The organism is Brytella acorum (assembly GCF_029309905.1).
In the GTDB taxonomy this organism is placed as follows: Bacteria; Pseudomonadota; Alphaproteobacteria; order Acetobacterales; family Acetobacteraceae; genus Brytella; species Brytella acorum.
On the sequence record NZ_JARBJP010000002.1, the window covers coordinates 57,016 to 518,388 of the forward strand.

Annotated in this window: 418 protein-coding genes, 8 tRNA genes and 1 riboswitch (2 of these 427 cut by a window edge); of the genes, 228 read left to right on the plus strand and 198 right to left on the minus strand. The window is 61.5% G+C overall.

Annotated elements, in window-relative coordinates; all coding sequences use genetic code 11:
* The 3 genes from PWM43_RS03575 to PWM43_RS03585 form a co-directional block, all read right to left on the minus strand.
* Positions 1-33, minus strand: the start of a protein-coding gene (locus PWM43_RS03575) for a glycerol dehydrogenase (RefSeq protein WP_289841217.1). Its footprint begins 351 nt before the window's first position; only the first 33 of its 384 coding nucleotides appear in the window; the start codon lies at positions 31-33; its stop codon lies beyond the left edge, outside the window.
* 120 nt (positions 34-153) lie between these two features.
* Positions 154-1,308 (minus strand): hypothetical protein, encoded by a 1,155-nt coding sequence (locus tag PWM43_RS03580; protein ID WP_289841218.1) that lies wholly within the window; start codon positions 1,306-1,308, stop codon positions 154-156.
* Positions 1,309-1,386: 78 nt separating this feature from the next.
* Complete coding sequence (locus PWM43_RS03585; RefSeq protein ID WP_289841219.1) at positions 1,387-2,277, minus strand: SDR family oxidoreductase; 891 nt, start codon at positions 2,275-2,277, stop codon at positions 1,387-1,389.
* Positions 2,278-2,292: 15 nt separating this feature from the next.
* Here PWM43_RS03585 and PWM43_RS03590 point away from each other — a divergent pair, with 15 nt between their 5' ends.
* Both PWM43_RS03590 and dld read left to right on the plus strand, forming a co-directional pair.
* A complete protein-coding gene (locus PWM43_RS03590; protein WP_289841220.1) occupies positions 2,293-3,126 on the plus strand; it encodes a tetratricopeptide repeat protein in 834 nt (277 codons plus the stop codon).
* A gap of 86 nt (positions 3,127-3,212) precedes the next feature.
* Positions 3,213-4,934, plus strand: a complete 1,722-nt coding sequence (gene dld, locus PWM43_RS03595) for a D-lactate dehydrogenase (RefSeq protein WP_289841221.1) — start codon at positions 3,213-3,215, stop codon at positions 4,932-4,934.
* Positions 4,935-5,375: 441 nt separating this feature from the next.
* On the opposite strand, the gene PWM43_RS03600 is transcribed toward dld, so the two are convergent.
* The 6 genes from PWM43_RS03600 to aroQ all read right to left on the minus strand — a co-directional run bounded on the left by PWM43_RS03600 (position 5,376) and on the right by aroQ (position 11,547).
* Positions 5,376-7,811 (minus strand): helicase-related protein, encoded by a 2,436-nt coding sequence (locus tag PWM43_RS03600; RefSeq protein ID WP_289841222.1) that lies wholly within the window; start codon positions 7,809-7,811, stop codon positions 5,376-5,378.
* A gap of 58 nt (positions 7,812-7,869) precedes the next feature.
* Positions 7,870-8,493, minus strand: a complete 624-nt coding sequence (locus PWM43_RS03605; protein WP_289843573.1) for a D-sedoheptulose 7-phosphate isomerase — start codon at positions 8,491-8,493, stop codon at positions 7,870-7,872.
* Positions 8,494-8,707: 214 nt separating this feature from the next.
* Positions 8,708-9,289: an NIPSNAP family protein gene (locus PWM43_RS03610; protein WP_289841223.1), complete on the minus strand. Its 582-nt coding sequence runs from the start codon at positions 9,287-9,289 to the stop codon at positions 8,708-8,710.
* A 3-nt stretch (positions 9,290-9,292) separates the two neighbouring features.
* On the minus strand, positions 9,293-10,639 hold the full coding sequence (gene accC / locus PWM43_RS03615; protein WP_289841224.1) for an acetyl-CoA carboxylase biotin carboxylase subunit: 1,347 nt from the start codon (positions 10,637-10,639) through the stop codon (positions 9,293-9,295).
* Between the two features lie 15 nt (positions 10,640-10,654).
* The gene (locus PWM43_RS03620) at positions 10,655-11,095 is read right to left on the minus strand and encodes an acetyl-CoA carboxylase biotin carboxyl carrier protein (protein ID WP_289841225.1); all 441 of its coding nucleotides are present in this window, start codon (positions 11,093-11,095) and stop codon (positions 10,655-10,657) included.
* On the minus strand, positions 11,092-11,547 hold the full coding sequence (gene aroQ / locus PWM43_RS03625; RefSeq protein ID WP_289841226.1) for a type II 3-dehydroquinate dehydratase: 456 nt from the start codon (positions 11,545-11,547) through the stop codon (positions 11,092-11,094). Before aroQ ends, PWM43_RS03620 begins: the two co-directional genes overlap by 4 nt.
* Positions 11,548-11,742: 195 nt before the next feature.
* Here aroQ and PWM43_RS03630 point away from each other — a divergent pair, with 195 nt between their 5' ends.
* The gene (locus PWM43_RS03630) at positions 11,743-12,984 is read left to right on the plus strand and encodes an exo-beta-N-acetylmuramidase NamZ family protein (protein WP_289841227.1); all 1,242 of its coding nucleotides are present in this window, start codon (positions 11,743-11,745) and stop codon (positions 12,982-12,984) included.
* A 422-nt stretch (positions 12,985-13,406) separates the two neighbouring features.
* Here PWM43_RS03630 and PWM43_RS03635 read toward each other — a convergent pair whose 3' ends face one another.
* The 4 genes from PWM43_RS03635 to ccmA all read right to left on the minus strand — a co-directional run bounded on the left by PWM43_RS03635 (position 13,407) and on the right by ccmA (position 21,394).
* Positions 13,407-16,661 (minus strand): S41 family peptidase, encoded by a 3,255-nt coding sequence (locus tag PWM43_RS03635; RefSeq protein WP_289841228.1) that lies wholly within the window; start codon positions 16,659-16,661, stop codon positions 13,407-13,409.
* Between the two features lie 171 nt (positions 16,662-16,832).
* The gene (locus tag PWM43_RS03640; protein ID WP_289841229.1) at positions 16,833-19,679 is read right to left on the minus strand and encodes a Hint domain-containing protein; all 2,847 of its coding nucleotides are present in this window, start codon (positions 19,677-19,679) and stop codon (positions 16,833-16,835) included.
* Positions 19,680-20,057: 378 nt separating this feature from the next.
* Positions 20,058-20,729, minus strand: a complete 672-nt coding sequence (gene ccmB / locus PWM43_RS03645) for a heme exporter protein CcmB (protein WP_289841721.1) — start codon at positions 20,727-20,729, stop codon at positions 20,058-20,060.
* Between the two features lie 20 nt (positions 20,730-20,749).
* Positions 20,750-21,394: a heme ABC exporter ATP-binding protein CcmA gene (gene ccmA / locus PWM43_RS03650; protein ID WP_289841230.1), complete on the minus strand. Its 645-nt coding sequence runs from the start codon at positions 21,392-21,394 to the stop codon at positions 20,750-20,752.
* Between the two features lie 274 nt (positions 21,395-21,668).
* Between ccmA and PWM43_RS03655 the strand changes: the two genes are divergently transcribed.
* Both PWM43_RS03655 and PWM43_RS03660 read left to right on the plus strand, forming a co-directional pair.
* Positions 21,669-22,361: an amino acid ABC transporter ATP-binding protein gene (locus tag PWM43_RS03655; RefSeq protein WP_289841722.1), complete on the plus strand. Its 693-nt coding sequence runs from the start codon at positions 21,669-21,671 to the stop codon at positions 22,359-22,361.
* Complete coding sequence (locus tag PWM43_RS03660; protein ID WP_394356025.1) at positions 22,358-23,890, plus strand: ABC transporter substrate-binding protein/permease; 1,533 nt, start codon at positions 22,358-22,360, stop codon at positions 23,888-23,890. Before PWM43_RS03655 ends, PWM43_RS03660 begins: the two co-directional genes overlap by 4 nt.
* Before the next feature lie 34 nt (positions 23,891-23,924).
* Here PWM43_RS03660 and PWM43_RS03665 read toward each other — a convergent pair whose 3' ends face one another.
* The 4 genes from PWM43_RS03665 to PWM43_RS03680 all read right to left on the minus strand — a co-directional run bounded on the left by PWM43_RS03665 (position 23,925) and on the right by PWM43_RS03680 (position 27,692).
* Entirely contained in the window at positions 23,925-24,854 is a 930-nt protein-coding gene (locus PWM43_RS03665) for a hypothetical protein (protein ID WP_289841231.1), read from the minus strand.
* 13 nt (positions 24,855-24,867) lie between these two features.
* Positions 24,868-26,136 carry an AAA family ATPase gene (locus tag PWM43_RS03670; protein WP_289841232.1) on the minus strand — a complete coding sequence of 423 codons (1,269 nt, stop codon included), beginning with the start codon at positions 26,134-26,136 and terminating at the stop codon, positions 24,868-24,870.
* Entirely contained in the window at positions 26,133-26,729 is a 597-nt protein-coding gene (locus PWM43_RS03675; protein ID WP_289841233.1) for a hypothetical protein, read from the minus strand. The genes PWM43_RS03670 and PWM43_RS03675 overlap by 4 nt, the downstream gene beginning before the upstream one ends.
* Positions 26,730-27,077: 348 nt before the next feature.
* Complete coding sequence (locus PWM43_RS03680) at positions 27,078-27,692, minus strand: hypothetical protein (protein WP_289841234.1); 615 nt, start codon at positions 27,690-27,692, stop codon at positions 27,078-27,080.
* Between the two features lie 361 nt (positions 27,693-28,053).
* Here PWM43_RS03680 and rimP point away from each other — a divergent pair, with 361 nt between their 5' ends.
* The 9 genes from rimP to PWM43_RS03725 all read left to right on the plus strand — a co-directional run bounded on the left by rimP (position 28,054) and on the right by PWM43_RS03725 (position 39,420).
* Positions 28,054-28,677 (plus strand): ribosome maturation factor RimP, encoded by a 624-nt coding sequence (gene rimP, locus PWM43_RS03685; protein WP_289841235.1) that lies wholly within the window; start codon positions 28,054-28,056, stop codon positions 28,675-28,677.
* Positions 28,678-28,738: 61 nt separating this feature from the next.
* The gene (gene nusA, locus PWM43_RS03690; RefSeq protein ID WP_289841236.1) at positions 28,739-30,283 is read left to right on the plus strand and encodes a transcription termination factor NusA; all 1,545 of its coding nucleotides are present in this window, start codon (positions 28,739-28,741) and stop codon (positions 30,281-30,283) included.
* Positions 30,284-30,314: 31 nt separating this feature from the next.
* Complete coding sequence (locus tag PWM43_RS03695; protein WP_289841237.1) at positions 30,315-30,977, plus strand: RNA-binding protein; 663 nt, start codon at positions 30,315-30,317, stop codon at positions 30,975-30,977.
* A 131-nt stretch (positions 30,978-31,108) separates the two neighbouring features.
* Positions 31,109-33,757, plus strand: coding sequence for a translation initiation factor IF-2 (gene infB, locus PWM43_RS03700; RefSeq protein WP_394356040.1), 2,649 nt, complete (start codon positions 31,109-31,111; stop codon positions 33,755-33,757).
* Positions 33,754-34,200, plus strand: a complete 447-nt coding sequence (rbfA, locus tag PWM43_RS03705) for a 30S ribosome-binding factor RbfA (protein ID WP_289841239.1) — start codon at positions 33,754-33,756, stop codon at positions 34,198-34,200. The genes infB and rbfA overlap by 4 nt, the downstream gene beginning before the upstream one ends.
* Positions 34,201-34,250: 50 nt before the next feature.
* Positions 34,251-35,165, plus strand: coding sequence for a tRNA pseudouridine(55) synthase TruB (gene truB, locus PWM43_RS03710; protein ID WP_289841240.1), 915 nt, complete (start codon positions 34,251-34,253; stop codon positions 35,163-35,165).
* A 21-nt stretch (positions 35,166-35,186) separates the two neighbouring features.
* A complete protein-coding gene (rpsO, locus tag PWM43_RS03715; RefSeq protein ID WP_289841241.1) occupies positions 35,187-35,456 on the plus strand; it encodes a 30S ribosomal protein S15 in 270 nt (89 codons plus the stop codon).
* A gap of 295 nt (positions 35,457-35,751) precedes the next feature.
* Positions 35,752-37,905, plus strand: a complete 2,154-nt coding sequence (gene pnp, locus PWM43_RS03720; protein ID WP_289841242.1) for a polyribonucleotide nucleotidyltransferase — start codon at positions 35,752-35,754, stop codon at positions 37,903-37,905.
* Positions 37,906-37,989: 84 nt separating this feature from the next.
* Positions 37,990-39,420 (plus strand): NAD(P)H-dependent flavin oxidoreductase, encoded by a 1,431-nt coding sequence (locus tag PWM43_RS03725; protein ID WP_289841243.1) that lies wholly within the window; start codon positions 37,990-37,992, stop codon positions 39,418-39,420.
* 79 nt (positions 39,421-39,499) lie between these two features.
* Here PWM43_RS03725 and PWM43_RS03730 read toward each other — a convergent pair whose 3' ends face one another.
* From PWM43_RS03730 to PWM43_RS03750, 5 genes are all read right to left on the minus strand, one after another.
* Complete coding sequence (locus tag PWM43_RS03730) at positions 39,500-39,922, minus strand: DUF1489 family protein (protein ID WP_289841244.1); 423 nt, start codon at positions 39,920-39,922, stop codon at positions 39,500-39,502.
* Positions 39,923-39,927: 5 nt separating this feature from the next.
* Entirely contained in the window at positions 39,928-41,022 is a 1,095-nt protein-coding gene (locus PWM43_RS03735; protein WP_289841245.1) for a nucleoside hydrolase, read from the minus strand.
* 57 nt (positions 41,023-41,079) lie between these two features.
* Positions 41,080-42,261, minus strand: a complete 1,182-nt coding sequence (hemW, locus tag PWM43_RS03740; RefSeq protein WP_289841724.1) for a radical SAM family heme chaperone HemW — start codon at positions 42,259-42,261, stop codon at positions 41,080-41,082.
* On the minus strand, positions 42,258-44,288 hold the full coding sequence (locus PWM43_RS03745; RefSeq protein WP_289841246.1) for a potassium transporter Kup: 2,031 nt from the start codon (positions 44,286-44,288) through the stop codon (positions 42,258-42,260). The genes hemW and PWM43_RS03745 overlap by 4 nt, the downstream gene beginning before the upstream one ends.
* Before the next feature lie 133 nt (positions 44,289-44,421).
* The gene (locus tag PWM43_RS03750) at positions 44,422-45,126 is read right to left on the minus strand and encodes a YggS family pyridoxal phosphate-dependent enzyme (RefSeq protein WP_289841247.1); all 705 of its coding nucleotides are present in this window, start codon (positions 45,124-45,126) and stop codon (positions 44,422-44,424) included.
* Between the two features lie 78 nt (positions 45,127-45,204).
* On the opposite strand from PWM43_RS03750, the gene PWM43_RS03755 reads away from it, so the two are divergent.
* The 4 genes from PWM43_RS03755 to PWM43_RS03770 all read left to right on the plus strand — a co-directional run bounded on the left by PWM43_RS03755 (position 45,205) and on the right by PWM43_RS03770 (position 50,352).
* Positions 45,205-46,503, plus strand: a complete 1,299-nt coding sequence (locus PWM43_RS03755; RefSeq protein ID WP_289841248.1) for an RsmB/NOP family class I SAM-dependent RNA methyltransferase — start codon at positions 45,205-45,207, stop codon at positions 46,501-46,503.
* A 116-nt stretch (positions 46,504-46,619) separates the two neighbouring features.
* Positions 46,620-47,318, plus strand: coding sequence for a ribulose-phosphate 3-epimerase (rpe, locus tag PWM43_RS03760; protein WP_289841249.1), 699 nt, complete (start codon positions 46,620-46,622; stop codon positions 47,316-47,318).
* Positions 47,315-49,216: a heparinase II/III family protein gene (locus tag PWM43_RS03765; RefSeq protein ID WP_289841250.1), complete on the plus strand. Its 1,902-nt coding sequence runs from the start codon at positions 47,315-47,317 to the stop codon at positions 49,214-49,216. Before rpe ends, PWM43_RS03765 begins: the two co-directional genes overlap by 4 nt.
* Positions 49,213-50,352 (plus strand): glycosyltransferase family 4 protein, encoded by a 1,140-nt coding sequence (locus PWM43_RS03770; RefSeq protein ID WP_289841251.1) that lies wholly within the window; start codon positions 49,213-49,215, stop codon positions 50,350-50,352. The genes PWM43_RS03765 and PWM43_RS03770 overlap by 4 nt, the downstream gene beginning before the upstream one ends.
* Position 50,353: 1 nt before the next feature.
* Here the strand turns inward: PWM43_RS03770 and PWM43_RS03775 are convergent, their stop codons facing one another.
* The 4 genes from PWM43_RS03775 to PWM43_RS03790 form a co-directional block, all read right to left on the minus strand.
* Positions 50,354-50,971, minus strand: coding sequence for a response regulator transcription factor (locus PWM43_RS03775; RefSeq protein ID WP_289841252.1), 618 nt, complete (start codon positions 50,969-50,971; stop codon positions 50,354-50,356).
* On the minus strand, positions 50,971-52,050 hold the full coding sequence (locus tag PWM43_RS03780) for a sensor histidine kinase (RefSeq protein ID WP_289841253.1): 1,080 nt from the start codon (positions 52,048-52,050) through the stop codon (positions 50,971-50,973). Before PWM43_RS03780 ends, PWM43_RS03775 begins: the two co-directional genes overlap by 1 nt.
* Positions 52,051-52,209: 159 nt before the next feature.
* Entirely contained in the window at positions 52,210-53,454 is a 1,245-nt protein-coding gene (tyrS, locus tag PWM43_RS03785) for a tyrosine--tRNA ligase (protein ID WP_289841254.1), read from the minus strand.
* A gap of 166 nt (positions 53,455-53,620) precedes the next feature.
* Positions 53,621-54,286, minus strand: coding sequence for an alpha/beta hydrolase (locus tag PWM43_RS03790; RefSeq protein ID WP_289841255.1), 666 nt, complete (start codon positions 54,284-54,286; stop codon positions 53,621-53,623).
* Between the two features lie 495 nt (positions 54,287-54,781).
* Here PWM43_RS03790 and PWM43_RS03795 point away from each other — a divergent pair, with 495 nt between their 5' ends.
* The 5 genes from PWM43_RS03795 to PWM43_RS03815 are packed head-to-tail and all read left to right on the plus strand — an operon-like array spanning position 54,782 to position 59,131.
* Positions 54,782-55,873 (plus strand): cysteine desulfurase family protein, encoded by a 1,092-nt coding sequence (locus PWM43_RS03795; protein ID WP_289841256.1) that lies wholly within the window; start codon positions 54,782-54,784, stop codon positions 55,871-55,873.
* Complete coding sequence (locus PWM43_RS03800) at positions 55,870-57,000, plus strand: cysteine desulfurase family protein (protein ID WP_289841257.1); 1,131 nt, start codon at positions 55,870-55,872, stop codon at positions 56,998-57,000. The genes PWM43_RS03795 and PWM43_RS03800 overlap by 4 nt, the downstream gene beginning before the upstream one ends.
* 23 nt (positions 57,001-57,023) lie before the next feature.
* Positions 57,024-57,338, plus strand: a complete 315-nt coding sequence (locus PWM43_RS03805; RefSeq protein ID WP_289841258.1) for a ferredoxin family 2Fe-2S iron-sulfur cluster binding protein — start codon at positions 57,024-57,026, stop codon at positions 57,336-57,338.
* 27 nt (positions 57,339-57,365) lie between these two features.
* Positions 57,366-58,442 (plus strand): tRNA 2-thiouridine(34) synthase MnmA, encoded by a 1,077-nt coding sequence (gene mnmA / locus PWM43_RS03810; RefSeq protein ID WP_289841259.1) that lies wholly within the window; start codon positions 57,366-57,368, stop codon positions 58,440-58,442.
* Positions 58,443-58,453: 11 nt separating this feature from the next.
* Positions 58,454-59,131 carry a glutathione S-transferase family protein gene (locus PWM43_RS03815; protein ID WP_289841260.1) on the plus strand — a complete coding sequence of 226 codons (678 nt, stop codon included), beginning with the start codon at positions 58,454-58,456 and terminating at the stop codon, positions 59,129-59,131.
* A 6-nt stretch (positions 59,132-59,137) separates the two neighbouring features.
* On the opposite strand, the gene PWM43_RS03820 is transcribed toward PWM43_RS03815, so the two are convergent.
* The 3 genes from PWM43_RS03820 to PWM43_RS03830 are packed head-to-tail and all read right to left on the minus strand — an operon-like array spanning position 59,138 to position 60,964.
* The gene (locus PWM43_RS03820; RefSeq protein ID WP_289841261.1) at positions 59,138-59,515 is read right to left on the minus strand and encodes a hypothetical protein; all 378 of its coding nucleotides are present in this window, start codon (positions 59,513-59,515) and stop codon (positions 59,138-59,140) included.
* The gene (locus PWM43_RS03825) at positions 59,512-59,841 is read right to left on the minus strand and encodes a rod-binding protein (RefSeq protein ID WP_289841262.1); all 330 of its coding nucleotides are present in this window, start codon (positions 59,839-59,841) and stop codon (positions 59,512-59,514) included. Before PWM43_RS03825 ends, PWM43_RS03820 begins: the two co-directional genes overlap by 4 nt.
* 1 nt (position 59,842) lies before the next feature.
* The gene (locus tag PWM43_RS03830; RefSeq protein WP_289841263.1) at positions 59,843-60,964 is read right to left on the minus strand and encodes a flagellar basal body P-ring protein FlgI; all 1,122 of its coding nucleotides are present in this window, start codon (positions 60,962-60,964) and stop codon (positions 59,843-59,845) included.
* Positions 60,965-61,280: 316 nt separating this feature from the next.
* Between PWM43_RS03830 and dksA the strand changes: the two genes are divergently transcribed.
* Together dksA and PWM43_RS03840 are read left to right on the plus strand one after the other, a co-directional pair.
* Positions 61,281-61,694 carry an RNA polymerase-binding protein DksA gene (gene dksA, locus PWM43_RS03835; protein WP_289841264.1) on the plus strand — a complete coding sequence of 138 codons (414 nt, stop codon included), beginning with the start codon at positions 61,281-61,283 and terminating at the stop codon, positions 61,692-61,694.
* 74 nt (positions 61,695-61,768) lie between these two features.
* Positions 61,769-61,843, plus strand: a tRNA-Thr gene (locus PWM43_RS03840).
* Between the two features lie 645 nt (positions 61,844-62,488).
* On the opposite strand, the gene PWM43_RS03845 is transcribed toward PWM43_RS03840, so the two are convergent.
* The 4 genes from PWM43_RS03845 to PWM43_RS03860 all read right to left on the minus strand — a co-directional run bounded on the left by PWM43_RS03845 (position 62,489) and on the right by PWM43_RS03860 (position 66,591).
* Positions 62,489-63,430, minus strand: coding sequence for a glycosyltransferase family 2 protein (locus tag PWM43_RS03845; protein ID WP_289841265.1), 942 nt, complete (start codon positions 63,428-63,430; stop codon positions 62,489-62,491).
* A gap of 136 nt (positions 63,431-63,566) precedes the next feature.
* Positions 63,567-63,944 (minus strand): YraN family protein, encoded by a 378-nt coding sequence (locus tag PWM43_RS03850; RefSeq protein ID WP_289841266.1) that lies wholly within the window; start codon positions 63,942-63,944, stop codon positions 63,567-63,569.
* A 4-nt stretch (positions 63,945-63,948) separates the two neighbouring features.
* A complete protein-coding gene (gene hemB / locus PWM43_RS03855) occupies positions 63,949-64,944 on the minus strand; it encodes a porphobilinogen synthase (protein WP_289841267.1) in 996 nt (331 codons plus the stop codon).
* Between the two features lie 144 nt (positions 64,945-65,088).
* Positions 65,089-66,591: an APC family permease gene (locus PWM43_RS03860; protein WP_289841268.1), complete on the minus strand. Its 1,503-nt coding sequence runs from the start codon at positions 66,589-66,591 to the stop codon at positions 65,089-65,091.
* A 138-nt stretch (positions 66,592-66,729) separates the two neighbouring features.
* Here PWM43_RS03860 and glyA point away from each other — a divergent pair, with 138 nt between their 5' ends.
* Positions 66,730-68,037, plus strand: coding sequence for a serine hydroxymethyltransferase (gene glyA, locus PWM43_RS03865; protein WP_289841269.1), 1,308 nt, complete (start codon positions 66,730-66,732; stop codon positions 68,035-68,037).
* Here glyA and PWM43_RS03870 read toward each other — a convergent pair.
* A complete protein-coding gene (locus PWM43_RS03870; RefSeq protein WP_289841270.1) occupies positions 68,022-69,077 on the minus strand; it encodes a M14 family metallopeptidase in 1,056 nt (351 codons plus the stop codon). The two genes, glyA and PWM43_RS03870, sit on opposite strands and share 16 nt — an antisense overlap.
* A 227-nt stretch (positions 69,078-69,304) precedes the next feature.
* On the minus strand, positions 69,305-70,483 hold the full coding sequence (locus PWM43_RS03875) for a DEAD/DEAH box helicase (RefSeq protein WP_289841271.1): 1,179 nt from the start codon (positions 70,481-70,483) through the stop codon (positions 69,305-69,307).
* A 44-nt stretch (positions 70,484-70,527) separates the two neighbouring features.
* Between PWM43_RS03875 and PWM43_RS03880 the strand changes: the two genes are divergently transcribed.
* The 4 genes from PWM43_RS03880 (at position 70,528) to PWM43_RS03895 (ending at position 74,928) form a co-directional block, all read left to right on the plus strand.
* The gene (locus PWM43_RS03880; RefSeq protein WP_289841272.1) at positions 70,528-71,457 is read left to right on the plus strand and encodes a mitochondrial fission ELM1 family protein; all 930 of its coding nucleotides are present in this window, start codon (positions 70,528-70,530) and stop codon (positions 71,455-71,457) included.
* Positions 71,458-71,533: 76 nt separating this feature from the next.
* Positions 71,534-73,420 carry a hypothetical protein gene (locus PWM43_RS03885; protein WP_289841273.1) on the plus strand — a complete coding sequence of 629 codons (1,887 nt, stop codon included), beginning with the start codon at positions 71,534-71,536 and terminating at the stop codon, positions 73,418-73,420.
* 91 nt (positions 73,421-73,511) lie between these two features.
* Positions 73,512-73,586, plus strand: a tRNA-Val gene (locus tag PWM43_RS03890).
* A gap of 544 nt (positions 73,587-74,130) precedes the next feature.
* Positions 74,131-74,928 (plus strand): DNA adenine methylase, encoded by a 798-nt coding sequence (locus PWM43_RS03895; protein WP_289841274.1) that lies wholly within the window; start codon positions 74,131-74,133, stop codon positions 74,926-74,928.
* A 596-nt stretch (positions 74,929-75,524) separates the two neighbouring features.
* On the opposite strand, the gene PWM43_RS03900 is transcribed toward PWM43_RS03895, so the two are convergent.
* The 3 genes from PWM43_RS03900 to PWM43_RS03910 all read right to left on the minus strand — a co-directional run bounded on the left by PWM43_RS03900 (position 75,525) and on the right by PWM43_RS03910 (position 78,262).
* Positions 75,525-76,658 carry a hypothetical protein gene (locus PWM43_RS03900; RefSeq protein WP_289841275.1) on the minus strand — a complete coding sequence of 378 codons (1,134 nt, stop codon included), beginning with the start codon at positions 76,656-76,658 and terminating at the stop codon, positions 75,525-75,527.
* Between the two features lie 537 nt (positions 76,659-77,195).
* Complete coding sequence (locus PWM43_RS03905; RefSeq protein WP_289841276.1) at positions 77,196-77,375, minus strand: hypothetical protein; 180 nt, start codon at positions 77,373-77,375, stop codon at positions 77,196-77,198.
* A 59-nt stretch (positions 77,376-77,434) separates the two neighbouring features.
* Positions 77,435-78,262, minus strand: coding sequence for an N-formylglutamate amidohydrolase (locus tag PWM43_RS03910; protein WP_289841277.1), 828 nt, complete (start codon positions 78,260-78,262; stop codon positions 77,435-77,437).
* Positions 78,263-78,478: 216 nt separating this feature from the next.
* Here PWM43_RS03910 and PWM43_RS03915 point away from each other — a divergent pair.
* Positions 78,479-78,553, plus strand: a tRNA-Val gene (locus PWM43_RS03915).
* Here the strand turns inward: PWM43_RS03915 and PWM43_RS15410 are convergent.
* Together PWM43_RS15410 and PWM43_RS15415 are read right to left on the minus strand one after the other, a co-directional pair.
* Positions 78,504-79,427, minus strand: a complete 924-nt coding sequence (locus PWM43_RS15410) for a tyrosine-type recombinase/integrase (protein ID WP_394356041.1) — start codon at positions 79,425-79,427, stop codon at positions 78,504-78,506. The genes PWM43_RS03915 and PWM43_RS15410 overlap by 50 nt on opposite strands.
* Positions 79,428-79,573: 146 nt before the next feature.
* Positions 79,574-79,891 carry a helix-turn-helix domain-containing protein gene (locus tag PWM43_RS15415; RefSeq protein WP_366918388.1) on the minus strand — a complete coding sequence of 106 codons (318 nt, stop codon included), beginning with the start codon at positions 79,889-79,891 and terminating at the stop codon, positions 79,574-79,576.
* 732 nt (positions 79,892-80,623) lie between these two features.
* Between PWM43_RS15415 and PWM43_RS03920 the strand changes: the two genes are divergently transcribed.
* The 5 genes from PWM43_RS03920 (at position 80,624) to PWM43_RS03940 (ending at position 85,688) form a co-directional block, all read left to right on the plus strand.
* A complete protein-coding gene (locus tag PWM43_RS03920) occupies positions 80,624-82,303 on the plus strand; it encodes a Mu transposase C-terminal domain-containing protein (protein ID WP_217124599.1) in 1,680 nt (559 codons plus the stop codon).
* Positions 82,304-82,305: 2 nt separating this feature from the next.
* The gene (locus tag PWM43_RS03925) at positions 82,306-83,214 is read left to right on the plus strand and encodes a TniB family NTP-binding protein (RefSeq protein WP_217124598.1); all 909 of its coding nucleotides are present in this window, start codon (positions 82,306-82,308) and stop codon (positions 83,212-83,214) included.
* On the plus strand, positions 83,211-84,428 hold the full coding sequence (locus PWM43_RS03930; protein WP_217124597.1) for a TniQ family protein: 1,218 nt from the start codon (positions 83,211-83,213) through the stop codon (positions 84,426-84,428). The genes PWM43_RS03925 and PWM43_RS03930 overlap by 4 nt, the downstream gene beginning before the upstream one ends.
* Before the next feature lie 60 nt (positions 84,429-84,488).
* Positions 84,489-85,103, plus strand: a complete 615-nt coding sequence (locus tag PWM43_RS03935; RefSeq protein WP_217124596.1) for a recombinase family protein — start codon at positions 84,489-84,491, stop codon at positions 85,101-85,103.
* Between the two features lie 96 nt (positions 85,104-85,199).
* Positions 85,200-85,688, plus strand: a complete 489-nt coding sequence (locus tag PWM43_RS03940) for a GNAT family N-acetyltransferase (RefSeq protein ID WP_289841278.1) — start codon at positions 85,200-85,202, stop codon at positions 85,686-85,688.
* Positions 85,689-85,719: 31 nt separating this feature from the next.
* Here PWM43_RS03940 and PWM43_RS03945 read toward each other — a convergent pair whose 3' ends face one another.
* On the minus strand, positions 85,720-88,695 hold the full coding sequence (locus PWM43_RS03945) for a Tn3 family transposase (RefSeq protein ID WP_062247721.1): 2,976 nt from the start codon (positions 88,693-88,695) through the stop codon (positions 85,720-85,722).
* 139 nt (positions 88,696-88,834) lie between these two features.
* Between PWM43_RS03945 and PWM43_RS03950 the strand changes: the two genes are divergently transcribed.
* Both PWM43_RS03950 and PWM43_RS03955 read left to right on the plus strand, forming a co-directional pair.
* The gene (locus tag PWM43_RS03950; RefSeq protein ID WP_062105589.1) at positions 88,835-89,419 is read left to right on the plus strand and encodes a recombinase family protein; all 585 of its coding nucleotides are present in this window, start codon (positions 88,835-88,837) and stop codon (positions 89,417-89,419) included.
* Positions 89,416-90,195, plus strand: a complete 780-nt coding sequence (locus PWM43_RS03955; protein ID WP_081105755.1) for a helix-turn-helix domain-containing protein — start codon at positions 89,416-89,418, stop codon at positions 90,193-90,195. Before PWM43_RS03950 ends, PWM43_RS03955 begins: the two co-directional genes overlap by 4 nt.
* Positions 90,196-90,378: 183 nt before the next feature.
* Here the strand turns inward: PWM43_RS03955 and PWM43_RS03960 are convergent, their stop codons facing one another.
* Genes PWM43_RS03960 through PWM43_RS03970 form a run of 3 tightly spaced genes read right to left on the minus strand, consistent with a single transcriptional unit; the run spans position 90,379 to position 92,312 of the window.
* Positions 90,379-90,696: a DUF1634 domain-containing protein gene (locus PWM43_RS03960; RefSeq protein WP_217124594.1), complete on the minus strand. Its 318-nt coding sequence runs from the start codon at positions 90,694-90,696 to the stop codon at positions 90,379-90,381.
* Positions 90,693-91,553, minus strand: a complete 861-nt coding sequence (locus tag PWM43_RS03965) for a sulfite exporter TauE/SafE family protein (protein ID WP_217124593.1) — start codon at positions 91,551-91,553, stop codon at positions 90,693-90,695. Before PWM43_RS03965 ends, PWM43_RS03960 begins: the two co-directional genes overlap by 4 nt.
* Positions 91,554-91,568: 15 nt before the next feature.
* Positions 91,569-92,312, minus strand: coding sequence for a GntR family transcriptional regulator (locus PWM43_RS03970; protein ID WP_286731195.1), 744 nt, complete (start codon positions 92,310-92,312; stop codon positions 91,569-91,571).
* Positions 92,313-92,692: 380 nt separating this feature from the next.
* On the opposite strand from PWM43_RS03970, the gene PWM43_RS03975 reads away from it, so the two are divergent.
* The 4 genes from PWM43_RS03975 to PWM43_RS03990 are packed head-to-tail and all read left to right on the plus strand — an operon-like array spanning position 92,693 to position 99,210.
* Positions 92,693-93,265: a recombinase family protein gene (locus PWM43_RS03975; RefSeq protein WP_289841279.1), complete on the plus strand. Its 573-nt coding sequence runs from the start codon at positions 92,693-92,695 to the stop codon at positions 93,263-93,265.
* Between the two features lie 58 nt (positions 93,266-93,323).
* Positions 93,324-94,841, plus strand: a complete 1,518-nt coding sequence (locus tag PWM43_RS03980; RefSeq protein WP_289841280.1) for a type I restriction-modification system subunit M — start codon at positions 93,324-93,326, stop codon at positions 94,839-94,841.
* Positions 94,838-96,139: a restriction endonuclease subunit S gene (locus PWM43_RS03985; RefSeq protein ID WP_289841281.1), complete on the plus strand. Its 1,302-nt coding sequence runs from the start codon at positions 94,838-94,840 to the stop codon at positions 96,137-96,139. Before PWM43_RS03980 ends, PWM43_RS03985 begins: the two co-directional genes overlap by 4 nt.
* The gene (locus tag PWM43_RS03990) at positions 96,139-99,210 is read left to right on the plus strand and encodes a type I restriction endonuclease subunit R (protein WP_289841282.1); all 3,072 of its coding nucleotides are present in this window, start codon (positions 96,139-96,141) and stop codon (positions 99,208-99,210) included. The genes PWM43_RS03985 and PWM43_RS03990 overlap by 1 nt, the downstream gene beginning before the upstream one ends.
* Before the next feature lie 350 nt (positions 99,211-99,560).
* Here the strand turns inward: PWM43_RS03990 and PWM43_RS03995 are convergent, their stop codons facing one another.
* From PWM43_RS03995 to PWM43_RS04030, 8 genes are all read right to left on the minus strand, one after another.
* Positions 99,561-100,073: an NAD(P)-binding protein gene (locus tag PWM43_RS03995; RefSeq protein ID WP_289841283.1), complete on the minus strand. Its 513-nt coding sequence runs from the start codon at positions 100,071-100,073 to the stop codon at positions 99,561-99,563.
* 29 nt (positions 100,074-100,102) lie between these two features.
* Entirely contained in the window at positions 100,103-100,336 is a 234-nt protein-coding gene (locus PWM43_RS04000) for a hypothetical protein (RefSeq protein ID WP_289841284.1), read from the minus strand.
* A complete protein-coding gene (locus PWM43_RS04005; RefSeq protein WP_289841285.1) occupies positions 100,326-102,128 on the minus strand; it encodes a DEAD/DEAH box helicase in 1,803 nt (600 codons plus the stop codon). The genes PWM43_RS04000 and PWM43_RS04005 overlap by 11 nt, the downstream gene beginning before the upstream one ends.
* 385 nt (positions 102,129-102,513) lie before the next feature.
* Positions 102,514-102,828, minus strand: coding sequence for a helix-turn-helix domain-containing protein (locus PWM43_RS04010; RefSeq protein ID WP_289841286.1), 315 nt, complete (start codon positions 102,826-102,828; stop codon positions 102,514-102,516).
* Between the two features lie 329 nt (positions 102,829-103,157).
* Positions 103,158-103,577, minus strand: a complete 420-nt coding sequence (locus PWM43_RS04015) for a type II toxin-antitoxin system death-on-curing family toxin (RefSeq protein WP_289841287.1) — start codon at positions 103,575-103,577, stop codon at positions 103,158-103,160.
* Positions 103,577-103,804 carry an AbrB/MazE/SpoVT family DNA-binding domain-containing protein gene (locus PWM43_RS04020; RefSeq protein ID WP_035382081.1) on the minus strand — a complete coding sequence of 76 codons (228 nt, stop codon included), beginning with the start codon at positions 103,802-103,804 and terminating at the stop codon, positions 103,577-103,579. Before PWM43_RS04020 ends, PWM43_RS04015 begins: the two co-directional genes overlap by 1 nt.
* Positions 103,805-103,906: 102 nt before the next feature.
* Positions 103,907-104,425, minus strand: a complete 519-nt coding sequence (locus PWM43_RS04025) for a helix-turn-helix domain-containing protein (RefSeq protein ID WP_237955468.1) — start codon at positions 104,423-104,425, stop codon at positions 103,907-103,909.
* Between the two features lie 313 nt (positions 104,426-104,738).
* The gene (locus PWM43_RS04030; RefSeq protein WP_289841288.1) at positions 104,739-105,029 is read right to left on the minus strand and encodes a GNAT family N-acetyltransferase; all 291 of its coding nucleotides are present in this window, start codon (positions 105,027-105,029) and stop codon (positions 104,739-104,741) included.
* Positions 105,030-105,316: 287 nt separating this feature from the next.
* Here PWM43_RS04030 and pqqA point away from each other — a divergent pair, with 287 nt between their 5' ends.
* From pqqA to pqqE, 5 genes are all read left to right on the plus strand, one after another.
* Complete coding sequence (pqqA, locus tag PWM43_RS04035; RefSeq protein WP_289841725.1) at positions 105,317-105,397, plus strand: pyrroloquinoline quinone precursor peptide PqqA; 81 nt, start codon at positions 105,317-105,319, stop codon at positions 105,395-105,397.
* Positions 105,398-105,468: 71 nt separating this feature from the next.
* Positions 105,469-106,371 carry a pyrroloquinoline quinone biosynthesis protein PqqB gene (gene pqqB / locus PWM43_RS04040; RefSeq protein WP_289841289.1) on the plus strand — a complete coding sequence of 301 codons (903 nt, stop codon included), beginning with the start codon at positions 105,469-105,471 and terminating at the stop codon, positions 106,369-106,371.
* Complete coding sequence (gene pqqC / locus PWM43_RS04045) at positions 106,368-107,099, plus strand: pyrroloquinoline-quinone synthase PqqC (protein WP_289841290.1); 732 nt, start codon at positions 106,368-106,370, stop codon at positions 107,097-107,099. Before pqqB ends, pqqC begins: the two co-directional genes overlap by 4 nt.
* Complete coding sequence (gene pqqD, locus PWM43_RS04050; RefSeq protein WP_289841291.1) at positions 107,099-107,383, plus strand: pyrroloquinoline quinone biosynthesis peptide chaperone PqqD; 285 nt, start codon at positions 107,099-107,101, stop codon at positions 107,381-107,383. The genes pqqC and pqqD overlap by 1 nt, the downstream gene beginning before the upstream one ends.
* Positions 107,380-108,471, plus strand: a complete 1,092-nt coding sequence (gene pqqE, locus PWM43_RS04055; protein ID WP_289841292.1) for a pyrroloquinoline quinone biosynthesis protein PqqE — start codon at positions 107,380-107,382, stop codon at positions 108,469-108,471. The genes pqqD and pqqE overlap by 4 nt, the downstream gene beginning before the upstream one ends.
* A gap of 65 nt (positions 108,472-108,536) precedes the next feature.
* Here pqqE and PWM43_RS04060 read toward each other — a convergent pair whose 3' ends face one another.
* A complete protein-coding gene (locus tag PWM43_RS04060) occupies positions 108,537-108,761 on the minus strand; it encodes a hypothetical protein (RefSeq protein ID WP_289841293.1) in 225 nt (74 codons plus the stop codon).
* 17 nt (positions 108,762-108,778) lie between these two features.
* Complete coding sequence (locus tag PWM43_RS04065) at positions 108,779-109,030, minus strand: hypothetical protein (RefSeq protein ID WP_289841294.1); 252 nt, start codon at positions 109,028-109,030, stop codon at positions 108,779-108,781.
* 518 nt (positions 109,031-109,548) lie between these two features.
* On the opposite strand from PWM43_RS04065, the gene PWM43_RS04070 reads away from it, so the two are divergent.
* Complete coding sequence (locus PWM43_RS04070; protein ID WP_289841295.1) at positions 109,549-110,952, plus strand: aminotransferase-like domain-containing protein; 1,404 nt, start codon at positions 109,549-109,551, stop codon at positions 110,950-110,952.
* Positions 110,953-110,972: 20 nt separating this feature from the next.
* Here PWM43_RS04070 and ruvX read toward each other — a convergent pair whose 3' ends face one another.
* Complete coding sequence (gene ruvX, locus PWM43_RS04075) at positions 110,973-111,455, minus strand: Holliday junction resolvase RuvX (protein WP_289841296.1); 483 nt, start codon at positions 111,453-111,455, stop codon at positions 110,973-110,975.
* Positions 111,456-111,530: 75 nt separating this feature from the next.
* On the opposite strand from ruvX, the gene gatC reads away from it, so the two are divergent.
* The 11 genes from gatC (at position 111,531) to PWM43_RS04130 (ending at position 122,990) form a co-directional block, all read left to right on the plus strand.
* Positions 111,531-111,818 (plus strand): Asp-tRNA(Asn)/Glu-tRNA(Gln) amidotransferase subunit GatC, encoded by a 288-nt coding sequence (gatC, locus tag PWM43_RS04080; RefSeq protein ID WP_289841297.1) that lies wholly within the window; start codon positions 111,531-111,533, stop codon positions 111,816-111,818.
* A complete protein-coding gene (gene gatA, locus PWM43_RS04085; protein ID WP_289841298.1) occupies positions 111,818-113,296 on the plus strand; it encodes an Asp-tRNA(Asn)/Glu-tRNA(Gln) amidotransferase subunit GatA in 1,479 nt (492 codons plus the stop codon). Before gatC ends, gatA begins: the two co-directional genes overlap by 1 nt.
* Positions 113,293-114,747: an Asp-tRNA(Asn)/Glu-tRNA(Gln) amidotransferase subunit GatB gene (gatB, locus tag PWM43_RS04090; protein WP_289841299.1), complete on the plus strand. Its 1,455-nt coding sequence runs from the start codon at positions 113,293-113,295 to the stop codon at positions 114,745-114,747. The genes gatA and gatB overlap by 4 nt, the downstream gene beginning before the upstream one ends.
* A 97-nt stretch (positions 114,748-114,844) precedes the next feature.
* A tRNA-Ser gene (locus tag PWM43_RS04095) sits at positions 114,845-114,936 on the plus strand.
* 486 nt (positions 114,937-115,422) lie between these two features.
* The gene (locus PWM43_RS04100; RefSeq protein WP_289841300.1) at positions 115,423-115,833 is read left to right on the plus strand and encodes an FAD-dependent monooxygenase; all 411 of its coding nucleotides are present in this window, start codon (positions 115,423-115,425) and stop codon (positions 115,831-115,833) included.
* A complete protein-coding gene (locus tag PWM43_RS04105; RefSeq protein ID WP_289841301.1) occupies positions 115,797-116,984 on the plus strand; it encodes an FAD-dependent monooxygenase in 1,188 nt (395 codons plus the stop codon). Before PWM43_RS04100 ends, PWM43_RS04105 begins: the two co-directional genes overlap by 37 nt.
* 388 nt (positions 116,985-117,372) lie before the next feature.
* Entirely contained in the window at positions 117,373-118,884 is a 1,512-nt protein-coding gene (locus tag PWM43_RS04110; protein WP_289841302.1) for an acetyl-CoA hydrolase/transferase family protein, read from the plus strand.
* 18 nt (positions 118,885-118,902) lie between these two features.
* Positions 118,903-119,868, plus strand: coding sequence for a GlxA family transcriptional regulator (locus PWM43_RS04115; RefSeq protein WP_289841303.1), 966 nt, complete (start codon positions 118,903-118,905; stop codon positions 119,866-119,868).
* Positions 119,869-119,876: 8 nt separating this feature from the next.
* The gene (locus PWM43_RS04120) at positions 119,877-120,620 is read left to right on the plus strand and encodes a hypothetical protein (protein ID WP_289841304.1); all 744 of its coding nucleotides are present in this window, start codon (positions 119,877-119,879) and stop codon (positions 120,618-120,620) included.
* Entirely contained in the window at positions 120,617-121,297 is a 681-nt protein-coding gene (locus PWM43_RS04125; protein WP_289841305.1) for a hypothetical protein, read from the plus strand. The genes PWM43_RS04120 and PWM43_RS04125 overlap by 4 nt, the downstream gene beginning before the upstream one ends.
* Before the next feature lie 829 nt (positions 121,298-122,126).
* The gene (locus PWM43_RS04130) at positions 122,127-122,990 is read left to right on the plus strand and encodes a hypothetical protein (RefSeq protein ID WP_289841306.1); all 864 of its coding nucleotides are present in this window, start codon (positions 122,127-122,129) and stop codon (positions 122,988-122,990) included.
* Positions 122,991-123,006: 16 nt separating this feature from the next.
* On the opposite strand, the gene PWM43_RS04135 is transcribed toward PWM43_RS04130, so the two are convergent.
* A complete protein-coding gene (locus PWM43_RS04135; protein ID WP_289841307.1) occupies positions 123,007-123,267 on the minus strand; it encodes a M48 family metalloprotease in 261 nt (86 codons plus the stop codon).
* 347 nt (positions 123,268-123,614) lie between these two features.
* Between PWM43_RS04135 and PWM43_RS04140 the strand changes: the two genes are divergently transcribed.
* From PWM43_RS04140 to PWM43_RS04165, 6 genes are all read left to right on the plus strand, one after another.
* A complete protein-coding gene (locus PWM43_RS04140) occupies positions 123,615-124,682 on the plus strand; it encodes a glycosyltransferase family 61 protein (protein ID WP_289841308.1) in 1,068 nt (355 codons plus the stop codon).
* A gap of 159 nt (positions 124,683-124,841) precedes the next feature.
* Complete coding sequence (locus PWM43_RS04145) at positions 124,842-125,546, plus strand: 3'-5' exonuclease (RefSeq protein ID WP_289841309.1); 705 nt, start codon at positions 124,842-124,844, stop codon at positions 125,544-125,546.
* A riboswitch (cobalamin riboswitch) is annotated at positions 125,541-125,761 on the plus strand. Its footprint overlaps the gene before it by 6 nt.
* A gap of 106 nt (positions 125,762-125,867) precedes the next feature.
* A complete protein-coding gene (locus PWM43_RS04150) occupies positions 125,868-127,976 on the plus strand; it encodes a TonB-dependent receptor plug domain-containing protein (protein ID WP_289841310.1) in 2,109 nt (702 codons plus the stop codon).
* Complete coding sequence (locus tag PWM43_RS04155; RefSeq protein WP_289841311.1) at positions 127,951-128,865, plus strand: ABC transporter substrate-binding protein; 915 nt, start codon at positions 127,951-127,953, stop codon at positions 128,863-128,865. Before PWM43_RS04150 ends, PWM43_RS04155 begins: the two co-directional genes overlap by 26 nt.
* Positions 128,862-129,866, plus strand: a complete 1,005-nt coding sequence (locus tag PWM43_RS04160) for a FecCD family ABC transporter permease (protein ID WP_289841312.1) — start codon at positions 128,862-128,864, stop codon at positions 129,864-129,866. The genes PWM43_RS04155 and PWM43_RS04160 overlap by 4 nt, the downstream gene beginning before the upstream one ends.
* The gene (locus tag PWM43_RS04165; protein WP_289841313.1) at positions 129,863-130,639 is read left to right on the plus strand and encodes an ABC transporter ATP-binding protein; all 777 of its coding nucleotides are present in this window, start codon (positions 129,863-129,865) and stop codon (positions 130,637-130,639) included. Before PWM43_RS04160 ends, PWM43_RS04165 begins: the two co-directional genes overlap by 4 nt.
* A 5-nt stretch (positions 130,640-130,644) precedes the next feature.
* Here the strand turns inward: PWM43_RS04165 and guaD are convergent, their stop codons facing one another.
* The 3 genes from guaD to PWM43_RS04180 form a co-directional block, all read right to left on the minus strand.
* Positions 130,645-131,952, minus strand: coding sequence for a guanine deaminase (gene guaD, locus PWM43_RS04170; RefSeq protein WP_289841314.1), 1,308 nt, complete (start codon positions 131,950-131,952; stop codon positions 130,645-130,647).
* A gap of 2 nt (positions 131,953-131,954) precedes the next feature.
* Positions 131,955-134,114, minus strand: a complete 2,160-nt coding sequence (locus PWM43_RS04175; protein ID WP_289841315.1) for an FUSC family protein — start codon at positions 134,112-134,114, stop codon at positions 131,955-131,957.
* A gap of 100 nt (positions 134,115-134,214) precedes the next feature.
* Positions 134,215-135,423: a UdgX family uracil-DNA binding protein gene (locus PWM43_RS04180; protein ID WP_289841316.1), complete on the minus strand. Its 1,209-nt coding sequence runs from the start codon at positions 135,421-135,423 to the stop codon at positions 134,215-134,217.
* 651 nt (positions 135,424-136,074) lie between these two features.
* Here PWM43_RS04180 and PWM43_RS04185 point away from each other — a divergent pair.
* On the plus strand, positions 136,075-136,533 hold the full coding sequence (locus tag PWM43_RS04185) for a MucR family transcriptional regulator (RefSeq protein ID WP_289841317.1): 459 nt from the start codon (positions 136,075-136,077) through the stop codon (positions 136,531-136,533).
* A gap of 171 nt (positions 136,534-136,704) precedes the next feature.
* The gene (locus PWM43_RS04190) at positions 136,705-137,025 is read left to right on the plus strand and encodes an integration host factor subunit beta (RefSeq protein ID WP_289841318.1); all 321 of its coding nucleotides are present in this window, start codon (positions 136,705-136,707) and stop codon (positions 137,023-137,025) included.
* Positions 137,026-137,062: 37 nt separating this feature from the next.
* Here PWM43_RS04190 and PWM43_RS04195 read toward each other — a convergent pair whose 3' ends face one another.
* Complete coding sequence (locus PWM43_RS04195; protein WP_289841319.1) at positions 137,063-137,956, minus strand: LysR family transcriptional regulator; 894 nt, start codon at positions 137,954-137,956, stop codon at positions 137,063-137,065.
* A 131-nt stretch (positions 137,957-138,087) separates the two neighbouring features.
* Entirely contained in the window at positions 138,088-139,050 is a 963-nt protein-coding gene (gene trxB, locus PWM43_RS04200) for a thioredoxin-disulfide reductase (RefSeq protein ID WP_289841320.1), read from the minus strand.
* 128 nt (positions 139,051-139,178) lie between these two features.
* On the opposite strand from trxB, the gene PWM43_RS04205 reads away from it, so the two are divergent.
* The 6 genes from PWM43_RS04205 to PWM43_RS04230 all read left to right on the plus strand — a co-directional run bounded on the left by PWM43_RS04205 (position 139,179) and on the right by PWM43_RS04230 (position 146,415).
* A complete protein-coding gene (locus tag PWM43_RS04205) occupies positions 139,179-139,706 on the plus strand; it encodes an Lrp/AsnC family transcriptional regulator (RefSeq protein WP_289841321.1) in 528 nt (175 codons plus the stop codon).
* 34 nt (positions 139,707-139,740) lie between these two features.
* A complete protein-coding gene (locus PWM43_RS04210; protein WP_289841322.1) occupies positions 139,741-140,826 on the plus strand; it encodes a glycosyltransferase family 2 protein in 1,086 nt (361 codons plus the stop codon).
* Positions 140,813-142,270 carry an ArnT family glycosyltransferase gene (locus PWM43_RS04215; RefSeq protein WP_289841323.1) on the plus strand — a complete coding sequence of 486 codons (1,458 nt, stop codon included), beginning with the start codon at positions 140,813-140,815 and terminating at the stop codon, positions 142,268-142,270. Before PWM43_RS04210 ends, PWM43_RS04215 begins: the two co-directional genes overlap by 14 nt.
* Positions 142,271-142,310: 40 nt before the next feature.
* Positions 142,311-143,366 carry a flagellar motor protein MotB gene (locus PWM43_RS04220; RefSeq protein WP_289841324.1) on the plus strand — a complete coding sequence of 352 codons (1,056 nt, stop codon included), beginning with the start codon at positions 142,311-142,313 and terminating at the stop codon, positions 143,364-143,366.
* A gap of 10 nt (positions 143,367-143,376) precedes the next feature.
* On the plus strand, positions 143,377-144,243 hold the full coding sequence (motA, locus tag PWM43_RS04225; protein ID WP_289841325.1) for a flagellar motor stator protein MotA: 867 nt from the start codon (positions 143,377-143,379) through the stop codon (positions 144,241-144,243).
* 117 nt (positions 144,244-144,360) lie between these two features.
* On the plus strand, positions 144,361-146,415 hold the full coding sequence (locus PWM43_RS04230) for a prolyl oligopeptidase family serine peptidase (protein WP_289841326.1): 2,055 nt from the start codon (positions 144,361-144,363) through the stop codon (positions 146,413-146,415).
* 84 nt (positions 146,416-146,499) lie between these two features.
* Here PWM43_RS04230 and rpsU read toward each other — a convergent pair whose 3' ends face one another.
* A complete protein-coding gene (gene rpsU / locus PWM43_RS04235; RefSeq protein ID WP_007283570.1) occupies positions 146,500-146,703 on the minus strand; it encodes a 30S ribosomal protein S21 in 204 nt (67 codons plus the stop codon).
* Between the two features lie 213 nt (positions 146,704-146,916).
* Here rpsU and def point away from each other — a divergent pair, with 213 nt between their 5' ends.
* Genes def through PWM43_RS04255 form a run of 4 tightly spaced genes read left to right on the plus strand, consistent with a single transcriptional unit; the run spans position 146,917 to position 149,987 of the window.
* Positions 146,917-147,444: a peptide deformylase gene (gene def / locus PWM43_RS04240; protein ID WP_289841327.1), complete on the plus strand. Its 528-nt coding sequence runs from the start codon at positions 146,917-146,919 to the stop codon at positions 147,442-147,444.
* Positions 147,441-147,929, plus strand: a complete 489-nt coding sequence (locus PWM43_RS04245) for a MarR family winged helix-turn-helix transcriptional regulator (RefSeq protein ID WP_289841328.1) — start codon at positions 147,441-147,443, stop codon at positions 147,927-147,929. Before def ends, PWM43_RS04245 begins: the two co-directional genes overlap by 4 nt.
* Entirely contained in the window at positions 147,926-148,618 is a 693-nt protein-coding gene (locus PWM43_RS04250) for a response regulator (RefSeq protein ID WP_289841329.1), read from the plus strand. The genes PWM43_RS04245 and PWM43_RS04250 overlap by 4 nt, the downstream gene beginning before the upstream one ends.
* A gap of 4 nt (positions 148,619-148,622) precedes the next feature.
* Entirely contained in the window at positions 148,623-149,987 is a 1,365-nt protein-coding gene (locus PWM43_RS04255) for an ATP-binding protein (protein ID WP_289841330.1), read from the plus strand.
* Between the two features lie 63 nt (positions 149,988-150,050).
* Here the strand turns inward: PWM43_RS04255 and PWM43_RS04260 are convergent, their stop codons facing one another.
* Positions 150,051-150,635 carry an outer membrane protein assembly factor BamE gene (locus tag PWM43_RS04260; protein WP_289841331.1) on the minus strand — a complete coding sequence of 195 codons (585 nt, stop codon included), beginning with the start codon at positions 150,633-150,635 and terminating at the stop codon, positions 150,051-150,053.
* Between the two features lie 256 nt (positions 150,636-150,891).
* Here PWM43_RS04260 and PWM43_RS04265 point away from each other — a divergent pair, with 256 nt between their 5' ends.
* The 7 genes from PWM43_RS04265 to PWM43_RS04295 all read left to right on the plus strand — a co-directional run bounded on the left by PWM43_RS04265 (position 150,892) and on the right by PWM43_RS04295 (position 155,324).
* Positions 150,892-151,431: a YceD family protein gene (locus PWM43_RS04265; RefSeq protein WP_289841332.1), complete on the plus strand. Its 540-nt coding sequence runs from the start codon at positions 150,892-150,894 to the stop codon at positions 151,429-151,431.
* A gap of 137 nt (positions 151,432-151,568) precedes the next feature.
* The gene (gene rpmF, locus PWM43_RS04270; RefSeq protein WP_289841333.1) at positions 151,569-151,772 is read left to right on the plus strand and encodes a 50S ribosomal protein L32; all 204 of its coding nucleotides are present in this window, start codon (positions 151,569-151,571) and stop codon (positions 151,770-151,772) included.
* A 79-nt stretch (positions 151,773-151,851) separates the two neighbouring features.
* Complete coding sequence (gene plsX / locus PWM43_RS04275; RefSeq protein WP_289841334.1) at positions 151,852-152,940, plus strand: phosphate acyltransferase PlsX; 1,089 nt, start codon at positions 151,852-151,854, stop codon at positions 152,938-152,940.
* 88 nt (positions 152,941-153,028) lie between these two features.
* Positions 153,029-153,991 carry a beta-ketoacyl-ACP synthase III gene (locus PWM43_RS04280; protein WP_289841335.1) on the plus strand — a complete coding sequence of 321 codons (963 nt, stop codon included), beginning with the start codon at positions 153,029-153,031 and terminating at the stop codon, positions 153,989-153,991.
* Positions 153,992-154,062: 71 nt separating this feature from the next.
* Positions 154,063-154,386: an integration host factor subunit alpha gene (locus PWM43_RS04285; protein ID WP_289841336.1), complete on the plus strand. Its 324-nt coding sequence runs from the start codon at positions 154,063-154,065 to the stop codon at positions 154,384-154,386.
* Positions 154,386-155,126 carry a MerR family transcriptional regulator gene (locus PWM43_RS04290; RefSeq protein WP_289841337.1) on the plus strand — a complete coding sequence of 247 codons (741 nt, stop codon included), beginning with the start codon at positions 154,386-154,388 and terminating at the stop codon, positions 155,124-155,126. Before PWM43_RS04285 ends, PWM43_RS04290 begins: the two co-directional genes overlap by 1 nt.
* 121 nt (positions 155,127-155,247) lie before the next feature.
* Positions 155,248-155,324: transfer RNA gene (locus tag PWM43_RS04295), tRNA-Pro, on the plus strand.
* Between the two features lie 39 nt (positions 155,325-155,363).
* Here PWM43_RS04295 and PWM43_RS04300 read toward each other — a convergent pair.
* The 3 genes from PWM43_RS04300 to PWM43_RS04310 form a co-directional block, all read right to left on the minus strand.
* Complete coding sequence (locus tag PWM43_RS04300) at positions 155,364-156,494, minus strand: AI-2E family transporter (protein WP_289841338.1); 1,131 nt, start codon at positions 156,492-156,494, stop codon at positions 155,364-155,366.
* A 123-nt stretch (positions 156,495-156,617) separates the two neighbouring features.
* Positions 156,618-157,061: a DUF3574 domain-containing protein gene (locus tag PWM43_RS04305; protein WP_289841339.1), complete on the minus strand. Its 444-nt coding sequence runs from the start codon at positions 157,059-157,061 to the stop codon at positions 156,618-156,620.
* Positions 157,061-157,900, minus strand: coding sequence for an NUDIX hydrolase (locus PWM43_RS04310; RefSeq protein WP_289841340.1), 840 nt, complete (start codon positions 157,898-157,900; stop codon positions 157,061-157,063). The genes PWM43_RS04305 and PWM43_RS04310 overlap by 1 nt, the downstream gene beginning before the upstream one ends.
* 97 nt (positions 157,901-157,997) lie before the next feature.
* Between PWM43_RS04310 and PWM43_RS04315 the strand changes: the two genes are divergently transcribed.
* The 4 genes from PWM43_RS04315 (at position 157,998) to fusA (ending at position 162,991) form a co-directional block, all read left to right on the plus strand.
* Positions 157,998-159,815, plus strand: a complete 1,818-nt coding sequence (locus tag PWM43_RS04315; protein ID WP_289841341.1) for an ABCB family ABC transporter ATP-binding protein/permease — start codon at positions 157,998-158,000, stop codon at positions 159,813-159,815.
* Between the two features lie 75 nt (positions 159,816-159,890).
* Positions 159,891-160,214, plus strand: coding sequence for a hypothetical protein (locus PWM43_RS04320; protein WP_289841342.1), 324 nt, complete (start codon positions 159,891-159,893; stop codon positions 160,212-160,214).
* A 136-nt stretch (positions 160,215-160,350) separates the two neighbouring features.
* Positions 160,351-160,653, plus strand: coding sequence for a 50S ribosomal protein L28 (rpmB, locus tag PWM43_RS04325; protein ID WP_289841343.1), 303 nt, complete (start codon positions 160,351-160,353; stop codon positions 160,651-160,653).
* A gap of 229 nt (positions 160,654-160,882) precedes the next feature.
* Positions 160,883-162,991, plus strand: coding sequence for an elongation factor G (gene fusA / locus PWM43_RS04330; RefSeq protein WP_289841344.1), 2,109 nt, complete (start codon positions 160,883-160,885; stop codon positions 162,989-162,991).
* Positions 162,992-163,096: 105 nt separating this feature from the next.
* Here the strand turns inward: fusA and PWM43_RS04335 are convergent, their stop codons facing one another.
* From PWM43_RS04335 to ubiA, 5 genes are all read right to left on the minus strand, one after another.
* Positions 163,097-163,873 carry a hypothetical protein gene (locus PWM43_RS04335; RefSeq protein ID WP_289841345.1) on the minus strand — a complete coding sequence of 259 codons (777 nt, stop codon included), beginning with the start codon at positions 163,871-163,873 and terminating at the stop codon, positions 163,097-163,099.
* 67 nt (positions 163,874-163,940) lie between these two features.
* A complete protein-coding gene (locus PWM43_RS04340; protein ID WP_289841346.1) occupies positions 163,941-164,195 on the minus strand; it encodes a GlsB/YeaQ/YmgE family stress response membrane protein in 255 nt (84 codons plus the stop codon).
* Positions 164,196-164,263: 68 nt separating this feature from the next.
* A complete protein-coding gene (locus tag PWM43_RS04345; protein ID WP_289841347.1) occupies positions 164,264-165,868 on the minus strand; it encodes a S10 family peptidase in 1,605 nt (534 codons plus the stop codon).
* A gap of 32 nt (positions 165,869-165,900) precedes the next feature.
* Positions 165,901-166,590, minus strand: coding sequence for a class I SAM-dependent methyltransferase (locus tag PWM43_RS04350; RefSeq protein WP_289841348.1), 690 nt, complete (start codon positions 166,588-166,590; stop codon positions 165,901-165,903).
* Positions 166,587-167,501 (minus strand): 4-hydroxybenzoate octaprenyltransferase, encoded by a 915-nt coding sequence (gene ubiA / locus PWM43_RS04355; protein ID WP_394356026.1) that lies wholly within the window; start codon positions 167,499-167,501, stop codon positions 166,587-166,589. Before ubiA ends, PWM43_RS04350 begins: the two co-directional genes overlap by 4 nt.
* A gap of 69 nt (positions 167,502-167,570) precedes the next feature.
* Here ubiA and PWM43_RS04360 point away from each other — a divergent pair, with 69 nt between their 5' ends.
* From PWM43_RS04360 to PWM43_RS04370, 3 genes are all read left to right on the plus strand, one after another.
* The gene (locus tag PWM43_RS04360; protein WP_289841350.1) at positions 167,571-168,395 is read left to right on the plus strand and encodes an RsmE family RNA methyltransferase; all 825 of its coding nucleotides are present in this window, start codon (positions 167,571-167,573) and stop codon (positions 168,393-168,395) included.
* 135 nt (positions 168,396-168,530) lie between these two features.
* The gene (locus tag PWM43_RS04365) at positions 168,531-169,913 is read left to right on the plus strand and encodes a glutamate--cysteine ligase (protein ID WP_289841351.1); all 1,383 of its coding nucleotides are present in this window, start codon (positions 168,531-168,533) and stop codon (positions 169,911-169,913) included.
* 32 nt (positions 169,914-169,945) lie between these two features.
* A complete protein-coding gene (locus PWM43_RS04370; RefSeq protein ID WP_289841352.1) occupies positions 169,946-170,578 on the plus strand; it encodes a LolA family protein in 633 nt (210 codons plus the stop codon).
* A gap of 264 nt (positions 170,579-170,842) precedes the next feature.
* Here the strand turns inward: PWM43_RS04370 and rsmI are convergent, their stop codons facing one another.
* The gene (rsmI, locus tag PWM43_RS04375; RefSeq protein ID WP_289841726.1) at positions 170,843-171,685 is read right to left on the minus strand and encodes a 16S rRNA (cytidine(1402)-2'-O)-methyltransferase; all 843 of its coding nucleotides are present in this window, start codon (positions 171,683-171,685) and stop codon (positions 170,843-170,845) included.
* A gap of 128 nt (positions 171,686-171,813) precedes the next feature.
* On the opposite strand from rsmI, the gene PWM43_RS04380 reads away from it, so the two are divergent.
* Positions 171,814-173,169, plus strand: a complete 1,356-nt coding sequence (locus PWM43_RS04380; protein WP_289841353.1) for a penicillin-binding protein activator — start codon at positions 171,814-171,816, stop codon at positions 173,167-173,169.
* 82 nt (positions 173,170-173,251) lie between these two features.
* On the opposite strand, the gene PWM43_RS04385 is transcribed toward PWM43_RS04380, so the two are convergent.
* The 6 genes from PWM43_RS04385 to pdxH all read right to left on the minus strand — a co-directional run bounded on the left by PWM43_RS04385 (position 173,252) and on the right by pdxH (position 179,432).
* Entirely contained in the window at positions 173,252-173,623 is a 372-nt protein-coding gene (locus tag PWM43_RS04385) for a hypothetical protein (protein ID WP_289841354.1), read from the minus strand.
* A gap of 237 nt (positions 173,624-173,860) precedes the next feature.
* Positions 173,861-174,802 carry a lysophospholipid acyltransferase family protein gene (locus tag PWM43_RS04390; protein ID WP_289841355.1) on the minus strand — a complete coding sequence of 314 codons (942 nt, stop codon included), beginning with the start codon at positions 174,800-174,802 and terminating at the stop codon, positions 173,861-173,863.
* The gene (gene lpxK, locus PWM43_RS04395) at positions 174,799-175,779 is read right to left on the minus strand and encodes a tetraacyldisaccharide 4'-kinase (RefSeq protein WP_394356042.1); all 981 of its coding nucleotides are present in this window, start codon (positions 175,777-175,779) and stop codon (positions 174,799-174,801) included. Before lpxK ends, PWM43_RS04390 begins: the two co-directional genes overlap by 4 nt.
* Before the next feature lie 2 nt (positions 175,780-175,781).
* Complete coding sequence (locus PWM43_RS04400) at positions 175,782-177,764, minus strand: glycosyltransferase N-terminal domain-containing protein (protein ID WP_289841357.1); 1,983 nt, start codon at positions 177,762-177,764, stop codon at positions 175,782-175,784.
* A gap of 102 nt (positions 177,765-177,866) precedes the next feature.
* Positions 177,867-178,769, minus strand: a complete 903-nt coding sequence (locus PWM43_RS04405) for a universal stress protein (RefSeq protein WP_289841358.1) — start codon at positions 178,767-178,769, stop codon at positions 177,867-177,869.
* 51 nt (positions 178,770-178,820) lie between these two features.
* Positions 178,821-179,432, minus strand: coding sequence for a pyridoxamine 5'-phosphate oxidase (gene pdxH / locus PWM43_RS04410; protein WP_289841359.1), 612 nt, complete (start codon positions 179,430-179,432; stop codon positions 178,821-178,823).
* A 201-nt stretch (positions 179,433-179,633) separates the two neighbouring features.
* Here pdxH and fabI point away from each other — a divergent pair, with 201 nt between their 5' ends.
* The 5 genes from fabI to PWM43_RS04435 all read left to right on the plus strand — a co-directional run bounded on the left by fabI (position 179,634) and on the right by PWM43_RS04435 (position 183,962).
* Complete coding sequence (gene fabI / locus PWM43_RS04415) at positions 179,634-180,476, plus strand: enoyl-ACP reductase FabI (RefSeq protein WP_289841360.1); 843 nt, start codon at positions 179,634-179,636, stop codon at positions 180,474-180,476.
* A gap of 14 nt (positions 180,477-180,490) precedes the next feature.
* Complete coding sequence (gene aroC / locus PWM43_RS04420; protein ID WP_289841361.1) at positions 180,491-181,606, plus strand: chorismate synthase; 1,116 nt, start codon at positions 180,491-180,493, stop codon at positions 181,604-181,606.
* Between the two features lie 156 nt (positions 181,607-181,762).
* Positions 181,763-182,143: a GntR family transcriptional regulator gene (locus PWM43_RS04425; RefSeq protein WP_289841362.1), complete on the plus strand. Its 381-nt coding sequence runs from the start codon at positions 181,763-181,765 to the stop codon at positions 182,141-182,143.
* On the plus strand, positions 182,140-183,015 hold the full coding sequence (locus tag PWM43_RS04430; RefSeq protein WP_289841363.1) for an ABC transporter ATP-binding protein: 876 nt from the start codon (positions 182,140-182,142) through the stop codon (positions 183,013-183,015). Before PWM43_RS04425 ends, PWM43_RS04430 begins: the two co-directional genes overlap by 4 nt.
* Positions 183,012-183,962, plus strand: coding sequence for a hypothetical protein (locus tag PWM43_RS04435; protein WP_289841364.1), 951 nt, complete (start codon positions 183,012-183,014; stop codon positions 183,960-183,962). Before PWM43_RS04430 ends, PWM43_RS04435 begins: the two co-directional genes overlap by 4 nt.
* 47 nt (positions 183,963-184,009) lie before the next feature.
* Here PWM43_RS04435 and PWM43_RS04440 read toward each other — a convergent pair whose 3' ends face one another.
* On the minus strand, positions 184,010-184,441 hold the full coding sequence (locus PWM43_RS04440) for an OsmC family protein (protein WP_289841365.1): 432 nt from the start codon (positions 184,439-184,441) through the stop codon (positions 184,010-184,012).
* A 581-nt stretch (positions 184,442-185,022) separates the two neighbouring features.
* On the opposite strand from PWM43_RS04440, the gene PWM43_RS04445 reads away from it, so the two are divergent.
* From PWM43_RS04445 to PWM43_RS04455, 3 genes are read left to right on the plus strand one after another with little or no spacing between them, the layout of a single operon-like run.
* On the plus strand, positions 185,023-186,930 hold the full coding sequence (locus PWM43_RS04445; protein WP_289841727.1) for a ribonucleoside-diphosphate reductase subunit alpha: 1,908 nt from the start codon (positions 185,023-185,025) through the stop codon (positions 186,928-186,930).
* A gap of 10 nt (positions 186,931-186,940) precedes the next feature.
* Positions 186,941-187,354: an META domain-containing protein gene (locus PWM43_RS04450; RefSeq protein WP_289841366.1), complete on the plus strand. Its 414-nt coding sequence runs from the start codon at positions 186,941-186,943 to the stop codon at positions 187,352-187,354.
* A gap of 37 nt (positions 187,355-187,391) precedes the next feature.
* Positions 187,392-188,414, plus strand: a complete 1,023-nt coding sequence (locus PWM43_RS04455; protein WP_289841367.1) for a ribonucleotide-diphosphate reductase subunit beta — start codon at positions 187,392-187,394, stop codon at positions 188,412-188,414.
* 27 nt (positions 188,415-188,441) lie between these two features.
* Here PWM43_RS04455 and PWM43_RS04460 read toward each other — a convergent pair whose 3' ends face one another.
* A complete protein-coding gene (locus PWM43_RS04460) occupies positions 188,442-189,269 on the minus strand; it encodes a tRNA1(Val) (adenine(37)-N6)-methyltransferase (protein ID WP_289841368.1) in 828 nt (275 codons plus the stop codon).
* A 154-nt stretch (positions 189,270-189,423) separates the two neighbouring features.
* Here PWM43_RS04460 and PWM43_RS04465 point away from each other — a divergent pair, with 154 nt between their 5' ends.
* On the plus strand, positions 189,424-190,482 hold the full coding sequence (locus tag PWM43_RS04465; protein WP_394356027.1) for a polyprenyl synthetase family protein: 1,059 nt from the start codon (positions 189,424-189,426) through the stop codon (positions 190,480-190,482).
* Here the strand turns inward: PWM43_RS04465 and murI are convergent.
* Both murI and PWM43_RS04475 read right to left on the minus strand, forming a co-directional pair.
* Positions 190,458-191,330, minus strand: coding sequence for a glutamate racemase (murI, locus tag PWM43_RS04470; RefSeq protein WP_289841369.1), 873 nt, complete (start codon positions 191,328-191,330; stop codon positions 190,458-190,460). The genes PWM43_RS04465 and murI overlap by 25 nt on opposite strands.
* Before the next feature lie 18 nt (positions 191,331-191,348).
* A complete protein-coding gene (locus PWM43_RS04475) occupies positions 191,349-192,101 on the minus strand; it encodes an orotate phosphoribosyltransferase (RefSeq protein WP_289841370.1) in 753 nt (250 codons plus the stop codon).
* A 154-nt stretch (positions 192,102-192,255) separates the two neighbouring features.
* On the opposite strand from PWM43_RS04475, the gene PWM43_RS04480 reads away from it, so the two are divergent.
* Positions 192,256-192,495, plus strand: a complete 240-nt coding sequence (locus PWM43_RS04480; RefSeq protein ID WP_289841371.1) for a hypothetical protein — start codon at positions 192,256-192,258, stop codon at positions 192,493-192,495.
* Positions 192,496-192,530: 35 nt separating this feature from the next.
* On the opposite strand, the gene PWM43_RS04485 is transcribed toward PWM43_RS04480, so the two are convergent.
* The 11 genes from PWM43_RS04485 to PWM43_RS04535 all read right to left on the minus strand — a co-directional run bounded on the left by PWM43_RS04485 (position 192,531) and on the right by PWM43_RS04535 (position 205,800).
* Positions 192,531-193,046, minus strand: coding sequence for a SixA phosphatase family protein (locus PWM43_RS04485; protein ID WP_289841372.1), 516 nt, complete (start codon positions 193,044-193,046; stop codon positions 192,531-192,533).
* Positions 193,043-193,354 carry a chorismate mutase gene (locus PWM43_RS04490; RefSeq protein ID WP_289841729.1) on the minus strand — a complete coding sequence of 104 codons (312 nt, stop codon included), beginning with the start codon at positions 193,352-193,354 and terminating at the stop codon, positions 193,043-193,045. The genes PWM43_RS04485 and PWM43_RS04490 overlap by 4 nt, the downstream gene beginning before the upstream one ends.
* Positions 193,344-194,069: a metallophosphoesterase gene (locus PWM43_RS04495; protein WP_289841730.1), complete on the minus strand. Its 726-nt coding sequence runs from the start codon at positions 194,067-194,069 to the stop codon at positions 193,344-193,346. The genes PWM43_RS04490 and PWM43_RS04495 overlap by 11 nt, the downstream gene beginning before the upstream one ends.
* Positions 194,070-194,174: 105 nt before the next feature.
* Entirely contained in the window at positions 194,175-198,698 is a 4,524-nt protein-coding gene (locus tag PWM43_RS04500) for an AAA family ATPase (protein WP_289841373.1), read from the minus strand.
* Positions 198,699-199,204: 506 nt separating this feature from the next.
* On the minus strand, positions 199,205-199,831 hold the full coding sequence (locus tag PWM43_RS04505; protein WP_289841374.1) for a thioredoxin domain-containing protein: 627 nt from the start codon (positions 199,829-199,831) through the stop codon (positions 199,205-199,207).
* 80 nt (positions 199,832-199,911) lie between these two features.
* Positions 199,912-200,538: a thioredoxin domain-containing protein gene (locus PWM43_RS04510; protein WP_289841375.1), complete on the minus strand. Its 627-nt coding sequence runs from the start codon at positions 200,536-200,538 to the stop codon at positions 199,912-199,914.
* Positions 200,539-200,624: 86 nt separating this feature from the next.
* Positions 200,625-201,548, minus strand: coding sequence for a hemolysin family protein (locus tag PWM43_RS04515; protein ID WP_289841376.1), 924 nt, complete (start codon positions 201,546-201,548; stop codon positions 200,625-200,627).
* A complete protein-coding gene (gene ybeY / locus PWM43_RS04520; protein ID WP_289841377.1) occupies positions 201,545-202,072 on the minus strand; it encodes an rRNA maturation RNase YbeY in 528 nt (175 codons plus the stop codon). Before ybeY ends, PWM43_RS04515 begins: the two co-directional genes overlap by 4 nt.
* Positions 202,038-203,213, minus strand: a complete 1,176-nt coding sequence (locus tag PWM43_RS04525; RefSeq protein ID WP_394356028.1) for a PhoH family protein — start codon at positions 203,211-203,213, stop codon at positions 202,038-202,040. The genes ybeY and PWM43_RS04525 overlap by 35 nt, the downstream gene beginning before the upstream one ends.
* Positions 203,210-204,601 (minus strand): tRNA (N6-isopentenyl adenosine(37)-C2)-methylthiotransferase MiaB, encoded by a 1,392-nt coding sequence (gene miaB, locus PWM43_RS04530; RefSeq protein WP_289841732.1) that lies wholly within the window; start codon positions 204,599-204,601, stop codon positions 203,210-203,212. The genes PWM43_RS04525 and miaB overlap by 4 nt, the downstream gene beginning before the upstream one ends.
* 266 nt (positions 204,602-204,867) lie before the next feature.
* Positions 204,868-205,800 carry a lysophospholipid acyltransferase family protein gene (locus tag PWM43_RS04535; protein WP_289841378.1) on the minus strand — a complete coding sequence of 311 codons (933 nt, stop codon included), beginning with the start codon at positions 205,798-205,800 and terminating at the stop codon, positions 204,868-204,870.
* A gap of 248 nt (positions 205,801-206,048) precedes the next feature.
* Between PWM43_RS04535 and PWM43_RS04540 the strand changes: the two genes are divergently transcribed.
* Positions 206,049-208,223: an autotransporter assembly complex protein TamA gene (locus PWM43_RS04540; RefSeq protein ID WP_289841379.1), complete on the plus strand. Its 2,175-nt coding sequence runs from the start codon at positions 206,049-206,051 to the stop codon at positions 208,221-208,223.
* Positions 208,223-212,422 (plus strand): translocation/assembly module TamB domain-containing protein, encoded by a 4,200-nt coding sequence (locus PWM43_RS04545; protein ID WP_289841380.1) that lies wholly within the window; start codon positions 208,223-208,225, stop codon positions 212,420-212,422. The genes PWM43_RS04540 and PWM43_RS04545 overlap by 1 nt, the downstream gene beginning before the upstream one ends.
* Here PWM43_RS04545 and PWM43_RS04550 read toward each other — a convergent pair.
* The 5 genes from PWM43_RS04550 to PWM43_RS04570 form a co-directional block, all read right to left on the minus strand.
* Positions 212,416-213,915 carry a tetratricopeptide repeat-containing glycosyltransferase family protein gene (locus PWM43_RS04550; protein ID WP_289841381.1) on the minus strand — a complete coding sequence of 500 codons (1,500 nt, stop codon included), beginning with the start codon at positions 213,913-213,915 and terminating at the stop codon, positions 212,416-212,418. The genes PWM43_RS04545 and PWM43_RS04550 overlap by 7 nt on opposite strands.
* A 25-nt stretch (positions 213,916-213,940) precedes the next feature.
* Positions 213,941-214,327, minus strand: a complete 387-nt coding sequence (locus PWM43_RS04555; protein WP_289841382.1) for a response regulator — start codon at positions 214,325-214,327, stop codon at positions 213,941-213,943.
* 46 nt (positions 214,328-214,373) lie between these two features.
* On the minus strand, positions 214,374-215,174 hold the full coding sequence (locus PWM43_RS04560; protein ID WP_289841383.1) for a glucose 1-dehydrogenase: 801 nt from the start codon (positions 215,172-215,174) through the stop codon (positions 214,374-214,376).
* A gap of 134 nt (positions 215,175-215,308) precedes the next feature.
* On the minus strand, positions 215,309-215,899 hold the full coding sequence (locus PWM43_RS04565; RefSeq protein ID WP_289841384.1) for a CarD family transcriptional regulator: 591 nt from the start codon (positions 215,897-215,899) through the stop codon (positions 215,309-215,311).
* 83 nt (positions 215,900-215,982) lie between these two features.
* Positions 215,983-216,858: a bestrophin family protein gene (locus PWM43_RS04570; RefSeq protein ID WP_289841385.1), complete on the minus strand. Its 876-nt coding sequence runs from the start codon at positions 216,856-216,858 to the stop codon at positions 215,983-215,985.
* 135 nt (positions 216,859-216,993) lie between these two features.
* On the opposite strand from PWM43_RS04570, the gene PWM43_RS04575 reads away from it, so the two are divergent.
* The 5 genes from PWM43_RS04575 to PWM43_RS04595 all read left to right on the plus strand — a co-directional run bounded on the left by PWM43_RS04575 (position 216,994) and on the right by PWM43_RS04595 (position 221,906).
* Positions 216,994-218,109, plus strand: coding sequence for an S-(hydroxymethyl)glutathione dehydrogenase/class III alcohol dehydrogenase (locus PWM43_RS04575; RefSeq protein WP_289841386.1), 1,116 nt, complete (start codon positions 216,994-216,996; stop codon positions 218,107-218,109).
* Between the two features lie 115 nt (positions 218,110-218,224).
* Complete coding sequence (locus PWM43_RS04580; RefSeq protein ID WP_289841387.1) at positions 218,225-218,956, plus strand: SDR family oxidoreductase; 732 nt, start codon at positions 218,225-218,227, stop codon at positions 218,954-218,956.
* A gap of 25 nt (positions 218,957-218,981) precedes the next feature.
* The gene (gene fghA, locus PWM43_RS04585; protein WP_289841388.1) at positions 218,982-219,830 is read left to right on the plus strand and encodes an S-formylglutathione hydrolase; all 849 of its coding nucleotides are present in this window, start codon (positions 218,982-218,984) and stop codon (positions 219,828-219,830) included.
* A gap of 4 nt (positions 219,831-219,834) precedes the next feature.
* Positions 219,835-220,590 (plus strand): ribonuclease T2 family protein, encoded by a 756-nt coding sequence (locus PWM43_RS04590; RefSeq protein ID WP_289841389.1) that lies wholly within the window; start codon positions 219,835-219,837, stop codon positions 220,588-220,590.
* A gap of 98 nt (positions 220,591-220,688) precedes the next feature.
* Positions 220,689-221,906: a lipase family protein gene (locus PWM43_RS04595; RefSeq protein WP_456304633.1), complete on the plus strand. Its 1,218-nt coding sequence runs from the start codon at positions 220,689-220,691 to the stop codon at positions 221,904-221,906.
* 66 nt (positions 221,907-221,972) lie between these two features.
* On the opposite strand, the gene PWM43_RS04600 is transcribed toward PWM43_RS04595, so the two are convergent.
* The 7 genes from PWM43_RS04600 to PWM43_RS04630 all read right to left on the minus strand — a co-directional run bounded on the left by PWM43_RS04600 (position 221,973) and on the right by PWM43_RS04630 (position 231,341).
* Positions 221,973-223,274, minus strand: a complete 1,302-nt coding sequence (locus tag PWM43_RS04600; RefSeq protein WP_289841391.1) for an MFS transporter — start codon at positions 223,272-223,274, stop codon at positions 221,973-221,975.
* A gap of 141 nt (positions 223,275-223,415) precedes the next feature.
* A complete protein-coding gene (locus PWM43_RS04605; RefSeq protein WP_289841392.1) occupies positions 223,416-223,982 on the minus strand; it encodes a cysteine hydrolase family protein in 567 nt (188 codons plus the stop codon).
* A 39-nt stretch (positions 223,983-224,021) separates the two neighbouring features.
* Positions 224,022-224,495 carry a MarR family winged helix-turn-helix transcriptional regulator gene (locus PWM43_RS04610; RefSeq protein WP_289841393.1) on the minus strand — a complete coding sequence of 158 codons (474 nt, stop codon included), beginning with the start codon at positions 224,493-224,495 and terminating at the stop codon, positions 224,022-224,024.
* A 356-nt stretch (positions 224,496-224,851) separates the two neighbouring features.
* Positions 224,852-225,268, minus strand: a complete 417-nt coding sequence (locus PWM43_RS04615) for a secondary thiamine-phosphate synthase enzyme YjbQ (protein WP_289841394.1) — start codon at positions 225,266-225,268, stop codon at positions 224,852-224,854.
* 46 nt (positions 225,269-225,314) lie between these two features.
* A complete protein-coding gene (trpS, locus tag PWM43_RS04620) occupies positions 225,315-226,310 on the minus strand; it encodes a tryptophan--tRNA ligase (protein WP_289841395.1) in 996 nt (331 codons plus the stop codon).
* 193 nt (positions 226,311-226,503) lie between these two features.
* Positions 226,504-228,024, minus strand: coding sequence for a S10 family peptidase (locus PWM43_RS04625; RefSeq protein WP_289841396.1), 1,521 nt, complete (start codon positions 228,022-228,024; stop codon positions 226,504-226,506).
* 92 nt (positions 228,025-228,116) lie between these two features.
* Positions 228,117-231,341, minus strand: a complete 3,225-nt coding sequence (locus tag PWM43_RS04630) for a TonB-dependent receptor (protein ID WP_289841397.1) — start codon at positions 231,339-231,341, stop codon at positions 228,117-228,119.
* A gap of 225 nt (positions 231,342-231,566) precedes the next feature.
* Between PWM43_RS04630 and uvrB the strand changes: the two genes are divergently transcribed.
* From uvrB to gshB, 4 genes are all read left to right on the plus strand, one after another.
* On the plus strand, positions 231,567-233,759 hold the full coding sequence (uvrB, locus tag PWM43_RS04635) for an excinuclease ABC subunit UvrB (RefSeq protein ID WP_289841398.1): 2,193 nt from the start codon (positions 231,567-231,569) through the stop codon (positions 233,757-233,759).
* A 51-nt stretch (positions 233,760-233,810) separates the two neighbouring features.
* Positions 233,811-234,716 carry an aldose 1-epimerase gene (locus tag PWM43_RS04640; protein WP_289841399.1) on the plus strand — a complete coding sequence of 302 codons (906 nt, stop codon included), beginning with the start codon at positions 233,811-233,813 and terminating at the stop codon, positions 234,714-234,716.
* Positions 234,709-235,233, plus strand: a complete 525-nt coding sequence (gene greB, locus PWM43_RS04645; RefSeq protein ID WP_289841400.1) for a transcription elongation factor GreB — start codon at positions 234,709-234,711, stop codon at positions 235,231-235,233. Before PWM43_RS04640 ends, greB begins: the two co-directional genes overlap by 8 nt.
* Positions 235,234-235,325: 92 nt before the next feature.
* The gene (gene gshB / locus PWM43_RS04650; protein WP_289841401.1) at positions 235,326-236,321 is read left to right on the plus strand and encodes a glutathione synthase; all 996 of its coding nucleotides are present in this window, start codon (positions 235,326-235,328) and stop codon (positions 236,319-236,321) included.
* 23 nt (positions 236,322-236,344) lie between these two features.
* Here the strand turns inward: gshB and PWM43_RS04655 are convergent, their stop codons facing one another.
* Positions 236,345-236,542, minus strand: coding sequence for a hypothetical protein (locus PWM43_RS04655; protein ID WP_289841402.1), 198 nt, complete (start codon positions 236,540-236,542; stop codon positions 236,345-236,347).
* Between the two features lie 202 nt (positions 236,543-236,744).
* Between PWM43_RS04655 and PWM43_RS04660 the strand changes: the two genes are divergently transcribed.
* From PWM43_RS04660 to PWM43_RS04670, 3 genes are all read left to right on the plus strand, one after another.
* Complete coding sequence (locus PWM43_RS04660; protein ID WP_289841403.1) at positions 236,745-237,470, plus strand: class I SAM-dependent methyltransferase; 726 nt, start codon at positions 236,745-236,747, stop codon at positions 237,468-237,470.
* Positions 237,471-237,573: 103 nt separating this feature from the next.
* Positions 237,574-238,782, plus strand: a complete 1,209-nt coding sequence (locus tag PWM43_RS04665; RefSeq protein ID WP_289841404.1) for a heme-copper oxidase family protein — start codon at positions 237,574-237,576, stop codon at positions 238,780-238,782.
* Positions 238,779-239,711 carry a heme o synthase gene (locus PWM43_RS04670; RefSeq protein WP_289841405.1) on the plus strand — a complete coding sequence of 311 codons (933 nt, stop codon included), beginning with the start codon at positions 238,779-238,781 and terminating at the stop codon, positions 239,709-239,711. Before PWM43_RS04665 ends, PWM43_RS04670 begins: the two co-directional genes overlap by 4 nt.
* A 151-nt stretch (positions 239,712-239,862) precedes the next feature.
* On the opposite strand, the gene PWM43_RS04675 is transcribed toward PWM43_RS04670, so the two are convergent.
* The 6 genes from PWM43_RS04675 to PWM43_RS04700 form a co-directional block, all read right to left on the minus strand.
* A complete protein-coding gene (locus tag PWM43_RS04675) occupies positions 239,863-240,789 on the minus strand; it encodes a Tim44 domain-containing protein (protein ID WP_289841406.1) in 927 nt (308 codons plus the stop codon).
* A 115-nt stretch (positions 240,790-240,904) separates the two neighbouring features.
* Positions 240,905-242,248 (minus strand): TldD/PmbA family protein, encoded by a 1,344-nt coding sequence (locus PWM43_RS04680; protein WP_289841407.1) that lies wholly within the window; start codon positions 242,246-242,248, stop codon positions 240,905-240,907.
* The gene (locus PWM43_RS04685) at positions 242,245-243,510 is read right to left on the minus strand and encodes a M16 family metallopeptidase (protein WP_289841408.1); all 1,266 of its coding nucleotides are present in this window, start codon (positions 243,508-243,510) and stop codon (positions 242,245-242,247) included. The genes PWM43_RS04680 and PWM43_RS04685 overlap by 4 nt, the downstream gene beginning before the upstream one ends.
* Before the next feature lie 99 nt (positions 243,511-243,609).
* Positions 243,610-245,004, minus strand: coding sequence for a threonine synthase (gene thrC / locus PWM43_RS04690; RefSeq protein WP_289841409.1), 1,395 nt, complete (start codon positions 245,002-245,004; stop codon positions 243,610-243,612).
* A 75-nt stretch (positions 245,005-245,079) separates the two neighbouring features.
* Positions 245,080-246,063 carry an L-dopachrome tautomerase-related protein gene (locus PWM43_RS04695; protein WP_289841410.1) on the minus strand — a complete coding sequence of 328 codons (984 nt, stop codon included), beginning with the start codon at positions 246,061-246,063 and terminating at the stop codon, positions 245,080-245,082.
* Between the two features lie 162 nt (positions 246,064-246,225).
* Positions 246,226-246,456 (minus strand): hypothetical protein, encoded by a 231-nt coding sequence (locus tag PWM43_RS04700; protein WP_289841411.1) that lies wholly within the window; start codon positions 246,454-246,456, stop codon positions 246,226-246,228.
* Between the two features lie 185 nt (positions 246,457-246,641).
* Between PWM43_RS04700 and PWM43_RS04705 the strand changes: the two genes are divergently transcribed.
* Positions 246,642-248,390 carry a tetratricopeptide repeat protein gene (locus PWM43_RS04705; protein ID WP_289841412.1) on the plus strand — a complete coding sequence of 583 codons (1,749 nt, stop codon included), beginning with the start codon at positions 246,642-246,644 and terminating at the stop codon, positions 248,388-248,390.
* Here the strand turns inward: PWM43_RS04705 and PWM43_RS04710 are convergent.
* The 4 genes from PWM43_RS04710 to murJ all read right to left on the minus strand — a co-directional run bounded on the left by PWM43_RS04710 (position 248,358) and on the right by murJ (position 257,001).
* Entirely contained in the window at positions 248,358-251,204 is a 2,847-nt protein-coding gene (locus tag PWM43_RS04710) for a [protein-PII] uridylyltransferase (protein ID WP_289841413.1), read from the minus strand. The two genes, PWM43_RS04705 and PWM43_RS04710, sit on opposite strands and share 33 nt — an antisense overlap.
* 66 nt (positions 251,205-251,270) lie before the next feature.
* Positions 251,271-253,919 (minus strand): DNA mismatch repair protein MutS, encoded by a 2,649-nt coding sequence (gene mutS, locus PWM43_RS04715; protein WP_289841414.1) that lies wholly within the window; start codon positions 253,917-253,919, stop codon positions 251,271-251,273.
* An 86-nt stretch (positions 253,920-254,005) separates the two neighbouring features.
* Entirely contained in the window at positions 254,006-255,271 is a 1,266-nt protein-coding gene (locus PWM43_RS04720) for an MFS transporter (protein ID WP_289841415.1), read from the minus strand.
* A gap of 182 nt (positions 255,272-255,453) precedes the next feature.
* Positions 255,454-257,001: a murein biosynthesis integral membrane protein MurJ gene (murJ, locus tag PWM43_RS04725; protein ID WP_289843594.1), complete on the minus strand. Its 1,548-nt coding sequence runs from the start codon at positions 256,999-257,001 to the stop codon at positions 255,454-255,456.
* A 106-nt stretch (positions 257,002-257,107) separates the two neighbouring features.
* Between murJ and PWM43_RS04730 the strand changes: the two genes are divergently transcribed.
* On the plus strand, positions 257,108-257,539 hold the full coding sequence (locus PWM43_RS04730) for a DUF4112 domain-containing protein (protein ID WP_289841417.1): 432 nt from the start codon (positions 257,108-257,110) through the stop codon (positions 257,537-257,539).
* Between the two features lie 36 nt (positions 257,540-257,575).
* Here PWM43_RS04730 and PWM43_RS04735 read toward each other — a convergent pair whose 3' ends face one another.
* Positions 257,576-258,070, minus strand: a complete 495-nt coding sequence (locus tag PWM43_RS04735) for a glutathione peroxidase (protein WP_289841418.1) — start codon at positions 258,068-258,070, stop codon at positions 257,576-257,578.
* Between the two features lie 180 nt (positions 258,071-258,250).
* Between PWM43_RS04735 and PWM43_RS04740 the strand changes: the two genes are divergently transcribed.
* The 5 genes from PWM43_RS04740 to gorA all read left to right on the plus strand — a co-directional run bounded on the left by PWM43_RS04740 (position 258,251) and on the right by gorA (position 264,678).
* Positions 258,251-259,483 carry a NupC/NupG family nucleoside CNT transporter gene (locus tag PWM43_RS04740; protein WP_289841419.1) on the plus strand — a complete coding sequence of 411 codons (1,233 nt, stop codon included), beginning with the start codon at positions 258,251-258,253 and terminating at the stop codon, positions 259,481-259,483.
* A gap of 57 nt (positions 259,484-259,540) precedes the next feature.
* A complete protein-coding gene (locus tag PWM43_RS04745; protein ID WP_289841420.1) occupies positions 259,541-260,443 on the plus strand; it encodes an MIP/aquaporin family protein in 903 nt (300 codons plus the stop codon).
* 133 nt (positions 260,444-260,576) lie between these two features.
* The gene (locus tag PWM43_RS04750) at positions 260,577-262,250 is read left to right on the plus strand and encodes a S10 family peptidase (RefSeq protein WP_289841421.1); all 1,674 of its coding nucleotides are present in this window, start codon (positions 260,577-260,579) and stop codon (positions 262,248-262,250) included.
* Positions 262,251-262,380: 130 nt separating this feature from the next.
* Positions 262,381-263,241: a ferredoxin--NADP reductase gene (locus PWM43_RS04755; RefSeq protein ID WP_394356043.1), complete on the plus strand. Its 861-nt coding sequence runs from the start codon at positions 262,381-262,383 to the stop codon at positions 263,239-263,241.
* A gap of 45 nt (positions 263,242-263,286) precedes the next feature.
* Entirely contained in the window at positions 263,287-264,678 is a 1,392-nt protein-coding gene (gorA, locus tag PWM43_RS04760; protein WP_289841423.1) for a glutathione-disulfide reductase, read from the plus strand.
* A gap of 11 nt (positions 264,679-264,689) precedes the next feature.
* Here the strand turns inward: gorA and PWM43_RS04765 are convergent, their stop codons facing one another.
* Both PWM43_RS04765 and PWM43_RS04770 read right to left on the minus strand, forming a co-directional pair.
* Entirely contained in the window at positions 264,690-265,520 is an 831-nt protein-coding gene (locus tag PWM43_RS04765) for an alpha/beta fold hydrolase (protein ID WP_289841424.1), read from the minus strand.
* Between the two features lie 274 nt (positions 265,521-265,794).
* Positions 265,795-266,181, minus strand: coding sequence for a hypothetical protein (locus PWM43_RS04770; RefSeq protein WP_289841425.1), 387 nt, complete (start codon positions 266,179-266,181; stop codon positions 265,795-265,797).
* A 144-nt stretch (positions 266,182-266,325) separates the two neighbouring features.
* Between PWM43_RS04770 and alkB the strand changes: the two genes are divergently transcribed.
* From alkB to PWM43_RS04800, 6 genes are all read left to right on the plus strand, one after another.
* Positions 266,326-266,961, plus strand: a complete 636-nt coding sequence (gene alkB, locus PWM43_RS04775; RefSeq protein ID WP_289841426.1) for a DNA oxidative demethylase AlkB — start codon at positions 266,326-266,328, stop codon at positions 266,959-266,961.
* Positions 266,962-267,112: 151 nt separating this feature from the next.
* Positions 267,113-268,504 (plus strand): class II 3-deoxy-7-phosphoheptulonate synthase, encoded by a 1,392-nt coding sequence (locus tag PWM43_RS04780; protein ID WP_289841427.1) that lies wholly within the window; start codon positions 267,113-267,115, stop codon positions 268,502-268,504.
* Positions 268,504-269,739 (plus strand): beta/alpha barrel domain-containing protein, encoded by a 1,236-nt coding sequence (locus PWM43_RS04785; RefSeq protein ID WP_394356029.1) that lies wholly within the window; start codon positions 268,504-268,506, stop codon positions 269,737-269,739. The genes PWM43_RS04780 and PWM43_RS04785 overlap by 1 nt, the downstream gene beginning before the upstream one ends.
* Positions 269,736-270,161 carry a hypothetical protein gene (locus PWM43_RS04790; RefSeq protein WP_289841428.1) on the plus strand — a complete coding sequence of 142 codons (426 nt, stop codon included), beginning with the start codon at positions 269,736-269,738 and terminating at the stop codon, positions 270,159-270,161. The genes PWM43_RS04785 and PWM43_RS04790 overlap by 4 nt, the downstream gene beginning before the upstream one ends.
* A gap of 42 nt (positions 270,162-270,203) precedes the next feature.
* A complete protein-coding gene (gene gltX / locus PWM43_RS04795; RefSeq protein WP_289841429.1) occupies positions 270,204-271,541 on the plus strand; it encodes a glutamate--tRNA ligase in 1,338 nt (445 codons plus the stop codon).
* An 81-nt stretch (positions 271,542-271,622) separates the two neighbouring features.
* Positions 271,623-272,639, plus strand: a complete 1,017-nt coding sequence (locus PWM43_RS04800) for an ATP-sensitive potassium channel protein (RefSeq protein ID WP_289841430.1) — start codon at positions 271,623-271,625, stop codon at positions 272,637-272,639.
* Positions 272,640-272,658: 19 nt separating this feature from the next.
* Here PWM43_RS04800 and PWM43_RS04805 read toward each other — a convergent pair whose 3' ends face one another.
* The 3 genes from PWM43_RS04805 to PWM43_RS04815 form a co-directional block, all read right to left on the minus strand.
* A complete protein-coding gene (locus tag PWM43_RS04805; RefSeq protein WP_289841431.1) occupies positions 272,659-273,525 on the minus strand; it encodes a CDP-alcohol phosphatidyltransferase family protein in 867 nt (288 codons plus the stop codon).
* 15 nt (positions 273,526-273,540) lie between these two features.
* Positions 273,541-274,218 (minus strand): phosphatidylserine decarboxylase, encoded by a 678-nt coding sequence (locus PWM43_RS04810; RefSeq protein WP_289841432.1) that lies wholly within the window; start codon positions 274,216-274,218, stop codon positions 273,541-273,543.
* 67 nt (positions 274,219-274,285) lie between these two features.
* Positions 274,286-275,059 carry a class I SAM-dependent methyltransferase gene (locus PWM43_RS04815; protein WP_289841433.1) on the minus strand — a complete coding sequence of 258 codons (774 nt, stop codon included), beginning with the start codon at positions 275,057-275,059 and terminating at the stop codon, positions 274,286-274,288.
* Positions 275,060-275,124: 65 nt separating this feature from the next.
* Here PWM43_RS04815 and gloB point away from each other — a divergent pair, with 65 nt between their 5' ends.
* Together gloB and PWM43_RS04825 are read left to right on the plus strand one after the other, a co-directional pair.
* Positions 275,125-275,844 carry a hydroxyacylglutathione hydrolase gene (gloB, locus tag PWM43_RS04820; RefSeq protein WP_289841434.1) on the plus strand — a complete coding sequence of 240 codons (720 nt, stop codon included), beginning with the start codon at positions 275,125-275,127 and terminating at the stop codon, positions 275,842-275,844.
* Positions 275,841-276,500 carry an HAD family hydrolase gene (locus PWM43_RS04825; protein WP_289841435.1) on the plus strand — a complete coding sequence of 220 codons (660 nt, stop codon included), beginning with the start codon at positions 275,841-275,843 and terminating at the stop codon, positions 276,498-276,500. The genes gloB and PWM43_RS04825 overlap by 4 nt, the downstream gene beginning before the upstream one ends.
* Here the strand turns inward: PWM43_RS04825 and PWM43_RS04830 are convergent.
* The 5 genes from PWM43_RS04830 to PWM43_RS04850 all read right to left on the minus strand — a co-directional run bounded on the left by PWM43_RS04830 (position 276,493) and on the right by PWM43_RS04850 (position 280,692).
* Positions 276,493-277,548 carry a DUF2125 domain-containing protein gene (locus PWM43_RS04830; protein ID WP_289841436.1) on the minus strand — a complete coding sequence of 352 codons (1,056 nt, stop codon included), beginning with the start codon at positions 277,546-277,548 and terminating at the stop codon, positions 276,493-276,495. The genes PWM43_RS04825 and PWM43_RS04830 overlap by 8 nt on opposite strands.
* A 106-nt stretch (positions 277,549-277,654) precedes the next feature.
* Positions 277,655-278,395, minus strand: coding sequence for a lysophospholipid acyltransferase family protein (locus PWM43_RS04835; protein ID WP_289841437.1), 741 nt, complete (start codon positions 278,393-278,395; stop codon positions 277,655-277,657).
* Positions 278,396-278,471: 76 nt separating this feature from the next.
* Positions 278,472-279,074: a YdcF family protein gene (locus tag PWM43_RS04840; protein WP_289841438.1), complete on the minus strand. Its 603-nt coding sequence runs from the start codon at positions 279,072-279,074 to the stop codon at positions 278,472-278,474.
* Entirely contained in the window at positions 279,071-280,012 is a 942-nt protein-coding gene (locus PWM43_RS04845) for a cell division protein FtsX (RefSeq protein WP_289841439.1), read from the minus strand. Before PWM43_RS04845 ends, PWM43_RS04840 begins: the two co-directional genes overlap by 4 nt.
* Complete coding sequence (locus tag PWM43_RS04850; protein ID WP_394356030.1) at positions 280,009-280,692, minus strand: cell division ATP-binding protein FtsE; 684 nt, start codon at positions 280,690-280,692, stop codon at positions 280,009-280,011. The genes PWM43_RS04845 and PWM43_RS04850 overlap by 4 nt, the downstream gene beginning before the upstream one ends.
* A 156-nt stretch (positions 280,693-280,848) precedes the next feature.
* Here PWM43_RS04850 and PWM43_RS04855 point away from each other — a divergent pair, with 156 nt between their 5' ends.
* Positions 280,849-281,481 carry a zinc-ribbon domain-containing protein gene (locus PWM43_RS04855; RefSeq protein WP_289841440.1) on the plus strand — a complete coding sequence of 211 codons (633 nt, stop codon included), beginning with the start codon at positions 280,849-280,851 and terminating at the stop codon, positions 281,479-281,481.
* Here PWM43_RS04855 and PWM43_RS04860 read toward each other — a convergent pair.
* Positions 281,462-281,869, minus strand: a complete 408-nt coding sequence (locus PWM43_RS04860; RefSeq protein ID WP_289841441.1) for a hypothetical protein — start codon at positions 281,867-281,869, stop codon at positions 281,462-281,464. The two genes, PWM43_RS04855 and PWM43_RS04860, sit on opposite strands and share 20 nt — an antisense overlap.
* A 216-nt stretch (positions 281,870-282,085) precedes the next feature.
* Between PWM43_RS04860 and PWM43_RS04865 the strand changes: the two genes are divergently transcribed.
* From PWM43_RS04865 to PWM43_RS04885, 5 genes are read left to right on the plus strand one after another with little or no spacing between them, the layout of a single operon-like run.
* Positions 282,086-283,972, plus strand: coding sequence for a response regulator (locus PWM43_RS04865; protein ID WP_289841442.1), 1,887 nt, complete (start codon positions 282,086-282,088; stop codon positions 283,970-283,972).
* Positions 283,969-285,909, plus strand: a complete 1,941-nt coding sequence (locus PWM43_RS04870; protein ID WP_289841443.1) for a response regulator — start codon at positions 283,969-283,971, stop codon at positions 285,907-285,909. Before PWM43_RS04865 ends, PWM43_RS04870 begins: the two co-directional genes overlap by 4 nt.
* Positions 285,910-285,961: 52 nt before the next feature.
* Complete coding sequence (hslV, locus tag PWM43_RS04875; RefSeq protein WP_289841444.1) at positions 285,962-286,540, plus strand: ATP-dependent protease subunit HslV; 579 nt, start codon at positions 285,962-285,964, stop codon at positions 286,538-286,540.
* Entirely contained in the window at positions 286,540-287,850 is a 1,311-nt protein-coding gene (hslU, locus tag PWM43_RS04880) for an ATP-dependent protease ATPase subunit HslU (RefSeq protein WP_289841735.1), read from the plus strand. Before hslV ends, hslU begins: the two co-directional genes overlap by 1 nt.
* An 8-nt stretch (positions 287,851-287,858) precedes the next feature.
* Positions 287,859-288,305 (plus strand): SufE family protein, encoded by a 447-nt coding sequence (locus PWM43_RS04885; RefSeq protein ID WP_289841445.1) that lies wholly within the window; start codon positions 287,859-287,861, stop codon positions 288,303-288,305.
* Positions 288,306-288,367: 62 nt separating this feature from the next.
* Here PWM43_RS04885 and PWM43_RS04890 read toward each other — a convergent pair whose 3' ends face one another.
* The 3 genes from PWM43_RS04890 to PWM43_RS04900 all read right to left on the minus strand — a co-directional run bounded on the left by PWM43_RS04890 (position 288,368) and on the right by PWM43_RS04900 (position 292,499).
* Positions 288,368-288,565, minus strand: coding sequence for a hypothetical protein (locus PWM43_RS04890; RefSeq protein WP_289841446.1), 198 nt, complete (start codon positions 288,563-288,565; stop codon positions 288,368-288,370).
* An 81-nt stretch (positions 288,566-288,646) separates the two neighbouring features.
* The gene (locus PWM43_RS04895) at positions 288,647-289,924 is read right to left on the minus strand and encodes a cation:proton antiporter (protein ID WP_289841447.1); all 1,278 of its coding nucleotides are present in this window, start codon (positions 289,922-289,924) and stop codon (positions 288,647-288,649) included.
* A 136-nt stretch (positions 289,925-290,060) separates the two neighbouring features.
* Positions 290,061-292,499: a glucose/quinate/shikimate family membrane-bound PQQ-dependent dehydrogenase gene (locus PWM43_RS04900; RefSeq protein WP_289841448.1), complete on the minus strand. Its 2,439-nt coding sequence runs from the start codon at positions 292,497-292,499 to the stop codon at positions 290,061-290,063.
* A 295-nt stretch (positions 292,500-292,794) separates the two neighbouring features.
* Here PWM43_RS04900 and rpmI point away from each other — a divergent pair, with 295 nt between their 5' ends.
* From rpmI to lpxB, 5 genes are all read left to right on the plus strand, one after another.
* Positions 292,795-292,998 carry a 50S ribosomal protein L35 gene (rpmI, locus tag PWM43_RS04905; RefSeq protein ID WP_023978115.1) on the plus strand — a complete coding sequence of 68 codons (204 nt, stop codon included), beginning with the start codon at positions 292,795-292,797 and terminating at the stop codon, positions 292,996-292,998.
* Between the two features lie 11 nt (positions 292,999-293,009).
* Positions 293,010-293,384 carry a 50S ribosomal protein L20 gene (gene rplT / locus PWM43_RS04910; RefSeq protein WP_289841449.1) on the plus strand — a complete coding sequence of 125 codons (375 nt, stop codon included), beginning with the start codon at positions 293,010-293,012 and terminating at the stop codon, positions 293,382-293,384.
* A gap of 124 nt (positions 293,385-293,508) precedes the next feature.
* Positions 293,509-294,579 (plus strand): phenylalanine--tRNA ligase subunit alpha, encoded by a 1,071-nt coding sequence (pheS, locus tag PWM43_RS04915; RefSeq protein WP_289841450.1) that lies wholly within the window; start codon positions 293,509-293,511, stop codon positions 294,577-294,579.
* Positions 294,580-294,583: 4 nt separating this feature from the next.
* Positions 294,584-297,046 (plus strand): phenylalanine--tRNA ligase subunit beta, encoded by a 2,463-nt coding sequence (gene pheT / locus PWM43_RS04920; protein WP_289841451.1) that lies wholly within the window; start codon positions 294,584-294,586, stop codon positions 297,044-297,046.
* 5 nt (positions 297,047-297,051) lie between these two features.
* A complete protein-coding gene (lpxB, locus tag PWM43_RS04925; RefSeq protein ID WP_289841452.1) occupies positions 297,052-298,260 on the plus strand; it encodes a lipid-A-disaccharide synthase in 1,209 nt (402 codons plus the stop codon).
* On the opposite strand, the gene hisI is transcribed toward lpxB, so the two are convergent.
* Both hisI and ygfZ read right to left on the minus strand, forming a co-directional pair.
* Complete coding sequence (gene hisI / locus PWM43_RS04930; protein WP_289841453.1) at positions 298,242-298,664, minus strand: phosphoribosyl-AMP cyclohydrolase; 423 nt, start codon at positions 298,662-298,664, stop codon at positions 298,242-298,244. The two genes, lpxB and hisI, sit on opposite strands and share 19 nt — an antisense overlap.
* Position 298,665: 1 nt before the next feature.
* On the minus strand, positions 298,666-299,463 hold the full coding sequence (gene ygfZ / locus PWM43_RS04935) for a CAF17-like 4Fe-4S cluster assembly/insertion protein YgfZ (protein ID WP_289841454.1): 798 nt from the start codon (positions 299,461-299,463) through the stop codon (positions 298,666-298,668).
* Positions 299,464-299,619: 156 nt separating this feature from the next.
* Between ygfZ and PWM43_RS04940 the strand changes: the two genes are divergently transcribed.
* Genes PWM43_RS04940 through PWM43_RS04960 form a run of 5 tightly spaced genes read left to right on the plus strand, consistent with a single transcriptional unit; the run spans position 299,620 to position 305,238 of the window.
* Positions 299,620-301,950: an adenylate/guanylate cyclase domain-containing protein gene (locus PWM43_RS04940; RefSeq protein WP_289841455.1), complete on the plus strand. Its 2,331-nt coding sequence runs from the start codon at positions 299,620-299,622 to the stop codon at positions 301,948-301,950.
* Between the two features lie 5 nt (positions 301,951-301,955).
* Positions 301,956-302,753, plus strand: coding sequence for an MlaE family ABC transporter permease (locus tag PWM43_RS04945; protein WP_289841736.1), 798 nt, complete (start codon positions 301,956-301,958; stop codon positions 302,751-302,753).
* Complete coding sequence (locus tag PWM43_RS04950) at positions 302,754-303,449, plus strand: P-loop NTPase family protein (RefSeq protein ID WP_289841456.1); 696 nt, start codon at positions 302,754-302,756, stop codon at positions 303,447-303,449.
* Positions 303,449-304,402 carry an MlaD family protein gene (locus PWM43_RS04955; protein WP_289841457.1) on the plus strand — a complete coding sequence of 318 codons (954 nt, stop codon included), beginning with the start codon at positions 303,449-303,451 and terminating at the stop codon, positions 304,400-304,402. The genes PWM43_RS04950 and PWM43_RS04955 overlap by 1 nt, the downstream gene beginning before the upstream one ends.
* A gap of 8 nt (positions 304,403-304,410) precedes the next feature.
* On the plus strand, positions 304,411-305,238 hold the full coding sequence (locus PWM43_RS04960) for a hypothetical protein (RefSeq protein ID WP_289841458.1): 828 nt from the start codon (positions 304,411-304,413) through the stop codon (positions 305,236-305,238).
* Here PWM43_RS04960 and PWM43_RS04965 read toward each other — a convergent pair.
* The 4 genes from PWM43_RS04965 to bioB form a co-directional block, all read right to left on the minus strand.
* On the minus strand, positions 305,192-305,479 hold the full coding sequence (locus PWM43_RS04965; protein ID WP_289841459.1) for a hypothetical protein: 288 nt from the start codon (positions 305,477-305,479) through the stop codon (positions 305,192-305,194). The two genes, PWM43_RS04960 and PWM43_RS04965, sit on opposite strands and share 47 nt — an antisense overlap.
* Positions 305,476-306,933, minus strand: coding sequence for a PepSY-associated TM helix domain-containing protein (locus PWM43_RS04970; protein WP_289841460.1), 1,458 nt, complete (start codon positions 306,931-306,933; stop codon positions 305,476-305,478). Before PWM43_RS04970 ends, PWM43_RS04965 begins: the two co-directional genes overlap by 4 nt.
* Complete coding sequence (locus PWM43_RS04975; protein WP_289841461.1) at positions 306,921-307,157, minus strand: hypothetical protein; 237 nt, start codon at positions 307,155-307,157, stop codon at positions 306,921-306,923. The genes PWM43_RS04970 and PWM43_RS04975 overlap by 13 nt, the downstream gene beginning before the upstream one ends.
* Positions 307,158-307,338: 181 nt before the next feature.
* Positions 307,339-308,382, minus strand: a complete 1,044-nt coding sequence (gene bioB / locus PWM43_RS04980; RefSeq protein ID WP_289841462.1) for a biotin synthase BioB — start codon at positions 308,380-308,382, stop codon at positions 307,339-307,341.
* 138 nt (positions 308,383-308,520) lie between these two features.
* On the opposite strand from bioB, the gene PWM43_RS04985 reads away from it, so the two are divergent.
* From PWM43_RS04985 to PWM43_RS05010, 6 genes are all read left to right on the plus strand, one after another.
* Positions 308,521-309,345: a ferritin-like domain-containing protein gene (locus PWM43_RS04985; RefSeq protein WP_289841463.1), complete on the plus strand. Its 825-nt coding sequence runs from the start codon at positions 308,521-308,523 to the stop codon at positions 309,343-309,345.
* Between the two features lie 137 nt (positions 309,346-309,482).
* Positions 309,483-310,106, plus strand: coding sequence for a Dabb family protein (locus tag PWM43_RS04990; RefSeq protein WP_394356031.1), 624 nt, complete (start codon positions 309,483-309,485; stop codon positions 310,104-310,106).
* A gap of 97 nt (positions 310,107-310,203) precedes the next feature.
* A complete protein-coding gene (locus PWM43_RS04995; RefSeq protein WP_408869595.1) occupies positions 310,204-312,300 on the plus strand; it encodes a M13 family metallopeptidase in 2,097 nt (698 codons plus the stop codon).
* Between the two features lie 96 nt (positions 312,301-312,396).
* Positions 312,397-313,119 carry a glycine betaine ABC transporter substrate-binding protein gene (locus PWM43_RS05000; RefSeq protein WP_289841464.1) on the plus strand — a complete coding sequence of 241 codons (723 nt, stop codon included), beginning with the start codon at positions 312,397-312,399 and terminating at the stop codon, positions 313,117-313,119.
* The gene (locus PWM43_RS05005) at positions 313,116-313,643 is read left to right on the plus strand and encodes a YdcF family protein (protein ID WP_289841465.1); all 528 of its coding nucleotides are present in this window, start codon (positions 313,116-313,118) and stop codon (positions 313,641-313,643) included. The genes PWM43_RS05000 and PWM43_RS05005 overlap by 4 nt, the downstream gene beginning before the upstream one ends.
* Before the next feature lie 18 nt (positions 313,644-313,661).
* Positions 313,662-314,537, plus strand: coding sequence for a class I SAM-dependent methyltransferase (locus tag PWM43_RS05010; RefSeq protein ID WP_289841466.1), 876 nt, complete (start codon positions 313,662-313,664; stop codon positions 314,535-314,537).
* Between the two features lie 11 nt (positions 314,538-314,548).
* Here the strand turns inward: PWM43_RS05010 and PWM43_RS05015 are convergent, their stop codons facing one another.
* The 5 genes from PWM43_RS05015 to tsaD form a co-directional block, all read right to left on the minus strand.
* Complete coding sequence (locus tag PWM43_RS05015) at positions 314,549-316,087, minus strand: APC family permease (protein ID WP_289841467.1); 1,539 nt, start codon at positions 316,085-316,087, stop codon at positions 314,549-314,551.
* Between the two features lie 145 nt (positions 316,088-316,232).
* Positions 316,233-317,000 (minus strand): TylF/MycF/NovP-related O-methyltransferase, encoded by a 768-nt coding sequence (locus PWM43_RS05020; RefSeq protein WP_289841468.1) that lies wholly within the window; start codon positions 316,998-317,000, stop codon positions 316,233-316,235.
* A 39-nt stretch (positions 317,001-317,039) separates the two neighbouring features.
* Positions 317,040-317,999, minus strand: a complete 960-nt coding sequence (locus PWM43_RS05025) for an NAD(P)H-dependent glycerol-3-phosphate dehydrogenase (protein ID WP_289841469.1) — start codon at positions 317,997-317,999, stop codon at positions 317,040-317,042.
* A 1-nt stretch (position 318,000) separates the two neighbouring features.
* A complete protein-coding gene (locus PWM43_RS05030; RefSeq protein WP_289841470.1) occupies positions 318,001-318,825 on the minus strand; it encodes a 23S rRNA (adenine(2030)-N(6))-methyltransferase RlmJ in 825 nt (274 codons plus the stop codon).
* A 99-nt stretch (positions 318,826-318,924) separates the two neighbouring features.
* Positions 318,925-320,046 carry a tRNA (adenosine(37)-N6)-threonylcarbamoyltransferase complex transferase subunit TsaD gene (gene tsaD / locus PWM43_RS05035; RefSeq protein WP_289841471.1) on the minus strand — a complete coding sequence of 374 codons (1,122 nt, stop codon included), beginning with the start codon at positions 320,044-320,046 and terminating at the stop codon, positions 318,925-318,927.
* A gap of 149 nt (positions 320,047-320,195) precedes the next feature.
* Here tsaD and hemC point away from each other — a divergent pair, with 149 nt between their 5' ends.
* From hemC to PWM43_RS05050, 3 genes are all read left to right on the plus strand, one after another.
* Entirely contained in the window at positions 320,196-321,320 is a 1,125-nt protein-coding gene (gene hemC, locus PWM43_RS05040; RefSeq protein WP_289841472.1) for a hydroxymethylbilane synthase, read from the plus strand.
* Positions 321,321-321,328: 8 nt separating this feature from the next.
* Entirely contained in the window at positions 321,329-322,033 is a 705-nt protein-coding gene (locus PWM43_RS05045; RefSeq protein ID WP_289841473.1) for a uroporphyrinogen-III synthase, read from the plus strand.
* A gap of 106 nt (positions 322,034-322,139) precedes the next feature.
* Positions 322,140-323,309 carry a PQQ-dependent sugar dehydrogenase gene (locus tag PWM43_RS05050; RefSeq protein ID WP_289841474.1) on the plus strand — a complete coding sequence of 390 codons (1,170 nt, stop codon included), beginning with the start codon at positions 322,140-322,142 and terminating at the stop codon, positions 323,307-323,309.
* Between the two features lie 69 nt (positions 323,310-323,378).
* Here PWM43_RS05050 and secB read toward each other — a convergent pair whose 3' ends face one another.
* Positions 323,379-323,906 carry a protein-export chaperone SecB gene (gene secB, locus PWM43_RS05055; protein ID WP_289841475.1) on the minus strand — a complete coding sequence of 176 codons (528 nt, stop codon included), beginning with the start codon at positions 323,904-323,906 and terminating at the stop codon, positions 323,379-323,381.
* 229 nt (positions 323,907-324,135) lie between these two features.
* On the opposite strand from secB, the gene PWM43_RS05060 reads away from it, so the two are divergent.
* From PWM43_RS05060 to PWM43_RS05075, 4 genes are all read left to right on the plus strand, one after another.
* Entirely contained in the window at positions 324,136-324,822 is a 687-nt protein-coding gene (locus tag PWM43_RS05060; protein ID WP_289841476.1) for a Tim44/TimA family putative adaptor protein, read from the plus strand.
* Between the two features lie 106 nt (positions 324,823-324,928).
* Positions 324,929-325,792: a DNA-methyltransferase gene (locus PWM43_RS05065; RefSeq protein ID WP_289841477.1), complete on the plus strand. Its 864-nt coding sequence runs from the start codon at positions 324,929-324,931 to the stop codon at positions 325,790-325,792.
* Positions 325,793-325,891: 99 nt separating this feature from the next.
* Positions 325,892-327,340: a cytochrome-c peroxidase gene (locus tag PWM43_RS05070; RefSeq protein WP_394356044.1), complete on the plus strand. Its 1,449-nt coding sequence runs from the start codon at positions 325,892-325,894 to the stop codon at positions 327,338-327,340.
* A 113-nt stretch (positions 327,341-327,453) separates the two neighbouring features.
* On the plus strand, positions 327,454-328,083 hold the full coding sequence (locus PWM43_RS05075) for a Smr/MutS family protein (protein WP_394356033.1): 630 nt from the start codon (positions 327,454-327,456) through the stop codon (positions 328,081-328,083).
* A gap of 54 nt (positions 328,084-328,137) precedes the next feature.
* Here the strand turns inward: PWM43_RS05075 and PWM43_RS05080 are convergent, their stop codons facing one another.
* Both PWM43_RS05080 and hemF read right to left on the minus strand, forming a co-directional pair.
* Positions 328,138-329,262: a hypothetical protein gene (locus PWM43_RS05080; RefSeq protein ID WP_289841480.1), complete on the minus strand. Its 1,125-nt coding sequence runs from the start codon at positions 329,260-329,262 to the stop codon at positions 328,138-328,140.
* Positions 329,263-329,383: 121 nt separating this feature from the next.
* Positions 329,384-330,322 carry an oxygen-dependent coproporphyrinogen oxidase gene (gene hemF, locus PWM43_RS05085; protein ID WP_289841481.1) on the minus strand — a complete coding sequence of 313 codons (939 nt, stop codon included), beginning with the start codon at positions 330,320-330,322 and terminating at the stop codon, positions 329,384-329,386.
* 156 nt (positions 330,323-330,478) lie between these two features.
* Here hemF and PWM43_RS05090 point away from each other — a divergent pair, with 156 nt between their 5' ends.
* The 4 genes from PWM43_RS05090 (at position 330,479) to PWM43_RS05105 (ending at position 337,058) form a co-directional block, all read left to right on the plus strand.
* The gene (locus PWM43_RS05090; protein WP_289841482.1) at positions 330,479-331,369 is read left to right on the plus strand and encodes an S-methyl-5'-thioadenosine phosphorylase; all 891 of its coding nucleotides are present in this window, start codon (positions 330,479-330,481) and stop codon (positions 331,367-331,369) included.
* A gap of 182 nt (positions 331,370-331,551) precedes the next feature.
* Positions 331,552-332,679, plus strand: a complete 1,128-nt coding sequence (locus tag PWM43_RS05095) for an efflux RND transporter periplasmic adaptor subunit (RefSeq protein ID WP_289841483.1) — start codon at positions 331,552-331,554, stop codon at positions 332,677-332,679.
* Positions 332,669-335,752, plus strand: coding sequence for an efflux RND transporter permease subunit (locus PWM43_RS05100; protein WP_289841484.1), 3,084 nt, complete (start codon positions 332,669-332,671; stop codon positions 335,750-335,752). Before PWM43_RS05095 ends, PWM43_RS05100 begins: the two co-directional genes overlap by 11 nt.
* Positions 335,753-336,083: 331 nt before the next feature.
* Positions 336,084-337,058 (plus strand): MIP/aquaporin family protein, encoded by a 975-nt coding sequence (locus PWM43_RS05105; RefSeq protein WP_289841739.1) that lies wholly within the window; start codon positions 336,084-336,086, stop codon positions 337,056-337,058.
* A 78-nt stretch (positions 337,059-337,136) separates the two neighbouring features.
* Here the strand turns inward: PWM43_RS05105 and PWM43_RS05110 are convergent, their stop codons facing one another.
* Both PWM43_RS05110 and PWM43_RS05115 read right to left on the minus strand, forming a co-directional pair.
* Positions 337,137-337,454 (minus strand): DUF2934 domain-containing protein, encoded by a 318-nt coding sequence (locus PWM43_RS05110; RefSeq protein WP_289841485.1) that lies wholly within the window; start codon positions 337,452-337,454, stop codon positions 337,137-337,139.
* A gap of 18 nt (positions 337,455-337,472) precedes the next feature.
* Positions 337,473-338,138, minus strand: coding sequence for a dienelactone hydrolase family protein (locus tag PWM43_RS05115; protein WP_289841486.1), 666 nt, complete (start codon positions 338,136-338,138; stop codon positions 337,473-337,475).
* 57 nt (positions 338,139-338,195) lie between these two features.
* Between PWM43_RS05115 and PWM43_RS05120 the strand changes: the two genes are divergently transcribed.
* The 3 genes from PWM43_RS05120 to groL all read left to right on the plus strand — a co-directional run bounded on the left by PWM43_RS05120 (position 338,196) and on the right by groL (position 340,538).
* Entirely contained in the window at positions 338,196-338,393 is a 198-nt protein-coding gene (locus PWM43_RS05120; protein ID WP_289841487.1) for a DUF4169 family protein, read from the plus strand.
* A gap of 163 nt (positions 338,394-338,556) precedes the next feature.
* Positions 338,557-338,847, plus strand: coding sequence for a co-chaperone GroES (groES, locus tag PWM43_RS05125; RefSeq protein WP_289841488.1), 291 nt, complete (start codon positions 338,557-338,559; stop codon positions 338,845-338,847).
* A gap of 47 nt (positions 338,848-338,894) precedes the next feature.
* Positions 338,895-340,538: a chaperonin GroEL gene (gene groL, locus PWM43_RS05130; RefSeq protein ID WP_289841489.1), complete on the plus strand. Its 1,644-nt coding sequence runs from the start codon at positions 338,895-338,897 to the stop codon at positions 340,536-340,538.
* A gap of 99 nt (positions 340,539-340,637) precedes the next feature.
* On the opposite strand, the gene PWM43_RS05135 is transcribed toward groL, so the two are convergent.
* On the minus strand, positions 340,638-341,099 hold the full coding sequence (locus PWM43_RS05135) for a GNAT family N-acetyltransferase (protein ID WP_289841490.1): 462 nt from the start codon (positions 341,097-341,099) through the stop codon (positions 340,638-340,640).
* A 111-nt stretch (positions 341,100-341,210) separates the two neighbouring features.
* On the minus strand, positions 341,211-344,126 hold the full coding sequence (locus PWM43_RS05140; protein ID WP_289841491.1) for an ATP-dependent DNA helicase: 2,916 nt from the start codon (positions 344,124-344,126) through the stop codon (positions 341,211-341,213).
* Between the two features lie 103 nt (positions 344,127-344,229).
* Between PWM43_RS05140 and PWM43_RS05145 the strand changes: the two genes are divergently transcribed.
* Genes PWM43_RS05145 through PWM43_RS05155 form a run of 3 tightly spaced genes read left to right on the plus strand, consistent with a single transcriptional unit; the run spans position 344,230 to position 348,695 of the window.
* Positions 344,230-345,855 carry a lysine--tRNA ligase gene (locus tag PWM43_RS05145; RefSeq protein ID WP_289841492.1) on the plus strand — a complete coding sequence of 542 codons (1,626 nt, stop codon included), beginning with the start codon at positions 344,230-344,232 and terminating at the stop codon, positions 345,853-345,855.
* A gap of 3 nt (positions 345,856-345,858) precedes the next feature.
* The gene (locus PWM43_RS05150) at positions 345,859-347,958 is read left to right on the plus strand and encodes a lysylphosphatidylglycerol synthase domain-containing protein (protein ID WP_289841493.1); all 2,100 of its coding nucleotides are present in this window, start codon (positions 345,859-345,861) and stop codon (positions 347,956-347,958) included.
* Positions 347,955-348,695 carry a MarC family protein gene (locus tag PWM43_RS05155; protein ID WP_289841494.1) on the plus strand — a complete coding sequence of 247 codons (741 nt, stop codon included), beginning with the start codon at positions 347,955-347,957 and terminating at the stop codon, positions 348,693-348,695. Before PWM43_RS05150 ends, PWM43_RS05155 begins: the two co-directional genes overlap by 4 nt.
* A gap of 6 nt (positions 348,696-348,701) precedes the next feature.
* Here the strand turns inward: PWM43_RS05155 and PWM43_RS05160 are convergent, their stop codons facing one another.
* Positions 348,702-349,298 carry a uracil-DNA glycosylase family protein gene (locus tag PWM43_RS05160; RefSeq protein WP_289841495.1) on the minus strand — a complete coding sequence of 199 codons (597 nt, stop codon included), beginning with the start codon at positions 349,296-349,298 and terminating at the stop codon, positions 348,702-348,704.
* Positions 349,299-349,310: 12 nt separating this feature from the next.
* Complete coding sequence (gene thpR, locus PWM43_RS05165) at positions 349,311-349,883, minus strand: RNA 2',3'-cyclic phosphodiesterase (RefSeq protein ID WP_289841496.1); 573 nt, start codon at positions 349,881-349,883, stop codon at positions 349,311-349,313.
* 162 nt (positions 349,884-350,045) lie between these two features.
* On the opposite strand from thpR, the gene PWM43_RS05170 reads away from it, so the two are divergent.
* From PWM43_RS05170 to cyoD, 5 genes are all read left to right on the plus strand, one after another.
* Positions 350,046-350,831 carry a Bax inhibitor-1/YccA family protein gene (locus tag PWM43_RS05170; RefSeq protein WP_289841497.1) on the plus strand — a complete coding sequence of 262 codons (786 nt, stop codon included), beginning with the start codon at positions 350,046-350,048 and terminating at the stop codon, positions 350,829-350,831.
* Positions 350,832-351,407: 576 nt separating this feature from the next.
* Complete coding sequence (cyoA, locus tag PWM43_RS05175) at positions 351,408-352,340, plus strand: ubiquinol oxidase subunit II (protein ID WP_289841498.1); 933 nt, start codon at positions 351,408-351,410, stop codon at positions 352,338-352,340.
* Positions 352,341-352,347: 7 nt separating this feature from the next.
* On the plus strand, positions 352,348-354,330 hold the full coding sequence (cyoB, locus tag PWM43_RS05180; protein WP_289841499.1) for a cytochrome o ubiquinol oxidase subunit I: 1,983 nt from the start codon (positions 352,348-352,350) through the stop codon (positions 354,328-354,330).
* Positions 354,331-354,332: 2 nt separating this feature from the next.
* Positions 354,333-354,947 carry a cytochrome o ubiquinol oxidase subunit III gene (cyoC, locus tag PWM43_RS05185; protein ID WP_289841500.1) on the plus strand — a complete coding sequence of 205 codons (615 nt, stop codon included), beginning with the start codon at positions 354,333-354,335 and terminating at the stop codon, positions 354,945-354,947.
* Positions 354,947-355,291, plus strand: coding sequence for a cytochrome o ubiquinol oxidase subunit IV (gene cyoD, locus PWM43_RS05190; RefSeq protein WP_289841501.1), 345 nt, complete (start codon positions 354,947-354,949; stop codon positions 355,289-355,291). Before cyoC ends, cyoD begins: the two co-directional genes overlap by 1 nt.
* Positions 355,292-355,463: 172 nt before the next feature.
* Here cyoD and fdxA read toward each other — a convergent pair whose 3' ends face one another.
* The 3 genes from fdxA to PWM43_RS05205 all read right to left on the minus strand — a co-directional run bounded on the left by fdxA (position 355,464) and on the right by PWM43_RS05205 (position 358,846).
* Positions 355,464-355,796 (minus strand): ferredoxin FdxA, encoded by a 333-nt coding sequence (gene fdxA / locus PWM43_RS05195; RefSeq protein ID WP_289841502.1) that lies wholly within the window; start codon positions 355,794-355,796, stop codon positions 355,464-355,466.
* Between the two features lie 165 nt (positions 355,797-355,961).
* Positions 355,962-356,234, minus strand: coding sequence for an RNA-binding S4 domain-containing protein (locus PWM43_RS05200; RefSeq protein WP_289841503.1), 273 nt, complete (start codon positions 356,232-356,234; stop codon positions 355,962-355,964).
* Positions 356,231-358,846 carry a helicase-related protein gene (locus PWM43_RS05205; RefSeq protein WP_394356045.1) on the minus strand — a complete coding sequence of 872 codons (2,616 nt, stop codon included), beginning with the start codon at positions 358,844-358,846 and terminating at the stop codon, positions 356,231-356,233. Before PWM43_RS05205 ends, PWM43_RS05200 begins: the two co-directional genes overlap by 4 nt.
* Before the next feature lie 94 nt (positions 358,847-358,940).
* Here PWM43_RS05205 and PWM43_RS05210 point away from each other — a divergent pair, with 94 nt between their 5' ends.
* Both PWM43_RS05210 and PWM43_RS05215 read left to right on the plus strand, forming a co-directional pair.
* Complete coding sequence (locus PWM43_RS05210; protein WP_289841504.1) at positions 358,941-360,332, plus strand: leucyl aminopeptidase family protein; 1,392 nt, start codon at positions 358,941-358,943, stop codon at positions 360,330-360,332.
* A 280-nt stretch (positions 360,333-360,612) separates the two neighbouring features.
* Complete coding sequence (locus tag PWM43_RS05215) at positions 360,613-361,011, plus strand: MarR family transcriptional regulator (protein WP_289841505.1); 399 nt, start codon at positions 360,613-360,615, stop codon at positions 361,009-361,011.
* A gap of 81 nt (positions 361,012-361,092) precedes the next feature.
* Here the strand turns inward: PWM43_RS05215 and PWM43_RS05220 are convergent, their stop codons facing one another.
* Positions 361,093-362,109, minus strand: a complete 1,017-nt coding sequence (locus PWM43_RS05220) for a glycosyltransferase family 4 protein (RefSeq protein ID WP_289841506.1) — start codon at positions 362,107-362,109, stop codon at positions 361,093-361,095.
* Between the two features lie 82 nt (positions 362,110-362,191).
* Between PWM43_RS05220 and PWM43_RS05225 the strand changes: the two genes are divergently transcribed.
* From PWM43_RS05225 to PWM43_RS05235, 3 genes are all read left to right on the plus strand, one after another.
* A complete protein-coding gene (locus PWM43_RS05225) occupies positions 362,192-364,189 on the plus strand; it encodes a polysaccharide biosynthesis protein (RefSeq protein ID WP_289843705.1) in 1,998 nt (665 codons plus the stop codon).
* Between the two features lie 96 nt (positions 364,190-364,285).
* On the plus strand, positions 364,286-365,440 hold the full coding sequence (locus PWM43_RS05230; RefSeq protein WP_289841507.1) for a DegT/DnrJ/EryC1/StrS family aminotransferase: 1,155 nt from the start codon (positions 364,286-364,288) through the stop codon (positions 365,438-365,440).
* Positions 365,441-365,482: 42 nt separating this feature from the next.
* A complete protein-coding gene (locus PWM43_RS05235) occupies positions 365,483-365,947 on the plus strand; it encodes a hypothetical protein (protein ID WP_289841508.1) in 465 nt (154 codons plus the stop codon).
* A 39-nt stretch (positions 365,948-365,986) separates the two neighbouring features.
* Here the strand turns inward: PWM43_RS05235 and PWM43_RS05240 are convergent, their stop codons facing one another.
* The 3 genes from PWM43_RS05240 to PWM43_RS05250 all read right to left on the minus strand — a co-directional run bounded on the left by PWM43_RS05240 (position 365,987) and on the right by PWM43_RS05250 (position 369,984).
* On the minus strand, positions 365,987-366,763 hold the full coding sequence (locus tag PWM43_RS05240) for a MerR family transcriptional regulator (protein ID WP_289841509.1): 777 nt from the start codon (positions 366,761-366,763) through the stop codon (positions 365,987-365,989).
* A 78-nt stretch (positions 366,764-366,841) separates the two neighbouring features.
* Positions 366,842-368,014 (minus strand): AI-2E family transporter, encoded by a 1,173-nt coding sequence (locus tag PWM43_RS05245; protein ID WP_289841510.1) that lies wholly within the window; start codon positions 368,012-368,014, stop codon positions 366,842-366,844.
* 77 nt (positions 368,015-368,091) lie between these two features.
* Positions 368,092-369,984 carry an ABC-F family ATP-binding cassette domain-containing protein gene (locus PWM43_RS05250; RefSeq protein WP_289841511.1) on the minus strand — a complete coding sequence of 631 codons (1,893 nt, stop codon included), beginning with the start codon at positions 369,982-369,984 and terminating at the stop codon, positions 368,092-368,094.
* A gap of 227 nt (positions 369,985-370,211) precedes the next feature.
* Here PWM43_RS05250 and ndk point away from each other — a divergent pair, with 227 nt between their 5' ends.
* Together ndk and PWM43_RS05260 are read left to right on the plus strand one after the other, a co-directional pair.
* Positions 370,212-370,634: a nucleoside-diphosphate kinase gene (gene ndk / locus PWM43_RS05255; RefSeq protein ID WP_289841512.1), complete on the plus strand. Its 423-nt coding sequence runs from the start codon at positions 370,212-370,214 to the stop codon at positions 370,632-370,634.
* 24 nt (positions 370,635-370,658) lie between these two features.
* Complete coding sequence (locus tag PWM43_RS05260; RefSeq protein WP_289841513.1) at positions 370,659-372,059, plus strand: DUF2142 domain-containing protein; 1,401 nt, start codon at positions 370,659-370,661, stop codon at positions 372,057-372,059.
* Positions 372,060-372,093: 34 nt separating this feature from the next.
* Here the strand turns inward: PWM43_RS05260 and PWM43_RS05265 are convergent, their stop codons facing one another.
* From PWM43_RS05265 to purM, 3 genes are read right to left on the minus strand one after another with little or no spacing between them, the layout of a single operon-like run.
* The gene (locus PWM43_RS05265) at positions 372,094-373,527 is read right to left on the minus strand and encodes a hypothetical protein (protein WP_289841514.1); all 1,434 of its coding nucleotides are present in this window, start codon (positions 373,525-373,527) and stop codon (positions 372,094-372,096) included.
* Complete coding sequence (gene purN / locus PWM43_RS05270) at positions 373,524-374,120, minus strand: phosphoribosylglycinamide formyltransferase (protein ID WP_289841515.1); 597 nt, start codon at positions 374,118-374,120, stop codon at positions 373,524-373,526. The genes PWM43_RS05265 and purN overlap by 4 nt, the downstream gene beginning before the upstream one ends.
* A 12-nt stretch (positions 374,121-374,132) precedes the next feature.
* A complete protein-coding gene (gene purM / locus PWM43_RS05275) occupies positions 374,133-375,200 on the minus strand; it encodes a phosphoribosylformylglycinamidine cyclo-ligase (RefSeq protein ID WP_289841516.1) in 1,068 nt (355 codons plus the stop codon).
* A 130-nt stretch (positions 375,201-375,330) separates the two neighbouring features.
* Here purM and PWM43_RS05280 point away from each other — a divergent pair, with 130 nt between their 5' ends.
* The 10 genes from PWM43_RS05280 to recO all read left to right on the plus strand — a co-directional run bounded on the left by PWM43_RS05280 (position 375,331) and on the right by recO (position 388,865).
* Positions 375,331-376,071 carry a DnaA/Hda family protein gene (locus PWM43_RS05280; RefSeq protein ID WP_289841517.1) on the plus strand — a complete coding sequence of 247 codons (741 nt, stop codon included), beginning with the start codon at positions 375,331-375,333 and terminating at the stop codon, positions 376,069-376,071.
* A 139-nt stretch (positions 376,072-376,210) separates the two neighbouring features.
* Complete coding sequence (locus PWM43_RS05285; RefSeq protein ID WP_289841742.1) at positions 376,211-378,421, plus strand: RNA degradosome polyphosphate kinase; 2,211 nt, start codon at positions 376,211-376,213, stop codon at positions 378,419-378,421.
* A gap of 7 nt (positions 378,422-378,428) precedes the next feature.
* Positions 378,429-379,958 carry a Ppx/GppA family phosphatase gene (locus tag PWM43_RS05290; RefSeq protein WP_289841518.1) on the plus strand — a complete coding sequence of 510 codons (1,530 nt, stop codon included), beginning with the start codon at positions 378,429-378,431 and terminating at the stop codon, positions 379,956-379,958.
* 6 nt (positions 379,959-379,964) lie between these two features.
* Complete coding sequence (locus PWM43_RS05295) at positions 379,965-380,711, plus strand: CDP-diacylglycerol diphosphatase (protein ID WP_289841519.1); 747 nt, start codon at positions 379,965-379,967, stop codon at positions 380,709-380,711.
* Between the two features lie 420 nt (positions 380,712-381,131).
* The gene (locus tag PWM43_RS05300) at positions 381,132-382,283 is read left to right on the plus strand and encodes an MFS transporter (protein ID WP_289841743.1); all 1,152 of its coding nucleotides are present in this window, start codon (positions 381,132-381,134) and stop codon (positions 382,281-382,283) included.
* Between the two features lie 57 nt (positions 382,284-382,340).
* Positions 382,341-385,760, plus strand: a complete 3,420-nt coding sequence (gene dnaE, locus PWM43_RS05305; RefSeq protein ID WP_289841520.1) for a DNA polymerase III subunit alpha — start codon at positions 382,341-382,343, stop codon at positions 385,758-385,760.
* 62 nt (positions 385,761-385,822) lie between these two features.
* Positions 385,823-386,083, plus strand: a complete 261-nt coding sequence (locus PWM43_RS05310) for a hypothetical protein (protein WP_289841521.1) — start codon at positions 385,823-385,825, stop codon at positions 386,081-386,083.
* Between the two features lie 186 nt (positions 386,084-386,269).
* Positions 386,270-387,052, plus strand: a complete 783-nt coding sequence (gene rpsB / locus PWM43_RS05315; protein ID WP_289841522.1) for a 30S ribosomal protein S2 — start codon at positions 386,270-386,272, stop codon at positions 387,050-387,052.
* A 118-nt stretch (positions 387,053-387,170) separates the two neighbouring features.
* Entirely contained in the window at positions 387,171-388,076 is a 906-nt protein-coding gene (gene tsf / locus PWM43_RS05320) for a translation elongation factor Ts (RefSeq protein ID WP_289841523.1), read from the plus strand.
* 30 nt (positions 388,077-388,106) lie between these two features.
* On the plus strand, positions 388,107-388,865 hold the full coding sequence (gene recO / locus PWM43_RS05325; protein ID WP_289841524.1) for a DNA repair protein RecO: 759 nt from the start codon (positions 388,107-388,109) through the stop codon (positions 388,863-388,865).
* Here recO and PWM43_RS05330 read toward each other — a convergent pair.
* On the minus strand, positions 388,844-389,257 hold the full coding sequence (locus PWM43_RS05330) for a hypothetical protein (protein WP_289841525.1): 414 nt from the start codon (positions 389,255-389,257) through the stop codon (positions 388,844-388,846). The two genes, recO and PWM43_RS05330, sit on opposite strands and share 22 nt — an antisense overlap.
* Before the next feature lie 69 nt (positions 389,258-389,326).
* Here PWM43_RS05330 and parC point away from each other — a divergent pair, with 69 nt between their 5' ends.
* Positions 389,327-391,561 (plus strand): DNA topoisomerase IV subunit A, encoded by a 2,235-nt coding sequence (gene parC, locus PWM43_RS05335; protein WP_289841526.1) that lies wholly within the window; start codon positions 389,327-389,329, stop codon positions 391,559-391,561.
* Between the two features lie 10 nt (positions 391,562-391,571).
* On the opposite strand, the gene PWM43_RS05340 is transcribed toward parC, so the two are convergent.
* Positions 391,572-391,820, minus strand: coding sequence for a hypothetical protein (locus PWM43_RS05340; RefSeq protein WP_289841527.1), 249 nt, complete (start codon positions 391,818-391,820; stop codon positions 391,572-391,574).
* Between the two features lie 276 nt (positions 391,821-392,096).
* Between PWM43_RS05340 and thrS the strand changes: the two genes are divergently transcribed.
* Together thrS and infC are read left to right on the plus strand one after the other, a co-directional pair.
* The gene (gene thrS / locus PWM43_RS05345; protein WP_289841528.1) at positions 392,097-394,034 is read left to right on the plus strand and encodes a threonine--tRNA ligase; all 1,938 of its coding nucleotides are present in this window, start codon (positions 392,097-392,099) and stop codon (positions 394,032-394,034) included.
* A gap of 132 nt (positions 394,035-394,166) precedes the next feature.
* Positions 394,167-394,688, plus strand: a complete 522-nt coding sequence (gene infC / locus PWM43_RS05350) for a translation initiation factor IF-3 (protein ID WP_289841529.1) — start codon at positions 394,167-394,169, stop codon at positions 394,686-394,688.
* 83 nt (positions 394,689-394,771) lie between these two features.
* On the opposite strand, the gene PWM43_RS05355 is transcribed toward infC, so the two are convergent.
* From PWM43_RS05355 to PWM43_RS05395, 9 genes are all read right to left on the minus strand, one after another.
* The gene (locus tag PWM43_RS05355) at positions 394,772-395,587 is read right to left on the minus strand and encodes an SIMPL domain-containing protein (protein WP_289841530.1); all 816 of its coding nucleotides are present in this window, start codon (positions 395,585-395,587) and stop codon (positions 394,772-394,774) included.
* A 354-nt stretch (positions 395,588-395,941) separates the two neighbouring features.
* Positions 395,942-397,396: a sensor histidine kinase gene (locus tag PWM43_RS05360; protein WP_289841531.1), complete on the minus strand. Its 1,455-nt coding sequence runs from the start codon at positions 397,394-397,396 to the stop codon at positions 395,942-395,944.
* Between the two features lies 1 nt (position 397,397).
* Entirely contained in the window at positions 397,398-398,078 is a 681-nt protein-coding gene (locus PWM43_RS05365; protein ID WP_289841532.1) for a winged helix-turn-helix domain-containing protein, read from the minus strand.
* 133 nt (positions 398,079-398,211) lie between these two features.
* Positions 398,212-399,405: a S1C family serine protease gene (locus tag PWM43_RS05370; protein ID WP_289841533.1), complete on the minus strand. Its 1,194-nt coding sequence runs from the start codon at positions 399,403-399,405 to the stop codon at positions 398,212-398,214.
* Between the two features lie 119 nt (positions 399,406-399,524).
* On the minus strand, positions 399,525-400,370 hold the full coding sequence (locus PWM43_RS05375) for a lytic transglycosylase domain-containing protein (protein WP_289841534.1): 846 nt from the start codon (positions 400,368-400,370) through the stop codon (positions 399,525-399,527).
* A gap of 51 nt (positions 400,371-400,421) precedes the next feature.
* On the minus strand, positions 400,422-402,191 hold the full coding sequence (locus PWM43_RS05380) for an aminopeptidase P family protein (RefSeq protein WP_289841535.1): 1,770 nt from the start codon (positions 402,189-402,191) through the stop codon (positions 400,422-400,424).
* A complete protein-coding gene (locus tag PWM43_RS05385; protein ID WP_289841536.1) occupies positions 402,188-402,709 on the minus strand; it encodes a GNAT family N-acetyltransferase in 522 nt (173 codons plus the stop codon). Before PWM43_RS05385 ends, PWM43_RS05380 begins: the two co-directional genes overlap by 4 nt.
* Positions 402,702-403,598 carry a 50S ribosomal protein L11 methyltransferase gene (locus tag PWM43_RS05390; RefSeq protein ID WP_289841537.1) on the minus strand — a complete coding sequence of 299 codons (897 nt, stop codon included), beginning with the start codon at positions 403,596-403,598 and terminating at the stop codon, positions 402,702-402,704. The genes PWM43_RS05385 and PWM43_RS05390 overlap by 8 nt, the downstream gene beginning before the upstream one ends.
* Positions 403,595-405,859, minus strand: a complete 2,265-nt coding sequence (locus PWM43_RS05395; protein ID WP_289841538.1) for an ATP-dependent helicase — start codon at positions 405,857-405,859, stop codon at positions 403,595-403,597. Before PWM43_RS05395 ends, PWM43_RS05390 begins: the two co-directional genes overlap by 4 nt.
* Positions 405,860-405,964: 105 nt before the next feature.
* Here PWM43_RS05395 and PWM43_RS05400 point away from each other — a divergent pair, with 105 nt between their 5' ends.
* Complete coding sequence (locus PWM43_RS05400; protein ID WP_289841539.1) at positions 405,965-406,654, plus strand: JAB domain-containing protein; 690 nt, start codon at positions 405,965-405,967, stop codon at positions 406,652-406,654.
* 8 nt (positions 406,655-406,662) lie between these two features.
* On the opposite strand, the gene PWM43_RS05405 is transcribed toward PWM43_RS05400, so the two are convergent.
* Complete coding sequence (locus tag PWM43_RS05405) at positions 406,663-407,370, minus strand: HAD hydrolase-like protein (protein ID WP_289841540.1); 708 nt, start codon at positions 407,368-407,370, stop codon at positions 406,663-406,665.
* 56 nt (positions 407,371-407,426) lie between these two features.
* Between PWM43_RS05405 and PWM43_RS05410 the strand changes: the two genes are divergently transcribed.
* Entirely contained in the window at positions 407,427-408,155 is a 729-nt protein-coding gene (locus tag PWM43_RS05410) for a JAB domain-containing protein (RefSeq protein WP_289841541.1), read from the plus strand.
* Here PWM43_RS05410 and PWM43_RS05415 read toward each other — a convergent pair.
* The 6 genes from PWM43_RS05415 to rpmE form a co-directional block, all read right to left on the minus strand.
* On the minus strand, positions 408,141-409,304 hold the full coding sequence (locus tag PWM43_RS05415; RefSeq protein ID WP_289841542.1) for a 5-(carboxyamino)imidazole ribonucleotide synthase: 1,164 nt from the start codon (positions 409,302-409,304) through the stop codon (positions 408,141-408,143). The genes PWM43_RS05410 and PWM43_RS05415 overlap by 15 nt on opposite strands.
* Complete coding sequence (purE, locus tag PWM43_RS05420; protein ID WP_289841543.1) at positions 409,301-409,828, minus strand: 5-(carboxyamino)imidazole ribonucleotide mutase; 528 nt, start codon at positions 409,826-409,828, stop codon at positions 409,301-409,303. The genes PWM43_RS05415 and purE overlap by 4 nt, the downstream gene beginning before the upstream one ends.
* A gap of 1 nt (position 409,829) precedes the next feature.
* Positions 409,830-410,030 carry a YdcH family protein gene (locus PWM43_RS05425; protein ID WP_289841744.1) on the minus strand — a complete coding sequence of 67 codons (201 nt, stop codon included), beginning with the start codon at positions 410,028-410,030 and terminating at the stop codon, positions 409,830-409,832.
* A 138-nt stretch (positions 410,031-410,168) separates the two neighbouring features.
* Positions 410,169-410,747 (minus strand): DUF1013 domain-containing protein, encoded by a 579-nt coding sequence (locus PWM43_RS05430; RefSeq protein WP_289841544.1) that lies wholly within the window; start codon positions 410,745-410,747, stop codon positions 410,169-410,171.
* A gap of 218 nt (positions 410,748-410,965) precedes the next feature.
* Positions 410,966-411,433 carry an Hsp20 family protein gene (locus PWM43_RS05435; protein WP_289841545.1) on the minus strand — a complete coding sequence of 156 codons (468 nt, stop codon included), beginning with the start codon at positions 411,431-411,433 and terminating at the stop codon, positions 410,966-410,968.
* A gap of 153 nt (positions 411,434-411,586) precedes the next feature.
* Positions 411,587-411,817, minus strand: coding sequence for a 50S ribosomal protein L31 (rpmE, locus tag PWM43_RS05440; RefSeq protein WP_289841546.1), 231 nt, complete (start codon positions 411,815-411,817; stop codon positions 411,587-411,589).
* A 318-nt stretch (positions 411,818-412,135) separates the two neighbouring features.
* Between rpmE and mscL the strand changes: the two genes are divergently transcribed.
* On the plus strand, positions 412,136-412,594 hold the full coding sequence (gene mscL, locus PWM43_RS05445; RefSeq protein WP_289841547.1) for a large conductance mechanosensitive channel protein MscL: 459 nt from the start codon (positions 412,136-412,138) through the stop codon (positions 412,592-412,594).
* 62 nt (positions 412,595-412,656) lie between these two features.
* Positions 412,657-413,058, plus strand: coding sequence for a hypothetical protein (locus PWM43_RS05450; RefSeq protein WP_289841548.1), 402 nt, complete (start codon positions 412,657-412,659; stop codon positions 413,056-413,058).
* Positions 413,059-413,146: 88 nt separating this feature from the next.
* Here the strand turns inward: PWM43_RS05450 and secF are convergent, their stop codons facing one another.
* Together secF and secD are read right to left on the minus strand one after the other, a co-directional pair.
* Positions 413,147-414,073 carry a protein translocase subunit SecF gene (gene secF, locus PWM43_RS05455; protein ID WP_289841549.1) on the minus strand — a complete coding sequence of 309 codons (927 nt, stop codon included), beginning with the start codon at positions 414,071-414,073 and terminating at the stop codon, positions 413,147-413,149.
* 6 nt (positions 414,074-414,079) lie between these two features.
* On the minus strand, positions 414,080-415,627 hold the full coding sequence (gene secD, locus PWM43_RS05460) for a protein translocase subunit SecD (RefSeq protein WP_289841745.1): 1,548 nt from the start codon (positions 415,625-415,627) through the stop codon (positions 414,080-414,082).
* A 187-nt stretch (positions 415,628-415,814) separates the two neighbouring features.
* On the opposite strand from secD, the gene PWM43_RS05465 reads away from it, so the two are divergent.
* Entirely contained in the window at positions 415,815-416,822 is a 1,008-nt protein-coding gene (locus tag PWM43_RS05465; protein WP_289841550.1) for a Gfo/Idh/MocA family protein, read from the plus strand.
* 1 nt (position 416,823) lies between these two features.
* Here the strand turns inward: PWM43_RS05465 and PWM43_RS05470 are convergent, their stop codons facing one another.
* Together PWM43_RS05470 and PWM43_RS05475 are read right to left on the minus strand one after the other, a co-directional pair.
* Positions 416,824-418,629 carry an ABC-F family ATP-binding cassette domain-containing protein gene (locus PWM43_RS05470; protein WP_289841551.1) on the minus strand — a complete coding sequence of 602 codons (1,806 nt, stop codon included), beginning with the start codon at positions 418,627-418,629 and terminating at the stop codon, positions 416,824-416,826.
* 39 nt (positions 418,630-418,668) lie between these two features.
* The gene (locus PWM43_RS05475; protein WP_289841552.1) at positions 418,669-419,403 is read right to left on the minus strand and encodes a response regulator; all 735 of its coding nucleotides are present in this window, start codon (positions 419,401-419,403) and stop codon (positions 418,669-418,671) included.
* Between the two features lie 147 nt (positions 419,404-419,550).
* On the opposite strand from PWM43_RS05475, the gene PWM43_RS05480 reads away from it, so the two are divergent.
* From PWM43_RS05480 to recQ, 8 genes are all read left to right on the plus strand, one after another.
* Positions 419,551-420,099, plus strand: coding sequence for a sigma-70 family RNA polymerase sigma factor (locus PWM43_RS05480; protein WP_289841746.1), 549 nt, complete (start codon positions 419,551-419,553; stop codon positions 420,097-420,099).
* Between the two features lie 94 nt (positions 420,100-420,193).
* Positions 420,194-420,772: a sigma-70 family RNA polymerase sigma factor gene (locus tag PWM43_RS05485; protein ID WP_289841553.1), complete on the plus strand. Its 579-nt coding sequence runs from the start codon at positions 420,194-420,196 to the stop codon at positions 420,770-420,772.
* Between the two features lie 169 nt (positions 420,773-420,941).
* Positions 420,942-421,118: a NepR family anti-sigma factor gene (locus tag PWM43_RS15490; RefSeq protein WP_456304627.1), complete on the plus strand. Its 177-nt coding sequence runs from the start codon at positions 420,942-420,944 to the stop codon at positions 421,116-421,118.
* A 65-nt stretch (positions 421,119-421,183) separates the two neighbouring features.
* Positions 421,184-422,923 (plus strand): sensor histidine kinase, encoded by a 1,740-nt coding sequence (locus PWM43_RS05490; RefSeq protein ID WP_289841554.1) that lies wholly within the window; start codon positions 421,184-421,186, stop codon positions 422,921-422,923.
* Between the two features lie 160 nt (positions 422,924-423,083).
* A complete protein-coding gene (cydD, locus tag PWM43_RS05495; protein WP_289841555.1) occupies positions 423,084-424,706 on the plus strand; it encodes a thiol reductant ABC exporter subunit CydD in 1,623 nt (540 codons plus the stop codon).
* Between the two features lie 35 nt (positions 424,707-424,741).
* Entirely contained in the window at positions 424,742-426,403 is a 1,662-nt protein-coding gene (gene cydC, locus PWM43_RS05500) for a thiol reductant ABC exporter subunit CydC (RefSeq protein ID WP_394356046.1), read from the plus strand.
* Between the two features lie 123 nt (positions 426,404-426,526).
* Positions 426,527-426,925 (plus strand): OmpA family protein, encoded by a 399-nt coding sequence (locus PWM43_RS05505; RefSeq protein WP_289841557.1) that lies wholly within the window; start codon positions 426,527-426,529, stop codon positions 426,923-426,925.
* A 44-nt stretch (positions 426,926-426,969) separates the two neighbouring features.
* Positions 426,970-428,778 (plus strand): DNA helicase RecQ, encoded by a 1,809-nt coding sequence (gene recQ, locus PWM43_RS05510; protein WP_289841747.1) that lies wholly within the window; start codon positions 426,970-426,972, stop codon positions 428,776-428,778.
* A 41-nt stretch (positions 428,779-428,819) separates the two neighbouring features.
* Here the strand turns inward: recQ and PWM43_RS05515 are convergent, their stop codons facing one another.
* Entirely contained in the window at positions 428,820-429,266 is a 447-nt protein-coding gene (locus PWM43_RS05515) for a copper chaperone PCu(A)C (protein WP_289841558.1), read from the minus strand.
* 203 nt (positions 429,267-429,469) lie between these two features.
* Between PWM43_RS05515 and nrdR the strand changes: the two genes are divergently transcribed.
* From nrdR to thiL, 3 genes are all read left to right on the plus strand, one after another.
* Entirely contained in the window at positions 429,470-429,967 is a 498-nt protein-coding gene (nrdR, locus tag PWM43_RS05520) for a transcriptional regulator NrdR (RefSeq protein WP_289841559.1), read from the plus strand.
* Positions 429,968-430,048: 81 nt separating this feature from the next.
* Positions 430,049-430,528, plus strand: a complete 480-nt coding sequence (nusB, locus tag PWM43_RS05525; protein WP_289841560.1) for a transcription antitermination factor NusB — start codon at positions 430,049-430,051, stop codon at positions 430,526-430,528.
* Positions 430,525-431,478: a thiamine-phosphate kinase gene (thiL, locus tag PWM43_RS05530; RefSeq protein WP_289841561.1), complete on the plus strand. Its 954-nt coding sequence runs from the start codon at positions 430,525-430,527 to the stop codon at positions 431,476-431,478. Before nusB ends, thiL begins: the two co-directional genes overlap by 4 nt.
* 126 nt (positions 431,479-431,604) lie before the next feature.
* Here thiL and PWM43_RS05535 read toward each other — a convergent pair whose 3' ends face one another.
* Entirely contained in the window at positions 431,605-432,792 is a 1,188-nt protein-coding gene (locus PWM43_RS05535; RefSeq protein ID WP_394356047.1) for a hypothetical protein, read from the minus strand.
* Positions 432,793-432,871: 79 nt separating this feature from the next.
* Here PWM43_RS05535 and PWM43_RS05540 point away from each other — a divergent pair, with 79 nt between their 5' ends.
* Together PWM43_RS05540 and glk are read left to right on the plus strand one after the other, a co-directional pair.
* Entirely contained in the window at positions 432,872-433,699 is an 828-nt protein-coding gene (locus tag PWM43_RS05540; RefSeq protein WP_289841563.1) for an SDR family NAD(P)-dependent oxidoreductase, read from the plus strand.
* 80 nt (positions 433,700-433,779) lie between these two features.
* Complete coding sequence (gene glk, locus PWM43_RS05545) at positions 433,780-434,778, plus strand: glucokinase (RefSeq protein ID WP_289841564.1); 999 nt, start codon at positions 433,780-433,782, stop codon at positions 434,776-434,778.
* A 220-nt stretch (positions 434,779-434,998) separates the two neighbouring features.
* Here glk and PWM43_RS05550 read toward each other — a convergent pair whose 3' ends face one another.
* Complete coding sequence (locus PWM43_RS05550) at positions 434,999-435,313, minus strand: hypothetical protein (RefSeq protein WP_289841565.1); 315 nt, start codon at positions 435,311-435,313, stop codon at positions 434,999-435,001.
* A 175-nt stretch (positions 435,314-435,488) separates the two neighbouring features.
* A tRNA-Cys gene (locus tag PWM43_RS05555) sits at positions 435,489-435,562 on the minus strand.
* Between the two features lie 204 nt (positions 435,563-435,766).
* On the opposite strand from PWM43_RS05555, the gene PWM43_RS05560 reads away from it, so the two are divergent.
* The 3 genes from PWM43_RS05560 (at position 435,767) to PWM43_RS05570 (ending at position 440,470) form a co-directional block, all read left to right on the plus strand.
* Positions 435,767-437,221 (plus strand): TolC family outer membrane protein, encoded by a 1,455-nt coding sequence (locus PWM43_RS05560; RefSeq protein ID WP_394356034.1) that lies wholly within the window; start codon positions 435,767-435,769, stop codon positions 437,219-437,221.
* A 61-nt stretch (positions 437,222-437,282) separates the two neighbouring features.
* Positions 437,283-437,738 (plus strand): DUF2497 domain-containing protein, encoded by a 456-nt coding sequence (locus tag PWM43_RS05565; RefSeq protein WP_289841566.1) that lies wholly within the window; start codon positions 437,283-437,285, stop codon positions 437,736-437,738.
* A 44-nt stretch (positions 437,739-437,782) separates the two neighbouring features.
* A complete protein-coding gene (locus tag PWM43_RS05570) occupies positions 437,783-440,470 on the plus strand; it encodes a valine--tRNA ligase (RefSeq protein WP_289841567.1) in 2,688 nt (895 codons plus the stop codon).
* Positions 440,471-440,619: 149 nt separating this feature from the next.
* On the opposite strand, the gene ilvD is transcribed toward PWM43_RS05570, so the two are convergent.
* Complete coding sequence (gene ilvD / locus PWM43_RS05575) at positions 440,620-442,473, minus strand: dihydroxy-acid dehydratase (protein ID WP_289841568.1); 1,854 nt, start codon at positions 442,471-442,473, stop codon at positions 440,620-440,622.
* A 223-nt stretch (positions 442,474-442,696) separates the two neighbouring features.
* Here ilvD and PWM43_RS05580 point away from each other — a divergent pair, with 223 nt between their 5' ends.
* Both PWM43_RS05580 and msrA read left to right on the plus strand, forming a co-directional pair.
* Positions 442,697-444,655 (plus strand): CocE/NonD family hydrolase, encoded by a 1,959-nt coding sequence (locus PWM43_RS05580; RefSeq protein ID WP_394356035.1) that lies wholly within the window; start codon positions 442,697-442,699, stop codon positions 444,653-444,655.
* A gap of 5 nt (positions 444,656-444,660) precedes the next feature.
* On the plus strand, positions 444,661-445,206 hold the full coding sequence (gene msrA / locus PWM43_RS05585) for a peptide-methionine (S)-S-oxide reductase MsrA (protein ID WP_289841569.1): 546 nt from the start codon (positions 444,661-444,663) through the stop codon (positions 445,204-445,206).
* 49 nt (positions 445,207-445,255) lie between these two features.
* On the opposite strand, the gene PWM43_RS05590 is transcribed toward msrA, so the two are convergent.
* Positions 445,256-445,927: a TetR/AcrR family transcriptional regulator gene (locus PWM43_RS05590; RefSeq protein WP_289841570.1), complete on the minus strand. Its 672-nt coding sequence runs from the start codon at positions 445,925-445,927 to the stop codon at positions 445,256-445,258.
* Positions 445,928-446,119: 192 nt separating this feature from the next.
* Here PWM43_RS05590 and PWM43_RS05595 point away from each other — a divergent pair, with 192 nt between their 5' ends.
* Entirely contained in the window at positions 446,120-446,830 is a 711-nt protein-coding gene (locus tag PWM43_RS05595; protein WP_289841571.1) for an HAD family acid phosphatase, read from the plus strand.
* A 586-nt stretch (positions 446,831-447,416) separates the two neighbouring features.
* Here PWM43_RS05595 and PWM43_RS05600 read toward each other — a convergent pair.
* Together PWM43_RS05600 and lysA are read right to left on the minus strand one after the other, a co-directional pair.
* Positions 447,417-450,110, minus strand: a complete 2,694-nt coding sequence (locus PWM43_RS05600) for a DUF4175 domain-containing protein (RefSeq protein ID WP_289841572.1) — start codon at positions 450,108-450,110, stop codon at positions 447,417-447,419.
* 9 nt (positions 450,111-450,119) lie between these two features.
* Positions 450,120-451,451 carry a diaminopimelate decarboxylase gene (lysA, locus tag PWM43_RS05605; protein WP_394356036.1) on the minus strand — a complete coding sequence of 444 codons (1,332 nt, stop codon included), beginning with the start codon at positions 451,449-451,451 and terminating at the stop codon, positions 450,120-450,122.
* A gap of 66 nt (positions 451,452-451,517) precedes the next feature.
* Here lysA and PWM43_RS05610 point away from each other — a divergent pair, with 66 nt between their 5' ends.
* Both PWM43_RS05610 and PWM43_RS05615 read left to right on the plus strand, forming a co-directional pair.
* Positions 451,518-451,928, plus strand: coding sequence for a cytidine deaminase (locus tag PWM43_RS05610; RefSeq protein WP_289841573.1), 411 nt, complete (start codon positions 451,518-451,520; stop codon positions 451,926-451,928).
* Positions 451,925-452,647, plus strand: a complete 723-nt coding sequence (locus PWM43_RS05615; RefSeq protein ID WP_289841574.1) for a trypsin-like serine peptidase — start codon at positions 451,925-451,927, stop codon at positions 452,645-452,647. The genes PWM43_RS05610 and PWM43_RS05615 overlap by 4 nt, the downstream gene beginning before the upstream one ends.
* Before the next feature lie 27 nt (positions 452,648-452,674).
* Here the strand turns inward: PWM43_RS05615 and PWM43_RS05620 are convergent.
* The 3 genes from PWM43_RS05620 to PWM43_RS05630 form a co-directional block, all read right to left on the minus strand.
* A tRNA-Arg gene (locus PWM43_RS05620) sits at positions 452,675-452,751 on the minus strand.
* 50 nt (positions 452,752-452,801) lie between these two features.
* Positions 452,802-452,878 (minus strand) — tRNA-Arg (locus PWM43_RS05625).
* Between the two features lie 106 nt (positions 452,879-452,984).
* Complete coding sequence (locus tag PWM43_RS05630) at positions 452,985-453,389, minus strand: hypothetical protein (protein WP_289841575.1); 405 nt, start codon at positions 453,387-453,389, stop codon at positions 452,985-452,987.
* Positions 453,390-453,520: 131 nt separating this feature from the next.
* Here PWM43_RS05630 and guaA point away from each other — a divergent pair, with 131 nt between their 5' ends.
* Both guaA and PWM43_RS05640 read left to right on the plus strand, forming a co-directional pair.
* A complete protein-coding gene (guaA, locus tag PWM43_RS05635) occupies positions 453,521-455,110 on the plus strand; it encodes a glutamine-hydrolyzing GMP synthase (RefSeq protein ID WP_289841576.1) in 1,590 nt (529 codons plus the stop codon).
* On the plus strand, positions 455,107-455,457 hold the full coding sequence (locus tag PWM43_RS05640; RefSeq protein WP_394356037.1) for an arsenate reductase: 351 nt from the start codon (positions 455,107-455,109) through the stop codon (positions 455,455-455,457). The genes guaA and PWM43_RS05640 overlap by 4 nt, the downstream gene beginning before the upstream one ends.
* Positions 455,458-455,602: 145 nt before the next feature.
* Here PWM43_RS05640 and PWM43_RS05645 read toward each other — a convergent pair whose 3' ends face one another.
* Together PWM43_RS05645 and PWM43_RS05650 are read right to left on the minus strand one after the other, a co-directional pair.
* Positions 455,603-456,031, minus strand: a complete 429-nt coding sequence (locus PWM43_RS05645; protein ID WP_289841578.1) for a CHRD domain-containing protein — start codon at positions 456,029-456,031, stop codon at positions 455,603-455,605.
* Between the two features lie 111 nt (positions 456,032-456,142).
* Positions 456,143-456,709, minus strand: a complete 567-nt coding sequence (locus PWM43_RS05650; RefSeq protein ID WP_289841579.1) for an HNH endonuclease — start codon at positions 456,707-456,709, stop codon at positions 456,143-456,145.
* Between the two features lie 155 nt (positions 456,710-456,864).
* Between PWM43_RS05650 and gluQRS the strand changes: the two genes are divergently transcribed.
* Complete coding sequence (gene gluQRS / locus PWM43_RS05655) at positions 456,865-457,710, plus strand: tRNA glutamyl-Q(34) synthetase GluQRS (protein WP_289841580.1); 846 nt, start codon at positions 456,865-456,867, stop codon at positions 457,708-457,710.
* Here the strand turns inward: gluQRS and PWM43_RS05660 are convergent.
* Positions 457,695-457,838: a hypothetical protein gene (locus PWM43_RS05660; protein WP_289841763.1), complete on the minus strand. Its 144-nt coding sequence runs from the start codon at positions 457,836-457,838 to the stop codon at positions 457,695-457,697. The genes gluQRS and PWM43_RS05660 overlap by 16 nt on opposite strands.
* Positions 457,835-459,244 (minus strand): argininosuccinate lyase, encoded by a 1,410-nt coding sequence (argH, locus tag PWM43_RS05665; protein WP_289841581.1) that lies wholly within the window; start codon positions 459,242-459,244, stop codon positions 457,835-457,837. The genes PWM43_RS05660 and argH overlap by 4 nt, the downstream gene beginning before the upstream one ends.
* Positions 459,245-459,268: 24 nt before the next feature.
* On the opposite strand from argH, the gene PWM43_RS05670 reads away from it, so the two are divergent.
* The 4 genes in view from PWM43_RS05670 to PWM43_RS05685 are tightly spaced (at most 4 nt apart) and all read left to right on the plus strand, a layout consistent with a single transcriptional unit that may run on beyond the window.
* A complete protein-coding gene (locus PWM43_RS05670; protein ID WP_289841582.1) occupies positions 459,269-459,871 on the plus strand; it encodes a TlpA disulfide reductase family protein in 603 nt (200 codons plus the stop codon).
* Entirely contained in the window at positions 459,796-460,437 is a 642-nt protein-coding gene (locus PWM43_RS05675) for a TlpA disulfide reductase family protein (RefSeq protein ID WP_289841583.1), read from the plus strand. The genes PWM43_RS05670 and PWM43_RS05675 overlap by 76 nt, the downstream gene beginning before the upstream one ends.
* Before the next feature lie 4 nt (positions 460,438-460,441).
* Positions 460,442-461,209 carry an N-formylglutamate amidohydrolase gene (locus PWM43_RS05680; protein ID WP_289841584.1) on the plus strand — a complete coding sequence of 256 codons (768 nt, stop codon included), beginning with the start codon at positions 460,442-460,444 and terminating at the stop codon, positions 461,207-461,209.
* A protein-coding gene (locus tag PWM43_RS05685; protein WP_289841585.1) for a shikimate dehydrogenase crosses the window boundary here: on the plus strand, positions 461,206-461,373 show its beginning. It continues 684 nt past the right edge of the window; only the first 168 of its 852 coding nucleotides appear in the window; it begins with the start codon at positions 461,206-461,208; its stop codon lies off the right edge, out of view. Before PWM43_RS05680 ends, PWM43_RS05685 begins: the two co-directional genes overlap by 4 nt.

Genomic DNA, 461,373 nt, shown 5'->3' on the forward strand with positions numbered 1-461,373 from the left:
GCCAATTTCGGATGGCCGTCCATAATCTGCCATAATGCCTCCAAGAAATGTTGCTGGTTTCTTCAAGGCGGAATGAAATCCAGCAGTGTTACCGTGTCACAGATACAGGGAAGCGCGAGGCGCGAAACCCTGTAATTCTTCACAAACTAATGACTATCCCGCTGGAATGGTGATGACAGCTCCAGCCGAATGACTTGTGGCCGCGAGTGCGGCCAGAATCTGGATCATTGTGAACGCCAGCTTGCTCTGGAAGTCCGTATCTTCGATCCAGAACCATTGATGGCGGTATTCGACGCCCGCATACACGTCCTTGGGAACGGTTTTGCCAGAATGGATGACAACATCGGGGCGCGTTTCTATTCCGACAGGGCTGATGGTCTGGAGTGTGCGTCCCTTGATGACGTCGGCTTCGGGGACATTGGTCTCGTAGGCTATTTGCGAAAGAATCGCAAACATCGAACGCGTAAGGACGGCGATCTGGCCAGGCACCTTGGGATAGGGGCCATAGACGATCTCGGCTTCCTCGCTTTTGGGGTCAAGATGAAGCAGGCGGCGCACTTCCGCCTGGATCGTCGCCAGATCGGGCTCCGAGGTCGCGGGCAGCACCAGATACGCATGCTCGCTCTGGGGCTTGTCCGATTTGCTGTCGTCGGGTTTGGCGTCGTCGCCCTTGGCGGTGTTCTTCGGCGCGTCCGTCGAAATGCGGATCGTCATGGCGCCGCGCACCTGAAGCTGCCTCAGATCATGCAGAAGAAGGTAGAATTTCAGCGAGCCGCCACCGTTGGGGCCCGCGCCCAGGCCACGAACGTTGCTCAGGCCGTCGATCGACTGGGCGGTGAGGCGCAGGAGAGAGTCGATCGGCAGGCCGCCGAGGCTGAGCGGCATGATGACCACGGGCGCGATCGGGCGCACGACGTTCTCGGCATATTGCTGCCCGGCTTCGGGCTGATACGTGAATGTCGGGTTTTCCTGAAGGCTCGCCGAGCCGCCGCCGAACAGATAGCTGCCGACGCCGTGAGGATAGGCGTAAAATCCGCCGTTCATCGTCCGGTTCATCTGATATCCGGCGATCACCTGCGTCGTATCGAGAAACGTCGGCGGATCGGCATAACGGATGCGTACGATGTTCAGAAGCATCTCGCGTTTCTGCGTGTCGCCCAGCGCGCGCGAATAGGCGAGGTGGTCGTGGGTCAGCTCCATCGGTCCCAGCGAGAAGCAGCCGCCCAGCGTTCCACACAGGATAACGGGCGGCGCAAGACGCGTCAGCAGGATTTTCAGTCGGCGAGACCGGGGAAGGAAGCTTCTCATGGGTGTATCGTGCTTATCGCAACATCGACGGTGCGGACCAGTGCGGGGATGGGTTTGTTCTCCGATATGGCGGATATTTTACAGACGGTCCGTCCTGACCGATCCATCCTGTCTCCCGGCCGTTTCCTCATCCAGAATGGCGCGCAGCCCTTCGCGGTAGCTCGGATAGCACCACGGCCTGCCCAGGACGGATGACGTGCCGCGGCTGTCGACGATCCGTCGCTCACTCCAGAAACTACGCGCCATGGGTGACATGTCGGCCCACGCCTGTGCAAGAGGAACCGGCTTGGGCGCCTCGATGCCCAGGAGACGCGCGGCTTCGAAAATGACGTCGGACTGGGGCGCGGGCGTGTCGTCGACGAAGTTGAAAATGCGTGCGCCGCCATCCGATGTGGCGATGGCCGCGGCCACGCCTTGTGCAATGTCCGTGACATGAATGCGGCTGAAACGATGAGCGGGCGCGACGATGGCCCGGGCCGTGCCAGCGCGCAGGGTGTCGAAGGCCGAGCGTCCGGGACCGTAAATTCCGCCCAGCCGGATGACATCGCATGCAATGCGCCGCTTCGCGGCGAGAGATGCCCATGCCCGCTCGGCCTCGAGGCGCAGGATGCTGCGGGGCTGGGTGGGGGCCGGCGGCGTGGTCTCATCGACGCGGGCGCCCTGGTGGTCGCCGTAAACCCCCGTCGTCGAAAAATAGCCGATCCATTTGAGCGTCGGCGCGCGTCGGATCGCGTCGGCATAGGCCCCCAAGGCCGGATCACCGTCGGCCCCGGGAGGCACCGAGACCAGCAGATGGGTGGCATCCTTCAGACAGGATTCCGCATCGTCGAAAGCGATTTCATGGATGGATGCGTGGCGATGTTCAGCGATGCGGCGTGTGCCGAAAACTGTCCATCCCGCATCGGATAGATGCTGAGCTGTGGCGTATGCGCTGTATCCGAGGCCAAAAACGACCAGTTTCCGTGACATGATCATCGTGTGTTCTTGACCAAAAGACATGTGGCGGCCAATCACATCACCATGAAGCGCACATTATGCACAGTTTTGGGCATGCTGCTCGGCGCAGGACCGGTTTCCCAGGCATCGGCGGCCGCTGGAAACCAGTCCCCGGCGCTCGCGTCCTGTCTTGTGCGTCTGGCCGACAATCCGGCTGGAACACTGGCCGAGGCCCTTCAATGGGAGCGCCGGGGCGGCGGCCTCGAGGCGGGCGAATGCGCGGCTCTGGCCCAGATGGAAACCGGCGATATCAAGGGCGCCGCGGCGCGGTTCGACGCGCTCGCGCTGGCGGCCGGACAAGGGCATTCCGTGCAAGCGCCCGCCGGACAGGCGGCCAGGGCTGCGAGCTATGCCGCGCAGGCGGCCCGGGCCTGGCTTCAGGCCGGGAACGCTTCGTCGGGCCTGAAATCCGCAAGGGAAGCCCTGCGCTGGCAGCCGCGTTGTCTGATCTGCGAGGTGCTTCTGGCGCGCGCCCAGGCCATGCAGAATGATTATGCCGCCAGTATCGCCACGCTTGCGGACCTGCCGCCGCAGGACGGAGAGTCGGAAGACGTCGTCGACGCCTATATCCTGAGGGCGTCGGATCAGCGTCATCTGGGAAATCTCAAGAGCGGCTTCAATGATATCGCGGCGGCCCTGCTGATCGCGCCCGACGACAGCGGGGCCCTGCTCGAGCGCGGTATCCTCCATATGCGTTCGGGGGATCTTTCGGCCGCGCGCGCGGACTGGGATCGAGTTATCGCGACATCGCCGGACGCTCATGATGCGGACCTCGCGCGGCAGGACGAAGATCTGCTCGCGGCGGATCCGGACGACCCGTAAGGTGGGGTTTGTGATCGCTGCGAGCGTGCGCGCAGCGGTTGCGTGCGCCTATTCTCACCGCTGAATTGATGGAACGGAAGACCGGGATGAGCCATCTGGACGAAAGCAGTCTCGACGAGGCGTTGCTGAAAACGCTGCGGGCTGTGTCAGGTCGACGCCATGTCCTGACGTCGCGGAACGCGACCTACCGGTTCCGCCGGGGCTTCCGTTTCGGCGAAGGGCGTGTGCTGGCCGTCGTGAGGCCGGGCTCGCTGGTCGAACTCTGGCGTGTGGCGCAGGCATGCGTCACGGCGGGCAAGATCATCATCATGCAAGCAGCCAATACCGGCCTCACCGGCGGTTCGACGCCCGATGGAGACAGTTATGACCGTGGCGTCGTGCTGATCAGTACGACCCGCCTGCGCGGCTTCCAGCAACTGGGCGGTGGTAAGCAGGTGGTTTGCCTGCCCGGCGCGACATTGCATGATCTCGAAGAAAATCTTCGTCCGATCGGGCGCGAGCCGCATTCGGTGATCGGCTCCTCCTGCATCGGCGCATCGGTCCTTGGGGGCATCAGCAACAATTCGGGCGGTGCGCTGCTCCAGCGCGGTCCGGCCTTCACTCAGATGGCCTTGTTCGGGCAGATCGGCGCCGACGGCACGCTGCGGCTGGTCAACCATCTGGGCATCGCGCTGGGGGACGAGCCGGAGGTGGTCCTGAGGCGTCTCGAGGCGGGCCGCTTTGACGAGCGTGACGTCGCCTGGGATGCCGGTCTTGGACATGACGAGAGTTACGCGGCTCACGTGCGTGATGTCGATGCGGATACTCCAGCCCGCTTCAATGCCGATCCGAGCCGATGGTACGAGGCCTCGGGATGCGCGGGTAAACTTGTGGTCTTTGCTGTCCGGCTCGATACGTTTCCGATCGAAAAAGATCCGGCGGTATTTTACGTCGGCACCAATGATCCGGCGGAACTGCAGGCGATTCGCCGCCACGTTCTGACGCGGTTTGAAGAGTTGCCGATCGCGGGCGAGTACATGCATCGCGACGCGTTCGATATTGCCGAAAAATATGGCAAGGACACATTCGCGGTGATCCGTTATCTCGGAACACGCTGGATGCCCCTGATGTTCTCGGCAAAGTCGCGAGCCGACGCGTTGACGAGACGTCTGCGCTTTCTGCCTTTGCATCTGGCCGACCTGGTTTTGCAGGGGATCAGTCGTTTTCTGCCGCGTCAGTTACCACGTCGCATGACGGATTATCGTGACCGCTACGAGCATCATCTGATGATCAAGGTCTCGACGCGCATGGCGGCCCCGGTGCGGGATTATCTTTCAGGCTATTTCGGCAGGGCCAGCGGTTCTTTTTTCGAGTGCACGCCGGAGGAAGGAAAGCTGGCGTTCCTGCATCGTTTCGCAGCCGCCGGGGCCGCGATCCGCTATCGCGCGGTGCATGCGAAACAGGCCGAGGACATTGTCGCGCTCGACGTGGCCTTGCGACGCAATGACGACGACTGGTTCGAGCGTCTTACGCCGGAGATCGATTCAAAACTGATCGTGAAGCTCTATTACGGGCATTTTTTCTGCCACGTGATGCATCAGGATTATGTGGTGAAAAAAGGCTTCAACGCTTCGGATGTCGAGGAAGAAATGTTGCCTTATCTCGACAGGAGGGGCGCCCGATATCCGGCGGAACATAATTTCGGGCATCTATACGAAGCGCCGAAAGATATGCTCGAACATTTCCGGATGCTCGACCCATGCAACTGCATGAATCCCGGAATTGGAAAATCGACTAAACGGGAAAAATGGGTCGCGGAAAGCGTTTGATAGGTCAATCATTCCCGGACCGGAAGGGGCGGTGTCCGAAGGCTCGACTGATGGCACTCAGACGATCAGACCATCGGACACCAATATCGATTCCGTCCTTACGGAGGGTCGACCCCCCGGTGATCCACGATGACATGGGCAACCCGGCTATAGCCAATAGGTTTGCGAGAGAATGTGCTTACGGAAATACCAGATGACATGATCGGTCTTCCTTCTTCACATGGCGCCGCAGCGCACTATTGAGCGTTGGCCGAACTTTACTTCGTCTATCTTCGGTGATTACCGGAAGAAGACTTGGTGCGGTTCGGTTGCCGCAAGGTCACGCTAACGCTGTTTGAATGAAGAATGGAAGAATTTTTTTCGACAAAAACATTACAAATGACGCCTGCTGCGATTCGCCCGCTCTAGCGGCCCGGTCGGGCAAGGCGTCCGGCGGCGGCGTTATGACGGACGGCGGCGCTTCGCATGGGCGCGTGAAGGCGCGGCGCTCGGGCCTGTCCGCCGCGCTCCACTGCGCTCCACATCCCGTCTTGGGCCTTTGTGGCCCTGTGTTTTGCGTTCGTTTTCGCGGACGCGACTCTGCTGCCGCAGGACGGCTTCGATCCAGTCATTGAGGATGACCGTGTTCGTCTCGGCCATCTCACGATCCGGATAGGCTTCGGGAAATCGAAGCGACAGCCAGCGCCACGCGACCAGTCGCTTATGGCGTTTTTCGGCACGCTCCAGTTCTTCCCGGTCCGCGTGAACGGGCTGTGGCAGTCGGCCTGTTCCGGGCGGCGGAACGGGGCGGCCTGCCGCATGGTCGCTCGCCCATCGTGTCAGGCGGATGATCCCGTTATCGCGCTCATCCACCGGGCACATGGCGTAGTTCCAGCGCTGGGTGAGATCGAGGCCTTCGATTCCTTCGAGCGCGGAGGCGATCTCACTCGCCTGCTCCATGTCGGCGAGTCGATAATTGGGATCGTCGGCGCGCAGGACGGCCCGCTTGATCCGGGCCAGCACGCCATACAGACTGTCCGACTCGATTTCATTGGCCACGGCCCGGACGATGTCCGCGTCCGGCTGTACGAAGGGACGCAACTCGGCGAGCGGCTCGGGAGGGGCGGCCAGTTTCTTGCGGATATAGGTGGGGCTGCCCGCGTCCGAGAGAACGGCGACGACGCCGTCTTCATGTTTGCCGTAGCGTCCCGCCCGGCCGCCGATCTGCTTGATCTCCTGGGTCGTCAGGTCGCGTGTCTGCCTGCCGTCGAATTTGCGAAGCGCGCTGAAAACAATACGCTTGATGGACAGGTTGAGACCCATGCCGATGGCGTCGGTGGCCACGAGGACGTCGGCATCTCCGTCATTGAACCGCGCGGCTTCGGCGCGGCGGACTTCCGGGCTGAGCGCCCCGTAGACGACCGCGACGCGACGACCGCGCGCCAGAAGCTCGGCGCGAAGATCGAGCACTTCCCGGCGGGAAAACGCGATAACGGCGTCACCCTGCGTCAGTTCGCTGAGGCGCACCGGCAGTTCTGCCGCACGGAGAGGGCTTTTACGCTCAAGGTGGATTTCGTCGAGCGGATCGTCGCAGAGTTCGGCGATCCGTCGCACCATCGGAATGCAGTCGGGCGCGCCGAGAACATAGAGATGACGAGCGGGCGCGCCCATGATGGCGGCCGTCCAGGCCGCGCCGCGATCGGTGTCGCAGAGCATCTGCGCTTCGTCGATGATCGCGACGTCCACCGGATTGTGGAACGGGCACATTTCGACGGTCGCGGCCAGATGGCGCGCACCCGGCATGACAATCCGCTCTTCGCCGGTGGACAGGGACGCCGGGACGCCGCGCGAGAGCAGAGCTTCGCGGAATTCGTGCGCCAGCAGACGCAGCGGCGCGAGCGCCAGACCGGATTCGGCGCCGGCGAGCGCGTTAAGGGCCGTATAGGACTTGCCGCTGTTGGTGGGGCCGGTGACGAGCGTGATGCGCCGTTGCAGCGCCCGCGCGGTCCGGAAATGGGCGGCGTAACGATCGAGCGCCGCCACGCGCGCGATGATCGCGTTGCCAACCTTGCGCCCTGCGAGCGGCGCATTTTCATCCGCAAGCCCGCTTTCGCGTCCCCGCCACTCCGAGAGATTCCGGCGCAGCCTGACGAGAGCTTCGGGGTCGAACAGGAAATGTTCGGTGCCGTCATCCTGCGGAACGCGCCGGGCGACAGGAATGCGATTTTCCGCGATCCAGCGCAGAACTTCGCGCGGACTGCAATGCAGAATGGCGGGAATCTCGTTGAACGAAACGAGACTTTCCTCCCATGCGCGCAGACGTTCGTTCTCACGCGCGCGGCGCGCCTCGGCCCGGGCCTCGATCCGCGCGTCTTCCTCGCGGCGCGCGCGCTCGGCGGCGAGGATTTCATCTTCGAAAGAAACGTCTTCGATGCCGAACGCGCTGGCGATGGTCTGGGCGAGGCGGTCGATCTGGCCGCCGGACAGAAACGTGCCCGCATCGTTCATGTCGGCCTGGATCGACTCCATGACCGCGCGCGGCGTGTGAGCCGTTTCCCGCAGCCGTTCCGCGACGACGCCGTCGAGCACCTGCCGCAGGGCCTCGGCTGTGGCGCGTGGATCGTGCATGCGCGCCACGGCTTCGAGAATATCGGGTTTGGTGATCCACTGCTCGCCCGCGCGGCGCGCCAGGTTCATGAGCTGTGACGCCCATTCCTTACGCCGCACGTCACAGAGGCAGCGTTCGAATTCGTGGACGGGGATCTGGTCCGCGCCGGGAGCGAGCGCGCGCGCGACGAGTCGGGTCAGGCGCGGTATTTCGCGGTCTGTGGGAGTCAGGCCGCTTTCGGCGGCTCCGTGGGCAACGGCGCGATCGGCGGGAGAAGATGCGACATCCATATCTGCGCTTGTGCGGGAAGTCGCGTCGCCCTGCAATGCCGCGTTTGATGAAGAACGTTCAACCGCGCGGGCAGAGCTGGCGTTCCACGAGACCGCAGACGATATGCGCGGCTGTGATGTGGATCTGCTGAATGACAGGCGTCCAATCCGAAGGCGCGCGGAAGACGTGATCCACATGTTCGATCGCGCCGGTTTCCGCGCCGCAGAACGCAATGCTCGTGACGCTCTGCCTGCGCGCTTCCTCGAAAGCGCGCAGGATATTGGGCGAGCGGCCCGACGTGGTGATGCCGAGGAAGACATCGTCGGGGCGACCGAGCGCGCCGATCTGACGGGCGAAGACGTGATCGTACCCGTAATCGTTGCTGATGGCGGTCATGCTCGACGAATCGGTTGTCAGCGCGATGGCCGCCAAGGGCCGACGGTCATACATGAGGCGCGCGGTGAACTCGCCCGAAATATGCTGGGCATCGGCGGCACTCCCGCCATTGCCCGCCACGAGCAGCTTGCCGCCGCCACGAAGAGAGGCGGCAATGACGTCTCCCAGTTCGATCATCTGCTCGAACAGCGCGGTGTCCTGCGCGAAAGCGGTCATGGCGGATGCCGAGCGATCGAGGAAGTCGCGCATGAACGCACGATCGGCGTTGTGGCTTGCCGTGGTGGCGACGGACTGCGGGAGCGACATCGGATCGGGCCTTCTGATCGAGAAGCTTGCAGTCATAATCCCGGCTCAGGACCGAGGAAAGCCCGCCTGCCCGTCGTTGAGGCCAACGCGGGAGAGAGCATGGCGCAACTCTCGACACACGATCGCCGTCCACGACGGAGAAAGTGCTCGACAACATGTTCTTCGGCAAGGCCGCCTTGCTCAGGCGCATGCAAAGCGTCTTTGGGGGGGAGGGTCAGAGATAGGCCGAAAAGGACGCGGGCAGGTAGATTTCGCTGCGCATGGTCTCCAGGAGGGTAGCCATTCCCTTCGGAGGCCATAATGCGGCCGCGACCGCCTCCCGGCGTAGCGACGCCCGTTCTTCGAGACTGCGGTAAGGCCAGACGTGACAGAAACGCGCGCTGTCATCCAGCGCAACCATCGCCGTCAGAAGCGGCGAGTAGGGGAGGCGCTTCGGCAAGGCATCCCGGAAGAGACGTTCGACCTCGCTCACGTCATCCTTGAAGATGTCGTAGCAACGGAATTCGTAGACCGGTCCATAGTCGCCGGGGGACAGGATAGCGTCACCGACGACGCGCCACAGATCCTGCTCCACCTCGACGACAGCCTCTTCCGGCCAGGGGAGGGCGGGCGGTTGAAACGCCTCCCTCTCGCCGTTGGCCGCCACACGCATCACGATGATCCTGTTCAGGAGGCCGATTTCGGCGACCCAGCATCCCGCATCCGTTTCCCGCACGAACGGCTCGAGCACGGCCAGCACGGACGGGATGGTTCCCGCCCGGCACTGTATGGTCAGCGTCTCGACGACGATCGGCATGACCTAGCCCTTCTGCGACTCGACGAAGCGCTCCAGCCAGTGAATCGTATAGTCGCCACGCTGGAACTGAGGATCGGCGAGAATTTTGCGGTGAAGCGGAATGACCGTTTTCACGCCTTCAACGACGCACTCGTCCAGCGCGCGCTGCATGCGGGCAATGGCTTCCGCGCGCGTGGGCGCATGCACGATCAGTTTGGCGATCATGCTGTCGTAATAGGGCGGAACCTTGTAGCCCGCATAAATCGCGCTATCGATACGCACGCCAAGACCGCCCGGCGGATGGAACACCGTGATCCGTCCGGGATTTGGCATGAATGTTTCGGGATCTTCCGCATTGATGCGACACTCGATCGCATGACCGCTGAAGCGGATATCGGACTGCTTGTAGCCCAGCGGCTGGCCTGCGGCGACACGGATCTGTTCGCGGACGAGATCGACGTCACAGACCATTTCCGTCACCGGATGCTCGACCTGAAGTCGCGTATTCATCTCGATGAAGCAGAACTGGCCGTCCTGGTACAGGAACTCGAGCGTCCCGGCATTCCGATAGCCCATCTTCTTGAGCGCGGAGGTCGCCGTCTCACCGATCGCGTCGCGTTCCGCCGCCGTCAGCGCGGGTGAACCCGCCTCTTCGAGAAGCTTCTGGTGTCGACGCTGGAGCGAGCAGTCCCGCTCGCCGAAATGCACGACATCTCCCTGTCCGTCGGCGAGAATCTGGAGTTCGATATGACGCGGCTTGTCGAGATATTTCTCGAGATAGACCTCGTCATTACCGAAGGCCGCCCGGGCTTCAGTCCGCGCGACGCTCCAGGCTTCTTCGAGATCGTCGGCGGTCTGGGCGACCTTCATGCCGCGCCCGCCGCCGCCCGCCGCGGCCTTGATGAGCACCGGGTAACCCACTTTGTCGGCCACGACGCGCGCCTCATCGACGGATTTCAGCGCACCGTCGGAACCCGGCACGAGGGGCACGCCGAGCGCCATCATCGTCGTCTTCGCGGTGATCTTGTCGCCCATCATGCGGATGTGCTGCGCGGTCGGCCCGATGAAGACCAGTCCGTGGTCCTCCACCGTTTCCGCGAAATCGGCGTTTTCCGACAGGAAGCCGTAACCCGGATGAATGGCGTCTGCACCCGTGATCGTGGCCGCCGCCATGATGGCCGCGACATTGAGGTAGGAGTCGCGCGATGCTGGCGGCCCGATGCAGACGGCCTCATCGGCAAGCCGGACATGCATGGCGTCGGCATCGGCCGTCGAGTGAACCGCGACCGTGGCGATGCCAAGCTCACGACAGGCACGCTGGATACGCAATGCAATTTCGCCGCGATTGGCGATGAGAATTTTTGAAAACATACTGGCTTTCGGGCCTTACTCGATAATGGCGAGCGGCTCGCCATATTCTACCGGATCGCCGCTGGCGATGAGAATCCGCACCACTTTGCCGGCACGCGGAGCCTTGATCTGGTTGAACGTTTTCATGGCTTCGATCAGCATGATGGTCTGACCGGCAGCGACCGACTGGCCTTCCGTCACGAACGGCGCCGAAGACGGATCCGGCGTGAGATAGGCCACGCCCACCATGGGGCTGGTCACCGTGCCGGGATGGTTCGCGACATCGGCCGCGGCCGCCACGGGGACCGCCGCCGGGGCCGCCGCGAACGGGGTCGCCGCAACCTGGGTGACAGTCCCGCCGCGAGCGACACGGATCCGGCTGTCGCCTTCCGCCACTTCGATTTCAGTCAGTCCGGTTTCGGTCAGGATGTCAGCCAATGCCCGGATGGCATCCGCGTCCACGAGCATAGGGCTCATCGTTCGTCCTCGTCTTCAATCATGTCGTAAAGGGCTTGAACCGCCAGACCGTAGCCGCGCACGCCCAGGCCGCAGATCACGCCGATGGCGGCCTGCGACGTATAGGTGTGGTGGCGGAAACTCTCGCGACGGTGGATATTCGAAATGTGCACTTCCACTGTCGGCAGTCCCACGGACAGCAGCGCGTCGAGCAGCGCCACCGATGTGTGACCATAGGCCGCAGGGTTGATGATGATGCCGCGCGCACGGCCCCGGCACTCCTGAATCCAGGAGACCAGCTCGCCTTCGATGTTCGTCTGACGGAAGTCGATGGCGATGTCCAGGCGTTCGGCGGCCTGGATGCAGACCTGTTCGACATCGTCGAGCGTCGCCCGTCCGTAGATCTCCGGCTGGCGCAATCCGAGCATGTTGAGGTTGGGGCCGTTCAGCACGGCAATCAGCGGGCGCTTCATATCGGCTTGCCCGTTAGCATTTTCGCTGTCTCCGTGAAAGCCTCCTCTGTCCGGAAGACAAAATCACACGAAGCAGAGGTGCTTGTTCCGCCGCCGTCACAGATTGACAAACCTGCCGCTCTGCCACGCAATCCGATGCGACTGTCCGAATAACACAGGGGATTCTTGATCATGGGCGCGGGACGACGGAATTTCATGATGGGCGCGGCTGCGCTTGGCGCGGCGACCGTCAACCGACGCGCACAGGCCGCATCCTCCTGCCGCCCCCATGAGCCCGTCAAAACCGGTTTCACGGTCATGCGGGACGCCGGATATCAGGCCCTCCGCGGACGAAAACTGGGATTGATCGCCAATCCCACCAGTGTTGACGAGCGCCTGCGTCACATCGCCGACGTCCTGCACGCCACGCCAAACGTCCGGCTCACAGCCATTTTCGGCCCGGAGCATGGTTTCCGTGGCACCGCACAGGCGGGATTTTCCGAGAAGCGCTCCACCGACCCGCGCACCGGAATTTCGGTCTACGATATCTATACCATCAACGGTCCCGCTCTCGATGCAGTGTTCCGGGCATCGGGCGTCGATCTCATGGTGTTCGATATCCAGGATGTCGGCGCGCGTTTCTATACGTATATCTGGACTCTCTTCGACAGCATGGCGGCCTGTGCCCGCACCGGGATTGAAATCCTGGTGCTCGACCGCCCCAACCCGATTTCGGGGCGTCCGGCGTCCGGCCCGGTCCTCGATCCCGCACTCTCGTCTTTCGTTGGCCGTGCACCCATCGCCCTGCGGCATGGCATGACGATCGGAGAACTCGCGCGGCTGTTCAACACCGCCTTCATCCCGCGGATGGCAGGACGCGCCGCCCGCCTCAGTGTCATTCCCATGCGCGGCTGGACACGCGATCTCTATTACGACGAGACGGGCCTGCCATGGGTGCCCCCCAGCCCCAACATGCCCACGGTGGAAACCGCGCTCGCCTATCCCGGAACCTGCCTGTTCGAAGGCACCGGCCTCTCCGTCGGGCGCGGCACGGCAGCGCCCTTCCTCACGCTTGGCATGCCGGACACGCCGGAGGACCGGCCGTGGGCCGAACGCGTCATGGCCATGAACCTCCCGGGCTGCCTCTTTCGGGAATGCTGGTTCACGCCGGGGTCCGACGCCTTTGCGAAACGGCTCTGTCACGGCCTGCAACTCGTCCTGACCGATCGCACGCGGTTCGACGCGGTCCTGACCGGTTTTGCGCTGCTCCGCTCCGCTCCCGGTCGCCAGCAGCCGGATTTCTGGCGAAGTGGGGGGAAGACCTTCGATATCCTGTCCGGTCAGCGGAACCTGCGAACCATGCTGGATCGGAATGCCAGCCTGCCGGACATCATCGCGAGCTGGCAAGGAGATTTGAGACGATTTGAGACCTTGCGGGAGGCTCATCTGCTCTACTGATCGCGAACGCGACGATTTCCACCCCATCTTCTCGCCGGGTCTTCCGCTCATCCGTGACGAGGGAGGGCATGCCCATCCGGCCGCACGAGCCATTGGGCTCAATACGTCCACGTCGCTTTATCCTCATCCCGGCAGTCTCATTTTCCAAAGCGACCCACCCCTGGCTTTTTCCGAGGCGTCTTCGCGGTTACCCAACAAGCGACATGAATGCGGCAGGGGGAGGCGTGAGAGAAGCCATGACGGGATGAGGCGAGGCATCCCATGTGCATGTCTCGTTTGGCTTCGACTCAGCGGGTTCCCGTCTTCCATGAAGAAAAGGTGGCGAAAGATGTCGTGCTTCGTAAAGGTCGAGGCCAGCGTCTCGAAAATTTCAGACCGGATGCGCCTCGTTCTTTCATGGGGCGGGGCACATCCGGGGACGATCAGTGGCTCGGCGCGGGAACCGGCGGCGCGAAAGCTTCGGGCTTGAGGGCGGTGACAGGCGCTCTGGAGAGTGCGTCGTTCAGGACGTCCAGCGCCTTGGAAAGCTGCTGGTCTTCGCCTTCGAACGTCGCGTGCGGCATGTTTTCCACGACCACATCCGGTTCGACACCGTGGTTTTCGACCAGCCAGTGGCCGCTCATGTCGAAATACGGATTTTCCGCCGTTCGCGCCGTGCCCTGGTCGATCAGGCGATCGCCATCGGACAGCCACACCCCGGCGCCAGCGGTGCGCATGCCGACGAGCGGCGCGATCTTCAGGGATTTGATGCCCTGCGAGAAAGTCTCTCCGTCCGAATAGGTGAACTCGTCGCACAGCACGACGAGGTGGCCGCGGAAGGCCTGCTGCATGTTCACGCTGGGTGCGTTGTCATAGCGTGCCCAGAACATCCAGGCTTTGCGCATCAGGCTGGACAGGACCCAGGAATCGATATTGCCGCCCATGTTGCGGCGCACATCGATGACGATCGCGTCCTTGTCCAGATTGGCATAGAACTCGCGCGTGAAAGCCTCGATATCTTCGCCCCCCATGGCGCGCAGATGGACATAGCCGATGCGGCCCTTGCTGGCCCTGTCGACGAAGGCGGCGCGGCCCCGTTCCCAGTCACCATATTGCAGGGCTGCCTCACGTTTATGGCTGGTCGCAAGCACGACCACCCGATGATTCTGCCCGTTCCGTCGCAGGGTCAGGAGAACCTGACGTCCGGCCTGATCGGCCAGGGCGGATGAGAGATCGGGCGCGCCGACCACGTTCTGGCCGTTCACGGCGATGATCAGATCGCCTTCGCGTGCGTCGACATCGGGTTTGCGCAGCGGGGAGCTGGCGTCAGGAAGATCCGGATCGCTGGCATAGATATGTTCGATGCGGAAGCCGTCATCCTCACGTTCGATCTGCGCTCCGAGACCAGCGATCAGGTCGGCGGACGGACGCTGGCCGGTATTGGCGGGGCGAAGCTGTGAATGCAGCGCGTTCAGCTCGCCCATCATCTGCCCGAGCAGATCATCGAGATCCGAACGGTCCGCGAGACGGTCGATCAGGGGACGATAACGCGTGCGCACCGCATTCCAGTCCACGCCGCGCAGATTGCGATCGTAGAAATGGTCACGATGCAGACGCCAGGCGTCCTCGAACATGTCGCGCCACTCGGCGCCCGGATCGACGCGCAGCCGCAGGTCTTCGAGCCTGATCGAGTCCGGTCCGACGTCGGGCGGCTGTTTGGCCCCGGCGGGAAGGAGCATCAGCCGGGGCAGCGCGCTTGGTCGTGGCGTCGTGTCGACGAGCAGGGTCTTGCCATCGGGGGTGGCGTCAAAGGTCGAAACCTTCGGCGCGAAAGTTTCGACCTTGTGTTCCTTGTTGTCGATATGGATCGACTTCAGCGGATTGCTGTCATCCGTGCCGTCCAGGACGAACAGGAACTCGCTCGATGCGCGGAGATTGCTGAAATCTCCGGCGGGAACCGGCACCTCATAAAGGCGATCCTTGAGGCCCTCGACCACGATGGCAGCGGGCTTCGCTTTCGGGTCCGGTTTCGCGTCCGGCTTGACGTCGTCCAGTTCGGTCGCCGGGGCGAAGGGAAAACGCGTCTTCGGCTGAAGCGCGAGAGCATAGATCCCCGTGCGCTTCGGAAACACCGGCCCGAGGTTACGGTCACCCCAGGGCGAAGCATTGGCAAGCGAGAAATTCCGGTCGGAGAGGAACCAGAGCCAGTGACCGTCCGGACTGAAGCTCGGGGCGTAGGATTCGTATTTCTCGTCCGTCAGCCACGTCGTCTGGCCGGTCGCGAAGCTATAGAGCGCGATCTGTCGTCGGATGCTGTCGCCTCGCGTGCGGACAAATGCCAGCGCCTTGCTGTCCGCCGACCATTTGGTCTCCGCATAGCTCGTCGTGCCGTCCTTGGTGGCGTCGTCGATCAGACGCTCCGCAAGCGTGTGAACGTCCAGGACCATAAGACGTCCCGTCATGTCGGTATGGGCGATGTAGCGTCCGTCCGGCGATACGGTCAGGCTGGTCGGGCCGCTATGATTGCCGTGAGTGAGCTGTTCGCCCTTGCCGTTGCCATCCGTCGGAAAGCGCCAGATTTCCGATTCGCCCGTCGAATCGCTGAAGGCATAGACGAATTTACCGTCCGGACTCACGGTGGCTTCGCGCAGCCGCAGACCTGGATCGTCAGCGATCTGCACGCGGCGACGCGAGCCCGTGCCCGCGAGAATCACATGACCGCGAAAGGTCAGCGCGACGGTGTTGCCATCGGCGGAGAGAGAGGTGTCGTTAAGATAGCGGAAGGGATGGTCGAGCCATTGCGGTCGCCGGGCTTCATCGTCGGAGGCGATGCTGACGGCCACGCGGGCGGGTGCTCCATCCGCGAGGTTGAGACGGTAGAGATCGGCACCGAGCTGATAGACGATGTCGTCGCCGGAAATGGAGGCCTGTCGGACGCCGAAATCGACATGGTGCGTGAGCGGACGCGCATCCGTGCCATCGAGTGCGTAGCTCCAGAGGTTGTCGCGTCCGTTCTGATCGCTGACGACGATGAGCCGGTCGTGCCAAAGCATGGGACGTCGCAGATTGACGTCCTGCGGGCCGATGCGCTCCGCTTCCTTGCCGTCATGGAGATTGTAGCGCCAGAGTTGCGATACGGCGCCGCCGCGATAGGCGCGGAGGTGATCCCGGCTCATGGCGGTGCCAAAGCGGACGAAATAGATCCACTGGCCGTCGGCGCTCAGGGTGGCATCATTCGCATCGGCGAGCGGGAAGACCCTGCGTTCATGCGTTATGGGGTTGACGCTTGCCAGAATGGCACTGAATCCGGGGCCGGATTTGGGTGTCGTGCGGTAGATCAGGCCCGCCTTCGCGTCCCATCCGACAGGCATGACGACGCTGTTTTCGAAGGTGACGCGTCGCGGCGGGCCGCCAGCGGTCTGCATCACATACAGTTCGGTCGGACCGTCGAAGTCGGCGATAAATGCGATCTGCGTGCCGTCAGGCGAGAGGATCGGGTGCGGGTCCGTGCCAATTCGGCCTGTCAGCCGACGAGCGTCGCCGCCGGTTTTGGCCACGGTCCAGACGGACTGTCCGGCGTCGAAGGTGACGGTGTCTGTTGCGATACTCGGATCGCGCAGATATCCCGGCGCGGCCTGTGCTGTCGCCGCCAGCAGGGAAAAGAGGGCGCAGCCGTTGAGCAGGCGCGAAAGTCGCATTGTGACGATCCCGTTCCAGAAAAGAAGCGTTATAATGTTACGCAGAAACGGGCGCTTGAAAAGACGTTCGCAAAACGTCTTCGGGAAAACGATTCATACTCGGACAGGGCGCATGAAAAAAGGGCGTGCCGGAAGCACGCCCTTTCCTGTTTGCGGCGTCGAACTCGAAAATCAGGCGACCTTGGTCATCTCCGCATCGTCTTCAAGCAGATATGGACCGGACTGGGCGATCTGAAGGCTCAGAACGCCGACGGAGCCAGGCTGGCGCTCGCCGATGAGCAGGGTCGCCGCGCCATTGGTCCAGCGCAGTGAGGGATGATCGAGGCCGTGCCATCCGTCGGCTTCCGCATCGACCATATGGGTGTTGACGGATCGTGTGACGTGGGAGTCCCACAGCGTCACTTCGCCAACGAGCAGTCCCAGCATACGGCGGTCATCGCAGAAGGGGCCGACGACATCCGACGGGCGCGACGCGCGCGACATGATGCGAACCGCATTCACGCCTTCCGGCAGAGACACGACGATCATACCGTCACGCTCCCGCACACGACGCAGCGGCGTGCCGAACATCGTCGTGATTTCGATCCGCGCATCCGTCGTGATGTCGGTTGCGTTTGTGACCGTCAGACCCAGCGTGTCGGTGGCTCGTGCGGCGAGGCGCGCGTGGATGGGCTCGACGAACGTCCGCGATGTTTCGAGTTCGGCCGCGGCCTGCGACCAGTCCAGATTGCGCGAGCACAGCGACACCACACGGCCCGACGTGAAGGAACGGCGATTTCCTGTGTCGAGGTAGCTTTCGGTCTCGAGACCCTCGGCGAGAATGACGCTATGGACGTCCGTTTCGACGTGGAAGTAACGATACTCGGTGATCGAACGGTCGTAGAAGATGCTCGAACCGTTCACCAGCATGCGCACGGGCACGAACCGATCTTCAACATGTATGCAGTGCTCGGCGGTCACGAGCAGATCCCGTGCCGGAAGGTTTTCACCGAACGCATTCCGGACGATCCGGACCGGATAGCCGGCGGCGTCTTCGGATTTGCCGGTCTGGACGATCACGTGCGCCGAGCCGACCCAGACGACGGGGCGGAACGCTGCATGGTCTCCGACGACGGAGATCATGTCCCCGATTGTCAGATCTTCGACGGCGACGTCGCCGTGATCCGTGTGGATCAGGGTTCCCTGAAGGAAGCAGGGACCTTCGTTCAGAACGATCCAGTCTCCATCGACGTCTTTGGAGATCGTCGTGGCGCCGGGAGTGAAGCCGGCCGTCGCATGGATGTCGGAAATGGTCGTCGTATGACCATTGCTGAACTTCATCGTCAGCGCATATGAGCCGTCCGTGTTCTGCGAGTAGACGGCGGACGTCAGCGTCAGACCGGAATCTTTGTCGACGGCGAAACGTGTGTTGGCGGAGACGTTGTTGAATGCCGTGCCGATCGTGCTCTCGTTGCCGTTGAGGACGACTTCGTTGATCGAGTTATCGAAGTTGACGGTGTGGGGCGTGCCATAGAAGGACGCATAAAACTTGCTGTTATCGGCCATGTTGAGCGTCGGCACATTGACCGAGAGCGAGTGTTCGGCCGTACCCAGAGTGGCATTGTCGAGATTCAGCGTGCCGCCGCCGTTGATGCTGGACTGATCGAATATGACGTTGCCGTCATTGTTTTTGATGGTGAGCGTGCCATCGATCGCCGAAACGCCCCCGAGTTCGACAGGCGCTGCCGTATCGATGATGAGGGCGCCGTTTCCACGAATTTCCACGCCCTGCGTTGCGAAGACATAGCTCTCCGGGTTCTCGCCAGCCGGTGCATTAACCAGCAGCGTGGCATTCTGCATGATCGAAAGGCTGACGAACTGCACGGTCGTGGCCTGCGAGGCCTCGACATAGACCGGGCCGTTCCAGCCCTCGATCGAAGCCTGCCAGCAGGAATGACCGTTCTGGGGAATGTCCCCCCGGTCCCAGTTCGACGTGTCATACCAGTTCGCCGGGTTTTCAGCGGTGCCGGTGCCGATGAAATGGTCGTTCGCCATTCCACTATGAGCGGAATAGGTGCCATCCGTGTATTGTGAGGGATCACCGCCGACGGTCTGGGTGTGCTCGGCAACGGCGGCCAGAAACTGGGCTTCGTCCGTCGTGCTGTAATCTACGCCAGCGCCAGCGGCATTGCTGTCATCGACGTAGTAATTGCCGGAAGCGTCAACAGCGATCGCCGCGTCGCCTGGAACGAAGCCATCCGCGGTGTGGACACTGCCCACGACGACCGTATGACCACCGCTCATCGTGACTGTCAGGCTGTAGCTACCGTCATCGTTGGCCGAAAACGCCGCGCTGACGGGCGTTTGGCCATTGGCGGGATCGATCGCGATGTGCGCGTTTTCCGAATATCCGTAAATCGTCGCGGTGTCGTTGTCCTGCGATCCGTTCAGAACGAGCGTGTTGACGGTCGTGGGATCGAACGTGACGGACTGACCCGCGGAATACCAACCCGTGTAAAGCGTGCTGCCACCCTGAAGGGAGATATTGAGCCCGCCATAATTGCAACCGGGCGCCGTGAGGTTCAGCGGCTGGCTGGCCGAACCCAGTGTCGAATTGATCAGGTTGAGCGTGCCGTCGCCATTCAGGCTGTTGCCGTCAAATACAACATTGTTATTGTTGTTGACGATCGTCACGGTGCCGCTGTTTTCGGTAAATAGTCCGAGTTCGACTTTCGCGGGCGTGTCGATGATCAGTTCACCGCCACGCAGAACCTCAAAAGCATGCACGGCAAACACATTTCCGGCAGTGTTGCTGTCGCCTGTCGCGGTAATCTTGAGCGTCGCATAGGGACCGACTGTCAGAGAGCTGATCTGGCCGTAGGCCGCCGCATTCGCGACCGCAACGAGCGGATCGCATTCGGAGCCCCAGAGTGTCGTGTCGTCGCACGTGTTCTGCTGGGGAATTGTTCCATTCGACCAGTTCGCGGGATCATAGAAATCTTCAGAATTGCTCTGCTGGAAGTAATTCGGTCTGGACATTGATCAAGCTTTCCATCGCTATCGGTTCCTTCGAGCGTCGAGGTGTCGCTTTACAGAAACCAGGATGCCGGCTGATGGAGAGTTTCATAATTCTCCGGCAACCCGCATTAATGAAACGCCTGTTATCGAAATCGAGATAGAATTGATACAATACAAAAAGAAATAAAACACGAATGACGATTTATTAACGCTATCTGAATTTTCTATACGTCAAAAAGCGTTAATCAAGCATCGTTAACGTTATATTAACTATATGAGCCGAGCTTAAATAACGGAATTTCTGACTTTCTATAGACGATTCGCGGCGTGATCTGAAGATGTGACTGTCCGTCGACGGCGTAATTCCCGCTCCCGAAGCAACTGAAAACCCAACCCTGTTCAGGCGTCGGCTGCCGCTTTCAACCCCGCTGCCGCTGCTAACGGGCACAGAGGGAGAGCAAGGGCCAGAAATGCCCCTAAAAGATTCAGCTCGACACTATAACTCAGGCCGAATTGAGCAGCGTAACCTGCTGCTGCGCCGAAAATAAGTATAGGCGTCGCCAGCGGCAGAATAAGAAGGGGTAACAGGACGCCTCCTCGTCTGGCGCCAAGAACAATACCGGCTGCCATGCCCCCGATCAGTGACAGTGTGGGTGTTCCAAGCGCGAGGCCCATAAGCAGGGGAAGAAGATCGGCCGTATGGATGCCGAGCATGATTGCCAGAGGGCTTGCGGCGAGCAGGAGCGGCAGGCCCGTGGTCAGCCAGTGAGCGATGATCTTGCCCAAGGCAACGAGCGAAGGAGGAACGCCGAGCATGAGCAACTGGTCCAGAGAGCCATCCTCAAGTTCGGATCCGAAAAGCCTGTCGAGCGGCAAGAGAGTAGCGAGAAGGGCGCACACCCAGACGATGCCAGGCGCCATGCGCCGTAAAAGTTCCGGCGATGGTCCAAGGGCCAGAGGAAAAAGACTTCCACAGAGAAAAAAGAAAAGAAGTGCGGCGAGCGTGTCGGCGCCGTGGCGTAGCGCGAGGCGCAGTTCTCGACCAATGAGGGCGAGCAGGGGGCCGATCATGGCCCCATTCATGGCTCCCTTCATGAGAAGAGTTCCCGGTGCTGGGCTGGCAGGACCAGTTTTCGTGTCTCTGGCATGGGGAGCGGAACATGGGTCGTGACGATCATCATGCCGCCTGCGGCACGATGCCGCGCCAGAACGGTCCCGAAGCGTTCGACGGCATCGGCATCCAATCCGAGGCTCGGCTCGTCGAGCAGCCAGAGACGCGCATCGGTCAGCAGGATACGTGCGATGGCGCCACGCCGTTTCTGACCGGCGGAAAGGAGTCTGGCGGGCAATTCCGCGAGCGCGAGAAGGTCCACCGCCTCTAGAGCCGCTTCGAGGCTGGTTCCGTTCAGGCGTGCGGTCAGGTGAAGATTTTCGGCCAGTGTCAGGCCCGGTTTCAGCGCGTCCTGATGACCGAGATACGCGACGCGCGGCGCGGTGGTATCGCTCTCTCCGGTTTCATCGTCGTGCCACAGGATATCGCCGCCATCGGGACGCCGCAGCCCCGCGACCGTCCGCAGGAGGGTCGATTTTCCGGCGCCGTTCGGGCCGGTGAGCAGAATGGCCTCGCCATCGTCCACATTGAAGGATACGGCATCCAGAACGAGCCGCTCGCCGCGAATGACGCTGAGGTCGCGGACTTCCAGGCGGGGGGCTATGCGATGCGGATGTGTGGACATGGGCCTTGGGTCGGTAGGAATCGTCCTGGGGGCGAGAAGGGCCTGTATAGAGACCTCGACCCCGCAGGGCCAGTTCCGCGCTCATCTTCCCATGGAGTTGTTGCCGTCCGCATGGGTTGCGGACATATCGACAGTCGCATCGGTTTTTGATCGAATCGATGTCGTAAGAGCACCGCATGTTCAGGGGTTACGAAAACTGGTCCAGTCCGACGAAGTTGTTCTCGAGGCCCGCGATATCAGAAAGGCTTTCGACACGAACACGGTTCTGAACGGGATGTCGCTTCGTGTGGAGCGCGGCGAACTGGTGTCGATCATCGGTCCGTCGGGGTGTGGCAAATCGACGTTCCTGCGCTGCCTCAATCTTCTCGAAATTCCGGATGGGGGGCAGGTGCGGATCGAAGATGTGCTCGTGTCTCGCGCGGGCGGAGAACGTTGGACGCGTGCCGACGAGAAACAGGCCCATCTGCTGCGCGCGCATGTCGGCATGGTCTTTCAGTCGTTCAATCTCTTTCCCCACTACACCGTGCTTCAGAACGCCATGCTCGCACCGCGCGTCGTGCGCCATGTCACGAGTGAGGCGGCTCGGGAGACCGCGAGCCAGCTTCTGGAAAAAGTCGGTCTGGGTCACATGACGGATCGATATCCTCAAACCCTGTCCGGCGGTCAGCAGCAGCGTGCGGCGATCGCGCGCGCGCTCGCCATGAAGCCTGCCGTCATGCTGTACGACGAACCGACCTCGGCGCTCGACCCTGAAGTTTCGGAGGAGGTTCTCAACGTCATGCGCGCGCTCGATGATGACGGCATGACACAGATCGTCGTCACCCATGACATGCGTTTCGCTCGGGCCGCATCGGATCGGGTTCTGTTCGTGGAAGGCGGAGTCATCGTCGAAGCCGGACCGCCGGAGCACATCTTTTCGGATCCGGTCGATCCTCGAACGCGACGCTTCCTGAGAACCATCCTATGAGGGCGATCCTGCATCTGCTGATGGGCTGCTTCTCTGTGCTGGCTGTCGCCACGGCCGATGCGGCGCCGGTCGCATCCGAAGCCATGCCGGAAATGGTCTGGGCCTCCGACGGGCAGGCAAATGTGCCGTATGTTTTTCATGACCCCGCCGATTCCACCCGTGTAGAAGGTTTCGAATACGACATCGCGGCGGCCATCGCGCAACGGCTTCATGAACGGCCGCGTCTCGTCCAGAACGATTGGGATGGCCTGATTCCCGGGCTGAAGCGCGGGCTGTATCAGATGGTCCTCGACGGCATTGAAATGACGCCTGAGCATCGGGCGGCAGTGTTGTTCTCGCGTCCGTATTACGTGACGGGCGAGCGGATCGTTGTGCGGCGCGACCGTCAGGGACTGGACAGTTTCGAGGCATTGCGCGGCCATACGGTCGGAACGATCAAGGATACGCTTGCGGAAAGAATGCTGACGGGTGAGCCGACGATCAGCACGCGGGCCTATGAAGAGGAAAGCAACGCCTTTTCGGACCTGCGAAACGGAAGGCTGGACGCCATTCTGCTCGATGAGCCGATCGCGCTTTATTATGGCGCGGTCTCGCCGGAATTCAGGGTGGTCGGCGAGTCGATCGGACGCACGCAGTACGGCATCGCCTTCGAAGCGGCCAATCACGTCGAGCGCGACAGGGTCGATGCCGCTCTCGGCGAGATCATTGCCGATGGAACCCTGCATCGTATTCTGGCGCGGTGGAATCTCTGGACGCCGATGATGGCGGACGCGCTCGGCGATCATACCGACATCCATGTGCCCCCCGACGCGTGGGAGCGTTATCGCACCTCGATCGGAGCGCTGAACGGGTGGGGCGCGCATCTGCGGCGTTATATCGGGTTTCTGCCGCTTGTCCTGCATGGCGCGTGGCTGACGCTTGCGGTGTCGGCATGCGCCATGATTCTGGCCGTTGCGCTGGGTATCGTGCTGGCGTTGTCACGGCGCTACGGACCTCGTCCGCTCGCCTTTCTTTGTGGGTTATATGTCGAGATCGTGCGCGGGACGCCTCTGCTGATCCAGATCCTGTTCATTTTCTATGGATTGCCGTCGTTGGGAGTTACGCTTTCACCCTTCCTGGCGGGCGTTCTGGCGTTGGGACTGAATTATGCGGCGTATGAGGCTGAAAATTACCGTGCGGGTCTGCAATCCGTTTCACGCGGGCAGATGGAAGCGGCGATCGCGCTGAACATGACGCACGCCCAGGCCCTGCGTCTGGTGATCGTGCCGCAGGCCTTCCGGACGGTCGTGCCGGTGATGACCAACGACTTCATTTCTCTGTTGAAAGATTCATCGCTTGTCAGCGTCATCACGCTGACGGAACTGAGCCAGACCTACGTGCGTCTGTCCTCGACGTATTACGATTATGTCGGGACCGGCCTGATGATCGGTATGGCCTATCTGCTGCTGGGTCTGCCTTTCGTGCGACTGGCCCGCTTCGCCGAAGCCCGTCTGGGACGGAGCATGGATGCGGCGAGCAGCAAGCACTGAAACCGCGTCTATCCCGACCGGAGAAAGAGAAAGTCTACGGAGCAGCCGGGTCCCGGGCGAGTTCGTCCGGCACTGTACCGCTGATCAGTCCGTGCGTCATGCCTTCGCGCAGGACGCCGACCCAGTTCGTCATCCATTTGGTCGTGCCGCGCACGAAGTTCTGAGCCAGCGGAGCGTTGGGGAGTTCGGTTTTGGTCCAGACGGCCAGAGGCGCGATCAGTTCCGTCGATCCAGGCCGCACCGGCGCCAGAAGGGTATCCACCGCGTTGACGTCGGTCGACCCGTCCTTCGTTGTCGTTGCTCTGAGCCAGACGGCGGTCACGTAAAGTGGTGAGACCGGAAAACCGAATGTATGGAGTCTCTGGAACGCGGTCGTGATCAGTTCGTTCGCGGAACCGGTACTTTCAGCGACGCTCCAGCACTCGCGGACGCCATTCTGACCGTCCGACATCACGCGCGCTGCGAAATTTCTGTCATCATGACACGTGTCGTCCAGCCCGGCCGTCGCATCGGCGGGCAGGGGACGGGTGGTTGTCCTTGCGATGATGACGCCCGTGACGACGCCTCTGTCGGTGCGCGCCAGAATGTTGAAAAGCTGAACGCCACCCGGCCCGACCTGACCGGTGAGAACCGGATGCCAGGTTCCGGCGGGAAGGGGAAGCGTATGGCCGTTGAATGGCACGCTGCCCACGAACGATGCGTTCATGCTTGGTGCGGCGACCCTGTCGGGCGAGTTGCCGGGCTGCTGCGCAGCGCCGGATTGCTGGGCGTCGCTGGACGGCGGACTGCCGCCGCTGGATGGGGACGCCGGAGCCGTGGTGCCTGGAACGTGGGCAAGCCATGGGGCATGCCGCAACATGAAGGGCGTGGGATAGAGGGCGGCGAGACCGAGAAAGCCGACAGAGCCGTAGAGCGACCATCTCCAGAGAGGCGCGCGGCGCCACAGACGTGAAAAAGCGGACATTCTTCGTGGTGGCTCAGCTCGTCATGCGGGCGTGGAGGGATTCGGCCTCGTCGGCGACTTCGGCGTTCACGCCGTTCTCCCCGGCGACGAGCCGGACCATTTTCGCGCCATTCTGACGGGCCATGATCAGGCTTTCGCTCACCATGTCCTCGATGGAGCGCACGAGATCGCGCGCCGATGCGCCGGTGCCCAGTTTCTGCTGGCGCTGCATGACCTGGAAGAGAACGGCGGCGTCGATTCCGCCGGGCTCCACGCGAAGGCCGTAGCTGTCGATCATCGCTTCGATTTCCAGTGCGGCAACGCGGGCCAGATCGAGACCGTGCAGTTTGCGGAACACGAAAATCCGGTCGAGGCGGTTCAGAACCTCCGGCGCGAAACCGGCCTGACGCAGGGCTTCGACCGACTCGGCACGCATGCGGTCGGGATCGGAGGCGAGACGATCGGCGATCTCGGTCAGGGAGTCTGTCGCAATGTTGGAGGTCAGCATGAAAATGGCGCGCGTGGTGGAAATCTGCGTGCCGGTGGAGGCCTCCGTGATGTGGCCGTCATTCCAGGCCGTGAGAAACTTCTTGAAAACATCGGGGTGGGCTTTTTCGATTTCATCGAGCAGCACCACGGCGTCGGGCTTTTCCTGGAGGCCGCCTGTCAGCTTTCCGAATGTGTCTGATCCGACATAGCCCTTCGGCGAGCCGAAAAGCTGTGTCGCGGCGTGAGGGCTCGACATCTGCGTCATGTCGAAATGCAGCAGAGGACGGTCCATCTGTCGGGCGATCTGTTTGGCGAGATAGGTCTTGCCGGTTCCCGGAGGTCCCGCCAGCAGGAAAATACCGACCGGTTTTCCGCGGACATGCAGGGCGAGACGGCGGCGCAGCTGCTGGGCGATGTCCTCGCAGACCTGATCCTGACCGATCACGCGGGCGCGCAGTGACGCCGCCAGCTCCTCCGCGTCGATCGTCGTTTCCTTCTGCTCGCGTGCCATGAGCTCTTCAAGCGCATTGCGGTTGGTGAGGCGGGCGAGAACGTCCATCAGGAATCCCTTTCTGCGGCGGAGCCCTTTACGGGCGAGACGCTCGGCGCGGGTTTCAAACAAAAGCCCCGAGACGGTGAAGAGCGCGCCGAGACCCGCCAGAGGAAGATAGCCCGGTTCCGCCCATCGCAGGAAGCGTCCGATGGTTGCGAATGACAGATGAAGGGCCATCGCGGCCTGAAGGCTCGCGAGCGCCAGAAAGATCACCATCATAACCGGCATCATCCGGTTAAGGAGCGGCATCAGGCTCTTCATTGTTGGATGAGGTCCAGAATGAGCCCGTCACTGGGCCCGGGGATCGTCGGCATGATCGTCGGTCCGGTTACAAAAAGCGCGCCGATATGAAGCCCGTCGGGGGGCGGCGTGGTCGTGGCGATGATCGTGGCCTGCCCCGCGCCTCTGATGGGCAGAACGACGTTCTGGTATTTCGGGCCGAGAACGACATTTTGCGTGATGCCGCTGCTTGTCACGGTTACGACCTGTCCTGCTGCGCCCGTCGCGTCCCGCATGGGCAGGATACTGAGGCGCATTTCGCGCCGCTTGACGGCGGCCAGGATGTCCGCGCGCGCGGATGGCGGAATCTGACTGTTGGCCAAGGCTTTGGCCGCGTTCTCGGGCGATATGATCGTGACCTGCGCCAGAGCGTGGGGAAGCGTCGTGCCTGTCGGGGTGCCGGTCGCGGAGCCTGTCGCAGACGCGGGCGCGACCGCTGTCGCGTCATGTCCCGAGATGTTGTGGGCGGCGAGATAGCCCGTCCCCAGAAGTGCGGCGGCAAGGATCGAGACCTTGGCCGCCATCGCCATGGGACTACGCTCCTGCGAACTGTCTTCCCGCGGCTTGAGCCTCATATCGGGTTCTGAAGGGCCATTCATCAATGTCATGTGACAGGGGAATGGATCAGAAGGCAAGCGCGGGAGCATGTCCGTGGTGTAAACAATCTTTACATCTTCGGCTCCAGCCGTCGCCGTCGGTCGAACCTTGCGCCCATCGTGCTTTCGTGACGGGTAAAGGAGCCGGGTGAAGCATTCGACGGGCGAGGGATTTATGGGTCATGTCCCGGTTTGAAATTCGGGTTTCGCCTCTTTATGGACGCCAGAGCGCGGTATGGTCTTTCCTGAAAGCGGACGTGGCACCATGCCTCCGCGAGGATTGATCTCCGTCGATCCGGTGAGGTTCAAACTGGTTTGTGCTTCCGGTCAGTTGAAGGCGCCACTGAGATCCTCGTAAGTCGTGCGCTCGGAAACCATTCCGGCTTCGCTGGCGGTGACCTCACGCTCGAGGACGCGGTTCTTGTCAAAGCGGATGCGCACCTGCGTTGCCGCCGCCGCGTCGCCGCAGTTCAGGGTCAGGACGAACTGTGTCCAGCCATAGGCCGCCAGACTCGCCGTGTTAACGTCGTTCAGGGTGGCAACCAAGGAATCAGGAATGTAAACGGTCTTCGGCCCGACCGTGAGCGACAGCTTTTCGACCGGGGAGCAGGTCGTGCGGCCGCCGGAACAGAGGTGGACCGAGTGGCTCGGCGTAGTGGCGATTACCAGCGTTGCTGTGACTTTCGTGTCGGCGAGGGTTGTCTTAAGGGTAATCGCGCCGGTCGTGGGTATCTCTGTCAGTGTTGGGGTTGGGGACTCTGCGCTGGCACTTCTCGCGCCGAGAAGCGCGAGAAGTGCGCAGGCGGGCAGCGCCAGGAGGCGGTTGCGCGATGGCGAGCGGTGCGGGGGCATTGTTGTCTCCGATTGCACTGCAATTCGCAGTTTCAGCAGGAAGAAGGCGGGTAGCCAGAAACATAGGGTAAGCACCTGACGCTCTTCCATTGAAATGCAATTCACATTACGGCCCAAAAGTTCACTTTTCGTCCTGTGGTAAGATCTTCTAGCTGAAGCAAGGGTCTACCCAGCCGGTATCACCCTTCAATACAGCTTAGGGTTCTCGCTGTGCTCCCAGATAAAAGCTGGCCGGGAGTTGCAACTGTATTGGTTAGGACGTCTGCTATCGAGTGTTTCGTGCTGCGAAGCGGACAGTTACGTCCCCTCCCCAAAAGCGGATATTTCAAACCGGGGCACTGCCGATTTATGGAAAGGCTTGCGTCCGCAGGGGCGATGGCCTAGGTAAGCGCATCACCTTTATTTCCGTCATGGTTCTGGGGGGTGGCCTTAACGGGCCGCCTTTTTTGCGTTGGAAACTGATCTTCCTCATCTTAACGGTCTTGAAGCGCGGATCGCGCGGCAGATTACGCCGGCACTTGAAGACATGGGCTTCGAGCTCGTCCGTCTGTCTGTGCTGGGGCGCGAAACGCCGACCATTCAGGTCATGGCTGATCGTGCCGATGGCAGTCTCATCAATGTGGACGATTGCCAGCAGATCAGTCATGTCGTGGGCGCCGTTCTTGATGTTGACGATCCGATCCCGGGCGCCTGGACGCTGGAAGTGTCGTCGGCTGGAATCGATCGCCCTCTGACCCGTGCGAAAGACTGGGAACGTTTCGCCGGGCATATCGCCAAGGCCGAACTTGACCTGCCGATGGATGGACGCAAGCGCTTTTCCGGAACGGTTCTCGGGTTGAGGGATGGCGCGGCGTTGATGCGCCTCGATGATGGTTCCGAGGTCGCGTTGCCTCTTGAAAACATCCGCAAGGCCCGCCTGATTCTGACGGATGCGCTGATCGAAGCCAGTGCGACGATGATGGGCGTCCAGGATGAGGAGAGCGACGCGCCTCGGCCCAAGACGCCGAAGCTCAACCCGCTGCGGCCGGGTAAGGGGCCTGGAAAAAATACGAAGCCTGGTCGCCGCGTTCACTGAAGCGCGACTGTCTGATTGTTTGTTTTGCGCCCTCGTCGGCGCCTCTTGAGGATCTACTGTGATGGACACCTCTGTTACACGGCCTGAACTCCTGCTGGTTGCGGACGCCGTTTCGCGCGAGAAGAACATCGACCGAGACGAAGTGCTCGAAGCGATGGAGCAGGCCATCCAGAAGGCCGGTCGCGCGAAATACGGCCATGAAAAGGACATTCGCGCGACCATCGATCGCAAGACCGGTGAGGTGCGTCTGTCGCGCTGGACCGAGGCAGTCGAAGTCGTCGAGAACGAAGAGACGCAGATTCCGCTGCATATCGCGCGGAAGTTCAAGCCTGAGATCCAGCAGGGCGAGCATCTGGTCGATCCGCTGCCGCCAATCGATTTCGGGCGTATCGCGGCGCAGACGGCCAAACAGGTGATCGTCCAGCGTGTGCGTGAATATGAGCGCAAGCGTCAGTATGACGAATTCAAGGACCGCGTGGGCGAGGTCGTCAATGGCACGGTCAAGCGCACCGAATACGGCAATCTCATGGTCGAGATCGGTCACACCGAGGCCCTGCTGCGTCGCGACGAACTGATCCCGCGCGAATCGTTCCGCAATTCGGATCGCGTGCGCGCCTATATCTATGACGTGCGCGATGAGCCCCGCGGCCCGCAGATCTTCCTGAGCCGCACGCATCCCGCATTCCTTGCGAAGCTGTTTGCTCAGGAAGTGCCCGAGATTTACGACGGCATCATCGAGATCAAGGCCGTGGCCCGTGACCCGGGTTCCCGCGCCAAGATGGCGGTTGTCTCGCGAGATCCGTCCATCGATCCGGTCGGTGCATGCGTCGGTATGCGTGGTTCGCGCGTGCAGGCGGTCGTCGCCGAGTTGCAGGGCGAAAAGATCGACATCATTCCCTGGAGCGCGCAGGCGGCGACGTTCGTCGTGAATGCGCTGGCTCCGGCGGAAGTCAGCAAGGTGGTGATGGACGAGGAAGCCGGGCGCGTCGAGGTCGTGGTGCCCGACGAGCAGCTTTCTCTGGCAATCGGCCGTCGTGGTCAGAACGTGCGTCTGGCCAGTCAGCTGACCCGGTGGGACATCGATATCCTGACGGAGGCGGAAGAGTCCGAGCGTCGTCAGGAGGAGTTCCGCAAGCGTACGGATCTTTTTGTCAGCGCGCTCGACGTGGACGATGTGATCGCGGGCCTGCTCGTGACCGAGGGTTTCCACTCGATCGAGGAACTCGCTTATGCGGACTCGGACGAGCTGCATAACATCGAGGGATTCGATGAGCAGGTTGCGGAAGAGCTGGTTCGGCGCGCTGAAGAATGTCTCTCGCGCAAGGAGGACGCGCTCGACGAGCAGCGCAAGGCTCTTGGTGTGGATGATGCGATCGCCGATCTGGGCGTGTTCTCCAACAAGATGCTGGTGACGCTGGGCGAGAGCGGCGTGAAGTCGCTCGATGACCTCGCGGATCTCGCCGGTGACGAGCTGGTCGAAATTCTCGGCGCGGATGTGATCGACGCGGAGGCCGCCAACGAAATCATCATGGCGGCGCGCGCTCACTGGTTCGAAGGTGAGGAGGGTGTCGCGGATGCGGCTCCTGCCACCGACAAGGAGGTGTGATACGTCGGACACGCCGGATAACGCGGAGTCCGTGGTCACGGACTCCGCATTGGATCAGGACGCGGTCGAAGTCGATCGCGGGCATGGCGGTCTGCGTCGCTGCATCGTGACGCGCAGCCATGCGGCGCCCGAGACGATGTTGCGCTTCGTCGTGTCGCCGGACGGGATTTTGACGCCGGATTTGTCGGCGCGACTCCCCGGACGGGGAATATGGTTGAGCGCCCGGCGAGATGTGCTAGAAACCGCCCGGACGCGTCATATGTTTTCAAAAGCGGCGCGTCAGGCGGTTCAAGTGCCGGATGATCTCGATGCGGTCATTCGAGCCGGACTGGAACAGCGTGTGATCGAATCGGTGACGCTAGCGCGTCGGGCCGGTCAGGCGTTATGTGGTTTCACGAAGTGCCGTGAGTGGATCGTCGCCCGCAAGGTCGGAGCGGTGATCCAGAGTTTTGGCGCCAGCCCTGACGAGCTGGCGCGACTGTTGTCAGGGGCGCGGGAGCTCCCTGTGGCGACGATCCCCGCCGGGATGCTGGCTAAGGCGTTCGGGCGGGAACATGCGGTTTATGGTGTTGTGGCGCGCGGAGCGCTGGCACGACGCCTGCTGATCGAGCATGAACGATTTTTGGGGTTGGCCGAGGGGCCGGTCCCCGGTGCGCCGGATATGCGCGCCGGAGTGGAACAGGCGGGTAAATGAGCGAAGGCAACGAACGGAACCAGGAAAGTCAGGTTCAAGAGGGCCAGGTCGGGCAGGAGTCGCAGACTTCTGACGCCGGGTCTTCTGGCGACCAGGGCAAGGGGCGTCTGTCCCTGCGCCCGGCTGGGCGTATGGAGGTTGGGCGCACGGTTGATGCCGGTTCGGTTCGGCAGAGCTTCAGCCATGGCCGTTCCAAGGTGGTCCAGGTCGAGGTGCGCAAGAAGCGTAACCCCAACGCGCCCGCGCAGGGCGGTAGCGGTCCGCGATCCGGTGGTCGTGTGGCGGCCGGAGTCGGGGGGCGTGCCCTGACAGCCACGGAATTGCAGCGCCGTCAGCGCGTGCTCGAAGAGCAGCGCCGGGAAGACGCGCGTCGTGAACAGGAAAAAATCAATATTCTTTCCGCGGCCGAGGAAGCTCGCCGTCGGGAGGAGGATGAGCGTCGCGCCGCCGAACTGGCTGCCAAGGAAGCCGCGGAGCGCCTGGATATCGAGGAGCGCGAGCAGGCTCTGCGCGCGACCGCTGAGCAGGTCGAAGCCGAGCAGAAGCGCCGAGAAGAAGAAGCTGCCGCCGAAGCCGCGCGGATGGCGCCGCTCGACTCCAACGATCAGGCTCCCACCGGCGGAGTGCAACTGGCGCCCCCGGTGGAGCGTCTGCGTCCGTTGGCCGAGCGTGCGATCATGCCGACACGTCCGGTTGTGACGCGTCCGGCTCCTGAAGCCCGCTCGCCCGGCACGGCTGCGGCGCCGCGCAGTGAGACTTTGCATCTCCGTCGGCCCGAAGGTGACGATGACCGCCGTCCTGCGGGTGGAAAGCGCCCCAACACGCCGGTGGTGCCACCGCGTCGTCCGGCGGGCCCGGCTGCGAAGAAGGGTGGCGATAACCGCCGCGCCGGTCGCATCGACGTGCGGGCTGCGATTGAAGGCGACGACGATAAAACGCGTTCGCTGGCGTCCGTGCGTCGTCAGCGCGACCGTGAGCGTCGTCAGGCGGAACTGGAGCGTCTGCGTTCCGATCAGGTTCGTGTCGTTCGTGATGTCGTGCTGCCGGAATCCATCACGGTGGCCGAGCTGGCAAATCGTATGGCGTCGCGTCAGGGTGAAGTGATCAAGGCACTCATGAAAATGGGTGTGATGGCCACGGCGACACAGAGCATCGATGCCGATACGGCTGAACTGGTGATCGAAGAATTCGGCCATCGCGTCCGCCGCGTCTCGGAGAGTGATGTCGAGATCGGGATCGAGGGTGTCGAGGATCAGGAAACGGATCTGCAGGCGCGCGCTCCCGTCGTGACGGTGATGGGACATGTCGATCACGGCAAGACTTCTCTGCTGGACGCCCTGCGCACGACGGACGTGGCTGGTGGCGAAGCCGGCGGGATCACGCAGCATATCGGTGCCTATCAGGTTACCGTGCCTTCCGGCGCGCGGATCACTTTCATCGATACGCCAGGCCATGAGGCCTTCACCTCGATGCGGGCGCGCGGTGCGTCCGTCACCGATGTGGTCGTGCTGGTTGTCGCGGCGGATGATGGCGTGATGCCGCAAACCATCGAGGCCATCAAACACGCCAAGGCGGCCAATGCCCCGATCATTGTGGCGATCAACAAGATCGACAAGCCCGGTGCCAATCCGGCTCGTGTGCGTCAGGAACTGCTGAGCCATGAGATCGTCGTGGAGGAGATGGGCGGCGACGTTCAGGACATCGAGGTTTCAGCGCTGAAGCGGACGGGGCTTGACAAGCTTGAAGAGGCCATTCTGCTGCAGGCCGAGATCCTCGATCTGAAGGCGAATCCCGATCGCGTGGCGGAAGGCTCGGTGATCGAAAGCCGCCTTGATCGTGGACGCGGTCCGGTTGCGACCGTGCTCGTCCAGAAGGGCACGCTGAAAAAAGGCGATATCGTTGTCGCTGGTGCGGAATGGGGCCGCGTGCGTGCGATGCTTGACGATCGTGGTCGTCAACTCGTGGATGCCGGTCCGTCGATGCCGGTCGAACTGCTTGGTCTCATGGGCGTTCCGGGAGCGGGAGAACCGTTCGTCGTCGTCGAAAATGAAAACCGGGCGCGTGAGATCTGCGAGTTCCGTCAACGCAAGGTGCGTGAGAAGCAGGTTGCCATGCAGGCTTCGGCCCGCGGCACGCTGGACCAGATGCTAGCCCGTATTCAGGCGGGTGTGCAGAAGGAAGTGGCTCTGCTGATCAAGGCTGACGTCCAGGGTTCGGCTGAAGCGATCCAGGCGTCCGTGCTCAAGCTTGAGCATGAGGAAGTTCGTATTCGTGTCCTGAACTCGTCTGTCGGGCAGATCACGGAAAGCGATGTTCAACTGGCGAAGGCTTCGGACGCCATCATCATCGCCTTCAATGTCCGTGCGACGACCCAGGCCCGCGAACTGGCGCATCGCGACGGTGTCGATATCCGCTACTACTCGATCATCTATCAGGTGACCGACGACGTCGAGCAACTCGTCAAGGGCAAGGTCGCGCCGAAGCATCGCGAGAAGTTCCTCGGTTATGCCGAGATCCGCCAGGTGTTCAATATCACCAAGGTCGGTCGGGTCGCGGGCTGTTACATCACCGAAGGCGTCGTCAAGCGTGGCTGCGGCGTGCGGCTGCTGCGCGACAATGTGGTCATCCATCAGGGCGATCTCAGCCAGCTCAAGCGCTTCAAGGACGATGTCAAGGAAGTGGCGCGCGGATATGAGTGCGGTCTTTCCTTCGCGGGCTTCAACGACCTGCGCGAAGGCGACGTCGTCGAGTGCTACGAGATGGAAGTCGTCCCGGCATGAGTCGCTCCCGCGGCAAAACGGACGTAACGGGACCGGCGGGGAGACTCGCCGGTCTTGCTTCTCATGGTCCCACGCAGCGTCAGCTGCGTGTCGCCGAGGAAGTGCGGCGTGTGCTCGCGGATCTGTTCGCGCGGACGGAATTTCGTGATCCCGAGTTGTCCGGCGTCGATGTCACGGTCACGGAAGTGCGTATTTCACCGGATCTGAGACATGCAACGGCGTTCGTCTGTCGCCTCGGGCGTTCGGATATCGATGCCGTTCTACCCGCTCTGAAGCGTGTGGCGCCTTTCCTGCGTAACGGCCTTTCCAAGACTCTGCGGCTTCGCACCGCCCCGGAAATTCACTTCCAGCCAGACACGGCACTTGAGCATGCGATGGAAATCGACACGCTCATGCGCAAGCCGGAAGTTCAGCGCGATCTGAATGACGACGAAGACGTCTGAACGCCGTTGGCGCTTTTTGAATCCCTGATTTCTTTCGGACACGATTGACCATGGCGCGCAGGCGCGGACAGGATATCGATGGCTGGCTCGTTCTCGACAAGCCGCTGGAACTCGGATCCACGACTGCGGTGGCCATTGCGCGACGTCTCTATGATGCGCGCAAGGTCGGGCATGCGGGCACGCTCGACCCACTCGCGACCGGTGTTTTGCCGATCGCATTCGGCAAAGCCACCAAAACCATTCCCTGGATTATGGACGCGACGAAGGAATACCGCTTCACGCTGGTCTTCGGGGAATCCCGGACGACGGATGACCGTGAGGGGGAGGTCCTTGCCCTTTCTGAAGTCCGTCCGTCAGACACGGCTATTCTGGGCGTGCTGCCGATGCTGACCGGAGACGTCATGCAGGTTCCTCCGGTCTATTCCGCTTTGAAAGTCGGGGGTCAGCGTGCGTACGATCTGGCGCGTGCGGGCAAGCCGCCCGAACTCCCGCCGCGTCCGGCGCGGATCGATTCGATCACGCTGGTCGAACGCCCTGATCGTGACCATGCCGTGTTCGATGTCCGTTCAGGCAAGGGGGTCTACATGCGAAGCCTCGCCCGCGATATCGCGCTGGCTTGTGGGACCGTCGGTCACATCGGTGTCCTGCGACGTACAAAATGTGGCCCGTTTACGGAGATGGAGGCGATATCTCTGGACAATCTCCGTCAAAGCATGGAGAACGCCGATGCTCTTCCGGTGCCTCTTCGACCGGTTGCGACCGTGCTGGACGACATCCCGGCTCTGGCCGTCACCGAAGAAGAGGCAAAGGCGCTCCTGTATGGCCAGTCACTCGATCTGAGTGTGTTGGCCGGACGTCTTCCGGCGATGGAGGCGGGTGTTCCGCTCCGGGCGATCTGCGGAGAGCGCGTGATTGGGCTGTGCCGCACCGAAGACGGACGGCTTCGCCCTTCGCGTATGTTTTAAGATTGAAGAATGGAGTAAACGATGTCGATTACGGCAGAGCGTCGCACGGCGCTGATCAGTGAATACCAGACCGCCCCGAACGATACCGGTTCGCCGGAAGTTCAGGTTGCGATCCTGAGCGAGCGTATCGTCAACCTGACGGAACACCTCAAGATTCATGCAAAGGACTTCCACTCGCGTCGCGGTCTGCTGGTGCTGGTCGGTCAGCGCCGCAGCCTTCTGGACTATCTGAAGCGCAAGAATCAGGGGCGTTATCAGACGCTGATCGGTCGTCTCGGTCTGCGCCGGTAACAGGCGCCGTCGGATGCGCGAGGCGGAGAACTTGCGTTTTTCGCCTCAAATCCGGCATTTCATGTGTCGTCGTCGTCCAGGCCCGGGGGCCTGGCGTGCGTATCAAGCCGTAATCGATGCGGCAGGGACCTAAAGCGATCCGGTAGCCGGCGTTTCAGGCCACATGGTGACACGGCGGATGGATTGATGTCCGCGCTCTTGCCATGCCGTCCGAAACGCTGTCCTCGCAGAGTTGACCCGCGATCCTGAGACGTAAACCTGCCTGACGATTTCCGGCTTTCCTGGAGGAAAACGGATGTTTGAATATTATCGCAAAGAAATCGACTGGGCTGGCCGTCCGCTGATTCTTGAAACGGGCAAGATTGCGCGTCAGGCCGATGGCGCCGTCCTGGTCACCTATGGCGACACGGTTGTGCTCTGCACCGCGGTGGGCGCCAAGACGGTCAAGCCGGGACAGGACTTTTTCCCGCTGACTGTCAATTATCAGGAAAAGGCTTATGCGGCCGGCAAGATTCCGGGTGGGTTCTTCAAGCGTGAAGGTCGGCCGACGGAAGCAGAAACGCTGACGGCGCGCCTGATCGATCGTCCGCTCCGCCCGCTGTTCCCGGAAGGCTTCCGCAACGAGGTCCAGGTGACGGCCACCGTCATGAGCTATGACGGCGAGAACGATCCCGGCATCGTGGCCCTGATCGGCTGCTCGGCCGCCCTGACCCTGTCCGGCATCCCGTTCTTCGGCCCGATCGGCGCCTGCCGTATCGGCTATATCGACGGCAAGTTTGTGGTCAATCCCACCTATGCCGAGGCCAAGGAAAGTAATCTGGATCTCGTCGTGGCGGGAACGAGCGAAGGCGTGCTGATGGTCGAGTCGGAGGCTTCCGAGCTTTCCGAAGCCCTCATGCTCGACGCTGTGGTCAAGGGTCATGAGGCCTTCCAGCCGGTCATCGAGGCGATCATCTCGCTCGCCGAGCATGCGGCCAAACAGCCTTGGGACCTGCAGGGACCGACCAAGGAGCAGATTGCGCTGCGCAAGCGTGTCGAAAAGCTCGGCACCAAGCTGATCGCCGATGCCTACAAGGAAAAGGCCAAGCAGGCGCGCTACGAGAAGGTCGCCAAGGCCAAGGCCCGTATCAACGAGCTTCTCGAAGAGGAAGGTCTGGACCTCGAGGTCGCCAAGCCGATGCTCAAGGAGCTCGAGGCGCAGGTTGTTCGTGGCGCGATCCTCAAGACCGGCATCCGTATCGACGGTCGTGACCTGAAGACGATCCGCCCGATCGTGTCCGAAGTCGGCATTCTGCCCCGCACGCATGGTTCGGCTCTGTTCACGCGTGGCGAGACGCAGGCGCTCGTGGTGGCCACTCTGGGCACGGCCCAGGACGAGCAGGTCATGGACGCGCTTGAAGGCGAATACCGTCAGAATTTCATGCTGCACTATAATTTCCCTCCGTATTCGGTGGGCGAGTGCGGTCGCATGGGGTCGCCGGGTCGTCGTGAAGTCGGTCACGGCAAGCTCGCCTGGCGCGCGATCCACCCGGTTCTGCCGGGCAAGGAGGCGTTCCCCTATGCGCTGCGCGTCGTTTCCGAGATCACGGAAAGCAATGGTTCGTCCTCCATGGCGACGGTCTGCGGCGCGTCGCTCGCGCTCATGGATGCCGGTGTTCCCCTGCCGCGTCCCGTCGCGGGCATCGCGATGGGCCTGATCAAGGAAGAGCGCGGCCACGCCGTTCTCTCCGACATTCTCGGCGACGAAGATCATCTCGGCGACATGGACTTCAAGGTGGCTGGCACCGAGAAGGGCATTACGGCGCTTCAGATGGACATCAAGATCACGTCCATCACGCCCGACATCATGAAGGTCGCTCTCGAGCAGGCCCGTGAAGGTCGCGTGCACATCCTCGGCGAGATGTCCAAGGCTCTGACCGAGGGGCGTTCGGACGTGTCGGTGAACGCGCCGAAGATCACGACGTTGACGGTTCCCAAGGAAAAGATCCGTGATGTCATCGGTTCGGGCGGCAAGGTCATTCGCGAGATCGTCGAATATTCCGGTGCGAAGGTCGATATTTCCGACGACGGCACGATCACGATCGCGGCTTCGAATGACGAACAGGCCCAGAAGGCCATTTCTCGGATCGAAGGCATTGTGGCTGAGCCCGAGATCGGCAAGATCTACAATGGCAAGGTTGTCAAAACGGCCGATTTCGGAGCTTTCGTCAACTTCCTCGGCCCGCGTGATGGCCTGGTGCACATCTCTGAGCTGATGGACGGGCGTGTCGCGAAGACGACCGATGTCGTGAAGCAGGGCGATGAGGTGAAGGTCAAGGTCATCGGCTTCGACGATCGCGGCAAGGTCAAGCTCTCGATGCGCGTCGTCGACCAGGCGACGGGTGCGGACGTCAGCGAGAGCGTCGGCGCGAAGGCGGCCCGTGCGCCTCGCACCCGCGACGCCGACTAAGTCACTCGGTTCAAGTCCACTGGCAGGTTTGGAGGCGCGTCCCGCAAGGGCGCGTCATCCGACTTTCGGAGTCCAGATACGAGCATGAAGTTGATCAATACCGTTCGCGTGGCCGGAAGGGATGTGCTTCCCCTTGTTGAAGGCGGCAAAGGCGTTTCCGTTTCCACCGGCATTTCGGCTGGACACTGGGCGGCCGCTGGCGGCATTGGGACGGTGTCGGCAGTGAATGCTGACAGCTACGACGCGGATGGTCATCGCATTCCTCAGACTTATGAGGGGCGTACGCGCCGCGAACGTCAGGAAGAACTGATCCGCTATGCCATTGATGGCGGCATAGCGCAGGCCCGGCGCGCGCGTGAGATCGCCGGATCATCAGGCATGGTCAATGCCAACATCCTGTGGGAAATGGGCGGAGCCGAACAGACGATCGAGGGCATCCTCGAAGGCGCGCCAGGCTGTCTTGACGGCCTGACCTGCGGGGCGGGCATGCCTTATCGGCTGTCCGAGATCGCGGCGCGCCACAATATTCATTACTACCCGATCGTGTCTTCGGCCCGTGCGTTCAACGCATTGTGGAAGCGATCCTATCACAAGACGGCCGAACTGCTTGGCGCGGTCGTTTATGAAGATCCCTGGCGCGCGGGGGGGCATAACGGTCTCTCCAATACCGAAAATCCGCTGGCGCCGGAAGATCCGTTCCCTCGCGTTCTCGCGCTTCGCGAGACCATGCGGAAATACGGTCTCGATACGACGCCCATCGTCATGGCTGGCGGCGTGTGGTGGCTGGAGGAATGGGAGGACTGGATCGAGAATCCCGATCTTGGTCCGATCATGTTCCAGTTCGGCACCCGCCCGCTCCTGACGCAGGAAAGCCCGATCCCGGAGGCCTGGAAGCGTCGTCTGTCTACCCTGGCTGAAGGCGATGTCTACCTGAACCGCTTTTCTCCCACGGGCTTTTATTCGTCTGCGGTCAATAATCATTTTCTTCAGGATCTGCGGGGGCGGTCCGAGCGGCAGGTCGCTTACAGTTCGGAGCCGGTCGGTGATCACGTCGAGCCTTACGGCGTGGGTCCCCGCAAGCGTCTGGTTTATGTGACGCGCGAGGACGTGCATCGTATGGCCGCGTGGGAAGACGAGGGGTTCGTTGAGGCGATGCGTACCCCCGATTCAACGCTGATCTTCGTCACATCCGAAGACTCACGCCAGATCGTGGCGGATCAGGCGGCCTGCATGGGATGCCTGTCGGAATGCCGTTTCTCCAACTGGAGCCAGCGCGGTCCGGATTATACGACGGCTACCAAGGCTGATCCGCGATCCTTCTGCATCCAGAAGACCCTCCAGACGATGGCCCACACCGATGACAGCCAGGGCAAGGCCGCGGCAGACAGGATCGTCGATAACAACCTCATGTTCTCCGGAACAAATGGCTGGCGCTTCGGCGCGGATCCTTTCTATGCCGACAGCTTCGTTCCGACAGTCAGGCAGCTCGTCGAACGGATCATGACCGGGCGATAAGTTTCGAGAGTTCTCGACCCGTGTTCAAAAGCCGCATCGGTTTCGATGCGGCTTTTTTTCTGTCTGACATCGAGGCGGATCAGAGCAGACAGAGACTTGCCAGTTCGCGACGCAGACGGGGTGGCAACGTCTCCAGTCCTCTTGTGCCGTCCGAGGCATGGCTCAGATCCGGCGGCGCATCCTCGGGCTTGAGGTAGCGCCAGCCCTGGAAGGGGCGCATGGCGCGTGGCGTGATGGGCACGATCCCGTCGCGAACGAGAATGAGGGTGCCGGACGTGCCGTCACCCCGCGTCACCGCACGCAAGTCCACGATTTCCTGACGACACAGCATCATGCCGTCCATCACGCGGTAGAGCGATCCTCCTGCCAGCACCTCATCCGCTTTTTTCGGCATCATGCGGGTCGGCACGGCGCCGAGTCCGTCCACCATATGCGTGCGCATGCGGGTGGCGAGTTCGTCGAGGGTGCGGCATCCGACGGCGAGTTTGACGATATGCAGCACCGCGTTCAGTGGCTCCCCATGGCATTTTTCGCCGAGGCCGCGAAGCCAGCAAGAAAGCGCTGCGTGTCGATGGCCTGAACGATCTTCACCTTGCGCAGTCCCATGGCTTTCGGTGCGATGGCGTCTGCCCAGATATGGGCGTGACCGTAATTGACCCCGCGCGCGAGATCGACATCGAAATAGGCGTCGACGGATTTCGTGACCAGCGAGGGATCGGCGGCGACAGCGGCCGTGACTTCGTCCCAGAAGGGCAGCGGTTCGTAGTACTGTGCGAGATAGGTTGTGACAGGGGTCGGCTTCTCTTTCGCGATGGCCTGGATGGCCTCGTGGGAGAGAGCGATGGCGTTGGTGACATTGGCCAGAGAGGTGATCTGCGGCCACGGCGCGGTGAGCGTGACATGAGCGGCCTCCGGGTCAAAAATCAGGTTGAAATCGGACGCGTTATCGGAGTTGCCCACCACCGATTCCATGCTGAGATCAATGTAGCCCCCCATGAAAACGAGCTGCCTGGCCGTGGCTGCGAAGGTAGGGTCAAGGCGGATCGCGAGTGCGAGGTTGGTCATCGGTCCGGCTTCGACGATCGTGACCTCATGAGGATGGGCGTGCACCTGCTGGATCAGGAACAGGGCCGCGGGCGTAGGCTGCGCCTTGAGAGAAGGATTTCCTTCGACGAGGGCAGGCACAGGCGGTTGTGTGTCCGGGACATGGGCGATGCTGCCCAGCCCACCCCATGCGCCTTTCCACGGGATCGTGCCGAACTCCATCTCGCGCAGGCGCATCAGCTCGACGCTGTTGATCAGGGGCATGGTCGCGCCGTCGTAAACGGGGATGTCGGTATGGTGCGAGATTTCCAGAAAACGACGGATTCGCGCGGATTCCACATTTTCCCAATCGTCGCCGATCACGACCGACACGCCCAGAAGATGGACCCGGGGATTGTTCAGAAGCGGAATGATCGACTGGATATTCGATCCGGCGGGACCCTGAAAATCATTGTCCAGAATCATGTATTGAGGTGAGGTTTCCGCACGGGCGGACGCCGGTGGCGGGCCGAAAGCAAGGGACGCCAGAGCGCAGAAGGCAAGGGTCACGCGGCGCATGAGAGAGGTCTCCAGACAGGACGAAAAATACGCGCTCCCTTGATCGCGCAAAAACGATCAGAGAACCAGTGCGCCGAGAAGGGCTTCCAGCCTGAGACGACCGGCGGCCGTCGCCGTCAGGCGCCCATCGCGCCGCTGTAAATACTCTTCCTCAAGGGCTGCCCCGAGAATGTCGCTGTCGAGGCATGAGTCCAGGGGGCGTCCGGTGCGGGCGGCGAAACGGTGCTCCTCAATGCCTTCCGCAAGCCTCAGTCCCATCAGCAGGGCTTCGCGGGCGCGTTCCTCGGGCTCGAGCGCCACTTCCGACGTGCTGCCGCTCTCGCGCGCCTCGACGCGCTCCGCCCAGATTTCCGGCGCACGATGACGGCGGGTGGCGAGAAGTGCTTCCCCGAGCGTGATGCGCCCGTGCGCCCCGGGGCCGATGCCGAGATAGTCCTGATAGCGCCAGTAGACGAGGTTATGTCGGCTTTCTTCTCCTGGCCGGGCGTAGTTCGAGACTTCGTAGGGCAGAAGGCCAAATCGGGCCGCGACCTGACCGGTGAGTTCATAGAGTTCCGCCGCGAGATCTTCGTCGGGAAGGATGATTTCGCCCTTGCGGTGGCGCCCCTCGAAGACGGTCCCGGTCTCGATCGTGAGCTGATAGAGCGACAGGTGATCCGATGCGAGGTCGAGGGCCTGGGTCAGCTCCTTTTCCCACGAAACGCAGCTCTGTTCCGGGCGGGCATAGATCAGATCGAACGAAATCCGCTCGAAGAGGGAGCGGGCCGTCTCAAGGGCCGCGATCGCCTGGGATGCGGAGTGCTCGCGTCCCAGCGTCTTCAGGGCGGTTTCATCCAGGCTCTGGACGCCGAGCGACAGGCGATTGATGCCCGCGCTTCTGAACGCGGCCAGTTTTTGCTGCTCGACGCTGGTCGGATTGGCTTCCAGCGTGATTTCGAGGTCGGCCGCCGGATCGAAAAAATGCGTCGCATCGTCAATGAGGGCCGCCACGGTCGCCGGGTCCATCAACGAGGGTGTACCGCCCCCGAAGAAGATCGAGCGCAGGGGGCGGCGGCCCAGACGGGCGGCGTCATGCGCGAGTTCCCGACGCAGGGCATCGCGGAAACGCGCCTGCGGGATGACGTCACGGACATGACTGTTGAAGTCGCAATAAGGACATTTCGCCAGACAGAACGGCCAGTGCACGTAAAGCGCCAGCGGTTCGCCCGATGTCCGCGAGAAAAGAGGAGCGGGGTTCAGATCGCGATCCGAACGCCGAGCTCGACCACCCGATCCGGCGGAATGCGGAAGAATTCCGTGCTGGGGACGGCGTTGCGCGCCATCAGAAGAAACAGCCACATGCGCCACAGCGACATTTTGGGCACGGTCGAGCGCACGACCAGTTCCCGCGATACGAAATAGGAAGCCTGGATCGCATCGAACTCGATGCCGATGCCGTTCAGTTCTTCCAGCGCGCGCGGGAGATTGGGCATTTCCATGAAGCCGTAGCGGACGATGATACGGTGAATATTGGGCGCCAGTTCCTGAACCATCGCACGATGACCGCGCTGGGCTTCCGGCTGATCGAGCGTCTGCACGGTCACGAAAAGGACGTGGTCGTGCAGAACCTTGTTATGCTTGAGGTTGTGCAGGAGGCAGGTGGGCGTCTGATCCGGATTGGCGGTCAGGAAGACGGCCATGCCCGGAACGCGCACCGTGCGGGACTGGGGCAGGCGGGTCAGGAAAGAGGCCACGGGCAGGCTGTCGGCCTGCTGCCGGACGCGAATGAGGTTTCGTCCCCGCTGCCACGTCGTCATCAGCACGGTGGCGATCACGCCGATCGCGACCGGCACCCAGCCGCCATCGGGAATTTTCAGCACGTTGGCTGAAAAGAACATGCTGTCGCTCAGGAAGAAGAAGCCAAAGATCGCGCCCACCTTGAACGCCGACCATTTGAAGACGCGCCGGAACACGACCATCGCCAGCACGGCCGTGCACATGAACGTTCCCGTTACGGCGATGCCATAGGCCGCCGCCAGCGCCGAAGACGAACGAAACGAGACGACCAGCAGGATCGCGCCGGTCGCCAGCATCCAGTTGAAGACGGGCAGGTAGATCTGGGCTTCTTCGTCCGCATTCGTGTGCATGACGCGCATGCGGGGCAGATAGCCCAGCTGGATGAGCTGGCGGCAGAGTGAAAAGCCGCCCGAGATGCCCGCCTGGCTCGCGATGACGGTTGCGAAGGTTGCGAGGATCAGGAGCGGGATCTGACCCCATCTCGGCGCGAGGTGGAAAAACGGATTGCTGAGGGCCTCGGGGTGATGAAGCAGCAGCGCGCCCTGTCCCAGATAATTCAGCGTGAGAGCGGGGAGGACGAAGAAGACCCAAGTGTAGCGGATGGGGCTGCGTCCGAAATGACCCATATCGGCGTAGAGGGCTTCCGCGCCGGTCACGGAGAGCACCACGGAGCCCAGGGCTATGAAGGCGAGCCAGCCATGCATCATGACGAACTCTGCCGCATAGACCGGCGAGAGCGCCCATAAAACTTCCGGCGCGTGAACGATGCTGGCGACGCCCATCAGGGCGATGGTGACGAACCAGATCAGCATGACAGGCCCGAAAGCCTTTCCGATCGTGCCGGTGCCCAGAGCCTGGACGCTGAACAGCCCGATCAGGATGATGATCGCGACCGGGATGATGACATGCGACGCGGATGGCAGGGAAACCTCGACCCCCTCGATCGCCGACAGTACCGAAATGGCGGGGGTGATGATGCCATCCCCGAAGAAAAGACACGCGCCGCCGATGCCGATGATCCCGAGAACCCAGCGATAGCGCGGCGTTCTGGCCACGCGCTGCGCCAGTGACATCAGCGCGATGATGCCGCCTTCGCCGTCATGATCGGCGCGCATGACGAGCAGCACGTATTTGATCGTGACGACCAGCATCAACGCCCAGAAGATCAGGCTGGCGATGCCGAGGACTTCCCATGCCGCCGCCGGATGTTCCCGGGAGCCGACAATGGCGACGGAAGACTGGAACGCATAAAGCGGACTCGTGCCGATGTCGCCATAAACGACGCCGAGCACGGCCAGCATGGCGGCCATACCCACAGGGCGCTGATGATGGTTGGTGTCATCATCAGCACCGATTTCCCGCGCGCCCCCATGCTTGTTGGACGTATTGCTTGTTTCGGCGGCGGTTTCCTCGGCGTACGAAATTGGCTTTCGCGGTTCCGCGCCTGCAGGCGGATTCAACGCTGACGTGTCGTCCGGGCTCTGTGTCATCTACTTCCCGTATAGCCGGGCGTCGCGAAAGGAGCGGCGCTCTGGGTAACCGTGGTTGTCGAGATACGATCCTTTCGTCAAAGATCGCAAGTTATCCATAAGTCATGTCTTTCGCACATCTGACCCATGCGTGTCATGGCACGGTGTCCGCGTCGCCTGTCCCGGTCCGCGGGCGGGGGCCGAAAATGGCCGATCCGACCCGGACCAGCGTCGCGCCTTCCGCGATCGCCGCTTCAAAATCTCCCGACATCCCCATGGACAGCGTCGCCAGTCCGTGTTCACCGGCAAGGGCGGCGAGCCAACGGAAATGCGGACGAGGATCTTCATTCTCCGGGGGGATGCACATCAGCCCCCTGACCTTGGCGCCGAATCTTTCCCTGCATTCCGCGATGAAGGCTGAGGCCTGCTCACGCGGAATCCCGGCTTTCTGGGGTTCGTCGCCGGTATTCACCTGCACGAAAAGATCCGGCAGGATGCCGAGACGGTCTCCCGCCCGGGCGATCGCATCGCTCAGGGATGGGCGGTCGAGCGTTTCGATGACGTCGGCCACGCGGCAGGCGGCGAGCGCCTTGTTCGTCTGTAGACCGCCAATGAGGTGCAGACGAAGATCCGGCCACCTTTCCCTCAGTAGCGGGAACTTGGTCTCGGCTTCCTGTACGCGGTTTTCACCGAAAAGGCGTTGCCCGGCCAAAAGCGCGGCCACGACAGATGAGGCCGGATGAAACTTGGTGACGGCCAGAAGATCGACGTTCGCCCTGTCTCGCCCGGCGACCGCGACGGCCGCGTCGATCCGCGCGCGAATGGCCTGAAGTCGCCCGGCAATCTCGTCGTCGCTCATGACGGTGGTCCATCTCCTGTTATGCGGTCATAAGAAGGGGGTAGCGCGGCGACGCGCGAAATGCCATTGGCTGCCAGAATGTCCACTCCCGTTTCTCATGGCTCCGCTTCGTCCCGCCGTTCTCCGCCTCGCACGGAGGCCGACCCCACGCGCGATCTCGCATTCGATATCCTGTGCGGTGTCGTGGAGCACCGGCGGATGCTGGAGACGACGCTCGACCGGAGCACGACGAGCGATCCCCGGGATCGGGCCAGCGCTCATCGCCTCGCGGCAACGGTCCTGCGTTATATGGGCAGCATGACGGAACTCCTCCAGCCGCTGCTGCGCCGGGAGCCGCCAGCGCCGGTGCGTTGCGCCCTGCTGATGGGTGTCGCGCAGCTTCGCCATCTCGGCACGCCTCCGCATGCCGCCGTCGGGACGATCGTCTCGCTTCTGCGCCGGCGTGGACTGACGCCTTTCGCGGGGCTGGCCAATGCCGTGCTGCGGCGCGTCGCGCGTGAGGGAGATACGCTGGCCGAAGGGCTGGATCAGGATCGTCTGGACGTGCCGCCCTGGCTCTGGTCCGCCTGGGGTGGACGCGCGCGCGCCATAGCGTCGGGGATGCATCGCGAGGCGCCGCTGGATCTGACCCTCCGTCCGGGCGCTGAGGTGCCGGACGGCGGCGTGGTCATGCCCAATGGAAGCGTGCGCTTTCCGGCTGGCACGCGCGTGACGGAGATTCCGGGGTTCGAGGAGGGGGCTTTCTGGGTGCAGGATGCCGCGGCGTCCATGCCCGCGCGTCTGCTGAACGCACAACCCGGCTGGCACGTGATCGATCTCTGCGCCGCGCCGGGGGGCAAGACGGCCCAGCTCGCTCTCGCGGGCGCGCAGGTCAGCGCCGTCGAGCGTGATGCCGGGCGCATGCGCCGCATGAGCGAAAACCTGGAGCGGCTGCGCATCGCGGGCGTGGAAGAGATCGTCGCCGACGCGCTGCAGTGGAAGCCCGCGAGTCCCGCCAACGCGGTTCTCCTGGATGCTCCATGCTCGGCCACGGGAACGCTGAGGCGTCATCCGGACGTGCTCTGGGTCAAGCGCCCGCGCGACGTCACGGCCCTGGCCCAGGGGCAGGATGCGCTGATCGACGCAGCCGCGAACATGCTCGCTCCAGGCGGTATTCTTCTATACGCCGTCTGTTCGCTTCAGGACGAGGAGGGGGCCGCCCGCGTGGAGGCCGCGCTGACGCGTGGATGGGAATTGCTGCCATTTGCCGAGGATGAATTCCAGGGGATGCCCATTGCGCGCACGCGCGAAGGCTATTTCCGGACTCATCCCGGCATGTGGCACGACGAGGGCGGCATGGATGGTTTTTTCGCGGCCCGTCTGAGGCGGAAGTCGTAAATTCGCGGCAGGTGGGAATCCGTTTTTCGCTTTCCGGCGAGAAAACCTGTCAGAAGTCTGTGCATATTGGAAACATGGGTTGAATTTCTGCCATAAATCGAAGTTAACATAGCATCATGCCGATGTTGACGCGCCCCCTGATCGCCCCGAGTATTTTATCCGCCGACTTCGCCCGGATGGGCGAGGAAGTCATCGCCGCGACGGAGGCGGGCGCTGACTGGCTTCATCTCGACGTGATGGACGGCCATTTCGTGCCGAACATGACGTTCGGACCGGGCATGGTGGCCGCCATCCGGAAACATACGGCGATCCCGCTCGACGTTCATCTGATGATCGATCCGACGGACCCCTTCATAGAGGCCTTCGCCAAAGCGGGCGCGGACCATATTCATGTGCATGTCGAGGGCAACCCGCATGTGCATCGCTCCCTGCAAACCATCCGTGCGCTGGGCAAGAAGGCGGGAATCGCGATCTGTCCGGCGACTCCGACCGACATGCTTCAATATGTGATGGACCTCGTGGACATCATCCTGGTGATGACCGTCAATCCGGGCTTCGGTGGCCAGAAATTTCTTGAGAGCCAGGTGCCCAAGATCCGCATGCTGCGTGAAATGGCCGACATGACGGGCCGCGATATCCGTATTGGTGTGGATGGCGGGATCGATGCACATACGGCGCCCGTCGCCATGGCGGCCGGTGCGGATATGCTGGTCGCGGGCACGGCGGTCTACGGCCAGAAGGATTATGCGGCGGCGATCGCCGGTCTTCGGCATGCTCCCGGATCGGAGAGCCAACCCGCTTCTCCTGCTTCATGATCCGTCAATGGGCCCGGGATGCCAAGCTTTCCATCGCGCGGTTGCCGGGCCTTTCCCGCGCACCCGAGGCACCGGCCAACCTGCTTCGCGATCTCTGGCCCGGAGACGCGACCATTGGCGCCCGGTTGCTCTCGGGTCGCTTCCGTTTCGATTTTCGCGACTATGTTCTCGATACCGCCAACTGGGAGCAGCCGGGTCTGCCGGATCCGGTGCGCCAATGGTTGCACGGTTTTACCTGGCTGCGCGATCTGAGGGCGCTTGGAAGCGACGAGGCGCGGCTGGGCGCGCGTGCCATCGTCGATAGCTGGCTCGATCACCCTGCTACCGACCCGCTCGTCGCGGACGCTGCGACGACGGGCGCCCGACTTGGCGCGTGGACAGGTCAATACGATTTTTTCGCGGCGTCGGCGGATATCAGTTTCCGACGACGTCTCATGGATCGGCTCCTGCTCGAAGCGCGGACCATTTCCGCTCTGCTGCCGCTGCCCGCACAGGGATGGCGCGGCCTGTCGGCGTTGAAGGGCCTGCTTGCAGCCGCGGTCTCGATCCCGTCCCAGCGCGGATTTTTCACGCGTTACCTGCGATATCTGGAACCGGAAATCGAGCGTATCCTGCTGTCCGACGGATGCCTCGTCGAGCGCAGCCCGGAAGCGCAGTTGCAGGCGGCGCGTGAACTTGCCGAAATGAGCGCCATCCTGCGCATGGCGCAGATGCCGCTTCCACCGGTTCTGGTGACCGGACTCGCGCGGGTCTGTCCGGTGCTGCGGGCCATGCGTCATGCCGATGGCGGACTGATGCTGTTCAATGGCGCGAATGCGCATGCGTCGAGTTTCATCGACACGGTGCTGCAATACGGTGCCCGCCAGCGGCTTCTCGCGCCGAGTCTGGCGGATGGGCGTTTTTTTCGTCTGACTGCCGGAAAGTCGTTGCTGATGGCCGATGGAGGCGTTCCGGCGCCCGCGGGTTTTGACGGGCAGGCTCATGGTGGCCCGCTTTCTTTCGAATTCTCCCATGGCCGTCACCGGATCTTCGTGAACTGCGGAAGTGCTTCGACAGGGGCGTGGGAACGCGCCCTGAGAGGGACGGCGGCTCACACGACGATGGTGCTCGACGGGCGATCCTGTGTCGATTTCTCCTCGAATGGCGGCCTGTCCAGGCGTCCCGCCCACGTCAAGGCGAAGCACGAAACACATGATGGTTCGCACTGGCTCGAAATGTCGCATGACGGCTACAGAGCGACGCTCGGCGCGGACTGGCAACGACGCCTCTACCTCTCCGATGACGGTTTCAGCCTGCGGGGCGAGGAAACGGTGTCCTGCGAACGCGTCGTGCCCTTCGCGCTGCGTTTTCACCTTCATCCCGATGTCGAGGCGCGCCTTTCCGACGAGGGGGATGAGGTTCTTCTTGACGTCGGTGGCCTGTCCTGGCGGTTCCGTCAGGAGGGGGGAACGCTTGCGCTCGAACCGGGCGTCTATGTGGGAAACGGCGAGATCGAGGCCACGCTTCAGATCGTTGTGACCAATCCCCGTCCGAGAGCTGTCGTCGAGATGTCCCGGCCCGAGGTTGCCCGGTCCGAGGCTGCCGGGCCCGAGGCTGCCCCGCGCGTGACTACCGAGTCCGTGACAGCGATGGAAGAGGCTCCGAGCTCGATCCCGGTTGCGGAAACAGTTCCGGTCGCGGTTCCCGAACTGTCGGAAACCGAACCTCCCGATCGGGCCGTCGAGGGGGTGGCGCAAGAGGCCGCGCCTGTTTCCGAAGTCTCTTCCCAGGACATGAAAAACGCCGCTCCCGTCATGCAACCGACGGAAGCGGGAGCAGGCAAGCCTCCGGCGGACGGCACGCGCGAAGCGCCGTTCCGCTGTGTGGTTCAATGGCTTGCGGAGCGTCTGCCGGTATGAGACGTCGCAGGACGGGCACGGCGAAAATTCTCGAAGTGACCAATGTCGATTTTTCGATGCGACAGTTCCTCCTGCCGCTCATGGTCGCTTTGAGGGACGCCGGATGCACCGTCGTCGGCGCCTGCGCCGACGGGCCGGATCTGGCGGTCGTCCGGCAGGCCGGCTTTCGTGTGGAAGCCCTGCCTTTCCAGCGGTCTCTGGCCCCCTTGGCGCAATGGCGTGCCTTTCTGGCCGTGCGGTGTCTGATCAGGCGTGAACGACCGGATATCGTGCATGCCCATATGCCGATCAGCGGCCTGTTGACCCGCTTTGCCGCCTGGAGTTGCGGCGTGCCGGTCGTCGCCTATACGTGCCACGGTTTTCTGTTCAACCAGCCGGGCTCCTGGCGCCGTCGGGCGCTGTCTTTCGTCCTGGAGTGGCTGGCCGGAAAAGTGACGGATCTCTACATGACCGTCTCGCGCGCGGAGGCGGACGATGCGCGGCGCTGGCATATTCATCCAGCCCCCTTTGCCGTCGGCAACGGGCGTGACAGTGACGTGTTCCGTCCGGATGCTGCCCTGCGAAATGCCGTCCGGTCCACGATGGGTGTTGATGCGGCGCGGGTCGTCGTCATCGCCGTGTCGCGGATTGTCCGGCATAAAGGCTTTCCCGAGCTTCTGCGCGCGATGGACCAGGTGCCGGATGTCGAACTCTGGATCGTGGGTGAGAGGCTGGCCTCCGATCACGGCGATGACATGTCCGGGGAATTCGCGCGCGCGCGTGAGCGTCTGGGCGATCGGCTTCGACTGCTGGGTCGGCGGGATGACGTCGCCGCTCTCATGGCGGCAGCTGATATTTTTGTTCTTCCGAGCCATTTCGAGGGGCTGCCGATGTCGGTCATCGAGGCCATGCTCTGTGGCCTGCCTGTCGTGACGACCGATATTCGCGGGCCGCGCGAGCAGATCATCGACGGCGATACCGGCTTTCTCGTGCCCCCAGGCCTGGCCATGCCGCTTGCGCGCGCCATCGAGCGACTGGCGCGGAATACCGAATTGCGCAGGGCCATGGGAGATGCCGCACGTCTGCGCGCCTGCGCTCTTTACGACAGCCGGGCCGTCAACCGGCAGACCGTCGCGCTCCTTTTGGGCACGGACTGAGTCAGAGCCACCCGTTCTGACGGGCGATACGTCCGGCCTCGATGCGGTTGCGCGCGCCGAGTTTCTGGACGGCCTCAGAGAAATAATTGCGCACCGTGCCGGGCGACAGCGCCAGGGCATCCGCGATTTCCTGATTGCTGCGACCGGCTTCGGCCAGCCGCAGCATTTCGCGATCGCGATCCGTAAGGGGGTCCGAAGCCGCCTCCCAGACGGATTCGGCCAGTTCGCGCGCGATGGCGCGCCCCCCCGATGCGACCTTGCGGATCGCGTCCGCGAGGTGGGTGATCGGTGCGTCCTTGAGCAGATACCCCTTGACCCCCGCATCGAGCGCGCGTTTGAGGTAGCCCGCGCGGCTGAAGGTTGTGACGATCATGACGCGCGTCGGCGAGCGTTCCGCCCGCAGCGCCACGGCGACATCGATGCCGCTCATGCCGGGCATTTCGATATCGGTGAGCAGCACGTCCGGTTTCGTGGCGCGGACCTGGGCCAGAGCGTCCGTGCCATTGGGAGCGTGGCTTATGACGTCGATGTCCGTCTCGAGCGCGAGCAGGGCGCCGATGGCGTCACGCAGCATGGCCTGATCTTCGGCGATCACAACGCGTATGGTCTGGGTAGTCATCACGATGCCTTCAATGTTGCGGTCACACGCAGTCCTTTTGTGCCGTGTCGTATGTCGAGCATGCCACCGGCTGCGGCCAGACGGCTGCGCATGCCGCGCAGGCCCGTACCCTCCGCGATCGAGGGACGTCGGGCGAATGGGATATCAGCCTGCCCGTCGTCTTCCACCGCCATCATGGCCACGCCCGTTTTGTCGGTAAACAGGTGAATATAACAGTTCGCCGCGCCCGAATGCCGGATGACATTCGTGACGGCTTCGCGCAACGCCATCGCCAGAACCCCGTCCTGGGAAGGACTGATGCCATCGGCGGAGCCCTCGTTATGCAAGGCGATCCCGGCACTCGCCAGTGCGCTGCGGGCCCGCTCGACTTCATGCGGCAGGGACGCGCCGTGCATGCCGCGAACGGCGGCCCGGACCTCGCGCAGGGCCTGTCGCGCCGTCTCCGCGATTTCATGAACTTCCGTCTGGGCGCGCTCGGGATGGGTCGGCGCGATCCGCTCGGCCAGTTCCGCCTTGACGGCGATCACGGTCAGCGAGTGGCCAAGCAGATCGTGGATATCGCGTGCGATGCGTTCGCGTTCATTGCTCGCCGCGAGGGCGCGGACTTCCCCCTGCGCTTCGAGAAGCTGCGCATGGCGCACGGCCAGATCGTTCATGAGCGACGTGCCCATGAAGGACGCGAAGCCGAATGTGGCTCCGAAAACGATGTCGGGCCAGTGACGTCCGCTCAGCCAGCAGAAGATCGCCAGTGCGAGGAGGAGGAAACCGAAGGCGGCCTGGGCGCGACGTCGTGGCGTGGTTCCGGCAATGGTTGCAGCGGCATAGATGAAGATGACCGGCCAGATCGCGTGAAACGGCGACATGGCAAAGGCGATCGCCGCGATCGCGACGCCCTGCCACAAGCGCGGGCGCAGCGGATTATGCGAGAAATACAGCGCCAGGAAGGAGATGAGGCCAGCCAGCGAGCCGACCACATCGATCGTGTGGACACCGTCGAAAAACCACGGAATCGGATAGATCACGAGATAGACGAGATGGGCGATCCGGTACCGCAGACTGCCAAGCCGCGCGCGGTCCATGCCGGAGGTGATCCTGTTCACCTCATGGGGTGGATTGCCTTCCGGGATGGCCGCCGTCGTGTTCAGGGCTTCCGTTCCTTGTGAGGTGCTGGTCCCGAATGGACCACCACGTCGCCCGCCACGCCAGTGAGGGCGATCATGCGGAACGACTGACAGCCGTCATGCGGGCTCTGCAAGTACATGATGCTTGCGACCCGAGGAGAGCTTGATCACACCGTCGATCACCGACTCGTTCGAGATGATGGCGTTTTCGTCCGCGACCACCACATCGTTGACGCGGGCGCCACCGCCGCGGATGAGGCGGCGGGCCTCACCGTTGCTCGCGGCCAGCCCCGCTTCGGCGAACAGACGAAAAGCGGGCACACCGTCCTCGACAAGGGCTCGCGCGATGGAACGGCGCGGCAGATCGGCGGCGAGCGCACCCTGCTCGAACGTGCGACGCGCGGTCTCCGCGGCGTCCTCGGCGGCGGCGCGACCGTGGCAGATCGCCGTGGCTTCGGTGGCCAGGATTTTCTTCGCTTCGTTGATTTCGGCACCTTCCAGACTGCCGAGACGCGCGCATTCCTCGACGGGAAGCTCCGTGAACAGCTTGAGGAAGCGACCCACATCCGCATCTTCGGTATTGCGCCAGAACTGCCAGTATTCGAACACGGACAGGCGCTCGGCGGAGACCCATGTCGCGCCATTGGCGGACTTGCCCATCTTGGCGCCCGAGGCGGTCGTCAGGAGCGGCGTGGTGAGGCCGAAAACCTGCTTGCCATCCGTGCGGCGCACGAGGTCGATGCCTGCGACGATATTGCCCCACTGATCCGAACCGCCCATCTGCAGCGTCACGCCGTGGCGGCGGTTCAGTTCGCGGAAATCATAGGATTGCAGAATGGAGTAGTTGAACTCCAGGAAGGTCAGTCCCTGTTCGCGCTCGAGGCGCTGCTTGACGCTGTCGAAGGAGAGCATGCGCGCGACGGAGAAATGAACGCCGACATCCTGAAGGAGATCGATGTAGGAAAGTCTGTCCAGCCAGTCGGCATTGTTGGCGAGCATCGCGTCGGAGGGTTCGTTTCCGAAAGAGAGAAACTGGCGCAGGCTGCCCTCGATGCCGCTCAGGTTATGAGCGAGTTTTTCAGGACTGAGCATCGAGCGGGCTTCGTCACGGAAAGACGGGTCGCCGATCCTGGCCGTGCCGCCGCCCATCAGGGCGACCGGGCGATGGCCGTGGCGCTGGAGCATGCGCAGAGCCATGAGGGAGAGCGCGTTGCCCACATGCAGGGAGTCCGCTGTGGGATCAAAGCCGATGTAAGCCGTGATGGGACCCGCCAGCATGGCTTCGTCCAGTGCTTCGAGGTCAGTGCACTGGAAAATGAAGCCGCGCGCCTGGGCGTCGCGGAGAAAGGCGCTCTTGGGCATGTCTCGGGGGTCCGTCAGTCTCTTGCTGGGCATGAATGGATCATGGCGGTCCTACCATGGGCGGCGAGCATGGAGAACACTTCTGTCGGAAAAAGCGGCGAAATGAAGAAGGGCGGGGCTTCCGGAAGTAGCCGCGCCCCTGGAGAGCGTGTCGAGGTGGCGACGGTCAGTCCGCAGCCAGCGCCAGGGACTTCCGCGCCATCATCGTGGTCACGTGATCCTCGAGAGCCTCTCCCACCTGATCGGCCTGACGGGCGAAGATATGATCCGCGTCGTCGAAAACGCGATAATCGACCGTCACGTTCTTCTGCGTGTTCAGCTTGTCGACCAGCTTGCGGATGCCTGGCTCGGGAGCCAGTTCGTCCTTTCCGCCGGCAATCATGAGACCGCCGCACGGACATGGCGCGAGAAAGCCGAAATCATAATCGTTGGCGGGAGGAGCCACACTGATCCACCCGCTGACTTCAGGTCGGCGCATGAGAAGCTGCATGCCGACGAACGCGCCGAAGGAATACCCAGCGATCCAGATCGTGCTGGAGTTGGGATTGATCATCTGCATCCAGTCGAGCGCGGCCGCGGCGTCGGAAATTTCCCCGATGCCACCGTCATAACGTCCCTGGCTGCGACCCACGCCGCGCGAATTGTATCGCATCACGGAGAAGCCGAGCTTCTCGAAGCTGCGATACATCGTGTAGGTGATACGATTGTTCATCGTGCCGCCATGCAGCGGATGGGGATGCAGGATCAGAGCAAGCGGCGCATTGGGCTCGTCCGAATGATGATAACGTCCCTCCAGCCGGCCGTCCGGGCCGGCGAACATGACTTCTGGCATTCAATGACTTTCCACAATCGTCTGACGCCGCCTTGTGGCATGGCGGCGCAGTGTTAAAATACCGCAGCCCGGAAAATGATGCCCCATCTCCGGACCGGATGAAAACGGATGCTGCGTTGTCGGACGATCCGTTCAGTAGTCGTCGGAATTCAGGACCGAAATTGGGCGTCCGGGAGCGGCGCTTCGGCACTGCCGGGCGAGGCGGGGTGGAGCGCTGACACAGGCATAGAGGCTTACTCCTTGATCCTGGCTGGCGGCTCCGGCATGTCGCAGGTCCCGCCTGACGGCTTTCACATGGTCCCGCTAATGCCCCACATGGGACGCGGGACTGTTCCGACCGTCTTTCCGTTGGGGCCGTGTATAACGGTCGGGACAAGAGAAAAGCCACATGAATCGTCACAAACCGATCGCAGATTGGTATTTTTGTGAATTTACCTTGTATTTTCGGTGTCATCCGCTTGTCACAAGTGCCCGCTGTCACGAGTTGGAGACTCCATGACCGTCTATCTTGATGCCAACGCTACCGAACCTCCGAGGCCCGCAGCACTTGAAGCGCTGACCGAGGTTGCGCGTCTAACGGGAAACCCGTCCTCGGTTCATGCTTTCGGGCGCGAGGGCCGCCGCGTGCTGGAAACCGCCCGACGAAGTCTTGCCGAGCCGTTCGGCACCCACGCCGAGCAGGTGATTTTCACGTCTGGGGGGACCGAAGCAGATGCGCTGGCCGTGCATGGTTTTGGTCATGGCCGTCGCCTGCTGGTTGGCGCGACCGAACATGACGCCGTGCTCCAGGCGCGACCCGAGCGCGATATATTGCCCGTTCACGCCGATGGCACCCTGGATCTGGCGGCTCTGGAGCGGGCCCTGGCAGGAGACAGCCCTGCGATGGTCTGCGCGATGGCGGCCAATAACGAGACGGGCGTTCTGCATCCCCTGCACGACATCGCGGCTCTGTGCCGAAAAGCCGGTGCCTGGCTGCATGTCGATGCGGTGCAGGCGCCCGGGCGTCTGGCGCTCGATTTTGCGGCGTCTGGCGCGGACAGCATGGCGATCTCGGGTCATAAGTTTGGCGGCGTTAAAGGGGCGGGAGCGTTGCTGCTGAGGGGGCCGTCGCGCGTCGAACCGTTGATGGTCGGGGGAGGGCAGGAGCGCGGTCGCCGTGGCGGCACGCCCGCATTGCCGGCCATAGCCGCCATGACGGCCGCCCTGACGGAGGCGCTGGGCGATGACGTCCGGCGTATCGCCGTTCTGCGCGACCGCCTTGAGAACGACGCGCGGGCGGCGGGAGCCATGGTGGTCGGAGACAGAGCCTCGCGCCTCGGAAATACGACGTGTCTCGTGCTTGCGGGCGTATCGGCGCAGACCCAGCTTATGACGCTCGATCTCGATGGCATCGCGGTCTCGGCGGGGTCTGCCTGTTCTTCGGGCAAGGTTTCGGCCTCCCATGTTCTCAGAGCGATGGGATACGGGCCGGAGGCGGGACAGGCGATCCGGGTCTCTCTGCCCTGGAACGTCGCCGAAGGGGACGTTGAGGCTTTCCTGTCTGCCTATCAGCGGATGACCGCACGATTGGGAAGGCGCGATCCATGATCTATCTCGACAATCAGGCGACGACACGCTGCGATCCGCGTGTCGTCGAGGCGATGCTTCCATATTTCTCCGAGATGTTCGGCAATCCGCACAGCGCGGAACACGCGGCCGGTCAGGCCGCCGCGGCGGCCGTGGAGACCGCGCGGGAACAGGTGGCGGCACTCCTGGAGGCCGATGCGCGGGAGATCGTCTTCACATCGGGGGCCACGGAAGCCAACAACATCGCCATCAAGGGTGGCGTCCGTCACAGGCTGAGGCAGGGCGATGCGGCGCGACGGGTCATAACGACCGCCACGGAGCATAAATGCGTGCTCGAATCCGTCCTGTCCCTGCGGGCGGAAGGCTGTGAGCCGGTCATTCTTCCCGTCGAGCATGACGGTCGCCTCAATCCGGCGAAGCTGGAAGCCGCGTTGCAGGTGCCGACCCTGCTCGTCAGCATCATGGGGGCCAATAACGAAACGGGGGTTCTACAGGACCTCGCGACGCTGGCGCCCATGGTTCGCCGTCACGGTGCCCTGATGCACAGTGATCTTGCCCAGATCGCGGGAAAACTGCCGGTGTCGGTCGCCAGTCTCGATCTCGCCTCCGTGTCCGGTCACAAGATGTATGGCCCCAAGGGGATCGGCGCTCTTTACGTGAGGCGCCGTCCTCGGGTCCGGCTCGAGCCGCTTTTTTCCGGGGGCGGACAGGAGCGGGGCGTGCGGTCGGGCACTTTGCCGACCGCTCTTGTGGTGGGGCTGGGTCGCGCCTGTGCGATCGCAATGGCGGAACTGTCCGAGGAAGCGCGGCGGTCCGCCGCCCTGCGGGATCGGCTCTGGGACGCATTGCAGGCCATGGATGGCAGGATATGCCGGAACGGGTCGTCCGAGCACGTCCTGCCGGGCGCGCTGAACCTGTGTTTCGGGCCTGGACGGCGCGCTCAGGATCTGATGGGCGCATTGCCCGAACTGGCGGTGTCCACGGGCTCGGCCTGTTCGTCGGCGGAGGTGGTGCCATCCTACGTCCTGACGGCGATGGGCCTGACCGAAGATGAGGCGTCGAGAAGCTTGCGTCTCTCGGTGGGACGCTTTACGTCGGGCCCGCAAATAGAACAGGCCGCCGCGATGTTCCGGCGCGCTTTGTCATAGCCATTTTTCCAGGACAGAACCACATGCCTCACATGACCTTTATCGAGCGGGACGGCACGAAGCGCGAAGTGGACGCGCCCGTCGGACTCTCCGTGCTCGAAATCGCGCATAAGCATGACATTGATCTCGAAGGTGCGTGCGAGGGGTCCCTAGCATGCGCTACGTGCCATGTGATCGTCGATCCCGAATGGGCGGGACGTCTCTCCGCGCCGACCGACGATGAGGAAGACATGCTCGATCTGGCGTTCGGACTTGAAAAGACCTCCCGTCTCGGCTGTCAGATTGTTATGACGGATGGTCTCGACGGCCTGACTGTCCGTCTGCCGAAGGTCGGCTGATCGTCACGCACCGCGTGCGGGGTATCCATGCGTATTCTTGTCGCCATGTCAGGGGGAGTCGACAGTTCGGTCGTCGCCGGACTGCTCAAGCACGAAGGCCATGAGGTCATCGGTGCGACGCTCCAGCTTTATGATCACGGCCAGACCGCCAAGGCGGGAGCCTGCTGCGCGGGTCGCGATATCATGGATGCGCGCGCGGTCGCCGACCAGCTCGATATTCCCCATTATGTCGTCGATGCCGAGGAACGGTTCCGGTCCAGCGTCATCGACCAGTTCGCGGAAAGCTACGCGCGCGGCGAGACCCCCGTGCCCTGTGTGGCCTGCAATCAGGGCGTGAAATTTACCGATCTGCTCGGCATGGCGCGTGATCTTGGTTGCGAGGCCATGGCGACGGGCCATTATGTGCGACGCGTGGAAACCGCTACGGGTGCGGAACTGCATCGCCCGGCGGACGTCGATCGCGATCAGTCGTGGTTTCTGTTCGCGACCACGCAGGATCAGCTGGATTTTCTGCGTTTCCCGCTGGGAGGGATGCCGGACAAGGCCGTCGTGAGAGCCCAGGCGGACGCCATGGGGCTTGCGATCGCCGCCAAACCCGACAGCCAGGATATCTGTTTCGTCCCCAATGGGTCTTACGCCGATATCGTGGCGCGGATGAAGCCGGAGACACGCGAGCCGGGCGAAATTGTCGATGAGCAAGGGCGTGTTCTTGGCCGTCACGACGGCATCGCGCGCTATACGGTCGGGCAAAGCAAGAGGCTCGGCGATATCAATACGCAGTCTGCGAACGGCGTGCGCCAGATGGTTACGGGCATCGACGCGCCTTCGCGCCGCATTATCGTCGGACCGCGCCAGGGCAGTGGGCGCACGATTTTCGGGTTGCGGAATATGAACTGGCTTTTCGACGTGCCGCCTGATGGCGTGGAATGCTCCGTTCAGATCCGCGCCAGGGAAACGCCGCGCGCGGCCATGGTCAGGCGGGATGGCGACGGCGCTCAGGTGACGCTATTGGAACCCGCCATGCCGGCACCTGGACAGGCATGTGTTCTGTATCAGGGCAGCCGGGTTCTGGGTGGTGGGTTTATAAGGCGCGAACGCATTTGAGGAGTGCATCCATGGCGGATGTTCATGATGGGCGGCTGGTGATCGGCACGCGTCGTTATTCGTCCTGGTCGTTGCGGGGCTGGCTTGCCGTACGCCTTGCGGGGCTGAATGTGGTCGATCAGGTCGTGCCACTGCGCGGAGGGGGCCAGACTTTCGAGCTTCGTGAGATTTCTCCCAATGGCCTCGTTCCTTATCTCGAACATAAGGAAGCGAGAATTTGGGAAAGTCTGGCCATCTGCGAATACTGTGCGGAAATCTCACCCGCACTTTGGCCTGAAAACCGCCTCGCCCGGGCCTGGGCGCGAAGCATCAGTGCCCAGATGCATGGTGGGTTTCCGGCTCTGCGTCAGGCCTTGCCCATGAATCTCGGCCGCAGGATGCGTCCTCGCGCAGACGGACTTTCCGAAGACGTGCAGGCCGATATCGCAGCGCTTCTCGATGTCTGGGAACGAACTCTGGACGCATTTTCCGGTCAGGGTCCGTATTTGTTCGGCCCCGAGATGGGTATCGCCGATGCGATGTTCGCCCCTATCGCGACACGTTTTTATAGCTACGGAGTCGAACTTACGGATGCGACGCAAGCTTATAGCAACGCGGTTCGCGCGCATCCCCTGATGAAGGAATGGGCGCGGCTCGCGGAGGCAGAGCCTCAGGCATGGCAGCTTGAACGCTACGAGTCTCTGAGCTGAGACGTCTCACGTCTCGGCTGAAATGACGACAGGAGCCAGTCTCTGAACGGTCGCATAGCTGCCGCTGCGACCATAGCAGCTCTGCTCATTCGGTTCCTGCGGTATGGTCAGGAGACGAATGACATTTTCCTGCGCCTTGATCGCCAGTTGAAGCAAAGTCGCGTTTTTCCCGGATAATTCACGCACTTTTATGAGTGACTGGCGGAGGGTTTCGTCCGCATCGGACGCGTCCAGACGCATCTCCGCGAGTCGTGCCGCCACCAGTTTTTTGACGGGCAGCATGGCGATGGCGTCATGGGGGCGGCAGGCCTCTAATGCCAGATTTTCGGCCTCGATCAGCGTTGTCAGCTCATTGAGAGTCTTGAGCAATGCGTCCTGAGTCATTTCTTTTCCTGCAGTTCGAGCATCTTTTGATAAATGGCCGGGGCTAGTCCCAGGCCGCCTGCCTTTTGCATGTTCTTCGCGAATTCGTTGATCAGCATCGGCTTGAACTGTTTTTCGCCGATGCCTCCGCCGAAAACGCCGCCATTTGCATCGCCTTCGGTCTCGAACATGGGAGAAAGCATTTCGTTGATGGCCATCGCCTCAAAATCCTGCGCCGCCTTCCAGGTTTTTTCTTTCCTGGCATCACTCACCGATGATGAGCTTGCTGTAAGCGAAGAGGTCGGACTATTGGCCTGCGGGATATGGGTGGGGCGGATTGAGGTCATGTCATCGCATCTCCAGGTCGGCCTGCAACGCGCCGTCTGCTTTGATGGCTTGCAGGATACTGATCATGTCACGCGGGCTGACGCCGAGGGCATTGAGGCCACTCACCAGATCTCGCAGGGTCGCTCCACCATTGAGCATGGCGAGATGGTGATCCTTGTCGATACTGACATTCAGATTGGTTCGCGGCACCACGGCGGTCTGACCGCCGGAGAATGGGCCGGGCTGCGCCACCAGCGGCGTTTCCGTGACCTGTACCGTCAGGTTGCCCTGGGCGACGGCGACCGTGCTGATACGCACGTCCGCGCCCATGATGATCGTGCCGCTCGCTTCGTCCACGACAACCTTGGCGGGCGTATCCGGCTGAACCAGAAGGTCGCCGATCCGGGAGAGCGTCTGTACCGGATCGCGTCCTTCAAGGTTGATAAGGATCGTGCGTGGATTTTCGACGGTTGCGATGGGACCGACATGTTGAGCGATCGCCGCCGCGATGCGTGAGGCGGTTGTAAGGTCGGGATTGCGCAAACTCATATGAATGTGTGTGCGGGCTCCCATATCGAAGGGAACTTCACGTTCGACAATCGCGCCATTGGCGATATGGCCGCTCGTCGGCACATTGCGAACCATGGTCGCCGCTTCGCCGCGCACGGAAAACGCGTTTGTCGCCAGAGAGCCCTGCGCTACGGCATAGACCTCGCCATCCGCCGCCATGAGCGGGGTGACGAGAAGGGTGCCTCCCGTCAGCGATGAGGCATCTCCCGCCGCTGATACCGTGACATCGATTCGATTTCCGCCATGCGAAAATGCCGGGAGATCGGCTGTCACCATGACGGCCGCGACGTCATGGGTTTGAAGCTGGGTTTCGCGATCGCGGATATTCACGCCCAGGCGATTGAGCATGCTGATCAGCGTTTCCCGTGTGAAAATCGAGTTCGTCAGACGATCGCCGGTCCCGTAGAGACCGACGACGAGACCGTAACCGATCAACTGGTTGGCGCGAACGCCTTCGGTATCGGTGATGTCCTTGATACGGACGGTCGCCCCCTGCGCCGCCGCAGTCGTGACAACGACGGTCACGACCCAGGAAAGGATGATCCGCCTGAAGATACGAAAGGATCTCGACATGGGTGGATGTGGGGCTTCCGGCGAAGGATCAGGGGGAGGACCGTCCCCCGCGGATTAAGTCTGTGATCGCCAGAATGAGCCTCAAAAATGAAAAATTCGCTAATCCGCCATGGGATTGGCAGGTTTTGAGCGGCGGTTTACTCCCAGATGTAACGTTTCGGAGGTTGGCGGAACGCTGTCTCGCCGCTATAAGCCGCGCCAAGTGGCGCCTTGTCTGGACGCCTGGCTCATCCACAGCGGCCTCGGGTTCGTGGATGGGCGGGGTGTGAGGATATCGTGCTCCACTTGGCTCAGGGGCTTACAAGGACAGACGCGGATGATGACGCTGCCTCCCGATTACCGACCGTCCGAAAACGAAGAGTTCATGAACGCTCTTCAGGTTGAATATTTTCGCCAAAAACTCTTGCGCTGGCGCGCGGATCTGCTGCGTGAGGCTGACGGCACGCTGGCAAGCCTCTCGGAAGGCGGCATCCACGAGGCTGACGTGACGGACCGGGCCAGTGTCGAGACGGATCGTGCCCTTGAACTGCGTACGCGCGACCGTGCGCGCAAGCTGATCGTCAAGATCAATATGGCGCTGCAGCGGGTCGAGAACGGCTCCTACGGGTTCTGCGAGGAAACAGGAGAGCCGATCGGCCTCAAGCGTCTGGAAGCACGCCCGATTGCCACGCTTTCCATCGAGGCGCAGGAGCGCCACGAACGCATGGAAAAAATTCATCGCGACGACTGAGTTCCTGGGGAGTGACGTCCCTAAAAAAGGGGGTTGCGTCACTCCGGGCGAGAAGCTACGAAGCGCACCAAGTTGCTGCTGTAGCTCAGTGGTAGAGCACTCCCTTGGTAAGGGAGAGGTCGACAGTTCAATCCTGTCCAGCAGCACCATGAAATCGTTGAAGTTTTACTTTGTTTAGTCAGTGGTCTTCTGTGCCATCCGGCACATGAAACCACTTTTCCCTGTACACCCCCGCCATTCCATGCGATTTCGCGCGGGCTGCGGCGGCGTGGATGGGCACGCAGTGAACGCAATTCGAGCATGCCGGACGCGCAACGGCGTCATGCCCACCCAACGGCTATAATGGCCCAGGGTCTCGACGGCAGCCGGTGTCAAGCCACGGCCCGTGGCAACTCAGAACGCGCTCAGCGCAACGCGCCTCCACGTATTCGCAGCATGATAATTGGCATCGTCGGTGAACTGGCCCGCTGTGCATTGGGCGCACCTGGACGAAGGGGTCGCAAGCGCCTCTTGAAACTGCGCCGCTACCGCCGTGCTGCCGACGTTCAACTTCCATGTATCGAACGTGATACCGTTTTCGCCATTATCACGCAGATTCATTTGCGATGGCGAGGCCGCCTAAAGAATAGGCGCAGTTGATCTGCGCCGTCACGGTCGGATCCGCTGCGGCGTTCTGCATGTAGTCGAGAGCGAGAGGGGCCGCGACGTTATAAGCCGCGATCGTGTCGTGAACCGCCCTGTGACAGGGCGGCTATATAATTTCTGCATATTGGCGCGGCGTCGCAGAGAGACAATTATTTTCCCAAATGCCGTCCTTCCTGATATCCGTGGCGCAAATAATGATGCAGCCCGCATAGTTCGTATCCGACAACGTCTGGATTGGCGGCCAGATAAGCTGCTGCATTCCAGAGGAAAGTATTGTTTTTAAAAGTCAGAAAGTTGCTTCCACTGAATGTTGGAACGAAAATCTGTATTTCTCCATCGTATTTACGTTTGTATTCTTCTTCTGTGGAAAGAAGAATTTCTATGAGATGGCTTCCAGGTATCTTCGGGGAATGTAAATTGCGCTGCAATTCCTCCCGGTTATCAATATCCATTAAATCAGAGAGTTTTGAGCGGGTCCGTTCAATCAGCTCAGTATATGGTCTGTTGTGGTAGTGCAGATATGTAAGCCTGACTCCAAGATAGTCTCGGGTGAATTTCGTCCACGGCTCATGCTGGCCGTTGTCGATCCCTTCTAGGCTTTTGGCGGCAACGAACCCTTTATGGAAGTGGCGCACGGGCGCGAACCACTCGGGTCGTCCGGGAACATTAAAAAGCGACATATCCAGACGGAGTGCCCGCTGCTCATTTTTTAAAGTATCTAAGACAGAATGGATATCCTGCGATCCACGAGAAATGCCTGTATCTGTGAATGCAGCAATAATTTCGTCGCAATCGACCGGGAGTGCAAAATCATAGTCACACTCGGCGTCCCAGGATTTTATAATATTATTAAAGTGACCCCCCTTATTTTGAAAATCATGCTGCGTATCGTAACCACGAATAATTTTACACCCACCACCTTCAGCCGATCTTAGGAGATCAAGGGTAAATTCATCTGACGAGCCATTATCCATAATGGTCAGATTGTTCATTCCGAATAAATTTGAATAATGAGAAAGCCAGCGAGAGAGGTTTTCTCCCTCATCTTTCTGCATCATGAGAACTTTAACGTGGGCCATGAGTGCCGCCATGCTGTTTTGCTCATAGAATAGCGCTTTGAGACGCGAGTGAACAGGAGATGAGGTGCCCAATGCTACATTCTTGTGTGGTCGGCTTGCTGAAAAATTCCGGGGAAATAGTGTCTTTGCTGCGCCACGCCTACCGTATTCAGCTTATGCGCAGGGCATCCTGGATGCGGCGTGCGCGCATGGCGGCGTCGAAAATGATGACGTCAATGCGGATGGAATCACGATGCCACTCGGGATGGGCGCCCAGGACATAGTCAGCCGCTGAAAGCAGGCGTTGCGACTGGCGAACTGTCAGAGCATAGGCCGCGTCCCGCAGGGTGGGGCGGCGTTTGATTTCGACAATGAGTAAAAGCGCCGGGTCTACGGCGATCAGATCAATTTCCCCGACCGGAGTGCGCAGTCGGCGTGCGAGCACCGTAAAACCCAGATCACCGAGAATGACGGCCGCCCGGTGCTCGGCTTCTAGGCCGCCGGAATAGGCGGCGCGACCTCGTAAGGACCGGCCGCCACCGGTCATCGTGTCACTGAGCCTTGAGCAGGCGTGCGGCTTCCACGGCGAAATAGGTCAGAATACCGTTGCAACCGGCGCGCTTGAACGCCAGCAGGCTTTCCAGAATGGTGCGGTCGCGGTCCAGCCAGCCCCGCTCAATGGCACCAGCGAGCATGGCGTATTCGCCGGACACCTGATAGGCGAAGGTCGGCATCGAAAACGTATCCCGAACCCTTCGGATGATGTCGAGATAAGGCATGCCGGGTTTGACCATGACCATGTCCGCGCCCTCGGCGATGTCTAGCGCGACTTCACGCAGCGCTTCATCGGAGTTGGCGGGATCCATCTGGTAGGTTTTCTTGTCGCCGCAGAGAAGGCCGCCGGAACCAAGCGCGTCCCGGAAGGGGCCATAAAAGACGCTCGCATATTTCGCGGCGTAAGACATGATCCGGACGTCGACGAAACCCGCGGCGTCCAGTCCCTTGCGGATCGCGTCGATGCGCCCGTCCATCATGTCTGACGGGGCGATGATATCGACACCGGCGGCGGCCTGGTTGACCGACTGGCGGACCAGAACCTCGAGAGACCGATCGTTGACGACGTAGCCGTTTTCGATCAGCCCGTCGTGACCATGGCTGGTATAGGGATCAAGTGCGACGTCCGCGATGATGCCGAGTTCCGGGTAAATCTCCTTGATGCGCCGCGTGGCGCGGCACATGACGTTGTCCGGATTGGCGGACTCCGTTCCCGTCTCGTCGCGCTTGTCGATGGGGGTGATGGGAAAGATCGCGATGGCGGGGACACCCAGTGCTACGGCTTCCGCCAGATGGGCGTCCAGCAGATCGACACTCACCCGCTCGATGCCGGGCATCGAGTCCACAGGCGTTCGGATGTTCTCGCCATCGCAGACGAAGATGGGCCAGATGAGGTCATCCACGCTGAGGCTGTGCTCCGCCACCAGGCGGCGCGTGAAGGCGTCGAAGCGATTGCGACGGGGGCGGGTGTTCGGATAGGCGCCTTGGATCATGATCGTGTCCTCTGCGGAAGCCGTGCTGGCTCGGTCATTCGTGCCTACAACGCGCAGTCTGTCCGGCCAAGAGACCGGGATGGCATCCGGCTTACGAGTTCATGGAACTTTGTTCACGCGCGTTCCCGTGGAGCGCGCAGGTGTCTATGACGACGACGGATCCCTGCTCTGGTCTGTCGCGGCCTGATCTGTGGCACTCTGGCCTGTCGCGAGGTGACTGTGTCGAAAGCCATATACGCCGTAAATGACGAACCCGACGATCAGCCACACGATGAGCCTGATCCATGTCAGGCGGTCGAGCGAGGCCATGACGACGAGGCAGCAGGCCACTCCGAGGACCGGAGCCGTCAGGCCGCCCGGGACGCGGAAGGCACGAACACGGTGGGGATCGCGTATGCGCAGGACGCCGACGCCCACGCAGACCAGAACAAAGGCCAGGAGCGTGCCGATGGAAGTCATGCTGCCGAGCACGGCGATGGGCAGCGTGCCCGCGAGGATGCAGGTCAGTGTCCCGAAGATGAGGTGCGATGCCACCGGGGCGCGCCGACGGGCACTGAGACGACCGAAAAGAGGGGGCAACAGGCCGTCGCGCGACATGGCGTAGAAAACGCGAACCTGTCCGAGCAGCAATCCGAACAGCACCGAAATATAGCCGAGCAGAACGCTGATCTTCACGAGATTCTGGAGCCACGTCCTGTGGGTATGGTCGATGGCCGTTGCGACCGGACTGGAATCGTTGATCATCGCACGATAATCGACCACGCCCGTCAGGATCAGCGAGAAGACGATATAAATGAGCGTGCAGATCGCGAGGCTGCCGAGAATGCCGATCGGCATCGTCCGGGCCGGATTTTTCGTATCCTGCGCCGTCGTCGAAACGATGTCGAAGCCGAGATAGGCGAAGAACACCATGCCTGCCGCGCGCATGACTCCCGAGAAGCCGAAATGCCCGAATTCGCCTGTGTTGGCTGGGATGAAGGGGACGTAATGCGCGGTGTCGATATAGGGCGCGCAGAAAATGATGACGACGGCGACGACCAGAATTTTGAGCGCCACCACGATGGCATTGATTTTCGTGGATTCAGAGATGCCGCGCAGCAGCAGTCCCGTGATCAGCCAGATCGCGATCATGGCCGGAACGTTGAGGAGTCCCGTCGTGACCGTGCCGTCGGCCAGGGTGACGGGCGTGAAAGGCGCGGCTGTCCAGCGCGGGCTGATATGAATTCCCCACCCGGCCAGCATGGAGTTCAGATAGCCTGACCAGCTGACGGCGACCGTCGCGGCGCCGACGGTGTATTCGAGCACGAGATCCCATCCGATGATCCACGCCACGAATTCCCCGAGCGTCGCATAGCAGTAGGAATAGGCCGATCCCGCCGCCGGGATCATCGCCGCGAGTTCCGCGTAACACAGACCGGCAAAACCGCAGGCGACGGCCGCGATCGCAAAGGCGAGGACGACGGCGGGGCCGGCATTCTGCGCGGCGGCCACGCCGGTCAGGGAGAACAGCCCCGCTCCGATCGTGGTGCCGACACCGAGAAGGATAAGGTCGAGAGGCCCGAGAACGCGCCGCAGGCCGCCGGAGTCCTCGGTTGTCTCGGTCGCTATGGGCTTGCGTCGAGTCAGGGCTCCGTCGAGGAGTGACATACGGTCGTCCTTGCTATCGGTTGGCTCATGGAGCCGGATTTCGTGCCGCGAGCCTTTGCGGCGGCTGGCAAACTGCGATATTGGCGCTGTTCACGCGAATTTTCTCGCCTGCCTCAGAGCGTCCCGTGGAGAGATACGATGTCGGAACAGATCAGTCAGCCCTTTCTGCATGATTTCTTTCATGCCGGTCTCAGCAAGGTCGATCCCGAGGTCGCGGCGATCGTGCGGGACGAGCTTCACCGTCAGCAGGACGGGATCGAACTCATCGCGTCGGAAAACATCACGTCCTTTGCTGTGCTCGAGGCGCAGGGTTCGGTCCTGACCAACAAATACGCCGAAGGTCTGCCCGGCAAGCGTTATTACGGCGGCTGTGCGGATGTCGATCGCGTCGAGGAGCTGGCGATCGCCCGCGTCTGCGAGATTTTCGGTGCGAAATTCGCCAATGTGCAGCCTCATTCGGGCGCCAACGCCAATCAGGCGGCCTTCATGGCCATGGCCAAGCCGGGCGATGTGGTCATGGGCATGAGCCTCGCATCCGGCGGCCATCTGACGCATGGCGCCGCCCCCAATTACTCGGGCAAGTGGTTCCAGCCTGTTCAGTATGGCGTTCGCGCGCAGGACGGCATTCTGGACTATGACGAGATGGAGCGTCTGGCCCGCGAGCATAAGCCGAAGATCATCGTGGCCGGTGGCTCGGCCTATCCGCGCGAAATCGACTTCGCGCGCTTTCGCCGGATCGCGGATGAAGTCGGCGCCTACCTGATGGTGGACATGGCGCATTTCGCGGGGCTGGTGGCGGCGGGTCTGTTCCCGAACCCCATGCCGCATGCCCATGTCGTCACCAGCACGACGCATAAGACCCTGCGGGGGCCGCGCGGCGGCATCGTGCTGACCAATGACGCGGATCTGGCCAAGAAGATCAACTCGGCGGTGTTCCCGGGCTTGCAGGGCGGTCCCCTCATGCATGTCATCGCGGGCAAGGCCGTGGCGTTCGGCGAGGCCCGGCAGCCTGAGTTCAAGGCTTACCAGAAGGCCGTCAAGGAGAACGCGGCAGCACTCGCCGATGAGCTGCTCGCGCGCGGTTTCGATATCGTGACCAATGGGACGGACTGCCATCTCGTGCTTGTCGATCTTCGTCCGAAGAAAGTGACGGGCAAGCTCGCCGAGGCCGCGCTGGAGCGCGCGGGCATTACGGCCAACAAGAATGCCGTGCCCTTCGATCCCGAGAAGCCGTTCGTGACGTCCGGCGTCCGCCTCGGCAGCCCGGCCGCGACGAGCCGTGGCTTCGGCGTTCCGGAATTCCGCGATATCGCGCGTATGATCGACGAAGTGCTGACGGCGCAGGGTACGCCGGAAGAGGTCGAGGTCGAGGCGCGCGTGCGCGCGGAAGTGCAGATGCTCTGCCGCCGCTTTCCGATCTATGACGTCGCCTATCCGGGCGCGTGATCGTCTCTTAAATATCGTGCGAGGCGGATCGCGAGTTGTCCGCGTCGCGCGTAGAGATTGGGCATGATCAGCAGGCACCGGTCATAAGGCGTGCAGATTTCGTCCACGCCATCCTGGGCGATGACGGTGCCTGCCTTTGAAACCACCTCTCCGCCACGGTAGGGATGGGTAAAAGTGAAGGTCGCGCTTCGGGCGATGACGTTGTCGGTGACGACCGCGCGTTCGGGCGCTTCGGGTAAGGCGTCACAGCGGATGGTCCCGAAAAACAAATCGCCGGAGACTTCAAAAATTTTCCTGGCGACCTGATAACTCGTATCGACGGTCGTCTCCTCCCAGTGGCGGCCGGCCTCCAGAAGCACGCTGCGGGCCTTGTGACGGGCGCGCGTGAATCGGGTCTGCTCGATCAGCCGGGGTCCGCCCGCATGACCCAGATCGGTCAGCACCAGCCTTGGCGCGCTTTGCGGCTCCACAAGAGCGCTCGCCAGTTCGACCGAGCGTTGTGTGTCGGGGGTGATGAGCAACGGGTCCGACTCCCACAGCATCGAGTGCATGTCGATCAGGATATCGGCGCTCGCGATGATCGGCAGCAACGCGCGCGCGCGCGTCAGTTCCCGGCTTTCCTTCTGGCTGTGGAGGCGTTTTTCGTCCCAGAGGCGGTTCATGTCCTCGTCGATGAAACGCGACGCCGCCGGATTGGCCGGGTCGAATCGGGCAAAGGCTTCGAGGTTGCCGAAGACGATGCTGATCGTCCCGTTTCGGGGAGTCACGCCGCTGCGCATGAGGCGGTCAAGGGCGATGGCGCTGGCGAACTCGTTGCCATGCATGAGCGAAACCATCACGACATGAGGGCCGGGTCGCGGCGCCTGGAACTGCATCACGCCCGCAATCCCGGTATTGCCGTGCATCCAGGGCGTGAGATCGGGCGGCGCGATGGAAACGTCAAACCGGGGCAGCGGCCGCGACAGAAGCAGGTTTTCGCACAGGCGGCGCCGGCGCACACGGACAGGATGGTGATCGCGTGGCGAGGCGCTGCAACTCATGGACGCAGCCGCGCGCCCGGAAGGAGCCCGTCATGCCGCGGGCAGGGATATGCGCCAAGGAGCATGCGATCGTTCATGAAAGGATTATGGAGTCCTCGTCACGGTCTCACAACCTCCCGAACTGTAATCACGCGATCATAATCGTTGAGGTTTTGCGTCAGTCCTATGCGGTGAGTTCTTTTCCGTCGCTCGCCCGAGGCTGGCGAGCGACCTGCTCCGGCTCCGGATTATGAGATGCCCGCAATCTGCTCAGGAGAGATGATCGTCATGCGGTGACCGATCTGCTTCTCGATGAGCCGCAGCATCTTGCGTTCCGTCGCGTCGCAAAGCGTCAGAGAGTCGCCCCGTTTCCCGGCGCGGCCCGTGCGGCCGATGCGATGGACATATGTATCCGCCTGCTCGGGAAGCGTCGCGTTGATGACGAGGAGGATATCCCCGATATCAAGGCCACGGGCGGCGATGTCGGTCGCAATCAGGGCGGAGATTTTTCCGGCCCGGAACGCTTCGAGCGCGCGGTTGCGCTGGCCCTGGGTGCGATCTCCATGAAGGGTCTCCACTGCGATTTTCATGCGCCGGAGGGTCGCGGCCAGCTTTTCGACATCGGCTTTCGTCCGGGCGAATACGATGGCGCGGCCCGGTTGGTGGCGCAGGGCGGCGGCGATGAGGGCCGGTTTCTGATCGGCTTCCACGAACATCGCACGCTGGCGGATACGACGCGGCGTGACCGTCTGCGCCTCGATCTCGATAAGGACGGGCTTGTGAAGCAGGCGCTGGGCCAGAGGCTGAAGGCCGGGCGGCTGGGTGGCCGAGCAGAGAATGGTCTGGCGGATCGTGGGAAGCAGGGGCTCCATGCGTTCCATATCGATCAGGAAGTCGCCTTCGAGCATGCGGTCGGCTTCATCGAGAACGAAAAATCTCAGCTTGTCGAACGTCACGTGGCCGTTGTCGAACAGTTCCAGAAGACGGCCGGATGTGGCCACGAGGATATCGACGCCCTCGGCCATCGCGGCGATCTGGGCGTCCTTCGGCAGGCCGCCGCAGGCGACGCGCGTGCGAAGGGGCATGGTGCGCCCCAACTGCCGAAACACCCCCGCGATCTGGGACGCCAGTTCGCGTGTCGGGGCGAGAACAAGAGCCATGGGCGCGCCGGGAATGCGCTCCGATGGGGGCAGGGTCGCCAGACGCTGAAGGAGCGGCAGGGCGTAGGACGCCGTTTTTCCGGACCCTGTCTGCGCGATGGCCAGAACGTCCCGCCCCTCGAGAATGAGGGGGATCGCGCGTGCCTGAATCGCGCTGGCTCTTTTATGTCCGGCTTTGTCGAGGGCCGAGAGGAGGGGAGGCATCAGCCCGAAGGTTGAAAAATCCTGATTCTGGTCCTGATTCTGGGACTGGTCGGGTGCGGTCATCTGCGCTTCTTGCCAAACTTTACGCTATTCAGGAAATATCCTGCATGACGATTGCCATAGTTGCCGAGGATTTTGCCGGAATGCGGGCGCAGGCCACCGGCCTGACGGAGCGTGCCGGATACGGATGGACGTTCCATCCCGTGACCCGTACCGGCTTCTGGTCACGATTGCCGTTCCGTTTCTGCCCCTTTCCGCTTTCGGCGGTCGAGCCCATCGTTGTGCCTTCAGGGACCGAGGCCATCGTGAGCGTCGGTGGAACGGGTGGAGTCGCTGGCGCCGCCCTGGCGCGGAAGCTCGGCCTGCCCGTCGTCCAGATCCAGAACCCCCGGATGGCGTTGAACCGCTTTGATCTCGTGGTGGCGAACTGCCACGACGGGATTGCAGGCGAGAACGTGGTCCTGTCCCGCACGGCTATGCACGGCATGACGCCGGAGCGCCTTCAGGCGGCGCGGGCGCATTGGACGCCCCGTCTGCGGCGGGACGGGCGCAAGCTGCTCTCGGTCCTCGTCGGCGGCGCGAATGGCCGATTTCGTTTTGGTCCGGAGGATGCGCGCGCCTTGGGCCGGGGGGTGGCCGAGGCGGCGCGGGAAGGGGATGCCGCGGTCGTGCTGACGCCGTCCCGGCGCACGGCGCCTGAGGTTCTCGCCGCGTTGCGCGAGGCCCTGACGCCCGTCGACGCTTTCATATGGGACGGAACCGGTGAAAATCCCTATGCTGGTCTGCTGGCCTGCGCCGATCTTGTTGTTGTGACGAAAGACAGCGTGTCCATGGTTTCGGAAGCCGTGGCGACGGCGGCGCCGGTCCTGGTTGCGGACATGCCGGGTCGGTCCCGGCGCATTGATGCGTTCCTCGACGCCCTGCGTGAAACCGGACAGATCAGGTCCTTTGCGTCGCGTTGGGAGACGTGGGATGTCTCACCGCTGGATGACACGCCCGTCGCGGCGGTTGCCCTGCGCGGCCTCCTCGACAGATAATCGTGAGGTGACCCGATGCGGGGTCATCATGACCAAATGACAGCCCGGAAACGGGTTATGGAAAGCAGGACGGATCATGCTTGATATCCGCACATTCGATGCAAAAGGCGGTGGGAATGTGCTCTACAAGGCGCTCGCTCATCCGATCGCGGCGGAAGCGCTGGAAACGCTTTCCGCCCGCCTCCAGGGCGGCGGTGAATTTGCCATTTATGATCCGGATGACAGGCTCGCGACGCTGGCCGCCTTGTATCCCGCTTTCCGACCCACGGCCGGAATTTATACCCATGACTCCGAGCGTGTGGGGTCGCCCGATTCCTGGGGGCGGCCGCAGAAAGCCCTGACAACGCTTTCCGGGGATGCGGCTACGACCGTTCTCGTACCCTCGTTCGAGCATGAAAAGATCATGGGTCGCCTCGCGCGGGTGATCCGGGATGATCAGGTGGTGTTCACCCTTCAGGATGCCTGCCTGCCGGGCTCGATGCTGAGCAATCCGCGTCAGTATCTCGACAAGCTGAATTTCGCGACGAACTTCGCTTTTTTCCGCGACGATGAACGGTTTTCGACCCGTCTGGTGACAGCCAATTACTGGTGCAACTACGGCGCCACCCATGTTCGCTACTGGATGCGTCTCTTTGACGGGCAGGGTGAAGTGCTCGCCGAGTGGGAACATCCGGTGCCGGATGGGCCGGCTGGAATCGTGATCGACAGCGCCGAAATCCGGACGCGCTTCGATCTGCCGGCTTTTTGCGGGCAGCTTTTCATTCATGTGCTCGGGGCACGCGGGCACGATGTCGTCAAATACGCGCTCGATGTTTACGGAAAGACGGACGAACCCAGCCTGTCGGTCACGCATGATGCGAATGCCTGGCCATCGCCGCGCTTTGCGACTCTCCCGGCGCCCGCGCCCGGCGAGAGAATCGTGCTCTGGGTGCAGAACAGCCACGCCACGCCGATTCCGGCAGGCACCATGACGATCAATCCCATGGGCGTCGAGCAGCATGCGCCCATCGTCGAAGAGATCGGTCCGTTCGCGACCCATGCCGTGGATATCGGTGCGCTGTTGCCGGGGCTGGCATGGCCGACCCAGCTGGAATTCCGGGCCGGAAACCATCTCGTGCGGCCCCGCTACGAGGTGAGTGACGGGCTATGCACGCGAATCGCGCATATGAACGTGGAGCGCAGCGATCTGCGACCCGAGCCGGCCCTGAGGCAGTTTCCGGCGGATCTGGGGCGCGGGTTTCTGCTGCCGTTTCCTGTGCTCGATCCGAAATTCTTCGAAAGCTGGGTGCAGCCGACGCCGATGTCGGAATCCATTGAAAGTCTGCCGGTTCGTCTCGATCTGTTCGGAGAAGATGGTCAGCCGCGCGGGCAGCACTTCCTGGGCAATCTTCCGCGTGGTCATCGCGTCGCGGTGGCCCTGCATGATCTGATGGACGAGCCCGGCCATGCCGATCTCGTTTATGATTTTCGCGACGGCGGCGAGGGAGACGGCTGGTTGCACGGGTTGATGCGGTATCGGCTGCGCGCCAATGGCCACACGGCCGAAACCAGTTTTGGTAGCCATATTTTCAATACCCTCATGACATGGCGTCACGAACCGCAATCCTATTCGGGGCCGCCGCCCGGACTGACGACGCGCCTGTTCCTCAAACTGGGGCAGGATTCGCGCCGTAGTTTTTCATGTCTGATCTATCCCGCATCCATAACCGGACTGCCGGACTCGGAGACGATTCTGCATCTTCACGATGCCAATGGCGTGGAGATCGCGCAGAGCACGATCCGGATTGCCGCTTCGGGCTCTCATATGGTCTGGCCGCACGAAATCTTCGGCGTCGAGACCGTGGAGAAGGCCGGTGCGGGTGGATACGTGCTGATCCGTGATCTGACATGCCGTCTGTTTGGCTATCACGGCCAGCGCGATGCCACCGGGGCGTTCTCGCTCGATCATATGTTTGGCTTCTGAACCCCGGCGGGCACGGCATTTTTTCTGCCGCCCGTTTTTCTGAGGTTGCCAGCGGGACGCAGGATTGATAGAGACGCCTCCACCGCAGGATGGGTGCGTAGCTCAGCGGTAGAGCACTGCCTTCACACGGCAGGGGTCACAGGTTCAATCCCTGTCGCACCCACCATCCTCAGCCCCGGAAAACCGTCGTTTATTCGGCAATCGGCGGTCCTCTCATCCCCCGTATCGATCCGCGCTGCTACGAGTTGCGCCGATTTTTATCGTGTCAATCTGTGCCAAATCCGTGCCAGTTTTCGCGAGTCGTTTCCCGTGTATACCTCCGCCATTCCATGCGATTCTACGCGGGCAGCGGGTCGCAAGGTTCCGGGACCAGGAGTCCGTCGCCATGAGGCTGTGTCTCAAGCCCGGCCCGCAGTATCTTTCCTCGTCGCCTAATCGGTAGGACAGCGGATTTTGATTCCGCTAATCTTGGTTAGAACCTAAGCGAGGAAGCCAGCCCCTCGGAGAACGAGAGTCGCCGGCGCCAATGCGGGGCATGACCCGTCTGGACACTTCAGGGAGGTTTTTCGGGCAACACCGAAAAACTCCGAAGGTGGTCGCCCCGCTGTCAGATTGTAGCTAAACCCCATTTCGCTAACACGTAGGCCGACGCCACAATTGAACCGTCCCGCCTACTGCTGCAGCGGCGGCCCTTATTGAGTAATTTCAACATGGAGTCGAATCTGAGGCCGATTCCGGCCGTTAAACCTGTTGCTCCCTATCTGGGCGGGAAGCGCGATCTGGCCTCCCGCATTATCAACCGGCTGCGTGAGATCCCGCATCGCAACTATGTCGAGCCGTTCGTGGGCATGGGCGGCGTGTTCCTGCGTCGCCCGTTTTACGTCGAATGCGAGGTGATCAACGACCTCAACCGGGACGTGGCGAACCTGTTCCGCGTTCTGCAGCGTCACTACGTCGCTCTTATGGATGAGCTGCGCTGGCGCATCACCAGCCGCGATGAATTCGAGCGGCTGGTGGCGGCCGAAGCGAACAGCCTCACGGATCTCGAACGCGCTGCGCGTTTTCTCTACCTTCAGCGCACTGCGTTCGGAGGGAAGATCAGCGGGCGGAACTTCGGTGTGTCGTTGAGGTCCGCCCGTTTCGACGTCCAGGCATTGGGCGCGGTGCTGGAGGATGTTCACCGTCGCTTGAGCCGGGTCGTGATCGAGTGCCTGCCCTGGCAGGACGTTATCCGTCATTACGACCGGCCGGAGACGTTGTTCTATCTCGATCCGCCGTATTGGGGCTGTGAGCGGGACTATGCCGCGCCGTTCTCACGAGATCAGTTCGAGGAGATGGCCACGACGCTACGGAGCGTTCAGGGGCGGTTCATTCTGTCCCTGAACGATCGGGCGGAGGTCCGGGACGTGTTCGAAGGGTTCACGATCGAGGGCGTTGATGTCGGGTATTCAATCGCCCGAAAGGCGTCCGATCAGGGGCGTTTCAAGGAGGTTTTAATTAGCAATTAGACCGCGCTCAGAAGGCGGTTAGCGGGCGCTCGGCACGCCTCAGAAGGGTGTAAGGTCGAGTGTCCCGCAGTGCAAAAACGAGTGTCGCGCTTCGACGTCCGCGACAACACGATCGCGGAGATCCAGAGACAGCGTGCGTGATGACATCCAAAAGCAGCCCCCATCGCGGCTGTCATCTTGAATCAGATCACACCGCCAAGGGGAATCCCCTAACGATTTAGTCCGTGCAGAAAATGCTCTAGTAGTGCCGCCAGCATGTTACGCCTAATCAGCATTCCATCGCGCGCGGAAGCATATCCTATGGAATGCCGGCCAGGAGAACGAACAGTATTTCCGTCAATGCCGACCGGTCAGAAAGACGGGGGCGTCTGCCTTTGGAAGGCAGATGAATAACAGTAAGACGCGATTCAATAAGTGCCAAGAATTTATCGGGGAAAAGAGGCGCGACTACACAGCCTCACCCCTTATTCAGCCATATAGTGCAAGAGTTTTGAAAGGCGCTTTGAATTTTCCAGATGGTCTCTCACGCGCGCAGGCACACTCTAACGTCAATGAAACCAGCTTGCTTCGTGCAGCCACTCAAAATCATGCAGGAATTAGTCCCATAGATTGTTTGGCGTAGAATTCGCTTTCATATGCTCAAAACAGTTCAGGAGAATTTTAGCACTTCGCTTCATTGAATCGTTGATCGGATAGTTTGGGATGTCAGCGTCAGTCACATCGGGGCGAAAATGCCTGATAAATGCCGAGAACAATGAGGTGACGATACCCAGATGAGCGCTCAAATCAATATAACACTCATCCTGCAAAATTTTTTTATCTCTTTTCGCTATTTTCCCGCTATTTTCAGAGCTATTTAGGTAATTGATAGACTTTTTTAGTGTGTCTCCGTGAATGATTCTACGAAGAACGTAAGTTGACGCTAAAATTTCTGCAAAATTATCATTAATTGACGTATCTTCTTCATCAGAAATGACGCATATTTCCACAGGTAGTGGAAAAAAGGTCACAGACTCAGCATTAATAGATTTTGTTATTTCATTTGAAATATATTTTATGAGATCTTCTTTTGCTTGATTGAAGTCTGGTCCTATCAAAACGTTTGTGGCGCCAGACAATGAATCGGATACATTGAGTCCAAATATTTCTGCATGACACACAATATTTTTCACTGATGCCGATGCATTAGATTTTATTGATGCTATATCCACTTTCACATCGGCAGATGCGGCTTCTCCGGTTACGGAGATGTACATTCCAGCTCCGTATCTTATATTAACAGTATTTTCTCCAGTGTTTGAATCGGACTCGTTTATAGACAAAGGATTCAGAGTGTTGCTGTCTGTTGAGCTAACGTTGTTTGGTGCGTAGCTACTAATGGTCGCGCCTATAATTTTTTTATTTTTATCATAGGTGTATAGGACATCAAAGCTGAATAATTGCCTGCAAAGAAAATGAAAGTAATTAGCGGAAGATTTTACTGATATAAAATCTGAATAATCAATAGAAGCTGATGCTTTGGCATCGATCCATGTGAGATCGCTAATAGAGTGATGCATTAAGGCCGATTTAATGATGTCAGTGACCTTGTTTCTATCCGGCATAAATTCTGAAAGTTTACTTAAGGTAGGAACCTCTGCACCCTTCATTGCCTGATTTATAAGGTCAGCGACTCTGGAATTTGATTTTTCAGGCTTTAGGGCAATTATTTTGCTGTTATAAATAGACAATGTTTTCTCCATGCAGAATAATAAATGCGAACGTCATTGTGATGGTGAGGTCACAAGGAAGATTGTCTCATGTTCTAAAGTTTGTCATTACGTTATTTTACGTTATTTTGATTTTTTTATTTTTATAACTTATTTGTGATTTCTTAATGAAACCGTTTTGAGGCGACCTGCGGTTCACCGGATCCTGGACTGGCCGACAGGGAATTGAATAGGCAAAGCGTTGGCGTCGGGTGAGGATTATGGTGCGCCGGGTCTTTGTGCATGCGCGGGCAACGGAACACGTAGAAGAGGCGCGCCTGCCACAGAGGCGGCGGCGAGCGAACGTCCGCTCTGAATGAGACGCGTGCACAATCGGCGCAGGACGCATGGGCGACTTATTAAAATATTCAATATAAAATATAGATATGGCAGGTGCGATTTGCCTTCACATGGCAGGGCGCGCAGGTTCAATCCCTGTCGCCCCACCATCCTCAGCTACGGAAAGCCGCCAATTTTGCCCGTTTTATTGCGAGGTAACCGGCAATCGTTGGGAGTGGATCAGGCTTTGCCTGCCTTGATCGCCTTGATGGTGTCGAGGATGTCCAGCCAATAGCCCTGCTGCTTGAGATCCTGCACTTCGAGAGCCGTTTCGTATTCGCGTGTCGCGATCGTTTCCGCCTCCGCACCGTGCTTGTCGAGCAGGTCATGGGCCGCATGCTCGGTTTTGTTCGTCATCATGTTTTCCCCTGTGCGTACACCGCTCCGGCCGTGCTGCCGACGCGCATGAAGAGTGAACGTTAATGACGTGGCGGGTTTTCTTGCAAGGGCGTTTCGAGACGTGAAAAAGGAAGAGCGGAGGCGAGCCGGCCCATGATGACGCGCAGATCCTGACGCAGCTCGGCCATGCCTGCGTGAGGCTCGATCGTGTTCTCGTTCATGTAAAGCCTGCGCGCAATTTCGATCTGCACGGTATGGCGGTTGGCTTCAGGGCGACCGTAGGTCCGGGTGATGTAAGCGCCCGCATAGGGATTGTTGCGCGCAACCTGATAGCCACGCATGCGGAACTCGCTTTCGAGGAAGCCCATGATAGACGGCGCGGATGCCGTTCCATGCGCGTCGCCGAGCACGATGTCCGGTGTGGACCGATGTGTCAGTTCGGGCATCGAATGCACGTCCAGAAGAATGCCTCCGCCAAAGCGCCGAACCGTCTCGTCGAACAAAGCCATCAGTGCATTGTGATAGGGCGTCCAGCATGTCGCGATACGATGCCGGGCGTCTTCGATGTCGAGGCGTTCGCGGTATATGTTCTGCCCGCCGACGATGCGGGCGATCATCCCAAGGCCGGACCGGACTTTCGCTGTGTCGGTGATCGCTTCCGTAGGGAGACGTTCCGTAAACATCGTCGGATCAAGCTCCCAGGCCGCCCGGTTCACGTCGCAATAGACGCGCGGAAAGAGCGCGCAAAGAAGTTGGCCGCCAATGTCGGGAACGTCGGAGACAAGATGATCGACGAAGGCATCTTCACTCTGTCGCAGCGTGAAGAGATCAAGGCGGGACTGTCTCAGAAAGGATGCCGGATAAGCAATCCCGGAATGTGGGGATGCGACGAGCAGAGGAGTCAGCACAGTCTGCGGACGTCGAATGGAAATGGGGTCTAACCATTCAGTCCGGGGAGGAAGGGGCTGTGTCGGGTCCATGGGGTTGGAATATGACGCGTCTTCGGCGGTAAGTCGCCTGCTTCCGTAAGGCATTCCGCAAGAGACGGAAAAGAGGCAAAAAAAATTACGCCAGGGCTTGTCAGCTTCGCGGCCCCCGATTAAAAGCGCGCCAACGGACCGGATGGGCGCATAGCTCAGCGGTAGAGCACTACCTTGACATGGTAGGGGTCACAGGTTCAATCCCTGTTGCGCCCACCATCCGTTCCGGCAGAAAACCAACGGTTTTCTGAGGCTTATGCATCGGACTGCCATCCTTTGCACTTGAGTCTAGCACGCTGTTAGCACGCATGTTGAAATTTACCATCGATCGGGCTGCCACCCGGTCGATGGCGCTTGCGACCTCGTCAATAGCCTGCTTGGCGTTTGCGAGGAAGTCCGGACGCACATGCACATAGCGGCCTGTGGTTCGGAGATTCGGCATGGCGTGTCCCATGAGTGAGGCAACCTCTATCTCTGGCACTCCGCGCGTAATCAATTCAGTCGCCATGGTATGGCGGACTGTGTAGGGCACGATTTCTGGCGGCAACCCTGCCGATTCGCGCGCCCCTCGCCATGCTCCGTTGATCTTGAGAATCGGGTTGCCCTTGTAGGTCACAAGATGGCCCGAGGGCACGCTCTCAATCCACGATCTCAAAAACTCCGGCACCGGGATACGTGGTCTCCGCTTCTTCGTTCGAGCACGACCGGGCGGGTTAAGGTCAATCACCCCATGCTCCAGATCGCATTGCTCACGAGTGAGTTGCAGAAGCGCCTCAGGGCGTGACGCCGTCCCAATCAGAAGTGCAAGAAACATGCGAAGATGGGGCGGCATATCTGTTTCCCAAAGCCGAGCCATCTCCTGAATCGTCATAATGCGCTCGCGTCCCTCACCCTCGGGCGGCAGCACAATCGGAATCTGACGATCGATCTCGCCATTCTTCCAGGCCCAGTTCACAGCGGCAGCGGCGATCCCCATGACGCGGCGGGTATAACCTGCAGAATAACCCTTGCCTCGCAGGCACGAGGCGATGCGCTTCTGCTCGGCCACTGTGTACCCAGCAACAGAAGCACCGGGCTCCACGCTGTCCAGCATCAGCTCCAGCGCCCTTCTGTTTGGCCCTGAACTTCGGGTTTGCTTGCTGTGATTCTTATAGTATCTCAGAAAAACAGATGCTAGACTTGTCTCTAAAACAGGATTATTTCTTCGCTTTGTATGCTCGGTTACATATTCTGCCAGCCTTACTTTCGCCTCTTGAAGAATATTTGTGCCGAGAGATGCTCGTTTTGTTTGTCTTGTTTTTGCATCATAATGGCATGCGCACCACGCATTTGAGTTGGGACGCTTCCCGAGAAAGTACTGTCCGATTCTGAAGGTAGCGTTGGGCATCGCTCGTTTCTCGTCAGATACTCTGATAAGTGGGAGTTGGTGTATCGTACGCGGCAGCGGATTTTGAGATACCCGATCTGGCCCGCTTGCCGTTCCCGGCGCAGAGTAATCACCGACACGCCCAAAAGAGCAGCAGCTTCCTTTTCCGTATGAAGAAATCCCGGAATCATAGGTCATTTCTCGTACAGACGCATAGCCATGCACAACGTTCCTGCAACAGGAACATTCAACGGGATTTGCAAGAGGTCTATCTTGATGGTTCGCAGATAGCAGATATTGCCCAAATGCTCGTCTCCCCGACAAGCAGCCATCTGGTGACTGGACCTTATCTGCGAAGATGAAAGTTCTCCCGATATGGCGTATATCCAGTCCAGGCAGGCCGCTAGGTTGTTTCTTTGCGGTTCTGCGTGGGGGTGCGTGTTACGAGCTCGCATCCCCACAATTTGTTATTTCATATGCACATTCGAATAATAATATCAAATAAAAACCAATAGACCATAATGTCTATTGTAGAAATGCATGCTTTCAATGCGTGCATTATAGTAATGATTGCATTATTTCCATGAATGCATGCATTGAAAGCATGCATTCATTCGTCATGAAAGTATGATGCATGCATCATGCATGCAAACTACAGAGCGGATCTACCTCCACATTTTTTCAAAGGCTTATGCAGATTTCCCCCGAAGCAAGGCCATAGCCTGCCCCCAGTATATCCTGCTCTTCAGTAGAATGCTCCCGGACGCCTTCGGCGGCCTATGTCATTTTCAGAAGACAACTGCACCGATTGACGGGGCGTAGTGCCAAGTGTGCAGGCGGCTCCTGACAGTCAAATATCTAAAGTCATCTGCACAAATCTCGACTATGCTTAATACTCGTGTGCACTAAAGCGAGATATAGGTATGGAGTCAGACACATCACCAATTGTCGAGCAAGGCGTGGCCACCTTATCCGAAGAGGCATGGGCACAGGCCCGGCACCGAACGGAAGTCATCGGGCCACTGGTTGCGCTTGAGGTGGTCGGGCATGAAGCCGCCGACGCCGCTGCTCAAGCGCTTGGCCTGTCCAGGCGGCAGGTGTATGTTCTGATCCGGCGGGGCCGGCAAGGCGCAGGGCTTGTAACAGACCTGGCTCGCGGCCGATCCGACGGCGGGAAAGGCAAGGGACGTCTGCCGGAGCCGGTCGAGCGCATCATCCGCGAGTTACTGCAAAAGCGCTTTCTGACCAAGCAGAAGCGTAGCCTGGCGGCGTTCCACCGTGAGGTCGCGCAGGCTTGCAAAGCGCAAAAGCTGCAGGTGCCGACGCGCAACACTGTGGCGTTGCGGATCGCCGGCCTCGATCCGCGCGAGGCAACTCTTCGCCGGGAAGGCCAGGATGCGTCCCGCAGCCTGCAAGGTGTCGGCGGCGTGCCTCCCGCTATGACCGCGCCGCTGAAGCAGGTGCAGATCGACCACACGGTTATCGACCTGATCGTAGTGGACGAGCGCGACCGGCAACCGATTGGCCGTCCTTATCTCACCATCGCCATCGATGTGTTCACCCGTTGTGTGGTCGGCACGGTGGTCACGTTGGAAGCGCCGTCCGCCGTCTCCGTCGGCCTGTGCCTTGCGCACGCCGCCTGCGACAAGCGCCCATGGCTGGAGGGGATGGACGTGGAAATAGACTGGCCAATGAGCGGCAAGCCCATGCTGCTCTACCTGGACAATGCGGCCGAATTCAAGAGCGAGGCGCTGCGCCGTGGCTGCGAGCAGCATGGCATCCAGTTGGAATATCGTCCGCTCAGGCAGCCGCACTACGGCGGCATCGTGGAGAGGATCATCGGCACGGCGATGCAAATGATCCACGACGAATTGCCGGGAACGACCTTCTCCAATCCCGGCCAGCGCGGGGAGTACGCCTCCGAGAAGATGGCTTCCCTGACGCTGCGAGAGTTGGAGCGCTGGCTCGCATTAGCGGTCGGCACCTATCACGGCTCCGTGCACAGCGGCCTGCTTCAGCCGCCGGCCGCGCGTTGGGCCGAGGCCGTGGCGCGTGCCAGCGTTCCGTCCGTTGTCACCCGCGCCACGGCTTTCCTGGTCGATTTCCTGCCAATTATTCGCCGCACCCTGACCCGCACCGGCTTCGTCATCGACCACATCCACTACTACGCCGACGCGGTCAAGCCGTGGATCGCACGGCGCGACCGCTTGCCCGCTTTCATGATCCGGCGCGACCCGCGCGACATCAGCCGCATCTGGGTGCTGGAACCGGAGGGGCAACACTACCTAGAAATCCCCTACCGTACCTTGTCGCACCCGGCTGTCACTCTCTGGGAACAACGGCAGGCGCTTGCGAAACTGCGACAGCAGGGGCGCGATCAGGTGGATGAGGCGGCGCTGTTCCGCATGATCGGTCAGATGCGCGAAATCGTGACCACCGCACAGAAGGCCACGCGCAAGGCGCGGCGTGATGCGGATCGCCGCCAGCACCTCAAGGCGTCAGCACCGCTTGTCAGACCTGCACCGCCGGACGCGAATATGGCTGACCCGCAAGCAGACAACCTGCCGCCGGCGAAACCGTTTGACCAAATCGAGGAGTGGTAGCTGTGGACGAATATCCCATCATCGACTTGTCCCACCTGCTGCCAGCGGCGCAGGGATTGGCTCGGTTGCCGGCGGAGGAACGCATCCAGCGTATCCGCGCCGACCGCTGGATCGGCTATTCACGCGCGGTCGAGGCGTTGAACCGGCTGGAAACCCTGTATGCATGGCCAAACAAGCAACGCATGCCCAACCTGCTGCTGATCGGCCCGACCAACAACGGCAAGTCGATGATCATCGAGAAGTTCCGCCGCGCACATCCGGCCAGCTCTGAGGCCGATCAGGAACACATGTCGGTGCTGGTTGTGCAGATGCCGTCCGAGCCGTCGGTGATCCGCTTCTATGTCGCAGTGCTCGCGGCGATGGGTGCGCCATTGCGTCCACGCCCACGGCTACCGGAAATGGAGCAACTGGCACTGGCGTTGCTGCGTAAGGTCGGCGTGCGCATGCTAGTGATCGATGAGCTGCACAACGTCCTGGCCGGCAACAGCGTCGACCGTCGGGAATTCCTCAACCTGCTGCGCTTCCTCGGCAACGAGCTGCGCATCCCGCTAGTCGGGGTCGGCACGCGCGACGCCTACCTGGCGATCCGCTCGGACGATCAGTTGGAAAACCGGTTCGAGCCGATGATGCTGCCGGTGTGGGAGGTCAACGATGATTGCTGCTCATTGTTGGCCAGCTTCGCGGCATCGCTCCCGCTGCGGCGTCCGTCCCAGATTGCCACGCCGGACATGGCTCGCTACTTGCTTACGCGCTGCGAGGGCACCATCGGCGAACTGGCGCACCTACTGATGGCGACGGCCATCGCCGCCGTGGAGAGCGGCGAAGAAGCGATCAACCACCGCACGCTCAGCATGGCCAACTACACCGGCCCCAGTGAGCGGCGACGCCAGTTCGAGCGGGAACTGATGTGAATCCGGCACCACGCTGGCCGCTCCATCCAGCACCCAAGGAAGGCGAAGCCTTGTCCTCGTGGCTCAATCGTGTCGCCGTCTGCTATCAGATGGACATGATCGACCTGTTGGAACACGATCTCGGTCACGGTCAGGTCGATGACCTGGACACCGCACCGCCGCTGTCGCTACTGACGGCGCTTTCCCGGCGAAGCGGCATCGAGCTGGATCGGCTGCGCGGCATGAGTTTCGCAGGCTGGGTGCCGTGGCTGTTGGACAGCCTCGACGATTCGGTGCCGTCCGTCCTGGAAACCTATACGTTCCAGTTTTCGGTGCTGCTGCCAAGGCGCAACCGCAAGACCAGATCGATCACGCGCTGGCGCGCGTGGATACCCAGCCAGCCGAGTCGCCGGGCGTGCCCGATCTGTTTGAACGATCCCGCGAGCCAGGCTGTGCTGCTCGCATGGAAGCTACCGTTGATGCTGAGCTGCCCGCTGCATGGCTGCTGGTTGGAATTCTATTGGGGCGTGCCAGGGCGGTTGCTCGGTTGGGAGAACATCGATGCTGCCCCGCGCACGGCCAGCGACGCGATTGCGGCGATGGACCGCCGCACCTGGCAGGCGTTGACAACGGGGTATGTGGAGCTGCCGTGCCGACGCATCCATGCCGGCGTCTGGTTTCGATTGCTTCGCACGCTTCTTGATGAGCTGAACACTCCACTTTCGCATTGCGGGGCACATGCGGGATATATCCGGCACGTCTGGGAATGCTGCGGTCATCCGCTGCGTGCCGGGCAAAGCCTATGGCGTCCTTATGAAATTCTGAACCCGGTAGTGCAGTTACCGATGCTGGAGGCGGCGGCCACCGCCATCGCCCTTATCGAATCGAAGGTGTTGAGTCCGCCCGGGGAGCAAGCAGCGCTGTTCGTGTCAGAGCCACAAGCCGGGTTCACCAACGGTCTGCCGATGGATAAGCGAAAGCAAGAACCTATCAACCACTGGCAGGAGGCGATCAAAGTGATCAACGAAGCCGTCGCCGAGGCGCGGCACAACCCCGAGACGGCTCGCTCGCTGTTCGCGCTGGCATCCTTTGGACGACGCGACCCCGAATCACTGGAACGCTTGCGCGTCACCTTTGCCAAGGAAGGTATCCCCTCGGAATTTCTGTCACGTTATGTGCCTGATGAACCCTTTACATGCCTTAGTATGAATGACGGGTTAAGTGACAATTTTTGACGTTCGGAACTTTCTGGTTCACACTGTCACATAATCGAACGTATATGTGACAGGTGGAAAATGCTGATTGGCTACATGCGAGTATCTAAAGCGGATGGATCCCAAACCACGGACCTGCAGCGCGATGCGCTTCTTGAAGCTGGTGTTGATCAGGCGCAGTTGTACGAAGATCAGGCATCCGGCAAGCGCGAAGACCGGCCGGGCCTTGCTGCCTGCCTCAAGGCGCTGCGCGAGGGCGATACATTAATGGTGTGGAAGCTGGACAGATTAGGGCGGAATTTGCGTCACTTGATCAACACGGTCCATGATCTGACAGCGCGGGGAGTCGGCCTCAAGGTGTTAACCGGCCAGGGTGCAGCCATTGACACGACAAGCGCTGCCGGGAAATTGGTTTTTGGCATCTTCGCAGCGCTGGCAGAATTCGAACGAGAGCTGATCTCGGAGCGCACCGTAGCCGGCTTGGCTTCAGCACGAGCACGTGGGAGGAAAGGTGGGCGGCCGTTCAAAATGACTGCAGCCAAGCTTCGGCTGGCAATGGCGTCCATGGGTCAGCCTGAAACTAAGGTGGGCGACCTTTGCGCTGAGATGAACATCACACGGCAGACGCTGTACCGGCATGTATCCCCCAAGGGAGAACTAAGGCCAGATGGCTTAAAACTGCTTACCAGAATCTGAGAGAGTTGACCGTCTCGAATCGGCCAAAAGCAGACAGTTCTTGCCCAGTACGGAAGTTAAACGCATAACGTTAAATTACTGTTTTATGGGGAATCGATGGAAATTAGACGGTTCAGAATTGGGGACGAGGGCGCGTTATTTCAGGTCTTTCTATCGGCTGTCCATGACATCGCATCACGTGACTACACCGCTGCACAAATAGAGGCTTGGGCACCGACAGACATCGCCCCAGAAGTGTGGGTTAGCCGCATGAGGGAATTACGACCGTTTGTCGTTGAAGCCGAAGGTGAAATTGCTGGATACGCTGACATTCAGCCCAACGGATACATCGATCATTTCTTTGTGTCGGAGGCCTATCCGCGACGAGGTGTCGGTACCTTGCTAATGAGTCGTGTCCATGACGAAGCCAAGCTACTGGGGATTAGCGAACTCACGGCGGATGTAAGCAAGACCGCTGAACCATTCTTTCTACGCCACGGTTTTCAAGTGGTGGAGCGAGGATTTCCTATTCGGCGGGGCGTGACACTGCAAAATGCACTGATGCGAAAAGACTTACATGAGGCCATCGTGTGGATGGTACGCTAAACAACGTTTGGCATGAACAATAAAGGAACGATCAGGCGGCACGAGCCTGTTTCGACAGATTGAGCGTCTTGCGGCCCGCAGAAGCTGCGGCTTTGTCCCAGAGAAAGTCTCCGGAAAAGGCGATGTGCTCCCATCCCACCGGGGAAGTATGCGCCAGCAGGTCCTCAGGGACGGCCGCCGATGTTGAGCGCAGATGTGTGACGGCGGTTTGCAGATAGACTGTATTCCAGTAGACGATCGCCGCGATGACGAGATTGAGGCCCGACGCCCGGTATTGCTGGGCTTCATGGCTGCGGTCGATGATCCGTCCCTGGCGGAAGGTATGGATTGCCTGGGTCAGCACATGCCGCTGCTCGCTGTTGTTGAGCCCTGCCTGACATCTCTGCCGCAGATCAGGGGTTTCGAGCCAGTCGAGCATGAACAGAGTGCGCTCGATCTTGCCGATTTCCTGGAGTGCGACGTCGAGCCGATTCTGGCGCTCATAGGCAGCAAGCTTGCGCAACATCCTGGAGGGCGCGACATGCCCGGCCTTGATTGATCCGACAAGCCGCAGCACGTCCTCCCATTGTTCCCGAATGATGTCGGTGCGGATGGTTTTGCCAAGCAGCGGGCTGATGGAGGGATAGGAACTGGCCGGTGCGATGGACGCCAGGCGTCTATCCGGAAAGTCGCGCAGGCGCGGGCAAAAGCGAAAACCCAACAGGGCGCAGAGCGCGAAGACATGGTCGGTGGCACCACCCGTGTCGGTATAATGCTCGGAGATTTTAAGCCCGGTTCCATGACTGGTCAGGCCGTCGAGCACGTATGGCGCTTCGTGTGTCGCAGCCGAGATGACCTTCACATGGTATGGGGCACGCTGATCAGACACATGCGTGTAAAAGCTGAACCCATGGTCAACGCCGTACCGGGCATTGACGTCTCCGCCCGAGGCACCGCGCTTGGCGCCGCGAAAGAACTGCCCATCAGAGCTCGAACTCGAACCGTCCCCCCAGCTCCGGGAAAATGGCAGACGATGATGAGAGTTGATGAGGACGGCCAGCGCCTTGCGATAATTTTCGTCGCGGACATAAGCGTCGTGGGTCCAGAAGAGCTGATCACGGGTAACGCCGTGACTCGCGGCAGCCATGCGTGATAGCCCCAGATTGGTAGCGTCCGCCAGAATGGCCGCGAGTAACGCATTCTCGTTGGGACAGGCTTCGCCCGTGCGCAGATTGGTAAAGGCGCTGAGGAAACCGGTAGCCTGCGCCACCTCGTGCAGCAGCTCCGTGATGCGGATTGGCGGCATCAGGGCGTTGAGCTGTTGCGCCAGGTTTTCCGCTTGCGGCGGCGTTGTCGCGCGTATCGGCGATATCTGGAGGTGCCCGTCACGAAAGCGCACCCCCTGCAAGGCGTCGCGTTTCAGGCTTTGCGCGAACTTCTTCAGGCGTTTATCCAATTCGCGAGCGCGCTGATCCAGCCATTCATTTGCCGACAGGGGCAGGTCAAGTTCGGCAATGAACGGTTTTGCCTGCTCCCTACTGAGCATGTAGCTGTCGAAGCGACGATAATTGGCCGACCGCTCGATCCACACATCGCCGGAACGCAGCTTGTTGCGCAAATGCGCGAGCGTCGCGATTTCCCACAGACGCCGGTTGGGCTTGTCATCCTGATCGATAACGATCTTCTGCCATTCCTTGCGAAACGGCATCGGTGCGTCGCCAGGTAAATCGCGTTTGCCTGCTCTGTTGAGATTCCGCAACAACGTGATCGCAGCCAGGGTCTTGGCGCCTCCTCTTCCTGCCTGGAATTCCAGCGTTTCCAGCAGATCGGGCGCGAATTTTCGAAGGGTAATATAACGCTCCGCAGCGGCTGTCAGAGGATCGAGGTCGGCAGTCCTGGCGATCGCCCCAACCTCTGACCTTGCTTTCAACAGGGTCGCCCATCCGACCGTGGCATCCAGAGTTTCCATAGGATCTCTGCCGTCGCTGGCCGCCTCGGCCAAGGCATCGATGGTCGCCTGAAACAGGCGCATCAGGCGTGCGACGTTCTTCGATGTTGCCGAAAAGCTGCGGGCCTTTGTGTTCCGTGCCCGGGTAAAGATGCTGCCGACCAGCTTGTCAGCCATGTCCAGGGCGCTGTCCGTCAGACGTTCCTCGGCATCGATCAGGAAAGCGACGAGCGTGGCGTAACGGCGTGATGGCGTGTAGCGCTCGATCATCGAGGCCGGAGATATCCGGCCTTCCCGGACGTATTGGTGAAAGCGGTCGATGTGAATGCGCTTGGCGACGACGGGATCAATCCCGATCTGTCGAACCTGTCTCAACAATTCCAGAATGCGCTTGATGTGATCCGGCTTGACGGCAACCGGTATGGTCTTGAGCGAGGCAAGTTGGCTGATGCTCCCTTCAGGCGTTGTGGCGAAAAGCCGATCCAGCGCCGTGACCTGATCGCCTGTGAGGCCCTGCGTTAACGCCTGCGCGGTCTTCCGTCGGGCCCGCGCCCGTCCCGCAATGCTGGCGCGTTCGATGGTTGAAATCGAAGGGAGTGCGATTTTGGCATGGCGTAGCGCGTCCATCACGGCCCGGACGATTACGATGCCGCTGTCCGTGGCCCAGGCTGCGTTTGCCGCAGCCTCGATCATGAACGGGATATCGGCTCTCTGGGGCGCGCGCAGGCCAAGGATCGTCATCAGATCGCGGGCATGATCGGTCATCGTCTGCTCCCGCGCGGCGTAATCGGCGAGGTCGCTGCCGGAAAGCTCAAGTTGGTCTGCCACGAAGGCGACCAACGCGGATGGCGTCGATCCGACGTCCTGCACAAACTGAGCCAGTGTTGTTCCCGGGTGCCTGAGTAACGCCAGTTGCACGGCAACGCCCATCTGGGTGCGTCGCCTGCGCCGGGAACCGATGATATCCAGATCCGATGGCTCGAAAGTGTAAAGGCGGACCAGACTGTCCCGGTCTGTCGGGATGGCGAGCATCTGATCCCGTTCCTGGGCTGTCAGCAGGTGATGTTTGAGCCTGGTCACGCTGTCATTCCGTCCACAAAAGGTCAGTCTCGGCTATGGACAGCGGAGAGTAAAGAGACGCATTATGTGGACGGATATTGTCGATCCGGAATGGTCATTCACTCAGTGTCCACAGAACGGTCGTTTGGGAGACGGCGCCATGGGCGGCATTCTGGGATACGCGCGTGTCAGTACCGGTGATCAGGATGTGGCCGGGCAGCGTATGCGATTGGAAGAAGCCGGTACGATCCGTGTGTTCACCGATGTGATGTCGGGCAAGAGCATGGAGCGACCAGGACTGGACGAGCTGCTGGAATACGCACGCAAGGGCGATACGCTTGCGGTTGTGCGGCTCGACCGCCTCGGTCGTTCACTGGGAGAGTTGCTGACAACGGTGACCATGCTCCGCTCACGCGGAATAGCGTTGCTCAGCCTGGAGGAGAAAATCGACACTTCCTCCGCAGCCGGAGAGCTGATCTTCCACGTCTTCGGCGCCATTGCGCATTTTGAGCGGCGACTGATCTCAGAACGTACACGCGACGGGATTGCGGCGGCGAGGGCAAAGGGCAGGTTGCCGGGGCGGCAGCCGCTCGACAGCGACAAGGTAAGCGCGGCGCTGAAACTTATCGCGGCGAGCGTGTCGCCGGCTGAAGCGGCGCGTCAGCTCGGGATCGGGCGATCGACCGTCTATCGCGAGATGAAGCGACTTGGCGTCGCGCGGCCGACACCATCGGCTGTATCATGACAACAGACGATCAAGTGGTTCTCAGCGCGCGAGAGAAAGAAGCGCTGCGTCTGCTTCTGGTCGGCCATGACGCAAAATCCATTGCCAATACGCTTGGTCTGTCGGTGCACACAATAAATGACCGCCTACGCGATGCACGGCGCAAGCTGGGCGTTTCGAGCAGCCGTGAAGCTGCCCGACGTCTCGCCGAGATGGATGGGGGCACCCCCAATTTTGTCGGCCCCAAGGAAATTGGGGGTGTCGAAGCAGCTTCTTCGGTGGATAGGGCCAAAGAGCCAGAATTGCCGCGATCATCGGGGCATCGCCTGGCGTGGCTTACCGGAGGAATGCTTATCATGTCTCTTATCATTGCGGCCGCAGCGCTTTTGACCATCAGCGGGCAGGACGACGCCCGGGTTTCCGCCCAGAATATTTCGACAAGCATTGCCCGTCCTGCCGAAACAAAGGCATCGGCGGATGCCCGCAAATGGGTCGAATTGCTTGATGAAGGGCAGTGGGATGCAAGCTGGCAAGCCGCAGGCACACTGTTCAAGGCAAAGATCACCTCGGCGCAGTGGGCCACTACGATCCAGTCTGTACGACAACCGTTGGGACGCCCGTCATCACGCACCTTCCAAAGCGTGATGCAGACAAAAACGCTGCCGGGCACGCCGGCGGGTGACTATCAGATCATTCAGTTCCAGACGCGTTTCGCTAACAAACCCAACGCGGTTGAAACCGTCGTACTTTCTCGTGAACAGCCATATTGGCGCGTTAGCGGATATTTCATCCGCTAACTTCCGTGCTGCTTGCCGTTGTTCAACAAAGAAACAGCGACTTGCCCTCAGACAAGATCACGCTACCCAGACGTTCTTCTACTGTTCATGCTAAACGTTGTTTAGCGTACTTTCCACACGATGGCCTCTACATCACAGGACATGATATGTGGCCTGCTCTGGAGGAGCTTTGCTCTGCTTCCATTACAGTCCGATTATGATTCCCGCCGCGATGATTGCCAGGACAAGGGCCGAAATCGCCGTGTAAGCATAGTCACGCTCGCGCAGAAAGATACCCAACATCAGTGCCACGCGCGCCACCGGCAAAAGAATGAATAGCGCCACACCGGCTTTCACGATGTCGTAGCCGCTAAAACCCAGGTTTAGCTGACCCTCGAACGGCTGGAGGGCATCCAAGGTCATGCCAGCAGTAATAACAGCCGAGGCAAGCCAGGTGCCATACCAAAGCAATGCAGCGATGATCTGTTCACGGCGTTCGAAATTGTCGGTTCTAGACCTCATGCCGAGCCTCCTGGAATATGCACGCCCAAAGCGCTCAGAAGCATTTGAATGGCGAGTAGGACCAGGACAATGACAAAGAAGATACGCAGCTTGTCGGCGGGAAGCCCCATCAGCAAGCGCGCTCCCAGTAGCGCCCCGACAACGGAGCCCAAGGCGACGGGGCCAGCAATGCCGATATCAATGTCTCCCCGCACGAAGTAGGCCCCAGCGCTCGCCGCCGCCGTCACGCCGATCATGAAATTCGATGTGGCGGATGAAACCTTGATAGGCAGCCGCAAGGCAGTGTCCATCGCCGGGATTTTGAGTGCACCGGAGCCGATGCCGAGCAGCGCCGAGATCAGGCCCGCGCCGTACATCAACGATAGGCCGAGCGGCACGCGACCGACTTGATACGGCACGTCTCGGTCTAGGACACGGTCGGGAAAACTCGAATGCAGGCGCAGCACCGTACCCCAGCTCTTCACATTGGGCGCACTGGTATCAATCACCTCACGACGGCGAGCAAGCATCTGTTTTGCCGAGACGACCAGAATGACGGCAAACAAGCCATAGAGAAAGGACGTTGAGGCAATACCGATCAGGAGCACACCGGTTACCGCCCCAAGCGTGGTGGCCGTCTCTAGAACGATAGCGAGCCGGATGTTGGTCAAGCGCCCTTTCAAGAATGGCGCTGCACTGCCACACGAACAAGCGATGACCGAGACGATGCTCGCACCGATGGCCACGTGAATATCCACGCCAAATAGCAGCGTAAGAATCGGCACAATAAAGATGCCGCTTGCCATGCCCAGCACACCACCCAAGGCGCTCGCGCCGAAGGCGGCCACGAATAGCCAAAGAATCATTGAGTTTTCCATTGCAGCGATTCCCGGTCACGTTCGCGTGCGCACACGTCGGGACAATCGCGTGGAAAACCGGATCAGATCGCCACGGTAGTAGAGCTTTTCGTAATCGACCGGCCGATGCCCCTCGGTGTAGGAGGTGCGCTCGATAAGGAAAATCGGACTTCCGACCTCGATCCCTAATGCTTGAGCGACGTGCTCATTTGCTGTAGCCGCTTCGAGTTGATACTGGGCTTCGACCAAAGGCAACTCGTACTTGTTTTCCAGCAGGTCAAAGATCGGCTCTGCCTCCAGATCGTTGCTCGCGACCTTCTCGCCAATATCGAGCGGCAAATAGGTTTCGTCGAACGACATGGCCACGCCATCAGCCAAGCGCACGCGCTCGATGCGGTAGACCTGTGCGCCGAGTGTGACGCCTAAGTGCTGCGCGACCTCTTTTGTGGCGGGCATAGGTCGTTTGTCCAAGAGCCGAGCGGTAGGGTGGCGGCCAAGCGTTACCATGTCTTCCACGAATCCGCTTAACTCGTTCAATTCTTGGGTGAGCTTCGGCTCAGTGACGAAAGTGCCCTTGCCGCGTCGGATCTCGACCAAGCCGCGGGCCACTAAATTTTCAATCGCTTTTCGCACTGTTGTCCGACTGACCTCAAAGCGCTCTACTAGGCTATTTTCAGAGGGAAGTTGGCTACCACAAGGCAGCACAGCCGTAGCAATGTCTGCGGCGAGCGCTATCTCGACTTTCGTGTAAAGGGGAGAGTTTCCAAATTCGGTGACCATCCACGCATCGTAACATAATGACATCATGATGTCAATTGAGATGATGCCTGGTAAACGATCGATTAGGTTCGGACTTTTCAAGCCATCAAGAATAGGCCTACACGGTGTCAGTGCGATCCGAGGACTGCCGAAACATCAGAATAGTTACTACTACTGATCAAAAAGTAGCGACAAATGACCGCGTTAGTCGGAACGACCACTCGTTCAGTTTTGACCCCGCGCCTCGCCACCCGACCCCAATCGGAACATTTACGCTCGTGGTGCACTCCGCTTCTGAATTTTGTGCAGTCGCCTTCTGAAAATGACAACATCCGAGGCTATCCGAACCCCAATTGTCGAGTTAACATTCCCGTCAAGTTTTCAACGTCCCGGTTGTGTCAATGAAACAGCGGATCGGCTACGCACGGGTCTCCACGGAAGACCAGCATCTGGACTTGCAGCGCGATGCGCTTCAGCAGGCCGGGTGCCATGTCATCTATGAAGAAGCGGCGAGCGGAAAGAACGCCTCGCGCGTGGAGCTGGAGCAGTGCCGTAAGGCTTTGCGCGACGGCGATACGCTAGTGGTGTGGCGGTTGGATCGGCTCGGTCGCAGCCTGCCTGATCTCGTGCAAATCGTCGCCGAGCTGGAGCGCTCCGGGATTGGCTTTGAGAGCCTCACCGAGAAGATCGAAACCAACAGCGCGGCGGGCAAGTTGGTCTTCCACGTGTTTGCAGCCCTCGCGGAGTTCGAGCGCAGTCTGATCCGCGAGCGAACCCATGCTGGTCTGGCCGCAGCGCGTGCCAGAGGCCGCTCAGGCGGCCGCAAGCCAAAGCTTGGAGAGAAGCAGGTCCGCGAGATCAAGGCGCTACTTCGTGACCCTGAAATACAGGTTGCTGATGTAGCCCGGCGCTACGGCGTATCCCGAACCACCCTATACAAACATGTCGGTGTCGTGGCCCCACGGCACCCATGACGTTCAACGCACATAGCCGCTCCCAAGGAATCACAAGAATGCTGTCTCGGAGACCACATTGAGCATCGAGAAAACCCTCTTCGCCGCCGCTGACAAGATGCGCGGCGCGATGGACGCCGGGGAATACAAGCACATCGCGCTTGGCCTGCTGTTCCTCCGCTATGTCTCCGAAGCCTTTGCGCGGCGGCATGATCTGATTGCCGAGGAGGGCGGTGATCCGGAAGACCGCGACGAATATCTGGCCGAAAACACCTTTTTCGTGCCGCCATCGGCGCGCTGGTCTTCACTCGCCGCGCAGTCGAAGGATGCCCGCATCGGCGTCATGATCGATGACGCGATGCGTGAGATCGAAGCCGAGAACCCCAGCCTCAAAGGCGCGCTGCCCAAGGTGTTCGGCCGTGAGAGCATCGACCGCGCCATGCTGTCGGGCCTGATCGACCTTTTCTCGAATCTCAAGCTTGATGGCACTCGCGCTGATTTCGACCTGATCGGGCGTATCTACGAATACTGCATCGGCGAGTTCGCGAGCAGCGAGGGCAAGCGCGGCGGCGAGTTCTATACGCCAAAATCGGTGGTCGATACGCTGATCGAGATGATCGAGCCGACCCGTGGCCGCGTTTATGATCCTTGCTGCGGCACGGGCGGCTTCTTCGTCCAGTCGGAAAAATTCATCGACGCCCATCAGGGACGCAATGACGACATCGCCATCTATGGGCAGGAGCGCAACCACACCACCTTTGGTCTGGCGCGCATGAACCTGGCCATCCGCTCGATCTTTGCCGATATCCGCTGGAACTCCGAGGGCACGCTGCTGCGCGACGAATTTCCGGATGAGCGGTTTGACTATATCCTCGCCAACCCGCCGTTCAACATTTCGGATTGGTCGGGCAACCTGCTGCGCGAAGATGCCCGCTGGCGTTTTGGTGCCCCGCCAGTAGGCAATGCCAACTTCGCCTGGATCCAGCATATCCACGCGCATCTATCTTCTACGGGGATTGGCGGCGTGGTCATGGCCAACGGTTCCATGTCGTCGATGTCAGGGGGCGAAGGTGAAATCCGGCAGGCGCTGGTGCAGGGCGATGCAGTGGATTGCATAGTCGCCCTGCCGGGGCAGTTGTTCTACGGTACGCAGATTCCGGCCTGTTTGTGGATTCTGGCCAAGGACAAGTCCAACGGCATCGCCATGAGTGAGAAACTGCGCGACCGGCGCGGCGAGGTGCTGTTCATCGACGCCCGCAAGATGGGCGCACTGGTGCCCGGCTCGCGGAAACAGAAGGAACTGTCGGAAGACGAGATCCGCCGTATCGCTGCCGCCTATCACGCGTGGCGCGGTGAGGCGCGCGAGGGGGCATACGAGGACGTGCCGGGCTTCTGTAAGTCCGCGACTCTGGCAGACATTGAGGGACATAACTTCGTCCTGACACCGGGCCGTTACGTCGGCGCGGGCGCGGCCGAGGATGACGATGAGCCTTTCGAAGAGAAGTTCGAGCGGTTGATGGGGAACTTGCGGGAGCAGTTTGCCGAGGGGCGAAGGCTTGAGGCTGAGATTGAGTCTCGGCTGGAGGCGCTGCGATGAGTGTTTGGCCTGAGGTGAAAATTGAGGACGCGCTAGATGCTCTGATCGATTATCGAGGCAAATCACCAAAGAAAGCGTCATCCGGCATTCCCGTCATTTCGGCTAAGGTCGTTAAATCGGGCCATATATCAGATGTCATAGAACAGCGAATTTCCCCCAACTATTATCAAGAGTGGATGCGTAGAGGTATCCCTCAAGTCGGTGACGTTGTGCTGACCACCGAAGGGCCGTTGGGTGAGGTGGCCCGGTTAGACCGTGAGAGTGCAAATTTTGCTCTAGGTCAGCGTATTGTGACCCTGCGCGGAAAATCTGGATATCTTGATAATGGCTATTTGAAATATCTGCTGATCTCTCAGCCGATACAGGATCGCCTACATGGCAGAGCAACGGGCAGCACTGTTGCGGGTATTAGTCAAAAGTCCCTCCGTGAGATGGAGATTCCGGTCGCTCCTATTGAGGAGCAATGCGAAATTGCTGCCATTTTGGGTGCGCTGGATGACAAGATCGAGCTGAACCGCAAGACGGCGGCGACGCTGGAGGAGATGGCGCGGGCACTCTATCGCTCGTGGTTCGTGGATTTCGACCCGGTGCGCGCCCGTGCCGAGGGCCGCTCGCCCGCCCACATGGACGCCGCCACAGCCGCACTCTTTCCCGACAGCTTCGGCGAGGATGGGCTGCCGGAGGGGTGGGCCGTAAAGCCTTATTCCTATCTTATCGAAATACTCAGCGGTGGCACGCCAAAGACTTCGGAACCGTCTTTCTGGGGAGGCTCTATCCCATGGTATTCGGTAGTAGACGCTCCCGCTGCGGGGCAAATTTTTGTCCACACAACTGAGAAAACCATTACTTCAGAAGGGCTTCAAAATAGTCCTGCCCGCATAGTGCCTCGTGGAACCACTATCCTGAGCGCCCGTGGGACTGTGGGAAAACTAGCTATGGCTCCGTCCGATATGACGTTCAATCAGTCATGTTACGGCCTGAGAGGGCGAAGCAAGCCATTGATTGCGTTCACGTATTTCGCGACTTTTTGGGCAGTCGATCAGCTGAAGTCTATGGCGCATGGCTCGGTGTTTTCAACTATTACGCGCCAGACCTTTGAAGGCATCGAACTAACTTCGGCACCAAATCAAATATTGGATGCGTTCGAAGAACAAGTCGAATGCTGGCTCAGCCAAATAGATAACCTAGGCCGGCAAAGCCATACGCTCGCCACGCTACGCGACACCCTCCTTCCGCGCCTGATGTCCGGCGAGCTTCGGGTCGGTGCCGCGCGTGAACTGGTCGAGGAGGTCGCCTGATGGCCTGGATCAGCGAGGCGCAGCTTGAAACGCATTTCATGGAGAGCCTCGCGCCGCTCGGCTACAGGCTGGCAGATGGGGCGGATGTCTCACCCGAGGTAAAGGAGCCGCTCCGGGCAAGCTTCCGCGAGACGATCCTCGCTCCGGTTCTGCTGGAAAGTCTGGCGCGGCTGAACCCGGATGTGCCGAAAACTGCGTTGGAGGACGCTGCCCGGCGCGTCACCGACAGCGTATTTGCTTCCGACATCGTGCAGGAAAACCGCCGCCTCCATGATCTGATGGTCCACGGCGTGCCGGTGACGTTCTTCCACGACGGCGAGGAGCGCAACGCCCGCGTGCAGTTGATCGACTGGAACAACGCGGCCAATGACTGGCGCGCGGTGCGTCAGCTTGATGTGGTAGGCAAAACGGCACGCATCCCCGATGTGGTGCTGTTCCTCAACGGCCTGCCTCTGGTGGTGGTGGAGCTGAAGGGCGTTGGCGGTGCAGACATCAAAGCCGCTTGGAATCAGATCGATACTTACCGGGCAGACATCCCGGATTTGTTCCGCACCAATCTGTTGACCGTGATCTCGGACGGGCTGCATGCGCGCTACGGCTCGCTCTCGGCGGGTTTTGACCGTTACATGAGCTGGCGCACGGTGGACGGCACGACGCTGGTGCCTAAGGGGTCGGAGCTAGAGCTCTCGACGCTGACGAAAGGTCTGCTCGCGCCGCAGGTGCTGCTCGATATGCTGCGCTGGTTTGTGGTGTTCGAGGATGAGGGCAAGGGGCCGATCAAGAAGATCGCGGGCTATCATCAGTTCCACGCGGTACGTAAGGCGTGCGAGACGATCCTGAGCGCTCGTGCAGGCGACGGTAAGGGCGGTGTGATCTGGCACACGCAGGGCTCGGGCAAGAGCCTGCTGATGACCTTCCTGTCCGGCCGCGTCATGCATCACCCGGCGATGGAGAACCCGACGCTGCTGGTGTTGACCGACCGCAACGATCTGGACAACCAGCTTTTCGCCACCTTTGCGCGCTGCAAGGATCTGCTGGGTGAGGAGCCGGTGCAGGCGGACAGCACCGAGGATTTGCGTCGTCTGCTGGATCGCAATGTCGGTGGCATCATCTTCTCCACCATTCAGAAATTCCGCCCGGAAAGTGGAGAGACCTTCCCAGAGCTGACCCCACGCTCCAACGTGGTGGTGCTGGTGGATGAGGCGCATCGCACGCAATACGGGTTCGAGGCCAAGCTGAACAAGGACACGGGCGAGATCCGCCACGGTCTTGCCTATCAGCTGCGCAAGGCGCTGCCAAACGCGGTGTATGTGGCCTTTACCGGCACGCCGGTGGAGCTGGTGGGTGCGGATACGCGCGGTGTGTTCGGCGACTATATCGACGTCTACGACATCGCGCAGGCGGTCTCCGACGGCGCAACCGTGCCGATCTATTACGAGGCACGGGTTGCGAAGATCACGCTCGATGACGAGATCGCGGCGACGCTGGATGACGATTTCAACGAAGCAACGGAAATGCTGGCCGAAGATCAGGCCAGCGCGACAGCGAAGAAATGGGCGCGGGTCGAGGCGCTGGTCGGGGCGGATAAGCGTCTCGATACCGTCGTGCAGGACATCCTCACCCATTTTGATGCCCGGCTGGAGGCGATGGACGGCAAGGCGATGATCGTCTGCATGAGCCGCCGCATCTGCGCCGAGGTCTATGATCGCATCATTGCCGCACGGCCAGAATGGCATGGTGACACAGACGATACCGGCAACGTCAAGGTGGTGATGACCGGTTCGGCAACCGACCCGGCGGCGCTACAGCAGCATATCCGCTCCAAGACCCGACAGGAGGCGATCCGCAATCGGTTCAAAAACCCGGCCGATCCGCTGAAACTCGTCATTGTACGCGACATGTGGCTGACGGGCTTTGATGCGCCGTGCATGCACACGCTCTACGTCGATAAGCCGATGAAGGGGCACGGTCTGATGCAGGCCATTGCTCGCGTGAACCGCGTGTTCCGCGACAAGCCTGCGGGTCTGGTGGTGGACTATATTGGCATCGCGGCGGAGCTGAAAGCGGCGCTGGCGCACTACTCACAGACTGACCAAGCTCAGACTGGCATCGATGAAGCCGAAGCAGTAGCTGCCTTTCTGGACGCTCTGGATGTGGCGCGAACGCAGTTCCACGGATTTGACTACGGCGCTGCGCTGCATGGTGCGCCGAGCGAGCGGCTCGCAGTGCTCCCGGGCGCGATAGAACACATTCTGGCCCAATATCGCGACAGCGACGCGGGGCCGAAGCGTTTTCATGATGCTGCCGCGGCGCTGATCAAAGCTTACAAGCTGGCGTCGGGCAGTCCTCAGGCGACCGAGCATGCGGAGGAGGTGGCTTTCTTCGCTGCCGTCCGATCAAGTCTAGGAAAGTTGGATGCAGGTGGCGGCCGCAATGATGGCGGGACCGATTTCGCGATCCAGCAACTGGTCAACAACGCAGTGGCATCGACAGAAGTGGTCGATATCCTCGAGACTTGCGGCTTCGACCGGCCGGATATCAGCGTTCTATCCGACGCCTTCATGCTTGAACTTCAGAACATGCAGCACCGCAATCTGGCGGTGGAAGCGTTGAAGAAGCTGTTGAATGGCGAGATCAAGGCGCGGACGCGCACAAACGTGGTCCAACAGGAGGCTTTCTCGTCTCGGTTGGAGGAGGCGATCGCTCGCTACCACAACCGTAGCGTTGACGCCCTTCAGATCCTGCAAGAACTGATCGCGCTGGCCAAGGATCTACGCAACGAGCCCGAGGATGGCCTGAATGCGGCCGAGCGCGCGTTTTACGACGCGCTCGCTCAGAATGAAAGCGCCGTGCAGGTGATGAGCAATCAGGAGCTGAGGGTGATTGCGACGGAGTTGGTGAGCACGGTGCGCAACAATTCCGGCGTTGACTGGTGGAAGCGGGAAAATGTCAGAGCAAAGATGCGTGTGGCGATCAGGCGCATCTTGCATCGGCATGGTTATCCGCCTGACTTGGCGTCAGAGGCCGTGAAGTTAGTATTGCGGCAGGCCGAAGCTTTAGCGGTCGGCTGAGAGTCGGAGAGTCCTTCTGATCGGAAGACGCTTGACATAAGTGCCAACGTTTCAGAGCGTGGCCGACAACTCGGCCGAACGATTGCCATATGCGTGAGCGGTCACTGGCAGGTAACGACGAACTTGCTCTCGATCGGCTGCCTGTCCTTTATCAGCCGGGGCCGGATTAAGACCGTCCCGTTCACTATCCAGAACAAACCTGTCTTTGACGGCAAAGGTTTCCTCCGGAAAGCTTGTTTACAGGAGTGGCTCTGGCATGCCAACATTACCCATTCGGCTGTATGACCAACGCGAGACTCGTCTCGACAACAGACCGACGTTAGAGGTCAACTAATGAGGCGTGACGCGTCCTACTTTGGGGTTTTTGAAAGCAAACGCGTGATGTGGTCGAAGGCGGCAAGCTTGGCTTGACTGACGGTTGGAAAATTGCGGCGCGCATGCTGGACCCTTGAACCATCGACCTCCGCGATTGTGGCGGCGTGTCCGCCGCCGCGTTCGTAGACGGTGACGCGAAACCCATCGGCCTTGATCGTCGGATTCCCCTTGGCGGATGTCTTCCAGACGCGACTAAGCCAACGCGCACGCTTTCCGGTGCGGCTGCGCATGGATGCTTCGCGTTCCCTTGCCGCGACCAAGCTCCCTTCCATATGTCCTGCGCAGACGCAACCGACCGCAAGGATCCCTGAATAGTCAGGATGCTCCATGTGGTGAACGTAGCGGATAGTCTGCGATTCGCACATTTCGCACTCCGTCTGTGGCTCGCCCAGGTCTTCAATGTCGACGCAGTTCCAGCCCTTGTGCGGCACGCCTGGCATGGACCACTTTCCGCGCTGATGGCGAATAAGCTCTTCTTCAGTTGGCATATTGACCCCTTGGGCGCCTTACCAGCGAGTCAATTCGCGAGTTCATCTGTCGGCTTGAGTTGCTGCAGCGCGGTCAGCTTGGCAAGGTCGCGCGCGATGATGGTCGCAGCACAGGCCGTACAGTAGTGGTCCCAGCTTCGCCCATTCCGCACTTTCAATCGCGTTTCACCCATCGAGATGCGATGCTTCGCGTTTGCCTGACAGTTGTGCGACTTCCCGGCCACATCCACGGCGACTTGGCAGATCAATGACTTAATTGCCACCGAAGACCTCTCTCTCCGCTTGTGCCACGAGCCCCGCGAAATTCGCGTCGATCTGATCCAGCTCGGGGCGCGTGAATTCATGGCGCTGCCGGCTCGTGCGACCGACGGTAGCGTTGACTTGGCGGTCGATCGCGGCCTTCAGAACGATGAGGTTGTCGCGTCCGAGGCGCTGCCGATCGAGGTCGCGCCCGGCTGGGTTTATGCCACGCTGATGCAGGACTCGCGCAGCTTCGGTCCGCACCCGCATATCGAGGCTGTCGCGCATCGCCTGACGTTGCGCCACCTTAGTGACGGGGACCGGCTGGAGAGCTTGGCGGGACGGGTCGAAGTCGCCGGCTATGATGCCGCGCTCTTGTAATAACCGGATCGCTGCAGCCTCGTCTTCTTCGAGCAGATGGATCTCTTCCAGCTGAACTTCGGACTGGGCGCGCACTTCCAGGTCATCCCAAGTTCGCGGTGCAGGCATGATTTCGCGTTCGCCCTGAGGATCGCCGGGATCAAGTCCCTCAAGCGGCAGCAGCTGATCGAAGTAAGCCTGGTCGGCTTCGCTGTACTGCTGGAAGTCGCCCCACTGCCTCGCGATGTTTGCTCCTGCATGGAAAACGACGACGCCCTGGTTCAGCACGTGGCCGGGAGCGTTCTGAACGATTACCCGCATGATCCGACCGACGAACTGCACGAACGGCGACAGGTTGGCGAAGATGCTGAAAACCGCTGCCACCGCTAGGTAGGGATGATCGAACCCCTCGCCGAGTTTACGCACCTGCACGATGACATCGAGCTGATCGTTTTCGAGCTGCTGCATCACGCGCTGGTTGGCGGCGCTGTCTTCGCGTGAGTGCACGTATCCCGCGCGCTGGCCGCGTGCCACGTAGGCTTGAACGATTTGACGGCAGTGTTCGAAGTTCAACGCAGACGCAATGATCTTCAGCCGCCCCTCGCCGGTCTCGGTACGGAGCCGGTCAAGCTCACGAATCGAGGCGTCTACGATGGTGTTGAGCGTCTCCGTCGAGGTCACGATGCTGCGGCGAAAGTCCGCATCCGCCTCGCCGAGCCGCCTCACCTCGGCGAGGCCGACCTCGATTTCGGCACCGCCGTCGCGGCGCACATAGCGTAGTGTCCGCGGATTCAGCTGCACGGCCTTCAGTCTCTTGACGTACCCTTCCTGGATCGCTCGGAAAATGGGATATGAATACAGAACGCGACCCGCCATGATCTGGCCGTCGGCTCGCATCGGCGTCGCGCTGAAATTGACGATTTTCGCGTTAGGGAAGCGCGCTTTCAGCGCGGTCCAGCTATCCGCGACACTATGGTGTCCCTCGTCGAAAAGTATCAGATCGAAGTAGTCCGCTGGCAGGGTTTGCAGCCAGCGGTTGCCGTCACCCTGCAATTGTTGGATGTTGGTTATGACAACGTGAGCGTCATCCAAATCGGCGCGGTTTGCGGTTGTGCCTCGGATCTCGACAGGCTCAGGATACGGAGCGCCGGCCAACACTTGGCACTTTTGATAAAACATTCCTTGGTTGCTGGGATTGAAGTCCGCTGCCAACTGCCCGGCGATCGGTACGCCCGGCGCGACAACCAAAGTACGCGCTGACCGGAAGGCGAAGGGCGCGAGCGTGATCGTGCCGGACTTCCCGCAGCCGACCGGGAGAACGATACCCACCTCCCGTTCAGTCTCTCCCGGATTGCTCGCGTAGTTCACCAGCGCCTGGTAAGCCTCACGTTGCGGCGTTCGGATATTGCGATTGCCGCCGATGTTGGGCTGCCGTGTCTGGAACGGATTGGTCATCTTTTTCTTCCTTGGGTGGCAGGGAGCAGTGACGCCGGCTCATGGGCAGCTCTTTAAGCGTGCGCTCGACGTTGGCTGATGGAGCCGGCGATGGCGCTCCACGCCTTGTCTTGGGCTGCCTGAGGATGGCCTCGAGCAGTTCGGCCAGACTGGCGTGCCGGTCTTGCGCTTAGCTTCAACGATCCTGGAGGCAAGTCGATCTAAGTCAGGCTGGGAACCATCGGCAATCGCGCGTATTACTCTTTTAAGAATATCTGCGTTCATGCGATTTCATCTTTGCCCACGAGCCGTCGGGGGAGAGGCGGCTCGCCGATAGACTGAATTCCATTGCCAGAGGCTGCGCTGCGTATTGACTGCCGGATCGAGTGTTGCCGGAGCCTTACAGTCATGCGACGCCTTTTAGGCCGCGTTTGTGAACCAGATGCAACAACTTGAGTGCAGTGCCGGCGGGGTTTTTTTGCCCAATCTCCCATTTCTGAACGGTTGAAAGACTCGTGTTCAGTAGGCGCGCAAATACCGCTTGGCTAACGTGCGCGCTCTCGCGGATGCGCTTAATCTCGGCGGGCTCCAACGGTTCCACCGGTGACAGCCAAAGCGGGTTGATTTCGCGTAGCGTGACTTGATCAATTGGGCCGGCGTTGCCATGCCCTTTGGCCGTGCCGCGCACGGCTTCGATGTTGGGTGAGCCTGTCTTACGCATAGCGATCAACTTTCCGGAACGCTGCCAAAAAATTTTAGATAAAATGTAGCACTAAGTGCTATAGTCAGACAAGCTGATTTTTCGATGTGGCGCCACCATCGTGGGCGCCTGCGCTACGTGTTACATAAGAGTGACTGGCACATGAGAGTGGCTGGCCGGGTTTGATCGGGCCATCCATTCGCGAACTCCGACTAGAGAACGAAAATGGTATTTTTCGTGGTATCTGCAGACATAAATCCCGCTAAGTCTTGAAAATATTGGAATTAATTGGTTCATTGATGATTGAGTGGGAATGATGAGTTCTTCGCAGCGTTCCTAATCGACCTCCTTCAACCTTGAGAACTCTCTATCAACTCGCTCAGGGAACACCGTCGGAGCCAAGCTGCGAACGCATCTTCCCCCATGGCACCAGACGCAAGAGCCACCATGGCTTCGACAGCTTCCGGGGCGCTAACCTGCACACGAGTTCCGTTCAAGCGAAGGAAAAGGACGCAGCAGCTCCAGGCTGTCCGTTTGTTGGCGTCATTGAAGGGATGATTGCGAGCAATGCCATAAGCGTAGGCAGCAGCCAGAGTCGCGGTGTCCGGGGGAGGCTCCTCAGCGTAGTGCCAGCGGTGTTCTGCACGGGCTAACGCGCTGTGCAGCAGATCTTCGCTTTTGAGCCCGTGGGCTCCGCCGTATTCCTTCAGGGCCTGATCGTGCATGAACAGCACCGCGTCGGGTTCCAGAAACTCCGGCACGTCCTGCATTAGCGCTTGGCCAGTTCCTGAAGAACATCCGCCTGCTCACGCAGCGTCTCGCGCGCCATCTGCATCTGACGCTCAAGTTTGAGATTGCGCTTCACCAGCTTGATGCCGTCGGCCATTTCGACCAGCGTGAGTTCCTGCCCGACCTCCAGACCAAGCCGGATACGTGTCTCCGCAGGAAGGGTGACACCGACAGAATTGCCCTGTTTTCGAACGACGACCGTTTCCATGGCCCATGCTCCGTATTACGATTCGTAATACGTAACAGGGCCACCTCAGCGGCGACAAGCGCAAATGCCCCTTTAGCAATGCTGATCAGACTGAATTGCGGGTCAGGTGGTTTTCCAGCCGTTGATGATTTCGATCCACTCGCCGGGTGAAAGCTGGCTCGGACCATGCGGTTCGGGGTATCGACGCCCTGAAAGCAGTCGCTTCTCCTCAATATGTATATCTCTGGACGCCTTCTGCGCCATCCTGTCACTTACAACCCGCACGCCCCGGAAAATGGCGCGGGCCATATGCTTTCCGGCCGCGCGAAGCTGATCGGTGGCCTTGATAAGGAGTTTGTAGGTATTGCTGGTTCTCACCCATCGACCCTCAACCCGCTTGCGCCGGTGGGTACGCTCGATCAGTCCAAGCTCATAGCCACGTTCAAGCGCCCGGATGACCGTCCGCACCGAATAACGACAGGCCCGAGCGATGGCATCGTGACTCGGATAGAGGCCGCCCGCCCCGAGGAAGGTGGCGAGCGTCATGAGCACGGATTTTTCGGATGGCTTCAGTTTGTGGTCAAAATAGAGGCTCAGAACCTGCTTGCGGAAGGCTGCCTTGACGGAAGCATGGCGGCTCATCGCTCCGCACTCCCGCTCGAAGCCAGAACGCGATGAAAAAAACTTGCCTGAAAGGTCCTGAGATCCGTGACAACAGAGTCAGTTTCTAGTACGCTGCTCGCACGCATTGCACGATTTTTCCTTGATCGTGCGTGCCGTTTTTGAACGTGTTGGACTCTTTAAGTCTCTGATTTCGTTGGAGTCAGCCGGTTTTGACATGGTAGGGGTCACAGGTTCAATCCCTGTTGCGCCCACCATCCGGTCCGCGGAATTCCCCCTATTTAATCGCTTTCGTGATGCCGTTGATGTTGCGTGGCCAATGTCAGCACCTGCCTCAACTCCCGGGCGCTGGGACGACAATGGCGGCATATTCCGGGTGAAGCGTGACAAAGCGCTTGAGAAAGCTGCACTCCAGTTCCACTCGCTGGCCCGTGGTCCGCAGATGGTCGAAGACGGCTTGAGCCAGTCTCGCACCGATCCCCCGCCCGCCAAAGGCGACAGGAACTTCCGTGTGGTCCAGCACAAGATGGTGGTCTTTTTCATAATAGCTGATGAAAGCTGAGTTCTCCGCTCCGAGCGCGATGGCGAAGCGATGATGTGCGACATCGTGGATGAGGGGGTCCATTGGCATGGTTCCATTTGGCCGTGTGCGTGATGTCATGGTGTTCTTGCTCCATGACTGTCGAGACGGGATGATCGCTGGGCTGACGATCCCTCCTTTTGGGGTTATGTCGGTTCACGCCGGTTCGCGGATACGATTTCAGATCATTGTTTTATAGAACATTTTTTTCGAGCCGATGAGTCTATCCGCATCGGATGATGCTCCGGATCTCAAGAAGATGTGAACTGGCCCCCGCCGCAGCGGTGCCTATAGTAACCGCAGTCCGCAACCGACATGAAAGGATGATGCTCATGGCTTGGAACACACCGAAGGTGACCGAAGTGCCGCTGGGTGCAGAAATCAACAGCTACGTCTGCGGCCAGAAGAAGTAGTCTTCTCAGGTCACGTTGAAACGCCGTCAGTGCCTCGCGCTGACGGCGTTTTGCTTTTATAGACCGATCCCATGATAGATGTGATCGTGCTTGGCGCCGCCGCGGGAGGTGGATTTCCGCAATGGAACTCCAATGCTGAGGGCTGCCGTCGAGCGCGGGCCGGTGATCCGGCGGCTCCCGCTCGAACACAGGCTTCCATAGCCATAAGCGGCGATGGTGAGCACTGGTATGTCGTTAACGCATCTCCCGATCTCCGGCAGCAGATCCATCAGACGCGCGAGCTTCACCCGAGACACGGTCTGCGTTCGACACCGATCGCGGGCGTCATCCTTACCGGCGCCGAGATCGATACGATCGTCGGTCTTCTGACGCTGCGCGAGCGCCAATCCTTTGAGCTTCTCGCAACGCGGCCCGTTCTGGACCAGCTCGATGCGAACCCGATTTTCGAAGCGCTGGATCGCAGCCTTGTCGCGCGTCACGCGATCGAACCCGAAGAGCCTATCGCACGGCATGGCCTGACCGCCCGACTTTTTCCCGTGCCGGGAAAGGTTCCGCTTTATGCCGAAAAAGGCGAAAATCCCGCCAGTATCGTGGAAAATGGCGAGACCGTGGGGCTGGAGGTTTCGGATGGACGGACGCGGATGCTGTTCATCCCCGGATGCGCCCGCATGACGCCGACTCTCCGAAAGCGCATCGAGGGGGCGGACCTCGTCATGTTCGACGGCACGCTCTGGCAGGATAACGAAATGATCCGTGCCGGTCTGGGGCAGAAGACCGGCCAGAGGATGGGTCACATGTCCGTCCACGACGCCGATGGTGCGATCGTATCCTTCAAAGATCTGACGATCGGACGGAAGATTTTCATTCATATCAACAATTCGAACCCTATCCTTCTCGCGGACTCGCCGGAGCGTGCCCAGGTCGAGCAGTCGGGATGGGACGTCGCTTATGACGGCATGAGGATTTCACTATGAGCGAAACGCTGCTTTCACCGGGACAACTGGAGGCCGCGCTTCGGGCCATCGGCGAAGAGCGCTACCACAATCGCCATCCGTTTCATCGTGCGCTTCATGATGGCCGGCTGAGCCGGACCCAGGTTCAGGCCTGGGCCTTGAATCGCTATTATTATCAGGCTCGTATCCCTGCAAAGGACGCGACCCTGCTCGCGCGCCTGCCGACGGCGGAACTGCGTCGCGAATGGCGCCGCCGGATCGAGGATCATGACGGCGATGCGCCTGGCACGGGCGGCGTCGCACGGTGGCTCCGGCTGACGGATGGCCTCGGCCTGGAGCGAGACTATGTTGAATCTCTCGACGGGCTTCTGCCCGGCACGCGTTTTGCCGTCGATGCCTATGTTCACTTCGTGGGTGAACGCTCCATTCTCGAGGCCATCGCATCGTCGCTGACGGAACTCTTCTCGCCGACCATCATCAGCGAGCGTGTTTCAGGCATGCTGCGCAATTACGATTTCATCACCCAGGATACGTTGGCCTATTTCACGCCCCGTCTGACGCAGGCCCCGCGCGATTCTGATTTCGCACTCGCCTATGTGAAAACGCATGCATGCACGATCCCGCAGCAGCAGGCCGTTCTGGCTGCGCTCCGCTTCAAGTGCGGTGTCCTGTGGTCCATGCTGGATGCCCTGGATTACGCCTATGTCGAACCGGGCCTCATCCCGCCCGGAGCGTTCCGGCCGGTCTGATGTCCTGCAATCCTGAAGGGCGCGTGCCTGCTTTCGCCCGAGGCGTCCGGCTTCAGCGCGACCGCGTGCGCGAGCAATGGGTCATTCAGGCCCCTGAGCGCGCCTTCATCGTTGACGACATCGCTGCGGCGGTCCTGCAGCGCGTCAGCGGCGACGTCACGCTGGCTCACATCATCGACGATCTGACGACGGCTTACGATGCGCCGCGTGAGACGATTGCGTCGGACGTGTTGTCCATGGTCGCTGACCTTGTGGATCGGCAGGCGCTGGTGTGGCGTTCATGACGCTGCCCGCGCCTCCGATGAGCCTGCTGGCGGAACTCACCCATCGCTGTCCGTTACAATGCCCGTATTGCTCGAATCCGGAGGCGCTGGAGCCGGTGGCCCAGGAGCTTTCCACGCAGGAATGGATACGGGTTTTTGATGAAGCCGCGGATCTGGGGGTGCTGCAGGTTCATTTTTCCGGCGGTGAGCCGATGGTCCGGCGTGATCTGTCCGAACTCGTGCGGCATGCGGTGCGAAAAGGGCTTTATACAAATCTCATCACGTCCGGGGTCCTGATGGATTCCAAGGCGCTGGGAGCGCTTTCGTCCGCGGGGTTGGATCATGTCCAGCTGTCGTTTCAGGACGTGGCGCCGATAATGGCGGAGCATATCGGTGGGATGAAAGGGGCGCAGGAAAAGAAGATCGAAGCCGCGCGTCTGGTGGTCGCCGATGGTATGCCGCTCACTTTGAACTTCGTCGTGCATCGTCTGAACGTCGAGCGGATTCCGCAGATGTTCGATCTTGCCGAGGAACTCGGCGCGCGCCGGGTCGAGATCGCCCATACCCAGTATTATGGATGGGGTTTGAGAAATCGCCGTGCTCTGCTGCCGACGCGCGAACAGCTTCAGCAGAGCGAGCACGATGTGGCGGCTGCCCGTGAGAGATTCGGGACGCGGATGGCCATCGATTTCGTCACCCCGGATTATTATGCGGATGAACCGAAGCCTTGCATGGGAGGGTGGGGCCAGCGTTTCCTGAACATCACGCCGTCGGGCCGTGTATTGCCCTGTCATGCGGCCGAAACCATTCCGGGCGTGCTTTTCCCCGATGTGAGGGAAACAGGGTTGGCTCGGATCTGGAATGAATCGAAACTGTTCGGGATGTTTCGTGGTACGGACTGGATGCCCGAACCCTGTCGCTCCTGCGCCCGGAAAGAAGAGGACTGGGGCGGGTGTCGTTGTCAGGCGCTGGCTCTGACCGGCCGCGCGGACGCGACCGATCCGGTTTGCCGACTATCCCCCGATCGCGGACTGGTAGACAAGGCGATCGTTCAAACGGATGATCAGCCTTTCGTCTATCGTCGCATGGGCCGAAACGCGGCAGGTTAAGGCGTCGGGCGGACATCGAGCCCGTTTTGACGCACCCGGATAGAGTCAGGGTGTGTTGACGGGCGTTATCGGAAAATCTTCGTAAAAAAACCGTCGATCATGGGGCCAAGAAAGTAGCCGACGATCAGGCTGCCAAGGACGATCGGCCAGGACCAGATGGAATAGGCGCTGTATTGCGGTTGCTGTTCAAGAATGGCGACAGCCGCATCCACAATAAACGGAATGGCCCAGCACGAGACGGTTTCGAGCGGAGCCAGAAAGCCGCGGGACGTTGTCGTGGGTGTGCTCATGATGTCCTCGTGCGCCTTCAGGAAATTCCAATGTGCCAGCAGAAAAGAAGGCCACCAAGAAGCGCGCCGAAAAGCGCTATATAGCTTGTGTGAAAATAGTTATGGCTGTCCATATAGGTATAGTGGAGAGCAAGAGCGACATAAGCATGGGCAAGAAAAAGTCCTGCGACCATGCCTATAAATCTGGATTTCAATTTTCTTTCGGACTTTTTTCGATCGGCGGTATCAGGACCTGTTTTGTTGGCCAGGGTGCCTTGTGCGTCCTGCATTCTTTCTATCCTTGAGCTATGACGGAAAAATATTTTCATCGGGGCCGAATGCATAAGTCGCCCATGCGGAGACGGCGGTGGGTAAAGTTTTGAAAAGTCGTTTGGCAACGGTGTTCACGGCGTAGGATTAAGGCCGTTGACCCGTCGGAGCAAATTTGTTTTCTCCTTATGATGTATGCAAATCCATACAATTCTACGTTAAATCTGCCTATGGCCCTGCCGAGAAACCATACAATCAGATCAGGAACTCGAAGGCTTGACAGATTTTGGATTCAAGCTGTTGTTTTTTATATCTAATTTTCTGTCAAAGGTTTCATGATTTGTCTTGTGCGTCATGGTCTCTGGTGGCCCCGGGGTTGCACGTGGTGGTCGACGCGATTTTGCGCACCATCGGAGAAAAGCATGCATTGCATGAATATTGATATTTTATTTTGAATGTTGCATAGATGATGTTGGAGATTGTAAAGTAATGGATAAAAACTTACGTTCACTCATAAAAATAAAAATTCGGTAATCGAATGCCCGACGTAGATCTTATGCCTCGGTGGAAACGTCTGGTCGACAGAAATCCTGGGCCAGCTTATCTGTCGATTGTTCTCGCGCTGGAAGATTCATTGCGGCAGCGGCTTTTGCAAGATGGCGATCGATTGCCCCCACAGCGGCAGATCGCGAGAATGTTGGGCGTGGATTTGACGACTGTTACGCGCGGCTTTTCAGAAGCGCGACGCCGGGGGCTGATCGAGGCGACGGTTGGACGAGGCACTTTTATAAAGACCGGTGCAGGCGACGCGGGTTGGCGCGATACTCAGGGCGCGATCATCGATCTGACAATGAATATTCCGCCGGTTCCGGATAGTCCATCTCTGGAAAATCTGATCCAGAGTGACATGAGGGCATTGCTCCGCAAGTCGGATTCTGGTGCGCTACTGAGCTATCGCGTCACCGGAGGAACAGTGGAAGAGCGGCGGCTCGGAGCCGAATGGGTGAAGCCGCTCGTCGGTGCGCGCAAGGAAGATCTGGTGTTGATTGTGCCGGGCGCTCAGGCGGCCATCGCCGCCGTCGTATCGACGCTGACATCGCCGGGTGACACCATTCTCACCGATCGTTTTACGTATCCCGGTATCCGCGCGGTAGCGGCGCAGTTTGGCCTGATCATCAAAGGGGTCGAGGGCGACGCAGAAGGCATGATGCCTGACGCGATGGATGACGTATGTCGCCGCTACGCGCCCAAGCTGATTTACTGTACGCCGACCGTCCAGAATCCGTCGACAGCAACAATGTCCGTTCAGCGGCGCGAGGCCATCCTCGCAGTGGCCCGCCAGCACCGCCTTTTCCTGCTTGAAGACGATCCTTACGGTCTTCTTCTTCGTGACCCTCTCCCAGCCCTCGCGCAACTCGATCCGTCACGTGTGTTCTATATCTCAAGCCTGTCCAAGGTCATCTCCCCAGGCCTGCGACTGGCCTATCTTGTCGTCCCCAGTATGGAGGCCGGATATCGGATGACATCGGCCATCAGGGCGCTCAGCCTCGCCAGTTCGGGGCTGATGACCAGTCTTGCCACGCGATGGATTCAGAATGGTTCGGCAGGAGCCATTCTGAGCGCCATTCAAACTGAATTGCGGGAACGGCAGGCGATCGCTCTCGGTATCCTGGGAGGCGGTCACGGCATGCATCCTGACGGGCCACATGTGTGGCTGAAACTGCCGGAATGGTGGGAGAGCGCGGAATTTGTTTCCCATGCCCGCAAACAGGGCCTGGGACTCGTGCCGGGCAGCGTATTCGCGGTCGAGCACGAGCCGCCTCGTCGGGTTCGCATCGCTCTTGGAAGCGCCTCCAGCCGCGAGAGTCTTGAGCCCTCTCTACGGCGTGTCGCTGACCTGCTGGTACATCGACGCGAACATGGATTTGGCGCGGTGGTTTAACCGCCTCCGAATGGCTTCCCTCATTCGGGGGCGTCGTCGTCTTTTCGCGTGGCATCCAGCCATGCCTGCAACATATAGGCGGCCGCCATCTTGTCGACGACCTCGGCGCGTCGTTTGCGCGTCATGTCCGCTTCCTGGATCAGGAAACGATTGACGGCGCTTGACGAGAGGCGCTCGTCCCATAAAGCGGCGGGTAAGGAGAGGCGATCCGAGAGATCGGTCATCCAGTCCTGCGCGGCGCGGGCGGCCGGTCCGAAGCTGCCATCAAGCGAAAGCGGCAGGCCGGCGACGAGGGCCGCGATGTCGTTTTTCCTGACGATGTCGGCAAGAGTCTTCGCGACTTCCCCGAGTTTGCGGCGCGGGATGCCGAGATAGGGAGAGGCAAGGGTCAGCGAAACGTCGGTCAGGGCGAGGCCGATGGTCTTGCTGCCGGGGTCGAGACCGAGGACGCGGGCTCCCGGAGGGATGGAGGCTCGGAGTGTGTGCGGATTGAACAGAGGCATGGGAAGGCGTTATGGTCTGTTCATGCCCTGGGATGCCAGGATTATCCGCAGAAAATCAGGAAAGTCGGCTATTTCATGTCGTTAGACACGCGCACGGTCAGGCGCATCGCCAAATTGGCCCGGATAGGCCTCGATGATCAGGAAGCGGAAGGGCTCCGCCAGGAGCTTGACGGGATTCTCGGTTGGGTCGAGCAACTCAATGAAGTCGATATCACCGACGTGCCACCGATGATCGGCACCGGTCTTGCCAAGCCGCGCCTGCGGGTGGACGTCGTGACGGATGGCGGCAAACGCGAAGCCGTCCTCTCCAACGCGCCCGATCGCGCCGATGCGTTCTTTACCGTGCCGAAGGTGGTCGAATAATGCGTGACATGACACTGGCCGCCGCGCGCGAAGCCCTGGCGAAGCGGGAGATTTCCGCGGTCGAACTCGTGGACCACCATATTTCCACGATCGAAAAGCTCGACGGCGACATCAACGCCTTCATCACGACGACCCCTGATCAGGCCCGTCTGGCGGCCAAGGCGGCGGACGAGCAACTGGCGAAAGGCGAGGGGGGGCTGCTATGTGGCATTCCTCTGGGTGTGAAGGATCTGTTCTGCACGGATGGCACCCGTACGACGGCGGGCAGCAACATCCTGCGGCATTTCGTGCCACCCTATGAGAGCACGGTGACCGCCAACCTTCTCAAGCAAGACGCCGTGTTCCTCGGCAAGCTCAACCTCGATGAGTTTGCCATGGGTTCGACAAATCTGACATCGGCTTTCGGTTCCGTGACGAATCCGTGGAAACGGGCTGGCGACGACAAGAAGCTCGTCCCCGGCGGCTCCTCGGGTGGGTCGGCGGCAGCGGTTGCATCCGGCATGGTTCTGGGTGCGACAGGCACCGATACCGGCGGCTCCATTCGCCAGCCGGCGTCGTTCTGCGGGATTACCGGCGTCAAGCCGACCTATGGGCGTTGCTCGCGTTTTGGCACGATCGCATTTGCGAGTTCGCTCGATCAGGCCGGTCCGATGGCGCGCACGCTCGAGGATTGCGCGCTCATGCTCGAAGCCATGGCCGGGTTCGATCCGAAAGACAGCACGTCCGTCGATCTCGCCGTGCCGCGATACGTGGACGCGCTGGAGCGTGGGGTCAAGGGCCTGAAAGTCGGGATTCCCGAGGAATACCGCTCCGAGGACCTGCCAGCCGAGATCCAGGCGCTGTGGGAGCAGGGGATTGCGTGGCTCCGTGATGCCGGGGCGGAGACGGTCAAGGTTTCCCTGCCGCACACGAAATATGGTCTCCCCACCTACTACATCGCGGCGCTTGCTGAAGCGTCCTCCAATCTGGCCCGCTATGACGGCGTGCGATTTGGCGAACGCGTCCCGGCTGACAGTCTGGATATGATGTATGAAGCAACGCGTCATGCCGGTTTCGGCGAAGAGGTGCGTCGTCGCATCCTGATGGGCACCTATGTGCTGTCCTCGGGTTATTATGACGCCTATTACCTGCGCGCCCAGAAGATCCGCACGCTGATTCAGCGCGATTTCCTGTCGGCCTTCGAGAAGGTCGATGTCCTTCTGACGCCCACGGCGCCGTCGGCGGCGTTCGCGCATGACGAAAAACCGACCGATCCGGTGCAGGTCTATCTGAACGACGTATTCACGGTTCCTGCCAGTCTCGCGGGCGTTCCGGCCCTGTCGTTGCCCGCGGGCCTGGACTCGAAGGGATTGCCGCTCGGGCTTCAGTTGATCGGGCGCTATTTCGAGGAAGAGACGCTGTTCGCTGCGGGCCGTGTCATGGAGAAGGCGGCGGGCTTTACGCACAGACCCGCCCTGTTTGCGGGGAGCGCAGCGTGAGCTACCGGATCGAAGGTGCTACAGGCACATGGGAAATCGTGGTCGGTCTTGAGGTCCACGCGCAGGTTATCAGCCATGCCAAGCTGTTCTCGGGCGCGTCGGCTACCTATGGCGGCGAACCCAATATGCATGTCAGCCTGATCGACGCGGGCTTTCCGGGCATGTTGCCGGTCATCAACGCGGAATGCGTGGCTCAGGCCGTGCGGACCGGGCTGGGTCTGAACGCGACGATCCATCTGGAAAGCCGGTTCGATCGGAAGAACTACTTTTATGCCGATCTGCCGCAGGGCTACCAGATCAGCCAGTTCGCGCATCCGATCGTCGGTGAAGGCAAGGTTCTGGTTGAACTCTCCGACGGCACGGAACGCGAGATCGGCATCACCCGGCTGCATCTTGAGCAGGACGCCGGGAAGTCCCTGCATGATCAGGACCCCACGCGGTCGTTCATCGATCTCAACCGCGCGGGCGTGGCGCTGATGGAAATCGTCAGCGAGCCCGATATCCGTTCCCCTGAAGAGGCTGGCGCCTATCTGCGCAAGCTTCGCCAGATCCTGCGCTATATCGGCACCTGCGATGGCAACATGGAAGAGGGCTCCATGCGCGCGGACGTGAATGTGTCCGTCCGTAAAGCGGGCGAGCCGTTCCGGACGCGCTGCGAGATCAAGAACGTCAATTCCATCCGTTTCGTGATGCAGTCCATCGAAGTGGAAGCGCAGCGTCAGGTCGAGATCTGGGAAGCTGGCGGCACCGTGGATCAGGAGACGCGCCTGTTCGATCACGCCAGGGGCGAAACCCGTTCGTTGCGCAGCAAGGAAGACGCACACGACTATCGATACTTCCCGGACCCAGACCTTCTGCCGCTGGTGATCGAGCGTGAGTGGGTCGACGCCCTCAGGGCGGCATTGCCGGAATTGCCGGAAGCCAAGCGTTCGCGGCTTGAAGCGCAGTACGGCGTTTCGCGGTATGAATCCGGTGTTCTGGCGGCGGAACAGACGGTCGCCGATTTCTACGAACAGGTCGCAAAAGCGAGCGATCCGAAGCTGGCTGTGAACTGGATGCTTGGTGATTTCTTCGCCGCGCTCAATCGGACCGGCAAGTCGATCGAGGAAAGCCCGGTGAATGCGTCCGGACTGAGCGAGCTTCTGGCGTTGATCAAGGATTCCACGATCAACGGGAAGATTGCCAAGGAAGTCCTGGAAGACATGTTCGAGACGGGCGAGAGCGCATCCGCCATTGTCGAACGCAAGGGATTGCGTCAGGTCACCGACACGGGCGCGATCGAAAGCGCGATTCGCGATATTCTGGCCGCGAACGCCGACAAGCTCGCCGAGTACAAGTCCGGAAAGGACAAGCTGTTCGGCTTCTTCGTCGGCCAGACGATGAAGGCCATGAAGGGCAAGGGTAATCCTGCGCTGGTCAACGAGCTTCTCGGCAAAATTCTCGCCGAGTAGGGGCATAAAAAAGAGCCCGAGGGGGGTTTGACGGCCCGGTTGTTCCCCCCTAAAAGCGTCTCAGCAAACGCTGCCCAAAAGCAGCGTCCCTCAAGGCGGAGGGGTGGCCGAGAGGCTGAAGGCGGCGGATTGCTAATCCGTTATACGATGTAAGTCGTATCGTGGGTTCGAATCCCATCCCCTCCGCCAATATACTCCTAAAATATAAATAAAATCAGGCCCTTACGACTGAATCTTTCGATGCTCCAATCACCCCGGAGCTCCTCGGCAAGGTGTGGTTTGACGAGATGGCCGACGGACGTTGTTCCTTCTGCCGAACGTCTTCAAACTGGTGATCCGGGCGGATGTGCCTGACATGGGATCAGGTAGAGCTTCCGGTTCAGCGCGTCGTGACCGTCCCATACCGAGGTACATCCTGCTGCTCAGCGACGGTCGTCTCTCCGTGACCCTGCATCTGTTGTGCCGGGAGGGCCGCAGCGCTAGAAAGAGTGCGTCGGAAAAGGCAGGCTTGGTCTGGTAAGCCCAAGTCCTTCCAGTAATGGAAGCTCTGGTCTTTGGCTTCGTGCCTGAGACCCCCGCGACGAACGAAAGGTACTGCAAGTACTCGTCCGTTCGTCCCAGCGGGGCTCAGGTCCGAGAAACGCTCCGGTCGGACGATGACCCCGGAGTAGAAGAATGTCTGATCCCCTCTTTGCGACCTGCGATGTCCTGATTATCGGTGCAGGGCCCGTTGGTCTTTTTCTGGCCTGCGAACTGGCGCTGGCTGGGTGTTCGGTGCAGATCCTCGAGCAGGCGAGCGATGCCAGCACGTCCTTGAAGCGCGCTCCTTTCGGATTACGCGGCCTTTCCGTCGCGACGATGGAAATTTTTGACCGGCGCGGCCTGCTGATGCCTCTCAAAGCGCGTATCCCGGAACGGGACATCGCATCCGCTGCGTCGTGGATGAGGCAGACACGTCAGCCTGCCGGACATTTCGCGGGCATCGACTTTTTATGGATCAGATTGATCAAACGCAGTGGGCTCATCGTCTGCCGTCCACGATCAGCCCTATGGCTGCCGATCTGGAAAGCATTGAAGCGGTCCTGAAAGATCGCGCCCTGACACTGGGGGTTGTGGTCAGTTACGGGATATCTGTCTCAGAAATTCACGCTACGGATAAAGATGTCAGTGTCCGGGCGGACGATAAGGTCTTTCGGGGAAACTGGCTTGTCGGCTGCGATGGCGGACGGAGCAGCGTCCGGAAAGCTGCAGGCTTCGGCTTCACCGGGACGGACCCCGAGTTCACGGGGTACTTCGCCAGGGTGGAGCTTGCCGATCCGCGCATCCTCCCCGCCGGCCATCATGACACGCCGACTGGAACCTACATCTTTGACCCCCCTGACATGATCAGGATGGTCGAATTCGATGAAGGAGTCTGTCACAGGCACCGAGCGCTCACACGCGATCACATACAAACGGTCCTGCGGCGCATCTCTGGAAGCGATGTTGAGGTCAGGGCGCTCGGCCTTGCGACGACCTGGACCGATCGGGCTTTTCTCGCCTCTGATTACCGAAAGGGGCGGGTGCTTCTGGCCGGTGACGCAGCCCATATTCATTCGCCTCTGGGTGGGCAGGGCCTTAACCTCGGTTTCGGTGATGCGATGAATCTGGGGTGGAAGCTGGCGTCAACAATACTTGGGGACGCCGCCCCGGCCCTGCTGGATAGCTACCAGAATGAAAGACGTCCGGTCGCAGAGCAGGTCCTTGACTGGTCCCGCGCGCAGGTCGCGCTGATGCGGCCAGATCAGGGTTCCCGTGCATTGCGAGCCATTGTGCATGACCTGGCTGCGACGCGGGATGGGGCAACCTATATGGCCGAACGGGTGTGGGGAATTGGCTTGCGCTACGATCTGAGTGACGATCATCCCCTGGTGGCGCGCAGTGCACCCGATTTCAGGCTAAACGACGGAAGACGTCTGAACGAACATCTTCGACGAGGGAAAGCGCTGCTGCTCGACTTCGACGGAAATCCTTGCTTGCAGGAGCTCTGTGTTCGCTATCAGCACCGGCTTTCCTATATCGCCGTCGATGCAAAAGATCGCATGGGCTTATGCGCCCTGCTCATTCGTCCCGACGGTGTTGTCGCATGGGCCAGCAATCACCCTTCGGATGGCTCCCAAGTAGAAAACATCTTGGCACACTGGCTTTTGTCGCCGCGTCAGGCAAAGGTGGATTTAACGATACGCTCTCCGTTCTGACTGACCGGAACATCAAAACCGGACCGTCCGTCTGCCCCCTGATCCGCCTGCCTGCTCAAGAAACCCAAACCAGGCAGGCGACAGTCGCCTTCACGTTGGCCCTACGCTGCAATCAGTTGCATGCGCAATAGCGGACATCGTGACCGAATGGCAATTCAGCAGCCTGTCAGGACTTGTCCGACGACCAGAAACTCTCAGAGGGCTCAAACGACTGCCGATCTCTCCTGCTGGATCCATGGCGGTAACGACAGAAGATCACAGGCATGTGGCGTGAAATGTCCGAATCCGGTCCATAACACACCTTCGTCGGGCCATCATTCCCGTTGCCGTCTCTGCCGCCTGGTTCTCATCATGAGTGACGTGAGAAACACCCCGATGAAAGCAGTCCATGAAAGACCGTATCCGTAACAAGACATTTCTGGATCACATCATGACGGCTGAAGAGGCCGCAGCATTGATCCGGAATGGAGATGTCATCGCCACGAGTGGCTTTACCGGCGCGGGATACCCCAAGGCGGTGCCGGAAGCCCTCGCTCAGCATATGGAAACGGCACATGCCTCTGGCGAACCCTTCACGGTGCGGCTCCTGACCGGAGCCTCGACGGGGCCGCAACTCGATGGCGCTCTCGCCAGGGTCAACGGCGTGGCGTTTCGCTGTCCCTACAACGGCGACACCACGATGCGGACGCGGATCAACGAAGGCAGTACGCTCTATCTCGACATGCATCTCGGACAGGTGGCTCATAAGGCACGGCAGGGACAGTTTGGCAGGCCTGATGTCGCAATTATCGAAGCGGTCGCCGTCACACCGGACGGACAGCTCATTCTCAGTTCTTCCGTCGGCAACAGCCCCACATGGGTGCAGCTCGCGGACAAAATCATCATCGAGATCAATACCTGGCAGAACCCGGAGCTTGCAGGGATCCACGACATATGGGGTGACGCGCGGATGCCGCCGGACGGGCAGGTCATTCCGCTGATGCGTCCGGGGGATCGCATCGGAAGCAATACACTTCCGATCGACCTCGACCGTCTCGCCGCCGTCGTGATCACGGACGAGCCGGACCGTAACGCACCCTTTGCCGAGCCGGACACGACCGCGCGGCAGATTGCCGGGCACGTCATGGCATTCTTCGAACACGAGGTGAAGCACGGACGGCTTCCGCCATCACTGCTCCCGCTCCAGAGTGGTGTTGGAAATATCGCCAATGCCGTGCTGGAAGGTCTGAATGCGAGCCGGTTTGACAATCTGACCGGCTTCAGCGAAGTCATTCAGGACGGCATGCTGTCCATGCTGGAAAGCGGGCGCATGAAGGTCGCATCGGCTTCCTCCTTTTCCCTAAGTCCGGAAGCGGCGCATCGTATCAATGACAATGCCGCATTCTTCCGCCAGAAAATCGTGTTGCGCCAGCAGGAAGTCAGCAACAGTCCCGAACTGATCCGACGCCTCGGAATCATCGCCATGAATGGCATGATCGAGGCGGACATCTACGGCAACGTCAATTCCACCTGCATCATGGGATCACGCATCCAGAACGGCATAGGTGGCTCCGGTGATTTCGCACGCAATGCGTTCCTGTCTCTCTTCGTCTCTCCATCGACTGCCAGGAGTGGTAAAATATCCGCCTTTGTGCCGATGGTGCCCCATACCGACCATATCCTCCAGGACGTGCAGATCATCGTTTCCGAACAGGGACTTGCGGACCTACGCGGGCTTGCTCCGGTTGAACGGGCGCGGGAGGTTATCAACAAATGCGCGCATCCTGATTTCAGGCCAGCTCTGCAGGACTATTTCGAGCAGGCCCGTCGGCACAGCTTCGGCCAGCATATTCCCCACCACCTGCCGACAGCTCTTGCCTGGCATCAGCGTTACACGGAAACCGGAAGCATGGCAGGCTGAACGAGAACCGGAAACAGGATGACCGAACTTCTGATTGTCTTTGTGGCGAGTGATGGTGTCCAGTTGATGGATATAGCCGGTCCAGCCGATGTTTTCGCGGAGGCCAATACCCTTCATGGCAGGCCGCTTTACCGGTCTGTCATTGTCGGGGGGAAGAGGGACATCCGGAGTTCCTGTGGTTTCAGCCTGCGGGCCGACCTGCTGCTGAGTGACGTCGGCACCGGATGCGTCGACACGTTGCTGGTGGCGGGATCGCCTGACGCCGCCACAAGACCCTCCGATCCGGTTTTGACCGGCTGGCTGCGGCAGGAAGCGCCCCGCGCCCGTCGTTTCGGTTCGATCTGTGGCGGCGTCTTTCCCCTTGCGGAAACCGGCTTGCTGGATGGACAGACCATCGCCGCGCACTGGGCTGATGTGGACAGCGTCCGACAGCAGTTTCCCGCCGTCACCGTGGATGCGGATGCAATCGTGCGGGAGGAAGGCGCCCTGCGGACAGCAGCCGGTGTGTCATCCGGTCTTGATCTGGCACTCGCGCTGGTGCGCGAAGATCTGGGCGAACGGATCGCCCGTGATGTCGCTCGGCAACTCGTGCTTTTCTACAAACGGCCCGGCGGTCAGTTGCAATATAGTCGGCAGAGAGAATTGTCTCCGGCCGGGCGGTCGGTATTGCAGTCTCTGCAACGCCGGATCATGCAGCAGCCGGATGCTGAATACAGTGTGAAGGCAATGGCGGAAATGATGACGCTGGAGCGTCGGCAGGTGACGCGCCTCTTCGCGCAGGAAACGGGGCTGTCACCCGCCCGATGGGTCGAACAGACGCGTCTTGCCATCGCTCGCGGCCTGCTTGAAGACGGACGAAAGCCGCCAAAAGTTGTGGCAGCCGCAGCAGGTTTCGGATCTGTCAGGATTCTGCGAAGAGTGTTCCAGCATCATCTGGGCGTGACCCCCGCCGAATACAGGAAGCGTTTTGGGCAATTGCGCTGATCCTGTCCGTGCCTAAGATCAACTCTTTCTTCTTCTATGCGTCAACGACTGTTGTCGGCTCGCTGGGACGCGCCATGGAGGAGCGGGCGGGTGGAGCGTGTATTTCAGGAGGAGGCGAGGTCACTCCCCCGCCTGAAACGACGCCCAAGCCATTCAGCGACGAACCTGAAGTCCCGGCAGGAGCAAGGGTATCGATAGAAAATTTCAAGCCGCACCGACCAGATGGGCTGGATGTCGAGCGGATGGATATCAGCGAACTCCCGCCTGAAAACGTTGAAGCGGCCGAGCAGTTGCAGGCCGCTGGATGGGACCTGAATCAACAGAAGCAGATTCTCAATTCTGGCAACGGCTTCCGCAACGCCGATTATCAGGAGGGCGACAGCATGTATGGATTCAGCTCTGAAGGTTGGCCGAAGGGCGCCGACAGTCCGTATTGGATGGACGAGCCGACATTCCAGGAGATGCAGACGCGTTTCCGGGATCCGGTGGAGGGCGCGTGGGACAGCCTCGGCATCAAGAACCATCTCGCGCTGCCCTGCTACAATCAGGCCAATGCCGTCTATCGCGGCCAACTGACCGAGACCCAGAGCGTCGTCATCTCGACCATCAATCCCGCCGCCGAAAACGTCATCTACCAATCCGCGGACGGCACGGAGTTGCTTAACTTCGAGCGGTCCATGACTGGCGGCGGATCGCAATTCGCACCGGCGCTCAACACAATGGGTAACATCGCGGAGCACGGCGGACCATGATCACGATCACGCCGGCAATCATGGGACCCGGGATCGAGGAGGAATACGCCGACATCCTGTCGGCGATCGCCGATCTGCGCGCCGCATTGGGCCCATGCCCGCTGACCAATGACAGGCCCGACGGCCGACTGTTGCTGGAGATGGCCTGGGTCGAACAGGAAGTCCGAGCCAGACGCCTGCCCATTCCGGTCAAAGGCTACACGGGCACACTCTTCTATCTGGTCGGTTCGGGAGAGCTCAATCATATCCTGGGTGTGCAAAAACCGATCGGACGTCTCTCCTGGATTCTGGATGGTTATGGGCTGATCAAGCCGCGCCATATCCCTGTTCTACTGTCGATGATCGATGACCTTTACGCTGAGGCTCGTGCCATATGGGATCGCCTGACCGATGACGATCGCATGGTCATGGAAGACATGCGAAATCAGGGAGATATCATTCGGGCCGGGGGGTGGCCAGCGCCACGGCGGCCTCAGGATCAGTTCATGACAAAAGGAGATTCCCTTCTTAAAAAACTGATCCCAAATTACCTGAACAAGAAGAGGCGCATTGCTGGCTCAATCTACGAGGAGCTGCGTCCCTATCCGGCCCGGAAGCCGCCGATGGCCGCCCCGGTGCCGGGCCTGCCTGCCACCCCGCCCTTTCTCCCTGCCGCAACAGGTGGCAGGGAGCATTGATGACAGTTCGGTCTGTCGTGAAGGTCTGGCGTGACGACGATATTCATCTTCCCGGTCATCTGTCGCCTGGTTGTCAGTCACTCGTCCCCGCCTTCGCGGGCTCGGAAAGTCGCTGATACGTTCCTTCAAGTGGAGGAGGGAACACCAATTTAGCTCTGCCGTGGTTGTCCCTCGCGTTGGACACCGGAATCAGTCCGACCACTACACCGCTCGATAAAAGCGCCCATGCGGCAACCGGATAAATGCTGTCCGCCCGATGCTCATTCGCGTGTCTGAATACCCAGCCATCACACGGAGATATCTGTATGATTTCGCGGTCGTCGGTCGTCCTGTTGTCACTGCTCATCAGTAGTCTCCCTGTGCGCGAGAAGGATAATAGTCGCCAATGTATCCATGATTTCGCGTCGAATGTCGCCGTCAATAATGTCTCGTTCCTGCCTGACGCCACGGCAATTACTCAGATCGTAAAGCACGCCTAAAGCGGCCCGTTGCGCCCAATCCTTCACCGCGACATGCACGAATGGAAAGCGACCGGGATCGGAGATATGTCCGGAACACGCTGCCAAGGTCAGAAGGAGGGCAGGCGCGGTGAGCAAGGATGGCTTTATGGTCTTCTCCGCTGTCGGGAGAAGTCTGCGCTTCCATCATGCGATCGAAACCAGACAACACGGTGTCAGCGCCTAAAATATTTTCGTCTCATTGAGAAAAGGAGGTTCGGAGCCGCCGCTTGATATTTCCTTTCCGAGATTGCGGGAAAAGATGTCAAGGGAGTCATGGTCCTCAGATGGAAGGTATATATAAGGTCAATCAGAATTTCGTGGGAGCTAGTATGAAGAGGGTTTTGGGAATATTTTTTGTTTTTGTTGTATTGGTTGGTTCAGTTCTTCTGGCGGAAGTCTCAGAATATTCATCAAACCCTAACGGTGATGGCCACAATCATGCCGGCGGCATAATGACTGTAACGTTCCTGTTGTGGATGCAACTAGCTTTTCTCATCTTCATCCCGAAACATCGACCGGGACAGGCTAAAGCGCTCGTCTACTCGTTTGTCGTGCCGCTTGCCGCGTGCGTTATACTATCGATCGCCGCCCACGAATTACGTATCCATCAAAGTGCCATGGCATCGAACGCGCTCAAAGCACTTCTCTGGACCGAAAATTTCTTCTCCGAGCCGGTTGAGGAGTTCGAGTTGCTGACTAGCGGTTACGTCGCTCTTCTTTGCTTCGAGAGTCTCATTCTTTGTGTTCTTTCTGTCTATGGAATCGCCTCACGCACAGCATTTCCCTTCGCCTTCTTATTGAAGGCCACCGCCGTGCTCATCGCGAAAGGCTTTGTTGCGCTATCCGGTTTCATGGTTGGCGCCGTGATCATGATGATCTGCTTTCCCGAGTTTCAGGATTGGCATACCAATGTTGATATATTTTCAGTTTCATCACTGATGATACAGGCGGTCGCAATTGGCGGCATCGGGGCCTTCGTCGAAAATTGTATGTTGTTCGTCGAAGCTGATGCGATATCGAGGATGGCTGAACGGTTATTCCCGCTTTCGTCCCCAACGTCTCGCAAGCTGGACGAGCAGATCGGCAGACTGCTTCGACCTGTTTTCGTCTTCGTTGCACGGCGCATTTCGCAACCGATCTATAGCTGGTCGATTCGTAACAACAGGCGCTCCAGCACAACCGACAGTCCATAATGGGTTGTGCTGACTTTCAGAGTGAGGTCGCTTGCCTATACGCAGCCATTGCCTGCGGCATTCGTGCCTCAACCGCCTCCTGACGGTCGGCGTCATTGGGGGGATCGGAAAAGAACTGTACCAGTCCTTCTTTTCCCGTCTGGCCCCGTAAGCTGGTCATTTTCCGCCACAGGCTCAGCGCCGTGTGCGGATCATAGCCTGCCTCCGTCATCAGCATCATGCCATCAAGGTCCGCCCGCGTCTCAAGGCGTCGGGAAAAAGGCAGTTTGACGCCCATGCTCGATGCAGTACCCAGAGAGGTGATACCAGAATCCAGTCATCAGGACACGTAAATCCCTGCGCGGAAGCAGAGCCACCTCCCTGTGAGTTCGTGTTTGAATTCCGGCCTGATCTCGATGGCCGTTGGGTCTGCTTCTTGAACTCGCATGGGTAGCCATTTAAAAAATGAGAGAACAGGCGGCAGTCGCAGGTTCCTGATCTCATAAATTTGAAAAAACTCATGAAATACAAGGTTTTTTATAAAACGAATAAAATTCGAGACGGTGAGACGTTATGAGTTTCCTGAGGCGGGTCGCACAAAAAATCGGACGCAGGAGGAAGGCCGCCGATGAGCCTCTTCTGTTGATGACGGCTGCGAAACGTATCGTGGAACTTGAAAACAATGAGTCCCGTCCGCCGCTTTTGGTGTGCGACGGCGTTTTATCGGATGGGACTCACTCTCTCTTTCGTGCGTGGAAAACGCAGCCGGTAACGATACGGCAGTATGAACTGCATGACGTTATTCTTGATCGGTCGTTGATGGTCTTTATCCAGAATGGTCGCCCCATTGTGGATACGTCATACTTGCAGGCTCCTGATCTGGTCACGAACCTGACGATCCGGCCGCAGGATCTCGTTCTGGCCCCACGTGGTCAAACTGTCATGGCTGCGACTTTTGATCACTGGCATAAAAATTACTACCATTGGCTCGCGCACACCGTCCCCACGCTTTTCACTTTGAGAACGCAGAATTTCAAAGGCAATCTCATCCTGCCCCCGGTTTATCCATGGCAGGAAGAAATGCTGAGGGCAGAAAAATTCGCATTTCAAAATCAGGAAATTGTTCAGGACGGAAAACAGTACTGTTTCAAGAGGGCTCTTTATACGGATTATGTGCGCGGCACCGCGGATTTTGCCTTTTCTCCCATTTCGGCTGCGGCCTATAGGGCTTTGGCGAAAGAAATGGGCATAACAGGTCATGAGCCTCAGAATCTCGAGTTGTTTATCAGACGCGGAGACGCCACCAATCGGTCGATGAGCAATGAATCCGAATTGACGGACGCATTGGCGCGTCTTGGGTTGACGGTTGTGAGCCCGGAAACTTTGAGTGTTCGAGAGCAGGTTCATTTATTCGCTCAGGCTCGACTGGTCGTGGGTTCACTCGGCGCGGGAATGGCCAACCTCGCATGGTGTCGTCCCGGAACCGTTGTGTGTGAACTCGTGCCCGAACATCATCAAAACCCTTGTACACTCGCCCTCGCGACGCAGATGGGGCTAAGATACTGGGGAGAATTGGTGGAAACCGGGATCGACACGGAAAATCATGTTTCGATTTCGCTCAAGCCTTTCGATGTGGCGGCGATTACGCATCGCGTGCAGCAGCTCTCCGCTTATGCCCGTCAGTATGCGGTTCGCGGAGAAGGCGCGGAATGACTCGCGCTTCCTTGAACCTGGGATTTTTTTGCCATCTGGCCGTTTTTTCTCTCGACGTCATGAGATTGCAGCCGCGCAATCCCATTTCAGGCACCGTTCGGCGAAGCCGATCGCGCAGTGAGCCTACGGGGTCGATAAAGCAGGTAAAGTCAAAGACCTATGTTGGACACGATCACACCAGCCGCTTTCCGATGCCCTGTTTTTCTGGACGTGGAAGCGACCGGACTCAGATCGAGCGACCGCGTGGTCAGTCTCGGCATGTTGCGCCTCGATAGGCTTGAAGACGGCCGCCCGCATTGGGCCACGATCTCGCTTATCTTCGATCCTCTGAAGACCTCGCAGACCGAGGCGTTGCGCGTGCATGGGCTGGACGACTGGACGCTCCGCCATCAGCCTCTTTTCGGGGCGCATATCGCGGACATCGTTCGCTTTCTTGAGCGAGCCGACGGGATCGTGTGCCACAACGCCGCTTTTGACATCGGCATCCTGATGCGGGCGTTTCAGGAGTGGCATGTGGATTTTCCGCCTCTGCCGGCCGAATGCACGTTGGACCTTGCGCGGAAACGGGGCCTCAAACCGGCGACATTGTCGGCCTGCGCCGAACGGCTGGGTCTGCGGAGGCAGGGTAGCCAGCATTCAGCTCTGGAGGATGCGGCGCTTTGCGCGGCCGTCTGGCTGAAATGGCACGGGCAGGACGTCCCCGTGCCTGCCTTGCATGACGTTGCCTATGTCAACTGGCAACCGGTGCCGCTGCGTCCACGCACACTGCCTCTGCGTCGGAATGTGTGGAAGAGGGCACAGTTATTACATGATTTGCAGACGCGCCAGGAGAACGCCGTTTACATTGGAGAGGGAGTTTCATAAGGAGGCCGCGATGGTGCCTCTTCCCGCGGGAGAGGGTAAAAGGGAACGGGGACGGACTGTGTCCGGCAAGCCCCGGCTGCCCCCGCAACTGTAAGCGGTAGTCGTGTTTTCTTCGTGCCGGTCCGGCACGCGTCACTGGTCTGACAGAGCCGGGAAGACGAAAAGCACGATGTGACGTCGCGAGCCAGGAAACCTGCCATCAGCATGGTTGTAACCGGGAAGGATCGGACGGGGGGTTCTGATTCGCGTCTGTCTGTGGCTTTCGGGCCGAAGGCGGAGGCTCTCGTGGCAACGTGGTTTTCTGTCGCGAGGTATCCCCGCATGTCCGTTCGCCAGCGCCTTCTGGCCTCCCGTCTGCTTGTTCCCGGCCTTCTTGCGTCTTCCGCGCTTCCCGCGCTCATGGCCCAAGCGGCTCATGCCGCCGAAACGACAGTCAATACGACCGCACCCGCTTCTGCGAGCCCTCATCCGACGAAAGCAGTATCTGCGAACCATGTGTCCTCCACGACCCCCGATGGTCGTGAACTGATTACCGTCAGCGCCGCGCGTCATCCGGTGAAGGTCGATGAGATCGGCACGACCGTCTCGATCATCACGGAAAAGGAAATCCAGACACAGCAGCGCCGGACGCTGAGCGACGTGCTCGCCACCGAACCGGGCATGAACGTCGTTCGCGCGGGCGGCCCCGGAGCCACGACGTCGATTTTCATGCGCGGCACGGCTTCGAATGAGGTCAAGGTCCGTATGGATGGGATGGATATCAACGATCCCAGCAATTATACCGGTGCGTTCGATGCCGCGCAGTTTCTGACCGACGGGATCGGTCGCATCGAAGTGCTGCGCGGGCCGCAGAGCGGGTTGTACGGCGCGGATGCGATGGCTGGCGTGATCGATATCACCAGCGTCAAAGGCGAGGGACGTTTCAAGCCGATCGTCCGTATCGAGGGCGGATCGTTTGCGACGTTCAACCAGACGATCGGCGCGACGGGCGCGGCTTTTGGAAATCGATTCCACTACTCGGTCTTTCTGTCGCATACGCGCGTCGGCGGCGTGCCGAACGTGCCGAAGTCGCTGCGTGGCGATGGCAAGGTGCCGGACTCCCGCAACGACAACCGTTCGGCGAATATACGGCTCGGTTATGACGTGACGCATAACTTTGATCTCGGCCTGACGGCGCATCTGACGCAGAGCAAATATCTTTATCCGTCCACCGCCTATGGCGTGACTGATACCGCGCCGTACTCCTATGCCTATGTTCCGGCGAATTATCGCGATCAGAACAATCTCAACGAAGCTGTCGTGCGCGGCACGGCGCATCTGTCGTCTTTCAACGGGAAGTTCGATCAGATCATCGGACTGGGCTACACGACCTATCGCAACCGCTATCTGAGCGGGGCGGAATATTCGACGCCCAATCTTTACTCGGGTGGACGCGTGAAAATCGACTGGCACGGTACGACCGATCTCGGCGCTTTCGGCAAGGTCCTGGTCGGTGCCGAGCATTTTCACGACATGCTCACGCAGAATAACAGCGGCGGCGCTACGGCCGTCTCGAAGTCGATCGACACCAACGCGGGATACGGGCAGTACGAGGGCAATTACGCCCATATTCTCTATGGCGCAGCCAATATCCGCTATGATTCCAATTCGCGTTACGGCAACCATGTGACGTGGCGCGCCGCGCCCGCCATCCATATTCCGGGCACCGGCACGATCCTCAAGGCCAGCGGCGGCAGCGGTTTCAACGGTCCGTCGCTGGAGCGGCTGTTCGTCAGCTATCCAAGCCCTTACGGCAGCTTTCTCGGCAATCCCGATCTGCGCGGCGAGCGCCTTCTTGGATACGATGCGGGGATCGAGCAGAAGCTCGCGCATGATACGGTCAGCTTCGGCGCGACCTGGTATGAGAACCATATCAACAACATGATCGAGACGGGCTGCGCGGGCGGGCCGGGCGGCTGCTACAACACCACGCTCGTCAACGTCTCGAAAGGGCGCTCGCATGGGGTGGAATCGTTCCTGCGCTGGGCGCCGCGCAAGGATCTCGATTTCAATCTGAACTATACGTGGACCGATACGCGGAACACGAAATACACATCGGCGCAGTCCGCGTCGGTTCCGCGTATTCCACATCACAAATTCAGCTTCATCACGCGCTGGGAGATCATCAGGAATCTCACTTTTTCCTCCACCATGCTCTATGTCAGCGGCTGGCGTGATCTCGACCGTTTCGGCATGATCCCGGACTGCAAGTCCACCTGCGTGAAGGGGCATGGCTATTTCACGATCAACATCGCGGCGGACTACAAGATCAATCGCTTCGTTACGGTCTATGCGCGTGCCGATAATCTGCTGAACCGCCAGTATGAAAACCCCGTCGGATATCTTCAGCCGGGGCGCGCCGCCTATGCCGGGTTCACGCTCGGGTACTGACGCCGTGCGGGGCAGGGCCGGTATCGCAAGGAGGCCGGGAGTGGTGAAGGCGATCGTGCTGGGCGCGGTTCTCCTGCTGGGCCCTGGCCTCTCAGGAGGCGGAAGCGCTCTGGCGGCCTCGCACCGCATCGCGTCGCTCAATCTCTGTGCGGATCAGATCATCTTCATGCTGGCGGACCGGTCCGACATCGTCGGTCTCAGCCCGTTGGCTGCGGATTGTGCGAATACGGTGTTGTGCGAACTGGCTCGCGGTCTCCCGTCGATGCGACCGACGGGAGAGGCGGTGCTGGCGCGCCAGCCGGATGTCGTGTTTTCCAGCCCGTTCACCGCTGTCGCGGCGACCGCCATCGCGCGGCAGGCCGGGTTGAAGACGGTCGATCTACCGATTGCCGAAAGCCTGGCCGACGTGCCCGAGCAGATCCGGATCGTCGCGCGCGCCATCGGGCGTGAAGATCGGGCCGAGGCCATCATCGCCCCGTTTCGCGCAAGGCTGGCGCAACTCCAAAGGACCATGCCGGCAGATCGGAGGCTGACCGCGCTGGTTTATGAAGCCCATGGTTTCGTCGTGCATAAAGGCTCGCTTGCCGACGAAGTGCTGACGCTGGGGGGATTTCGGAACATGGCGGATGAGCAGTCCGTTTTCAGGGGCGCGAACGGCGTGCCGCTCGAAGCGCTGATTGCCAACCGCGCCGATCTGCTCGTGATCGATCGAAGCGCCAAGGGATATTCCCTCGCTCAGGCCATGCTCGAAAATCCTGTTCTGCGTCAGGCTTATCCCGCGCCTCACCAACTGGATGTTCCCGCCCGGCTCTGGCTTTGCGCGCTGCCGCAGACGCTCGACGCCGTCACGCGGCTTCGCGCGGCGCATGCGAGGCTGGAGGCGCAATGACTCATCCGTCCTCGCGCGGCCTGTCGGTCATGCTGGCGGCGGTCATGGTCGTGCTGCTCGGTTTCGCATTGTGGCATGGCGAGAGTGAAATTTCCGCCTGGCATGGCCTGTGCGACATCATGGCCGGGCGGTCCAGCGTGGCCGCGACCATCGTCGGTCAACTCCGGTTGCCGCGTGCCCTGCTGGCGGTGGTGATCGGCGGCGTTCTCGGATGTTCCGGGGCGGCTTTGCAGGGCTATCTGCGCAATCCGCTGGCGGATCCGGGCGTGCTGGGTGTGTCCAGCGGCGCAGCACTCGGCGCGGTGTGCGTTTTCTATACCGGATTGCTGCGTCTTTCCGTCGTGATGCTGCCTTTGGGTGGGCTGATCGGCGCCCTGATCGCCGTCATGCTTCTCGTCGGGCTGGTGGGACGGGGCGGCGCGGTCGTCCTGCTGCTCGCGGGTGCGGCGTTGAGCAGCCTGTTCGCGGCCCTGACCGCGCTGACGCTCAATCTGGTCCAGAATCCCTACGCGTCCTTCGAGATTGCCCACTGGCTGATGGGTTCGCTGACGGACCGGACGTTCCAGCATGTTCTCATCTGCCTGCCGGGTTCCGTGGTCGGCCTCGTGCTCGTGGCGTCGACGGGTCGCGCGCTGGATGCGCTGGTGCTGGGTGAGGACGTCGCCCGGAGCATGGGTTTCATCCTGCATGGCTGGCGGGGTGTTCAGACCCGGCTCGTGCTTGGCGTGGCTCTTGCCGTCGGATCGTGTACTGCGGTCAGCGGGGCGATCGGTTTCGTGGGGCTGGTGATTCCGCATCTGCTCAGGCCCCTTACGGGCTACCAGCCATCCCGGCTTCTGGTTCCGTCCTTCCTTGGGGGCGCGATCATGCTTCTGGTGGCGGACGACGCCGTGCGCGCGTTCAACTGGGGCGTGGAGCTTCAGATCGGCGTGCTGACCGCGCTGGCTGGAGCGCCGCTCTTTCTCTATCGCGTGGTTACGCTGCGCCGGAGCACGTTATGAGCCTCCTCACGCTGGAGGGCATCCGGGTTTCGCTGGAGGGCCGGTCCGTGATCGAGCGCGCGGATCTGGCGATCGAGCCTGGAGCGGTCGTCGGATTGCTGGGGCCGAACGGCGCGGGGAAAAGTTCTCTGCTGCGTGTCGCCTGCGGGCTGCAACGCGTCGATGCCGGAGCGGTGCGGCTCGAAGGACAGGATCTTTCGACCGCCCAGTCCCGCTGGAAAGCGCGCCGCATGGCCTTTATGCCGCAGGAAGGCGGCGCGCCGCCCCGCATGGGGCTGGGTGATCTCGTGGCGCTCGGCCGCCTGCCCTGGGGGGAGACGGGGCAGACGGCCCGACAACATGCGGCGGTGAGATTCGCCCTCTCGGCGACGGGCCTTGTCGATCTTGCCGATCGCCCGGCATCCTCGCTTTCAGGCGGAGAGCGCGCCAGGATGTTTCTGGCGCGCACCCTGGCCGTCGATGCCCGTGTGATTCTCGTGGACGAACCGGTCGCGGCTCTGGATCCGGCCCATGCCCTGTCGGTCATGAGGATCTTGCGCGATGTCGCCGCGCAGGGACGCGCCGTCGTCGTCGTGCTGCATGATCTTACGCTGGCGGCGCGGTTCTGCGACCGGCTCGTTCTCATGACGCGAGGCCGGATTCTGGCGGATGGACGCCCGGACGAGGTTCTGACGGATGAACGGATCGCGCGGGCCTATCACGTGCGGGCCAGATGGCTCGGCGAGACCCCGGTTCCCTGGGAGATCATCGCTCATAGCGACGAGGACGCGTGAGCGCGTCAGGGCGCCGAGGGATAAACGCGTTCGCCGGCGACGTAAGTGGCCCGGATATGCCGGTCGTCGCCGAGCATCATAAGCGCGAAGAGAACGTCGTTCCATGACGTCGCATGGGCGACGCGTCGGGCGCTGATCTCGGTGGCCCTTGGATCGAGAACGCAGAGATCGGCCTCCCGCCCCGGTTGAACGGCCCCGATCAGATGATCGAGATGCAGCGCTTCCGCGCCTCCCGTCGTAGCCAGCCAGTAGGCCTGCGCCGGGTGCAGCTTATGGCCGCGGATCTGCGCGACCTTGTAGCTTTCATTGGCGACGCGCAGCAGCGACAGGCTGTCACCGGCGCCGATATCGCTGCCCAGAGCCACGCGTAGGGGGCGGCTCGCCTGTTTGGCCGAAGCCAAGTCGAACAGCCCGCTGCCGAGAAACTGGTTGGAACGCGCGCAATGCGCGATGGCGCAACCGGCGTCGTGACAGTGATGGCGGTCGTGTTCCGTCAGATGAACGCCATGTCCGAAAATCGAGCGCTGGCGCACGAGCCGGGCGTGATCATAGACATCCAGATAGCCCGAACGCCGCGGGAAGAGCGCGCGAACCCATTCCTCCTCGGCCTTCGTTTCCAGCAGATGCGTCTGCATGAAAAGATCCGGCGCCAGATCGAGAAGCTTTCCGGCGGCGTCCAGTTGCTCCGGCGTGCTCGTCGGGGCGAAACGCGGTGTGACGGCGTAAAGCTGCCTTCCGTTGCCGTGCCATTTCTCGATCAGATCGCGGGATTGGTCAAAACCGGTTCGAGCCGTATCCCGCAACGCTTCCGGCGCGTTGCGGTCCATCAGGACCTTGCCCGCGATCATGCGGGTATTGCGATGGCTGGATTCCTCGAAAAAGGCGTCGACCGACTGGGGATGAACCGTACAATAGACGGCCGCCGTCGTCGTGCCGTTGCGCAGAAGCTCATCCATGAAAGAGCGCGCGATCTCTCGGGCGTAACGGATATCGGCGAAGCGCGCTTCTTCCGGGAAAATGTATCGTTCGAGCCAGTTGAGCAGTTGTTCCCCGTACGAAGCGATGGCCCGAAGTTGGGGATAATGGACATGGGCGTCGATGAAACCGGGGCCGATCAGGCAACCCCGGTGGTCGTCCTCCGGAATGTCGGACGCGCAGCGCGCGCGCAAGGCGTCATAGGGGCCGACGCTTTCGATGCATCCCCCCCGGACGATGACCGCACCGTCTTCTTCGACCTGAAGCGCGTCTTCCGGCGGTCCCAGGAAAGGATCGTGGCGAAATTGAAGAAGGGTGCCACGCAGGAGGCGGACCATGCTCACGTGATCGCCTTGGCCTGGCGTGCGAGGCCGATGAAAGGTCGGCGCTCGTCAAGGAATTCGCCGTTTTCCTGAAGTACGTGATTCACGAGAACGAGATACGAAATGCCGCGCATGAGTTCCAGACGGGTGACGAGGTCCGCTTCGAGACCATCGAGCTGACGCAGGCGCCGGATGGCAATGCGTGCGGTGCGTGCAGGCTGGGAATGGCGCGCGCGCGTATGTTCGAGCCGGTAGAGCAGCAGTTCGATCGGACGGCGCGCGGAGTCGGGCAGATGTTCCCGGTCCAGCAGCGTACGCAGGCGAATGATGTTCAGCCCCAGCGTCATGGTGGCCAGCGTGCCCTGGATATAACGCTCGACGATGGCCCCCGGATTGGCCCCGGCGTGGCGCACGAGGCGTGCGAACCGGTCGATGTTGCGTCCGATCCAGAACCGGACGTCCGGGGTGAGCCGCAGGTGGCAAAGGCCACGCAATTCGGACAGCATTTCGCGCCGTAGCCGGAAGCGTTCCGTCCTGCTGTTGAAGGGCAGGAAGGTATGGAAGACGAGAACGCCGGCCGCGGCGCCGAGCACTGTTGCCGACGTCGCATTGAAATACTGGATTTCGTCGAGGCGATGATGGTTCTGGATGCCGACCATGGCGGGCATGAGCAGGCCGTAAGCCGCGGATTGGAGACCGAAATTCGGGTTGCCGCGTGCGAGGCCGCCGAGGAACATCGCCGGTCCATAGGCAACGATCAGCATTTCGTATGTGTCGAATTTCGGCACGAAGATGAAAACGAGGATTGCCGCCGCAATCGCCGCCCAGACCACGCCCCAGAGGAATTTGAGGCTGGCGATGGCTGGATTTTCCGTCGCCGCGAACAGGCCGCACACGACGGCGGAGAACGTCATGAATGTCTGGCCGTTGGACCAGCCCGTCACCTCATAAACCAGGGCAGTCAGAAGGACCGCACAAGAGACGCGCAGTCCGTTGTTGAAAGCGTTGCGCGGATCGCGATGGGTCTGCAGACGGAATGTGAAATGGTCGCGGGGCACCGGGTGTCCGCTGGCGTCGTATTCCGAAATCGCCGTGTCCAGATCGAGCAGAAGTTCGCTCAGGGCGACGAACAGCACACGCTCGTCGATTGGTCCCAGCGTGACTTCCGTTTCGTCTTCCGTGACATAAGGCGCCGCATAGTGGCGGCATTCCTCGACAAGAGCATGGATGTCCGCCAGCAGCCCGGCGATATCGTCTTCACTATCGAGGCGCTTGCCCAGAGAGCGCAAAAATTCCTGCGTCCTGCGTGAGACAGCTTTGAAATCCTCACTGTCGTGATCCAGGGCCGCGAGGCGCGTCGCCATGCCGAAACCACGGGAAAGCAGCACCGAGACGGCCGCCAGGGCGGCGCGGGCATGGTCCCCTTCGTGCCCATGGGGGCCCATCTCGATCTCGGCGTATTCGATATCGCTATTGACGCGCAGAATGGCGCCGAAGAGGTCGCGGGCCTGACGATGCGCAGCCTCTGATTCGTCGAGCAGGTCCGCGATGGCGACGGAAACGAGTGACAGGGCCGTTTGCAGCTTGGTCCGTACGATGCGTCTTGCGTTGCGTTCCTGGCTGGTTGCGAAAAGAATCCCGACGGCGGCTTCGCACAGGATTCCCAGCACAATGTATGTGCCGCGCGACATGGCGATCATGAAGATATTGTCGGGATCGGAAATCGCCGAAAGACCGACGATGGCGCAGGTATATCCCGCAAGAACAAGCGCATAGGCCCGGAAGTTGCTGACGAATGTCGCAAATCCGGCGCAAAGACCCGTCCAGATCGCGATCGCCGGGAAAAAGAGCCAGGGCGTCTGAGGAAAAGCGATGATGAGACTCGTCGCCGCAAGCACGCCCAGCACGGTACCGACAAGCCGCCAGCGTGCTTTGGACAGACTTTCGCCGCGTGTCGTCTGCGCGACGGCCCAGACGGTCATGGCGGCCCAGGACGGGCTGTCCAGTTCCATCCACATGGCGATTCCCAGAGCCAGAAGGGCGGCAAAGGTCGTCCGAAAGGCGAAGCCGAAGATTTGTGGGCTCGGGGCATACAGCCACGCCCATTGGCCAGGCGGACCACTCCGGGACGCCAGGCTGGACGGCAGGCGCAGACTAATGCCGAAACGGGCGCTCATTATAGGGAACTTCAGGACAGGGAAGGTTTGACGGAGCGCCTATGATGACAGTGTGAAGGCCGCGAGAAAAGGCACGGGTTTCTTACAAAACCGTTTGAATTCACTTCGACATGAGAGAGCGCGCAAGTCGAAGGTCATCCTTGAAGCGCTCTGTTTCGCGGATGCGCGTGGCGTCGTCGGGCAGACGCAGAAGGTAGGAGGGGTGCGTCGTGACGATGCCCTGCGTATCCTCCGAGAGGCGATGGGGCCGCGAGCGCTCGCGCGCGATCGTCACGTCGCGTCCCAGTACGGCGCGCGCCGCCGTGGCGCCCAGCATGACAAGGACGCGTGGACGCACAAGGCGTCGTTCGGCCGCCAGCCAGGGGGCGCAGGCCTGGATGTTCCCGGTGTCCGGCCTGGCATGAATCCGGCGCGCCCCGCGCTGGGTGAAGCGGAAGTGCTTGACGGCGTTTGTCACGTAGCAGGCGCTTCGCTCAAGGCCGACGTCCTGAAGAGCCGAATCGAACACCGCGCCCGCAGGGCCGACGAAAGGTCGACCGGCCAGATCCTCCTGATCGCCCGGTTGTTCGCCGACGAACATGAGGGCGGCTTCGGTCGGCCCCTCTCCGAAGACCGTGCGCGTGGCCGGACGCCATAAATCGCAGGCGTGGCAATCCGGCGCCATGGCCCGCAGGACGTCGAGCGATTGAAGTTCGTGGAGTTCCGAAAGCGTCGGAGGGTGAGTCACGGAGGGGAGACCAGACCAGTAATCGTTATGGGCGCCTGCACCGCCAATAGTGATCTCTCCGCCGTCACAGGCGAGATCGAAACGGGGTGTTGTCACAGCCCATGAAGCTGCGCATAGCGAACCGAGTGCGTGGCGCTGACCGATGGCCGAAAGGTGGCTTGGCCATGAAAGCATGGTCTCACCGCGACGAATGGCGGCCGAAAAGGCGGTGCGCAGGTCCAGGCCGGCGCTCCACGCCGCTTCCGCCATCGAATGGACATCACGTGTCACCTCGGACGGGACATGCAAAGCGTGGCTGTCATGCGCGAGGGTTTCCACGAATCGGTGCAGTTGCCGGAAGCGGTCCGGAACGTCGGCGAGAAAAGCCCCGCTCAGGAGGCGCGCCTGCTCGCGTGGGATGCGGAATGGCGATGCGCCGGTCGGTAGACTGCGGGACGCGCTTTGACTGAAAAGATCATTGGGTGCCGTTATCGACCAGATGACGTCTTCCGGAGACACGGCCCCGGCCAGGCAATGTCGGACATGGGCGCGCCAACCGGCAAAATCCGCGTCGTGGGCGAGGTGCGCATTATAGGATGTCATGGCAGCGAGCCAATGCCGGATCCGACATAAGCGCCGTGTGTGCGGTGATCAGACTGTGAAAGCGCACCGTCGGGACTGTGTGCACAAGCGTTAAGCATAAGAATGATGGCGCCGACGGCTATTCTCGATATCTGTTGCAAGGCGGTTGGTCCTCCAGCGTGATCGGGCATAACTGCTTGGCCCGGAGCGGGTTTCGCGTGCTCTCATATGGGGCGTCAGAACGCACGCGCGCAAAAGCCTCTGATGATTGTTTTGAAAACAATGGCTGACGAAAGCGGTCACAAGAAGAACCCGCCTTGTTTCGAGGCTGCGCATTCGACGGGACTTAAAAAAATCTGGCCGGGTGAACGAATAGGGGCGAATACCGGTCAGATTCGGATGGGCAGGGCGTCGCTCGACGAAACGGAGCGGATGGGGTGTTGTTTCGGTCTGAAACATTCGTAAAACAACGACCGGGACAGTGCATTCGGTTTGTCAAATAGCCATGACAGGCAATATTTATGCAGCGTGAGGCAATTCATGATGTCTGATTGTATCTCGGCGTATAAGCAGATGAGCCGGAAGCATTTACACAGGTTTTTGTTTACTGGGCTTTAGGCATCGTCTAAGACAGCGTCTATAGAAATCTCCTGCAAGTTTAGAGGTGGTACAATGTCAGAGTCTGAAAATGCAGATCGTTTGTTGGATCTGACCGCACAGATCGTTTCGGCCCACGTCACCAATAACACGGTGGCCGGGGATGCGCTTCCTGCTCTCATCAAGCAGGTCTATACGGCGCTTCATGGTGCGGGACAGGTTGTCCCGGAGCCTGAACGCCCTCAGCCGGCTGTGCCGATCAAGCGTTCGGTCTTTCCAGACTATATTGTCTGCCTGGAAGATGGGAAGAAACTGAAGATGCTCAAGCGTCATCTTCAGAGTGCGTATGGCATGACGCCCGATCAGTATCGCGAGCGTTGGGGGCTGCCTTCGGATTATCCGCTGGTCGCGCCGAATTACGCCGAGCGTCGTTCGCATCTGGCACGCGAAATCGGCCTCGGTCGCAAGATCAATGCCAGCACGGAGACCGGTGAGAGCGCCGCGCCACGCAAGACACGCTCCAAGACGAACTGACCGCCCGGCGGGCCCTGTCGAATAAGATAGGGCCTCGGATGGAGGCGGGAGAAAGACCGCCTGGAAGACACGTTGGAGTGACGGGGTTGACGTATCCATTGCGTGATTGCAACCTTGACGGTGAGTTCAAGGCGCCTCGGATACATAAACGCCTATCGACAAGGTCGTGATATGACGAAATCCGAATTGGTCGCGGAATTGGTGGCGGCAAATCCCCATCTGCTGGCTCGCGATATCGAGCGGATCGTCCAGACGATATTCGACGAAATCGGAGAGGCTCTTTCACGTGGGGATCGTGTCGAGCTTCGGGGTTTCGGCGCTTTCGTGGTCAAGAAGCGCGAAGCCCGTACGGGCCGTAATCCGAGAACCGGCGATTCTGTTGAAGTGGACGAAAAGACCGTTCCGTTTTTCAAAGCCGGAAAAGAGCTTCGCGAGCGTGTCAACAAAAACGCGACACGTCGTCGCCGTTCTGAGAAATTGGCTGCCACCTGAAACCAGAGCGCGTCGTATGGTGCTACGAGGCTGGGCTTCAGGGTTTTTGCTCGTTTGCAATTTCTGACAGCAGAAAATCCCTGAAAACCGAGATCCGTTTGGAAGTGCGCAACTCTTCCGGATAGACGAAATAGGCTTCCACCAGCGGCAGTTGCTGGCTGGGCATGATCTGCACAAGGCTCGTGTAATGGTTCGTGATGTAAAGCGGTAAAGAGCCGATTCCCATCCCTGATGAAATCGCCTGGGCAATACCGGGCAGGCTGTTGATCTCGACGCGGTTACGGATCGTGTGGTGGCATTTTTTTCGCGCCAGCTCCAACAGCCAGTTGGCATTGGGCAGGGGAGGATGCCACCCCGAAAACCCGATCAGTTGGTGCTTCTCGAGGGACATCAGGTCCGTTGGCGCACCATGCTTCTCGATATAGGCCGCGCTGGCATAAATCGGCATCGGAAAATTCGTGAGATGGCGTTGAATCAGATCCGGCTGTCGCGGCGGGTGCATGCGAATGGCAACATCGGCTTCACGCATGCCCAGATCGAGTTCATCATCCTCCATCAGAAGCGTGACTTCGATATCCGGATGCGCTTCGATGAAACGGTTCAGACGCGGCGTCAGCCAGCATAGGCCGAACCCGGTGGTCGTCGTGATTTTGATCTGTCCGGCCGCCTTGAGCTTGCTTTCACTCAGGAACGCCTGGGTCAGGGAGAGCTTGGCGAACATCTCCCTTACGGTCCGATTGAGGGTTTCGCCCTGTTCGGTCAGAATCAGACCGCGAGCATGTCGATGAAACAGGGGAACACGCAGCGACTCTTCGAGTGCCGAAATCTGACGCGAAACGGCGGACTGGCTGAGCTTCAGCTTTTCTCCGGCATGGGTAAAGGACCCCGCCTCGGCGACGGCGTGAAAGATACGCAGCTTGTCCCAATCCATTCCCGCATTCCTCTGCTCCGCGCGGGAGCATCCCGTATCATTCTATATCTTCAACGAATAAGTTGACTGATCCTCTGAGCATTCGTCAAGATTTTCAAATGGTAAGCAGAGGGTAAACTTGCCTTTTAAGTCTATTTTCCGCTGCTATGAGCAAGATAGCGTTCCGCTTCGAGGGCCGCCATACAGCCCGTGCCCGCAGCGGTTACCGCCTGCCGGAAGATCTTGTCCTGCACGTCGCCCGCTGCGAACACCCCGGGGACGGATGTCCGGGTGCTTCCGGCCTGCGTGATGATATAACCCTCCGCATCGCATTCCACCCAGTTTCGGAACGGTTCCGTCGTAGGCGTGTGTCCGATCGCAACGAAGACTCCGTCTACCGAAAGCGTTTCCGCCTCTCCGGTTGCGGTGTCCTTGAGGACGACGCCCGTCACGACGGGCGGCGTGCCGCTTCCCAGAATGTCCGCGACCTCACGGTTCCACCGGACATCCACCTTGGGATTCGCAAAAAGGCGATCCTGAAGAATCTTTTCCGCCCGGAACGAATCCCGTCGATGAACCACTGTGACGTGATCGGCATGATGGGTCAGGTAGAGGGCTTCCTCGACCGCCGTGTTGCCACCGCCAACCACAGCAACACGTTTGCCGCTGTAGAAAAAACCGTCGCACGTGGCGCAGGCTGACACGCCGGAGCCCTGAAGGCGCCGTTCGGAGTCCAGGCCAAGCCAGCGAGCCTGCGCGCCGGTTGCGATCACGACGGCGCGCGCCTCGAAGACGTCTCCCGAATCCGCGGTCAACCGGAAGCGGCGGCCTCGGTCATCCGACACCGTTTCGCATTGAACGATCAGGTCATAAATAATTTCCGTGCCGACATGTTCGGCCTGGGCCTGCATCTGCTCCATCAGCCACGGCCCCTGGATCGTTTCCGAGAAGCCGGGAAAATTTTCGACATCGGTTGTGATCGTCAGCTGGCCGCCCGGTTGAAGACCCGTGACCAGAAGGGGCTTGAGATTGGCGCGTGCGCCATAAATGGCGGCCGTGTAACCGGCGGGGCCTGCGCCAATCACAAGAAGATCAGTGTGCCGGGTGGTGGTCATGGAGGTCCTCGGTAAAACGGACAAAAACAAGGAGCGGGGTGTATGGTGACACCCACGGCCAGATGTCGATATAGGGTAGATCAGGCGCTTGGCCATAGCTGATGCAGAACAGGTTTGACGGTAACTGAATGAACGACCGCGATCCAGACGGCTCCAACCTCTCATCGCACGAGTTGCGGTCTCCGGCTCACGGAGAGAAAGTCGAGCTCGATGCCATTGACCGGCAGATTGTGGACGAACTGCAGCGTGATGGTCGAATGACCAATGTCGAGCTTGCCCGTCGTACGGGGATTTCGGCGCCGCCATGCCTGCGTCGCGTGCGTCGCCTCGAAACCACAGGCGTCATTCATGGCTATCATGCCGACGTGGATGCGGCACTTCTGGGCTGGTCGCTGACCCTGTTCGCCCTGATCGGTCTCGAGAGCCAGAAAGGCGCGATTCTGGAGGCGTTCGAGACCGAAGTCGCGGCATGGCCGGAGATTCGCGAGTGTCATATGATCAGGGGCGGGGGGGATTTCCTCGTTCGCCTCGTCGCGCGGGACGCCGCACATGAAAACATGCTGACACGACAGCTGACCGAACTTCCGAATGTGGTGCGTGTGCAGACCCTGCAGACCATTCGCACCAGCCTGGATCGGGCGGGCATTCCGCTATGACCGCCGCCGGGAATCGGTCGGTCATTCGGGTCTCATGATGCTTCCCGCCGAGCTGACGATCGTCGTGCCTTGTTATAATGAGGCCGCGAACGTGCGCCCTCTGGTGGCTGCCCTGGACAGGGCTCTTGTCGGCCTGAAATGGGAAGTGGTCTTCGTCGACGACAACTCCCCCGACGGCACGGCCGATATCGTATCGGAAGTGGCGGCCGACGACCCGCGCGTACGGGTGATCCGTCGTGTCGGACGTCGCGGCTTGTCGTCGGCGGTCATCGAAGGATGCCTTTCGTCCTCCGCTCCTGTCGTCTCCGTCATGGACGGAGATCTTCAGCATGACGAGACGGCGCTCCCTGGCATGGTGCGTCATATCATCGACGGGGATGCCGACATTGTGGTCGCCAGTCGTCATGTCGAGGGTGGTGACAATGCCGGGCTGGATGGTCGCTGGCGACATCTGCTGTCCCGGGGAGGAATCCGCCTCGCGCAGTTCATTCTGCCGTGCCGGTTGACCGATCCCATGAGTGGATTTTTCGCGGTTCGACGCTCTGTTTTTCTCGCGGCGGTTCCTCGGCTGGCGGGAAGTGGTTTCAAAATCCTGCTTGAACTCGTGCTGTCGGTTCCGCCGACCACTCGGGTGGTCGAGGTTCCGGCAATTTTCAAACCGCGCGTGGCGGGCGAAAGCAAGCTGGGACCGGTGGTGATGTTGCAGTTCGCCGGCATGCTCGTCGAGCGGCTCTGCGGCGGCTGGCTGCCCACGCGGTTTGTTGTTTTCGCGGCGGTGGGGCTCATCGGGATCATCGTAAATATCGCGGCCATGGAATGCGCCCGGATGGGCGGTCTGACGTTCGAGAAGGCACAGGTTGTCGGAACGATCTGCGCCATTCTTGCGAATTTTCAGCTCAACAATCGTCTCACATATCATGACAAACGTCTGAAAGGCCGTCGCTGGTGGCCGGGTTTCCTGATTTTCCTGGTCGGCTGCGGTCTTGGAAACGCCGCCAATATCGGGGTCGCCCAGATGCTTTTCGACCAGGACGGCCACTGGACGCGCTCAAGCGCGGCCGGCGCCCTGATCGGCGTCGTCTGGAACTATGCCGTGGCCTCCACGCTTGTCTGGCGCTGAAGGCAGATCCGCCCTGCATGCGCTGACGACCGCGCGGCTCTGCTGGGCGGCGGTCATCGTGGCTACGGTCGTACGGATGATCGTCGCTGCCAGCGTCCCGCTGACGCCGGATGAAGCCTATTACTGGATCTGGTCCCGGCACCTGCAGTTCGGCTATTTCGACCATCCTCCCATGGTGGCCTTGTGGATACGGGCAGGAACCGCGCTGTTCGGCGACAGTGCATTCGGCGTGCGCTGCCTTGGGCCTGTTTCCGCGCTGGCAGGGTCCTGGTTGCTATGGGACGCGGCGCGCGCTGCCGGGCGTGACGGAAACATGGCAGTAAGGGCTGTCGCCCTCCTGAACGCGACCTTGATGATCAATCTCGGCGCCCTGACGATGACGCCGGATACGCCACTTGTGTTTTTCGCAACCCTCGCGGTGTGGTCTTTCGCCCGGCTGATTGCCCACTGGCGCATGTCCTGGAGCGTGCTCGTCGGCCTTTCGCTGGGGCTGGCATGCGAAAGCAAATATACGGCGGTCCTTATGGTTGCCGGGGCGGTCATCTGGTGTGTGACAGAAAGGCGCTGCTGGCGGTCGTTCGGATGGCTTGGCGCCGGCGTTCTGACCGGCGCGGTCTGTGTGCTGCCGAACGTGATCTGGAATGCCGAGCATGGCTGGGCGAGCATCCTGAAGCAGGGAGGGCGGACGACCGACTGGCATCCGTCACGCGCGTTCCAGTTTCTCGGAGAGCTCCTCGGAGGCCAGATCGCGCTTGCGACGCCATGGGTGTTCGTTCTGTTCGTGGTCGGACTCTGGCAGGCGGCACGTCGCTGGAAGGACGATACGTTATCGCGGCTTCTGGTGCTTCTGGTGGTGCTTCCGGCCGGAGTTTTCTTCCAGCACGCTCTGGGCGATCGCGTGCAGGCGAACTGGCCGGCCTTTCTGTTCCCGGCTTGTGCTCTGGCGGCGGCGATGACGGGACGACGCGTGGTCGCTGCCTGCACTGTGGGGGGACTCATGGCCGTGGCTGTCTATGGGCAGGCGCTTTTCCATCTGTTGCCCCTCTCGTCGCATCATGATGTCGTGGCGCGCCAGACAGAGGGATGGGCTTCTCTCGGCTCCCAGATCCAGCGGGTTTCGGGGTCCGACACCTACATCTATGCCGATGATTATGCGGTGGCTTCGGAACTGGCGTTTTATGCGCCAAGATTGCAGATCGCAGGCTGGGAACGGCGCTGGGAATTGTTGTCCCGCGACGTCGTTTCGGGACAGCCCGGGCTTTTCCTTATCCGGACCGATACGTCTCCCTTGCCGCTTCCGACCGGATGGCATGCGGATCGCCGTCTCGTTACGGTCTGCCGTCTTGAGGGACGGTGTTACGACCTCATTCCCGTCCGTCCGGTCAAAGGCGCTGTCGATGCGGCAATTGTGCCGCTTCCAAGGCCCAAATTAACGTCTCCTTAATCGCCCAAGGTCATTCTTCGCCTGTCAGGAGAAGGCGCATATGCCAAGACAGGGTGGTAAAAAAGGGGACAACGCACCGCGGCCGATTCTACTGCGGCGTGAAGAGGTGCAGGCAGCTCCCCATCATGGGGGCGCCTGGAAGATTGCTTACGCCGATTTCGTGACGGCGATGATGGCGTTTTTTCTCGTCATGTGGCTGATCAACGCCGTCACTGAAGACAAGCGCCGAGGAATAGCCAGTTTTTTCAATCCTCTGGCGGAGGATACCGTCCAGCCCGTCAATACGATGCTTCCGGTTGATCCGGCGCCCCTGTCACGAACCCAGGCCAGTGGCAAACGCGATAAGTCGGAAACAAATCTCACGGAGAATATATCAGAATCGCAGTCGCAGTCGTCGCCAGTATCGGGACGTCCGACGGACCTGATGGTGCAGGCGGCAAAGGCCGATCGCGCGCCTCTTCATGACGATACTCAGCGTCCGTCGAGCAAAGAGGTCGTCGGACATCCGGCCGGTTCAAAACGCGTGACACCGGGAGACGCTTCCTCGGCAGGTGCCAGTGCCGCGCGTGATCGTTCGGTTCGGGCGCAGGCGGAGGCCGTGCGGCAGGAGATCAACCACGTGCTCGAACAGAATCCGGCACTCCGTGCGACCATCGGGCAGGTAAGGGTCAGCACGGGCTCCGACGAAATACGCATTTCCATTGAAGACAATGATCGCCAGCCCATGTTCGCGCGCGGCTCAATCGCCCTGGATCCCCATGCGATCGGGCTTCTGAAGTCGATCGCACCCGTCATCATTGCCATGCCCGGCGAGCTGAGCATCGCGGGTTATACGGATGCGGCGGCCTACCGTCCCGGTCAGATCAACAACTGGACGTTGTCTGCCATGCGGGCGGATGCCGCGCGGGAGACGCTCGTCAAAGCGGGCTTTCCAGACTGGAGACTGCGTTCCGTGACGGGGCACGCCGAACATGAACTGGCCAATCCTGAGCAGCCTCTCGCTGCGGGTAACCGTCGCATTGTTCTGACGATGATTCGTAAAATCGAACCTGATCCGGTGCCGGCATCAAGCCTGCCGACCTCCAACGTGAAATGAGACTTTCTGTATGCTGCTGATCGGTGGACTGCTTTTCGTCCTTGCCTGCGTCTTTGGGTCTTTTGCCGCGTCTGGCGGCATGCTCGGACCGTTGGTCATTTCCATGCCGTTCGAGCTGATTACCATTCTGGGAGCGGCAATCGGGACGTATGTCATGGCGAACTCGATGGATGCCCTCAAGCATGTTCCGGCAGGCATGAAGATCGCGTTCAAAGGCCCTAAATACGGACGTGAAGATTATCTCGAACTCCTTCGGGTCATGTATCAGTTCGTGCGTCTTGCTCACGCGAAGGGCGTTCTGGCGCTGGAGACGCATATCGAGGAGCCACAGACTAGTTCGATCTTTGCGGAGCATACGAAGATCAGGGACGACTCGCAGACCTGCGCCATGATCTGCGATTACTGGCGGCTTATCAGCATGAGCGCTGACGACCCTTATCAGATCGATGAAGTGCTTTCCCGGGAACTGAAGAAAAATCTCAACGAGGAGATGCATTTCCCGCATGCGCTGCAGACCGTCGCCGATGCCTTGCCCGCCCTCGGTATCGTTGCGGCGGTGTTGGGCGTGATCAAGACCATGGCTTCGATCAGCAAGCCGCCGGTCGTTCTGGGCGAAATGATTGCAGGGGCTCTGGTGGGAACCTTTCTGGGAGTTCTCCTCGCTTATGGGATCGTCGCGCCGCTTGCGGCCCGCATTGCGACCTGCATTTCCGAGGACGCGTCCTTCCATAATATTATCCGGTCCGTCCTGGTGGCGCACTTGCAGGGCAACGCGCCCCCTGTAAGCATCGAAATCGGTCGCAAGGACATTCCCGGCGTGCACATGCCGAGCTTTCAGGAAGTCGAGACGTCTGTTGAAGGTATGCCAGCCGCCTGACAGAAGTGAACTCATCTTGAGCAGGAACGTATCCTCAGTCACACTGCCGGAAAACAAAGGCGGGGCGCGGACATGCGGTGGATGGTCGGGATTTTATCTTGCGGAGCCGTATTGGGTGTGGCTCACGCGGCATCCGTGCCATCCAGAACCGACCTGGAAGACGTATCGGGTGTCAGAGCGCTCGACTGGGTGCGGACGGAGAACCGGCAAACCCAGGACGCACTGGAAAGCGACCCGCGATACAAAGGGTTCTATCAGGATGTGCTTGCCGCAGAGGAGGCGCCTGAGCGTCTTGCGCTCCCGGTCCAGCTCAGAGGTCAGATCTATAATTTCTGGCAGGATGCGGCGCATCGTCGCGGCATATGGCGCCGGACAGCGTTTGACGCGTTTGTCGGCAGGATCAACGCATGGGAAAACGTCCTCGATATCGACGCTTTGACGCTGTCCGAAAAGCAGGACTGGGTTTTTCAGGGAGCCGATTGCAATGGCCCCTCCGAGACGCGATGCCTTATCCGCCTCTCCCAGTCAGGAGAAGACGCCGACACGGTGCGAGAGTTCGATCTTGTCAGTAAAACCTTTGTAAACGGTGGGTTCGTTCTTCCCCGCGGCAAGCAGACGGCCATTTGGCAGGATGCCGATACGTTGGTGGTCGCTCGCCCCTGGGAAGACGAAAAAACGCCGGTGACGCGCTCCGGCTATCCCTACATCGTCAAGATACTCCGCCGCGGCGAGTCACTTTCGCAAGCTCGTGAAGCTTTGCGAGGAACGCCGGACGACATGTCCGTCGAACTTCGTCGGTTTCGGGATGAGACCGGCGCGACGATTCTGATGATCGAGCGCAAGAGGAACTTCTTCGAAAGCGTATATTACATCCTTGATCCGAAGACCGGAAAGTCGACGCTCATCGCGCTTCCGGCTCGTGTGGGGTTCATGGGCTTTTCCCACGGACGGCTTGTCATGAGGCTGGATCAGGACTGGACGATCCCTGGTGGCGCGGTCTTTCATCGAGGCAGCATCGTGAGCGTGGATCCGCGTCAGCCTCAGGAGGGCGTTGAAACAATCTTCGTGCCTGGCCCGACGCAGACCACAGCCTCCCTGGCAACCGGAGGCTCAGGTGTCACGGCGATCATTTATGACAATGTCCAGCCGCGTCTTTCGAGTTTCGCACCGGCGGTAAAGGGAGCGCCGTGGAAAGAAAGCCGGATCGCATTACCGAAGAATACGTCGGCCAAGATTGTTTCGGCGGATCGCGAGTCGTCCTACGTCTTCATCCAGAACGAGGGTTATATCGTCCCGCCGAAGCTGCAAATGCTCGACGCCGCCAAAGGAACAGTGCGGGATATCGCGCAGACTCCCGACCTGTTCAAGGCGGCAGACCTCGTCACTGAGCAATTCTGGGTGCGATCCAAGGATGGGACGCGTGTGCCCTATTTCGTGGTGCACAAGTCCAACTGGCATCTCGATGGCCAGAACCCTGTCCTGCAAACATCCTATGGCGGATTCGATCTCTCCTATCTGCCGACCTATTATCCCGATCTCGGCAAGACATGGTTCGAGCGCGGTGGGGTCTACGTCGTTGGCAGTATCCGGGGCGGGGGAGAGTTTGGTCCAGCTTGGCACGAAGCTGGTATGAAATCCGGTCGGCAGCGGGCTTATGATGATTTCGCTTCGATCGCGCAGGATCTCTTTCGCAGAGGCGTCACAACGCCCGCTCATCTGGGCATCCGTGGACGTTCCAATGGCGGACTGTTGATGGGGGTTGAGTTCACCCAGCATCCGGATTTCTGGAAGGCGGTCATCATTGGCGTCCCCCTTCTCGACATGCTGCATTACGAGACGATGGCCGCAGGCGCTTCGTGGAATGCGGAATATGGCCGGATGGCCAATCCCCGGGAACGGACCTTTCTGGAGGCTATTTCACCGCTTCAGCACCTGAAGGCGGAGATCCGTTATCCCGAGCCGTTTATCTTTACGTCCACGAAAGACGATCGCGTCGGTCCCGTGCATGCAAGGCTGTTCGCCACCAGACTCGAGGCACTCGGCAAGCCATTCTACTATTATGAAGATACGGAGGGCGGCCATGCCGGCACCGTCAATGCGCGTGAAGTCGCCCATGAACGTGCCTTGGAAGCTGTTTACCTGAGCCGTTTGCTGATGGACGCCAAACGCTAGAGACGAAAAAAGCCGCCTTCCGAAAGGGAGGCGGCTTTCAGCTCAGAACTCTAGCCTGTGAGGGCCGGTTCAAAGGACTTCTAATTAGAAGCCCTCGCGCTCGAGACGCTTGCGCTCCATCTTGCGGGCGCGACGCACAGCTTCGGCCGCTTCACGAGCGCGACGCTCGGAGGGCTTCTCGAAGTGACGGCGCAGCTTCATCTCGCGAAAGACGCCTTCGCGCTGCATTTTCTTCTTCAGCGCTTTGAGCGCCTGATCGACATTGTTGTCACGAACCAGAACCTGCACGGGTCTGTCATCTCCTGTCTGGCCGGCAAGGGCCTTGGCTTTGTGATCTCGATATTCGGCGCGGCGGAAGAACCCGACCACCCGATGGGGTCGCTGCCCTTAGCACAGGATAAAAGGGGACACAAATGATTTGCCGTCCCGGTGGCTGCCTTTTCCCGGCGTTCTGTGCCATTCAGGAGGGAGAATGGTTGACCGTGAAAGGGGCGCCTGATCGTGGCATTGCTCAAGATCGCACATATGGGTCATCCGGTGCTGCTTCAGCCGGCCGGGCCTGTCGCGGACGTGGACGCACCGGAAATCCGCGCGCTGATCGCGGACATGATCGAAACCATGCTTGACGCTTCCGGTGCGGGGCTGGCAGCTCCGCAAATTTACCGTTCTCTGCGGACATTTGTTTATCATGTACCCGCTTCGCGGGCTGGCGACGGCGAGGAAGCCCTGTCGCCCCGTGCCCTGATCAATCCGGAGATATCTCCGATCGGGCAGGAGACCATGGCTTGCGTGGAGGGATGTCTGTCCCTTCCCGGTCTGCGCGGGACCGTCCCCCGCCATGCGCAGGTGCGTTTCGGGGGATGGAACGAGAAAGGCGAGCGTGTCGATGGAGAAGCCCATGGTTTTCACGCAAACGTGCTTCAGCACGAATACGACCATCTCGATGGGATTCTCTATCCGATGCGGATGAACGACTTCACGACGTTCGGCTATGCCGAGGAATTTTCCCGGGTCGCAGCGCACTCATGACGGCGGGTATGGGGCAGCGCGCGGGGGGAGCCTCCGGTAGCGCCCATCTGTTTTTGCGCGAAGAAGAAATGCGCCTTGGTTATGAGGCTATGCTGCGCGCGGGGCGCGAACTCGCACAGATCTGCGGAGATTGCCTGCAGCAGGAGAAAATTGGACCAGCCCATCAGCGTGTCCTTTTTTTGATTGCGACGCATCCTGGCATTACGATGTCCGGTCTTCTGACAGTGCTCGCCATCACAAAGCAGAGCCTCAACCGCGTTCTTCAGGAACTCGTGGAACGTGGCTTCGTGGAACGGCGAACCAGGGCCGCGGATCTGCGCCTCAAGCTCCTGCACCTGACGGAAACAGGAACTGCTCTTGAAGCGCGCTTGTTCGATCTCCAGCGTGAGCGCATGACGAGAGCTTATCGCGAAGCGGGCGGGCAGGCTGTCGACGGGTTTCGCCGTGTGCTGGCGCTGCTTGCAATGGGGCCAGAAAGAATTTGAGCGATCAGCATATCCTTGTCGTTGACGACGACAAACGCCTCCTGCGCCTCCTTCAACGTTATCTCGCCGAGCAGGGATACCGCGTGAGCACCGCAGAGGATGCGGCTCAGGCGCGGCGTGTGATGGCGGTCATGGAGCCGGACGCTCTCGTTCTCGATGTCACGATGCCTGGGGAAAACGGGCTTCAGTTCACCCACGCGCTTCGCAAGGAAGGACACATGCTGCCGATTCTTCTGCTGACGGCGCGTGGCGAACCGGCGGATCGGGTAGAGGGTCTGGAAACAGGCGCCGACGATTATCTCGGAAAGCCATTCGAACCCCGGGAATTGCTTTTGCGGCTCAGGGCTCATCTCCGCCATAGCGCACCCACGGCATCCGTCGGAGCGCCCCGCCTCATCCGACTGGGAAAGCTTGAATTCGATACGGCACGTGGTCTGCTGAGCGGCCCTGAAGGCGTCGTGCACCTGACAGGAGGCGAGGCGGCGCTCCTGGGTGCGCTGACGCGCCGCCCCGGGGACGTCATGTCGCGCGAAGAGATCGCCGAGGCGCTCGAACTGGATGAAATCGGTGAACGCGCCGTTGATGTCCAGGTCACGCGTCTGCGGCGGCGGATCGAAGTCGACTCTCGGGAGCCGCGCTTTCTGCAGACGGTGAGGGGCAAGGGATATGTTCTGAAGCCCGGCGGTTGACGGGATGGTCGGACGAAATACCCGGGAATGGGGGCGTCACAGCGAACGCATGGCGCGTCGAATGCTGCCGCGTTCCTATTTTGGACGGTCGATTCTCATCGTCATCATTCCGCTCCTGGTGGCGCAGGGCGTCGCCCTCGGGTTGTTTTATGGCAACTACGTCCCCACCGTATCACGACGCCTCTCGGATAGCGTCGTCGGCGAGATGGCTCTGGCTCTTGATCGGGTGGACCAGCATCCCGAGGAAGCGGAGATGATTTTCGCGCAGGTGAAGGCGCGAACTCAGATTGATATGATCGTTCTGCCAGGGGCCGCGACGCTGGATCTTCAGTCTTCGGAGAACGTGCTCGGGCCGATGGACGAGGCCCTCGCGCGGGCGATCCGGCAGGTCTTCGACCGCCCGTTCCGGATTGACTGGAATGCCGATCGGCAGAGTGTGCGCGTTCAGATCGGGCGCGACGGCAATCGCGTCGATGTCGTCGTGCCGCGCAAAAGACTCGATGTCGGGCCGATCTGGCTCTTCGTCGTGTGGGTCGTAGGCAGTTCTCTGCTTCTATTGTTGCTGGCGGGGCTGTTCGTGCGGAATCAGGTTCAGGCCATCCGGCGACTGGCGCGCGCCGCCGAAGCCTTTGGCGTCGGGCGGGATCTGGGTCCGATCGAACCGCAGGGCGCTCAGGAGATTCGGAAGGCCGCCGTGGCGTTCAACCGGATGCAGGCTCGTGTGAATCGTTTCGTCGCACAGCGTACGGCGGTCCTCGCCGGTGTCTCGCATGATCTTCGGACGCCTCTGACCCGGCTGCGGCTGACGCTCGCGATGCTTCCCATGAAGGGACTGATCGAAGCGGCGTCCTTGCGACCGGATGTAGAAGATATGGTCGCCGACATCGAGGAGATGGAGCGACTTATTGGAAGCTACCTGTCATTCGCGCGAGGTGAAGGCGCTGAAACGCCGATCCTGACGGATCTGCGCACGCTCATCGACGATGTCGCGCAGTCGGTGACACGGGCCGGCGGCATCGTCATGGTGCTCCCGGAGCCGGGAATGTGTGAGGCCACGATCCGCCCGGACGCGGTGCGACGCGTTCTGATCAATGTGGCGGACAACGCGCGACGTCATGGGGGGCGAATTTCGTTCGGCTTGAGGACGGAAGGACGACAGGTCGTCGTTATCGTCGATGATGACGGACCTGGTATTCCCGAAGCGCGGCGCAAGCAGGTCTTTCGCGCTTATGACACCGAAGGGCCTTCAGGAGGCAATGGGCTCGGCCTCACGATCGCCCGTGACATCGTGCATGCTCACGGCGGCACGATTCGCCTGGGAGAAAGTCCTATGGGCGGTTTGAGAGTGTGGATGACGCTGCCGAAATAAGAACCAGGATCAGGATCAGGCGCAAGGGGCCTCACGCCTGATCCTGCGCTCAGACGGACCCGATCAGGGCAGGGAGTTGCCCTGACCGCCATTCCCTGTCCCGATGCTGCTGCCAAGTGGTCCCTGGCTGCCGCCGAAGGAGCTCATGTTGCTCATCGGGTTGTATCGACCGACATTGCCCAGCAGTTCCTGCAGGATGTTGTTATGGCTGCCCGGCGTCGGCGTCTTGTCGCCTACCATGCCGACATACATCGCATCTTTCTTGTGCAGCGTGTCGAGCGAGCGCAGAACGCCGCCATTATCAAAGGCCAGCACGACGACCTGCTGCTTGTCGACATGGGGGAAGGACAGGGGGGTGGGCGACGTCACCATCGTAACGTAGATCCACACGTTGTCGTTGAATGTTGCATGTGAGGTCGGTGAACCCAGCGCGTCCAGCACATCGGCGCGGGTGCTGGTGCCCGGTTTCAGCGCGGCGTAATCGTCTTTCTCAATGAGCGAGCCACGCGTCTGGGGGATCGGCCTGAAGACCGCGCATCCGCCGAGGGCAAGTGGCATGAGAGCCAGTATTACGCCGATGCGGAGGGCACGCGCACGAAGCGGGGTGCTGTGCCGGGCTTCGGTCGAGGGAGGCAGTGCGCTATGCATCGCGGCGTTCGTATCCTGGTCCTGAATCGCAATTTAGGCCGTATCGTTGCCCGGATCGGGTATCAACAGAGAACGATCCATAAAGTCACGCCTATATTGCGGCATCCGTCAGGGACGGTAAACGTCTAAAATGATGGCGTGAACACGGATGGATGTTTTGATGGCCTTCGGATGCGGTCATCAGCGTTTCCGGGCGGCCGGCAAGCCATGCGACCGGGTGCCGGAGCGCGCAGAAACAAAGAAGGATGGACGAGCAATGTCACCCCAGATCGAATTTTCCCGCCGTCTGCCGTTGCATCGTCTTGGCCGCGACGTCCTGACAGAGACGGTGGAGGCCAATGCGCAGGAATGTGACGCTCTCGCCAGACGGATGAGTCTGCTGGCGGTCGCGAATTTTCGCTGTCGGTGGCGTCTGACACCGGAAGATAAGGGGCGCGTGCTTGCCGAAGGATGGCTGTCAGCCGAGGTGACGCAGACCTGCGTTGTGACGGCGGAGCCGTTCGACGATCTGATTGTCGAGGAATTCGCCCTGCGCTTCGTGCCGCGTGCCCAGTTCGTGGAAGATGACGCTCTTGACCTCGAGGCGATCGACGAACTTCCATACGACGGCAATGCTCTTGATCTGGGCGAAGCCGCTGCCGAGCAACTCGCGCTGGCGCTTCCGCCGTTTCCCCGCCGCGCCGGTGCGGCGCTCGAACAGGGTGTTGATGTCGTCCCTTCGGAGATCGAGGAAGAGGAAAAAACACGGCCGAATCCTTTTGCGGCCCTCGCGGGACGGAAAGGAAACGGGACGTAAAGTCGACGTCACGCTTGCGACACGCGGCGGCGTCTGCTAGAGGCCGCCGCCTGATCTGATGCTATCATGCTTTCCGGACGCTTCCGATGTCTCGGAGAAGGCGTCGGGATGTTCTTAACGCGAAAGAGGCTCCACAAATGGCCGTCCCCAAGAGAAAAACCACCCCGTCCCGCCGTGGCATGCGTCGCAGCCACCATGCCCTGACCGTTCAGGCTCACGCCGAGTGCGGCAACTGCGGCGAGCTGAAGCGTCCCCACCACGTCTGCGGTCACTGCGGTCACTACGATGGTCGTGAAGTTGTTGCAGCCGGCAAGGCACTGAAGACGGCCGTCCGCGTCTGAAGATGTGCCCAGGCCGGGTGACCGGCGGCGCGCTCGATGCCGCCGCCCTCCTCGTGCATGAACTGTTTTGGGGCGGAGTATGAGTGAAGCCAGCGTGGCGGCGGAAGCGTCCGCCCCGTTCTATCTTGCAGTTGACGCCATGGGCGGTGATAACGCACCAGAAGTCGTGCTGGCTGGTCTCGAACTGGCGGCAGACCGACATCCTGAGGCGCATTACCTGCTTTTCGGTGATGAAGCTGTGCTTCGCTCGCTGATCTCACGCTATCCCAAAATCGAGCGCATCTGTTCCATACGGCATGCGCCAACCGCCATTTCCATGGAAATGAAGCCGACGGCCGCCCTGCGGCTGCGCGACTCGTCGCTTCGTATGGCGATCGACGCGGTGGCGAGCGGCGAGGCCGGAGGCGTTGTGTCCGCGGGGAATAGCGGGGCGCTGCTGGCACTCGCCAAGATCGTCATCAAGACGCTTCCCGGTGTATCCCGCCCCGCTCTGACCGCGGTCAATCCGTCGGCGCGTGGGGACGTGGTCATGCTGGACCTCGGAGCCAATATTTCCTGCGACAGCCGCAATCTGGTTGAGTTCGCCGTCATGGGCGAAGCCTTTGCCCAGGCGGTGCTCGGACTGCCCGCTCCGACGATCGGCCTGCTGAACGTGGGGGTCGAGGAGCAGAAGGGTGACGATCGTCTGCGCGTCGCTGCGGAGATGCTGCGCGAATCCCCGCTTGCCGGTCAGTTTCACGGTTTTGTCGAAGGGCATGACATTACGGCTGGAACGACGGATGTGGTCGTGACCGATGGCTTTACCGGCAATGTCGCGCTGAAAACGGGCGAGGGGGCCTTGAAGCTCGCGTCGTTCCTGTTGAGACGTGTGTTTCAGACCAATGTCCTGACCCGACTGGCCTATCTTCTGGTGCGACCGGGGCTTGAGCGTATGCGGGAGTGGATCGATCCCCGACGCTACAACGGCGCCGTTCTCGTGGGGCTGAATGGCATTGTTGTGAAGTCGCATGGGGGCGCGGACGCCGAAGGTTTCGCGGCGGCGATCGACGTTGCCATGGACGCCGTAAGTCATGGGATCAATGAAAAAATTCGCGTGCGCCTCAAGCAGATTGCCTCGTTGACTCCTGCGGTCGAAGAGGAAGAGAAGGTGGCGCTGGGTGCGGCCTGAACGCAGTGTTGACGCGGGTATCGCTTGACGCCGACACCGCGCTGCACGTCTATGCGCTACAGTTCGAAAGCTGGTTGAGAGGGAAATAATGTCCGTGCGTGCCTGTTTGACGGGAGTTGGCGGTTATCTGCCGAAGCGGGTCGTCACGAACGAGGAACTCGCCAGTCGCATCGAGACCTCCGATGACTGGATCACCTCCCGCACGGGAATCCACCAGCGTCATATAGCCGACGAGACGGAAACGGCCGCCAGCATGGCTGCGTCCGCGGCACGCGAGGCTCTCGCTTATGCCGGCGCGGATGCTGCTGAAGTCGACGCGATCATCGTGGCCACAGCCACCCCCGACGAGGCCTTTCCGTCGGTGGCTGTGCGCGTCCAGGCGGCGATCGGCGCGAACCGCGCCTTCGGATTCGATCTGAGCGCCGCCTGTTCGGGCTTCATTTACGCTCTGGCCACGGCGAATGCGTTTATCCTGGCAGGCCAGGCACGGAAAATTCTGGTTATCGGAAGCGAGGTCTATTCCCGTATTCTGGACTGGACCGATCGCACGACCTGCGTTCTGTTCGGCGACGGTGCCGGGGCCGTGCTGCTTGAAGCCGAAGACCTGAAGGGAAGCGGGCGGGGCATTCTCTCCACGCATCTGCATGCGGATGGTCGGCTCGGCGATATTCTCTATGTCACGGGGCCAGGCTCCAAAGCGGGAGCTGTCTTGAAGATGCAGGGACGGGATGTATTCCGTCACGCCGTTGCAAAACTTTCCGAGGCGGTGGATGAGGCTCTGGAGGCGCACCATCTGGTCGCGAGCGACATTCAGTGGCTGGTGCCCCACCAGGCCAATCTCCGCATCATCGACGGTATGGCCCGAAAACTCTCATTGCCGGAAGGGCGGGTGGTCGTGACCGTCGATCGGCATGCCAACACGTCCGCCGCCTCCATTCCGCTCGCTTTGAACGAAGCAATGCGCGATGGCCGGATCTCCAAAGGCGATCTCGTTCTGATGGAAGGCCTGGGTGGCGGCCTGACATGGGGCTCCGCACTCGTCCGCATATGACAAGATGCGATCATCCTTACGTTGTCGCTTGATTCATTTGACCCTTCTGTCGGCCATGATACGATGACGTCATGACCACCGTGACGCGCGCGACTCTTTCGGAACACATATATTCTCAGGTCGGGCTCTCCCGGCATGAGTCGGCGGAACTTTTGGAAAGCGTGCTCGAGCGCATCGCCGTGACGCTTGAGCGCGGCGAGACGGTCAAGCTGAGCGGCTTCGGAACGTTTTCCGTTCGCCAGAAGGGTCGCCGTATGGGACGCAATCCGAAGACCGGAATTGAAGTGCCTATTCTGCCCCGAACGGTCTTGATTTTCAGGCCCAGTCAGATTCTCAAGGCGCAGGTGAATGGCGAGGCTTTGGACCTTGAAGCCATGGGCGATAGCGAGGATTGATGACAGGCGCGGACGATATGCTCGGTCACGACTTTCCCGAGGATGGTTTCTCCGGCGAAGAGGCTCCCGGAAATGATACCCCGGGCGGAGAACGCCTCAAGAAAGCGCCTCACGCTTATCGGACGATCAGCGAGGTCGCGGACGATCTGCACGTGCCGCAGCATGTCCTGCGTTTCTGGGAAACGCGTTTCCCAGAGGTCAAGCCGCTGAAGCGAGCGGGTGGCCGTCGGTATTATCGCCCTGAAGACATCGATATCCTGCGCCGAATCGCAGACCTGCTCTACGTGCAAGGCTACACCATCAAGGGTGTTCAGCGCGTATTGCGTGAGGGCGAATCGGTCAGTGAAGCCGCGGGTGAGAACATATCTTCTGCCGAAAGCGTCGAAATGGCGCACGCCGTGCCGTTTGAGGGCGGCATGAATGATGGCGTGTCGGAAGAGCCAGAGCCGGTCGCGGTGCTGGAAGTCAGCGAAATCGCGATCGTGACACCGTCTTTCGCGGCGACCGAGACGGCGTCCCTGACGTCCGCTTCTTCCGAAATGGCGCGTCTCGAAGATGGGCGTGTCGCGGCTGAAGAGGCCGAGCGTGCGTTCAATCTGGCTTTGGCCGAAAAGAACCGCGAAGTCGAGGTCATGCGCCAGGCCATGGAAGCGCTCCGGCAGGAGCGGAACCATCTGCGCGGCGAGTTGCGCGGGATTTTGCAGGAGCTGGACGGCATTCGTCGGCTCCTGCCGGTTTGACGATGTTCCCGCCAAAAATTCCTTGAAACCAGGCTGAAATTAAAAAACGTTCGAAAATGCCTGGGCCGATGACTTGCAGTGCCGGGAAGGCGCTGCTAAACGGCCTTCACCGCAGGACAGACGGGCAGTAGCGCAGCCTGGTAGCGCATCAGTCTGGGGGACTGGGGGTCGTGGGTTCGAATCCCGCCTGCCCGACCATCGTCCTGCGGTTCTTTCATTTAAAATTGCAGATGTAGCTTACGCCGTATGTTCGTGAGCGTCTGAACTCCAGACCCGCCACAGCAGATGCAGTGCTGCCATGATGGCCGGGCCCAGGAACAGGCCGAGCAGGCCCCACGTCTCCACGCCACCCAGAATGCCCAGAAGCACCCAGAGGAAGGGCATCTGCGTGCTGCCGCCGATCAGGTAGGGACGAATGAAGTGGTCGGCGACGAACACGATGATGGAGCCCACGACGATAATGACGACAGCGCCGACAGCGCCTCCCTGCATCAGGGCGAGCAGAGCCGCCAGACAGACCGTGGGGAGCGCCAGGAACGGGATCATGGCGGCAACGGCCGTGGCGAGGGCGAAAAGCAGCGGTTGCGGGGTGCCTGCGAACATATAGACCGGCGCCATCAGGGCGCCTTCGCCGAGGCCGACGAAAACCAGTCCCGCGACGGTCCCGTGGACGGATGTGATCATCTGCCGGGCGATGGATTCGCCGCGTTCGCCGAACGTGCGATGGGAAGCAACCATCAGGCGGCGAATCAGATCGTCGCCGTCACGCAGCAGGAAGAACAGCGTGACGATCGCGAACAGGAACAGCGTGCCTCGACGCGCAAGCTGGGAGCCGACCTGCCGCGTCACGGCCATGCCGTGGGTTGCGTCGAAGGAATGAAGCGTCACGGCGAGGTGCTGCTGGTTGGCGAGATTGGTTTCCCACCATGAAGTCACGGCGGCGCGTCCGAACGGCAGGCGGTTGAGAACCGTCGGGACAGGAATGCCGTTGTGCCGGACGTTGTCGGCCCACATCAGCATGTTCTGGGCTTCTTCGGCGGCCTTGAGAATGGCGACGCCCATCGGAATCAGGAAAATCAGGGCGATGACCGCCGTGAAGAGCAACGGGACCCAGTCCTTGCGGCCGAAACGCAGTTCGGCGCGGTGATAGAGCGGCCATGTGGCGATCGCGAACACGCAGCCCCAGAGAAGGGCCGGCACAAAATTCTTGAGCGTGTAGAGCGCCGCTCCCACAATGAAGACCGCAAGAGCCGCACGCGCGAAACGTTGTCCGCGTCCAATCGGTCCCCGCGTCGTTCCGTGGCCGCAATCGTCGCTCCAGTCTTCCGGAACGAGGGCGTCTCTTGGCGGTTGGGGTGTATCGATCATCAAGTCCTCGTTCCGTGGCACGTCGTCCAGCCTTGAAAGCCGGGCCGTATCAGAAGCTTCATACCACGATAATCACACAAGGTATCGAGTGTGGTGTGAGGACGGAGATCCTGGCGCGCGCGGTCAAAAGCTCTCGCAGCCTGAACTGATGATGAGACCGACGGAATGCTGGGAAAATCGTGTCCGATAAACGGCGCGCGCGGCGTCGAGGCGGGCAGCGAGTGTCGGCGAGGGGCGGATGGCGGCCCACACGATGCGGGAGGGTTCGCGATCGGTCTGGCCGGTTCGCGGATCTTTCCACGTGCCGTCCGCAGGAATCACGCTGAAGCCGTCAGGCAGGGCGACCGAGAGGACTTCATCGCTGTAATGCTGCCATTCGGCATCGCTGATGCGGCGGCCATCGTCGCGCATGAGGCCGAACATCAGGCGTATCTGAAGGTCGGGTTTCGCCTGGGTTTGCATGCACAGAGCATGAGGCTCGTCGGGCGTCGGGGTGCATCCTGCGAGCATGATCGACATGGCGCCGATCAGCCCTGACCATGTCGGCGCTGACAGGCGCGTCCGCATTACGGGGCTTCGTTCAGCGCTGCGCGCAGCGTGGCGGCCTGCGTCGCAGAAAACAGATCTTTCCGGATAAAGAGGTCGATCAGGACGAGATTGACGTTGAATTTAACCTGCTGGGAATCGCGGACCCGTATGAAGGCCTCCTCGAGAGGCACCAGCTCGAAAAACGAGACTTCGCCGTCCGAGGGTTCCGGCTGGAAGTCGGCGGGGAGGTCGAGGTCGTAGCAATGCAGCGCATCGCGTCTGAGGCCTTCGGGACGTTCCATCGTGTAATGCAGGATCGAGGCTTCCCGGGCAGCCTGAATGACGCTCAATGGGATGGAGGCTTCTTCCTCCGCTTCCTTGGCCAAGGCCTCACGCGGCGTCAGTCCGGCACAGACTCCGCCCGCGACGAGGTGGTCGAGCTTTCCCGGGTCCAGGCGCTTCGTCAGGGAGCGATGGCCCATCCACACATGGACGCCATCGGCTTTCGTGACGAGGCCGTTCAGGTGCACGCCGCGTGCCGCCAGGCCGAGGGGAGGCAGGGCGCCGCGATCGATCTGTCCGAGCACGGTGCCGTCCGGCGTAAAGACATCGAACAGCTCGTTGTGGGAGCGGTAAAGACCGGCTTCCGCCATTATGCGGCCGAGCCGTTCGAGCTGGCTGCCCGCGGATATTTCGAAGCCCTCCTCGCCCCGGTGCAGCGGGCTGTCCGGAAGAGCCTGCAACGATGCGGCGAAGCGCGGCGCGATCCACCCGATCAGCGCGCCTTCACAGTGGAAAGGAACGCGGTCTCCGGGGAGCGACGTGTTATGGCAATGCGCGATATGGGCAAGAAACGGCGCCAGCGTGAGGTCGGGCATGGGAATTGTCCAGAGGTGCCGGTTACAGGATGTCGGTTCGCTATGGCATCGCGCGCCCGCGATTGCAAAGATGGGCATGAGGAATGACAGGCGAGGCATGAAAGACAAAACGGAAAAGATCGTTCCAGCGCCTCTCGGACTTCTTCAGGCCTGGCGTCGTCTCCGGCGTGCGGACGGTAGTCGAATGGGCATGTTCCGCCTGCTCGTCGGGGTGACGGTCGTTCTGCTGATCGTCGAAAGCCTTGCCCAGCTCGCGCTTCCCTATGTGCTCGGTCGGATGGTCGCCCGTCTGTCTCCTCCGGTGCAGATCATGACGGTGCCCCTCTGGCTGGTTGCCTCCTATGGCGGGTTGATGCTGTTGCGCAGTCTGGCTTCGAATCTGGAGGAAGTGGCGTATCAGCCGCTCAGTCAGCGGCTTCAGAAACTGGTTGCGCAGGAGGGGTTGCGTCATGTGCATGGTCTCTCCCTGCGTTTTCATCTGGAGCGTCAGACGGGTGCGCTCACGCGCGTTCTGGATCGGGGTTCGGACGCGGTGGACACGCTTTTGAGACTGACGATTTTCAATATCGGTCCCGCCATCATGAACGTGACGCTGACGCTTGGCGTGGTGGGAGGGGCGTTCGGACTCGAATATGCCTTGCTCATCGGGTTTGGTCTCGCGGCTTACGTACTCATGGCGCGCTGGTTCGTGCGCAAGCGGGTCGTGGCGCGGCGGGCGCGAAACGATGCCAGCAGCGCCTCGCAGCATCGGTTGATCGACAGTCTGCTCAATTTCGAAGCCGTGCGGCATTTCGGCAATCAGTCTCACGAATATGTCCGGTTCGGGGAGGCGCGGCGGGCGCTTGAAAAGGCGAACCTGCGCGTGACACACGTGACGGCAGCCTCTTCGATCACCCAGAACGTCATGATCGCGCTGGTGACGTCCGCGATCTTCTACCTCGCCATGCGCGATGTGCTGGCCCATCGTATCGGCGTGCCGCAATTCGTGATGATCGGCACCTATCTGCGTTCGCTCTACATGGCGGTCGTATCGCTCAACCAGGTCTATTCAGGATGGCGCAACGCCCGCGTGGATCTGGAAAAATGGCTGGAACTCCTGGCACAGGATTCGGAGATCGCCGTACCGGAAGCGCCCGTCCCGGTGCCCACGACGTTCGCGGAAGGGGGCGCGGCGTCTCTCGTCTTTGACGATGTCAGTTTCGGATATAATGCGCAGCGGCGCATCCTGGATCATGTGAGTTTCGCAGCGGCGCCCGGTCAGCGCATCGGTATCGTCGGGCCGACGGGGTCGGGAAAATCCACGATCGGAAAGCTTCTCTTTCGCTCCTACGATCCCGATTCCGGCGCCATTCTCTTTGATGGCTGGCCTCTGCCAGAGCTGGATCCGCAGGACCTGAGAGCCGCCATCGGAATCGTTCCGCAGGATACCCTCCTGTTCAATGATACGATTGCCTACAACATCGCTTACGGAAGCATCGGCGCGAGCCAGAGCGCGATCGAGGAGGCCGCGCGGGCCGCGGAACTGCATGACTTCATTCATGCGCTTCCCGATGGTTACGAGACGCAGGTCGGCGAACGCGGACTCAGGCTGTCCGGCGGCGAGAAACAGCGACTGGCCATTGCGCGCGTCATTCTGAAAAATCCCCGCATCCTGCTGCTGGACGAAGCGACCAGCGCACTCGACACGCGTACGGAGCGTCGTATTCAGTCCGCGCTGGACGCGCTTTCCCGCGCCCGCACGACGATCACGATCGCGCATCGTCTGTCGACGGTCGTGGAATGTGACGAAATCCTTTTGATCGAGAAGGGGCGGGTTGCCGAACGTGGAACGCATACCGAACTGATGCGGCTGGGTGGTGATTATGCGGCCATGTGGCGGGCACAGTCGCGTGAGTTGCTCCATTCTGCGTGCTGAGGGGTAGACATGCCCGGGGGGCGCACCCCAACTACGAACAACGTCAAAACATTGGATACAGAAGGACATTCAGTCATGAACGACGCCGCGAAAGCGTTTGAGCCGGATCGCGCCATCGAGAATGCCGTGCGGGACGATCTCGCGGCGGCATTCGATCCGCAGCAGCCTCACATCCCCGACGAACTGCGCAAATGCGGGGCCGTCGTGGACAACGCCATCGAATATATGGTGGGAAAAGATCTGCCACCGGAAATGGTCGCTTCCGCCCTTCTTGCGGGCAGCCTCGGCATTCTCGCACGTACGTCGGACGCCGCGACCATGGTGCGCATGCTTCAGACTGCCATTTTCAGTATCCAGAATGGTGAATTGACACCTCCCGACGACGCGCGCACGCCCTGATCAGGGCTCAAGCGGCATACGAGGCCGTGTTTCATCTTGACGGCTGTTGGCCTCTCCGTCATAAGCCGCGCCTTAACGGATCACCGCAGGCCGGGCGCGTTCTCGGCTGTCACTATCAGTTCCGAGGGTCAATATCATGTCTCGCCGCTGCCATCTTACAGGCAAGGCCGTGCTGACAGGCAACAATGTCAGCCACGCCAACAACAAATCCCGTCGCCGCTTCCTGCCGAACCTGCAGGATACGACTCTGCTCTCCGATATCCTCGGAACGGGCGTTCGCATGCGCGTCACGACGCACGGCCTGCGCACGATCGAGCATAACGGCGGTCTTGATGCGTTCCTGCTTGGAACGCCGGATCGCAAGCTGCCGGTTGAGGCGAAGGTGATCAAGCGTCGCATCCTGCGCGTGCAGGACGCGAAGGCCGCTCAGGCGGTCTGATATCGTGCAGAGGCGGACTGACACCTGCTTCTGCCGTATCATCAAGAAGATTGGCTTTGTAGCCGTGGTGCCCATGCGTTAAATGCCGGGCCTGCGTGTTCAGCCCTTTTCCGGTCGCTCGGTTTCGTCTGCCGGTCTTCATTGACGGAGACAGGCGGGCTGCGACGGCCACGGCGAGGTGTTTCAGTGTGATCTGAAGCACCTTCATCGCATTTTTGGAGGTTATTCCGTGTCCGAGAGCAGCAGCATCGAAGAAGCCCAGGCGGCTCTTTCGAAGATCCGCAATATCGGCATCACTGCCCATATCGATGCCGGCAAGACCACGACGACCGAGCGTATCCTGTACTACACGGGCATGTCGCATCGCATCGGTGAAGTGCACGACGGCAACACCACGACAGATTACATGGCGCAGGAGCGTGAGCGTGGCATCACGATCACCTCGGCAGCCGTGACCTGTGAGTGGGAAGGTCACCGCATCAACATCATCGACACGCCGGGCCACATCGACTTCAACATCGAAGTGAACCGTTCGCTGCGCGTGCTCGACGGCGCGATTTTCGTGATCGAGGGCGTCGCCGGTGTCCAGCCGCAGTCGGAAACCAACTGGCGTCTCGCTGACCGCTATAACGTTCCCCGCATTATCTTCATCAACAAGCTCGATCGCACGGGTGCGAATTTCGACTATGCCTTCGGCACGCTGAAGGAGAAGCTCGACATCGTCGCCGTGCCGCTGCAGCTTCCGATCGGCGCGGAAGACAATTTCATCGGCGTGGTCGATCTGGTCGAGATGCGTGCGATCATCTGGGAAGGTGGCGAACTGGGCGCGAAGTTCCACTACGCCGAAATTCCCGACGACCTGAAGGAGCGTGCCGCCGAGGCTCGTCAGATCCTGCTCGACACCGCGCTCGCGATGGACGACGCGGCGATGGAAGAATATTTCGAGAAGGGTGACGTGGATGTCGCCACGCTGAAGAAGTGCATCAAGAAGGGTGCGATCAGCGGCGAATTCCGTCCCGTCATGTGCGGCACGGCCTTCAAGAACAAGGGCGTCCAGCCGCTGCTCGACGCGGTGATCGACTACCTTCCGGCTCCGAACGAGGTCGAAGGTATCCGCATTGCGCCGCCGGAAGACGAGGAAGTCGACGAGAACTTCCTGCCGATCGTGCCGGTCGATCCCAATGGCAAGTTCGCGGGCCTCGCCTTCAAGATCATTTCCGACAAATACGGCACGCTGACTTTTGTGCGCGTCTATCGCGGCGTTCTGAACTCGGGCGATACGGTTCTGAACACGACGAAGGGGCACAAGGAGCGTGTTGGCCGCATGTTCCAGATGCACGCCGACAAGCGTCAGGAAGTGAAGTCGGTGGGCGCCGGTGACATCGCCGCCTTCGTCGGCCTCAAGGACACGGTCACGGGCGACACGCTGGCCGATGCCGCCGATCCGGTGGTTCTGGAGCGCATGCAGTTCCCCGTTCCCGTGATCGACATTTCCGTCGAGCCGAAGACCAAGGACGGCGTCGAGAAGATGACGCTGGCCCTGCAGAAGCTCGCCGCCGAGGATCCCTCGCTGCAGCTCAAGACGGATCAGGAAACGGGCCAGACCATCCTGTCCGGCATGGGCGAGCTTCATCTCGACATCATCGTCGATCGTCTGCGTCGCGAATACGGCGTCGAGGCGAATGTCGGTGCGCCGCAGGTGGCCTATCGCGAGACGATTTCCCAGCCACACACCGAGACCTACACCCACAAGAAGCAGTCGGGTGGTTCGGGTCAGTTCGCCGAGGTGAAGATCGCCTTCGAACCCGTGGAGCGCAACGCGGGTATTTCGTTCGAGAACAAGGTCGTCGGTGGCACGGTGCCGAAGGAATATATTCCGGCTGTCGAAAAGGGCATCCGGATGCAGTCCTCGACCGGCGTGCTCGCGGGATTCCCGACCGTGGACTTCAGGTTCACGCTGCTCGACGGCAAGTACCATGACGTCGACTCGTCGGCCCTCGCTTTCGAAATTGCCGCCAAGGCCTGCTTCCGTGAAGGCATGAAGAAGGCCGGTCCGGTCATTCTCGAGCCGATCATGGACGTCGAGATCACGACGCCGAACGACCATGTCGGCGACGTGGTGGGCGATCTCAACCGTCGTCGTGGCATCATCCAGAACCAGGAAACGGCCGGTTCGACCGTCATGATCCGGGCGCAGGTGCCGCTGAAGGAAATGTTCGGCTACATCTCGCATCTGCGTTCGGCCACCAAGGGCCGTGCGTCGTTCACGATGCAGTTCCACCACTACGATCCGGTGCCGCGCAATGTCGCCGAAGAGATCATGGCCAAGTCGGCCTGATCTCCCTCATCGGGTTCAAATGCAAAAGGCGGGTTCCGGAAACGGAACCCGCCTTTTTGTTGTGTCGTTCTCCGCTTTGAGAGGAGAGGGGATGACCCCCATGCCTTATTCGTCGCGTTTCCATCTGTTCAGCGCGAACGGGAAAGGCATCGTGACGTGGGTGATCGCCATGCTGCTCTCGAACACGGCGTCGGGGGAAAAGGATTTCGGCCTGAAACTGAAATCATAGGGCCTGTCGCCATGATTCTGCACCAGACTGGACCGCTTTCCGTTCTCCACGAGCGTCAGTTCCGCCTGCGGCGGAAGCGTGACGATGACTGTCTGGGTGTCGGGCGTGAAGGCCGAAAAGACGAAGCCGATGCGGTGATCGATCCGTTCGTCAAGCATGGCCATCCAGTCGCGTGCCTGACGGTCGGTAAACCGGATGCCGGGGAGCGTATCCAGGCTGGCTGACGCATAAAGTCTGATAGTCTGTCCCGGGGTCAGACCCGCAACCACATCGGGATTTTCGTCGAGCAGGGACCTGTCTTCCGGCAGGACGAAGTCGTTGCCGCCATCGGGGAACAGGGACACATGCCCGCGCTTTGCGCGCAGGAAGATATGCGCGGCTTCGGGCATGCGGTCCCCCGGTTCGAGAACGGCGCGGACATGCAGGTGAAGGCCGCTGGGTGCGCCGTTCTTCAGATCGATGCTGTCCATGCTGCTCTGCATCCGCGCAAAATTGGACACGGTCACGAAATGATAGGTGCCCGTGACCGAGATATTTTCCGCACAGGATGGCGGCGCGAACGTTGCAATGGCGGCGAGAGCGGCCAGGGATGGGAACAGCGCGGGGTATCGTGCCGGGCGTTTACCGGATGGCGCCATTTTCGTGGTGTCCATAGACCGACCTCTGCTTTCTGCTTTTCCATGCCGGGTCGCGAGTGCCCGATCATGGGCCGCGGGCGGCTCAGTCCGCCCGATTGCCGATCACCGTGCGATAGATCGCCAGCAGGACGACGGCGCCGACGATCGACGCCAGGAATCCTGCTGGCTGGCCGGGGGCGTAGAAATGGAGTTTCGCGCCCGCCCATGAGGCCACGAACGATCCTGCGATGCCGAGAATGATCGTGACGATGAAACCGGCGGCGTCACGACCGGGCATGATGGCGCGCGCGATCAGGCCGACGAAGAAACCGACGAGGAGTGTCCAGAGAAGATGCATGGGCGATCCTGAATGATGTGGAGGGCCGGAGTGGCCCTCGCACATCTTAACGGATTATGACCCGCACTTCACTGATTGTCGGTGCGGCGAATGAAATCCGCGACGTTGTCATGAAGTTTCTGCAACGATGCCGGGTCGACATAAACCATATGTCCCGAGGTGTACTGCTTGTATTCGATGTTTTTTTGCAGATCGGCCGGGATGGGGAGGTGCTTCATCTCGTAGAGGCCCTCGAAATAGGGTGTCGCCAGATCATAATAACCCGCGTTGAGCATGACACGTAGCGTCGGGTTGTTTTTCATGGCAACGGCAAGGTCCGGCATGACATTCGCCGTCCGGTCCGAACGTCCCATGAAGGGCTGGCGATGGTGCGAGTCCCATTTCGCATTCACGCCGGGGCGGTAGGTCTGGCCTTCGCCATAATGCAGCGTGTTGCGGACGTAATCGTTGAAGGCCGAAATATAGGCCGAGCTTATGGCACTGGACTGAGGGTCGTAATCGGACTGGTCGGTCATCGGATCCATCGGCGGCCCAGAATAGCGCGTATCGAGGCGACCCACGGTGATGCCGCGCGAAGCCAGAAGCTGCTGGGAATACTGGCCGCCGGAAATACGAAGGTTGTCACGCAGGATATAGTCCACGGGTAGCCCCGTATAGTCATGCAGTTTTTCGGCGATCGCCTTGCGCTGGTCCTCCGGCAGGTCGGCGCCCTGGGCCAGGGCCTGAGCGTAGTCTGTCAGCGCGAAATGTTCGACTTCCCTGAGGAAGGCGGGCAGATCGGTCGGCATCTGCGGCAGGGCCTTGTGATAGTAGGATGTGGCCGCGTAGGTCGGCAGGGCAAGCTGATACGGATCGTCATTGCCTGGATTGGCCTGCGGGTTATCGACGTCGTTGTCGTAGTTGAGGATCTGCGAGAGCAGGATTATGCCGTTGAAATCAATGCTCTCGTCATTCTCCAGATCGTTCGCGACGACGGCCGAGCGCAATGTTCCATAGCTCTCGCCAAAGAGATATTTCGGCGAATTGAAACGTCCGTATTTCGCGAGAAACTGGCTGATGAAATGCGTGAAGGCCTTCCCGTCCGCGTCAACGCCATAAAAGGCCTTCTCGGCGTCTTTGCCCGCGATGCGGCTGAAGCCGGTGCCGGGCGCATCGATGAAAACGAGGTCCGTCACATCCAGAAGAGACTGGGCGTTGTTGATGAGCTTGTAGGGAGCCGGTGGAAGATGCTGGTCTCCCGGTGTATTGAGGCGCAAGGGACCGACGGAACCCATGTGCAACCAGACGGAAGCCGAACCGGGACCGCCGTTATAGAGAAACGTGATCGGGCGATTCGGCGCATGAGCGCCCTGTTTGAAGTAGGCGACGTAGAATATCGATGCGACGGCGCCATCAGCGTCGTCACCCTTTTTGTCGCCCTCGAGCGTCTTGCCGGTCCGCGAAGCGATCACGTCCTTCGAATCGTCAAACTTCGCGTTGTGGACGAGGAGGGTGCCCGCGACCGCCTGATAGTGAATCGGGGCTCCGTTCACCGTGACGGTGCCGTTTGATATCGAATCTTTTTCGCTGGCAGCATGAGTTGCTGCGGGAGCGGAGGAGGAAGGTTCGGCGGCGGAAGCCGTGGCTGTCAGCGCGAAAAGCGGAACGGATGCCAAGAGGACGGAACGGAACAAGTGGTATTCTCCCGAATGAAGGAAGTGGCCTGTCAGAGGGCGCCTTTCCGGACGATCGGCGCAGGCGCTCCAGAAGAGGTCGCGTGCAGTCGACACAGCACTGTTTGTCGAACGGAACGATCCTCGAGTTCAAGAGAGGTTGGCACATCGCAACGTGCGATGACGTCAAAATCACCTTGTGGGGCATAGCTCCGGCCGGGATCGGCCAGCCAGACCTCGTGTCGGGACGCGCATTGCCGAAGCCAGGGAAGGATATGGGCGGCCATCGTCTGGTTGTAACAGACATCCCCGCATATCAGCAGATCGCAGGCGGGTTGCTGGCCAACCATGTCGCCCTGCCATGTCTCGATGGTCACGTCGTTCAGGGCGGCGTTCAGCCGGACCGCATCCAGCGCCATGGGATCGATGTCGCAGGCCATGACATGCCTGGCTCCGGCCTTCATGGCGGCTATGCCCGCCAGCCCGTTGCCGCAGGCGAAGTCCAGGACGGTCCGGCCGCGTACGGTTTCCGGATGATCGAGGATATGTCGTGCCAGGATCTGGCTGCCGGGCCACGGAAACGCCCAGAAGGGCGGTTCGATTCCGGCACTCGCCAGATGATCTTCCGTCGCCTGCCAGATGGGCGTTATTTCCGACGCGAGATAAAGCGCGATTTCCGGCACAAGAGCAGCGTGACCGAGGGTTGTCTGACTGGCGATGAAGACCCCGGCCCCGGATTTCACGTCATGTTGCCCATCAGGTATGCGAAGGCCAGGACGGCTCCGAACGGTACGTTGCGCCGGAAGAGATGAAGGCACAAAGCCGGCTGATCGGTCTGGAGAACGCGGATCTGGGCGGCAAGAATGATGGCTGCCGCCACCGCGCCGGGCCAGAAACCGATTCCCATGTGGCACAGACAGCCCGCGGCGATGAACAGGAGCATCGCCAGAGCATAGCAGGTGCCGACGAACAGTCTTGCATGGCGCACCATGAGGCGGGACGTCGAGCGCACGCCGATGCGGGCGTCGTCGTCCATATCCTGAAACCCATAGATCGTGTCGAAGCCGAGCTGCCACAGGATCGTGCCCGCATAAAGCGTCAATGCGGTCATATCGAGCCGGTTCGCCGCCGCAGCGTATCCCATGGGCGCGCCAAATCCGAATGTGAAGCCCATGACAAGCTGCGGCCACCATGTCACGCGTTTCGCGGCCGGGTAGACTGCAACGAGCAGGAGTGCGACCGGTGCCAGCGCCCAGCACAGCAAAGGCAGCGCCAGAAGCACGCCGAGTCCGATCAGAAGCAGCAGGCAGAGAAAAACAAGAGCCTGACGCACGCTGAGCGCGCCAGATGCCAGAGGCCGTCCGGCCGTCCGCTCGACTTTCGCGTCGATGTCGCGGTCCCAGATATCGTTGACGACACATCCGGCCGACCGCATGGCCAGCGAGCCGACGGCGAAAAGGATGGCGAGCTCGATCTGTCGCCGGAACGCGTGATGAGTCCCAAGCTCGATGCCCCACAGGCCCGGAAGCAGGAGCAGCCACGTTCCTACAGGACGGTCGAGACGCGCCAGAAGCAGATAAGGTCGTAGCCAGACCGGCATGCGGGCGACCCAGCCGTCGCTTTTTATATCCGTATGCGGCGTCGCAGCAGGCAAAATGTCATCCTTCTGAAGTGAGGGCGTCGCGCATGGGACCATGGTCTGAAAACGGCCGGAAGTCTCCTGATGTCCCGCGCGGCTGCGGGCGTCAATCGTAGCGGGTTTTTTCCTGCCGGGCAGCATCTTGCCGGGGAGTGTGATATGGCCGTTCTCATGCAGGACAGTCCGCGAATTTATATCGATTTTTCGGAGGCCGCCCCGTTTTTCCCAGAGCGGGAAATCGCGCTGGGTGCTGACCATGCCCGTTACCTCGGCACCGTATTGCGGCTGGGTCCGGATGCGTCCGTGCGGATTTTCAACGCCGTCGACGGGGAATGGGAAGCGGTGCTCCTCGGCATACGCAAGGATCGCGGTTCCCTGCGTCTCGTGGCGCGTTGCCGCGCGCCCGTGATCTCGCGCGGTCCGGTGCTGTTGTTTGCCCCGCTGAAACGCGATGCGACGGATCTTGTGATCCGCATGGGAACCGAGATGGGCGTATCGTGTTTCGTACCCGTCACGACGGTACGCACGAATACACACCGCATCAATCCGGAGCGCCTCCGCGCCATCGCGATCGAGGCGGCTGAACAATGCGAGCGGCTCGACGTCCCTGGAATATCCGCGCTTCAGCCGCTCATGGCGGCTGTGGAAGACTGGCCCGAGAACAAGCCCCTGTTTGCCGCCCTCGAACGCCATGAGGCGGCGCTCCCCGGACCTCTGAGCACGCCCTATGGGCTGCTCGTCGGGCCGGAGGGCGGTTTTGCTCCGGAGGAGAAGCGATGGTTGTCGGCGCATGATCGCATTTGCCCGCTTTCCCTCGGTCCCCTCGTGCTCCGGGCCGACACGGCCGTGTGTGCCGGGCTTGCGCGTCTGGCCTTATCCGTTGAATGTTCCATTTCGACCGAATTTTGAACTAGAAGTCGGTGACCGTCCGAATCCTGTGCCTGTGCGCAACGGACTGCCACCGAGCGACCCCGGCGTACGGGATCTCCCGTGCTTCATTTTTTGCGCCACGACGCGCCAAGCCCAAGGACCCTGCCGTATCCCATGTCCAATCCTGGCGAAGTCAATAATACCCCGATCGCCGACAGGGCGCAGCTCGTCGACATCCTGGCGCGAGGATGCAAACCCCGTGAGCAGTGGCGTATCGGCACCGAACACGAGAAATTCGGCTTCGTACTGCCCGGCGATAAAGAAGGGCGGAAACCATACGCCGCTCCCGCTTATGCGCCCCACGGTATCGAGGCGATACTTACGGATCTTTACGCGGACGGTTCCGAATGGGAGCGTCTTGAAGACAAGGGCAAACTGATCGGTCTCAAGGGGCGCGGCGCTCATAAAGGCGAGTCCATATCTCTCGAGCCGGCCGGGCAGTTTGAGCTTTCCGGCGCTCCGCTGGCGGATCTGCACGGCACGAAGGCGGAAATGGCCGCGCATTTCACGTCTCTCCATGCCCCGTCCGCCGCGCAGGGTCTCGGGTTCGCGCCGCTCGGTTTCCATCCGCTCGCAACGCGTGACGCCATGCCGATCATGCCGAAGAGCCGGTATGCCATCATGCGGGCTTATATGCCCAAGGTCGGCAGCCTCGGTCTCGACATGATGACCCGCACCTGCACGGTGCAGGTCAATCTGGATTTCGCCACCGAGGCCGACATGGTCCGGAAGATGCGGGTTTCCCTGGCGTTGCAGCCTCTGGCGACGGCGCTCTTCGCCAATTCTCCCTTCGTCGAGGGCAAGCCGAACGGCTATCTTTCGAACCGCGCGCGGATATGGACGGACACGGACAACCAGCGCAGCGGCATGCCGGCCTGTGTTTTCCAGGATGATTTCGGATTTCAGGCTTATGTCGACTGGGTGCTGGATGTGCCCATGTATTTTGTCCTGCGTGGCGGTGAGATGATCGACGTGGCGGGCGCCTCGTTTCGCGACTGGCTGGATGGCAGGGGAGCGGGAGCGCTCGCTCAACTGACGCCGACGCTGGGCGATTTCGAAGACCATCTGACGACCGTATTTCCCGATGTGCGCCTCAAGCAGTTTCTGGAAATGCGCGGCGCGGATGCCGGAACGCCCGAAATGATGCTGGCCCAGTCGGCGCTCTGGGTCGGGCTTCTCTACTCTGACGCCGCCTTGACGGCGGCGGAGGCGCTCGTCCGCGAGCAACCCTGGAGCACCTACGAGACGCTGCGCGCGGACGTGCCGAGGCACGCCATGGACGCCGCTTTCCCAGGCACGCTGCGCAAGCTGGCGGCGCATGTCGTGACGATCGCGGAGGAAGGCCTGCGGGCGCGCGGACTCGGCGAGGAAATCTATCTTGCGCCGCTGCACGAAATCGCGGCGGGGGGACCGACCCAGGCCGAACACTGGCTGGGCCTTTACAACGGCGCGTGGAACAGGGATGTCCGTCCAATCTTCGAGGCCGCCGCCATTTGAAGCGGAACGGTTGCAACAGGGCAGGAACGCGCATGAAGCACAAGCTCGGGATGCTGGGGCTGACGGCCACGCTGGTGGCGATGAGTCCTCTTGCGGCACACGTCTCATGGGCGCAGGCCCACCGCGTTTCTCTCTCTCCCGCCGATGACGGATGGATCAGCCGCGTGCAGGGGGCGCTCGGGGCGACACATATCGTCAAGGCGCGATTCCAGCAGATCGCCCCCGATGGTCGGCGGACCACCGGCACGGCCTATCTTTCGAGGCCGGGCCGCATGCGCTTCGAATACGACAAGCCCAGCCCGCTGCTGCTCATCGCCAATGACGGGAAGATCGTCTATCAGGACCGCGATATCGGACAGGTCACGAGTCTTCCCCTGGAGCGCACGCCTCTCGGGCTGCTGCTGCGGGCGGATCTGCGTCTTTCCGGGGACGTCACCGTCACGGGCTTCGAGCACCGCGACGGACAGGTTTTCGTCACGCTGGTCCGGACGGCCACGCCGAGCGAAGGAAGCCTGACCCTGATTTTCAACGAGCAGCCTCTGGTCCTGCGCGCCTGGGTCGTGCGGGACGCTCAGGGACAGGATACGCAGGTCGATCTGTTCAATCAGGAAACGCCAGCGACGGTTCCGGACAGTCTGTTTGCCCTGCCCAGGGACGACGACTGAAACTGGCGGGCGCCTCTGCCCCGATTGCGGCCCGAAGAGTTTTGCTTCGGCATGAAGCGGATCAGGAGGAGTCAGCTATCACGCTCCGACGGAAGCCGCGCCTAGCCGTTTCGGCGTTTTCGGTTTTGAGATATTCATCAGGTTCGGGCGCGAAGGAAATGTGCCGGACGATCCGGATCACGGCTTTTATCAACAGGTTATCCGTTACGCGGGGTTTGCGCGGACCACGCGGTATCTCTCCCGATAAGCCGCGCCGCTGATCGTTTACTCCGCACGGGTGTCTTTCGAGAGTTCGAGCGCACGCGCATAAACCGTCCGGCGCGGAAGGTTGACGAATCCTGCGACCAGCGTGGCGGCATCCTTGACGGAATGCGTGCCCAGGGCCTCGCGCAGGTGTCGGTCGAGATCTTCGGCGCCCGCATCGTCTTCATCCGGCGGCCCAAGGAGCAACGTGATCTCCCCTCTGGGCGCCGTTTGCTCGAAATGCGTGGTGACCTCGGCGATCGAGCCGCGAACCATCTGCTCGAAGCGCTTTGTCAGTTCGCGTCCGACGGCCGCATGACGTTCCGCGCCGAACACGACGCTCATATCGACGAGCGTTTCAAGGAGGCGATGAGGCGCCTCGTACCAGATCAGCGTGGCTCGCAGACCGGCCTGCTCGGCGGCGCGCAACGCTGCGAATGCTTCGCGACGCGCGTGCGAGCGCGGGGGCGGAAAACCCAGAAACATATAGGGTTGTGGCGGAAGACCCGAGAGCGTCAGGGCCAGCGCGGCGGCATTGGGGCCTGGAATGCCCGAAACCTGCAGCCCTTCGGCGATCGCCGCCCGCGCCAGCCTGTAGCCGGGATCGGAGAGCATGGGCGTGCCCGCGTCCGAGACGATGGCCAGGTTCGCACCGTTTCGCACCCGTTCGAGAAGGAACGGGATTCGGCTCTCTTCGTTGTGGTCGTGAAGCGTCTGGGTCGGCGTTCCGATTCCGTAAGCATGGAGCAGCTTGCCTGTCACGCGGGTGTCCTCGCACAGGATGAGATCCGCGCGTTTGAGGGTGGCGAGGGCGCGTTCGGAAATGTCGCCCAGATTGCCAATCGGCGTTGCGACGAACATCATGCCCCCTTCGGCACCGGCACTGGCACCGGGAAGAGGGACCGTCGCGGTTTCGTCGGAACTGTCGTATGGACCATTAGCAATGTTGCCCTCATCCTTTGGGGGCGAGGAACTCTGATCTGGAGCGGAAGATGAACGGCCGGACATTCGGACCCCCTCGGGACGGCAATGCACTCTCCATGCGCGGGAGACGGGCGATACGCAAGGGCGCGAGCGCCGTGCTCGGCGCCAGTCTCGCACTTACGGCCTGTTCGGAAAGCGGTCCCACACCGCCAGGTCCGCTGACCTCGGCCCTGCAACAGCAGGGTGGCACTCATGTCGGCCTGCTTCTGCCGATGACAGGTCGTAATGCGCGTTTAGGCCAGGATATGGCCAATGCGGCAAAAATTGCCCTTCCGGATGGCGGGAAAGCTGTTCTCGATATCCGCGACACCGACGGCCCGTCAGGGGCGGGGGCTGCGGCGAGAGCCGCCATCGAAGCCGGAGACCGCATCATCCTCGGTCCCCTGACCGCCGCCCAGACTGGCGAGGTCGGCTCCGTCGCGCAGGCTGCGGGCGTGCCGGAACTGGCTTATACAAGCGATGTCAGCAAGGCGCGGCAGGGCGTCTGGGTTCTGGGCCTGACGCCCGAACAGCAGGCCCAGCGCCTCGTCGTGGCTGCCAAAGCCGAAGGCCGCAGGAAATTCGCGGCGTTTCTGCCAGACTCGGCGCTGGGACGTGCGCTGGCGCGGGGGCTGATGCAGGCCTGCGAAGCGAACGGCCTCGAGACGCCGAATGTCGTCTTCCATGGCAGCGACGTCGCCAGCATTTCGAGCGGACTGAAAACCCTTTCGGACTTCGACGCCCGCCAGAAGGCCGCCCAACCCACACCGGGCACGCCCGCAGCGGATCCGGACGCGGTCAATCCGCTCGCGGCGGATCCAGCCCCGGGTACTGCTCCACCGAGCATTCCGCCATCAGCCGGAAGTGCGCCTTCGACGTCGCCATCAGCCGTGTCACTGGGGGCGCCTCCGTTCGACGCGCTTCTGCTGGGAGACACCGGATTGCAGCTCGCAGGTGTAATCGCCGCGCTGAAGGAGAGCCAGATCGGTTCAGCCCAGCAGGTCCGCATTCTCGGTCCGGCTCTTTGGGGAGCTTTCGCAAGCAAGCTGTCCACTCTGCACGGGGCATGGTTCGCGGCGCCGGATCCGCGCGCGCGGGCCGGGTATGCCCAGCAGTATCAGCGTCGCTACGGCGTTGCGCCGAAGCCCATGACCGATATGGCCTATGACTCCGCCGCTCTCGCCGGAGCCTTGGTCAACCAGCCTTCGGGGCTGACACTTTCATCGCTGACCCGCTCGGATGGGTTTGCCGGCGTTGACGGTGTGTTCGCGTTGCGACCCGATGGGCAGGTGACGCGCGGTCTCGCGGTTTTCGAGATCTCACCCGCTGGCGGCGCATCCATCGTTCATGCGGCGCCGACGCGGCTTGTGGCGACGCCGAGCTAGCGCCCTGCGGTCATGAAAAATCGGGGTTGAATGTCGACCCCGGTCCAGTCTCCGGCGAAGACTGTCTCAGATGGCAACCTTCTCAGGCGGCGACTGTCTCGCTAAGCGGCAGAACGGGGCGGATCGTGTGGAGAGCCTGCTCGAAGCTCGTGTAGACACCGAGCGAATGTCCGCGAAGCTGATCAATCAGAAGCCAGCGGTTGCCCTGCGGTCGGACCATATAAGCCGGGTCGGCGTTCTCGCGGACCCATACGAGAACGTAGGACACGCTCTCACTGGCCTCGGCGTAACGATCCATCTCGATATCGGCGTCAAACAGCCCCATGGACAGGCCGGCTTCGAGCCAGCGCGAGAGATATTCGCGGTGCCGGGGTAGAAAGCCAGCGCGAAACGGAATCACGTTGGCAGCCAGACAGGGAGCGGTTTGCTCGAAGGAAGGAAGCGACAGGTGCATGGGTCGGGTCCTTGGATACGAAATTCGACAGACCTGACGCTAATCGCCCATTCCGAACCGGCACAATCCAAAACTTACAAAAGAGCCATTTCGAACGCACAAAGCTTTCGCCATGTGGCAAAAAAGCAATGGATTGTTACCACAGTGCAGGTATGCCATTTTTGCATACGACCCTTTCTCGTCGACATGATGCCGCATGGCTTGCGCTTCTGGCGAATAGCGTCGTTTTTGGCGGAATTATCTGGAAAATGAAGATCGTGAGAGGCGTTTCGGCCAGCGTCTGTGAAGCCATAGCCAACTGCCGGGTTTCTGGCGGATGGTCGCTTCCATGCGGTCGTTCAGTACCTGTGTCGTCGTCGCGATATCGGCTTGTCGGTTTCCTGTATCGACGGGCCGGAATGGCGAATCGACGATGACTTCGAAGCGTGCGGGAGCCACGCGGCGCACATGTCCGGTCACGATGGGGCAATTGTAGCGCAGCGCGAAGGTCGCGGCGGCCGATGCCGTCATGGCGGGCAATCCGAAAAAACGGACCTCGATTCCATCATTCATTTTCTGGTCGGCCAGGATTCCCAGATGGCCGCCGCGCGAGATGTAACGCAATGCGTCCCGCGCGCCCCGCGCGCCCTTGGCGAAGTTCGGCACTTCCGCGTGCAGGGTGTTCGCTCGCATGGCGCCAATCATGGCATCGACACGGGGATTGGCCGCCGCCCGGTAGAAGGATGCGAACGGAAGGCCGTAGGCGGCGACGGCGCGGGGAAGTACCTCCCAGTTACCGATATGGCCTGATACGAAAATGACCGGACCGCCCGACCGTGCGAGCGCGATGAGGTGCTCGGCACCCTTGACCACCCAGCCGGGGCCCGAACCCGTCGTCTCGGTCAGTTCAGCGAGGTGAGGGAATTCGCAGGCCGTCCGACCCAGATTGTCCCAGACGTCGCGCACGACGCGTTTGCGCGCCTCCGCGTCCAGTTCCGGCATGGCCAGACGCAGATTGCGGTCCGCCACTTTCGAAACCGGGAGACGCGGACCGATGGTGCGGGCGATAAAGCCGCCGAGGTTGGACGCCCGAATGGGAGGCAGAAGACGGAGGACTCTCAAGGCACAGGCCACCAGCACGGCTTCAAGACGATGGGCTATGGAGAGGTGCTGAGCGGGTGAGGGGGCCGGATCGTTCATGTCCCGGACCACAGGCGCGCCAGCAGGCGTGTCGGGGCCTCGGGGTCCGCCCAGAGCAGTTCGACCGAAATAACCGTTACCTGGTCGCGAAACCAGGGGGGCAGCTTGACGGCGTCTTTCGCCGTAGTCAGCAGCGTGACGCCGCTATTGCGTCGGAGCGTGGCCAGCCGCTCAAGATCGCGATGCGTGTAGCGGTGATGATCCGGGAAACTGATGCATCGGATCGGCTGGATGCCTGCATCCGTCAGAGTGGTAAAAAATTTCGCCGGACGTGCCAGACCTGCGAAGGCGACGACTCTGCGTCCGAGCAGTCGCCGGATCTCGGGTCCTGGTATCAGGGTCGCCTGCAGCGTCGGAATACCCGACGGCAGTGTCGCCAGAAGGCCGGTCTGGTCCGTGCCGATCATGATAACGGCGTCGGCCCTGGCAAGTCCGTCTGTAGGCCGCTCGCGCAGCGGACCCGCGGGAAACAGTTGCCCGTTGCCGAAACCCGTTTCGCCATCGACGGTGACGATGCGCATCGTCTGGTGCAGGGTGCCGTTCTGAAGACCGTCGTCGAGGATGAGGCAGTCGGCGCCCGCGGCAATCGCCAGCTGCGCCGTTTCGGCGCGGTTGCGACCGACCCATGTCGGGGCGACGGCGGCCAGCAGAAGCGGCTCGTCTCCGACATCGCGAGCCGTGTGCAGCAACGGTTCGACGCGCAGGGCGCTTCTGTGTCGGCCGCCGTAACCCCGCGTCAGAAAATGAGGACGGTGCCCCTGCGTCAGAAGCCGCCGCCCGAGGTCGAGGGCGAGCGTCGTTTTGCCTGCCCCGCCCATGGTCAGATTGCCGCAGCACAGGACCGGGACGTCGACGCGCAGAGGCCGCGAAACGCGTCGCCTCAGCGTCCCGATCGCCAGAGTGATGCGGGTAAGCGGCATGAGGAGTTTCGACGGCGCGGTGGCGCGAGGCTTGTTCCAGAAGCGTGGCGGCCCGATCGTCATGGCGACACCATCGCATTGATCCGTGTCAGGAGTGGGGCAGGGACAGGAGTGTGCCCCGGGATGTGCCCGGGGACACGCCCGGACGCATCGGCGGCGACGGCCGCGCGCAGGGCCGGGCCTTTGAGGAGAGGCACGGCCCAGCGCGCGAGTTCGGAGGCATCCGCCACGATTGCGACGCTCTCGCCAAGCCGGGCATAGGCATCGGCGAAATTGCCGATATGGGGTCCGGTGGCCAGCGGCACGCCGAGGCGAACGCCTTCATAAGGATTGTGACCACCACCGGGGGCACTCATGGAATGACCGATCCACGCGATCGTCGCCACACGGAAAAAAGCTCCGAGTTCACCAAGGGTATCGGCCAGCCAGATCGGATCCCGCGCCGAAGGAGTTTCGTTCCGTGAGCGGCGTGGTACGGAGCCGAGACGCGCGGCGATGTCGTCGGCCCGCGCGGGATGTCGCGGCACGATGATGCAGAGCAGATCGGGGCAGTCCTCGCGGATCAGGGTCGCGGCCGCCGTTATCTCTTCTTCCTCGCCCGGATGGGTCGACACAGCAAGGAGCACGGGGCGGGATCCACAGGTGGACCGTACGACCTCCAGAAGGGCAGGCGATGCGGATGGCGGGGGCGCACTCTGCTTGAGATCGCCGAACTGGTGACACTCCGCCACGCCGAGGGCCGCGAAACGGGCGGCATCATCCTCGCTTCGGGCCGCGACGAAATCCAGCCGCGAAAACATGCGGCGGGCCAGTGACGCATGTTTTCGCCAGCGGCCCCATGAGCGGTCGGACAGGCGGCCATTGATCACCGCGACGGGCACGCCACGCCGGTAGCAGGCTGCGACGATGCCCGGCCAAAGCTCGCTCTCCATGAACAACGCCGCTTCCGGTCGCCAGTGACGCAGGAAGCGGCCGATCCACCGTGGAACGTCATAGGGGATGAACTGATGAAAGAGGCGACACGCCCTGTCGGACGACAACGTGGCGCGATGATCCGCCAGGATGTCCGCGCCCGTGACCGTGGCCGTGGTCAGAAGGATGGAGGCGCGCGGGTGTCGTTCCAGCATGGCTTCCACCAGAGGGAGCGCCGAGCGACACTCGCCCACGCTCGCAGCGTGCATCCAGAACAGGCGTCCGCGGGGGCGCTTCAGTGGCGTCAGTCCAAGCCGTTCACGCAGTCGTCCGGCGCGCTCCCGCCCTCGCGCCAGACGCACGCGCAGCATGATGACGAGGGCCGGGGCGAGAAGCGTGCCGGTCAGGGCCCATAGTCGTTCGCTGGGCGCCAGCCGTCCCGTGAGCCATCGCTGCCGCGCGGCCCGGCTGCTGGCCGCAAGAGCCGCTGCAAGGTCGCTGTCCGTGGCGTCGGGGCCGAGTGGCGTCCCGTAGATGATCGCGCCGCGCGTGAAGGGCAGGGGCAGGGCGAGGCGATCCCAGGTTGGCAGGCGTAAACTCCCACTCGCGGCACCGATCGGTACGACGGGACAGCGTGCGATGCGGGCCAGCGTCATCGTGCCGGGCTGGACGGTTTCGGCGGGTCCGCGCGGGCCGTCGGGCGTGATGACGAGTGTTTCACCCCCATGCACGGCTCGCAGGGCCTGGCGGAATGCGCGGGCGCCGCCTTTGTCCTTGCCCTTGCGGTTCGATGAGCCCTCGATGCAGCCCACGCCCCAGGGCGCGATCGCATCGGCGATGAGGCGACCGTCACGGTTCCTGCTGATGAGGACACGCAGGGCGAGCATGGGGTTGGCCGTGCGCGCCCAACGCCAGAGGGACGGAACGAGGAGGATCGAGCTATGCCAGAAAGCGACGATCGCGCCGTGCGGCGGGCTTCCTGACTGCTGCAGGAGGATCGGGATCGCCTGTGAATCTCCCGTGAAGCTCCAGCGCGTGGAAGTCGCCACGAGTTGGAGGTATGCGCGTACGAGGCGGGCGGCCGTGCCGCTTCGGTCGCGTGGGCTCAGATCCTGTGGCGCGTCAGGCACTTGGGTGCTCGGGTCGTCGCGATCATGGAGGCGCGGGTAGCATGGCGGCATGCGTTTGGCAAAGGAACGCCGCCATGCCCGCCGTCATCAGGCGTGTGGCGATCAGCGCGACATCATGACGGGGATGGGGGCGTGTTCGAGCACGTGTCGCGTCACGCCGCCCAGGATCATCTGGCGCAGCCGGGAATGTGAATACGCACCCATGGCCATCATGTCCGCCTCGAAGTCGGCTACGGCTGCGAGCAGTCCCTTGCCGACATCGCGTTCCCTGGGCTGGAAGGTGCGCACCGTGGCGGACACGCCATGCAGCGCGAGGTAGGTCCGGGCCTGTTCGGCGTCCGGCCCGCGGCGCTGATAGTCCGGACTGGTCAGGATCTGGACAGCCTCCGCCTCGAGCGCCCAGGGGATGATGGCGCGCAGCGACACCGCAGCTTCTTCCGTGCCGTTCCATGCAATGCAGATCCGCCGCCCAGGGGCGCCGACAGGGGCATTCGGACCGGCGATGATGACCGGGCGGCCACTTGTGAACAGCACCGCATGCAGGGTTTCGGACGCACGGGGATTGTTGCTGTTCACGAGATGCGGGATCACCGTGACATCGCATAGCCGCGCCCGCCATGTGACGGCCTCGTGTGCGCCGCCGTCGAGAACTTCGAGCGATGCGCCCGTGAGCGAGCTCTGGGGCGGAAGAGCGAGAGCCGCATCGGCGTCAGCAGGTGCGACGTAAGGCACGCCATGCGCCTCAAGCAGCGTATCGAATTTCAGCCGCGAACGGACGATGCGGCGCTGGGTTTCGTATTCGGCGGACTGCACCATCTCGTCGATCATGGCGCCCGGCAGGCCTTCGCCGGCGAAAGCCGCCATTTCATTGGGATCGTCGCCGAGAAAGACGGTCGAAAGATGGGCGTCGAATTTCCGGGCGTAGGCAAGGCCCAGCGCAACGGCGGCGTCCATGGTCCGTCCACCACCGATGGGAAGAAGAATATGCCGGATGTCATACTGCATGGCGAAAAGCTCCTGACCGTACGATACGGCGAGCGACGTTCTGGGACATGATCAGGGGTAAAGCCGTGTGGCGCTCCAACCCGATTCCGTGCGTGTCCATGTGGCACGATCATGCATTCTATAAGGGCGGTCCTGCCAGAATTCCATGGCCTCCGGACGAAGGCGGAAGCCCGACCAGTTCACAGGTCTGGGAATATCCCCATCCCCGTACCGCGCCGTGACCTCCGCGATCCGGCGTTCGAAGGTCGCGCGGTCGGGAAGGGGCCGGGATTGCTCGGATGCGATGGCGCCCAGACGGGAGTTGCGGCTGCGGCTCGCGAAATAGGCGTCGGCCTCCGCGTCCGTCACGGGTGAGACCGGACCTTCGATACGAATCTGTCGTCGCAGGGACTTCCAGTGGAAAAGCAGGGCGGCATGAGGGTTGGCGAGAAGTTCGCGCCCTTTCCGGCTCTCGAGATTGGTATAGAACACGAAGCCCTTGCGATCCGCGCCTTTCAGCAGGATCATGCGGACGGAAGGCCGACCGTCCGGCGTCGCCGTCGCAAGGGACATGGCGTTCGGATCGTTCGGTTCATGGGCCTCGGCTTCAGCCATCCAGAGCGCGAAAAGGTCGAACGGATCGGCCTTAAGCTCGATGAGGACTGGATTTGCAGGTTCCGTCACGATTCTTTTCAACTCCAATGCCGTTGGATGCGTCACGCGGCCCATGATGGAACTTCAGGCCGTATGGACGTCGTTCGAAGGCCGCCATGAAAGCACCCAACGTTCGATGTGCGCACTTGTTTGCCGTCGCTGCCTGTGCAAGGACCGGCACATGTTTTTCATAACTTGCAACAATTGAATCATTTGACGGGAATGCAGCCCATGTCCAGCACGCTTTCTGAGCAACCCAAGGGAAATCTGATGGCCGGGAAGCGCGGTCTCGTGATGGGCGTCGCCAACGACCGTTCGATCGCATGGGCCATCGCGAGCGCATGCGCGGCGCAGGGCGCCGAACTGGCTTTCACCTATCAGGGAGACGCGCTAGGCAAGCGCGTGCGTCCGCTGGCCGAGAGCGTCGGATCGACCCTCGTTCTTCCCTGCGATGTCAGTGACGACGCGGCCATCGCGGAAACCTTCGCCGAGATCGAACGCGTCTGGGGCAAGATCGATTTTCTGGTGCATGCGATCGGCTGGGCGGACAAGCAGTTCCTGCGCGGGCGCTATGTCGATACGCCGCGCGACGCTTTCCTCAAGGCCATGGACATCTCCTGCTTCTCCTTCACCGCTGTCGCCAGGCACGCCGCGGCTCTGATGCCCGATGGCGGCTCCCTTCTGACGCTGACCTATCTCGGCGCCGAGCGGGTGATGCCGCATTATAACGTCATGGGCGTCGCCAAGGCCGCGCTCGAAGCCTCGGTCCAGTATATGGCCGCCGATCTTGGCCGCGACAACATTCGCGTCAATGCCATCTCGGCGGGGCCGATCATGACCTTGGCCGCCAACGGGATCGGCGACTTCCGCTATATCCTGCGCTGGAACCAGCTCAACGCGCCGATGGAACGCAACGTGACGCTCAAGGACGTCGGCGGCTCGGGGCTGTATTTCCTCTCCGATCTCTCATCGGGCGTGACCGGCGAGGTTCATCATGTCGATTGTGGCTATCACATTGTCGGCATGAAAAACCCGAATGCGCCCGATATCAATGCCGTCTCTTCATCGGACTGAAAGCATCCATCGCCGTGTCGCATAACAGCTTCGGACATCTGTTTCGCGTCACCACCTGGGGGGAAAGTCACGGACCGGCCATTGGCTGCGTCGTCGATGGCTGTCCCCCCGGCCTCATGCTCTCGGAAGGCGATATCCAGCCCTGGCTCGACCAGCGTAAACCCGGCCAGTCGAAATTCACGACCCAGCGTCGCGAGGCCGACGAGGTGCGCATCCTCTCGGGCGTGTTCGAAGGGCGCACGACGGGCACGCCGATCGCGCTCGAAATCCAGAACACGGACCAACGCTCGAAAGACTACGCGGATATCGCGACGCGCTATCGGCCCGGCCATGCCGACGTCACATATGACATGAAATACGGCCATCGCGACTATCGCGGTGGTGGGCGTTCCTCGGCGCGTGAAACCGCCATGCGGGTCGCCGCCGGAGCCGTGGCGCGACGGGTTCTCGCGGAGCTTGTCGGTCCGTCGCTTCGGATACGGGCCGCGCTCGTGCAGATCGGCGCTATCCGCGTCGATCGCGGGCGCTGGGACTGGACGCGGACGACGGAGAATCCCTTCTTCTGCCCGGATGCCGGGACCGTCCCCCTCTGGGAAGACCTGCTGGGAGAGGTGCGCAAAAGCGGTTCGTCCATCGGGGCCATCGTCGAGGTCGCGGCCGAAGGCGTTCCGGCGGGACTTGGCGCGCCGATCTACGCCAAGCTGGATTCCGATCTCGCCGCGGCCCTGATGGGGATCAACGGCGTCAAGGGTGTGGAGATCGGCGACGGTTTCGAGGTCGCGCAATTGCGCGGAGAGCAGAATGCCGATCCGATGCGGATGGATGATGGAGCGATCGTCTTCGAATCGAACCATGCCGGCGGCATTCTGGGCGGGATTTCCACGGGACAGCCGGTCGTCGCGCGTTTCGCCATCAAGCCGACGAGCTCGATTCTCGTGCCGGTTCCTTCGGTCAATCGACAGGGCGCGGAAATCGATGTCGTGACCAGGGGACGGCATGATCCGTGCATCGGCATCCGGGCGGTTCCGGTGGCGGAGGCCATGATGGCGCTCGTGCTCGCGGATCACCTTCTTCGCCATCATGCCCAGAATGGCTGGAGCCTCCCGCGCGTTCGCCTCTCCGAGGCATAGCTTCCCGTAAACATCGTCTGACGAACAAAAGGACCCTTCGGGGTCCTTTTTTGTTGCGAAAGACAAAAGGTCTTGCATCCGTTTCTGTGTTATGGTCATGCATAACACGCAATCACATGGAAGCTCTTTCCATGTGAACAGGAGGAACGGGATGGAATGCAGGGCGAATGGAATGACAGCCAGCCGATTTACCGTCAGTTGCGCGAACGGGTGGCGGCGATGATTCTCGATGGGACGTTGCGGGAAGGGGAGGCCCTTCCTTCCGTCAGGCAGGTTTCGGCCGAGTGTCGGGTCAATCCCATCACGGTCCTCAAGGCCTATCAGGAACTCGTTGACGAGGGGCTCGTCGAGAAACGGCGCGGCGTAGGCATGTTCGTGGCGTCGGGGGCTTCCACGCGGCTGTTGAGCCGCGAGCGCGAGCGCTTTCTGAAGGAGACCTGGCCGGAGATTCAGGACACGATCCGCCGGTTGGGCCTGAATGCGGCGGCGCTTCTGGCCCTGGAGACATCTTCCGACAATCCGGAGGACGCGCCATGAACTGCATCGAGGCGACAGGTCTTCGCAAACAGTATGGAAAAAAGATCGCGGTCGACGGCATCGACCTTGGGATCGGGACCGGGCGCATCGTCGGGCTGATCGGACCGAACGGGGCGGGCAAGACGACGACGCTGGATGCGATCCTTGGCCTGATCCCGTTCGAAGGTTCCCTGAAGGTCATGGGGTGCGATCCGTGGCGTGAACGCGAGCGCCTGATGCGTGAAGTCTCCTTCATAGCCGACGTCGCGGTGCTGCCGCGCTGGCTGAAAGTCCGAAACGCGCTGGATTACGTGCAGGGCGTCCATCCGCGTTTCGACCGTTCGAAAGCCGAACGGTTTCTGGCGCGCACCGATATTCCCATGAAGGCGAAGGTCGGCCAGCTTTCCAAAGGCATGGTGGCGCAACTGCATCTGGCGCTCGTCATGGCGATCGATGCACGGCTTCTGGTGCTGGACGAGCCGACGCTCGGTCTCGATATCCTTTATCGACGCGCGTTCTACACCTCCCTCCTGAACGATTATTTCGACCAGGAGCGCACGATTCTCGTGACGACCCATCAGGTCGAGGAAGTCCAGGACATTCTCACCGACGTCATCTTCATCGATCACGGGCGCATCATACTGAGCGCGACCATGGACGACATCGAGGCGCGCTACGTCGAGCTGATGCCGCGCCTGGAGACTGTGGACGCGGCCCGAAAGCTCGGACCGGTCACTGAATACGCGGTGTTCGGGCGGCCGGTCATGCTGTTCGACGGCGTAGCCCGCGGGCATCTCGCCCCCATGGGCGAGATTCGCCGTCCCGGCATCGCCGATCTTTTCGTCATGATGATGGGTCGCGATCGCTACGAAGCGCCGGGAGAAGCCGCATGAACACGCTATCTTCGAAGCTGACATCCTCGACGTCGGCGCGCTTTTCCGCGTTCCGCCTGATCGACTGGTCCATGCGCCGGGAGTTGTGGGAATATCGCTCGATCATCTGGGGGCCTGTGATCGGCCTGGGGGCCGTTCTGGCGCTTTATCTGGTCTTTTTGGTGAAGATAAGCTGGCTTCCCACTCATTCATCCCACATGCCCGTGATCGGTCTTGAAGAGCTTCGGTCCTGGTCGGGGATCGTGACCACATTTCTTGGTCTCATCGGCTTCGTCGTGGGTCTTCATTACAGCGCGGGAACGCTTCTGGCGGAACGGCGCGAGCGCACGCTTCTGTTCTGGAAGTCTCTGCCCGTTTCGGACGCGCATGCCGTTCTGGCGAAAATCGCCGTCTCTCTGCTGGTCCTGCCCGCCATTGTTCTGGCTCTGGCGGCTTTTCACGACCTGCTCGTTCTGGGCGTGCTTGCCTTTCTGCCTCATGACTGGAGCGTGTCCGGGGCTTTGGCCGTGTTCGGCGTTCAACTCGGGAGAACGGCGCTGTTCCTTATGGTCTGGGCTGCGCCCGCTTACGCGTGGGCGTTTCTCGTCTCCGGCGTGGTGCGCCGTGCGCCGACACTGTGGTTGTTGGGCCTGCCCGTAGGCCTTCTGCTCGCGGAACACATGGCGACGCCCTTCGACTGGCTTTCCCGTGTGGCGACCGGATATGCGGGTATGGGCGGCGCGCTGATCAGTACGATCCGAACCCAGACATGCGTCCGCCACGCGGCGGGACTGCCCCCGGCGCCACCGTGGGGCGGTGAGGTCCATGGAGAATGCGTCCAAACGGGCCTGCGATCCGGCGCCGAGTTGGTAACCGAATGGGGCGTGCCGATGACGGCCTGCGTCGTCGTGGCCGCCGTCTTTTTCACCCTTGCGGTTCTGCGCCGTCGCCGCGCGGAAGCCATCTGAGGGCAAGGCCCCTCTTTTCCGATCTTCCGGACGAGGGGCCTGTCGTCTCAGCCGTTCAGCTTGGCCGAGAGCGAGATTTCAGCCTTGAACAGTTTCGATACCGGGCAACCGGCCTTGGCTTTGTTGGCCAGTTCTTCGAACTTCGCCTGATCGGCGCCGGGCACGGTGCCGGTCAGGTCGAGATGGATCGTCTTGATCGCGAATCCGCCGTCTTCCTTGTCCAGCGAAACGGTCGCCTTCGTATCGAGCGCCGTCGCCGTCAGGCCGGCCTCGCCGAGAATCATGGAAAGCGCCATGGTGAAGCAGCCGGCATGAGCGGCTCCGATCAACTCTTCCGGATTCGTGCCCGGCTGATCTTCGAATCGCGTGTTGAAGCCGTAGGGCTGCTGCTTCAGCGCGCCGCTCTGCGTTGAGATCTGACCCTTGCCGTCCTTCAGGCCGCCTGTCCAATGGGCCGTCGCGGTTTTCTTGATGCTCATGCTGTTTCTCCTGATCCGATCGCGCGACGATTCTGTCGCTGGCTTATGTGTGCGCCGGAATGCGCGAACCGAGCCATCGGCTTTATCGGCCGACCGTCCGAGCATTCGAACGTTTGGACCGGGGATGTGTTGCAAAAGTCATGCCTCCGTGACGGTGGTGATCCGACGACCGAGGAATACTGCGGTCTCTGGCCCGTCCGTTGCGACACGACCGCCCTGACGGCTCAGTTTTCTGACCGGCCATGGCATTTTTTTGGTGCAGGCGTCGTCTGCGGGGTTTAGAGGGGATCACGAGCGCACTGCGCTGATCTACTACATCTAGGGGCCGGGTTCGCTCTGCATCACTAAATAGCGGATCATGCAAGGCTTGTTCTGAAAGAGATTGCGTCGCAGAACGATGCACGCACATGCCAATTTCAATAGCCGACGCGCGACGCCGCGCGCCTCGGGGGAGACGATACGTGACCTTGCACGAAGGAACCGCGACGGACCGTATTGCCGACCAGGAGGAACTCGTCCACGCGCCTCAATCCCGTCCGGGCGGGGCGCCGGATCTGGTTGTCGTGGAGTCCGAAATGTCGATGGCGTCAGCAGGTGACGCGCTCCCGTTCGGGGCAGCGGCGAAGAACGCCGAGCCCGAAATGTTCGACGATGTCGTGCAGCTCGAGGGCCATCACGCCGTACGCGTGGATCGCAGCCGCGATTCGCTCCTGACCGATTTCGGGCGAGCGACGCTCGACAACCGCTACCTCCTGGAGGGCGAGCGCTATCAGGATCTGTTCGGTCGGGTGTCGTCCTATTACGGCGCCGACGCCGCCCATGCGCAGAGAATCTACGATTATATGTCCCGGCACTGGTTCATGCCCTCGACGCCGGTGCTGTCCAATGGCGGCACGACGCGCGGCCTGCCCATTTCGTGCTTCCTCAACGAGGCCGATGACAGCCTGCGCGGCATCGTCGATCTCTGGAACGAAAATGTCTGGCTCGCGGCCAAGGGCGGCGGCATCGGCTCCTACTGGGGCAATCTGCGCTCGATCGGCGAGAATATCGGCCGTAACGGCAAGACCTCCGGCGTCATCCCGTTCATCCGCGTCATGGACAGCCTGACGCTCGCGATCTCGCAGGGCTCGCTGCGTCGCGGCTCGGCGGCGGTCTATCTGCCGGTCTGGCACCCGGAGATCGAGGAATTCGTCGAGATGCGCCGCCCGACGGGTGGCGATCCGAATCGCAAGGCTTTGAACCTCCATCATGGCGTGCTCGTCACGGATGACTTCATGCGCGCGGTCGAGCGTGACGAGGATTGGGGGCTGCGTTCGCCCAAGGACATGACGGTCGTGCGCAGCGTTTCCGCCCGCAGCCTGTGGATCCGGATTCTGACGGCCCGCATGGAGCAGGGCGAGCCCTATGTCATCTATTCCGACCATGTGAACCGCGCACGCCCCGAGCACCACAAACTGGCGGGGCTGGAGGTCAAGACCTCCAACCTCTGTGCCGAGATCACGCTGCCGACCGGTCTCGACCACCACGGCAGGAACCGGACGGCCGTGTGCTGCCTGTCGTCGCTCAACCTCGAGACGTGGGACGAATGGAAAGACGATCCGCAGTTCATCGAGGATGTCCTGCTCTTCCTCGACAACGTGTTGCAGGATTTCATCGATCGCGCACCGGACGACATGGAGCGCGCTAAATATGCCGCCGCCCGCGAGCGGTCGGTGGGTCTTGGCGTGATGGGTTTCCATTCCTTTCTTCAGGCGCGCAACATTCCCTTCGAAAGCGTCATGGCGAAAGTCTGGAACCGCAGGATTTTCCAGTATATTCGCGAGCAGGCCGACAAGGCGTCCCGCCATCTGGCGGAGTTGCGCGGCCCATGCCCGGACGCCGAGGAATACGGCTTCATGGAGCGTTTTTCGAACAAGCTCGCCATCGCGCCGACCGCGTCGATTTCGATCATCGCGGGCAATGCCAGCCCCGGCATCGAGCCGATCAGCGCGAACGTATTCCTGCAGAAGACGCTTTCGGGCTCGTTCACGGTACGCAACCGGCATCTCAAGACACTGCTCGCGGAAAAAGGGCAGGACACGGATGCCGTGTGGTCCTCGATCACGCTGAGCAAAGGCTCCGTCCAGCATCTGGATTTTCTGACGCAGGACGAGAAGGACGTTTATAAAACGGCGTTCGAACTCGACCAGCGCTGGGTCGTCGAGCATGCCGCGGACCGTGCGCCGTTCATCTGTCAGGCGCAGTCGGTCAATCTCTTCCTGCCCGCGGACGTGCACAAGCGCGACCTGCACCAGATCCATTATCTCGCCTGGAAGCGTGGCCTGAAGTCGCTTTATTACTGCCGTTCGCTTTCGGTTCAGCGTGCCGATACGGTCAGTACGATGGCCATCAAGAGTGACATCATGAAGGACGACGATGTGGTGCCTGTCATTGCGGCAGCCCCCAAGACCACGGGAACTGACTATGAAGAATGTCTTGCATGTCAGTGAGACGCGGCGTGTGAAACACCGTATCCCTGCGCGGTCCACGCTCGTCGCCGCCCTGTCCGGGAGTGTTCTGATGATGGCGGCCTGTGTGGCGTCCATGACCCCAAGCGGAACATGGACGCTCGAACGCCTCGGCCAGCAGCCCTCGGCGCCGGACGTTGCGTCACTGATCGTGCTTGAGTCCGACGGGACGGTGAGCGGTTCGGGTGGTTGCAACCGCTTGCGCGGGCACGCAAAATTCTCTGCGAATACAGTGTCGTTCGGCCCGATGATGATGACGCGCATGGCCTGTTCCGGCGCAAAAATGACGCAGGAACAAATGTTTACGCAAGCACTCGATGCGGCGCGGCACTGGCGTATAGAAGGCGATCTTCTCGTGCTGGAAGATGCCGCGCACAGCCAGCTTCTGACATTCCGGCGCTCCTGACCGCTGCCTGACCATTCGAGAAATTCGAGGATCCAACATGAGTGAATCCCCCACAGCCGAAACGGTTACCAAAGATCTTGAGCATCTCGATCTGCTGACCGCCAATCCGGTTTACAAGCCGTTCCGTTATCCATGGGCTTATGACGCATGGCTGACCCAGCAGCGCGTTCACTGGCTGCCTGAGGAAGTGCCGCTCGCCGATGACGTCAAGGACTGGCACCGCTCGCTGACGGAAGGCGAGCAGCATCTCGTCACACAGATCTTCCGCTTCTTCACCCAGGCGGATGTCGAGGTGAACTCGGCCTACATGAAGTACTACAGTCAGGTCTTCAAACCGACCGAAGTGCTGATGATGCTGTCGGCATTCTCGAACATCGAGACAATCCATATCGCGGCCTATTCGCATCTCCTCGATACGATCGGCATGCCCGAGACGGAATACGCGGCCTTCCTCAAATACAAGGAGATGAAGGACAAGTACGACTTCATGCAGTCGTTCTCCGTCTCCAGCAAGCGCGAGATCGCCAAGACCATGGCGGCGTTCGGCGCGTTTATGGAAGGACTTCAGCTTTTCGCCTCGTTCGCGATCCTGCTGAATTTCCCGCGCTTCAACAAGCTCAAGGGCATGGGGCAGATCGTCACCTGGTCGATCCGTGACGAGACGCTGCACTGCCTGTCCATGATCCGGCTGTTCCGCACCTTCATCCGTGAGAACCCCGAGATCTGGACGGAGGATTTCCGAGAGGAGATCGGCCAGATCTGCCGCACGACGGTCGAGCATGAAGACGCGTTCATCGACCTGGCCTTCGAGATGGGACCGGTGGAAGGGCTGAGCGCACAACAGGTGAAGACCTATATCCGCTTCATCGCGGATCGCCGCATGACGCAGCTCGGTCTGGACCCGATCTATCACGTGCCTGAAAATCCGCTGCCCTGGCTCGATGACCTGCTGAACGCCGTCGAGCATGCAAATTTCTTCGAAAACCGCTCCACCGAATATTCCCGCGCCTCGACATCCGGCACCTGGGAAGAAGCGTTCGAGAGCAGCGTTTTTGAGTGAAAAGCCATCCTGACGCGCCTTGCCGCGTCAGGATTCCGTTACGACCGGGCCGTCTGGCGTGAGGCACGCCATCCGGCGCAATATGGACTCGGCGTGTGGCGTGAAGACGCCATTATCCTGATGCAGGATGAGACCGGGCGCCAGCATGAAGGCGCCCCGGCCGCCCACCGTCGCACGAACCAGCACCAGTTTCGCCGCGCGGCCCGCTTTGGGCCAGAGTGGCAGCAGCACGATACTCCCGCAACCGGCCTCACGCAGGGCGACGCAGGCCTCATCCGTCGCGGCCGCCGGCAGGGCGAGGGTGATGGTGCCTCCGGGCAGCGTCCAGCGCGCCAGGGTGGCGATCCAGCGCTGCCATCCTTCCGGCGGCTGGGAGAGAGCGAGGCTGCGGCGGCGGTCGGGAGAAGGCGGCCTGTCATGGCGGTGCCATGGCGGGTTCGCCATACTGTGTCGGAAGCGTCCATTGGGGCTGTTGGTCAGGTCCCGAAGGGTCTTGGGCATTTCGGGCACGCGTGTTTGCAGAACGATCAGGGATGCGGCCTTGTTGGCGCGGAAGTTTTCCGCCGCGAGCATCGCCGTCTGGGGGTCGAATTCCAGACCGACACCCTGAATTTTTTCAAGACGCGCGTTGAGGCACAGTAATCCGGCTCCAGCCCCACACCCAGCCTCAAGGATCGTATCGCCCGGCTCGGCCGGAACAAAGGCAGCCATGAGCACGGGCTCGATTCCGGTTCGATAACCCGCGCGGAACTGCCGATAGGTCACGCGACCACCCAGCAGTGTGCCGTCGGAGAAGATGTCTTCTCCGTCATAGATGGGATCGTCTGGGTTGACCGTATTGTCGCCGCCGCTCATATGGATTTCACCTGATCAAGAGGCCGGTCCGAAGTCCGCGTGCGGTCGGGCCGGCGTCGTCGCCGTCCGCTCTCCGACCGGCGGGCTCCGCGATCCGACCAATATATCGCACCTTGCCATGGATGACAGGCGGGGTGATGAGTGGAGAGCCGTCTTGGGTGCTGCCGACAGTCTGACCGAAACCCAGCCCGCCGCACCGGCGCAAGGCGCAACGGACAAGGGCCAGAACGCGCTGTCTGCGCTGGCCACCTATCTGCAGGAGGACATGGAAGCGTGCAATCGCACCATCGTGGCCCGCATGCAGAGTCCCGTTCCCCTGATTCCCCAGCTGGGCGCCCATCTCGTAGCGGCAGGAGGCAAGCGCCTGCGCCCCCTGCTGACGCTGGCTTCCGCGCGCCTGTGCGGCTATCCCGCTGACGCCGACCATCAGCGTCATGTCGGTCTCGCGGCCTGCGTCGAGTTCATTCACACGGCGACGCTCCTGCACGATGACGTGGTGGATGAGAGTCTGCTGCGGCGCGGACTCGCTTCGGCCAATGCCGTTTTCGGCAACAAGGCGTCGGTGCTGGTGGGCGATTTCCTGTTCGCGCGTTCGTTCCAGCTCATGACGGCGGACGGCTCGTTGCGCGTTATGGCCATTCTCTCCGCCGCATCCGCCACCATCGCCGAGGGCGAGGTGTTGCAGATGGCGACCCAGAACGATCTTTCGACGCCGATTGAAAAATATCTGGAAGTCATTCACGGCAAGACCGCGGCCCTGTTCGCCGCGGCCTGTCGTGTCGGCGCCGTGGTCGCGGGGCGTTCGGAGCGGGAAGAAGAAGCGCTGGACGCATACGGCACCAATCTCGGCATGGCTTTCCAGCTCGTCGATGACGCGCTGGATTATGCCGCCGATCAGCAGACGCTGGGCAAGACGGTTGGCGATGACATGCGTGAAGGCAAGATCACCTTGCCGGTTCTGGCGGCCTATCATGCGGCGGATGCCCAGGGACGGGCTTTCTGGGAGCGTGTCATCGAGCAGGGCGAGCAGACCGACGAGGACCTCCCGCACGCGCTTGAACGGATCGCCCAGACAAACGCCATCCGTACGACGGTGGAATGTGCCCAGACCTATGCCGACAAGGCGGTTCAGGCCCTGTCGATCTTCCCGGACAGTCCGATCCGCCGCCTGATGGTGGATGCGGCGGCCTATACGGTCAGCCGGGCGAACTGAGGCGCCGCGCGGCTCGGCGCGGGCCGCTCCAGAACCGTGAAGCCTCCGTAACCCATGCGGGCGATGGCCGCGCGCAGGCGCTCGGGCTCCGGGGGGGGAGCCGTCAGGATCATTTCTTCTTCGGCTTCGCGAGGAGCGCGAACGCTGTGCGAGTCACAATGCTGCTCCAGGACGGTCGCGGCCTGACGGGCGACGGACGCCGCCGGATCGAGCCATGTGACGTGGGCGGGACCAAGCCGGGCAAAGGTCTGGGTGAGAAAAGTATAATGGGTGCAGCCCAGACCCACCGTGTCGATGTCCTCGCCGCCAAGTTGCCCGAACAGGGCGGCCAGTTCGCGGGAGACCAGAACTTCGGGGATGTCTTCACCCAGAAAGGCGCGCTCCGCGAGGTCGGCGAGGCCGCGTGCGCCATGCGTGATCATGATGCAATCCGTCGCATAGGCACGATGCAGGCTGCCCAGATAAGGGCGGCGCACCGTCGCGGCGGTCGCCAGAATCCCGATCACACGGCTGATACTGACGCGCGCCGCCCAACGGACGGGCGGCACACATCCCACGAAGGGCACCGAAAATCGGGCGCGCAAGGGTTCGAGAGCCAGCGTGCTGGCCGTGTTGCACGCAATCAGAACAAGGTCCGGGCGGCGTGCCTCGATCTGCTCGCCGATCAATGTCAGCAGGCGTGAGACCAGCAGATCATCATCCTGCTCCCCATAAGGGAACAGGGCGTTGTCGGCGAGATAGTCGACTTTCGTACCCTGCGGCAGCGCTTCTCTCAGGGCGCGGACCACGCCGAGTCCCCCGATGCCGGAGTCGAAGGCCAGAACCCGTCCGCGCGGCCTGATGCTCAAAGGAGGCGGCTCATGAGGTCAGGCTTCGGCCTTGCCCTTGAGCGCCGCGGCTTCTTCAGCGCTGCCGACGCCGCCGTGACGCTTCGACCAGCCACACGGATCTTCGAGGAAACGCCGGACTTCGGCGATATCGCTGTCCGAAAAGTAATCCTTGTCCGCGCAGGCTTCGAGGACGTCCCACCAGGTGCACAGCGCATGCAGCGAGATGTTCATGTCGGCCAGGGTGCGGTGCGCGCCGGGGAACACGCCGTAGAAAAAGACCACGAAAGTGTGGTCCACGATGGCTCCGGCTTCACGCAGCGCGTTGGCGAAACGGATTTTCGAAGCGCCGTCCGTGGTCAGATCCTCGACAAGCAGCGTGCGCATGTTTTCGGGCACGTCGCCTTCGATCTGGGCATTGCGCCCGAAACCCTTGGGCTTCTTGCGGACATAGGCCATCGGCGTGAGCATCCGGTCGGCGATCCATGCCGCGAAAGGAATGCCCGCCGTCTCACCGCCGACGACGGCATCGATGCTTTCATAGCCGATATGCCGACCGATTTTCTCGACGGCGAGTTCGACGATCTTGGCCCGCGCGCGCGGGAAGAAAATGATCTTGCGGCAATCGATATAGACCGGGGATTTCCAGCCCGATGTCAGCGTGTAAGGCTCTTCCGGACGGAAATTGATGGCCTTGATCTCGAGCAGGATACGGGCAGCCGTCAGCGCCGCGTCGCGGTCCCACTGCGTTTGGCGGTCACCGAGAGTCCCACCTTGTTCACCGCTGCCCATTACGATCTCCTCAATGAATTGTCATGGTGGCGACCAGTTGTTTGCCTGATCGCGTAAACCATCTCTCCTTACAAGAGCGAGTGCTTGCGTCATAGGGAGAACCGGTCTTATTATAGGCAAGTATTAATAATCATTCTCAATTGGATCAAAGCCCGTGAATCTCGACACCCGCCGGATTGGACGTAAGTGCGAACGCGCCGTCGTGACAGCGTATCAGGAGTTGCGTGAGGTCGGACAGCCTGACATGCAGGCCTTCGCCGCATGCACCACGCTCTATCGCATTCACCATCCCGAATCGTCTCTGAACGAAGCGCGACGTCTGGTTTCGGAATGGATCGACCATCACGTCGTGCGTCAGGCCGAAGGCGCGACACCCGGCTGCGAATGTAACTAGCACCGTCTTCGCCCCGGGGCGGGAGGGAGCCTTCGTCAGGAAACTTTCAGAAAAACGGTTTCGACCTGCTCGGGCGTAAAATCCGCCCAGGTCGTGTTCGTGCGAAACGCGGTCACCGTCGCGGGCGGGTAGCCGCGCAAGAGGATGGCGTCATGAGCGCTGTCGTAAGCGCTGTTACCGGACATGAGATGGCAGAATTCCGCCATGGTCGGATTATGACCGACGATCATGATCGCCTCTGTGTGTCCGCCCTCGTTTTTCAGCAGTTCCACGATGCCCTCGGGAGCGGCGTCATAGAGACGTTCGACGGGGCGTACCGGCGTCGCTTCTCCGAGTTCTTGGGCTATGAGATCGGCCGTCTCGACGGTTCGCGCAGCCGGGCTGCACCAGATTGCCAGCGTGGCCGGGACGAGGCCGCTTGCCGCGATGGCGATGCCCGCCGCCCGGGCCTGATCGCGTCCATGCGCTGTAAGAACGCGTCCGCGATCGTTATCGTCGAAGGCCGGTACCGCCTGCGCATGTCGCACAAGCAGGAGGAGGCGAGCCGTCAAGCGCCGTGTCCCGGCGCACGACCGGCGATGGTGTTGTGGTGACGAATGACCTCGCGAATGATGAAGGCGAGGAATTTTTCCGCGAAATCGGGATCGAGCCGGGCAGCCTGTGCGAGTTCGCGCAGACGCGCGATCTGCGCGGCTTCACGGTTCGGGTCCGCTGCGGGAAGACCGGCGGAAGCCTTGAGTTCGCCCACGGCCTGCGTCTGACGAAAGCGCTCGGCGAGCATGTGGATCAGCGCGGCATCGATGTTGTCGATGCTCTGGCGGTGCAGTTCCAGCTCGACACGCGCGCGGTCAACCGGGATCGAGGTCGATCCAGGCGAGGTGGCCGCCTTTCCCCGCGCCGAGGTCGGTGAAGATGGCGCGGCCGCCGCTGCGCCCGTCGCGAATCCAGGGGCGTCCGTCTGTCGATCGTCTGTCATGTCCACAGTAAACTACATGGCCTGACGGAATATGATCAACCCAGCGCAAACGCCGCTCCGGATATCCGTCATGCTGCATGCGCCCGGTCGTCTCCCCGAAAAGCGCGCGGGAAAGCAGATGGCTCATCTCGCCCAGGGCCGGGGGCGGGGGTTCGAAGAGCATCCCGGTGTGAAAACCACCATGCACGAAGGTCATGTTGCCCAGGGTCAGCCAAGCAGGGGCATGCTCGATCGCGTCCAGAGCCCGCTCGCGCAGCCCGGCCTCGAGGGGGTCGGAGAGCTGGCGCAGGGTTTCTTCGAGGGGCGCATCGCGACGCAGCCGCCGTCCCTGGAGCGCACGACCGAGCTTGCGGTCGTGATTGCCAAGAATGAACAGGCCGCGATCGTCCTCCTGCAGATCCAGCATGAGTCGTAACGTTCCGGCGCTGTCGGGGCCGTGGTCGACGAGATCGCCGAGCTGGATGATGAACCTGTCTGTCGCGGCCGCATGCTCGAACGCCGCAAGATCGCCATGCACGTCGCCCACGACACGCAGTCCGCGTCCCGCGATCAGGGTCGCAAGATCAGGGTGGTCCGAGGTGGGCGACGTGCTGAAAATGGCTCCGCTCCCTGTGGCTGCGGTGTGTTCTTCAAAGAACCGACAAGCGACGCTTTCCGCAAGGACGCAACGGGTCCGTTTCAATATGGGAGAGCGCGCTCCCGATTACGAGACTGAATCCTCGGGCATTTTGTCGGCAAAGGCGGTCGCGCTCGAAAGATCGACGGAGAGCACGCGGCTCACGCCGCGTTCCTGCATCGTCACGCCAAACAGCCTGTCCATGTGCGCCATGGTCAATTGATGATGCGTCACCACCAGAAAACGGGTGCCGGCTTCACTCGCCATGTCACGCACCAGACCACAGAGTCGCTCCACATTCGCATCATCCAGCGGTGCGTCCACTTCATCGAGCACGCAGATCGGGGCGGGCTGGCAGCGAAATGTCGCGAATACGAGAGACAGTGCCGTCAGAGCCTGCTCGCCGCCGGATAGCAGCGAGAGCGTGGAGAGTTTCTTGCCCGGCGGCTGGGCATAGATTTCAAGCCCCGCTTCCAGAGGGTCATCGCTCCCGACCAGCGCCAGATGAGCGCGGCCGCCACTGAACATGCGTCCGAACAGGGTCTGGAAATTGCGATCGACTTCCGCGAAAACGGCCTGAAGCTTCTCGCGTCCCTCACGGTTCAGATGACCGATGGAGCCGCGCAGACGGTTGATGGCTTCCTGAAGATCCTCATGCTCGCGGGCGAGAAGATCGGACTGGGCGCGGGCCTCATCATGCTCCTGCTCGGCGCGCAGATTGACGGGACCAAGCGCGTCCCGTTCGCGTGCGAGACGGGAGAGCCGACGACGCAGGCCGCTTTCAGCCTGTTCGGACACATCCTCAGGGGGGGCGATATCCGGCGCCGGACCAGCGGCCAGAAGCGCATCGCGCGCCGCGCGGCCCTGCTCCAGGCGTTCAGCGAGCCGGATTTCATCCTCGCGCGCGGCGACGGCGCGCTTGTGCTCCGCCGTCTTGCGGGACGCGGCCTCACGAGTGCTGTTCTCAAGCGTCATGAACGCGGCTTCAGCCTCCGTGACTGCGGTTTCCGCGTCCGCCAGAGCCTCCTGCTGCTTTTCCATCGCGATACGCAGTCGTTCCGGTTCGCTTTCGGCTTCCCGCAATGCGGCCTGAAACAGGCCCAGGCGGCGCAGGGCTTCGTCACGTTCACGACGCAGGCTTTCGCCACGCGCCGCACCGGCTTCGATGCGCGGCTTTATCCGGGCGATAGCTTCGACGACGCGTGTATTCTCGGCCTCCAGAAGCATCTGGGAGGTTCTCGCCTCATCCAGCGCGCCGCGTGCGCTGTCCGTCGCGCCCTGAGCGGCCAGGGCGACCATTTCGAGATCATCGACGTTCGTGACTTCCGGCAGGCGATCGCGCTTTTCACGCGCGGCGTCCCGTGCCCGGATCTGGGCTTCCAGCCGGGGCAGAAGCACGGCTTCGCGGCCCAGCAGGGAGACGCGCCGCTCGGAGAGCTGTCGATGGCGGACAACAAGATCGCCCAGGCGGCTTTCGTCCGCCTGCAATGCGAGCCGCAGCGTTTCGACCTGTTGTCGTGCGCGCTCGCGCGCCGCATGCGCCTCCTCCTGCGCCTGTCGCGCCTTGAGGGGATCAAGCGCGGCGGCGAGGCGGTTCCTGTCCTGTTGACGCTGTTCTGCCTGCTCGAACTCCCTGCGGGTGTGTGCGAGAGCGGGGACCAGCGTTTCGATCCGGTTGGTGGCGGCTTCGTGACGGAGGCTCGACTGCCGACGGGTCTCGCGGACCGTTTCCAGAACACGCGTCGCCTGAATGCGGGCCTGAGTGGCGACGGTCAGCGCGAGATGAGCCTCCTGCGCCCGGTCACGCGTGACGCGCTCTTCGCGCTCGGCGGTTTCGCTATCCGGCAACGCCCTCAGGGCGCTGGACGCGTCGTCCAGTCTCTGGCGGGCTTCCGCCAGCGCGGCCTGTGTCGCGTCACGCTCCCGGAGAGCGATCTGCATGGCCGCGTTCGCGGCCGTGGCCTGAGCGTCGAGCGTAGCTTCGTGACGCCGCGCTTGCGTCGCTTTCTGCTCCGTCGGATGGCGGTCCCTGCGGAGTGCGGCCAGCGCGTCTTCGATCCGCGTCAACGCCTCTGCCGCTTGCCCCGCCGTGGCTTGCAAGGGCGTCAGCGCCGCCTCGGTCTCAGCCAGCAAGCGGTCGAGCCGAATGAGGGCGTGGCGGCGTTCGAGCTTCTGCGCGGCGTGGCTCGGACGTCCACCCGAGACCCGATAGCCGTCCCAGCGCCACAGGGCGCCGTCGCGCGTGACGAGTGCAAGTCCGCGTGCCAGTCGCGTCTGAAGCGCTGGTCCGGCCTGCGGATCGTCGATCACCCCGACCGCCTCCAGAGCGCGCGAAAGCGCAGGCGGTGCCGTCACCAGACTGGACAGGGGTATGGCCGAAGGCGGCAGGTCCGTGGAAGGCGAGGGGGGAAGCGCGCGCCAGCTATGGGAGAGCGAAGGATCTTCTCCAAGGCTCGCATCGAGGCCATCCGCGAGGGCTGCCGCGACCGCGCGGCTCCAGGTCTCGGGAATATCGAGGAGATCGATCACGGACGGGTGTAGGGGATCGGCCTCCGCGTCGGCATTGGGCGCCAGACCGTCCCGCCGGGCGCGCAGACGCAGCAGTTCGGCTTCAGCCTCCTGAACGGCGGCTGCCGCCGCGTCGCGTGACTGGCGGCTCCCCGCGAGCCGGGATTCATGCTCGCCGATCTTCTGATCGAGGATACGCAGGGCGTCTTCGGCGAGCCGGGCGCCCTCGCGTGCCTCGATAAGCCGCGCTTCCGTGACAAGACCGTTCCCGGCCGCGTCACAGTCGCGCGTCGCCTGGGAAGCATGGGCTTCCAGCCGCTTGAACGCGGTCAGGGCGGTTTCATGCTCGCGTCTGGCAATCACCGAGCGTTGGGCCAGTTCCTGTCGGGCGGCGGCGGAGGCCAGTTTTTCCGCATCGGCCTTGCCCGAATCCGTCCGCGCCGCCTCTTCGGCGGCTTCCGCCCGCTTCGCGGCCTCGAAGGCATCCTGCTCGCCGGTCGCGAAAGCCGCGCGGGCGTCCTCGGACTCGAGCGAGGCGGCCGCGGCTGCATGCTGCCGCTCGAATTCCGCGATCTGCGTTTTGAGATCGTCCAGTTGGGTCTTGAGCCGCGCCTGTTCGGCGGCGTGATCCGCACCCTGTTTTTCGACCTCCGCGCGGGTGTGATCGGCGCGTTCGGCATGGAGTTCCGCGTCCTGACGCGCCTGAATGGCGCGTTCCAGCGCCGCCGCCGTGGCCGCGCGGGAGGCCGTAAGGGTCGTCTCTTCCCGCGTCAGTTCACGCAGCGCGTCTTCCGCGGGCAGTTCGGCCCGCAACCCGTCGAGTTCGGCCTCCAGGGCGCCGACTTCCGCCAGGAGACTGTCATGCTGGATCTGTGCGGCCTGCAAGGCCTGACGTCGCGAGTCGGCTTCGATACGCGCTTCCACCAGCGCCTCATTGGCGTTCTGGAGTCGAGCCTGCCTCTCCTGAAGGGTTTGCTCCGCCGTTTCGCGTTCATGCTGCGCGGATGCGAGACGCTGCGGGAGAGCTGCCGCCGCGTGCTCGAGGCGATCGCCTTCGGCGATGTCCGCGCGCAATGCGGCCTCTGTTTCCGCCAGTCGCGCTTCCGCCGCGCGGGCATCCGCCTCGCCTTCGCCCGAGCGCGTGAGCGCGGCCTCCAGAGTTCGCGCGGCCTCGGCTTCAGCCAGGGTCGCCGTCTCGACCAGCACCCGAAGACGCTCGAGCCTGGCGCGGGCGGCGTCACTTGTGGCCTGCGCCGCGGGGAGGCGGGCCTGAAACTGCTGTTCCTGCGTTTCTTCCGCGGCGGCGCGTTCCTGGGCCTCCGCGAGAATCGATCGCGCCGTCGCGAGGGCTTCCTCGGTCTGTGTGATGACGTGATGGGCGCGGGCATGCAGAAGGGCCTGCAGGGTGGCTTCGTCATCGCGCAGGTTTTCCGCGATGGCGCGATAGCGCCTGGCTTGCAGCGTCTGCTCGCCGAGCGTCTCGAGACGCTGTTCGATCTGGAGACGCAGATCTTCCGAGCGCGCGAGATTGGCTTCGGTCTGCCGTAATTTGAGTTCCGCGTCATGGCGGCGGGCGTGGAGCCCGCTGATCCCGGCGGCTTCTTCCAGCAGGGCGCGTCGCTCGTCAGGTTTCGCGTTGATCAACGTGCCGACGCGATTCTGGCTGATGATCGAGGAGCTGCGCGCGCCGGAAGAAAGATCGGCGAACATGGTGGTGACGTCGCGGGCCCGCACGCTCCTGCCATTGAGGCGGAAATCGCTGCCAGCACCGCGCTCCGCCTTGCGGGTGATCTCAAGCTCTTCGGCGTCCGTGAACGGTCCCGGCGCAAGTCCCCTGGCGTCTTCCAGCCAGAGCGTGACTTCCGCCTGGTTGCGGGCCGGGCGCGCGCTGGTGCCCGCGAAAATCAGGTCGTCGAGTTCGCCGCCCCGCAGCGCGCGGGCCGAGCTTTCGCCCATGGCCCAGCGCATCGCCTCGACCACGTTGGATTTGCCGCAGCCATTCGGGCCGACCACCCCGGTCAGGCCCGGGAGGATCTCGACTGTGGCGGCGTCCGCGAAGCTCTTGAAGCCCGCGATGCGGAGGCGGGTGATCTTGGCCGTCATGGGCGGGGCATAGCGTTTTTCGGGTCGGGAGAGCCAGTCGGTTTATGCATGACATATCTTCGCGACGGGCTTGGACTCCGATTGAAATGTCGGGACGGGACCGAAATGGGCAGACAAAGTCGTATCGGAAACATCGAATATGACGCGTAAACGCCGGATCTTATCCGCGCGGCCCATATCGGTCCGAGCCTTCAGCCCAATCTGTATTTCGAGGACGGATCGACGCGGTTTTCTGTTTGCGAAGCGTCCTGTGGATGGGCCTGAAATTCCGGAATGCGCCGAAATGGCAGCCATCCTCACGCATATGCCGTCCGAAGTCGCGGCACCGCCCGCCAGAACGTGCCGTATCTATGGCTTCAGACCGTAGCAGGTCCTGGAACAGGCAACACGCTCGACGTCGCTTTTGAGTGACGTCAGTTCTTCAGGGAGTCTTCGTCCCTGAAGAACGCGGCGTTTACAGACGCTTACCAGTTGGTTCGCGTTTTCTGACGTGTCGTGGTTTTCGCTCAGCCCGCAGCTTTCTTCACCTGCTCCTCGAACGCCGCATAGGACGAAAGCTCTTCGGTGAACGGGATGTTATTGAAGCGGAAGAAGGGCGTCCCCTGGATGTTGTATTTCGTGCCGTCGTCGCCCGCCTGAGTGACGATCGCCTGACGCAGCGTCTCGTCCTGGTCGATCTTGTCGAACTGGGCACTTGAAATGCCGGCAAGGGCCGCAATCTGCTTCAGGCCGACCTTCGGATCCTTGGGCTGACCATCGGGGCTGAAGGCCCACCGGTCCAGGCTGCTCAGCACCGTGTTGATGAACGGCTCGTAACGGTCGACCGGCAGGGAGCGCGCCACCATCGAGGCGAGCAGGGCCGTCTGATCGAGAGGGAAGTCGTGATAGACGTAAAGGATCTTGCCGGTGTCGATCAGCTTGGTTTTCACCTCGGGGAAAACCGTCATCTGATAATGCGCGCAATGCGTGCAGGTCAGAGAGAACCATTCATGAACATGGACGGGCGCCTTGGGATTGCCGATGGCGCGTTCCGTCAGGCGGAGGTCTTCGGCGCGGGCCGGGCGCATCGAAACAGAAACAGGCAGCGCGATGGCAGGGATGGCTGCGAGTAGCATGCGGCGGCTGATGGGCATAAAAACGAACTCCACGAGGCGGAAAAGAACACAGAATGCAAAATCAGCGCCTCGCCGCCTCGCGTCAAGGTGGGGGAGCGTCAGGGGGACGCCCGGTGTACCAGATCGGCGAATTCGTCGAAGGTTTCCGGGCCTCGGTCGTGGGGCGTGTCGTTGAAGCGGAAGTAGGGTGTGCCGCCGATGTTGTATCTGGTTGCATCTTCGCCCGCCCGGGCGATAATGGCGTCCCGCAGCCCGTCGTCCTGACGGATCGCGTCGAAGCGGTTGCTCGAGAGGCCCGCGAGTGCCGCGATCTGTTTCAGGCCCGCGATTGCATCTTTGGGCTGGCCATCTGTGCTGAAAGCCCATCGGTAGAGGCTGCCGAGCACGGTGCTGACGAAGGGCTCATAGCGATCGACGGGTAGCGACCGCGCGACCATGGCCGCGAGAAGAGCCGTCGGGTCGATCGGCTGGTCACGATAGGTGTAGAAGATCTTTCCCGTATCGATCAGCTTCGTCCTGACTTCAGGAAAGACGGCCGTCTGGAACTGCGCGCAATGCGTGCAGGTCAGGGAAAACCATTCCTGAACATGCACGGGCGCTTTCGGATCGCCGAGCGAACGATCGGCGAGGCGTTCGTCAGCCGCCATCGCCCGGCGTCCCGGCAGGACGAGCGGAAGGGTGACGGCCGGGAGAGCGGCGAAAAGGGCGCGACGACGGATGAGCATGTGGGGAAGCTTCCGAAATGGTTTGCGAACAGGGACTTAACGTCCCTCCTGCGTCACTCTCCGGTCAAGTTTCATCCCCGCAACGATCAGTCATTCTCATCCGTGACGGAAGATGACGCGCGTTCACGCTTCTCCCAACCTTCGGGCACCCGCATGCGCAGCGCGCGGATGTGTCGCGCATCCGCATCCATGACGCGGAAGACGAGCCCGCTGGCATGGGTGAAAACCTCGCCCCGGATGGGGACGTGACCCGCAAGACGGAAGACGAGACCACCAACCGTTTCGATCTCGGCTTCGAGTTCCTCATCGGTCAGGACGGCGCCCATCCGGTCCTCGAGCTGCTCGACGGGCATGCGCGCATCGATATCGCAGGAGCCGTCGGGGCGCTCGACCATCATGGCCGTGACCGGCTCGTCATGCTCGTCCGAAATGTCACCCACGATCGTCTCGACGAGATCCTCGATCGTCACGAGACCGTCGATGCCGCCATACTCGTCGATTACGAGCGCCATGTGCATCCGGCGCTGACGCATCTGGAGCAGCAGGTCGAGCACCGGGATCTGCGGCGCGATCATGAGCGGCTGGCGCAGAAGCGTTTCGAGATCGAACGCCTCGGAAGTACCGACATACGCAATCAGATCCTTCACATGGATCATGCCCGCGATATCGTCGAGCTGCTCGCGATAGACCGGAACGCGCGAATGGTTTTCCCGACGCATGAAATCCAGCGCTTCGTCGAGCGTGATGCTCAGAGGCATCGCCACGATATCCGCGCGCGGAATCATGACATCGTCGGCCGTGATCTCGCGCAGATGCAGCACGTTGGTGATCAGAGCACGTTCCTGGCGGTCCAGCGCCGGGCGGTCGCCGTTTTCCGGGTCCGGCGCGGCGGCTTCCTCGACGAGAGCGGCGATGGAATGACGCAGTCCCTGTTCCTTGCCCTTGCGGTTCAGGAAGCGGAAAAGCCCGCGATTGTGGCGGTTGCGGCCATTGTCGTCGGTTTCGCTCATGGCAGGCTTCTCCCCGGACGCCAGGGATTGGGTACGCCGATACGATGCAGGATGCGTGCCTCGGCGCTCTCCATCTCGCGTGCCTCTCCGGGATGATGATGATCGTAGCCGCCGAGATGAAGCGAACCATGCACGACCAGATGGGCGAGGTGGTGCCCGATCGTGCGCCGGGCGGCCCGCGCCTCGCGTCTGACGGTGTCGAAACCGAGCGCGATATCGCCGCCGCTGCCGGTCGTGGCCTCGAATGTCAGAACGTTCGTGGGCTTGTTCTTGCCCCGGAAGACGTGATTGAGGCGCTTTACGGCCCGATCCGTCTCAAGAAGAACGGTCGGCGCCCGTTCGACGCCGAGCCAGTCATTCGCGGCCTGGAGGGCGCGCAGGACGCGCCGCTCGACGTCGGGCACCGAACGACGCCAGCGACGATCGGCGATCAGGATTTCCGGCTGGGCCGGAAGGAAAATCTCGTGCCAGGAAGGCTCCGGCGCGAGATCAATCGGATGGGTATGACGACTTCGAGGTTCCATTGTGTTCCCGGCGCGTCCGTCCTCGGGAGAAGTCCCGTGACGCTGCCGCGCGCTGATCATACGCATCTACGATGCGCGCGACCAGAGGATGACGCACGACGTCCTGAGAATCGAAGCGCTTGATCGCGACGCCCTTGACGCCCTCAAGGGTTTCCACGGCTTCCCGCAATCCGGACGATACGCCGTTCGGAAGGTCGATCTGGCTCATATCGCCCGTCACCGCCATGCGCGCGCCTTCACCCAGACGGGTAAGAAACATTTTCATCTGGGTCGATGTCGTGTTCTGGGCCTCGTCCAGGATCACATAGGCATGGGCCAGCGTGCGTCCGCGCATGAAAGCCAGGGGGGCGACCTCGATTTCCCCGCTCGTCATGCGCCGGGTGAGCTGGTCGCCCGGCATCATGTCGTTGAGCGCGTCATACAGAGGGCGCAGATAGGGATCGATTTTCTCGCGCATGTCTCCGGGAAGGAAGCCCAGTTTCTCGCCCGCTTCGACAGCCGGGCGCGAGAGGATGATGCGATCCACCTGTCCGGCCTGGAGCATGGCCACGGCCTGGGCGACCGCGAGATAGGTTTTCCCCGTGCCCGCCGGGCCGATACCGAAGACAAGCTCGGTCGCCGCAAGCATTTCCATATATTCCGCCTGTCCACGCGAACGCGGTGCGATCGCGCCACGACGGGTGCGGATGGCGGGCAGATCCATCAGGGGCAGGCGCGGGGAGTCCGCGGCGGAGTCAGGGCGCGCCTCGTCGTGACGGGGCGCGTTGCGCCGGCCCGTCGGCAGCGTGGTCAGGCGGATGACGCTGTCGACCTCGGCGCTTCCGATTTTCGCGCCATGTTCGATCTGGTTATAGAGAGCGACAATCGCGGCCTGGGCACGCGCGACTTCCGGCGCTTCCCCTGAAATTGCGATTTTGTTGCCCCGGCAGGAGAGCCGGACGTTCAGACCTTCCTCAAGGCGCACCAGATGCCGGTCATGGTCGCCGAGAAGCTGCTGGAGCAGGATGTTGTCACTGAAACGCAAGGCCGTTGTGCGCTGGCCGGTCAGTTCCGGCGGTGTCTCAGGCGGAATCGGGGCACGTCCACCGTTGGAAGATACCCCGCGAGCGGGGTGCGAAGGGAATGCCGAGGTTTGGCTCAAGCGCAGGCTCTCTCCCGTTGGAGTGTTCCGCCCAGCGAATTGGTGAGGCGCTGGGTGATCAGAACCGGCACCGTCTGTCCGATCAGGTCATCTGATCCGTCGACATGCACCGGTTGAAGATAAGGCGACCGCCCGGTCATCTGGCCCGGCTTGCGCCCTCTCCCCGTGAACAGCACGGGCATCACACGCCCGACCATGTCCGCGTTGAAAGCGTCCTGCTGTTCACGCAGAAGCGCCTGAAGCCTGTGGAGCCGCGCATCCTTGACGGTTTCATCCACCTGAAACGGCTGACCGGCGGCGGGCGTTCCGGGACGGGGCGAATATTTGAAAGAGAATGCCTGCGCGAACCCGACATCGCGGATCAACTGCATCGTGGCCTCGAAATCCTGCTCGGTTTCACCCGGATGGCCGACGATGAAATCCGACGAGAGCGCGAGATCCGGACGGGCTTCACGCAGGCGGCGGACGACGTCGCGATACTCGTCCGCCGTGTGCCCCCGGTTCATGGCCTTGAGGATGCGGTCGGAACCTGACTGCACGGGCAGGTGCAGGAAGGGCATCATGGCCGCATTGTCCCGGTGCGCGTCGATCAGGCTCTGATCCACGTCACGCGGATGGGATGTCATGTAGCGGATGCGGATCAGCCCGGGGATCGCCGCGAGTTTCGCGGCAAGTCCGGCAAGCGTTTCGCTGCCGCCGTCGCCGTCGTCCCCATGGTAGGCGTTGACGTTCTGGCCCAGCAGCGTGATTTCGCGCACGCCGCTTTCGACCATGCGCCGTGCTTCCGCGAGAACGGACACCACCGGACGACTCGTTTCCGCGCCGCGGGTGTAGGGAACGACGCAGAACGAACAGAACTTGTCGCAACCTTCCTGAATGGTCAGGAAGGCCGTGAGGTTCCCGTCCGTCTGGGGGGCCGCGGCGTCGGGCAGGAAGTCGAATTTCGTCTCGGCCGGAAAATCGGTGTCGATGACCGAGCCGCCCGCCCTGGCCGCACGCGCCACCATCTCGGGCAGGCGGTGGTAGGTCTGCGGACCCAGGACGATATCGACGTAGGGTGCACGGGCGAGGATTTCCTCGCCCTCCGCCTGCGCGACGCAACCGGCGACGGCGATGACCGTCCTGTCGTGACCCAGAGCGGTGCGCGCATCGCTGATCTTGCGAAGGCGTCCAAGTTCGGAAAAGACTTTTTCCGCCGCGCGCTCGCGGATGTGGCAGGTGTTGAGGATGACCATGTCGGCGTCCTCGACCTCATCCACGGGGCTGTAGCCCAGCGGGCGCAGAACATCGGTCATGCGCGCGCTGTCATACACGTTCATCTGACATCCCCACGTGATCACATGGAGCTTGCGCGTCTCCGTGCCGCTCTCCAGCGTTGCTTCGTGGATCTGATGATGTGATGTCGCGTCTGTCACGCTTGGCGGTCCTCACCCTGCATAGGAATGGCGCGGAGGAGAGACCGTCTGGAGGCGGCCCGCCCCAACCTGCGTGGGGCACACATCAGGCGGATCGCGGACTCAATCAAGCCCGAAAAAGCCGAAAAGGCGCGGGACTGAGGAAAAGCATCAAGGCAGAGCAGGTTCCGATGTCGGATTCTCCCGTTTCCCTGAACCGAAAGGGCCTGACTGAGCCTGACCCTGCGGACAAGGGGACGTCAAGCCTCATTCTGGCGGTTCTGGCGCAGCCGGGCCGCTCCTTCGCTGACAAGCTGGTGAACATGGGATGCCAGATCCTTGCGGGTCAGATGCGCGCCGGGTTCGACCGGTGGATGCACCAGCACCGTCGCCCTGTGAGAACCCCACTGGGCCAGGCGCCAGATATGCGGAGCGAGCGCCATCGATCCGTGCCATGAGAAGACCGAGCGCCGTCCGCGATGAACCGGAAGTCCTTCGAGTTCGTCGTAGACGACGGAGATGGGCTGGATCAGGACGTTGTTCCGTCCCTCTTCCGGCGTCGCATGGCGTCCGGCGAGAGCTACGGCGAAGAATGACGAGAAAAATGGCAGCACGTGCGATCCGCTCGACGATGTGCCTTCGGGGAAGAGAAGGGCATTGTCGCCGACGCGCAGCCTCTCAAGAATTCCGTAAATCTCCCGCGCCGTTCCGGATTTTTGACGACTGACGAAGATCGTACGGCCGAGTTGAGCGACGGTCTTGATGAACGGCCATCGGCTGACTTCGCTCTTGGATACGAAGACGGCGGGCAGGACGGCGCCAAGCGCTGGAATGTCGAGCCATGAGGTGTGGTTCGAGACATAGACGACAGGACGAACGCCGCGCGCCACAGCGCCGCGATCGCGGCAAATTCCGGCTGACGTGCCCAGGACCACGATTTTCAGGCCCAGGAGCCGACAGACGCCAGCCCAGAAGAGGCGCGCGAAGCGGATGCGCGCCTTACCGGGAAACTGGATCAGGATCAGCTGGATGACGGCGGCGACGATCGTCCACAACGATATGGCCGCAAGACGGGCCGCGGCGCGCAGCTGTCGTCCCAGATGGGAGGAGGCCGCCGGGGCTTCGGGGCGAGACGCGGCATGTACGAGATCCCCGTCAAGCCATTGGGTCCCGAGGGTAGACGCGTGGTGCATTACATTTTCATAACGCACACATGTATGGTCCGACAATCTTTTTGCGCGCCATGTTCATGTCCCATTTACGAATACTTTGTGGGACGCCATGAAGGACGGTGAAACTTCCGTCTATGGTGAAAGCGGAAGCGAATACGGAGATGGGCGGGCGGCGTGCGGGACTGCGGATGGAGAGGAACGATCAGCCGGTTTCGGAAGTTTGCCGTTTTTCCAGGTGGCGCAGAGATTTCTGGTCTTGCGGATATACGATGCGTCTGATCGGCCGTCTGTCCAAGCTTGGCCGCGGCCGAAGATCCGCGACATTTTCGTTATGGATCGGCTCCGCCGCCCTGTTCTGCGCGATCTGGGTTCCCGACACGAACGGAGATGCATACGCCGCTCATAAAAAGGCGGCGAAAGTCGCATCCGCCGAAAAAATACCGGCGGACGCGCATCCTTACACGGTGACTATCAAGCCGACCGGCGAAGGCGAGCTTGACACCATGGTCAATGCTTCTTCCACATTGCTGGCCCTACAGAATGCAACGCCGGTCGGCCCGTTTCCGCTTTCTGGCCGCATTCGCGGCGAGTATGACCGTCTGACCGCCGCGCTCGAAAGCCGGGGGTATTATGACGGTAGCGTCGCCATAACGGTGACCGCCAAAGGCCAGTCCAAAATCGACGGGCGCGATCCGTCGCTTCCGCAATGGTTCCAGCATCTGCCCGCGGGGACAAAAGTGGCGATCGCCGTGACGCCCACGACGGGCCCTCGTTTTTCCATCGGGCATATTTCTCTGCTGCAGGGACCGCTGCGCGATGATGGCGGCGCCAAGCCCGTCACCGCATCCACGCCGAAAGATAGTCTCCGAAAGGGGAGCACCGAGGCCGCGCGCCGCCCGAACGTAGAAAAAAACGGGCGGACATCGGCGACGCAGACGGACGCGAAGGACGGCGCTCCGACTGCGCCTCCCAGAAACGTCATGCTTTCCCACGACGAAACCAGGAGTTTCGGCCTCCGCTCGGGTCAGCCGGCCATTGCGGGCGATATTCTCGCGGCGCAGGACAGGTTGCAAAATCTGCTTCTCGAAGAAGGCCATGCGCTCGGCGCGGTCCAGACTCCGGTGGCGTATCTTCGTCCGGCGACCAGAACCCTCGATCTGGAATTCCGTATCGGGCTGGGGCCGGTCGTGGCTGTTGGCCCCATTCATTTCGACGGCCTGACCCATGTCAGGGAAACGTATATCCGGCGCAGGCTGCAACTGCATGAGGGGCAGCTATACCGCCCCTCCGAAATCGAGGCCGCCCGGCAGGATCTCGCTTCGACCGGAGTTTTTGCGTCCGTCAGTGTCAAGGACGTTCCTCCGCTCGTGGCGCTCGCGGCAGGGCAGGGGCGTAATGGACTGACCCAGGCGATGCCGCTGGATTTCACCTTCCAGGAAGGCAAGCGGCACACGGTTTCGGCGGATATCGGGTATTCGACCGATCTTGGCGGACGTCTGGGTGCGAGCTGGACGCATCACAATCTGCTTGGGAATGCAGAGCGCCTGAAACTCACCGCGCTGGTGACCGGCCTGGGCGGTTCCGCCCAGCAGGGGCTCGGCTATGACGTTTACGCGGATTTTCTCAAACCGGATTTCCTCCGACGCGACCAGAATCTGAGCCTGCGTCTCGAAGGTGTCCGGCAGTTGCTCTATTCCTATCACCAGACGGCGCTCATCGCGCGCGGTGGCATCACCCGGCGGCTCAACCGGTTCTGGAACGTCAACGGTTCGCTCATGGCGGAGCAGGAATCCATCCGGCAGTTCGGGGATACGCGCAGCTACTTCATCGCAGCCATTCCTATGGGTGCGACGTTCGACAGCACCAGCCTGTCCAATCCCATCGATCCGGCCACGCATGGCGCGCGGGTCAGTCTGACGGCGGCGCCCTCCGTGTCGCTCGAAACACGCACGTCTTTTTTCGCCATCCTGACGGCGGCGGCCTCCACCTATTTTGATTTCCACCGGCTCGGCTGGACGCGGGCGGGGCGCAGCGTCCTGGCCGTGCGCGGGATCGTCGGTTCAGTCCAGGGCGCTTCGACCTACCAGATCCCCCCCGATCAGCGGCTATATGCGGGCGGTCCGGCGACGGTGCGCGGTTTCCGCTATCAGGGCGTCGGCCCGCAGATCGGCAAATATGCCGTGGGCGGGACGGCCATGGACGCGGGTTCCGTGGAGTATCGCCAGCGCATTCTCAAAAGCTTCGGCGCGGCTGTTTTCGCGGATGCGGGACAGGTCGATACGGGGAGTATCCCGTTCAGGGGCAAACTGCGCGTCGGCTATGGCGCGGGCGTCCGCTATTACACGCCCATCGGCCCGGTCCGTGTCGATATCGCGCTGCCGAGCAAGCGCCCGCCAAGGGGCGATCGGTTCGAGCTTTATATCGGCCTTGGGGAGACATTCTGATGGTTGATCCCCTTGTTTCACCTCCGGCTGAGAAAAACCGGCCGCGATCCACGCTTCGCCGTGTCCTCAGATGGAGCGTTCTTCTCGGGCTTGGTGTCCCTGCCGGTCTGATCGGTGTCGCGGTCGGCGTCCTTCTGATCGGCGCCAACACCTCCGGCGGCCGCCACCTGATCGAGCGGCAGACCACCGCCCTGACCGGGGGCATGGTCAAGATCGAGGGGCTTGGCGGACGATTCCCCGATGACCTGCATCTGCGGCGTCTGACGTTGCGCGATGACAAGGGCCTATGGCTGGAACTCGATGCGCTGCATCTGGCCTGGTCGCCGCTTTCGCTTGTGAGGCTTGACGTCAGCGCCTCGCTGCTTTCCGCCGATCGTCTGGCGATCCCGCGTCTGCCCGCACCGTCGTCTTCCCCGACGACCACGACCAAAAGTACCGCTCCGTCCAGCCTGAAATTCGGAATCGATGTCGCGAAAATCCATATCGGTCGACTGGAGGTGGGCGCGCCCGTCGCGGGCGTCGCGGCCGTTTTCGCCTTGGACGGGAACGTTCACCTCGCGGATCTGGCGCCCGTTCTCGATGGCCTGGCGGTAGACAGGCTTCCCGACGCCGCCGTCGCCGTGCAGCTCAGGCGGCTGGATGCCGACGGGCAGATCCGGCTGACGGCGGTGACACCGCGCCGGGCCATCAATCTTCATCTCGACGCGCGCGACGGCGCGGGCGGTTTCATTACAGCGCTCGCCGGGCTCGAGACGCTCGATCCGGCGGTACTGCGCGTGGATCTGCACGGCCCGCTCCATGATGAGGTTCTGGATTTCGGCGCGACGGCCGGGCCCGCGAACGCGTCTGTCACCGGGCGGCTGAACCTGCTGGATAAAAGCACCGATCTCACGATCCGGGCCCACGCCCCGGCAATGACCCTCAGGCCGGGCGTGGGCTGGAACGACATCAGCCTGGATGCGAAACTGCATGGCCCCCTGAGCGCGCCGATGGGGCAGGGGCATCTTCTGGTGGACGCGCTGGCGGCGGCCGGTGCGGGGGTGGGCAGGCTGCGGGCGAGTTTCGAGGGCCAGGAGGCAGCCCGGCCCGGCGATTCAACGCTCAGTCTCCATCTCGCCGCCGATGGCGTCAGCCTTCCCGGAGCGCAGCCGACGCTTCTGGCCGGAGCCCCCCTGACCCTCGACGTGTTCTTCAAGCCCGACGCTGACGGAAGACCGCTTCAACTCGCCCTCAATCACGCGCTGGCGCAGGTGACGGGGCAGGTGCGTCTCCAGCCCGCGCCTCGGGGCGCGCTGGACGTCATATTGCCCGATCTTGCCCCGTTGGCCCGGATCGGTGGCGCGGACGTCCGTGGTCATGCCGTGCTGCACACTGTGTTCTCGCTTCCCGAAAAGGCGCAGGACGCGAGCAGCCTCAAACTCACCGGCGATCTCGGCATCACGGGTGGCGTGAAGGCCGCCGTCGGGTTGATCGGTTCCGACGGGCATCTTGCGGTCGATGCGTCCATGATCCCGCACGGTCCGAAAGATCGCATTGTCACCCTGAAACAGGTCGCGCTCGACGGGGCGACGCTGCATTTTCAGGACAGTGGAAGTGTGACGCTCGGCGAGCGGAATTCGGTCAGGACGGATGCGACGCTGGGCCTCACCGATTTTTCCAGAATATCGCCTTCCATCAAAGGTCATTCGGATCTGACGCTGCATGCTGAGGGGCCCCTCGACGATCTGGCGGCTTCACTGCATCTGGACAGTGTTTTCGGTGCCTATGACGTGCCCGCGGGACCGATCGTGCTCGATGCCGTGTTCTCGCATCTGCCGGGTCTGGCCACGGGCACGATCAAGGCTTCGGGCACGCTGGATCGCGCGAAGCTGGCGATCGATGCGGCGCTCGACCGCAATGCGGCGGGCGCGACGCATGTCGCACTCAACGCCTTCGACTGGAACAGCGTGCAGGGAAAAGGCGATCTGACCTTCCCGAAGAACGGCAAGGTGCCGCTCGGCAATCTGGACCTCGGCGTGAAGCGGCTGGCCGATTTCAGCGCCCTGACCGGCCAGAAGCTCGGAGGGCATCTGACGCTTGCGATGCGTACGACGCAGCCCGGCGGGCAGGACGCGCCGCTGGTGCGGGTGGCGCTGGATGGCGCGCTTCAGTCCGCGATGGCGAGCGTCTCGCATCTTCAACTGGGCGGAACGGTAGCGAACCCCGTCGACAGGCCGGATCTCGATTTGAAGCTCGATCTCGCGGGACTTGCGGCGCGGGGCGTGACGGGGACGCTCCAGGCGACGGCGAAGGGGCCGATGTCGGACCTGGCCCTGACCACCCGGGGCGCGTTGCAAAATGTCGCCGGTGGCCCCGCTGTGCTCGACACGGCGCTGCGGCTCGACCTGCCGAAAAAGAACGTTCGCATCGATCGTCTGAACGCCAGCGTGAAGGGCGACGCGGTGCATCTGCTTTCACCGGCGGCGGTCGATTTCGGCACGATCATGGGTGTCGATCACCTGCGCGCGACACTGACACCGCCGCATGGCCGACCCGCGACCCTTGACCTTGCCGGTACGTTCAAACCCGCCCTCAATGTGACGGCGCGGTTCGACAGCCTGACCCCCGCGCTTGCGACGCCGTTCGTCGCGGGGCTTTCCGCCTCCGGAACGCTCGACGGGCAGGCCCGCGTGACAGGTACGCTGGCCAAGCCCCAGGGACAGATCACGGTGCGCGGTCGTGATCTGCGTATGAGCGAGGGCAATGCGGCCGCGTTCCCGGCCGCCTCCATCGATGTCTCGGCCCGTCTTCAGGGCGATACGGCCCAGCTCGATGCGGACATGAAAGCCGGAACGCAGGTGACACTCGCCGTGCGTGGCGCCGTGCCGACCAACAGCGCGGGCCGCATGAACGTTAGGGCCAATGGCCAGATCGATCTTTCCGTCGCGGATTCGATTCTCGGCGCTCAGGGGGTTTCGACCGCTGGTATCGTCGCGATCGATGTCGGCGCGCAGGGGACTCTGGCCGCCCCCAGGGCGACAGGCCGTGTCGAGCTGAGGCATGCGAGTGTCGACGACTATGCCCAGGGCGCGCGACTGCATGACATCAACGGCGCATTGGTCTCGAACGGCGAGAACGTCACGATCGAGAACCTTGTCGCCCATGCGGGAGCCGGAACCATCGGCGTGAGCGGGATGATCGGCGTTTTTCGTCCCGGTCTTCCCGTCGATCTGCATATCGTAGCCGACAAGGCACAGCCGATTTCGAGCGATCTGCTGTCGGCCACGATCAAAGCCGATCTGAAAATCAACGGTCAGGCCGCCTCGCGTCTCGATGTCGATGGCCGCGTGATCATTCCGACGGCCACGATCAATATTCCGAACTCGATGCCCGCCTCGGTGCCGCAACTCGATGTCGTGCGTCCGGGGGAGAAGCGGGACGTGGAGGCCGCGTCTTCACGGGTGATCGGACTGAATATCGACGTGATCTCGCCGGGCGAACTGTTCGTGCGCGGTCATGGTCTGGATGCCGAGATGCTGGGCAAGCTGCATCTGGGCGGCCTGACGTCCGCACCGGCCATCAGCGGCGGTTTCACGCTGAGACGCGGCAATTTCAACCTCGCGGGCGTCAATCTCAACTTCACGCAGGGTCGCGTGAGTTTCGACGGGAGCGGCGTCACGCACAAGCTCGATCCGACACTGGATTTCCGCGCGGACCGCAATGTCGAGGGCACGCTCGCGAGCCTCAACGTCACCGGCTATGCCAGCGCGCCCAAGATCGATTTTACGTCCGTGCCCGAGGAACCCCGCGATCAGGTGCTCGCGATGCTCCTGTTCGGCACGACCACGGCAAAGCTGTCGACCACGCAGCTTGCCGAATTAGCCGCCGCCGTGGCGCAGATCGCCGGTGGCTCCTCGTTCGATCCGCTTTCAAAAGTGCGCAACGCGCTGGGGCTGGATCGCCTGGCGCTTGGCGGCGGCAGTGGCGTCAACAATGGCGGCGCGAGCGTGGAAGCCGGTAAATACGTCATGAAGGGCGTGTATGTCGGCGCCAAGCAGGCCACCTCCGGATCGGGCACGCAAGCTCAGGTGCAGGTCGATCTCACACGTCATCTCAAGCTCAATACGACGGTGGGGACGGGAGGGCAGGTCACCGGCTTCACCACGCCTGAAAACGATCCGGGCTCCAGTGTGGGACTGAGCTGGAAAATCGACTACTGAACGCGGCTTCGCGCGGCCTCTTCCAGCATTCGGGCGACGCGTTCGACTACGCCGGGCCAGTCCCAGGGGCGGGACTGCCGGACGATCGTCAGGTTCGGATACCAGGGGCTGTCGGTCCGGTCGTGCAGCCAGCGCCAGCAGGCATTGACACGGTCCATCATGAGCACGCGCTTGCCCATACCACCCGCGAGATGGACGACGGAGGTATCGACGGAGACGACGATGTCGAGATTGTCGATCAACGCGGCGGTGTCGTCCATGTCATGGAGATCGGACGTGAAGTCGACGATATGTTGGGGATCGTCAGCCAGTTGTTCGCTGGCCGGGCCTTTCTGGAGACTGTAGAGCGTCACATCGTCCAGTGCGCGCAGCATCGCAAGCCGGGATAGCGGCACTGAACGGCGCTGATCGAGCATATGGGCCTCGGGATTGTCCGGTCGCGGCGCGCCGCCCCAGACCAGACCGACGCGCAGCTTGCGGTCATCCTTCAGGCGATCCCGCCAGCGGGCGCTTTTTTCCGGATCGGCGCTCAGATAGGGAACGGCCGCCCCGAAAGGCGTCCGCGTCGCCATGAACGCGCGCGGCAGACTGATGAACGGGCAATGATAGTCGAATTCGGGACGTTCTCCGCCGACCTGGACGATCTCCACGCCTTCTACACGCTGCGTCAGTCGTGCGAGGCTCTCCGAGCCCCAGACCGTGATGCGTGCTCCGCGTTCCGCCAGTGGCGGAAGAAAGCGAAGATACATGAGCGTATCCCCCAGGCCTTCTTCCTGTGTCACCAGCACGCGCTTGTCCTTCAGATCCAGTGACGGCGTGATATTGGGCAGGAGGGTCTCGTGGGGAAGCTGTGAATGGCCCGGCAGCTTCAGGCGCCACTCATGTTCCGTCCAGCCCTGGGCGAAATGCCCGGCCTTGAGAAGCGTGATCGAATAATTCAGGCGGATCTGCGCATGCGCGGGCGCTTTCATGATCGCATGGCGATAGAGTGTCAGGGCCTCTTCGAAACGGTCCTGCGTCGTGAACAGCACCGCGAGATTGGCGCAGACTGTAGGATCGTCGGGACGTTCGGCGTGTTCGCGTTCGAGAATGGCGATGGCCTCGTCGAACCGTCCGGCCTGCGTCAGGATGGAGACCAGCAATGTCAGGGCCGGACGATGCTTTGGACGTCCGACAAGACAGCGGCGAACGGCGATTTCGGCCTCTTCCAGACGCCCCATCTGCTCGAGAAGCGTTGCGCGCAGTTCGATGAGCCGCAGTTCCTCGGGAACGTCTTCCAGCAAACGGTTGACGGTGTGGAGCAGATCCTCGCGGCGATTTGTCGCCACGGCGTCGGGAAGGATCTCGACCAGAGGATGGACCCCGATCTGATGATCCCGTCCGGCATCGAAAGCCGCTATGGCCAGTTCGTCGGCCTGACCATTACGAAAGAGCGCACGCAGCCTCGCCGACGGTGCTTCCGTCTCCGTCGGAGGGCGAGGTGATCCCGTCAACGTCTCGTCATGCATGCCGGGAAGATCAGTGTGAACTGCGGTCGGCGGCCACGGCCTTGAGCGCGTCGAAGACATGCGCCATCGGATAGGGCTTGCTGATGACACGGTCCTTCGGCCTGAGAGCGTCACCCAGGCAGGTCAGGGAAGCGCCATGCCCGCTCGTGAAAATGACGGGCAGGTCCGGCCAGAGTGTGCGCGCTTCGTGGCTGAGCGCCTTGCCGTTCCCGTCAGGCAGGGAGATGTCGGTGATCATGGCATCCAGCCCGCGCGTGGATGTGAGATATCGCATGGCTTCGGCGCAGCTCTCGGCTTCGAGGACCGTGACGTTGCACTCTTCCAGATATTCCGCGAGGCAGGCGCGGATCAGGAAGTCGTCCTCGACCAGCAGCACTGATATTTGTCTGCTCATCATGGGCAAAACCTTGTCAGAAAGCACGGGGCCGCAATGCTGATGTCTGTCATGACGACCAGTTCTTTTCGAAGTCGGCATAAAGCGTCAATCCGCCATCGACGTAAAGCATCTGGCCGGTGATATAGGACGCGCTTTCCGACGCCAGAAAAAGCAGCGGCTCCGCAATTTCGCGTGCTTCTCCGGGGCGGCCCATCGGAATGTGATCGGACACCGCCTTATATGCCTTGGGGTCATGGATCCAGGCGTCATTCATCGGCGTGACGATGGCTCCTGGTGCCACTCCATTCACGCGGATTCCATGACGCGCATATTCTAGCGCCAGGGTCTGTACGATATTGCCGACCGCGCCTTTGCTGGCGGAATACGCGAGATATTGAGGTTTGGGAATCTTCTGATGCACTGAACTGGTCACGAGAATCGTGCCTCTGAGATCATGCTGGCGCCAGTATTTGAGCGCGGCGCGGGCACAAAGGACGACGCTCGTCACGTTGACCGCCATGACATGATTGAAGTCTTCGAGCACGACGTCTTCGGAGGGGACCTCCTTCTGGATGCCGGCGTTGCAGATCAGGACATCCAGCCCGCCAAGGGCTGCGAGACTGTCATGCATCACACGGTCCACATCCGCGGCGAGCGCCATGTCGCCCGGCGCGATCACATGCTCTCCGGCGTCAACCCTCTTCATGGTCTTGCGAAGATCATGAAGAGAATCCTCACGCCGCGCGTTGATGGCGACGCGCGCGCCTTCCGCCGCGAAAGCCTGGGCGGTCGCGGCTCCGATTCCCTGGGAAGCGCCCGTAATAAGGACGGACTTTCCCATGAAACGGTGAGGAGATGACGTGTTCATCAGGTTCCTGTCCTTCGGGTTGCCGGGAAACCGTTCGAGGCGCCCGGTATCCCTGTCGATCAATCGCAGTATCGTGCGGAATAAACGCGAAGGATCGCCGAAAGATGCAGATGGAAAATGCGGCTTGAAGGAATTCAGGCAGCTTTCATCGTGGCTGTGAGTTCCTGAAGGACTGTGGTGGGGTCCTTGTTTTCCAGAACCGCCACTTCCGAGACGAAGCGTTCCTGAGCGGCTTCGAAGAGTTTGCGTTCACTGAAGCTGCCGTCGAGACTGTCGACGTTGCGACGGAGGTCACGCAGGACTTCCGCGATCTGGATCAGGTCGCCCGAGTTGATCTTTTCCTGGTAGGCGACCGCACGACGGGCCCACATGCCTTTGCTGACATGAGGCTTGCCCTTGATGATCGCCATGGCCTTCTCGACGATGTCACGCGTGACGATCTTGCGAAGGCCAGCCTTGCGCGCCTTCGTCAGCGGAATGCGCAGCGTCATCTGGTTGCCGGGGAAGGAAATCTGGATCATCTCCAGCGTCGTGCCGACGATTTCCTCCATTCCGATACGATCGACACGGCCCACGCCATGGGCCGCGTAGACGATGGAATCACCGACCTTGAACGGGTCTTTGTCGTCTTCGTAGTCGTCGGCCTGGCTTGCGGTCAGCGCGGCGGCGCTCCGCGCCATCGCATCCGTCATTCCCCCCTTGGGAGGCGTCTTGAATGTATTCATGCCGCTATATTATCACAAATCTGGATTGTTGTCTCGTGGTCGGCCACGCGCTGTTCCAGGCATGACCGATCACAGGACCCCGTTCAGGGTTGAACGCCGTTTCTGGCGATAACCGGCGGTTCCGGCTGCGCTCCGATCGGCTGAAGAAGGTCGATCTCGATCGTTCGCGCCATCGCCAGCATCGGAAGAGCGTGCGAGCCGGGGCGGAAGGGGGCCTGTAAATCGCGGCCACTCTTGTCGAGTGCCTGGAAGATGAAGCCCACGAGGCTTGAACCCAGCGGGGTGATCCAGCCGAGCGTCTGTACGGTCGAGAGCGGCAGAACGATGCAGAACAGATGCGTGACCATCAGGGGCAGCGCGGAATATTGCACGGGCAGAGGCGTGTTGCGAATGCGCTCAAGACCGCCCTGCGCGTTGGACAGGTCGGCGAGAATGCGATCCACAAATCCCTGGGTTGCGCCGTCGAGGCCCAGCTTCTGGGTTGCCCTGAGGGTCTCGATCCCGATTTCGTAAAGCAGCGCGTTGGGCTTATTGGTTCGCGACATGACTTTTTCGTACATTTCCGGGCTCAGGAGACGTTTGGCGTCCGGTCCCTGCTCGATGCCCGAAAGAGCCGTGCGGAGAAGATAGGGATAGGCGGCCATGGCCTGGGCGAGATCGGGTCGTCCGCGCAGCAGCGTCGCGGCCTGCCGGGCGAAGGATCGCGTATTGTTGACGATGGCGCCCCACAATGTGCGCCCCTCCCACCAACGCGAATAGGCGGCATTGTTGCGCAGCGTCAAAAAGAGAGCGAGGGCCGACCCCATCAGGGAGATGGGCAGTGTCGGCTGCTCCATCCACTCCTGATGGTAGATCTGATAGCCCACCACCACCGTGATGTCCCAGATGGCGAGAATGACGAGCGGGACGGCGATTTCCCGCATGAGAATCCATAGTCCATGACGATTGTCGACGATCAAGACGCGATCATCCTCTCATTGTTGTATAGGGGAGCATCTTGGCAGGAACGGGTCGATGAGACACTGTTGCCGACGGATTCGTCATGCTTTGTCGCATGGCATGCTTGATCGATGGTCAGTGGGAGAACCTTCAGCATGGACGTCAGGGCAGCGATCGCATTCGAGGCGGGTAAACCTCTGGAGATCGATACGGTTCAACTGGACGGGCCGAAAAGCGGCGAGGTTCTGGTCGAGATCAAGGCCACCGGCCTTTGCCATACCGACAAGTTCACATTGTCGGGCGCCGACCCGGAAGGGCTGTTTCCCGCCATTCTGGGGCATGAAGGGGCGGGGATCGTTCGTGAAGTCGGCTCCGGCGTGACCTCCCTGCGACCGGGTGACCACGTCATCCCCCTGTACACGCCGGAATGTCGCCAGTGTAAGTCCTGCCTGTCGCGCAAGACCAACCTCTGCACCTCCATCCGCGCCACGCAGGGTAAGGGCCTGATGCCCGACGGGACTTCACGGTTTTCTTACAAAGGAAAGCCGGTTCATCATTATATGGGCTGCTCGACCTTCGCGAATTTCACGGTCCTGCCGGAAATCGCGCTGGCGAAAATTCGCGAGGACGCCCCTTTCGACAAGGTCTGCTACATCGGCTGCGGCGTTACGACCGGCATTGGCGCGGTCATGTTCACCGCCAGGGTCGAACCTGATTCGACGGTCGTCGTGTTCGGTCTCGGCGGGATCGGGCTGAATGTCATCCAGGGCGCGAAAATGGTCGGCGCGCGTCAGATCATCGGCGTGGATCTCAATCCCGCGCGCGAGGCGATCGGGCGCGAGTTCGGCATGACCCATTTCGTCAACCCGGCCGATCTTGGCGAGAACGGCGATCTCGTCGGCCATATCGTCGAACTGACGGGAGGCGGCGCCGACTACACATTCGAGTGCATCGGCAACGTGAAGCTCATGCGTCAGGCGCTTGAGTGCGCCCATCGTGGTTGGGGCGTTTCCTGCGTGATCGGCGTTGCCGGAGCCGGGCAGGAAATCAGCACGCGTCCGTTCCAGCTCGTGACCGGACGGCGGTGGATCGGCTCGGCGTTTGGCGGCGCGAGAGGCCGGACCGACGTTCCGAAGATCGTGGACATGTACATGGACGGACGCATCAATATCGACAGTCTGATCACGCAGCATCTCAGGCTTGATCAGATCAACGAAGGCTTCGACCTGATGACGCAGGGCAAGAGCATCCGCTCGGTCGTCGAATACTGAAGTCAGACGGTACGGCCTTGATCCTTGCGCTGAGCGGTCGTCCCGTTAAAACACGGCTGAACATGACGGGACGCTGGGCCATCGGGGCGGCCTCCCGGCAACGGAGGATCGAGACATGACCCAGCGCGTAGCCCTCGTGACCGGCGGCAGCCGCGGAATCGGCGCTGCCATCGCCCAGTCTCTGGCCAGAGATGGCTTCGACATCGCGATTTCCTATGCGGGCAACAAGACGCGCGCCGATGAGGTGGTGGCCGCCATCGAGGCTCTCGGGCGCAAGGCGATCGCCATTCAGGCGAATGCCGCCACCATCGAGGGCAACAGGGCCGTGATCGCCGAGACAGTCAATGCTTTCGGGCGCATTGATGCGCTCGTCTGCAATGCCGGGCGTTATCCGCATGGCGCGATCGACACCATGACGGCGGAAGAGATCGATCTCACCCTGGCGCTCAACCTGCGTGCCGTGATGGTCGAAACGGCCGAGGCCCTGCATCATATGGGCAAAGGCGGTCGCCTGATCTATGTCGGCTCGGCCTTCGGCGAGCGTTCGCCGTTCCCCGGCATTTCCGTCTATTCCGCGACCAAGGCCGCACTTCCGGGTTTCGCGCGCGGGGTGGCGCGTGACGTCGCCAAACGGGGCATCACGGTCAATGTCGTGCAGCCCGGTCCGATCGACACGGAGATGAACCCGGCGAAGGGCGAGGGGGCGGCGATGCTCAGCGGTTTCGTCGCCAGCGGACAGTACGGTGAGGTTCACGACATCGCGGCGGCGGTCTGCTATCTCGCGTCGCCCCAGGCCGGCTACGTCAATGGCACGACGCTGACCGTTGATGGCGGTCTGTGCGCCTGAACCGCGCGATCTGAGGGAGACAATCATGGCGATCGAGACGCTGTCCGAAACACTGTGCTGTCGGGGGCGGCTCGGCTTTTATCGCCATGCGTCCGAAACGCTCGGGCTGGACGCGACTTTCGGCGTCTTTCTGCCGGAAATCGCGCTCTCCGGAACGCCGGTGCCCGTCGTCCACCTGCTGGCCGGTCTGACCTGCACGCAGGAGACGTTTTTCATCAAGGCCAATGCCGTGCGGTTCGCCGCGAAATACAATCTCGCGCTCGTGGCGACCGACACCTCCCCACGCGGGGCCGGAACGCCGGGCGAGGATGAGTCCTACGATCTCGGCGCCGGGGCCGGATTTTATCTCGACGCCACGGCCGCTCCCTGGGCGCAACATTACCGGATGGGGAGCTATATTGCCGCCGAACTCCCGGCTCTGACCGAAGCCCATTTCCCGCTTGACGGGCAACGTCGCGGGATCATGGGCCATTCGATGGGCGGCCATGGCGCGCTCGTCCATGCCCTGCGCGCGCCGGAAAAATGGAAGACCGTGTCGGCTTTCGCGCCCATCATGCATCCTGCCGCAGTCCCCTGGGGCGAAAAAGCCTTCACCGCCTATCTCGGCGAGGATCGTGCGGACTGGCGCGCATGGGACGCGACGGCGCTTCTGGAAGCCGGGCGCACCCATCCGGGGACGATCCTGATCGATCAGGGGCTGAGCGACCAGTTTCTCGACCGCGAACTCCGGCCGGAACTTTTCGAGGCCGCCGCCAGCAGAGCGGGGCAGGGGCTGCGTCTGCGCCGCCATCCCGGCTATGATCATTCCTACTGGTTCATCCAGACATTCATCGAGGACCACATGGCCCATCATGCCGTGGGGCTGAAGGGTTAACACCATGCGATTCCTGCTCTGGCCTCTTATGCTCATGCTCGCGGCCTGTGCGTCTCAGGGCGCGCGACAGGCCGGTCCGGGAGAGAGCGCATTCTCTCCGGTGACGCATGCCGATTTCCGACATGACACGCTGGCGCTGAGCTGGCAGCCCGGCTTCTGCTCGACCGAGAGCGGCTGCCTGCCGGATCAGCCGAAAGCGCCGTTGATCGGCCTGCACGGATTATGGGCTTCGGAGCCGCACACGCTGGAGCAAAAGGGCGTCCCGGTTCAGGAATGGTGGCGCAAAGGGTGCGACCTGTTCGAGGATGCCGGTCCCGCCGCGTCGCCGCCCCTTGATGCCGCCATGAGCGCGACGCTCGCGGAAATCGTGCCTCACACGCGCCAGCCGCTGGTGCCGCATGAGTGGAACAAGCACGCGCGGTGTTTCGGCTATGCGCCGGGGCCGTTCTTCGCCAAAGGCGTGGATCTGCGCCAGAAATTCGCACGTTCTCCCGTCGGCGCGTGGATGTACGCCCGTCAGGGCACGGTCATCGCTCACGCGGATCTGCTCTCTTTCTTCGACAAGGCCACGGGGAATACTCAGGCCCACGCGCTGCAACTTCGCTGCGGCTATGACCATCAGGGGCGTGTGGTCCTGACCGAGTTGTGGATGACCCTGCGTCCTGATGGGCTCGATGCGTTTCCCCAGGCGGCGTCCTTCATGACGGCTGTCGACGCACAGGATAACTGTCCGACCCGGTTCCTGCTGTCGCGCTGGTGAGGCCGCCTGTCACGCATTCATCACGAGCAGACGGTCCTGTACTGAGCCAGACTGGAATGGACGGCCCCATGGCCGTCCTCGGATATCCACATCGGGGAATGTCACGCGTGAAAAGATTGTCTGTTCTGATGATCGGGGCTCTTATGCCGATCCTGACCGCCTGCCAGGAGACGCAGCCCTCTGTGGTTCCGCAGACAGCCGCGATCTCCGCCGCGCCCGGCCAGTTGACGGGCAAGGCCGCTCTCGCACCGGTCGACAGCGTGCCGGGGGCTGGCGAAGCCCTGACCATCACCTATCTTTCGACCAATGGCATGAGCGGATCGGGACTCGTGCCAGTCACGGGCGAGGTGATCTATCCCTCCGGTCCGGCCCCCGCCGGAGGCTGGCCCATCATGGCGTGGGAACATGGCACGGTCGGCATCGCGGATGAGTGCGCGCCATCGCGCAACCCCCATTCGGCGCGCGATCAGGCCTATCTCGCCGAATGGCTGCATCGCGGATTTGCGATCGTCGCCACCGATTATCAGGGGCTGGGCAGCGAAGGCACGCATCCTTATCTGAACGCGCGCGCGGAAGCCTATAGCGTGCTCGATGGCATTCGCGCGGCGCTCTCGGCGCTGCCGGACCTGCGCAACGAAGTCATGGTCGTCGGACAATCGCAGGGCGCGGCCGCAGCCTTCGCGGCGACGGCTTTTGCGCCGGACTATGCACCGGCGCTGCTGATCCGCGGGACCGTGGCGACGGGTATTCCGTATATGACCCCGCAGATTGCCGCCTCCCTGCTGGCCAGGGCGCAAAAGATGACGCCCAAGAAAGGGGATAATGGCGAGGCTGACCCGCTCGTTGCCTATGCCCTGTTGATGGGCGCTTCCCAAGCTGGCCTGGACCCGTCTTTCGAAGGCTCGCAAGCGTTTACTCCCAGGGCGATGGCCGCGTTTCATGCCGCGTCTTCCATCTGTCTTCCCGCTTTGCTGGACATGGTGAAAACCGAACACCTGAGCCAGAGAAACGCGTTTACACCAGATATGGGCAAGGCTCTGGCGCCGGTTTTCCGCGCCATGGCCTTTCCGACGCTCAGGCTGAAAACGCCGCTTTTCATCGGCATCGGCGGGAAAGACCGGGATGTCTCACCCGAAGGGCAGCTTCTTCTCGCCCGGGATGCCTGCAAGGCGGGCACGGTGGTCCAGACGCATCTCTACAGGGCCGAGAATCATTCTGGAGCGGTGATGGCGTCCGTCCCGGACTCGAGGATTTTTACGACGGCTGTCATGGCTGGCGGAAACGTCGTGTCTTCCTGCGCGCCAGTTCATCACTGACGCCGCGGTCCATGCGATTCTCTCGTATGTCCGGAGGGATCGCATGGAAAATACGCACCTGTCGCGTCACGGGTTTTGTTCGGCGCGCGCGGCCGTGGCTTGCGGAGGATGCGGAGGCGTGTCTCCGGGTGTGCGTTCCGGCATTCCACGCGGTTGCAGGTCGAGCTTGCGCAGCGTGAGCCAGCCGATCATTGCGGCCGCAAATCCGGATAACGCGCCCACACCGAGCGCCCAGCGCGGACCGAAACTATCCGCGACCCAGCCGACGAACGGAGCGCCGATGGGCGCGCCGCCGAGCGCGATGCCGACCCGGAGCGCCATGACGCGACCCCGCATGAACGGCTCGGTCGTAAGCTGCATGACGCTGTTCGTGGTGCTTGTGAAAAGGAGCGTCGCGACGCCGATGATGGTCAGCGTGATCGCGAAAAGCCAGTAACTGGGAGCGAGCGCCGCCAGCGTGCATCCCGTCCCGAAGACCAGCGTGCCCGTCATCAGCGCGCGAAAGCGCGCCTCCCCGCTCCCCGCGCTGAGGAACGACCCTACGACCGTTCCGACAGCCATGATGGACGAGAGGAGCCCATATTCTTTCGCATTGGCATGAAAGACCTTCACGGCCATCGTCGCCGTGAAGATCGGGAAATTCAGCCCGAATGTTCCGATCAGGAACAGCATCGCAAGGATGGCTTTCAGGTCTGGGCGCGCCCAGACGTAGCGCAGCCCTTCGACGAACGCGCCTTTGCCATGGTGGCTGCGCGCATGCGGATGAAGCTCGGAAACCCGCAGCAATGCGAGCGAACCCAGCACCGCGAGAAAAGAGGCCCCATTGGTCAGGAAAGCCCAGCCCGTACCGATGGATGCGATGACGATGCCGCAGACGGCCGGTCCGATCATGCGGGCCGCATTGAAGGACATTGAATTCACACCGACAGCCGCAGGCAGTTCAGCGTCTCCAACGAGTTCGGCAACGAAAGTCTGGCGTACAGGAGCGTCGAATGCGGCGGCACAGCCGAAGAGGGCGGCGAAGATATAGACCTCCCACAGGCGGATGATACCGGTGACGGTCAGAATGCCGAGCATGAGGGCGAGCGCACCCATGATCGCCTGGGTAGCCATGAGCAGGTGACGCTTGTTGCAGCGGTCGGCGGCGACGCCCGTCCATGGCAGGAGCAGGAATTGCGGGCCGAACTGCAGGGCCATCACGGTGCCGACCGCGGACGCGCTGTGATGCGTAAGCCCGGTGAGGACGAGCCAGTCCTGCGCGGTTCTCTGGACCCATGTGCCGATATTGGAGACGAGCGCTCCGATCGCCCAGATACGATAGTTGAAATGGCTGAGAGGCCGGATCACACGGAGGATCGACGCGTTCATGTCCGCGCTGACGGATCGTCGCCCCGTAGGTCGTCGAGACGAGGAGAGAACCCGGGAGAGATCAGGACGATCCCGCGACGACAAGCGACGGGCTCCTGTGGAACGGCGTCGTCGGGCGCGTCCACATGAACGACCAGCATGTCATGCTGCCTTCGTATCGAGCGCGGTCATGATTTCGCTGGCAGTGCCGCGTTCGCCGAGCCGTGGGAAAACATGGTTGAGGCTGTATTCATGAGCCTCGGCCCGTGTGTCCGTCATGGCGTCGGATACCAGCGTCACATTGAAACCGAGTTCGTAAGCCTGACGCGCCGTGGCTTCGACGCCAGTTCCGGTCGCGACGCCGCAGATGACGACCTGCGTGACGCCCGCGGCTTTCAACCGTGCTTCAAGATCCGTCGTGGCGAACGCGCCCCAGCTTTGCTTCGTCATGACGAGGTCACCGGGTTGACGGTCCAGATCGTCGATCAAATCCGCAAACCCGCTCGGCAGCGGGCTGTCGAGCCGAGGACGCTGCTCGGTGCGGCCAGGTGCGGCTCCCGTGACATTGACCAGCACCACGGTCAGTCCGCGCGCGCGAAAAACTTTCAGCAGTGTGCGTGTGTGCCGGAGGACGTCAGCGATCGGATGCACAAAGGGATAGCCGATAAGCCCTTTCTGGAGATCGACGACGATCAGGGCCGTCTCTGGATCAATTTGTGAAATGGTCATGACGTGATCCCTTCAGGTGCGGTGAACTGTCGTCATCCGTCAGTCGTCCACGACCTTTCTGATGAGCGCGAGGGCTGTCAGCAGGCGGGCCTGTTCATCCGGCGACAGATAGTGCTCGATCCTGCGACTCAGCCAGTCCTGGCGTGCCGCGCGTCCCTCGACGATCCACGCCCGAGATGTCTCCGTAAGGTCGAGAATGGTCTGGCGACCGTCGGTGGAATCGGGCTCGCCGCGGATCATGCCTTCCGCTTCGAGCGCCGCAATGATCTTTCCCATGGACTGGGGACGCATGGCCTCGGCGCGGGCCAGGCCGGAAGCCGTCGCCGGTCCGTTTTTCTCCAGACGGACAAGAACGGCGATCTGGGACGGCGTGAAGTCGCCGACATTGGATTGCTCACGAAGGCGGCGCTTCAGACGTCCGATCAGGCCTCTGAGCTCTTCGGCCGCTTTCGCGGCGGTCGGGGTGGAAAGAAGTGATGGTGGCATACGTTCGAGATTATAGCGTTTCGCCATATATTGAAAGCCAAACTTATCACCTAAGCTTATTATATGCGTGATGAACCAAGCGGGGTGGACGTCTGTGACCGACCGAAAGGCCGTAACGATTAAGGAATGTTCCGGCTGGCCCGATCATGATCCGGTCGCGACACCTCCATTGGGCCGTATGGAGCGCGGTGTCCGCACATTTTAAAAGCTTGGACCATGACAGTGAACTTTCACGATCACCGCGTCGACCATGGCGCATCCTTAAGAGCAATCGTGCTGCCGGATTGCGATGAATCCAACAATGGCCGTGTTCTGAATTTCGCCAATTATATGAACTGCATTGACGGGAACATGAATGATGTCCTCCACAATCGGAGGGGTCTTTATTCGCCCAGCAGATGCAGCACGATTTCGCGTCGATGCGGCTGTCTCCGATGCTCGAAAAGGTAGAGACCCTGCCAGGTGCCGAGGACTGGCTCCCCGTCCAGAACAGGAATGCTGAGCTGGATATCAGTCAACATCGTGCGCAGATGGGCCGGCATGTCGTCCGTCCCCTCATAATCATGGATATAGCTGCGGCTTTCAGGGACGAGGTCGTCAAAAAATGACGCGATATCCTGCCGCACCGTCGGGTCGGCATTTTCCTGGACCGTCAGCGACGCCGAGGTATGGCGGCACCACAACGTCAGCAGGCCGTTTTCAATGCCTGTTTCGCGCACCCAGTCACAGACCCTGTGCGTGATCAGGGTCAGGCCCTTGCCGCGGGTGGTGAAGGAAAGCCGCGTGAAAGCCTGGTGCATGAGGATCCATCCCGTTCATGCCCCGCGCGGGGGCTGTGTTCAGGAGTTAACGGAGAAAACCCACGAGGCGTTCCGCTTCGCGCACGATCGGTTCGGCGATCACGTTCGCACGTTCGGCGCCGTCGCGCAGCACGGCTTGCAAATGGTCCGGCGCCTGAAGCAGTCGACGGGTCTCGTCGCCGACCGGCCCGATATGCGTCACCAGCAGGTCCGCCAGCGCGGTCTTGAACGGGCCAAACCCCGATCCTCCGAAACGGGCCAGAACCTGAGCCATGCTCTCGCCTGACAGGGCGGCGTAGATCGTCACCAGATTGCGCGCCTCGGGACGGCTTTCGAGGCCTTCCTCTTCAGACGGAAGCGGCTCGGCGTCGGTCTTGGCGCGGCGGATCTTGAGCGCGATCTCGTCCGCCGTGTCGGTCAGTTCGATGCGCGACTGCGCCGACGGATCGGATTTGGACATTTTCTTGGTGCCGTCCCGCAGGCTCATGACCCGCGCGGCCTCGGGGGGGATCAGGGCCTCGATCGTCGGGAAGAAATCGACCTCGTAATCGTGGTTGAACTTCTCGGCGATATCATTCGCAATTTCGAGATGCTGCCGCTGATCGTCGCCGACCGGAACGCGCGTCGCGTGGAAGGCGTGAATGTCCGCCGCCATGAGGGATGGGTAGATATAAAGGCCCGCGGAGTGCGCCTCGCGATCCTTGCCCGCTTTTTCCTTGAACTGGGTCATGCGGTTCAGCCAGCCAAGGCGGACGACGCAGTTGAAGATCCAGCCCAGCCGCGCGTGAGCCGAAACGGCGGACTGATTATAGAGAATCTGCGATTTCGGATTGATGCCCGAAGCGATCAGGCACGCCGTCTGCGTGAATGTGTCCTGACGGAGCGTTTCGGGTGTACGCCAGACGGTCAGCGCATGCATGTCCACGAGGCAGAAAATGCATTCGTGATCCTTCTGCAGGGCGACCCAGTTACGGATCGCGCCGAGATAGTTGCCAAGCTGCGGGACACCGGTCGGCTGAATGCCGGAAAATACGCGTTGCATAGCCGGTGTTTTCGGACGGGTTGGCCGCCCGGTCAATGGGCTCGAAGAATGCGATGAAACGATTTCGCGGATGCGGAAGCTTCCGAACCGGGCTGCGAGGCGCGTTTCCGCGCCCCGTGGCGCCGCCATCCCGGAAACGGCGCACGCTGAAACCGGGATTCAGCAGCTTACGGCATTCTTGCGGGGCCGTGGATCAACCCTTGTTCTGGGCCGCGTAATAGGCGCTCACGTCATGCCACAGCGCGCTGCGGCTGGTGGGGCGCGCGTAGAGCATGTGGCCCCCCGCATAGAGATGCAGGCTGATCCGGTCCGCGCCCACCGGAATATGATCGCGCGTCCAGCGGCTGGTGCCGAAGGGGCAGGCCATGTCGAAATATCCGTTGGCGACGAACACATGAAGACTTGGATCGAGGGCGAGCAGCTTGCGCAGGACCGGCGTCTGCTCGGTCAGGAAGCCATGCGGTCCGTAATTCCACGAACCGTTCACCTTCATGCTCAGAAGTTCGTAGGTCAGCTCTGTTTTGAAGCCCAGTTCATTGGCGACGTAGCCCGTAAACGCATTGCCATAGGCGCGACCGAAGCCGGATAGCGTCATTTCCGGGCTGTTCTCGTTATCGATGCCATCCGGGTACGGATCGGCGATGGTCTGCGTGAAGTCATACAGTCCATGCAGACGACCGTCGCGCGAGCGCACGTCATGGGACATCGGATCGAGCGCGCCGCTCTGTTTGGCGACGACCGCTTCGGGGATACCCGTTTTTTGCGAAACTTCCGTATAGAATTTCGTGGCGGCTTCGCCCTTGGGTGGAACGTTGGCCAGCGTGCTCAGATAGGGGCCGAGCGCGTAGCTGTAGGCAGCATCGACGGCCTCCGGCGTCAGTTGATGCGTTTCGTCGAGATGGGAGGCGATGAAGCTCGGCAGGATCATCGCCGCGCCCAGCGGATTGTTGCCGGTGATGTAGTTCATTTCGATGGCGGGCGAGATCATGACGATGCCGTTGACGATCAGGTTCTGCTCTTCCTGTAGAGCATTGGCGACCTGAATGGAGCGCACGCCGCCATAACTCTCGCCGACGAGATAATGGGGCGATGCCTGTCGCGCGTTATCGCCGGTCCAGAGCTGGATGATCTTGGCAAAGGCCGACGCGTCTTCCTTCACGCCGTAATAGAGTTTGGCGGCTTTTTCGTCGTCGAGCGGGCGGCTGTAGCCGGTGCCGACAGCATCGATGAAAACCATATCGGTGGCAGGAAGCCATGTGTCGGGATTGTCGACGAGCTTGCCGTTCGCGCCGTCCGTCGGGTTGTTGGCGGGAAATTCCAGGACTTTCGGACCTGCCGCCCCGAGGTTGAGATAGGCCGAACCGGCCCCCGGACCGCCATTGAAGAAGAAGGAGACCGGGCGGTTCGCCGGGCTCGCGCCATCCTGCGTATAGGCGATGTAGAACACCTTGGCAGATGGCTCGCCCTTGTCGTCGCGGAGCGTCACGGTCCCGGCATGGGCCGTATAGCTGATGACATGGCCGCCTGCCGTGAGCTTGTGATGCGTCACGGAATCCGCCGGGAGCAGCCCGGCGAGGCCGTCTTTCTTGTCAGCCGGTTTGTCGGCGATCTTTTCGACGGTCTTTTCGGCAGCGAGGGCGGGCGTCCAGCCGGTCGACAGGGCGACGGGCAGGGCGGAGGTGAGCAGCAGTGCTGCAAGGGAGGGTCGGATCATTGGGCGATCGTAGTGAAACCACCGTCATGCGCCAATGACGTAACATTAAATAAGGAAGCCGACACGAAAGGTCGGCTTCCCTGAACGACGGATCAGAAATCCGCCTGGATGGCGATGTTGAAGCTGCGGCCGATCACCGCGTCATAGTAACGCTGCAGCGAGCCGACATACGGATATTGCGGCTTCGCATCGAACACGTTGTTCATCATGAAATTGACATGATAATGCGTGGCGAACTGATAGCCGATCGTCGTGTTGAACATGAAATACTGCTTGAAGTTCTGGTTTTCGTTCACGTCGTCGGCGACGTTCAACTGATACTTGGCGCCGCCATAATAGATCATCTGCCACTGGAAGCTGAGGGGGCCGCGATCGTAATTGATGTTGGTCGTGAAATGATCCTGCGGCGTCGCCGTATTGCCGAATTCGGTATAGGTGTTCGCCAGATAGGTTCTGCTGTTTTTGATGTAGTGCATATAGCTGACGGTCGTCGAAACCTCGCCCGCATCCTCGGGCAGGCCAAGACGGCGCAGCGGCAGGGAATAGGCCATCATGGCCGAGAGGCCCTGCATTTCCTGCTGGCCGATATTGTAGTATCCGTCATTGAAGTTCGTGATCTGGTGATTGGAACCGCGTGTGAACTGCTGGCACATGTTCTGCCCGCTGATGATCACGTTCGGATACGAGGGAGAATCGTAGCACGAGGCCATGAGATCGCCAACGCTAAGGGATTCGATCTCGTGACGGATGCGGATGTTGGTATACATGGCGGTGAGCTGGAAGCCGCGCACCCAGCGCGGCGTCGCGGTGAAGCCGCCTTCGAAGGAGTCCGCGGATTCGTTCTGCAGATGCGAATTGCCGCTGACCGTTCCCAGAACGGTATAGTTGTTGATGTTGGACTGGAAGCCAGACGGGATGCCGGCGCGGGCACAGTTCGCCGCCCGGATCGCCGGATTGGGACCGGAAGAGATGAACTCCGATGAGCAGGGATCGGCGCCATCGTCATAGCTCGATCCACGCGGCGAGTAGAGCTCCGTGATCGACGGCGCGCGCAGGGCGCGGGTGTAGTTGCCCTTGAAGGTGATGTCGCGCGTCGGAGAGTAGGCGCCACCAGCCGAATAAGTCCAGAAGCCACCAGTGACGGAGTTGTAGACATATCGACCTGCCGCATGGGCGGCGAGGTTATAGACACCCATGACCTGCATTTTCGGCGAGACGAGCGGAACGTCGAGTTCGCCGAAGGCTTCATGCGTGTGGAAGGCGCCGCTGGTCGGCATGACCGGAATCAGATCGCCATAAGGCTGATAGGTGCCGTCGCTCATGGCTTCGCCCTGCTCGAAGGCGCCAGGATTGAAGTGAAAATCCTCGCGACGATGCTCATAGCCCAGGACGTAGCGGACGTCACCGGCGGGAAGTGTGACGATCTTGCTCTTGATGTCGGCGATGATGTCGAACTGCGCGTTCTGCTGGTTCTGGCTGCTCTCGGTCGTGATGTATCTATAGGCCGCGTTGCTGGCCTGCCCGTTGCCGAACGGGTTGAGCGGCGCACAGGTCTCGGACATCGTCGCCAGCGTCGAGTTCGTATACGGCGCACAGGTAATCTGTCCGTTGGCGCCAACGACGGAATTCAGGGCATTCTCGTAATTCTGCGTCACGGGCTCGGGCTGGTAGGTGGTGGCCATTGAGCGCCCGTAAGTGCCTTTTACCTCCCACTGGAAATTGCGATGTCCGACATCGAAATCGCCATTCAAACCGCTGACAAAACGAAACAGGCGGTTATCGGTGGTGAAATTTTCAAGCGCGTAATCGGTGCTGTTGCGCGACAGATAGAAATGATCGGTCGGTAAACCATTGGCGGCGAGCGCGTTGACGATCGTCGAGCGTTCGGCGCTCGTGAGGAACGGATTGTTGGTGTTCAGATAGAGATTGCCGTTAGCGTTGCCGATCGTCGGGTCGGAGGCACCGACCATCGCGGACCCGAAGAGTGCGGTATTGTAGTACCCCGACGTTGCAGCGCCTTCCGCGTGTCCCTGCTGATAAAAGGCATCGATCATGCCGTGCAGGTGCTGCGTGAAATCGTAGCGAATGGTCGTCGTGAGATTCAGACGCTGCTGGGGCGAAACGATATTCCCATATGCGTTGTTGGGATAACCGTTGCCCCCGAACGCATCGAGTTGATCGCCGGAAGGAATGCCTGTGTTCAGTGGGATCAAGCTCTGGCCGTTAGGACTAAACATGAGGGTCTGGCCAGCGGCATTGGCGATACCCACGTTGTTTTGGCCGCCAAGGTTAGGAATGCCGTCCGTGAGTGCTGGGATTCCGTTCTGCGAGTAGGTGATGTTGCGCGAGTCGCGCCCCAGAATATATTGATATTTGCCGTTGCTGTCGGCGTTCTGAAGGTAGGTCTGCTGGTCCTGACCGGCCCATTTGGAACGTGCCGAGACGGGAAGACCCATCTGCTGGTTATATTCCGCGTCGAACACGATCTTTCCGCGATCATGGTCGAAATGCGTGCCCGTGAGCAGATAGGTGCGATAGCTGCCGCCGTCGCCGCGCTGCGTGAAATCTCCCTGACCGTTCATGCGGACGCCCTGGAAATCGTCGTTCAACTGATAGTTGACCGTTCCTGCGATCGCATCCGAGCCGTAGATCGGCGCGCCACCGATGGCCATGGTCGTGACGTTCTTGAGCATTGAGGTCGGGATGACGCTGGCATCGACCGGCGAACCGGCGACGGTACCGAACACAGAGGATGAAGCGTCGGACACGAAGCGCATGCCGTCGACCAAGCTGAGCGTGCGTTGCGATCCGAGATTGAACATGTTGGGCAGGAACTGACCGGCCCCGTAAGATCCCTGGCTGCCGACAGGGCTGTTGTCGCCGGTTGAGAAGGCCGGGTTCTCATTCATGAGCGCCATGCCGATATTGGTATAGCCGCGCTTGGAAATCTGTTCCGCGCCCAGCGTCTGGGTCGGGAACATGTCGGAAATCTGGTTCTGACTCAGGCGCGAACCGACGACGGTGATCTGCTCGCTATTGGAAGGCGTTTTCCCTTTTCTGAGCGCCGCGGACTTCACCGAAAGTGACGATGTCGACGCCGGAACCGGGGCGGCAACGGCGCTTGGAGCTGTGGCGGGCGCTTGCGCGTTCCCCGTCGTCGACGACGAAGCCGCTGACTTCGCTGATGTTTTGCCGTGCGTCTTCTTATGGGTCGACGTGTTGCTTTGTGCGGCGAAGGAGGGGGAGAGTGTCAGAAGTGATGTCGCTGCGACGGTGGTGAGCAACGAGAGATGACGTAAGACACGTTTGCGCTGCATTGAGACAATATCCTGCATCCAGTGATGCCCCAACGATAAGAAGGACATTTTTTGACACAATTAAAACATGCCGCTTTGTTGCACTATCATGACGTAGCGTTGCAACATGGCAACATGCTATGTCGGATTTGAAATGAATGGAGAGGGTGCGTCGAAATCTTCCCGCCTGCACAAACGGCGCCAAAGACGCTTGCAGAGCCGCCCGGGAAGGGCCATCTGCGTTTCATGTCCAGTCGCGCCCGCTCCACGCTCGAAAACATCCCCGATCATCGCCTGACCGGCTTCCAGCCCGAGCGGCAGCCGGCCAAGGCGAAAACCCGTCGCATGGTCGTAAAGTCTGATTACGAACCCGCTGGCGACCAGCCGACGGCGATCGGCGAGCTGGTGGGTGGCATCGAAAAGGGAGAGCGCGATCAGGTTCTTCTGGGCGTCACCGGATCGGGCAAGACGTTCTCCATGGCGAAAGTCATCGAGGCCACGCAGAAGCCGACGCTCATTCTCGCGCCCAACAAGACCCTCGCCGCCCAGCTTTATGGGGAAATGAAGCAGTTCTTCCCCGACAACGCGGTGGAATACTTCGTCTCGTATTACGACTACTACCAGCCCGAAGCCTATGTTCCACGGTCCGACACCTATATCGAGAAAGACAGCCAGATCAACGACCAGATCGACCGGATGCGTCATGCCGCGACCCAGGCTCTGCTGGAGCGCAATGACGTCATCATCGTGTCGTCCGTGTCGTGCATCTACGGTATCGGCTCGGTCGAGACGTATTCCCGCATGGTCGTTCGGCTGGAGGCGGGCGGCAGCATCGACCGCGACCGACTCATCAAGGCGCTCGTCGAGTTGCAGTATCGTCGCAACGATGCCGCTTTCGAGCGCGGTACGTTCCGCGTGCGCGGCGAACAGGTGGATATTTTCCCGGTCCAGAACGAGGATCGTGCCTGGCGCGTTTCCCTGTTTGGCGACGAGATCGACGAAATCACGGAATTTGATCCGCTGACGGGCTCAAAAACCGCTGATCTTGCCGAAATCAGCATTTACGCGAACTCCCATTATGTCACGCCGCGCCCGACGCTTAATCAGGCGATGATCGGAATCAAGCAGGAATTGCGCGACCGTCTCGCGCAGTTCAACGCCGACGGTAAACTCCTCGAAGCCGAGCGCCTCCAGCAGCGCACGACCTTCGATCTGGAAATGATCGAGACGACCGGCGCGTGCAAGGGAATCGAGAACTACTCGCGCTATCTTTCAGGGCGCGGTCCCGGCGACCCGCCGCCGACCTTGTTCGAATATCTGCCTGAGGACGCGCTCCTGATCGTCGATGAAAGCCACGTCACCGTGCCGCAGATCGGCGGCATGGCGCGGGGAGATTTCGCCCGGAAGCAGACGCTCTCGGAGTTTGGGTTCCGCCTGCCGTCCTGCCTCGATAACCGGCCTCTGACCTTCGACGAATGGAACAGCTTCCGTCCGCAGTCGCTTTTCGTCAGTGCGACGCCCGGCCCGTGGGAAATGAACCAGACGGGCGGCGTTTTCGCCGAGCAGGTCATCCGCCCGACGGGCCTGATCGATCCCGTCACCATCGTCCGTCCCGTGGAAGGGCAGGTCGATGACCTGCTGGCCGAGGCACGCCACACCATCGCGCAGGGCGGTCGCGTGCTCGTGACGACGCTGACCAAGCGCATGTCGGAAGATCTCACCGAATATCTCGGGGAGGCGGGCATCAAGGTCCGTTATCTGCACTCGGATGTGGACACGCTCGAACGCATCGAAATCATCCGCGACCTGCGTGTTGGCGCGTTCGATGTGCTGGTGGGGATCAATCTCCTGCGTGAGGGGCTGGATATTCCCGAATGCTCGCTTGTCGCCATTCTCGATGCCGACAAGGAAGGGTTTCTGCGCAGCAAGACGTCGCTGATCCAGACGATCGGTCGCGCGGCGCGCAACGTCGATGGGCGCGTGATGCTTTATGCGGACAAGATCACGGATAGTCTCCGCTACGCGATCGACGAAACCGCCCGCAGGCGCGCGCGACAGACGGCATGGAACGAGGCGCATGGCATCACTCCGCAAACGGTGAAGACCAAAATCGGCGATGCCCTGTCGTCGGTGTTCGAGCAGGATTACGTCACGGTGGCGCCGGATGCTCAGGGCGATACCCAGGAATTCGTCGGAAAGTCACTGGGGGTATCGATCCAGGATCTCGAGAAGCGCATGCGCGAAGCGGCCGCGAATCTCGACTTCGAACAGGCGGCGCGTCTGCGTGACGAAGTCCGCAGGCTCGAAGCCATCGAACTCGGAATCGAACCTCCTCCCGTCGCGGCTCTTCAGAAGCGCAAGGGCGAGCGAGTCCCCAGGCCGCTCGGACCGGGCGGGGGCGGCTACGATCCTGCAAAGAAAAAGGGGCGGCGGCGTTAGTCTGCGGCTGCGGCACACGATAAGAAACCGGCGGAAAGAAGGACCACGAACATGATCGAACTGACAAAAGGCACGCATCGCGTGGGACTGCTTCCCGAGACCGGGGGCAGCATCGCCTATTGGAAAGTCAACGACGCCGACATTCTGAGCCCCGTGGCGGATGAGCGGCTTGCGGCGTTCGAAGGCCAGGCCGTCGCCGCCTATCCGCTGGTGCCCTATTCAGGCCGGATCGCGGGTGCCGGGTTCTCGTTCGAAGGGCAGGATTACGCGCTTACGCCGAATTTCGGCGGCGAGAGCAATGCCATTCATGGCAATGGATGGGCGCATGCATGGACCGTGGCTCAGCAGGACCCGGATCGCGCCATTCTGCTGTTCGACCATACGCCGGATACCGAGGAGCGCGCGCGCGAATGGCCGTTCGCCTATCGCTGCGTCATGTCGTTCGTGCTGCATGAAGACGGGCTGAGCGTCGAAATGGTCGTCGTCAATCGCGATGAAAAGCCGCAGCCGGTCGGATTTGGTTTTCATCCCTTTTTCGTCAAGGGCGCGGCGGCCACGCTTGGCTTCAAGGCGCGCGGTGTCTGGGAGAACGGAGCGGGGCAGGTGCCGACCACGCATCTCCTGCTGGACGACGATGCCGGGCTTCGCTGGTCGTTCGAAAAGGCGCGCGATCTCAAGGATGTGTCCGTCGATAACTGCTTCTCGGGGTGGGATGGCGAGGCCGAGCTCGCCGAACGTGAAGCCGAGTTCAGCGTGCGGATCGAAGCCGATCCGGTCTTTCAGCATCTCGTGGTCTACACGGCTCCGGACAAGCCCTTCGTCGCGGTCGAGCCCGTAACGAACATGGGTGACGCGGTCCACCATTCCGAAGTCATGGAACGGGGGCTGCATGTGCTCGCGCCGGGCGGGCGGGTCAACGGCACCATACGTTTCCGAATCGTGGACCGCCGTGGCTGAGCCGCCCAAACCATCGCTCTCCCATTATCTCAGCCCCGCTGGCGCCGCCCGAATGGAGGCCGAGCTGAAAATGCTTTGCCGTGAGGAGCGTCCCAGGATCGTCGAAATCGTTTCCTGGGCTGCGGGGAACGGAGATCGATCCGAGAATGGCGATTATATCTATGGCAAGCGTCGTCTGCGGGAGATCGATCGGCGGATTCGTTTCCTGAGCAAGCGGCTCGAAGATTCCATCATCGTCGATCCCGCCGCCCAGACGACGCGCGATCGGGTCTTTTTTGGCGCGACCGTGACATATGTCGATGAAGCGGACAGCGAACATCGCGTCACGATCCTCGGTTGTGACGAAGTGGATATCGGGCGGGGCGAAGTGAGCCTTGTTTCGCCGATCGCACGCGCGCTGCTGCGAAGCAGGGTCGGCGACGAGGTCACGCTCGCCACACCCGGCGGCGGCAGGGCGATCGAAATTCTCGAGATCGCCTATCCCGAAACAGTTGCGTCGCCCGACGCTGTTGTCTGATCCGGCGGGCCGACCTTGCTATGCCCTGGAGGTCGCCCGATGATAGCCTTTCTGACGCTGGCCGCTGGCTGGCGGGTCTTCTCGGGAGCTGAATGTCCATGACCCTTAAAATCGCCGTCCAGATGGATCCTCTCGAAGACGTGAACATCGATGGCGACTCGACGTTTGCGATGATGCTTGAGGCTTCACGGCGCGGGTACGAGCTGTTCGTGTATGATTTCCGGAGCCTCCGTCTGCAGGAAGGCGCGCAGAGGCCGGACATGGACGGCAGGGGACGCCTGACCGCGACGGTGCGTCCGGTGCGTGTGCAACGTCAGCGTGGCGCCCATGCGCATTTCGACGCGCCGCGGATCATGGATCTCGGCGAGACGGACGTCATTCTGATGCGTCAGGATCCGCCTTTCGACATGGCCTACATCACGGCGACGCATATGCTCGAACATGTGCATGGCGTCGGGTCCGGCAAAACTCTGGTGGTCAACGATCCGCGTGCCGTCCGGGATGCGCCGGAAAAACTTCTCGTGATGCATTATCCGCAACTTATGCCGCCGACTCTGGTGACGTGGGATCGTGAGGCCATCACGGCGTTTCGCGAAAAGCATAAGGACATCATCATCAAGCCGCTCTTCGGAAACGGTGGTGCCGGAATTTTCCGTATTCGCGCCGATGACGAAAATTTCGCGTCCGTGCTCGAAATGCATTTCAGCCGCTCACGTGAGCCGTTGATGATCCAGCGCTACGAGCCGAAAGTCCGTCTTGGCGACAAGCGGATCATTCTGGCTGACGGACAGCCGATCGGGGCGATCAACCGCGTTCCCGCCAGCGGGGAAGCGCGCTCCAACATGCATGTGGGCGGGCGCGCGGAAGCCGTGAAACTGACGGCGCGCGACACCGAAATCTGCGAGACGATCGGAGCTTATCTTCGAGATAACGGTCTGATTTTCGTGGGTATTGACGTGATCGGAGACTGGCTGACCGAAATCAACGTCACGTCTCCGACCGGCATGCAGGAACTCGACCGGTTCGAAAACATCAACAGTGCGGGGCTGATCTGGGACGCCATCGAAAAGCGTCTGCAAATCACCTGAACGAGGAAGCGGGAAGGCGGCGATCAGGATTTTTTCTGATCGTCTTCCCGACGCTTGAAGGAAAATGGTTCCGGCATTTCGCCCTCGGGTGGAAGCAGCGGCTTGTCCCGTCCGAAACGGTTATGGAACCAGGCCGTGATGGGTGTGCGGAAAAACACGCCGATCATGCCGCCCCAGAAGCAGATGGCCAGGAAACAGATGAAAATCTGGAGTGTCGTCATGTTTCGTTCTCTCCGCTCCAACCGAGGCCGAATTGATGGAGGTCATACCTTCCGAATTGGCCGGGATGCAAACCACCTCTCGTCATCCGCGTCTTTATGCGGTAGTCCGCAGGAAGCAGACGTGTGAACATGGCGCGCGAGACGACGCGTCACATGGGGAAACAGACCAGTTGCCGAATAGCCGTCGCGTGAGAGGAGCCTGATGACCCAGTCCAAGCCCCTGGGGGGTGCCTCCAGCCAGATTTCCGAGCCGGGGCAGCATAAACCGCGCTCCGCCCTCGATGCCGAAGCCGTCAAGGCCGCCTATCGACGCTGGGCGAAAGTCTATGACAGCGTGTTCGGGGGGATCTCCGCGTTCGGTCGCCGCCGCGCGGCAGCGGCCGTCAATGCGCTGCCTGGATCGCGGGTTCTGGAGGTCGGGGTTGGTACCGGCCTTGCTCTGCCGTTTTACACGCAGGAAAAATCCGTCACGGGGATCGATCTGTCCGCCGACATGCTTGACCGCGCGCGCGAACGCGTGGTGCGGATGCAGCTTTCGAACGTCGACGATCTGGTGGAAATGGATGCCGAAGCGACCACATTCCCCGATGCGAGTTTCGACATCGCCGTTGCAATGTTCGTGGCGTCTGTCGTCCCTCATCCCCAGCAGTTGCTGCTTGAGCTGAAGCGAGTCGTCAAACCGGGCGGCTACATCCTGTTTGTGAACCATTTTCTCGCACAGGGCGGTGTTCGGCTGGCCGTGGAACGCGGAATGGCGCGGGCTTCACGCTCGTTGGGGTGGCATCCGGATTTCGCCATGGAATCGCTTCTGCCGCCCCAGGACCTGCGACGGGCCACGATCATGCCGGTCCCGCCGGCTGGACTGTTTACGCTCGTAACTCTGCCGCATGGTGAAACGCGGGAGGGTGCGGAAGCCCTCGTGGCCTGAACATGACAGGAAATTCCTTTGCATCTCGCTGCGGGTTTATGCTCAACGATCGGCTGATTCGCGAAGCGCAGATCCTGGTATCGATTTGAAGAGGACGAGGTTTTTGAGGCAGCCGAAACAACCGACAGGCGTCTCACAGCCGACCCAATGGGCCGACGGTGCGTTTTTTCTGGGGCTTGCGCTTCTGTGCGGCCTCATCGGGGGCACGCTGGGCTTTGTCGTCTCCGCGACGGGCGCCGACAGCCAGGCCCTTCCTCTGCGTCACGGGATCCTGCTGGATATGTTCGTGATGCCGGTCGCTCTGCTGGGCGGTATCGGTCGGTGGCTTCTTCCCGCACGCATGAGCGGTGGACAGATGACGTTGCCTGCGCTGGACCGTTTCAGCGCCGTCATGCTTGCAGTCGGCGCGATGCTCGCAGGATGTGGCCCCGTCACGCCGAACGGCCTTGTCGTAGCACTTCTGTCGTGGTGCGCTGGTCTGGGTGGCCTCGCCGCCAGTACGATTCTGACCGTGCTTGAAGATCGGCCCGGGCGTTTCCGGGACCTGCCTGTTTTTGTATGGTCTCAATGTCTCGGTGCCGCGATGGTCGTGCTCGTCACGCCCGTCATCGCGGGCCTTCTCACAAACATGCTGATCCAGCGCAGCGCGACATTCGTGTCCCTCGAAACCCTTCTTGAATTCTGCCGTCCCCCGATGCTCGTGCTCTCGCTGGTCCTGTCACTGGGGCTGGTCGGCGCCGCGTTGCGACAGGACGACCGAACGGTTTCTCCCTATCTTGTCGGAGCGCTTTCCGCACTCGCGACGGTCGCGCCTCTCGCATGGACTCACGGCGTGTTGCACCACGATGGCGCCATCACTGCCCGGATCATGCCTTTCGCGATCGCGCTTCCGGCGCTGCTCGCCGGTGGCCTGTGGTGTGTGACATTCTGGCGCGAGCGGCTGGATACGAGTTCCGCGCTCCTTTGGGCCTGTGGCGCTCTGGTGCTGTGTATGGCCGGATCGGTCTCCCTGCTGACAGGGGCAAGTGCTTCGGCCGCACATTCCGCAGCCCTGTTCGGAGCGGTTTTTGCGGTTTTTGCGGGCTATTATGCATGGTTTGACCGTGTGGAGGCGCTTCCGGTGCCGCGCGTTATGGGTTTTTGCCATTTTCTCCTTGCGGCGGGGGGCGTTGGGCTGCTGGTCGCGCCGGGAGCGGCGCATGGTGCGGCGGGAAACGTGCTGCTCGGCGCGGCTCTGATTTACGTGCTCCCGCTGTCGCTGATCATGCTGGTTCGACGCCGCGTGATGTCGGCGTCCGGTAAGGTGGCATGAGCGCCGCACTGGAAACCGGTCCGGCGCTCACACCTGCGGACGGGTCGGCGCTCAAGGACTGGTTCGCGCTTCTCAAGCCGCGTGTCATTTCTCTGGTGGTGTTTACCGGGGTTGCGGGAATGGCGGTGGCCCCGCGCTGGCCGTCCGTGCCGGAAGGGCTGATCGACATGCTTTGCATCTGCCTCGGGGCCGGTGCCGCAGGGGCGATCAATATGTGGTATGATCGCGATATTGACGCGGTCATGAAGCGCACGTCCGTAAGGCCGATCCCGGACAGCCGCATGAACCCGGATTCCGCGTTGATCTACGGCGTGGCGCTGTCCGTTCTGTCGGTGGTCGTCCTGTGGCTGGCCAGCAATGCGCTTGCCGCCGGAATCCTGGCGTTTTCGATCTTTTTCTACGCCGTCGTTTATACGATGTGGCTCAAGCGCAGCACGCCGCAGAATATCGTGATCGGTGGCGCGGCCGGGGCTTTCCCGCCGATGATCGGCTGGGCCGCCGCGATGGGCGATATGGCCGTTCTGCCGGTCGTGATGTTCGCCATCGTGTTTCTATGGACCCCGCCGCATTTCTGGTCTCTTTCTCTCTATGCCTGCAAGGACTACACGCGCGCCGGGATTCCGATGCTCCCGGTCGTCAAGGGCGCGCGCCATACGCGCTGGAACATCTTCGTCTATACCTTCATTCTGTCCGCGGTGACGGCCATCCCCTGCGTCATGCATCTCTGCGGCAAGATCTACATGGTCACGGCCATCGCCATGGACGCGGGCTTCATCTATTTCGCCTGGCGCGTCCTGACGGACAAGCAGGATGCCCACGGCGTCAGCCTGACCGGCGATCGTCCCGCGAAACTGGCTTTCCGTTATTCCCTGGCATACCTGTTTTTCCTGTTTCTCGGTCTTCTGGTCGATCGGGTCCTGTTTCCATGAGTGATCGGAAAGAGTCCAACCGGCGCGGCCGGATTTATGGCCTTCTCGGCGCGATCGGGCTTGTGGTCGTTATTCTCTACGCCATCACCCTCATGCATACATAAAAAACGGGCGTCGTTATGCGAACCCGTTTTTTATGGCGCCGCAGGGTTCAGGTGGTTTGCTGAATGGCGGAAAGCACCCAGTTGCCACGGCCATCCGCCCGCAGGAAGGTCCACAGCTCGGTCACGTTCACCGGCGTCGTCGTGCTCCCATCAATGACGTTCCCCATCATGTCCGTCGTGACATCGATCAGGCTGTAACGCATCGCGACCGTCGCATAGGTGAGGTTGCCTTCTCTCCAGGCTTCGGAGAGATCCCCCTGAAGGAAGCGGACGTTCGACGTGACGTTGCGTGCACCGCGGCTTGCATAGTCGCTCAGCTGCTCGTTGAAATACGAAGCCATTTCCGGCGTCGTCATCGATGACAGGGCATTCAGATTCTGGGCGCTCCAGGCCGCCTGAATATCCACCAGCAGGCGCTGAAAGGCGCGGTAATCGTCCGGCGTGACCGTTACCGGAGCCTGGCCGTATGGGGACGAAGGCGCGCCGCCCATGTTCCGTACTCCAGCGCCGCGCGCCGCGCCAAGACGACGGAGGATCCAGACGAAGATGGCTCCGAAAACGAGCACCTGGAAAAGGAAGCCGATCATCGAGCCGCCGCCGCCGAACCCGCCGAAAAAGCCGTGACCGCTCAGCAGGCCGAAAAGTCCGGCGCCCAGAAAACCACCGAAAAATCCTGTCATGAAGGGATGGCGGTTGGCATAGCCACCACCCATCATCGGACGCGACGGAGCACCGTAGGGATAGGGGCGCGAACTCGGCATCGGTGCTGAAGAGGGAGCCAACGAGCGATCCATGGGACGGGCGTAGCCGGGCGCCGTGGCGGTCGAAGGCGGGGCGCTATAAGTGCGGCCTCCACGGCTTCCCATGGAATAGCCATTGCCTGGCCGTGCCTCGGCCAGGGGTGTCAGCGCGGTGGCGGCGCAGGTCAGGGCGACACAGGTCAGGGCAACAGGTGACAGAATGCGCAGACGCATGAATAACTCCGGTCCAGAACACGCTCCGAAAACCTTCGTTTCCCGAGCCGGTTCCATCTTACTCTTTTGAAAGCGCCGTGACCGGTTCAAATGATGTCATCCGATCAGTAACGGCTCAGGCACCCGCCACGCGCATGGCGTCGATCCGGATCGATGGGGCGTCGGTGCCACGTCGGAACTCGAGATCGTCCGCCACCTGCATGCGCAGGAACATCTCTATGAGATTGCCCGCGATGGTCAGTTCCGCAATAGGCTCGGCCAGCATGCCATCGCGAATCATGAAACCACCGGCCCCGCGGCTGTAATCGCCCGTCAGACCATTGATCGAGGAGCCCATGAGATCCTCGATCCACAGGCCCTCCTTGATATCGCCCATGAGCGACGCCACCGAATGCGCGCCTCCCGCCAGATAGAGATTGCTCGCTCCGGGTGAAGGCGGCGAGCCGACGCCGCGTTGCGCACGGCCATTGGAGGCCAGACCCAGCTGCCGTGCGGTCCTGGTGTCGAGAAGCCATTCTTTCAGGATGCCGTCTTCCACGATGGAGAGGGGAGCGGCCCTGAAGCCTTCGGCGTCGAACGGCCGCGATCGCAGGCCGCGGCGCCGCGTGGGATCGTCAATCAGCGCCAGACCTGCCGGTAGGATCCGTTCACCGTGCTTCGCGGAGAAAAAAGAGGTGCCCCGCGCAATCGCCGATCCATTGGCGGCTCCGGCAAGATGGCCGATGAGGCTCCCCGACACGCGCCTGTCATAAATAACCGGCATTGTTCCCGTCCGGGGCTTGATCGGGTTGAGCCGACGAACGGCCCGCTCTCCGGCTTCGCGCCCGAGTTTGGTCGCGGCTTCGAGATCCGACAGGAACACGGCCGAATGCCCCGCGTAGTCACGCTGCATGTCTGCACCGGTCCCCGCGAGGACGCTGACGCCGGTGCTGTGTCCGGTGCGCGCATAATCCGCGGCAAAGCCGTTGCTGTCGGCCAGGGCGATATGCGTTCGCCCGTAAGAGGCCGAAGCGCCGTTGCTGTTCGTCACGCCCGCCACGGCGAGCGCGATCTCCTCGGTTTCGCGCGCGCGCTCGACAAGGGCCGCGAGGGCTGGTGCGGGCGTGGGGTCGGCCATATCGAGAAGGGCGGAGTCGTAAACGCCCTGCGTCGCGGGATCGCCCAGGCCGATATGCGGATCGGGCGGCAGAACCCGCGCCATGGCCAGCGCCTGCCCGGCGAGTGCCGCGAAGCGCGCAGGGTCGAGTTCGGTGGCCGAAATCGTCGCCGAACGTTGGCCGACGAAGACCCGCAGACCGATATTCGTCGTCTCGGAATGTTCAAGATCCTCCGGCACGCCCTTGCGGCAGGAGGCGCCGATCGCCGTCGATGATACGGCAATGGCATCGGCGCGGTCCGCTCCGGCCTTTCGTGCGGCGTCGAGGAGCGCCTGAAGGAGCTGCAGGTCCGTGTCGCTCATGCTGCGAGGCTCTTACGGATGGCATCGAGAGACGGGACGTTCGAGACGGGACCGATGGTCGCCAATGTCGGCTGTCCGGTGAAGGTCTGCCGGGCGACGCGAATGATATCGGCCTCGGTGACCGCGTTGACGCGCGCCACGGTTTCCTGCGTGGGGATCACGCGATCGAAAAGCTGCAACTGCCGGGCAATCTGCTCGCAGCGGCTTCCCGTGCTTTCGAGAGACATGAGCAGGGACGACTTGAGCTGGGCGCGCGCGCGCGCGATTTCCGCTTCCGCGATGCCGTCCGGCAGCTTGCGCAGTTCGTCGATGACGACGGGAACGAGCTCGGCGGTCTGTTCTTCGCCCGTGCCAGCATAAATGCCGAATATGCCGCTATCCAGGAAGGGTTGGGCAAAGGAATAGACGGAATAAACCAGTCCGCGTTTTTCACGCACTTCCTGGAACAGGCGTGACGACATGCCGCCCCCGAGCAGTGTCGAAAGCAGAAGGGTCGCGTGGTAGTCCGGATGGCCATAGGGAACGGACGGGAAGCCCATGACGATATGAGCCTGATCGAGGTCCTTCGTGGTCCGGCATTCGCCGCCGACATACCGTCCGAGGCTCGGCTGCGTGGCATCATGGGCGGGCAGATCGCGAAAATGCGACGAGACCATGTCCAGAACGGCCTCGTGGTAGAGATTGCCCGCCGCTGCGATGACGATGTTCCTCGCCGTATAATGCGTGTGCATGTAGTTCATGAGCGTCTCGCGCTTCATGGACGTGATCAGGGCTTCGGTTCCCAGTGTCGGACGCCCCATCGGCTGGTCGGGATAGGCCGTTTCCTGAAAGTGGTCGAACACGATGTCGTCCGGCGTGTCGTTGGCCTGGCCGATTTCCTGAAGGATGACGCCGCGCTCGCGCTCCACCTCTTCATCCAGAAAGGTGCTGTGCGTGAGGATATCGCCGATGATGTCGATACCGAGCGGAAGGTCTTCCTTGAGGAGCTTGACGTAATAGGCCGTCTGCTCCCGGGCCGTGTAGGCATTGATATGGCCGCCGACATTCTCGATCTCTTCGGCGATCCTCGCGGCGGAACGGCGTTTCGTGCCCTTGAACGCCATATGTTCAAGGAAATGGGAGACGCCGTTTTCCTCCGGGGTCTCGTGTCGTGTGCCGCTGGAGACATAGGCGCCGAAAGAGACGGTTTCGACGCGCTCCATGCGCTCGGTAACGACGGTCAGCCCGTTCGGCAGGCGCGTGACGTTGATCGGATCACTCATGAAACGGTGGTTTCCTGGAAAGTCGGATGGCGGGACACCGGTCGGTCGCTCTGGTGAGCGGACCGGCATCTGGTCATGGTCAAACAAGGCGGCAGTCGATCAGCCAAGGCGCAGATGTGTCCTGACGGCGGATTCTACAACCTTGAGGTCATTGGGCAGAATTTCGAAACGTTCGGCCCGCTTGAAAAGATCCGCGAGTTTTTCGGGCAAGGGCGGATGAATGCCGGTCGCCTTGATGACGGCGTCGGGGAATTTCGCGGGATGGGCGGTCGCGGCAGCCACCATGGGCACGCCCTGTTCATGGCCGCGTCGGGCCGCCGCGATCCCGATGGCGGTATGCGGGTCGGCCAGATAGTGGCTGTTCCTGTAGAGTTCGCGCATTTCGTCCAGCGTCTGCTCATCGCTCAGATGCAGACCGGAAAACACGGCGCGGGCACGGTCCCACGCGGTCGGGGGCACATCCATGCGGCCCGTCGCGCGGAACTGCGTCATGATGCGGGCGCAGGCTTCGCTATCACGGTCGAGCAGTTCGAAGAGCAGACGCTCGAAATTCGATGAAACCTGAATATCCATCGACGGCGAGAGGCTGGGCTCGACACCGCGGACGCTCATGTCGTTGCAATCCAGGAAGCGCGTCAGGATGTCGTTGCGGTTCGATCCGATGCATAGCCGATGAATGGGCAGTCCCATTTTCGACGCGGCCCAGGCGGCCAGCACGTTGCCGAAATTGCCGGTGGGAACCGCAAACGACACGGCACGATCCGGCGCGCCGAGCGTAAGCGCGGCGCGGACGTAATAGGGGATCTGTGCCGCGATACGCGCCCAGTTGATCGAATTGACGGCGGAAAGACGCACCTCTTCGCGGAAGGGCTTATCCGCGAACATCGCCTTCACCAGATCCTGACAGTCGTCGAAGGTGCCTTCGACGGCGATGTTGAGGATATTGTCTTCCTTCACCGTCGTCATCTGGCGGCGCTGCACGTCAGACGTGCGACCGCGTGGATGGAGAATGGCGACGGACAAATGCCTGCTGCCCCGAAACGCCTCGATCGCGGCCGAGCCGGTGTCGCCCGATGTCGCGCCCACGATCGTCACGCGCTCGCCGCGTTCGGTCAGAACATGCTCGAACAGCTTGCCGAGCAGCTGCATCGCCATGTCTTTGAACGCGAGAGTCGGGCCGTGGAACAGTTCCAGCGAGAACAGGCCGTTCTCGATTTCGACCAGGGGTGCTACGGCCGGATGGTCGAAATCCGCATAGGCCTCGGTGCAGAGGCGCAAAAGCGTCGCGAAATCGATCGCGCCTTCGGTGAAGGGCGCGATCACGCGGGCCGCGAGATCGGCGTAGGGTAGACCGCGCAGGGAACGCCATTCATCGGGCGTGAATTGTGGCCATGATTCGGGCATGTAGAGGCCGCCATCGTCGGCAAGGCCAGCCAGAAGAATGTCGGAGAAGTTCCGGGCGCGCGTGTCGCCCCGCGTCGATCTGTAGCGCATCGAATCGCTATAGCACGGCAGGCGCGCCGCGGGGAGCACGGCGTTGGGTGTTGGGTGTTGGGCGGAAAAAAGCCGTTACTGGGGCGGCAGAGCGATCTTCAGGATGGACGGACCACCGGCTACGGGCACATAAAGCGTATGCCCGTCCGGCGTGACGGTCGGAACCGCAGCCTGCGCCAGGCGCGGATCGCGCAGAAGCCAGAGCGGGATGCGCGCACTGCTGAAACTCAACAACTGCGCCGATGCGACGTCCGTCATGTAGAGCGTATCGTTCGCACTGGTCGTCATGCCGCCCAGGGTGGGGGTCTCCCGCCACTTCACGATCCCGTCGAGCTGCTCGACCGGTCCATAGGAGGGATCGGTGAGAAGCTCGGTCGAGAGGCGATATAGCGGGCCGCATGGTGGCTGATAAAACAGCCATTTGCCGTCATGCGTGAGGGCGAGCAGGCTGACATCCCGTGCAATCGCGTGACCATTCGCGTCCAGAACCGGCTTGCCCGCCACGACCATGGCCTGTCGGCCGCGCACCGAAGGGTCGTCCTCGATGAAACGCTTTCCCTTGCCGTCATGAAGGTTGAGCACGGCGAGTGCTGCGTGTCCTTCATCAGCCAGATAGGCAAAATTTCCATGAATGACGAGTGCGGCGAACCGACTGCCGGGGACCCTGGTCTCGGGAGGAAGGGGCCAGTGTCCAAGAGGCGTCTCTGAACGTCCATCCACTTCTGTCAGGGACCATGGTCCCTCGGAGCGCACGCCGGCATCGAGGATCCAGATATGACCCGCGTCATCCGCCGTCAGCTCGATCGGATTGGCCAGATCGGATGAGGCTGTGGCGGGAAACGGGGTCGTATGTCCATCCTCGGCGATTATGGCGACGGACGGCGTGGCGCCGGTGCTCGATGCCTGCCTTTGTCCCACCAGTTTCCCGGCCGCCGTGATGGCCAGGCTGTGCCATGGGATGCCGTCCGGCGTCGGAATGACCTGAGATATGACCGCGGGCTGCGTCGGGGCGGCCCAGGGACGCTCATGTTCCCAGCGATCAGCCGCGTGGGCGGCCATTCCGGCATGAAATCCGATGGTGAGCGCGCTCAGGAGCCACGTTCGGGGCGAAGGAAGGGATGTCGGTCGGGGAAGCATAATGAGACACTGTCGCGCCAATGAGGACGGGAGGCAAGCGCGTCCGGGTCGGCGTCGCGGTAATGTCCCCAGGTGGTGGACGTGTCAGCTGAGCGATTCGAATTCCAGAGGCTGTACGTCCAGTTTTTTGATGGGGACGCGTTGCTGGCTGACGAGCCAGTCGTTCCTCTCGATCGCGATCGGGAAGAGTGGTGTCGTACTCATCATGATGGCATTATCAAGCGTCAGGCACTCGGGGGTCCAGCGACCGTCGGGATATTTGGCGACGAACCGGCCCGTTTCCGTCCGCATGACAAAAACGGGAATAGTTTTCACGACACTCTCATGAGAAATCGTTACGAAAATAGTCCCCGGGGCTGAGCCCGTTCTCTGCTCGATTTGCATCGATTGCATCTTCCACGCATTGGGGCGGCCAGACCCAGAACTACGCGAGTAGATATGAATTATTTCTTAACGAATTATGGTTTTATAAACGAATTACGGAGATTCCGAGCGAGATCATGAGCCAAAATCCCTTTGAGGTCATGCGGCGGCGGGAGCAGGCTGATACGGGGATGGCTCTGCTCGCCGGTGGGCGCGTCGCCGAGGCCGAAGCCCGCTTCAAGGCTTTACTGACGGACGAAGCCGGGAATCCGGAGGCTCTGCACGGTCTTGCCTGTGTGGCGCTTGCGAGCGGCAAGGCCGCGCTGGCCATAGGGCTGGCGGGGCGCGCCCTGAATGATGGAAACCTCTCTGAAGCCCAGCGGGGGCGTTTTCATCTCACCCTTGCGCAGGGGCTCGCCGATGAGCACCATCTCGAACCGGCCCGCGCTGCGCTGCATGTTTCCATTCTTTTGCAGCCCCTGAATCCGCGAGCACATCTTCTGATGGGCACCATACTGGCAGGGCTTGGTCGGCTCGATGACAGTCTCATCGCCCTGTCGGAAGCGTTGCGCCTTGCGCCGGATGACCTGTCCTGCATGCAGGCTCTCGGAGCGCAATTGATGCGTGCGGAGCGCAAGGCCGAGGCCGTCGGGGTCTTTCAGGACATCGTCGCCCGACAACCTGATCTTGCAGCCGCCTGGGCCAATCTGGGCGCCGCACTCTTCGAGTGTGGCGCGTTCGAGGAAGCCCATGCTGCGCTTCTGCGGGCTGTCGAGACGTCCGATGATGTCGCTGCCGAAACCTTGAACAATCTCGGTCTGGTCGAAATGGCGCGGGGGCATTTGCTCGCCGCCGGTCGCGCCTTTGAGGATGCGGCGAGACGGGCGCCCGATGACCTGCGCGTTCGCAACAACCATGCGACGCTTCTCTCGGAGCTGGGAGAGGCGAAACGGGCCAGCGCCAGTCTGCGGGACATCATGATCACGAATGCGGGCGAGGAAGCGGTGAGGGCGGAATTCAACCATGCTGCGCTCCTTCTCGGACAGGGACGCATGGCGGAGGGATGGGCCGCGTTCCAGTCTCGAAGCGCCTTCGTTCCTCTGGCTCCGGAAACATGGGACGGCCAGCCCACGGATCGGCCCGTGACCATTCACGCTGAGCAGGGACTCGGGGATATCGTGCAGTTTCTGCGTTATCTGCCGATGGCCGCTGAACGCGCCCCTTTGCGCGTCTGTCTGCCAGATGCCGCCGGGAAACTGCTCGCCTTGATGCCCTCTCTGGCGAATTTGCCGCCCGGTCGGGTTCAGGTCGCGTCTGCTTCTGAGGAGGGATTGTCCGCCAACCTTCTGAGCTTGCCGTTTCTGCTGCACTGTCACGACGCGCCCGACCCCGCGCCGTATTTCGTCGTGGATGTCGGGCCGGTGGGGGGACGTGTCGGGATCATGTGGTCGGGGAGTCGCCATTATCGTTTCGATCGTCGCCGTTCTCTGACGCGCGCCCAGATTGCCCCCGTTTTCGACGTTCCGGGTGTTGAATTTCTGTGTCTCCAGAAAGACGTGTCCGATGCGGATCTGGCTGGCATGATCCATGCCGACATGTCGGATCTGGCGGCGACGGCGCGTGCGGTTGCGTCATGTGAACTGATCATCGGCGTGGACAGCGTCGTCGTGCATCTGGCCGGGGCGCTGGGCCGACCTGCGTGGCTCCTGAACCGTTACGGCGGAGACTGGCGGTGGCGTGGCCCCTCCTGGTACGAAAGCATTACGATGTTTCAGGCCACTACCCCCGATGTGCCGGATATCGCGTGGCCTCCGGTCGTCGCCAGGGTCGTGGAAGCCCTGAGGGCGGACGTGTCAGGCGGCGTCCTCGCGAGCAAGAGAGGCTGACTCTCCCTTGCGGAGAACCTCGAGAATGATGCCTCGGATTTCAGCGATTCGGGCATCACCGATGATTTTCTTTCCGTCCAGATCGCGGACGTAGAACACGTCCACCGCGCGGACGCCATAGGTCGTCACATGGGCGGAGGATATCTGGAGGTTCTGCTCGCTGATGGCCTGGGTGACGTCATGGAGCAGGCCGGGACGATCGCGTCCGTTCACTTCGATAATGGTGTAGCGGTCCGAGGCGCCATTATCGATGACCACGCGTGGAGGCACGTGAATCGCGCGCATCCGGCGGCCCGGGCGACGATGCTGCGAGACCCGTTCGATTTCCCGGTCCACGTTCAGGACCCCGGCAAGGGACTGGTTGACGAGCTTGCGAAGGCGTCCAAGCTGGGCGGATGTTTCGAACGCGTGGCCCTGGGCGTTCTGCACCCAGAAGGTGTCCAGCGCCATGCCATCGCTCAGCGTGTGGATGCGGGCATCGACAATCGACGCTCCGGCGACCGCCAATGCGCCCGTAATGAGGCTGAACAGGCCCGAATGATCCGCACTCAGCGTCGTGATTTCTGTAATGTCCCGGGAGGGAATGGCCAGCGCCTCCACCGTGACCGGCGCCTGATTCGTCTGGGCCTCAGCGACGAGATGGGCGTGACGCATATGGGTGTCCGCGTCGAAGCCCAGCCAGTAGCCGGCATAACCAAGGCCGAGGAAATGCTCGACCTGCTCTGCTGGCATACCCTGCCGGAGCAGGCCGTCGCGGGCCATTTCCTTGGCGCGATCCACACGCACGTCCCGTTCTTCGGCGGCCATTCCGCCTTCGAGAACCTCCGCGACGCGCGTGTAAAGCTCGCGCAGAAGCGTGGCTTTCCAGGCGTTCCAGACGGTGGGGTTGACGGCGCGGGTATCGGCGATGGTCAGGAGAAGGAGAAGGCGCAGACGCTCGGGAGACTGGATGGTGTCGGCCAGGTCGAGAATGGTACGGGGATCGTCGATATCACGACGGAAAGCTGTCTGGCTTAGAAGCAGATGATGCAGCACGAGCCACGAAACGGTTTCCGTTTCTTCGATATCCAGACCAAGGGCGGGGCAGAGCTGGAGGGCGACTTCGGAGCCGAGTTCGGAATGATCGCCGCCGCGTCCCTTGGCGATGTCATGGATCAGCGTGGCGATATACAGGGCGCGGCGCGACTGGACGTCATGAGCCAGAGCATAGGCGAGGGGAATCTCGTCGGCCATCCGCCCCTGCTCGATACAGCCAAGCATGCGGACGGCTTCGATGTTGTGCACGTCCACAGTATAGATATGATACGTGTCGAACTGCATCTGACCAACGATACGCGACCAGTCCGGCAGGATGGCGCCGAGCAGACCGGTTTCGCTCAGCAGCGCCGCCCAGTCCGCTCCGCTTTTTGGCTGCGCGGTGCGCGAAACATTCGCGCCCTCCCGGGTCGGCGCGCAAAGCAGGCGCGTGAGGCATTCCATGGTTGCGAGATCGCCGCGCAGCGCGACGCCCCGTCGTTCATGACGGATCAGCTGCTGCCAGACCAGCGGATGAAGGGGGAGGCGATGGCGACGCGCACAGTCGAGCATCCCGATCATGCGGGCTGGATATTTCTCGAAATCATGCTCGGGTATGGGTGCTATCTGCCCATCGATCAAACACGCATCCGTGCTCGCCAGTTCCTGAGCCAGTTCAGGTTCCGTCGGATCAATCCGAGGCGCGCCCAGAAGGTGCTCGATGATCGCGGGTTCAAGCACATGCGTCAGGCGCATGACTTCCCGGGCCGTCAGGAAATAGTGGCGCATGAAGCGCTCGACGCCGACCTGCCGCCCATGCCCGGCATAGCCCATGCGGCCGCCGACGACAGGCTGCATATCGAACAGAAGCCGCTCGTCGGCACGCCCCGCGATGTAGTGAAGATGCATGCGAACCGTCCACAGCAGGTTCCACGCGCGACGCGCCCGGTTCGTTTCCTGCTCGGTCAGAAGGCCGCATGAGGCAAAGAACGGTGTCGTCCCGTCGCGCTCCGCGGCGGGATTCATGCCGCCGGGACCAAGTGCTGCGCGTCCGAGCCAGTTCAGCGTCTGGAGATCCCGCAGACCGCCGGGACCTTCCTTGACGTTCGGCTCCACCATATGGGGATTTTCTTCAAACCGGCGATGGCGTTCGGCGCGCTCCGCCATTTTGTCGCGAATGAATTCCGCAGCCTGTTCCGGCGACGGATTATAGCGCTGACCGAACGTTTCAAAAAGCTTTCGCGAACCCCACAGCATCCTCGCGTCGATTAATGTGGTGCGAACCGTGAGATCCTCTCGCGCGGCTTCGAGACAGCCTTCGATAGAGCGCGTGGCATGGCCGACCCTGAGGCCCAGATCCCACAGAAAATAAAGAATATATTCGATCTGCGCCGAGACTTCGGGTGTCAGTTCATCTTCCGTGAGGAAAAGAAGATCGATGTCACTGAAGGGTGCGAGCAGTCCCGCTCCGTAACCACCCGTCGCGCAGACGCAGAAAGATGGCGGCGGAGCCACGGTCTTTCCGGGAGCATTGACGCGTGCGGCGAATGTGGCGAGACGCTCGATCACGCCATCGGTCAGTGTCGCCAGAAGTCCGGCGGCCGCGATGCCCTTGAGGCGCCGGGTTTCGAACAGTTGCCTGATTTCGCCATATTGACGTCCTAGGTGAAGCCGGAAAATGCCGACGGCTTCATCACGGGACAGAAGGCTTCCCTCTCCAATGCTGGCACTCGCGCTGGCGAGAGCGGCTTCGAGGCTGGCTCGCATATCGTCGGTGCCTGTGGCGTGGAAAGGGCGCATCAAAATCCGTCATCAGGGCGGGAGGAAAGAAGGATTATCGCATTGCGACATGCGCCGGGTCCAGCTTTACGCAGGTGGATCGTCTGGCTCAAGCATCAGTTTTTTCAGACTGTAGAGCATCTGCAACGCTTCGCGCGGCGAAAGCGCGTCAGGATCGATTCCCTCGAGTTCGGCCCGGAGCGGATCGACCGCCACATGGGGTTCCGATTTTCCGGTCTGATCGAAAAGAGGAAGGGTCGGGCGTTGAAGCGTATGCTCCCGTTCCAGGGCCGCAAGGAGTCGTCCCGCGCGGCGAACGACCGGTTCGGGCACGCCTGCGAGCTGGGCGACATGAACTCCCCAGCTTTTACGCGCGCTGCCCGAACGCACCTCATGCTGGAAAATCACTTTGCCCTGCCATTCCCGCACCGCCATCGTGTAGGGCGTCAGGCGCGGCATGGAATCGGTCAGCGTGCCCAGTTCGTGAAAGTGGGTCGCGAAAATCGTGCGGGAGCCGAGCTGGGAGTGAAGCGCTTCCAGCGTCGCCCAGGCGATCGCAAGGCCGTCGAGCGTCGCGGTGCCCCGACCGATCTCGTCGACGACGACGAGGGAGCGCGGACCCGCCTGGCGGAGAATGGCGGCGGTCTCCGTCATTTCCACCATGAACGTGGAACGTCCGCGCGCGAGGTCGTCGGCTGCTCCCACGCGGGAAAAAAGACGGTCCACGACGCCGATCCGCGCTTTTTCCGCGGGAACCGGCAAACCGGCCTGTGCGAGAATGACGGCCAGCGCCGTCTGTCGCAGGAAGGTCGATTTGCCCGCCATGTTCGGGCCGGTCAGCAGCATGACCCGGTGTTCGGGAGGCAGGCGGCAGTCATTGGGAATAAACCGTGTCTGGCGGTCCAGCGCCGCCTCGACGACTGGATGACGGCATTGACGAAGCTCGAAACTCTGGTCGTCCGTCACCTCGGGACAACACCAGTCCCCGCCCTGCGCCAGATGGGCGGCGGATTGCACGACGTCGGCCAGCGCGAACATCTCCGCGATTTCGGGCAGGGCCTCGTGAGCGACGGCCTGCGCGACCAGTCCATTGAAAATCTGCCGTTCGAGGACGGAAGCGCGCTCTCCCGCGTCGAGGATGGCCCGGTCGAGTTCCGCAAGCTCCGGGGTCGAAAAACGAGCAAGGCTGGCCGTGCCCTGACGGAAGGAGAGTTCGGCATGCGCCTTCAGCCTCGTCGCCATCCCCGCCGCCACTTCCATCACATAACCGAGCTGGGCGTGATGACGGATCTTGAGATTGGGGATGCCGAAGGTTTCGGCGTAGCGGGCCTGAAGGGCGGCAATGAGTTTGCGGCTGTCGTCGCGCAAGGCCCTGTAACGGTCCAGATCCGCATCGAATCCAGCGGCAATGACGCCACCGTCATCGAGCCGCGCGGGCAATTCGTCGGCAAGCGCCGCCGTCAGGCGGTCGAGCAGGGCGTCCGCGCGTCCGTAAAGTCCGGCGTTTATGTCGCGGATAAACCCTGGCGTTTCGCTTGAGCAGAGCGGCTGGAGGAGTACTACGAACGCATTGGCGGATTCAAGCGCATCCCGGATGGCCGCCAGATCGCGGGGCTGGCCCCGTCCGGCGGACATGCGGCCCAGGGCACGGGCGATATCCGGCACGCGCCGCAGGAGCTGCGCCACGGATGCGCGCAGTTCGGGCCTGTCGGCCAGCCATCGCCACGCCGCCTGTCTTTGCGCGATCAGGGCGATATCGGTCGTCGGACCTGCGATCCACGCTGCGAGAAGGCGCGAACCCGCGGCGCTGGAAGTGCGGCACACGGCTTCGAAAAGAGAATGCGTCGTGGTGCCGTCACGTCCGGACAGCAGGTCGAGACTGGCCCGGGTCGAGGGATCAAGACCCAGCACGCCAGTCTCGCCCTGCGATATCGGACGCGACAGACGCGGCATCGCGCCTGCCTGACTGCGGCGAACGTATCCCAGCGCCATGGCGGCGGCGATGGTTTCTTCTTCCTTGAAATCACCCAGAACGCCAGCCTGGGCAACGTCGAAGGCGCGCGCGATATCGGCCGCTGCTTTGTCCGCCGTTGGAACGACGACCGACGGTGCGAGTCGGGGCGCGAAATCCGGCGGCACCAGTGCTGCGTCGGCGAGAATCTCCGCCGGATCGAGACGGCCCAGAAGCTCTCCGAGAGCATCGTGGGAGATCGCCTGGGTTTCGAAAACACCGGTTGAAATATCGATCCAGGCCGCGCCGATCTGATCGCTGCCGCCGCGACGGCCATGGGAAGGGCGCGCGAGAGCCAGAAGCAGGTTCTGGCGGCCCGCTTCGAGAAGCTCCTCTTCCGTCAGCGTTCCCGGGGTGACGAGACGCACGATCGCGCGATTGAGCGGGCCTTTGAGCGGCTTTTCACCGGGCTTGGGCGCGCTTTGCGTCTGTTCCGCGACGGCGACACGGAAGCCCCGCCGGATCAGGCGGGCGAGATAGGCCTGAGCGGCGGCGACGGGCACGCCGCACATGGAGATGGGTTCGCCGCCATGCTTGCCTCTTGTGGTCAGCGCAATGTCGAGCGCAAGCGCCGCCGTCTCGGCATCGCCGAAAAACAGTTCGTAAAAATCGCCCATGCGGAAAAACAGGAGCGCGTCCGGCTCCTGCTTTTTCAGGGCGAACCATTGCACCATCGCGGGCGTGGCGCCGTCGGGTGAGGGAGGCGGAGGAACGATGACGCTCATATCTGCGTGTTTACCGTTACGTTCTGATGAATGGAACCGCGATCCTCGGCACGAGATCAGTCAGCGGAAGATCAGTCGGCACAGGATCAATCGGCGGGATGCCCCGGTGTGGGGTGCAGCCGGGCATTCAGCAGGATCAGCACGGCAATCGAAACGGCGGCACCTCCGACGATCACCATGAGCGGGATGGCCAGGCCCGTGCCAAGCACGGACGCCATCCTGTTCTGGATCAGGCCGTTGCTGGCCGCGATGAGATTGCCGCACTGATACGCAAGGCCTGGGAATGTCGCGCGGACGGATGCTGGCGAAAGTTCGCTCAGATAGGCCGGCACCACGCCCCACGCGCCCTGAATGCAGAACTGGATGCCGAATGCGCCCACGGCGAGCCATATGGCGCTGTGCGGGAGCGTCCACAGGGGCAGCAGAGGCAGGGTCAGGATGGCGGCGATGGCGATGGCGTATTGTCGTCCGATCTTTTGCGAAAGTGCGCCGAAGAACAGGCCCCCGACCATGGCCGCGATATTGTAGAACACGACGATCGCGGTGATGGCTGTCGGATGCAGTCCGCGCTCGAGTCCGAGGAACAGCTTGGGATACAGATCCTGCGAGCCATGGCTGAGGAACGTAAAGGCGGCCATCAGCGCGATGGCGAACACGCAGAGCATGGGGTTGCCGCTGACGACCGCCCACAGGCCCGGCTCGGACGTATGGGCGCCCTGGGTCTGTCCGGCGGCTTTGCGCGCCAGCCATTCGGGGCTCTCCGGCACACGGACCCAGATGTATAAGGCGACGATGATCGCCCCGGCTCCCATGAGGTAAAGTCCCTTCCAGCCGACGAAAGGCAGGAGGAGAAACAGCAGCGACGACAACAGGTAACCTGCCGGATAGCCCGATTGCAGAAGACCGGAGGCCCAGCCGCGCCATGAGGGCGGGATGCTCTCCATGATGAGCGACGTGCCGACGCCCCATTCACCGCCAAGCGCGATGCCGAACAGCGCCCGCAGCGTCAGGAAGACGAAAAGTGTTGGCGCGAAGGCTGAGGCGGCCTCAATGAGCGAGAAGATGACGATGGTCGCGATCATGACGGGTTTGCGGCCATATTTGTCGGCCGCGCGCCCGCACAGGAACGCGCCGATCGGGCGTGTCACCAGTGTCAGGGTGGGCGCGAGCAGAATGGTCTCTATGGAAGCGCCGAAGCTCTTCGCAACGTTATCGAGTGTGAAAAGCACGATGAAAAAGTCACAGGCATCGAGCGTCCAGCCGAGAAACGACGCCGCGATCACATGTCTGGCTGTGGTCTCGTCATGGGCCGTCACCGCGTTGGGCGCGGAACGGTCGGAATGGGCGTGCATGGCGGTCTTTCGAGGCGGCTCGCCCGGAGACAAGCGGGTTTCGGACTGACGGAGTCATGACGTCGCAGGACGCGACCGCGAATTCGTTGCGCATGAGGGGGGAGCCGACAAGGGGCCGGGCACCACATTCGCGCGAGAATGCGTCAATGTCGGGTGAAGATGCGTCTCTCCCTGTCCGAACTTCAGGGCCGACGGCGACGCAGCCGCCCCAGGACGGTGCGTGGAGATGCGATTCCCAGCGCCGCGAGAAGACCGAGATAGAGAGCGCCGGAGGCCGCGATCAGCGCGCCGAGGGCGGAAACGCGCATCGCCGCATGCCATTGCGTCATGTCCGGCATGAGCCAATGCGCGACCCCATAGGAAAAGACGGCCATGCCAAGGGCGGATGCGAGCATGAGGGCAAGGCGTTTGATCAGGAGTCTCGTGGGCGCGAAGACGCCGCGCCGGTGGAGGACCGTGGCCAGCATGCCGACATTGAGCACGGCGGCCAGCGCGCTGGCGAGCGGGGGCCCCATATGGGCGAGCGGACGATAGAGAACGAGGTTCAAGGCGAGATTGACGGCGATGGCGACGAATCCGATGCGGACCGGCGTTCGCGTATCGCCATGCGCGTAGAACCCGGGAGTCAGGACCTTCACCATGATGAAGGCTGGCAGACCGATCGCATAGGCGCGTAAGGCTTGCGCTGTGCAGGTGACGTCATGGGCGTCGAAGCGGCCGTAACCGAAGAGGGATGCAATGATTTCCGGTGCGAGCGCCATAAGCCCGCAACAGGCGGGCAGGGTCAGCAGGAGGGTATATTCGAGCGCCCGGTTGTGGGTCTGCTGGCCTTCGGCGCGCTCTCCGTTCGCGGCGTGGCGCGTCAGGACGGGCAGGAGCGTCGTGCCCGCCGCCGCGCCGAGAACGCCGAGCGGAAGCTGGTTCACGCGATCGGCGAAGTAGATCCAGGAAAGCGATCCCGCCGGGAGCCACGAGGCGATCGTGGTATCGACCGTAAGATTGAGCTGGGTCACGCCCGATCCGACAAGGGCCGGGGCAAAGCGTCTCAGCATGTCGCGCATCGCGGATGTGAGGCGCGGAATGCCGAAGGTGAGCTTCATGCCCGCGCGGCGAACGGCCCAGAACAGGACGGAAAACTGGACCACGCCCGAAATGGTGATGCCGACGGCGCTGGCGCGGACCACGTCATGCGTGATCCACGCACCCACGGCGATCGAGGTTATGCCGATGATGTTGAACGCCACGTAAGCCGCCGCCGCGATGGCGAACCGGTGCATGGCGTTCAGGACTCCGGCGACCAGCGCGGCCGCGCAGATCAGAACCAGATACGGGAAGGTGATCCGCATCAGCGAAACCGCGAGATCGAAGCGCTGTCCGTTGACACCATAGCCCGAGGCCATGACGCGTGTGATCCACGGCATGCAGATCTCGCCCAGAACCGTCAGGACGAGCAGCCACGACACCAGCGCGCTCAGCGCCTCGCTGGCGAACTGACGAGCGTTTTCGTGTCCGTCACGCTCGAGCCGCGCGGTGAACATGGGCACGAAGGTCGCATTGAAAGCGCCTTCGCCGAACAGGCTGCGGAACATGTTCGGCAGCCGCGCCGCGATCAGATAGGCGTCCTGCACGCCGTTGGCGCCCACGACAGCGGCCATGAGCTGGTCCCGGACGAGGCCGAGCACGCGCGACAGCATGGTCCAGCCGCCAACAGTCAGGAAATTCTTGATCATCAGGGCTTGTAATACCGAATGGTGAATTCGCACATGGGGAGGCACGGAAACGTCCCGCACCGGGCTCTATCAGGAGCGGGGCGGCAAGGGGAGATACGAAAAGAGCATGTCCCATCTCGCAGGGATTGGAAGAGTGGCCGCTCGTCATGCGGTGCCCCGGATCAGCGCCATGCACATCGATGGCGTCAAGGACAGCGCAGATCTGGCGCGTCGCCTCGACCGGCTGCGGCGGCTGGCCTGGCTTCTGAACGGCGCGTTCCGTCTGCCCGGTATCCGGACGCGGTTCGGCGTCGATACGCTGCTCGATCTCGTGCCGGGCGGCGGGGATGCCGTGCAGCTCGCGCTTTCGCTTTATATCGTCTGGGAAGCATGGAGACTGGGCGTGTCACGTTCCATCCTGCGCCGGATGATGCTCAACGTCGCGATCGAGGCGAGCATCGGCCTCGTGCCGATCGCCGGAGACGTGTTCGATACCGTCTTCAAGGCCGATCTGCGGAACATGGCGCTGATCGACGCCGAGCTGCGTCGTCGGGCGTGAACCCCGCGACACAGCCCAACCCTTGGCGCGTCCCCCTCAGCGATCGAGCAGGACGCGCTGGATCTGGCGGATCATGCGACTACCATCGGGTGTGGTCAGGGGCGTATGCCACGAGTGCAGGCGGCCATCGCGCCCGATGAGATATTTGTAAAAATTCCATCGCGGGCGCGACAGAATGCCGCCCTGTTCGGCCAGCCAGCGGAACAGCGGGATCGTTTGCGGGCCACGAACATGGGCTTTCGCGGCCATCGGAAAGGTGACGCCGTAATTCTTGTAGCAGGTCACGCCGATCTCCTGGGCGTCGCCGGGCTCCTGCTTGCCGAAATCATTGCTTGGAACGCCGATGACGGTGAGGCCGCCGCCGCCGTTGCCATAATGGGACCAGTCGTATTGCAGACCTTCATACTGAGGTGTGAAGCCGCATTTCGACGCCGTGTTGGCGATGAGAATCGGCTGGCCGCGATAGGCTGAGAGGTCGATGACCGTTTCACCATCCAGGCCGGGAAGCGAAAAATCATAAACCGTCGTCACGTGTCATGCTCCTTGCGTCCGGCGCGAAGCCCCGGTGTCTGGTCTAGCCCGGTATCTGGTCCAGGGAGGGACTTTCATACGCGGGGGATTCGGACGCGCCAAGATCTTGAAGCCGGTCGCGTCTGGACAGGTCGTATCACTGGCGACACAGTTCCGCACCATGCATGACAAGAAGCTCATATGATCTGGCGCGGAATCCTCGGAATAGCCGTCCTGCTCGCCATCGGCGTTCTTTTTTCGTCGAACCGACGCGGGATCGACCGCAGGCAGGTGGCCGTGGCGCTTTCCATCCAGATAGCCATCGGCGCCCTCGCGCTTTTCGTGCCCTGGGGACGCGCGCTGTTCGGCGCTCTGGCGGGCGGCGTGGATGCGGTGCTTTCCTATGGGCAGGTGGGCGCCGCCTTCCTGTTCGGCGGCCTCGTCGGGCCTCATATGGATGCCGTGTTCGGTCATGACGGCTATGTCTTCGCCTTCCGGGTGTTGCCCGCGATCGTCTATGTCTCGGCGCTCATGGCGGTGCTGTACCACTGGGGCGTCATGCAGGGGATGGCGCGCCTCATCGGCGGGGGATTGCGCCGTGTTCTGGGCACGACGGCGCTCGAATCCTTTGCGGCCGTTCTCACGATCTTTCTCGGGCAGAGTGAAATCCCCGTCGCGCTCGCGCCGTTCCTGCATGAAATGACGGAAGCCGAGCTTTTCGCCGTGATGTGTTCCGGCACGGCGTCCGTGGCGGGTTCCGTGCTCGCCGCCTATGCCGCGCTTGGGGTGCCCATGCCCTATCTGCTTGCCGCTTCCTTCATGGCGATTCCCGGCGGTCTGCTTTTTGCACGGCTTCTTGAGCCCGTATCGCGCGCGGCGGAGTCCGCTCCGATGCCCAGGGCGGAAGTCCGGAGCGAAACATTGTTCGACGCCGTCGCGGACGGCGCGATGAGTGGCGCTCGCGTGGCGGTCGCGGTCGGGGCCATGCTGGTCGCATTCGTGGGTCTTATCGCGCTGATCGACGGGGCGCTGGGTCATCTGGGCCTGTGGGTTGGGCTGAGGCATCTGAGTCTGCAATATGGGCTTGGCTTCGTTCTCGCGCCCCTGGCGTGGATTATCGGCGTTCCCGCCGGGGAGTGCATCCAGGCGGCCGGTTTTCTGGGGCAGAAAATCGCCTTCAACGAGTTTGTCGCCTATGTCGGTCTGTCGCCGGTGATTCAGGCGCACGCGCTGTCGGGCCGCACGATCGCGATCGTCTCGTTCGCGCTTTGCGGGTTCGCAAACCTGTCGAGCATCGGCATTCTGATCGGCGCTTTCGGGAGTATCGTGCCCGAACGGCGGGCTTTCATCGCCCGCAAGGCGTTGCGTTGCGTTCTGGCTGGAACGCTGTCGAACGCCATGAGCGCCACGATCGCGGGCATGTTCATTGCCTGAGGTTCAGAGCCCGACTAGTCAGCGAAACGAAGAGGTGTGACGGAGGCAGGGGAAAACATGGCGGAAAACAGCGTGCAGACGACGGAGGCCTATCCTCATCCGCTGGATCGCCCGCTTTCGGGACGTCCCCATCCCGATGTCCTTCTGCACTGGCGACTCTATGGCTGCGAGTGGGTGGCGACCATGATCCTCATGATCTGCGGCGTGGCCAGCAACGTCGTGGTCGGCTCGCCGCTCAGCCCGTTCGCGCGGAGTCTTTCCGTCCATCCGGATCTGATCGCGGCGCTCGAAGGTTTCTGTTTCGGTTTTGCCAGTACGATTGCCGCGTTTTCTCCGTTCGGACGGGTGAGTGGCGCGCATCTCAGCCCTTCCGTCAGTCTGGCCTTTTCGCTATCCCGGCGCTTCGCGTGGCTGGACTGCTTTTTTTATGTGCTGGCGCAATGTGGAGGTGCGGTCTCGGGTGTGGCTCTCGTAGCGTTCGCGGGGCAGATCTGGCCCCGCTGGGGCGCATGGTGCGCGGCGGGAAACTATGCGGCGACGATGCCCTATCCGATGGTGCCCGCGGTCGCCGCGGCACTGGGGGAGTGCGGCACGACCGCCATTCTCGTGGGCTGCATTCTTTACACCGGCGCCCGTCCACGCCTGCAAATCCTGACGGCGTTCGTCGCAGGTCCGCTGTTTTTCATTCTCAATCCGTTCGAGAGCTGGCTTTCCGGTGACAGCACGAATTTTGCGCGCAGTCTCGGCCCTGCCGTCTTTACCGGCGCATGGCGTGATTTCTGGGTCTATGCCGTGGGGCCGGCGGCGGGTGTGCTGCTTGTCATGGCGCTGATACGGCTTGAGGTTTTCGGCAAGTTGCAGATCGCGGAAGCGCGCCGGGCCTATTTCGGTCATGGCGGGCGGGCGCCCTATCTTCTTCCGGCGTTCCTCCGGCGTGAGAATACAGGCGCGCATTCCTGAGTGCGGGCCGCGAGGATGTTACATAATTCCCGGAAGATCATGTAATTTCGCTGCCGCAACAGGGTTGCCCTGACCCGCGGATCGGTTGAAACTTGCTCTCATGACGGCGAGAAAATCTGGCGAAGGGGACTTCATGCGGCATCGGAAACTGGCATTGCGCAATCTCGCGGTTCTTGCCTCATTGGCCGCTGCGCTGACCGCGGCGACGGCTCTGGCGGCGCCCCCGCCGGGCGGACCTCCCGGTCCGCCTCCGCCCCCACCGGGACCAGGTGCCGGACCGCATCCCGAAGCTTCGGCGTTTCTGTCCCATCCGCAGCATGTCCTGTCGGACGGAACAGTTACCGTGCGTGGAAAAGTCATTCCCTATCAGGCTGAGGCCGGGACGCTGATCATCCATCCCGACGGCTGGGATGATGCGAATCCGGGGACGCCCGATGGTCCGGAAGCCAGGCCGCTGGACGCGAAAGCCTCTGTTTTCTACACGGCTTACTTCAGGAAAGGCGCGAAGGCCGAAAGCCGTCCGATCACCTTCGTCTATAATGGCGGACCCGGATCGGCGACGGTATGGCTGCATATCGGAGCTTTCGGACCCAGGCGCGTGGTCACGGCCGATGACAGCCATACGCCCGCTGCCCCTTATCAGGTCATCAACAACGATGACTCGCTTCTGGATGTAACGGATCTCGTTTTCATCGATGCGCCCGGCACCGGCTATGGTCGCGTCATGGGCAGGGATGGCGCGAAGGCGTTCTATGGCACGGACCCGGATGCCGCGGCGTTCACGGATTTCATCGCGCAGTTCCTCGCACGCCACGGGCGCTACAACTCGCCGAAATATCTGTTTGGCGAGAGCTACGGCACGACCCGTTCGGCGATCGTCGCCAATATGCTGTCCGAGCGGAAAGGAATCGATCTCAACGGCGTGATCCTGCTGTCCCAGATCCTCAACTATGCCAACGGGCCGGATCGCCCCCAGATGAACCCGAGCATGGACCAGCCCTATGTGCTGGCGCTGCCGAGCTTCGCCGCGACCGCGTGGTATCATCACAGGCTCCCGAACCAGCCGCAGGATCTGGATGCCTTTTTGCGTGAGGTCGAGCATTTCGCGCTCACGGATTATACCGAAGCTCTTCAGGATGGCACCGCCATCACCGATGCGCGCCTCGATGAAGTTGCCCAGAAGCTGCATGGCTATACCGGACTGCCGGTCGATTATCTCAAGCGCGCCAATCTCCGCGTGAATGGCGGCGAGTTCGAGAAGACGCTTCTCGGTGCGGAGGGTATGGATACGGGGCGTCTGGACAGCCGGTTCTCCGGACCGAGCATGGACCCGCTGGCCCAGCGTCCGAGCTACGATCCGCAGTCAGCCGCCATGGAGTCGGCCTATGTCGCGGCTTTCAACGACTACGCGCGCAATACTCTCAAATTCGGTGGCGATCCCGCCTTCGATGACGGCTATGAAGAATACAAGCTGACCGCGCATAGTATCGGCCGCTGGACGTTCCTTCACAAACAGCCCGACCAGATGGGGCAGGCGCGCGGCGAGCCCAACGTGCTGCCTGATCTGGCTGCGGCCATGAAGGCGAATCCCGCTCTGCAAGTCATGCTGAACCAGGGGTATTTCGATCTTGGCACACCCTATTTCGAGGGCGTGTACGAGATGAGGCATCTGCCCATTCCGCGCGACCTCGCGAAGAACGTCGAGATCAGGCAATATCGTTCGGGGCATATGGTCTATGCGCACGCGCCCGCACTCAGGGAATTGCACGATAACGTGGCGTCATTTATCGAGCGTACACATAAATAATACGGCGGAAAGGCGCGCGGGGTTCACAGAGCGGTCATCAATGATCTAGAACATCCGCCGCATTCAGGCGCGGCGTGCCGCGCTCTTCCGTCGAGAGAGTTACGTCATGTCCGCTTCCGTTTCGTACCCGATGCCTGTGATCGACGCCCCTCTGACGGGGATCGTTCCTTACGAAGGGCATCCGGGTCAGTATCGCCTCGCGTCGCCGAGCAAGGAATACGCGCATCTGCACGCCTGCGAGGTGCTTTCCGTTCATCACTGGACGGATCGGTTGTTCAGCTTCACCTGCACGCGTGATCCGGGCCTGCGGTTCGAGAACGGCCAGTTCGCGATGATCGGCATCGAGGTCGAGGGCAAGCCGCTCCTGCGCGCCTATTCGATCGCTTCGGCCAATTACGAAGAGCATCTCGAATTTCTCTCGATCGCCGTCGAGGACGGTCCGCTGACGTCGCGTCTGCGTCACGTCAAGGTGGGTGATACCGTTCTCGTGGGCCGCAAGCCGGTGGGCACGCTGCTGCTCGACAATCTGCGTCCGGGCCGAAATCTGTATTTCCTCTCGACAGGCACGGGCCTTGCGCCGTTCATGAGCCTCATCAAGGACCCTGAGGCTTACGAGCGTTATGAGAATGTCGTCCTCAGCCATACGGTGCGTGTGTCGGGCGAACTGGCCTATGCGAACCATATCCGCCATGAACTGCCGCAGCACGAGTTCCTGGGAGAGGACGTGGCCGAGAAGCTTCGTTACTACCCCGCTGTGACGCGCGAGGACTTCGCCGTGACGGACCGCATCACCACATTGCTCGAAAACGGCAAGATTTTCGAGGATCTGGGGATTCCGAAACTGGACCCGGAGCATGACCGTGTCATGATCTGCGGCTCGCCGGAAATGCTCGCCGATACTGAAAAGCTTCTGCTGGCCATGGGATTCGACGAAGGCAACATGAACCATCAGGGTGCCTATGTGGTTGAAAAGGCATTCGTCCAGCGTTGAGGCTTTCGGGCCCTTAATCTCTTTTCGTCCGTCAGGAGTGCCGCCGTGCAGGAGTTCGACCTTTTTGTGATCGGGGCGGGCTCCGGCGGTGTGCGATGCGCACGAATCGCCGCCCAGCACGGTGCGAGCGTGGGCGTGGCGGAGGCCCGTCACTGGGGCGGGACCTGCGTCAATCTGGGCTGCGTGCCCAAGAAGCTGATGGTTTATGCTGCCGAATATGGCGGCATGGCCGACGATGCGCGGGCGTTCGGCTGGGACATGAACGCCGGTCCCCATCACTGGGATCGCCTGATCGCGGCCAAAGACCGCGAAATCGCCCGTCTCAACGGGATCTATACCTCCATGCTCGAGCGTGCGGGCGTCGCGCTGTTCGAAGGTCATGCCCGACTGATCGACGCCCATACCATCGAGATAGGCGCGGGCGACCTTAATCCCGGAGCCGAACCCGTCAGGGTGCGGGCCAGACGGATTGTCATCGCGACGGGCTCGCATCCCGTGCGGCCAGACATCGCAGGTGCCGAGCTTGCGATCGTTTCGGACGACGCCTTTCACTTGGCCGAAAGGCCGCAGCGGATCTGCATCGTGGGCGGCGGCTATATCGGCGTCGAATTCGCCGGGATTTTCGCGGGGCTCGGTTCGCAGGTCGATCTCATCTATCGCCAGCCTCTGCCCCTGCGCGGATTTGACGACGAACTGCGCGAGCATCTGGCAGATCTGATCCCGACATATGGTATAACCATCCATCCCGGGTGTTCTCCGCGGAACATACGACGGGGAGAAGAGGGCGGTTTCGTCGTTCCCCTTTCCGATGGAACATCGATCGAGACGGACTGCGTGTTTTTTGCAACGGGCCGCGAACCGGCGATTGCGAAGCTGGGGCTGGAGACGACGAATATCGGCGTGACAGACGGTCGTATCGTCGTGGACAATCAGTTCGAGACGTCGGAGCCGGACATTTACGCGATCGGAGACGTGACGGACACGTTCAATCTCACCCCGACCGCGATTGCCGAAGGTCATATCCTTGCGGACCGGCTGTTCGCCGCGAAGTCGCGCAACTGGTCTTTCGCAACCACGCCCAAGGCGGTTTTCTTCTCCGAGCCTCTGGCGACGGTCGGCCTGACGGAAGCCGAAGCCGCGGCGGAGACGTCACTCGATATCTATACCGCGCAGTTCCGCCCGATGCGCCAGACGATAACCGGACGCGCCCGCAAAACCTTCATGAAGCTCGTCGTATGCGCGCGCACGCAGCGCGTTCTGGGCGCGCATATGATCGGCGATGCGGCCCCGGAGCTGATGCAGGGCCTTGCCATCGCGATTACGGCGAAGCTGACCAAGGACGACTTCGACCATACGATCGGCATTCACCCGACGACGGCCGAAGAAATCGTGACGATGCGCACGCCGACGCGGCACGTCCCGCAGGCCGGGTCCTGAGGAACGAACGATCAGCTCCTCGCGCCGAGAAAACCGAGAAGATCCGAATTTAGCTGCTCATGGTGGCTGGCAAAAAGTCCATGAGGCGCGCTTTCATATGTCGTGAAACGCGCATGCGGAATGAGCAGCGCGGCTCGGGCGCTGGAGATCTCCACCGGGACGCAGCTGTCATCGGTGCCGTGAATCACCAGCGTCGGCACTCCGGCGAAAGCTGGCATATCGGCCGTGAAGTCAGTGGTGCCCCAGGCTTCGATACATTCGAGCGTGGCCATCGGGCTTGCCATGACGGCAAGGAGAAAAGACCAGTCTAGAATGGCGTCGCTGACGGGATGGAAAAGGGTGCTCACCCCGTAGAACGTGCGCATGAACTGGCGCAGGAAATGGAAGCGGTCCTTGCGGATGCTGCTTTTCATTTCCGCGATCAGTTCGAAATCGATCCCATCCGGATTGGCGGAGGATCGCATGAGCCCGGGCAGGACCGTTGAGATCAGCACGGTGGATCTGACCAGCGCGCTTCCATGGCGCGACAGGTAGCGCGCGACCTCGCCGCCGCCCATCGAAAAGCCGACGAGCGTTACGTCCGAAAGCTCCAGCGTGTTGATGATCGTCGCCAGGTCTTCGGCAAGCGTGTCGTAATCATAGGGACCGATCGGATGGCTCGACTGCCCGAAGCCGCGACGATCGTAGGCAATGACGCGATAGCCCGCTTCCTGAAGCGCCAGCGTCTGATACTCCCACATATCGCCCGTCAGCGGCCATCCGTGGATCAGCAGAACGGCGGGTCCGACGCCGCTGTCCTTGACGTGCAGATTGATGCCGTCCCGTGTGGTGATGAAGCCCATGGCCTAACCCTCCTCTGAAAAGGTCGTCGGGGGGTAGCCCGGCGACACCTGCATGTTCCGTCCTGTATACCCAATGGGGCCAACGGTCAGAGCGTGCGCGGGTTGCGCGGAGGGCCAGTGTTCGACGTGCGGGGAGGCGGGGTGGTGGAACGATAACGAACCGGCTTGCGCCTTCGCTCGATCAGAACGCGGTCGGTCCCATTTTATGAATTTTATCAGACAAGGCCCTCAGGGGCGCCATCCTGGGCTGGATGCGCTCCCGATCGACAAGGCCTCAGCGCGGCGCGACCCAGCCATTGCCGGTCGCGTCACCGAGCTGGCCGCTCTGCGTCGGGTTGCTCGCGCCATAGGCCGAACCGAATTTGCTGAGATCGGCACCAGTCACGGCGTCGCGCTGGATCTTGTCGAGGTGGTCCGGGTCCGGGCCGTGCTGGAACTCTGTCGAAGGTGCGTCCTGATAGCCGGGCGGCAGCGTGTGTCGGCCCTTCGCCGTGACGTGTTCGCCGCTTCCCCGATATTCGACGCCGCCATTCGCCGGGGTCTGGCCCTGCGTCGTGGGGCGGGTCGGAGCGGGCGTGCCGGGGGACGTGGTGGTCTGGGCCGCCGCGGGAAGGGCTGTGAGAATGGCTGCGAGAGGAAGTGCGTAACGGAGCATCGCCATGAGAGCGACCTTTCATGATAGGCTCCGCAGCAGGCAGCGGGGGAGCTGGAAACATTCGTGGCGGACGAATGTCGCCCTCGGCGTCATAATTACGGCTTCGGGACGCCGGTTCAAGAGCCGAGGCGCTTTTGTGGAAGACAAGACATGTCTGATCTTCTTTCGACCCTGCGGCGGCGCGTCGAACTGGCTGATGGCGCGTGGTTTCTGCCCGGAGCGATCGCCGAATCCGCGCCGGATCTTCTGGCGGCCATAAATTTCGTGGCAAGCGTTTCTCCGTTCAGGACGCTGACCACGCGTCGCGGCGGTCGCCTCTCGGCGGCCATGACGAGTTGCGGCACCCATGGCTGGCATTCGGATCGGTCGGGCTATCGCTATCTCGAAGACGATCCGCTGACGCACCGGGCCTGGCCGGACATGCCTACGCTCCTTCGCGATCTTGCCGGTCGTGTCGCCGGTGAGGCGGGATATCCGGGTTTTGTCCCCCAGATCGGTCTGATCAACCGATACGCCCCTGGCGCTCGCATGGGGCTTCATCAGGACCGCGACGAGCCCGACCTGTCGGCGCCGGTTGTCTCGTTCTCTCTCGGATTGACGGCGCGTTTTCTGTTCGGGGGGCTGGAACGAGACGCACCCACCACGTCCGTCGTTCTCGAACATGGCGATGCGGTCGTCTGGGGCGGCGCTTCCAGGCTGGCTTTTCATGGAGTGTCCACGGTCCGGCCCGGTCATCATCCCCTGACGGGCGCGTTTCGTTATAATCTGACGTTCCGGATAATCTGACCTTTCGGCGGCTCGGTGAGGACCGTTGGGAGACGAAAAGAGATCGTCCTTGATGCCGGGCAGGGCGAACACGTTTCTTTTGCCTGTTCGTCGGCCGGTTTTCCCGGCATAAACGGCCCCCCGAAGTGCTTTGTGACAGGATAAAAACTTCATGCACGCCGAACGCGCACCTGCTGTCCCCGTCGGCTGGACGCCGTCGAGCTGGCGGTCGCACCCTGCCCGCCAGATGCCGCACTATGATGATGCGGCGCTTCTCGAAACCGTCGAGGCTCGCCTGCGTCGTTATCCTCCGCTGGTTTTCGCCGGTGAGACGCGTCGTCTTAAAGCGCAGCTTGCCAAGGCGGCGCGCGGCGAGGCTTTCGTTCTCCAGGGCGGCGCTTGCGCGGAGAGCTTTAACGAATTTACGGCCGATATCGTGCGCGATACGTTTCGCGTGCTGCTACAGATGGCTGTGGTCCTGACATTCGCCGCGAAAGTTCCGGTCGTGAAGATCGGGCGCATGGCGGGCCAGTACGCCAAGCCGCGCTCGTCGGATACCGAGACCCAGAACGGCGTGACGCTGCCCTGCTATCGGGGCGATATCATAAACGGTCCGGAATTCACGGCGGAAACGCGGCTGCCGGACCCGCGCCGGATGGAGACCGGTTATTTCCAGTCCGCGGGCGTGATGAATCTGCTGCGCGCCTTTGCTTCGGGCGGCTATGCCAATCTGCATCAGGTCCATCGCTGGAATCTCGGCTTTGTCGAGCGTTCGCCGCTCGCCGAACGGTACCGCCATCTGGCCCAGCGCATTGACGAGACGCTGTCGTTCATGGGCGCCTGCGGGTTCGACCAGACCGCGCCGCAGATCAACGAGACGGATTTCTATACATCGCATGAGGCGCTTCTGCTTCCCTACGAGCAGGCATTGACGCGCGTCGATAGTCTGAGCGGCGAGTGGTACGACTGCTCGGCGCATTTTGTCTGGATCGGCGATCGTACACGCCAGCCCGAAGGGGCGCATGTCGAGTTCCTGCGCGGTGTGCGCAATCCCATCGGGATCAAGGTCGGTCCGACGACCACGATCTCCGATCTCGAAAAGCTGCTCGAAATTCTCAATCCGGCGGACGAAGCCGGACGCATCACGCTCATTTCGCGTATGGGAGCGACAAAGGTGCGCGAGCATCTTCCGCCGCTGCTCGAAGCCGTGCGCCGCACGGGCCGCACCGTGACGTGGCTCTGCGATCCGATGCATGGCAATACGATTTCGACGGCCGACAAGATCAAGACGCGCTCTTTCGATGCGATTTTGCAGGAAGTCCGTGGCTTTTTCGACGTTTTCAGCGAGGCAGGTCTCCGTCCGGGCGGCATCCATGTCGAGATGACCGGCCAGAATGTGACCGAATGCGTCGGCGGTGCCCACTGCCTGACGGAAGCGGATCTGGCGGGGCGCTACGAGACGTTCTGTGATCCGCGCCTCAATGCCGAGCAGTCGCTGGAAATGGCGTTTTTGCTTGCCGAGGAACTCAAGGGGCATTTCTCGTCGTCGGAAAGGAACATGTAATGGAAACCCAGCGGAATGGAGACGGTGCGATCAGAGCTTCGATCGAGTTGGCTCTGAGCCGCGCGGAGGGGCCGAAGAAACTCCTGGATGCGAAAGCGATCGGTGCATCCACGGACGCCTATTTCAACCGTACGCAGGACATCGTCTCTCATTTCGGCGAAAGTCGCGTGACATACGCGCTGTTCATCCGCCGCCCCGTGATCGCGGCTACCGGCTTCCTCTCGGTGTGGCTTGAAAATGTCGCGCGCGAGCAGGGGATCGATATCGATTTCCGGGCGGTTTTTCCCGACAGCTCGTGGGTCGGGGCCGGCGAGCCACTGGCCTATATCACCGGTGCGTTTTCCAAACTGGCGCCGCTGGAAACGCTGGCCCTCCAGCGCATGGGCGCATGCTGCGTGGCGGCGCATAACGCCTACCAGATGTCCCTGATCCTGCCCCATGTGGCGTTTCTCGCGATGGACGCCCGTCACTGCGCGGGGGACATGATGCAGGAAATGATGGCTTATGGCGCCGCGGTCGGCTCCGAAGCCGCACGCCGCGATGGCGCCAAGGGCTTCATCGGCAACGCCAATGACGTTACGGCGCCGTTCTTCGGGAGATCGCACGGGCTGGGAACCATGCCCCATGCCCTCATCGGCTATGCGGGCAGTACCGTGCGTGCGGCGGAAATGTATCGCGAGGTCTATCCCAACGAAGACCTGGTCGTTCTTGTGGATTATTTCGGCCAGGAGGTCACGGACGCCCTGGCCGTTTGCCGCCGGTTTCCGGATCTGGCGGCCGCGGGGCGCCTCAGCGTGCGGCTCGACACCCATGGCGGCCGCTTCCTCGAAGGACTTGATCCCCAGGAGTCGTATGCAGTCCTTGAACGTCATACGCCGGGCACGATACGGCGTTACCGCTCCGATCAGGAACTGCGCAATCTCGTGGGAACGGGCGTGTCGGCGGCAGCGATCTGGCGCATGCGCGAAGTGCTCGATCAGGCCGGTTTTCCCCACGTGAAGATCGTGGCGTCTTCAGGTTTCGGTACGGAAAAATGCATGGCCATGGTGGATGCCCATGCGCCGATCGACGTGATCGGAACCGGCTCGTTCATTCCCAATCAGTGGAACGAAACCTATGCGACCGCCGATATCGTCGCTTATGACGGTGTCGCGCGCGTCAAGGTCGGGAGAGAGTTCCTTCTCGGTCGCTACGAAGCGCACCCGACAGATTCACAGGGAAGGGGCGTGAAATGAGTGATGATCCCATGGAAGCACCGGAGGAAGATCGCGGCTGGTCCGTACGCATCATCGACCTTTCGGGCGCGTCCGACGACGATGACGGCGTCGTGGAAGTGGTCAAGGGCTTCCTCGATCTTCCGCATGCGAATGCCTTTGCACGCGCCTATGTTCGGGACAGCCTCGAGCGTTGCAGGCAGTCGGGGGTAACCGGGCGCGAAGTTCTGGAGGCGTGGTACGCTTTCGGTGAGGACGCCGTGGTGGTCGATGCGGGCGACGACGGATGGAAATCGACGACAGAACTCGATGATTTCGTGGCGCAGCCCGCGACGGCCATGGAGCGTGACTGGCGCGCCATCGATCCCCGTCGCCTCGTTGACGAGGATGAGTTTCCCGACGACCTGACGGATGACCGGCCGGAAGATCCCGCCGAAGCGTAGTCCGCTCTGGAAAGAGCGGCGCGGTCGCGGCATAGAGACGCCATGAAACTGCGCTTCGCTCCGAGTCCGACCGGATACCTGCATGTTGGCAATGCCCGTCTGGCCGTTGCCAACGCCCTCTTCGCGCGCCGGCACGGCGGAAAATTCCTCCTGCGTATCGACGATACCGATCGCGAGCGTTCACGCGCGGAATACGAATCCGCCATCGAGACGGATCTGCGCTGGCTCGGGCTGGACTGGGACGAGAAGATTCATCAGTCCGAGCGCATGGAGCACTATGAGGCCGCGATTGAGGCCCTGAAGGCCTCCGGTCGGCTTTATCCGTGTTTCGAGAGCGAGCTTGAACTGACCGCCAAGCGGGAAATGCGTCTGCGGGCGGGCAAGGCGCCCGTTTACGATCGGGCCATGCTGAAGATGACGGCCGAGCAGCGCGAACGGGCCGAAGCCAATGGCAAGGTTCCCTACTGGCGGTTCAAGCTCAGCGATACGACGCGGCGTTGGCATGATCTCGTGATGGGAGAGTGCACGGTCAAGCTGCCCTCCATTTCCGATCCGGTCCTGCTGCGCGCGGATGGCACGATTCTCTACACGCTGGCTTCCGTCGTGGACGACATCGCGCTCGGCGTGACGCATATCGTGCGCGGCGAAGATCACGTGACCAATACCGGCGTCCAGCTCGATATCATCGAGGCGCTGGGCGTTCTTCCGTCACGCTTCAAATTCGCGCATCTGCCGCTGCTTCTGGATGACGAAGGGCGCAAGCTGTCCAAGCGCCTCGATGCGCTGGCCCTGCGGGCGCTGCGCAGCGATGGCGTCGAGGCTGACGCCGTCGTCTCCTATCTCGCTCGGATCGGAAGTTCCGATGATCCGGTGCCGATGACCGTTCAGCAGGCGGCGGAGACCTTCGATCTCACGCGCATGTCGCGTTCGGCGGCGCGTTTCGACATGCGGCAGCTCCTCGGTCTCAACCGCCGTATGCTACATGAACGCAGTTTTGATGAGATGCGTGACAGGCTTCCCGCCCATGCGACGGAAGATTTCTGGAATGTCATTCGCGGGAATATCGACCTGACCTGCGAGATCGCGCATTGGTGGCACGTCGTTGCGGGTGACATCGTACCGCCGGAGTTGCCGGACGATATGGTGTTTCTCGAACAGGCTGTCACCGTTCTGCCGCCTGGACCCTGGGAAGCGGAAACGTGGAAAGCCTGGACGGGAGCCCTTCGCGAACTGTCCGGTCGCTCGGGAAAGGCGATGTTCCGGCCGCTACGCCTTGCCCTCACGGGTGAGGAAGCCGGCCCGGAACTTCATGCCTTGTGTCGTCTGATGGGACATGATCGCGTCAAGCGCCGACTGGAAGAAGCGGCCCGTTCCGCCTGACCAGGTCTTCGCCGCACTGACGAAACGCTAAGGCGACGCATCGCCCTGGCGAAACAATGTGCGTGTCGAGAGAGTGGCCTTATGGACGAACAGAAAAACCGCTTCCGGTTGCGCCGCTTCGGGCGACGACAGATTACTGAAGATCTGAGTGAAGCCAGACGGGCAACACTCCTGAAAAAACGCGCCGTGGACGCTGAGAAGCGTTTCAAGGCGCATATTCTTCAGGAAAAAGAGGCCGAAAAAGTCCAGAGAATTGGCCTGGCTGATAGTATCTGGACGGATATATACCATCATCTTTTGACGATGGGCTGGGCTGTATTCCTGGTATGGTCCGTTGTCATCTATATCGGAATCAACCTTTTCTTCGCTCTGCTCTATCTGGGTCTGGGCGCCCATGTCACAGGCGCCAGACCCGGTCATATCAATGATCTCTTTTTTTTCAGCGTGCAGACTTTTTCGACCGTCGGTTATGGTGTCATGGCGCCCGTGGGTGGTGCCGCGAATACCATCTGCCTGATCGAAGTTTATATGGGCATCATGGTGAACGCCCTCGTCACCGGGGCCGTATTCGCGCGTTTTGCCCGTCCAAGAGCGCGCGTGCTGTTTTCGAGCAAAGCCGTCATCAGCTGCGAGCACGGCACGCCAGCGCTGTGTATCCGAATTGCGAACTGCCGACGGAGCGCCCTTCTTTCGGTGGATGTCGAGCTTTCACTTTCCCGGCTCGTGATGGGCGAAAACGGCCATCCCGTCCGGCGCTTCGAGCCCATGCAGCTTCAGCAGAGCCACATTCCGCTGTTGCGTTTTGCTTTCGTGCTTGGCCACGTCATTGACGCCAGCAGCCCCCTCTCAGAGCATGAGCCGGGTTTGCCCTCCGATGATGAGGCCGAAGTCATGGTCACCGTAACCGGCATCGACGAAGCCACAGGACAGAGCATGCTGGCGCGCGCATCCTATCGCTTCGAGCATGTCGATCATGGGCATCGTTTCGTGGATATCGTCGATGTTCGGGAGGGTGGAAAACTCTCGGTGGATTTCCGTCGCTTCCACGACACCGAGGAAGAGGTTCTCTGGAAAGACGAGGACGGACAGGCGGGCTGAATGCGCTGCCCGCCCAGCCTTACTCGACCGGTTCCGATAGGGCGTCGGCTTCGCGTTTCAGCTTGTGAAAGCTGCGTCGGCTGAAGGGCAGCATGCCGATATAGACCAGACCCGCGACCGCAAGCGCCCCCCAGGGATCGGCGATCATGATCGCGGCATAGGCGCCGGCGCCCAGCATGATGGGCAGGACGAACGGAGAGGGGATCTTGAAGTTCTTGAACGACCAGACTGGAAGCGTCGAGACGAGCAGGCCGGCGGTCGTCACGAGACAGATGATGGCCGTGAGCGGGTGACGCGCGAACAGGCTGACATTCTCCCAGCCCATCTTGTCGGCTTCCAGTCCCAGAAAGACAGGGAACATCGCGACACCGGCTCCTGCGGGCGCGGGAACGCCCGTGAAGAAGCTGTGCGAATATTCGGGCTTCTCGGTATCGTCGAGGCTCGCGTTGAAGCGCGCCAGGCGCAGCGCCATGCAGACCGTGAACATGATGCACGGTATGAAGGCGTAGCGGCCCGAATGGTCGAGCGACCAGAGATAAAGCAGAAACGAAGGCGCCACGCCGAAGCACACGAAATCCGACAGAGAGTCGAATTCCGCACCAAATCGCGAGGTGCCGTGAAGCATGCGCGCGATGCGACCATCCAGACCGTCGATACAGGCGGAGAGCAGGAGGGCCGCGGCGGCCTCGCCGAAATGATGCTCGAGAGCGAAGCGCATGCCGCTCAGTCCCGAGCAGAGACCGAGCATGGTCAGGATATTGGGTATGAGACGATTGAAGGACGGCCCCCTGACGCGTCTGCGATGGGGGCGACCGATCCTTCTCAGGCGACGTCGAATCCTGCGGCCGGTGGCGGCCGGCGCGGGAGGCACTGGGCTTTCGGACACGGCGGTTCCGCGACCTCAGAGATGCGCGATGACGGTTTCGCCGCCAATCATGGTCTGCCCCGCCGTCACCAGCGGCGTAACGCCGTGCGGCAGATAGAGATCCGTCCGCGATCCGAAGCGGATCAGGCCGAAACGCTGGCCAGCCGTCACCTCTTGCCCTTCCTCGACTTGGCAGACGATGCGGCGCGCGATCAGCCCGGCAATCTGGACGATCGCCATTTGCCGCCCGTCGGCAAGCGTGAGGGCGATTTCGTTGCGTTCGTTGAGTTCCGATGCCTTGTCGAGGCTCGCATTGACGAACTGGCCGGGATGGTAGGCGATCGCCGAGACGCGGCCCGCCGCGGGCATGCGATTGATGTGCACGTCGAGCACGGACAGGAACGTGGCGACGCGCCACACAGGTTCGCTGCCCATGTTCAGGGCGGCGGGAGGAGAGACGAGTTCGACGGAGGTGACATGTCCGTCGGCGGGTGCGACGGCGATATCGCTGCGCTCCGGCGTCACGCGCTCCGGATCACGGAAAAAATAGAGGCAGAAAGCGAAACCGGCCGCGCCGACATTGCCGACCAGCCGTGTCAGACGCCAGGGCGTCACGCGACCAAGCAGCGCAATTCCCCCGGAGATCGCGAGGAAAGGAAGCCCGGCGCGGTTCGGCGGGGCAAGAACGGTTCGGAAGGACTGGATCAGCGACATGCGCGCAGTCTTACGACAGCCCGCGATCCGGTCAAGCGAGACGACGTTACTCCGATGATCCTCCCAATCACGATGGGCTCGTTTCCACGACCTGTCGCGGGATGGGCGCCGCGCGTGCTTCCGCCTGAAGCGGAGGCAGCCCCGCATAGAGGTTCTTGCGCGCGATGACGACATGGACGCCAGCCAGTGCGCGCCCGGCGACGATCCGGCCGCAAAGCCCCGCGACGCGGTCCATCGTCCGCGCCGCGCTCCGGCTGAGCCGCAGGGCGGGCGGCGGCAGCCACAGCGCGCCCGTCGCGTATTCCGTGCGAAACAGGCCGCGTGCGAGCAGCGTATCGAGCTGGCTGGACGAAAAAGGAGATCCGTAGCCGAACGGCGTGGAGTCGCGATGGGCCCAGATCCCGGAACGATTGGGTACGATGAGCACGAGATGCCCGTCATCCGTCATCGCTTTCCACGTGGCCCTCAGGAGCGCGGTCTGGCTGGAGAGTTCGAGTCCGTGCATCATCACGACGATATCGAGACTGAGGTCGTCGAAAGGCAGGGCGTTCGAGCCGGTCACGCAGTCACGTCTTCGCCATGGCCCATCGCTTCCGATTGCGGGTGCACGCGTTATCTGCGTGTCGAATCGCGCCGTCCCGGCCCATCGCGCGTTTTCCACCTGGGGCCATCGCTCGAGGATGGGCGCCGCGAAGCCGAGGCCCAGGACGCGTCGTCCCATGGGATTGGGAAAAAGAGGAAGGGCCTGGTCCGCGAGGAGGTCCGCTGTCAGGGCGCCCCGGCGTGTCGCGTAGAATGCGGCGGCGTCGGGAGGCAGGGATGGTTTACGACGCGTCAGCATGAGAGGAAGCTAGAGCACGACGGCGGTTTGCGTAAGCAGGTGGCGCCGCAAAAGGAGAGAAAAGGATGCTCGACATAAGGCGGATTCCCGTACTGTCAGACAATTACGCATGGTTGCTGCATGACACCGAGCGCGGTGTCACGGCCGTCGTCGATCCGGGAGAAGCCGCGCCGATCGAGGCCGTCATTGGCGATGGCGCGCTGGATCTGATCCTGTTGACCCACCATCACGCCGATCACGTCGGGGGAGCGGATGCGCTTCGCCGACGCTACGGCGCCAGAGTGATCGGGGCCGCGTCCGAGCGCAGACGGCTTCCGGTTCTCGATGAGGGCGTATCGGACGGCGATGCGGTCATGGTGGGCGCGGAGAGAGCGCATGTGATTGCGACGCCGGGTCACGCGGATGGCCATGTGAGCTATGTCTTCCCCTCCGTCCCGGCGCTTTTCTGTGGTGATACGCTGTTCTCGATGGGGTGCGGCCGTCTGCTTGAGGGTAGCGCTGAACAGCTCTATGCGAGTCTGCATCGGTTTGACGATCTGTCCGATGATACACTTGTGTGCTGCGGACATGAATATACGCTGTCGAATGCGAAATTCGCGGTGCATGTCGATCCGGATAACGTCGCGCTGCAAAAGCGTCTGCACGAAGTGGAACATCTGCGGGATGGGGGCGAGGCCACAATTCCCGTGACGCTCGGGACCGAGCGAGCCACAAATCCCTTTCTGCGCGCAGCCGACGTCCGGACATTCGCGGCCCTTCGCAAGGAAAAGGACAGTTTCCGATGAACGATACGGCGAATAATCTCGAAGATCGCGCCTGGAGCGCGTTCGAACTGTCGGATCGCGCCTTCGAGGCGGTGATTTTCGATTGCGACGGCACGCTGGCGGATACGGCGTGTATTCACTACCGGGCGTTTCGGAACGCCCTTTCAGAACAGGATATCGCTCTACCCGCCGACTGGTATGGAGAACGCACCGGCTATTCCCGCGCCATGATCTTCGATGCGATCCGTGCGGATTTTCATGTGAAGTTCGATGACGCCGCGATCGCTCATCGCGCTGAGCAGCTCTACGTGGACATGATCGATGATGTCGCGCCTGTGGACCCTGTCGCGGCGATCGCCCGGCGTCTTTACGGTTCGGTGCCGATCGCCGTCGCATCGGCGGGGCAGAGAAAGATCGTTGAAGCCACCCTGCGATCGATCGGGATCGAAGGGCTGTTCGATCAGATCGTCACGGTGGAGGATGTTCCACACGGCAAGCCCGAGCCGGATCTCTTCCTTCTGGCGGCGAAGAAGCTTGGCGTCGCGCCCCGGGCCTGCCTGGTTTTCGAGGATAGCGACGAAGGCATGGAAGCCGCGAAACGCGCGGATATGGAAGCCATCGACGTTCGCCCGGTTCTGACGCGGACGCCTGAATGGCAGAAGCGGTCCTTCAGTTAAGCTTCTGTTCCGACCCCTGCGAAACGATCTTCCGAAGAAGATCAACCGGCCATTGAGGAATGCCGTCGCGAATTTGAATGGCGGCATCCGTCTGGTCGGGAATGCGATCCAGATGCGACAGCCCATCGTCCAGGACATCATGCAGAGCCGCGGCCTGCGTGAGAGCCTGCCGGACAGTCGGCAGCTCCGTATAGGCCCGGGCCGTTTGGCGTAATCCTTCAAAATGCAGCGTGATGCTGCCTGAGCGATCCGGCAACGTGACGGAGCCGGCGCCACGGACCGTCAATGCCCCCAGCCGTCCCGCGACGTCCTGCACCAGCAGGCGCTCATAGCCGTGGGGCTCGTCCCAGTCGGCCTTCCCTGAAGAAAGGGCTGCGATCGCCAGATGGACGTTCTGTGGTGGCCAGCCGGGTGCGAACGCTTTCCACGCGCTGTCGCCGGGCCAGGTGACGATGGCGGCTTCTGATGAAAGATCGACGGCCAGACGTGTCGCGTCCGCCGGTGCGCGGGGCGTAACAGTGACCCTTGCGTGGATTCGAGACGCCGTCACATGGATCGGTTGCGGAGCGGTGGCGTCGATGGTCACGAAAGGCGCGCTGAATGCCATTGTGCGGGTCGGGATCTGTGCGCTCGTTTCCGGAACCACGACATATCCGTCCTGAGTGGTCGCCGCGAGAAAAACCCGTGTCGCGTCGTCACGATCCATGACGATGAGGCGATAGGTGCCGTTCAGGTGAAGGATGATGCCGTGCGGATGGAAAATCGAGAAATCGACCACGAGGGAAGGACCGCCCATCGCGAGGCCCGACTTCGGCACGCTCAGACGCGGGTCACTGAAAACGACGCTGACACGCCCGATTCCTCCGGACGGATGACGCGCGCTGAATGAGAATGACACGCCGTTCCGGGCAAGGTTCTGACGCAGACTGTCGAGGCGTCTGTCGAGCACATAGCTCATCGCACCCCAGAATGTAGCCCCGACGGCAATCGCTCCGAGGAAGAGGGCGCCGAGCAGAAGATATGTTTTTCTCGTAGGACGCAGGGTCATTTCATCGCAACGGAACAGGCTCGCCCGGAGAGGCAGATAGCTGAGCCTGTCGCTGGGAGGGAAAGACCGTAAAAATCAGTCACGCCGTCGTTTTCCGCTAGCGGGTCTACAGGACATCCGCTGTACGGCTTTCCGATGAGGAAGCCTGCGGACGCGCGTTCAGTTCGTCCCATGCGGTCGTGATGGCGGCGATCAGGGCGCCCCGGCCATTGGCGGTCGCCAGGGGCGTGCCGATGGTGACGTGGATCGTGCCCGGATACTTCATGAGGCCGCGTCGCGGCCAGCACCGGCCGGAATCCGTGGCGACCGGAATGACGGGTGCCGTGCTCTGTTTGGCGAGAGCAACGATGCCCGGCTGCAACGGCTGTTTTTCGCCGGGAAGACCACGTGTTCCTTCAGGAAAGATGATGATCTGGCGCTCGTCGGAAAAGGCGGATTGCGTAGCGTCCATGAGACCACGCAACGCGCGCGCGCCGGCATGGCGTTCGACCGGAATCATGCCGGCGAGCAGAAGCATCGGGCCGACGATCGGAAGACGCGTCAGCTCCGCCTTGATGATATAGGCCGGTCGCGGGACGAGGTTCATCCATATGAACCCGTCGAAAAACGACTGATGCTGGCAGGCTATGAGAGCCGGTCCATGCAGCAGATGTTCCTGTCCCGTGACTTCGATCCGAATGTCGCAGATGCGCGTCAGCCCGGCCAGGACCAGGCGCGACCAAAGTTTCGCATAGCGGAGCGCGGCGTGTCGACGTCCCGTCAGGCGGATGGGAATGGTCCCTATCCCCATGACGAGCGTGAGAACCACGAGATAGACGGAAAACAGGAAGGCTCGGATCGTTGTCATGATGCCCTGGATTTCTCCTGACCGGATATCGCCGTCTGCACACCAGAAAACGGCTGCGCAGGCAAGGGAGCGTGCTTCACGATCCCGGTGCCAGCGGTGCCAGCGGTGCACGGCGCGTCACGCCGAGCAGCGAGCCCAGCCATTTGCCGTATTCGCGCATCATGAGAATGGCTCCGTGGCGGGTCAGAATATGCTCCGGCGCCGGGGAACGGACTGGATAAGGTTCCAGGACCAGTTCGGGGGCGGCCCTGTGAATTTCCATCATGGCCCGGCGGATATGATAGCCCGCCGTCACCACGACGACGCTGCGAATGCCTTGAGAACGGGCCCATTCAGCCGTTTCGATTCCGTTGCCGATCGTCGTGACGGCCCGCCGTCCGAGAGTGATCCGGCTTGTCATGACGGATGGAACCGACACGCGTGCTTCGCTGAGAACCTGGGCCAGTGTCGCGTGTCGATCCACGCCCGAGATGAGAAGTCGCTGTCCGTAGCCTTCGCGCAGCAGGGTCAGGGAGGTGTCGATGCGGTTCGGACCGCCAGTCAGGGCGACGATCCCATCACAATGCGGCGGCTGACGCGGCGCACGCAGCGCATCGGCCGAAAACCAGAGAAAACCAGCCGTTATGAGAAGGACGGGCACAAGTACGAAGGCGAGGACCGCGTGGAAAGGATGTTTCATGGCAGCCGCCTCAGCCACAGGCGAACGCTGAATTCCGATACGATCCAGCCGACGAACGCCATGACGAACGGGACGGACGCCGCCAGTTCGAGAAAGGGGACGGGAAAGCCGAGCGCCGCCTGCATCCATGCACCAGCATCGGCGGGCCATGCGATCCCGCTCAGTCGGACGTCGCCGAAGGGGGCCATGATCCGGGCCAGCACCGTCAGGGCCGGCCAGACGGCGAGGGCGCCGCATAAACCTCCGAGACCTGTCATCAGCGCGGTCTGGCGTGCGATGCGTCCGGCGATCATGCCGTCGCTCGCGCCGAGCGCATGAAGAATTTCCACGGTTTTTCTTCGGGACAAAAGCACCATCCGGACTGACAGCATCACAACGCCCGCCGTGGCGCAAAGTGCCAGCCCCATCACGCCGACGGCTGAAATCCGCAGACTGGTGGCGAGAAGTCCCAGTCGGCTACCCCAGGAGGCACTTGGCTCGATCGCGGCATCCGGGGCCGCGTCCCGAAGGGTATGAAGGACCTGATCCATCGACGCGTCTCTGTCGGGAATGACGGTCAGAACGGTCGGCAGGGAAAGGGTGCCGGAGGCCCCGCCACCAAGCCAGGGCGCGAGGAGCGCGTCCAGTTCGCTTCGAGAGAGGCGTTTTACGGTGTGGATGACAGGCGATCCATTGAGTTTCTCGATGAGTTTGTCAGCGTTCTGATGTGTCGCTTCGTCCGGTGCGGATGTGTCCGGATCCGTCGTCGACAGTTCGACGAAAATGGTGCGCGTGAGAGCGTTTCGCCAGTGATCCTGAAGCGCCGTGGCGCCGCTCCAGCCGCCGAGCGCCAGGGTGGCGAGCGCTGCCATGGCGGCGATCACGGCCATGAGCCCACGATCGCCGCCGTGGCGGTTCAAGCCGTCGGCCGATGCACGAATGCGCGGGGACGTTTTCATGGCAGGGGCGCGGTTCCGCCAGCGACGCGCCCCTGCGCGATTTCTATGGAGGGGGCCGGGAAGTCCCTGAGCAGAGTTTCATTATGCGTGGCCACGATCACCGTCGTGCCGTGGCCGCAGATCTCCTGGAAAAGCCCGAGAAGACGGCGGCTTTCGGTCTCTTCAAGGGCATTCGTCGGTTCGTCCGCCAGCAGGATATCGGGTCGCACCACCAGCGCGCGCGCGATGGCGACGCGCTGGCACTCGCCGCCGGAAAGCTGATCGGGATAGGCGTTTTCACGGCCTGCAAGTCCCAGCCAGGCCAGTATGTCACAACTTTCTCGCGCGATGAGTCGTGGATCGGTACCAGCGAGGCGGAGCGGAAGCGCGACATTTTCCAGTGCAGTGAGTTGCTCGAGGAGGCGGTAATCCTGATGGATCGTCCCGATACGGCGACGCAGCCGGGTGAGTTGGCTGCGTTTCGCTCTGGCGGGTTCCACGCCGAGAATATCCATCTGGCCGGAAGTGGGGCGCAGCGAGAGGCCCAGCACCGCGAGGAGGGTGGATTTTCCCGCGCCGGACGCACCTGTCAGCCAGCGAAACTCCCCTTTGGCGACGGTGAATGAAATGCTATTGAGAGCGCCTGCCAGACCCCGATGTGCGGTTGGGTAACGCGCATGGACGTTTTGTAGGTGAATCAAGGCGACTCTCCGGAAAAAGAAGAACAATCAGGCTATTATTGCCGTCTGGTTCATGAAAAATTAAGAGCGGCGGCGTAGATCCAAACGGGTCACGGCAGGAAGATTCCGCATCGTTATGTCGGACAGTCAGTCTGGAGAACAGTCAGGAAGGATCGGATGCGGATTGTTTGTCCGAAGTGCGGCGCAGCTTACGAAGTGCCGGAAGCCATGCTCCAGGTTCCGAGGGTTCTTAAATGCGCCCATTGTGGTGAGTCCTGGCAGTGTCATGTTCCTGAAGACCGTCCGGATGACGGCGTCGCGCCGGCAGAGGAAGACGATACCAGCGCGGATCAGGATCATTTTCATGATGACGAGTCCCTGATTCCCGCATCTGCTGAAGATGCCGGAGCCGCAGCCCCCGATCTTCCTCCTGCTCCTGTCGATGAGTCGCATGTTGTTCCGGAAGATGCGCTGCGTGAAATGCACGACCCGGAAGCGCCTGCGCCCGCGACGGTAGGGGAAGAGTCAGCGATCGGTGAAGATGCCGTGGCCGCGGCCATGGCGCGGGCGGCGTTGAACAACGCGGTGGCTGAAAGAGATGCCCGTCTCGCCGACGAGCAGAGGCGCGAGGCTTCGCCCGCTCCCGTGCAGACTGTGCGCCCCCTGGGATCCAGGGCATTCTGGTCGTTCGCATGGGGAGCGTCCGTCGTCGGGCTCGCGGCCCTGGGGGGACTTGTCTGGCTGGAACATGGCTGGATCGTGACGGCCTGGCCGCCGAGCGCTCACCTGTTCACATATTTCGCGCACTGACGGCTGCGAGCGTGGCGCCTGCGGCTGCAAGCGCCATCAGCATGAAACCGTCGAAAATCAGCGAGGAGGGCGAGAGCAGATGGCCGGCTATGGTCATCTGCGTCGGAATTGCGCTCGCCACATGTGCCATGACATCGCGAGCCTGCGGATCGGCACCCGCGGCGCCAACGGTCACGGCCTGCATCACATGCGGCAGGGCGCCCCATCCGATTCCGATCACGAGCAGCAGCGGCGCTAGAAGTTCGGCGATCTGCTGGACGAAATAGAAGGCGAAATAGCAGGCCGCCCACAAGGCCGTTCGTGCGAACGCCCAGTCCCGGTTCGGGGAAATCCGATCCTGGCTTGAGCTGAGCAGACGTTCCGAGCCGGGGCGTGAAGGGGTTTCCATCTTTAACTGTTCCAAGTCACCCAGAGGGCCAGTGAGCGCGGCCGGAGCGTTGGTCCGCAGAAATTCAGGATCGGTTCCGCACGGGACGGTCTCGTGTTCTTGAGGTAGCCGCCGAAGCCATCAAATGCAATGTTAGGGAACATTGTAGAGTTTGGGTTGGCAAGGTCGATCTTCTGAAGGAAGGACGGCCATGTGTGCGGGCGGGAAGAGAGCCGGATGCCGATGATCGACGAAGGTGAGCGCCCCCGGGTCCTGTTGGTTGAGGATTCGGATGCGCAGGCCAGTATCCTGACCACACTTCTCGTCGAAAACGGCTTCGAGGTTCAACGCGTCGGCAGTGGTGAAGAGGCGCTTGCCAGCCTCGAACAGACGCTGCCCCATCTGGTCGTTTCGGATTATCACCTGCCGGGCATGACCGGTGGCCAGATGGCCCGCCAGTTCCGGATGAACGCCAGCACGCGCGCCACGCCCGTGCTGATGCTGACGGAGGATGTCGCACCGGGACTGGAGCGCGAAGGGCTTGAGAGCGGCGCGGATGCGTACATTTCCAAGTCCGCCCATCCCGACCTTCTGGCGCTTCGGATACGGGCGCTGCTCCGTGAGGGATCGGATATCCTCTCCTCCGAGGAGGCCGGACCCTTCCGCCGCGCCCGGATCGTGATTGTGACAGGGCCTTCGGAGGGTGATGACGAGGAAGACGAGACGTGTTCCGGGGAGCCGATCTGGGTGCGGGATGCGCAGGGCGTATCTCTCGGCGAACTGCTCTGGCAGGATGGGCATACGGTTACGACGGTGGCGGGATCGGGCGAACTCGTCATGGGTGGATGGCTTCGCGGTGACGAAGCGCCCGATTGTCTGGTGATAGACCTGACGTCGCCCGGCATGGACGGTGTGAGCTTTTGCCGCAGGCTTGAGGCCCGGCGACAGGCCGTCCTCGATGCGGGCGGATCACCGTTTCGTATCCTGGGCGTGATCGACGCGACGCGGTTTCGCCTTCACTCCGCCGCGGATCTTTTCGAGGCCGGCATTGACGACCTCGTGCCGAGCGACGTGGCGCCGGATGTGCTGGCGCTGCGTATCCGCGTGATGGTGCGGCGCAAACTCGCGCAGGACGAGTTGCGTCGGCAGGAAATCAAGCAGCAGCTCCGCGAGGTGGCCCTTCAGACCGCGCAGAGCGAGGCGCGCGCGATCGCCGCCAAGGCCACCATGGCCGAAGCGCTCGCTCACGCCAATGCGGAGCTGGGCGAAGCCAATGCGCGGCTGATCGAGACGCAGGCCAAGCTGGTCCAGACGGCCAAAATGGCGTCTCTCGGTGAGCTGGTCGCGGGCATCGCCCACGAAATCAACAATCCCCTCGCCTTTACGCTGGCGCACGAAGAGACGGTGGCGCGGGCGCTGGGAGAGCTTGAAACGCTGACCTGCGCCGAGGAACGACCCGATCGCGAGAAACAGTTGATCGAGAAATGCAGCGCCCGGATCAGTTCGATGCGGCTGGGCCTTCAGCGCATCCAGAACCTCGTCCTGAGCCTCAGGCGATTTTCGAGGCTGGACGAGAGCGCGTTCCAGGATGTCGATATCGTCGAAGCGATCGATACGGCGCTCGTGCTGCTGGCGCACAAGCTGGGACAGGACATCATTGTTGAGCGCAATCTTCAGGCGCCCTCCATGCTCGTATGCCAGCCGGCGCTTGTTCATCAGGTCGTCATGAATATCGTAAGCAACGCCGCCGATGCGCTGAGGGGATCTGTACCCAGGGACTTCGAGGACGAAAAGAGCCCGATCGGGCGCATCGTCGTCGAAACGGCCATGCTGACGCTCGAAGAAGGCCTGCGATACGTGATCAGTGTTGCGGATGACGGCCCAGGTGTGCCACCCGATATCCGGACCCGCATCTTCGAGCCTTTCTTCACAACGAAGCCTGTCGGGATGGGCACGGGACTTGGTCTGGCGATCGCTTATGGTGTCATTGAAGCGCACGGGGGCAGCATTGACATACGCGAGGCCAATCTTCAGGGCGGTCGACGCGAAGGCGCGCGCTTCACAATTTCGATCCCTGTGCGTATGAGCGCAGCCGGACCAGTCACGATCGGACGCAAGGCATGACAGAGACCGTGAGCCCCGCGTCCGCCAGGCGCAGTCGAATCCTTCTCGTCGATGACGAGGCGGAGATTCTGGTGGCCCTGACGGATCTGCTTGAAGACGAATTCGATATTCTGGCCTCAACCGATCCTGAAGAGGCGCTGGAACTCCTGCGGAAAGCGCCGGACGTCGCCGTCATCGTTTCCGACCAGCGGATGCCCGGCATGACGGGAGACCAGTTTCTTCATCAGGCGCGTGACATCTCCGACGCCAACGGCATTCTGCTGACGGGCTATGCGGATCTGGCGGCCGTGGTATCGGCTCTCAATCAGGGCCGCATACGGTTCTATGCGCACAAACCCTGGGAGTCGGATGGATTGCGGGCGATGGTCCGCGAAGTGGCCGGGCATTGCCGCCTGGAACGCGCGCTGCGCACCGAGCGTGCCCTGCTGCACGGGTTGATGGAAACACTGCCAGTCGGCCTGGTTTTTACCGACGCGCAAGGGCGCACCATCCGGCACAATGTCGGGGGAGGGCGCGTCGTGTCCGACGAGGAGGACGTGTACGAGGCGGATCTTTATCCGCGGCTGGAACCCTCCGAAGTGGAAATGATGCGCGCCAGGACCCGTGAAGCCGGACATGACGAGCATCTGTCCGTCTATTCGCAGAACGGGACCCAGCGTTGGCATGAGTTCACGCGCAGCGCCCTGCCGTGGCCGCGCCGTCCAAACGGGGACGTCGTGCCGGTTGATGAGCGCTGGCAGGTTTCCGTCGATCGTGACGTGACGGAGCGCATGGCGATGGAGGCCCAGCTCCGGCAGGACGACAAGATGCGCGCGCTGGGCACGCTCGCGGGCGGCATCGCGCATGATTTCAACAATCTTCTGGCCGCCATTCTGGGCTCTCTCGAACTGCTGGCCGACATGGCGCCGCCTCAGGACGAGATGGCCATGCGGCTTTTGGAAAATGCCAGCGAGTCGGCGCGTCGCGGAACGGTTCTGACGCGCAGGCTTCTGGAATTTGGCCGCCCGAAATCGGCGTCTCTTCAGCCGGTTGCGCTCGGCCCGTTGATTCACGGCATGCATGACCTGCTCGTGCAGAGCCTGAGCCGCCGCACGGCGGAGGACGGGCGGCCTATCGGGCGATGCACGCTCAATATGGCAGCGGTGCCGTCGGATCGGTCGCTGCCCCTGGTCTACAGCGATCCGGGACAGCTGGAGATGGCGCTTCTCAATCTGTGCATCAACGCCCGCGACGCCATGCCTGACGGCGGTTGCGTGACCATCGAGACGCAGGTCGTGCCAGCGACGACGGATGGACCGGCGCATGTGGTGGTGACGGTTGCCGATGAAGGTTGCGGTATGTCGCAGGAGACGATGGCCCGCATCTTCGAACCCTTTTTCACGACCAAGGGAATCGGGAGCGGGACCGGGCTGGGGCTTTCGACCATCTATGGTTTTCTGCGGCGCTGTAACGGCGATGTGCGCGTCCAGAGCGCGGCGGGAGAAGGCACCAGAATGTCTCTCTGGCTGCCGGAATGCCAGAAGCAGGAAGTTCTCGAGCAGGGGCGTACGGCAGCGGTCGCGCGTGCTTTGAAGCCGCGTCGCATCCTGGTGGTCGACGACGAGGATTCCGTTCGCCTCGTGACGGAGCAGTTCCTGCGGCACGATGGCCATGAGGTGACCTGCGCGTCGGACGGTTCCGTCGCGCTTCAGCTTCTCGCCGACGGGGCGCGTTTCGATCTCGTCGTGCTCGACCTCATGATGCCCGGCATGAGCGGTCGCGAATGCGGTGAGGCGCTGGAAAGGATCGCGCCGGATCTGCCCATCCTCTACGTCAGTGGCTACGCCGATCCGGGCAGCCTGCCGGAGGGCGCGTTCGTGCTAGGCAAGCCTTTTACGCCACAGACCCTGCGCAACGCCGTCGCGGGTGCGCTGCCGTCAAACGTTCACGCCGCCTGAGACGGGCCAGGGGCTCTTGCCATGACCGGGTGACGTCCTATCTTTCTTAGCTATGCAAGATACATCCTACTCACACGATCCCGTCGGGTGGCACGGCACCACCATCCTCTGCGTCCGTCGGGACGGGGAGGTCGCGATGGCGGGGGATGGCCAGGTGACGCTTGGCCAGACCGTCATCAAGGGCAATGCCCGCAAGGTCAGGCGTATCGGCCCTGGGAACTCCATTCTCGCCGGTTTCGCAGGCGCCACAGCCGATGCCTTCACCCTTCTGGAGCGTCTGGAGGCCAAGCTCGAGCGCTATCCCGATCAGCTCGAACGGGCCTGCGTCGATCTCGCAAAGGACTGGCGGACCGATCGCTACCTGCGGCGTCTCGAAGCGATGATGGCGGTCGCCGATGCCACGCGCTCCTTCACCCTGACAGGGAACGGGGACGTTCTGGAGCCCGAGGATGGCATTATCGCCATTGGCTCGGGCGGGAATTATGCCCTGTCCGCCGCGCGGGCGCTGATCGACATCGAAGGGCTTACGGCTGAGGATATTGCGCGCCGCGCCATGAAAATCGCCGGTGACATCTGCGTCTATACGAACCATTCCGTCCGGGTCGAGACGCTGGGCAAGGAGACGGCATGATGGATGTTCCCAATTTTTCGCCCCGCGAGATCGTCTCCGAACTGGACCGCTTCATCATTGGTCAGAACGACGCCAAGAGGGCGGTCGCGATCGCCATGCGCAATCGCTGGCGCCGGTCGCAGCTTTCCGAGGCCATGCGCGACGAGGTGGTGCCGAAAAACATTCTGATGATCGGCCCGACCGGCTGCGGCAAGACCGAAATCGCCCGTCGTCTTGCGAAGCTGGCGCAGTCACCGTTTCTCAAGGTGGAAGCCACGAAGTTCACCGAAGTCGGCTATGTCGGGCGCGATGTGGAGTCCATCATACGCGATCTGATCGAGGTATCGATCGGCATGCTGCGGGAGACGCGCCGCAAGGACGTGCAGGCCAAGGCGGAACAGGCAGCCGAAGGGCGTCTGATCGATGCGCTTGTGGGCGAAAAAGCATCGGCGGACACCAAGGTGAAATTCCGCCAGATGCTGCGCAACGGGGAGCTTGAAGACAAGGAAGTCGAGCTTCAGCTTTCGGGCGATGGTTCCGCCGCGCCGGATATGTCGAACATGACGCCGGGCACGGTCATCAACTTCAACGATATGATGAAGGGCATGATGAACCGCATGCCGCAGCGCCGCAAAGTGACGGTCGGAGCGGCGCGTGATCTTCTCGCGCGGGAAGAGGCCGACAAGATGCTCGATGCGGAGGCCCTGACGCGCGAGGCTGTGCGACACGCGGAAAATAACGGCATCGTTTTCATCGACGAGATCGACAAGGTCTGCGCGCGTTCGTCGGAAGGCGGGACGCGCAGCGGGGACGTCTCGCGCGAGGGCGTGCAGCGTGATCTTCTGCCCCTGATCGAAGGCACGACGGTCACGACCAAATACGGGCCGGTGAAAACGGATCATATCCTCTTCATCGCGTCGGGTGCGTTCCATCTGGCGAAACCTTCCGATCTCCTGCCGGAACTACAGGGACGTCTGCCGATCCGCGTGGAGCTCAAGGGCCTGAACCGCGACGATCTGCGGTGTATCCTGCTGGAGCCGGAACATTCGTTGCTCAAGCAATATGTGGCTCTTCTGGCCACCGAGGGCGTCACGCTCGACTTTACGGATGGCGCCGTAGATTCGATCGCGGCACTGGCCGCCGATATCAACGAGCGTGTCGAGAATATCGGTGCGCGACGTCTTGCGACCGTCCTTGAACGTCTGCTGGAAGATGTGTCCTTCAGCGCGCCCGACCGCGATGGCGACAAGGTCTCCATCACGGAAGCCGATGTGCATGACAGGGTCGAGCCCCTGGCGCGCAAGGGCGATCTCAGCCGGTTCATTCTGTGATGGGGGCTGTGACGGGGGGAGCATTCGTCCGGCCGCAGGAAGCCACGGCGCGGGAAGCGGTCGAGGAAATCGGCGCGGAACTTGCGATGTTCGACGACTGGATGGACCGATACCAGTACATCATCGAACTTGGACGGAAGCTGCCGGAATTTGCGCTGGAATGGCAGAACGACGCCCATCGTGTGCCGGGCTGCCAGAGCCAGGTCTGGCTCGAGGCTCGGGAAGAGGGGGGGAAGCTCTATTTCGCCGGGGCCTCGGACGCCGCCATCGTCTTGGGTCTCGTGGCCCTGCTTTTACGGGTGTATTCCGGCCGGTCGCCGGAAGAAATCATGCAGACCGATCCGGTCTTCCTGCATGAACTCGGATTGGTCAAGGCGCTCTCCACCAATCGCGGCAATGGTGTCGAAGCCATGGCGCGGGCGATCATGGCGCGTGCCGCGACCGCCCGCGTCTGACGACGTGTCGTGTAAGCTGACCGGTTGGAACTCCGGTCAGCTTACGGTCTTTTTCGGAAGTCTTATTTCGGCGTGGCCGGTGTCGTCGACGCGTCGCATTTCACGAACTTGCCCTTTGCGTCGCGGCAGGGCTTGGGCTTCGTCGGGGTTTCACATTTCGTGAACTTGCCCTTGGCGTCGTGGCACGGAGGCTTGGCATGGGCCAGCGGCGCACCCAGCAGCATGAGCGACAATGTGGCGACGGCGAACTTGCGGATCATGGAAAGGTCTTTCTTTTCGGAGCGGGCCGCGCTGTGGTCGGATCGCGGTTGAGTGTAAAATAGCGGACGAACGGGGAAAAATCATGGTCGTTCTTGGTCCGTATTGTGATTCTGTTCCGGGGGGTAGAGGCGGGCCGCGACGCGCTCCATGGTGAGACCCTGAACCAGAATGGTGAAGACGACGACGCCGTAACATATCGGAAGAAGCAGATCGCGCATCTCTCCGGGCGGCAAGCCGAGCGCCAGCGAGACCGAAATCCCTCCACGGAGGCCGCCCCAGGTGAGAACGGTCAACATACGTCTTTTGCGGCTCCAGTCCCGAAGATACACTGGCAGCATCGCCAGAAAGACGCTCAGCCCGCGCACCATGATGGAAAGCGGTATGATCGCGAGGGTGGCGAGCAGCGAAAAGGCTTTCGCGTCGATTTCCAGCAGTTCGAACCCGATCAGAAGAAACAGCATCACGTTCAGGATTTCGTCGATCAGCGACCACGCGATATCCAGTTCATCGCGGGACGGGCGGTCGAGAATGGCGTGGGCATGGTGAGTGCCCAGACTCATCCCGGCAACGACGACCGCGATGGCTCCGGACATGCCCAGCATGTTTGCGACGCTGAATGTTCCGGTGGCGAGTGCCAGAGAAACCAGCAGATCGATATGTGAATCCCGTGTCAGACGCAGGAGGGCCAGACCCGCGCCTCCGGCCAGCATGCCGAGCAGAGCGCCGCCGATGGCTTCACGTACGAAATCCGTGGCGACTTCTGCGACCGTTACGCTTTCATGGCCTGTCGCGAACCCGATCGTCACGCCGAAAATCACCACGGCTACGCCGTCGTTGAAGAGGCTTTCTCCGGCAAAGATCGCCTGAAGCGGCTTCGGCAGACCCAGTCGGGCCAGCATGCCGACGACGGATACGGGATCGGTTGGGGCGAGAATGGCGCCGAGGACGATGCACCAGCTGAACGCCACGGACGTGCCCAGCCATGGAAAAATCAGCCAGGCGGAGATCGCCAGCAATGCGACGGCAAGAACCGTGCCCAGGATGGAGAGCGCTGTGACCGCCGCCAGTCGCGATCGCAGATGGGCGAGATCGACCTGCATGGCGCCCGCGAAAAGCAGCAGGCACAGAGCGCCGTTCAGGAACGATTGCGGCAGGTTGATCGCGCCGAGAATCGAGCGGGGCAAGGCGCGCAGGTCATGAGCGGGGACGAGCGGATTGGCCATCATGATGGCGAGCGAGGTCAGAAGCGAGAAGACCAGAACACCGATCGTATTGGGCAGGCGCAGGATGCGTTTGTTGGCAATGCTGAACAGTGCCGACAGCACGAGGAGCAGGGCAATCAGGCTGATGGTATCCATATCTCCGGATCATACGGTGTTTATGGCGAGCGGAACGTAAAAGCCCGCTGAAAAGCGGGCTTCTGATAACCTATGGCTGGTTTTTGTCCCTGAAGTCGACCGACCCTCTTCCGTAGAAGAGGGTCGGTTTTGCGTTTCAGTGGTGCTCGGGCAGGGCATAGGCGATCAGATAGTCGCCCAGCTTGGTGCCGAAGGAGCCATGACCTCCCGCGTAAGTCACGATGTATTGACGTCCGTTGGCCATATAGGACATCGGCGTCGACTGACCACCGGCGGGAAGACGATCCTGCCAGAGGATCTTTCCATCCGTGACGTCATAGGCGCGAATGTAGCGGTCCATCGACGAGGTAAGGAACGCGACGTTCCCCGCCGTCGCGAGCGGGCCGCCGAGACTTGGCACGCCAACTGTCAGCGGCGGCAGCGGGATGAAGCGGTACGGTGAGGCTTCGAGACTGTCGCGCAGTGTGCCGTTGCGATGCTGCCAGACGATTCTGTTCGTGCGCAGATCGATCCCGGCCATGTAGCCCCACGGCGGACGTTTGCAGGGGAGCGGCAGACCGATGCGTGTGAGCGCCGGATTCAGGAACGGGTTGAGCTTGACGCCGTAGGGGATACCGTAATTCGGCTGAAGTCCGCTCTCGCCACCCGTGCCGGCGCCGGTATCTTTCGGCCAGAGAGGATTGTGCGGGCCACGGGGCACCAGCTGCGACACGAAGGGCAATGCGATCGGATTGGCGATCGCGATCTGTCGCTGGGGATCGACGGCCATGCCGCCCCACTCGAACATGCCGAGATTGCCGGGGAAAACGAGGGTGCCGCGCTCGGAGGGCGGCGTAAAGGTGCCGCGATAATCGAGCTGATGGAACGCGATGCGGCAGACGAGCTGGTCGAAGAGGCTCGCGCCCCACATGTCCTTGCCCGTCAGCAGTTCCTCCGGACGGAAAGTCAGCTTCGAGAAGGGCTGGGTCGGCGAGACGTGATCGCCCGGCGCCGCACCCTGGGGAACGGGGCGTTCGGGGGCGTCGACGATCGGATGTCCGTCACGCCGGTCGAGCACGAAGACGTTGCCTGTCTTGGTCGGCGCATACAGAGCGGGAATGACCGTGCCGTCCTTCTGCGTGACGTCGGCAAGGCTCATCTGGGAAGGAACGTCCATGTCCCAGACGTCGTGGTGAACCGTCTGGTAGAACCAGGCCAGCTTGCCGGTATCGGCGTGCAGCGCCAGCACGCCTGAGGCATAGCGCTCCGAATCGGCGCTACGGTTGCCGCCCCACTCGTCCGGTGTCTGCACTCCGGTCGGGATGTAGATCAGGCCGAGCTTCGGATCGTAGGAGGACGTGATCCACGAATTGGGCGAATTCGCTACGAATTTGTGTCCGTCTTCCGGCATCTGGTTCGGATCGGGATTGCCCGGATCGAACACCCAGACGAGCTTGCCCGTGAACACGTCGAAAGCGCGCGTGACGCCGGATGGCTCATGGATCGAGCCGTTATCGGTGACGGCGCCGGAAATGATGACCAGCTTGTCCGTCACGATGGGGGGAGAAGTGGGTTCGTAATCGCCGACCTTGGTGTACGGCATGCCGGGCGTGCGCAGGTCGAGTTCGCCGTTCTGGCCGAAGCTGGGGCATGCCTTGCCGCTATCGGCGTCCACCGCGAACAGGCGACCGTCATTGACGGGGAGGAAGATCCGATGGAGGCACTCGCCCGCGGGCGCCGGGCTGCCATCGGATGTCACGGCCGTATCGCTGGATTCATGATATGAGACGCCACGGCAGGTGAGGTGCTGAAAGCCGGGATTGACGTAAAGATGCGGATCGAACACCCACTTCGTCTTTCCCGACGCGCCGTCGACCGCATAGAGTTTCTGATGCGTCGAGCAAAGATACAGCGTGCCGTTCACGGCCAGAGGGGTCGCCTCGTTCGTCGTTTCGCCCGGATCATTCGGTCCCTTGAGATCGCCGGTCCGCAGCGTCCACGCGACCTGAAGCGCGCCTACGTTTCGTGAAGTGATCTGAGCGAGCGGCGAGAAGCGGTCTCCACGCTGGGTGCGCCCATAGGCGCGCCAGTCGCCATCCGGCATGTGGCTCTGATCGGTCGCGTCCATGGCGTTGTCGGCGATCTTGTCGGTCGGCAGGCTGTCCGCGCGATCTCCGGGATCGCCCATGAACGCCACGACGACCGTGGCCGCCGAAATCACGACGGCGGCGCTGAGGGGCAGTTTCGCGATCGTTCCGGCGGGGATCTGACGCGTAACCGCGGGAATGAGCAGCCATGCTCCCAGAAGGATGACGAGGTCGCATCGCGGCAGGAGCGACCAGAAGTCCATGCCGACCTCGCTGATCGCCCAGGCCACCGAACCGAGCAGCACGATGGTGTAGAGCCATAACGCGGCCTGACGGCCGCTATGGACGAGGAAGGCGACGCCCAGGAGCGCGAGCCCGCAGACGGCGTAATAGGTCGTATCGCCGTAGGATAGGAGCCAGAGGCCGCCGATTGCGAGATAGGCGCCGCAAAGCGCGAATATCACAACAGTCAGCGTGGCCCAGGCGCGAGACCTGGAGTGAACGGTCATTCGGATTTCCCGTGCTGTAAGGATATTGGGACTGTCTCGCCATAAAGCCGCGCATGGCGTCAAGTGTGATATCACGTTGCAGGCGCGTCAGGTTTGCTTCTGACGGCGCGCCGTGAGGAAAGTTCCGCTGAAAACGGTTGAGTGAACAGCGTGGTTCGTATATGAGCCGCGCTTCGACACGCGTCCGGGCCTGTAGGGCATGCCCGGCCGTGTGCTGGCCTTCTTTCGGGAGGGGCGGCGCTGGGGTTGCCGGACTTCGCGTCCGGCAGGCACTGACAAGACCAAGGAGAATGAAATGCCCAAGATGAAGACGAAGTCGTCGGTCAAGAAGCGGTTCAAGATCACCGCGACCGGCAAGGTGATGTGTGGTCCGGGCAACAAACGCCACGGTCTGATCAACCGTCCGCAGAAAATGAAGCGCACCAATCGCGGCCCGCAGACCATGACGGACATGGATGCGAAGACCGTGAAGCAGTGGGCCCCCTACGGGCTGGCGTGAGGAGATAGGGCATGGCACGAGTTAAACGCGGCGTAACCACCCACGCACGTCACAAGAAGGTTCTGGATCTCGCCAAGGGCTACCGCGGCCGGTCTTCGACCAATTATCGCATCGCCATCGAGCGCGTCGAAAAGGCGCTTCGCTATGCGTATCGCGATCGTCGCAACAAGAAGCGCGATTTCCGCGCCCTGTGGATTCAGCGTATCAACGCCGCCGTCCGCGAGCACGGTCTGACCTACAGCAAGTTCATCAACGGTCTGGCCAAGGCCGGCATCGAGATCGACCGCAAGGTTCTCGCCGCCATCGCTTATGACGACGCCGCCACTTTCGGCGAAATCGTCAAGGCCGCCCAGAGCGCGCTGGAGCAGGAAACGGCGAAGGCCTGATTTCAGGTTCTTCCCTGATTTTCAGGCTCTATCAAGGTTTGCTCGAAAACGGGTCGTCCTGTATCAGGACGGCCCGTTTTCTTTTTTGGATGGGTGTTGGTTCTTGGGTATGGAGCACGGAGCGATGGGCGACGATCTCGGCGCGCTGAGAGACGAAACGCTGGCAGCACTCGCGCAGGCGGAGGATCATACCGCCTGGGATGCGATCCGCGTTGGTACGCTGGGAAAATCAGGTCGTCTGACGCGTCTGCTCAAGGAGCTCGGACGCATGAGCCCCGAAGAGCGCAAGGCGCGCGGGCAGGCGCTCAACCAGCTGCGTGACGAACTCAATGTCGCTGTGGAAGCACGGGGCCAGGAAATCGCCGCGGCCGCTCTGGATGCGCGTCTGAAGACCGAGCGCGTCGATGTGACGATGCCCGCGTCGCTTGCGCCGTGCGGCCTGCTCCATCCCATCATGCGCACGATCGACGAAATGACCGCCATTTTCGCCGCGATGGGATTTTCCGTGGCCGAAGGCCCGGACATCGAGACGCAGTGGCACAACTTCTCCGCCCTCAACACGCCCGATCACCATCCCGCCCGCACCGAGCACGACACGTTCTATCTCCCGCCCCAGAACGAGGGTGCGCCGGAGCGCGTGTTGCGGACCCAGACGTCCGGCGTGCAGATCCGCACCATGCTCACGCAGGAGCCCCCCATCCGCATCATCGCGCCAGGGCGCACCTATCGCGCGGATCACGATGCCACGCATTCGCCAATGTTTCATCAATGCGAGGGCCTGGTGGTCGAAAAGGGCGTAACCCTTGGCCATCTCAAAGGCTGTCTGATCGAATTCCTGCGCGTGTTCTTCGACAAGCCCGATCTGCCCGTGCGCTTTCGCGCGTCCTATTTTCCGTTCACCGAACCTTCGATGGAAGTGGATATCGGATGGTCGCGCCAGACGGGCGTCGTCGGCGGGGGCGAGGACTGGCTCGAGGTGCTGGGCGCGGGCATGACGCATCCGCGCGTTCTCGCGAATTGCGGTCTGGATCCGGCGGAATGGCAGGGTTTCGCTTTCGGCATGGGCATCGAGCGCCTGACCATGCTCAAGCACGGCATTCCCGATTTGCGGTCCTTCTACGAAAGCGATCTGCGCTGGCTGCGTCATTACGGTTTCTCGCCGTTCGCGTCCGTCACTCTGGCGGAAGGAGTCTGAGGTCATGAAGTTCACGCTGTCCTGGCTGCGCGAGCACCTCGATTTCACCGCGTCTCTGGACGAAATCCTCGCCAGGCTGAATACGATCGGCCTCGAGGTCGAGAGCGTTCACAATCCGGCCGACGCCCTCAGGGGATTTCGCGTCGCCAAGATCCTCGAAGCGCACCGCCATCCCGACGCGGACCGGTTGCAGGTCTGCGTCGTCGCGGCAGGCGGGGCTTTCGAGCACGTTCAGGTCGTTTGCGGCGCTCCGAATGCGCGGGCCGGGCTGCATGTGATTTTCGCGCCGCCGGGCACCTACATTCCCGGCTCCGACATCACCATCAAGGCGGGCAGGATTCGCGGGCAGGAAAGCGGCGGCATGCTGTGCTCGCTGCGTGAGCTTGGGCTCGGCGCGGAGTCCGACGGAATCGCGGAACTGCCGGAGAACGTGGTGCTCGGGCAGTCCTATGCCGAGTTCGCGAAGCTGGATGACCCGGTCATCGAGATTGCGATCACGCCCAACCGCGGCGACGCGCTCGGTGTGCGCGGCGTCGCACGCGATCTCGCGGCGGCGGGGATCGGCCATCTCAAGCCCTGGCTGATCGAAACCGTCGAGGGCGGGTTTGCGTCTCCGATCGGTTGGAAGATCGCCTATCCGGAAGCCTGTCCCTATGTCGTCGGGCGCCTGGTGCGCGGCGTGAGGAACGGTCCGAGCCCGGCCTGGCTGCGCCAGCGTCTCGAAGCCGTGGGCGTGAAGTCGATCTCGGCGCTGGTCGATGTCACCAACTATCTGGCGTTCGATCTCGGTCGCCCACTGCATGTTTTCGATGCGGCCAGGATTTCTGGTGGCACGCTGACGCTGACTCGTGCCGCGCGCGAAACGTTTGCGGGGCTGGATGGACGTGAATACGTGCTGGGTACGGATGATCTCGTCATCGCCGACCAAGCCGGGGTTCAGTCGCTCGCGGGCATCATGGGCGGCGAGGAGACCGGCGTTTCCGATGCCACGACGGATGTTTTCATCGAGTCGGCCCTGTTCGACGCCGTGCGTATCGCGTTGACCGGCCGTCGCCTCGGCATTCATACGGATGCGCGGCAGCGTTTCGAGCGGGGCATCGATCCGGCGCTCGTGGGGCCCGGACTCGAAGCGGCCACGCGCATGATCGTCGATCTTTGCGGCGGTGAGGCCAGCGATGTCGTTTCGGCGGGCGAGACTCCGAAATGGCAGCGCGATGCGTGGCTGCGTTTCGAGCGGATCGAGACCGTCGGCGGTCTCTCCGTCGCTCCGGACGACGCGGTGCGCACGCTGGAGCATCTGGGATTCGAGGTTCTCGAACGCGAGGCAAAACGCGCGCGCTTCGCTGTGCCGTCCTGGCGCAACGATATCGCCACGGGCGTCGTGCTCGATCAGGCGCCGCATCTGCCGGTGGACCGCGCCGCGACGGCTGCCGCCGAGGTGCATGCGGTCGAGGCCGAGTGCGATCTGATCGAGGAAATCCTGCGTCTGCACGGGCTGGACGCCATACCCGCGCAAAAGCTGCCCCAGCCGACGATGGTCCCGGCCGCCGCGCTGGATGCGCGTCAGACGCGCAAGGGGCAGGTACGGCGTTTCTGCGCGGCACGCGGGCTGATGGAGACTGTCGGCTTCTCCTTCGTCTCGCACGAGGATGCAGCGCTGTTCGGCGTGGCCGCGGACGGGCTTCGCCTGCTGAACCCGATCGCGACCGATCTCGACCAGCTGCGCCCGACACCGCTCGCCAATCTGGTCCGCGCGTGGCAGCGCAATGCGGCACGCGGCCATGAGGCCACGGGTTTCTTCGAAGTCGGACCGGCTTTTCTGCCCGACGGTCAGGTGACGATGCTCGCCGGACTGCGCGGCGGGACGACACCGCGCGCACCGGGCGGCGTTTCACGCGAGATGACGCTGTGGGATGCGAAAGCGGATCTGGAGGGATTGCTGGATTTGCTGGGACTGCCCTGCGAAGCGCTTTCTGTGACCGCCGATGCGCCGGGGCACTATCATCCGGGTCGTTCAGGACAGGTCCGCCAGGGGCCGAAGGTCGTCCTTGGCGCGTTCGGCGAACTGCATCCGACGGTTACGCGGGAAATGGGGATCGACGGCACGCTGGTCGCCTTCGAGCTTTATCTCGATGCGGTGCCATTGCCGAAGAGCCGACGCAAGGCGGCGCCTGATCTGTCATCGCTCCAGCCGGTCCGTCGCGATTTCGCGTTTATGGCCGGTGCCGACGTCGAAGTGCAGGGCGTTCTGCGCGCAGCGCGCGGCGCGGAGCGCAATCTGATTTCCGAAGTCAGGCTGTTCGATGTTTACGAAGGCGCGCCGCTCGAGGCCGGTCAACGTTCGCTCGGCGTCGAAGTCACGCTGCAACCCCAGAAAGTCAGCCTGACGGATACCGAAATCGAGGCTGTGAGCGAAAAAATCGTGGCGGCCGTCACACGCGCGACCGGCGCGACCCTGAGGCGCTGAACGCCATGCCTCATGGTTCTGTGCCCGTTCACGTGATCTGGCTGCTGGCAGGCGAGCCCAGCGGTGATATTCTGGGCGCGCGCCTGATGGAGGCCCTGCATGCGCGGGACAGCCATCTCGTATTCGTGGGGGTCGGCGGCCCGCGCATGGAGGCGCTGGGGCTGAGAAGCCTCTTCCCCATGCGGGAGCTTGCGGTCATGGGGCTGGTCGAAGTCCTGCCGCGTCTCAGGTCACTGTCCCGTCGTCTGAACGAGGCGGTCACGGATATCGAACGTCGTCATCCCGATATGATCGTGACGGTGGACAGTCCGGGTTTTTCGCTTCGTTTGCTGCGTCGCGTTGCGCATCTGGACATCCCGCGGGTGCATTTCGTGGCGCCTCAGGTCTGGGCATGGCGCGCGGAGCGGGTAAAAAAATTTCCCGGCCTGTGGGACAAGATGCTGTGTCTTCTCCCATTCGAAGCGGAATGGTTCGCGCAGCGCGGGATTACAGCGCATTTCGTGGGCCATCCCGTTCTTCAGTCCGAAGCGGATAAAGGCGATGCGAGGCGTTTTCGCCTTCGGCACGGTATCGCGCCGGATGTTCCGATCGTGGTACTGATGCCGGGCAGTCGGCGGAGCGAGGTGCCGAAGCTGCTGCCCGTTTTTGGCAAGACGCTGGCTCTTCTCAAGCAGCGCATTCCCAACATACATGCGGTGGTTCCAATCTCGCCTGTCGTGGCCGCAACCGTGAAGAAGGCCGTTGCGGCATGGCCGGTGACGCCGAGTATCATCACGGACATGCATGACAAGCATGATGCGTTCGCAGCGGCGGGCGCGGCTCTCACGAAATCGGGCACGTCGACTCTCGAACTGGCGCTGGCGGGCGTCCCGATGGCGGTTACTTACCGCGTCAATCCTGTCACGGCGCTGATCGCGCGACGCATGATACAGGTTCCTTACGTGGCGATGATCAACCTGCTCGCGGGTCGGGAAGTGGTGCCCGAACTGTTACAGGAAAAATGCCGTCCTGATATTCTGGCGGATACCGTTTATAAGCTGCTTACCGATCGCCGGGCCGCTCAAGCGCAGCGCGATGCCTTTGCGACGACCCTGCCGCAGCTCGCGCCCCCGCCCGGCGCTCCCGCGAGTACCGCCGCCGGTGCGGCCGCGGTGGAAATTCTCGCTCTTCTGGCCGAGCCCCGGTCAGGCGTCCCTCAACCGGCGGCTCCGTAAAGAGTCTCGGCGGAGACGCGGGGCGCTTCGGTCTCACGGAAGCCTTTGGGAGTAAAGGCGCGGTAAAAGCAGCTCAACCGCCCCGTGTGGCAGGCGACGCCGGTCTGGCGCACGAGCAGGAGGATCGCGTCCCCGTCGCAGTCCAGACGCGCCTCGATCAATTGCTGACGCTGGCCGGATGTTTCACCCTTGCGCCAGAGTCTGGAGCGGCTGCGGGAATAATAGCAGACCTGTCCGCTCGCCAGCGTCTCCGCCAGCGCCTCGCGGTTCATCCACGCCATCATCAGCACGGTGCCGTCCGTATCGGCGGACTGGGCGATCGCGGCGACGAGGCCGTTAGCATCGAAATCGACACTGTCCAGCATGGCTTCGAGAGCGTCGTGGGTTGGCGCGCGATACGACATTTCAGGGTTTTTCCTCGAACCATTCAGGCAGGTGGACGTCGAGCGACTGCGTTGCGCATGTGAGCGGCGCATTCCAGGCCTCACGTCGCAGGAACGCAAGCCCCGATTTGTCGGAGACGGATCGCAGTTCTCCCACATCCTTGCCCTCAGATGTGATGGTCGTACCAAAGGGCGGCAGCGGCGTTTCGCTGCGCACCGGGACGAGACGACGGCGCAGAAGGGCGCGATAATGCGTCCGCGCCGTGAGTTCCTGCCCCATGTAGCAACCCTTGGTCCATGACACACCGTGCAGCCAGTCGAAATTGGCTTCCAGCAGCAGTGTCTGTTCCGGTTTGCAATCGACCGGCTCGGGCAGTCCCAGTGCGATGCGATGGGCTTCGTAAGCCGCATACTGATCGGAAGGCTCCGCGTGCTCGGAAATCGCGCGCCAGCCCGCCTCGGGGAGGCGAGGATCGGCCGCCACAACGCCTTTATCGGCGCGTTGCGCTTCGGCCCATCCCGCCGATACGTGCAGATCCGTCACGGCAAGATTGACATCCGCGCGCAGTTTGAAACGTGAAAGGCGGCTGACGAGCATCTCGGCATGCGCGTCCCAGACGTCGAGCAGCAGGCGCTCTCCATCGGCGAAAATAAAGAAATCCGCGAGGTAACGGCCTTGCGGCGTCAGGAACGCCGCCCAGACGGCTTTGCCGGCCCAGGCCAGAGTCACGTCGTTGGACACGAGGCCCTGGAGAAATTGTGTTCGGTCAGATCCCGTGACGGCGACGACGCGTCGATCGGGAAGGCATGTCGTTGGCATGGGCGATGTTTCCGGTCTTCGGTCTGCATTCACGATGGCAGGAGGGCCACAGGACGGGCAGGCGTGTTTTGTGAAGAAACGTGCTTAAGCTCTTGGCGTTATTAAATCATCGTGTCTAATAATGGTCAGCGATACAATTCTTAACGAGGATCACTCTTGGCTGCCAACGAGATCGTTGATCCATCGGGCAAAACCTTGCGACGTCGTCGGCGCACGTTATTGCAGATCGGTGGCCCCCTGTTTGGCGTCGTCGCGGTCGTCGCCGTTATTCTCGGAATTTCACTGCGTTCGTACCTTGTCAACCGGGCTGGCGTTCTTGATCTGACGCGGAACATGCTTTTTCTGCAGCAGCAGGAACTGAAAGTGCGGGTTTCCGACTACCTTGCGCCAGCGCCCGCGACGGCGGAAATTGCGCGCGATATTCTTGCTCACGAAACGCTCGAGAGCGAGCCGAACGACGTGCCGCCGCAGTTGTTCCTGTCCTATGCGCAATCCATGCTCAAGAATGTCGCACAGGTGGAAAGCTTTTATCTGGCTGACGAAAATCATCGTTTCTGGTTCGTCGGACGCATGGACGATAACGGCGCGCAGCGCGTGGAATGCTCCCATCTTGTCGCTGACGGCAACGGAGGGCATTTTCATCAATGGATCTACGATACCGACGGAAAGCTGCTGCGCACGGCGGATGTCGACGCGACCGGGTATGATCCCGTCGGACGCCCCTGGTATAAGGGCGCGATGGGCAACCGGCATCTCTACTGGGCCGACCCTTACGCGCTGCGCAATAATCAGTCCCTGGTCGTGACGGCATCGACCCGTTTCAATCTTCAAAGCGGCGAAACGGCTGTTTTCGCAATCAATATCTCTCTTCGCAGCCTTTCCGAATTCCTGCGTAAGCTGAATATGGGCAAGTCCGGCCGGGCCGTCATCGTGGATGGCGCGGGCCACGTCGTGGCGGGAGAGGGGCTGGAGGATCTGGCGCGTAAATCCGACTGGGATTTCGCCCACATGACGCTCGACCCGGCGAAGGAACCAGTTTTTTCCCGGATGCTCTCGATGTATCACGTGCTTGGCGCGGGGCCACGCATCGTCAAGCAGGCGACGGGCGATTACGTAACGATTGCAACGCCGATCGATCATGCGCGGCAAAAAGGATGGGTGCTTCTGCTCGCGGCACCCGAAAAGGATTTTGCCTCCTTTACGCGCTCGGCGGGGCGTCAGAATCTTCTGCTCTCAGGCGTTGTCGGACTGCTCGCGGCCGTGCTGGCCGGTTTTCTCATTCGTCAGAACCGTCGAACAGAGCATGTTTTGCAGGTTCTGGAAGACGAGCGGGAGATGCGGGTTGTCGAAAACGGTGTGCTGGGCACGATTGCGGCCCAGCCGGATCTGTTCGATCCGGAACATGGCGCCGAAATTCTCAGCGAAAGCCTGGCGAGCATTGGCGAGGCACGTCGGGTGAGCTTCTGGCGGCTGGTCGGGAACGACGAGCGCCTTCTTTGCGAAGATGCTTATGACAGCCAGACGCGGGTGCACAGTACGGGTCTGGAACTGTCGAGCGCGGATCTCGGGACTTTCGTCAAGGCTCTCATCGACGATGAAATCATAGAAAGTGCTGACGCCGCCGGAGACGAGCGGCTGCGCGCCTTTCAACGCCTGTTCATGCGCGATATCGGAACGCGCAAGCTTCTTCTTGTGCCCATCAGCGCCAACGGCAAGGTCCTGGGTATGGTCGCTCTCGAAGAGGCGAGCCGCGCCAAGGCCATCGCTTATCTCGCCGCATTTGTTGGCGGCGTCGCGGCTGTGCGCTTCGCGGCGGCGGGAGAACAGGAAGCGGCGCATGAAAGCAGCCCCGTTTCAGCCACGAGCGATGCTGCCGTGCGTCTGGAGGAAGGGTTCATGCTGGCCCCGGGCGCGGATGCCGACGATCCTCTTCCGGCGGGGCGCTACCCGATGGTGTCGGTGGCGACGGTTCTTTTCGGGGCGTCCGTGTCACGGGATTTCGAAGATGAAGTCGATCTCCTCCCGGTTGTGCAGAAAATCGCGGGACAAGTGCAGGAAATCGCGCGGGAACATCATCTTTTTTCGGCTCAGGTCATCGGCAATCGACTCCTTCTGATCGGAGGCTGCGGCAAGGAGCCGGATTACGACGCTGTCCTGCGTCTCGCGGACGCGGTGCTGGCCATTCGTGAGGTTTGCATCAACACGCTCGCGGACGCGGATCTGTCTTCAAGCTTCCGCATCGGAATGGATGTCGGCGCGGCCATCGGCGCCCAGCTGGGAGATGTGCCCGGTGTGTTCAACATCTGGGGCGACGCCGTTCAGATTTCGGAATTGCTGGCCGACAGCATGCCGGATACGGCGACCATTCAGGTTTCTGAAAGCGCTTACACTCTTCTGCGCGACCGTTATCTTTTCCGTCCGCGCGGCAAATTTTATCTGCCCCGTTCCGGCGTGACACGCAGTTTCATCATGGCGGGCCGCCGTTGAAGCGTGTGATTGAAAAGATCCGGGCTTTCCTGCACGGGCTGGGCGCGATGACCCGTCGTCAGCTCCGCTTCAGCCTCATGCTCGTCGGCGTAGGCTGGGGAGTGTTGCGCGAAGCCATACGTCCCAATTCATGGCGTCGCAGCGTGCGGATGGAATATCGCCATTCCCTGAGGGCGGCGGCGGGCGGCGGTATCGTCAGTACGCTGGTCGTTTCCGCGCTGACAGGGTTCGGGATCGTTGCGCAGACGATCTACTGGCTGAATGTCGTCGGAATGGAAGCGACGACCGATTCCATCCTCGCGACGGTGCTCGTGCGTGAAATCGCGCCGGTGCTCGTTGGGATCATCCTGCTCGGACGCAACGGAATGCTGGGCCTGACGCAGATCGGCATGCTGACCATGGGTGGACAGATGCGCACCTTCGAGGCGGAAGGGATCGACCCGTTTCTGTTTTTCATGGTGCCCCGAGCCCTGGCCATGACACTGGCTTCATTCGCGCTCGGTATGCTGTTCAGCATCGTGTCGCTGTCGGTGGGCTATATCGTCTGCTGGGCGGAGAATATCGTCACGCAGTCCATCTGGTCCTTTCTCTATGATATTCTTCGTGCGCTGGAGCCGCGGGATTACGTCTCGATCCCGCTCAAATTTCTGCTCAGCGGTTTCTTCGTCAGCCTCTCCTGCACGCTGACGGGTATGGACGTGACACGCGATGATGACATCGCCACCTTGATGCCGCGAGGTTTTGCGCGTGGAATCATGGTTCTCATGGTGATCAACGTGGCGTTGACGGTAGGATTTGCCTGAATGCGTTCCACTGAACCTGTCATCGAGATGCGTCAGGCCCGGCCTGCTTTCGACCAGGCGGGCCTGATGTCGGTCGCTTACGATCTGCGCCTCATGCCGGGTGACTGCGCGTTGATCCGGTCGCGCGACCGGGAGCGTTCCGGGCTGTTCGGGGATCTGTGCGCCGGAATGGTGCCGCTCTATTCGGGCACGCTGCGATGCATGGGTCTCGACTGGACGCAACTCGAGGTGCAGGAACAATGGGCCCTGCGCGCGCGCATCGGACGCATCGCCCAGATCGGTGCCTGGGTCGACATGTTCGGCACGCATCTGAACATTCTCACCCCGGTTCTGCACCATACGACCACGCCTGAAGACCAACTGGTCGAAGAGGCGTCGCGTCTTGCCGTGCGGTTTGGCCTGCCGGGTCTGCCCACCGTCGCGCCGGGGCGTCTCTCGACGCTGGACCTGCGGAGATCCGCACTGGTGCGCGCCTTCATGGGGGATCCGTCATTGCTGTTGCTGGAAGAGCCTGTAGGGCCCGAGACGCCCGAACTGCTGGATACATTTCTCGGCGTTCTGACTCACGCGCGGAATGAGGGCACGGCCGTCATCTGGTTCGCACGGAACGACGACGTCTGGAACTCGTATCTCAAGCAGGCCACCCACCATTTTCTCCTTCTCGATGAAGGTCTCATTCCCATGCGAGGTGTCTGATGCTGCGTATACGCCATCATGATCGTGAGCAGCCTTTGCTTCGCGTTCGCTACGCTGACGAACTTGTCGGGGCGTTCGTTCTGTTCTGCATCGGGCTGTTCGTCGCCGCGGTGATCGAAGCCGGGGTGCTCCATGACTGGATTTCGCCTCCCGCGCGTCTGCGGCTGGTCCTGCCGGAGAGCGGGGTCGCGGGTCTTGCCGTCGGCAACGACGTGGAACTCATGGGCATTCGCGTGGGCTCCATCAGCGCCGTGCATCTCAACCAGGAAAGCCGGATGTATGCGGTCGCCAACATCGACCCGCAGTTCAAGAGCTTCATCCGGCGCGACAGCACGGCGACGATCCGGCGGCGTTTCGTCGTGGCCGGAGCGTCCTATATCGATCTGTCGCGCGGGAAAGGGACCGTCATGGACTGGCAGTTCGCCGAACTGTCGGCGAAGATCGAAGCCAATCCGGCGGACATGATCACCTCGACCTTGAATGACATCCGTACGAATATCGTGCCCGTCATGCATAACGCGCAGGCCATCACCGCGGATCTCAAAGCGGTCGCGGACAACGTAAAAGCCGGGAAAGGCACTGTGGGCGGGCTGCTCGTGGACGATGCGCTGCTCAGGCGCGCGGACGCGACGGTGGCAACGCTTCAGGACACGATCGAGCGTTTGAAACCCATCGAAGGGCAGGTGGGTGGTGTGCTGACGAAAGCCGATGGAACGATGCGCAATCTGCGCGATACGAGCGGTGCGCTGCGGAAAATGACCCCCACTGTGAACAGCGCCCTGCATCATGCGGACGATGCGACGGCGCAGCTTCCCGCACTTCTGACGCAGGCGCAGGCGACGGCGGACAGCCTGAAAAAGCTTACCGATCAGCTGCGCGGCCTGTGGCTTCTGGGCGGCCATGGGAGCGTGCAGAAGCCTCAACGGCTTGCGCCTCGGGACATACGGCCATGAAGCGGTTCATGAAGTGCAGCGTTGCGACGGTCCTGCTGATGGGCGGCTGTTCATCGGCGCAGAAGACTTTTCCGCGTGTGGACGACGCCTTCGAGAATGACATGGATGTCGGACATTCGTCCTTCGATCTCGAACATCCCGGTCAGGCCGTGAGCGAATATGAGGCCGCCTACAAGCGGGCGCTTCTGAGAGATGATGTCTCCGCGCTGCACGATGCGGGTTTCAATCTGGCCGTGGCACGGCTGACCCTTGGTCGACCCGATGAGGCGCTGGAGACCGTATCCCGGACGCGGGCCGATCTCGCGCTTCGTGGCGTCGATGTCAGCAGCCTCGTGGATCTGAGCGTTGTGGAGGCCGCCGCCCAATACCGTGCGGGTCATTATGAGGACGCGCTTCGGCAGGCCGCCGCCGTCGCGGATCGAAGCGGCGTCGAGCCAGGATTGCGGGAGAGGGCCGCCTTTCTGGCGGGTCTGTCGGCCGATACGCTTGGGCGCCCCGATGTCGTCGCACGCAGCCTCGGCGTGATCTCCGGCGATCCGCGTGCGCCCGTTCACGAGCAAGCGGATCACAAGGAGCTTGCAAGCCGGCTCGATCTCTCGAACGGTCAGACGGAGGCAGCCTGGAATGAAGCGGCCGGGGCGGCCGACCTCCGGCGTGGCATGCTGGATTATCGCGGCATGACGCGTGCGCTGCGTCTCGCGGCGCGCGCGGCCCATGCGGCGGGACGCACTGATCTGGAAGCCGAATTCACGACCCGCGCTGCGCAGAGCGAAGCCCAGATGCCTCAGGTCAAGGCTGTTTCGAGGGATGCTCCGAGCGACTTGCCTGCACGGTAAGTCCCATGGCGGCAATGACGCCTCCCAGCGTCATCGTGCCGATCCAGTATTCGAGGCCGACACCGCCATAGGCGGCCAGACACGCGCCGAGCGCGGCCGCTGGCAGCAGGATGCTGACGAGCAGCAGAATTCCGGGCGCGAACGCTTTGTGTTGGCCCAGAAGACGCAGGATCCTGGGCTGACGCTGCGTATGCGCCAGAAAGGCGAGAGTCCAGAGTAGGATGGATAGGGCGATTGTCATGCCTGACGCCCCGGAGGCAGACGGGTCCAGGCGTAGAGTGCCGCCACGCCTGCGAGGGCGGCCACCACGTCGACGGCGACGAATACGTTGGCTCCCAGATGGGCGGTCCAGCCTGGACGGGTCAGACTATCGAGGAGCGGAAGGGCAAGTCCCAGACACCCGATCCAGGCCAGAAATCCCCGCCATGCGAAGAGGCTCTTCCGGCGGAAACTGCCGATGAGCGCTCCCGTGAAGACCGTCACGGCCATGGCGAAGAAGCTTCGCCACTCCCAGAGTGACCGCATCGGAAAATCGATCGGAAGCAGACGGTTCATCCAGAGCAGGAACAGTGCCGAGGCGGGAAATCCGAGAATGACCGTCATGGCGAGAGTTTCGGCGACAGCGAAGAGCGCGTCTTTCTCTTTCGTGCGGCGGTAACGGAGCAGAAACAGGATCAGGCCGCTTGTCATGAGCCCCGCGCCTGCGAGACCGGAACCGAAATACATCCAGCGCAGAGGCAGCGGCACCCACCGAGCGAAATGCACCCCGCGGAACGCCTGCTGGGAGATGGAAACCGCATCGCCGTGATGAACGGTGCGGCGCAACTCTCCCGTCGGGCTGAAATCGGCCTCGTCACGCATGAGCAGAAAGGTCGCGCTGTCGGCGCGCGTGGCCGTCACGCCGTTCCTGCCGAACAGCAGAGAACCCACATGCCCGGGGCCGTAAATCCGTTCGGCCTGGGCCAGGATCGGCCTGAGATCGGGAATGTCATAGGAAACGGCTTTTTCTGGCGGTTGGTGGCCGCCGCGCAGATCGGGCAGGATCGCGCCGGAATGCGCGACAACGCCCGTATAAGCCGTCGAGATGAGGAACGGCAGAACGAGGATGCCTGAAAGCACATGAAGGTCCATCCACGCCCGTGGCCGGGCCGCGAAGGGACGAAAAATCAGGAGATCGGAGAAGAGCGAACGGAGGTGAATGACGAGGCCGGAGCCAATCGCGACCAGCAGCGCGATACCCGCGCAATCGACAACCTGCCGACCGAGATCGTGGCCGAGGTCGAGCGTAAAGTGAAGATCGTAAAAGAACTGTCCTCCCACGGTCTGACGGGCATGCAGGGCGTCGCCCGTCTCGGGATCGAGGGCTTCCTTTACGGCCGCGTCGGCTTTGCCGTAGCGGATGCGGAGGACCGGGTCGCGCTCCGTCGGGAGATCTATGGAAGCGTTCTGCCCTTGCTGCCGCAGGGTTTCAACGCGCGCGCGCGCGGCCTCGACCAGTGTATCGGAGAGGGGAATGCGTGTCGTTCTCTGGATTTCGGGCTGCATCCAGCGGCCGATCTCGGTGTCGAAGGACGTGAGCGTGCCACCGGCGAAAATGACGAGGATGACGAGACCTCCGAGGAACCCGACCCAGCGATGCAGCCAGCCCATGCGTCCGCGGAGCGTATCGGTCGCCACTCTCGTCATTTCAGCCATAGCCATGTCAGCAGCGCGGCGAGGAAAAACGCTGTCAGCGCGATCACGCCCCGCCCGTCGCGACGCCAGCCGAATCCGATCAGAATCGAGAGGGGGATGAGGGCCGTGGCGAGCGTCTGTCCGATCAGGAAATCGTCGCGCCGGGGTGGGTGGGTGAGATGGCCGAAATCCGCAACGACCAGCCATGAAGTCGCATAGGCGAGCGTGATGACGGCGATCAACATGCAGGACCGCCGCCAGGAGAGAGAGGGCGGTCGCGAGGTAATCTTCGGAGCGGGCGAACTGCGAACCATTCGCATATTGCTACGGAGAACTTGCGGACTTGTAAAGGCAGTCCGATAGGTCTTCGTCACGACGTGGCGTGGAAGGGGCATCTTTCGCAAAAAATGCCCTGGTGGACTGCGATCAGTGACCTTCGGTCATGGGAGTCATCCCCAGTGCCTTGAGGAGCAGCCGGTCACGATGTTCGGCGGGATTTGGCGTCGTCAGGAGCTTGTCGCCGCAGAAAATCGAGTTGGCTCCCGCGAGAAAGGCCAGAGCATGGGTCTCGTCGCTCATCTGTTCGCGTCCGGCGGCGAGGCGCACATGGCTCGCAGGCATGGTGATGCGCGCCGCCGCGATGATCCGCACGAAGGTCAGGGGATCCACCGCATCGGCTTCGGCGAGAGGCGTCCCGGCAACCCGGACCAGCATGTTGATCGGCACGCTTTCGGGATGCTGGGGGAGGGAAGCCAGGGTGGCGAGCAGGCCCGCGCGGTCATCGGGGGCCTCTCCCATGCCGACGATCCCGCCACAGCAGACGTTGATGCCTGCGTTCCGCACGTTTTCGAGGGTATCGAGTCGTTCCTGGTAAGTCCGGGTCGAGATGATCTTGTCGTAGTATTCGGGTGAGGTATCGAGGTTATGGTTGTAATAATCGAGACCGGAATCGCGAAGACGTTTGCTCTGATGGGCGTCGAGCATCCCGAGCGTCACGCATGTTTCCAGTCCAAGCGACTTCACCCCCTCGATCATGGCGCAGACGGTGTCGAGATCGCGTTCTTTCGGTGAGCGCCATGCCGCGCCCATGCAGAAGCGTCCGGCGCCTGCCGCCTTGGCGGCGCGGGCTTCGGTCAGAACTTTCTCCACGGCCATGAGCTTTTCGGCCTTTACGCCGTCCTCATGCTTGGCGCTCTGCGGGCAGTAGGCGCAGTCTTCGGGGCAGCCGCCTGTCTTGATCGAAAGAAGCGTTGAGATCTGTACTTTTGTGGGATCGAAAAAAGCCCGATGGGCGGTTTGCGCGCGGTAGATCAATTCGGGAAAGGGCAGGGCGATGACGGCAGCGACTTCCTCACGTGTCCAGTCATGCCGGATTTCCGGGTGCCAGGGTTGGGGATGCGAAGGGTGGGCGCTCCGAAGGGGCGAGGCGGCGTGCGTGCCGCTTTCCGGGCGGGTCATGACGTCGGACATGCGGAGCTCCGTAAACCTTGAAAAAAGAGGTGCGAACTGCACCGGGGCACGCAGCGATGCCACAGCGCGGGCATATTTGTCACCTGAACTTGCGCAAGTTGCTACCCAAACGGGTCGGAACGTGGCATGGAGCCGGGCATGAAACACTGGCGTATCGAACAGCTTGACTGGGATGCGTTCGACGTATCGAAGGTCGATCCGGACATCATTCCTGTGGTGAAAGCTGCGGCGGTGGTCGAGCGCAATGGCCTTGATTACGCGATCTATCTCGGCAATGTCTTCGTTGGCGATCCTGATTTTCGCGCGGCCGCGGATAACTGGGCCGTCGAGGAAGTGCAGCACGGCGACGCTCTGGGGAAATGGGCGATGCTCGCCGACCCCACGTGGGATTACATGGAAGCCTTCGCCCGCTATCGCGCGACCTATCACATCGAGCAGGACGTGGATGCTTCGATTCGAGGATCACGCTGCGGCGAGTTGATTGCCCGATGTATGGTCGAGACGGGAACGTCATCGTTTTACACGGCCCTTGCCGATGCCACTGACGAGCCCGTGCTTAAGGCGCTCTGCAAACAGATCGCGGCAGACGAATATCGTCATTTCAAGCTCTTCTACGATCACATGCACCGCTATCTCAAACGCGAGAAGCTCGGTGTCCTGGCGCGCACGCGTATTGCCCTGGGGCGTGTGACCGAGAGTGAGGACGACGAACTCGCCACCGCCTATTACACAACCAACGAATCTGCCGATCGTCCTTACAATCACGAGCAATGCATCGCGGCCTACATGTCTCGCGCGATGGGCGTCTATCAGCCACATCATATCAAACGTGTCACAAGCATGATTTTCAAGACGATCGGTCTGACGCCTCACTCACGGCTCCAGGCGCTCACCTCGCGCGCGATGTATGCGCTGATCCAGATGCGGCTGCGCAAGTTCCGCAAGGTGGCGCCGGCCCAGTAAGAAGCCAGTGGGGAGAGTCCGGCGGTGAGAAGCCTGTAACGGCGCGTGGAATAATCTGTTATGTTTTTTACATTCCGGCTCCCCCAATTGGGTTAGGATGGAACGTGAACCCGTCGTCGAGAGTCGGAGTTATTCTGATGACCTATCGTCCCAGTTTTCGTACGTCATGCGGCATGGCGTCCGCAGTCGTGCTCGCCACCTGCTCTTTCTTTGCGACAGGCGCGAAAGCCGATCCCTACTCGCTTCCGATCGCCTCCTATGGACCCGTTCCGGTCGGAGCCACGCCTTCCGCGTCCACCGTCTCGCTCCAGCAGCTTGCGGCACAGGTCGGTCTGGCGGCCTTCACGGCGCCGAACTGGCACGAGGGGACACTGCGTCATATTGTGATGTTCCGCTACAAGTCTTCCAGCACCCCCGCGCAGCGTTCCGAGGTGACGGCTCGATTCCTGCATCTGGCTCAGGACTCCCGTCGTGCCGATGGCAAGCCTCTGGTCGTGTCGATCGAGACAGGCATGCAGACGAGCGGAGAGGGCACGGATGACGGTCTTCAGCAGGCATTCCTGCTGACCTTCCGTTCGGAAGGAGACAGGAATTACTACGTCGGCAAGCCGGTCATTACAGATTCGGCCTATTTTGATCCGGCTCATGAAGCTTTCAAGCAGTTTGCGGCCCCCTATCTTGAAAAGGTGGTCGTTTTTGATTTCTCCGTGCAGGCAGTGTCCGCGCCGTCCGCTTCACATGGCAAGCGTCGGGGCCGTTAATTTCCGGGAGCGCTAAATTCCGACGTTGGTATCTGTGCAACGCTGAAACAAACTGTATGCTGTGATGCAATATCCTGCTTTCGCTAGGATTGAATGCATGTATAGGAGCATACAGAACGTGAATTCTGTTAAACGCACGCGTTTTCTGGGTCTTCTGGCCGCAGTGAGTGCGATCGCCCTGAATGGCGGCGCATCGGCTCACGCCGCTTCCGAGAAGGTTCAGCCCTACAAGAACGGTTGGGGCTTCGATGTCGCCGGGATGGACAAGAGCGTCAAGGCTGGCGACAATTTCTTTCGCTATGCCAACGGCACCTATCTCGATCATATCCAGATCCCCCCTGACAAATCGACGTTCGGTCCGTTTTCGATCCTCGCCGATGTCGCGCGCGAGCGCGTTCAGGGTATTCTGACGGCTGCGGGCAAAACCGCTCCGGCGGGTGATCCGACGACGACGGAAGCCAAGCTCGGGGTCTATTACGCGACGTTCCTCGACGAAGCGCGGGCCGAACAGCTCGGCGCCACGCCTCTGAAGGGCGATCTGGATCAGGTGAAGGCCGTCCATGACGCCGCTTCCCTCGCCGAACTTTTCGGCAGGGCACAGAGTTCGTTCCAGTTCAATCCTTTCAGCGTTGGAATTGGTCCGGACGCCAAAGACCCAACGCAGAATGCGCTTGAAATCGGTCAGGGTAGTCTCGGTCTCCCGGATCGCGACTATTATCTAAAACCGGAATTCGCGAAAAAGAAAACGGCCTATCAGGCCTATATTGCCAAGATGCTGGGTCTCGTCGGCTGGGAGAATCCGGCGGACGCGGCGGCGAAGGTCGTGGCGCTCGAAACCGAGATCGCAAAAATTCAGTGGGCGCGCGTGGATCGCCGTGATCCGGTCAAGACCTACAATCCCACGACGATCGGCGACCTGTCCAAGAGTGCGCCAGGCATCGAATGGATCACGTTGTTCAAGGCGGCTGGCCTTCCGACCAGCGATATCTCCGGAACCCGGATCATTGTCGACGAGCCCAGCGCCGTCGCCGGAACCGCGAAGGTCATCAAGGCGGCGGATCTCGATGTCATCCGGGCATGGCTGGCCTTCCATCTCGCTGACAACGCCGCCCCGGCGCTTTCAAAGGCCTTCGTGCAGGCCGATTTCGAGTTCAATGCTCATGAGCTGAACGGCCAGCAGCAGTTGTCGGAGCGCTGGAAGCGCGCTGTCGGCGCAACGGGCCGCGCCATGGGGTTTGCGATCGGCAAGGTGTATGTCGACAAGTATTTCCCGCCTTCGGCCAAGGCCAGCATCACGGAACTGACCCAGCAGGTTAAGGCCGCTTTCGCCGAGCGACTGCATCATGTTACGTGGATGGCGCCCGAGACGCGTGACGCGGCCGAGCAGAAGCTCAACAACTTCCTGATCATCGTCGGCTATCCCGCGAAGTGGCGCACCTATGACGGCCTGGTCGTCAAGAATGGCGACATCTATGGCAACATGGAGCGTTCGAGCGCCTTCGAATGGCAGTACGAACTGAGCCACTTCGGCAAGCCCGTCGATCGCGAAGAGTGGCTCATGACGCCGCAGACCGTGAACGCCTACAACAACCCGACGCAGGTTGAAGTCGTGTTCCCCGCTGCGATCCTTCAGCCGCCGTTCTTCGATCCGAAAGGCGATGCCGCCGTCAATTACGGCGCGATCGGTGGTGTGATTGGCCATGAGATGACCCACTCCTTCGACGACCAGGGCCGTCAGTTCGACGAGCATGGCCGCCTTCACCAGTGGTGGAAGGACGAGGACGTCAAGCGCTTCCAGGCGCTCGCGGACAAGTTCGGCAAGCAGTATGACGCGTTCGAGGTCGTGCCGGGCACGCATCTCAACGGCAAGCTGACGATGGGCGAGAACATCGCCGACCTTGGTGGTCTGACGCTGGCGCTCGACGCCTATCACGCTTCTCTTCATGGCAAGCCCGCGCCGGTCGTTCATGGCCTGACGGGTGACCAGCGCGTGTTCCTGGGCTGGGCCCAGGTCTGGCGCGAGAAGGTGCGTGACGATGCGGCGCGCAATTATGCGACGGTCGATCCGCATTCGGCGCCGCAGGCCCGCGTCAACATCCCGATGCACAATATCGATGCGTGGTACAAGGCGTTCGACGTGAAGCCGGGTGAGAAGCTGTATCTGACACCGGAAGAACGCGTGAAGATCTGGTAAAAATGTCTTCCACTCCTGCCGCGCTCTAGGCTTGCCAAAAAGTGGCAGGGGTGGTGTGACACCACATTCTGAAGTCTTCACGAGGAGTACGCATCCATGACCAGCATAACGCTCGGCCACTTGCGCGACACATTGCATGCCGGATGTGCGGCAGCCGTAGCGCGGGTGCTCGATGCCTATGAAATGGATGTGTCGTTCGTCGATGCGTCTCCGGATGAACTTCCGGATATGCTGGAAGCGGGCGAGATCGATCTGCTCGTTTCCGTCTGGCTCCCTCGTGACGAAAAGCTCGTCAACGCCGGTTTCAGGTCCCTGGGCGAGTTGTATCTGCCGCAGAATCTATGGGCTGCTACGACTCCCCTGCCGCCGATCGACAGGATTGGCACGGGCGACGTGGCCTGCGTCATCACGACTCCCGAGCTTGCGCCTGTCGTTCAGGCCGCCCTGGAGACGCTTCCTGCGTTGCGCGGGGTTTCCATCGAGATCGTCGATGACGAGGAAATTTACGATCGTGTGATCCGGTTTTCGGAGGCGAGGCCGTGCATTGTGGCGCTGGCACAGCCTCATGCGCTTTTCCATGCCGACGTTTTGCACCAGATTGAGGATCCGGAATTTCGGCTCGGTCGGGAAATGCGGGCGTGTATGATTTTGCGCGAGAGTGTGGCGTCACGCCTGGACTCCGACATGATCGACGAGCTTTCGGAGATGATGCTCGGCAACAAGGTCATGAGTGCTCTGGATTATCTGATCAGGGTTGAAGGCGTTGATCCTGAAGATGCGGCGGAATCCTGGCAGCGGGGTCGTCTGATCCCGCGTTGAACGCATCACTGGTGATTGTTTTCGGGGCGGCTCCCAGAGCGGATAATACGCCCAGCAGGGCGATGCGGCTTCGGGTCGCCGCTGCGGCGCGATTTGCTTCTGATCATCCGGACGCACGGATTCTCCTGACCGGCGGTGTCAGCCACCGTCAGAAGCGTTCCGGGCCGAGTGAGGCCGCGATCATGGCGGCGCTTCTCAAGGCAAACGGAGTGTCAGGATCTGAAGTATGGCTCGAAGATCAGGCGACCGATACGTTCGACTCGGTTGTGTTCTGCAACGATTTTCTGCGTGCGCGGGGATATGCAGGGCCTGTATGGGTATGTTCCAGTCGCTATCATCTGCCGCGTTGCGCCTTGTTGATGCGGATGCTCGGCTGGAAAGTGTATTGTATGCGGGCGCTTGAAGAACGGCGCGAACGCGGTGATCATGATTATGTGTATCGGGTCTATTGGCGTCTGAGAGAAATTCCAGCCATCCTGTGGGATGGTTTTCTGATGCTTCGTCATCGTTCGTGTCTTCGTTAACAGAACAGGTGTGGTTTGATGTTTCAGGCTCCTGACGCTTCCGCCGTGTTCGATACGTTTAAGAACCGAAGCGACGAGGACTGGCTTTCCATTCTGGTATCGTCTCTCCAGATTCCTGAAATAGATGGCGCGCATATGCCGCGCTTCCCGCCCGATGATCTCCAGCGCGAGATTCACGGCCATAGCGGAGAGGTGTCGCTACACGAGGCTCATGTATTTTATCGTGAGATCAAGGCCTATTGTTCCTATGTCGGCCGCCCCGTGATGCCGGAGACGCGGGTTCTCGATTTCGGTTGCGGCTGGGGACGCGTGACGCGCCTTTTCATGAAAGACGTGCGCCCCGACAATCTGTTCGGGGTGGATTCGACATCGCGATTCCTGATCGAGGCGCGACGCTGCAATCCGGCTCTGAATTTCCTGTCTTGCCAGTTGGTGCCCCCCCTGCTGATGGGAGATGGCACATTCGACCTCATTACCTCCTGGTCCGTATTTTCGCATCTGGACGAATTTCTCGCCGGTCATTGGATCCGCGAGTTTCATCGCCTGCTTAGACCGGGGGGTATCGCCATTCTGACGACCCAAAGTCGCCGGTTCATCGGATTCTGTGCCGAAATGAGAGCGCGTCGGGCTTCGGGAATGCGTCTCGAGCACGGATGGTATGAAGCGTGTGCGGACAGTTTCACGGATGAGGCCCACGCGAATTCACGTTATGAAGCCGGAATGTTTCTGCATGCCGCGTCCGTTCAGGCACCTCATCCGCAGGCGCATTACGGCGAGGCGATTATTCCCCGGAATTACGTGGTCAAGCAGTGGGGCAGTCTGTTCCGTCTGGTTGAGTTTCTCGACAATCCGGTGCGACTGCCGCAGGTCATGATCGTCCTCCAGAAAATCTGAAGAATAGGAGTTCAGCGAATGGCTGCGCGACGCGCCCATTCGTGGAGAGCAAAGGCGCCGATCATGCCCGCGACGTCTGTTCCCGCCGTATTCATGAGGCTGCGGCCGCCGAATGGTCCTGCCCATGAAAGAGCAAACAGTCCAAGAAAATAGACGAGCATCCAGCTGCTGCTGCGTATATCGGCCCGCAGCAGGGTCCTGCCGCCGGTTGTCGCGCGCCAGGCCATCAAGGCCAGCGCCAGAACCATGACCGTCGGCATCAGCCAGCGTAGCGTGTTCCAGCCTGCCCAGAGCACGATCAGTGTGGCGATGCCGAAAGAGAGCGGAGAGAGGAGGCCGAAGCCGCGAACGCGGAAAGGTCTCGCCATGTCGGGGCGGCTATGTCGCAATCCTGCCGCGCTGGTGGGGGCGAGGGCATAGCTGAGCATCAGGGCTGAGGAGACGACGGAGATCAGGGCCTGCCACGACGGAAAGGGCAGGGTCCAGAAGAGCGCCAGTGCGAAGCTCAGGGCAAGCGCGGGGCCGGGGACGCCGGTTTTCGCGTCCACGCGGCTGAACAGGGCAGGAAGCGTGCCGCCTTTCGCCCACGCATAGACGACGCGCGGCGTCGCGGAGAGATAGATGTTGCCGGTACCGGTCGGTGACAGGATGGCGTCGATGACGACCAGCGTTGCCAGTGCCCCCAGTCCGAGAGCAACCGCGATATCGTGGAAAGGCAGGGGAAGATGGCTGGAAATGTCATTCCAGCCATTGGCCAGTTCCGACGCCGGAAGACTACCGATGAACGCTGTCTGCAGGAGGACATACACCAGGGTGGAAAGCGCCACGGATGCTACGAGGGCGATCGGAATCGTGCGTTGGGGATTTTTGACCTCGCTGGCGACCGCAAGGATCGGCGTCAGCCCGAGATAGGCGAAAATGATGCCGCCCGTGGAAACGGCGACCTGAACTCCCGAAGCGCCATGAGGGGCGAAGCCATGAGCCGAGAAGTTCGCGCCGTGCATGTGGGCGAGCAACAGAATGATGACCAGCCCCGGCACGCAGAATTTGAAAACGGTGACGATGTTGTTGATGAGCGCGAACGTGGCGATTCCACGCCGGTTGATCGCATAGAGAACGGCGAGGACCGCCGTCTGGAGGCACCAGCCCGTCAGTGTCGGATTTCCGGCCGCATCCCTGTTGAGGCCGGGAATCCAAGCCCCAGCATATTGACGCGCGGCCACGATTTCGATGGCGATCAGGCTCGTAAAAGCGATGGTCGTGATCAGACCCATTAAAAAACCCGCGACCGGGCCATGGGATGTTTCGGGAAAACGGACGACACCGCCCGCGACGGGCAGGGCAGCGCCGAGTTCACAGTAAATAACGCCGAGCAGCAGGACGGCGACGCCGCCGATGATCCAGGACAGGATACTGGCGGGACCAGCCACGTCCGCGACATGCGCGGCGGCGAAGAGCCAGCCCGACCCGAAAATCGAGCCAAAGCCGATCATCGTGAGATCGAGAAGGCCAAGATTGCGTTTGAAGGCGTCGGGACGGGTCTCTGACATCGGCTCCTGGGGGGTTCTCACGGATCAAGACCGCGAATGTGACCCCCATTCGTTTCGTTATCAATAGGGCTATCGGCAACCGGTCCTGTGCACGCGGCTGTTCGTGCGAAATCGCTGGTTACGGAAGGAGCTTGGAAGTGCGGATTCAGGCGGCTCGACCGCCATTGACGATACCGGGCATCCATGGCTGCTGCTCGCGCAGTTTCCCGGCTTCCGCAGGTGCGCTGCGAATGACCATCGCCTGCGTCGTTGCAAGTTCGATGACGCGTTCCGGTTTGTCTCCGAAGAACTCCGAGAAAGCGCGCGCTACGCCTTCGATAATGGAATGATCGTGCGTCAGAATGATTCCGCCCGGCACCATGCGGGGGTAGAAAAACTCCAGCCCGGCGAGCGTGGCGTCGTGAAGATCCACATCGAGGTGAACGAAGCTGAAGCGCAGGTCTTCCAGACCATGCGCGGTCTCAGGGAAAATACCGCGATGATAATGCACATCCGTATAGCCCCGGAGCGCATTCTTCACGCGCGGGAGCGTGCCTTTGAACTGCCCGCTGCTGAAAACTTTCCCGTCCTTTGTCGAGGGCTCAGGGAGGCCCTCGAACGTATCGAACAGATGCAGTGGGCGGCTACCCTTGGCGGCACACAACACGGCGGCTGATGCGCCCTGATAGACACCGAACTCCGCCATGACGCCAGGAAGCGCGGCCTGGGCCTGGGCGAACTCGTGAAGCATGAAGGCTTCGTCACTGCTGAGCAGGGAAGCACTGCGTCGCGTGGCGTCTCGCAGGCGCTCGATGGTGACGGGTTTCTTGTGACCGGCGAGAAGACTCATCTGAAGCCGGTTCTGAAGACCGCAGGTGAGCGAGCGGGCCAGGGAATTACCACCGATGAAACGGCGCAGCTTTTCGTTTCGCATCCACATGATCGGGTCAGAAGTCCTTATCCAGGCACCGTGTCACTCCACGGTGGGCGGGCGTTCGAGAAGAAGCTCTCGCGCCCGAGCGAGATCGATACCGCCGTCGAGAAACCGCGCCACGACATTCGTGACGGGCATATCGACGCCGTGTCTGCGTGCGAGTGCAAGCAGCGCGGGAGCCGTCGCCACGCCCTCCGCGACCGTCGTCCGGCTGCGAAGGATTGTGTCGAGTGTCTCGCCCTGTCCCAAAGCAATACCGAGACTATAGTTCCGTGAACCTGCGCCTGTGCACGTTAATATCAGATCCCCAAGGCCGCTTAGACCGGCGATGGTGGCGGCTTTGCCGCCCAATGCTTCCGTCAGTCGCCCGATTTCCACGATACTGCGGGTGATGAGGGCGGCACGGGCATTTTCGCCAAGTCCAGCTCCGATCGCGATCCCGGCAGCGATCGCCACGACATTTTTCGCGGCGCCGGCGATCTGCACGCCCAGCGGGTCATCGCTGGCGTATAGGCGCAACGTCGGCGTGGAGAGCAGGGCGGCGTAGCGTCGGGCGTCGTCCAGCCTCGCTGCCGCGAGCGTTGCGGCGGCGGGAAGACCGCCGGCGATCTCGATGGCGAAATTCGGACCCGAGAGCATCGCGTGCGACCGGTGCGGCTGTGTTTCGGCCAGAATGTCCAGAGGCAGCGCGCCAGTAACGTTTTCCACACCCTTGCAGCATGCGACGAGCGGAGACGTGCCAGGCAGGCGGGCTGCCACGGATCGCAGGGTTTGCAGCGGTACCGTGAGCAGTGTGAGGTCCGCGTCGAGTGGAAACGTGCCCGTCACGGAAACGTTGTCCGGCAGGGAAATCTGGGGAAGTCGCGGCAGGCTGCGCACCGTTCCGGCCACGGGGGAGCGCATCCACAGGGTGACGCGGCGTCCCGCAAGACCCTCGGCGCAGGCCAGGGCGATCCCCCAGGCACCCGCTCCGATAATCGCGATATGACGCTCCGCCATCCTATTCCTCCGCGATCCATTCTACAGAAGCTTCGCCGTTTTCCGGGGCCAGCAATGGGGTCAACGCACGAAGGATCGAAGCGGCTTCTTCGTCGAAACGATAAGGTGGCCGCGCGACCAGCAGGCCGCTGCCATTCAGACGCGCGGGATCGAGGGGCGGCCGAAGATTCAGTTCGCAGGCGAGGAGCGCGCGTTGTCCCTGGTCGCGGAGGGTATCGAAGAAGGCGCGGACGGGCGCGCGGTGCTTGATGGGATACCACACCGCGATGACTCCCGTCGGGAAGCGCTCTCGCGTCTCCACGATCGCGCTGGCGAGCCGGGAGAATTCGTCGGTCTGTTCGAACGGAGCGTCCATGAGCACCAGGCCTCGCTTCTGGGGCTTCGGCGGCAGCAGCGCCCGCATGGCCTCATACGCGTCCCGATGGTGAACCGCGACCTGCGCGTTGCCACGAAAGAGGCGCCGCAATGGCCGCACGTCATCGGGATGGAGTTCGCAGGCCATCAGCCTGTCCTGAGGGCGCAGAGCGTCGGCGATGAGCGCGGGCGAGCCGGGATAGCACGCCGGTGCTCCGAGGCGGCGTATCGTCGCGAGATAGGGCGCGAGAACTTCGGCGTCGCTGTCCAGAACACGCCCGACGCCATCACGCCATTCTCCCGTTTTTTCGGCTTCCTCGCCAGACAGGTCGTACAGACCGCAACCCGCATGGGTGTCGAGTACGGCAAAACCGCCGTCCTTGCGTCCGAGGGCCGCGAGGAGAGAAAGCAGAAGGGTGTGTTTCATCACATCGGCGAAGTTGCCGGCGTGATAGGCATGTCGGTAGTTCATGCCGGTCTTCGTATGGCGGCGCGGCTCCGGCGTCCAGAAGCGGATGTTCCGGGCAAGGCTTTCCGCCTGTCTGTCCGGATTTTCAGGCGTGCCGGATTTTCATGCGTGAACGGGGACCAGTTCATCCAGCGGCCAGCGAGGGCGGGGAAGGACGGCCAGTTCGTCCTCCATGCCGAGATCGAGGGTCGAGCGCGCGCGCAGACGCTCGAGGGCTGCCCAGCCGACCATGACGGCATTGTCGGTGCACAGGCGCAACGGCGGCGCAACGAAGCGGATGCCATGCTGATGCGCGACAGTTTCGAGTCTTGCGCGCAGTTCGCCATTCGCCGCCACGCCTCCGGCGACGACGAGGGCGGAAGCGTCCGGCGCCATGCCCAGCGCGTTTTCGGCACGATCGGCCATGACGTCCGCAACGTTGCGCTGAAAGCTTGCGGCGATATCGGCGGCGTGCTGACGCGGCAGGGGTTCCCGTCCATAAGGCGCGAGCACGCGTGCGACGGCGGTCTTGAGGCCTGAGAAAGAAAACTCGCAGCCCGCGCGTCCCATCAGCGGGCGGGGAAGTGCCACGGCTGTTGGATCGCCTTCGCGCGCGAGCTTTTCGAGGGCCGGTCCGCCCGGCCAGCCGAGGCCGAGCAGTTTCGCGACCTTGTCGAACGCCTCGCCCGCCGCATCGTCGATCGTGCCGCCCAGCTTTTCATAGTTGCCGATGCCGCGAACCGCGACGCACTGACAATGGCCGCCCGAAACCAGCAGCAGGAGATAGGGAAAGGAGAGCGGCGGCGATGAGAGGCCGGGCAGGCGCGGCGTCAGGGCATGAGCTTCGATGTGATTGACGGCGATGAAAGGCCGTTGCCGTGCGATCGCCAGTCCTTTGGCGAAGGAACTTCCGACGATCAGGCCGCCAATCAGGCCCGGGCCGGTGGTCGCTGCGAAAGCCCCGATCTCGCCGAGTGTCATGCCTGCCTGTTCGACGGTGCGGGCCACCAGTCCGGGTAGCACCGTGAGATGGGCGCGGGCCGCGATTTCGGGCACGACGCCGCCCAGCGGCGCGTGTTCGTTCTGGGAATGCACGGCTTCCGCAAGAATGCGTCCGTCCGCCGCCAGAATCGCGCATGCGCTGTCATCGCATGATGACTCAATGGCGAGGAGTGCGCCCCCGGAAAGCAGGCCTCCGGAAAGCAGACCTCCTGGAAGCAGATCAGGTCGTGTATCGGCAGTCATGACGACCGATATACGTGCGCGCCGCGCTCCACGCGAGAGCGAAGCGCGCCAGTGACTGTGTGAACGGCGGACGGCCCCTCAGATGAAGGCTTGGAAAGCCTTGCATATGACATCTTTTCACGCCCGCGCGCGTGGACTACGTATCGCGCATGAACGCACACCCGCAGATCGGGGCCGTGAGCGCCCTGGCTGATTCCCTGCAACGCGTTGCCGCCGAAGCGATGCGACGTCAGGCCGAATCTCATCCGCCGTCCCACAAGCGGACGCTTCCCCTGCGGGTCGGCACACGAGGCTCTCCGCTGGCGCTGGTCCAGACACGCGCTTTCCTCACGCGGCTGACGCGATTCTGTCCTGTTCTGCGGGACATGGGCGCGTTTCAGGAACACCAGATCAGCACGACCGGCGATCAGGTCCTTTCGCGTGCTCTCGCAGAAATCGGCGGCAAGGGGCTGTTTTCGAAAGAAATACATGAGGCTTTGTCGGCGGGCCGTATCGATTTTGCCGTGCATAGCCTCAAGGATCTCGAGACCACTCTTCCCCCCGGTCTGGAACTGGCCTGCACGTTGCGGCGCGAAGATGCCCGGGATGTCCTGATCCTTCATCCGCGTCTGCGCGCCGAACTGGCCAAGCTGCCGCCCGACGCGGACCCGCTCGATATCCTGCCGATGAACGCGGTGGTCGGCTGTTCGTCCGTGCGCCGTCAGGCGCAGATGCTCCACCGGCGGCCCGATCTGCGGTTCTGCCTGTTGCGCGGCAACGTCCAGACGCGTCTGGACAAGCTGGCGGGAGGAGCTTGCGACGCCACGTTGCTCGCGTTGGCGGGGTTGCGTCGGCTTGGCATGGAAGACCGGGCGGATGTGATTCTCTCGCCCGCCGACATGCTTCCCGCGTCGGGACAGGGCATCGTGGGCGTGACGGCGCGTTCTTCGGACGAGGAATTGCTCGACCTGCTTTCGGCCATCGAAGATCCTGAAGCCCGGGCGGTCGCAACCGCCGAGCGTTCGCTGCTGGCCGTTCTCGACGGATCGTGCCGCACGCCGATCGGTGGTTATGCGCGGCTTCTCCCGCGTGAAAACGGGGAGGTTTCGCCCGGCCCCTTGGGTGCCTACGACCTCGTTCTGACGGGTCTCGTCGCACGCGAAGATGGATCGTTCCTTCTGCGCCGTGAAGTGCGCGGAGCGCCTGCGGACGCGTACAGGCTCGGTCAGGAGCTTGGCGCGTCGCTCAGGGCGGAGTCTCCCGCGGATATTTTCGCGGATATCGCGCCGAACTGACCAGACCGATGAACTCCGGTCGATGCGTGATCGTCACCCGTCCGGAGCCGGGACTGTCCGATACGCTCGCCCGGGTGGAAGATCTCGGGTGGCGACCGATCGCCTCTCCGATGCTCGAGATCCGACATAAAGCGATGTCGAGGCCGCCGGGAGTGTTTCGCTGTGTCGTGGTGACGAGCGGGCAGGCGCTTCCGGCCTGCGCGGCGGCGCTGCCTTCAGACAGTCCGATTCTGGCTGTGGGCACGGCGACGGCCGAACGCGCGCGCGATGTCGGCTTTACGCAGGTTCGGGCGGCGCAGGGGGATGCTGAAAGCCTGCTGGATCTCCTCGGCTATTCACCGCAACGGGGTGAACGCATCCTGCTTCCGACCGGCAGCCGCGTTGGGCAGGATTTCGCCGCCCGAATGCGTGCGAATGGTTGGCATGTCGTGCGCCGTATCGCCTACGAGATCGCTCCCATCCGAACGCTCTCCGATGAGGCGTCTCAGGCGCTGGACGCCCATGAAACGCATGCCGTTCTGTTTTTTTCGGCAGCGACGGCGCGCGCTTTTAACCTTGCCGCGCAAGCGTGGCGACCCGCTCTCCGGGCGTGCCGGGCGGTCGTCCTGTCAGAGCAGGTTGCGACCGGGCTTCGTCGTGAGGACTGGAAAACTATCGAGGTCGCGCGTCAACCGGGACAGGCTGCTTTGCTTGATGTTCTCGGGCGTCCCTGACAAGCTTCCTCTGTAAATGTCGCGGGCGAATGTCGTGAGCAAGTTTCGTAGGCGCGATCGAGGACTCCGGCATACATCGGAAGAAAGCGGAAGCAGGGAGGATAAAATGGCGCAGGGTCAGCCAGGTGGGGCGTCGCGCGTGAGGCGCAGGCGAAGCGCCGTCGCGATGATGGCGTTTTCCGTTCTCGCCGTTCTCGCGAGGGTCACGCCCGCATTCGCTGCGACGCCGATCCTGCCCGCCGTGGCTCCGGGCTATGGCGTCGGCGTTTTCGCACCCGGCGTACCATCCGCCCGCGAGTTCGCCGCGGGGCCGCCGGGGCTAATGTTCGTAGGGTCGAAAACGGCGGGAAATGTTTATGCCTTGTCTTACGATCCGCTCAGTCCGACAAAAGCGACCCGAGTGCGTGTGATCGCGCGCGGGTTCGAGATGCCGACCGGAATCGCCTACCGCAACGGGGATCTTTATATCGCCGATATACGCCGGATACTGGTCGTACGCGACGTTCTTCATCATCTCGACGCCCCTGCGAAGCCAGAGGTGATCGTCAACGACCTTCCCTGGAAGGAGGGCGATCACGACTGGAAATTCATAGCATTCGGGCCGGACGGGAAGCTTTATGTCCCGATCGGCTCGCCTTGTAACGCCTGTTACACCGGCCCTGATTTCGCGACGATCCTGCGTATGAACGCCGACGGTTCGCAGCGCGAGCGGATCGCGTCAGGGGTTCGCAATACGGTCGGATTCGACTGGCAGCCGGGCACGGGCACGTTCTGGTTTACCGAAAACGGTCGCGATAATCTGGGCGACGACCTCCCGAGTGACGAGCTGAACAGGCTGGATAAGGTCGGGGCGCATTTCGGCTTCCCCTATTGTCATCAGGGCGATCTTGCCGATCCGGAACTCGGCCAGGGGCATCCTTGCGAGCGTTATACGCCTCCCGCGGTGCGGCTCGGCGCGCATCTGGCCCCGCTGGGCATGCGGTTTTACACGGGCACGGCCATGCCGGAACTTCGGGGAGGCGTCGTCATCGCGGAACACGGCTCCTGGAACCGGACGGGATATGCGGGATACCGGGTGATCGGGTTGCCGCGCGTTCCGACCACAGGAACCGCCACGGCGAAGGGAGAGATCGTCCTGATGAATTTCCTGACGCCTGATGGTCAGGTCACCGGGCGGCCCGCGGACGTCCAGCCGCTTTCTGATGGCTCGATTCTGGTCAGTGACGACCGTCAGGGCGCGATCTTTCGCCTGGTCGGCAAAGAAAAGGCGTCCTGAAAAGGACGCCGTTACAGGCTTTTCAGCCCCGACGCCGCCGTCAGGGCGTCAGGGTTTCGCGGAGCCGGTTCAGGCGTGGCCGGCGGGTTCCGGGAACTGGGCCGCGCGCTTGGACTGCCACAGAGCCATGAAGTCGATCGGCGCCAGCACCACGGGCGGGAAGCCGCCGTCACGTGTGATGTCGCTGATGATGCCGCGAGCGAACGGGAAGATCAGGCGGGGTACTTCGATCAGCAGGAGTGGCTCGATCAGTTCCTGAGGGGCGTTGGTCAACGTCACGATGGCCGCATAGGACAGCTCCGCGATGAAAACCGTGCGACCGGGCTTGCCGCCTTCCTGTTCAGGCGCTTCGGAGGCTTCGACGCGCGTGACCAGCGTGACTTCGTAAACGGGGTCGTTTTCCTCGAGCGATTCGACCTTCACGTCGATGTTCACGCCCACCTGGGGAGGATTGCGCAGCGTGCGGAAAATGGCTGCGCCCGCGGGCACCTCGAAGGAAAGATCCTTCGTGTATTGCAGGTTGATGGTGAGCGGGATGCCCGGCGGTCCGGCGTTTTCCATGGCGTCATTGGCGGGGGGCGTATTGGTCTCGGACATAGGCTCTCTCGATAGGACGTCGATGCCCGCGCCGGGGCGACGCAGGCATTCTTTCATCGGCGGTAGCATGGAGCGGCGAAGTCGCCAACAGCCGAATGATGGCGGCGGTTCAACCATCGGGCTTTCTCGCCGTCGCGACACACGCAGAGAAAACGACGCGTATCGGTTGTGAAGCCGCGGACAAAAACCTAACTAAAGGGACGTCCGTATTTTGCGAGTTCCGTTGTCCATGTCCGCGCTATCCCATATTCCGTACGATATCATCATATTCGGCATCGTGAGCGTGCTGCTGGCTTACAGGCTGCGCGGCGTGCTTGGCCGGAGGATGGGCAGCGAGCCCATGGTCGCCGTGTCTCCCGCCGCTGCCGTGGCGCCCGTGGTCCCTCCTTCTTCGAAACCCGAAACGGACGAGCCCGCGGCGTCGTTCGATGTCCCCGCGCCTGGCACCCGTGTGGGTGATATCCTGGTCGAGATCGCAAAGGCCGATCCAGGCTTTTCGGCCACGCAGTTCCTCCGGGGCGCGGAGACGTCTTTCCGCGCGATCGTCACCGCGTTCGCCATGGGTGATCGCGACAAGCTTGCGCATGCGCTCACGCCAGCCGCCTGCAAGGACTTTGTAGCGGCGATCGACGCGCGCGAAGCCGAGGAGCAGGTCCAGCAAACCGAAATCGTCGCGGTGAACTCGCTGGCCATTCAGGACGCTGTCCTGACGACGCTGGCGGACGGTCAGAGGGAGGGGACGATCGACGTGCTGATCGTCTCCCGTCAGATCAGTCTTCTTCATGACCGCGATGCCCAGCCGCTCGTCGGAACCGAGTCCGTCACGGAGTTCTCCGATCTGTGGCGTTTCGAGCGGATCTTCGGCGCGCCGGTTTCGGGCGCATCCTGGCGTCTTGCTTCGGTACGCGCCGCCTGACCCGTCGTTCCGGGCATCATTTAGGCAGCAGCTTCATGACGCATGGCAGCGATGGTTGCCTCTGGGCTCCATCAGGCGACCGCCCAAAGAGAAGGTCCATCGTGACGTGACCCGAGCCGCCGCTGTCTCCAGCGATTGTCACATCCGCACGCGTCGGGAAGAGGTCGGGCCTCATACGCTCATCCGGGGGGATTCCCTGCGGGTGCTGCGTCGCATGGAGGCGGGGAGCGTGGACGTGGTGATCACGTCGCCGCCCTATAATATCGGCCTGTCCTACCGCAGTTATCAGGATTCCCTGACGGAAGAGGCTTATCTCGACTGGATGACGGCCATAGCCGCCCAGTTGGCGCGGGTCCTGCGACCGGGAGGATCGTTTTTTCTGAACATCGCCGGTTCATCGGCGGCGCCCTGGCTGCCATTCGAACTCATGGTCCGCCTCAGGGCGCTTTTCGTGCTTCAGAATCATATCACGTGGATCAAGTCCGTCGCCATCGCGGATGTGACGCACGGTCATTTCAAACCCGTCAATTCCTCCCGCTACGTCAATCGTAATCATGAGCACGTTTTTCATCTGACTCTCGACGGCAACGTGCCGCTCGAACGTCTCGCGGCAGGCGTTCCGTTTACGGACAAATCCAATATTGCCCGACGTCAACACGCGGCCGACCGCCGCTGCCGTGGGGACACCTGGTTCATTCCCTACGAAACCGTTCAGACGCGGAAACAGAAATTTCTCCATCCGGCCACGTTTCCCGTGGCTCTGCCTCTGGCCTGTCTGAAACTGCATGGAGCGGGCGACGGGTCGGTCGTCCTCGACCCTTTCATGGGAACCGGCACGAGCCTACTGGCGGCTGAGTCCGTCGGGGCCGTCGGGATCGGCATCGACCGCGATACCCGATACGTCGCCGTCGCGCGCGCGCGTCTCAGGGAAGCTCTTGGGGAACGGCTTGATCGGCCTGACCGATCATAATCATTGGTAGCATCATTTTGACAATATATTCCAAATCCTGACATGACGGTCACGACTTAGTGACTTTCGACGGGGGATATGGGCGTGCGGCAAGGTTTGGTGAAGAAAGCGGTGGCTGGACTGGCCCTCGCGGGCGTGGTGGCTTATGGCGGGACGATCGCCTACCTGACGCATTTCGATCACGCCGGTGCGCCGACACTTCCGGCTGACAGCCCGACGCTCAAGGATCCGGTCGCTCTGGCGGCGTTCAACGCTCTGCGTGAGACGCGCTGCGATTATTGTCACACGAGGGGCGCCGATCTACCGTTTTATTTCCATGTGCCGATCGCCAAACAGATCATGTCGCGCGATCTGGAGCAGGGTCTGCGCCATTTCCGGATCGAGCCGGTCCTCGCGGCGTTGCGGTCTGGGCAGGCGCCGACGGTTGAGCAACTGACCCGCATCGAGACCGTCATCGAACAGAACCGGATGCCGCCGGGCGCTTATCTGCTGATGCATCCGCATGCGTATATGACCGGGAAGGAGCGTCGTGACGTGATCGCCTGGACGCGTGAAGTGCGCGCGCGTCATTATGCTGGACAGGGTGTTGCTCCGCAGTTCGCCGCGGAGCCCATCCAGCCCATTCCTGAGAAGATGGATGTGAACTGGGAGAAAGCCGCTCTGGGCCGCGATCTTTTTTTCGACAAGAGGCTTTCAGGAGATGGCACGCTCAATTGCGCAAGCTGCCATGGTCTCGATAAGGGGGGTGTCGATCATCTGGTCACGGCCACGGGGATTCACGACCAGAAGGGGCCGATCAATGTCCCGACCGTCTATAATTCCGTTTTCAACCTTGCGCAGTTCTGGAACGGGCGTGCGCGGGATCTGGCCGCGCAGGCGGCTGGTCCCGTGACCAATCCGGTGGAAATGGGCTCTCATGACTGGACGGTGGCGGCGGCCCATATCTTGGCGGTCCCCGGTTATGCGGCGCGTTTCGAGGCCGTTTATGGCGCGGATACCGTCAATCAGGCGACGATCACCGACGCCATCGCCGAATATGAAAAGACGCTGGTCACGCCGGACAGTCGTTTCGACAGATATCTCAAGGGCGATAACAAAGCGATCTCGGCGCAGGAATTGCGGGGGTATGAGCGGTTCAAGGCAATCGGTTGCGCCGCCTGTCACAACGGTGTGGCCGTAGGTGGCGGGGCTTACGAGATCATGGGGCTGGAAGGCCCGTATTTCGCGGATCGCAAACTCCCCATCACCGACGCGGACAAGGGACGTGAGACCTTTACAAGCAGCCGCGACGATTTTGAACGTTTCAAGGTTCCCAACCTGCGCAACATTGAGCTGACCGGGCCGTATTTCCATGATGGCAGCGCCAAAACGCTTCCTGACGCCGTTCGTGCCATGGCGCGCTACCAGACGACGGATCACGCGGTCAGCGAGCAGGATGTCGCGGATATTACGGCGTTTCTCAAAACGCTGACGGGCACCTATGACGGCATGCCGCTCAAGGACGTCCCGGCGGATGCGCCGCTTCGCATGGATGCTCCTGCTCCCTGATCCTTCCCGCGTTCCCTGCGCATGGTTTACGGCCTGAAGCCCCCGCTGTTCTCTGGACGGCAGGGGCTCTCTCCTTTAGGGGCGGAGAGGAGCAGGGGTGAAAAGGATCAGTTGTGGCGCGGCGGACACTGGGAGAAGATGAAGCTGCGTTGTGGTCCGCCTTCGCGCGCGGGATCAAACCCCTCAAATCGGCAAAGGCCCGGAAGGCCATCGGCACCGTGACTGGGAAGTCCGGGGATATGTCGACACGCTCTGTGGATGCCTCCGCGACCGGCATGCCTCTTGCGAGAGCGCAGAAGGCGCCTGCGCGTGTCTGGCTCACCATTGGCGGTGCGGGATCCGAACCTCCCCGCAAAACGGTCTCGATGCAGACGGCCGTCGAAATCGGAGTCCGTCGGCCGGGCCTCGACGATACAAGCTGGCGCGCGCTCTCGACGGGTCGCATGCGCCCCCAGAGAACACTCGATCTGCATGGCCATTTTGCGCAGGATGCCTTCGAGGAGCTTCATGCCTTTCTGGCGCGTTGCAGCGCTCATGGCATACGCTGCGTCGAAGTCGTGACGGGGCTCGGAAGCGGTCGTGAGGGCGGTGTCATTCGTCGTGAACTGCCGCTCTGGCTGGGCCGTGCCGATCTCAAACCGATGATTCTGGCTGTCGTTCATACACATGCACGCAACCACGGCGCTGTGAGGATATTGCTTCGTGCCCGTCAGGCCGGGCGACGTCCGGGAAATGCGCCGTAGTCTTTTTCATCTTCGCCTGGCGTGCATCACTTCTGGACGCCACGACCTGATCCATCAGGTCGGGCGCGTTTCCTGATGGGCGCGCCAGCGCGGCGTGTTGGCGTTGACCCATCGACGCAAGGCCAGGAGAGCGGTCAGATCGGGCGTGAGATCGCTCAGGAAGCGCGTCGTGCTGGACCCGGCGGACAGGGCGAGCCCGCGGTTTTTGGCCCAATCGGTAAGGTTGGGCGTTGCAATGGCGAGTTCCGCCGCATGACGCCAGCGCGCGACATTCTGGGGCGAGGTGAGCATCGGCACGACGAGGGCGGCGTCAATGGCCGCCGCCGCGGCGATGGCTTTCCAGGCTGTGAAGAGGGCGCCGTCCGGCAGGCGGTGATGCGTCTGCTGGTAGGCCTGTTCGAATGTCGGATAGGCGCCGTCGATCAGGCCCGTCTGGAAGATGGGCGTCACACCTTCCGGTGCTTCCGCCAGAATCTGGTCGAGCGTTGTCCCTTCCGCTCCCGGCGTGATCTGAACGGCATCGACCGTCCCGGCGGAGAGCGCGGCGAAGGCTTCCCTGTAGGTCGGAATGTTCGGCACGGGCGTGGGGCGCAGGCCGAGGATGGACAGTCCGAGCAGGCTCGTCAGCTCCGCGCCGGTGGGCTGTGAAACCGCCAGACGCACGGAGCGGTCTCGAAAGAAATCCGAAACGCGGGCGCGCAGACTCGCGTGCAGGAACGGACGCGCCAGCGTGACGACAGGCGCGCTGGCCATGAGAATGGGCACCCAGCGCGTATAGTCGAAATGAACGCGCTGATCGGCGCACATGGCCGCGATGACGGCCGCACCCGGCACCAGAAGGGAGGTCGACCCGTCTCCAAAGGAGCCGATGTCGAACGCATTGGCGGCCGTGACGCCGTCCCGTCCAATGTCAGGATTGGTCGAGAGCGGCATGCCGCCGGAGAGGCTCGACGCCAGAGTGCGGGCAAGCAGAGGGCCAAGCTGCCCCGGCACGGTCCCTGGCGCGCCTCCGACGATGATCGTGGGGCGGGCGCTGTCCGAGGCCGCGTTATCGTCGCCTATATCCAGGGCGACCGCCGCATGTGCACGGCCTGACGCGACGCCCAGCATGGCCGCCCCGCCGAATGCCCGCACGAGGCCCCGGCGCGTCAGCCCTCGCATCGTCTCAGCCCCGGGCATCGTCGGCTCCCTCGAGTCATGCGATTCTTCAATCGATGCGTGTCCCTCGTCGTTCATGCGAACCATTCAGAATAGGCGACATTGAGGCAAAAGGACGGCGCGAGGTTAACGAGGGCCTGACTCAAGGCCATTTCACTTCCGGAGGCATGCTCATCAGGATGGCTTCGGTATTTCCACCGGTACGCAGACCGAACGTCGTGCCGCGATCATGGAGGAGGTTGAACTCCACATAACGGCCGCGTCTGATCAGTTGCGCGTCGCGGTCGTCGTCGCTCCATGGCTGCATCATGCGGGCACGCACGACGGCCGGGTAGGCTTCGGCGAAAGCGTCCCCCACGTCGCGGGTGAACGCGAAATCGGCTTCGACATCGCCCGTCGCAAAATGGTCGAAGAAAATGCCACCGAGTCCGCGCGGTTCGTTACGATGCGGGAGAAAAAAATACTCGTCGCACCACTTCTTGAAACGCGGGTAATATTCCGGGTCGTGCCGCTGGCAGGCGTTCTCGAAGGCGGCATGGAACAGCCTGGCATCCGCCTGTGCCGCCTCGGTGTCGGGGAACATTGGCGTGATGTCCCCACCGCCGCCGAACCAGCCATGCGACGTCACGATCATGCGTGTGTTGAAATGCGCTGCCGATACGTGCGGATTGCAGGGGTGGGCCACCAGGGACACGCCCGTGGCGAAAAAGCGCGGATCGTTGTCCGCACCGGGAATCGCGGAGCGGAATTCGGGAGAAAATTCTCCCCAGACGGTCGAGACGTTGACGCCGACTTTCTCGAACACACGCCCGCGCATCACGGACATGACGCCGCTACCCTTCAGAGCGCCGGTTTCGTCATCGCGCGTCCATGGCGTTCGTTCGAAGCGGCCAGCCGTCACGCGGTCCTTCAGAACAGGGGAGCCGAGCTGGGCGGCTTCGTCCTCGATGGCTTCGTACGACGCGCATATGCGGTCGCGCAGGGACTGAAACCACGCGCTCGCACGGGTTTTCAGGGCGTCATGGGGTACGTCGGCCCGTATCAGGTCGGCGAAGGTGACGGAGGGGGCCGTTTCGCTCATCTCAGATTCCGCTTCACTCACCGCGGGCGGCCGTGCCCGCGGAACGGGAGAAGCCCATAGCAGAAATGTGATGCGGATGACATAGGCCGCTTGCGGGAGAGGGGCGTCTCGTGTTCCTACCGATCCCAACAGTTTTTTTTACGGAGAAGCGGCCAGATGGCTGAGCATGACATGATCGAACCGGTCATCGGTGTCATTGGTGGGTCAGGACTTTACAATATCGATGGTTTGGAAGACCGCGAATGGCGCAAGGTCGAGACGCCTTGGGGGGATCCGTCCGACGAATTGCTGTTCGGTCGTCTCGACGGTGTGCGCTGCGTGTTTCTGCCGCGCCACGGACGCGGCCATGCGATTCCTCCGTCGGATCTGAATTATCGCGCCAATATCGACGCGCTGAAGCGGTCCGGTGTCACCGATATCGTGGCGGTTTCCGCGGTGGGTTCCCTGCGCGACGATCTTCCGCCGGGAAGCTTCGTGCTCGTCGACCAGTTCATCGACCGCTCGTTTGCACGACAGAAAAGCTTCTTCACGACGGGTTGTGTCGCGCATGTGCCGATGGCGGACCCGACCTGTCCGCGGATCGGCGACGTGATCGCACGTGAGGCCGGGCGGCTCGACTTCGCCATGCGCAAGGGGGGCACCTATCTCGTGATGGAAGGACCCCAGTTTTCGACTCGTGCGGAAAGTGAACTTTATCGTCAGTGGGGCTGCTCGGTCATCGGCATGACGAACATGCCCGAAGCCAAGCTCGCCCGTGAAGCCGAGATGGACTACGCAAGCATCGCAATGGTGACGGACTTCGACTGCTGGCATGAAGACCATGACAGCGTCACGGTGGATGCCGTCATCAAGGTGATGAAGCGTAATGGCGAGCGCGCGCGCGCGCTCCTGACCGCCGTCATTCCGGCGCTCGGACAGGCGCGCGGCGCTTGTCACGCCGGTTGCGATCGGGCACTCGAACATGCGCTCATTACACCGGCCGACAAGCGTGATCCTGAACTGATGGCCAAGCTCGATGCCGTGGCAGGACGCGTTCTCGCCCGGTAACATGCTGGCGTGTGGTTGGGATGTCTCCATCCCGATTACCTGCGAAGCCGATCAGAACCCGTTGCGGGGTTGAAAAAAGGATTGCCGTGACGATGGATCGGAACAATGCTCATCGGGTCCCAGACCGGAGACCGAAGGAGAAAAAGCGTTCTCCTTTCTCTCGGGCATTTCTGATCGCTTCTGTGAGTCTCGCGGTCTTTGATTGTCGTGCTCTGGCTGACGAGCCGACAGGTCGCGCTCTGGAACTCTCCGATGCCGCTCTCAAGGCGGAAGGTGTGGAAACGCAGGTCGTGATCGCCTCGTCGCTGCATACGGTCGTCGACGCGATGGGCAGCGTGCAGGCGGATGCCAGTCGCAACGTCACGATCCGCTCCGCCGGCAGCGGCAAGGTTTCCCGTGTACTGGTCGTGCCCGGCCAGCGCGTGAAAACGGGGCAGCCCCTGATCGAATATGTCGACCATTCGCTGCATGTGATCCACCTGCAACTCGCGCAGGCGGAAGCTTCCCTGGCCTCCGCGCAGGCCGCGGGCAAGGAAGCGCGGGAGGCTCTGGCACGTGGGCGCCGTCTGGCGGGCGGCGCTGTTTCCTCCGGTGAGGTGGAAAGGCGTCGGGCCATCATGGACCGGGCGCAGGCGGACGTTGTCGCGCGTCAGGCCGATATCGGCACCATTCGTCATCGTCTCGAGGAGGAATTCACCTCGACGACGGAAAAAATCGTTGCGGACGAGGATTCCGTGCTGATCGCGCCTTTTGACGGTGCCGTGCAATCGCTTTCCACAGCCGTGAGCGCGGATATCGAACCGGGTATGCCGGTCGCGAGTGTGGTGGACCTGTCCTCGATCTGGGTTATCGCTCAGGTTCTGCCGCAGGATGCCGCCCGTCTGCATGTCGGGGCGCCGATGCGGATGCGGATCAGCGGCGAGGGGCCGGGTGACAGCGTGGAAGGACAGGTGACGACCATCGACGGTCTCGCGGATCCGCAGACCGGGCTGGTGCGTGTCGTCAGTGTCCTGTCCCATGCGTCCGAAGCGTTCCGTCCCGGCGTGATGCTCGATGTGTCGATCGAGACGGATCAGTCAGTCGGCGGATTGGTGGTACCGCGATCGGCTGTGCAGACGCTCGGCGGCGAGTCGGTTGTTTTCGTGGCGAACGGGGTCGGGCATTTCATCCCGCATGTGGTGCGGACCGGGGTGGGGAATGAAAGCGATGTGTTGATCGAGGGCGGAATCCACCAGGGCGATCGCATCGTGACACGCGGCAGCTTTGCCCTGAAATCCATGACGTTACTGGCGCAGACGGATGGCGAGTAACGGGTCGACTTCACGTTCGGGTCTATGGTTCGCACTTCAGACCCGCAGGAAGACTCTCGCTGCGTTTGTCATGGCCCTGCTCGTTGGCGCCATGTTTCTCCTTCTGGGTCTCGCTGTGGAGCCGGTGCCGGATATCTCTCCCCGACTCGTTCTCGTATCCGCGACCCTGCCTGGCCTGGCGACGGAGGAAGTCGAAAAACAGATCAGTTTTCCGCTGGAAAGCGCGATGGTCGGCCTGCCGGGGATCGTTGATCTCCGCTCCGTGTCGAGAACGGGCGTCTCGGTCGTTTATATCCAGTTTTCCGACGACACCGACATCATTCTGGATCGGCAATACGTGTCCCAGCGTCTCCAGACCGCGCGCGACATGATCGAACTGCCCGGACTGTCGCTGCGCATGGGGCCGTTCGCGACAGGCATGGGCGAAATCATGCAGCTCGAATTGACCGGGGGGCGGTACGACGGAATGGCGTTGAACCGGCTCATGACGTGGACCGTCGCGCCGCAGCTCAAGCTCGTTCCCGGCGTCGCGGATATCAACGTCAACGGGGGCGCCGAGGAAACATTCCAGATTGCCCTGGAGCCTTCGCGTCTGAGCGCCTTCGGCGTTTCGGTCCAGGACGTCGAGCGTGCGATCGATACCAACAATGCATCGGCCGGGGGCGGATGGATTACGCGCCAGGCAGAGCAGGAGATCGTCGTGGGGCGCGCGCGCGTCACCGATCTTGAAGCGTTTGGCGCCATACCCGTCCGGCTGGGAGGGGATGGCCGTACAATCCGTTTGACGGATATAGGCACGGTGTCGCGGGGGCCACGAACGCGCCTCGGGGCGGTCACGCGCAATGGGCTCGGAGAAACCGTGCTCGGCGTCGTCATGATGCAGCAGGGCGAGAGCTCGGATGCGGTCCTCCAGCGGATCGACGCGGCGCTGCCCGCGATCCGCAAGTCCCTGCCGCCTGGGGTGAAGCTCCTGCCGATCTATCGGCGGTCCGAACTCACGGATCTCACCATCGATACGGTCAAGGAAAACCTGCTGATCGGGGCGGTGCTGGTTCTGCTCGTGCTGGGGGTGGTGATCGGAAACTGGCGGGCCGCGCTCGTCATCGCGTCCGTTATTCCCGTTTCGTTGCTCGCCGCGATGGCCGGAATGCGGGTCTTCGGAATTTCAGCCAATCTCCTCAGCCTGGGGGCCATAGATTTCGGCATGATCGTCGATGCCTCGCTCGTCATCGTGGAGCATTTTCTCGCCCATCGGGATGTTTCACGCGATGCGCAGGAAAACGCCGTCCTGACCCTGCGAACCATCATGCGTCCCGTGTGCTTCGCGGTGACCGTCATCATCATGGTCTATCTGCCGATCCTGACCCTGCAGGGGGTGGAAGGGAAGATGTTCCGGCCCATGGCGCAGACGATCATCATGGCGCTGGTGGTATCGCTGATCTATGCGCTCATATGTGTGCCGGTCCTTGCGGGTTGGGCATTGCGCAGGCCCGAGCCCGACCACGAGACGCGCTTCGTGCGTTTTCTGCGGGCCCGTTACGAACCGGCGCTGCGATGGAGCGAGGGACATTCCGGCGTTCTGATCGCCGCCGTTCTGGTTGTTTTCGCGTTCGCGGTTCTGTGTGCGTCCCGCCTTGGCGGAGAATTCGTGCCGACGCTTGAGGAGGGCGCGCTGATCGTGACCTCGATCCGTCTGCCGAGCGCCTCGCTGCCGACCGTGCTGCATTCGGTGACGGAGCAGGAAAAACTGTTGCTGGGCTTCCCCGAAGTGCGTTCGGTGGTCAGCAATACAGGGACATCGGCGATCCCGACCGATCCCATGGGACCCGAAGAAACGGACACGTTCATTTATCTGCGTCCACGCTCACAGTGGAAAACCGCCCATACGCAATCCGAACTTGTGACGAAAATGGATGCGACGCTGATGGCGACGCTTCCCGATGCGCAATACGAATGGTCCCAGCCGATTCAGATGCGCATGGATGACATGCTGTCGGGTGTTCGCACCACGCTGGCCCTGTCCATTTACGGGGACGATCTCGATACGCTCTGGCGCCTGGCCCACAGGGCCGCAGATACTGTGCGTCACATTCCCGGGGCCGCCGATGTGTCTGCGGCAGGTAACGGAACCGTCCCTTTTCTGCAGGTGGATGTGGACCGGGACAGGGCGGCCCGGCTTGGCGTGGCGGTGCCGGATATTCTGTCCGTGATCGAAGCCGTGGGGGGGCATGCGGGCCGGCCGGTGGTGGTGGATAATGCGCTCGTGCCTACGCAGGTCCGCTTCGCCGCCGCGTCCGTGAGCGACGAGAAAAAAATCGGACGCTTGCGCGTGCGCCGCGCGGATGGGCGCGCGGAAGTTCTGCTCTCGGAAGTGACGCATTTCCGCGTTGTGGACCAGCCGCCCCGCATCGACCGCGACGGAATCAGGCGACGCGTGATTGTGCAGGCCAATGTGCGGGGCCGCGATACGCAGTCATTCGTTGACGAGGCCCGACGCGCGGTCGCGAAAGAGGTGGTGTTGCCGTCGGGATATCGCATCGTCTGGGCCGGACAGTTCCGTAATCTCCAGTCCGCCATGCACCGTCTCCAGATCGTCGTGCCGATCGCGCTGGCGCTGATTTTCGGGCTGCTGGTCGTGGCGCTGGGTTCCTTCGGCCTGTCGGCCATGGTCTTCGTCAACCTGCCCGTCGCAGCGACCGGCGGAATTTTCGCACTCAGTCTGAGAGGGCTGCCGTTCAGTATCGCGGCGGGTGTCGGTTTCATTGCGCTGTTTGGCGTGGCCATTCTGAACAGCGTGGTTCTCGTCAGCCAGATTCTGGTTTTGCGTCGTGAAGGACAGAGTGCGATGGACGCCGCCTTCGGAGCCGCGCGAAGCCGTTTCCGGGCAGTGATGGCGACGGCACTGGTGGCCAGTCTGGGGTTCTTTCCCATGGCTTTTTCCGGTAGCGCCGGTGCGGAAGTGGAGCGTCCCCTGGCGACGGTTGTCATCGGCGGTCTGATATCTTCGACCATCCTGACGTTGCTGGTGCTTCCGACGCTTTACGCCCGACTGTTCGGACGACGCGTCGGCTGAGAGTCCGCCGGGTTCCGAGGGCGCGGATGCACCCGGCCTGTGTGCGGAGAGAGCGCTGCATCTCCGGTTGCGCCGTATGAGAATAGAAAAACAATTTATGGAATATCTGTAATGTCGCGGCATCGTGACTGCAGAATGCTGTCGTCCGACCTACATCTCATCCGGAAGCTGCGATCTCACGCAAAGTCTTTGCGGGTGATTCTGATCGCAGGGGCGTGATGAATACATAGGCAGGGCAATGTCAGATCTGAATGATTTGAAGGAGCCGGATCACAAGGACTGGAATCCTCACCTTCCACATCTTCATTTGCCGCATTTTCATCGCCCGCATGTGAAAATTCCTCATTTTCACTGGCCGCATTTCCATCGCCACTTTCATGATCGGCCACTCTCCGGCGAGCCTCATCCCGAAAAGCCTTTTCACTGGCGTCTTTACTGGTGCGAGGCGCTGGCCACAGCCGTCTTGATGATGGTCGGGCTCGTCTGCGTCATTCTGCTATCGGCGCCGGACGCCGTGTTCGGAAACCGTCTGGTCGTTCATCCCGTGCTCCAGACTGCCCTGTGCGGGTTGTGTTTCGGGATGGCCGGGACGGTCGCGGCCATGACGCCCTTTGGCAAGGTGAGTGGCGCCCATCTCAATCCTTCCGTGACGCTTGCTTTCATGCTTTCAAAAAAAATCGTCTGGATCGACGCTCTCGGATACGTTCTGGCTCAGATTCTTGGCGCAGTGCTCGGTACGGCTGCGGTCTATGCTCTGGGTGCGATTTTCGAACCGTGGCGCGCTTACGCCATCGCGGCGCATTATGGCGCGACAACACCTTATGGCGGCATTTCGATCTGGTATGCGCTGGCCTCAGAAATGCTTGTCACGGGCCTGCTGATCTTCATGCTTTACTGGCTGGCGGCGCATCCCCGCTTCAACAGGCTGACGCCCTGGGTCGGCGGCATGTTCTTCTTCATCATGAATCCGATCACGGCCTGGCTCTCAGGAAACAGCGTCAATTTTGCGCGGACGTTCGGGCCGGATCTGTTCGCGGGCAACTGGAACGGTTTGTGGATCTATCTTCTGGGGCCCTTCATCGGCTCATCTCTGGCCGTGCTTGCCATCCAGGCGGATGTTTTCGGTAAGATCCATCTGCTCGAGGCCCGGTTGGTGAACTTCGGCCACCATGGGCGCGTGCCTCATCTCGAGGATCCCGATTTCAAACATGCGGCTCCCGAGCATTACGACGCCTATCGCCAGCATATCGAAACAGTGCGTCGTATCCAGAACGGAGAGATTTCCCCGACGCCCGAGACGGACTGACGGCGCGGATCCGGATGTCACAAAAAAAATCGGGGAGGGCTTGAATCCGCCCCGATTTATTTCTGAGCTTCCTTTTTATCAGGCGTCGCGCTCGTTTTCCCTTTCAGGGAAATGCGCGCGATCGCCCTGATCGGTCAGGCGTTCGGGGAACTCCCCAAGATTTTCCTGAATGCGGGCATTCTCGACCTGTATGTCCGCGAGGTCGGGGGGCGGAAGGTCGGACACGGGGATTTCGCCCGCCGTGGGATTTTCTTCCATGCCGACGAGATCGCCCGCCTGTTCGAGATAGGCGTCCGCGCCGCAGCCGGGTTTGCCGTCAGCTTCCCATAATGCCCGGGCCCTGGCCTGGATCCTGGCGTTGCGGGTCTCGCTGGGTTCGAGAGGGTTGTCGGACATGAATTCTCGTTTCCGTGCTCAGAGGTGTTCTTTGAAAAACGCGACGGTGCGTTCATGCGCCAGATCGCGCGCGGCTTTGTTGAAGCTGGCCCTGTCCGGGCAGCCGAACCCGTGATGGGCGTCGTCATAGACGAAGATTTCCGCCTCGGGACGGTTGTCGCGGATGGTGCTGATGTCGGTGTGGGGGATATGGCTATCCTCGCCGCCGAAGTGAAGCTCGACGGGGCAGTGGGGTTTCTCGTGGCTGAGGGCCGCGATGCCGCCGCCATACCAGGCCACGGCTGCACCGAAATCATGCGTACGCGTCGCCGCCATCCACGAGACGAGACCGCCCCAGCAGAAACCAAGAATGCCGACCTTGCCATGGCCATGCTTCCTGAGAGCGGCGGCGGAGGCTACGACGTCTGCCACCAGGTCCTCCGGCTCGATTTTCGCGCGCAGTTCGAGGCCTTTCTTCATGCCGCTTTCGTCGTAGGGCAGGACGACGTCGCGCTCCACCCGGTCGAACAAAGCCGGAGCGATGACGTGAAAGCCATGATGTTCCGCGAACTCGTCGCAGACGGCCCTGATATGATGGGTGAGGCCGAAGATTTCCTGCACGACGACAATGGCGATCCCCGCATCGGGATTTCCGGCCTCATAGGCGGCGAAATGGTGGGTATCCGCCGCGGTCAGCGTTATCATGTTTCCCAAGACATCAGACTCCATATCATACGATGCGATTGAGGGAGGACACGTCCTTTGGGTGAGATCGTCAATCTCCGGCGGGCCCGTAAACGCCTTGAGCGCGAGAAGGATGTCGCGCAAGCCGAAACGAACCGCGCCGCTTTCGGCCGTAGCAAAGCCGAAAAAGCCCGCGATATCATGATTTCGGAGCAGCTGAAGCGCGCGCTCGACGGAGCCCTGCGCGAAGATGACAAATCGGAGAAAAACGGGTGACGCGATCGGGAGGCCCCTTGACGGCGCACGGGGTCGCTCTTACCTGCATTGGCACTCTCTAAGCGGGAGTGCCAACGCGCTGCGGCTTAGCGCGCGCGCAAACCGGCTGCGTCGCTTGTCTCAAAAAGGGCGTGGCCTCAAAAAGATTGTGGAGCGATCCATTATGACGAAATTTCGGCCTTTGCATGACCGTGTTGTGGTCCGTCGCATCACCGGCGAAGAGAAGACCAAAGGTGGCATCATCATTCCGGACACCGCTAAGGAAAAGCCGATGGAAGGCGAAGTGATTTCCGTCGGTCCCGGTGCACGCAATGAGCAGGGTCAGATTGTTGCGCTGGACGTGAAGGCGGGCGACCGCGTTCTGTTCGGCAAGTGGTCCGGCACCGAGGTGAAGATCGACGGCGAAGAGCTGCTGATCATGAAGGAAAGCGACATCATGGGTGTGACCGGCTGAACAAGCCCGCCCTGCGACGCACGACAACCTCACACGGAGTTAGATAAATGGCTGCCAAGGACGTTAAATTCGGTGCCGATGCCCGTCAGCGCATGCTGCGCGGCGTCGACATTCTCGCGGACGCCGTCAAGGTGACGCTGGGCCCGAAGGGCCGCAACGTCGTTCTCGACAAGAGCTTCGGCGCACCGCGCATCACCAAAGACGGTGTTTCGGTCGCCAAGGAAATCGAACTGGCTGACAAGTTCGAAAACATGGGCGCCCAGATGGTGCGCGAAGTCGCCAGCAAGACCAACGACACGGCTGGTGACGGCACGACCACGGCGACGGTTCTGGCCCAGGCGATCATTCGCGAAGGCGCCAAGGCTGTTGCGGCCGGCCTGAACCCGATGGATCTCAAGCGCGGTGTCGACAAGGCCGTTCTCGTGGTCGTCGAGGAGCTCAAGAAGAACGCCAAGAAGATCACGACCCTGGAAGAAACCGCCCAGGTCGGCACGATTTCCGCGAACGGCGAGCACGAAATCGGCAAGATGATCGCCGACGCCATGCAGAAGGTCGGCACGGAAGGCGTGATCACCGTCGAGGAGGCCAAGGGTCTGCAGACGGAACTCGACGTGGTCGAGGGCATGCAGTTCGATCGCGGCTACATCTCGCCGTATTTCGTGACCAACGCCGAGAAGATGACGGCGGATCTCGAAAGCCCGTACATTCTCATCCATGAGAAGAAGCTCTCCTCGCTGCAGCCGATCCTTCCGCTGCTCGAGAGCGTGGTTCAGTCGGGTCGTCCGCTGGTCATCATCGCGGAAGACGTCGATGGCGAGGCTCTGGCGACGCTGGTCGTCAACAAGCTGCGTGGCGGTCTGAAGATCGCTGCCGTCAAGGCTCCGGGCTTCGGCGATCGTCGCAAGGCGATGCTTGAAGACATCGCGATCCTCACGGGCGGTCAGGTCATCAGCGAAGATCTCGGCATCAAGCTCGAGACTGTGACGCTGGATATGCTGGGTCGTGCGAAGAAGATCCACATTTCCAAGGAAAACACCACGATCGTCGAAGGCGCTGGCAACAGCGACGACATCAAGGGTCGTTGCGGCCAGATCCGTGGTCAGATCGAAGAGACGACCTCCGACTACGATCGCGAGAAGCTCCAGGAGCGTCTCGCGAAGCTGGCCGGTGGCGTCGCGGTCATCCGCGTCGGCGGAAGCACCGAGGTTGAGGTGAAGGAGCGCAAGGATCGCGTTGACGACGCCCTGCATGCGACCCGCGCGGCCGTTGAAGAAGGCATCGTCCCCGGCGGCGGCACGGCTCTGGCGCGTGCGACGAAGGCTCTCGAGCACCTGCATTACCACAACGACGACCAGCGCGTCGGCGGCGACATCATTCGCAAGGCGTTGCAGGCTCCCCTGCGCCAGATCGCCTTCAACGCGGGTGAAGACGGTGCCGTCATCGCTGGCAAGGTGCTGGAGAAGGACGAGTACAACTACGGCTTCGATGCCCAGAACGGGGACTACAAGGATCTCGTCGTTGCTGGCATCATCGATCCCATGAAGGTCGTCCGTACGGCTCTTCAGGATGCGGCTTCGGTTGCCGGCCTGCTGATCACGACGGAAGCCATGGTCGCCGAGAAGCCCGAGAAGAAGGGCCCGCCGGCTGGCGGCCCGGGCGGTATGGGTGGCATGGGCGACATGGATTTTTGATCCGTCGCTCCGCTCACGCGGTCGAAAAGGAACCGCCTCGTCGCAAGACGGGGCGGTTTTTTTGTGCTGTACGGTTTCTACTCAAAGCAGATTCCAGCGTCATCCCATGGCGAGGTGCAGGAATTGGTTGAAGCTACTCTGCTCGTAACCTCCGAATGCCTCGCCGTTCACGAAGCCCCGACGCCGATAAAGAGTGAGTGCGGGCTCGAACGCCGTTCCACTACCCGTTTCCAGACTGAGCCGATGAACGCCTTTGGCTTTTGCCGCGGCAATAATCGTTTCCAGAACGGCGGCTCCAGCTCCCATTCGCAAAAAATCGGAATGAGTGCGCATGGATTTCACCTCAGCCGTTCCATCCGGCAGCATCTTTAAGGCGCCAATGGCTGCGATACGATCCTGATACCAGACCGTCCAAACCGTTATGTCGGGCGTTTGCAGGCCGGATAAATCAAGGGCGAACACTTCCCCGGGCGGCGAGTCGGCACGCATGCCCGCAAGGTGCAGCCTCAGCAGTTCGCACGTCGGCTCCCCCGATAGATCGTCTTCCCGAATCTCGAACATGTGCTTCCTTCGCATGCGCCCGCGGTGTCGGCCGGTCATACTCCAGCCATGACATTTCAGTGGTTTTTTACTTTGTACAGAGGCCGCATCCACAACGATGGCCTCCGCGCATCATGAGAGTGACTGCGCGTCGGTGCTCCTCAGGGTCCGCTCCTGAAGAAATTCCGAAATATCTCCAAGCGTCTCATTCAGTCCCATGCGCCGGACGGTGACACCTTCAGGAAAAGCCGAAAACAGTCGTGAAGGCATGCGTCGGTCGAGCATGACGAACACCCCGTAATCGCTTGATTTGCGGATCAGCCGTCCGAAAGCCTGACGAAGTTTCATGCGTGTCAGCCGGTCGTCATATTCTTTGGGTGCGCCGTGGGAGAGGTACAGGCGCCGCTCACGATGAAGGATGTCCGGACGTGGCCATGGCGTGCGCTCGAAGACCACCATGCGCAGGGCATCGCCCGGCACATCGACGCCGTCCCGCATGGCATCGGTCCCGAGCAGGCAGGAATCGATTTCGGTACGGAAAATATCGACGAGCGTCGCATTGTCCATGGCATCCACGTGCTGCGCGTAAAGCGGCAGCCCCGCGACTTCCAGCGGCTCCACGATGCGCTTATGCACGGCGCGCAGCCGTGAAATGGCGGTGAACAGCCCCAGGGCACCGCCATGGGCCGCGAGGAAGAGAGAGCGATACGCGGACGCCAGGACCGCAATATCATCTCTGGGCAGATCGTCGACCACGTAGGCACGTGTCTGGTGCGCATAGTCGAACGGGCTGATGAGGGACGCCCGGATGGCGGGTGCCGGAAAGTGAGTGGCGCCGAGCCGCTCTTCAGCAGCGTCCCAGGCCGTCTCATGGGTCGCTTCGTCGGGTGTGTCGCGGGTCTGGTCCCTGAGCGTGGCCGAGGTGATGAGCAGTCCATGAGCGGGCGCCTGCATGATCGCCGCAAAAGGCACTGTGGGATCGAGCCAGTGGCGATGGAGACCGATATCATGCTCATCGCCGCGAACGCCCCGGGCGGCGATGCTCTCGCTGCGGATGAAGTCGATATGGACCGGGCGCGTATCGGGCTCCAGAGGAATCTGTGTCGCTTCCAGTAGGCCGGTCCATCCGGCAACCCGGCTGATGGCGCGACGGCGCAAAGAGCGGACGAGCGCCTCGATTCTTCCACGCATCGCGCTGTCGAGCGTCTCCTGGTCCTCGGAAAGCTGATGGGTCAGCCGCTTCGTCAGGGTTTCGAGGGGCTCATGCAGACGTTTGAGCGCGCGGAGCAACGTTTCGGCCGCTTCCGCCACCGCGGGATCGACGGGATGAAGGTCGCATTCCGCGTCTCCTTTCTTTCGCGCTGTCTGCATGCCGCCAGACCGGGCCGAGACATGGCGCGCGCGGGTCTGGACTTCGAGTGCTCGCAGAAGACGCTCAGTCGGATTCTCGATTTCGTCCTGAGTTGGAGAGGGTGTCGCCGGATCGTGCAGACGACCCAGCCAGCCGGGAGCGGGAAGCGCGCGGGCGGCCTGCAGGACGGCGTCGAGTGGTGCTTCGAGGCCGGGCGCGAAGGCGACCAGATCTTCCAGCCTGCGGCGAAGACCACGGGCGCGCGAGCGACTGCCCTCGGCGCCAAGAAGCCAGCGGCGCAGTTCGGCGGTTTCCAGTCCCGACAAGGCGACGGCGAAAGCGCTGTCGGCGGCGTCAGGCAGGTGGTGGCCTTCGTCGAAGACATAACGTGTCGGCGTCGTGTCCTCTTCCGGAACGTCATCCTTCGACAGGGAGGCCCACGCGGCCTGGGTCATGACCAGAGCATGGTTCGCGACGACGAGGTCGGCATCGCGCGCCCGTCGGATGGTATGTTCGACGAAGCAGCGTTGATAATGTGGACATGCGCCGTGAATGCATTCGCCGCGACGGTCCGCCATGCCAAAGACGGTGCCGGAACCGAAGAGTTCGCCAAACCAGCCGGGCAAGTCGCCGCCCATGAGGTCGCCGTCGCGCGTGGCTTCCGCCCAACGCGCCAGGAGCGCGAGGCTGATGACATTCGGCGCGGCCATCTCTCCGCGCGAGGCGGCGGTATTGACGGCATCCTCCATGTTCAGAAGGCACAGGTAGTTCTCGCGTCCCTTGCGCACCACGACGGCGCGGCGACGCGTCGCCTCGTCAGGATGAAGGCGCGTCAGCTCCTGCTCGATCTGGCGTTGAAGGTGTTTGGTGTATGTGCTGATCCATACCGCGCCGCCATTGCGTTCGGCCCAGAGGCTGCTCGGCGCGACATAGCCAAGCGTTTTGCCAGTGCCGGTCCCGGCCTCGGCCAGCACAACATGCGGGCTGCCGAATTCCGCACGAGGTTCGAAGGCGGCCGTTGCGACCGAAGCGAAATCGGCCTGTCCGGGCCGTGCTTCCGCATTGGAACCGAGAATTTCGCCAAGCCGCGCCCGTGCTTCCGCCTGCGTTACGCGCTGGCTGCCTGGCTGCGGGCGAGGGGCGACTTCTTCCCATTTGGGGAGGCGGCGCCAGACACGCACGGCTTCCAGCGGGTGGAGCGACTCCATCCGTGCGGGGCCGAGGCGTTCACCGAGCGCGGGTGCCCATGCCCACCCGGCGCGGCTCAGTGCTGGCAGGAGGGCTCTCATCGCGTCTCCATCAGTTCCGCCCGAGCGACGCTCGAGGTCCTGAAACATGACGTTGAGCAGCATGTGCAGAAAATCGGCCTCAAGCGTGACTGGCGGTGGCACGTCGAGGGCCAGCGCCAGTCCGAGCGGCGTGGGAGCAACGTTACGGGCGGGGTGGAGGAAGAGGAAAAGTTCCAGCAGGTCGAGCCAGGGGGCCGGGGGGGCTGGGATCGCACAATCGAGCTGCCGCATCGTCGCAGGCCCGTGAACGAGCAGCGGCGGCGCGGAACGGGCCAGGAGCGCGAGCGTTTCCGCCCGTGCGAGCGAGAGGATCTCGCCATCCTCCGTCAGGACCGAAGAGACGCCGCGGCGGGCAATCAGTGCCGGGCAGTCGTAGGGGGAAACGTCGTGGGCGGGCAGGACAGGCATCCGCCGCAGCTTACATTCCGGGCGGTCGTCAGCCTAGAGAAGAGCATCGGTTCATGCGAGTTGCTTGACCCGGGGGCTGACCATCCATAATTTTCAGCCAATCATGTCAGATCATTCAAAAACGACCGTCGCTCCTCCCGATGCGGGGACGCTGCCCAAAGCATGGCCTTTCGAAGAGGCCCGCAAGATCGTGGCGCGTGTGGAAGCGTGCGACGGCGACGCTCCGGCCCTGCTGGAAACCGGTTATGGCCCTTCCGGCCTGCCGCATATCGGCACGTTCGGAGAGGTGGCGCGTACGACCTGGGTCCGCCAGGCGTATGAAGCTCTTACCGGCAGGCCCACCCGCCTGCTGGCATTTTCCGACGACATGGATGCGTTGCGAAAGGTGCCGACCAACGTGCCCAATCAGGACATGCTGGCCCGGCATATCGGTCTGCCGCTGACGCGCATTCCCGATCCTTTTGGCCGCTTCGAAAGCTTCGCCCACCATAATAACGCGATGCTGCGTGAGTTTCTCGACAGTTTCGGTTTTCATTACGAATTTGCGTCCGCCACGGATTATTACACCAGCGGCCGCTTTGACGCGGCCCTGCGACGGGTTCTTGAGGTTCATGACGAGGTCGTCGCCACCATTGCGCCGACCTTGGGGCCGGACCGGCGTGCGACGTATTCTCCGGTTCTGCCGATCCATCCGAAGACGGGCCAGGTGATGCAGGTGCCGGTGATCAAGGTCGATCCGGACGCGGCGACGGTCGTCTGGAAGGATCCGGATAGCGGGGACGTCTTCGAGACTTCGGTTCTCGGCGGCCATGCTAAAATGCAGTGGAAAGCTGACTGGGCCATGCGCTGGTATGCGCTGGGCGTCGATTATGAAATGTCGGGCAAGGATCTGATTGACAGCGTGAAGCTGTCCAGCCGGATCTGCCGGATCCTTGGCAAGGAGCCGCCAGCCGGACTGACCTATGAGCTTTTTCTCGACGAAAATGCCCAGAAGATCAGCAAGTCGAAGGGGAACGGTCTTTCCATCGAGGAGTGGTTGCGTCTCGCACCTCCCGAGAGCCTCGCGCAATATATGTTCAACCAGCCCACGCGCGCCAAGCGGCTGTTTTTCGACGTTATTCCCCGCGCGATGGACGAGTATCTCGCCAATGCAGAAAAGGCGCAGGCGGAAACCGACGAGCAAATCCTCCGGGCAAATCCGGCCTGGTTTGTCGAAGGCGGCAAACTGTCCGGGGCGACCACCAGCCCGGTGTCGTTTACGATGCTGCTCAACCTCGCAGCTGTGGCCAATGCCACCTCCGCGGATGTTCTATGGAAGTTTCTGCGCCGTTACGACGCCAGCCTGTCACCGGAAACGCATCCTTATGTCGACCGTCTGATCCATCATGCGCTCGTCTATTTTCAGGACTTCGTGAAGCCCTCCAAGACCTTTCGCTCACCCACGGAGCAGGAGCGTGCAGCGCTTCGCGATCTCGCGGACGCGCTTGCAAAGGCCGATCCGAACCTGTCTCCCGTGGAAGTTCAGGACATTGTCTTCGAGATCGGAAAGAAGCATAAAATCCAGCCTTTACGTTCATGGTTTGGCTGCCTGTATGAAGTTTTGCTTGGTCAGAGCGAAGGCCCGCGCTTCGGTATTTTTGCAGCCCTTCTCGGCCTGCCCGAAACCGTGAAGCTGATCGAGGATGCGCTGGCGCGGGACACAGCACAGACGGTATCGGAGCCGGTCTGATCCATGCAGGCTGAGCGGCACACGGACGTGACCCACAAGGAAACATGTCCGGGCACCTCTTCGCCAGCCCGCAAGCTGCTGCACAGGCTGCCTGCACTGGTCGGACTCGTGCTGCTGGTGGCGGCGTTTTTCGTCATTCAGCGCGAGGTCCGTCATCTCGCGCTGAGTGACGTCCGTCATGCGTTACACGCGATGCCGGTGTCCGCGCTTGTCGCGGGCGCGGGCTGCACGGTGCTTTCGTATTTTATCCTGTCATTTTACGATTATCTCGCCTGTGTGCATGTGCGCGCCCACCAGCGCTACCGTCGCGCTGCATTTGCGGCCTTCTGCTCCTACGTCCTGTCGCACAATCTCGGATGCGCGGCCATTTCGGGGGCGGCGGTCCGCTTTCGTCTTTATCGGAACTGGGGCGTTCCACCCGGCGCGATCGCGCAGATCATTGCTTTCTGTTCCACGACTTATCTGCTCGGCGCCTCCGCCCTGATCGGCGGTGTCCTGGTATTCGAGCCGGAGCAGATCCCGCTCATGGACAGACTGCCGACGGTGCTCGTGCAGTTTTGCGGTCTTGCGGCATGGGGGCTGGATGTCGCTTACCTCGTGGCGTCCCTGCGTCTGCGGGAAGTGCGCGTCTGGGGCTACGCGGTGGAAGTGCCTTCGTTCGGTATTGCGCTGGCGCAGATCCTGATCAGCGCCGGAGACATGGCCGCGACCGCGCTCATCGCCTATGTCATGTTGCCGGCCTCCACTCCGATCGGATTCGGTGCGTTTCTGGCGATCTATCTCGCAGCCTATACCGCCGGTCTGCTCGCCAGTGTGCCGGGAGGTCTGGGCGTATTCGACAGTGCCATGCTGCTGGCGTTGCGACCTTATATGCCCGCGCCGGACATTCTCGGCGTCATCTTCGTTTTTCGGCTGTTCTACTATTTCGTGCCTCTCGTGATGGCGGGCGTGATGTTTGCCGGTCACGAGTTGTTTCTTCGGGGAGACGCGGCGCTTGCCCGCAAGCGCGGGCTCTCCGCGGCAGGGCCCGAGCCACGTCGCGTCAGCCAGGCGATCCGGGAATCGGAAGCTGATTTTTCGGTCTCGGTCGCGACCGGCGTAACCGCGTGCACGGGCGTGCTTCTGGTGTTCTACGCCGTCGCGGCGCCAGTTCCGCACGATGCCTTCCTTGGACATTGGCTGCCGCAATTCGCGGATCTGCTTCTCTGTTTTGCAGGTGTCGTGTTCGTCGGGCTTTCATTCGGCTTGTCGCAGCGCGTAACGCTGGCCTGGCGTGCCACTCTGATCATGCTTATCGTTTCGTTGCTCCTGTCGCTGCTGCGTCAGGCGGCTCTCGCCGTACCTTTGTCGCTGCTGCTCGTGATCTTCCTCATCGCCCCTTTTCGAGCCTGCTATTATCGGCGCGCCCATTTGCTGGCCGAACCGGGACACCGGGGAACAATTCTCTGGATGGGGCTATGGTTCTCAAGCGTGGCGCTGTTCGGCATTTTTCTCCTGAACCGCCGACTGGGGCAGGGATGGTGGCATGCGCTCATCTATGAAGCGCACACATCGGTCATTCGATGGGCTCTGGCGATCTCCGCTGTCTTCGGATTGATCGCGGTGGCACAGATGACGCGGCGAGGTCGTGTTCGCATTCGTGCCTGGAATGAGGAAAGCGCGTCGGTCTACAGGACGCTCGACCATGCGCTCGAAGAATTTGGGCCACGACGTCCCAACGGGTTGCTGCTCGATGAAACCGGCAAGGCCGCAATTCCCTTCATGCGAACCGGGCGTTTCATCATTGGGCTGGGTGACCCGGCTGGCCCTGAGCGTGAGAGCATCGCGGCGATCTGGCGTCTGCGTGATCTTGCTCTTCAGGAGGGACGGCGTCTTGCTTTTATCAAGATTGGTGATGCTCTTGAAAGTGTCTATAACGATATAGGAATGACCGTGTGCCAGGGTGATGCACCGATGATCGGCACCCTTTGCTGCGGCGCTCAGGATATCAAAGCCATCAAGACCCTGCTTGCCAGCGACCGACGACGCCTTCTCAGGCATAGCCCACGACCGGCATCGGACAGGAGCGCTGCTGTGCGGCTGAACGGCGGGGCCGAATCATGATTTCACCCCAGGCGGTGAATGGTGGCATCGGTCTGGCGGGTATGATCAGCGCGTGGCTGATGGCGTATTCGGCGTTGTTTTCGATCGTGAATCCGATCGGCGCGTCACTCATTTTCGCTCAGGCAACCGCGGGGCGTACACGCGCTGAAGTCGTTAACCTCGCGCGCCTCGTCGCCTTTTATTCATTTATCGTTCTGGTGATTTCACTTTGGTTCGGCGGGTGGATTCTTGGTTTTTTCGGGATTTCCATGGATGCCTTGCGGGTAACCGGAGGGCTTGTCGTCGCGACGCGCGCATGGGTGTTGCTGCAGGCGCCGGAGCAGAATGAAGCCCGCAAGGAGCGTCAGGCGCTTCAGGGGGGGCGTACGGTTTCCGCGGTGGACCTCCGCGATACGGCCTTTTTCCCACTTGCCATGCCATTCACGGTCGGCCCGGGCAGCATTTCGGTCGCCATCGCGCTGACATCGGATCGCCCGGCGGGAGATCCTTTGCCGGGCTATTTCATGGCCCTGACCCTGGCGGCGGTAGCGATCGCTGTGACCGTCTGGCTGGTTTATAATTCCGCTGACAGGATCGTGGCTTTTCTCGGCGTAACCGGAGCGCGGATTGTCAGCCGTATGGCCGCTCTGATCCTGCTTTGCATCGGCGTCCAGATCCTGTTTTCAGGAATAGAGGGATTCGCGACGGCGATCGCGGAGCATATTATGGTGACCTTGCCGGAGTTGCGGGCAAAATAGTTCGGCTCAGCATCGCGGGGCTGCATTGATCAGATCGTGTACGATCATCCGCAGCGCGGGGATGACATCGTCCCGAAACCAGGGGTTGCGTTTCTCCCATCCTCCCGTGCGCCAGGACGGGTGGGGGAGTGGGAAGTAAGATGGCAGATAGTCGCGATAGTGATAAACGCGCTCGGTCATACGGCCCCGACCCAGAACGTGGACCTGGCTATAGCTGCCGACGAGGAGGGTCAGACGCACGCTCCTGAGATGCGAGAGGACTTCGCTCCGCCAGCGTGGGGCGCATTCCGGCCGGGGCGGACGATCGCCGCCCTGGGGCAGGCGGCCCGGGTAGCACATGCCCATGGGCAGAATTGCGAATCTCCGGGGATCGTAGAACTGGTCGGCCGACACAGCCAGCCACTCCCTCAGGCGGTCGCCCGAAGCATCGAGAAAGGTTTGGCCTGACGTATGGGCTTTGGTTCCGGGTGCCTGACTCGCGATGAGAATGGGCGCATGTTCGGAAACCTGGAGGATCGGCTTTGGTCCCAACGGCAGATGGTCTGCGCAAAGGCGACAGTCACGTACTCGCGCTATCAGGGTTGAAAGGCTTTCGGTGGTCACGGCGACTCCCGATCAGTCATCCAGCCCTTCGGGATAGACGTGATCGAAGGCGGAGCCATAGGTGGCTCGCTTCTCGTGGGTGGGGCCATCCGGGCCACGGAAAACTTCGAGAAGCGTGAAGTGATCGACAAGTGTTTCTTCCGATCGAAGAAGGTTGTGCACACGAACCCACGGCTCGGCATCAAACGGTTCCGGAAGCTGTGCGATCGTGACATGGGGACGGAAGCGTCGCTTGTCAGGGGGTAGGCCCGCCTGCCTCAGGGCGGATTCGATTCGCACATGAAGCTGGATCAGTCCGTCGCAGGGCACGACGTCAATTCGGAGGTTGCGGCTCGGTGGCCTGCTCCCGGAGGCGTCAGAGATGCTGACACCCATGAGTTGCAGATTGAATGGAGAGAAAGAAACGCCTGCAAGGGCATGATCGATATCCTCTGCGACGTGACGCGATTCGACGTCTCCGACTGGTCGCAAGGGCACATGATAATGGCTTGGGGAAACCCAGCTCGCGGCTGGAATTCCCGTTCGTAACGCGGAGAGAAAGCGCTTTTGTGACGGGGCCAGCGAGAGGGCAACAAGAAGCCGCATGAGGAAAACTCCGGGATGGAGGTCGGAAGAGCAACAGCATGACATGATTACAATGCGTGAAAAGACCGTAGAGAAAGCGTTTGCTGCTTGATTGCCAGGCCCGATCACCCACATTCTTACCAAAGTGACAGGGCGATCGCGCCCGATTCAGGAAAGGGTGTCATGGCTTTCGTACCTAATTATCGTTCCGGCAATCAGACCTCCGGGTCAGGGGCAGCGCCCTTTGCTGGAGTCGATGCCGGACTGCGTGCCTATATGCTGAGCGTCTATAACTGGATGACAGCGGGCCTCGTCGTGACTGGGCTTGTCGCTTATGGCGTGGCGGAGACGTCCCTGCGCGGGTTGTTCTATGCAACGGTGCAAACTGCATCGGGAGCATGGGGCTATCGGCCGACGCCGCTTGGCATGCTCGTCACCTTTGCTCCTCTTGCTTTCGTTCTCGTGCTGTCGTTCGGGATCAACCGTCTCTCGCGTCCAGTCGTTCAGGGTCTTTTCTGGGCGCTCTGCGCTACGATGGGTGCCAGTCTCGCCAATATCCTGATGGTCTATACCGGCGTGTCCGTGGCGCGAGCCTTCTTCGTGTCGGCCGCGACGTTCGGGGCGATGTCCCTTTGGGGCTATACGACCCGACGCAGCCTTGCGAGTCTCGGATCGTTCCTGATGATGGGCATGATCGGGCTGCTGATCGCCATGGTCGTCAACATCTTCATGGCGAGCAGCATGATGGCGTTCGTGGTGTCCGTCGCGGGCGTCCTCATCTTCACGCTGATGACGGCCTATTCGACGCAGGCCATCCGGGCGACATATCTGCAGTCTGTTGCGTATCTGGGCCCGGACGAAGTCTCCAAACGCTCGGTTTATGATGCGTTGGGTCTTTACCTCAACTTCATCAATCTTTTCACATTCATTCTGCAATTTATGGGTGTGCGCTCGAACAGCAACGACTGATTGCTGTTTCCGTGACTGAATGAAAAGGCGGCCTCCCTTGATGGGGGTCGCCTTTTTTTTATTGGGACTTCATTTGTCCTGTTATCGCAATTGTTCCCGGTTCGCCAACCTCTGCCTTAAAAATCAGCAAGATTTGATGGGTCAATTTTTGCGTATTTTCGTAAGTGCATGAAAAAACACACAAATTGAAAAATTCATTTTTCTTTACCGGCTCGCGTGCGAGTGAAGAATGCTTGCTTTGAGGGTCGTTCAGGCGGAATACAACAGGCAGAGCCGGGACAAACGGAGCCCGGTGTTGGTGGTTTGGGCTGTTGATCGTCCGCGTGGGCGGCTGACGGCGTTCTCCGAACGGCCAGAATGGAGCGAGCAAGGGTGCGGCAGGGCAAATTCTGTCGGTTGAACGCTGGGTGCGTGATGCTGTCTGATGATGTTCGTGGTTGCTCCCCTGCTTATGAAGGAGGGACGGCGTGAGATTTTCTGACCACGCTACGTCAGTTTGCGGTCGTTTTCTGTCCGTATCCGCGCGTAGCCCGTCGCCGCACGGTCTGACGGTCGGATCAAGGAGCGGGGCCTATTATGAAAGATAAGATTTTGCCGAAAATGCGGCGGCTTTTGCCGGTCGCGCCGGCATTCCTGCTATCGGGCTGCACGCTCGATCTGCTGGAACCCGCCGGGCCGATCGGTCTGCAACAGCGTAACATCATTCTGGCCGAAGCGGGCGTGATGCTTTGCATCGTGATTCCGGTCATCGTCCTGACACTGATTTACGCAGTTAAGTACAACGCGAAAAACAAGGATGCGGAATATCTTCCCAACTGGTCACATTCGACGAAGATCGAAGTGTTCATCTGGGGTATTCCCGCGATCATCATTCTGATCCTCGGCGGTATTTCCGCGTGGTCGAGTTTTGCGCTGGACCCGTATCGTCCGCTGACGACCGATACGGCCGGGGCCACACACGCTCCGATCAATGTCGAAGTCGTGTCGCTGGACTGGAAATGGCTCTTCATCTACCCCGACCAGGGGATCGCCACAGTCAACGAACTGGAATTCCCGGTCGGTGCGCCGATCAATTTCCGCATCACCTCCGACGCCGTGATGACCTCGTTCTTCATTCCGCGTCTTGGATCGCAGATCTATGCGATGGCGGGTATGCAGACGCAGCTTCATCTGATGGCGACCCAGCCGGGTATCTTCCATGGTGAGGCGGCCCAGTACACCGGTCGCGGCTTCTCCGACATGAAGTTCCTCACGCATGCCGTCAGCGATGACGAGTTCAACGCGTGGGTGGACAAGGTGAAAGCCTCTTCCGACACGCTCGACGCCGAGAGCTACAAGAACGTCTCCGCTCCGCAGGAGGCCGCTCCGGTACAATACTTCGCGCATGTGCAGCCGGGTCTGTTCGATGACATTGTCGCCAAATACAACAATGGCGTCGTGATCGATAAAAGCACTGGTCAGACCCTGCATGTGCAGAACGCCATGTCCGACATGCAGATGAAGGAATAAGGCAACTATGCTTGGCAAGTTGACATTTTCGGCTATCCCTCTGGATGTGCCGATTCTCGTCGGCACCTTTATCGGTGTCGCCGTGGTGGGCGCGGCCGTTCTCGGTCTCGTCACCTATTACGGTAAATGGGGTTATCTCTGGCGCGAATGGCTGACTTCGGTCGACCACAAGCGTCTGGGCGTCATGTACATCATCCTCGCCCTCGTCATGCTTTTCCGCGGTTTCGCGGACGCCGTCATGATGCGTACGCAGCTGGCTCTCGCCTATAACGGCAATCCCGGCTATCTGCCTCCGCACCATTACGACCAGGTCTTCTCCGCTCACGGCACGATCATGATCTTCTTCATGGCCATGGCGTTCATGACGGGCCTGTTCAACATCGTGGTGCCGCTTCAGATCGGCGCGCGCGACGTGGCGTTCCCGTTCCTGAACTCGCTGAGCTTCTGGATGACGACCATCAGCGCCGTGCTGATCAATGTCTCCCTGTTTATCGGTGAGTTCGCGCAGTGCGGCTGGCTGGCCTATCCGCCGATTTCGGAGCTGAAATTCAGCCCGGGCGTCGGTATCGACTATTACATCTGGGCTGTGCAGCTTTCAGGCGTAGGCACATTGCTGACCGGCGTGAACTTCTTCACGACGATCATCAAGATGCGCGCGCCGGGCATGGACCTGATGCATATGCCGATCTTCACCTGGACGGCGCTCTGCGCGTCCGTGCTGATCATGGCGGCATTCCCGGTTCTGACCGTGACGCTGGGCTGCCTGTCGATGGATCGCTATTTCGGCATGCACTTCTTCACCAATGAAGCGGGTGGCAGCGTCATGCTCTACCTGAACATGATCTGGTGCTGGGGCCATCCGGAAGTTTATATTCTGGTTCTGCCGGCCTTCGGTGTGTTCTCTGAAGTGACGTCGACGTTCTCGGGCAAGCCGCTCTTCGGCTACGCCACGATGGTCTATGCGACACTTTCGATCACCGTTCTGTCCTTCATCGTCTGGGTCCACCACTTCTTCACGATGGGCGCGGGACCGAACGTCAACGCGTTCTTCGGCATCATGACGATGATCATCGCTGTCCCGACGGGCGTGAAGATCTTCAACTGGCTGTTCACGATGTACAAGGGTCGGATCGAGTTTCACTCGACCATGTACTGGACGATCGGCTTCATGATCACCTTCTCTATCGGCGGCATGACCGGCGTCATGATGGCGATGCCTGCAGCCGACTGGGTTCTGCATAACTCACTGTTCCTGATCGCCCATTTCCACAACGTCATCATCGGCGGCGTGTATTTCGGCTATGTCGCGGGCATGAACTTCTGGTTCCCGAAAGTCTTCGGCTTCAAGCTGAACGAAGCCTGGGGCAAGCGGGCTTTCTATTGCTGGTTCGTCGGCTTCTATCTCGCTTTCGTGCCGCTCTATATCGCGGGCTTCGAGGGCATGACCCGTCGTCTGAACCACTATGACAACCCCGACTGGCATGTTCAGATGCTGATCGCCGAAGTTGGCGTGCTGACGATCGCCTGTGGCGTGGTCTGCCAGCTCGTTCAGATCTATGTCTCGATCCGTGACCGTAATCTGCCGCAGAACATCGACTATACGGGTGACCCGTGGAATGGTCGTACGCTGGAGTGGTCGATTTCCTCGCCCCCGCCGGCTTACAACTTCGCCGTCCTGCCTGACATTCATGGCATCGACAGCTTCCACACGGAGAAGGAAATGGGTCGTGGCACGCATAAGCCGCTGACCGATATCCACATGCCGCGCAATACGGCTGCCGGTTTCTTCGTCGGTGCGTTCAGCTTCGTCCTGGGCTTTGCGGCCGTGTGGCACATCTGGTGGATGGCGGCTCTCGGGCTGATCGGCGTCCTCCTGACGGTCATCCTGCGCAGCAACGATAACGACATCGACTATTACGTGCCTGTCAGCGAAGTCACTCGTGACGTCGAAGCGCAGTCGCGTAAGCTGATGGCACAGGCGGCGGAGTAATTATGGCACACGAAGCAACCATGCCGCCTGTCGCTGGCGGTCACGACGATCACGAGCATCACGAATCTCCCGTGGTGTTCGGGTTCTGGGTCTACCTGATGACGGACTGCATCCTGTTCGGGACGCTGTTCGCCGCCTTCGCGACGTTGCGCCACCAGTACGCTGGTGGCCCGTCGGGCAAGGAAATCTTCGAGCTCGGCGGTGTCGCGCTCGAAACAGCAATCCTGCTGCTCAGCTCCATCACCTTCGGCTTCGGTGCGCTTGCAGCGCACGCGCAGAAGAAGGGGGCGTTCCTGGGCTGGCTGGGTATCACGTTCCTGCTGGGCCTCTCGTTCGTCGGCCTTGAGCTGCGTGAATTCACGCACATGATCGCAGAAGGGAATGGTCCGGATCGCAGCGCGTTCCTGTCCGCTTTCTTCACGCTGGTTGCGACGCATGGTCTCCATGTCAGCACCGGTCTGATCTGGATCCTGGTCGTGATGGTGCAGAGCCTGGGCGGGGGGGCCGGGCCGCCGCGCGTCATGAGCAAGCTGACTTGCCTCAGCCTGTTCTGGCACTTTCTGGACATCGTCTGGATCTGCGTCTTTACCTTTGTCTATCTGTTGAGTGTGATCTGATGAGCCACGCATCCTCAAGCGCGGGCCACGACGTGCATGGAGAGAGCCACGGCTCCTTCGGCTCGTATCTCGTAGGCTTCGTGATTTCAGTGGTGCTCACGGCGGCTGCTTTTGCGGCCGTCATGATGCACGCGATGTCACCCGGCGTGACGATCGGCGTCATTTCCGCTCTGGCGGTGGTGCAGATCTTCGTTCACGTCATTTACTTCCTGCATATGAACGGAAGTTCGGCGCAGGCCTGGAACCGTATCTGCTTCTTCTTCGCAGTGGGTTGCTGCCTCATCATCGTTTTCGGTGTGTTGTTCGTCATGCACGACACGTCGATGAACATGATGTCGCGTTAAAAGCAGATATTCGGGAAGGTGGGTACGCCCGCCATTCCGGTTGTCTGATCGGGAAACGGCAGGGGATTTTTCTCCTGCCGTTTTTTTGTATCTATCTTTCAGTCTGCAGGAACGAAAAAGGGCGCGTCCCGAAGGACGCGCCCTTTCAAAGGCTTTCACGCAGGTTCGTCTTTCAGCCTTTGTGTGGCTCGGGAGAGAGAAGAGCCGCTTTGTTGGGCTTATCCTTCCATTCTTCCGCATCGGCGGGTGCCTCGCCCTTGCGGGTGATGTTCGGCCAGACCGCCGCGTATTTGGCGTTGATCTCCATCCATGGCGTCGCCTGGTTGTCACTGTCCGGAAGGATTGCTTCAGCAGGGCATTCTGGCTCGCAGACACCGCAGTCGATACACTCGTCCGGGTTGATCACGAGGAAATTGTCGCCCGCATAGAAGCAATCGACCGGGCACACCTCAACGCAGTCCATGAATTTGCAGCGAATGCAGTTTTCAGTGACCACATAGGTCATCGTCGTCTCCGATCGTTCGAAAGACCCCACGGGGTCACGGTGGCCTTCTGAAGCCCGGCGGTCAGAACCGGTGCAGTGCCATATATATATACGGTGGGACGTATGGGGTTCTTTCGTGCGTGTGGCAAGCATATGATTGCGTCAATATAACGCTTTTTGCGCGTGCTACTCGACGATTTCCTCGTAAAGCATGGAAGCTTCAGTGGCATTTCCCCGTCGCTCGCCCAGAGCAACGACACGCAGAACCCGCACAGTTACGCCGCCCGGCATCGGAATGGTCAGGACGTCCTCTCTGTGAACGCGGGCATGGGGTTTGTCCGTGGGCTGACCGTTGATCCTGAGCCGACCCTTGCGGATCAGGGCCGCGCAGTCCGTACGCTGACGCGCGACCCTGGCGTACCATAGCCACAGGTCGAGCCGACGATGCCCGTCCGTCACGATGCCAGCATCTTCCGCTTCAATGATTCCAGCGCCGCGAAAGGCGTTTCCTTCCGTGTTGGTTCCTTACGGGGCTTCTGGCTCCTGTGTCTCGACCCGACGTTTTCACGCCGGGTTTCCGCTACGGAGCGCAGGAGGATGAAGGGACTGGCGGGGCCATAATGCAGGGTCGTCAAGGGCTGTGCTGCATGGCAGCGCTGCCCCAGAGCGCGGACGGTCTCGGCCAACTGGGCCTGAGCGACCCCCAGCGCCGAGCCAATTCCGGGGGGGGCGATGATATCACCTCGCCGGGTTGCCTTGCGCATATCGGCGCATAGCCGCTCGGCAACGTCGAGGCGGATCAGCCGCTGATGGGCGGACACCCATCCCAGCGTCTCCAACCATGCCTGTTCGACCCTGGCGGCAGGGCCGTGAACAGATAACGCGACGGACGCACACTCCGCGCGAGGAAGCATCGGCACGGATCTGCCGTCCCGGATCGCCATAAGCAGTGCCCGCATGGTCATGGCGCGCGGCTTGAGCATGGCTGGCATGTATATGAAGCGCAGACCCAGCCGAATGCCCAGCCGTCCCAGGGACGTTTGTACGGCGCGCAGTGGGTCACGATCGGAGCGTTCAAGGGGCGTTACGCCCCCATGCTCCAGCAGGCGGTGAACCACCCCGCGAAGCATCGGGTCGCCATGGGCCGCGTCGCGTGCGGCGAACAGAACGTGGAGCGTTCGTCCGATCTCGGAGCGGCAAAAAACTTGCAGGCGTTCGCGCACGAGTTCGCGTTGGCGGCTGTCGGGGAACTCGCCGTGCATCATGCGGACCGTAGGAGCTGTCAGCGCCGGACCGACCGTGAGATCGGCGATGGGAACGTCCTCCCAGAGGATCCGGCCTGATTGCAGGTCCAGATGGAAAGCCTCGTCGGGGGCCTCGGCCAAAGCCTGGACGCGACGGGGGATTTCCTGAAGCAGGGCGCGTCGTCCGGCACGAAGCATCAGCTTCTGTTCAGGGCCGGATGTCTCGATATCGGGTCTCAGGGTGAAGCCTTCGATACGCCCGACCTCATGGCCCTCGACGATGACTGCGCCTTCTTTGGTAACGGCTGACAGCAGGTTGCCGTCATCAGCCGAGTCCAGACGACGCAGGATCGAGGTCGCGCGACGATCGACGAAGCGCGCCGTAAGACGTTCATGCAGGGCATCGGAAAGGGTGTCTTCGACGGATCTGGCGCGTTCCTGCCAGCTTGGCGCATCTCGCAACCAGTCGTTGCGCGCCGCGACATAGGCGGCCGTACGGACGCCCGCCAGACGGTGCATGAGCGTGTCGATGTCGCCATCCGTCCGTGAGAAGGCGGCGATATGGCTTTCGAGCCAGCTGGCGGGAATGCTCCCATCATTCAGGAGATGAAAAAACAGACGCGCGCACAGGCGGGTGTGGGAATCGTCGCCAAGCTTTCGGAAATCCGGGATCTGGCAGATGTCCCAGAGCAGGCGTGTCCGTTTCGTGCCTCTCGCAGCCTGAAGAACATCCTTTTCCTGAGCGAGCGCATCAAGCGTGAGAAGGTCGGTCGCAGGGCGTCCCGGCACGAGATCAGGGCGTCCGGGGCTGCGGTTGAGGCTGGCCAGAAGATCGGCGGGCGCCGTGAAATCCAGGTCACTGTTGCGCCAGAAGAGCCGCGAAAGGGGGTCGAAACGGTGGGCCTCGATCGCTTCGACGGTGGCTTCCGACATGGCGCGGGCTTCGGCGGTCGTGCCAAAAGTGCCTTCGCGCGTGCCGCGACCGGCGCGACCGGCGATCTGGGCGATTTCCTGGGTCGCCAGTGGTCGGATGATGCTGCCGTCGAACTTCGTGAGCGATGCCAGCGCCACATGGTTGACGTCCATGTTGAGGCCCATGCCGATGGCGTCGGTCGCAACGAGGTAATCCACCTCCTTGTTCTGATAGAGCTGCACCTGAGCATTGCGGGTGCGTGGCGACATGCGCCCCATGACGATGGCGCAGCCGCCGCGACGCTGGCGGATGGCTTCGGCAATGGCGTACACTTCCGCCGCGGAGAACGCGACGATGGCCGAGCGCGCCGGCAGCCGCGACAGTTTTGTGTGGCTCGTGCCGATCAGTTGCGACAGGCGGGGACGTGTATCGATTTCGATCTCCGGAACCAGCCGTTGAAGCACGGGGCGGATTGTTTCGGCGCCCAGGAACAGGGTCTCCACCGTGCCGCGCGCGTTCAGAAGGCGGTCGGTAAAAATATGGCCGCGATCGGGATCGGCGCAGAGCTGGATTTCGTCGATCGCCACGAATTCGGCTTTTCGATCCAGCGGCATGGCCTCCGTCGTGCAGGCGATCCATCGCATCTCGGGCGGGACGATTTTTTCCTCGCCCGTGATCAGTCCGACGAAGCGAGCGCCTTTGAGCGCCACCATGCGTTCGTAGTTTTCACGTGCGAGAAGTCGGAGCGGAAACGCGATGACGCCCGATTCATGGGCGAGCATCCGCTCGAGCGCGTAATGGGTTTTGCCCGTATTCGTGGGGCCAAGCACGGCGCGAACTCGCAATGGCATACGGTAATCACGTCCCGAAGGGTGACGTGTGGGGGATGCAAAGCCGCTTGTCTTGCCCGTCATTGGATGATGGTTTCGCATGAGGGCGCTAAAAGCAAGCGCATCATGCATGTTCGTGGTTCCCGCGGCCTGCAACGTTACGACGAGGAGGAGCGCCATGCGCGATCCGTTAAAAATCTGCCTTACAGATGAAGCCGTGGACGCACGGCTCATCCGCGTCGTCCGCGCGCGACCGGATTGGGACGACGTGCTGGGAGGGCATGCCGCCTATCTGCGCGAAAGCGGCTTCCGGGGCGATGCCGGCGACGTCGCGCTTTTGCCGGGCGCGCAGGGAGTCGCGGAGGCCGTCATCGTCGTCAGTGACGACGGACGACGTGATCCCTGTGTGTTCGGCGGTCTGGCGCAGCGTCTTCCAGACGGGAACTGGCGGCTCTTGTTCGAAGAGGCGTTGGCCGCGCGCGCGCCGACCCTCGCGGAAGACGCCGTTCTTGGGTTCTGCATGGGGGCTTACAGTTTTCATCTCCCCGAGGCGCCACCGGCCAGTGTGCGGCTCGTGTGTCCGGAAGGCACCGAAGACGCGGTGCGTCTGGCGCGGGCGAACTGGCTCGGGCGTGACCTGATCAACATGCCCGCCAATCTTCTGGGGCCCGACGAACTGGCGTTTCGTGCCGGATCGGCGTTGCGCGAGGCGGGAGCGGATGTCGAGATCTTCCAGGACGGCATGCTGGAGGAAGCCTATCCCTGTCTGGGGGCGGTCGGAGCCGGGTCCGATCGGTCGCCCCGCGTTCTGGTCGCGCGGTGGAGCGGAAGCCGGGCTTCCGGCGATGCGCCCCTGATATCTCTCGTCGGCAAGGGGGTGTGCTTCGATAGCGGCGGCTACGACATCAAGCCATCGGCCGGGATGTTGCGCATGAAGAAGGACATGGGTGGCGCGGCCCTCATGCTTGCCGTGGCGCTCGTGACCATCGGGCGCGATCTGCCTGTTCGGCTGGAACTGCGTCTGGGCTGCGTCGAGAACAGTGTGTCCGGCCATGCGATGCGGCCGGGTGACATCCTGAAAACCAGAGCGGGTTTAAGCGTGGAGATTGGAAACACCGACGCGGAAGGCCGTCTGGTGCTTTGCGACCTTCTGGCGGAGGCCTGCGAGGCCGACCCCGACTGGCTGATCGATGCCGCCACGCTGACCGGTGCTGCGCGTATCGCGCTGGGGCCCGATCTGCCCGCGCTGTTCGCCAATGACGATTCTCTTTGTGAAGCGCTGATTTCCGCCGGTAAAGAGCGTCGGGACGATCTGTGGCGTTTGCCGCTCTGGCATGCGTACGACGCATGGCTTGACCGTAAAGTTGCCGATATTGGCAATGTTACGGAAAAACCGGGGGCTGGTGCGATCACGGCGGCCCTCTTTCTCGCCCGCTTCGTGAAAGAGGGAATAAAGTGGGCACATTTAGATACTTACGCATGGAATGATGCCCAGTCTCCCGGACGTCCGCAGGGCGGCGAGACTCCCGCCCTCAGGGCCGTGGCCGATGCGTTGTTACGCATTGTTTAAAACTTGCAACGTTCGCGACGATGCGTGTTTTTAAAACTTCATATGTTCGAGGTGAACCAATTGCCGAAACGAACCTATATGCAGGTGGATCGTTTCGGTCATTGCCGCACGGGAAGCGATCGGACAGCGTTCGTCGCGGGTTTTCGTCACGCAGGGTGGCGAGAGCGACGGACGGAAACACAGACACGCACCCAAGGCGTGCCGCCTGGTCGGGCGACTAGCTTGGGCGACGGAAATTGGACGCCGCGCAACACTATGGGCGGCAAGAAAGGATGTAGTCATGAGCCAGAACAACAACGACCAGATGCTGGGTCTTCTTCGCGACACCATCGTCGCCATGGTGCGCAAGGATGGTCCCGATCTTTCGGCCCGTCAGCTCGGCGTGTTCCTGACCTGCTATCTGCAGGAAGGCGCACACACCGTTCGCGGTCTCGCCGCCGAACTGAACGTTTCGAAGCCGGCGATCACGCGCGCGCTCGATCGTCTCGGCGAACTGGACCTCGCGCGCCGTAAGGTCGATCCGCTGGATCGTCGCTCGGTGCTCGTGCAGCGCACGTTGCGCGGTGCCGCGTTCCTTCGTGAAATGCGCTCGGTGATGAACGAGGCGGCTGGTGTGAAAGCGCCGAAAGCCAAGACGGCTCCGGTTGCTCGCATCGCCACCCGTCGCGCCGCCGGCTGAACATAAGACCTGCTCTCAGGTAAGAGAAAGGCCGCGACCGGAACCCGGTGGCGGCCTTTTTTATTTTGAAACCCCGCCAGATCACCAGGGACGGCTCACCGTGCGACTTGCCTGTCTCAGGACGCCGAGAGTCCAGAGGGCGAGCGGGACGGCTATGGCGACCGCGAGCAGGGGCCATGTCTGGATCGTGAGAGTCGCGATTGCGTTCCAGAGGGCAAGAAACCAGTAAAGAAGCGTGACGCGAACGGGCGAAGCGCCAGCGCGAACGGCCAACTGGTAGAGGTGTCCTCGATGGGCTTCCGTCAGGCGGCGACCTTCCAATGCGCGCCGGATGAGTGTGAAGCCGACGTCGTAGAGAATGGGCAACAGCATGAGAGGCATCAGAAGCGGTGTCGCGGTGTGCTGGAAAGCCCTCAGCCCAAACCAGGCCGTGGCGAGCCCCGCGCCCTGACTGCCGACATCGCCCATGAAAATACGGGCCGTAGGAAAATTGAACGGCAGGAAAACGAGAAGACAGGCTGCCAGCGCCAAAGGCGCCAGCGCGTCATCCAGGCGATCGACGATCATGAAACCGGACGCGGCGGCGAGCGCTGTAAGTGCCATGCTGCCTGAGGCCAGACCGTTCACCCCATCGATGAAGTTGATGGCATTGGTCACATACAGAAGCCAGAAGAGAGCGATTGACGCATACAGCCATATATGGGGCGTATTCGCAGGCCATTGTGTCGCGACAAGGACGATCAGCGCGGCCCCAAACTGCATGCCGAGCTTGCTGGCGGCGCTGAAGGAATGCACATCGTCGAGCCATGAAAAAAGAGCGAGAAGGCCGATGGCCGTGAGGGGCGCCGTAACTGCAAAGGAAGCGGGAGAGAAACCTGCGGCCCAGTACAGGGCCGGAACACCCAGAAGGAAACCCGCCATGATTCCGATCCCGCCGCCCTTCGGGGTTGGGCGGGCATGCGAACTGCGATGGCCGGGAACATCCATGACGCCGACACGGATCATCACGATGACGAGGCCCATGCAGACCGTCATGATCGCGATCAGAACGGATGTGGGCCAGACAAGATGAGACCAGGAAAGACGCGGCCAGGACATGATGATGGAACAGCCTTTATGATGATCTGGGCGCCGTGTTTCGCGCCGGCCATCGCGACATGGTGGCGTTCGGGGCTATAAGATGCGGGTGGAAGCATCGCAACAACATGAGCTGACGGCAACGTCCCCAGTCTCCCATCCTCCAGCGGCGCGGGCGCGCTCGGTTCGTCGGATCGCCGTCAACGTCCTGCTCGATGGCGTCGTGTCCGGGCTCGCCGTGCTATTCGCCCGTTTCCTTGCCGACCCGCATGGAGGCATGCTGCATCCGCTGTGGTTCGTCGCGGGAGGCGCGATCACGCTGCTCGTGAGCGGACTGCCGTTTCGCATGCCGCAGCAATACTGGCGTTTTTCGGGCGTGGCCGATCTGATTGGCATTGCCGGTGCCTCGGTGGCCAGTGCCGCCCTTTTTTCCACGATCCTCACGCTCGCCGGGTTTCCGCTTCCGTCGCCGACGTTTCCTGTCATCCATGCCCTCGTGCTTCTGGTCGGGCTGGGAGGCATTCGGCTGATTTCGCGTGTGGCTGCGCGCCTGCGCCTGAATGCGGGTGGCGAATCGGTTCGGGTTCTTCTTCTTGGTTCGGACCAGACGGCTGACCTGTTCATGCGTGCGATCGAGAATGAGGAGAGGCGCCGTTATCACGCGCTCGGTTTGCTTACGGCGATGGACGGGCAGGTGGGGCGCCGTATCCATAACGTTCCTATTCTGGGCACGCTGACGGATTGCGACGCCGTCCTTGAACGGTGCGCCCGGCTTGGAACGCTGCCTCAGGAACTCGTTCTCACCGACCCGGAGACGCGCGGCGGCGTGCTGGCAGGAATTGTCGAGGCCGCGCAGCGTTTCGGCGTGACCGTTAAGCGCTCGCCGTCGCTGACGAGTCTGACCCCGGCTTCTCGCGTTGAATTGCGTGAAGTCCTGCTGGAAGATCTGCTGAACCGACCTCAGGTCTCCCTGGATCATGCGGGCATGGCGCGCATGATCGGCGGGCGCGTCGTGCTGGTGACGGGAGCCGGAGGAACGATCGGTTCGGAGCTGGCGCGACAGATCGCCGCACTCCGACCCTCCCGGCTGCTGCTGGTCGATCACGGTGAATTCGAGCTGTGGCAGATCGATCTGGAGCTTTCGGAGGTGGCTCCTGACGTCCTCCGGGAAGTCCTGGTGGCGGACGTACGGGACGCGGCCCGCATCGAGGCGATCATGGAAACGTATCGCCCGGCGCTCGTTTTTCATGCGGCGGCGCTCAAACATGTGCCGATCGTCGAGGCCAATCCCTGCGAGGGCATTCTCACCAATGTGGTCGGCACCCGTATCGTCGCGGATGCGGCGACGCGGCACGGTGTCGAGGCCATGGTGCTGATTTCGAGCGACAAGGCCGTCAATCCTTCGAGCCTGATGGGCGCCAGCAAGCGATGCGCGGAAATTTACTGTCAGGCGCTGGATATCCGGAACCGGGCTCTTGCGCAGGGCATGCGCTGCGTGACCGTCAGGTTCGGCAATGTACTGGGTTCCACCGGTTCCGTCGTTCCGCTTTTCCGGCGTCAGCTGGCGCGCGGGGGGCCTTTGACGATCACCCATCCGGACATGACGCGTTATTTCATGACGGTGTCCGAAGCCGTCAGTCTCGTGCTTCAGGCCAGTGTGCGCGGCACGGTGTACAGGGGCGGCGCCGATGAAACCGATCAAAGGTTGAAGGCAGGGGGTATTTTCGTTCTCGATATGGGCGATCCGGTCAAAATCGTCGATCTCGCACGACAGATGATTCGCCTGGCCGGGCTACGTCCCAATGAGGATATTCAAATCGAATTCACCGGTCTCAGGCCGGGCGAAAAGCTTTTCGAGGAGCTTTTTCACGGGCGCGAAGCGCCGGTGCCGACCGATGAGCCCGGATTGAAAATCGCCATGCCGCGTACCGTGGATCTCGATGCGGCGGCGGTGGCGTTGGACCGGTTGCGAGACGTCTGTCGGGAGGGCAAAGCGTCCGACGCGCTGCGGCAGCTCCAGGTGCTCGTGCCGGAATTCGCTCACAACCCTTTGGGAGAGGTTCCGGACAGCGCGGCCCGGTCGATTTCGGAACATGCCTGAAATTTCGGAACATGTCTGAACATGTGTCATAATCGCCCGAAGCAATGACACGGGCCGCCGGGCCGCAAGACCGCCGATAGCAGAGGACATTCATTCATGAGCAAACCGGCTCCGATCGCATTTCTCGATCTTCCGAGACAGCAGGCCCGGCTGGAGAGCGGCATCCGCTCGCGGGTTGATACGGTCATGAAGCACTGTCGCTTCGTGATGGGACCGGAGGTCGTCGAACTCGAGGAGCGCCTCGCCGCCTATTGTGGCGCGTCTTATGCGATCGGCGTGTCGTCCGGGACCGACGCCCTGCTGATGGTGTTGATGGGTGAAGAGATCGGGCCGGGCGATGCGGTGTTTCTGCCCGCCTTTACCTATACGGCGACTGCCGAGGTCGTTTTGCTGCTGGGCGCGACACCCGTTTTCGTGGATGTCGATCCTGAGACCTTCCAGATTGCGCCAGCCAGCCTCAAGGCGCGCATCGAGGCCATCGACGAGGCCGATGATCTGGAGCCGCGCGTCATCATCGGCGTCGACCTTTTCGGGCAACCCGCGCCGTGGAATGAATTGCGGGCGATCGCCGATCAGTTTGGTCTCTTCCTGCTCGACGACTGCGCGCAGTCCTTCGGCGGCGCTTATCACGGGCGTAAGCTCGGCCGCGAAGCGGTGGCATCCACATTGTCCTTTTTTCCATCCAAGCCTCTGGGCGCGTATGGAGACGGAGGCGCGATCCTCACCGACGATCCCGAGCGGGCGGAGCTTTATCGCTCCCTGCGCACGCATGGTGAGGGCAGGACGCGCTATGAGGTTCTGCGGATCGGCATCAATGGCCGTCTCGACACGTTGCAGGCGGCCATATTGCTGGCGAAACTCGACGCGTTCGAAGACGAACTTGCGCGGCGTGAAGAGATCGCCTCTTCCTATGATGCAGGATTGCGTGACGTCGTGAAGGTGCCGACACGCGTCCCCAACACGCAGAGCGCATGGGCGATCTACACGATTTTACTGCCGGACGCGGATGCGCGGGACAGCCTGCAATCCACACTCGCGCGGGCCGGGGTTCCGAGCGCGATCTATTATCCGAAACCGCTGCATTTCCAGCCCGCCTATCGCGAGCAGCACGACGAAACGATCTCTTTGCCGGTCGCGGAAGCTCTGGGAGCGCATGTGCTTGCGCTTCCAATCCATCCGGAACTGACGCAAGAGGAAGTCGAGCGGGTCATTGAGGCCATCCGGAACTGGTCGGCTTCACGCACGAAGTGAACGCATACGCGGTCTAAAAAGAAAAAGCAGGAGCGCCGGACGATGAGAAAAGAGACACTTTTGGTGGTGGTTTTTCTGACGATTGTCGTCGGGACTTCGGCCCTGATTTTCTTCTTCGCCCTGCCGCATGTGCGTCCTCCCCTGCATTTCGAGAACGTCGCGAGCGCGTCCGTTTCTGTCGGGCCGATGCGCTCGCAGAGAGCTTTGTCGCCGACCGAGCTTTCGTCGCTGAACGACTGGTTGAAGCATCATGAATCCGGTTGGGGCCCGATGCACGCCGCCCCGCCATCCACAGGGGACGCGGTGCTCAACATCGTTCCGGAAAAGGGAGCACCGTTTTCCATCACGTTGTGGAACGGTCTTAGCGGCGGTGACTGGAACAATACCGCCGTCATTCAGTTTTCCCAGGATGAACCCTTACGCAAGCAGAGTTTTTCCGATCGGAATTATGCACCGTTGCGCCTGCTGATCGAGCATGAAGCTTACCAGCGTAGCGCGGCGCCGTAAGCGGCGGGATCAGGAGAGGCAGCCAGCTTACGGCTGCAATCAGCTTCGCCCGTGTTTTGCTCGGGCCGCGGCCTGGACGAAGGCAAAGACCTCGGGGCTGAAGGGCGCCTGACGGTCCGCGTTCCGCCACTGGTCCATTTCGGCATACATCCGTCCGGTCTTTTGCAGCATCTCCGTACCCATGACCTGTTCCAGAGGTTCGAGAAGCGCAAGCCACTCCTCGAGCAGCAGTTGCGCTTCGGGACGTTCGGGACTTTCGTTCCGGGCGATCGCGTTTTCAATGCGGGCGATGACGGCGACCCAGCGATCCTCGTATTCGGTCGGGGCCTCGCCGGGGAAGAAACGGCGCCCCGCCTCGTGCCATTTCTGCTGTTCGTCAGGTGTGAAATAATGATCGATGACGGGTTTCATGTTGCGCGTGTTCATGACGTTCTGTCCTTGCCGGATGATGGAACACAGGCCCGGAAGGTCCAGATCTACGCCGTCGGACAGCAAGGCCCGCGCCGCGCGTAGCTGATCGAGAGCCAGCGCGAGGGCTTTCACGCGCTGTTCGATATACAGGATCTGGCCATCCACAAGGCCCGCGGGGTCTGGAGAGGGGCTGGTCATCAGCTCGCTGATCTGGCGCAGACGAAAGCCCGCCCTTTGCAGCATCAGGATGCGCCCGACGGCGAGCGCATCGTCTTTTCCATAGGCGCGGCGGCCGTTTTCGCCGCGGCGTGGCGCCAGCAATCCGAGCGCTTCGAAATGACGCAGCCTCCGGATCGAAACACCGCAGGCCGTCGCCATTTCACCGATCGTCAGAAGTGCGGACACGAACCGTTTCCTCTCAAGCTCCGGACATCATCAGCGTTGATGACACTGTGTCAGGAGCAAGAGAAAAAAAGACCGATTTCAACTTTTACGCTTTGCGTCCGGACCTTCAGAACTCTCCTCTTTATCCCGGTCGTCGGAAGGGTCCGTTTCGCCGACCGTCCTGCCCACGCGCATGTCATCGGCGAGCGGGGGCGTCGCGCGATCACCCACGGCCAGCAGGGCGGCCGTCAGTGGTGAGGCCAGGATCAGGCCCGGGACGCCGAGGATAGATCCGAAGACGGTCTGCGACAGGATGGCCAGGGCAGGCGGCATATGGACGGCGTGGCGCTGGATGAAAGGCGCCAGGACGTTCCCCTCGAGAAACTGGATCACGCAGTAGAGGCCAAACACCGTCAAGGTGGTTTTCGTGCCCATCGACAGCGCGATCAGGACCGCCGGAATGGCGCCCATGATGGCGCCGATATAGGGGATGAAGTTGCACAGCCCCGCAACCACCCCCAGGGCGAGAGCCAGAGGCACGCCGATCACGGCGAGTCCGATCCCCGAGGCGACGCCGACCACCAGCATGTCGAAGGCCTGCCCGATGGTCCATGACCATAGCGTGCGGCCAGCGACCAGGAGAAGCTTGCGCGCTCCCGGACGCTGGTGTTCCGGAATGAGACGAAGCGTGCCCTCCACGTAGATGGCCGGAGTCAGGGCGAAATAAAGGCCCGCGATCAGGATGACGAGCAGGGTGCCGATCACGCCGAAGGCGCTGCTGAGTATGCCGGTGACGGAATTCGCAAAGCCCAGCCCGAGATTGCCGAGGCCGCTGCTGCCTTTCTCATTGCCGCCCAGCGATTCGGGCAGGTGATCCAGAACCATCGCCCCGATGCTCGATTGGCTCATGCGTCCCTTCAGTTCCCCATACTGCGTAACGAGAGCCTGCTTGAGCTTGATGAACTGGTCCCCGATCTGGGGGCCGCTGAAATAGAACAGGGCGATCACGCCCAGTACGATCAACGCCGCGACGATGCCGACGGCCGCCTGATAGGGGATGAATGGCATGCGCCGACGCAGGGCGCGTGCCACACCGTGCAGAACGACGGCGACGAGCGCCGATGCGAACACGACCGTCAGGACATCGCCGATCAGCCAGATGGCGATGATCACGATCGTGATGATCAGGGCGAAACGGAGGAGGCGAAAAATATAGGATGTGTCTGCCTGGGATTTTGAGGCGGGGAGGTCGCCTGACGTGTCAGCACTCATGAAAGATTGGCCTCGATAGAGAGACTCGCGCACAGCGAGGTTTTACGAACGTGGAAACATGTTGGGCTGGTGCGGCGTCACTGGGTGTTGGCAGCCTCGATGGCCGCTTCAGCCTCGAGCCAACGCTCTTCGGCGGCTTCCTGTTGCGCGTTGAGTGCCCCGAGTTCGGTATTTAGTCGCGTGATCTCGCGGGAATCGCCTCTATCATATAGAGCGGGGTCGGCCAGACGCGCCTCGACGGCTTTCCTGTCCTGAAGAATTTGCGTGAGCAGAGCCTCGGCCGCGCGTGCTGCCTTACGCAAGGGAGCCTGTGTTTTCCGCTGATCCGCGCGGTCCCGGCGCGCGTCCTTTCGGGCCGATGTCTCGCCGATACTTCGGTTTTCTTCTCCGTCGCCCGCACGTCGAGCGCGCTCGAGAAGCCAGCCGCGATAGGCTGCCATGTCTCCGTCGAAGGGCTGGATGGTGCCGTTTTCCACAAGCCAGAGGCGGTCCGCCACCGCTTCGACGAAATGGGCATCGTGGCTGACGAGCACGACGGCGCCCTCGAACGCGGACAAGGCACGGATCAGGGCGTCGCGTGCGTCCAGATCGAGATGGTTGGTCGGCTCGTCGAGCAGCAGCAGATGCGGCGCGTCCCGGGTGGCCAGCGCCAGCAGCAGCCGCGCTTTTTCGCCGCCGGACAGATCGCCCACACGCGATTCGGCCTTGCCTGCGTCGAGACCGAAGCGGGCAAGCTGCGCGCGGACCGCTGCCGGAAGGGCGTCAGGCATGGCTCTCGCCATGTGGTCGATGGGGGTCTCGGTCAGGACGAGTTCGTCCCCCTGATGCTGGGCGAAATAGCCGATTTTCAGCCTGGGAGAGTGTTGGAACTTCCCGGCCATCGGCGTCAGGCGTCCGGCCAGCAACTTCGCGAACGTGGATTTGCCGCGTCCGTTCTGGCCCAACAGGGCGATACGATCGTCCATATCGAGACGCAGCGACAGATCGTGAAGGACGACGCGTCCGTCATAACCCACCGACACATGTTCCATGGTCATCATGGGAGGGGGCAGCTGCGAGGGTTCGGGGAAAGCGAATCGCGTCGGCGTGTCCTCGATGACCGAGTCGATCTGGGGCAGGCGTTCGAGTGCTTTCAGGCGCGCCTGCGCCTGACGGGCTTTGGTGGCCTTGGCGCGGAAACGGTCCACGAAAGATTGCATATGGGCGCGCTGGGTCGCGATGCGTTCGGCGGCGCGGTTCTGCTGGAGCGCCTGTTCGGTCCGAATACGGACGAACTCCTCGTAACCGCCCGGAGTCAGTGACAGTTTTCCGCGATCGAGATGGGCAATGGCGTTGACCGTGCTGTCGAGGAGCGAGCGATCGTGGCTGACGATGATGGCCGCGCCCTGAAAGTTCCGGATCCAGTTTTCGAGCCAGATCGTGGCTTCGATATCGAGATGGTTCGTCGGTTCGTCGAGCAGCAACAGGTCGGGGTTGAGGAACAGCGCGGTTGCGAGCGCCACGCGCATCCGCCAGCCGCCTGAGAAATCCGACACCGCGCGCTGCTGGGCGCTGGCGTCGAATCCGAGGCCAGCGAGGATCGAGGCCGCGCGCGCGGGCGCGCTGTGCGCGTCGATGGCCAGCAGCCTGTCATGGACGTCCGCAAGCCGCGCGGGGTCCGTCGTGGTCTCCGCTTCATGCAGCAGCGCCGTGCGCTCGAGGTGTCCCGCCAGCACCGTCTCGATAAGGGACTGCTCGCCTTCGGGTGTTTCCTGCTTCACCCGGCCCAGCGTCGCGCGCGATGAGAGCGTGATGGAACCGCCATCCGGCGAGATGTCGCCTGCGATGGCGGCGAGAAGCGTCGATTTTCCGGCGCCGTTGCGACCGACGAGACCGATCTTGCGACCGGGGTCCACGCTCAGCGAGGCTTCGTCGAGCAAAGTCCTTCCGGCGATGCGAAGGGTCAGATCGGTGATGGTCAGAAGACTCAAGGCTTGAAAAATCCATGATGGAATGAGGGCCGCAGCGCAGGATGGAAGCGCATGTTTTCTCTTACCCTGACGGGCGACGGGGCGCCAATGTCCTGAAAATGGATCTCTGACGAGCCGTAATAGGGATGGAACGCCCTTTGAACTGTCCGATTTCTGGGCTACATGGCAGCGGATTTCGAACGACCGGGAGCGGTTCCGGCGTTCAATTCAAGCCTCAGGAGACAGTCATGGCCACGGAACGCACCCTTTCCATCATCAAGCCCGATGCGACGCGCCGCAATCTGACCGGCAAGATCAACGCCGTGTTCGAGGATGCCGGTCTGCGCATCGTCGCCCAGAAGCGCATCAAGCTCACGGAAGACCAGGCCAAGGCGTTCTATGCGGTTCACGCCGAGCGTCCGTTCTATGGCAGCCTCGTGTCCTCCATGATCACCGAGCCCGTGGTCGTGCAGGTTCTGCAGGGCGAGAACGCCGTTGCCAGGCATCGTGAAGTGATGGGTGCGACGAACCCGGCGCAGGCTGCTGAAGGTACCGTGCGCAAGCTGTTCGCCGAGAGCATCGAAGCGAATTCGGTCCATGGTTCGGACAGCCTTGAAAATGCGAAGAACGAAATCGCGTTCTACTTCGCCGAGACCGAAATCCTCCCGTAAGAACCGGTCTGGAGGATGCGCATCGTGCAGCCTGTTTTCACGATGCGCCGCCTTCTTTTCGGTCCCTGGCGCGCAATCTGGCACGAGCCTCTCGCGCGCCTGTACGTCTGTCTGGTCCTACCCATCGGCGTCGTCTTTCTTCTGACGATTCCGCCCATGCAAATGCCCGACGAAATGACGCATTTTCTCAAATCCGTCGCGATTTCGCGGGGCGACTTCGTCGGCATCCGGCTCAACACGCGTGACGCGGGTTCGTCTCTTCCCGCATCCGTCGTCCGTTTTGCATGGTCTTACGACCAGTGGATCGGGCGCGCGCCGCAGCCCTATCGGCTCAAGACCCTGTTGGGCAATACGTCGGAGGGGCTGGGTGGTCCGGTTCTGCCCGCCGGATATCCCAACACCGTCATTTATCCGCCCGCGTTCTACCTGCCGCAGGCCCTTGGGATTGTGCTGGCGCGGCTCTGCGGTTTTCCGGCGATTGTCGCCTATTTTGCCTCCTGTCTTGCCGTTCTTCTGGTCTCGACGTTCGTGGGGGGCTGGGCCATCGCCCTGGCGGGGCGTGCGCGCCTGCTGCTCGCGATGGTGCTTTCCCTGCCCATGACGCTGAGCCTGTTCGTCTCGTGTTCGCAGGACGCGGAGCAGATCGCTTTCACGGCCCTGGCCGTCGCGCTGATGGTGCGATGGCGCGAAAGATTATCGCCGGGCAGGGCTGTTGTGATCGCGCTGCTGCTCGGGCTGATCGTCGCGGCGAAACCATCCTATCTGCCGTTCATCCTTCTGTCGGCTGTGGTCGCTGATATCGGGCGATGGAAAATGGCGGCGGCGATGGCGATCGTCAGCGGCATGATTGTGATGGCGTGCGGCTTTGTTTTTACCCGCCCCGCCAAGGTGGGTTTTCTGCCGGACAATCATGTGGATGCACATGCGCAGGCCCTGGGCATCCTTCATCATCCGCTCCATTTTCTGAAGGCGCTTCAACTGACGCTCGACGTCACGGCGGGCTCTTTATATCGACAATGCCTCGGGGTTTTAGGGCGGCTGAATATCGATCTCTCACATTTCGATTATGGCTTTCTGACAATGGCGATGACCGCGGCCAGCCTCCTGGCACTGTGGAAGGCGCGCCCCTTCGCGGCCGCGCCGATCGACTATCTCAGGCGTTGCGGTGTTCTGGTGCTGCTGGCGGGCAGTGTCGTCCTGTGTTTCGTCGCGCTCTACATGATCTGGACGCCGGTCGGGCATGACGGAATCGATGGCGTGCAGGGCCGGTATTTCCTGCCTGTCGCAGTGTGCGCCACGCTGTTGTTCCCGAACAGTCGGGCCGCGCGGACATCCATGGCGGAGATCGGCCTGTTCGCTTTCTATCTGGTCGCTGTCGGCTACATGACGGAGATGAAGCTGCTGCGTTTCTTCTGGCTGGTCTGAATCCGGACTGAGACGCGAGGATGCGACGCGAGAATCAGTGCACCCGGGTCGGGATCGACACGGGCATGGCGGGCCGGACGATGACTTCCTGCTTTCCGAAGAACTTCATCATCGACTGCACGTCCCAGCCGGGACCGCCCGCCTTGTAGTCGCCCGGCTCCCAGGGCCAATAATAGAAAAGGGATGAGTTCGTTCCCTGACTCATCGTCATGAGGGGGCCTGCAGATCGACCGGACAGCCACGTCTTCTGCCGGGCATCGGCTTCGAGAGCGCGGCTCGCCAGGAACAGGTGCAGGCCGGGCCAGCGCCAGCGCATCGTCTCGGCGGTGAACAGCGTCATGGCAGCACAGGCGATCATGAGGGCGCGATCCCGACCGCTCGGGAAAAAACGGACGGCTCCGGCGCCCAGGAGCAAGGCGATGAGTTCGCTGAAATCCAGACGCAGCGTCTCATGCCTCTGGCAGCACAGGAAGCCGAACTCGTAATCCGCGGCGGCGATGGTTAGAAAGGACGTCGCCATCAGCGCGGCGACGAGACAGGCAAGTCGGGAGAGCCGCGGACGCCATCCCGTCGCACGGCACAAGGCCGCGGCGCCGACGGCGATCAGGAGCTTCAGAAGGACGCCGTCCCGGACTGAACCCCCTGTGGTTCCGCCAGCGCTGATTTCGTCGGGTTGCAGCATCAGAAGGTTGTGGATGAACGGGCGTATGGCAGCGCGCAGGCTGGCGAGCGCATTGCCCTGGGTGGGTGTGTCGTGCGGGTGGGGCATCCCGGCGCGACCCATCATCAGCCGCCAGACGATGATGGCGCCCAGAATGGCCGGCAGGCTCAGCCATGCCCAGTCACGTGGAGATTCCCGCCGCGCGGTCACGCCGATACCGCGAAGAACCAGATAGCTTCCGGCCAGGAAAACGCCCGCTTCGCTCGAAGCCGCGGCGATGGAGAGATAGAGCGCTTCAAGCCGTGGCGTGCTTTTGCCCACGATCAGGGTGAGGGAGAGACCGGTTGCCGCGGCGACCACCGGAAGATGCGCGACCGCCGCCATCGGCCAGTAATGAAGGTCCGCGACAGGATGGCCAAGAAATACCAGCATGGCCGCGAAGGCGACGAGGAAGAGACGGGCGAAGGGCTGCCCTTTGCCCAGCAAAGCCGGGCCGAATGCCAGGATCGCGCATAAGGACCAGACGATACCCAGAGCCCAGCCGATCAGCGGACGATTCCAATGCGCGACCGCGAGCCCATACAGGGCGATGGCGGTTTCAGAGAGCGGGCGCGGGCTCCACAGCAGGAGGCGTTGCCAGAAAAAGGCCGGTCCCTGCGTCCTCAGGTTATGGAAATAGTCATACTCGTCGCCCTGCCACAGAGCGTAGGGGATCGCGACACTATGGAGCGATACGATCAGCGCCGCGAGCGCGATGCAGGCGATCACGGCCAGTCGTGCGAACCGATCGAACTGCTGTGACGTCATCTCGCCGAGATTGCGCGGTTTAGCAGAAAAGTCGCAAGGGTTGCGGGATACAGGCGGTGTTCCTCCTCGAGCACGCGCGCGGCCAGCCCATGCGGCGTGTCATCGGGATGAACGGGGACCTCGGCCTGACCGAGGATCGGCCCTTCGTCGACGCCGTCGGTCACGAGATGGACCGTGCATCCATGGCGCGTCATGCCGGCCTCGATGGCGCGTTCATGAGTATCCAGACCCGGAAATGCCGGCAGAAGGCTGGGATGGATGTTCAGCATGCGGCCTTTCCAGGCACCGACGAGAAAAGGCGTCAGGACGCGCATGTAACCGGCGAGGCAGACAACTTCGACGCCAGCCTCTTCGAGGGCCGCGTTGACCTGCTCTTCATGGGCGAGGCGGTTACGTCCTAAAGGCTTCGATTCGATGATTTTTGTCGGCAGCCCCGCTTGGCGGGCGACTTCAATTCCCGTGGCGTCGGCGCGGTTGCTGAGGACGAGGGCGATGCGGGCCGGATAGTCAGGCCTGGCGCATGCCTCGATCAGGGCACGCATATTGCTGCCACGCCCGCTGATCAGAATGGCGATCGGGTGTTTGACGGTCATCGGCCTGGCCGATCAGGCGGCGAAATCGGGCGTGCCGTGCAGGGCATACGCCGTGTCGCTCTCGATCACCGAGCCGATCATGTAGCCCACCTCACCGCGCGCATGGAGTTCGGCCAGCACGGCGTCCGGGTCCGGCGTGATGAGAACCATGCCGACGCCGCAGTTGAAGACGCGCAGCATTTCATCGGGCGCGATATCGCCGACCTGCGCCAGCCACTGGAACACCGGCGGGATGGGCCAGGTCGAGGCTTCGATGCGGGCGCCGAGACCTTCCGGAAACACGCGCGGCAGATTGCCGGGCAGACCGCCGCCGGTGATGTGCGCGCAGCCGTGCAGCAGGCCGCGCGCATGCAGCGCCATGACCGTGTTGACGTAGAGCGCGGTCGGGCGGAGCAGGGCGCTGCCCAGTGTCTCGCCGCGTGCGAAGGGCGCGTCGTCATTCCAGCCCAGTCCGCTCATGCGTACGACGCTGCGGACCAGGGAGTAGCCGTTGGAGTGCACGCCGGATGACGGCAGGGCGATCAGGGCGTCGCCCGCCTTGATTCCGCGCGGGAGGAGGGCGTCACGTTCGGCGGCGCCGACGCTGAAGCCCGCGAGATCGTAGTGGCCGGGGGCGTACATGCCCGGCATTTCGGCCGTCTCTCCGCCGACCAGCGCGCAGCCGGACTCGCGGCATGCCTGTGCGATGCCGCTGACGACGCGGGCGGCATCCGCGACCGCCAGCTTGCCGGTCGCGAGATAGTCGAGAAAGAACAGCGGCTGGGCGCCCTGCACGACGAGATCGTTGACGCACATGGCGACGAGATCGATGCCCACGGTGTCATGCTGGCCGCTTTCGATGGCGAGCATCAGTTTCGTGCCGACGCCATCCGTGCAACTGACGAGAACCGGGTCGTTGAAACCGGCGGCCTTGAGATCGAACAATGCGCCGAAACCGCCGAGGCCGCCCATCGTGCCGGGACGGTTCGTGCTGCGGGCGGCGGGCTTGATGGCTTCGACCAGCGCATCTCCGGCCTCGATATCGACACCGGCTTCGCGATAGCTTGTTCCGGACGGGGCGGAAGAATCGATGGAGGTCATGATGCGTCTCGCTTGGCGGTCGATGGTCGTTTGTCGCGTCCTTCTATAAGGACACAAGGCGCAAGGCAAAGCACTCGCGTGTGTATCGTATCGCGCACGAACATATATTTTCAGGAAAGGCAGCGCTGGCATGGCACGAGATCAGCGTTCGGAACCGGAAGGCAGGGAGCAGTTCGCCTTCGCGCTGCGACCGCCCGCCGACATGACCGAGGCGCGTTTCGTGCGGGCGAGAAGCAATGCGGACGCCCGGGCATGGCTTGCGCAGGAGGAATGGCCCGATCGCCGTTTGTGGCTCTGGGGTCCCGAAGGCTGCGGCAAGACCCATCTTCTGCATGTCTGGGCGTCGCGTCGCGGCGCGCGCGTCATGGATGCGCGGCTTCTGGATTCTGTGACGATGGAGCCGAAAGCGGTCCCGGGGGCTCTCGCGCTGGACAATGTCGGCGCCGTCGGAGATGAGCGGGCGCTACTGCACCTTCTGAACATGGCCCGCGACAGCCGGGCGCATGTCCTTATGGCGGGCGTCGCGCCGCCTTCGCGTCTGGACGTGGCGCTTCCCGATCTTGCGAGCCGTCTGCGCGCGACGGTCGCGGTCGCGGTCGGGAAACCGGAAGATACGCTGCGTGCCACCGTTCTGCTGCGGCTGCTCGCGGAACGGCAACTGGTCGTCGGTCAGCATGTGACGGACTGGCTGTGCCGCCGTCTGCCACGCACGGGGAGCGCGCTTCTGGAGGCCGTCGAGCAGCTCGATGCCGCAGCCCTGGCCCAGAGACGACCCGTCACCCGGACGATGGCCCGGCATGTCCTGGCAGATCTGCTGAAACCGGAAGAAACACAGACGGCGCCCGATGAAAGTCGGCGTGACGCGCGTTGACTTAATTTCGACGTTTGACAGGCATTGCGGTCATCATGATGCTTCACTGATTATTGCAGAGGACTCTGACGTGGACACCGAGCATCCCCAAGATAACCAAAATTCCGTCACGATTAAGGGAGCTTCGGCGATACGCCGGATACGTGCGCCCCGTCGGCGCACCATCCGTCGCCCCAAAGCGGAAACGGATGTCACATCGACGTCGCCCAAGCGGTTCATCAATCGCGAGCTTTCCTGGCTGGACTTCAACCAGCGCGTGATCGAGGAGGCGGAGAACCGTCGGAACCCGTTGCTGGAGCGCGTGCGCTTTCTGTCGATCAGCGCGAGCAACCTCGACGAGTTCTATTCGGTTCGCGTGGCCGGTCTGGTCGGGCAGGTGCGTGAAGGGTTGGTGACGACATCGGCGGACGGGCTGACGCCTGCTCAGCAGCTGACGCGGGTTCGTGAGGGGTTGTCGTGGCTCCTGCGTGAGCAGCAGCGTATCTGGCACGCGCTGCGCTCGGAGCTCGATGAGGGTGGAATCGAACTGATCGCGCCCGAGACGCTGAGTGACGCCGAGCGGGCCGAAGTCGATTCGATTTTTGATGAACGTATTTTCCCCGTTCTCACGCCGCTGGCGGTGGACCCTTCGCATCCGACACCGTTCATTCCGAATCTCGGCATGGCGCTGCTCCTGCGTCTGACCAAGGCGGTCAATCCGGCTTTCAGTATGCGGGCGCTCATTCTTCTGCCCGCGCAGCTCAGCCGCTTCATTCGTTTGTCGACGCCGAAAGCGGAGGCGGAAAAGCAGCCGACCGCGCGCTTCATCCTGCTCGAAGATATTATCCGCCTGTCCATCGGGCGGCTTTTTCCCGGCATGACGATTGCCGAGGGCGGCGTGGTTCGCGTCATCCGCGATTCGGATGTCGAATTCGAGGACGAGGCCGAAGATCTCGTCCGGTCGTACGAAACGGCGCTCAAGCAACGTCGTCGCGGCGTCGGCATCCATCTGGCGCTGGACGCCCATCTTCCGATGGCGCTCGGACGTGAGTTCGCCGAGGAGCTCGACGTTTCGGAGGAAGATATTTTCGTCCAGACCGATATGGTCGGGGTCGTCGATCTCAAGCAGCTCATCGTGTCGGATCGACCGGATCTGGTTTTCCCGCCTTACACCCCGAGATTTCCCCAGCGCATTCTGGATTACGACGGCGACTGTTTCGCCGCGATCCGCGCCAAGGATATCGTCGTTCACCACCCGTTCGAGAGCTTCGACGTGGTGGTGCAGTTCATCAAGCAGGCGGCGCGCGATCCGAACGTCGTCGCTATCAAGCAGACGCTTTACCGAACGTCGCGTGACAGCCCGATCGTCCGCGCCCTGATCGAAGCGGCCGAGTCAGGGAAATCCGTGACGGCGATGGTGGAACTCCGTGCCCGTTTCGACGAGGAAGCGAATATTCGCCTTTCGCGTGCACTCGAGGCCGCGGGCGTTCAGGTCGTATTCGGATTCGTAAACCTCAAGACGCATGCGAAGCTCAGCCTCGTCGTGCGTCGCGAAGGCTCCAACATGCGGTCCTACGCGCATTTCGGGACCGGAAACTACCATCCGGTCACGGCGCGTATTTATACCGACCTGTCCTTCTTCACCTGCGATCCCCGCCTGACGGGCGATTCCGCGCGCCTGTTCAACTACATGACGGGCTATGCGGCGCCGACCAAAATGGAGAGCATCGCGTTCGCTCCGATCACGTTGCGCAAGACCCTGATCGGTCTCATCGCGGACGAGCAGGCGCATGCCGAGGCCGGGCGACCGGGGCGGATTTGGCTGAAGATGAACAGTCTTGTCGATCCTGAACTGATTGATGCGCTCTATACGGCGTCACAGGCGGGCGTGAAGATTGCCTGCATCATCCGCGGCATATGCTGTCTGCGACCGGGTGTACCGGGGCTTTCGGAGAACATCGAGGTGCGTTCCATCGTCGGGCGCTTCCTAGAGCATGCGCGGATTTTCGCCTTCGGAAACGGGCACCGCCTGCCATCTCATCAGGCGAAACTCTATATTTCCTCGGCGGACTGGATGGGGCGCAACATGGACTGGCGCGTCGAGAGCATGGTGCCGATCTATAATCCAACGGTGCATGCGCAGATTCTCGGTCAGGTCATGACGATGGATCTCAAAGACAGTCTGCAATCCTGGCTGCTCCATTCCGATGGAACGTGGAAGCGTGTGGCTCCTGGCGCGACGCCATTTTCCGCGCATGACTATTTCATGCATAACCCTTCGCTTTCCGGCCGTGGTTCTGCGGCAAGGGAGAAGAACGCGACTCCGGCTCTGACGCATCGTGTGCGACAGGACCGGATTCTGGAGGACTGATCGCCGAATGACATCATCCGTCAGTGCAGGGGCGATTCCGGACGATTCGGTCGTGCATGTGCCTCCAACCGAGCATCAACGTGCTGCGATTGTTGATCTGGGTTCCAACTCTGTGCGGCTTGTGGTCTTCGAGGGCGTTACCCGCAATCCCATTCCGATCTTCAACGAAAAGGCCACGCTGCGTCTCGGGCGCGGCCTGCAGGCCACCGGCCGCCTGAATGAAGACGGTGTCGCGGCCGCCATGGACGTCATGAGCCGCTTCTATGCGATCGCGCGCTCGATGAAGGCTGATCCTTTCGAGGTGCTGGCGACGGCGGCGGTCCGGGATGCGACGAACGGTCCGGAATTCGTGCGTGCCGTGCAGGAGCGATTGCCGGACGTGCCGATCCGGGTCATTTCCGGTGAGGCCGAGGCGGATTATTCCGCCACGGGCGTTCTGTGCGGCATCCCGGAGGCTGACGGGCTCGTCGCCGATATCGGCGGCGGTTCGCTCGAACTGATCCGGGTTGCCGGAGGCAGGCACCATGAGGCCTGCACCCTGCCGCTCGGCGTGATCCGGCTGAGTGATCGGGCGGATGGCGACGTCGGACGGGCGCGCCTGATGGCGTCGGATGACATATCCGCGGTCGAGTGGCTCGATCTGGTACGGGGAAAGCCGCTCTATCTCGTGGGGGGAGCTTTTCGCGCGCTGGCCCGCATCCAGATTGCACGCACCCAGTATCCGCTGAATATCGTGCATCTGTTTTCGCTCGGGTCGGACGAAGCGTCCGAGATGGCGAACTGGCTGCTCAGAACCCCGCGTCGTGCAATGGAGAAACTGCCAGGCATCTCGCGCAAGAGAATTGAGGACGTGCCTTTTGCCGCGGAAGTTCTGGGCGCGCTGATGGCGCGCATGGAGCCTTCGCGGATCATCTTCAGTGTGGATGGCCTTCGCGAAGGCTGGTACATGCGCAAAATCGCCGCGTCCGTCGCGGAACAGGATCCATGCCTTGCCCTGGCCGCCGAAACGGCCGGGAGACTGAGCCGGAGTTCGCGTCTTCCACTGGAGCTTGTGGAGTGGACAGCGCCACTTTTCCATGACGAAACCGTCTCGCAGCAGCGCCTGCGCGAAGTCGCCTGCATCATGTCCGATATCGGTTCCTACGATCACCCGGAATACCGCGCGGCCCAGACCTATCTGCGTGTCTTGCGGATGCATGGTGTCGGTCTCGATCATCCGGCACGCGCATTCGTCGCCATGACGCTGGCGATGCGTTATGAAGCGGTCGCCGATGATCCGCTGCTGGAGCCGTCTAGGCGTCTTCTCGATGCGGCTGAGATGCAACGCGCCATTCGTCTCGGCTTGGCCCTGCGACTGGCCTATACGCTTTGTGGGGGCACGGCGGCTTTGCTGGCCGATACGTCATTGATGACTGAGAACGGGACGCTTGTGTTGAACCTGCCACGGGATGGCGCGCGTGTTCTTGGCGGTTCGACGCGGCGTCTGGAGCGTCTGGGGGCGGCGTTCTCTCTCTCGACCGTCATCAGGGAGCGTTGAACGGGCATGCGCCGTCGTCATCTGCATCTGGCTGGCGCGGCCTTTATCGGCACGGCGGTCGTGGTCTTCGCTGTCCTCGCGGGGGGATGGAAAACGAAGGGTCATGACGCGGATGCGTTATGGAAGCTGGTTCACAACCACTGCGCCGTCGATGGCAAACCCTGCACCATCTACGATGCGAGCGCCGGTTACGCGCTGCTGCATGATCGTGTGGGACGCGGGCAGTATCTTGTCATTCCGACGGAGAAAATTCCAGGCATAGAGAGCCCGGCGCTGCTCGCGGATGATAGCCCCAACTACTTCGCGCGGGCCTGGGCACATCGTGAATATGTGTCACGGGCCTACGGCCAGCCGATCCCGGATGACGATCTGTCACTGGAAATCAATTCGGTGCGTGGCCGGACGCAAAATCAGTTGCATATCCATATCGATTGCCTGCAACCCGAAGTGAAGCAGGTGCTGGACCGGCTCGATCACGGCATTGACGGTACATGGCGTAATCTGGGAGAGCCGCTGTTCGGACACCAGTATCGCGCCATCCGCCTGCCGGATCTGAAGACGTCGCCCTTCAAGGTGCTGGCGCGAGACCTTCAGTCTCCAGGCGATGAGATGGGACGTCACACCTTGCTGCTCGTCAGTTCGCCAAACGGGTTCCTGCTGCTTGACGACTATACGCATGGTCTGGATGTCGGCTCGGCGGAAGAACTGCAGGATCACACCTGCGCCGGATTCGTGCGCCCCGACATGAGATAGAGCAGTCCCGCGACAGGCAAGACTCAGGAACCATGAAACACGGCCGACGCGGCACGTAATAATCCGCGAGCGTGATGTTCGCCACGACGTCCACCGACAGCGTCGCCAGAACGATGACGGCACGCCCGAACACCGTCGTTGCGGGATGGTGCAAGGAGAATGGAGAATGGAGGCTCATCCGGATCGTCGCCATGTCGATCCATGATCATGCGCGACGTCCCGCCGGAATGGGCGCGAACTTGTCATCGTAAAGTGACGGATCGGGCGCGGAACCCATGCCGTGAGATTGGCACGTCAATTTATGATACGAAAACGTAACGAAATGAGCTCTGGCCCGCCTCTTTATTCGAAATGACTGGAACCATATACTGGATTGGGTTCCTCAGGATTTTGACAGGACACAGAGCATTGGCGGGTAAGTTGAACTGGGCGCTTCTTTCTCTCTCCATCGGCGCATTCGCGATTGGCGTGACCGAGTTCGCCCCGATGGGCCTGTTACCGGCGATCGCTCATGGGCTTGGCATCAGCGTGCCGAAGGCGGGTGGGCTGATCAGCGCCTATGCTTTCGGGGTTATGGGCGGCGCGCCGATCGTGACCCTGATGTTGGCCCGCTATCCGCGCAAATACGCACTCGTCAGCCTCATGGCTGTCTATATCGTCGGCAATGTGGCGTCCGTCGCCAGTTCGACCTACGGGTTGCTCATGGCGGCACGCGTGCTGACCAGCATGGCGCATGGCGCGTTTTTCGGTCTCGGAGCCGTCGAGGCGGCAAGCCTTGTTCCACGTGAGCGCCGTGCCCGCGCGGTTGCCGCCATGTTCATGGGGTTGACGGTTGCCAATATCTTCGGTGTTCCCGCGGCAACCTGGCTTGGCGACGTATTCGGATGGCGTCTCGCCTTTCTCGTGACCGCGGGTCTCGGGATCGTGGCTTTGGCTTCTCTCGCCATGGCTCTGCCCTTGGCGGAAGCCGGCCCACGGCCGGATGTTGGTCAGGAATTGCGAGTGCTTCTGCGTCATGACGTACTGATGGCTTTGGGCTTGACCGTCATCGGGGCCGGGGCGATGTTCGAGCTTTACACCTATATCGCGCCGATGCTTGAGAACATCACGCATGCGAGTCCGGTCCTGGTGACCGTGGCTCTCATGTTGATTGGTGTCGGTTTCAGCGTTGGCAATATCGCTGGCGGCCGTGCCGCTGACCGTTCGGTGGATGGCACGCTGCTGGTCTGCTTTCCCTTGCTGGGTTTGATCATGGTTGCGTTCCCGTGGGCAGCGCAGACACCGGCTGGCGCCCTGATCGGGATACTGCTCTGGGGTACGGCGAGCTTTGCGATCGTGCCCGCGCTTCAGACCCGCACCATGCAGGCCGCGCATGATGCGCCCGGCCTGGCGTCCTCGGTCAATATCGGCGCGTTTAATCTGGGCAACGCGGTGGGTGCGGCGCTGGGCGGCTTCATTCTTTCAATGGGCTACGGATATCCGGCCGTTTCCGAAGCCGGGTTCGGGCTGGCCCTGGTGGGTGTCATTCTCGTGCTTTTCTCCAGGCGTCATCGTCTCGCCAAAGCAGCCTGACACAAAGGCTGACCATGAATGGCTGCATCATGTGCGTCGAGATGATAAGCTGTCCCGATGTCATTTGCCGATTTCGTCCATCTCCGTAATCACTCCGCGTATTCCCTGAGTCAGGGCGCGATCGGCGTGTCCGATCTCATCGCCCTGGCCGCTGATCAGACGATGCCAGCCGTGGCTTTGACCGATACCGGCAATCTGTTCGGCGCTCTCGAGTTTTCGCAGTATTGTGGCGCGAAGGGTGTGCAGCCGATCATCGGTTGCCAGATCGGGCTGGCGGCGCGCAACGACAAGCCGGGAGCGCCGTCCGAGCCGATTGTTCTGCTCGCCCAGAACGAAGAGGGGCTCACCAATCTCCAGTTTCTTTCCTCCGAAGGGTTCCTGAGCGGCGACGCGGCGGACCCGACGGTATCCCTGGATTGCATCGCGGCGCATTCAGGCGGCCTGTTTTTGCTGACAGGGGGAACGCGGGGGCCTTTGTTCCGCATGTTGGCCGAAGGACTGGAAGACGAAGCGCGGGACTGGCTGCTGCGCGTCCAGGCTGCCTTCGGAGATCGCGTGGCTGTGGAACTGCACCGTCACGGCCTGGCGGTCGAAAAAGCGGTCGAGCCTGGGCTGATCGCGCTGGCGGACCAGCTTGGCGTGCCTCTGGTCGCGACCAATGAGTGTTTTTTTCCGAAGCGGGATATGCATGAAGCGCATGATGCGCTGCTCTGCATCGCGCAGGGGCGCACGATGGCGGAGGAGGAGCGCTGGCGTGTGACGGCGGAACATTGGTTCAAGCCGCCCGCGATGATGCGTGAAATCTTCGCCGACTTGCCTGAAGCCTGTGACAATACTCTTGTCATTGCGCGTCGTTGCGCGGTGAAGGTGCAGACGCGTGCCCCTCTTTTGCCGATCTGCCCCAAGGTCCATGAGGGGGCTACCGAGGCGGAAACCCTGCGGGCGATGTCGCACGAAGGGTTGGAGCGTCGTCTGAACAAGATGGGCGCCGACGATGCCACGCGCGCGCGCTACGCCGAACGGTTGGAGATGGAGCTTGGTATCATCGCGGGAATGGGATTTCCGGGATATTTTCTGATCGTTGCCGACTTCATTCAATGGGCGAAAGAGCACGATATTCCGGTCGGTCCGGGGCGTGGGTCCGGTGCCGGCTCGCTCGTCGCCTGGGCGCTGACCGTGACTGATCTCGATCCTCTGCCCTTCAATCTTCTGTTCGAACGTTTTCTCAATCCAGAGCGCGTTTCGATGCCGGATTTCGATATCGATTTCTGTCAGGACCGGCGCGATGAGGTGATCCGCTATGTTCGCCATGAATATGGTAGCGATCGGGTAGCACAGATCATCACCTTCGGAAAATTGCAGGCGCGTGCCGCGGTGCGTGACGTGGGTCGTGTTCTGGGGTTGCCGTTCGGTCTTGTGAACCGGGTGGCGGAACTGATCCCGAACAATCCGGCCAAGCCTGTAACACTGGCGCAGGCGATCGCCGGAGAGGCGCGTCTGCAGGAAATGCGGGACGGCGATGAAGGCGTCCGTCGACTGCTGGAAATCGCCAATCAGCTGGAAGGTCTGTATCGGCACGCTTCGACCCATGCGGCGGGTGTCGTGATCGGGGATCGCAAGCTGGTCGAGCTGGTGCCGCTCTATCGTGATCCGAAGAGCGACATGCTGGTGACGCAATACAATATGAAATTCGTCGAGCAGGCGGGGCTCGTAAAATTTGACTTCCTTGGTCTGACCACGCTGACCATCCTCAAGCGTGGCGTAGATTTTATTAAACAACAAGGGGTTGATGTCGATCTTTCATCTCTGCCCTTAGATGATAAACGCACCTATGACATGCTGGCGCGCGGGGATGCGGGCGGCGTATTCCAGTTTGAAGGCGCGGGCATGCGCGATGTGCTCAAGCAGATGCGCGTCTCCCGGCTTGAAGATCTGATCGCGGCGGTGGCGCTTTATCGTCCAGGTCCGATGGCGAATATCCCGGATTACTGTCGGCGCAAGCATGGCGAGCCGTGGGAGCCTCCTCACGAGGAGATCAGGGAGATCCTGGAAGAGACCTATGGCATCATGGTCTATCAGGAACAGGTCATGCAGATCGCCCAGAAAATGGCGGGCTACAGTCTGGGTGGGGCCGATCTGCTCCGGCGTGCCATGGGCAAGAAGATCCGCGCGGAGATGGACAAGCAGCGCGAGATTTTCGTTGAGGGTGCGACCGGGCGCGGGATCAGTTCGGAGAAAGCCATAGAGGTCTTTGATCTCATGGCAAAATTTGCCGATTATGGTTTCAACAAATCCCATGCCGCCGCTTACGCGCTCGTTTCCTATCAGACGGCATGGATGAAGGCCAACCATCCGGTGGCGTTCCTTGCAGGCTGCATGTCGCTGGCGCGTGAAAAGACGGAAAAACTGGCCGCGCTATGCCAGGAAGCGCGGCGCATGGGCATCAAGGTGCTCCCGGTCGACATCAACCGTTCCGGTGCGGATTTCACACTCGAACAGGTCGAAGGCGACGAATGGGCCGTTCGTTATGCGCTGGCGGCGGTCAAGCGCGTCGGATTTTCCGCCATGGAGGCGATTGTCGAAGCGCGTGGCGACAAGCCCTTCCGTGATCTTGCGGATTTTGCCCAGCGCTGCGATGCCCGGCAATTGAATAAGATGCAGATTGAAAATCTCGCAAAAGCAGGTGCTTTCGACCTTCTTCTCGATGAGCGTCATACGGTTTTCGGTGCCGCTGAAACCATACTGCGCCGCGCTCATTCCCAAGCTCAGGAACAGGCGTCGGGTCAGATCGGACTCTTCGGGGACACTGCGGAGACGGACACGCTGCGCCTGCCCGATACGCCCTACTGGTCAGCGTTCGACCGACTGGCGTACGAGGCCGAAGCCATCGGTTTTCATATGACGGGGCATCCTATCGACGCTTATCGTCCTTTCCTCCGGCGATCCGGCGCCCTGTCTTCCCAGCAATTGATGGGAGCGGCGGAAGCGGGGGTTTTCCGCGTAAAGATCGCGGGTTGCGTCATTGATCGCAAGGAGCGGCCGACACGGAGCGGCAGTAAAATGGCCTGGGTCAGACTTTCGGATGCCGGAGGATCGTGCGAGGTCACGCTCTTCTCCGAGGTTCTGTCGCGCAGCCGGGAGTTGCTGGTTGCCGGGCGCGCTGTTCTGGTCAACGCTGATCTCAAGCTCGAAGGCGAGGCGCTCAGGATTACGGCGCATGACGTCGTGGATCTGGAGGACGCGTCCGCGAAAGAAGAAAGCGAGATGTGTATCTGGGTGGAACATGCTCAGGCTGCTTCGAACTTGAAAACAGTGTTGGGTGACGTCCAGTCGGGGCGGGGGCGCGTCATTCTGATTCCGCGGGCCTCGGACGAGGGGCAGGTGGAAATTAAACTGAACGGGCGATATGCACTGACGCCGCGTCTGGGTGATAGCATCAAGGTTATCGGCGGCATCAGTCGCGTCGAGTTCCGTTAAGGTTCTATTAAATATTTTCTGGCTACGGTTTCGAAAATACTGCCCATGATAGGAGCATTCTGATGTCGTCGATTTCTCTTGGGGCCGTTATGAGCGTCAACACGCAGATAGCGACGTCTCCGACGAATTACGTGCAGACGGCCCAGAATGGTGTTTCCGCCCGACAGGGTAGTAATACTCCCAATCCGGACCGCACGGTTGATCCGCAGTTAAATATGGTGGTGACGCGTTATTATGCGCCTGGCGGCGTGCTTGTGGCGCAGAGCCCCTCCGAAGCGGCCATACGGCAATATCTACTTTACGGTCGTTCAGCAGATATCTGAATTAAACGCGGTTTTTTGAGGCTGGGATAGATCTGTCAGACTTGCCTTTTTGCCGAATAGCCTTCATATCGCCCACGCGTCCCGTCATTGGGGGCGCCAATCCGCACGCATGACGGCAGACTTTCTGGTGTCTCGAAAGAGGCGATGTCATGCGGAGGTCCAACCAGAGTTACAGGAATTTGCATCATGGCGATGCCTGATTACACCATGCGTCAGCTTCTCGAAGCCGGCGTCCATTTCGGCCATCACACACGTCGCTGGAATCCTGCGATGGCGCCGTATCTTTTCGGCGTTCGCAACCAGGTCCACATCATCGACCTGCAGCAGACGGTTCCTCTGCTGGATCGTGCCCTCAAGGCGGTTCGCGACACGGTGGCCGGTGGTGGGCGCGTGCTGTTCGTGGGCACGAAGCGGGCTGCCGCTGAATATGTCGCAGAATCAGCGACGCGTTGCGGCCAGTATTACGTCAATCACCGCTGGCTGGGCGGGATGCTTACCAACTGGAAGACGATCACCGGTTCGATCAAGCGTCTTCGCCAGATTGAAGAGATGCTCTCGGGCGATACGCATGGCCTGACGAAGAAAGAAATTCTCGAACTGACGCGCGACAAAGAGAAGCTTGATCGCTCTCTCGGTGGCATCAAGGAGATGGGCGGTCTTCCCGACATCCTCTTCATCATCGACACCAATAAGGAAAAGCTGGCGGTCGAAGAGGCCAACAAGCTTGGCATTCCGGTTGTGGCGGTCCTGGACAGCAACTCCGATCCGGCCGGTGTGACCTATCCGATTCCCGGCAATGATGACGCTATTCGCGCGATCACCATGTATTGTGATCTCGTGGCTTCCGCGGTTCTGGACGGTATTTCTGCCGAACTTGGTGCTTCAGGCATCGATATTGGCGCTTCGGAAGAACTGCCGGTCGAGACCGTTGCCGTGGAAGAAACGCCGGCTCAGAACGTCGAGGCGTAATCTATGTTTTCCTGCCCGTCCGCTTTCAGCTGGCCGGGCAGGAGATAATATATTGATATTCTTCAGGTATGTGGGCATTCAGGCCTGCATGCCTTTTCATCGTTGAAGGAGGCTGGAAATGGCCGAAATCACTGCCGCGCTGGTGCGCGATCTCCGCGAAAAAACTGGCGCGGGCATGATGGACTGCAAAAAAGCTCTCACCGAGGCTGGTGGTGACATCGACGCCGCAATTGACTGGCTGCGCACGAAAGGCCTTGCCCAGGCGGCCAAGAAGTCCGGCCGTGTGACGGCGGAAGGTCTCGTTGGCGTCGTGTCGGGTCCGTGCAAGGCGGCGATGGTCGAAGTCAATGCCGAGACCGATTTCGTGGCCCGCAACGAGGCCTTCCAGGCTTTCGTTGAAGCCGTCGCCCATGCGGCCCTTGAGGTCGGCGAAGATCTCGACACCCTCAAGGCAGCCAAGCTTCCCAGCGGCCGGACCGTCTCTGAAGAGCTTACGCATCTGATCGCGACGATCGGCGAAAACATGTCGATCCGCCGCGCGCGCGTGCTGAGCGTGCCATCGGGCACGGTTGCAAGCTACGTGCATTCCGCCCTGCGTCCCGGAATTGGCAAGATCGGCGTTCTCATCGCGCTTGAGGCGCCGTCTGAAAATGATGCGTTGGTTACGCTCGGTCGTCAGGCTGGCATGCATGTTGCGGCAACCCGTCCGTCGGCTCTGGACGTTGCGAGTGTTGATCCGGAAGCTCTCGAGCGTGAGCGTGCGGTGCTGATCGAACAGGCCCGCGAGTCTGGCAAGCCCGAAAATATCATCGAGAAGATGATTGAAGGCCGTATCCGCAAGTATTACGAAGAAGTCGTGCTTCTGGAGCAGGTATGGGTTCATGACGGCGAAAGTCGCGTGGCCAAGATCGTCGAGAAGGCCGGCGCAAAGCTGGTGGCTTTCGAGCGCTTCCATCTCGGCGAAGGCATCGAGAAGGAAGACAATGACTTCGCGGCGGAAGTGGCAAAGGCTGCCGGGGCCTGAAGCTCATAACCGGCTAGAGTTATCGCCGAGATGGAATGGGACGCCCCTTCGCTCGTTCTGTCCAGACGGCCTTATGGAGAAGCGGACGTTATCGTCCGCCTTTTCTATGAGGAACATGGGGTGCTTGCCGGTCTCGTTCGCGGGGGCGCTTCGAGGAAGCAGTCTTCGCTCTGGCTGCCTGGCAATCTCGTAGCGTCCAGTTGGCGTGCGCGGTTGCCAACTCAACTGGGATATGTCACCGGCGAACCCATACAGAGTATTGCAGGGAGATTGCTTGATTCTCCCCTGGCGCTGGCTTTGCTGGCATCGGAAATTTCCATCGCGGACGGCGGTCTGCCGGAACACGAAGCGCAACCGGTTGTTTTTGCGGAACTTGTACGTCTCGTGACCGCGATCGGTGTGTTTGCGGATGCACCGCCGGTGGCGCTCGCCGTCAGATGGGAGGCTTCGCTGCTCGCGGCTCTCGGATATGGATTGACACTGGATCGTTGCGCGATCACGGGTGACCGGGATGATCTCGTCTATGTTTCTCCGCGTACAGGACGCGCCGTTTCCCGCGCGGGCGCGGGTCAGTGGATCGACCGTCTTCTTCCGTTGCCGCCTTTTATGATATCGTCAGAGGATGACGGTACCCCGTCCGACTGGCTCCAGGGATTGCAACTGACGGGTCATTTTCTGGCGCGGCATCTCTTCGGTGTACGTCATTTGCCTCTTCCGGAAGAGCGCGAGCGACTTGTTCATCTTGTGCGTCGTTTAAGTGAAGAGTCTTACTGCCAGCCCGGAGGCTGATTGATGGCGCGACGCAGGCCGGAAACCGCGTCGGGGTCAGCGGTCGGGGCCCAGGCCGTCCAGTCCCATCCCGGGTGCATATTGATTTCAGCCTGCATTTCTTTTTCTTCGGTTGGTGAAATCTTATGCGTCGCGACGTAGTGATTATAGGCTTGCCTGTCTCCGAAATAGACGCAACCGCAGGCGAGAGGGTCAGCATAGAGTAGGATCGGACCCTGTGCGGACAGCCGATAGGCAAGTTTGTTGGGGGGCAGCAGATTCATCATCTGCCAACGTGCCGTCGTGTCCGCTGGATGAGCGACAAAGCCGGCGAGGGCGAGTTGCTTGTTCTCCTTGTTGATCGAAGCGTAAGGTGAACAGGCTGTCAGTGCGGCCAGAATAGAAGCCAGCATCAGTCGCGAACGCCATCTGGACATCCGGGGGGAAGGCGCTTTATTTCCCGAGGAAACATGGGGGGGCACATGAGCCGCGAATTGGCCGGTCATATCGAAGAAACCCGGCTCGCCGAGGCGTTGAGTGAGCGATATATCGCATATGCGATGTCGACAATCATGTCGCGTTCCCTTCCGGATGTGCGTGACGGCCTGAAGCCGGTTCATCGCCGCCTTCTCTATGCGATGCAGCAGCTTCGCCTTGATCCCACATCAGGGTTTAAAAAGTGTGCACGTGTCGTCGGTGACGTGATCGGTAAATTCCATCCACATGGGGACACGGCTGTTTATGACACGCTGGTGCGGCTGGCTCAGGAGTTTGCTGTTCGCTACCCGCTTGTGGAAGGTCAGGGCAATTTCGGCTCGATCGATGGCGACGGCGCGGCCGCCATGCGGTACACGGAAGCGCGCCTGACGACTGTCGCGACTGCGCTTCTCGATGGTCTTGAAGACGATGCGGTCGATTTTCAGCCGACATACGATAATCAGGATGAGGAACCCGTCGTTCTTCCGGGAGCGTTCCCCAATCTTCTGGCGAACGGCGCCGCCGGCATTGCGGTGGGTATGGCCACGAGCATCCCGCCTCATAATGCGGGGGAAATCTGCAGGGCCGCGCGTCATCTCGTCGACAATCCCCAGGCCAGCACAGCCGCGTTGCTCGATTTCATGCGGGGGCCGGACTTCCCCACCGGTGGCATCATTGTCGAGGATCGCGAGTCCATCGAGAATGCCTATGAAACAGGTCGTGGCAGTTTTCGTATCCGTGCGCGCTGGGCGGTCGAACAGGGCCGGTTCGGCACCTGGATCATCGTCGTCACCGAAATCCCCTATCAGGTTCAGAAATCGCGGCTGATCGAACAAATCGCCGAGTTGATGGAGCAGAAGAAACTTCCTCTGCTTGCGGATGTCCGGGACGAGAGCACGACGGATATCAGACTTGTTCTGGAGCCGCGGAGTAAGGGGTGTGAGCCGGAAGTTCTGATGGAACTGCTGTTTCGCTCGACAGCCCTTGAAAGCAAGTTCAGCCTCAACATGAACGTGCTGGACCGTGATCGGGTGCCTAGCGTCATGGGGCTGCGCAGTGTGTTGCAGGCCTGGCTCGATCACCGCCACGAGGTTCTGGTCAGGCGCTCCACCCATCGGCTTGCCGCCGTGGAGCGACGACTGGAAATTCTTGACGGTTTCCTCGCGGTTTTTCTGAACCTCGATGAGGTCATCCGTATTATTCGTGAGAGCGACGAGCCGAAACCAGCGCTCATGGAAGCGTTCGCTCTCACCGATATTCAGGCCGAAGCTGTGCTGAATATGCGTCTGCGCTCTTTGCGTCGCCTTGAGGAAATCGAGATCCGCAGAGAGCGTGATAAGCTGATGACGGAGAAGGATGCGCTGACAGCTCTTCTGGGCAGCGAGCGGAGACGCTGGACCCGCATTGGCAAAGAACTTGATGAAACCGAGAAAAAATTCGGTGAAGGTGCTCTGGGCAAGCGCCGGACGGATATCGCGCCGCCGCCACGCATGGTCGATATCAGTTCCGCATTTGAAACCGAGCGTGAGCCCCTGACGGTCCTGCTTTCGCGCGAAGGCTGGGTGCGAGCCATCCGAGGGCACGGTCTCGATCTCGACGCACAGAAGTTCAAGGAAGGAGATGCGCCCCAGCTAGCTGCGGAATGCCAGAGTGTGGACCGTCTGATACTTTTCACCGGGGGCGGGCGGGCATTCACGTTGAAAGCGGCCGATCTGCCTCGGGGACGAGGTTTTGGCCAACCGGTTCGCGTCCTTGCGGATTTGCCGCCCGATGACACGGTGATTGTCATGTTTCCGCTCGTGGCGGACGGAAAGCGTCTCCTTGTGACGTCGGGAGGGAAAGGCATGGTGGTGCGCGAGTCCGATCTGGTAGCGGAAAAGCGCACCGGCAAACAGGTTCTCAATGTGCGAGAGGGTGACGATGCCGCGTTTTGCATACCAGCCAATGGCACGCATATTCTGATTCTGGGCGATAATCGCCGGGCGGTAATTTTTCCTGTCGAACAGGTGCCGGAAATGACGCGTGGTATGGGTGTTACGCTTCAGAAATACGCGCAAGGCGGTGTTCGCGACGTTCGGGCCTTCAATCTCGATGAAGGCCTCGAATGGCCGGTCGGCGCGAAACTCCGCTCTCCCGCTGATCTGGCAGGCTGGCTGGGCAAACGCGCCGATGCGGGCAAGGCTGCGCCGATGTGGATGACACGCAAGCGTGTTGACAGTTCACAACCCCCTGAAAAGTGAGGCAGGTCCGTCAGGACTTTTTTGATTTCGTCTTTTTCTGCGGCGTGAACATCGCACGGCAGCGCGGCGAAAGCTGATCGATCTTTTTCTTCATACATTCCGTGATTTTCGCCTCGTTCGGAATGGCAAAGGTGCACAGGCGAATGGCATCTCCACGACAAGCAGCCGCCTGCTCGTCTTTCGTGGCGGCGGATGCACCATGAAGTGTCAGCGCGCCACCGAGCAGAAGCGCGCTGACGGTTGAACGTTTGGATATCATAGTTAAATTTTCCTTGTTTCCAGTGGTTTGTATTTATGCGGCCTGCCACGTATCGCAGCGATGATCTGGATCAATGCCTTGGTAATATAAAACGGGAGTCAGACAGCGGGTTGCGAGGGGCGTCTGATTCTGCGCATCTGTTTTATGCCCGCGTATCCAGGGGAAAGGTATTATTTTCCGGGTTAAGCGCACCTAAATGGGTGCAGGGGGTTGTTCGCCTGTTGCAGGAGCGCCATTACAACGCGATCACCCTTGTGTTTTTCGGAGTTCAAACCTATGCCTGCGATCACTCTGCCCGATGGTTCCGTCCGCTCGTTCGACGGTCCGGTGACGGGCACGACGATCGCGGCGTCGATTGGTCCGGGTCTGGCTAAAGCCGCTTTGGCCATGTGCATTGACGGCAAGCTCGTCGATCTCTCGACGGAAGTCGATCGTGACTCTCTAATCCGGTTTATCACGCGCAAGGACGACGCGGCGCTGGAAATGATCCGTCATGATACTGCGCATGTGCTTGCAGAAGCCGTACAGTCGTTGTGGCCCGGGACACAGGTTACGATCGGCCCGTCGATCAAAGACGGCTTTTATTACGATTTTTTCCGTAACGAACCTTTTACCCCCGACGATTTCGAGGCTATCGAGATCAGGATGCGGGAGATTATTGCCGCGAACGCACCGTTCGAACGTGAAGTCTGGGAGCGGGATGCTGCGATTCACTACTTCGAAAATAAAGGAGAGCGTTTCAAGGCCGAACTGATTCGCGATCTGCCGGAGAGCGAAGCAATATCGATCTATCGCCAGGGAGAGTGGCTCGACCTTTGTCGCGGGCCCCATCTTCGCAGCACGGGTGATGTCGGGGCGGCCTTCAAGCTCATGAAGGTTGCCGGCGCCTATTGGCGCGGCGATCATCGAAACCCGATGCTGACGCGTATCTACGGAACTGCGTGGCGCGACAGGAAGGAACTCGACGCCCATCTTCTTCAGCTTGAAGAGGCGGAGAAACGGGACCATCGCCGGATCGGCCGTGAAATGGATCTCTTCCATATTCAGGAGGAAGCGGTTGGCCAGATCTTCTGGCATGCCAAGGGCTGGCGCCTGTACACCGTCCTGCAGGACTATATGCGCCGGGCCCAGACGCGTGGCGGTTATCAGGAAGTGCGCACTCCCCAACTTGTGGACCGGGCGCTATGGGAGGCTTCAGGTCACTGGGACAAGTATCGGGAGCATATGTTCATCGCGAGCGTGGAAGACGAAGACAAGACGCTTGCGCTCAAGCCGATGAACTGTCCCTGCCATGTGCAGATCTTTCGACATGGCCTGCGCTCTTATCGCGAACTGCCGCTCCGGATGGCGGAATTTGGCGCTTGCCATCGTTACGAACCTTCAGGCGCTCTGCATGGAATCATGCGCGTGCGTGGCTTTACGCAGGACGATGCTCATATTTTCTGTACGGAAGACCAGGTCGCCAGCGAGATCGCGGCGTTCGTGGCGATGCTCGACGAAGTCTACCGTGATCTTGGATTTGAAGGATTCCGCGTCAAGTTCTCCGATCGTCCGGAAAGCCGGGCAGGGTCGGATGAGAGTTGGGACAAAGCCGAAGACGCCCTGAAAAACGCGTGTGATCTTGCGAATGTTCCCTATGAACTCAATCCGGGCGAGGGGGCTTTTTATGGTCCGAAACTGGAATTCGTTCTGACGGATGCCATCGGCCGCGACTGGCAGTGCGGAACGGTTCAGGTCGATTACGTCCTGCCGGAACGTCTGGATGCTTCTTATATCGGCGAAGACAGTAACCGACATCGCCCGGTCATGGTGCATCGCGCGATCCTCGGCAGTTTCGAGCGCTTCATCGGCATTCTGATCGAGCAGTATGCGGGGAAATTCCCGCTCTGGCTTGCGCCTGTTCAGGTGGTCGTCGCCAGTATCATCACGGATGCCGAACCCTACGCGCAGGAAGTGGCTTCTTCCCTGCGCGCCAAAGGGATGCAGGTTGAGGTCGACGGGCGCAACGAGAAGATCAATGCCAAGATCAGGGAGCATTCGCTTGCGCGCGTACCCGTCATTCTCGTGGTGGGGCGTCGTGAAGCCGAGGAGCGGAAAGTGGCCATGCGGCGCCTGGGTGGCGCATCACAGGAGATTCTCTCTCTCGATGAGGCTCTCTCGACGCTGAGTGCTGAAGCGACCCCGCCGGATGTGCGTCGTCTGCAGAACTTGTAACGCTGTTATTCGGTCCCTTGTCTTGCAACCGCACGGACGAGGGACTAAATCAGTGGCAAAAGGGTCCGCGATCGTAACGCGAGTCCTGAGAAGTTTAACGAAGAACAGGAGCTGACCATAGCTAGACCCCCGATGCAGGCTGCGCCGACCCGCGAAGGCCCGCGCGTCAACGAAGAGATCCGCGTGCCGCAAGTTCGGCTCATTGGTGCCGATGGCGAGATGATTGGCGTTCTGTTGACGCGTGATGCTCTCGCCCGCGCTTATGCGGAGGGACTTGATCTGCTGGAAATCAGTCCGACGGCTGAGCCGCCGGTCTGCAAGATTCTCGATTATGGCAAGTTCAAATACGAGCAGCAGAAAAAGCGTAACGAAGCGCGCAAGAAGCAGAAAGTCATTGAAATCAAGGAAGTCAAGGTGCGTCCCGGCACCGATGAGAATGACTTCCAGGTCAAGCTTCGTGCCATGAACTCCTTCCTGAACGACGGTGACAAGGTGAAGGTTTCACTGCGCTTCAAGGGGCGTGAAATGGCCCACCAGGAGCTTGGCATCAAGATGCTGGAGCGCATCCGCCTCGAGATGGAAGAAAAAGCCAAGGTTGAGCAGATGCCTCGGCTGGAAAATCGTCAGATGATCATGGTGCTTGCTCCGCGCTGAGTCCTGTTTCTCTGGAGAAAACGGAAATAAAGGGCGCCACATTCAGGATGTGGCGCCCTTTTTGATTCGTTGGATAGTTCCGTTCAAGGAGCCAAGTATACGTCTGCCGAGAGACTCACAGTGACGGCGCGCTCCTCGTTCGTGCGTGATGGAGCACTGGCCATACGTGCGGCCATCATGGCCATTCTCGGTATGGGAGACGAAAATTCGATTCGGACCGTTTTGAAGTGATCGACGTGCAGCCCGAGCGCATGTGCCGAATCACGTGCTTGTTGCTGGAGTTTGGCGAATGCATCGTCTCGCGCTTTTTTTTCCAGCGCGGCTTTGTCTTCTGAGGTGAAAGACCAGTTGAGACCACGGAGAATCATTCCCTCCGACTGTAACTGTCCTGCGAGTTTTAGAAGAGTGGCGGAATCCGTCCCACGCAAGCTGAGATTCTGTTGTGCCATCCATGAATGAGGATGGTTTTCGGGCGTGCGTTCCGACACATCGTAATCGAGAACTGCCATATGTAGTTGTGAAACGGCAGACGCCTGTTTGAGTGCATTTGCGACGATCCTGTTGACCTGCGTCTGAGCCGTGGCCGGATCCGTGGCTTCGCTCTGAGCCGTCAGCGAGGCGTCGAGAAGTGTCGGCGTTGCCTCGACGCTCCCGGTTGCCGTCAAGGACAGGAGTGTCTGCGGTCCGTCGGCTGCCAGTGCCGTGCAAAACGGGAAGGGGGTGAGCAGCAGTCCAAGGAGGAAGCGCTTCATGACGTAACCTTCAGATAAGTGTTGATCGACCTCATGGTTGAGCCGATCCTGAGCACTCCCCTGCATGAGGATGGCCGAAGGCTTTTTTATGGTCGGGCGATGGACGTCGGAGAGCAGCGGGGCATCACGGCTGACGTAGCGCCACAAGCGCGCGTCTTAGCTGCGCGATCCCAGGACGGACGTGCCCTCCCTCGCATAACGAAGTGCCGTCCTCTTCAAAATGGCGCGCTGCGGTGATAACCGACGCGTTTCTAACTTCGAAGTTTTCCATCTCATGCGCCACACGCTGCTGCAAGGTCCGGCAGTATTGTGGACTATCGCTCGTCACAACCAGTGGAGCCGTATTCTCTTCGATGTGCGCGGCAGCACTAGTATCTGCCTTCCCTGACAGGGAGACATTCTGATCATCGGGAAGGGATGCCGCTCCGGAAAGGAGAAGCATTCCGAAAGACGAGATTATGAATGCACGAAGATACCTCACCCTACCGTAAATAATATCGACTACGTTACCGGCATGTTGGGGAGATGTGACTCTTCCGTCATGGTCGGTGTGGGGAGCGCGGCTGCGAGTGTCAGGGTCGCCCGAAGCCCTGGACGTCTTGTTTCCAGAACGAGCGTGCCATTGTGGAGTTGGGCGATGGCCTGAACGAGCGAAAGCCCCAATCCTGCGCCGGGGGTATTACGCGCGGCATCTGCTCGGAAGAATCGTTCGGACGCACGGGCGAGGTCCGCTTCCGACATTCCCGGCCCCTCATCGGCGACGCTGATGCGGACCTGTCCTCCCGACGATGCCGCCTTGATATGCACGACGGAATGTTGAGGGGCGAATTTGAGCGCATTATCCAGCAGATTGGCGACGCCCTGCTGAATCAGACGGGCGTCGCCGTAAAACATGAGCCGGGGCGGCAGGTCAATGACCAGGCGCACATGGCGTTCTTCCGCGCTGGCTTCGTAAAGCTCAGCAACATCATGGAGCGGTATGGTCAGGTCGCAGACTTCAAAGGCCGCGCGTCGTGCGCCGGCTTCTATCTGGGCAATGCGCAACAGAGCTTCGAACACCGCCGTCACATGGTCCAGATCCATTACAGCTCGCTCCATGGCTTGTCGCAGGCGCTCGGGATTCCGTTCGGTCAGCGTTGCGTCTTCGAGCCGGGCGCGCGCACGCGTGATCGGCGTTCGCAGATCGTGAGCGATAGCGTTTGAGACCTGTTTCACGCCGTCCATGAGACGCGCCACACGGTCCAGCATGTCATTGACCGAGTGCGCGACCAGATCGACCTCGTTGCCGACAATGGGCATGCGTTCGCGCATGTCGCCGCGTGCGATCGCCGATGTCGTATGGGCAATGGATGACAGGATGCGCCGGAAAATCCCCCGGACGACGAGGCCGCCGCCCACGGCAAGCGCGGTGACCATCGCCCAGGACCAGAGGAACGTATCGGTCAGGAGACGGGCGAGCAGTTCACGTCCGCGAATATCACGACCGACAAGAAGACGATCGCCTCCCGGAAGCGAATAGGCATGAACCTCCGCCGTAGCGGTTGTGCCGGCCCGAATGATTTCCTCGGGATAGAACTGATCAAAACGGCTCACCTGCGTGGGCCATGCGGGCATGTTGCCAGCAAGGATCTCTCCGTTCGAGCTGACGAGCAGATAGAGCGCCTGATCTTCTACATCCAGATCCAGTCGATCCTGGATGGCCAGAATCAGTCCCGGCAGACCGCTTTCAGCCCAGTGCTCGCGCAGGTTATGGGCGTCCGCTTCGACGGCCTGCTCCACCTGATGTTCGAGGCTGCCGACCGTATGCCACCACAGCAGAGAGAGAAAGAGAGCTGCCGAAATCGCGAAGACGAAACCATAGGCCAGCGAAAACCCCAGCCCCGCCGACCGGAAACGCCAGGCGCGCTGGAGCCATATCCAGAGTCGGGGGTAGCGTCCGGCGATATCAGGCATCATGCTACTCGGCGCGGAGAATGTAGCCTGCGTTCCGGATCGTGTGAATCAGGGGCGTTTCGAACGGCTTGTCGACCTTCTGGCGGAGACGGGAAACATGCACGTCGATCACGTTGGTCTGAGGGTCGAAGTGATAATCCCAGACCCTTTCCAGAAGCATTGTGCGCGTTACGACCTGACCCGCATGACGCATGAGGAACTCAAGCAGGCGAAACTCGCGGGGTTGGAGATCAATCTTCTCATTTCCCCGTTTCACGGTTCGTGAAAGAAGGTCCATCTCAAGATCGGCGACTGCCAGGCGTGTCTGCGGAGCCTGCTCGGCGCTTCCACGACGAGCGAGCGCTTCGACCCGAGCCAGGAGTTCCGAGAAGGCGAACGGCTTGGTCATATAGTCGTCGCCGCCGGCTTTCAGGCCCGCGACACGCTCGTCGACGTCCGCAAGGGCGGAAAGCAGCAGCACTGGTGTCGTATTGTTCTGCGCGCGGAGCGTTTCGAGAATACGCAATCCATCGATGCCGCCCGGAAGCATGCGATCCAGTATGATGATGTCGAAGTTCTCGCTGACGGCAAGAAAAAGCCCGTCCTTGCCGTTATCCGCTTCTTCGACGACGTGGCCCGTTTCTCGCAGGCCCTTGACGATGAAGCTGCGGACGGTCGGATCGTCCTCCACCAACAGGATGCGCATCAGCCATGTCCTTCAGTCTCGTATCGGTCCATCACGGACCGGTTTCCTCTCTTATCGGCTATATTACAGAAATGGGAAAGGCGCAGTCGAAGGCGGAAGCATTCTTTCGTGAATTCGCAGTTTTTTACATTGTTCAGTCGGTAGCATTCGCGGGGCGCTTGCCAACATGCACGGGCACAGGAAAAGTCTTTGCATGTCGACGAACGGTAAAAGTGAGGATATCTCCCGGTTTCGCCGCCGCGACGGTTCGAAGCACTATACGGGCATTGTCCGTCATCTGACCGTTGACTCCCAGTACGCGATCTCCCCGCTGTAATCCGGCCCGCGTGGCGGGGCCGCCAGGATCGCTTTCCTCGACATGGATCGTTCCGTCACCATCGTCGAGCGTGACGCCGAGCCAGCCGTGATCGACATGTCCGTGCAGGCGCAGGGCTTCGACGATGGGGGCAACGGTTTCGGACGGAATGCCGAAGCCAATGCCCACGGAACCGCCCGTCGGGGAGACGATGGCTGCGTTCACCGCCACGACCTGACCTCGCATATTGAAGGCTGGTCCACCGGAGTTGCCGGGATTGATGGGGGCATCGAGCTGAAGAAAGTCGTCCAGGGAACCGGCGCCCAGATCTCGACCGCGCGCCGAGACGATACCGGCCGTGACCGATGAACTGAAGCCAAAGGGATTGCCCGCGACCAGAATCCAGTCTCCGACTTCGACAAGCCGACTTTCGCCCCATGTCACATAAGGCAGCGGTGTCGGCGAATCGACCTTGATGACGGCGATGTCCGTCAACGCATCGCTTCCCACCAGATGCGCGGGCATCTCGCGCCCCCCGATCATGGAGACCGTGACATTGTCAGCCCCCCCTATGACATGACTGTTCGTGACGATGATTCCCGATGGATCGATAATGAAACCGGAACCCGCGCCAAGAATTTTTTCCTGATGTTTCTGAAGCTTTTCCCGATAGCGCTTTTCAAGCGGTGTTCCCTTGATCTGGGGAGGTATCCGCTTTTTCTCCGAGTTGTTGTCTTCCGTGATGGCAATGTTCACGACGGCCGGTATCACGCGCTTTACCAGAGGTGAAAATGTCAGAGGCCCGGAGCTGACGAGCACGGGAGGAAGGGTGGCATCGTTGGGATTCATCGTTACGGGAGATGCGTCGAGAGAGTTTCCGTCCTGTTTTTCCACGGCTGCTTCGGGTCGTGTCGCTGGTCCGGCGGAAGTGGGAAGCGAGTGTACTGCCGGGTGTGTATGGGTGTGGATGCCGACGACAAGACCGCCCAGCAGAACCGTGCCGAGCCCGCCTCCGGCGATTTTCCAGATCATGTCAGGTTTCACGGTCGGAGAATGCGGGCGGGATGGCTCATGGTGCCAGGATAGCGGAGAAACTGTCCGACGCCATCCTCCTCTATGAGAGCGAGGCAGTTCTGTGCGTGCGGTTCGGTCTAATGCTCGTAGGCGAGGCGAACGGGCATGGATCGGTAGGAAGCCAGGTCGCGTCCCGCCGATGCGTGGCCGGATGAGGGAGAACCGGCCGGTGGAGAGCCCGAGGGGGGAGAGCCGATACCGTTCGCGAGCGACGCAGCGGGGAAACTGTTGCCCGCTGCCGCGCGCTGATGAATTCGGGCTGGCGGAAGAAAGCGGACAGCGGCGTAAGGCCGTGTTCCCGGTGTGGCCCTGCTGCGGGTCAAAAGAGCCAGCGTGGCCGCCGCCGATGATTTGGGAAGCGCGATATAGTCGTTCCCAAACGATGCGGTATCGTCGCCTTTCTGCCATATCGCCATGACGCGGCGCGCGTAATCTGCCCCGAGCGACGGGGTCTGAGAGTGATAGGCGCCTGTCGCGAGTTTCCAGTCCGGAAATTTCTCGTGGAGTTCGTTCAGGAAACGTGCGGCATAATCAACATTGGTGGACGGATCGAAGGCCGCTTCGAGAGACGCGAACGCATCGGGATGATGATGAAGGTTGATCTGCATGCAGCCTACATCAATGGAATCGATCCCGTGTGATTGCAGGTCCCGGACGGCGTCCATGGCTTCGGCTTTGCTGTCGAAGAAGTAGCCTTGTCCCTTGACGTTGATCGTCCAGGGCCAGGCCTGGAAAGTCCCGGAGGATTTGCGACCGCTCTCTACCTTACTGATGGAGGAGAGCAGTCCGACAGGAATGCCATGCGCGACTTCAGCATGGCTTGCCGCCCTCTGACAGGCCATCTCCGCCGCGAAGGCAGGTATGATCCCCATGGTCAGAAGGCCCATCAGCAGAAAATATGGCAATATGAAAATACGGCGCATGCGTCACGTCATGCCCGCGCAGTGGTTGAGATTCCGTAAAGTTCTGCCGGATCAGGCGAGCGGCGCGCAGACTTCCGCGAGCCAGGTCCGTGTGGGCAGGTCGACAAGAGGGCCGATCTTTGCAAGCGTGGTCGCGTGGTAACGGTCGAGCCAGGAACGTTCGTCATCGCCGAGCAGGGAGACGTCGATGAGATTACGGTCGAAGGGCGCAAAACCAAGCACCTCGAATTCCAGATAACGCCCCGGCGCACCCACCGAGGCGGGTTTGACCAGCAGAAGATTCTCCAGCCGAATCCCGTAATGCCCGACCGCGTAATAGCCGGGTTCGTCCGAGACGATCATGCCGCTCTGCAACGCGACCGGGCGGGCGATGGCGGAAATATTCTGCGGGCCTTCATGGACGGACAGATAGCTGCCGATGCCATGGCCGGTGCCATGGTCATAATCCATGCCAGCCTGCCACAGGAACTGACGGGCAAGCGCGTCGAGCCGGTGGCCCGTCGTGCCGACGGGGAAACGGGCCTGGTTGAGCGCGATATTGCCTTTAAGAACACGTGTATAAGCCTCACGGATCGCGCTGGGAGCGACGTCCGGGCCTGTCCATAGCGTGCGTGTCACATCCGTCGTGCCGGCGCCATACTGGCCGCCGCTATCGATCAGATAGATCGAATCAGCCGTCAGAACGCGATCCCTGCCGGGCAGCGCGCGGTAATGGGGCAGGGCGGCGTTGGGTCCGGCCGCTGAAATGGCGGCGAAACTTTCACCGCGATAATCCGGGCTTTGAGCCCGAAAACCGTCCATGCGTTCGGCCAGTTCGGTTTCACGAAGGCCGACGCCCTGCGTCGTGACAAAGTGCAGAAAGCGACACAGGGCCGCCGAATCGATCCGGTGGACATCGCGCGCGCCCTGCTGCTCCGTCGCGTTTTTGCACGCTTTGGGCAGGACGCAGAGATCGCCGCCCCGGCTGATCGTGGCGTCGGCCTTCTCAAGCGTCTGGATGAACCACAGCGCAGTGCCCTGGGCATCGACCCGAACTGTCTTGCCCGAAAGCGCGTTCAGGCGCGCATCGAGTTCCGTGACCGTACGAATCGTGACCTTGTCTCCGAACGACGCAAGCGTCTCGGCGGTAAGGCGGTCCCGCTCCACGAAGAGTTCGGCCCGGTCATTATCGTGCAGGATCGCGAATGCCAGAACGACCGGCGTGTAAGGAACATCGGAAGCGCGGATATTGAGAAGCCAGGCGACCGATGTCGGATCGGTCACGAGGGCGGCATTCTCGCCATTGGCGCGCAGTTCCGTGGCAAGGCGTGCCCGCTTGCTGTCGCTTGTCTCACCACTGAGATCCGGAGACTGGAAGATGACAGGCGTGCGCGGCCTCGCCGGTTGATCGGGCCATGCGGCGTCGAGAGGGTTGTTTTCCAGGGCGACGAACTCAAAGCCACGTCCCTCGAGAGCCGTTAATCCGGCTTCGCTGATCAGGCGCGGATCGTAGCCGATGCGCAAGCCCTGAGCATGATGCGTGAGCCACTGTTGCGGCGGGATCTGGGTGATGTGGAGACGTTCCCAAAGAGCGCCATCGACCTGCTCGTCGAGCTGGACGGTATAACGGCCATCCGAGAAGACGGCGGCCCTGTCGGGCAGCACCAGCGCCATGCCTGCGCTGCCTGTGAAACCTGTCAGCCAGGCCAGTCTTTCCGCGTAGGGCGCGACATACTCGCCCAGGAATTCGTCGCCGCGCAGTACGACGAGGCCATCGACATTCCGGCGTGAAAGCTGTTCCCGTACGGCGGCGAGACGCTCGGAAAAGGAAAGGGCGGTCATGGGCTGCAAGCCTCCGGCTCGGATGGTCCAAGAAGACGGTACATGAAAACGAGATCGAGCCACCGCCCGGCTTTGAGGCCGAGCTGGGGAATGACGGAACTGGCCGAGAAACCCAGGCTGCGGTGAAGTGCGACGGACGCCGCGTTCGTGGCCGTGACGGCGCCGATCATGACATGAAGGCCGTCGGACGTGGCGCGCTGGATCAACGCCATCAATAACTGACGTCCCAGACCGCGCCGTCTGGCATCGGCGGCGATATAGACGGAATGCTCGACGGACAGGCGATAGCCATCGAACGCGCGAAAGGCGCCATAGGAGCCAAAACCCACAACCGCGTCGTCCTCGACGGCCACGATGACGGGAAAGCCCGTCTCCTGACGGGTGCGCATCCATGCGCTGCGTTGCGTCAGTGTCACAGGGGTTTCCGTCCAGATCGTGTCCGAGGTGCGAATGGCGTCGTTCGTGATCGCGACGATCCACGGCAGGTCGACCTCGGTCGCCTCGCGCAGTTCAGCCATGGCGACGCAGGACCAGGGTCGTCCAGTCGCCCTCGCGATAACGGCGTTCGAGAACCAGCCCCTGCCGCCGATGGGCCGACAGCACCATCCGGGCCTGCGTATTCAGAAGCCCGGCGAGGATGGCGGTCCCGCCCGGAGCGAGATGATGGGCGAGATCCCGCGCCATGCGGCATAATGGCCGGGCGAGAATATTCGCGAATACCAGATCATAAGGCGCATGGCTTCGTACGGCGGGCGTCAGCCAGCCATTGCCGTGGCGGCATGTGAGAAGCGGACCGATGCCGTTGAGCCTGGCATTGGTGGCGCTCACGCGCACGGACCACGGCTCGATATCGACGGCCAGGACGGGCCGGTGCAGCAGCTTCGCCGCCGCCATGGCGAGAATGCCTGAGCCACAACCCATGTCGAGAATGCGTTGCGGGCGCCGATACGCGACCGCTTCCAGCGCACGAAGGCATCCGCGCGTCGAGCCGTGCTCTCCGGACCCGAAGGCAATTCCGGCATCCAGCGTGATGGTCATGCGAGCGCGGGAATGGCTGCAATCGAGATGGGTTCCGCGAATGGCGAAACGATTTCCGATGATCTGCTCGGGGAACGCTTCGTAGATGCGCGCCAGCCAGCCCTCGGCTTCCGTGCGTTCGCGCGTCAGGGGCGCATCGACGCCGGTGACGAGGCGCGCCAGATCGAGGGCGCGTTCGAGTTCGGCCTCGCCATGACCGATGTCTTTCACGCCCTCTATGCGCCAGACCGTCTGGGCGTCGTCGGCTTCGAAAAGCCCGACGGTGGTGCAGGCCGTCGCCAGCGCTTGCTCGAAAGGCTCTGCGGCGAATTCCGGCACGACGACCGAAATGGTTTCAAGCGCCGATGCGTGCCGTCTTGGCGCGCTCACGAAACGATTTCCACGAAACTGGCCATTACCCTTTTTTCGCCTGTCTGTTCGAAAAGGACCTGCAAGCGATCCACGTCCACGTCGGTGACGACCCCATAGCCGAATTTCTGATGGAAGACACGTTCGCCCACGCCGATATCCGGCGTCGGGGACGCGGGGCGCGACGGGACGTTACGGTCGCGCATGGGCTTGCGGGCCAGCAGGGGACCAGACGCGAACATCGAGGGCGCGGCGGTTGCCTGGCGGCGTTCGAACGGCGTCTGTCCGCTGATCGCGACGTGCTGGGATGGAATTTCCTCGATGAAGCGGCTCGGAATCGAATCCTGCCAATTCGCGAAAATCCTTCGGCGCCCGGCATGCAGCACGGTCGCGAGTTTGCGCGCGCGGGTCAGCCCCACATAGGCGAGCCGTCGTTCTTCCTCGAGGCTCTTGAGGCCGCCTTCATCCATGCTGCGCTGGGAGGGGAAGACGCCTTCTTCCCAGCCCGGCAGAAAGACCGTGTCGAACTCGAGGCCTTTCGCGCCATGCAGCGTCATGAGATTGACCTTGTCCTCGCCCGCCGTTTCCTCGCCCTCGGTGACAAGCGCGATATGTTCGAGAAAGGCTCCTAACGTGCCGAAATCAACCAGCGCGCGAATAAGTTCCTTGATATTGTCCAGCCGCCCGGGAGCTTCCAGAGACTTGTCGTCCCGCCACATCTGGAGGTAGCCGCAATCCTCGAGCAACTGCTCGACGGCGACCACATGGCCTTCCGCGCCCAGTGTTTCGCGGGCTCTGGAGAAAGCCTCCATCAGGGCGCCCAGAGCGTCTTTCGAGCGTCCCTTGAGCGCGGCTTCCGCGAGGAGCGCCGAGACGACGCCCGTCAGGGAGATGCCACGCTGACGGGCTTCGAGCTGGAGCTTCTGCAATGCGGTCGCCCCCACGCCGCGACGCGGAACATTGACGATGCGCTCGAACGCCAGATCGTCCGCGGGCTGCGCGAGCACGCGCATATAGGCCAGACAGTCCCGAATTTCCGCACGTTCGTAAAAGCGGACGCCCCCGACAATGCGGTAAGGAATGCCCCGTGCCACGAGACGTTCCTCGAACGGACGGGTCTGGAACCCGGCCCGCATCAGGATCGCCATTTCCGAGAGCGCATGACCCTGAGTGCGGAGCGTCTCGATGGCGTCTCCCACCACGCGGGCCTCTTCGTCCGAATCCCATACGCCGATGACGCGGACCTTCTCGCCTTCGGCATCGTCACGTCCGGGACGCAACGTTTTGCCGAGTCGTCCGCTGTTATGGGAGATGAGACCCGCCGCCGCGGCCAGGATCTGCGCCGTGGAGCGGTAGTTCCGTTCGAGCCGTACGACGGCGGCTCCGGGAAAGTCTTTCTCGAAGCGAAGGATGTTTTCAACTTCCGCGCCGCGCCAGGAATAGATCGACTGGTCGTCATCACCCACGCAGGCGATGTTTGACGGAGCGCCTTCGCGTTTGGCGAGCAGCCTGAGCCAGAGATACTGGACGGTGTTGGTGTCCTGATACTCGTCGACCAGAATATAGCGGAACGATCTGTGGTACTGCGCCAGAACATCGGGCCGGGTGCGCAGGATTTCGACGACATGCAGCATCAGATCGCCAAAATCGCAGGCATTTACGGCGCGAAGCCTCGCCTGATACTCGGCATAGATGCGGCTGGCGATTCCGTCCGCGTAATCATCGTCTTCAGCGGGCGTGATGCGTTCCGGAGTGAGGCCTCGATCTTTCCAGCGCTGAATGATTCCGAGCATCCCCTGGGCGGGCCAGCGCTTGGGATCGACACGGTACGGCGCCATCAACTGCTTCACGAGACGGAGCTGGTCATCCGTGTCGAGAATGGTGAAGCTGCTCGTAAGCCCGACATATTCCGCATGGCGTCGCAGCATGCGCGCGCAGATCGCATGGAAGGTGCCGAGCCAGAGTCCCTCGACAGCCTCGCCCAGGAGCGCGCCGATGCGCTCGCGCATTTCGCGCGCCGCCTTGTTCGTGAAGGTGACGGCCAGGATCTGATAGGGACGCGCGCGACCGGTCAGCAGGATATGGGCAAAGCGTGTGGTCAGGACGCGTGTCTTGCCCGTGCCCGCGCCCGCGAGAATGAGGAGCGGCCCTTCGGTGGTCTCGATGGCTTCGCGCTGTTCGGGGTTGAGGCGCTCGAGGTAATCCTTGGGCGTCGCGGGCTGGGGCGTCGCAGCTTGGGACGTTGCGGGCCGGGGCGTGGGGAAGAGGGGAGCGTATGTCACATCTCTGGATATAGTGTCTGACGAACGGGCCGCAAATCGCTTTCTGTTCCTTCTGGCCCCTGTCCGGCGATCTGATAGGCTGGTATCGGAAAAGGGGCGCAGCACATGCACGATACACCTCAGACGCCGGGTGGATTTACGTCCACCGGCCCGCACGGGCATCGTGGCCGGATGCGCGCGCGCGTTTTGGCGAGTGGAGCCGCTTCGCTCGCCGATTATGAACTGCTGGAAATGCTTTTGTTCCACGGCATTCCCAGGCGCGACACCAAACCCATGGCCAAGGCGCTCCTCCAGCAGTTCGGAACGCTCATCGGCGTGTTTCGTGCGCCGGGAAAGGCGCTTCGCGGCATGGGCCTGACGGACGAGGCCATTCGCGTCCTGCGTTTCCCCGCGATTGCCGCCGAGCGCCTGGCCGGGGCTGAACTGCGCGCGCGACCGGCTCTTGGAAACTGGGCGCAGCTCCTGGCATATCTGGATATCGCCATGCGTGGCGCACAGCCGGGGCAGATGCGCATGTTCTACGTCGACAACCGCAACCGCCTGCTGGCCGATGAACCTTTCGAGGCACATGACGGCGCGGCGACGGCCCTCCGCCGGGCGCTTGGTCTGCACGCAACGGGACTCATCGGCTTTCTGAGGCTCGATGGCGACAATACCATGCATGACGGGCGGAATTACGCGCCTGCGATGCGCATGCTCGAGGAAGCGGCGAGACCCCTGGCGGTCATGTTGCATGACGTGGTGGCGATCGGTGCTGGCGATCCCGTCAGCTTCCGTCAGGAGGGCTGGCTCTAGCCTGGCCCTCAGGCCGCGTGGTGATGCTTCATGGCGGCGCGAAGCTGGTTTGCGATGGCCAGTTCCAGATCGGCGGGCGAGACGCAGAGATGGTCCGCGCCTGCTTCGGTAAGCTCGCCTTCGCCGCCATAGCCCCAGAGAACGCCGATCCCCCGAAGTCTGTTGGCGTGAGCCCCGACGATATCGAAGCGACGGTCGCCGACCATGATGGCGTTGCCCGGCTGGATGTGATGATCTTTCATGATGCGGGCGATCATCTCGGGCTTCTCGCCCCCGCTTTCGTCGTCGCATGCGCCGCAGACCTGATCGAACAGGCCGTCCAGACCGTGTTCGATCAGGATATCGCGGGCCAGAAACGCCGGTTTCGACGTTGCGGTATAGAGACGCAACGGCGAGGCCGCGAGACGGTGCAGGAGATCGACCATTCCAGGATAAGGGGGGGTCTGATGTCGACCGACGGCCTGGTAGCGCTCCCGATAAAGGGCGACGCCCTCCTCGACCCTGGTCTCGCCATAGGCCGACAGGACTTCGGCCATCAGTTCCGCCAGCGGAGGCCCCACGACCCATGTCAGGTCGCGCGAACGATCCGGTATATGGCCAAGGGTCTCGATCACGTGATGAAGTGTCGAGACAATGCCATGCCGGGAATCGACAATCGTGCCATCGAGGTCGAGCAGAACGGCACAGTCGGAAGTGAATTCGTCAAAAACAGTCATCGCGACGTAGAGTAGAGTGCTCTTGGGAGCATGGCTATAGCCGGGAGATGGATCGGATGAGGGAAGGATTCGGAGAGGCTCGTCTGGTCGGCAGTGAAACGGAAGCGATAACGGGCATCGTTTCTCAAGATCCTGCAAACCCTTGGAACGCCCTGCTCACAGGTCGCGGGCGATATCTCGATGACGCGAAACTGATCCTTCTATGGGCTGAAATCGTGACAGCCCAGGCGCGCAATGCCGCCGAAATTGCGACCCTGCTCTCAGATCGCTACGGCACTCTGGCGGCGTTGTTATGCGTTCCCGAGCGCGAACTCGCGACAATCGCCGGGATTGGACAGCATCTCATTCCATCGCTGAAGGTTCTCCATGAAGCGGCCCTGCGTTACAATCGCGCGCGGCTCGACGGAGAGGATGTGCTGTCCGACGAGAAAAAACTGCTCGATTATTTGACGGCGCGGCTGGCTCGGGAAACCGTGGAGCAGTTCCGGATCGTCTTTCTCACCGATACCGGGCGTCTGATTTCCGACGAAGCGCAGGCTCGTGGGACCGTCAATCACACGCCGGTCTATCCGCGCGAGGTCGCGCGCCGCGCCATGGAACTGCAAGCCGCGTCCATCGTCCTCGTCCATAATCACCCAAGTGGCGACCCGACCCCTTCTGACGCGGACATGCAGATGACCCGGCAGGTCCAGGCTGCGACCCGGGCCATCTGCATCGAAGTTCTCGACCATTATATCATTGGAAATGGCCGCCACGTCAGTTTCAGGGCGTTAGAAATTCTCTGACCCGTCTTCGGGATCGAAATCGGCGAGCGGGCCGAGAGCCGCCGCGAGCCCCACGCGTCCGGGCAGGCTTCCGCGCGGGAAAATGATGTTGACATGTCCCATTTTGCGGCCAGGCCGGGCTTCCGCCTTGCCGTACAGGTGCAGAGACTGGCCGGGCGTGCGAAAGATCATGTCGCACAGCGTCATATCGTCCGGCCCGATCAGGTTTTTCATGGCGGCGTCGCTGTGGCGTGTGGCCGGGGGCAACGGCAGGCCCGCTACGGCCCGGATATGCATCTCGAACTGATCGACGAGGCACGCATTCATGGTCCAGTGGGCCGAATTGTGAGGTCGTGGAGCGATCTCATTGACCAGAAGAGCGCCTTCCGCGTCCACGAACATCTCCACGCCCATGATGCCGACAAGACCCAGCCCGTCGGCCACACGGGTCGCCAGTCTGGTGGCGCGGTCCGCGAGTTCCGATGGGATGGGAGCTGGAGCGAGACTCAGATCGAGAATGCCGTTGCGATGAATGTTCTGCGTCACATCGAAGCAGCGCGTCGTTCCGTCGGTTCCGCGGGCGACCATGACGCTGAGTTCACGGTCGAACGCGATGACGCCCTCGGCGACAAGCGGGTAGGGCAGTTCCGCCGGAAGGGCGGTGAGGTCGTCAGCCGAAAGAACACGGAACTGGCCTTTGCCATCGTAACCAAGACGCGTGGTTTTCAGAATGAGGTGATGGCCCAGAGCCTCGACGGCCGCATCCAGTTCCTTCCGGTTGCGAACCGGGCGCCACGGCGCCAGCGCCACGCCGATCTCCGAGAGCCGCGTCTTTTCGATGATGCGGTCCTGGCTGACCTCCAGGATGTCGCGGCTCGGACGGACGACGCGCAGTTCTTCCAGAACGGCCAGACCGGCAGCCGAAACATTTTCAAATTCAAACGTGACGACGTCGACCCTGGACGCGAATGCCCGCAGGGCTTCGGCGTCGTCATAGGCGCCGATACTCACATGCCGGGCAACCTCAGAGGCGGGGCAGTCCGCGTGCGTGGCATAGACGTGGACATGAAAACCCAGTCGCGCGGCCGCGGCGGCGGACATGCGTCCAAGTTGTCCTCCACCTATGATTCCAATGGTCGCGCCGGGGCGCAACGACAAGGCGGCCCTCATTCCTCAGGATGGTCGGCGACGGCCGCCGTCCGCATGGCTCGCCATGTTTCGAGCCGCGCGGAAAGTTCCCGATCGGAGAGTGCGAGAATGGATGTAGCCAGAATACCGGCGTTCAGCGCCCCTGCCGCGCCGATGGCGAGCGTTCCGACCGGAACGCCGCCGGGCATCTGGACGATCGACAGAAGCGAATCCATGCCTTGAAGGGCCTTGGACTGCACCGGCACGCCGAGCACGGGAAGGGTCGTCCACGCCGCCACCATGCCCGGCAGATGAGCGGCGCCACCTGCGCCCGCGATCACGACCTTGACGCCTCGCGACTGCGCGCCACGGGCGAATTCAGCAAGGCGATCGGGCGTCCGGTGCGCCGACACGATCCGCCGCTCGTAGGGAATTTCCATTTCATCGAGAAAGACGCAGCCATGTCTCATGGTCTCCCAGTCGGACTGGCTTCCCATCACGACGCTGACCAGGGGTGTGTCGGCGGTCAGATCGGTCTTTTCGAGCGGGGCGAGAGCTTCACTCATGTCAGGCGATATTGTCCGGAATTAGCTGGTTTTCGATATGTGAAATTTCGTCTTTCAACATCAGCTTGCGCTTTTTCAGGCGCTGAAGCTGGAGCTGATTGAGCGGGTGCTGGACGAGCCGTTCAATAACCGTGTCGAGATCACGGTGCTCGCTGCGTAATTCGTGCAAACGGCGCAGAAAGATATCCTGATCAACCAGCATTCCACATAGTTCCGGAAACCAATCCCGCAAGCGGGAATCTGTGACGGACCCGGCCTTGTGACCGGGATGCTTCAATAACATGGCGCGACGCAAGGCTTCCAGTCATATGAACGACCGGAAACTGCGCGCCGGGTCGTGTCAGTTCTCCGCGGGTTCAGGGTCGCTGAACGCCACCGGGACGGTCTGGCCGTCACGGATCAGGCGTTCATTCGCCGCCTGGACAGCGGCGTTCAGATCAGCCTGCCTGCAAAGTCCGAGAATGACCGGGTCGCGCGGCTTGATATTGGCGCTGTTCCAATGCTGTCGATCACGTACCTTGGCGATGGTGTCTTTCGTCGTGCCCAGCAGCTTGATGATCTGGGCTTCTCCGAGCTGCGGGAACTGACGCAGGAGGAAGGCGATCGCGTCCGGGCGGTCGTTACGCTTGGAAATCGGGGTATAACGCGCGCCTTTGGAGCGGCGTGCCACCGCGCTGCCTTCGGAAGACAGACGCAGGCGCGCCGTGGTGTCCTTCTCGCAGCGCGCGATTTCGTCCTTGGTCAGCTGATGATTGGAGACCGGGTCGTAACCGTTGATCCCGGCAGCCACTTCGCCGTCGGCGATGGCTTGAACCTCAAGCGGGTGCATGCCGCAGAACTCGGCAATCTGCGTGAACGTCAGCGCCGTTTTCTCGATGAGCCAAACGGCCGTAGCCTTGGGCATCAGGGGAAGTGTCATGGTCGGGTCGTCCTGCGTCTGGAGCAGTGTCCGCGCAGGTACCGATGATGAAAGTTCGTGTTCTTGGAGCGAACGCTCGCGGCACCTGCAGATGCACTGCGAAGATGGGGAGGATATGGCGTCTCGGGATCACGCGGGTCAAGCGCTTTCAACGAGACGGGGTGAAAGAACCCCTAAAAAAAGAGAGGCACCCCAGGCTGGGTGCCTCTCTCAAAGCTTCAGGCGGCCTGCTGGGCTTCCGTCCGGGCAGGCTGCGGCGTTGCCGGTTGACGGACCGTGACAGGGATACGTCTCGGCTTTAGAGCCTCCGGGATCACCCGACGTACGCTCACGGTCAGCAGGCCATTGTTCATTTCCGCCTTTCCGACTTCGATATGGTCGGCAAGCACGAAACGCCGCTCAAATGCGCGAGTCGCGATCCCGCGATGCAGGACTTCCGCCGTGGAGGCGTTTTCCCGGACGGCGCCCTTGATGAGCAGCGTATTATCATCAAGCACGACTTCGATCTCTTCCGGACCGAATCCGGCGAGCGCCATGGTCAGAACGTAATCGTTCTCACCCGTTTTCTCGATATTATAGGGGGGGTATCCGGCACCGACCGGAACGCTGGACGCCGTGTCCACGAGGCGAGCGAGGCGGTCAAAGCCTATGGCCGTTCGGAACAGCGGGGCAAAATCGTATGTCATGAGAACCTCCTCCAGGGCAGATCCACCTGTTTTCAATCCCCGAATGCGGCGGACTGATATTGCACATGTTGTCACGGCCCGCGAAGGCACCGCGACAACACACGAGGTGGCTTCCTCTTGAAGATTTTCAAGAGGATGGAGGTTCGGGCCGCCTTACTTCTTGGTACGCGCGCCGATGCCGGCAAACCGCTTGTTGAACTTCGCGACCTGACCACCGGCATCCAGCATGCGGTGCACGCCCGTCCAAGCCGGATGAGACTTCGGATCGACGTCGAGGCGCAGTGTCGCGCCTGCAGCAGCATAGGTCGAGCGCGTCGTAAACTCGGTGCCGTCGGTCATGACGATGTTAATCTCGTGGTAGTCGGGGTGAATGCCGGATTTCATGAATATCTCTCCAGTGGGAGCTCCGATGCCGACCGGAGCGATCGACGGGCTATTAGAGGAAACCAGACCGAATTCAAACGGCAAAACGCCATTCGGTCAGGTTTTTAACGAAAAAGCCCCCAACCCGGAAGTCGATCCTTCTTCTGACGCGTCACTTTCTCCGTCCGGGGCTGGAAGCATCTGAATCGTGGGAAAACATCATTTAAGAAAGCACAGCGCGGAATTATAGGCCACATCACGGCCTTCCGCAGTATATAAACGGTTTAGACGCCGGAATGTCCGCGCGGCCGCAATAATCTTTCAGGAAGGAAGTCCTCATTGAGCCAATCTCTGCATAAGCTGCATGCTCCGGGCTGGTTGTCCGAATTCCGCGCTTTCATTATGCGCGGCAATGTCATCGATCTGGCGGTCGGTATCATCATCGGTGCGGCATTCACCGCGATCGTGAACAGCCTCGTGAAGGACCTCCTGACCCCTTTCATCGGCCTTCTTACTGGCGGAATCGATTTTTCAAACCTTTTCATCACATTGAAGGGGCCCGTTGAACCCACCCTTGCCGAAGCGCAGAAAGCCGGAGCGGTTACGGTCAATATCGGCCTTTTCCTGAACGCCCTCATTCAGTTCGTCATCGTGTCTTTTGCCATATTCTGGTTGGTGAAAGTGGTCTCGAAGCTGCATCGCAAGGAAGAAGCAGCTCCGGCGGCACCGAGTAGTACGGACGTTCTCCTGACCGAGATCCGTGATCTTATCGCTCATGAGCAGAAGCCGCTCGCCTGAACCTCAATGGTTCCGAGGGGAAGGCTCTTGGCCTTCCTCTCATGTTGCGACAGGATGCAGCCATGTCGCATGTCTCCCGTCGCATGATCCCCTCCATTCTGGCACTTCTTGCCTTGGCTTCCTGTGCCACAGGTCGGGAACGGGACCTGATGGAGCGGCAGTCTCCCAGTACATTGCTGACGAGCTACCTGATCGCGTCGGGCATGGCGGAGCGTCACATGGCGTCACGTCTCGCGCGGCATCAGGCGTCGGAGCAGGATATCTCCGCACTCGTGGCAGCGAACCGCAACGCCTGGATGTCGGTGCGCAAGGCCATTCTCTTGCCCAGCACAAAAAATCTGAAGGATGCTGATCTGGGCCTGGAGAGCCTCATCAGCGAGGCCGGTCCGGGAAACAGCGGAGTTTCGACGGAAAGCTCCGAAGGGCGCGCTCCGAGAGCGACCCCTCTTGTGCCGGCAAATTAGGAGAAAGACGTTCGACGAACGATCCTGAGTCCTGTTTCACCAAGTATTTTTTCCGGGCAGCCGAATGCGTCCGATCGGATGATAGGCTTTAACGACGGAGCCGCTTCTCACCCAGAAGGAGGAGGAGCGGCGCCGCAATGAAAATCGAAGATGACGTGCCCACGACGATGCCGAACAGCATGACGGTCGCAAAGCCGGACAGGCTGTGCCCGCCGAAAATGGCGAGCGGCAAGGCTGCCAGGAACACCGTCGAGGATGTCCCCAGGGTACGGTTCAGTGTTTCGTTGATCGAAAGATCCAGCAGTTCCCGCAATGGCATCGAGCGGTATTTACGCAAATTCTCCCGCACGCGGTCATAAACCACCACCTTGTCGTTGGTCGAATATCCAAGGATCGTCAGGATGGCGGCTACCATGACCAGATCGAATTCGAAGCGGGTGATTGCCAGAAAGCCTATGGTCTTCGTCAGATCGAGGATCAGCGTGACCACCGCCGAAATCGCGAACTCGCGCTCGAAGCGGACCCAGATGTAAATCAGGATCATGGCAAGGCTCGAGACCAGGGCCAGAAGACCGTCTCGGAACAACTCCCTGGACACGGACGCACCCACTGCATCCGCACGCAGGATCTTGGTTCCGGGCTGGGCGTCGGCGACGACCTTGCGCACGGTATCGACAAGGTTCTGCGTCGCGGCTTCCTGGGCAGCCCCGGCGGATGGTGCGTCGAGCTGAATCAGGACGTCATTATCAGCGCCGAACTTCTGGATGCCAGCCGCTGCGATATGATGTTCAGCCAATGCGCCACGCAGGCGGTCAAAATCGGCGGGGCCCTGTGTCTGGGCCTCGATCACAATACCGCCACGGAAATCCAGGCCGAGTTTCAGACCGGGAAAGAAGAATAATCCAACGGACAGGAGGGACAGGATTGCCGATGTCGCGAGGCCGATATAGCGGCCGCGCATGAACGGAATACGCTTGTCGTCACGGACGAAGCGGAGAAGGGGGCGGGACAGCATCAGCGTTCAGACCGGCAATTCAGTAGGGCGGGTGAGCGCATACCAGCGCACCATCAGCAGGCGCGACAGCATGAGCGTCGTGAAGAGAGTGGTGACGATACCGATCGTGATCGTAAGGGCAAAGCCGCGTACCGGGCCCGTTCCGAACACGAACAGCATGACATGCGCGAGAAATGCCGTCGCGTTGCTGTCCACGATTGTCGACGTTGCGCGCTCGAAACCTGTCTGCATGGCGGCCAGCGCTGTCCGGCCCTTGCCGACTTCTTCACGAATGCGCTCGTTGATCAGAATATTGGCGTCCACCGCCATGCCGAGCGTGAGCAGCATACCGGCCATGCCAGGGAGCGTCAGCGTGGCTTCGAACAACGACAGGATGGCGACCATGAGCACGAGGTTCGCCACCAGCGCGATATTCGCATAAAGGCCGAAGCGACCATAAAACAGCGCCATGAACACGATGACCAGCACCAGCCCGACCAGAAGGCTGATCGCGCCGGCGCGAATGGAATCCGCTCCCAGGGAGGGGCCGATTTCACGCTGTTCGATGACCGCAAGCGGCGCGGGCAGGGCACCGGCACGCAGCATGACGGCGAGATCCGTCGCCGACTGGGCCGTGAAATTGCCTTCGATCTGGCCCGATCCGCCCGTTATCGGCGTCTCTATGACGGGGGCTGAAATCACCTGATTATCGAGGACGATCGCGAAGCGACGACCGACATTGGCGCGGGTGGTGGCCGCGAATGCCTGGGCACCCGCCCTGTCGAAGGAGAACGTGACGACCCAGCCGCCGCGTTGGGTATCTTGTTGCGGCGCCGCATTGGTGAGGTCCGCGCCGTCAACTTCCACATGGTCAAGAACCGCGAGAGGTTCATGGCTGCTGATATCCGTCAGGATCGAAGCGCCGGGGGGCGCGACCGGTCCGGGAACGCCGGGCGCCAGAAGGCGGAAGGACATCTTGGCCGTGGTGCCGAGGAGTTTCTTGATGCGTTCGGGGTCGCTGATGCCGGGAAGTTCAACGACGATACGGTCATCGCCTTCACGCGTAATTTCAGGATCGATCGCCCCGGTGCCGTCGATGCGGCGCCGGACGATTTCGATGGATTGCGTGATGGCGTCGCGCGTCCGTCGTGTGAGAGCCGCTTCGTTGAGCGTCAGAACGATGCGATCCGCTTTTTCACTGACGGCATATTCGTCGGGTGCGGCTGAGGGCAGGGTTTTGACCGCTTCGCGGGCCGAAGCACTCTCGGTCGCATCCCGCGCCGCGAAGCTCAATGTTTTTGTTGCGCGGTCGATCTGGAAGTCGTGATAGCCCAGCCCTTTGGCGAGCAGGACCTGCTTCACCCCGTCTTCGAGCGTCTGAAGGCGGTCGGCTGCGAGGCTTTCACGGTCGAGGCGCAGCAGGAGATAGGAGCCGCCGCGCAGGTCGAGACCCAGATGAATCTGCCGCCAGGGCATGGTGGACGAAGGAGCTTTGATGAAATTCGGCACGCAAAGAAGTGCCCCGATGAGGCAAACAGCCAGCACGCCCATCATCTTCAGGCGATTATAATACATCATGTCGCAGAGCGGCGTCCTTCCCCAACGTCCTCACGCGTGCGGCACGGCACGCAATTAGCGGGCGAACATGCCGTTGCGCGCGACACATGGCAACCGTCCGCGACGCTCTCGGCGTCCGAATTTCAACGGTGATGCCGTTCTGGGCGGCTGGCACGAGCACGGACGGGGTGCTACATGACGAAAAATGAGGCGCCAGAGCGTAAATTCGGAGCAGGAGCCACGGCTCCTGAAGGTCGGGGTTGTCGGGGCAGGCCATTTCGGTCGGTTCCATGCGCTCAAGGCCCGTGAGAACGTACGTGAAGCGCTGGTCGCTTTGTTCGATCCGGCTCCCGAGCGTGTATCGCGTGTCGCCGCGGAGGTGGGCTGCGATGTTGCCGCGTCTTATGATGAGCTTCTGGGCATTGTGGACGCCGTCATTATCGCCGCGCCCGCCGAGTTTCATTTTAAGCTTGCCACCGAGGCGCTGACACGGGGGCGACACGTTCTTGTCGAGAAACCTATCGCCGCCACGCTGCCGGAGGCGAATGCCCTCGTTGCGCTCGCGGCACAGCGGGAATGCGTTCTCCAGGTGGGGCATCTCTTACGGTATTCGGCGGAGCATCAGGCGATTGCGTCTCGCATCGGGCGCCCGCTTTACATCGAAGCCACGCGGATCGCCCCGTTCAAGCCGCGCGGCACGGATGTTTCCGTTATTCTAGACCTGATGATTCACGATCTCGATCTCGTGCTTTCGCTGGTCAACAGCCCGATCGAATCCGTCGACGCGCTCGGGGTCGCGGTATCCAGTGCTCACGAAGACATCGCCAATGCCCGCGTCCGTTTCACGAATGGCTGTGTCGCCACGATTGCTGCGAGTCGGATTTCGCTGAAAACAGAGCGACGTATGCGTGTTTTTTCAGAAGAAGGATATCTTTCGGCAGATTTCGGGGCTCGCGAACTGACCATGATCAATCGCGAACGCGGGTTGCCGCTGCCGGGCACGGGCGGCTTCCGGCGGGAGGCTATCCGTTGGAGCGATCATGACAGCCTTCGGGCGGAGCACGATGCTTTTGCAGCATCTTGCCTCGACGGTGCTCCGGTTCTTGTCGATGGCATGGCTGGCGTCCGAGCGCTGGATGCTGCTCTCAAAGTCAAGGAGAGCATGGATCTGAGCCGAAAAATTATGGCTCAGTCCGGTCTTATATCAAATTGAATCAATCGCTTGATTCTATTTCTTCGCGCTTCATTTCAAGTTCGATCCAGCGCTCTTCGGCTTCTCGCAACGAGCGCTCGGCCTCTGCAAGGTTGGCGGTGTGCTTTTCGAAGGCTTTGACATCGCGCTGGTAAAGGGCCGGGTCCGAAATTTTTTCTCTCAGCAGAATGATTTTTGTCTCCAATGTGGAGATTTCTTCCGGAAGACGGTCGAGCGCCAGTTGATCCTTGAAAGTAAGCTTTTTCTGAGATCTTTTTGATTTTTCGATTTTTTTTCCGGCGGCTGTATTGATGTCCGGCGATTCTTCTCCGGGTGCCGTTCCGTCGCGCTGAGCAAGCATGTCGCTATATCCGCCCGCATATTCAACCCAGCGCGCATCGCCTTCAGCGACCAGAACGGATGTTGCAACGCGGTCGAGGAAGTCGCGGTCATGACTGACCAGCATCACTGTTCCAGGATAATCAGCGAGCATGTCCTGTAGAAGGTCGAGGGTCTCGAGATCCAGATCGTTCGTCGGCTCGTCGAGGACCATGAGATTGGACGGCTGCGCCATGGCGCAGGCAAGGGCGAGGCGTCCGCGTTCGCCGCCGGACAAACTGCCGACCGGGGTGCGTGCCTGTTCGGGACGAAAGAGAAAATCTTTCATATAACCAATGACATGTCTCTTTTCGCTGCCGACCTGAACCATATCGCCTCCGCCGCCCGTCAGGGTGTCGGAGAGAGTTTTCTGCGGATCCAGTGCCGCACGTCTCTGATCCAGCGTCACGAGAGAAACGGAAGGCCCAAGCGTCACGGAGCCTTCGTCAGGTCTGTCGATCCCCGTCAAAAGACGTAGCAGCGTCGTCTTCCCGGCACCATTGGCGCCGACGACGCCAAGGCGATCCCCGCGCAGCACTCTCAAATCAAGATGGCGGACGATCCATCGTTCATCGAAGTGACGCCCCAGGTTTTCAGCGACCGTTGTCAACTTACCCGACGCCTGGGCTTCGACCTGTCCCAGTCGCAATTCTCCATACTGTCGGGCCGACGTCTCGCGACGGCGTTCCCGAAGAGATGCGAGATCAGCGACACGTCGCACGTTCCGCTTGCGTCGCGCCGTCACGCCATATCGCATCCAGTCTTCTTCGCGGGCGATCTGCCGGTCGAGCTTGTGGGCGTCTGTGGCCTCCTGTTCCAGCACTTCCTCACGCCAGGCTTCGAAACGTCCAAACCCTTGGTCCAGGCGGCGCAGGGCGCCACGATCAAGCCACACGACGGATCGCGAGAGCGTTTCCAGCATCCGACGGTCATGGCTGATGACGATCATGGCCGCCCTCGATGCGGCAAGTTCCTTTTCGAGCCATGTGATGGCCGGTAGATCAAGATGGTTCGTGGGCTCATCGAGAAGCAGGAGGTCGGGCTGCCAGGCGAGAGCTCTCGCGAGTGCGCATCGGCGATTCTCACCGCCCGAAAGATTATCCGTCCGCTCTGTGCCCGTAAGGCCGAGTTCCGTCAGCATGGCGCGAGCGCGATACTGATCCTCTTCTTCCAGGCCCGCGCTGACATAGTCGAATGTCGTCTCGAAACCCGAGAGATCGGGTTCCTGACTCAGATAGAAGGCACGCGCGCCGGGCTGAAGAAAACGTTTGCCGGAGTCAGCGAGAATTTCGCCCGCGGCGATGCGCAGAAGCGTGGATTTCCCCGAGCCGTTCCGGCCGACCAGACAAAGGCGTTCGCCGGGATGAACGCTTAGGGTCGCCCCCTCGAGGAGTGGGCGGCCTCCGAGTGTATAAGTGATGTCCTGAAGGGTGAGGATCGGAGCAGCCATGCCCGCTATGTGAAGCAGTGGCGTCCCGACCGCAAGCGGTCAAAGTGAGGGAACGCCACCGGTGAACGCCTGATAGGTGGCAATCGCCAGCGTCAGGGGCTCGAACGGCTTCGTCACGACGAAGGACGGCTCTTCGACCTCGCCCGTCAGCAGCCGCTCCGGATAGGCCGTGACGAAAATGACCGGCACCTTGTGCGAGCGCAGGATGCGCGCCACCGCATGCGTGCCGTCACCGCCCGCGCCCAGATTGATGTCGGCCAGGATGAGGCTCGGGCGCAGCTTTTCCGCCAAAGCGACGGCGTCGGCTTTCGTCTGTGCGACGGCCACGACGCGATGGCCGCATTCCTCGACCACGTTCTGGATGTCCATGGCGATGATCGGTTCGTCCTCGATAATAAGGACGTTCGCGGCAGCGACGCTCATGACGGCCTTGCGGGCTTCTTGCAGACGCTCGACCGCGGTGGTCTCGTCCAGTCCGATCACGATTGCGGCAGCCGCAACCGACTGATCTTCAAGCGAGGTCAGAAGAAGCAGAGCGCGATCACGCGTGCCTAGCGTCTGTTCGTCCGTTGCGTTCTGTGTGCTGAAACGTCGATATATCGCCCGATAGAGGCCGAGCCGTGGCACGGTCTCGATCGCACTTTCTGCCATATAGTCCTTGAGGCCGCCCGCCACGAGAGCGTCGCCCGCCGCCTGGTTCCGGGTGAGGGCCCGTGCGAAGCGTCGCGCATATGGCAGCGCCTGGACGAGTTCCTGACGCCTGTCTTCAGTCATGAAAAAATTTGCTCCCGGACACCGCGATTTGGTGCCTTTCTCATCAGCCCGACTATGGCACCGAACTTGTCGTGCGCCAACATAGCATGCGAGGAGAGACGACGGCGCATGACAGACGTCGGCAATCCCGACGAACTGCAGGTGCAAATGGGCAAGGCAATCCAACCGCAACATGAAACGCCGGAGGTTCGCTCAGGTCTTGCCGTCCTGCTTCCCGATCTTCGTGGGTTCGCGCGTTTTCTGACCCGCGACACGACGGCCGCCGACGATCTCGTGCAGGAAACCGTGTTACGTGCGCTGGGTTCAGCCGGACAGTTCGTCGTTGGGTCCAATCTCAAGGCGTGGCTGTTCACGATTCAGAGGAATATCTTTTACGAAGGTCGACGTCGCCACGTTCGCGAGGTGGCATATTCGGAGCAGCAGAACCACGTACAGGAGGATGTGCGTGAGGACGTCGTTGAAACCAGTGACAATATGCTGGATCTCTCCGCCATGCTGTGGCGCCTGCCGGAATTGCTGCGAGAAGCCTTGATCCTCGTGGGGGCTCAGGAACTGACCTATGAAGAGGCGTCTCGAATCTGCGGCGTGCCGGTCGGAACCATGAAGGCCCGTGTCTCAAGGGCGAGATCGCAGCTTGTGGAGATGTCCAGACACAGGACGGCAACGGCTGAAATGGAGGAAAAACCGGAGATTTGATTTTTTTCTTCGTTTTTTTGTCCGCGATGCAACCATCTTGTCTCGTCGGTCATTGCTCCTTCGAATACCGAGAAAAAAGACGAGAGGAAAACCGATGACGACCTTCCATGATCAGGTGATCGCCATTCTTCCCAAGCTGCGTGTGCAGGCACTTTCGCTGACCCGCAATCGCGCGATGGCGGAGGATCTCGTCCAGGATGCGGTCTGTAATGCTCTCGCCGCACAGAACAGCTTCATCCCCGGGACGAACTTCTCGGCCTGGATGCATCGTATTCTTCGGAACCGCTTTATTTCCGACCTTCGCAAGCGTCGTGACACGACCGATATCGATGATGTGCCTGCGTCGACATTCGCCACCAATCCTGCACATGAAGACACGCTCGCGCTCAAGGATCTTTCTCTCGCGCTTTCCAGACTCCCGTCGGAACAGCGTGAAGCGCTCGTCATGGTCGTCATTCACGGCATGAGCTACGAGACGCTCGCAGAAGCGACGGGCTGTGCGGTGGGGACGGCCAAGAGCCGGGTTTTCCGGGCGCGCCGCCAGCTCGAAGCTTGGATGATGGGGGAGCTTCCCGCCAACGATAAGCTGTCCGTGAAAGTCGCCGCCCTGCGCGCCGCTCTGGAGCAGAAGCAGCGGGTCGGAGCCCGTGGCACAGACCTTTCGCACAACTGACGAACCCGCAGGGCGTTCGGTAATGACGAGTATCGCGTGGCCCGCTCCCGGCACGCCATACGTAAAAGCGCGGAAGGAAACGGCGAGTCGTTTCGATTCGCGCCCTACCGAAAAGCTGAAAGATCAGCTAACGGTTCAGGAGGTAGGACGGAATTTTGTGGGGGAACGGATGAGTGGGAGAAAGGATCGGACGCCAGACGATCCTCTGCCAGAGCAGGAGACAGGCGCGGCATTCGATCTCTGGCTGAAGCGTGGTTTGCACCAACTTTTTGATGAGGTCGCGAACGAACCGCTCCCTGAAGAACTTCTCAGGTTGATAGAAGTGGACCGGGACGGAAAGTCCTGATTCATCTTTCTCTGATGCGTCGCCGATTCAACATTCATCTTTTCGATACCGTGGGTGCACGGGTCATGGCACTCATTCTGAGTACCACGGTGCCGCTTGCAACGATTGCGGGTCTGCTCGCCTGGCATAGCTATTCTTCCGCGCGTCAGGTCGGAGTTGAACGACTTGGCGCGGCGACCAGCCAGGCTCGTGACGCGATCCGACAGCAGTTGACGAGCACGGAAACGGCACTCGGCCTTTTTGCGGCCATGGGTATCGAAGAGGGCGCGATCCCGCACTTTGCCCTCATGCTGCAAACGCTCCTTCCCGAACAATATTGTCTTTTTGCCCTCCTTGATCCGGATGGCCATCCTGTCAGCAGCGTCACCCGCAAGGACGGCGACGTCCGCTGTGGCCATGCGGCCCTCTCCTCGGCTCTGCGCGCTTCAGCGTTCAGTGCGGATCCCCCAGGAATCGAATCTGATTTCCAGCTTCTCGCGAATGAGGACGTGCCTCTGATTCGTGTCGTCTCTCCCACCCGTTACCGGCGAGCCGACGGGAAAGAGATTCAGGGAAGCATCGTGGTGGTTGAGATGCTCGAACTGCCCCAAGGCGTTTTGGGCGCGACTTCGGGCCCATCCAGTTTGTCCGCACGGGTTTTTGATGGGATGTCCCTGCTCATTGCCTCGCCCGACGGGGGGTGGGCGCCACTCGTCCTGGGTCGAAGCGTCGCGGCTGCATGGGAACCCGGCGTTCAGGCGCATGTCATGAGTCGCTTGCGGGAGGGAATTCTGTCGGCGCATTTTGTGGAGAGCGAAACCTACTATTCGGTAACGCCGCTGTTTCGCGAACTCGTCCTCGTTGCGCGCTCGGGGCGAACCGACGAGGAAAATCATGGGCTACGTCTTTTTGCCGTGCGCATCCTCCTGATCGTTTCCCTGCTCGCCGTGGAAATTCTTCTGGTTGCCGTGGCGGCTCGCGCCTATCTCGTGGAACCGCTGGAGAGACTTTCTTTCAGTGTCGCGGAGTGGCGGCGCAGCAATGTGTTTTCAGCCGGGCCGTCCCGTGCCGTGCCCGTTGAAATCAGGCATCTTCAACGCGCGTTCCGTCGCGCGACCGATCGGCTTTCACGGCATGAGCGCCAATTGCGAAAGGCGGCCCGTTCTCAGGAAGCCCTGATCAGGGAGATCCATCACCGCATCAAGAACAACCTGCAGATCGTCGCATCTCTGTTGAATCTCCAGGCCGCGCGTATCAGGGAGCCTGCGGCTCGGCGGGAATTTACCTTGATCCGCGAGCGTGTGCGCACGTTGGCAACCTTGCATCGCTATCTCTATCCGGAAGGTGGTATCGCGGCGCTCGATATCGGAGGATTTCTGGAAGAACTCTGCGCTCAGATTTATCTGTCACATAATCTGGCGACGGATGGACGCATAAAACTTCTGCTGGAGGTGGACGCGGTTCCGATTTCTCCGGATCAGGCCGTTCCGATTTCGCTGATCGTCAGTGAGCTTCTGAACAATGCTCTGAATTTTGCCTTTCCGGAAAACCGCTCTGGCACAGTGCGGGTCTCGTTGAAAAAAAATGACGCGAATTGCGAGTTGCGGATCGCAGATGACGGAATCGGCTTCGAGAGCCATGTGGATCGGGACGGTGCCGGACGCGCCGCCGGGCTCGGTCTGCAACTCGTCCGTGGCTTCGCCAGACAAATGCAGGCGCATGTCGAGATGAACACGGGTGAAGCCGGAACGGAATGTCTCGTAAGGTTTGAACCGGTCCCGGCCCGTCGACTGGTGGATGATCCCTATGACGAAATGGTCGACTGAGGATTCCGCAGGGTGTGTTATCGAATGGAAACCGTTGGCTAAATGTTCCGCAATGTAGCCCAAAGGATCTACCTTTTGAGCGGGCTCCCTTCTATATGGCCCCTACATGAGCGCCGTTGACAAAAAAATAGTGCGCGGCTGGGTCAAGCGCCGGTCCGCAATGAGCCGTAAGTCGGCCATGCCCGTCGTGGCATGGGGGCTGATCTCCGTGGCGCTGGGGATCTGGCAGGCATGGCTCGTCGCGAGCCTGCTCGCCGGTTTTCTGATGGAGCGGCAAGCGTCCGAGGGGCGGGCGATCGTCATACTCGCGCTCGTCATGATCGGCCGGGCGGTCTGCCAATACCTTCAGGAATGCGCCGCCGCGCAGAGCAGCATCGCAGGACGGCGTCTGTTGCGCCGCGACATGCTCGAAGCCATCATCCGGGTTGGGCCACCGCTTCTGCGTCGTCAGCATAGCGGCGCGGTAGGGACGCTGATTGTCGATCGCATCGAATGGCTTGATGGTTTTTTCTCCCGCTGGATTCCCGCATCCATGATTGCAATGGCGGGGCCGTGCCTGGTGATCGCCGGGCTGGCTTTCCTCAACCCGCGCGCTGCCGTCATTCTTGCTATCTGCGGCTTTATGGTGCCCGTAGCGCAGGCGGTTTTCGGTATCGGCGCCGCATTGGCGACGCGCCGTCAGGTTCTGGCCATGACGCGCCTGCAGGCCCGCTTTCTGGATCGTTTCCGGGGGATCGCGACCATCGTATTATCCAATGCCACGGAACGCGAGGCGTCGGCACTGGCCGATGCGACGGACACCCTGCGGCGCAGGACAATGCGCGTGCTGCGGATCGCTTTCCTGTCTTCGGCCGCCATCGACATTGCGATGGTTGTCGCAATCGTCACGATAGCCGTGATGCAGGGAAGGGCGCTCTACGGCGCGAGCACGCCACTGTCGACGGCAAGGGTTCTGGTCGCGCTTCTGCTCGTTCCGGAATTTTTTGCACCGCTGCGGGGTCTTGCATTGGCTTATCAGGACCGCGCGCATGCAAGCGGCGCCGGGGAAGCGATGGAAGACCTTGTCAGCGACGCGGATGTCGCGACTGCCGCTGAAATTCCGGCGCTCAATGGATTGAGCGTCGACGTGCGGGACGTCTCATATGCCTGGAGTGCCGCGCGGGGACCGGTCTTCGATCATCTCAGCTTTGACGTCGCGTCGGGTGACGTCCTGGTTCTGGATGGTCGTTCGGGAGCCGGGAAATCGACGCTGATCGAGTTGCTGATGGGTTTCGTGCGTCCACAAGAGGGGCGGATCCTGTTCAACGGCATCGACATCGCCGCGGTTTCTTCACGTGACATTGCGGAACGTCTGACGTGGATCGGGCAACGCCCGGTTATTTTTGCAGGGTCTCTACGCGAGAATATTGTATTTTCCAGACCGTCCGCCACGGAAGCCGAACTGGCCGCCGCGGTCAGGGCCGCCGCGATCGATACCTTCGTGACAGACTTCCCGGATGGTCTGGATACGGTGGTCGGAGAAGGCGGCTTCGGCCTGTCCGGTGGTCAGGCGCAGCGTATCGCCATCGCACGTGCGTTTCTCAAGGATGCGCCGCTTCTTCTGCTGGATGAGCCAACCGCGCATCTTGATCCGGCGACCGAGCGCGCCATCATCGCGGCACTGCGGGAACTCGTGAAAGGGCGCACCGTCGTGCTTTGCAGTCACTCGGAAGCGATACGGGATCTCGGGACGAAGCGGCTCATCCTTCCGACCGGCGAAGAGTTGCGGGAGAGTGTATCGTGAGCGCGACACGCGACGAACGGCAGACCCACACGCGCTTGCCGCATCACTCGGTTGCGACCGCACTCGGGGAAATTCTTTCTGTCTGGCGGCCATGGAGCACGCGGCTGCTATGCGGTGGTCTGCTTTCCATTTTGGCCTTGTTTTCAGGGCTGGCCCTCATGGGCGCTGCGGGTCTGCGTGTTTCCGCATTCGCGACCGGGGTGGGGCTGGCGATCGGCTATGTCGTGCTGCGTCTTGCGGGTGTGGGGCGCATCATCCTGCGCTACGCAGAGCGTCTTTTCGCGCATGACGCTATGTTTCGGGCACTGGCGGGACTGCGCGTCTGGTTCTTTCGCAAACTCGCCCATGGCGCGGCCGCGGGTATTGGTTTCCGTCGGTCGGGAGATCTGCTTTCCCGCCTCGTGCGCGACGTCGATACGCTGGACAATCTCTATCTGAGGATCGCCCTGCCGTTCCTTGGGGCCGTTGCGGCGATGCCGGTTCTGCTGATTGTGGGCTGGCACGCCTCTCCACAGCTTGGCGTCACGTTACTGGTGATTTTTCTGATGGTCGCGGTGCTTCTTCCCGTGATCGCGGCACGGATCGCAAGACCGGCCGGAGCCGAGATTTCGGAGGCTGAGGCCGATCTTCGTGTCGCCGCGCTCGATTTCGCGTCAGGGATGCGGGAAGCCCGGGCATTTGGCGCCGAGCCGCGTCTGGTCGATCGGATTCTGGCCAGGCAGGACGTCCTTTATCGCACACAGTGGCATCATGCCCGACGACAGGCGGCGGCCGGGGCTTCCGCGTTTCTCTGGGGGCAGATTGCGGTTCTCGTGATCGTCTGCGCCATGGCGGGGCGGGTATTCGGCGGTGTGCCAGCCTTGAACGGTGTGGTCGTCCTGTTCGTGACCGTGACCGCCTTCGAGGGAGCCATGGGGCTGACCCGCGCCGGGGTGCTTGCAGCCAAGGTCGGACACGCGGCGCAGCGCGTGACGGCCGTTGCTGACGAAGCTCCTCTGGCCACTGATGGAACCCAGGAGGCGCCACGCGATGGGGACGTGGTTCTCGAAAACGTTTCATTTGCATGGAGCGGGAAAAGTCGAGCGGTTCTGGACGGTCTCAGCATGACGATAAGACGGGGGGAGCGGGTGGCGCTTCTCGGTCCGTCCGGTATCGGGAAATCCACTTTGGCGGCTCTGCTGCTCAAAGTTGTGGAGCCCGACGAGGGGCGGATCACTTTTGGCGGAGCCGATCTGAGAACCCTGACGTCAGACAGTCTGCGCGCCCGGATCGGGTGGCTCTCGCAGTCGACACATCTGTTTGACGATACCATTCGCGCCAATCTGTTGCTGGCGACGCCTGATGCGCCGGAGTCTGCCCTTTGGAAAGCGCTGGATGAGGCGGAAATCGGCGACTTCGTTCGTAACCTTCCCGACGGACTTGATAGCTGGGTGGGAGAAGGGGGCGCGAAAGTCTCGGGAGGCCAGGCGCGTCGCATCGCTCTTGCGCGCGTTCTGCTGACCAACGCGCCGCTGCTGGTCCTTGACGAACCGGCGACGGGGCTGGATGCCGAGACCGAGCGTGCCTTCCTTGCGACATTGAATGAAACTTCGCGTGGTCGAACAGTTCTTTTGATCGCGCATCGTCTGCTTGGCGTGGAGCAGTTCGATCAGGTGTGGCGTCTGAACGGCGGTAAAGTCGAGGCGGCGCCCGTCTGAACGCATGATAGATGACGGCGCGATCGCGTCATGATGTTGACGTCTCGCACGCGGCGCGGCACGAACAGCATTTCGCGGAGAACTCCCTTCGCGGTACAGAACGAAGACGAGAAAGGTATACCGATGCGTCGCGCCTCATTGTTCCTGTCCTTTTCGGTTGCGGCGCTGCTCGGTGCATGTGCCAATTCAACGGATCGGGATCGCTATCCGGTTTTTTTTGCTGCCGGTTCGACTGAATTGTCACCCGTCGCCCAGCAGATTATTGGGCGTGCTGCGCAGGACGCCAGGAATTCCCACGCTTCGGTTGTCGAGGTCGTTGGGCATGCCGCAGCACATGGCACCAACCTCTCGGCGGATGAGCAACTGGCTATAAATCGCGCCAAGGCGGTTGCGGATGCTCTTGCGACGGATGGCGTGGGGACTGCGAAAATCACGCAGTTCGCTCGCGCCCCTGCCAACAATCAGGATGCGGCCGTTGCAGCACGGCGTGTATCGATCGAGATCGATCCCGGCACTCCGTGACGTTATCCGAGCCTGAAGTCACCGATCAGGATGAAACCGCGCCGCTGATTTCAGGCGCGCGATCACCCGAAGCGGTGCTTCACGAGGTTTTTGGCTTTTCGTCGTTTCGTGGTCTTCAGGCGGAGGCGGTCCAAACCGTCATGCGGGGCGAGGACGTTCTCGTTCTTATGCCGACTGGCGGCGGCAAGAGCCTTTGTTATCAGGTTCCGGCCTTATGTCGTGAGGGGATGGGGCTCGTCGTGTCGCCTTTGATCGCCCTTATGGACGATCAGGTGGCGGCCCTCCGACAGCTTGGGGTGAACGCTGCCGCGTTGCATTCCGAACTCGAACCGGACGAACTGGCGCGGATACGCGCTGATCTTTCGTCCGGTGATCTTGATATTCTTTATATCTCGCCCGAACGTCTGCTTTCGCCGGGAACGACCCGGTATCTCGCACAGCGGCGTATTTCCGTCATCGCCATCGATGAGGCGCATTGCATTTCCGCCTGGGGCCACGAATTCCGACCGGAATATCGGGCGCTGGCCTCGCTGCCCGAACTTTTCCCGCGCGTTCCACGCATCGCTCTGACGGCGACCGCGGATCCACGCACGCGCAATGATATTCTGATGGCGCTCGGCATGCCCCAGGCCCGTCAGCTGATCGCGAGTTTTCATCGGCCCAATCTCTTCATCGCTGCGCGCCCCAAAATGCAGGAGATGCGCCAACTCGAAGAGGCGCTGGCCCGTTTCGGCGACGCGGCATCGATTGTTTATTGCGGGAGCCGCAACAAGACCGAACGTGTCGCCAAGGGGCTGAATGACCGCGGCATTACGGCGCTGCCTTTCCACGCGGGGTTGGCGCCACAGGAAAAGCGCGCGGCCCTGTTACGCTTTCGTCGTGGCGAACCGCTGGTGATCGTTGCCACGATCGCGTTCGGCATGGGTATCGATCGGCCCGATGTGCGCTGCGTCGTGCATCTCGATATGCCAGCCTCTCCCGAAGCTTATTACCAGCAGATCGGGCGTGCGGGACGAGATGGCCAGCCTGCCAATACGCTTCTGCTATACGGTGGTGAAGATATCGCACGGGCACGTTACTGGCTGGAGCAGTCCAGCGCGCCGGAAGCTGAAAAGCGCGTGATGCAGGCGCGACTGGAAAGCATGATTTCGCTGTCTGAAGCCGTCTCCTGCCGAACACAGGCTTTGCTGGCCTGTTTCGGCGAACATCTCGAACAGCCTTGCGGGCATTGCGACAACTGCCTTCATCCGGTCTCGACGTTCGACGGAACGGACGCTGCCCGGAAAGCGCTGTCCGCGGTCTATCGCACCGGTCAGAATTTCGGCGCGGTTCATATCACTGCGGTTTTACGTGGGAAGGTGACGGAAGGAGTGAGCAGACATGCTCACCAGCACCTCTCCGTGTTCGGCCTGGGGAAAGAACATAGTGACGCCTGGTGGCGCGCGGTCATCCGTCAATTGATCGCGCGCGGCGCTTTGCGCACGAGCGGGGAGCATGGCGGCCTCGGACTGGTCAATGAAGTTGCAAGGCCGATCCTGCGCGGCGAGATCAAAGTCGAGCTGCGCCAGGATCCGACAGTCAGTCTTCGGGAAGAAGGCAAGGGCAATGCGGCGGAAACATTGATCGGCCCGGCGAAATCACGTTTCGACGCGTTGAAGGAATGGCGACGCACGGAGGCGCGGGAACAGGAGATTCCGCCTTATGTCATTTTCCACGATTCGGTTCTTCGAGAGATCGCGAGTGACGCGCCCTCTTCTCTGGAAGCGCTGGGACGGATCAAGGGCGTGGGCGGCTCCAAGCTCACACGATATGGCCAAGCGGTGCTGGAAACTCTGGCCGCGAAGGGCTCCTGAAGCCTCAAGGGCCGTGAGGCGCGAACTCCGCTGTCGTTCTCTCAGTTCGCGGGAAGTTCGACCGACGGAGCGTGGATCGGGAATTCGACGACTTTGGATGATCCGCCGAGGAATGTGAACGTGACAGGAACCTCGTCACCGGTTTTGAGACCACTTTTCGTGTGCAGGCAGACGAGATGATAGCCGCCTTCAGGAAAATCCATTGTCGATTGTCGCGGCAGCGCCAGGCGTGTGAACAGGCCGCTGGTGTAGTCCGTCGACTCCTGGTCGGAATGCCGGGCAATGAACTGATCGCATGCCGGAGACGTCACGCCTGTCAGGAGGTGATTTTGCATGCCGTTATTTGTAATGGTGAAATAGCCGACTCCAAGATCCGGATTGGAAGTATCGTAGCGCATCCATCCTTTGACGGAGATATCCGCAGCCGCGTTGTTCTGATCCGCCTCCGCGGCTGCCGTCGCCCGATTCCCGATCGCTGGCGCGGACACGTCCTGGGCTTGGCTTTCCGGCATCCCGGCGTGCGCGAATATACAGAGACCCAAAAAGGCGGCGCGCGCTTTCCATCGCCGAGAACCTTGCGTTCCGTTCACCGATAGGCTCCTTACTCTCACCATTCTTATTCCATGCGTGGCGCGCTGGTCCGGTCCTGTGGTTTCCCCGGATATTGCGGCGCCTTCGTCCGAGGCAAACGATGCACTGTCCCTTCTGCGGCCATGAAGATACCCAGGTCAAGGACAGCCGATCAACCGAAGACGGTGTGGCCATACGTCGTCGGCGCGTGTGCGGCGCCTGCGGTCAGCGGTTTACGACGATTGAACGGGTGCAGCTGCGGGAGCTCGTTGTCACGAAGATGGATGGACGTCGGGTGCCGTTTGATCGCGACAAGCTGGCACGCTCCATCCGCGTGGCATTGCGCAAGCGTCCGGTCGATGATGACGCGCAGGAGCGCATCGTCAACGGGCTCGTCCGCCAGCTTGAGGCGTCCGGTGACGGAGAAATCGCGAGCGATCGGATCGGCCGGCTGGCGATGGATGCGCTGCGGCGGGTCGACGATGTCGCCTATGTGCGCTTCGCCAGTGTCTACCGCGATTTCAGGGAGGTCGCTGCGTTTTCCCAGCTTTTGACGGATATGAAGCCCGGCGACGAAGGGCTGGAGGGATTGCCGTCGCGCGAGCGGACGGAGAAATAGCGCGATCACGATGTGTCCGTCCGTGATAGGGGAGGCGCATCGCACTTTATGCCGGGATTTTTGTGCCCGAAAGGAAGACAGATGACTGAGACACTCGAAAGCGCGCCGAAGCGTTCGAGAACACTTGCGCGTGTTGCCGCCGTACAGGCGCTTTTCCAGTGCGAGCAGAACGGGGACAATCCTGAAGCCGTCGTACAGCAGTTTGTTCGTCATCGTCTCGAGACGCGGGCCGATGCGACCTTCGAGGAAGGTCAGGTTCCGGATGCGGACCGCCGTCTTTTCGAGGAGATCGTCAAAGGCGCGACCCAAGGTCAGGACCGTATCGATCAGGCTCTGGTTGAGATCCTCCCCGCAAACTGGCCGATGGAACGTCTTGATTCCGTTCTGCGCGCCCTTCTGCGTGCGGGCGCCTTCGAACTCGAAGGAGACGTGCCAGCGGGCGTGATCATCAACGAATATCTCGATGTCGCGCATGGATTTTTTTCGGGTGACGAGCCGCGCATGGTCAATGGCGTTCTGGATACGCTGGCTCAGCGCAAGGCGAGCACGAGCCCCGCGTGACAGGAGCGGGCGAGTTCGATTTCATCGCGCGGTATTTCCGGCCTCTCGCAGGGCGGGAAGCGCTCGACCTGCGTGACGACGCGGCGCTGATTGCTCCGCGCCCCGGTCATGAACTTGCCATCTCGACGGATACGATCGTCGAGAACGTTCATTTTCTGACGGACGATCCCCCAGCGACCATCGCGCAGAAACTTCTGCGGGTGAACCTTTCGGACTGCGCTGCCATGGGCGCCGTACCGTTCGGATATTTCCTCAATATCGTGCGTCCGCGCCGTCTTGATGATGCCTGGTTCGAGTCATTCAGTGCGGGCCTTGCGGCGGATCAGGATCTCTTCGACGTACGCCTCCTCGGCGGCGATACGACGAGTACCCAGGGACCGCTGGTTCTCTCCGTCACAATTCTCGCCTGGGTGGCCCAGGGCTGCGCGTTGCGACGCGACAGGGTCCAGTCCGGTGATGACATATGGGTGACAGGTTTCATCGGTGATGCCGCGCTCGGCCTGCGGGCGCTGCGTGGAGAAATACCGGATCCGGACGGATATCTGACGGACCGATACAGAGTGCCTCAGCCTCGTATGGGCTTGACTCTCACCGGCATCGCCCACGCGGCGATGGACGTGTCTGACGGTCTGATTCAGGATTGCGGACATCTGGCCGCCGAGAGTGGCGTCGGCATCGTGGTCGAGGTCGGGAAAATTCCGCTCTCTCCTGCGGCTCTCATTCTGGGAGATGAGGTTCTGGGAGAGTGTCTCACAGGTGGCGACGATTATGAACTTCTCGTGGCCTGTGCGCCGGCATGTCGCATTCAACTTGAACGGGAATCCGTCCGATCCGGCATCAAGATGACCCGGATCGGGCATGCAACGGCCGAAAATCCAGGTGGCGTCACGGTTCTTGGACGGGATGGCGCGCCGGTGGGACTGTCATCACGGGGATGGCAGCACTTCTAGAGTTCCGTCCGTTCACACGGGTTTGCGGACAAGGCTCCCATTCTTAAGTTTCGGCCAGCATCTTTATTCGATCAGCCCAGCCCGTCTGATCGGATAAAGATGCTCTGGAAACGTCGGATTTGTGAATCAGGCCGCGTTGGGCTCAATCGAACCTTCGTAGAGACGGTGAATTTTGTTGGGCGACGGGACCAGGCGTTCGATGAGGTTACGCATCGGCAGGTTGGATTCCAAAATCCATCCCAGTTCAACGGCATCGTAATGGAGCGTTGTGCGGCGCCGGAGCAATTCTGCAATCGCCAGAGAGGGTAGCAGCGCGCCGAGCATGGAGCCGCGCATCCGGTGTGCGACGCCGAGCAGGATAACGCGCCCCGTATGAAAATCCTGGCGCAGCAGACGGAGGCCAAGCTTCGCCCAACCCAGTGGCGAGGGAGAACCGTCAAGATCATAAGCGATATCGAAGACGTTGGGCACGACCATGGCCATCGCGACCGGCTGACCGGCCTGGTCGATCTGGACATAATGCTCGGGACGCAGGACCGGCTTGAGCTGCTCGATCATGGCGTTCATTTCGTAGTCTTGCAGGGGTACGAAATTGAACGTGCCTTCCCAGGCGTCGTTATAGAGGCTTCGCAGAATCTCGCCCTGCGCCGTAATCGCCTTTTTCGAGAGATGAGACACCTGGATGTCACCGAGGCGATCCTCACCGGGCTTGAGCGATCCCGGAACGATATGAATCGCGTCCGTCGTATCGTCGAGTTTGAGGCGGTAGGTCAGAAGATCCTGTATCTTGCTGAACCCACAGGCCTCGACGCAGTCGGACAGACCGATGGGATGCCACGGAGTCGCGACCATCGGGGGCTCGGACTGCCCGGCGATCATCATGCCTGATTCGCCATGATAACTCAGCGTCAGTGGCCCGCGCATGGCTGCCATTCCCTGAAGACGTAACCAGTCCCGCGCGGCATCGAGCAAAGCCCGCACGACGGCCTCTTCCGGCAAGGCGTCCAAAGCGCCAAAAGCACCCGATGTCGATTTCCACGCTTCTATGGACAAGGGATCCACGATGGCCGCAATTCGGCCGCACGGCTTATCGCCACGCCACGCCAGAAAGTATCGAATCGAGGCATGACGGAAAGTCGGGCTGTGCTTTGGATTGAGAAGGTGATTCTGCTCCATGTCGAGCGGCGCGACATAGCCGGGAAGGTCGCGATAAAGCAGACGTGGCAACTTGATGAAGAGCGACAGTTCCCCCCGGCTCTCGACGGGGCGGACGACGATCGGCGCGTCAGGTTGCGCGCGTGCCGGGGATTTCAGCAATGTTGTCCTCGTTTATGGGGGGCGGGACATGTCATGCCCTGCAGGAATGTTTCGTTTGTGAATGAGATGAAGTTACATGTCACGTCGTAAGAGCTTTGCAAAGGAAACCCTTCTATCACGAGGCGGCGCTTCTGGCGTCCTCATCACGGGCGCCTCGGGAGGAATCGGGGCTTCCATCGCTCTCCAATGCGCAGGTCCGGGCGTGACACTCTTCCTTTGGGGGCGGGATGCGACACGGCTGGAAGCTTGCGCCGAGGGATGCCGGGCACGGGGCGCTGAGGCTCGCATACGCACGCTCGATCTCTCGGACAGCCAGGCGGCGCTGGACGCATTGCGCGAGGACGAGCAGAGCATGCCGATCGGTTTCATGGTGTTGGGTGCCGGGATGCCGGATATCCGCGCGCCTGAAGCGTTGACGGAAGATCCCGGCACGGTCCTGACCATGGCCCAGGTCAATTTCACGACTCCCGTCACGCTGGCGACGGCGGCGGCCAATGCGATGGCGCGTCGTAAGGGAGGAGCCATCGTGGCGATCGGTTCGGTCGCGGCCTTTCACGATCTGCCACAGGCGACGGCGTATGCCGGCACCAAGGCGGGACTGACGCGCTTCATGACCGCTCTGCATGGGGCGATGCGACCGCACGGCGTCATCGTGACCGTAGTCTCGCCGGGCTATATCGATACTGCGATGAGTCGCCGCCTCGAGGGCGCACGCCCGTTCCTGATGACACCCGAGTCCGCCGCTCGATCCATCCTCAGGGCTGTGAGGCGAGGCCGCGCGCATGTCATGTTCCCGGCACCGTTCATCGCCCTGCGGTTCCTGGAGGCTCTCGTGCCCCGGCGTATCGCTCATGCCCTCCTTCGTCGCTCGGAAGTGCAGCAGCGTGAAGTCCGAGGGCAATGATCATATGGCTGTGCCCATACGCAACGTGGAATGTCATGCGCGCGTTGCACCGTCAGAGATCGGATTGAAAGGAACATTCGATGGAAGAAATCGTCGTTGGGGATATCGGTGGCACGAATGCGCGCTTTGCCATAGCGCGCATCGAAAACGGACGTGTCATCGCGCTTGATGACGAGACCACGCTGAAATGCGCGGCGCATGCGAGCCTCGAACTCGCCTGGGAGGCATTTGGCGATCAGATCGGCCGAAAGGACACACTGCCTCCGCGCGCCGGAATTGCCGTCGCATCTCCGGTGCATGGCGAGGTGCTGCGGATGTCCAACAATCCCTGGACGATCCGTCGGCGTGATCTCGAGACGCGACTGGCGCCCGAAGGGCTCGTGCTGGTCAACGATTTTGGCGCCGTCGCCCATGCGGTGGCTCATGTCGAGCCAGGTCAGTTGCAGCATCTGTGCGGCCCTGAGATTCCTCTTCCGGTCGAGGGCGTCATCTCGATTGTCGGACCCGGGACAGGTCTTGGCGCCGCCTGCCTCATCAGGCACGGAAGTGCGGCTGATTATACGGTTCTCGAAAGTGAGGCCGGGCACATGGATTTCGCGCCCCTGGACGCTTTCGAGGACTACGCGCTGCAACACTTTCGATCGCGCTTCATGCGAGTTTCAACCGAACGGTTCGTGTCGGGACCGGGGCTGGTCAATCTCTATGAAGTGATTGCGCAGCAACAGGGCATGCCCATGACGATTCGCGACGACAAGGAGCTCTGGACGCGGGCTCTGGAAGGAAGCGAAACCATGGCCGTCGCCGCTCTCGAGCGTTTCTGCCTCTGTCTGGGTGCCTTTGCCGGAGATCTTGCGCTTGCGCATGGGGCCGCAGGGATGGTGATTGCGGGCGGTCTTGGATTGCGTCTCGCTGATCGTCTTGCATCGTCCGGCTTCGCGGAGCGTTTCGTGGCGAAAGGCCGTCTTGGAACGAAGCTCTCGACCGTGCCCGTGAAAATCATCACCTATCCGCAACCGGGCCTCCTGGGCGCGGCAGCCGCTTATATTTCGGCTCAGAAGCGTGACAGCCGGATGAACTGAGCATCATCGAGATGCGGGGAGTCTGGCCGCCGGGCTTTCCGCGAAGGAGCGGTTCGCAATCTTCACGCTCTTACGCAACAAGCCTTGGGTTTGTCGGGCTGGCCTGACGAGGCGGGGGAGGCCTCTGAGGTTCGGCGAAATATGATGTCTCTCGCGCCTGGGAGTGGTCGGAAGGCGGCGCGAAAGGGTCCTGGCGAGTCGGGCAACGCGGCCTGAAGGGCTATTCTTCGCCCTCGTCTTCCTCTTCGTCGTCGTAGAGGACTTCTTCGACGGTAACTTCAAAAACGCCGCCTTCGCTAAGGGCTTCCGCCGCCTCGGTGGCAGCTGTGACGTCTTCGTAAAGCATGGCGTCACTCGGATCGGACACCCAGTTATTCTCCGGGTGCCAGAACTCGTCTTCTTCCTCGACTTCCCGGCGGATCAAGTAACCCGCAATTTCTTCGTCAGCCATTTTGTATTCCTCCTGCGCGAAGGAAGAGGGCGAAACCTGTTGCGTGTCAACAACACGCTGATGACGGATCGACGGCATCAGCATGCTGGTTTTTGTCAGGAGCCATACGGATCGAAATTTGTGGAATCTGCGGCTTTCCAGTGCGGGACGCGCGTTCGCCCGCACTGCTCAAACCACACGATAAACCCATCACGGCAGGGATGAAATTTATAAGAAACAATCTGAGAGGCGCAATTTTCCTGCGGCTTGTGACGCGCGGTGGAGGTCCGGGCGGGAATCGAACCCACATACGCGGATTTGCAGTCCGCTACATAACCATTCTGCCACCGGACCGCGCGTTGGGGCTATATCCATCCAGATGAGAACGAGGTCAAGAGGCGAACGCTCCGGCTTTCGCTTGCGGATATTTTTATTGCTCCCGTCAGAGCTTATCAGACATTAACGGTCACGGACTTCCGGCTGGTGGTCATGATGAATGAGGACGCACGAGTTCGGATCGGCGCGGCGTCATCGAGTGAAGCGGAAACAAGGTAAGTCATGAAGCACACAACGTCACTGGGCCTAGGCCTTATGTCTTTCCTGACATGCGGGACGGCGCTTGCGCAGAAATATGACGGTTCCGGTTCGCCCACGTTCATTCCGCACACGCTTCAGGAGGCGCTGGCTGCGGCCTATCTCACCAATCCGCAGCTTCAGCAGGAACGGGCAACCCTGCGTTCAACGGATGAAATGGTACCGACGGCTCTCGCGGGTTGGCGTCCGACGATTCAGGGGCAGGCCGCTCTGACCTATTACCAGGGCGAGAGCAAGTATGGCGCCACGGGGCCGGCCCCCGGATCGGAAAGCGGAGCTCCCGCTTACAGTCGCGTTTATTCCACGCCCGGCTATCAGGGTGGCGTGACGATCACGCAGCCGCTTTACCAGGGTGGCAAGACGACGAAAGCCACGCATCAGGCCGTCAATCAGGTGATGTCCGAGCGGGCCAAGCTGATTTCGACGGAGCAGCAGGTCTTCACCAGTGTCGTGAGCGCCTATGTGGGTGTCGTGCAGGACCAGCAGCTTCTCCAGATCAACATCAACAACGAGCATGTTCTGGAGGAGCAGTTGCAGGCGACACAGCAACGCTTTCGGGAGGGGGAACTCACGAGAACGGATGTTGCCCAGGCACAGGCGGCGCTCGCGATGGCGACCGCTTCACGCCAGCAGGCGGAGGGCACGCTTCAGGCCGCTCAGGCCACGTATTTGCAGGCTGTCGGGCTGCCGCCCGCACCCAACCTTGAAGCGCCCCAACCGCTGAATCTTCCCGTCAAGAGTGAGAAGGAGGCTGTAAGCCTCGCCGCGACCAACAACCCGGACGTTGTGAGTGCGCTCTTCACCGAGTCAGCCCAGAAGGACGCCATTGGAGTCGCGATTGCGCAGATCCTGCCGAAAATTTCGGCGACCGCAGCCTATCAACATATGATCAATCAGTCTTACGGCCACATGATGACCGACAATAAATACGCGATGTTGAATTTCAACATCCCGATTTATCAGGGTGGGTCCGAGTATGCGGCCGTTCGGCAGGCAAGACAAAGCGCCGAAGCTGCGCGCCGCAATGTGGATCTCCAGCGCAGAACCGCGCTTCAGTCGGCGTCCGCCGGGTGGCAGCAACTGCAATCCTATCGGAAAGCCATTACGAGCGATCGACAGGCGATTGCCGCCAACGTCGTCGCGCTCGATGGCGTCGAAAGACAGGCCATTGTCGGGACAAGCACGACCCTGGAAGTTCTTCAGCAGCAGGGCACGCTGCTTCAGTCGCAGATCGCGCTCGTGCAGAGCCTGAGCAGCCTCGTCACGACCTCCTATAGCGTCGCCGCCGCCATCGGTCGTCTGACGGCGGTCGATCTCAAGTTGAATGTGCCGCTTTATGACGAGAAAGCTTATTATAACGCCGTTAAGGACCGTTTGTGGGGTATTAATGATTACGCTGTAAATCAGCCTGGTCGATGATCTTTTGCCGGGCAGAAGAGAAGGGACAATATCGTAATGGATACTGGTGCCGAGACAGAGCTTGGATGACCATGACAAGACGATGGCCGACCTGATGCGGTCCATCCGTCATATCTTGCAGGAGGATGAAATGGACGTGAATATTGCTACTCCCACGTCAGTGGCAGATGAAGGTTCCGATGTTCTCGTTCTTGATGCCGCCATGCGGGCGCCGGACGCTCACGATGGAGCGTCATCTGATAAGGATGCCGTTTCTGGGAGCCTGATCGGTCAGGACGCCCGCGATGCGATGGCGCGGTCCTTTTCTTCGCTTCACACGGCGCTTGAAGCGAAGCCGCAGCCCAGCCATACAGTGGCGGCAAAGACGCCCGTCGCAAACGGATCGTCCCTGACCCTTGAGGATCTGGTTCGGCAGGAAGTGCGCGGACTGGTGCGGGAGTGGCTGGAAGCCAATCTGCCGCCCATGGTCGAGACGATGGTTCGTGCGGAGATCAACCGTATGGCAAGTCGGCGGTAGAGTTTCACCGTGCTTCCTGTCTGCGGATAACAGACAGGAAGATCATGCTCGAAAAAGCCTTCGTACCCGCCGATTACGAGAATAAACTTTACTCTGAGTGGGAGGAGGCTGGCCTTTTCAAGGCTGATCCGTCAGCTTCGGGCGAGTCGTTCTCCATCATGTTCCCGCCGCCGAATGTGACGGGAACGCTTCATCTCGGTCATGCCCTGACCTTTACATTGCAGGATATTCTTATCCGGATGCAACGCGCGCGCGGGCGTAATGTCCTGTGGCAGCCCGGAACGGACCACGCGGGCATCGCCACGCAGATGGTCGTCGAACGTGAACTGGACAAGGCGGGCATTGATCGGAAGGCCATCGGTCGGGATGCCTTCATCGAGCGTGTATGGGAATGGAAAGAGCGAAGCGGCGGCGAGATCGTCCAGCAGCTTCGTAAGCTTGGGGCTTCCGCGGACTGGTCGCGCGAGCGTTTCACGATGGATGATGGTCTTTCCGAGGCCGTGCGTCGTGTTTTCGTGTCTCTCTATGACGAAGGGCTGATTTATCGCGATCGGCGCCTGGTGAACTGGGATCCTGTTTTCCGTTCCGCGATTTCGGATCTCGAAGTCGATAACCGCGAGACGCGCGGTTCTATGTGGTACATCCGCTACCCGGTCGAAAACGGTCATTCCATCACGGTCGGGACGACCCGTCCCGAGACGATGCTTGGAGACGTGGCGGTTGCCGTCAATCCTGAAGATCCGCGCTATACCGCCTTGATCGGTCTGAACGTCGTTCTGCCGTTGACCGGACGTCTGATTCCGATCGTGGCCGACACATATTCCGATCCGGAGAAAGGCACGGGCGCGGTCAAGATCACGCCAGCCCATGATTTTAACGACTTCGAGGTCGGACGTCGTCATGACCTGCCAGCCCTGACGGTTCTCGACGAGGGCGCCAATATCTGGCTCGATGACATTGCGTCAGATCTTCGGGACGTTCCCGATGTGGCATCCCGCGCCTTTGTGGAGTCTCTTCGGGGCATGCCGCGAGAGGAGGCCCGCAAGGCCATTGTCGCGGAACTCGAAACTCTGGGTTTTCTCGAAAAAGTCGAGCCTCATGTTTTGCAGGTGCCTTACGCGGAGCGTGGCGGTGCCGTTGTCGAGCCCCGTCTCACCACACAATGGTATTGCGACGCGGCGAAGCTCGCGATCCCGGCGGTCGAGGCTGTTCGGACTGGAAAGACCGTTTTCGAGCCCCGACAGTGGGAAAACACTTTTTTCGCCTGGATGCGTGAGATCCAGCCGTGGTGCATCAGCCGCCAGCTCTGGTGGGGGCATCGCATCCCGGCCTGGTACGCGCCTGACGGACAGGTTTTCGTCGCGGAAACCGAGGCGGATGCGTTGGTGAAGGCAAGGGCGTCCTGTGGCGACGACGTGGCGCTGGTGCGCGACGAGGACGTGCTGGATACATGGTTCAGTTCCGCATTATGGCCGTTTACGACACTGGGCTGGCCTGAGCGGACGGAAGAACTTGCGCGATATTATCCGACCAGCGTGCTCGTTACAGGCTTCGACATCATTTTCTTCTGGGTCGCGCGGATGATGATGATGGGCCTTCACTTCATGAAGGACGTTCCATTCGAGACAATCCTGATTCATGGCCTTGTTCGCGACGAACGCGGTCAGAAAATGTCGAAGAGCAAGGGCAACGGACTTGATCCGCTGGATCTCGTCGCGGAATTTGGCGCGGATGCGACGCGTCTTGCGATCTGTGCGCTTACAGGCCCCGGACGTGACATCAAGTTCGGTCGCGGTCGCGTCGAGGAGCATCGCAGCTTCGTCACCAAGCTGTGGAACGCGGCGCGCTTTTGCGAAATGAACGGCGTCCGTCCCGTTGCGGATTTCGATACTGCGGGCGTGACAGGCACGCTCGGTCGCTGGATTCTGGCGGAAGCGACCTCGGCGATCGCTGCGGTCGACGAGGCGATGAGCCATTATCGGTTCGATGAATATGCGGCCGCCTGCTACCGCTTCGTATGGACCCGTTATTGCGACTGGTTTCTTGAGCTGGCCAAGCCGGTCTTCGCGTCGGAAGATCAGGAAGAAGTGCGTGAAATCAGAGCCGTCGCGGCTCATGTGTTCGGGGTTGTCTTGCGCCTGATGCATCCGATCGTGCCGTTTGTGACTGAAGTTCTGTGGCGTGATTTCGGCTATGGCGAAACCATCGCGACGGAAGGGTGGCCGACAGCGCCGGTTGTGACGGATGCGGCGGCGGCCCATGATGAAGTTGACTGGTTGATACGCCTCGTCTCGGAGGTGCGCGCCATCCGTTCTGAAATGAACGTTCCTCCCGCGCAGATGGCACCGCTGCTGATGCGCGACGCGACAGAGACGAAATTGGCACGTGCGCAGAAATGGAGGGAGGCCATCGGGCGCATGGCCCGCGTTTCGGAAATAGACAGGCTTGAAGGCGCGGTTCCGCGTTACGCGGCGCAGAGCGTTCTGGACGAAGCGACGCTGGTATTGCCCCTTGAGGGGCTGATTGATCTGGACGCCGAACGGGCTCGTCTTGCGAAAGAGATTGCTCGACTGGAGAGCGAAATCGTCAAGGTCGAGCGCAAACTGGGTAATGCGGACTTCGTGGCGCGCGCCAAACCGGAGGTCGTGGAGGAAAACCGGGAGCGCCTGTCCACATTCACGCATGATCGCGAACGTCTGAAGGCGGCGCTGACCCGTCTTGGCGACAGTTGAAAGCTTGAGAAAGGGAGCGGCGCCGCTCTTTCTGGTTTCACGTGCTCACGCCTGAAACCAGAAGACTCTCCATGCTTTTTCAAGCGTTTTCGTGAGGACGTAAGCTGGGCGCGCCATAACGGCCTGGTGGATAGCGCTTGGGCCTGGCTTCACCCAATTTTTCGGCTGAGCTGGCTCACATCCCGCACCGCGCCCGTGGCCGCGCTGGTGGTCATGAGAGCATAGGCTTGCAGGGCTGGAGACACGATCCGGCGCCGGTCGGGGGTAAACGCTCTCGCCCCTCTGGCCATCATACGTTCGCGTCGGTCGGCCAACGCGGCGTCACTGACCTGCACAGCGAGGCCGCGGTTCGGGATATCGATCAGAATGACGTCGCCATCCTCGATCAGGCCGATCGTGCCGCCCTCGGCCGCTTCGGGGGATACATGTCCGATGGAGAGGCCCGAACTGCCCCCGGAAAAACGTCCGTCGGTGACGAGGGCGCAGGATTCCGCAAGTCCCTTGGATTTCAGGTAACTCGTCGGGTAGAGCATTTCCTGCATGCCAGGGCCGCCTTTTGGACCTTCGTAACGAATGACGACGACGTCGCCGGGTTTGATACGATTGCCGAGGATCGCTGTTACGGCGTCATCCTGACTTTCGAATACGCGCGCCGTTCCGGTAAATTTCAGGATCTTGTCCGAAACACCGGCGGTTTTGACGATTGCTCCGGCCTCGGCGAGGTTGCCATACAGAACGGCAAGTCCCCCGTCCTGTGAGAACGCATGGGCTCGATCGCGAAGGACACCGGCTGAACGGTCGAGATCGAGTTCCTGGTAGCGGCTCGCCTGTGAGAAGGCCTGCGTGGTGCGGACGCCCCCGGGTGCCGCCCTGAAGCGTTCCGCGGCTTCAGGCTCCCCATGCACGATATCCCAGCTTTGAAGACTTTCCGCGAGGGAGGGAGCGTGCACGGTCGGCACGGTCGTTTCAAGCAGGCCCGCACGATCGAGTTCGCCCAGAATGGCAGGAATGCCACCGGCACGATGGACATCTTCCATATGCACGTCGTTCCGTGCCGGGGCGACCTTGCACAGATGCGGTACCTGGCGCGACAGGCGGTCGATATCGGCCATGTGGAAATCCACTTCGGCTTCGTGTGCCGCTGCAAGCAGGTGCAGCACCGTGTTGGTCGAGCCACCCATGGCGATATCGAGCGTCATGGCGTTCTCAAACGCGGCTTTCGTGGCGATCCCTCGTGGCAGGGCTGTGGCATCGTCCTGCTCGTACCAACGTCGCGTAAGTTCCACGACAGTACGGCCCGCTTCGAGGAAAAGCTCGCGTCTGTCGGCATGCGTGGCAAGGAGGCTTCCGTTTCCCGGCAATGCCAGTCCCAGAGCCTCGGTCAGGCAGTTCATCGAATTGGCGGTGAACATCCCCGAACAGGAACCACAGGTGGGGCAGGCCGAACGCTCGATCTGTTCGGATTCGGCGTCGGATACTTTCGGATTCGCCGCCGCAACCATGGAGTCCACCAGATCGAGTTTGCGATCGATCCCCGGTCCGTCGAGTTTGCCGGCCTCCATCGGACCGCCCGAAACGAAGACGGCGGGGATGTTGAGACGCAGGGCCGCCATCAGCATCCCCGGCGTGATCTTGTCACAGTTGCTGATGCAGACGAGCGCATCGGCGCAATGGGCATTGGCCATGTATTCCACGGAATCGGCGATCAGTTCACGCGAAGGCAGGCTGTAGAGCATGCCGCCATGGCCCATCGCGATTCCGTCATCTACGGCGATCGTGTTGAACTCGCGTGCGACACCGCCCGCCTCCTCGATCGCGCCCGCGACGAGGGCGCCGAGATCTTTCAGATGTACATGGCCGGGGACGAACTGGGTGAAGGAGTTGACGACCGCGATAATGGGTTTGCCGAAGTCGCCGTCTGTCATGCCTGTCGCGCGCCACAGGGCGCGCGCGCCCGCCATGTTGCGGCCATGGGTTGTGGTGCGGGAACGGTAGGCGGGCATGATTCAGGATCCAGTCAGAAATTGAGGCGACATAACCGGGCGGGAACGCGTAACGGGCCAAGAGCGCATGCGAACGAAAATGTCAATAAAAAGCACTGGCGCGCACGAATGTTGCGCATGGACCCGGCCTCGTCGTCTCTTGCCGGAACGCGACATAACGGCGATCATTCCTGTTTCATTCCGTCCAGTTTCTGCGTTTTCCCAGATCGAAAGGATCGTCCGCGTGGTCAGTCGCGTCGTGCTGCGAAATATCATCCTCCTTGCTACATGCGCGTCTCTTGGTATCGACGCCCGCGCTGCCGGCCTGAATGGCGAGAAACCTGCTGATGCCGTGACGCCGGACATGATTCAGAACGGTAGCGACATTCCCGCGCATGTCAGGATCCCCGATGAGGCGCGGGATTATATCAGGCGCGATGTCATGATTCCGATGCGTGATGGCGTTAAATTGCATACGGTCATCGTGATTGCCAAGAACGCCAGAGATGCCCCGATTCTTCTGACCCGCACGCCCTATGATGCGAGTGCTCGCGTCAGCCGCGTGGCCGATGCGCCGACGATGCGTGCCGTGCTGGCGCAGGGAGACGGCGTGTTCGTCGATGCGGGTTATATCCGTGTTTTCCAGGACGTGCGCGGAAAGTACGGTTCGGAAGGCGATTATGTCATGACGCGACCGCCGATGGGACCGCTCAACCGCAGCCGGACGGACGACACCACGGACGCGTGGGATACGATCGACTGGCTCGTCAAAAATGTTCCGGAAAGCAACGGTCGCGTCGGGATGACGGGTTCGTCCTATGAAGGCTGGACGGTCGTCATGGCTCTGCTCGACCCTCATCCGGCGCTGAAAGTGGCGTCGCCCGAAAGTCCGATGGTCGATGGCTGGATGGGCGACGACTGGTATCATTACGGCGCGTTCCGGCAGGCGAGCTTTGACTACTTCACGGGTCAGATGTCGGATCGCGGCAAGGGCGGGTCAATCCCCCGGGCGGACGCCGATGATTATACCAACTTTCTGAGAGCCGGATCGGCTGGTCATTTCGCAACCGAAGCCGGTCTCGACCAGTTTCCCTGGTGGCAACGCATGCATGCTCATCCCGCCTACGATGCGTTCTGGTCGGAGCAGGCGCTGGACAGGTTGATCACGCGCCGTCCGATGACCGTTCCGACGATATGGGAGCAGGGGTTGTGGGACCAGGAAGACATGTGGGGCGCCATTCATAGCTGGCAGGCCTTGAAGAGCCGTCATCCCACCGTGCCGAACATCCTCGTGATGGGGCCGTGGCGTCACAGTGGGGTCAACTATGATGGATCCATGCTCGGCCCGCTCCATTTCGATGGCGATACGGCGCTCTGGTATCGCACGAACGTCATGCGTCCGTTCTTCGACCAATATCTCAAGCCTGGCGCACCCAAGGTGAATTTCGACGAAGCCATCATCTACAACACGGGTGAGAATCACTGGGATCACTATCGCAACTGGCTTGGGGAGTGCGGCGCGAGCTGTCTTGGTGTTGGACAAAAACTTTATTTTCAGCCGGATAACGGTCTGGATATGAAGCGCACGCGGCCGGGCACGGTGTCCTATGTGTCGGACCCGGCCCATCCGGTGCCTTTCGTGCAGCGTCCGTATGCCTTTGAAGACGGCGCGCGCTGGAAACCCTGGCTCACGAGCGATCAGCGTTTTGCCGAAGCGCGTCCGGACGTTGTGACGTTCGAGACGCCCGTGCTCGACCATCCTGTCCGCGTGTCGGGAGTGCCGACGGCGGATCTGTTCGCGGCCACGACGGGCACGGATGCGGACTGGGTCGTGAAGGTGATCGACGTCTATCCCGGGATCGACGCGGATCGTCCCGAGATGGGCGGCTATGAACTTCCGCTGTCGATGGATATTTTCCGGGGACGGTATGCGAAGGATTTTGCGCATCCGTCTCCCGCGACGCCGAACCAGGTGGCGGAGTATAAATTCACGCTGCCCGCGATGAACCACGTCTTTCTGCCTGGCCATCGGATCATGGTTCAGGTCCAGTCAAGCTGGTTCCCCCTTTACGATCGCAACCCGCAGACCTACGTCTCCAACATCTTCGATGCGAAGCCGCAGGACTATCGCGCCCAGACCCACACGCTACATTTCGGTGGTGCGTCGGCGAGCGGTATCTACCTCCCAGTCGTGAAGGAATGATGGCGATGAACGGAACAGTTACGGAAACCGCACTTCTTGGCGGTGGCTGCTTCTGGTGCACGGAAGCTATTTTCTCCGGCCTGCGGGGCGTGCTGAGCGTCAAGCCGGGCTATGCGGGCGGTCACACCGCCAGTCCCAGCTACGAGGCGGTATGCACCGGTCAGACGGGGCATGCCGAAGTCGTTGAAGTGACATTCGATCCGCGGGAGATCTCCTATGCGGATCTCCTGCGGGTTTTTTACACAACGCACGATCCGACCACGCCGGACCGCCAGGGCAATGATGTCGGGAGCCAATACCGCTCGGTCATTTTCGCGCGGGACGAGAGCCAGTCGGCGACGGCGCGTGAGGTGACGAAAGAGATCAGCGAGGCGGGGATATGGCGCGATCCTCTTGTTACCGAGATTGCGGGCCCGGCGCATTTCTGGGAAGCCGAAGCCAAGCATCACGATTATTTTGCCCGTAACCCGGAGACCGCGTATTGCGCGGCGGTTGTCGCGCCTAAAGTTTCCAAGGCGCGGAAAATGTATCGCGACCGGCTCAAGGCATAGTGGCATCTGACAGGGCGGCGATCAGACATATGTCTCTTCAGGCGCTGCTTTATCCGGTCGATAGAGCGTTCTGATGCGGCGTCCGCATCGCGTTCCGGGATGGATCGTCGGCGCCGTGCTGCTGTCGGATGACACCGGTTTCGAGCAGCATCGTGATATGGGCGGCAGCGTCGGAAAAGTCCTGTGACGTCAGGGCCTTGCGATCCAGCACAGTTGTGAACTGCGCGCTCATATCGGCATAGGCCTGTGTCATTGCCCAGAGCGAAAACATGAAATGCGGTGTATGGACCGGCCGGATCTCTCCACGCGTCGCCCATACACGGAATGTCCGATCGATCAGGCCGATATGGGCGCGAAGTCTGGACGAAAAATAACCTGTCAGGTGATCCGCGCCCTGGAGGACCTCGTGGGCGAACAGACGTGACGCATGGGGACGTTCACAAGAGAAGGCGAGCTTGGCGGCAATATAGCCCCGAAGGCCGTCGGATGCCGCGATCTCAGGCGTCAGCCAGCGCTCGGCATCGGCCAGCCAGCCGGTCAGGGTATGTTCGAGAACCGCACGGTAAAGCTCTTCCTTGGTGCGGAAGTAGTAATGGATGTTGGCCTTCGGCAATGCGGCGGTACGGGCAATGACGGCCATCGTGGCGCCACCAAAGCCGACGCGTCCGAAGACGCGCTCCGCCGACGACAGAATATGGGCGACGGTGGCTTCACGGGACATGCCCAAAATCTGTCTCCCCGGTGAGCAGCCAGTTCTGCAGGCAGGATTCGTGTCTTATCGTGTCTGTTCCGGGTCGTCCATGTTCCAGTGCCGGTCGTTGCTATACCATGATATTGCGGACTGCCCTTGTGACGGGAGCGTTCGTCCAGTCACAGTGTTCTGTGTTGTTGAAGCTGAGCGGATGGAGGGGGAATGGCTCGAAGATTTGCAGGAGTTTTTCTGACGGCGCTGCTGCTGTGCGGCTGTGTGACGACGATGTCACCGACCGACGCCCAGACTGTCGGTTCCGAGCCGTTCAATGTGGGCGATGCTCAGCGCGCGGCGTCGGCTTATTACGAGAGCGGGCGTTATGCGCAGGATCTGGACGCCGTTTTTTCCGAGGTGCGCCGTTGGGTTCGCGAACATGCACGCCAGCATGCCCGTCCGGCGATCGTTCTCGATATTGACGAAACGTCTGTGTCCAACTGGCTCGCCATGAAGGCCGATGGCTTTGGATACATCAGGGCTGGCGACTGCAACCGTCTTCCCCAGGGTCCGTGCGGTTGGCTTGCATGGGAAGAGTCGGAACGTGCGCCCGCCATACCCGGAGCGCTGGCTCTGGTGCGTGAAGCCCATAGTCTGGGTGTGGCGGTTTTCTTCGTGACCGGTCGGTATGAAGATGAACGCCATGCCACTGAAGCCAATCTCAGGGCGGCTGGCTACGACAACTGGCGTGGCCTCATATTGCGGCCTGTCCATAGCCATACGGAAAGCGCGATGCAATACAAGGCTCCGGCCCGGGCGCGGATCGAAGCCGAAGGGTATCGTATCATTGCCAATATCGGTGACCAGCCATCGGATCTCGATGGAGGGCATGCGGAACGTACTTTCCTGCTGCCGAACCCGTTTTACAGGGTGCCGTGATCATGTCCGGGCGTGAAACGTCAGTTTCATCCCGATCTTGCCCGGCTCGCTTATGCGGCAGCCCGTTGGTCTCCTGAAACGCGCCGGGATGGCAGCACTGTTCGTGATGTCATAATCATCGGTGGCGGCCAGGGCGCCTTGGAAGGTGGAGAGAATGTCGTTTTGTGTGCCGTTCGTGATCTGCGTGCGCGACGTCTGGCAAGACGATCATTCAAAACGAACTCGAACCGCGTCTGAAACAATCTCCCGCGCGTGAAGTGTCGGAGTCGCGTTGCCAGTTTGATCGCGCCACCATCAACCGGCTGAAGGACAGGCTGACGTCATGACCGTGCTCTCGATCCCGCGCTGGCATCGGGTCGGTATCGACTGGAGTTTTCCGTGGCCGACTGTTTCCGCGCGAGCGGGACGAAACAGCGTTACCCGACTTCTTCTGATACCGTCCCGCTCGCATTCGGCCCCGATGAAGGGGGACACCCCCATGTAACGCTCTGCTTTCGCCCTTTGGAGACTCGGCCTGTCGCGGAGGCTGACAGGCGTTGCGGCGCATGATCGGCGTCGGGAGTGCTTTACCGCGAGCGGCGGCAGGTCAGTACGATTTCAGCAACCGATCGAGGTAATCCAGTTCCTCCTGCGGACGTGTGCGATCGGCATCGCGGCGACGCAATTCCTTTTCGATCTCGCGAGCGCGCTCCCGCTGGCTGGCCTCGGGAATGTGGCTGTCGGTATCCACGTCGTCATCCCCTTCGCCGAGCTTGCGTCCCAGAGGGTCGCGATCCTTGGCGTTGGGATCGGCGCGCTCGCCGTCGCCGTCTTCGTCGCCCCTACCGTGACCCGTCCCCTTGGCGCCCTGCTTGTCGGGCGAGCCGAGACCGGGAAGGAGCGTGATCGTCCCATGACCCTGTGACTTGCTCTTCTGCGCCTGGCTCATTTCCTTGCCCGCGTCGGCCAGATCTTTGAGAACCTGCGCTTCGGCTTTCTGCGCATCGACGTCATTGCCCCTGCCAAGCGCATGCCGCGCCGGGTCCATGTCTTTCACGGCTTTTTCGAGCGATTTGAGTTTCGAATCCGTGAGGTCCTTCACATCGTCATTCAGCATGGCGCCGACGCGCTTCAGGGCGCTTTGCACGGCGTGATCGGCGCGACGCTCGTCATCCTGACGCGCGCGGGTGGCCGGGTCGAGCGTGTTCGGGTCCGGCGGCGGAGTCTCGACCGCGGGAGCGTCCTTCAGTCCGGGTGGCGGCTGAAGGCCGAGCCGTTTCAACAGTTCGGTCGTCGACATGTTCGAGATGTCGGGCTGATCGACGTCCTGATCCGTCGATTGCGCCCGGCGCACCGCATTGAGGCGGGACTGCGCGTGATCCAGCAGTTTCGTTTCGTGCTTGATCACGTCATGCAGGGCGCGACGTTGCGCATGCGCCTCGGCCTGCGCGCGAAGCTGACGTGCGAGATTGGCGAGATCCTGGGGGGTCGCGTTGCGCATCTTCTCGGTCATGGATTCGAGCTGCTGGAGACGTTTCATCGCATCGTCGCCGCGACCGTTATCCGCGTCCGATTGCAGGCGGCGCATGAGGCGGCTGAACGCGTCGTTGGCGTCGCCCTCGTCCTGTCCCATATCGGGCATCATCATGCCGTTGAGCATGGCCTGCCGCATCAGGGCCTGCATGCGACGGGCCAGGGCGTCCTTCAGCGTCTGCATCCGGCGACCGAGTTCTTCCCGCTGCTCGAGAGTATGTCCTTTGGGGCCGAGCGCTTTCATATGGTCGAGTTGCTGCTGCACGGCTGTCTGGGCGGCACGCACGTCGAGATTGGCGAGCGCCGCATCGGGGTCGGTAGCGCGCAGATCTTCGAGATAGAGCGCCAGCGACCACATGAGGCCCAGCGCGTCGTCGATCGCGTGAGGATCCTGGGGGTCTTCCAGGCGGGATGCCGCGTAATCCATGGCGATGATCGCGCCGTCCTGTGACGACGGCATGACCTCCGTCAGGGTGCGGAGTTCGTCAGCCGCCGTGGCGCGGTCTTCTTTTTCGAGGGCCAGCCGACGCCGAAGCGCGACCAGCGCCTTGGCGACCGGATCATGAAAAACGCGCGATGGCAGCACGAATTTGACCGAAGCGCTGCGGGCCTCGAGATTGCTGGCGCTTCTCGCAACGAGCGTGGCGGAAACCTGTTCTCCCGCCCATGGATCCGAGGCGAGGTCTTCCGGTGTCGAGCCATTCGCTGATTTGGGCATGCCGCCGAGATCGATCGGCAACGACAACACGCGCTTCGTTTTTCCGTTCGCCAGCCTGATCTCGATGAGCAGGGATTTCACCCCATGGGCCTGCGATACTTTCCAGGGAAAAAGCGTGCGCCAGCCATCTTCTTCCTTCGCGGGTGTGCCGTTCCAGGCGACGCCGGGCGCAAGATCGGGTTCGACCTCGAGATGCCACTGCGCGATTTGTCGCCCACGCGCCTGAATGCTGAGATCGCCGCTTCCGGTCAGATCCGCGTTCAGCGCCCAGCTGCGTGCATCGAGCTTGCGGTCCTGCATTGTGGAGACGCGCGCGCCGGACAAGGTCGGCGCCGAAACCGTACCATTGATCGTGGCGTTCAGATGTGCGCCCGGGGGGACTTTCGCCGAGCCCGATCGGCCATTCAGGAAAACCGGCGCGCCCGGCGCATAATCCGGCATGTCGATCCAGGCTTCGATCTGCGGCAGCGGCACATCGGCGTCGTCATATCCCGGCACGAAAGCGGCCAGCAGGCGTGAGGGCGCGTGCATGCCCGCCCGCATCCCGGTCAGGACGAGCGCCGTAACCACGATCGCGCCGCCGAGCTGCGTCGCGCGCGTCAGGCGCGGGTGCGGCCATCCTCCCCGCAGATTGCCGATCCCGCCTACCGTGCGGGTCAGATGCGCCGACCACAGGCCGTTCCGGTCGGCTTCCACGGGATGGTCCCGCAAGGACTGGAGTGGCTGGAACGAAAGGCGCGACGCCTGTTCGACGCGTCTGTCGACGACATCGATGGTCGGGCGTTCCACTCTGGAGAGGCCTCGAATCGCCGTCACCGCGACACCGGCGGCTACGCCTCCCAGCAGGATCGCATGGAGCGTGTCCGGCATGGACTGGGGGATGCGCAACAATCCGGCGATGACGTAGCCACTGGTCAGAAGGGCAGGTACGCGCAGGGCGAGGATGGCGCGTTCGGCCAGGATCGCCGCCGAGGCATGGCTCCGCGCCTGGGTCAGACGAAATTCGAGATCCCGGCGAGGGCGGGGCATGGGGGTCGCGCTACCACTCATGAAGCGCCCTTACTCCGGCGCCCGGTGGCACCATTGCGGCACGGTTTCTCCGGCCCACAGGTCCTCGATCGGCTGTCTTTCCTTGATGATCTGCCATTGGCCATGATCGACCATGACCTGGGCGGCCAGTGGACGCGCGTTGTAATTGGAACTCATCACGGCACCATAGGCGCCCGTATCGAGAAGCGCCACGACATCTCCGGGGCGCAGCGAGGGCAGAGGCCTGGAGGACGCGAACACGTCGCTGCTTTCGCAGACCGGCCCCACGACTGTCTGGGGGCTCAACGCCGCATTCAGGCGTTCGGGTGAAACGGGAAGGATCCCATGCCATGAATCGTAAAGCGCCGGGCGGGCAAGATCGTTCATCGCGGCATCGAGGATGATCAGGTCAGGCGCGTCCTCTGATTGACGCTTGACGTCGATGACGGTGCTGAGAAGCACGCCAGCGGGGGCGGCAATCCAACGACCGGGTTCGATGGCGAGTTTGACGCCGCAGTCGCCGAGCGTGTCCCGGATCGCTCCGGCCAATGCGGCAGGCGCCGGGGCCAGTTCGTCGCGATATCGGATGCCGAGACCGCCGCCACAATCAACGATATGAACGGGCAGTCCGTTGATACGCAGTTCCCTGACAAGGTCCGCGACGCGCGTATAGGCCGCCTTGTAGGGTGTCGGGGAAAGGATCTGGCTGCCGATATGAACGGCGAGGCCGACAGGTTCGATGCCCGGAAGCGTGGCGGCGTCACGGTAAATATCGAGGGCGTCATCCCAGGCTATGCCGAACTTGTCGTGAGCCCGGCCGGTGCTGATCTTTTCATGTGTTCCCGCGTCGACGTCCGGGTTGACCCGCAGGGCGATCCGCGCCGTCCGGCGCAGTTTCACGGCGACGTTCGACAGACGCCGTATTTCCTCGGCGCTTTCCACATTGATCTGGCCGACGCCGCTTTCGAGGGCGAGCGCCATCTCCATGTCGGTTTTGCCGACACCGGAAAAAATGATGTCCGAGGCGGCGATGCCTGCCTGAAGCGCGCGCATGAGTTCGCCGCCACTCACGACGTCCGCGCCGCAGCCTTCCGATCGGAGGAGGGTGAGTGTGGCCAGATGGTCATTGGCCTTCATCGCGTAATGCAGAGAGACGTTCAGCCCCGAAGCTGCGAAGGCCGCTTTGAGATTGCGCGTGCGGCGGCGCAGCGTACCGGCGCCGGTGACCCAGCATGGCGTGCCGACGCTCTGGGCGATGTTCTGGAGGGAAGCGTCCTCGAAAAGAAGGCCTGCCTGCGCATCCATATGCAGTGCGGGACGGGAGGCTAACAGGGACAGGGGATCAGGATCCGGACGGGTCATGGTTGCAGACTATCCGTCCTTGTGTCGGCTTCCAAGCGCTCCCTTGCGTGGTGTAGCCTGCCGATCATGAGTGAGGAACTGGTAAGGGCGGCTGTGGCCGTCCGCGAGCAGGCCTATGCGCCCTATTCGCGATTTCATGTTGGCGCCGCGCTTCGCGATGAGCACGGACAGATCCATGTCGGATGCAACGTCGAGAATGCGGCGTATCCGCAGGGCAGTTGCGCCGAGGCGGGCGCGATTTCGGGCATGATCATGAAGGGCGCGCGGCATATTTCGGAAATCGTGATCGCGGGCGGAGGCGATCAGCCTTGCACGCCGTGCGGCGGTTGCCGACAGCGTATTCGGGAATTCGCCAGCCCCGACGCCCGGGTGACGATGGTGAATCCCTCTGGTGAGGTCCTGCTTGTGCGAACGCTGGGAGAGCTTCTTCCCGACTCGTTCGGCCCCGACCATCTCGGTTCGAAGCGGGACGCATGAGCATCGGGTGGCGACGGCTTTGCGTCGGCCATCTGATGCTGTGTTGCATCCTTCTCTCCGCGATGCCGCGAGCCCAGTCTCGAGCCCAGCCGCTCGTCGGGGTCGGCGCGGGCCGTCGGTTGCCCGTCGATCTCGCCGCGCCACCGTGGCGCATGATCGGTTTGCTCCAGACCGACGGGGGGACGAGATGCACGGCGTTTCTCGTGGCGCCTTCAGTCATCCGAACCGCCGCGCACTGCCTTTACATCCGCAGGACGGGACATTTTGTCATCGCGTCCCATATCCATTTTCTGCTCGGATATACGGCCGGAACATTTCGTGCCCGGGCCGTGGGACGCGCCTACATCCTGCATCGGGGATACCGGCCTGATATCGTGTCGGATTGCGATGAAGCCACCATCGTACTGGACCATGCGGTTGGTTCCGCATCCGATCTGCTCAGGATCGGTCAACCTGTCGCGGGATCTCAGGCCATGCTGGCGGGATACGAGCAGGATCGCGCGGAAATCGCGATTGCCGACGAATCGTGTCATATCCTGGGTGTCGAAGGCGCGACAAACGGTCTGATCGAGCATGACTGCGCGGGGACGCATGGCGCCAGTGGCGCACCGCTTCTGGTTCGTGACGGTCGTGAGTGGATAATCGCCGGAATCGCCATCGCTGCCAGGGCAGGGCGCGGTGGCGTCGCTCTGCGTATGGATCGCCAGAGCGAGCGTTGAGGGCGTGCGGATCTGAAAAAAGAAGAGTGGCGCACCCGAAAGGACTCGAACCTCTAACCCCCAGATTCGTAGTCTGGTGCTCTATCCAATTGAGCTACGGGTGCCGCGCGACTGTCGATCGCAGTCTATATGATTTCGCTCGTAAAAAAGCGAATGGCGCACCCGAAAGGACTCGAACCTCTAACCCCCAGATTCGTAGTCTGGTGCTCTATCCAATTGAGCTACGGGTGCGTCGTGGTGCGGGTTCTTACTGGCAGTTCAGCGACCGGGCAAGAGGGGAGATGAAAAAAGTCTCCCCGCATGGCCGGTGAGCGGAAGGTCCGGAACGTCAGGCCCCTCAGGAGCGGGTCATCGTGACGTGAGCCCGGCATGATGGTGTGCCGAATGTGCCGCCGATCGCCTGGCCAACCGGGTATCCATCGAAAACCATCGGGCGCGGCTTGTGATCCTGGTCCGTCGTTTCAAGCTGGGCGTGGAAATGAAGATTGTTCGGACCGCGCACGCCGCGGAGGACCAGAGAACCGTCCGCGGGCGTGAACAGGATCTCGTGGGCGTTGACCTGCAGGGTCGAGTTGCGGTCCGTCGGGCAGACGCCTTTGTCGGTCACAAGCGCGCCGACCCACAGACCGCGCGGGTCCTGGCCGGGGTTGGTCTGGCCCGCACAGGCCGTCAAGGCGAGAAGGGTGCCGCCACTCAGGGCCAGCATGCCTTTATGGAAAACGGAGCGGAGAAGAGGGCGCATCTGTAGCTGTCTTTCGCGTGAATCTGGGCGCGGTTGCGTATCATGCATGCCCGCGATGATGACGCTGGCGTGCGAACCCCTTATAGGAGGGCAGCAGCAAGCGCGCACGCCTGAGAGAAAACGGAAGACAGATGACGGAAACCGACGACACCACGCAGATCGAGCAGACGCTGCACGAAGATCGTATTCTGATTCTTGATTTCGGAAGTCAGGTAACGCAGTTGATTGCGCGGCGCGTGCGCGAGAGCGGTGTTTATTGCGAAATCTGGCCGTTTGCGGCGGATGCGCAGCGAATCGCGGATTTTGCGCCGCGTGGCGTGATTTTGTCCGGCAGTCCGGCGAGTGTTCATGATGAGAACCCGCCGCGAATTCCCGATATCGTTTTTGAAATGAACGTGCCGGTTCTCGGAATCTGCTATGGCCAGCAGGCCATGTGCGTCCAGCTGGGTGGGACCGTGGAAACCCACGAGCATCGTGAATTCGGTCGCGCCCATATCGAGATCGCCGAGGATTGCGCCCTGTTTCGCGGCGCATGGGCACGCGGGCATCGCGAGCAGGTCTGGATGAGTCATGGTGATCGCGTCACGAAGCTGCCGCCGGGTTTCCGTGCTGTGGCCTATTCAGAGGGCGCGCCTTTTGCGATCATCGCCGATGAAGGACGGCGCCTTTACGGCGTGCAGTTCCATCCGGAAGTCGTTCATACGCCGCACGGTTCGGCCCTGATCCGTAATTTCACCCATGATGTCGCGGGCTGCCAGGGCACATGGACGATGGCCGGTTTCCGGGATATGGAAATCGAGCGTATCCGCAAGCAGGTCGGCGATGGCCGGGTGATCTGCGGCCTGTCGGGTGGTGTCGACTCCTCCGTCGCGGCCAAGCTCATTCATGACGCGATCGGCGACCAGCTTATCTGCATCTTCGTCGACCCCGGCATTCTGCGTGCCGGCGAAGCGGACGAAGTGGTCAAGACCTTCCGGGGACGTTTCAATATCCGGCTGGTCCATCGAGATGCGTCGGATCTGTTCCTGACGGCTCTCGAAGGCGTCACGGACCCCGAAATCAAGCGCAAGACGATCGGGCGGCTTTTCGTCGAGGTCTTCGAAGAGGAGGCCGCGAAGCTGGGTGGCGCGCAGTTCCTCGCCCAGGGAACCCTGTATCCGGACGTTATCGAGTCGGTCAGTTTCACGGGTGGTCCTTCGGTGACGATCAAGTCGCATCACAATGTCGGCGGTCTGCCCGAGCGCATGAACATGAAGCTCGTCGAGCCGCTGCGTGAACTGTTCAAGGACGAGGTTCGTGCTCTGGGTCGCGAGCTGGGCATTCCTGAATCCATCGTAGGCCGTCATCCCTTTCCGGGGCCGGGTCTGGCCATTCGTATTCCCGGCAGGATCGATCGGGAGAAGCTCGATCTGCTGCGCAAGGTGGATGCGATCTATCTGGAGGAGATCCGTAACGCGGGCCTCTACGACGCCATCTGGCAGGCCTTCGCCGTTCTGCTGCCTGTGCGCACGGTCGGCGTCATGGGCGATGGCCGGACCTACGATCAGGCCTGCGCCCTGCGGGCGGTCACGAGCACGGATGGTATGACAGCCGAAGTCTATCCGTTTGATTTTGCCTTCCTGAACCGCGTGGCAAGCCGCATCGTCAACGAGGTCCGCGGCATCAATCGCGTGACCTACGACATCACGTCCAAGCCTCCCGGGACGATCGAGTGGGAGTGACAATCACTCTTTACGGCATCCGTAACTGCGGGACGGTCAAAAAGGCCCGTGCATGGCTGGACGAACACGGTCACGCTTACGTGTTTCATGACTTCAAGACGCAGGGCGTAACGGAAGCTCTGTTGAAGACCTGGGCTACGAAGATCGGATGGGAAAAGCTTCTCAACCGATCGGGCATGACGTTTCGCAATTTGTCGGACGATCTCAAGTCTGATCTCAATGAGGATAAAGCGCTGTCTCTGATGGCGGCGCACTCATCCGCGATCCGCCGACCGGTCCTGTCAGGCGATTTCGGTTTGGATGTGGGTTTTTCGCCCGAACGCTACGCGGCGCTATTGAACGCGTAAGAGGCGTTTGTATCGGCTCACGGGTTGCCATCAGATGATGCCCGGCAACGTAACAAAGACGCCCTGAGAGAAGTCCGCTGCGCATTCCGCCCGGGCATGCGCAGCGTCATAAAAAGCTTTAGCTCGACTGAAACACTGCCGATGATCAGTGAACGACCTGAGCGCGGGCTTCACCTTCGCCATATTTGTCGGTGTGAAGATTGACGTAGCTCTTGCCATTCTCGACGGTTGTGACCTGATCGTCCGACAGGGTCAGGGTACCGTGCAATTTGCCGTTATACGGACCAGTGATCGGCAGCATGACCCCCGCATCCTGTCCGGCGTCAGCGGGTCCATGAAGATGAACGGCCGTCACGGGGCCAGACAGACCCTTGTAATGGATCGTATAGACGAACGTCTTTTTTTCCGTGTCGAGCGTCGCCTTGATACCACCTGTGGGGGAGGTCGATGCATCGTGCTCGGCCACGAATTTTCCATGAAGCTTGATGGTTTCGGCTTGTGCCGAATAAGCCAGAGCGGGAGTGGCCAGCAGAGTGGTGACGAGGAGGGTCAGGCCTGTTGTACGAACGTTCATGTTCGGATCCTTGAATGGCAGACGGGGTGCGTGGAATGCATCCGTGCGACGATATCAATAGTCTCAAAGATGATTAAGGTTGCGTTCAAATTGCAGTCATTTTGACACGTCTCATCCGTGCTCAAGCTCGCTGTCCCAGTACAGGTAGTCTCTCCAGCTTTCGTGAAGGTAGTTGGGCGGAAAGCTGCGGCCGTTTTCCTGTAATCGCCGCGTGGTCGGCTGGACGGGTTTGCGCCGCGGAAACATGCCGATTTCGGCCGGTAACCGAGATCCTTTGAGTAGGTTGCATGGGCTGCAGGCGGTTACGACGTTGTCCCAGCTCGTACGGCCGCCATGGGCGCGGGGAATGACATGATCGAAGGTGAGATCCTGGGTCGGCAGCCGGTCATGGCAGTACTGACAGGAGAAATTATCACGCAGGAAGACGTTGAAACGGGTAAAAGCCGGGCGCCGCGCCGTCTGGATGAAGTCTTTCAGGGCGATGACGCTTGGGATTTTCATGCTGATGCTGGGAGAATGGACCTCAACGCCGTCATATTCGCTGAGCACGGAAACGCGATCCAGAAAAACGGCCTTTACCGAGTCCTGCCACGACCATAGAGATAGCGGAAAGTAGGATAGCGGTCGAAAATCAGCATTCAGCACAAGGGCCGGGAAATGTTGATGACCGTCGAGCATGATCGGTTCCTTTTATCCAAAGGACGCCCGTCAAACCGCGGCAGCCGTGGCCAAAACGAATGCCTGTCGATTACGCGCAATCCGTTCTCTGGCATGGACTATTTCAGGATTCCCGTCGGGTCGCAAGTATGGGCTCCGTGACAAGGAAATGACAGATGGCGGGTCTCCTCACACGATTTGCACCAAGTCCGACCGGATATCTGCATCTCGGTCACGTGATTTCCGCTTTGCACGCGCGCGATCATGCCGGTCCTGACGGATATCGGGTTCGTATCGAAGATATCGATCCCGTCCGTTGTCTGCCGCTTTACACGCAGGCGCTTCTCGATGACCTCGCATGGCTGGGGCTGTTGCCGCCAGCTCCAATTCGCCGACAGTCGGAGCATTTTCCCAGCTACCACCTTGTCCTGACCCGCCTGAAGGAGAGGCGATTGCTCTATCCATGCGGCTGCACGCGTCAGGAAGTGGCCGATGCCTCACACGGCTACGCTCCGGACGGCAGCCGGATTTATCCCGGCACCTGCCGCGACCACGGTCCTCCGGAAGGTAGGCCACTGGTCTGGCGTCTGGATATGGGCAGAGCACTGGCGGAAATCGGCGGTGAGCCCGGATGGGTAGAGACAGGCAAGGGGCGGATCGGCAGTGAGGCTGCGGCCTTTGGCGATGTCGTATTGGCGCGCCGCGACACCGGAGTTTCGTACCATCTCTGCGTCACCCACGACGATGCGCTGGAAAACATCGATCTCGTCACGCGCGGCATGGATCTATTTCCGGTCACGTCGGTCCATCGCGTGTTGCAGTTGCTGCTGGGCTACCCGGAGCCGGTTTACGCTCATCATCCGCTCATTCTCGGCGCGGACGGACGGAAGCTCTCGAAACGCACGGGGGCTGAAGCCATACGGGGACTGAGAGCACAGGGGCTTTCAGCCCGGGAGGTCCGGGCGCTGGCGTGCAGGGCGCTGGAGGAAAGCCAGGCCCAGACGGATTACTCCGTCGGGTAGGTCTTGGGATAGGTAATCTGGTCAGACGGCCCTGGCGCGTGAGGCGAACCTGCCTTGCCGCACGCTGCCAGAAGCAGTGTCGTGATCATCGTCACGCCTAGCAGGCGGATCAGGGTGTAACGCATCATGCGTCTCCTTCCAGACGTTCCAGCCACAACCTCGCGGCGCACTCGACGTTGATCGGCGCCGTTCCGCCTTCGCTGGTGCGCGAGGCCAGCGACGCCTCGACGGTCAGGACCGAGAAAATGCTTGCATCGATGCCGGGCTCGACGCCGCGCATCTCATCGAGCGTCAGATCGCTGAGATCGCAGCCTTTCGCCTCGGCCATGCCGACCAGTCGCCCCGTCACATGATGCGCGGTGCGGAACGGAACGCGGAGAACGCGGACGAGCCAGTCGGCCAGATCCGTCGCCGTCGAGAAGCCCGCGCCCGCCAGTTCACGCATGCGTCCCTGATCGGGGGTCATATCGCGGATCATGCCATCCATGGCGGCGAGAGAGAGCGTCGCCGCTTCGGTTGCGTCGAAAACAGGTTCCTTGTCCTCCTGCGTGTCCTTGGCATAGGCGAGCGGCAAGCCCTTCATGACCGTCAGCAGCCCGATGAAGTCGCCCGTGATGCGGCCGATCTTGGCGCGAACGAGCTCGGCCGCATCCGGATTGCGTTTCTGGGGCATGATGGACGAACCGGTCGTGAAGGCGTCACTCAGGCGGATGAAGCCGAACGGCGCCGAACACCAGATGACGATTTCTTCCGCGAGGCGGGACAGATGCATCGCCAGAATGGACAGGGCAGAGAGATATTCGAGGGCGAAGTCCCGATCCGAGACGGCGTCGAGAGAATTCGCGGTCGGGCGGGTGAAACCGAGTTCCTGCGCCGTGAATTTTCGGTCGATGGGGAACGAGGTACCGGCGAGCGCGGCCGAGCCGAGCGGACATTCATTGAGGCGCGCGCGCGCGTCGTTCAGGCGGCCGCGATCACGGGCCAGCATTTCCACGTAGGCGAGAAGATGGTGGCCGAACGTGACGGGTTGTGCGACCTGAAGATGGGTGAAACCCGGCATCGGCGTTGCCGCGTATGCGTGAGCGCGCGTGGCGAGAGAGGTCATCAGCGCGTTGATCTGCGCCTCTATGCCGTCTATGGCGTCCCGCACCCAGAGGCGAAAATCGGTGGCCACCTGATCGTTGCGCGAACGTGCGGTATGCAGCCGCTTCCCGGCTTCGCCGATCCGGTCGGACAGGCGAGCCTCGATGTTCATATGGATATCTTCGAGAGCTGACGAGAATTCGAACGTGCCGCTGGCGATCTCTTCGGCGATGTCGTGCAGGCCGTCCCGAATCTGTTTTTCTTCCCCGGCGGTCAGGAGGCCGACGCGCGCGAGCATCGCGGCATGGGCGAGCGAGCCGCGGATATCCTGCCGCCACAGACGCTGGTCGAAGCCGATCGACGCGTTGATTTCGGCCATGATGGCGGCGGGGCCGGTGGCGAACCGGCCACCCCATTGCGGATTGGCAAGGCGGGAATTAGTCTCGGTCACGTCTTCTTCCACGAGGTATTGTCTATGTCGGTTCGGGCGATCAAGCGCCGTCTTTTCCTGTCGGGCCTGAGTGGCGCGAGCCTAGCGGCGGGCGGTCTGCTGCGCAATTCCGCGCACGCCGCCACCGAGGACGACATCCCGACTTTCGGCCACGGCATGAAGATGCAGGATACCCCGAAAGACGTGCCGTTGACTCCGTTTCTGGACGCGACAGGAAAGGAAACGACGCTCGCCGCGTGGCACGGCAAGCCTTATCTCCTGCATCTCTGGGCGACGTGGTGCGGCCCCTGCATCCGCGAATTGCCCGAGGTCAACACGACGATCCGCCGTCTCGGCCGGGAGGCGCCCGCTATCGTGGCGATCAATACCACCGGCGGCGATATCGCCAGGACCGGCGCGTTTCTTCAGTCCCATGGCGCGACGTCATTGCCGGTTCTCGCCGATCCCGATGGGGTGCTCCTCAAGGCGCTGGGACCGCTGCCGGGCATGGGAGAGGGCAAAAAAGGCATTCCGCGCACCTACATCGTCGATGGCGAGGGTCATATCCGCGCATGGTCCGTCGGCATGATGCGCTGGGCGCCGGCGGACGTCATGTCACGCTTCGATGCGATCGTCTCCGGGCGGTGACCAATCCCCGTTCCTTCCTGCCGGGGCGCAGACTCGTTCTCGCAGGAATGGGAGCCAGCATGGCGACGGTGAGGCTACGCCCTGCGCGGGCGTCGGTCCTGAGCGGCGTTTCGTCCTTCAAGCCCGTCCAGCCACCCACCGGCCCGCTGGATGCGTCCATCGAAAACGGGAAGGGTGAAACCCTCGCGCTATCGCACTGGCGTGGAAAGCCGCTCGTCGTTCATTTCTGGGCGACGTGGTGCGGTCCGTGCCTGACGGAACTGCCGCAGCTCGATGCCTTCGTCGCGGCTCACGCGGATGTCGTGACCGTCGTGCCTGTGGCGATCGGGAGCGGTACAGGCGCCCAAGTGCAGGCGTTTTACGCCAAGCATGGCGTAAAGACCCTCCCTGTCTATACCGGCAAGGCCCAGCCGGTGGCGGATGCGCTGAAACTCGATGACCTCGGCCTACCAATGTCGATCATACTCGATGCGGAAGGACGTCTGATCGCGCGCGCGGACAACGGTCTGACATGGCAGGCGCCGGGCATGGCGGAAGGTCTCGCCCGGATTCTGAAAGGAAACTGACGTTTTGGGTCTTCTTTCGGAAACCGATCCTCCGCCTTTCTCGCATCGGCCCCATCGCGAGGCATCGCCTTTCGTCCTCGTCAGCGACCATGCGGGGCGTCAGGTCCCTTCGGTGCTGCGCGATCTTGGAGTCGCGGCGGCCGACTGGGATCGGCATATCGCGTGGGACATCGGCATTCATGGTGTCGGCGTCGCCCTGCACGAAGCCCTGGGGGCAACGCTGATCGAGCAGGTCTATTCCCGGCTCGTGATCGACTGCAATCGCGCGCCCGGGCATCCGACCTCCATGCCGCTGACCTCGGACGAGACCCCCATTCCGGCCAATGTCGCGGCGACGGCGGTCTGCCGTGCGGCGCGCGAAGCCGAGATTCTCCACCCCTACCATGATCGCATCGCCGGAGAACTGGCGCGTCGGGAGCGCGCCGGGGAGCCGACCGCGCTCATCGCGCTGCACAGCTTTACGCCGTGCATGAATGGCGTGAAGCGGCCCTGGCACTGTGGCGTGCTGCATCATCGGGATACACGCTCGGCGCGTATCATGCTGGATCTCCTCAAAGGGGAACCCGGACTGTGTGTCGGGGATAACGAGCCTTATGTTCTGAGCGAAACGTCGGATTATACGGTGCCGCGTCATGCGGAAGCGGCCGGACTGCCTTATCTGGAACTCGAAATCAGGCAGGATCTCATCGCCGATCCGTCGGGACAGAACGAATGGGCGGAGCGGCTGGCGCGTCTTCTGCCGCAATACTGGGCGAGGCTGAGCGCCGCATGACGATATCCGGCAAAACGATGCTGGCCGGAGTGATCGGATGGCCGGTTTCTCATTCGCGCTCCCCGGCGCTCCATAATTACTGGTGCGCTCGTCATGGCGTCGATGGCGCGTATGTGCCGCTGCCCGTTGCGCCCGGCGCACTTGCGGCGGCGCTCAAAGGTTTG

Coding starts and splice junctions, on each gene's coding strand:
- PWM43_RS04765 (WP_289841424.1), bottom strand. CDS start 265,520: ATGGGCTTCATCACCACACGGGACGGCATCAATCTGCACGTCAAGGAC.
- PWM43_RS04220 (WP_289841324.1), top strand. CDS start 142,311: ATGCCAAGACAGGGTGGTAAAAAAGGGGACAACGCACCGCGGCCGATT.
- PWM43_RS05590 (WP_289841570.1), bottom strand. CDS start 445,927: ATGTCCCGTGAAGCCACCGTCGCCCATATTCTGTCGTCGGCGGAGCGC.
- uvrB (WP_289841398.1), top strand. CDS start 231,567: ATGTCCAGTCGCGCCCGCTCCACGCTCGAAAACATCCCCGATCATCGC.
- PWM43_RS04285 (WP_289841336.1), top strand. CDS start 154,063: ATGACCACCGTGACGCGCGCGACTCTTTCGGAACACATATATTCTCAG.
- PWM43_RS03675 (WP_289841233.1), bottom strand. CDS start 26,729: ATGAGGCTCAAGCCGCGGGAAGACAGTTCGCAGGAGCGTAGTCCCATG.
- PWM43_RS04975 (WP_289841461.1), bottom strand. CDS start 307,157: ATGTTGATCGCCGTCATCACGCTCGCCTATGCGACTTCATGGCTGGTC.
- PWM43_RS04460 (WP_289841368.1), bottom strand. CDS start 189,269: ATGAGCGGCGGCGACAATACGGTCAACCCAGACGATCCCATCTATGAC.
- PWM43_RS05570 (WP_289841567.1), top strand. CDS start 437,783: ATGCTCGAAAAAGCCTTCGTACCCGCCGATTACGAGAATAAACTTTAC.
- PWM43_RS03960 (WP_217124594.1), bottom strand. CDS start 90,696: ATGAGGTCTAGAACCGACAATTTCGAACGCCGTGAACAGATCATCGCT.
- ccmA (WP_289841230.1), bottom strand. CDS start 21,394: ATGTCCACACATCCGCATCGCATAGCCCCCCGCCTGGAAGTCCGCGAC.
- pqqD (WP_289841291.1), top strand. CDS start 107,099: ATGTCCTGCAATCCTGAAGGGCGCGTGCCTGCTTTCGCCCGAGGCGTC.
- rsmI (WP_289841726.1), bottom strand. CDS start 171,685: ATGATGTTCGTCGCAACGCCGATTGGCAATCTGGGCGACATTTCCGAA.
- purN (WP_289841515.1), bottom strand. CDS start 374,120: ATGACCGTCAAACACCCGATCGCCATTCTGATCAGCGGGCGTGGCAGC.
- gatA (WP_289841298.1), top strand. CDS start 111,818: ATGCGTGACATGACACTGGCCGCCGCGCGCGAAGCCCTGGCGAAGCGG.
- PWM43_RS05215 (WP_289841505.1), top strand. CDS start 360,613: ATGAGCCAGAACAACAACGACCAGATGCTGGGTCTTCTTCGCGACACC.
- PWM43_RS04475 (WP_289841370.1), bottom strand. CDS start 192,101: ATGGGCAGCGGTGAACAAGGTGGGACTCTCGGTGACCGCCAAACGCAG.
- fabI (WP_289841360.1), top strand. CDS start 179,634: ATGTCCAGCACGCTTTCTGAGCAACCCAAGGGAAATCTGATGGCCGGG.
- PWM43_RS04320 (WP_289841342.1), top strand. CDS start 159,891: ATGAACGACGCCGCGAAAGCGTTTGAGCCGGATCGCGCCATCGAGAAT.
- PWM43_RS04580 (WP_289841387.1), top strand. CDS start 218,225: ATGACCCAGCGCGTAGCCCTCGTGACCGGCGGCAGCCGCGGAATCGGC.
- PWM43_RS04280 (WP_289841335.1), top strand. CDS start 153,029: ATGTCCGTGCGTGCCTGTTTGACGGGAGTTGGCGGTTATCTGCCGAAG.
- PWM43_RS04825 (WP_289841435.1), top strand. CDS start 275,841: ATGAACGATACGGCGAATAATCTCGAAGATCGCGCCTGGAGCGCGTTC.
- murJ (WP_289843594.1), bottom strand. CDS start 257,001: ATGATCAAGAATTTCCTGACTGTTGGCGGCTGGACCATGCTGTCGCGC.
- PWM43_RS05425 (WP_289841744.1), bottom strand. CDS start 410,030: ATGCTGGTTGATCAGGATATCTTTCTGCGCCGTTTGCACGAATTACGC.
- PWM43_RS03660 (WP_394356025.1), top strand. CDS start 22,358: ATGAGGGCGATCCTGCATCTGCTGATGGGCTGCTTCTCTGTGCTGGCT.
- PWM43_RS04180 (WP_289841316.1), bottom strand. CDS start 135,423: ATGACATCCTATAATGCGCACCTCGCCCACGACGCGGATTTTGCCGGT.
- nusB (WP_289841560.1), top strand. CDS start 430,049: ATGACTGAGACACTCGAAAGCGCGCCGAAGCGTTCGAGAACACTTGCG.
- PWM43_RS03895 (WP_289841274.1), top strand. CDS start 74,131: ATGGAGTCGAATCTGAGGCCGATTCCGGCCGTTAAACCTGTTGCTCCC.
- PWM43_RS05480 (WP_289841746.1), top strand. CDS start 419,551: ATGGGCAAGGCAATCCAACCGCAACATGAAACGCCGGAGGTTCGCTCA.
- tyrS (WP_289841254.1), bottom strand. CDS start 53,454: ATGCCCAAGAGCGCCTTTCTCCGCGACGCCCAGGCGCGCGGCTTCATT.
- PWM43_RS03845 (WP_289841265.1), bottom strand. CDS start 63,430: ATGGCGGCACTCATGGCCCACGTTAAAGTTCTCATGATGCAGAAAGAT.
- PWM43_RS04360 (WP_289841350.1), top strand. CDS start 167,571: ATGTCCCGCGCGGCTGCGGGCGTCAATCGTAGCGGGTTTTTTCCTGCC.
- PWM43_RS04610 (WP_289841393.1), bottom strand. CDS start 224,495: ATGGCGAAACGCTATAATCTCGAACGTATGCCACCATCACTTCTTTCC.
- PWM43_RS05280 (WP_289841517.1), top strand. CDS start 375,331: ATGGCACGAGATCAGCGTTCGGAACCGGAAGGCAGGGAGCAGTTCGCC.
- PWM43_RS04030 (WP_289841288.1), bottom strand. CDS start 105,029: ATGGACCCCCTCATCCACGATGTCGCACATCATCGCTTCGCCATCGCG.
- PWM43_RS04695 (WP_289841410.1), bottom strand. CDS start 246,063: ATGGCCGCCCACGCGGCTGATCGCTGGGAACATGAGCGTCCCTGGGCC.
- PWM43_RS05485 (WP_289841553.1), top strand. CDS start 420,194: ATGACGACCTTCCATGATCAGGTGATCGCCATTCTTCCCAAGCTGCGT.
- PWM43_RS05080 (WP_289841480.1), bottom strand. CDS start 329,262: ATGCCCGGGGCTGAGACGATGCGAGGGCTGACGCGCCGGGGCCTCGTG.
- PWM43_RS15490 (WP_456304627.1), top strand. CDS start 420,942: ATGAGTGGGAGAAAGGATCGGACGCCAGACGATCCTCTGCCAGAGCAG.
- secF (WP_289841549.1), bottom strand. CDS start 414,073: ATGCTGTCCCGCCCCCTTCTCCGCTTCGTCCGTGACGACAAGCGTATT.
- PWM43_RS03975 (WP_289841279.1), top strand. CDS start 92,693: ATGAAACAGCGGATCGGCTACGCACGGGTCTCCACGGAAGACCAGCAT.
- PWM43_RS05155 (WP_289841494.1), top strand. CDS start 347,955: ATGATTTCACCCCAGGCGGTGAATGGTGGCATCGGTCTGGCGGGTATG.
- PWM43_RS04970 (WP_289841460.1), bottom strand. CDS start 306,933: ATGGCTGAAATGACGAGAGTGGCGACCGATACGCTCCGCGGACGCATG.
- hslU (WP_289841735.1), top strand. CDS start 286,540: ATGGATGTTCCCAATTTTTCGCCCCGCGAGATCGTCTCCGAACTGGAC.
- PWM43_RS04985 (WP_289841463.1), top strand. CDS start 308,521: ATGAAACACTGGCGTATCGAACAGCTTGACTGGGATGCGTTCGACGTA.
- plsX (WP_289841334.1), top strand. CDS start 151,852: ATGAGTGAAGCCAGCGTGGCGGCGGAAGCGTCCGCCCCGTTCTATCTT.
- PWM43_RS05225 (WP_289843705.1), top strand. CDS start 362,192: ATGCGGGTGGAAGCATCGCAACAACATGAGCTGACGGCAACGTCCCCA.
- groL (WP_289841489.1), top strand. CDS start 338,895: ATGGCTGCCAAGGACGTTAAATTCGGTGCCGATGCCCGTCAGCGCATG.
- PWM43_RS04020 (WP_035382081.1), bottom strand. CDS start 103,804: ATGGAAACGGTCGTCGTTCGAAAACAGGGCAATTCTGTCGGTGTCACC.
- PWM43_RS04315 (WP_289841341.1), top strand. CDS start 157,998: ATGAAAGACAAAACGGAAAAGATCGTTCCAGCGCCTCTCGGACTTCTT.
- PWM43_RS03780 (WP_289841253.1), bottom strand. CDS start 52,050: ATGGACCGCGCGCGGCTTGGCAGTCTGCGGTACCGGATCGCCCATCTC.
- PWM43_RS05265 (WP_289841514.1), bottom strand. CDS start 373,527: ATGACGTCACAGCAGTTCGATCGGTTCGCACGACTGGCCGTGATCGCC.
- secB (WP_289841475.1), bottom strand. CDS start 323,906: ATGTCCGAGACCAATACGCCCCCCGCCAATGACGCCATGGAAAACGCC.
- PWM43_RS04845 (WP_289841439.1), bottom strand. CDS start 280,012: ATGAAAACGTCCCCGCGCATTCGTGCATCGGCCGACGGCTTGAACCGC.
- PWM43_RS03860 (WP_289841268.1), bottom strand. CDS start 66,591: ATGTCACTCCTCGACGGAGCCCTGACTCGACGCAAGCCCATAGCGACC.
- PWM43_RS04670 (WP_289841405.1), top strand. CDS start 238,779: ATGAGCGCCGCACTGGAAACCGGTCCGGCGCTCACACCTGCGGACGGG.
- PWM43_RS05045 (WP_289841473.1), top strand. CDS start 321,329: ATGAACTCCGGTCGATGCGTGATCGTCACCCGTCCGGAGCCGGGACTG.
- ccmB (WP_289841721.1), bottom strand. CDS start 20,729: ATGATCGGCCCCCTGCTCGCCCTCATTGGTCGAGAACTGCGCCTCGCG.
- groES (WP_289841488.1), top strand. CDS start 338,557: ATGACGAAATTTCGGCCTTTGCATGACCGTGTTGTGGTCCGTCGCATC.
- PWM43_RS05170 (WP_289841497.1), top strand. CDS start 350,046: ATGGCTTTCGTACCTAATTATCGTTCCGGCAATCAGACCTCCGGGTCA.
- PWM43_RS05630 (WP_289841575.1), bottom strand. CDS start 453,389: ATGCGCCCTCTTCTCCGCTCCGTTTTCCATAAAGGCATGCTGGCCCTG.
- purM (WP_289841516.1), bottom strand. CDS start 375,200: ATGACCTCCATCGATTCTTCCGCCCCGTCCGGAACAAGCTATCGCGAA.
- PWM43_RS03870 (WP_289841270.1), bottom strand. CDS start 69,077: ATGAGTTGCAGCGCCTCGCCACGCGATCACCATCCTGTCCGTGTGCGC.
- PWM43_RS04835 (WP_289841437.1), bottom strand. CDS start 278,395: ATGACAACGATCCGAGCCTTCCTGTTTTCCGTCTATCTCGTGGTTCTC.
- PWM43_RS03820 (WP_289841261.1), bottom strand. CDS start 59,515: ATGACTCAGGACGCATTGCTCAAGACTCTCAATGAGCTGACAACGCTG.
- PWM43_RS05400 (WP_289841539.1), top strand. CDS start 405,965: ATGCACGATACACCTCAGACGCCGGGTGGATTTACGTCCACCGGCCCG.
- tsf (WP_289841523.1), top strand. CDS start 387,171: ATGGCCGAAATCACTGCCGCGCTGGTGCGCGATCTCCGCGAAAAAACT.
- PWM43_RS05615 (WP_289841574.1), top strand. CDS start 451,925: ATGAGCATCGGGTGGCGACGGCTTTGCGTCGGCCATCTGATGCTGTGT.
- PWM43_RS03805 (WP_289841258.1), top strand. CDS start 57,024: ATGCCTCACATGACCTTTATCGAGCGGGACGGCACGAAGCGCGAAGTG.
- PWM43_RS03950 (WP_062105589.1), top strand. CDS start 88,835: ATGGGCGGCATTCTGGGATACGCGCGTGTCAGTACCGGTGATCAGGAT.
- PWM43_RS04745 (WP_289841420.1), top strand. CDS start 259,541: ATGGCGGAAAACAGCGTGCAGACGACGGAGGCCTATCCTCATCCGCTG.
- PWM43_RS04965 (WP_289841459.1), bottom strand. CDS start 305,479: ATGACAATCGCCCTATCCATCCTACTCTGGACTCTCGCCTTTCTGGCG.
- mnmA (WP_289841259.1), top strand. CDS start 57,366: ATGCGTATTCTTGTCGCCATGTCAGGGGGAGTCGACAGTTCGGTCGTC.
- PWM43_RS05540 (WP_289841563.1), top strand. CDS start 432,872: ATGTCACGTCGTAAGAGCTTTGCAAAGGAAACCCTTCTATCACGAGGC.
- PWM43_RS03850 (WP_289841266.1), bottom strand. CDS start 63,944: ATGACCGGTGGCGGCCGGTCCTTACGAGGTCGCGCCGCCTATTCCGGC.
- rpe (WP_289841249.1), top strand. CDS start 46,620: ATGCCGATGTTGACGCGCCCCCTGATCGCCCCGAGTATTTTATCCGCC.
- PWM43_RS03735 (WP_289841245.1), bottom strand. CDS start 41,022: ATGCGCCGCGTGACCCTTGCCTTCTGCGCTCTGGCGTCCCTTGCTTTC.
- PWM43_RS05505 (WP_289841557.1), top strand. CDS start 426,527: ATGCGTCGCGCCTCATTGTTCCTGTCCTTTTCGGTTGCGGCGCTGCTC.
- pheS (WP_289841450.1), top strand. CDS start 293,509: ATGGGCGACGATCTCGGCGCGCTGAGAGACGAAACGCTGGCAGCACTC.
- PWM43_RS05000 (WP_289841464.1), top strand. CDS start 312,397: ATGACCAGCATAACGCTCGGCCACTTGCGCGACACATTGCATGCCGGA.
- guaA (WP_289841576.1), top strand. CDS start 453,521: ATGACGGAAACCGACGACACCACGCAGATCGAGCAGACGCTGCACGAA.
- PWM43_RS04505 (WP_289841374.1), bottom strand. CDS start 199,831: ATGCCCATCAGCCGCCGCATGCTACTCGCAGCCATCCCTGCCATCGCG.
- PWM43_RS04210 (WP_289841322.1), top strand. CDS start 139,741: ATGATGCTTCCCGCCGAGCTGACGATCGTCGTGCCTTGTTATAATGAG.
- PWM43_RS03795 (WP_289841256.1), top strand. CDS start 54,782: ATGACCGTCTATCTTGATGCCAACGCTACCGAACCTCCGAGGCCCGCA.
- PWM43_RS03665 (WP_289841231.1), bottom strand. CDS start 24,854: ATGTCCGCTTTTTCACGTCTGTGGCGCCGCGCGCCTCTCTGGAGATGG.
- PWM43_RS05560 (WP_394356034.1), top strand. CDS start 435,767: ATGAAGCACACAACGTCACTGGGCCTAGGCCTTATGTCTTTCCTGACA.
- PWM43_RS04105 (WP_289841301.1), top strand. CDS start 115,797: ATGGCTGCCGATCTGGAAAGCATTGAAGCGGTCCTGAAAGATCGCGCC.
- PWM43_RS04425 (WP_289841362.1), top strand. CDS start 181,763: ATGCAGGGCGAATGGAATGACAGCCAGCCGATTTACCGTCAGTTGCGC.
- PWM43_RS04815 (WP_289841433.1), bottom strand. CDS start 275,059: ATGCTGACGCGTCGTAAACCATCCCTGCCTCCCGACGCCGCCGCATTC.
- PWM43_RS05230 (WP_289841507.1), top strand. CDS start 364,286: ATGAGCAAACCGGCTCCGATCGCATTTCTCGATCTTCCGAGACAGCAG.
- PWM43_RS04205 (WP_289841321.1), top strand. CDS start 139,179: ATGAACGACCGCGATCCAGACGGCTCCAACCTCTCATCGCACGAGTTG.
- PWM43_RS04810 (WP_289841432.1), bottom strand. CDS start 274,218: ATGTCGCTGATCCAGTCCTTCCGAACCGTTCTTGCCCCGCCGAACCGC.
- PWM43_RS04660 (WP_289841403.1), top strand. CDS start 236,745: ATGACCCAGTCCAAGCCCCTGGGGGGTGCCTCCAGCCAGATTTCCGAG.
- PWM43_RS05135 (WP_289841490.1), bottom strand. CDS start 341,099: ATGTTCGAGATTCGGGAAGACGATCTATCGGGGGAGCCGACGTGCGAA.
- PWM43_RS05465 (WP_289841550.1), top strand. CDS start 415,815: ATGAGGCGCCAGAGCGTAAATTCGGAGCAGGAGCCACGGCTCCTGAAG.
- PWM43_RS04890 (WP_289841446.1), bottom strand. CDS start 288,565: ATGATCCGCAAGTTCGCCGTCGCCACATTGTCGCTCATGCTGCTGGGT.
- PWM43_RS03600 (WP_289841222.1), bottom strand. CDS start 7,811: ATGGATGTCGCATCTTCTCCCGCCGATCGCGCCGTTGCCCACGGAGCC.
- PWM43_RS05110 (WP_289841485.1), bottom strand. CDS start 337,454: ATGTCCGACAACCCTCTCGAACCCAGCGAGACCCGCAACGCCAGGATC.
- PWM43_RS03635 (WP_289841228.1), bottom strand. CDS start 16,661: ATGCGACTTTCGCGCCTGCTCAACGGCTGCGCCCTCTTTTCCCTGCTG.
- PWM43_RS04535 (WP_289841378.1), bottom strand. CDS start 205,800: ATGCACCACGCGTCTACCCTCGGGACCCAATGGCTTGACGGGGATCTC.
- PWM43_RS04995 (WP_408869595.1), top strand. CDS start 310,204: ATGTATAGGAGCATACAGAACGTGAATTCTGTTAAACGCACGCGTTTT.
- PWM43_RS05340 (WP_289841527.1), bottom strand. CDS start 391,820: ATGATATCCAAACGTTCAACCGTCAGCGCGCTTCTGCTCGGTGGCGCG.
- PWM43_RS05405 (WP_289841540.1), bottom strand. CDS start 407,370: ATGACTGTTTTTGACGAATTCACTTCCGACTGTGCCGTTCTGCTCGAC.
- PWM43_RS04630 (WP_289841397.1), bottom strand. CDS start 231,341: ATGCAGCGCAAACGTGTCTTACGTCATCTCTCGTTGCTCACCACCGTC.
- PWM43_RS04100 (WP_289841300.1), top strand. CDS start 115,423: ATGTCTGATCCCCTCTTTGCGACCTGCGATGTCCTGATTATCGGTGCA.
- PWM43_RS03580 (WP_289841218.1), bottom strand. CDS start 1,308: ATGAGAAGCTTCCTTCCCCGGTCTCGCCGACTGAAAATCCTGCTGACG.
- nusA (WP_289841236.1), top strand. CDS start 28,739: ATGGACACCTCTGTTACACGGCCTGAACTCCTGCTGGTTGCGGACGCC.
- PWM43_RS03605 (WP_289843573.1), bottom strand. CDS start 8,493: ATGTCGCTCCCGCAGTCCGTCGCCACCACGGCAAGCCACAACGCCGAT.
- gshB (WP_289841401.1), top strand. CDS start 235,326: ATGTCCATGACCCTTAAAATCGCCGTCCAGATGGATCCTCTCGAAGAC.
- PWM43_RS04870 (WP_289841443.1), top strand. CDS start 283,969: ATGACAGAGACCGTGAGCCCCGCGTCCGCCAGGCGCAGTCGAATCCTT.
- PWM43_RS04500 (WP_289841373.1), bottom strand. CDS start 198,698: ATGACGGCCAAGATCACCCGCCTCCGCATCGCGGGCTTCAAGAGCTTC.
- lysA (WP_394356036.1), bottom strand. CDS start 451,451: ATGACCCGTCCGGATCCTGATCCCCTGTCCCTGTTAGCCTCCCGTCCC.
- PWM43_RS03970 (WP_286731195.1), bottom strand. CDS start 92,312: ATGGTCACCGAATTTGGAAACTCTCCCCTTTACACGAAAGTCGAGATA.
- PWM43_RS04455 (WP_289841367.1), top strand. CDS start 187,392: ATGAGTGAATCCCCCACAGCCGAAACGGTTACCAAAGATCTTGAGCAT.
- PWM43_RS04860 (WP_289841441.1), bottom strand. CDS start 281,869: ATGGAAACCCCTTCACGCCCCGGCTCGGAACGTCTGCTCAGCTCAAGC.
- PWM43_RS05415 (WP_289841542.1), bottom strand. CDS start 409,304: ATGAGGGCCGCCTTGTCGTTGCGCCCCGGCGCGACCATTGGAATCATA.
- PWM43_RS04655 (WP_289841402.1), bottom strand. CDS start 236,542: ATGACGACACTCCAGATTTTCATCTGTTTCCTGGCCATCTGCTTCTGG.
- PWM43_RS05150 (WP_289841493.1), top strand. CDS start 345,859: ATGCAGGCTGAGCGGCACACGGACGTGACCCACAAGGAAACATGTCCG.
- PWM43_RS04140 (WP_289841308.1), top strand. CDS start 123,615: ATGACGGCTGCGAAACGTATCGTGGAACTTGAAAACAATGAGTCCCGT.
- PWM43_RS03995 (WP_289841283.1), bottom strand. CDS start 100,073: ATGCCAACTGAAGAAGAGCTTATTCGCCATCAGCGCGGAAAGTGGTCC.
- PWM43_RS04015 (WP_289841287.1), bottom strand. CDS start 103,577: ATGCAGGACGTGCCGGAGTTTCTGGAACCCGACGCGGTGCTGTTCATG.
- PWM43_RS04685 (WP_289841408.1), bottom strand. CDS start 243,510: ATGAGTGATCCGATCAACGTCACGCGCCTGCCGAACGGGCTGACCGTC.
- rpsO (WP_289841241.1), top strand. CDS start 35,187: ATGTCGATTACGGCAGAGCGTCGCACGGCGCTGATCAGTGAATACCAG.
- PWM43_RS03965 (WP_217124593.1), bottom strand. CDS start 91,553: ATGGAAAACTCAATGATTCTTTGGCTATTCGTGGCCGCCTTCGGCGCG.
- hisI (WP_289841453.1), bottom strand. CDS start 298,664: ATGTCGTATCGCGCGCCAACCCACGACGCTCTCGAAGCCATGCTGGAC.
- guaD (WP_289841314.1), bottom strand. CDS start 131,952: ATGGTCCGCCTCCTGCGTGGCACCCTTCTTCAATTTCGCCACGATCCT.
- truB (WP_289841240.1), top strand. CDS start 34,251: ATGGCGCGCAGGCGCGGACAGGATATCGATGGCTGGCTCGTTCTCGAC.
- PWM43_RS03800 (WP_289841257.1), top strand. CDS start 55,870: ATGATCTATCTCGACAATCAGGCGACGACACGCTGCGATCCGCGTGTC.
- PWM43_RS03585 (WP_289841219.1), bottom strand. CDS start 2,277: ATGTCACGGAAACTGGTCGTTTTTGGCCTCGGATACAGCGCATACGCC.
- PWM43_RS05645 (WP_289841578.1), bottom strand. CDS start 456,031: ATGAACGTTCGTACAACAGGCCTGACCCTCCTCGTCACCACTCTGCTG.
- ybeY (WP_289841377.1), bottom strand. CDS start 202,072: ATGGAACCTCGAAGTCGTCATACCCATCCGATTGATCTCGCGCCGGAG.
- PWM43_RS04590 (WP_289841389.1), top strand. CDS start 219,835: ATGCGATTCCTGCTCTGGCCTCTTATGCTCATGCTCGCGGCCTGTGCG.
- PWM43_RS04710 (WP_289841413.1), bottom strand. CDS start 251,204: ATGCGCCCTTTCCACGCCACAGGCACCGACGATATGCGAGCCAGCCTC.
- PWM43_RS04010 (WP_289841286.1), bottom strand. CDS start 102,828: ATGCGTAAGACAGGCTCACCCAACATCGAAGCCGTGCGCGGCACGGCC.
- nrdR (WP_289841559.1), top strand. CDS start 429,470: ATGCACTGTCCCTTCTGCGGCCATGAAGATACCCAGGTCAAGGACAGC.
- PWM43_RS05380 (WP_289841535.1), bottom strand. CDS start 402,191: ATGACCGCCCTTTCCTTTTCCGAGCGTCTCGCCGCCGTACGGGAACAG.
- PWM43_RS03655 (WP_289841722.1), top strand. CDS start 21,669: ATGTCGCTTCGTGTGGAGCGCGGCGAACTGGTGTCGATCATCGGTCCG.
- PWM43_RS15415 (WP_366918388.1), bottom strand. CDS start 79,891: ATGATTCCGGGATTTCTTCATACGGAAAAGGAAGCTGCTGCTCTTTTG.
- PWM43_RS04110 (WP_289841302.1), top strand. CDS start 117,373: ATGAAAGACCGTATCCGTAACAAGACATTTCTGGATCACATCATGACG.
- PWM43_RS05145 (WP_289841492.1), top strand. CDS start 344,230: ATGTCAGATCATTCAAAAACGACCGTCGCTCCTCCCGATGCGGGGACG.
- PWM43_RS04625 (WP_289841396.1), bottom strand. CDS start 228,024: ATGATCCGACCCTCCCTTGCAGCACTGCTGCTCACCTCCGCCCTGCCC.
- PWM43_RS04125 (WP_289841305.1), top strand. CDS start 120,617: ATGATCACGATCACGCCGGCAATCATGGGACCCGGGATCGAGGAGGAA.
- PWM43_RS05025 (WP_289841469.1), bottom strand. CDS start 317,999: ATGGCGGAGCGTCATATCGCGATTATCGGAGCGGGTGCCTGGGGGATC.
- PWM43_RS05410 (WP_289841541.1), top strand. CDS start 407,427: ATGAGGGAAGGATTCGGAGAGGCTCGTCTGGTCGGCAGTGAAACGGAA.
- PWM43_RS04445 (WP_289841727.1), top strand. CDS start 185,023: ATGGCGTCAGCAGGTGACGCGCTCCCGTTCGGGGCAGCGGCGAAGAAC.
- recO (WP_289841524.1), top strand. CDS start 388,107: ATGGAATGGGACGCCCCTTCGCTCGTTCTGTCCAGACGGCCTTATGGA.
- PWM43_RS05475 (WP_289841552.1), bottom strand. CDS start 419,403: ATGACTGAAGACAGGCGTCAGGAACTCGTCCAGGCGCTGCCATATGCG.
- PWM43_RS05370 (WP_289841533.1), bottom strand. CDS start 399,405: ATGATCTGGAAAATCGCCGGAGGCGGGCTCGGCACGGTTCTGCTGGGC.
- PWM43_RS05010 (WP_289841466.1), top strand. CDS start 313,662: ATGTTTCAGGCTCCTGACGCTTCCGCCGTGTTCGATACGTTTAAGAAC.
- dld (WP_289841221.1), top strand. CDS start 3,213: ATGAGCCATCTGGACGAAAGCAGTCTCGACGAGGCGTTGCTGAAAACG.
- PWM43_RS04245 (WP_289841328.1), top strand. CDS start 147,441: ATGACGGCGGGTATGGGGCAGCGCGCGGGGGGAGCCTCCGGTAGCGCC.
- PWM43_RS04840 (WP_289841438.1), bottom strand. CDS start 279,074: ATGAAACATCCTTTCCACGCGGTCCTCGCCTTCGTACTTGTGCCCGTC.
- PWM43_RS05330 (WP_289841525.1), bottom strand. CDS start 389,257: ATGCTGGCTTCTATTCTGGCCGCACTGACAGCCTGTTCACCTTACGCT.
- PWM43_RS03745 (WP_289841246.1), bottom strand. CDS start 44,288: ATGACACAGAGCCCGGACGACACGTCAGCGTTGAATCCGCCTGCAGGC.
- aroQ (WP_289841226.1), bottom strand. CDS start 11,547: ATGAAGCGCCCGCTGATTGCCGTGCTGAACGGCCCCAACCTCAACATG.
- PWM43_RS03725 (WP_289841243.1), top strand. CDS start 37,990: ATGAAGTTGATCAATACCGTTCGCGTGGCCGGAAGGGATGTGCTTCCC.
- PWM43_RS04160 (WP_289841312.1), top strand. CDS start 128,862: ATGACTCATCCGTCCTCGCGCGGCCTGTCGGTCATGCTGGCGGCGGTC.
- PWM43_RS05205 (WP_394356045.1), bottom strand. CDS start 358,846: ATGACGGGCAAGACAAGCGGCTTTGCATCCCCCACACGTCACCCTTCG.
- alkB (WP_289841426.1), top strand. CDS start 266,326: ATGTCTGATCTTCTTTCGACCCTGCGGCGGCGCGTCGAACTGGCTGAT.
- trxB (WP_289841320.1), bottom strand. CDS start 139,050: ATGACCACCACCCGGCACACTGATCTTCTTGTGATTGGCGCAGGCCCC.
- PWM43_RS04780 (WP_289841427.1), top strand. CDS start 267,113: ATGCACGCCGAACGCGCACCTGCTGTCCCCGTCGGCTGGACGCCGTCG.
- PWM43_RS03770 (WP_289841251.1), top strand. CDS start 49,213: ATGAGACGTCGCAGGACGGGCACGGCGAAAATTCTCGAAGTGACCAAT.
- PWM43_RS04595 (WP_456304633.1), top strand. CDS start 220,689: ATGTCACGCGTGAAAAGATTGTCTGTTCTGATGATCGGGGCTCTTATG.
- PWM43_RS04430 (WP_289841363.1), top strand. CDS start 182,140: ATGAACTGCATCGAGGCGACAGGTCTTCGCAAACAGTATGGAAAAAAG.
- PWM43_RS05490 (WP_289841554.1), top strand. CDS start 421,184: ATGGCACTCATTCTGAGTACCACGGTGCCGCTTGCAACGATTGCGGGT.
- purE (WP_289841543.1), bottom strand. CDS start 409,828: ATGAGTGAAGCTCTCGCCCCGCTCGAAAAGACCGATCTGACCGCCGAC.
- PWM43_RS05140 (WP_289841491.1), bottom strand. CDS start 344,126: ATGCCTGTCCTGCCCGCCCACGACGTTTCCCCCTACGACTGCCCGGCA.
- pheT (WP_289841451.1), top strand. CDS start 294,584: ATGAAGTTCACGCTGTCCTGGCTGCGCGAGCACCTCGATTTCACCGCG.
- ygfZ (WP_289841454.1), bottom strand. CDS start 299,463: ATGCCAACGACATGCCTTCCCGATCGACGCGTCGTCGCCGTCACGGGA.
- PWM43_RS04385 (WP_289841354.1), bottom strand. CDS start 173,623: ATGCACCTGTCGCTTCCTTCCTTCGAGCAAACCGCTCCCTGTCTGGCT.
- accC (WP_289841224.1), bottom strand. CDS start 10,639: ATGTTTTCAAAAATTCTCATCGCCAATCGCGGCGAAATTGCATTGCGT.
- PWM43_RS05385 (WP_289841536.1), bottom strand. CDS start 402,709: ATGGCTGAACTGCGCGAGGCGACCGAGGTCGACCTGCCGTGGATCGTC.
- PWM43_RS03955 (WP_081105755.1), top strand. CDS start 89,416: ATGACAACAGACGATCAAGTGGTTCTCAGCGCGCGAGAGAAAGAAGCG.
- PWM43_RS04865 (WP_289841442.1), top strand. CDS start 282,086: ATGCCGATGATCGACGAAGGTGAGCGCCCCCGGGTCCTGTTGGTTGAG.
- cyoC (WP_289841500.1), top strand. CDS start 354,333: ATGGCACACGAAGCAACCATGCCGCCTGTCGCTGGCGGTCACGACGAT.
- PWM43_RS04730 (WP_289841417.1), top strand. CDS start 257,108: ATGTCCCATCTCGCAGGGATTGGAAGAGTGGCCGCTCGTCATGCGGTG.
- PWM43_RS04335 (WP_289841345.1), bottom strand. CDS start 163,873: ATGGACACCACGAAAATGGCGCCATCCGGTAAACGCCCGGCACGATAC.
- PWM43_RS04340 (WP_289841346.1), bottom strand. CDS start 164,195: ATGCATCTTCTCTGGACACTCCTCGTCGGTTTCTTCGTCGGCCTGATC.
- PWM43_RS04790 (WP_289841428.1), top strand. CDS start 269,736: ATGAGTGATGATCCCATGGAAGCACCGGAGGAAGATCGCGGCTGGTCC.
- PWM43_RS04955 (WP_289841457.1), top strand. CDS start 303,449: ATGCTGCGTATACGCCATCATGATCGTGAGCAGCCTTTGCTTCGCGTT.
- PWM43_RS04750 (WP_289841421.1), top strand. CDS start 260,577: ATGCGGCATCGGAAACTGGCATTGCGCAATCTCGCGGTTCTTGCCTCA.
- PWM43_RS05245 (WP_289841510.1), bottom strand. CDS start 368,014: ATGAGTGCTGACACGTCAGGCGACCTCCCCGCCTCAAAATCCCAGGCA.
- PWM43_RS05430 (WP_289841544.1), bottom strand. CDS start 410,747: ATGACACTTCCCCTGATGCCCAAGGCTACGGCCGTTTGGCTCATCGAG.
- rpmE (WP_289841546.1), bottom strand. CDS start 411,817: ATGAAATCCGGCATTCACCCCGACTACCACGAGATTAACATCGTCATG.
- PWM43_RS04575 (WP_289841386.1), top strand. CDS start 216,994: ATGGACGTCAGGGCAGCGATCGCATTCGAGGCGGGTAAACCTCTGGAG.
- PWM43_RS05450 (WP_289841548.1), top strand. CDS start 412,657: ATGTCGCATGTCTCCCGTCGCATGATCCCCTCCATTCTGGCACTTCTT.
- PWM43_RS05220 (WP_289841506.1), bottom strand. CDS start 362,109: ATGTCCTGGCCGCGTCTTTCCTGGTCTCATCTTGTCTGGCCCACATCC.
- PWM43_RS04705 (WP_289841412.1), top strand. CDS start 246,642: ATGAGCCAAAATCCCTTTGAGGTCATGCGGCGGCGGGAGCAGGCTGAT.
- PWM43_RS05675 (WP_289841583.1), top strand. CDS start 459,796: ATGGTCCGTCGGCATGATGCGCTGGGCGCCGGCGGACGTCATGTCACG.
- PWM43_RS04365 (WP_289841351.1), top strand. CDS start 168,531: ATGTCCAATCCTGGCGAAGTCAATAATACCCCGATCGCCGACAGGGCG.
- PWM43_RS04990 (WP_394356031.1), top strand. CDS start 309,483: ATGACCTATCGTCCCAGTTTTCGTACGTCATGCGGCATGGCGTCCGCA.
- PWM43_RS05670 (WP_289841582.1), top strand. CDS start 459,269: ATGTCGGTTCGGGCGATCAAGCGCCGTCTTTTCCTGTCGGGCCTGAGT.
- PWM43_RS03880 (WP_289841272.1), top strand. CDS start 70,528: ATGACGATTGCCATAGTTGCCGAGGATTTTGCCGGAATGCGGGCGCAG.
- PWM43_RS04545 (WP_289841380.1), top strand. CDS start 208,223: ATGGTTGATCCCCTTGTTTCACCTCCGGCTGAGAAAAACCGGCCGCGA.
- PWM43_RS03775 (WP_289841252.1), bottom strand. CDS start 50,971: ATGACTACCCAGACCATACGCGTTGTGATCGCCGAAGATCAGGCCATG.
- PWM43_RS04740 (WP_289841419.1), top strand. CDS start 258,251: ATGATCTGGCGCGGAATCCTCGGAATAGCCGTCCTGCTCGCCATCGGC.
- fdxA (WP_289841502.1), bottom strand. CDS start 355,796: ATGACCTATGTGGTCACTGAAAACTGCATTCGCTGCAAATTCATGGAC.
- gloB (WP_289841434.1), top strand. CDS start 275,125: ATGCTCGACATAAGGCGGATTCCCGTACTGTCAGACAATTACGCATGG.
- PWM43_RS05610 (WP_289841573.1), top strand. CDS start 451,518: ATGAGTGAGGAACTGGTAAGGGCGGCTGTGGCCGTCCGCGAGCAGGCC.
- PWM43_RS05050 (WP_289841474.1), top strand. CDS start 322,140: ATGGCGCAGGGTCAGCCAGGTGGGGCGTCGCGCGTGAGGCGCAGGCGA.
- PWM43_RS04565 (WP_289841384.1), bottom strand. CDS start 215,899: ATGAATACATTCAAGACGCCTCCCAAGGGGGGAATGACGGATGCGATG.
- PWM43_RS05090 (WP_289841482.1), top strand. CDS start 330,479: ATGGCTGAGCATGACATGATCGAACCGGTCATCGGTGTCATTGGTGGG.
- PWM43_RS04405 (WP_289841358.1), bottom strand. CDS start 178,769: ATGCAGTATGACATCCGGCATATTCTTCTTCCCATCGGTGGTGGACGG.
- PWM43_RS03875 (WP_289841271.1), bottom strand. CDS start 70,483: ATGACCGCACCCGACCAGTCCCAGAATCAGGACCAGAATCAGGATTTT.
- PWM43_RS03620 (WP_289841225.1), bottom strand. CDS start 11,095: ATGAGCCCTATGCTCGTGGACGCGGATGCCATCCGGGCATTGGCTGAC.
- PWM43_RS05015 (WP_289841467.1), bottom strand. CDS start 316,087: ATGTCAGAGACCCGTCCCGACGCCTTCAAACGCAATCTTGGCCTTCTC.
- glk (WP_289841564.1), top strand. CDS start 433,780: ATGGAAGAAATCGTCGTTGGGGATATCGGTGGCACGAATGCGCGCTTT.
- cydD (WP_289841555.1), top strand. CDS start 423,084: ATGAGCCGTAAGTCGGCCATGCCCGTCGTGGCATGGGGGCTGATCTCC.
- PWM43_RS04770 (WP_289841425.1), bottom strand. CDS start 266,181: ATGGCGATGCTCCGTTACGCACTTCCTCTCGCAGCCATTCTCACAGCC.
- PWM43_RS05660 (WP_289841763.1), bottom strand. CDS start 457,838: ATGATGCGTTACACCCTGATCCGCCTGCTAGGCGTGACGATGATCACG.
- PWM43_RS05595 (WP_289841571.1), top strand. CDS start 446,120: ATGGCTCGAAGATTTGCAGGAGTTTTTCTGACGGCGCTGCTGCTGTGC.
- ruvX (WP_289841296.1), bottom strand. CDS start 111,455: ATGCCTCTGTTCAATCCGCACACACTCCGAGCCTCCATCCCTCCGGGA.
- lpxB (WP_289841452.1), top strand. CDS start 297,052: ATGCCTCATGGTTCTGTGCCCGTTCACGTGATCTGGCTGCTGGCAGGC.
- PWM43_RS04255 (WP_289841330.1), top strand. CDS start 148,623: ATGGTCGGACGAAATACCCGGGAATGGGGGCGTCACAGCGAACGCATG.
- PWM43_RS04640 (WP_289841399.1), top strand. CDS start 233,811: ATGATCGAACTGACAAAAGGCACGCATCGCGTGGGACTGCTTCCCGAG.
- PWM43_RS04680 (WP_289841407.1), bottom strand. CDS start 242,248: ATGAGCGACACGGACCTGCAGCTCCTTCAGGCGCTCCTCGACGCCGCA.
- motA (WP_289841325.1), top strand. CDS start 143,377: ATGCTGCTGATCGGTGGACTGCTTTTCGTCCTTGCCTGCGTCTTTGGG.
- PWM43_RS04950 (WP_289841456.1), top strand. CDS start 302,754: ATGCGTTCCACTGAACCTGTCATCGAGATGCGTCAGGCCCGGCCTGCT.
- PWM43_RS04300 (WP_289841338.1), bottom strand. CDS start 156,494: ATGATCGATACACCCCAACCGCCAAGAGACGCCCTCGTTCCGGAAGAC.
- PWM43_RS04675 (WP_289841406.1), bottom strand. CDS start 240,789: ATGCGTCTGCGCATTCTGTCACCTGTTGCCCTGACCTGTGTCGCCCTG.
- dnaE (WP_289841520.1), top strand. CDS start 382,341: ATGTCATTTGCCGATTTCGTCCATCTCCGTAATCACTCCGCGTATTCC.
- PWM43_RS04065 (WP_289841294.1), bottom strand. CDS start 109,030: ATGCAGGACGCACAAGGCACCCTGGCCAACAAAACAGGTCCTGATACC.
- gluQRS (WP_289841580.1), top strand. CDS start 456,865: ATGGCGGGTCTCCTCACACGATTTGCACCAAGTCCGACCGGATATCTG.
- rpmF (WP_289841333.1), top strand. CDS start 151,569: ATGGCCGTCCCCAAGAGAAAAACCACCCCGTCCCGCCGTGGCATGCGT.
- PWM43_RS04895 (WP_289841447.1), bottom strand. CDS start 289,924: ATGGATACCATCAGCCTGATTGCCCTGCTCCTCGTGCTGTCGGCACTG.
- rplT (WP_289841449.1), top strand. CDS start 293,010: ATGGCACGAGTTAAACGCGGCGTAACCACCCACGCACGTCACAAGAAG.
- PWM43_RS04900 (WP_289841448.1), bottom strand. CDS start 292,499: ATGACCGTTCACTCCAGGTCTCGCGCCTGGGCCACGCTGACTGTTGTG.
- PWM43_RS03985 (WP_289841281.1), top strand. CDS start 94,838: ATGAGTGTTTGGCCTGAGGTGAAAATTGAGGACGCGCTAGATGCTCTG.
- PWM43_RS03905 (WP_289841276.1), bottom strand. CDS start 77,375: ATGATGACGAACAAAACCGAGCATGCGGCCCATGACCTGCTCGACAAG.
- PWM43_RS05600 (WP_289841572.1), bottom strand. CDS start 450,110: ATGAGTGGTAGCGCGACCCCCATGCCCCGCCCTCGCCGGGATCTCGAA.
- PWM43_RS04150 (WP_289841310.1), top strand. CDS start 125,868: ATGTCCGTTCGCCAGCGCCTTCTGGCCTCCCGTCTGCTTGTTCCCGGC.
- PWM43_RS04560 (WP_289841383.1), bottom strand. CDS start 215,174: ATGAACACGTCATCTCCTCACCGTTTCATGGGAAAGTCCGTCCTTATT.
- PWM43_RS04830 (WP_289841436.1), bottom strand. CDS start 277,548: ATGACCCTGCGTCCTACGAGAAAAACATATCTTCTGCTCGGCGCCCTC.
- PWM43_RS04800 (WP_289841430.1), top strand. CDS start 271,623: ATGGACGAACAGAAAAACCGCTTCCGGTTGCGCCGCTTCGGGCGACGA.
- gatC (WP_289841297.1), top strand. CDS start 111,531: ATGTCGTTAGACACGCGCACGGTCAGGCGCATCGCCAAATTGGCCCGG.
- hemF (WP_289841481.1), bottom strand. CDS start 330,322: ATGAGCGAAACGGCCCCCTCCGTCACCTTCGCCGACCTGATACGGGCC.
- PWM43_RS03610 (WP_289841223.1), bottom strand. CDS start 9,289: ATGCCGATCGTCGTCGAGACGCTGACCATACAGTGCCGGGCGGGAACC.
- PWM43_RS03830 (WP_289841263.1), bottom strand. CDS start 60,964: ATGTCGAGATCCTTTCGTATCTTCAGGCGGATCATCCTTTCCTGGGTC.
- PWM43_RS05650 (WP_289841579.1), bottom strand. CDS start 456,709: ATGCTCGACGGTCATCAACATTTCCCGGCCCTTGTGCTGAATGCTGAT.
- cyoB (WP_289841499.1), top strand. CDS start 352,348: ATGCTTGGCAAGTTGACATTTTCGGCTATCCCTCTGGATGTGCCGATT.
- PWM43_RS05060 (WP_289841476.1), top strand. CDS start 324,136: ATGTCCGCGCTATCCCATATTCCGTACGATATCATCATATTCGGCATC.
- PWM43_RS04515 (WP_289841376.1), bottom strand. CDS start 201,548: ATGAGCGAAACCGACGACAATGGCCGCAACCGCCACAATCGCGGGCTT.
- pqqB (WP_289841289.1), top strand. CDS start 105,469: ATGATAGATGTGATCGTGCTTGGCGCCGCCGCGGGAGGTGGATTTCCG.
- PWM43_RS04005 (WP_289841285.1), bottom strand. CDS start 102,128: ATGACCAATCCGTTCCAGACACGGCAGCCCAACATCGGCGGCAATCGC.
- PWM43_RS05435 (WP_289841545.1), bottom strand. CDS start 411,433: ATGACATACGATTTTGCCCCGCTGTTCCGAACGGCCATAGGCTTTGAC.
- PWM43_RS05020 (WP_289841468.1), bottom strand. CDS start 317,000: ATGCGAAACGAAAAGCTGCGCCGTTTCATCGGTGGTAATTCCCTGGCC.
- PWM43_RS05470 (WP_289841551.1), bottom strand. CDS start 418,629: ATGGCTGCTCCGATCCTCACCCTTCAGGACATCACTTATACACTCGGA.
- infC (WP_289841529.1), top strand. CDS start 394,167: ATGCAGGCTGCGCCGACCCGCGAAGGCCCGCGCGTCAACGAAGAGATC.
- PWM43_RS04605 (WP_289841392.1), bottom strand. CDS start 223,982: ATGACCATTTCACAAATTGATCCAGAGACGGCCCTGATCGTCGTCGAT.
- PWM43_RS05290 (WP_289841518.1), top strand. CDS start 378,429: ATGACATCATCCGTCAGTGCAGGGGCGATTCCGGACGATTCGGTCGTG.
- msrA (WP_289841569.1), top strand. CDS start 444,661: ATGAACGGAACAGTTACGGAAACCGCACTTCTTGGCGGTGGCTGCTTC.
- PWM43_RS03765 (WP_289841250.1), top strand. CDS start 47,315: ATGATCCGTCAATGGGCCCGGGATGCCAAGCTTTCCATCGCGCGGTTG.
- hslV (WP_289841444.1), top strand. CDS start 285,962: ATGCAAGATACATCCTACTCACACGATCCCGTCGGGTGGCACGGCACC.
- PWM43_RS04260 (WP_289841331.1), bottom strand. CDS start 150,635: ATGCATAGCGCACTGCCTCCCTCGACCGAAGCCCGGCACAGCACCCCG.
- PWM43_RS05295 (WP_289841519.1), top strand. CDS start 379,965: ATGCGCCGTCGTCATCTGCATCTGGCTGGCGCGGCCTTTATCGGCACG.
- PWM43_RS04025 (WP_237955468.1), bottom strand. CDS start 104,425: ATGAGCCGCCATGCTTCCGTCAAGGCAGCCTTCCGCAAGCAGGTTCTG.
- bioB (WP_289841462.1), bottom strand. CDS start 308,382: ATGTCCGACGTCATGACCCGCCCGGAAAGCGGCACGCACGCCGCCTCG.
- PWM43_RS03825 (WP_289841262.1), bottom strand. CDS start 59,841: ATGACCTCAATCCGCCCCACCCATATCCCGCAGGCCAATAGTCCGACC.
- PWM43_RS04540 (WP_289841379.1), top strand. CDS start 206,049: ATGCGTCTGATCGGCCGTCTGTCCAAGCTTGGCCGCGGCCGAAGATCC.
- PWM43_RS04390 (WP_289841355.1), bottom strand. CDS start 174,802: ATGAACGATCCGGCCCCCTCACCCGCTCAGCACCTCTCCATAGCCCAT.
- rpmB (WP_289841343.1), top strand. CDS start 160,351: ATGTCTCGCCGCTGCCATCTTACAGGCAAGGCCGTGCTGACAGGCAAC.
- infB (WP_394356040.1), top strand. CDS start 31,109: ATGGAGGTTGGGCGCACGGTTGATGCCGGTTCGGTTCGGCAGAGCTTC.
- PWM43_RS04130 (WP_289841306.1), top strand. CDS start 122,127: ATGAAGAGGGTTTTGGGAATATTTTTTGTTTTTGTTGTATTGGTTGGT.
- PWM43_RS04310 (WP_289841340.1), bottom strand. CDS start 157,900: ATGCCCGACCTCACGCTGGCGCCGTTTCTTGCCCATATCGCGCATTGC.
- PWM43_RS03755 (WP_289841248.1), top strand. CDS start 45,205: ATGTCCACTCCCGTTTCTCATGGCTCCGCTTCGTCCCGCCGTTCTCCG.
- PWM43_RS04370 (WP_289841352.1), top strand. CDS start 169,946: ATGAAGCACAAGCTCGGGATGCTGGGGCTGACGGCCACGCTGGTGGCG.
- PWM43_RS05360 (WP_289841531.1), bottom strand. CDS start 397,396: ATGATGCCTGATATCGCCGGACGCTACCCCCGACTCTGGATATGGCTC.
- hemC (WP_289841472.1), top strand. CDS start 320,196: ATGAACGCACACCCGCAGATCGGGGCCGTGAGCGCCCTGGCTGATTCC.
- cyoD (WP_289841501.1), top strand. CDS start 354,947: ATGAGCCACGCATCCTCAAGCGCGGGCCACGACGTGCATGGAGAGAGC.
- pqqC (WP_289841290.1), top strand. CDS start 106,368: ATGAGCGAAACGCTGCTTTCACCGGGACAACTGGAGGCCGCGCTTCGG.
- cyoA (WP_289841498.1), top strand. CDS start 351,408: ATGAAAGATAAGATTTTGCCGAAAATGCGGCGGCTTTTGCCGGTCGCG.
- PWM43_RS04720 (WP_289841415.1), bottom strand. CDS start 255,271: ATGCACGCCCATTCCGACCGTTCCGCGCCCAACGCGGTGACGGCCCAT.
- PWM43_RS05210 (WP_289841504.1), top strand. CDS start 358,941: ATGCGCGATCCGTTAAAAATCTGCCTTACAGATGAAGCCGTGGACGCA.
- PWM43_RS05100 (WP_289841484.1), top strand. CDS start 332,669: ATGGCGAGTAACGGGTCGACTTCACGTTCGGGTCTATGGTTCGCACTT.
- mutS (WP_289841414.1), bottom strand. CDS start 253,919: ATGAGCGTCATCGTTCCTCCGCCTCCCTCACCCGACGGCGCCACGCCC.
- PWM43_RS04060 (WP_289841293.1), bottom strand. CDS start 108,761: ATGAGCACACCCACGACAACGTCCCGCGGCTTTCTGGCTCCGCTCGAA.
- PWM43_RS04165 (WP_289841313.1), top strand. CDS start 129,863: ATGAGCCTCCTCACGCTGGAGGGCATCCGGGTTTCGCTGGAGGGCCGG.
- PWM43_RS04555 (WP_289841382.1), bottom strand. CDS start 214,327: ATGATGAGCAGACAAATATCAGTGCTGCTGGTCGAGGACGACTTCCTG.
- PWM43_RS03990 (WP_289841282.1), top strand. CDS start 96,139: ATGGCCTGGATCAGCGAGGCGCAGCTTGAAACGCATTTCATGGAGAGC.
- PWM43_RS04380 (WP_289841353.1), top strand. CDS start 171,814: ATGAACGGCCGGACATTCGGACCCCCTCGGGACGGCAATGCACTCTCC.
- PWM43_RS03885 (WP_289841273.1), top strand. CDS start 71,534: ATGCTTGATATCCGCACATTCGATGCAAAAGGCGGTGGGAATGTGCTC.
- PWM43_RS04600 (WP_289841391.1), bottom strand. CDS start 223,274: ATGAACGCGTCGATCCTCCGTGTGATCCGGCCTCTCAGCCATTTCAAC.
- PWM43_RS04855 (WP_289841440.1), top strand. CDS start 280,849: ATGCGGATTGTTTGTCCGAAGTGCGGCGCAGCTTACGAAGTGCCGGAA.
- PWM43_RS04155 (WP_289841311.1), top strand. CDS start 127,951: ATGCCGGGTTCACGCTCGGGTACTGACGCCGTGCGGGGCAGGGCCGGT.
- PWM43_RS03790 (WP_289841255.1), bottom strand. CDS start 54,286: ATGCCAGAAGTCATGTTCGCCGGCCCGGACGGCCGGCTGGAGGGACGT.
- PWM43_RS04440 (WP_289841365.1), bottom strand. CDS start 184,441: ATGAGCATCAAGAAAACCGCGACGGCCCATTGGACAGGCGGCCTGAAG.
- PWM43_RS04190 (WP_289841318.1), top strand. CDS start 136,705: ATGACGAAATCCGAATTGGTCGCGGAATTGGTGGCGGCAAATCCCCAT.
- PWM43_RS03815 (WP_289841260.1), top strand. CDS start 58,454: ATGGCGGATGTTCATGATGGGCGGCTGGTGATCGGCACGCGTCGTTAT.
- PWM43_RS04435 (WP_289841364.1), top strand. CDS start 183,012: ATGAACACGCTATCTTCGAAGCTGACATCCTCGACGTCGGCGCGCTTT.
- gltX (WP_289841429.1), top strand. CDS start 270,204: ATGAAACTGCGCTTCGCTCCGAGTCCGACCGGATACCTGCATGTTGGC.
- hemB (WP_289841267.1), bottom strand. CDS start 64,944: ATGATCCAAGGCGCCTATCCGAACACCCGCCCCCGTCGCAATCGCTTC.
- PWM43_RS04195 (WP_289841319.1), bottom strand. CDS start 137,956: ATGGATTGGGACAAGCTGCGTATCTTTCACGCCGTCGCCGAGGCGGGG.
- PWM43_RS04265 (WP_289841332.1), top strand. CDS start 150,892: ATGTCACCCCAGATCGAATTTTCCCGCCGTCTGCCGTTGCATCGTCTT.
- PWM43_RS04510 (WP_289841375.1), bottom strand. CDS start 200,538: ATGCTCATCCGTCGTCGCGCCCTTTTCGCCGCTCTCCCGGCCGTCACC.
- pqqE (WP_289841292.1), top strand. CDS start 107,380: ATGACGCTGCCCGCGCCTCCGATGAGCCTGCTGGCGGAACTCACCCAT.
- ndk (WP_289841512.1), top strand. CDS start 370,212: ATGGCCACGGAACGCACCCTTTCCATCATCAAGCCCGATGCGACGCGC.
- PWM43_RS05375 (WP_289841534.1), bottom strand. CDS start 400,370: ATGCGCCGTATTTTCATATTGCCATATTTTCTGCTGATGGGCCTTCTG.
- PWM43_RS05235 (WP_289841508.1), top strand. CDS start 365,483: ATGAGAAAAGAGACACTTTTGGTGGTGGTTTTTCTGACGATTGTCGTC.
- PWM43_RS04175 (WP_289841315.1), bottom strand. CDS start 134,114: ATGAGCGCCCGTTTCGGCATTAGTCTGCGCCTGCCGTCCAGCCTGGCG.
- fghA (WP_289841388.1), top strand. CDS start 218,982: ATGGCGATCGAGACGCTGTCCGAAACACTGTGCTGTCGGGGGCGGCTC.
- glyA (WP_289841269.1), top strand. CDS start 66,730: ATGTCGGAACAGATCAGTCAGCCCTTTCTGCATGATTTCTTTCATGCC.
- PWM43_RS04290 (WP_289841337.1), top strand. CDS start 154,386: ATGACAGGCGCGGACGATATGCTCGGTCACGACTTTCCCGAGGATGGT.
- PWM43_RS05115 (WP_289841486.1), bottom strand. CDS start 338,138: ATGATAACGCTGACCGCGGCGGATACCCACCATTTCGCCGCCTATGAG.
- PWM43_RS05310 (WP_289841521.1), top strand. CDS start 385,823: ATGTCGTCGATTTCTCTTGGGGCCGTTATGAGCGTCAACACGCAGATA.
- dksA (WP_289841264.1), top strand. CDS start 61,281: ATGATGACGCTGCCTCCCGATTACCGACCGTCCGAAAACGAAGAGTTC.
- PWM43_RS15410 (WP_394356041.1), bottom strand. CDS start 79,427: ATGCTGGACAGCGTGGAGCCCGGTGCTTCTGTTGCTGGGTACACAGTG.
- PWM43_RS04145 (WP_289841309.1), top strand. CDS start 124,842: ATGTTGGACACGATCACACCAGCCGCTTTCCGATGCCCTGTTTTTCTG.
- PWM43_RS04305 (WP_289841339.1), bottom strand. CDS start 157,061: ATGCGGACGCGCCTGTCAGCGCCGACATGGTCAGGGCTGATCGGCGCC.
- trpS (WP_289841395.1), bottom strand. CDS start 226,310: ATGCAACGCGTATTTTCCGGCATTCAGCCGACCGGTGTCCCGCAGCTT.
- rpsB (WP_289841522.1), top strand. CDS start 386,270: ATGGCGATGCCTGATTACACCATGCGTCAGCTTCTCGAAGCCGGCGTC.
- PWM43_RS04135 (WP_289841307.1), bottom strand. CDS start 123,267: ATGGGCGTCAAACTGCCTTTTTCCCGACGCCTTGAGACGCGGGCGGAC.
- PWM43_RS05550 (WP_289841565.1), bottom strand. CDS start 435,313: ATGCTGATGCCGTCGATCCGTCATCAGCGTGTTGTTGACACGCAACAG.
- pqqA (WP_289841725.1), top strand. CDS start 105,317: ATGGCTTGGAACACACCGAAGGTGACCGAAGTGCCGCTGGGTGCAGAA.
- PWM43_RS04615 (WP_289841394.1), bottom strand. CDS start 225,268: ATGCACCAGGCTTTCACGCGGCTTTCCTTCACCACCCGCGGCAAGGGC.
- pnp (WP_289841242.1), top strand. CDS start 35,752: ATGTTTGAATATTATCGCAAAGAAATCGACTGGGCTGGCCGTCCGCTG.
- rpmI (WP_023978115.1), top strand. CDS start 292,795: ATGCCCAAGATGAAGACGAAGTCGTCGGTCAAGAAGCGGTTCAAGATC.
- PWM43_RS03940 (WP_289841278.1), top strand. CDS start 85,200: ATGGAAATTAGACGGTTCAGAATTGGGGACGAGGGCGCGTTATTTCAG.
- thpR (WP_289841496.1), bottom strand. CDS start 349,883: ATGCGGCTTCTTGTTGCCCTCTCGCTGGCCCCGTCACAAAAGCGCTTT.
- ilvD (WP_289841568.1), bottom strand. CDS start 442,473: ATGCCCGCCTACCGTTCCCGCACCACAACCCATGGCCGCAACATGGCG.
- parC (WP_289841526.1), top strand. CDS start 389,327: ATGAGCCGCGAATTGGCCGGTCATATCGAAGAAACCCGGCTCGCCGAG.
- rbfA (WP_289841239.1), top strand. CDS start 33,754: ATGAGTCGCTCCCGCGGCAAAACGGACGTAACGGGACCGGCGGGGAGA.
- PWM43_RS04115 (WP_289841303.1), top strand. CDS start 118,903: ATGACCGAACTTCTGATTGTCTTTGTGGCGAGTGATGGTGTCCAGTTG.
- PWM43_RS05030 (WP_289841470.1), bottom strand. CDS start 318,825: ATGAACTACCGACATGCCTATCACGCCGGCAACTTCGCCGATGTGATG.
- PWM43_RS03680 (WP_289841234.1), bottom strand. CDS start 27,692: ATGGAAGAGCGTCAGGTGCTTACCCTATGTTTCTGGCTACCCGCCTTC.
- PWM43_RS03670 (WP_289841232.1), bottom strand. CDS start 26,136: ATGAAGAGCCTGATGCCGCTCCTTAACCGGATGATGCCGGTTATGATG.
- PWM43_RS03750 (WP_289841247.1), bottom strand. CDS start 45,126: ATGAGCGACGACGAGATTGCCGGGCGACTTCAGGCCATTCGCGCGCGG.
- secD (WP_289841745.1), bottom strand. CDS start 415,627: ATGTATTATAATCGCCTGAAGATGATGGGCGTGCTGGCTGTTTGCCTC.
- PWM43_RS04185 (WP_289841317.1), top strand. CDS start 136,075: ATGTCAGAGTCTGAAAATGCAGATCGTTTGTTGGATCTGACCGCACAG.
- thrS (WP_289841528.1), top strand. CDS start 392,097: ATGCCTGCGATCACTCTGCCCGATGGTTCCGTCCGCTCGTTCGACGGT.
- PWM43_RS04070 (WP_289841295.1), top strand. CDS start 109,549: ATGCCCGACGTAGATCTTATGCCTCGGTGGAAACGTCTGGTCGACAGA.
- PWM43_RS04755 (WP_394356043.1), top strand. CDS start 262,381: ATGCCTGTGATCGACGCCCCTCTGACGGGGATCGTTCCTTACGAAGGG.
- thrC (WP_289841409.1), bottom strand. CDS start 245,004: ATGCGCTACAGATCGACGCGGGGCGACACGCGCGCCCGGAACTTCTCC.
- tsaD (WP_289841471.1), bottom strand. CDS start 320,046: ATGACTGCCGATACACGACCTGATCTGCTTCCAGGAGGTCTGCTTTCC.
- PWM43_RS04960 (WP_289841458.1), top strand. CDS start 304,411: ATGAAGTGCAGCGTTGCGACGGTCCTGCTGATGGGCGGCTGTTCATCG.
- PWM43_RS03630 (WP_289841227.1), top strand. CDS start 11,743: ATGATGGGCGCGGCTGCGCTTGGCGCGGCGACCGTCAACCGACGCGCA.
- PWM43_RS03920 (WP_217124599.1), top strand. CDS start 80,624: ATGGAGTCAGACACATCACCAATTGTCGAGCAAGGCGTGGCCACCTTA.
- PWM43_RS04785 (WP_394356029.1), top strand. CDS start 268,504: ATGGAAACCCAGCGGAATGGAGACGGTGCGATCAGAGCTTCGATCGAG.
- PWM43_RS03640 (WP_289841229.1), bottom strand. CDS start 19,679: ATGTCCAGACCGAATTACTTCCAGCAGAGCAATTCTGAAGATTTCTAT.
- PWM43_RS03935 (WP_217124596.1), top strand. CDS start 84,489: ATGCTGATTGGCTACATGCGAGTATCTAAAGCGGATGGATCCCAAACC.
- PWM43_RS05365 (WP_289841532.1), bottom strand. CDS start 398,078: ATGCGCATCCTGTTGGTGGAGGACGATCCGACCGTCCGCAGCTTCATC.